The sequence below is a fragment of the Rhodococcus sp. WB1 genome (assembly GCF_001700945.1).
Classification (GTDB): domain Bacteria; phylum Actinomycetota; class Actinomycetes; order Mycobacteriales; family Mycobacteriaceae; genus Rhodococcus; species Rhodococcus aetherivorans.
This window is the reverse complement of sequence record NZ_CP015529.1, coordinates 3,782,191-4,233,343: the sequence shown is the minus strand read 5'-3', so window position 1 is coordinate 4,233,343 and position 451,153 is coordinate 3,782,191. Positions and strand designations below refer to the sequence as shown.

Annotated in this window: 431 protein-coding genes, 4 tRNA genes, 4 pseudogenes and 1 riboswitch (2 of these 440 running past the window's edge); of the genes and pseudogenes, 229 read left to right on the top strand and 210 right to left on the bottom strand. The window is 70.9% G+C overall.

What is annotated here, in order from left to right; genetic code table 11:
* The 5 genes from A4U64_RS18825 to A4U64_RS18805 form a co-directional block, all read left to right on the top strand.
* On the top strand, positions 1-187 hold the end of the coding sequence (locus A4U64_RS18825; protein ID WP_006936241.1) for a cytochrome P450. It extends 1,172 nt beyond the left edge of the window; 187 of the gene's 1,359 nt are visible here — the last part of the coding sequence; its start codon lies beyond the left edge, outside the window; its stop codon occupies positions 185-187.
* 11 nt (positions 188-198) lie between these two features.
* The gene (locus A4U64_RS18820; RefSeq protein WP_006936239.1) at positions 199-393 is read left to right on the top strand and encodes a ferredoxin; all 195 of its coding nucleotides are present in this window, start codon (positions 199-201) and stop codon (positions 391-393) included.
* A 17-nt stretch (positions 394-410) separates the two neighbouring features.
* Positions 411-962, top strand: coding sequence for a nuclear transport factor 2 family protein (locus A4U64_RS18815; protein ID WP_050034678.1), 552 nt, complete (start codon positions 411-413; stop codon positions 960-962).
* Positions 963-967: 5 nt separating this feature from the next.
* Positions 968-2,215, top strand: coding sequence for a hypothetical protein (locus tag A4U64_RS18810; RefSeq protein ID WP_373867489.1), 1,248 nt, complete (start codon positions 968-970; stop codon positions 2,213-2,215).
* 144 nt (positions 2,216-2,359) lie between these two features.
* Positions 2,360-3,160: a hypothetical protein gene (locus tag A4U64_RS18805; RefSeq protein ID WP_232334105.1), complete on the top strand. Its 801-nt coding sequence runs from the start codon at positions 2,360-2,362 to the stop codon at positions 3,158-3,160.
* A 41-nt stretch (positions 3,161-3,201) separates the two neighbouring features.
* Here the strand turns inward: A4U64_RS18805 and A4U64_RS18800 are convergent, their stop codons facing one another.
* Both A4U64_RS18800 and A4U64_RS18795 read right to left on the bottom strand, forming a co-directional pair.
* The gene (locus A4U64_RS18800; RefSeq protein WP_029541694.1) at positions 3,202-4,671 is read right to left on the bottom strand and encodes an FAD-dependent oxidoreductase; all 1,470 of its coding nucleotides are present in this window, start codon (positions 4,669-4,671) and stop codon (positions 3,202-3,204) included.
* A gap of 28 nt (positions 4,672-4,699) precedes the next feature.
* Positions 4,700-5,551, bottom strand: a complete 852-nt coding sequence (locus A4U64_RS18795; protein ID WP_050034679.1) for an LLM class F420-dependent oxidoreductase — start codon at positions 5,549-5,551, stop codon at positions 4,700-4,702.
* 160 nt (positions 5,552-5,711) lie between these two features.
* Here A4U64_RS18795 and A4U64_RS18790 point away from each other — a divergent pair, with 160 nt between their 5' ends.
* Entirely contained in the window at positions 5,712-6,359 is a 648-nt protein-coding gene (locus tag A4U64_RS18790; RefSeq protein ID WP_006936229.1) for a TetR family transcriptional regulator, read from the top strand.
* A gap of 48 nt (positions 6,360-6,407) precedes the next feature.
* On the opposite strand, the gene A4U64_RS18785 is transcribed toward A4U64_RS18790, so the two are convergent.
* The 6 genes from A4U64_RS18785 to A4U64_RS18765 form a co-directional block, all read right to left on the bottom strand.
* Entirely contained in the window at positions 6,408-7,232 is an 825-nt protein-coding gene (locus tag A4U64_RS18785) for a hypothetical protein (protein WP_006946975.1), read from the bottom strand.
* Positions 7,233-7,444: 212 nt separating this feature from the next.
* A complete protein-coding gene (locus A4U64_RS27830) occupies positions 7,445-7,582 on the bottom strand; it encodes a methionine/alanine import family NSS transporter small subunit (protein WP_072634473.1) in 138 nt (45 codons plus the stop codon).
* Complete coding sequence (locus A4U64_RS18780; RefSeq protein ID WP_006946971.1) at positions 7,579-9,120, bottom strand: sodium-dependent transporter; 1,542 nt, start codon at positions 9,118-9,120, stop codon at positions 7,579-7,581. Before A4U64_RS18780 ends, A4U64_RS27830 begins: the two co-directional genes overlap by 4 nt.
* A 99-nt stretch (positions 9,121-9,219) precedes the next feature.
* On the bottom strand, positions 9,220-10,365 hold the full coding sequence (locus tag A4U64_RS18775; RefSeq protein WP_180987106.1) for a lysylphosphatidylglycerol synthase transmembrane domain-containing protein: 1,146 nt from the start codon (positions 10,363-10,365) through the stop codon (positions 9,220-9,222).
* Positions 10,362-11,795 carry an HAD-IB family hydrolase gene (locus A4U64_RS18770; protein ID WP_050034680.1) on the bottom strand — a complete coding sequence of 478 codons (1,434 nt, stop codon included), beginning with the start codon at positions 11,793-11,795 and terminating at the stop codon, positions 10,362-10,364. Before A4U64_RS18770 ends, A4U64_RS18775 begins: the two co-directional genes overlap by 4 nt.
* Positions 11,792-14,134: a glycerol-3-phosphate 1-O-acyltransferase gene (locus A4U64_RS18765; RefSeq protein ID WP_065922957.1), complete on the bottom strand. Its 2,343-nt coding sequence runs from the start codon at positions 14,132-14,134 to the stop codon at positions 11,792-11,794. Before A4U64_RS18765 ends, A4U64_RS18770 begins: the two co-directional genes overlap by 4 nt.
* Before the next feature lie 170 nt (positions 14,135-14,304).
* On the opposite strand from A4U64_RS18765, the gene A4U64_RS18760 reads away from it, so the two are divergent.
* On the top strand, positions 14,305-15,786 hold the full coding sequence (locus A4U64_RS18760; protein ID WP_065922956.1) for a bifunctional aminoglycoside phosphotransferase/ATP-binding protein: 1,482 nt from the start codon (positions 14,305-14,307) through the stop codon (positions 15,784-15,786).
* Positions 15,787-15,838: 52 nt separating this feature from the next.
* Entirely contained in the window at positions 15,839-16,564 is a 726-nt protein-coding gene (locus A4U64_RS18755) for a VIT1/CCC1 transporter family protein (RefSeq protein WP_006946958.1), read from the top strand.
* A gap of 38 nt (positions 16,565-16,602) precedes the next feature.
* Here the strand turns inward: A4U64_RS18755 and A4U64_RS18750 are convergent, their stop codons facing one another.
* The 3 genes from A4U64_RS18750 to A4U64_RS18740 form a co-directional block, all read right to left on the bottom strand.
* Entirely contained in the window at positions 16,603-17,496 is an 894-nt protein-coding gene (locus A4U64_RS18750) for a universal stress protein (protein WP_044476559.1), read from the bottom strand.
* A gap of 52 nt (positions 17,497-17,548) precedes the next feature.
* Complete coding sequence (locus A4U64_RS18745) at positions 17,549-18,541, bottom strand: zinc-binding alcohol dehydrogenase family protein (protein WP_065922955.1); 993 nt, start codon at positions 18,539-18,541, stop codon at positions 17,549-17,551.
* A gap of 102 nt (positions 18,542-18,643) precedes the next feature.
* Positions 18,644-20,170: a CYTH and CHAD domain-containing protein gene (locus tag A4U64_RS18740; protein WP_043799845.1), complete on the bottom strand. Its 1,527-nt coding sequence runs from the start codon at positions 20,168-20,170 to the stop codon at positions 18,644-18,646.
* A gap of 221 nt (positions 20,171-20,391) precedes the next feature.
* On the opposite strand from A4U64_RS18740, the gene A4U64_RS18735 reads away from it, so the two are divergent.
* Both A4U64_RS18735 and A4U64_RS18730 read left to right on the top strand, forming a co-directional pair.
* The gene (locus A4U64_RS18735) at positions 20,392-20,913 is read left to right on the top strand and encodes a flavodoxin domain-containing protein (RefSeq protein ID WP_232334104.1); all 522 of its coding nucleotides are present in this window, start codon (positions 20,392-20,394) and stop codon (positions 20,911-20,913) included.
* On the top strand, positions 20,903-21,910 hold the full coding sequence (locus A4U64_RS18730) for an Acg family FMN-binding oxidoreductase (protein ID WP_044476558.1): 1,008 nt from the start codon (positions 20,903-20,905) through the stop codon (positions 21,908-21,910). Before A4U64_RS18735 ends, A4U64_RS18730 begins: the two co-directional genes overlap by 11 nt.
* Before the next feature lie 24 nt (positions 21,911-21,934).
* Here A4U64_RS18730 and A4U64_RS18725 read toward each other — a convergent pair whose 3' ends face one another.
* Positions 21,935-22,441, bottom strand: a complete 507-nt coding sequence (locus A4U64_RS18725; protein ID WP_006946948.1) for an SRPBCC domain-containing protein — start codon at positions 22,439-22,441, stop codon at positions 21,935-21,937.
* 29 nt (positions 22,442-22,470) lie between these two features.
* The gene (locus tag A4U64_RS18720) at positions 22,471-23,391 is read right to left on the bottom strand and encodes a pseudouridine synthase (protein ID WP_006946943.1); all 921 of its coding nucleotides are present in this window, start codon (positions 23,389-23,391) and stop codon (positions 22,471-22,473) included.
* Between the two features lie 100 nt (positions 23,392-23,491).
* On the opposite strand from A4U64_RS18720, the gene A4U64_RS18715 reads away from it, so the two are divergent.
* Entirely contained in the window at positions 23,492-24,352 is an 861-nt protein-coding gene (locus tag A4U64_RS18715; protein WP_029541723.1) for a universal stress protein, read from the top strand.
* Here the strand turns inward: A4U64_RS18715 and A4U64_RS18710 are convergent.
* On the bottom strand, positions 24,349-25,527 hold the full coding sequence (locus tag A4U64_RS18710; protein ID WP_065923530.1) for a site-2 protease family protein: 1,179 nt from the start codon (positions 25,525-25,527) through the stop codon (positions 24,349-24,351). The genes A4U64_RS18715 and A4U64_RS18710 overlap by 4 nt on opposite strands.
* Positions 25,528-25,529: 2 nt before the next feature.
* Positions 25,530-26,429 carry a universal stress protein gene (locus tag A4U64_RS18705; RefSeq protein ID WP_006946938.1) on the bottom strand — a complete coding sequence of 300 codons (900 nt, stop codon included), beginning with the start codon at positions 26,427-26,429 and terminating at the stop codon, positions 25,530-25,532.
* Between the two features lie 129 nt (positions 26,430-26,558).
* Here A4U64_RS18705 and A4U64_RS18700 point away from each other — a divergent pair, with 129 nt between their 5' ends.
* Together A4U64_RS18700 and A4U64_RS18695 are read left to right on the top strand one after the other, a co-directional pair.
* The gene (locus A4U64_RS18700) at positions 26,559-27,560 is read left to right on the top strand and encodes an alpha/beta hydrolase (RefSeq protein ID WP_174824773.1); all 1,002 of its coding nucleotides are present in this window, start codon (positions 26,559-26,561) and stop codon (positions 27,558-27,560) included.
* Complete coding sequence (locus tag A4U64_RS18695) at positions 27,553-28,431, top strand: oxidoreductase (protein ID WP_065922954.1); 879 nt, start codon at positions 27,553-27,555, stop codon at positions 28,429-28,431. The genes A4U64_RS18700 and A4U64_RS18695 overlap by 8 nt, the downstream gene beginning before the upstream one ends.
* On the opposite strand, the gene A4U64_RS18690 is transcribed toward A4U64_RS18695, so the two are convergent.
* The 3 genes from A4U64_RS18690 to A4U64_RS18680 all read right to left on the bottom strand — a co-directional run bounded on the left by A4U64_RS18690 (position 28,406) and on the right by A4U64_RS18680 (position 31,597).
* A complete protein-coding gene (locus A4U64_RS18690) occupies positions 28,406-29,152 on the bottom strand; it encodes an aspartate/glutamate racemase family protein (protein ID WP_050034687.1) in 747 nt (248 codons plus the stop codon). The genes A4U64_RS18695 and A4U64_RS18690 overlap by 26 nt on opposite strands.
* A gap of 5 nt (positions 29,153-29,157) precedes the next feature.
* Positions 29,158-30,729, bottom strand: coding sequence for an NCS1 family nucleobase:cation symporter-1 (locus tag A4U64_RS18685; RefSeq protein ID WP_065922953.1), 1,572 nt, complete (start codon positions 30,727-30,729; stop codon positions 29,158-29,160).
* Between the two features lie 127 nt (positions 30,730-30,856).
* The gene (locus A4U64_RS18680; protein ID WP_029541731.1) at positions 30,857-31,597 is read right to left on the bottom strand and encodes a GntR family transcriptional regulator; all 741 of its coding nucleotides are present in this window, start codon (positions 31,595-31,597) and stop codon (positions 30,857-30,859) included.
* A 167-nt stretch (positions 31,598-31,764) separates the two neighbouring features.
* On the opposite strand from A4U64_RS18680, the gene A4U64_RS18675 reads away from it, so the two are divergent.
* Positions 31,765-32,634, top strand: a complete 870-nt coding sequence (locus A4U64_RS18675; RefSeq protein ID WP_006946917.1) for an oxidoreductase — start codon at positions 31,765-31,767, stop codon at positions 32,632-32,634.
* A 64-nt stretch (positions 32,635-32,698) separates the two neighbouring features.
* On the opposite strand, the gene A4U64_RS18670 is transcribed toward A4U64_RS18675, so the two are convergent.
* The 4 genes from A4U64_RS18670 to gvpJ all read right to left on the bottom strand — a co-directional run bounded on the left by A4U64_RS18670 (position 32,699) and on the right by gvpJ (position 36,434).
* Positions 32,699-33,769, bottom strand: a complete 1,071-nt coding sequence (locus tag A4U64_RS18670; protein ID WP_006946916.1) for a potassium channel family protein — start codon at positions 33,767-33,769, stop codon at positions 32,699-32,701.
* A gap of 96 nt (positions 33,770-33,865) precedes the next feature.
* On the bottom strand, positions 33,866-34,504 hold the full coding sequence (locus A4U64_RS18665; RefSeq protein WP_029541736.1) for a potassium channel family protein: 639 nt from the start codon (positions 34,502-34,504) through the stop codon (positions 33,866-33,868).
* Positions 34,505-34,523: 19 nt separating this feature from the next.
* Positions 34,524-35,900, bottom strand: a complete 1,377-nt coding sequence (locus A4U64_RS18660) for a TrkH family potassium uptake protein (protein ID WP_084648668.1) — start codon at positions 35,898-35,900, stop codon at positions 34,524-34,526.
* A gap of 114 nt (positions 35,901-36,014) precedes the next feature.
* Positions 36,015-36,434: a gas vesicle protein GvpJ gene (gvpJ, locus tag A4U64_RS18655; RefSeq protein WP_006946912.1), complete on the bottom strand. Its 420-nt coding sequence runs from the start codon at positions 36,432-36,434 to the stop codon at positions 36,015-36,017.
* 395 nt (positions 36,435-36,829) lie between these two features.
* On the opposite strand from gvpJ, the gene A4U64_RS18650 reads away from it, so the two are divergent.
* Positions 36,830-38,215: a wax ester/triacylglycerol synthase family O-acyltransferase gene (locus A4U64_RS18650; RefSeq protein WP_043799852.1), complete on the top strand. Its 1,386-nt coding sequence runs from the start codon at positions 36,830-36,832 to the stop codon at positions 38,213-38,215.
* Here the strand turns inward: A4U64_RS18650 and A4U64_RS18645 are convergent.
* The 3 genes from A4U64_RS18645 to A4U64_RS18635 all read right to left on the bottom strand — a co-directional run bounded on the left by A4U64_RS18645 (position 38,175) and on the right by A4U64_RS18635 (position 41,523).
* Entirely contained in the window at positions 38,175-40,490 is a 2,316-nt protein-coding gene (locus A4U64_RS18645) for a DEAD/DEAH box helicase (RefSeq protein ID WP_006946907.1), read from the bottom strand. The genes A4U64_RS18650 and A4U64_RS18645 overlap by 41 nt on opposite strands.
* Before the next feature lie 122 nt (positions 40,491-40,612).
* The gene (locus A4U64_RS18640; protein ID WP_050034692.1) at positions 40,613-41,035 is read right to left on the bottom strand and encodes an organic hydroperoxide resistance protein; all 423 of its coding nucleotides are present in this window, start codon (positions 41,033-41,035) and stop codon (positions 40,613-40,615) included.
* Positions 41,032-41,523, bottom strand: a complete 492-nt coding sequence (locus A4U64_RS18635) for a MarR family winged helix-turn-helix transcriptional regulator (RefSeq protein WP_006946904.1) — start codon at positions 41,521-41,523, stop codon at positions 41,032-41,034. The genes A4U64_RS18640 and A4U64_RS18635 overlap by 4 nt, the downstream gene beginning before the upstream one ends.
* Positions 41,524-41,672: 149 nt before the next feature.
* On the opposite strand from A4U64_RS18635, the gene A4U64_RS18630 reads away from it, so the two are divergent.
* The 6 genes from A4U64_RS18630 (at position 41,673) to A4U64_RS18605 (ending at position 50,869) form a co-directional block, all read left to right on the top strand.
* The gene (locus A4U64_RS18630; protein WP_029541747.1) at positions 41,673-44,099 is read left to right on the top strand and encodes an ATP-dependent Clp protease ATP-binding subunit; all 2,427 of its coding nucleotides are present in this window, start codon (positions 41,673-41,675) and stop codon (positions 44,097-44,099) included.
* Between the two features lie 319 nt (positions 44,100-44,418).
* Complete coding sequence (locus tag A4U64_RS18625; protein WP_006946898.1) at positions 44,419-45,414, top strand: MCE family protein; 996 nt, start codon at positions 44,419-44,421, stop codon at positions 45,412-45,414.
* Between the two features lie 364 nt (positions 45,415-45,778).
* Positions 45,779-46,918, top strand: a complete 1,140-nt coding sequence (locus A4U64_RS18620) for a type III polyketide synthase (RefSeq protein WP_232334103.1) — start codon at positions 45,779-45,781, stop codon at positions 46,916-46,918.
* Between the two features lie 10 nt (positions 46,919-46,928).
* A complete protein-coding gene (locus tag A4U64_RS18615) occupies positions 46,929-47,444 on the top strand; it encodes an isoprenylcysteine carboxyl methyltransferase family protein (protein ID WP_065922952.1) in 516 nt (171 codons plus the stop codon).
* Positions 47,437-48,453 carry an NAD(P)/FAD-dependent oxidoreductase gene (locus tag A4U64_RS18610; RefSeq protein WP_029541754.1) on the top strand — a complete coding sequence of 339 codons (1,017 nt, stop codon included), beginning with the start codon at positions 47,437-47,439 and terminating at the stop codon, positions 48,451-48,453. The genes A4U64_RS18615 and A4U64_RS18610 overlap by 8 nt, the downstream gene beginning before the upstream one ends.
* Positions 48,454-48,490: 37 nt before the next feature.
* Positions 48,491-50,869 (top strand): MMPL family transporter, encoded by a 2,379-nt coding sequence (locus tag A4U64_RS18605; RefSeq protein WP_065922951.1) that lies wholly within the window; start codon positions 48,491-48,493, stop codon positions 50,867-50,869.
* Here the strand turns inward: A4U64_RS18605 and A4U64_RS18600 are convergent.
* Both A4U64_RS18600 and treS read right to left on the bottom strand, forming a co-directional pair.
* Positions 50,835-52,232, bottom strand: a complete 1,398-nt coding sequence (locus A4U64_RS18600) for a maltokinase N-terminal cap-like domain-containing protein (protein WP_065922950.1) — start codon at positions 52,230-52,232, stop codon at positions 50,835-50,837. The two genes, A4U64_RS18605 and A4U64_RS18600, sit on opposite strands and share 35 nt — an antisense overlap.
* Complete coding sequence (treS, locus tag A4U64_RS18595) at positions 52,229-54,067, bottom strand: maltose alpha-D-glucosyltransferase (RefSeq protein ID WP_006946891.1); 1,839 nt, start codon at positions 54,065-54,067, stop codon at positions 52,229-52,231. The genes A4U64_RS18600 and treS overlap by 4 nt, the downstream gene beginning before the upstream one ends.
* A 305-nt stretch (positions 54,068-54,372) precedes the next feature.
* Between treS and A4U64_RS18590 the strand changes: the two genes are divergently transcribed.
* Both A4U64_RS18590 and A4U64_RS18585 read left to right on the top strand, forming a co-directional pair.
* Positions 54,373-55,455: a 3-deoxy-7-phosphoheptulonate synthase gene (locus A4U64_RS18590; RefSeq protein ID WP_065922949.1), complete on the top strand. Its 1,083-nt coding sequence runs from the start codon at positions 54,373-54,375 to the stop codon at positions 55,453-55,455.
* A gap of 142 nt (positions 55,456-55,597) precedes the next feature.
* Positions 55,598-56,479 (top strand): glycosyltransferase, encoded by an 882-nt coding sequence (locus A4U64_RS18585; protein WP_065922948.1) that lies wholly within the window; start codon positions 55,598-55,600, stop codon positions 56,477-56,479.
* Between the two features lie 75 nt (positions 56,480-56,554).
* On the opposite strand, the gene thpD is transcribed toward A4U64_RS18585, so the two are convergent.
* Positions 56,555-57,442 carry an ectoine hydroxylase gene (gene thpD / locus A4U64_RS18580; RefSeq protein ID WP_029541769.1) on the bottom strand — a complete coding sequence of 296 codons (888 nt, stop codon included), beginning with the start codon at positions 57,440-57,442 and terminating at the stop codon, positions 56,555-56,557.
* Positions 57,443-57,610: 168 nt separating this feature from the next.
* On the opposite strand from thpD, the gene A4U64_RS18575 reads away from it, so the two are divergent.
* Both A4U64_RS18575 and A4U64_RS18570 read left to right on the top strand, forming a co-directional pair.
* A complete protein-coding gene (locus A4U64_RS18575; protein WP_006931096.1) occupies positions 57,611-58,654 on the top strand; it encodes a zinc-binding dehydrogenase in 1,044 nt (347 codons plus the stop codon).
* A gap of 30 nt (positions 58,655-58,684) precedes the next feature.
* Entirely contained in the window at positions 58,685-59,110 is a 426-nt protein-coding gene (locus tag A4U64_RS18570; protein ID WP_029541773.1) for a VOC family protein, read from the top strand.
* Between the two features lie 10 nt (positions 59,111-59,120).
* Here the strand turns inward: A4U64_RS18570 and A4U64_RS18565 are convergent, their stop codons facing one another.
* Positions 59,121-60,119 (bottom strand): AraC family transcriptional regulator, encoded by a 999-nt coding sequence (locus tag A4U64_RS18565; protein ID WP_006931106.1) that lies wholly within the window; start codon positions 60,117-60,119, stop codon positions 59,121-59,123.
* A 2-nt stretch (positions 60,120-60,121) separates the two neighbouring features.
* Positions 60,122-61,315, bottom strand: coding sequence for a pyridoxal phosphate-dependent aminotransferase (locus A4U64_RS18560; protein ID WP_080688542.1), 1,194 nt, complete (start codon positions 61,313-61,315; stop codon positions 60,122-60,124).
* Between the two features lie 117 nt (positions 61,316-61,432).
* Here A4U64_RS18560 and A4U64_RS18555 point away from each other — a divergent pair, with 117 nt between their 5' ends.
* The gene (locus tag A4U64_RS18555) at positions 61,433-62,035 is read left to right on the top strand and encodes a carboxymuconolactone decarboxylase family protein (RefSeq protein WP_006931110.1); all 603 of its coding nucleotides are present in this window, start codon (positions 61,433-61,435) and stop codon (positions 62,033-62,035) included.
* On the opposite strand, the gene A4U64_RS18550 is transcribed toward A4U64_RS18555, so the two are convergent.
* Positions 62,017-62,430, bottom strand: coding sequence for a VOC family protein (locus tag A4U64_RS18550; protein ID WP_006931112.1), 414 nt, complete (start codon positions 62,428-62,430; stop codon positions 62,017-62,019). The two genes, A4U64_RS18555 and A4U64_RS18550, sit on opposite strands and share 19 nt — an antisense overlap.
* A 113-nt stretch (positions 62,431-62,543) precedes the next feature.
* Here A4U64_RS18550 and A4U64_RS18545 point away from each other — a divergent pair, with 113 nt between their 5' ends.
* A complete protein-coding gene (locus tag A4U64_RS18545) occupies positions 62,544-64,889 on the top strand; it encodes a galactose oxidase-like domain-containing protein (protein ID WP_065922947.1) in 2,346 nt (781 codons plus the stop codon).
* Between the two features lie 41 nt (positions 64,890-64,930).
* Here A4U64_RS18545 and A4U64_RS18540 read toward each other — a convergent pair whose 3' ends face one another.
* The gene (locus tag A4U64_RS18540) at positions 64,931-65,860 is read right to left on the bottom strand and encodes a sigma-70 family RNA polymerase sigma factor (protein ID WP_065922946.1); all 930 of its coding nucleotides are present in this window, start codon (positions 65,858-65,860) and stop codon (positions 64,931-64,933) included.
* A gap of 358 nt (positions 65,861-66,218) precedes the next feature.
* Between A4U64_RS18540 and A4U64_RS18535 the strand changes: the two genes are divergently transcribed.
* The 6 genes from A4U64_RS18535 (at position 66,219) to A4U64_RS18510 (ending at position 71,989) form a co-directional block, all read left to right on the top strand.
* On the top strand, positions 66,219-67,307 hold the full coding sequence (locus tag A4U64_RS18535) for an ABC transporter substrate-binding protein (protein WP_050034701.1): 1,089 nt from the start codon (positions 66,219-66,221) through the stop codon (positions 67,305-67,307).
* Complete coding sequence (locus A4U64_RS18530; RefSeq protein ID WP_029541783.1) at positions 67,304-68,128, top strand: ABC transporter ATP-binding protein; 825 nt, start codon at positions 67,304-67,306, stop codon at positions 68,126-68,128. Before A4U64_RS18535 ends, A4U64_RS18530 begins: the two co-directional genes overlap by 4 nt.
* Positions 68,121-68,993: an ABC transporter permease gene (locus A4U64_RS18525; RefSeq protein WP_006931126.1), complete on the top strand. Its 873-nt coding sequence runs from the start codon at positions 68,121-68,123 to the stop codon at positions 68,991-68,993. The genes A4U64_RS18530 and A4U64_RS18525 overlap by 8 nt, the downstream gene beginning before the upstream one ends.
* A 33-nt stretch (positions 68,994-69,026) precedes the next feature.
* Positions 69,027-70,379, top strand: coding sequence for an LLM class flavin-dependent oxidoreductase (locus tag A4U64_RS18520; protein WP_065922945.1), 1,353 nt, complete (start codon positions 69,027-69,029; stop codon positions 70,377-70,379).
* Between the two features lie 181 nt (positions 70,380-70,560).
* Positions 70,561-70,995 (top strand): MFS transporter, encoded by a 435-nt coding sequence (locus A4U64_RS18515; RefSeq protein ID WP_072634507.1) that lies wholly within the window; start codon positions 70,561-70,563, stop codon positions 70,993-70,995.
* A 7-nt stretch (positions 70,996-71,002) separates the two neighbouring features.
* Positions 71,003-71,989, top strand: coding sequence for an LLM class F420-dependent oxidoreductase (locus A4U64_RS18510; RefSeq protein WP_006931130.1), 987 nt, complete (start codon positions 71,003-71,005; stop codon positions 71,987-71,989).
* 25 nt (positions 71,990-72,014) lie between these two features.
* Here A4U64_RS18510 and A4U64_RS18505 read toward each other — a convergent pair whose 3' ends face one another.
* The 3 genes from A4U64_RS18505 to A4U64_RS18495 form a co-directional block, all read right to left on the bottom strand.
* Complete coding sequence (locus A4U64_RS18505) at positions 72,015-72,578, bottom strand: GNAT family N-acetyltransferase (RefSeq protein WP_006931131.1); 564 nt, start codon at positions 72,576-72,578, stop codon at positions 72,015-72,017.
* A gap of 2 nt (positions 72,579-72,580) precedes the next feature.
* Positions 72,581-73,249, bottom strand: coding sequence for a DUF3239 domain-containing protein (locus A4U64_RS18500; RefSeq protein ID WP_006931132.1), 669 nt, complete (start codon positions 73,247-73,249; stop codon positions 72,581-72,583).
* 136 nt (positions 73,250-73,385) lie between these two features.
* Entirely contained in the window at positions 73,386-73,670 is a 285-nt protein-coding gene (locus tag A4U64_RS18495) for a hypothetical protein (protein WP_232334102.1), read from the bottom strand.
* A gap of 1,010 nt (positions 73,671-74,680) precedes the next feature.
* On the opposite strand from A4U64_RS18495, the gene A4U64_RS18490 reads away from it, so the two are divergent.
* The 3 genes from A4U64_RS18490 (at position 74,681) to A4U64_RS18480 (ending at position 78,472) form a co-directional block, all read left to right on the top strand.
* Complete coding sequence (locus A4U64_RS18490) at positions 74,681-76,081, top strand: CitMHS family transporter (RefSeq protein WP_065922944.1); 1,401 nt, start codon at positions 74,681-74,683, stop codon at positions 76,079-76,081.
* Positions 76,082-76,148: 67 nt separating this feature from the next.
* Positions 76,149-77,822, top strand: a complete 1,674-nt coding sequence (locus A4U64_RS18485; RefSeq protein ID WP_006936181.1) for a sensor histidine kinase — start codon at positions 76,149-76,151, stop codon at positions 77,820-77,822.
* Positions 77,804-78,472: a response regulator gene (locus A4U64_RS18480; RefSeq protein WP_006936178.1), complete on the top strand. Its 669-nt coding sequence runs from the start codon at positions 77,804-77,806 to the stop codon at positions 78,470-78,472. Before A4U64_RS18485 ends, A4U64_RS18480 begins: the two co-directional genes overlap by 19 nt.
* Positions 78,473-78,484: 12 nt before the next feature.
* Here A4U64_RS18480 and A4U64_RS18475 read toward each other — a convergent pair whose 3' ends face one another.
* Together A4U64_RS18475 and A4U64_RS18470 are read right to left on the bottom strand one after the other, a co-directional pair.
* Positions 78,485-80,143 carry a DNA repair helicase XPB gene (locus A4U64_RS18475; RefSeq protein ID WP_006936177.1) on the bottom strand — a complete coding sequence of 553 codons (1,659 nt, stop codon included), beginning with the start codon at positions 80,141-80,143 and terminating at the stop codon, positions 78,485-78,487.
* A 76-nt stretch (positions 80,144-80,219) separates the two neighbouring features.
* The gene (locus A4U64_RS18470) at positions 80,220-82,508 is read right to left on the bottom strand and encodes a helicase-associated domain-containing protein (protein ID WP_065922943.1); all 2,289 of its coding nucleotides are present in this window, start codon (positions 82,506-82,508) and stop codon (positions 80,220-80,222) included.
* Between the two features lie 59 nt (positions 82,509-82,567).
* On the opposite strand from A4U64_RS18470, the gene A4U64_RS18465 reads away from it, so the two are divergent.
* A complete protein-coding gene (locus A4U64_RS18465) occupies positions 82,568-82,756 on the top strand; it encodes a hypothetical protein (protein ID WP_006936172.1) in 189 nt (62 codons plus the stop codon).
* Positions 82,757-82,820: 64 nt separating this feature from the next.
* On the opposite strand, the gene A4U64_RS18460 is transcribed toward A4U64_RS18465, so the two are convergent.
* From A4U64_RS18460 to A4U64_RS18450, 3 genes are all read right to left on the bottom strand, one after another.
* The gene (locus A4U64_RS18460; protein ID WP_006936171.1) at positions 82,821-83,405 is read right to left on the bottom strand and encodes a resuscitation-promoting factor Rpf1 domain-containing protein; all 585 of its coding nucleotides are present in this window, start codon (positions 83,403-83,405) and stop codon (positions 82,821-82,823) included.
* A gap of 9 nt (positions 83,406-83,414) precedes the next feature.
* Positions 83,415-83,640, bottom strand: a riboswitch (cyclic di-AMP (ydaO/yuaA leader).
* A 211-nt stretch (positions 83,641-83,851) separates the two neighbouring features.
* Positions 83,852-84,244, bottom strand: coding sequence for a YccF domain-containing protein (locus A4U64_RS18455; protein ID WP_006936165.1), 393 nt, complete (start codon positions 84,242-84,244; stop codon positions 83,852-83,854).
* Positions 84,241-84,483, bottom strand: a complete 243-nt coding sequence (locus A4U64_RS18450) for a hypothetical protein (protein ID WP_065922942.1) — start codon at positions 84,481-84,483, stop codon at positions 84,241-84,243. The genes A4U64_RS18455 and A4U64_RS18450 overlap by 4 nt, the downstream gene beginning before the upstream one ends.
* A gap of 167 nt (positions 84,484-84,650) precedes the next feature.
* Between A4U64_RS18450 and A4U64_RS18445 the strand changes: the two genes are divergently transcribed.
* Positions 84,651-85,061: a cold-shock protein gene (locus tag A4U64_RS18445; RefSeq protein WP_029541805.1), complete on the top strand. Its 411-nt coding sequence runs from the start codon at positions 84,651-84,653 to the stop codon at positions 85,059-85,061.
* An 82-nt stretch (positions 85,062-85,143) separates the two neighbouring features.
* On the opposite strand, the gene A4U64_RS18440 is transcribed toward A4U64_RS18445, so the two are convergent.
* From A4U64_RS18440 to A4U64_RS18430, 3 genes are all read right to left on the bottom strand, one after another.
* Positions 85,144-85,611, bottom strand: coding sequence for a DUF2771 family protein (locus tag A4U64_RS18440; RefSeq protein WP_006936161.1), 468 nt, complete (start codon positions 85,609-85,611; stop codon positions 85,144-85,146).
* Entirely contained in the window at positions 85,611-87,308 is a 1,698-nt protein-coding gene (locus A4U64_RS18435) for an MFS transporter (protein ID WP_029541807.1), read from the bottom strand. The genes A4U64_RS18440 and A4U64_RS18435 overlap by 1 nt, the downstream gene beginning before the upstream one ends.
* Positions 87,309-87,369: 61 nt before the next feature.
* Positions 87,370-88,164 carry a glutaminyl-peptide cyclotransferase gene (locus A4U64_RS18430; protein ID WP_065923527.1) on the bottom strand — a complete coding sequence of 265 codons (795 nt, stop codon included), beginning with the start codon at positions 88,162-88,164 and terminating at the stop codon, positions 87,370-87,372.
* A gap of 49 nt (positions 88,165-88,213) precedes the next feature.
* Here A4U64_RS18430 and A4U64_RS18425 point away from each other — a divergent pair, with 49 nt between their 5' ends.
* The 3 genes from A4U64_RS18425 to A4U64_RS18415 are packed head-to-tail and all read left to right on the top strand — an operon-like array spanning position 88,214 to position 92,504.
* Positions 88,214-89,197: a DUF3027 domain-containing protein gene (locus tag A4U64_RS18425; protein ID WP_065922941.1), complete on the top strand. Its 984-nt coding sequence runs from the start codon at positions 88,214-88,216 to the stop codon at positions 89,195-89,197.
* A 2-nt stretch (positions 89,198-89,199) separates the two neighbouring features.
* Complete coding sequence (locus A4U64_RS18420) at positions 89,200-91,968, top strand: sacsin N-terminal ATP-binding-like domain-containing protein (RefSeq protein ID WP_065922940.1); 2,769 nt, start codon at positions 89,200-89,202, stop codon at positions 91,966-91,968.
* Positions 91,965-92,504 (top strand): phosphatase PAP2 family protein, encoded by a 540-nt coding sequence (locus A4U64_RS18415; RefSeq protein WP_006936149.1) that lies wholly within the window; start codon positions 91,965-91,967, stop codon positions 92,502-92,504. Before A4U64_RS18420 ends, A4U64_RS18415 begins: the two co-directional genes overlap by 4 nt.
* 37 nt (positions 92,505-92,541) lie before the next feature.
* Here the strand turns inward: A4U64_RS18415 and A4U64_RS18410 are convergent, their stop codons facing one another.
* Entirely contained in the window at positions 92,542-92,790 is a 249-nt protein-coding gene (locus A4U64_RS18410; RefSeq protein WP_065922939.1) for a DUF2530 domain-containing protein, read from the bottom strand.
* 75 nt (positions 92,791-92,865) lie between these two features.
* On the opposite strand from A4U64_RS18410, the gene A4U64_RS18405 reads away from it, so the two are divergent.
* The 4 genes from A4U64_RS18405 to A4U64_RS18390 all read left to right on the top strand — a co-directional run bounded on the left by A4U64_RS18405 (position 92,866) and on the right by A4U64_RS18390 (position 96,015).
* The gene (locus A4U64_RS18405; protein WP_006936143.1) at positions 92,866-94,350 is read left to right on the top strand and encodes an NCS2 family permease; all 1,485 of its coding nucleotides are present in this window, start codon (positions 92,866-92,868) and stop codon (positions 94,348-94,350) included.
* 43 nt (positions 94,351-94,393) lie between these two features.
* Positions 94,394-94,825, top strand: coding sequence for a MarR family winged helix-turn-helix transcriptional regulator (locus tag A4U64_RS18400; protein ID WP_029541818.1), 432 nt, complete (start codon positions 94,394-94,396; stop codon positions 94,823-94,825).
* A 105-nt stretch (positions 94,826-94,930) separates the two neighbouring features.
* A complete protein-coding gene (locus A4U64_RS18395; protein ID WP_065922938.1) occupies positions 94,931-95,737 on the top strand; it encodes a TrmH family RNA methyltransferase in 807 nt (268 codons plus the stop codon).
* The gene (locus A4U64_RS18390) at positions 95,734-96,015 is read left to right on the top strand and encodes a DUF2537 domain-containing protein (RefSeq protein ID WP_065922937.1); all 282 of its coding nucleotides are present in this window, start codon (positions 95,734-95,736) and stop codon (positions 96,013-96,015) included. Before A4U64_RS18395 ends, A4U64_RS18390 begins: the two co-directional genes overlap by 4 nt.
* A gap of 41 nt (positions 96,016-96,056) precedes the next feature.
* On the opposite strand, the gene A4U64_RS18385 is transcribed toward A4U64_RS18390, so the two are convergent.
* From A4U64_RS18385 to A4U64_RS18370, 4 genes are all read right to left on the bottom strand, one after another.
* Positions 96,057-96,806 (bottom strand): DUF6928 family protein, encoded by a 750-nt coding sequence (locus A4U64_RS18385; RefSeq protein ID WP_065922936.1) that lies wholly within the window; start codon positions 96,804-96,806, stop codon positions 96,057-96,059.
* Positions 96,807-96,821: 15 nt separating this feature from the next.
* Positions 96,822-97,709, bottom strand: a complete 888-nt coding sequence (gene sepH / locus A4U64_RS18380; RefSeq protein ID WP_006936128.1) for a septation protein SepH — start codon at positions 97,707-97,709, stop codon at positions 96,822-96,824.
* Between the two features lie 245 nt (positions 97,710-97,954).
* Positions 97,955-99,076 carry a phosphoserine transaminase gene (serC, locus tag A4U64_RS18375; RefSeq protein ID WP_029541824.1) on the bottom strand — a complete coding sequence of 374 codons (1,122 nt, stop codon included), beginning with the start codon at positions 99,074-99,076 and terminating at the stop codon, positions 97,955-97,957.
* Positions 99,077-99,190: 114 nt separating this feature from the next.
* Positions 99,191-100,318: a citrate synthase 2 gene (locus A4U64_RS18370; RefSeq protein ID WP_006936122.1), complete on the bottom strand. Its 1,128-nt coding sequence runs from the start codon at positions 100,316-100,318 to the stop codon at positions 99,191-99,193.
* 245 nt (positions 100,319-100,563) lie between these two features.
* On the opposite strand from A4U64_RS18370, the gene pdxH reads away from it, so the two are divergent.
* Together pdxH and A4U64_RS18360 are read left to right on the top strand one after the other, a co-directional pair.
* Entirely contained in the window at positions 100,564-101,217 is a 654-nt protein-coding gene (gene pdxH, locus A4U64_RS18365; RefSeq protein ID WP_065923526.1) for a pyridoxamine 5'-phosphate oxidase, read from the top strand.
* Positions 101,214-102,482: an MFS transporter gene (locus A4U64_RS18360; RefSeq protein WP_006936119.1), complete on the top strand. Its 1,269-nt coding sequence runs from the start codon at positions 101,214-101,216 to the stop codon at positions 102,480-102,482. Before pdxH ends, A4U64_RS18360 begins: the two co-directional genes overlap by 4 nt.
* Before the next feature lie 4 nt (positions 102,483-102,486).
* On the opposite strand, the gene A4U64_RS18355 is transcribed toward A4U64_RS18360, so the two are convergent.
* Positions 102,487-103,404 (bottom strand): MBL fold metallo-hydrolase, encoded by a 918-nt coding sequence (locus A4U64_RS18355; RefSeq protein WP_006936116.1) that lies wholly within the window; start codon positions 103,402-103,404, stop codon positions 102,487-102,489.
* Positions 103,405-103,426: 22 nt separating this feature from the next.
* Positions 103,427-103,645, bottom strand: a pseudogene (locus A4U64_RS27820) (serine hydrolase); the annotation flags it as partial.
* Between A4U64_RS27820 and bla the strand changes: the two are divergent.
* From bla to A4U64_RS28860, 5 genes and pseudogenes are all read left to right on the top strand, one after another.
* Positions 103,608-104,498: a class A beta-lactamase gene (bla, locus tag A4U64_RS18350; protein ID WP_373566464.1), complete on the top strand. Its 891-nt coding sequence runs from the start codon at positions 103,608-103,610 to the stop codon at positions 104,496-104,498. The pseudogene A4U64_RS27820 and the gene bla overlap by 38 nt on opposite strands.
* Before the next feature lie 24 nt (positions 104,499-104,522).
* Positions 104,523-105,461: an aldose 1-epimerase family protein gene (locus A4U64_RS18345; protein WP_065922934.1), complete on the top strand. Its 939-nt coding sequence runs from the start codon at positions 104,523-104,525 to the stop codon at positions 105,459-105,461.
* A 273-nt stretch (positions 105,462-105,734) separates the two neighbouring features.
* Positions 105,735-107,033 carry a citrate synthase gene (locus tag A4U64_RS18340; protein WP_084648665.1) on the top strand — a complete coding sequence of 433 codons (1,299 nt, stop codon included), beginning with the start codon at positions 105,735-105,737 and terminating at the stop codon, positions 107,031-107,033.
* 26 nt (positions 107,034-107,059) lie between these two features.
* Positions 107,060-107,410, top strand: a pseudogene (locus tag A4U64_RS28865) (FKBP-type peptidyl-prolyl cis-trans isomerase); the annotation flags it as partial.
* Between the two features lie 21 nt (positions 107,411-107,431).
* Entirely contained in the window at positions 107,432-107,785 is a 354-nt protein-coding gene (locus A4U64_RS28860) for an FKBP-type peptidyl-prolyl cis-trans isomerase (RefSeq protein WP_373566478.1), read from the top strand.
* A gap of 77 nt (positions 107,786-107,862) precedes the next feature.
* Here A4U64_RS28860 and A4U64_RS18330 read toward each other — a convergent pair whose 3' ends face one another.
* From A4U64_RS18330 to A4U64_RS18315, 4 genes are all read right to left on the bottom strand, one after another.
* Entirely contained in the window at positions 107,863-108,150 is a 288-nt protein-coding gene (locus A4U64_RS18330) for a hypothetical protein (RefSeq protein WP_065922932.1), read from the bottom strand.
* An 88-nt stretch (positions 108,151-108,238) separates the two neighbouring features.
* Positions 108,239-109,567 carry a sensor histidine kinase gene (locus tag A4U64_RS18325; protein ID WP_065922931.1) on the bottom strand — a complete coding sequence of 443 codons (1,329 nt, stop codon included), beginning with the start codon at positions 109,565-109,567 and terminating at the stop codon, positions 108,239-108,241.
* A complete protein-coding gene (locus tag A4U64_RS18320; protein WP_006936087.1) occupies positions 109,564-110,259 on the bottom strand; it encodes a response regulator transcription factor in 696 nt (231 codons plus the stop codon). The genes A4U64_RS18325 and A4U64_RS18320 overlap by 4 nt, the downstream gene beginning before the upstream one ends.
* On the bottom strand, positions 110,256-110,891 hold the full coding sequence (locus tag A4U64_RS18315) for a TetR/AcrR family transcriptional regulator (RefSeq protein ID WP_006936086.1): 636 nt from the start codon (positions 110,889-110,891) through the stop codon (positions 110,256-110,258). The genes A4U64_RS18320 and A4U64_RS18315 overlap by 4 nt, the downstream gene beginning before the upstream one ends.
* Before the next feature lie 123 nt (positions 110,892-111,014).
* On the opposite strand from A4U64_RS18315, the gene A4U64_RS18310 reads away from it, so the two are divergent.
* Complete coding sequence (locus A4U64_RS18310; RefSeq protein ID WP_065922930.1) at positions 111,015-112,814, top strand: acyl-CoA dehydrogenase; 1,800 nt, start codon at positions 111,015-111,017, stop codon at positions 112,812-112,814.
* Between the two features lie 32 nt (positions 112,815-112,846).
* Here A4U64_RS18310 and A4U64_RS18305 read toward each other — a convergent pair whose 3' ends face one another.
* On the bottom strand, positions 112,847-113,434 hold the full coding sequence (locus A4U64_RS18305; RefSeq protein ID WP_065922929.1) for a dihydrofolate reductase family protein: 588 nt from the start codon (positions 113,432-113,434) through the stop codon (positions 112,847-112,849).
* A gap of 82 nt (positions 113,435-113,516) precedes the next feature.
* On the opposite strand from A4U64_RS18305, the gene A4U64_RS18300 reads away from it, so the two are divergent.
* Positions 113,517-114,131 carry a TetR/AcrR family transcriptional regulator gene (locus tag A4U64_RS18300; RefSeq protein WP_029541848.1) on the top strand — a complete coding sequence of 205 codons (615 nt, stop codon included), beginning with the start codon at positions 113,517-113,519 and terminating at the stop codon, positions 114,129-114,131.
* Here the strand turns inward: A4U64_RS18300 and A4U64_RS18295 are convergent.
* Complete coding sequence (locus tag A4U64_RS18295) at positions 114,100-114,588, bottom strand: CinA family protein (protein ID WP_006936080.1); 489 nt, start codon at positions 114,586-114,588, stop codon at positions 114,100-114,102. The two genes, A4U64_RS18300 and A4U64_RS18295, sit on opposite strands and share 32 nt — an antisense overlap.
* Before the next feature lie 80 nt (positions 114,589-114,668).
* Between A4U64_RS18295 and A4U64_RS18290 the strand changes: the two genes are divergently transcribed.
* The gene (locus A4U64_RS18290; RefSeq protein WP_065922928.1) at positions 114,669-115,724 is read left to right on the top strand and encodes a carboxylate-amine ligase; all 1,056 of its coding nucleotides are present in this window, start codon (positions 114,669-114,671) and stop codon (positions 115,722-115,724) included.
* Here A4U64_RS18290 and A4U64_RS18285 read toward each other — a convergent pair.
* Positions 115,696-116,451: a pyrimidine reductase family protein gene (locus tag A4U64_RS18285; protein ID WP_006936076.1), complete on the bottom strand. Its 756-nt coding sequence runs from the start codon at positions 116,449-116,451 to the stop codon at positions 115,696-115,698. The genes A4U64_RS18290 and A4U64_RS18285 overlap by 29 nt on opposite strands.
* Positions 116,452-116,488: 37 nt before the next feature.
* Positions 116,489-116,983, bottom strand: coding sequence for a flavin reductase family protein (locus tag A4U64_RS18280; RefSeq protein ID WP_006936074.1), 495 nt, complete (start codon positions 116,981-116,983; stop codon positions 116,489-116,491).
* Between the two features lie 83 nt (positions 116,984-117,066).
* Here A4U64_RS18280 and A4U64_RS18275 point away from each other — a divergent pair, with 83 nt between their 5' ends.
* Positions 117,067-118,620, top strand: a complete 1,554-nt coding sequence (locus tag A4U64_RS18275) for a YhjD/YihY/BrkB family envelope integrity protein (RefSeq protein ID WP_006936072.1) — start codon at positions 117,067-117,069, stop codon at positions 118,618-118,620.
* Positions 118,617-118,922: a DUF3618 domain-containing protein gene (locus A4U64_RS18270; protein WP_006936071.1), complete on the top strand. Its 306-nt coding sequence runs from the start codon at positions 118,617-118,619 to the stop codon at positions 118,920-118,922. Before A4U64_RS18275 ends, A4U64_RS18270 begins: the two co-directional genes overlap by 4 nt.
* A 91-nt stretch (positions 118,923-119,013) precedes the next feature.
* Here A4U64_RS18270 and A4U64_RS18265 read toward each other — a convergent pair whose 3' ends face one another.
* The 8 genes from A4U64_RS18265 to A4U64_RS18230 form a co-directional block, all read right to left on the bottom strand.
* Positions 119,014-120,906 (bottom strand): propionyl-CoA synthetase, encoded by a 1,893-nt coding sequence (locus tag A4U64_RS18265; RefSeq protein ID WP_006936070.1) that lies wholly within the window; start codon positions 120,904-120,906, stop codon positions 119,014-119,016.
* 127 nt (positions 120,907-121,033) lie between these two features.
* Positions 121,034-122,536 (bottom strand): carboxyl transferase domain-containing protein, encoded by a 1,503-nt coding sequence (locus A4U64_RS18260; RefSeq protein ID WP_029541857.1) that lies wholly within the window; start codon positions 122,534-122,536, stop codon positions 121,034-121,036.
* Positions 122,537-122,597: 61 nt separating this feature from the next.
* Positions 122,598-123,788 carry an ABC transporter permease gene (locus A4U64_RS18255; protein ID WP_029541861.1) on the bottom strand — a complete coding sequence of 397 codons (1,191 nt, stop codon included), beginning with the start codon at positions 123,786-123,788 and terminating at the stop codon, positions 122,598-122,600.
* Positions 123,785-124,675 (bottom strand): ABC transporter ATP-binding protein, encoded by an 891-nt coding sequence (locus A4U64_RS18250; RefSeq protein ID WP_029541864.1) that lies wholly within the window; start codon positions 124,673-124,675, stop codon positions 123,785-123,787. Before A4U64_RS18250 ends, A4U64_RS18255 begins: the two co-directional genes overlap by 4 nt.
* A gap of 32 nt (positions 124,676-124,707) precedes the next feature.
* On the bottom strand, positions 124,708-125,253 hold the full coding sequence (locus tag A4U64_RS18245; protein ID WP_084648664.1) for a hypothetical protein: 546 nt from the start codon (positions 125,251-125,253) through the stop codon (positions 124,708-124,710).
* A complete protein-coding gene (locus A4U64_RS18240; RefSeq protein WP_029541869.1) occupies positions 125,250-125,540 on the bottom strand; it encodes a helix-turn-helix transcriptional regulator in 291 nt (96 codons plus the stop codon). Before A4U64_RS18240 ends, A4U64_RS18245 begins: the two co-directional genes overlap by 4 nt.
* Positions 125,541-125,641: 101 nt before the next feature.
* Complete coding sequence (locus tag A4U64_RS18235) at positions 125,642-126,016, bottom strand: RNA-binding S4 domain-containing protein (protein WP_006936062.1); 375 nt, start codon at positions 126,014-126,016, stop codon at positions 125,642-125,644.
* Complete coding sequence (locus A4U64_RS18230) at positions 126,013-127,650, bottom strand: ABC-F family ATP-binding cassette domain-containing protein (protein ID WP_065922927.1); 1,638 nt, start codon at positions 127,648-127,650, stop codon at positions 126,013-126,015. Before A4U64_RS18230 ends, A4U64_RS18235 begins: the two co-directional genes overlap by 4 nt.
* Before the next feature lie 86 nt (positions 127,651-127,736).
* Between A4U64_RS18230 and A4U64_RS18225 the strand changes: the two genes are divergently transcribed.
* The gene (locus A4U64_RS18225) at positions 127,737-128,561 is read left to right on the top strand and encodes an aldo/keto reductase (protein ID WP_006936057.1); all 825 of its coding nucleotides are present in this window, start codon (positions 127,737-127,739) and stop codon (positions 128,559-128,561) included.
* Between the two features lie 148 nt (positions 128,562-128,709).
* Complete coding sequence (locus tag A4U64_RS18220) at positions 128,710-129,216, top strand: pyridoxamine 5'-phosphate oxidase family protein (RefSeq protein ID WP_006936055.1); 507 nt, start codon at positions 128,710-128,712, stop codon at positions 129,214-129,216.
* A 109-nt stretch (positions 129,217-129,325) separates the two neighbouring features.
* Here the strand turns inward: A4U64_RS18220 and A4U64_RS18215 are convergent, their stop codons facing one another.
* Positions 129,326-130,387: a S1C family serine protease gene (locus A4U64_RS18215; RefSeq protein WP_029541879.1), complete on the bottom strand. Its 1,062-nt coding sequence runs from the start codon at positions 130,385-130,387 to the stop codon at positions 129,326-129,328.
* Entirely contained in the window at positions 130,384-131,484 is a 1,101-nt protein-coding gene (locus A4U64_RS18210; protein WP_065922926.1) for an NAD(P)-binding domain-containing protein, read from the bottom strand. The genes A4U64_RS18215 and A4U64_RS18210 overlap by 4 nt, the downstream gene beginning before the upstream one ends.
* 229 nt (positions 131,485-131,713) lie before the next feature.
* On the opposite strand from A4U64_RS18210, the gene A4U64_RS18205 reads away from it, so the two are divergent.
* The 5 genes from A4U64_RS18205 to A4U64_RS18185 all read left to right on the top strand — a co-directional run bounded on the left by A4U64_RS18205 (position 131,714) and on the right by A4U64_RS18185 (position 135,640).
* Complete coding sequence (locus A4U64_RS18205; RefSeq protein WP_029541883.1) at positions 131,714-132,601, top strand: SPFH domain-containing protein; 888 nt, start codon at positions 131,714-131,716, stop codon at positions 132,599-132,601.
* Positions 132,602-132,616: 15 nt separating this feature from the next.
* On the top strand, positions 132,617-132,817 hold the full coding sequence (locus tag A4U64_RS18200) for a hypothetical protein (RefSeq protein ID WP_050034723.1): 201 nt from the start codon (positions 132,617-132,619) through the stop codon (positions 132,815-132,817).
* 70 nt (positions 132,818-132,887) lie between these two features.
* Positions 132,888-133,619, top strand: a complete 732-nt coding sequence (locus A4U64_RS18195) for an enoyl-CoA hydratase (protein WP_029541887.1) — start codon at positions 132,888-132,890, stop codon at positions 133,617-133,619.
* Positions 133,620-133,648: 29 nt separating this feature from the next.
* On the top strand, positions 133,649-134,764 hold the full coding sequence (locus tag A4U64_RS18190) for an MBL fold metallo-hydrolase (RefSeq protein WP_006941094.1): 1,116 nt from the start codon (positions 133,649-133,651) through the stop codon (positions 134,762-134,764).
* A 111-nt stretch (positions 134,765-134,875) separates the two neighbouring features.
* Entirely contained in the window at positions 134,876-135,640 is a 765-nt protein-coding gene (locus A4U64_RS18185) for a ZIP family metal transporter (protein ID WP_006941093.1), read from the top strand.
* 6 nt (positions 135,641-135,646) lie between these two features.
* On the opposite strand, the gene A4U64_RS18180 is transcribed toward A4U64_RS18185, so the two are convergent.
* The gene (locus A4U64_RS18180) at positions 135,647-135,991 is read right to left on the bottom strand and encodes a hypothetical protein (RefSeq protein ID WP_006941091.1); all 345 of its coding nucleotides are present in this window, start codon (positions 135,989-135,991) and stop codon (positions 135,647-135,649) included.
* 88 nt (positions 135,992-136,079) lie between these two features.
* Positions 136,080-136,967: a LysR family transcriptional regulator gene (locus tag A4U64_RS18175; protein ID WP_043797769.1), complete on the bottom strand. Its 888-nt coding sequence runs from the start codon at positions 136,965-136,967 to the stop codon at positions 136,080-136,082.
* Between the two features lie 100 nt (positions 136,968-137,067).
* Between A4U64_RS18175 and A4U64_RS18170 the strand changes: the two genes are divergently transcribed.
* From A4U64_RS18170 to A4U64_RS18145, 6 genes are all read left to right on the top strand, one after another.
* Complete coding sequence (locus A4U64_RS18170; RefSeq protein WP_006941088.1) at positions 137,068-137,433, top strand: YybH family protein; 366 nt, start codon at positions 137,068-137,070, stop codon at positions 137,431-137,433.
* A 63-nt stretch (positions 137,434-137,496) separates the two neighbouring features.
* The gene (locus A4U64_RS18165) at positions 137,497-139,974 is read left to right on the top strand and encodes an HAD-IC family P-type ATPase (protein WP_065922925.1); all 2,478 of its coding nucleotides are present in this window, start codon (positions 137,497-137,499) and stop codon (positions 139,972-139,974) included.
* A 152-nt stretch (positions 139,975-140,126) separates the two neighbouring features.
* Positions 140,127-140,411: an antitoxin gene (locus tag A4U64_RS18160; protein WP_029541908.1), complete on the top strand. Its 285-nt coding sequence runs from the start codon at positions 140,127-140,129 to the stop codon at positions 140,409-140,411.
* A 106-nt stretch (positions 140,412-140,517) separates the two neighbouring features.
* Complete coding sequence (locus A4U64_RS18155) at positions 140,518-140,763, top strand: antitoxin (protein ID WP_006941082.1); 246 nt, start codon at positions 140,518-140,520, stop codon at positions 140,761-140,763.
* A gap of 86 nt (positions 140,764-140,849) precedes the next feature.
* On the top strand, positions 140,850-141,038 hold the full coding sequence (locus tag A4U64_RS18150; protein ID WP_006941081.1) for an antitoxin: 189 nt from the start codon (positions 140,850-140,852) through the stop codon (positions 141,036-141,038).
* A gap of 252 nt (positions 141,039-141,290) precedes the next feature.
* The gene (locus A4U64_RS18145) at positions 141,291-141,959 is read left to right on the top strand and encodes a ScbR family autoregulator-binding transcription factor (protein ID WP_006941080.1); all 669 of its coding nucleotides are present in this window, start codon (positions 141,291-141,293) and stop codon (positions 141,957-141,959) included.
* Here the strand turns inward: A4U64_RS18145 and A4U64_RS18140 are convergent.
* The 8 genes from A4U64_RS18140 to A4U64_RS18105 form a co-directional block, all read right to left on the bottom strand.
* On the bottom strand, positions 141,952-142,614 hold the full coding sequence (locus A4U64_RS18140; protein WP_043797764.1) for a TetR/AcrR family transcriptional regulator: 663 nt from the start codon (positions 142,612-142,614) through the stop codon (positions 141,952-141,954). The two genes, A4U64_RS18145 and A4U64_RS18140, sit on opposite strands and share 8 nt — an antisense overlap.
* A 110-nt stretch (positions 142,615-142,724) precedes the next feature.
* Entirely contained in the window at positions 142,725-143,477 is a 753-nt protein-coding gene (locus tag A4U64_RS18135; RefSeq protein WP_043797763.1) for an enoyl-CoA hydratase/isomerase family protein, read from the bottom strand.
* A 2-nt stretch (positions 143,478-143,479) separates the two neighbouring features.
* Positions 143,480-144,142 (bottom strand): TetR/AcrR family transcriptional regulator, encoded by a 663-nt coding sequence (locus tag A4U64_RS18130; protein WP_006941076.1) that lies wholly within the window; start codon positions 144,140-144,142, stop codon positions 143,480-143,482.
* Positions 144,143-144,173: 31 nt separating this feature from the next.
* The gene (locus tag A4U64_RS18125) at positions 144,174-145,322 is read right to left on the bottom strand and encodes an acyl-CoA dehydrogenase family protein (protein WP_006941064.1); all 1,149 of its coding nucleotides are present in this window, start codon (positions 145,320-145,322) and stop codon (positions 144,174-144,176) included.
* Positions 145,323-145,335: 13 nt separating this feature from the next.
* Entirely contained in the window at positions 145,336-146,526 is a 1,191-nt protein-coding gene (locus tag A4U64_RS18120) for an acyl-CoA dehydrogenase family protein (RefSeq protein ID WP_043797761.1), read from the bottom strand.
* Positions 146,523-148,193 carry a class I adenylate-forming enzyme family protein gene (locus A4U64_RS18115; RefSeq protein ID WP_043797759.1) on the bottom strand — a complete coding sequence of 557 codons (1,671 nt, stop codon included), beginning with the start codon at positions 148,191-148,193 and terminating at the stop codon, positions 146,523-146,525. Before A4U64_RS18115 ends, A4U64_RS18120 begins: the two co-directional genes overlap by 4 nt.
* Positions 148,194-148,222: 29 nt before the next feature.
* A complete protein-coding gene (locus A4U64_RS18110) occupies positions 148,223-148,954 on the bottom strand; it encodes an SDR family NAD(P)-dependent oxidoreductase (protein ID WP_006941061.1) in 732 nt (243 codons plus the stop codon).
* A gap of 36 nt (positions 148,955-148,990) precedes the next feature.
* Positions 148,991-149,785 carry an enoyl-CoA hydratase-related protein gene (locus tag A4U64_RS18105; RefSeq protein WP_006941059.1) on the bottom strand — a complete coding sequence of 265 codons (795 nt, stop codon included), beginning with the start codon at positions 149,783-149,785 and terminating at the stop codon, positions 148,991-148,993.
* Between the two features lie 147 nt (positions 149,786-149,932).
* Here A4U64_RS18105 and A4U64_RS18100 point away from each other — a divergent pair, with 147 nt between their 5' ends.
* A complete protein-coding gene (locus tag A4U64_RS18100; RefSeq protein ID WP_043797757.1) occupies positions 149,933-151,111 on the top strand; it encodes a thiolase family protein in 1,179 nt (392 codons plus the stop codon).
* A 99-nt stretch (positions 151,112-151,210) separates the two neighbouring features.
* Complete coding sequence (locus A4U64_RS18095) at positions 151,211-152,059, top strand: 3-hydroxyacyl-CoA dehydrogenase family protein (protein WP_029541920.1); 849 nt, start codon at positions 151,211-151,213, stop codon at positions 152,057-152,059.
* A 76-nt stretch (positions 152,060-152,135) separates the two neighbouring features.
* Here the strand turns inward: A4U64_RS18095 and A4U64_RS18090 are convergent, their stop codons facing one another.
* Entirely contained in the window at positions 152,136-153,500 is a 1,365-nt protein-coding gene (locus A4U64_RS18090) for an MFS transporter (RefSeq protein WP_029541921.1), read from the bottom strand.
* 339 nt (positions 153,501-153,839) lie between these two features.
* The gene (locus tag A4U64_RS18085) at positions 153,840-154,991 is read right to left on the bottom strand and encodes an acyl-CoA dehydrogenase family protein (protein WP_006946371.1); all 1,152 of its coding nucleotides are present in this window, start codon (positions 154,989-154,991) and stop codon (positions 153,840-153,842) included.
* A 232-nt stretch (positions 154,992-155,223) separates the two neighbouring features.
* Between A4U64_RS18085 and A4U64_RS18080 the strand changes: the two genes are divergently transcribed.
* From A4U64_RS18080 to A4U64_RS18015, 14 genes are all read left to right on the top strand, one after another.
* Positions 155,224-156,861 carry a Na+/H+ antiporter gene (locus A4U64_RS18080; RefSeq protein ID WP_029541922.1) on the top strand — a complete coding sequence of 546 codons (1,638 nt, stop codon included), beginning with the start codon at positions 155,224-155,226 and terminating at the stop codon, positions 156,859-156,861.
* A gap of 68 nt (positions 156,862-156,929) precedes the next feature.
* Entirely contained in the window at positions 156,930-159,257 is a 2,328-nt protein-coding gene (locus A4U64_RS18075; protein WP_006946367.1) for a carbon starvation CstA family protein, read from the top strand.
* Positions 159,250-159,453 carry a YbdD/YjiX family protein gene (locus tag A4U64_RS18070; protein ID WP_044476511.1) on the top strand — a complete coding sequence of 68 codons (204 nt, stop codon included), beginning with the start codon at positions 159,250-159,252 and terminating at the stop codon, positions 159,451-159,453. Before A4U64_RS18075 ends, A4U64_RS18070 begins: the two co-directional genes overlap by 8 nt.
* 97 nt (positions 159,454-159,550) lie before the next feature.
* The gene (locus A4U64_RS18065; RefSeq protein ID WP_006946363.1) at positions 159,551-159,943 is read left to right on the top strand and encodes an MmcQ/YjbR family DNA-binding protein; all 393 of its coding nucleotides are present in this window, start codon (positions 159,551-159,553) and stop codon (positions 159,941-159,943) included.
* Positions 159,940-161,157, top strand: a complete 1,218-nt coding sequence (locus tag A4U64_RS18060; protein ID WP_065922924.1) for a sensor histidine kinase — start codon at positions 159,940-159,942, stop codon at positions 161,155-161,157. Before A4U64_RS18065 ends, A4U64_RS18060 begins: the two co-directional genes overlap by 4 nt.
* Before the next feature lie 88 nt (positions 161,158-161,245).
* On the top strand, positions 161,246-162,034 hold the full coding sequence (locus A4U64_RS18055) for a LytR/AlgR family response regulator transcription factor (RefSeq protein ID WP_006946359.1): 789 nt from the start codon (positions 161,246-161,248) through the stop codon (positions 162,032-162,034).
* Between the two features lie 158 nt (positions 162,035-162,192).
* Positions 162,193-162,498 carry a hypothetical protein gene (locus tag A4U64_RS18050; protein WP_202917667.1) on the top strand — a complete coding sequence of 102 codons (306 nt, stop codon included), beginning with the start codon at positions 162,193-162,195 and terminating at the stop codon, positions 162,496-162,498.
* Positions 162,499-162,505: 7 nt separating this feature from the next.
* On the top strand, positions 162,506-164,317 hold the full coding sequence (locus A4U64_RS18045; protein ID WP_006930241.1) for a sodium/solute symporter: 1,812 nt from the start codon (positions 162,506-162,508) through the stop codon (positions 164,315-164,317).
* 160 nt (positions 164,318-164,477) lie between these two features.
* On the top strand, positions 164,478-164,840 hold the full coding sequence (locus A4U64_RS18040) for a DUF485 domain-containing protein (protein WP_006930250.1): 363 nt from the start codon (positions 164,478-164,480) through the stop codon (positions 164,838-164,840).
* Positions 164,837-166,471 (top strand): solute symporter family protein, encoded by a 1,635-nt coding sequence (locus A4U64_RS18035; RefSeq protein WP_006930252.1) that lies wholly within the window; start codon positions 164,837-164,839, stop codon positions 166,469-166,471. The genes A4U64_RS18040 and A4U64_RS18035 overlap by 4 nt, the downstream gene beginning before the upstream one ends.
* Positions 166,472-166,542: 71 nt before the next feature.
* Positions 166,543-166,974 (top strand): type II toxin-antitoxin system Rv0910 family toxin, encoded by a 432-nt coding sequence (locus A4U64_RS18030; RefSeq protein WP_006930253.1) that lies wholly within the window; start codon positions 166,543-166,545, stop codon positions 166,972-166,974.
* Between the two features lie 217 nt (positions 166,975-167,191).
* Complete coding sequence (locus A4U64_RS18025) at positions 167,192-169,453, top strand: ATP-dependent DNA ligase (protein ID WP_065922923.1); 2,262 nt, start codon at positions 167,192-167,194, stop codon at positions 169,451-169,453.
* A 134-nt stretch (positions 169,454-169,587) separates the two neighbouring features.
* Positions 169,588-170,355, top strand: a complete 768-nt coding sequence (mddA, locus tag A4U64_RS18020; protein ID WP_006930258.1) for a methanethiol S-methyltransferase — start codon at positions 169,588-169,590, stop codon at positions 170,353-170,355.
* Between the two features lie 67 nt (positions 170,356-170,422).
* Positions 170,423-170,752, top strand: coding sequence for a YnfA family protein (locus A4U64_RS18015; protein WP_029541928.1), 330 nt, complete (start codon positions 170,423-170,425; stop codon positions 170,750-170,752).
* Positions 170,753-170,764: 12 nt separating this feature from the next.
* Here A4U64_RS18015 and A4U64_RS18010 read toward each other — a convergent pair whose 3' ends face one another.
* The 3 genes from A4U64_RS18010 to A4U64_RS18000 form a co-directional block, all read right to left on the bottom strand.
* Complete coding sequence (locus tag A4U64_RS18010; protein WP_043797747.1) at positions 170,765-171,223, bottom strand: hypothetical protein; 459 nt, start codon at positions 171,221-171,223, stop codon at positions 170,765-170,767.
* A gap of 149 nt (positions 171,224-171,372) precedes the next feature.
* Positions 171,373-172,119, bottom strand: a complete 747-nt coding sequence (locus A4U64_RS18005) for an amidohydrolase family protein (RefSeq protein ID WP_065923524.1) — start codon at positions 172,117-172,119, stop codon at positions 171,373-171,375.
* Between the two features lie 17 nt (positions 172,120-172,136).
* Positions 172,137-173,432, bottom strand: a complete 1,296-nt coding sequence (locus A4U64_RS18000; protein WP_006930265.1) for a lactate 2-monooxygenase — start codon at positions 173,430-173,432, stop codon at positions 172,137-172,139.
* A gap of 199 nt (positions 173,433-173,631) precedes the next feature.
* Between A4U64_RS18000 and A4U64_RS17995 the strand changes: the two genes are divergently transcribed.
* From A4U64_RS17995 to A4U64_RS17980, 4 genes are all read left to right on the top strand, one after another.
* Positions 173,632-173,946, top strand: a complete 315-nt coding sequence (locus A4U64_RS17995; protein WP_006930266.1) for a rhodanese-like domain-containing protein — start codon at positions 173,632-173,634, stop codon at positions 173,944-173,946.
* Complete coding sequence (locus tag A4U64_RS17990) at positions 173,943-174,302, top strand: rhodanese-like domain-containing protein (protein WP_006930269.1); 360 nt, start codon at positions 173,943-173,945, stop codon at positions 174,300-174,302. The genes A4U64_RS17995 and A4U64_RS17990 overlap by 4 nt, the downstream gene beginning before the upstream one ends.
* 115 nt (positions 174,303-174,417) lie before the next feature.
* Positions 174,418-174,702, top strand: a complete 285-nt coding sequence (locus A4U64_RS17985) for a metal-sensitive transcriptional regulator (protein WP_037201469.1) — start codon at positions 174,418-174,420, stop codon at positions 174,700-174,702.
* 25 nt (positions 174,703-174,727) lie between these two features.
* Positions 174,728-175,126, top strand: coding sequence for a DUF302 domain-containing protein (locus tag A4U64_RS17980; protein ID WP_050034734.1), 399 nt, complete (start codon positions 174,728-174,730; stop codon positions 175,124-175,126).
* 105 nt (positions 175,127-175,231) lie between these two features.
* Here the strand turns inward: A4U64_RS17980 and rpe are convergent, their stop codons facing one another.
* Entirely contained in the window at positions 175,232-175,963 is a 732-nt protein-coding gene (gene rpe, locus A4U64_RS17975; RefSeq protein ID WP_198163313.1) for a ribulose-phosphate 3-epimerase, read from the bottom strand.
* A 98-nt stretch (positions 175,964-176,061) separates the two neighbouring features.
* Between rpe and A4U64_RS17970 the strand changes: the two genes are divergently transcribed.
* The 3 genes from A4U64_RS17970 to A4U64_RS17960 all read left to right on the top strand — a co-directional run bounded on the left by A4U64_RS17970 (position 176,062) and on the right by A4U64_RS17960 (position 178,206).
* Positions 176,062-176,805 carry a Clp protease N-terminal domain-containing protein gene (locus tag A4U64_RS17970; protein ID WP_082120198.1) on the top strand — a complete coding sequence of 248 codons (744 nt, stop codon included), beginning with the start codon at positions 176,062-176,064 and terminating at the stop codon, positions 176,803-176,805.
* Between the two features lie 422 nt (positions 176,806-177,227).
* Positions 177,228-177,683 carry a hypothetical protein gene (locus tag A4U64_RS28855; RefSeq protein ID WP_231385869.1) on the top strand — a complete coding sequence of 152 codons (456 nt, stop codon included), beginning with the start codon at positions 177,228-177,230 and terminating at the stop codon, positions 177,681-177,683.
* Positions 177,684-177,699: 16 nt separating this feature from the next.
* Positions 177,700-178,206: a hypothetical protein gene (locus A4U64_RS17960; protein WP_037200600.1), complete on the top strand. Its 507-nt coding sequence runs from the start codon at positions 177,700-177,702 to the stop codon at positions 178,204-178,206.
* Positions 178,207-178,306: 100 nt separating this feature from the next.
* On the opposite strand, the gene A4U64_RS17955 is transcribed toward A4U64_RS17960, so the two are convergent.
* Together A4U64_RS17955 and A4U64_RS17950 are read right to left on the bottom strand one after the other, a co-directional pair.
* Positions 178,307-178,379 (bottom strand) — tRNA-Arg (locus A4U64_RS17955).
* Entirely contained in the window at positions 178,370-178,663 is a 294-nt protein-coding gene (locus A4U64_RS17950) for a hypothetical protein (protein ID WP_144415002.1), read from the bottom strand. The genes A4U64_RS17955 and A4U64_RS17950 overlap by 10 nt, the downstream gene beginning before the upstream one ends.
* Positions 178,664-178,867: 204 nt before the next feature.
* Between A4U64_RS17950 and A4U64_RS17945 the strand changes: the two genes are divergently transcribed.
* The 3 genes from A4U64_RS17945 to A4U64_RS17935 all read left to right on the top strand — a co-directional run bounded on the left by A4U64_RS17945 (position 178,868) and on the right by A4U64_RS17935 (position 182,389).
* The gene (locus tag A4U64_RS17945; RefSeq protein WP_065922921.1) at positions 178,868-179,641 is read left to right on the top strand and encodes a neutral zinc metallopeptidase; all 774 of its coding nucleotides are present in this window, start codon (positions 178,868-178,870) and stop codon (positions 179,639-179,641) included.
* A gap of 326 nt (positions 179,642-179,967) precedes the next feature.
* Positions 179,968-180,792 carry a M23 family metallopeptidase gene (locus A4U64_RS17940; protein WP_029541940.1) on the top strand — a complete coding sequence of 275 codons (825 nt, stop codon included), beginning with the start codon at positions 179,968-179,970 and terminating at the stop codon, positions 180,790-180,792.
* A gap of 76 nt (positions 180,793-180,868) precedes the next feature.
* Positions 180,869-182,389 (top strand): glutamate-cysteine ligase family protein, encoded by a 1,521-nt coding sequence (locus tag A4U64_RS17935; protein WP_065922920.1) that lies wholly within the window; start codon positions 180,869-180,871, stop codon positions 182,387-182,389.
* Here the strand turns inward: A4U64_RS17935 and A4U64_RS17930 are convergent, their stop codons facing one another.
* The 4 genes from A4U64_RS17930 to A4U64_RS17915 form a co-directional block, all read right to left on the bottom strand.
* Positions 182,390-184,675 carry a M28 family peptidase gene (locus A4U64_RS17930; protein WP_065922919.1) on the bottom strand — a complete coding sequence of 762 codons (2,286 nt, stop codon included), beginning with the start codon at positions 184,673-184,675 and terminating at the stop codon, positions 182,390-182,392.
* Between the two features lie 75 nt (positions 184,676-184,750).
* Positions 184,751-185,974, bottom strand: coding sequence for a globin domain-containing protein (locus A4U64_RS17925; RefSeq protein WP_065922918.1), 1,224 nt, complete (start codon positions 185,972-185,974; stop codon positions 184,751-184,753).
* 55 nt (positions 185,975-186,029) lie between these two features.
* Positions 186,030-186,470, bottom strand: coding sequence for an RrF2 family transcriptional regulator (locus tag A4U64_RS17920; protein ID WP_006933279.1), 441 nt, complete (start codon positions 186,468-186,470; stop codon positions 186,030-186,032).
* 65 nt (positions 186,471-186,535) lie between these two features.
* Positions 186,536-186,982, bottom strand: coding sequence for a CBS domain-containing protein (locus A4U64_RS17915; RefSeq protein WP_006933276.1), 447 nt, complete (start codon positions 186,980-186,982; stop codon positions 186,536-186,538).
* A 147-nt stretch (positions 186,983-187,129) separates the two neighbouring features.
* On the opposite strand from A4U64_RS17915, the gene A4U64_RS17910 reads away from it, so the two are divergent.
* From A4U64_RS17910 to A4U64_RS17900, 3 genes are all read left to right on the top strand, one after another.
* Complete coding sequence (locus A4U64_RS17910) at positions 187,130-188,080, top strand: universal stress protein (RefSeq protein WP_084648662.1); 951 nt, start codon at positions 187,130-187,132, stop codon at positions 188,078-188,080.
* A gap of 92 nt (positions 188,081-188,172) precedes the next feature.
* The gene (locus A4U64_RS17905) at positions 188,173-189,213 is read left to right on the top strand and encodes an LLM class F420-dependent oxidoreductase (protein ID WP_029541944.1); all 1,041 of its coding nucleotides are present in this window, start codon (positions 188,173-188,175) and stop codon (positions 189,211-189,213) included.
* A gap of 55 nt (positions 189,214-189,268) precedes the next feature.
* On the top strand, positions 189,269-190,171 hold the full coding sequence (locus tag A4U64_RS17900) for a universal stress protein (RefSeq protein WP_006933272.1): 903 nt from the start codon (positions 189,269-189,271) through the stop codon (positions 190,169-190,171).
* Positions 190,172-190,351: 180 nt separating this feature from the next.
* On the opposite strand, the gene A4U64_RS17895 is transcribed toward A4U64_RS17900, so the two are convergent.
* The 3 genes from A4U64_RS17895 to A4U64_RS17885 form a co-directional block, all read right to left on the bottom strand.
* Positions 190,352-190,627: a hypothetical protein gene (locus tag A4U64_RS17895; RefSeq protein ID WP_006933270.1), complete on the bottom strand. Its 276-nt coding sequence runs from the start codon at positions 190,625-190,627 to the stop codon at positions 190,352-190,354.
* On the bottom strand, positions 190,624-191,577 hold the full coding sequence (locus tag A4U64_RS17890) for an acyl-ACP desaturase (RefSeq protein ID WP_065922917.1): 954 nt from the start codon (positions 191,575-191,577) through the stop codon (positions 190,624-190,626). The genes A4U64_RS17895 and A4U64_RS17890 overlap by 4 nt, the downstream gene beginning before the upstream one ends.
* A 70-nt stretch (positions 191,578-191,647) precedes the next feature.
* Positions 191,648-192,568: a nitroreductase family protein gene (locus A4U64_RS17885; RefSeq protein ID WP_029541945.1), complete on the bottom strand. Its 921-nt coding sequence runs from the start codon at positions 192,566-192,568 to the stop codon at positions 191,648-191,650.
* A gap of 193 nt (positions 192,569-192,761) precedes the next feature.
* On the opposite strand from A4U64_RS17885, the gene A4U64_RS17880 reads away from it, so the two are divergent.
* Positions 192,762-193,400 (top strand): response regulator, encoded by a 639-nt coding sequence (locus A4U64_RS17880; protein ID WP_029541947.1) that lies wholly within the window; start codon positions 192,762-192,764, stop codon positions 193,398-193,400.
* A 13-nt stretch (positions 193,401-193,413) separates the two neighbouring features.
* Here A4U64_RS17880 and A4U64_RS17875 read toward each other — a convergent pair whose 3' ends face one another.
* Complete coding sequence (locus A4U64_RS17875; RefSeq protein ID WP_065922916.1) at positions 193,414-195,096, bottom strand: sensor histidine kinase; 1,683 nt, start codon at positions 195,094-195,096, stop codon at positions 193,414-193,416.
* A gap of 151 nt (positions 195,097-195,247) precedes the next feature.
* Between A4U64_RS17875 and A4U64_RS17870 the strand changes: the two genes are divergently transcribed.
* On the top strand, positions 195,248-196,594 hold the full coding sequence (locus tag A4U64_RS17870) for a nicotinate phosphoribosyltransferase (protein WP_065922915.1): 1,347 nt from the start codon (positions 195,248-195,250) through the stop codon (positions 196,592-196,594).
* Between the two features lie 181 nt (positions 196,595-196,775).
* A complete protein-coding gene (locus A4U64_RS17865) occupies positions 196,776-197,522 on the top strand; it encodes a 2OG-Fe dioxygenase family protein (RefSeq protein ID WP_065922914.1) in 747 nt (248 codons plus the stop codon).
* Here the strand turns inward: A4U64_RS17865 and A4U64_RS17860 are convergent.
* The 4 genes from A4U64_RS17860 to A4U64_RS17845 form a co-directional block, all read right to left on the bottom strand.
* Positions 197,503-199,035 (bottom strand): MFS transporter, encoded by a 1,533-nt coding sequence (locus A4U64_RS17860; protein WP_065923522.1) that lies wholly within the window; start codon positions 199,033-199,035, stop codon positions 197,503-197,505. The genes A4U64_RS17865 and A4U64_RS17860 overlap by 20 nt on opposite strands.
* A 269-nt stretch (positions 199,036-199,304) precedes the next feature.
* Positions 199,305-199,958: an alpha/beta hydrolase family protein gene (locus A4U64_RS17855; protein ID WP_231771911.1), complete on the bottom strand. Its 654-nt coding sequence runs from the start codon at positions 199,956-199,958 to the stop codon at positions 199,305-199,307.
* Positions 199,955-201,010 carry a tellurite resistance/C4-dicarboxylate transporter family protein gene (locus A4U64_RS17850; RefSeq protein ID WP_065922912.1) on the bottom strand — a complete coding sequence of 352 codons (1,056 nt, stop codon included), beginning with the start codon at positions 201,008-201,010 and terminating at the stop codon, positions 199,955-199,957. The genes A4U64_RS17855 and A4U64_RS17850 overlap by 4 nt, the downstream gene beginning before the upstream one ends.
* Positions 201,011-201,069: 59 nt before the next feature.
* A complete protein-coding gene (locus A4U64_RS17845) occupies positions 201,070-201,936 on the bottom strand; it encodes an Fpg/Nei family DNA glycosylase (protein WP_065922911.1) in 867 nt (288 codons plus the stop codon).
* A gap of 85 nt (positions 201,937-202,021) precedes the next feature.
* Between A4U64_RS17845 and A4U64_RS17840 the strand changes: the two genes are divergently transcribed.
* The 3 genes from A4U64_RS17840 to A4U64_RS17830 are packed head-to-tail and all read left to right on the top strand — an operon-like array spanning position 202,022 to position 203,696.
* Positions 202,022-202,816, top strand: a complete 795-nt coding sequence (locus A4U64_RS17840; RefSeq protein ID WP_006933254.1) for a thymidylate synthase — start codon at positions 202,022-202,024, stop codon at positions 202,814-202,816.
* The gene (locus A4U64_RS17835) at positions 202,813-203,310 is read left to right on the top strand and encodes a dihydrofolate reductase (RefSeq protein ID WP_050034744.1); all 498 of its coding nucleotides are present in this window, start codon (positions 202,813-202,815) and stop codon (positions 203,308-203,310) included. Before A4U64_RS17840 ends, A4U64_RS17835 begins: the two co-directional genes overlap by 4 nt.
* Positions 203,311-203,369: 59 nt before the next feature.
* Positions 203,370-203,696, top strand: a complete 327-nt coding sequence (locus A4U64_RS17830; protein ID WP_006933250.1) for a cupin domain-containing protein — start codon at positions 203,370-203,372, stop codon at positions 203,694-203,696.
* Here A4U64_RS17830 and A4U64_RS17825 read toward each other — a convergent pair.
* Together A4U64_RS17825 and A4U64_RS17820 are read right to left on the bottom strand one after the other, a co-directional pair.
* Positions 203,689-205,227 carry a carboxylesterase/lipase family protein gene (locus A4U64_RS17825; protein WP_065922910.1) on the bottom strand — a complete coding sequence of 513 codons (1,539 nt, stop codon included), beginning with the start codon at positions 205,225-205,227 and terminating at the stop codon, positions 203,689-203,691. The genes A4U64_RS17830 and A4U64_RS17825 overlap by 8 nt on opposite strands.
* A 39-nt stretch (positions 205,228-205,266) precedes the next feature.
* Complete coding sequence (locus A4U64_RS17820) at positions 205,267-206,508, bottom strand: hypothetical protein (protein WP_050034745.1); 1,242 nt, start codon at positions 206,506-206,508, stop codon at positions 205,267-205,269.
* A 58-nt stretch (positions 206,509-206,566) separates the two neighbouring features.
* Here A4U64_RS17820 and A4U64_RS17815 point away from each other — a divergent pair, with 58 nt between their 5' ends.
* From A4U64_RS17815 to A4U64_RS17805, 3 genes are all read left to right on the top strand, one after another.
* Positions 206,567-207,172, top strand: a complete 606-nt coding sequence (locus tag A4U64_RS17815) for a TetR/AcrR family transcriptional regulator (protein ID WP_029541968.1) — start codon at positions 206,567-206,569, stop codon at positions 207,170-207,172.
* A 20-nt stretch (positions 207,173-207,192) separates the two neighbouring features.
* Positions 207,193-208,815 (top strand): acyl-CoA dehydrogenase family protein, encoded by a 1,623-nt coding sequence (locus A4U64_RS17810; protein WP_044475732.1) that lies wholly within the window; start codon positions 207,193-207,195, stop codon positions 208,813-208,815.
* Between the two features lie 94 nt (positions 208,816-208,909).
* Complete coding sequence (locus A4U64_RS17805) at positions 208,910-209,734, top strand: FAD:protein FMN transferase (protein WP_065922909.1); 825 nt, start codon at positions 208,910-208,912, stop codon at positions 209,732-209,734.
* An 87-nt stretch (positions 209,735-209,821) separates the two neighbouring features.
* Here A4U64_RS17805 and pgi read toward each other — a convergent pair whose 3' ends face one another.
* The gene (gene pgi, locus A4U64_RS17800; protein WP_065922908.1) at positions 209,822-211,456 is read right to left on the bottom strand and encodes a glucose-6-phosphate isomerase; all 1,635 of its coding nucleotides are present in this window, start codon (positions 211,454-211,456) and stop codon (positions 209,822-209,824) included.
* Between the two features lie 79 nt (positions 211,457-211,535).
* On the opposite strand from pgi, the gene A4U64_RS17795 reads away from it, so the two are divergent.
* Complete coding sequence (locus A4U64_RS17795) at positions 211,536-212,987, top strand: NAD-dependent succinate-semialdehyde dehydrogenase (RefSeq protein WP_029541981.1); 1,452 nt, start codon at positions 211,536-211,538, stop codon at positions 212,985-212,987.
* Positions 212,988-213,242: 255 nt separating this feature from the next.
* Here the strand turns inward: A4U64_RS17795 and A4U64_RS17790 are convergent, their stop codons facing one another.
* A complete protein-coding gene (locus A4U64_RS17790) occupies positions 213,243-213,551 on the bottom strand; it encodes a chorismate mutase (RefSeq protein WP_029541984.1) in 309 nt (102 codons plus the stop codon).
* Between the two features lie 289 nt (positions 213,552-213,840).
* Between A4U64_RS17790 and pcrA the strand changes: the two genes are divergently transcribed.
* On the top strand, positions 213,841-216,285 hold the full coding sequence (pcrA, locus tag A4U64_RS17785) for a DNA helicase PcrA (RefSeq protein ID WP_065922907.1): 2,445 nt from the start codon (positions 213,841-213,843) through the stop codon (positions 216,283-216,285).
* A 77-nt stretch (positions 216,286-216,362) separates the two neighbouring features.
* On the opposite strand, the gene A4U64_RS17780 is transcribed toward pcrA, so the two are convergent.
* Positions 216,363-217,406 (bottom strand): M23 family metallopeptidase, encoded by a 1,044-nt coding sequence (locus A4U64_RS17780; protein WP_065922906.1) that lies wholly within the window; start codon positions 217,404-217,406, stop codon positions 216,363-216,365.
* A 226-nt stretch (positions 217,407-217,632) separates the two neighbouring features.
* Between A4U64_RS17780 and A4U64_RS17775 the strand changes: the two genes are divergently transcribed.
* From A4U64_RS17775 to sucD, 3 genes are all read left to right on the top strand, one after another.
* On the top strand, positions 217,633-219,348 hold the full coding sequence (locus A4U64_RS17775; protein WP_065922905.1) for a hypothetical protein: 1,716 nt from the start codon (positions 217,633-217,635) through the stop codon (positions 219,346-219,348).
* 144 nt (positions 219,349-219,492) lie between these two features.
* Complete coding sequence (gene sucC / locus A4U64_RS17770) at positions 219,493-220,662, top strand: ADP-forming succinate--CoA ligase subunit beta (RefSeq protein ID WP_006945023.1); 1,170 nt, start codon at positions 219,493-219,495, stop codon at positions 220,660-220,662.
* A gap of 15 nt (positions 220,663-220,677) precedes the next feature.
* On the top strand, positions 220,678-221,580 hold the full coding sequence (gene sucD / locus A4U64_RS17765; RefSeq protein ID WP_003937757.1) for a succinate--CoA ligase subunit alpha: 903 nt from the start codon (positions 220,678-220,680) through the stop codon (positions 221,578-221,580).
* Positions 221,581-221,650: 70 nt separating this feature from the next.
* On the opposite strand, the gene A4U64_RS17760 is transcribed toward sucD, so the two are convergent.
* On the bottom strand, positions 221,651-222,274 hold the full coding sequence (locus tag A4U64_RS17760) for an IMPACT family protein (protein ID WP_029541994.1): 624 nt from the start codon (positions 222,272-222,274) through the stop codon (positions 221,651-221,653).
* Between the two features lie 107 nt (positions 222,275-222,381).
* On the opposite strand from A4U64_RS17760, the gene A4U64_RS17755 reads away from it, so the two are divergent.
* The 4 genes from A4U64_RS17755 to purH all read left to right on the top strand — a co-directional run bounded on the left by A4U64_RS17755 (position 222,382) and on the right by purH (position 227,590).
* Positions 222,382-223,611 carry a DUF5336 domain-containing protein gene (locus tag A4U64_RS17755; RefSeq protein WP_168579298.1) on the top strand — a complete coding sequence of 410 codons (1,230 nt, stop codon included), beginning with the start codon at positions 222,382-222,384 and terminating at the stop codon, positions 223,609-223,611.
* Between the two features lie 66 nt (positions 223,612-223,677).
* Positions 223,678-225,336 (top strand): cell division protein PerM, encoded by a 1,659-nt coding sequence (locus A4U64_RS17750; RefSeq protein WP_065922903.1) that lies wholly within the window; start codon positions 223,678-223,680, stop codon positions 225,334-225,336.
* A 54-nt stretch (positions 225,337-225,390) separates the two neighbouring features.
* A complete protein-coding gene (gene purN, locus A4U64_RS17745; RefSeq protein ID WP_084648661.1) occupies positions 225,391-226,038 on the top strand; it encodes a phosphoribosylglycinamide formyltransferase in 648 nt (215 codons plus the stop codon).
* Positions 226,025-227,590, top strand: a complete 1,566-nt coding sequence (purH, locus tag A4U64_RS17740) for a bifunctional phosphoribosylaminoimidazolecarboxamide formyltransferase/IMP cyclohydrolase (RefSeq protein WP_065922901.1) — start codon at positions 226,025-226,027, stop codon at positions 227,588-227,590. Before purN ends, purH begins: the two co-directional genes overlap by 14 nt.
* Positions 227,591-227,613: 23 nt before the next feature.
* On the opposite strand, the gene A4U64_RS17735 is transcribed toward purH, so the two are convergent.
* The 3 genes from A4U64_RS17735 to A4U64_RS17725 form a co-directional block, all read right to left on the bottom strand.
* Entirely contained in the window at positions 227,614-227,850 is a 237-nt protein-coding gene (locus A4U64_RS17735) for a hypothetical protein (protein ID WP_006945013.1), read from the bottom strand.
* Between the two features lie 312 nt (positions 227,851-228,162).
* Entirely contained in the window at positions 228,163-229,122 is a 960-nt protein-coding gene (locus A4U64_RS17730; RefSeq protein WP_006945011.1) for an alpha/beta hydrolase family protein, read from the bottom strand.
* Positions 229,123-229,145: 23 nt separating this feature from the next.
* Positions 229,146-229,718, bottom strand: coding sequence for a DUF4126 domain-containing protein (locus A4U64_RS17725; protein WP_029542006.1), 573 nt, complete (start codon positions 229,716-229,718; stop codon positions 229,146-229,148).
* 136 nt (positions 229,719-229,854) lie between these two features.
* Between A4U64_RS17725 and A4U64_RS17720 the strand changes: the two genes are divergently transcribed.
* Together A4U64_RS17720 and A4U64_RS17715 are read left to right on the top strand one after the other, a co-directional pair.
* Positions 229,855-231,240: an ATP-binding protein gene (locus tag A4U64_RS17720; protein WP_065922900.1), complete on the top strand. Its 1,386-nt coding sequence runs from the start codon at positions 229,855-229,857 to the stop codon at positions 231,238-231,240.
* Positions 231,240-233,177 (top strand): vWA domain-containing protein, encoded by a 1,938-nt coding sequence (locus A4U64_RS17715; RefSeq protein ID WP_006945008.1) that lies wholly within the window; start codon positions 231,240-231,242, stop codon positions 233,175-233,177. The genes A4U64_RS17720 and A4U64_RS17715 overlap by 1 nt, the downstream gene beginning before the upstream one ends.
* A gap of 131 nt (positions 233,178-233,308) precedes the next feature.
* On the opposite strand, the gene A4U64_RS17710 is transcribed toward A4U64_RS17715, so the two are convergent.
* The 3 genes from A4U64_RS17710 to A4U64_RS17700 are packed head-to-tail and all read right to left on the bottom strand — an operon-like array spanning position 233,309 to position 235,821.
* The gene (locus A4U64_RS17710) at positions 233,309-234,475 is read right to left on the bottom strand and encodes an MFS transporter (RefSeq protein WP_065922899.1); all 1,167 of its coding nucleotides are present in this window, start codon (positions 234,473-234,475) and stop codon (positions 233,309-233,311) included.
* A 3-nt stretch (positions 234,476-234,478) separates the two neighbouring features.
* A complete protein-coding gene (locus tag A4U64_RS17705) occupies positions 234,479-234,871 on the bottom strand; it encodes a hypothetical protein (protein ID WP_029542015.1) in 393 nt (130 codons plus the stop codon).
* A 23-nt stretch (positions 234,872-234,894) separates the two neighbouring features.
* A complete protein-coding gene (locus A4U64_RS17700) occupies positions 234,895-235,821 on the bottom strand; it encodes an AEC family transporter (RefSeq protein WP_006945002.1) in 927 nt (308 codons plus the stop codon).
* Here A4U64_RS17700 and A4U64_RS28275 point away from each other — a divergent pair.
* Complete coding sequence (locus tag A4U64_RS28275) at positions 235,790-236,149, top strand: hypothetical protein (protein ID WP_152103971.1); 360 nt, start codon at positions 235,790-235,792, stop codon at positions 236,147-236,149. The two genes, A4U64_RS17700 and A4U64_RS28275, sit on opposite strands and share 32 nt — an antisense overlap.
* 46 nt (positions 236,150-236,195) lie before the next feature.
* Here A4U64_RS28275 and A4U64_RS17695 read toward each other — a convergent pair whose 3' ends face one another.
* Positions 236,196-236,912 (bottom strand): GntR family transcriptional regulator, encoded by a 717-nt coding sequence (locus A4U64_RS17695; RefSeq protein ID WP_006945000.1) that lies wholly within the window; start codon positions 236,910-236,912, stop codon positions 236,196-236,198.
* A 97-nt stretch (positions 236,913-237,009) separates the two neighbouring features.
* On the opposite strand from A4U64_RS17695, the gene A4U64_RS17690 reads away from it, so the two are divergent.
* The 7 genes from A4U64_RS17690 to A4U64_RS17660 all read left to right on the top strand — a co-directional run bounded on the left by A4U64_RS17690 (position 237,010) and on the right by A4U64_RS17660 (position 244,597).
* Positions 237,010-238,140 carry a TIGR03364 family FAD-dependent oxidoreductase gene (locus A4U64_RS17690; protein ID WP_065922898.1) on the top strand — a complete coding sequence of 377 codons (1,131 nt, stop codon included), beginning with the start codon at positions 237,010-237,012 and terminating at the stop codon, positions 238,138-238,140.
* Positions 238,141-238,172: 32 nt separating this feature from the next.
* Positions 238,173-238,850, top strand: coding sequence for a phosphonatase-like hydrolase (locus A4U64_RS17685; RefSeq protein ID WP_065922897.1), 678 nt, complete (start codon positions 238,173-238,175; stop codon positions 238,848-238,850).
* Between the two features lie 30 nt (positions 238,851-238,880).
* A complete protein-coding gene (locus A4U64_RS17680) occupies positions 238,881-239,843 on the top strand; it encodes a phosphate/phosphite/phosphonate ABC transporter substrate-binding protein (RefSeq protein ID WP_065922896.1) in 963 nt (320 codons plus the stop codon).
* Positions 239,844-239,910: 67 nt separating this feature from the next.
* Entirely contained in the window at positions 239,911-240,705 is a 795-nt protein-coding gene (gene phnC, locus A4U64_RS17675; RefSeq protein WP_065923521.1) for a phosphonate ABC transporter ATP-binding protein, read from the top strand.
* Positions 240,702-242,303, top strand: a complete 1,602-nt coding sequence (phnE, locus tag A4U64_RS17670) for a phosphonate ABC transporter, permease protein PhnE (RefSeq protein ID WP_065922895.1) — start codon at positions 240,702-240,704, stop codon at positions 242,301-242,303. The genes phnC and phnE overlap by 4 nt, the downstream gene beginning before the upstream one ends.
* Complete coding sequence (locus A4U64_RS17665; RefSeq protein ID WP_050034758.1) at positions 242,279-243,292, top strand: alcohol dehydrogenase catalytic domain-containing protein; 1,014 nt, start codon at positions 242,279-242,281, stop codon at positions 243,290-243,292. Before phnE ends, A4U64_RS17665 begins: the two co-directional genes overlap by 25 nt.
* Positions 243,293-243,367: 75 nt before the next feature.
* A complete protein-coding gene (locus A4U64_RS17660) occupies positions 243,368-244,597 on the top strand; it encodes an IS30 family transposase (protein WP_232334099.1) in 1,230 nt (409 codons plus the stop codon).
* Positions 244,598-244,701: 104 nt separating this feature from the next.
* On the opposite strand, the gene rpsR is transcribed toward A4U64_RS17660, so the two are convergent.
* The 4 genes from rpsR to rpmB are packed head-to-tail and all read right to left on the bottom strand — an operon-like array spanning position 244,702 to position 245,682.
* Positions 244,702-244,962 carry a 30S ribosomal protein S18 gene (gene rpsR / locus A4U64_RS17655; protein WP_006944985.1) on the bottom strand — a complete coding sequence of 87 codons (261 nt, stop codon included), beginning with the start codon at positions 244,960-244,962 and terminating at the stop codon, positions 244,702-244,704.
* Between the two features lie 10 nt (positions 244,963-244,972).
* Positions 244,973-245,278, bottom strand: coding sequence for a 30S ribosomal protein S14 (rpsN, locus tag A4U64_RS17650; RefSeq protein ID WP_006944984.1), 306 nt, complete (start codon positions 245,276-245,278; stop codon positions 244,973-244,975).
* Between the two features lie 3 nt (positions 245,279-245,281).
* Positions 245,282-245,446 carry a 50S ribosomal protein L33 gene (gene rpmG / locus A4U64_RS17645; protein ID WP_003937781.1) on the bottom strand — a complete coding sequence of 55 codons (165 nt, stop codon included), beginning with the start codon at positions 245,444-245,446 and terminating at the stop codon, positions 245,282-245,284.
* The gene (gene rpmB, locus A4U64_RS17640) at positions 245,446-245,682 is read right to left on the bottom strand and encodes a 50S ribosomal protein L28 (protein WP_006944981.1); all 237 of its coding nucleotides are present in this window, start codon (positions 245,680-245,682) and stop codon (positions 245,446-245,448) included. The genes rpmG and rpmB overlap by 1 nt, the downstream gene beginning before the upstream one ends.
* A 117-nt stretch (positions 245,683-245,799) precedes the next feature.
* On the opposite strand from rpmB, the gene mrf reads away from it, so the two are divergent.
* The 9 genes from mrf to A4U64_RS17595 all read left to right on the top strand — a co-directional run bounded on the left by mrf (position 245,800) and on the right by A4U64_RS17595 (position 253,856).
* Positions 245,800-247,014, top strand: a complete 1,215-nt coding sequence (mrf, locus tag A4U64_RS17635; RefSeq protein WP_050034759.1) for a ribosome hibernation factor-recruiting GTPase MRF — start codon at positions 245,800-245,802, stop codon at positions 247,012-247,014.
* The gene (locus tag A4U64_RS17630; protein WP_006944978.1) at positions 247,011-247,265 is read left to right on the top strand and encodes a type B 50S ribosomal protein L31; all 255 of its coding nucleotides are present in this window, start codon (positions 247,011-247,013) and stop codon (positions 247,263-247,265) included. Before mrf ends, A4U64_RS17630 begins: the two co-directional genes overlap by 4 nt.
* Before the next feature lie 30 nt (positions 247,266-247,295).
* Complete coding sequence (rpmF, locus tag A4U64_RS17625) at positions 247,296-247,469, top strand: 50S ribosomal protein L32 (RefSeq protein ID WP_006944977.1); 174 nt, start codon at positions 247,296-247,298, stop codon at positions 247,467-247,469.
* Positions 247,470-247,570: 101 nt separating this feature from the next.
* A complete protein-coding gene (locus A4U64_RS17620) occupies positions 247,571-248,260 on the top strand; it encodes a response regulator transcription factor (protein WP_006944976.1) in 690 nt (229 codons plus the stop codon).
* 38 nt (positions 248,261-248,298) lie between these two features.
* Positions 248,299-249,687: a HAMP domain-containing sensor histidine kinase gene (locus tag A4U64_RS17615; RefSeq protein WP_202916546.1), complete on the top strand. Its 1,389-nt coding sequence runs from the start codon at positions 248,299-248,301 to the stop codon at positions 249,685-249,687.
* Between the two features lie 107 nt (positions 249,688-249,794).
* On the top strand, positions 249,795-251,063 hold the full coding sequence (locus A4U64_RS17610) for a S1C family serine protease (RefSeq protein WP_006944973.1): 1,269 nt from the start codon (positions 249,795-249,797) through the stop codon (positions 251,061-251,063).
* A gap of 71 nt (positions 251,064-251,134) precedes the next feature.
* Positions 251,135-251,632, top strand: a complete 498-nt coding sequence (locus tag A4U64_RS17605) for a MogA/MoaB family molybdenum cofactor biosynthesis protein (RefSeq protein WP_029542037.1) — start codon at positions 251,135-251,137, stop codon at positions 251,630-251,632.
* 784 nt (positions 251,633-252,416) lie between these two features.
* On the top strand, positions 252,417-253,178 hold the full coding sequence (locus tag A4U64_RS17600; protein ID WP_065922894.1) for an MspA family porin: 762 nt from the start codon (positions 252,417-252,419) through the stop codon (positions 253,176-253,178).
* A 51-nt stretch (positions 253,179-253,229) separates the two neighbouring features.
* Positions 253,230-253,856 (top strand): MspA family porin, encoded by a 627-nt coding sequence (locus tag A4U64_RS17595; RefSeq protein WP_065922893.1) that lies wholly within the window; start codon positions 253,230-253,232, stop codon positions 253,854-253,856.
* A gap of 90 nt (positions 253,857-253,946) precedes the next feature.
* On the opposite strand, the gene mscL (A4U64_RS17590) is transcribed toward A4U64_RS17595, so the two are convergent.
* The 4 genes from mscL (A4U64_RS17590) to A4U64_RS17575 form a co-directional block, all read right to left on the bottom strand.
* Positions 253,947-254,378: a large conductance mechanosensitive channel protein MscL gene (gene mscL, locus A4U64_RS17590; protein ID WP_050034763.1), complete on the bottom strand. Its 432-nt coding sequence runs from the start codon at positions 254,376-254,378 to the stop codon at positions 253,947-253,949.
* 96 nt (positions 254,379-254,474) lie between these two features.
* Positions 254,475-255,173, bottom strand: a complete 699-nt coding sequence (gene cpaB, locus A4U64_RS17585; RefSeq protein WP_065922892.1) for a Flp pilus assembly protein CpaB — start codon at positions 255,171-255,173, stop codon at positions 254,475-254,477.
* A gap of 98 nt (positions 255,174-255,271) precedes the next feature.
* Positions 255,272-255,571, bottom strand: a complete 300-nt coding sequence (locus tag A4U64_RS17580) for an FmdB family zinc ribbon protein (protein ID WP_006944967.1) — start codon at positions 255,569-255,571, stop codon at positions 255,272-255,274.
* Between the two features lie 69 nt (positions 255,572-255,640).
* Positions 255,641-256,246 carry a 5-formyltetrahydrofolate cyclo-ligase gene (locus A4U64_RS17575; protein ID WP_065922891.1) on the bottom strand — a complete coding sequence of 202 codons (606 nt, stop codon included), beginning with the start codon at positions 256,244-256,246 and terminating at the stop codon, positions 255,641-255,643.
* Positions 256,247-256,308: 62 nt separating this feature from the next.
* On the opposite strand from A4U64_RS17575, the gene A4U64_RS17570 reads away from it, so the two are divergent.
* The 4 genes from A4U64_RS17570 (at position 256,309) to sepX (ending at position 260,233) form a co-directional block, all read left to right on the top strand.
* A complete protein-coding gene (locus tag A4U64_RS17570; protein WP_065922890.1) occupies positions 256,309-257,220 on the top strand; it encodes a UTP--glucose-1-phosphate uridylyltransferase in 912 nt (303 codons plus the stop codon).
* A 32-nt stretch (positions 257,221-257,252) separates the two neighbouring features.
* The gene (gene glp, locus A4U64_RS17565; protein ID WP_006944964.1) at positions 257,253-258,512 is read left to right on the top strand and encodes a molybdotransferase-like divisome protein Glp; all 1,260 of its coding nucleotides are present in this window, start codon (positions 257,253-257,255) and stop codon (positions 258,510-258,512) included.
* Positions 258,512-259,147 carry a GNAT family N-acetyltransferase gene (locus A4U64_RS17560; protein WP_029542046.1) on the top strand — a complete coding sequence of 212 codons (636 nt, stop codon included), beginning with the start codon at positions 258,512-258,514 and terminating at the stop codon, positions 259,145-259,147. Before glp ends, A4U64_RS17560 begins: the two co-directional genes overlap by 1 nt.
* Positions 259,148-259,372: 225 nt before the next feature.
* A complete protein-coding gene (gene sepX, locus A4U64_RS17555; protein WP_065922889.1) occupies positions 259,373-260,233 on the top strand; it encodes a divisome protein SepX/GlpR in 861 nt (286 codons plus the stop codon).
* Between the two features lie 84 nt (positions 260,234-260,317).
* On the opposite strand, the gene A4U64_RS17550 is transcribed toward sepX, so the two are convergent.
* Together A4U64_RS17550 and A4U64_RS29120 are read right to left on the bottom strand one after the other, a co-directional pair.
* Positions 260,318-261,109, bottom strand: a complete 792-nt coding sequence (locus A4U64_RS17550; RefSeq protein WP_006944958.1) for a class I SAM-dependent methyltransferase — start codon at positions 261,107-261,109, stop codon at positions 260,318-260,320.
* Positions 261,106-262,755, bottom strand: a complete 1,650-nt coding sequence (locus A4U64_RS29120) for a helix-turn-helix domain-containing protein (protein ID WP_269465940.1) — start codon at positions 262,753-262,755, stop codon at positions 261,106-261,108. Before A4U64_RS29120 ends, A4U64_RS17550 begins: the two co-directional genes overlap by 4 nt.
* 99 nt (positions 262,756-262,854) lie before the next feature.
* Between A4U64_RS29120 and A4U64_RS17540 the strand changes: the two genes are divergently transcribed.
* From A4U64_RS17540 to A4U64_RS17535, 3 genes are all read left to right on the top strand, one after another.
* Positions 262,855-262,930: transfer RNA gene (locus tag A4U64_RS17540), tRNA-Ala, on the top strand.
* Between the two features lie 110 nt (positions 262,931-263,040).
* Positions 263,041-263,184, top strand: coding sequence for a hypothetical protein (locus A4U64_RS28270; protein WP_006944955.1), 144 nt, complete (start codon positions 263,041-263,043; stop codon positions 263,182-263,184).
* A gap of 176 nt (positions 263,185-263,360) precedes the next feature.
* On the top strand, positions 263,361-264,221 hold the full coding sequence (locus A4U64_RS17535; protein WP_006944952.1) for an SDR family oxidoreductase: 861 nt from the start codon (positions 263,361-263,363) through the stop codon (positions 264,219-264,221).
* 3 nt (positions 264,222-264,224) lie between these two features.
* On the opposite strand, the gene A4U64_RS17530 is transcribed toward A4U64_RS17535, so the two are convergent.
* Positions 264,225-264,887 carry an ABC transporter ATP-binding protein gene (locus A4U64_RS17530; protein ID WP_006944950.1) on the bottom strand — a complete coding sequence of 221 codons (663 nt, stop codon included), beginning with the start codon at positions 264,885-264,887 and terminating at the stop codon, positions 264,225-264,227.
* Between the two features lie 113 nt (positions 264,888-265,000).
* Complete coding sequence (locus A4U64_RS17525) at positions 265,001-266,071, bottom strand: FtsX-like permease family protein (RefSeq protein WP_006944949.1); 1,071 nt, start codon at positions 266,069-266,071, stop codon at positions 265,001-265,003.
* A gap of 112 nt (positions 266,072-266,183) precedes the next feature.
* On the opposite strand from A4U64_RS17525, the gene A4U64_RS17520 reads away from it, so the two are divergent.
* Together A4U64_RS17520 and A4U64_RS17515 are read left to right on the top strand one after the other, a co-directional pair.
* Entirely contained in the window at positions 266,184-267,365 is a 1,182-nt protein-coding gene (locus A4U64_RS17520; protein ID WP_065922887.1) for a sensor histidine kinase, read from the top strand.
* Complete coding sequence (locus A4U64_RS17515; RefSeq protein ID WP_006944945.1) at positions 267,362-267,979, top strand: response regulator; 618 nt, start codon at positions 267,362-267,364, stop codon at positions 267,977-267,979. Before A4U64_RS17520 ends, A4U64_RS17515 begins: the two co-directional genes overlap by 4 nt.
* Before the next feature lie 4 nt (positions 267,980-267,983).
* On the opposite strand, the gene A4U64_RS17510 is transcribed toward A4U64_RS17515, so the two are convergent.
* Positions 267,984-268,451: an FABP family protein gene (locus tag A4U64_RS17510; RefSeq protein ID WP_006944943.1), complete on the bottom strand. Its 468-nt coding sequence runs from the start codon at positions 268,449-268,451 to the stop codon at positions 267,984-267,986.
* A gap of 116 nt (positions 268,452-268,567) precedes the next feature.
* Between A4U64_RS17510 and arcA the strand changes: the two genes are divergently transcribed.
* Positions 268,568-269,773 (top strand): arginine deiminase, encoded by a 1,206-nt coding sequence (gene arcA / locus A4U64_RS17505; RefSeq protein WP_006944942.1) that lies wholly within the window; start codon positions 268,568-268,570, stop codon positions 269,771-269,773.
* A 33-nt stretch (positions 269,774-269,806) separates the two neighbouring features.
* Here arcA and arsC read toward each other — a convergent pair whose 3' ends face one another.
* Positions 269,807-270,154 (bottom strand): arsenate reductase (glutaredoxin), encoded by a 348-nt coding sequence (arsC, locus tag A4U64_RS17500; RefSeq protein ID WP_065922886.1) that lies wholly within the window; start codon positions 270,152-270,154, stop codon positions 269,807-269,809.
* Positions 270,155-270,248: 94 nt separating this feature from the next.
* On the opposite strand from arsC, the gene mscL (A4U64_RS17495) reads away from it, so the two are divergent.
* The 4 genes from mscL (A4U64_RS17495) to A4U64_RS17480 all read left to right on the top strand — a co-directional run bounded on the left by mscL (A4U64_RS17495) (position 270,249) and on the right by A4U64_RS17480 (position 273,390).
* On the top strand, positions 270,249-270,674 hold the full coding sequence (gene mscL / locus A4U64_RS17495) for a large conductance mechanosensitive channel protein MscL (protein WP_029542060.1): 426 nt from the start codon (positions 270,249-270,251) through the stop codon (positions 270,672-270,674).
* 82 nt (positions 270,675-270,756) lie between these two features.
* Positions 270,757-271,119 (top strand): GntR family transcriptional regulator, encoded by a 363-nt coding sequence (locus A4U64_RS17490; protein ID WP_006944937.1) that lies wholly within the window; start codon positions 270,757-270,759, stop codon positions 271,117-271,119.
* A gap of 65 nt (positions 271,120-271,184) precedes the next feature.
* Entirely contained in the window at positions 271,185-272,837 is a 1,653-nt protein-coding gene (locus tag A4U64_RS17485) for a BCCT family transporter (RefSeq protein WP_050034769.1), read from the top strand.
* The gene (locus tag A4U64_RS17480) at positions 272,830-273,390 is read left to right on the top strand and encodes a class I SAM-dependent methyltransferase (protein ID WP_232334098.1); all 561 of its coding nucleotides are present in this window, start codon (positions 272,830-272,832) and stop codon (positions 273,388-273,390) included. Before A4U64_RS17485 ends, A4U64_RS17480 begins: the two co-directional genes overlap by 8 nt.
* On the opposite strand, the gene A4U64_RS17475 is transcribed toward A4U64_RS17480, so the two are convergent.
* Positions 273,341-274,849, bottom strand: a complete 1,509-nt coding sequence (locus A4U64_RS17475; protein ID WP_180987105.1) for a dolichyl-phosphate-mannose--protein mannosyltransferase — start codon at positions 274,847-274,849, stop codon at positions 273,341-273,343. The genes A4U64_RS17480 and A4U64_RS17475 overlap by 50 nt on opposite strands.
* 71 nt (positions 274,850-274,920) lie before the next feature.
* On the opposite strand from A4U64_RS17475, the gene rsmI reads away from it, so the two are divergent.
* The 3 genes from rsmI to A4U64_RS17460 all read left to right on the top strand — a co-directional run bounded on the left by rsmI (position 274,921) and on the right by A4U64_RS17460 (position 281,576).
* Positions 274,921-275,781: a 16S rRNA (cytidine(1402)-2'-O)-methyltransferase gene (gene rsmI, locus A4U64_RS17470; RefSeq protein WP_050034771.1), complete on the top strand. Its 861-nt coding sequence runs from the start codon at positions 274,921-274,923 to the stop codon at positions 275,779-275,781.
* 33 nt (positions 275,782-275,814) lie between these two features.
* The gene (locus A4U64_RS17465) at positions 275,815-277,209 is read left to right on the top strand and encodes an alanine/glycine:cation symporter family protein (protein WP_006944928.1); all 1,395 of its coding nucleotides are present in this window, start codon (positions 275,815-275,817) and stop codon (positions 277,207-277,209) included.
* Positions 277,210-277,595: 386 nt separating this feature from the next.
* Positions 277,596-281,576, top strand: coding sequence for an nSTAND1 domain-containing NTPase (locus tag A4U64_RS17460; RefSeq protein WP_065923520.1), 3,981 nt, complete (start codon positions 277,596-277,598; stop codon positions 281,574-281,576).
* On the opposite strand, the gene A4U64_RS17455 is transcribed toward A4U64_RS17460, so the two are convergent.
* The 5 genes from A4U64_RS17455 to metG all read right to left on the bottom strand — a co-directional run bounded on the left by A4U64_RS17455 (position 281,515) and on the right by metG (position 287,763).
* Positions 281,515-282,819 (bottom strand): aminodeoxychorismate synthase component I, encoded by a 1,305-nt coding sequence (locus tag A4U64_RS17455; RefSeq protein ID WP_065922885.1) that lies wholly within the window; start codon positions 282,817-282,819, stop codon positions 281,515-281,517. The genes A4U64_RS17460 and A4U64_RS17455 overlap by 62 nt on opposite strands.
* 50 nt (positions 282,820-282,869) lie before the next feature.
* The gene (locus A4U64_RS17450; protein ID WP_006944922.1) at positions 282,870-283,745 is read right to left on the bottom strand and encodes an RNA polymerase sigma-70 factor; all 876 of its coding nucleotides are present in this window, start codon (positions 283,743-283,745) and stop codon (positions 282,870-282,872) included.
* Positions 283,742-284,887, bottom strand: coding sequence for an FAD-dependent oxidoreductase (locus tag A4U64_RS17445; protein ID WP_174824796.1), 1,146 nt, complete (start codon positions 284,885-284,887; stop codon positions 283,742-283,744). Before A4U64_RS17445 ends, A4U64_RS17450 begins: the two co-directional genes overlap by 4 nt.
* A 107-nt stretch (positions 284,888-284,994) precedes the next feature.
* Positions 284,995-286,173, bottom strand: a complete 1,179-nt coding sequence (locus A4U64_RS17440) for a DUF2786 domain-containing protein (protein ID WP_006944919.1) — start codon at positions 286,171-286,173, stop codon at positions 284,995-284,997.
* A gap of 42 nt (positions 286,174-286,215) precedes the next feature.
* Positions 286,216-287,763, bottom strand: coding sequence for a methionine--tRNA ligase (metG, locus tag A4U64_RS17435; RefSeq protein ID WP_050034773.1), 1,548 nt, complete (start codon positions 287,761-287,763; stop codon positions 286,216-286,218).
* A gap of 36 nt (positions 287,764-287,799) precedes the next feature.
* Here metG and A4U64_RS17430 point away from each other — a divergent pair, with 36 nt between their 5' ends.
* Together A4U64_RS17430 and A4U64_RS17425 are read left to right on the top strand one after the other, a co-directional pair.
* On the top strand, positions 287,800-288,630 hold the full coding sequence (locus A4U64_RS17430; protein ID WP_006944914.1) for a TatD family hydrolase: 831 nt from the start codon (positions 287,800-287,802) through the stop codon (positions 288,628-288,630).
* A 52-nt stretch (positions 288,631-288,682) separates the two neighbouring features.
* Positions 288,683-289,741, top strand: a complete 1,059-nt coding sequence (locus tag A4U64_RS17425) for a maleylacetate reductase (protein WP_029542080.1) — start codon at positions 288,683-288,685, stop codon at positions 289,739-289,741.
* A gap of 68 nt (positions 289,742-289,809) precedes the next feature.
* Here the strand turns inward: A4U64_RS17425 and A4U64_RS17420 are convergent, their stop codons facing one another.
* Both A4U64_RS17420 and A4U64_RS17415 read right to left on the bottom strand, forming a co-directional pair.
* Positions 289,810-290,790 carry a pirin family protein gene (locus A4U64_RS17420; RefSeq protein WP_065922884.1) on the bottom strand — a complete coding sequence of 327 codons (981 nt, stop codon included), beginning with the start codon at positions 290,788-290,790 and terminating at the stop codon, positions 289,810-289,812.
* On the bottom strand, positions 290,791-291,345 hold the full coding sequence (locus tag A4U64_RS17415; RefSeq protein ID WP_221776569.1) for a VOC family protein: 555 nt from the start codon (positions 291,343-291,345) through the stop codon (positions 290,791-290,793).
* Between the two features lie 163 nt (positions 291,346-291,508).
* Between A4U64_RS17415 and A4U64_RS17410 the strand changes: the two genes are divergently transcribed.
* A complete protein-coding gene (locus A4U64_RS17410; RefSeq protein WP_006944906.1) occupies positions 291,509-291,934 on the top strand; it encodes a DoxX family protein in 426 nt (141 codons plus the stop codon).
* Positions 291,935-291,974: 40 nt separating this feature from the next.
* Here A4U64_RS17410 and A4U64_RS17405 read toward each other — a convergent pair whose 3' ends face one another.
* Entirely contained in the window at positions 291,975-292,745 is a 771-nt protein-coding gene (locus tag A4U64_RS17405) for an amino acid ABC transporter ATP-binding protein (RefSeq protein WP_006944900.1), read from the bottom strand.
* Positions 292,742-294,142: an amino acid ABC transporter substrate-binding protein/permease gene (locus A4U64_RS17400; RefSeq protein ID WP_231386008.1), complete on the bottom strand. Its 1,401-nt coding sequence runs from the start codon at positions 294,140-294,142 to the stop codon at positions 292,742-292,744. Before A4U64_RS17400 ends, A4U64_RS17405 begins: the two co-directional genes overlap by 4 nt.
* Before the next feature lie 286 nt (positions 294,143-294,428).
* On the opposite strand from A4U64_RS17400, the gene A4U64_RS17395 reads away from it, so the two are divergent.
* The 5 genes from A4U64_RS17395 to A4U64_RS17375 all read left to right on the top strand — a co-directional run bounded on the left by A4U64_RS17395 (position 294,429) and on the right by A4U64_RS17375 (position 298,797).
* Complete coding sequence (locus A4U64_RS17395; protein ID WP_029542085.1) at positions 294,429-295,556, top strand: resuscitation-promoting factor; 1,128 nt, start codon at positions 294,429-294,431, stop codon at positions 295,554-295,556.
* 12 nt (positions 295,557-295,568) lie between these two features.
* Positions 295,569-296,696 (top strand): resuscitation-promoting factor, encoded by a 1,128-nt coding sequence (locus tag A4U64_RS17390; RefSeq protein ID WP_065922883.1) that lies wholly within the window; start codon positions 295,569-295,571, stop codon positions 296,694-296,696.
* 87 nt (positions 296,697-296,783) lie between these two features.
* Entirely contained in the window at positions 296,784-297,674 is an 891-nt protein-coding gene (rsmA, locus tag A4U64_RS17385; RefSeq protein ID WP_037201475.1) for a 16S rRNA (adenine(1518)-N(6)/adenine(1519)-N(6))-dimethyltransferase RsmA, read from the top strand.
* Positions 297,675-297,941: 267 nt separating this feature from the next.
* A complete protein-coding gene (locus A4U64_RS17380) occupies positions 297,942-298,148 on the top strand; it encodes a cold-shock protein (protein ID WP_003937833.1) in 207 nt (68 codons plus the stop codon).
* A gap of 442 nt (positions 298,149-298,590) precedes the next feature.
* A complete protein-coding gene (locus tag A4U64_RS17375; RefSeq protein ID WP_003937833.1) occupies positions 298,591-298,797 on the top strand; it encodes a cold-shock protein in 207 nt (68 codons plus the stop codon).
* Between the two features lie 81 nt (positions 298,798-298,878).
* Here the strand turns inward: A4U64_RS17375 and A4U64_RS17370 are convergent, their stop codons facing one another.
* Complete coding sequence (locus A4U64_RS17370; RefSeq protein WP_065922882.1) at positions 298,879-299,868, bottom strand: helix-turn-helix transcriptional regulator; 990 nt, start codon at positions 299,866-299,868, stop codon at positions 298,879-298,881.
* Between the two features lie 75 nt (positions 299,869-299,943).
* On the opposite strand from A4U64_RS17370, the gene A4U64_RS17365 reads away from it, so the two are divergent.
* Together A4U64_RS17365 and A4U64_RS17360 are read left to right on the top strand one after the other, a co-directional pair.
* Entirely contained in the window at positions 299,944-300,870 is a 927-nt protein-coding gene (locus A4U64_RS17365; protein ID WP_006938943.1) for a 4-(cytidine 5'-diphospho)-2-C-methyl-D-erythritol kinase, read from the top strand.
* A gap of 23 nt (positions 300,871-300,893) precedes the next feature.
* Positions 300,894-302,690, top strand: coding sequence for an ABC-F family ATP-binding cassette domain-containing protein (locus tag A4U64_RS17360; protein WP_006938940.1), 1,797 nt, complete (start codon positions 300,894-300,896; stop codon positions 302,688-302,690).
* Between the two features lie 61 nt (positions 302,691-302,751).
* Here the strand turns inward: A4U64_RS17360 and A4U64_RS17355 are convergent, their stop codons facing one another.
* The 3 genes from A4U64_RS17355 to A4U64_RS17345 are packed head-to-tail and all read right to left on the bottom strand — an operon-like array spanning position 302,752 to position 306,211.
* Positions 302,752-303,909, bottom strand: coding sequence for an acyl-CoA dehydrogenase family protein (locus A4U64_RS17355; protein ID WP_006938938.1), 1,158 nt, complete (start codon positions 303,907-303,909; stop codon positions 302,752-302,754).
* A complete protein-coding gene (locus A4U64_RS17350) occupies positions 303,906-304,700 on the bottom strand; it encodes an enoyl-CoA hydratase-related protein (RefSeq protein ID WP_065922881.1) in 795 nt (264 codons plus the stop codon). The genes A4U64_RS17355 and A4U64_RS17350 overlap by 4 nt, the downstream gene beginning before the upstream one ends.
* Positions 304,697-306,211: an acetyl-CoA acetyltransferase gene (locus A4U64_RS17345; protein WP_065922880.1), complete on the bottom strand. Its 1,515-nt coding sequence runs from the start codon at positions 306,209-306,211 to the stop codon at positions 304,697-304,699. The genes A4U64_RS17350 and A4U64_RS17345 overlap by 4 nt, the downstream gene beginning before the upstream one ends.
* 100 nt (positions 306,212-306,311) lie before the next feature.
* Between A4U64_RS17345 and A4U64_RS17340 the strand changes: the two genes are divergently transcribed.
* From A4U64_RS17340 to A4U64_RS17325, 4 genes are all read left to right on the top strand, one after another.
* Positions 306,312-306,941, top strand: coding sequence for a TetR/AcrR family transcriptional regulator (locus A4U64_RS17340; protein ID WP_029542101.1), 630 nt, complete (start codon positions 306,312-306,314; stop codon positions 306,939-306,941).
* Between the two features lie 101 nt (positions 306,942-307,042).
* Positions 307,043-307,522 (top strand): nuclear transport factor 2 family protein, encoded by a 480-nt coding sequence (locus A4U64_RS17335; protein ID WP_006938931.1) that lies wholly within the window; start codon positions 307,043-307,045, stop codon positions 307,520-307,522.
* Positions 307,523-307,550: 28 nt separating this feature from the next.
* A complete protein-coding gene (locus A4U64_RS17330; protein WP_006938929.1) occupies positions 307,551-307,997 on the top strand; it encodes a VOC family protein in 447 nt (148 codons plus the stop codon).
* An 83-nt stretch (positions 307,998-308,080) separates the two neighbouring features.
* Positions 308,081-309,118, top strand: coding sequence for an enoyl-CoA hydratase/isomerase family protein (locus tag A4U64_RS17325; protein ID WP_065922879.1), 1,038 nt, complete (start codon positions 308,081-308,083; stop codon positions 309,116-309,118).
* Between the two features lie 126 nt (positions 309,119-309,244).
* Here A4U64_RS17325 and A4U64_RS17320 read toward each other — a convergent pair whose 3' ends face one another.
* Both A4U64_RS17320 and A4U64_RS17315 read right to left on the bottom strand, forming a co-directional pair.
* Positions 309,245-309,778 (bottom strand): hypothetical protein, encoded by a 534-nt coding sequence (locus A4U64_RS17320; protein WP_065922878.1) that lies wholly within the window; start codon positions 309,776-309,778, stop codon positions 309,245-309,247.
* A gap of 85 nt (positions 309,779-309,863) precedes the next feature.
* Positions 309,864-311,531, bottom strand: a complete 1,668-nt coding sequence (locus A4U64_RS17315; protein ID WP_006938923.1) for a peptide chain release factor 3 — start codon at positions 311,529-311,531, stop codon at positions 309,864-309,866.
* A 199-nt stretch (positions 311,532-311,730) separates the two neighbouring features.
* Between A4U64_RS17315 and A4U64_RS17310 the strand changes: the two genes are divergently transcribed.
* Positions 311,731-313,365, top strand: coding sequence for a fatty acyl-AMP ligase (locus tag A4U64_RS17310; RefSeq protein WP_065922877.1), 1,635 nt, complete (start codon positions 311,731-311,733; stop codon positions 313,363-313,365).
* 72 nt (positions 313,366-313,437) lie between these two features.
* Here the strand turns inward: A4U64_RS17310 and pth are convergent, their stop codons facing one another.
* From pth to A4U64_RS17290, 4 genes are all read right to left on the bottom strand, one after another.
* Complete coding sequence (gene pth, locus A4U64_RS17305; protein ID WP_006938920.1) at positions 313,438-314,010, bottom strand: aminoacyl-tRNA hydrolase; 573 nt, start codon at positions 314,008-314,010, stop codon at positions 313,438-313,440.
* Between the two features lie 101 nt (positions 314,011-314,111).
* The gene (locus A4U64_RS17300; RefSeq protein WP_006938918.1) at positions 314,112-314,717 is read right to left on the bottom strand and encodes a 50S ribosomal protein L25/general stress protein Ctc; all 606 of its coding nucleotides are present in this window, start codon (positions 314,715-314,717) and stop codon (positions 314,112-314,114) included.
* A gap of 205 nt (positions 314,718-314,922) precedes the next feature.
* Entirely contained in the window at positions 314,923-316,392 is a 1,470-nt protein-coding gene (locus tag A4U64_RS17295) for an FAD-dependent oxidoreductase (RefSeq protein WP_065923519.1), read from the bottom strand.
* 89 nt (positions 316,393-316,481) lie between these two features.
* The gene (locus tag A4U64_RS17290; RefSeq protein ID WP_006938916.1) at positions 316,482-317,660 is read right to left on the bottom strand and encodes an aminotransferase class V-fold PLP-dependent enzyme; all 1,179 of its coding nucleotides are present in this window, start codon (positions 317,658-317,660) and stop codon (positions 316,482-316,484) included.
* A 45-nt stretch (positions 317,661-317,705) separates the two neighbouring features.
* Between A4U64_RS17290 and A4U64_RS17285 the strand changes: the two genes are divergently transcribed.
* From A4U64_RS17285 to A4U64_RS17260, 6 genes are all read left to right on the top strand, one after another.
* Positions 317,706-318,950, top strand: coding sequence for an APC family permease (locus A4U64_RS17285; RefSeq protein WP_006938915.1), 1,245 nt, complete (start codon positions 317,706-317,708; stop codon positions 318,948-318,950).
* Between the two features lie 79 nt (positions 318,951-319,029).
* Positions 319,030-320,262: an ergothioneine biosynthesis glutamate--cysteine ligase EgtA gene (gene egtA, locus A4U64_RS17280; RefSeq protein WP_029542112.1), complete on the top strand. Its 1,233-nt coding sequence runs from the start codon at positions 319,030-319,032 to the stop codon at positions 320,260-320,262.
* On the top strand, positions 320,259-321,554 hold the full coding sequence (gene egtB, locus A4U64_RS17275) for an ergothioneine biosynthesis protein EgtB (protein ID WP_065922876.1): 1,296 nt from the start codon (positions 320,259-320,261) through the stop codon (positions 321,552-321,554). Before egtA ends, egtB begins: the two co-directional genes overlap by 4 nt.
* Positions 321,547-322,293, top strand: a complete 747-nt coding sequence (gene egtC / locus A4U64_RS17270) for an ergothioneine biosynthesis protein EgtC (protein ID WP_006938912.1) — start codon at positions 321,547-321,549, stop codon at positions 322,291-322,293. The genes egtB and egtC overlap by 8 nt, the downstream gene beginning before the upstream one ends.
* Positions 322,290-323,246, top strand: coding sequence for an L-histidine N(alpha)-methyltransferase (gene egtD / locus A4U64_RS17265; RefSeq protein WP_006938910.1), 957 nt, complete (start codon positions 322,290-322,292; stop codon positions 323,244-323,246). Before egtC ends, egtD begins: the two co-directional genes overlap by 4 nt.
* Positions 323,247-323,327: 81 nt before the next feature.
* A complete protein-coding gene (locus A4U64_RS17260; RefSeq protein WP_029542117.1) occupies positions 323,328-324,524 on the top strand; it encodes an MFS transporter in 1,197 nt (398 codons plus the stop codon).
* A gap of 4 nt (positions 324,525-324,528) precedes the next feature.
* On the opposite strand, the gene A4U64_RS17255 is transcribed toward A4U64_RS17260, so the two are convergent.
* Positions 324,529-325,788, bottom strand: coding sequence for an MFS transporter (locus A4U64_RS17255; RefSeq protein WP_006938907.1), 1,260 nt, complete (start codon positions 325,786-325,788; stop codon positions 324,529-324,531).
* A gap of 54 nt (positions 325,789-325,842) precedes the next feature.
* On the opposite strand from A4U64_RS17255, the gene A4U64_RS17250 reads away from it, so the two are divergent.
* Entirely contained in the window at positions 325,843-326,484 is a 642-nt protein-coding gene (locus A4U64_RS17250; RefSeq protein ID WP_029542122.1) for a class I SAM-dependent methyltransferase, read from the top strand.
* Positions 326,485-326,595: 111 nt separating this feature from the next.
* Here A4U64_RS17250 and A4U64_RS17245 read toward each other — a convergent pair whose 3' ends face one another.
* The 6 genes from A4U64_RS17245 to A4U64_RS17220 all read right to left on the bottom strand — a co-directional run bounded on the left by A4U64_RS17245 (position 326,596) and on the right by A4U64_RS17220 (position 333,533).
* Positions 326,596-329,154 carry a helix-turn-helix transcriptional regulator gene (locus A4U64_RS17245; protein ID WP_065922875.1) on the bottom strand — a complete coding sequence of 853 codons (2,559 nt, stop codon included), beginning with the start codon at positions 329,152-329,154 and terminating at the stop codon, positions 326,596-326,598.
* A 236-nt stretch (positions 329,155-329,390) separates the two neighbouring features.
* Positions 329,391-330,059 carry a hypothetical protein gene (locus A4U64_RS17240; protein WP_006938898.1) on the bottom strand — a complete coding sequence of 223 codons (669 nt, stop codon included), beginning with the start codon at positions 330,057-330,059 and terminating at the stop codon, positions 329,391-329,393.
* A 192-nt stretch (positions 330,060-330,251) separates the two neighbouring features.
* Positions 330,252-330,881 (bottom strand): DUF2461 domain-containing protein, encoded by a 630-nt coding sequence (locus A4U64_RS17235; protein WP_006938897.1) that lies wholly within the window; start codon positions 330,879-330,881, stop codon positions 330,252-330,254.
* A gap of 53 nt (positions 330,882-330,934) precedes the next feature.
* Entirely contained in the window at positions 330,935-331,879 is a 945-nt protein-coding gene (locus A4U64_RS17230) for a ribose-phosphate diphosphokinase (protein WP_202916535.1), read from the bottom strand.
* A gap of 32 nt (positions 331,880-331,911) precedes the next feature.
* The gene (gene glmU, locus A4U64_RS17225; RefSeq protein WP_065922874.1) at positions 331,912-333,390 is read right to left on the bottom strand and encodes a bifunctional UDP-N-acetylglucosamine diphosphorylase/glucosamine-1-phosphate N-acetyltransferase GlmU; all 1,479 of its coding nucleotides are present in this window, start codon (positions 333,388-333,390) and stop codon (positions 331,912-331,914) included.
* 71 nt (positions 333,391-333,461) lie between these two features.
* Positions 333,462-333,533, bottom strand: a tRNA-Gln gene (locus A4U64_RS17220).
* 234 nt (positions 333,534-333,767) lie between these two features.
* Between A4U64_RS17220 and A4U64_RS17215 the strand changes: the two genes are divergently transcribed.
* The 6 genes from A4U64_RS17215 to A4U64_RS17190 all read left to right on the top strand — a co-directional run bounded on the left by A4U64_RS17215 (position 333,768) and on the right by A4U64_RS17190 (position 340,833).
* Entirely contained in the window at positions 333,768-334,361 is a 594-nt protein-coding gene (locus tag A4U64_RS17215) for a TetR/AcrR family transcriptional regulator (protein ID WP_037201479.1), read from the top strand.
* A gap of 160 nt (positions 334,362-334,521) precedes the next feature.
* A complete protein-coding gene (locus tag A4U64_RS17210) occupies positions 334,522-335,157 on the top strand; it encodes a ScbR family autoregulator-binding transcription factor (RefSeq protein WP_029542131.1) in 636 nt (211 codons plus the stop codon).
* A 44-nt stretch (positions 335,158-335,201) separates the two neighbouring features.
* Positions 335,202-335,534 carry a helix-turn-helix domain-containing protein gene (locus tag A4U64_RS17205; RefSeq protein ID WP_006938886.1) on the top strand — a complete coding sequence of 111 codons (333 nt, stop codon included), beginning with the start codon at positions 335,202-335,204 and terminating at the stop codon, positions 335,532-335,534.
* Positions 335,535-335,545: 11 nt separating this feature from the next.
* Positions 335,546-336,121: a PIN domain-containing protein gene (locus A4U64_RS17200; RefSeq protein ID WP_006938885.1), complete on the top strand. Its 576-nt coding sequence runs from the start codon at positions 335,546-335,548 to the stop codon at positions 336,119-336,121.
* An 88-nt stretch (positions 336,122-336,209) separates the two neighbouring features.
* The gene (gene mfd, locus A4U64_RS17195) at positions 336,210-339,842 is read left to right on the top strand and encodes a transcription-repair coupling factor (RefSeq protein WP_065922873.1); all 3,633 of its coding nucleotides are present in this window, start codon (positions 336,210-336,212) and stop codon (positions 339,840-339,842) included.
* Between the two features lie 100 nt (positions 339,843-339,942).
* Positions 339,943-340,833 carry a MazG family protein gene (locus A4U64_RS17190; protein ID WP_050034786.1) on the top strand — a complete coding sequence of 297 codons (891 nt, stop codon included), beginning with the start codon at positions 339,943-339,945 and terminating at the stop codon, positions 340,831-340,833.
* A 60-nt stretch (positions 340,834-340,893) separates the two neighbouring features.
* On the opposite strand, the gene A4U64_RS17185 is transcribed toward A4U64_RS17190, so the two are convergent.
* From A4U64_RS17185 to A4U64_RS17175, 3 genes are all read right to left on the bottom strand, one after another.
* Complete coding sequence (locus tag A4U64_RS17185) at positions 340,894-341,793, bottom strand: glycosyltransferase family 2 protein (protein ID WP_065922872.1); 900 nt, start codon at positions 341,791-341,793, stop codon at positions 340,894-340,896.
* 141 nt (positions 341,794-341,934) lie between these two features.
* On the bottom strand, positions 341,935-342,912 hold the full coding sequence (locus A4U64_RS17180) for a hypothetical protein (protein ID WP_050034788.1): 978 nt from the start codon (positions 342,910-342,912) through the stop codon (positions 341,935-341,937).
* 263 nt (positions 342,913-343,175) lie between these two features.
* Positions 343,176-343,757, bottom strand: a complete 582-nt coding sequence (locus tag A4U64_RS17175; RefSeq protein WP_232334097.1) for a methyltransferase type 11 — start codon at positions 343,755-343,757, stop codon at positions 343,176-343,178.
* Positions 343,758-343,972: 215 nt separating this feature from the next.
* On the opposite strand from A4U64_RS17175, the gene A4U64_RS17170 reads away from it, so the two are divergent.
* Together A4U64_RS17170 and gmd are read left to right on the top strand one after the other, a co-directional pair.
* A complete protein-coding gene (locus tag A4U64_RS17170) occupies positions 343,973-345,229 on the top strand; it encodes a glycosyltransferase family 4 protein (RefSeq protein ID WP_050034790.1) in 1,257 nt (418 codons plus the stop codon).
* A complete protein-coding gene (gmd, locus tag A4U64_RS17165) occupies positions 345,229-346,266 on the top strand; it encodes a GDP-mannose 4,6-dehydratase (RefSeq protein WP_065922871.1) in 1,038 nt (345 codons plus the stop codon). The genes A4U64_RS17170 and gmd overlap by 1 nt, the downstream gene beginning before the upstream one ends.
* A gap of 10 nt (positions 346,267-346,276) precedes the next feature.
* Here the strand turns inward: gmd and A4U64_RS17160 are convergent, their stop codons facing one another.
* Entirely contained in the window at positions 346,277-347,173 is an 897-nt protein-coding gene (locus A4U64_RS17160) for a GDP-L-fucose synthase family protein (protein WP_442971929.1), read from the bottom strand.
* Positions 347,174-347,744: 571 nt separating this feature from the next.
* On the opposite strand from A4U64_RS17160, the gene A4U64_RS17155 reads away from it, so the two are divergent.
* Together A4U64_RS17155 and A4U64_RS17150 are read left to right on the top strand one after the other, a co-directional pair.
* Positions 347,745-349,484, top strand: a complete 1,740-nt coding sequence (locus tag A4U64_RS17155; RefSeq protein WP_084648659.1) for a WecB/TagA/CpsF family glycosyltransferase — start codon at positions 347,745-347,747, stop codon at positions 349,482-349,484.
* Positions 349,477-350,334 (top strand): glycosyltransferase, encoded by an 858-nt coding sequence (locus tag A4U64_RS17150; protein ID WP_082120205.1) that lies wholly within the window; start codon positions 349,477-349,479, stop codon positions 350,332-350,334. Before A4U64_RS17155 ends, A4U64_RS17150 begins: the two co-directional genes overlap by 8 nt.
* A 17-nt stretch (positions 350,335-350,351) precedes the next feature.
* On the opposite strand, the gene A4U64_RS17145 is transcribed toward A4U64_RS17150, so the two are convergent.
* The 9 genes from A4U64_RS17145 to A4U64_RS17105 form a co-directional block, all read right to left on the bottom strand.
* Entirely contained in the window at positions 350,352-352,127 is a 1,776-nt protein-coding gene (locus tag A4U64_RS17145) for a DUF4082 domain-containing protein (protein WP_084648658.1), read from the bottom strand.
* Positions 352,117-353,526 carry an O-antigen ligase family protein gene (locus A4U64_RS17140; protein WP_065922869.1) on the bottom strand — a complete coding sequence of 470 codons (1,410 nt, stop codon included), beginning with the start codon at positions 353,524-353,526 and terminating at the stop codon, positions 352,117-352,119. The genes A4U64_RS17145 and A4U64_RS17140 overlap by 11 nt, the downstream gene beginning before the upstream one ends.
* The gene (locus A4U64_RS17135) at positions 353,523-354,272 is read right to left on the bottom strand and encodes a hypothetical protein (protein WP_050034794.1); all 750 of its coding nucleotides are present in this window, start codon (positions 354,270-354,272) and stop codon (positions 353,523-353,525) included. Before A4U64_RS17135 ends, A4U64_RS17140 begins: the two co-directional genes overlap by 4 nt.
* Positions 354,273-354,372: 100 nt before the next feature.
* Positions 354,373-355,533 (bottom strand): hypothetical protein, encoded by a 1,161-nt coding sequence (locus tag A4U64_RS17130; protein ID WP_198163311.1) that lies wholly within the window; start codon positions 355,531-355,533, stop codon positions 354,373-354,375.
* 113 nt (positions 355,534-355,646) lie between these two features.
* The gene (locus tag A4U64_RS17125; RefSeq protein ID WP_065922867.1) at positions 355,647-356,960 is read right to left on the bottom strand and encodes a Wzz/FepE/Etk N-terminal domain-containing protein; all 1,314 of its coding nucleotides are present in this window, start codon (positions 356,958-356,960) and stop codon (positions 355,647-355,649) included.
* The gene (locus tag A4U64_RS17120; RefSeq protein WP_232334096.1) at positions 356,957-357,898 is read right to left on the bottom strand and encodes an SGNH/GDSL hydrolase family protein; all 942 of its coding nucleotides are present in this window, start codon (positions 357,896-357,898) and stop codon (positions 356,957-356,959) included. Before A4U64_RS17120 ends, A4U64_RS17125 begins: the two co-directional genes overlap by 4 nt.
* 41 nt (positions 357,899-357,939) lie before the next feature.
* A complete protein-coding gene (locus tag A4U64_RS17115) occupies positions 357,940-358,605 on the bottom strand; it encodes an SGNH/GDSL hydrolase family protein (RefSeq protein WP_050034797.1) in 666 nt (221 codons plus the stop codon).
* On the bottom strand, positions 358,602-359,723 hold the full coding sequence (locus tag A4U64_RS17110; RefSeq protein WP_065922866.1) for a glycosyltransferase: 1,122 nt from the start codon (positions 359,721-359,723) through the stop codon (positions 358,602-358,604). Before A4U64_RS17110 ends, A4U64_RS17115 begins: the two co-directional genes overlap by 4 nt.
* Before the next feature lie 4 nt (positions 359,724-359,727).
* Positions 359,728-360,090 carry a putative colanic acid biosynthesis acetyltransferase gene (locus tag A4U64_RS17105; RefSeq protein ID WP_312026524.1) on the bottom strand — a complete coding sequence of 121 codons (363 nt, stop codon included), beginning with the start codon at positions 360,088-360,090 and terminating at the stop codon, positions 359,728-359,730.
* Between the two features lie 292 nt (positions 360,091-360,382).
* On the opposite strand from A4U64_RS17105, the gene A4U64_RS17100 reads away from it, so the two are divergent.
* Genes A4U64_RS17100 through A4U64_RS17090 form a run of 3 tightly spaced genes read left to right on the top strand, consistent with a single transcriptional unit; the run spans position 360,383 to position 363,848 of the window.
* The gene (locus A4U64_RS17100; RefSeq protein ID WP_230304433.1) at positions 360,383-361,618 is read left to right on the top strand and encodes a hypothetical protein; all 1,236 of its coding nucleotides are present in this window, start codon (positions 360,383-360,385) and stop codon (positions 361,616-361,618) included.
* A gap of 8 nt (positions 361,619-361,626) precedes the next feature.
* Complete coding sequence (locus tag A4U64_RS17095; RefSeq protein WP_232334095.1) at positions 361,627-362,523, top strand: glycosyltransferase family 2 protein; 897 nt, start codon at positions 361,627-361,629, stop codon at positions 362,521-362,523.
* Positions 362,523-363,848, top strand: a complete 1,326-nt coding sequence (locus A4U64_RS17090) for a lipopolysaccharide biosynthesis protein (protein ID WP_065922865.1) — start codon at positions 362,523-362,525, stop codon at positions 363,846-363,848. The genes A4U64_RS17095 and A4U64_RS17090 overlap by 1 nt, the downstream gene beginning before the upstream one ends.
* On the opposite strand, the gene A4U64_RS17085 is transcribed toward A4U64_RS17090, so the two are convergent.
* The gene (locus A4U64_RS17085; protein ID WP_050034802.1) at positions 363,811-364,422 is read right to left on the bottom strand and encodes a serine O-acetyltransferase; all 612 of its coding nucleotides are present in this window, start codon (positions 364,420-364,422) and stop codon (positions 363,811-363,813) included. The two genes, A4U64_RS17090 and A4U64_RS17085, sit on opposite strands and share 38 nt — an antisense overlap.
* Before the next feature lie 10 nt (positions 364,423-364,432).
* Positions 364,433-364,936, bottom strand: a complete 504-nt coding sequence (locus A4U64_RS17080) for a YdcF family protein (RefSeq protein WP_050034803.1) — start codon at positions 364,934-364,936, stop codon at positions 364,433-364,435.
* 296 nt (positions 364,937-365,232) lie between these two features.
* Here A4U64_RS17080 and A4U64_RS17075 point away from each other — a divergent pair, with 296 nt between their 5' ends.
* Positions 365,233-366,369 (top strand): glycosyltransferase, encoded by a 1,137-nt coding sequence (locus A4U64_RS17075; protein WP_065922864.1) that lies wholly within the window; start codon positions 365,233-365,235, stop codon positions 366,367-366,369.
* On the opposite strand, the gene A4U64_RS17070 is transcribed toward A4U64_RS17075, so the two are convergent.
* The 3 genes from A4U64_RS17070 to A4U64_RS17060 all read right to left on the bottom strand — a co-directional run bounded on the left by A4U64_RS17070 (position 366,366) and on the right by A4U64_RS17060 (position 370,009).
* Entirely contained in the window at positions 366,366-367,853 is a 1,488-nt protein-coding gene (locus A4U64_RS17070) for a lipopolysaccharide biosynthesis protein (protein ID WP_083662413.1), read from the bottom strand. The genes A4U64_RS17075 and A4U64_RS17070 overlap by 4 nt on opposite strands.
* Positions 367,854-367,949: 96 nt before the next feature.
* Positions 367,950-368,894: a TIGR03621 family F420-dependent LLM class oxidoreductase gene (locus A4U64_RS17065; RefSeq protein ID WP_185713733.1), complete on the bottom strand. Its 945-nt coding sequence runs from the start codon at positions 368,892-368,894 to the stop codon at positions 367,950-367,952.
* A 44-nt stretch (positions 368,895-368,938) separates the two neighbouring features.
* Positions 368,939-370,009, bottom strand: a complete 1,071-nt coding sequence (locus A4U64_RS17060) for a class I SAM-dependent methyltransferase (protein WP_029542149.1) — start codon at positions 370,007-370,009, stop codon at positions 368,939-368,941.
* 14 nt (positions 370,010-370,023) lie between these two features.
* Between A4U64_RS17060 and rfbC the strand changes: the two genes are divergently transcribed.
* Entirely contained in the window at positions 370,024-370,578 is a 555-nt protein-coding gene (rfbC, locus tag A4U64_RS17055) for a dTDP-4-dehydrorhamnose 3,5-epimerase (protein ID WP_029542151.1), read from the top strand.
* On the opposite strand, the gene A4U64_RS17050 is transcribed toward rfbC, so the two are convergent.
* The 4 genes from A4U64_RS17050 to A4U64_RS17035 are packed head-to-tail and all read right to left on the bottom strand — an operon-like array spanning position 370,562 to position 374,289.
* Positions 370,562-371,590, bottom strand: coding sequence for an NAD-dependent epimerase/dehydratase family protein (locus A4U64_RS17050; RefSeq protein WP_029542153.1), 1,029 nt, complete (start codon positions 371,588-371,590; stop codon positions 370,562-370,564). The genes rfbC and A4U64_RS17050 overlap by 17 nt on opposite strands.
* A 1-nt stretch (position 371,591) precedes the next feature.
* A complete protein-coding gene (locus A4U64_RS17045) occupies positions 371,592-372,245 on the bottom strand; it encodes a PIG-L deacetylase family protein (protein ID WP_029542156.1) in 654 nt (217 codons plus the stop codon).
* The gene (locus A4U64_RS17040; protein ID WP_029542158.1) at positions 372,242-373,036 is read right to left on the bottom strand and encodes a glucose-1-phosphate cytidylyltransferase; all 795 of its coding nucleotides are present in this window, start codon (positions 373,034-373,036) and stop codon (positions 372,242-372,244) included. Before A4U64_RS17040 ends, A4U64_RS17045 begins: the two co-directional genes overlap by 4 nt.
* Positions 373,033-374,289: a class I SAM-dependent methyltransferase gene (locus tag A4U64_RS17035; RefSeq protein ID WP_029542160.1), complete on the bottom strand. Its 1,257-nt coding sequence runs from the start codon at positions 374,287-374,289 to the stop codon at positions 373,033-373,035. Before A4U64_RS17035 ends, A4U64_RS17040 begins: the two co-directional genes overlap by 4 nt.
* Positions 374,290-374,535: 246 nt before the next feature.
* Here A4U64_RS17035 and A4U64_RS17030 point away from each other — a divergent pair, with 246 nt between their 5' ends.
* From A4U64_RS17030 to A4U64_RS17005, 6 genes are all read left to right on the top strand, one after another.
* The gene (locus tag A4U64_RS17030; RefSeq protein ID WP_029542162.1) at positions 374,536-374,997 is read left to right on the top strand and encodes a GyrI-like domain-containing protein; all 462 of its coding nucleotides are present in this window, start codon (positions 374,536-374,538) and stop codon (positions 374,995-374,997) included.
* Entirely contained in the window at positions 374,994-375,419 is a 426-nt protein-coding gene (locus tag A4U64_RS17025; RefSeq protein WP_029542164.1) for a hypothetical protein, read from the top strand. Before A4U64_RS17030 ends, A4U64_RS17025 begins: the two co-directional genes overlap by 4 nt.
* A gap of 513 nt (positions 375,420-375,932) precedes the next feature.
* The gene (locus tag A4U64_RS28835) at positions 375,933-376,277 is read left to right on the top strand and encodes a hypothetical protein (RefSeq protein WP_232334094.1); all 345 of its coding nucleotides are present in this window, start codon (positions 375,933-375,935) and stop codon (positions 376,275-376,277) included.
* A complete protein-coding gene (locus A4U64_RS17015; RefSeq protein WP_043800394.1) occupies positions 376,277-378,406 on the top strand; it encodes an Rv1355c family protein in 2,130 nt (709 codons plus the stop codon). Before A4U64_RS28835 ends, A4U64_RS17015 begins: the two co-directional genes overlap by 1 nt.
* 45 nt (positions 378,407-378,451) lie before the next feature.
* A complete protein-coding gene (locus tag A4U64_RS17010) occupies positions 378,452-380,308 on the top strand; it encodes a putative bifunctional diguanylate cyclase/phosphodiesterase (RefSeq protein WP_029542170.1) in 1,857 nt (618 codons plus the stop codon).
* Between the two features lie 284 nt (positions 380,309-380,592).
* Complete coding sequence (locus tag A4U64_RS17005) at positions 380,593-381,942, top strand: sugar transferase (protein ID WP_231771877.1); 1,350 nt, start codon at positions 380,593-380,595, stop codon at positions 381,940-381,942.
* 37 nt (positions 381,943-381,979) lie between these two features.
* Here A4U64_RS17005 and efeB read toward each other — a convergent pair whose 3' ends face one another.
* From efeB to efeU, 3 genes are read right to left on the bottom strand one after another with little or no spacing between them, the layout of a single operon-like run.
* The gene (gene efeB, locus A4U64_RS17000) at positions 381,980-383,254 is read right to left on the bottom strand and encodes an iron uptake transporter deferrochelatase/peroxidase subunit (protein ID WP_029542174.1); all 1,275 of its coding nucleotides are present in this window, start codon (positions 383,252-383,254) and stop codon (positions 381,980-381,982) included.
* Positions 383,251-384,390, bottom strand: coding sequence for an iron uptake system protein EfeO (gene efeO / locus A4U64_RS16995; protein WP_050034810.1), 1,140 nt, complete (start codon positions 384,388-384,390; stop codon positions 383,251-383,253). Before efeO ends, efeB begins: the two co-directional genes overlap by 4 nt.
* A gap of 29 nt (positions 384,391-384,419) precedes the next feature.
* Entirely contained in the window at positions 384,420-385,298 is an 879-nt protein-coding gene (gene efeU / locus A4U64_RS16990; protein WP_050034811.1) for an iron uptake transporter permease EfeU, read from the bottom strand.
* A gap of 139 nt (positions 385,299-385,437) precedes the next feature.
* Here efeU and A4U64_RS16985 point away from each other — a divergent pair, with 139 nt between their 5' ends.
* From A4U64_RS16985 to A4U64_RS16960, 6 genes are all read left to right on the top strand, one after another.
* Positions 385,438-386,199, top strand: coding sequence for a lytic transglycosylase domain-containing protein (locus A4U64_RS16985; protein WP_006940789.1), 762 nt, complete (start codon positions 385,438-385,440; stop codon positions 386,197-386,199).
* Between the two features lie 153 nt (positions 386,200-386,352).
* A complete protein-coding gene (gene eno / locus A4U64_RS16980) occupies positions 386,353-387,639 on the top strand; it encodes a phosphopyruvate hydratase (RefSeq protein ID WP_006940797.1) in 1,287 nt (428 codons plus the stop codon).
* A 10-nt stretch (positions 387,640-387,649) separates the two neighbouring features.
* Positions 387,650-388,312 (top strand): FtsB family cell division protein, encoded by a 663-nt coding sequence (locus A4U64_RS16975; RefSeq protein WP_006940798.1) that lies wholly within the window; start codon positions 387,650-387,652, stop codon positions 388,310-388,312.
* Complete coding sequence (locus A4U64_RS16970; RefSeq protein ID WP_065922861.1) at positions 388,309-388,836, top strand: DUF501 domain-containing protein; 528 nt, start codon at positions 388,309-388,311, stop codon at positions 388,834-388,836. Before A4U64_RS16975 ends, A4U64_RS16970 begins: the two co-directional genes overlap by 4 nt.
* Positions 388,833-389,792: a Ppx/GppA phosphatase family protein gene (locus A4U64_RS16965; protein WP_029542185.1), complete on the top strand. Its 960-nt coding sequence runs from the start codon at positions 388,833-388,835 to the stop codon at positions 389,790-389,792. The genes A4U64_RS16970 and A4U64_RS16965 overlap by 4 nt, the downstream gene beginning before the upstream one ends.
* 74 nt (positions 389,793-389,866) lie before the next feature.
* Positions 389,867-389,940 (top strand) — tRNA-Leu (locus A4U64_RS16960).
* A gap of 266 nt (positions 389,941-390,206) precedes the next feature.
* Here A4U64_RS16960 and A4U64_RS29235 read toward each other — a convergent pair.
* Positions 390,207-390,461 (bottom strand): annotated as a pseudogene (locus A4U64_RS29235) (DUF1214 domain-containing protein); the annotation flags it as partial.
* Between the two features lie 419 nt (positions 390,462-390,880).
* Complete coding sequence (locus tag A4U64_RS16955; RefSeq protein WP_029542191.1) at positions 390,881-391,231, bottom strand: DUF1254 domain-containing protein; 351 nt, start codon at positions 391,229-391,231, stop codon at positions 390,881-390,883.
* Between the two features lie 533 nt (positions 391,232-391,764).
* On the opposite strand from A4U64_RS16955, the gene A4U64_RS28570 reads away from it, so the two are divergent.
* Complete coding sequence (locus A4U64_RS28570) at positions 391,765-391,935, top strand: hypothetical protein (protein WP_006935777.1); 171 nt, start codon at positions 391,765-391,767, stop codon at positions 391,933-391,935.
* Between the two features lie 32 nt (positions 391,936-391,967).
* On the opposite strand, the gene A4U64_RS16950 is transcribed toward A4U64_RS28570, so the two are convergent.
* Complete coding sequence (locus A4U64_RS16950; RefSeq protein WP_006935779.1) at positions 391,968-392,147, bottom strand: hypothetical protein; 180 nt, start codon at positions 392,145-392,147, stop codon at positions 391,968-391,970.
* A gap of 144 nt (positions 392,148-392,291) precedes the next feature.
* Between A4U64_RS16950 and A4U64_RS16945 the strand changes: the two genes are divergently transcribed.
* Positions 392,292-393,785, top strand: a complete 1,494-nt coding sequence (locus tag A4U64_RS16945) for an amidase (RefSeq protein ID WP_050034814.1) — start codon at positions 392,292-392,294, stop codon at positions 393,783-393,785.
* 19 nt (positions 393,786-393,804) lie between these two features.
* On the opposite strand, the gene A4U64_RS28260 is transcribed toward A4U64_RS16945, so the two are convergent.
* From A4U64_RS28260 to A4U64_RS28565, 3 genes are all read right to left on the bottom strand, one after another.
* Positions 393,805-393,954 (bottom strand): hypothetical protein, encoded by a 150-nt coding sequence (locus A4U64_RS28260; RefSeq protein ID WP_006935782.1) that lies wholly within the window; start codon positions 393,952-393,954, stop codon positions 393,805-393,807.
* Between the two features lie 94 nt (positions 393,955-394,048).
* The gene (locus A4U64_RS16940; protein WP_050034815.1) at positions 394,049-394,750 is read right to left on the bottom strand and encodes a type 1 glutamine amidotransferase domain-containing protein; all 702 of its coding nucleotides are present in this window, start codon (positions 394,748-394,750) and stop codon (positions 394,049-394,051) included.
* Between the two features lie 276 nt (positions 394,751-395,026).
* A complete protein-coding gene (locus A4U64_RS28565; RefSeq protein WP_006935784.1) occupies positions 395,027-395,170 on the bottom strand; it encodes a hypothetical protein in 144 nt (47 codons plus the stop codon).
* Positions 395,171-395,534: 364 nt separating this feature from the next.
* Here A4U64_RS28565 and A4U64_RS16935 point away from each other — a divergent pair, with 364 nt between their 5' ends.
* A complete protein-coding gene (locus tag A4U64_RS16935; RefSeq protein WP_050034816.1) occupies positions 395,535-397,046 on the top strand; it encodes a DUF4389 domain-containing protein in 1,512 nt (503 codons plus the stop codon).
* A gap of 69 nt (positions 397,047-397,115) precedes the next feature.
* Here the strand turns inward: A4U64_RS16935 and A4U64_RS16930 are convergent, their stop codons facing one another.
* A complete protein-coding gene (locus A4U64_RS16930) occupies positions 397,116-397,313 on the bottom strand; it encodes a CsbD family protein (protein WP_006935789.1) in 198 nt (65 codons plus the stop codon).
* 135 nt (positions 397,314-397,448) lie between these two features.
* On the opposite strand from A4U64_RS16930, the gene A4U64_RS16925 reads away from it, so the two are divergent.
* Positions 397,449-397,640, top strand: a complete 192-nt coding sequence (locus A4U64_RS16925) for a hypothetical protein (protein WP_029542193.1) — start codon at positions 397,449-397,451, stop codon at positions 397,638-397,640.
* A gap of 25 nt (positions 397,641-397,665) precedes the next feature.
* Here A4U64_RS16925 and A4U64_RS16920 read toward each other — a convergent pair whose 3' ends face one another.
* Complete coding sequence (locus A4U64_RS16920; RefSeq protein ID WP_006935791.1) at positions 397,666-398,682, bottom strand: magnesium transporter CorA family protein; 1,017 nt, start codon at positions 398,680-398,682, stop codon at positions 397,666-397,668.
* A 51-nt stretch (positions 398,683-398,733) separates the two neighbouring features.
* Positions 398,734-402,228, bottom strand: a complete 3,495-nt coding sequence (locus A4U64_RS16915; RefSeq protein WP_065922860.1) for a serine/threonine-protein kinase — start codon at positions 402,226-402,228, stop codon at positions 398,734-398,736.
* A 161-nt stretch (positions 402,229-402,389) separates the two neighbouring features.
* Here A4U64_RS16915 and A4U64_RS16910 point away from each other — a divergent pair, with 161 nt between their 5' ends.
* The 3 genes from A4U64_RS16910 to A4U64_RS16900 all read left to right on the top strand — a co-directional run bounded on the left by A4U64_RS16910 (position 402,390) and on the right by A4U64_RS16900 (position 404,836).
* Entirely contained in the window at positions 402,390-402,749 is a 360-nt protein-coding gene (locus A4U64_RS16910) for a hypothetical protein (protein ID WP_006935793.1), read from the top strand.
* A complete protein-coding gene (locus tag A4U64_RS16905) occupies positions 402,743-403,888 on the top strand; it encodes a class I SAM-dependent methyltransferase (RefSeq protein WP_006935794.1) in 1,146 nt (381 codons plus the stop codon). Before A4U64_RS16910 ends, A4U64_RS16905 begins: the two co-directional genes overlap by 7 nt.
* A 96-nt stretch (positions 403,889-403,984) precedes the next feature.
* Positions 403,985-404,836, top strand: coding sequence for a Bax inhibitor-1/YccA family protein (locus A4U64_RS16900; protein ID WP_029542200.1), 852 nt, complete (start codon positions 403,985-403,987; stop codon positions 404,834-404,836).
* Here A4U64_RS16900 and A4U64_RS16895 read toward each other — a convergent pair.
* Positions 404,833-405,795: an SGNH/GDSL hydrolase family protein gene (locus A4U64_RS16895; protein ID WP_050034817.1), complete on the bottom strand. Its 963-nt coding sequence runs from the start codon at positions 405,793-405,795 to the stop codon at positions 404,833-404,835. The two genes, A4U64_RS16900 and A4U64_RS16895, sit on opposite strands and share 4 nt — an antisense overlap.
* A 120-nt stretch (positions 405,796-405,915) precedes the next feature.
* On the opposite strand from A4U64_RS16895, the gene A4U64_RS16890 reads away from it, so the two are divergent.
* The 3 genes from A4U64_RS16890 (at position 405,916) to A4U64_RS16880 (ending at position 410,200) form a co-directional block, all read left to right on the top strand.
* Positions 405,916-407,301, top strand: a complete 1,386-nt coding sequence (locus A4U64_RS16890) for a cystathionine beta-synthase (protein ID WP_006939058.1) — start codon at positions 405,916-405,918, stop codon at positions 407,299-407,301.
* Positions 407,302-407,370: 69 nt separating this feature from the next.
* Positions 407,371-408,525: a cystathionine gamma-synthase gene (locus A4U64_RS16885; protein ID WP_065922859.1), complete on the top strand. Its 1,155-nt coding sequence runs from the start codon at positions 407,371-407,373 to the stop codon at positions 408,523-408,525.
* Positions 408,526-408,805: 280 nt separating this feature from the next.
* Positions 408,806-410,200, top strand: a complete 1,395-nt coding sequence (locus A4U64_RS16880) for a bifunctional lytic transglycosylase/C40 family peptidase (RefSeq protein WP_065922858.1) — start codon at positions 408,806-408,808, stop codon at positions 410,198-410,200.
* Positions 410,201-410,292: 92 nt separating this feature from the next.
* On the opposite strand, the gene greA is transcribed toward A4U64_RS16880, so the two are convergent.
* Together greA and A4U64_RS16870 are read right to left on the bottom strand one after the other, a co-directional pair.
* Positions 410,293-410,787, bottom strand: a complete 495-nt coding sequence (greA, locus tag A4U64_RS16875) for a transcription elongation factor GreA (RefSeq protein WP_003935085.1) — start codon at positions 410,785-410,787, stop codon at positions 410,293-410,295.
* A gap of 222 nt (positions 410,788-411,009) precedes the next feature.
* Positions 411,010-411,441 carry a DUF4307 domain-containing protein gene (locus tag A4U64_RS16870; protein WP_065922857.1) on the bottom strand — a complete coding sequence of 144 codons (432 nt, stop codon included), beginning with the start codon at positions 411,439-411,441 and terminating at the stop codon, positions 411,010-411,012.
* 154 nt (positions 411,442-411,595) lie between these two features.
* Here A4U64_RS16870 and mca point away from each other — a divergent pair, with 154 nt between their 5' ends.
* The 3 genes from mca to A4U64_RS16855 are packed head-to-tail and all read left to right on the top strand — an operon-like array spanning position 411,596 to position 414,781.
* The gene (gene mca / locus A4U64_RS16865; protein ID WP_185713729.1) at positions 411,596-412,474 is read left to right on the top strand and encodes a mycothiol conjugate amidase Mca; all 879 of its coding nucleotides are present in this window, start codon (positions 411,596-411,598) and stop codon (positions 412,472-412,474) included.
* The gene (locus A4U64_RS16860; RefSeq protein ID WP_006940388.1) at positions 412,471-412,746 is read left to right on the top strand and encodes a hypothetical protein; all 276 of its coding nucleotides are present in this window, start codon (positions 412,471-412,473) and stop codon (positions 412,744-412,746) included. Before mca ends, A4U64_RS16860 begins: the two co-directional genes overlap by 4 nt.
* A gap of 10 nt (positions 412,747-412,756) precedes the next feature.
* Positions 412,757-414,781 (top strand): thioredoxin domain-containing protein, encoded by a 2,025-nt coding sequence (locus tag A4U64_RS16855; RefSeq protein ID WP_065922856.1) that lies wholly within the window; start codon positions 412,757-412,759, stop codon positions 414,779-414,781.
* A gap of 12 nt (positions 414,782-414,793) precedes the next feature.
* Here A4U64_RS16855 and A4U64_RS16850 read toward each other — a convergent pair whose 3' ends face one another.
* Complete coding sequence (locus A4U64_RS16850) at positions 414,794-415,708, bottom strand: mechanosensitive ion channel family protein (RefSeq protein ID WP_006940390.1); 915 nt, start codon at positions 415,706-415,708, stop codon at positions 414,794-414,796.
* Between the two features lie 62 nt (positions 415,709-415,770).
* Positions 415,771-416,439: a PAQR family membrane homeostasis protein TrhA gene (gene trhA, locus A4U64_RS16845; protein ID WP_006940391.1), complete on the bottom strand. Its 669-nt coding sequence runs from the start codon at positions 416,437-416,439 to the stop codon at positions 415,771-415,773.
* Positions 416,440-416,604: 165 nt separating this feature from the next.
* On the opposite strand from trhA, the gene A4U64_RS16840 reads away from it, so the two are divergent.
* Complete coding sequence (locus A4U64_RS16840) at positions 416,605-417,372, top strand: isoprenyl transferase (RefSeq protein WP_006940394.1); 768 nt, start codon at positions 416,605-416,607, stop codon at positions 417,370-417,372.
* 60 nt (positions 417,373-417,432) lie between these two features.
* Here the strand turns inward: A4U64_RS16840 and coaA are convergent, their stop codons facing one another.
* Positions 417,433-418,365 (bottom strand): type I pantothenate kinase, encoded by a 933-nt coding sequence (gene coaA / locus A4U64_RS16835; RefSeq protein ID WP_006940397.1) that lies wholly within the window; start codon positions 418,363-418,365, stop codon positions 417,433-417,435.
* Between the two features lie 175 nt (positions 418,366-418,540).
* Here coaA and A4U64_RS16830 point away from each other — a divergent pair, with 175 nt between their 5' ends.
* The 3 genes from A4U64_RS16830 (at position 418,541) to A4U64_RS16820 (ending at position 422,761) form a co-directional block, all read left to right on the top strand.
* A complete protein-coding gene (locus A4U64_RS16830; protein ID WP_065922855.1) occupies positions 418,541-419,731 on the top strand; it encodes a DUF885 domain-containing protein in 1,191 nt (396 codons plus the stop codon).
* A gap of 111 nt (positions 419,732-419,842) precedes the next feature.
* A complete protein-coding gene (gene glyA / locus A4U64_RS16825; protein ID WP_006940399.1) occupies positions 419,843-421,138 on the top strand; it encodes a serine hydroxymethyltransferase in 1,296 nt (431 codons plus the stop codon).
* Between the two features lie 267 nt (positions 421,139-421,405).
* Positions 421,406-422,761, top strand: a complete 1,356-nt coding sequence (locus tag A4U64_RS16820; RefSeq protein ID WP_174824765.1) for a PhoH family protein — start codon at positions 421,406-421,408, stop codon at positions 422,759-422,761.
* Positions 422,762-422,846: 85 nt separating this feature from the next.
* Here the strand turns inward: A4U64_RS16820 and A4U64_RS16815 are convergent, their stop codons facing one another.
* Genes A4U64_RS16815 through A4U64_RS16805 form a run of 3 tightly spaced genes read right to left on the bottom strand, consistent with a single transcriptional unit; the run spans position 422,847 to position 425,342 of the window.
* On the bottom strand, positions 422,847-423,257 hold the full coding sequence (locus A4U64_RS16815) for a carboxymuconolactone decarboxylase family protein (protein ID WP_006940401.1): 411 nt from the start codon (positions 423,255-423,257) through the stop codon (positions 422,847-422,849).
* A 52-nt stretch (positions 423,258-423,309) separates the two neighbouring features.
* Positions 423,310-423,735 (bottom strand): limonene-1,2-epoxide hydrolase family protein, encoded by a 426-nt coding sequence (locus A4U64_RS16810; protein WP_006940402.1) that lies wholly within the window; start codon positions 423,733-423,735, stop codon positions 423,310-423,312.
* Positions 423,732-425,342 carry a serine hydrolase gene (locus tag A4U64_RS16805; protein ID WP_065922854.1) on the bottom strand — a complete coding sequence of 537 codons (1,611 nt, stop codon included), beginning with the start codon at positions 425,340-425,342 and terminating at the stop codon, positions 423,732-423,734. The genes A4U64_RS16810 and A4U64_RS16805 overlap by 4 nt, the downstream gene beginning before the upstream one ends.
* A gap of 326 nt (positions 425,343-425,668) precedes the next feature.
* On the opposite strand from A4U64_RS16805, the gene A4U64_RS16800 reads away from it, so the two are divergent.
* A complete protein-coding gene (locus A4U64_RS16800) occupies positions 425,669-426,259 on the top strand; it encodes an LGFP repeat-containing protein (RefSeq protein ID WP_029542213.1) in 591 nt (196 codons plus the stop codon).
* A 25-nt stretch (positions 426,260-426,284) separates the two neighbouring features.
* On the opposite strand, the gene A4U64_RS16795 is transcribed toward A4U64_RS16800, so the two are convergent.
* From A4U64_RS16795 to A4U64_RS16785, 3 genes are read right to left on the bottom strand one after another with little or no spacing between them, the layout of a single operon-like run.
* Positions 426,285-427,268, bottom strand: a complete 984-nt coding sequence (locus A4U64_RS16795; RefSeq protein WP_006940405.1) for an NADPH:quinone oxidoreductase family protein — start codon at positions 427,266-427,268, stop codon at positions 426,285-426,287.
* Positions 427,269-427,308: 40 nt separating this feature from the next.
* Positions 427,309-428,103, bottom strand: coding sequence for an SDR family oxidoreductase (locus A4U64_RS16790; protein WP_043799712.1), 795 nt, complete (start codon positions 428,101-428,103; stop codon positions 427,309-427,311).
* Between the two features lie 3 nt (positions 428,104-428,106).
* Complete coding sequence (locus A4U64_RS16785; RefSeq protein ID WP_029542219.1) at positions 428,107-429,363, bottom strand: acyl-CoA dehydrogenase family protein; 1,257 nt, start codon at positions 429,361-429,363, stop codon at positions 428,107-428,109.
* A 170-nt stretch (positions 429,364-429,533) separates the two neighbouring features.
* Between A4U64_RS16785 and A4U64_RS16780 the strand changes: the two genes are divergently transcribed.
* Positions 429,534-430,010, top strand: a complete 477-nt coding sequence (locus A4U64_RS16780) for a MaoC family dehydratase (RefSeq protein WP_065922853.1) — start codon at positions 429,534-429,536, stop codon at positions 430,008-430,010.
* Between the two features lie 67 nt (positions 430,011-430,077).
* Here the strand turns inward: A4U64_RS16780 and A4U64_RS16775 are convergent, their stop codons facing one another.
* Positions 430,078-431,460, bottom strand: a complete 1,383-nt coding sequence (locus tag A4U64_RS16775; RefSeq protein ID WP_029542223.1) for an MFS transporter — start codon at positions 431,458-431,460, stop codon at positions 430,078-430,080.
* 151 nt (positions 431,461-431,611) lie between these two features.
* Between A4U64_RS16775 and A4U64_RS16770 the strand changes: the two genes are divergently transcribed.
* Positions 431,612-433,129 (top strand): class I adenylate-forming enzyme family protein, encoded by a 1,518-nt coding sequence (locus A4U64_RS16770; RefSeq protein ID WP_065922852.1) that lies wholly within the window; start codon positions 431,612-431,614, stop codon positions 433,127-433,129.
* Between the two features lie 51 nt (positions 433,130-433,180).
* Here A4U64_RS16770 and A4U64_RS16765 read toward each other — a convergent pair whose 3' ends face one another.
* The 3 genes from A4U64_RS16765 to glpX all read right to left on the bottom strand — a co-directional run bounded on the left by A4U64_RS16765 (position 433,181) and on the right by glpX (position 436,782).
* Positions 433,181-434,155, bottom strand: a complete 975-nt coding sequence (locus A4U64_RS16765; RefSeq protein WP_006932897.1) for a phosphotriesterase family protein — start codon at positions 434,153-434,155, stop codon at positions 433,181-433,183.
* 95 nt (positions 434,156-434,250) lie between these two features.
* A complete protein-coding gene (locus A4U64_RS16760; protein WP_029542230.1) occupies positions 434,251-435,660 on the bottom strand; it encodes a class II fumarate hydratase in 1,410 nt (469 codons plus the stop codon).
* A gap of 84 nt (positions 435,661-435,744) precedes the next feature.
* The gene (glpX, locus tag A4U64_RS16755) at positions 435,745-436,782 is read right to left on the bottom strand and encodes a class II fructose-bisphosphatase (RefSeq protein WP_006932905.1); all 1,038 of its coding nucleotides are present in this window, start codon (positions 436,780-436,782) and stop codon (positions 435,745-435,747) included.
* A gap of 178 nt (positions 436,783-436,960) precedes the next feature.
* On the opposite strand from glpX, the gene A4U64_RS16750 reads away from it, so the two are divergent.
* On the top strand, positions 436,961-437,530 hold the full coding sequence (locus A4U64_RS16750; RefSeq protein ID WP_072634681.1) for a DUF4245 domain-containing protein: 570 nt from the start codon (positions 436,961-436,963) through the stop codon (positions 437,528-437,530).
* A 12-nt stretch (positions 437,531-437,542) separates the two neighbouring features.
* Here A4U64_RS16750 and A4U64_RS16745 read toward each other — a convergent pair whose 3' ends face one another.
* The 3 genes from A4U64_RS16745 to A4U64_RS16735 all read right to left on the bottom strand — a co-directional run bounded on the left by A4U64_RS16745 (position 437,543) and on the right by A4U64_RS16735 (position 439,828).
* Complete coding sequence (locus A4U64_RS16745; protein WP_037201491.1) at positions 437,543-437,746, bottom strand: exodeoxyribonuclease VII small subunit; 204 nt, start codon at positions 437,744-437,746, stop codon at positions 437,543-437,545.
* A 103-nt stretch (positions 437,747-437,849) separates the two neighbouring features.
* Entirely contained in the window at positions 437,850-439,097 is a 1,248-nt protein-coding gene (gene xseA, locus A4U64_RS16740) for an exodeoxyribonuclease VII large subunit (protein ID WP_006932910.1), read from the bottom strand.
* Entirely contained in the window at positions 439,094-439,828 is a 735-nt protein-coding gene (locus A4U64_RS16735; protein WP_050034827.1) for a lipid droplet-associated protein, read from the bottom strand. The genes xseA and A4U64_RS16735 overlap by 4 nt, the downstream gene beginning before the upstream one ends.
* A 79-nt stretch (positions 439,829-439,907) precedes the next feature.
* Here A4U64_RS16735 and A4U64_RS16730 point away from each other — a divergent pair, with 79 nt between their 5' ends.
* Complete coding sequence (locus tag A4U64_RS16730; RefSeq protein WP_006932912.1) at positions 439,908-440,909, top strand: 4-hydroxy-3-methylbut-2-enyl diphosphate reductase; 1,002 nt, start codon at positions 439,908-439,910, stop codon at positions 440,907-440,909.
* Positions 440,910-440,919: 10 nt separating this feature from the next.
* Here A4U64_RS16730 and A4U64_RS28830 read toward each other — a convergent pair whose 3' ends face one another.
* The 3 genes and pseudogenes from A4U64_RS28830 to A4U64_RS16720 all read right to left on the bottom strand — a co-directional run bounded on the left by A4U64_RS28830 (position 440,920) and on the right by A4U64_RS16720 (position 443,041).
* Positions 440,920-441,240 carry a hypothetical protein gene (locus tag A4U64_RS28830; protein ID WP_232334093.1) on the bottom strand — a complete coding sequence of 107 codons (321 nt, stop codon included), beginning with the start codon at positions 441,238-441,240 and terminating at the stop codon, positions 440,920-440,922.
* Positions 441,241-441,485: 245 nt separating this feature from the next.
* Positions 441,486-441,812, bottom strand: a pseudogene (locus tag A4U64_RS29170) (DUF6542 domain-containing protein); the annotation flags it as partial.
* A gap of 65 nt (positions 441,813-441,877) precedes the next feature.
* On the bottom strand, positions 441,878-443,041 hold the full coding sequence (locus A4U64_RS16720; protein WP_029542241.1) for a DNA recombination protein RmuC: 1,164 nt from the start codon (positions 443,039-443,041) through the stop codon (positions 441,878-441,880).
* Positions 443,042-443,125: 84 nt separating this feature from the next.
* Here A4U64_RS16720 and A4U64_RS16715 point away from each other — a divergent pair, with 84 nt between their 5' ends.
* Together A4U64_RS16715 and A4U64_RS16710 are read left to right on the top strand one after the other, a co-directional pair.
* The gene (locus tag A4U64_RS16715) at positions 443,126-444,301 is read left to right on the top strand and encodes an exonuclease SbcCD subunit D (RefSeq protein WP_065922851.1); all 1,176 of its coding nucleotides are present in this window, start codon (positions 443,126-443,128) and stop codon (positions 444,299-444,301) included.
* Entirely contained in the window at positions 444,298-447,273 is a 2,976-nt protein-coding gene (locus tag A4U64_RS16710; protein WP_065922850.1) for an AAA family ATPase, read from the top strand. The genes A4U64_RS16715 and A4U64_RS16710 overlap by 4 nt, the downstream gene beginning before the upstream one ends.
* 10 nt (positions 447,274-447,283) lie before the next feature.
* Here A4U64_RS16710 and A4U64_RS16705 read toward each other — a convergent pair whose 3' ends face one another.
* Positions 447,284-448,462, bottom strand: a complete 1,179-nt coding sequence (locus A4U64_RS16705; protein WP_029542245.1) for an AI-2E family transporter — start codon at positions 448,460-448,462, stop codon at positions 447,284-447,286.
* A 127-nt stretch (positions 448,463-448,589) separates the two neighbouring features.
* On the opposite strand from A4U64_RS16705, the gene A4U64_RS16700 reads away from it, so the two are divergent.
* The 3 genes from A4U64_RS16700 to ychF are packed head-to-tail and all read left to right on the top strand — an operon-like array spanning position 448,590 to position 450,736.
* Complete coding sequence (locus A4U64_RS16700; protein ID WP_029542247.1) at positions 448,590-449,006, top strand: hypothetical protein; 417 nt, start codon at positions 448,590-448,592, stop codon at positions 449,004-449,006.
* 29 nt (positions 449,007-449,035) lie between these two features.
* Complete coding sequence (locus A4U64_RS16695; protein ID WP_065922849.1) at positions 449,036-449,644, top strand: class I SAM-dependent methyltransferase; 609 nt, start codon at positions 449,036-449,038, stop codon at positions 449,642-449,644.
* A 12-nt stretch (positions 449,645-449,656) separates the two neighbouring features.
* Positions 449,657-450,736 carry a redox-regulated ATPase YchF gene (ychF, locus tag A4U64_RS16690; RefSeq protein WP_006934885.1) on the top strand — a complete coding sequence of 360 codons (1,080 nt, stop codon included), beginning with the start codon at positions 449,657-449,659 and terminating at the stop codon, positions 450,734-450,736.
* A gap of 224 nt (positions 450,737-450,960) precedes the next feature.
* Here ychF and A4U64_RS16685 read toward each other — a convergent pair whose 3' ends face one another.
* On the bottom strand, positions 450,961-451,153 hold the 3' portion of the coding sequence (locus A4U64_RS16685) for a pseudouridine synthase (RefSeq protein ID WP_065922848.1). It continues 785 nt past the right edge of the window; 193 of the gene's 978 nt are visible here — the last part of the coding sequence; the start codon falls outside the window, past its right edge — the gene reads right to left on this strand; it ends in the stop codon at positions 450,961-450,963.

Sequence of the window (451,153 nt, the reverse complement as noted above, 5' to 3'; positions counted from 1 at the left end):
CCGGCACCGGTGCGTGGGAGCGGCGTTCGCCCTCATGCAGCTCAAGGCGATCTTCTCGGTCCTGCTGCGCGACTACGAATTCGAGATGGCTCAGCCGGCCGACACCTACCGCAACGACCATTCCAAGATGGTGGTGCAGCTCGCGCAGCCGTGCGCCGTGCGCTATCGCCGTCGCACCCGGATGTAAGGACTCGCGCCGTGAAAGTGGAAGCAGACCTCGATCTGTGCCAGGGCCACGCGATGTGCTCGCTGGAGGCACCGGACGTCTTCGACGTTCCCAAGCACGGCAAGGTCCGGATCCTGATGGACGACATACCCGAAAAACTTTGCGGCGACGTCCGATCCGCCGTGCGGTACTGCCCCACCCGAGCCCTCCGCATCGTCGAGGACTGATCCAGAGGAGACAAGTCATGGCACCCTTCGACCGAGCAGAACTCGACGAGATGATCGAGCGCTGGATCGAGGCCAACAAGAAGGCCGAGGCAGCCGGTGACTGGAAGCCCTTGGCCGACATGTACACCGAGGACGCGACCTACGGCTGGAACTACGGTCCCACGGACGACTTCATGGCCGTCGGGCGCGAGGAGATCCGCGAACTCGCGCTCGGCCAGGAGATGGCCGGTCTGGAGGGCTGGCAGTATCCCTATCAGCGGTTCGTCGTGGACGAGCGGACCGGCGACGTCATCGGCTTCTGGAAACAGGTCGCCGACGCCACCCGCGACGACGGGTCGCACTACGAGGTGCACGGCTTCGGCGGCAGCTGGTTCCGCTACGGCGGGAACTTCCGATGGTCCTGGCAGCGTGACTTCTTCGACTTCGGGAACGTCTCCCACCTCTTCCTGGAGATGATCACGGGCAACGCCCTGTCCGACGGCATGAACAAGCGGATCGAACGGTCGACGTCGACGAAACGTCTTCCCGGCTGGTATCCGGCCGGACAGGCGCCGGTTCCGCTGTGGTGAGCCCGGTGAACGTCCGCGACTCCTTCGCGGCGCTCTCCCGGGCCGACCTCGCCGTCCTCGTCCCCGAACTGCTCCTGTGCGGTCAGCTCATCGACCGCTCCGGGATGGCGCACCTGATCTCGGCGTTCGGACGGGAGGGAATGACCGAGGTCGCCGTCGAGGAGTGGCAGGCGTCGAGCCCGTGGTACACCCGGCGCATGCAGCGGGCCCTGCGGTACGAGGGCGACGGTGTCGAGACGATCTTCAAGGGGCTGCAACTCGACATCGGCGCGCCCCCGCAGTTCATGGACTTCCGGTTCCGCGTCGACGACCACGACCACGGTGAGTTCCGACTCGACCACTGCGGCGCGCTCATGGACGTCGAACCGATGGGCGACGCGTACGTGAAGGCCATGTGCCACGACATCGAGGACCCCACGTTCGACGCGACCGCCCTTGCCACCAACCCGCACGCCCGGGTGCGGCCGATCCACCGGCCGCCGCGCCGGCCGGCCGGCCGCCATCCGCACTGCGCGTGGACGGTGACGATCGACCCGTCGCACGTTCCACCGCAGGCCGCGCCCCACACCGAGGCGATCGGGCGTACCGCGGCCGTCGCAGTGGAACTCAGCGCGATCGACCCGGCGGACGAGGGACTCGGCGACTATTCCGGGCCCCTGCTCTCCGACCTGCGGTTCGCGGACTTCTCGCACTCGGCCCTGGTGCGGATCGCGGAGGAGGTGTGCCTGCAGCAGCATCTGCTCACACTGGGTTTTCTCATCGGCGTGCGCAAACGCACGGACGAGGACGCCGCGCTGGCCCTCACCCGCAAGCAGTTGACCGGCATCGCCGGGCTGGCGTCCGAGCGGATACGCGACGCCCTCGGCCTGCCGCGCGACTTCGAGGGACTGGCGACGGTGCTGTCGGTCCACCCCGTGTTCGCGCCGAGGCAGTACGTCCAGCGCGACATCCGGTGGGAGCCGGACAGACTGCGCCTGCGCCTCGGGCGAGCCGGGGGTGCCGACGCGGACGGGTCGTGGCCGACTCTGGTCGACGGGCACCACCTCGAGCCGCTGCAGGCGCTGGTGCGCGGCGTCGACCCGCACTTCACCGCGCACGTGGTGTCCGAGGACGCACACGCGCTCACCGTCGAGGTGATCCGCCACGCCGAACCCGCGAAGGAATGCGGCGAGGTGGCGATCACCCGCTTCAGCACCGGCGCGAACTTCACGTTCGCCGACCGCGGAATCCCCCTGCCGCTCACCGTCGTCTGAGCGTCCCGTCCATTCCCACCCCGCCCCCACGCGCCCCCAGGTGAGCGAATGTATCGTTCTGTCGGCCTGAAGAGGTGAGCGATACATTCGCTCGGGTGGCTGCGTGCAGTCACGGTGGGCGGCAGTTCCCCTCTCTACCAGGGGATGACGCTGCAGCCCGACGGTGAGCGTTTCGCGCAGAGCGTGTCGTCGCGCATCGACTACGACCTGCTCGCCACCGAACACTTTCCCCGCGTGGCGCGGACGCTGCGCCTGCAGACCATCCCCGACGATCTGCTGAACCACGAGCGCTACCGCTCGTCGAGGCAATTCCTCGACCGGGTCGCCGAGGAGGGCTTCGAGCCACTCCGTGTGCCGATGCCCATCGACTGGGAGTTCGCCCGGCGGGAGCTGGCCGGCGAACTGGCGCCGTCGTACACCAACGGCGACCTGATCTACGGCGTGAACAACGACGGCAAGTTCTCCGTCGACGTGACGTACCTGGCGGAGGCCGAGGCGACGGGTCACGTCCGCATCGAGACGCTGCACCGGGTCAACGACATCGAGCGCGGACGGGACGGCACGTGGATCACGCATACGGACCGGATCTCCACGGACGGTGTGGTACTCGAACGCAAGCGCATCGTCGCCGACGAGCTGTTTCTCGGTGCCGGATCACCGGGTACCACAAGGCTTCTCGTCGAGGCGCTCGCGAAGGGTCTGGTCCCGGATCTGCCCGACGCCGTGGGAACGGGATGGGGCAACAACGGAGACCGCGTGTTCTCGGTGACGACCACGCTGCTCAGTCCGGGTGCATGGCAGGGCGGTCCCGCGTGCGTCGGCTTCAAGGACCTCGGGAATCCGGCCGGTCCGCTCATGATCGTCACCGGCCCGGTGCCGTTCCCGGCCGACCTGCTTCTGAGCACCCCGAACCGGCCGAATGTCACATGGGTTCGATTCGATTGAACCCATGTGACATTCGGCCACACAACGGGATTCGGGAACGCTCAGTTCTCGGCGGCGGCGGCGACGCCGGCGCGACGGCCGAAGAAGCTGCTGTCCCCGAGCGACGTGCCGCTCGCGTAGCCCCCCGCACACACGCCGGAGGTGCACCGGCCCGCGGCGAACAGGCCCGGGATCGGTTCGCCCGAGACGTGCAGGACCTCCGAGTTCACGGTGGTGCGCAGGCCGCCGAGGGTGAAGCCCGCGGTGCAGTTGCGCAGGTCCAGGGCCGCGACGGGGGTGCCGATCGGCGTGACCCACTCCGGCTTCTTCCCGAGGACGGGATCGGTGCCGGCCGCGGCGTGCCGGTTGTACACCTCGACGGTGGCCTGCAGCGTGCCCTCCGGCAGGCCCATGTCGGATTCGAGTTCGGCGACGGTCTCCGCCGCCCACTTCGGCGGGAACCGGAAGTACGGGGTGGAACTCGTCGTCGTGCAACCTTCCTCGTATGCCGCCTCGTCGATGATCAGGTACGCCTGGTTGTCGTTCTCGAGGAGGGTGAGCTGCCCGATGCGTCCCGGGTAGGTGTCCTCGGGAACGTACCGCTGGCCGCGGCCGTTGACGAGGATGCCGCGCGCCATCAGCTGCGGGTCGGCGAAGAACGCCACCTCGGTGGCGTTCATGTGCGCGAGGTCGGCGCCGAGGGCCTGGGCCATCCGGATGGAGCAGCCGTCGTGCTCCTCGATCGCGGCGCCCGGGCGGCCGATCAGCTGCGGGGCGAACGAGGTGACCATCGCCTCGTTGTAGGCGAAGCTGCCGGTGGTGAGCACGACGCCGCGCCGCGCCCGCACAAAGACCTCGTTCCCGTACTTCTTGGCGGCGATCCCGACGACCCGGTCCGTGTCGTCGACAATCAGCCGCTGCGCCCGGATGTCGAAGACGGATGTCACGCCGAGGGATTCTGCCGTCTCGGCGAGCGGCTTCATCAGCATGTACCCGCCGCCCTGCTCACCGGTGCGCTTGTTGCTCATCTGCGGCACATGGCCGCGCGGGGCGGGTGTGGCGATCTCGTTGAACGGCGCGGAGTTCTCGCCCCCCGAGTACATCAGACCGTCGTCACCGGGGATCTCCCATCCGGGCTCGCCCCAGAACGCCGGTTTGAAGACCACTCCGTTGTCGGTGAGCCAGTGGTAGTGCTCGACGCTGCCGTCGCAGTATTCCGAGATCTTGGCCTCGTCGGCGCCGGGGCCGAGAGCGGCGAGCATGAATCTCTTCATGTTCTCCGGGGTGTCCTCGAACCCGAGCTCGCGCTGCAGCGGGGTGCCGCCGCCGAGGTAGACGATTCCCCCGGACAGGGAGGCGGCACCGCCCCAGCCGCCGGTGCGTTCGAGGATCAGCACGTCGGTGCCGGCCCGCGCGGCCTCGATGGCGGCCGAGACGCCGGCGATGCCGTAGCCGGCGACGACGATGTCGGCTTCGTGGTCCCAGGCGGTGACCTCTGCGGCACGGAGCGGGCGGAAGGGAGCTGTGGTCATGGAGGTGTTTCCTTCTCGGTCGTGACCGTCAGCGGGTCGGTTCCAGCGTGGCGGCGAGCTTGTCCAGGTAGGCGAGGATCTCGTCCTCCGAGCGGTCGGGCAGGCCGAACATCACTTCGGTCACGCCGAGGTCGCGCCACTGCTGGAGCTTGGCGGGGTCGGGCCGGCCGGCGAGGACGACGATCTCCGGGGCGCCGGCGCGGCCGGCCTCGGCCCAGGTGGCGCGCAGCCGCTCGACGTTGTCGTCGATGTCGCGTTCGATCGGGGTGGTGATCCAGCCGTCGGCGGAGCGGGCGATCCACGCGAAGGTGCGCTCGCTGCCGCCCGCGCCGATCAGCACCGGTGGGCGGGGCTGCTGGATCGGCTTGGGCCAGGCCCAGCTCGGGCCGAACGAGACGAACTGCCCGTCGTAGGAGGCTTCCTCCTCGTTCCACAGCGCCTGCATCGCCTCGAGGTATTCGCGCAGGGCGGTACGCCGCTTGCCGGGAGGTACGCCGTGGTCGGCGAGTTCCTCGGCGTTCCAGCCGAAGCCCGCGCCGAGGACGACGCGCCCGCCGGAGAGGTGGTCGAGGGTCGCGACGGTCTTGGCCAGCGTGATGGGGTCGTGCTCGAGGGGCAGGGCGACCGAGGTGCCCAGCCTGATGGTCGAGGTGACGGCCGCGGCGAGTCCGAGGGCGACCCACGGGTCGAGGGTGCGGCGGTACCGGTCGTCGGGCAGCGTCGCGTTGCCGGTGCTGGGGTGTGCGGATTCGCGGCGCACGGGGATGTGGGTGTGTTCGGGGACGTAGAACGCGTCGAAGCCGCGTTCCTCGGCCGCTCGGGCGGCCGTCTCGGGCCGGATACCGCGATCGCTGGTGAACAGGGTGATGCCGTGACGCACGGAAGCTGCCTCCCTACTTGTCGGGTCCCCGCAACTGTAACGCGTTCTAGTGATTGGTGGAACCCGTTCCAGACACCTGTCCATTTTTTCGGTCAGGTCCCGGCGCCGGCCCGGGGAAGGCGCACTACGCTGGCGGGCAGGCGTACGAAAGGTGAGGACGATGGCGGAGCCGAGTGCAGCATCCCGAACGAAGGCGCGGTCCGCTTCGCTTCTCGGCGCGGACCTGAAGCCGGCCCAGCGCGCCCGCTACCTGAGGATCATCGAGGCCGCGAAGGAACTGGCCTCCGAGGGCGGATACGACGCGGTCCAGATGCGTGCCGTCGCCGAACGGTCGGGCGTGGCGCTGGGCACCGTGTACCGCTACTTTCCGTCCAAGAACCACCTGCTGGTGGTGGCGATGGTGCTGCTGTTCGAAGATCTGAGCAACAGGTTCGGCGACACCGACATCCCCGGCGACTCGGCTCACGAACGGATCATGTCGGTGCTGCACGGCTACATCGGCCGGCTCGAGAGCGACCACAACCTCTACGACGCGCTCGTGCGTGCGGCGATGTTCGCGGACGCCTCGTCGTCGGCCGAGCTCGACCGGCTCGGAGCGATCATCACCGGGATGTACGCCCGGGCGGCCGGGGTCGAGGTGGTCAGCGAGCAGCTCCTCAACGCGGTGCACGTGATCGCGGACGTGTGGATGTCGAACCTGGTGAGCTGGGCCGCCGGTCGGGCCACGGCGGATCAGGTGATGGCGCACATGGACAGCGTGGTGCGGCTCGTGTTCGACCGGCTGGAGAAGCTGCAGGCGATCGGCTGACGCGGCCGCTGCGTCCGGGGCGCGCATGCGCGCCCCGGACGCGACGGATCAGGCGGGAACCTCCACGATGCCCACGGTCGGGAGGAAGAAGCACGACGTCTCGCCGTTCTGCACCGTGCCGAACACGGCGGCCAGGACAGTTCCCGAGCCGGTCGCGACCGGTGCCGCGCGGACTCCGCCGAGCGGGACCGCGCCTGCGAAGAAGTTCTGCACCGCGGCGGCGACGAGGGGCTTGGCGAACTCGGGCAGGCCGCCGGGCACGGCGAGGGCTGCGGCCTCGGCGATGGTGCCCATGGGCACGAACCCGCCCTGGAAGGTGTTGACGTTGAACCAGGCGACCTGCATGCCGGTGGTGTTCCCGCTGTCCTTCTCGACGCCCATGGGCACGAAGGCGAACAGGGTTTCGCCGGGATCGACGGCATTGACGGGACCGACCATCGGGATGTTCAGGTTGGGCCACGGGCCGGGAGCCGCGCCGGCGACGGCGGGGGCGATACCGAGCGGCAGGCTGCCGCCCTCGGTGCAGAAGGGCGCGCCGGTGGGGTAGAGGAACGGTTCGATGCCGAGGCCGCGCAGGAACTCCACGGCGTCCTCGTAGGCGGAGAGCGGCGAGTTCTCGGCGACGTCGGTGGCACCGCCGCGGGCGGAGCCGATGGCCTCGGCGGCGGCGAGCGCGAGTGCATCGGCGCCCGGCTGGGCCCGGAGCGTCTCGAGGGCGCCGAGGAGCGGGTCGGGCGCCGGCGCCGCGGCGACTGCGGGGTCCGCGGGGGGTTCGGCGGCCGCGACGGTCGGCAGCGCCAGAGCAGCGGCCACGGTGAGGGAGGCTGCGGCGGTGAGCCGGCGCAGCCTGCGCCGGGTGGTCCTGGTGGTCATGCTTCGCTCCTGTACGTGGTCGGAACCGGAACACCCTTCGCCCCGGAGTCGTGCGACGGCTCCGGGGCGGAGACCCATGGGTCTGGTGTTACTCGTGTGACTCATGGTGTTGGTGGGATCTAGCAGACCACAGGAAGAACAGACCGGCCAGTCCGGCGCGGCGTGGCGTTATTCAAACGAAACGAGTTGTGGCCGGTTCGAGACCGGACATTTCAGTCGTGGTGGGGTTCAACCGGCGTCTGCCCCGACGTCTCGTCCGGATTCCGGCGCAGATGCAGCAGGCTGACGGTGAGACCGCCCCACACCAGCCCCAGCGCGACGAGCATCATCCCGATCGCAGATCCACTCACAGTCTCTCTCCCGCTTCCGTCGATTCGGTATGCGCCAGCTCGGCGTCGGTCAGGCCCCACGGTGCGAAGGACAATGCCACCGCGATCACGATCACCAGCGCCTGCACGCCCCACCCGAACGTCATGACGAGTGCATCCGGCAGGTCGTTGTAGCCCTCCCGGCTCCGATCCACGATCTCGCTGATCAGCATGTAGCCGAGCACGATGGGTGTGAGGACGCCGGCGAAGACCCGCCAGAGCAGGCCTACCCGGAACGACGACACCGAGTTGAGATGGTCCTGCAGTTCGGGCAGCCGGCGCAGCCCCCATGCGAGCACCACGAGCGTCGCGAAGGCGACCCCGACGATGCCGAACTGGTTGGCGAAGCGGTCGACCACGTCGAGGGTGTTCAGGCCGGTGGTGGTCGGGAACAGCAGCAGCGAGGTGACGCTTGCGACGCCACCGACGATCAGGACCGCCGGCACGCGGGTGAGGCCGGTCTTGTCCTCGACGGCCGACACGCACACCTGGATGATGCTGATCAGCGACGTGAAACCGGCGAAGACGAGCGAGCCGAAGAACAGCAGGCCGAACAGGGAACCGCCGGGCATCTCCGAGACGATCGTCGGGAACGCGATGAACGCCAGCCCGATACCGCCGCTGACCACCTCGTCGACGGCGACGCCCTGCGCCTGTGCCATGAAGCCGAGCGCCGAGAACACGCCGATTCCGGCGAGGATCTCGAAGCTCGAGTTCGAGAAGCCGACGACGAGACCGGAGCCCGTGAGGTTGGTCCGGTGCTTGAGGTACGACGAGTAGGTGACCATGATGCCGAACGCGACGGACAGCGAGAAGAAGATCTGCGCGTAGGCGGAGATCCACACCCCGGTGTCGGTCAGCGCCGACCAGTCCGGCCGGAAGAACGCGTCGAGACCGGTGGCGGCGCCGTCGAGGGTCAGCGCCCGCACCACCATGCCGGCGAACAGCACCAGCAGCAACGGCACGAAGAACCGGTTCGCCGCGCCGATGCCGCGCTGCACGCCCAGACCCAGGATGACGAGCACCACGAGCCAGATCCCGAGCAGCGGCCACGCCACGCCCGGGACGAAGTCGAGGCCGAACGTGGCGTCCGCGTTCATCTGCAGGAAGTCCTGCAGGAAGAAGGTCTCCGCGTCGTCGCCCCATGCCTGCGTGGCCGAGAAGAACGTGTAGCGCAGCGCCCACGCGATGATCACCGCGTAGTACACGCCGATGACGAAGCAGATGCCCACCTGCCACCAGCCGAGGCTCTCGGTGGCGCGCTTGAGGCGGTGGAACGCCAGCGGCGGCGACCCGCGGAACTTGTGACCGATCGCGTAGTCGACGAACAGCAACGGGATGCCCGCGGTCAGCAGGGCCACCAGATACGGCACGATGAACGCACCGCCGCCGTTCTCGTACGCGATGTACGGGAAACGCCAGATGTTGCCCAGCCCGACCGCCGAGCCGATGGCGGCGAGAATGAACACCGACCGGCCGGACCAGACCTCTCTCTTGCGCACCGCTGCGTCCTCTGTCACTGACGTACCTTTCCTCGGTTACAGACTGTCGACGCTAGCGCCCCCGCGGCTGCCTCGCGGCTGATCCGGGAGGGCGGACGCGGTGTGTCGGAGCGGAGCTCAGTCCCGCCACAGTTTGTCGAGTTCCGGACCCGGTTCCTCGTCCGGCGGGGCGCCGCGGTAGCGCAGGGCGAAGATCACCCAGCCGATCGACGCGATCATCAGGAAGCTCACGAGCCGGTATACGACGACGGCGGCCAGGGCCTGCGCGCCGGTCATCCCGCTGGCCGTCAGCGCGGGCACGAGCACGGCGTCCATCACCCCGAGCCCGGCCGGCAGGAGGGGGATTGCGCGGCTGGCGGCAGTACCGGCGGCGTACGCGACGGCGATACCGGCCAGGCTGGGCTTGCCGCCGATCGCGTACGCGGCGAAGGCGAGGCACGCACCGTCGCACAGCCAGTTGAACAACGACCAGCCGAACGCGCGCGCGGCGTGGGTGCGGTCGAGCTGGACCGCCTGGAGCTGCGCCACGATCCGCTTCCAGGCGCGGGCGCCGGCCCGCGCGGGCTTCTTGCGCAGGCGGTTCACGCCGCGCAGCGCGATGATGCCGATCGACTCGAACGCATCCGGCCGGCTTGCCGCGTACTGCACGAGCACCACGAACGCCGCGAATCCGCCGAGGGAGAAGATGAGCGAGAACGGGTTGGTGGTGGCACCGACGAGCAGCGCGCCGACCAGGCCGAGCAGCGCCAGGCCCGCGGCCTGCAGCAGACCGGCCATCACCAGCTGCCAGGTGGAGACGACGGGGCTGGCCCCCCACTTGCGCATCTGCCGGTAGGTGAAGGTGGTGGCCACCACGGGTCCGCCGGGCAGGGTCACGCTCATCGAGTTCGCCGCGTACGCCACCGACAGGGACTGGCGCTGCGTCACGGTGACCCCGGCCGCGGACAGCAGGGTGCGCTGTACCCGGGCAAAGCTCGACATCTCGGTCAGCGCGGCCAGGATCGCCGCGCCCACCCACCACCAGCGCAGGTCGCCGAGGCTGCCGACGCTGGTCTTCAGTTCCGGCCAGACGAGAACGACCTCCACGGTGAGGACGACGACGAGCACGAGGCCGAGCAGCCACTTGAGGCGCCGGCGCCGGGTCGGCGACATTCCGCCGTTGCCGTTGCCGTTGCCGTTGCCGTTGCCGTTGTCTCTTCCGTGGCTCGGGGTGTGGTCGTGTTCGCCCACGGACGCGCCCCCGTTCTCACCCGCATCGGTCATGTGGTCGTGGGCCAGTTCGCCAGCGTCTTCCGGTACAGGTCCTCGACCTCCGCGACCCGTGTGCCGAGCTCGTCGAGGGTCCAGTCGCTCACGTCGATGGGATCGAGGACCACCACGTCGACGGTTCCCGGCCGCAGCACCGTGGAGTGCTTCCACAGCACCTCCCCGGCGTTGCGGATCACCACCGGCACGATCGGCACGCCCGCCTGCATCGCGATGTGGAACGCGCCCTTCTTGAACCGGCCGATCTCCGGGGTCAGGGAGCGGGTGCCCTCCGGCGCGATGATCACCGAGGTGCCCTCGCGCAGCGTGTCGACCACAGGACCGAGTGCGGCCTTCGCCTGCTCGGTGTTGGCCCGGTCCACGAACGCCGCACCGACGAAGCGGAGCACCAGCCCGAACAGCGGGTCGCTGGCCATCTCCTTCTTCGTGACCCCCGTGAAGCTGTGCCGCAGCACCCGCGCCATGATCACCGGATCGAGCTGGCTCTGATGGTTGAAGATGAACACCGCGGGGCGATGTGACCAGGCGTTGGCCTCGTTCCGAATGTTCACGTCGATGCCGGCGAGCGCGAGGGGCACCTCGCCGGTGAGGGTGGCGATCGAGTCGAGCGCCACCTTCTTGTTGCGGTTGAGCAGGCCGAGGCCGACGCCCGTCCACACCGAGCCGAACAGCCCGCCGTACGCCGCGAGGGTGCGGATCACCTCCTTGGTGCCCGGCGTTCCGCGCGGCCTGAATCGCAGGATCGGCCAGCCTTGCTCGGCGGCGGTGCGCTCGAGGTTCCGGTCCGGATTGGTCGGCGTCGGATTGCCCATCGTGGCGAGGAAGTCGGCGTCCTCGCCCCCGTTGGAATACGTGTAGCTCTGCTCGCGATCGATGTTGTTCGCCTCCGCGAACGCCACCACGGCCTGCGCTTTACCGCTGCGCCACAACGACTTCCCGTCCACACGGCCCGTGAGCACCCCGTCGCGCACCTCGAGGGGGCTGAACAGGACGTGCTCGACGCCGAGCGCATCCGCCGTCGCCTGGATCTGGTAGCGCGACGCCGAGGACGCGATCACCACCGTGTGCCCCGCCGCCTGATGCGCCCGGATGAGCTGCCACGCCTCGGGATAGATGTGGCCGGCGATCGTGGAGGCGAACAGCCGGCGCCCGATCTCGTACAGCTCCTCCTCGGTGTGCCCGCCCCACGCCTTGAACGCCACCGCGACGAACCGCTCGAAGTCCGCCTCGGTGTCGTGGCCGCGCAGGCCGTTGAGCATGGTTGCGGCGAGTTCGGCGGCGCCGACCTTCCCGGCGAGCAACCGGTCGCGGAAGAAGTGCAGACCGGAGAAGCCGTGGACGATGGTGCCGTCGAAGTCGAAGAATGCCGCGATCTCCGGACCCTTCGGCCCGGTACGCACGCGCTCGAGCGCTTCCTCGAGGATCACCGCTCCGCCTTTCTGTTGGATACGTCGAGAGACTCGGCGAGCCGGACCCGCTCACCCACCGCCAGCAGCTGTGCCGCGAACTCCTCCCGCTTCTGCCGAATCTCCTCGCCCCCACGTTCCAGCAGCCCGCGGTTGGCGGCAAGCTGTAACGCCGTCGTGAACAGTTCCGACGAGACCGATTCGGGTCCGAACAGCCGGCCCTGCAGCAGCATCTGCCGGCCGACCGCGACGCACTCGTCCAGGAACGCCTTGCGGTCGACCTGCAGGGACGGGTCGCGCCGCGCGAGCCGCTCGGCGACGACGAGCTGCGCGTCGAAGAAGGACCGCAGAGCTCGGTGCACCATGAAGAACCCGGTTTCGAGGAGCGCGGCCAGCGCGAGTTCCACGTCCGGCAAGGCGTTGCGCCAGGACGGCATCAGCAGGGCGATCTCGTCGCGCATGTCGGCCTCGAACCGGTCCCGGTCGGGGAAGAAGAACTCGAACTTGAGCAGGTCGCGCGCCGCCTTGGCCTCCTCCCACGCCGCCCGCACCGGGTCGAGGCCCGGATTGGCGTGCGCGTGGAGGATGGCCAGCTCCATCAGGGCACGGTTGACGAACCAGTGCACGCCGCTGTTGCGATAGAACGCCGCGACCAGGTGCTGCCCGGGCTGGATCGCGTAGACCGGCTCGTCCCCGCCGGCGTAGGTGGTGACCACACCGGCATCGCTCAGCGAGGCGAGGACGTTCGCGAGGCCGCCCTCGATGTCGAGGACGCCGAGTTCGCCCTGGGGTATCCCGCGGGCGTCGATGTACCGGCGCACCGGCGCGATCACCGACCGCACCTCGTCCAGGGTCAGCGCCCGGTCCCGGACGCCGAGCAGAGCGAGGGTGACCAGGCAGTTCACCGTGACCGGGGTGTGGCAGTTGATGCCCACGGCCACCTCGAACGCGACCTTCTGCAGCGCCTTGCGGCTGCGCTCGCTCCCGGGCTCGGCCGGCTCCCCGGACAGCTCGGGATCCCCGCTCGTGGCGAGCTGCGAGCGCATCGACAGCGGTTCGCCGAACCGCACGTACACGTTGCCCGCACGGCGCCGCTGATTGCGCGCGTACCGGGCCAGCCAGGCCAGGCCCTCGGGCTTCTTCTGGGCGCCCGTCTGTTCGGCCGCGACGGCCGCGACCTCGGCGAGCCCCTCGTAGGTGATGGACACCGGCACGAGCATCGCGTCCTCGACCCGGCCGCTCCGGATGGCGTTGGCCACATAGTTGAGCAGGCCGTAGCGGGGCGCGCGGAGTTTGCCGGTGCGGGTGCGGCCACCCTCGAAATACCATTCGAGGTTGAACCGCTTGGTCAGCAGATACGCGAAGTACTCCTCGAGCGCCGCCTTGTAGACGGCGTCGTCGCCGAAGCTACGGCGGATGAAGACGGTGCCGGTGCGCCGGGCGATCGGGCCGATCGGCCAGAACGTCAGGTTGGCGCCACCCATGAGGTGATTCCGCGGAAAATCGTTCCGGGCCAGCACGTCGCCGAGCACGAACGCGTCCGCGTAGGACCGGTGCGACGGCAGGAACACCAGCGGATACCGCCGGTTGACGTCGCGCAGGCTCCGCAGCCCGGATTCGTCGGCGTGCACGGTCCACGCCGCGGAGTGCAGCGGGCGCATCATCTCGGTGAACAGGTCGGTCACCAGCCGGGACTGGACGGCGACGAGTTCCCCGAGGGCGGACGTCGCTCGTAACCGGACCTCCTCGGGCGCGATGTTGTGCTCGGTGCTGATCGCGTCGAGCCGCCGCCGGAACGACGCCGAATCCATGATCTGCTCCGCCACCAGCCTCGGCACCTTGTACCGGTCGCCGATGACGGCACGCTCGGCCCGGTCGAGGCCCACCACCGCGCGGTGCGTCACGAACCGGGCGAACGACTCGGGTGCCGGGTCGCCGTCCTCGGCCAGGTGCCGGGCCCGCAGCTCGCTCAGCCGCGCCGGCTCGGCGAGAACGATCCGATACCGGTCGGGGGACCGCCCGACCAGCCACTTCTGCAGGAGCCGGTTCGGGCTGCGCGGGTTGGTCAGCGCCACGACGTCGGAGAACCGGACCCGGCGCTCGCCGTCCCGGGCCTCCGGCAGCCACACCACCCCGACGGGGAGCACGAGGGGATCGTCGTCCCGGTTCACGAGATCGCGCGCGAGCCGGCGCGGGTCGAGTTCCATCTCCTCGACCGGTCCGTCGGCGCGGTACTCCTTCGGCACCCGGTTCGACCGCAGCCAGCTCGCGATCAGCTTGCGCTCGATCGGTGTCGTCGTCTCGGCGACGACCACCGTCGGTTGTCTCCCGGATTCCGAGCCTCGCCCGTTCGTGCTCATGTCACCCCATTCCCGGATAGCCCGAGTGAAACGTACCGCGTCTCCGGCACCGGCTCCGGTGCAACCACACGAGAGACCTTCGGCACTTCTGCCGGCGCGCGATCCGGTCCACCCTGAGGCAAGGTGGGCAGCGTACCGACGTTCGACAAGCCTCATCGGGGAGGAACTCCGTGACCGGCACCGACCGATCCGAACCCGCATACGCGGCGATCCGCGAGACCCACACCTCGGTGGTGTTCTTCGTCGGGGGCCGCGTGCACAAGCTCAAGAAGCCACTCGATCTCGGGTTCCTCGACAACCGGACCCGGCAGGCGCGGGAGCGGGCCTGCCACCGTGAGGTCGAACTCAACCGGCGTCTCGCCCCGGACGTCTACCTCGGCGTCGCCGACGTGCGCGGGCCCGACGGGCAGGTGTGCGAGCACCTCGTCGAGATGCGCCGGCTGCCCGACGACCGGCGGCTCGCCGCGCTGGTGCAGCGGGGCGAGCCCGTCGCCGGGGTCGTCACCGCCGTCGCGCGGCAGGTCGCGGCCCTGCACGCCGCGTCGCCGCGCGATCCGGCCATCGACCGGTGTGCCACGGCGCAGTTCCTCGACGGATTGTGGCGCGAGAGCCTCGACCACCTCGACCGCCTGCCCGTCGGGGCCGAGGCCGGCGACGCGCTCACCGCGATCCGGGACATGGCCGGCCGCTATCTCGCGGGCCGCGAACGGGTGCTCGACGAGCGGATCGCCGCCGGGCGGGCCGTCGACGGCCACGGTGATCTGCTCGCCGACGACATCTTCTGCCTCGACGACGGCCCCCGGATCATCGACTGCCTCGAGTTCGACGACCGGCTGCGCTACGGCGACGCCGCACTCGACATCGCCTTCCTCGCGATGGATCTCGAACGGCTCGGCGGCGAGGCGGCGGCGCGGCAGCTGCTGCCCGCCTATGCCGAGTTCTCCGCCGACGCGTTCCCGCCGTCGCTGATGCACCATTACATCGCGTACCGGGCCGTGGTCCGGGCCAAGGTCGCCGCGCTGCGGCACGAACAGGGTGACGAGCACTCGCGCGCCGGCGCGCTCGCGTTCCTGGACCAGACGCGGCGCAACCTCGACCGGGGCCGCGTCCGCCTCGTCGTCGTCGGAGGTCTGTCCGCCACCGGCAAGACCACCGTGGCCCATCTCGCCGGGCAGCACCTGGGTGCGACCGTGCTGCGCAGCGACGTGGTCCGCAAGGAACTGGCCGGTCTCGCCCCGACCGCCGATGCGACCGCCGCCGTCGGTGCCGGGCTCTACAGTGCCGCCCACACCGACGAGACCTACGGGGAGGTGCTGCGCCGCGCCGTCGTCGCGCTCACCCACGGCGAGTCGGTCGTGCTGGACGCGACGTGGCTCACCGAGGCTCGTCGCGCGGCGGCGCGTGCGGTTGCGGCCGCCGCGACCGCCGACCTCGTCGAGATCGAGTGCCGGGCGGACCCGGCGGTGCTGGTCCGCCGCATCGTGGCCCGGCGCGAGCGGGGCGACGACGCGTCCGACGCCACGCCCGCCGTCCTGGACGAGCAGCTGCACGTGCGCGACGAGTGGCCCACGGCTCGCGTCGTGGACACGAGCGACGGCGCCCTCCCCGATGCCGCGTGGCTGGAGCGGGAACTCGGTCCGGGACCGTGGTGAGGACAGGCTCGCATTGCTACCGCGGCGCGCGGAATCGCCCTAGCCTGGCGGCATGTCGACCGATCCTTCCCTCAATCACGCCGACGTCGAGCCGCACTCCGGAGGCATCTCGGCGAAACTGAACTGGTTGCGCGCCGGCGTGATGGGCGCGAACGACGGAATCGTCTCCACGGCCGGCCTCGTCGTCGGTGTGGCCGCCGCCACCACCGACGAATCGACGATCCTCACAGCGGGTTTCGCCGGGCTCGCGGCCGGCGCGGTGTCGATGGCCCTGGGGGAGTACGTGTCGGTCAGCACGCAGCGTGACACCGAGCGGGCGCTGCTGCACAAGGAACGTCGCGAGCTCGAGGAGATGCCGGACGCCGAACTCGAGGAGCTGACCGCGCTGCTCGAGGGCAAGGGAATGTCGAGGGCGACGGCGCGCTCCGCGGCGAAGGAGATGACCAAGCGCGACGCGCTGGCCGCGCACGCCGAGGTCGAACTCGGCATCGATCCCGAGGCGCTGGCCAATCCGTGGGCCGCGGCGTTGTCGTCGGCGGTCTCGTTCACAGTCGGCGCCCTCGTGCCGCTGCTCGTGATCGTGCTGCCCCCGGCGAGCTTGCGGATCCCCGTCACGTTCGTGTCGGTGCTCGTGGCGCTGGCCCTGACGGGTTCGGTCAGCGCGTGGCTCGGCGGCGCGCGCCGCGGCCGGGCGACGTCCCGCGTGGTGATCGGCGGTGCGCTCGCGATGATCGTGACGTACGCGGTGGGTATGGCGTTCGGGACCGTGACGGCCTGAGCCGGTGCCGCCCGGCGACGGGCGGCACCGGCCGGTGGTCATTTCTTGCGGCTGATCATGATCGGGCAGGGCGCGTTGTGCAGCAGGTTCTGGCTCACCGACCCGAGCAGTGCCCCGGTGAACTGGCTGCGGCCGTGGCTGCCCACCACGACGAGCTGTGCGTCCTCGAGCTGGCGCAGGATCACCTTCGCGATGGGGCCCCGGTCCACGACGCGGCGGACCTCCACGTCGGGGAACTTCTCGTGCCAGCCGGCGAGAGTCTCGGACAGGACCGCGGATTCGGACTCACCCACCGCCTCCCAGTCCACCAGCGTCGCGACCGTGCCGACGCCGAGGGCGGCGTCCCCGATCCAGGAGTGCACCGCGACCAGCGGCACACCGAACAGCGAGGCGTACTCGAAGGCGTGCCCGACCGCGGCCGTCGACAGCTCGCTGCCGTCGACGCCGACGACGATGGGCCGGGTGTCCGGCAGCGGTCGTGCTGTGTCGCCGCGCCACACCACCACCGGGCACGGGGCGTGGTTGGCCACGCGCAGCACGGTCGAGCCGAGCAGGAAGTTCTCCACGGCGTTGGCGCCGGTGGCGCCCATCACCACGAGGCGGGCGTCCTCGGCGGCCTCGAGCAGCGAGTTGGCGGCGGGGCCCGGACCGATGAAGCTCTGCACCTCGAGATCCGGATGGTCGGAGCGGACCACGTCGGTGACGTTCGACAGGATCGCTTCGCCGTCCTCCCGGAGCTGGTCGACCATCTGCGCCTGGATGAGCACCGCGGCCTCGCTGTAGAAGATGCCCTCGCTGGGCAGCGAGTGCACCAGGTGCAGGGGCGCGCCGAGACGAGCGGCGAGGGCGGCCGCCCACCGGGCCGCACTCGTGGCGACGGCGGAACCGTCCACGCCCGCTACGACGGCATTCCGGTTGGCAAGTGTGCTCATTCGAACTCCTTCTCGGTGCATTCTCCGCGCTCGGGGGCGCATGTCGAGTGTTTCACGGAACCAGGACCGCCGCGCCGCCGAAACGCCCCGCGGACAGGTCCTCGAGCGCGCGGTCGGCACGGTCGAGCCCGTACGCGGTGGTGGTGACGCGCAGGCGGTGTTCGTTCGCGAAGCCGAGGAACTCGTGTGCGTCGGAGCGGGTGTTGGCCGTGACGCTGCGCACCTGGCGTTCGCGGAACAGGTGCTGCTGGTAGTTCAGCGGGGGCACGTCGCTGAGGTGGATGCCGGCGACGGCGAGCGTGCCGCCGGCGTCCAGTGCGGCGAGAGCGGTGGGCACCAGTTCCCCGGCGGGGGCGAACAGGATCGCCGAGTTCAGCGGCTCGGGCGGCTCGTCGTATGCGCCCTGCGCGGAGGCCGCGCCGAGTTCGAGGGCGAGCCGCCGGGCGGTCTTGCCGCGGGTCATGACGTGCACGCGGGCGCCCCGGGCGAGGGCGACCTGCGCGGCGAGGTGGGCGCTGCCGCCGAAGCCGTACAGGCCGAGCACGCCGCCGTCCGGAACCTCGGCGCGCAGCAGCGCCCGATAGCCGATGATGCCGGCGCACAGCAGGGGGGCGAGTTCCGCGTCGGCGTACCCGGACGGCAGCGTCAGTGCGAAAGCGGAAGGGACGGTGGCATATTCGGCGTAACCGCCGTCCGCGTCCCAGCCCGTGTAGGTGGAGTTCGGGCACAGGTTCTCGTCCCCGCGCAGGCAGTACCGGCACCGGCCGCACGTGCTGCGCAGCCACGGGATGCCCACCCGGTCGCCTACCCGGTGCTCGCCGAGGTCGCCACCGACCACCTCGCCGACGACCTCGTGGCCGGGGATGACGTGCGGCCGGTGCACCGGCAGGTCGCCCTCGCTCACGTGCAGGTCGGTACGGCACACCCCGCACGCGAGGACACGCACCAGCAGTTCCCCGGGCGCCGGTTCGGGAATCGGTTCCCGGACCGGCCGCAGCGGATGCTCCGCCGCGGGGCGTGGGATGTCGACACGCCATGCTCGCATCTCTCCAGGGGTGCTCATGCGCGCCTCCTTCCGTCGTCCGGGCTCAGCATGCCCTTTCTCGGCGGTGGTCGGCCAGGGGACAAGGACCCGGTCGGCAGTGGTTCACTTCCACAGCGGTTTCGCCGCCCGCCGCGCCCGCTTCCACGCGCGTTCGAGCTGCGCGACCTGCGCTTCACCGATCTCGAGTTCGCGCTGGTAGGCGATCCCGAGGCCGAAGCTCGACTCGGCGGTGTGGTCCTGCTCGGAGACCATGTCGAGCAGGTGCTCGCGGGCGACCACCGAGTCCTGGAATTCGCCGAGCAGATCCTGGAAGTCGTCGAAGTGATCGAGGGCGCGCTGGGCGCGCTTGCGATGCAGCGGCCGCAGCACCTCGATGGCGTAGCGCATCCGCTTGGCGCCCTTGCGGGCCCGATGGACGAGTTCGTCCCGCTCGGCGTGCGTGGCTGCCTCCCCGGCGTTGCGGACCCGGCGCGAGACCTTCTTCGCGAGGCGGGCGAGGGCGCGGTCGAGGTCCTTCGGGCGAACCTGTCGTCGCTGCTCGCCGGGACCGGATCCGACTGCCCCCCTCGCCAGCCCGTCGATCAGTGCGTCGAGCGAACCCAGCAGGGCCGCGTAGCGGTCCGAGTCGAGGGTGCCGACGGCCTCGAGCCGGGCCGCGTCCGACCGGGCGGAGAAGTACTCGTCGATGCGGGCGCGGATGGCCTCGCGCTGCGCTTCCACGGGCACCTCCGCGACGCGGTCCACGATGCGCTCCCACTGCACCTCGAGGTCGCGCGAGGGGCTGAGTTTCCTTCCCGTCCAACGTAGTTCGTCGACCAGGCTGTCGTCGATCGCGAAGGTTCCCGCATACGTCTGCAGGGCACTGCGGATCCGGCGCAGGGCCTTGCGCATGCTGTGGACGGCGTCCGGGGCGTCCCGGCGCACGCCGATCTCGGCGAGCTCGAGGGTGCGCAACTCGCCGCGCAGGTAGTCGCGCAGGTGCCCGGCCGGGCCGGGCACCGGCTCCTCGGTGGGCAGCAGATCGGCGAGCGCCCGATGCAGCTTGGAGGGATTCGGGGCGCGCTCGATTCCGGCGGCGGTCAGCCGATCCTCGACGGCATCGAGCAGATCGGTTCCGGCCGAGGCGAGCTCGACCTCGATCTCGCGCCACCGCTGCGGCTCGCTGCCCTCCCCTCGGGTCGCGACGACGTCGTCGACGACGATCTCGGCGAGGGCCCGCCCCTCGTCGTCGATCAGGCGGTGGCGCCACCGCTGCGTGTTCAGCACCGCCGCGAGCGCGACGGGACGCGCACGGCGCACCCCGTGCAGGAGGGCGAGCAGTTCGGCCGGTGGCCGGGCGGTGTCGTCGCCGAGGGGGAAGCGCACCTCGGTCCGGGTGTCCGTGCCGGCCGGGAGCTTCACGTGCCAGCCGGCGTCGTGACCCCCCTCGCGGCGGCGCAGGGTGATCCCGGCGCGCAGCAGTCGCAGATCGTCGGTGTCGTAGTACCGCGCCGACAGCTGCTGGAGGTCGGGTTCGGGGTGTGCGGCGACGCCGGGCAGGCCCGACAGGTCCGGCAGCTGCTGCGCGTGCCCGACCGCGTACTTGCGTTCCGATTCCTGAACCGCGTCGATCCTGGGCGGCGTGGTCATGCGATCCGACTCCTGTTCCGGCGGTTGCCCTGCGTGTCCTCGTCGCGCTCGTCGGCGGCGTTCGTCAGACCACTCTGCCACCCCGGCACCGACCTGTGCCCGTCGCACGTGATCGCCGCATCGGCCCGGCTGCGGCCGGCCCGGGAGCGGGGCCCTTCGACTCTGTCCGACCGCGTGCCCGTCGGGCGATCATCGAATAACCTGGGCCGGGGAGGACACAGATGAGGATTCTGGTGACGGCGGCGAGCAGGCACGGCTCCACCACGGAGATCGCGGCCGCCCTGCGCGACAAGGGAGCGCACGTCGACGTCGTCGCGCCCGAGCAGGTCGACGCCGTGGACGGCTACGACGCGGTGGTCCTCGGCAGCGCCGTCTACCTCGGGCACTGGTTGCATCCCGCCAAGACCTTCGTCGATCGGCACGCCGGCGCGCTGCGGGAGCGCGCCGTGTTCCTGTTCTCCTCGGGCCCGATCGGCGACCAGGACCGCCCCGTGAACAGGCCGTACGACGCCTCCCTGGCGACGGAGCGCACGGGCGCGCGCGAGCACCGGATGTTCGCGGGGAAACTGGATCCGGAGGTGCTCGGCGCCGGCGAACGCGTGGTTGCCCGCATGACCGGAGGACGCACCGGAGACTTCCGGGACTGGGACGCGATCGGGACCTGGGCCGCGCAGATCGTCGAGTCCGTGGAGCGGCATGCGGTCGAGTCGAGCGGCTGGGGGAGAGACAACGATGGTTACTGAGATCCGGCCGGACACCGCGGCGATCCGGGATGCGGTCGAGTCGGCGTGCCGGGCGCCGTCCCTGCACAACAGCCAGCCGTGGCGTTGGGAGTGGACGGGCGAACGGCTCGAACTGTATGCCGTCGCCGAGCGCATGCTCGGCCACACCGATCCGAGCGGCCGGCAGCTGGTTCTCGGCTGCGGAGCGGCGCTGCACCACGCCCGCGTCGCGCTGTCCGCCGCGTCGTGGATCCCCACCGTGACCCGGCTTCCGGATCCGTCGCGACCGGACCTGCTGGCCGTTCTCGACTTCGACCGGCCCCACACGGTCGACGCCCGTGACGCCGCCCTCGCCCTCGCGATCGGCGCCCGGCACACCGACCGGCGGCCGTTCGCGGCGCCCACGACCCTGCGCGAGAGCCTGGTGGATCTGGAGAACGCCGCCCGCCGGGAGGGGGCGTCGCTGTCGATCCTCGACGCCGAGGCCCGCTCGGACCTCGCGCGGGCGTCGGAACTGAGCGCGGCGATCCGCGAGGGCGACGAGGCCTACCGGCAGGAGCTGGCCTGGTGGACCGGTCGCGCGGAGCCCGGCGACACGGGCGTGCCGGCGTCCGCGCTGCTCGACGACGAGGCCGCCGGGGACATCGATGTGGGACGGCGGTTCCCCACGGGCGCAGGAACTCTGGACACTGCGCAGCCGAAGGCGGACGCGTCGGCGCTGGCGGTGCTCAGCACCCGGGCCGACGAGCGGATCGACTGGCTGCGGGCGGGGGAGGCGATGTCCGCGGTACTGCTCGAGGCCACCGCGGCGCATCTGGCGACGTGCCCGCTCACCCACGTGACGGAGATCGAGGCCAGCCGCGGCATCGTGCGCACGGCGACGGCGCGGACCGGGGAGGTCGCGGGATTTCCCCAGGTGGTGATCCGGTTGGGGGCCCGCAGCGCGCGGGGACTGCCCACCACGTCGCGACGTCCGGTCGACGAGGTCTTCGTCGACCGGAGCGGACGGGACGGATAGCCGCCGGCAACCGGCCGAGTGGGATCAGTCGGACGGGTTGCGGTACTTGTCGGCGAGTTCCCGGGCGCGTTCCCACGGCGACCAGTTCACGTCCCGGCCCTCCAGCTGGGCCTCGAGCACCTCGAACCCGGCGTGCCAGTCGGCGCCGTGCGCGTAGGCCGAGTCCTCGTCCTCGACGGTGTGCGTGAGCGTCAGCCAGCAGCCCCCGGACCCGTCCGGCACCAGTTCCCAGTGCAGGACCTCGGCGTCCCACATGTACTCGAGGATGCGCCCGGGATGCACGGAGATGACGGTCCCCGTGGCGGTGTGGTCGGCGGGCAGCCCGAGGCGCTCGGCCTGCTGCTCGGTGGCATGGAAGACGAGCTGGGCACCGGGGGTGAGGTCCAGTTCTACGCGGGCCGGGAACCAGGCGCGTAGGTACTCGGGGTCGGTGATGACCCGCCATACGCGGTCCGGGGGATGGGCGAAGGCGTGCTGGAAGCGCAGGGCGACGCGGCCGTCGTAGGTGCGCGAGACGGTGCCGTTATCCATGGGGTCCTCCAAGACGTGAGCCCGTGCGATCAACGGGGTCCTGGTGTGCTGTGCCTCCATGCTGCCAGGTTTCGGGCGCTGGCGAAGCGGGTCCGTCGACCTGTATACGGATCGTCGAACTCCACCGCGCGGGCCAGCAACTGCAGTGGTCGTGAATAGTCTTGGGGCGCAACGTCATATACATCGGGATACAGGTTGTCCCCGAGGATCGGCAGGCCGAGCGAATTCATGTGCACGCGCAACTGGTGCGTCTTGCCGGTGCGGGGCAGCAACCGGTAACGGCCCAGCCCGGCGTCCGTTTCGAGCAGTTCGACGCGGCTGAGGGCGTTGATCTCACCCCGCACCTCCCGCGCCTGCAACACGCCGCGCTCCTTGACGATGCGGCTGCGCACCTCGCGCGGAAACCGCATCCCGGGCACGTGCCGGGCCACGGCCTCGTACTCCTTGTCGACCCGGCGGGCATCGAAGAGCGACTGGTAGGCCCGGCGCGCACCGGCGTGGACGGTGAAGACCAGCACGCCCGCCGTGAGCCGATCGAGCCGATGGGCCGGGCTCAGCTCCGGCAGGTCGAGTTCCCGGCGCAGCCGCACCAGCGCCGTCTCGGCCACCCACGACCCACGCGGTGTCGTCGCCAGGAAGTGCGGCTTGTCCACCACCAGCAGATGCTCGTCGCGATGCAGGACAGCGATCTCGAACGGCACCCGCTCCTCGACCGGCGGATCGCGGTACAAGTACACGAATCGGCCTGCCGCGTACGGGGTGTTCCCGGTGATCGCCGCGCCGGCACCGTCGACGACCTCACCGGCCGCGACCTTCTCCTGCACGCGCGCCGCGTCGGCGGGGAAGCGCGCCAGCAGAAACTCCGCCACCGTCGCCCAGGAGCCGCCGTCGGGCAGGCGCAGGCGGGTCGGATTCAGGCCGTCGCGGACGGGCAGCGGGGCACGGCGCACACCCGCACGGTAACTGTTTCCGCCAACCGACCGCGCGGCGACCGCAGGATGGCGACACTGGTGGCGGAAGAACCGGACGGAACGGGACAAGGAGCGGGCGATGAATGATGCGCCGATCGTGGTCGGGGTCGACGGATCGGCGCCGGCGCGCGCCGCGCTGCGGTGGGCGGCCGGCGAGGCCGTCTCCACGGGGGCGCCGCTGCTGCTCGTCTCCAGCGCGAACGCCGGCGGGATCGGCGCCTCGTCGCCGTTCGTCGACGAACTGCGATTCACCGCGCGACGGAACCTGGCGTCCGCCGCGGAGACCGTGGAACGCGAGCACCCCGAGCTGTCCGTACGCACCGAACAGTCGAGCCTGGTGGCCGCACAGGCGCTGCTCGGGTATTCCGGTCGGGCACGGATGCTCGTCCTCGGCCGGCGCGGTCTCGGCGAGTTCACCGGCGGACTGGTCGGATCGGTGACCTCCGCGGTGGTCGCGCACGCGCACTGTCCCGTCGCGGTGATCCCCGGGCCCGACGAGAGCGGACGGGGCGCGGACGGCCCCGTCGTGGTCGGTGTCGACGGCTCGCCGGCGAGCCTGCACGCCCTCGACGTCGCGTTCGAGGCCGCAGACCGCTACAAGGCGCCGCTGGTGGCGGTGCACGCATGGTCCGACCGAGACCTCGTCGACGTCGTCGCCGGCACGCCCGGAGCCACCTGGGAGGACGTCGACCAGCAGGAGAGCGTCGTGCTCGCCGAGTCCCTCGCCGGCCGCACGCAGGACTATCCGAACGTCGACGTGGAACGGGTCGTCGTGCGGGACCGCCCGGTGCGCCACCTGCTCGAGCGGGCGGAGAACGCCCGGCTGCTCGTCGTCGGCAGCCGCGGCCGCGGCGGCTTCGAGGGCATGCTGCTCGGCTCGACGAGCCGGGCGCTGCTGCACACGACGCCGTGCCCGCTGCTCGTGGTCCGGCGCGACTAGGGATACCCGGGTCGGGTCTGCTCGTCCGGCGGCGGTGTGCGGCGGATGGGCAGGCCCAGCGCGCTGCGATCGCAGGCCCGCACCAGGTCCGTCGCCGTGACGATGCCGACCAGTCGTTCGCCCGACACGACGGCCACGAGGTCGAGCCCCGGCCGCAGCAGCACCCGGCTCGCGACCTCGGCGAGCGACGCGTCGGCGGGCACCCGCGCCGCCGCGGGCAGCGGCCGGGCCCGGTCCGCGACGGCGACGACCGTGCGCTCGCCCTCCGGGACGGGCGTCAGGTCGGACAGCGACACCACCCCGGTGGGCCGGTGGCCGTCGTCGACGACGGGGAAGACCCGGTGGTGCGAGCCGCGGGCCGCGACGGCGAGGAGCTGCGCCACGCTCCAGCGCGCGGGGGCGGCCACCGGCGACGGCGTCATGACGTCGCCGACCCGGGTGTCGCCGAGCTGATGCCGTAGCGACGCGTTCGCGAGCTCGGCGTTGGCCGCGGTCCGCAGGAACCAGCCGAGGAGCATCAGCCACAGGCCGCCCGCGCTGCCGAGGGCGAGCGTCTCGGCGGCGCCGAGCAGGATCAGCGCCAGCCCCACCGCGCGGCCGGAGCGCGCGGCGCCGCTCGCGGCCGCGAGGCGGTCGCCGGTGCGGCGCCACAGCACCGCCCGCACGACCCGTCCGCCGTCCAGCGGCGCACCCGGCAACAGGTTGAACACGGCCAGCACCAGGTTGGTCGCGCCGAGCCAGCCGATCGTCGCGGTCACCAGCTCCGGGACGGGCGGGCCGAGGAACGAGGCCGCCGCCAGCGCGACGACGCCGATACCGACGCTCGTGAGCGGTCCGGCCAGCGCGATACGCAGATCGGCTTTCGGGTTCGGGGGTTCGTCGCGCAGCTCGGAGACGCCGCCGAGCAGCCACAGCGTGATCCCGTCCACCCCGACTCCGTAGCGGCCCGCCACCACCGAGTGCGCAAGTTCGTGGGCGAGCAGCGACACCAGCAGGCCCACCGCCGCGGCGACGCCCGCGATCCAGAACTGTGCGGGGCTCGGACCGCTGATCCGGGCGGGCAGGATCGCCCCGGCAAGCAGCCACGACAGCAGCCCGAGCGTCGCGAGCAGCGACCAGTGGGCCCGGATCTCTATCCCCGCGACCCGGCCGAGCCGGATCGATCCGCGCAGCATCGTCACACCCCCGGACGGCAGATCATGGTCGGGCACGGCGCGTGGTGCAGCAGCGCCTGACTCGTCGAGCCCAGGAGCAGGCCGCCGAGCAGTCCCCGGCCGTGGCTGCCGACGACGCTCAACTGAGCGTGCGTCGCCAGCCGCAGCAGCAGGTGCCGGGCGCCGATCTGCTCGACGATCTCGGTGACCGGCACGTCCGGGTACCGCTCGCGCTGCCCGGCGATGCACTCGGACAGCAACGCCGTCTCCTCGGCCTCGACGACTGCCCAGTCGATCAGTTCGAGCGCCGAGGTGCGGCCCGCCACCTCCCCGGCACCCCACGCGTGCGCGGCGAGGACGCCGACCCCGAGCGCCGCGGCCATGTCGAACGCGGCGGTGACCACCGGGCCCGCGTCCTCGCTGCCGTCGATGCCGACCAGCACCGGCCGGCGGTCCGTGCCCGGTTCGGGGACCGGATCGCCCCGCCAGACCACGACCGGGCAGGTGGACCGGTTGGCGACCCGCAGCGCGGTGGAGCCGGTGAGCAGCGAACCGAGCGCACCCGTGCCGGTGGCTCCGAGCACGAGCATCCGGCTGCGGTCGCCGTGTTCGAGCAGCGCCAGGTCGGGTGGGCCGTCATGGACGGTTGTGACCACCTCGAGATCCGGGTGCCGCCGGTGCAGCGCCGCCGCGGTGTCGTCGAGCAGTTCACGGCCGATTTCGGCGAGGCGCTGGGTGTATTCGGTCCGCGCGCGCAGCGCGGCGTCACTGAAATAATTCCGGGGGCCCGGCAGCGAATGGACGAGCTGCAGGTTTGTGCCGAGCCGCGCGGCGACGGCTGCGGACCAGGTCGCAGCCTGTTTCGCGGCGTCGGAGCCGTCGATTCCGACGGTGACCGGCCGCCTGCCGAGGTCGCTGCTCATTGCGCCTGCCTTTCGGTTCGGCTTTGCTCGATAACAATTATGTGCAAGCCTCGTACAGGCCGACGTGGACCTCTACCGTGTTGTTGCGTAACTGTCGGGGCCACAGTTGTTGTTGCTACAGATGTGCTGATGGAGCCTGGTGTGACTCATACTTCCAGAACCAAGGCCGGACGCCGGGGGGTTCGGGCGCTCGTCCGATTCCTGATCGCGGCGCTCGTGCTGCCGCTCGCGGTGGCCTTCGCCGGCGCGGGCACCGCCTCGGCGGACCCCTACTCCCGCCTGCGGGAGCACTGGGTGCCGGCGCCGGGCGGGGTCGGCCAGATCAAGGTCCGCATCTGGCTGGCGAACAACGGCAGCAACAAGGCCATGTACCTGCTCGACGGCCTGCGCGCCACCAACGACGTGAGCGGCTGGGAGCACGAGACGAACGCCGCGTGGCTGTCGGATCACGGCGTCAACGTGGTGATGCCGGTCGGCGGCCAGTCCAGCTTCTACACGGACTGGTACGCGCCGAGCAACCTCAACGGCCAGCGCTACACCTACAAGTGGGAGTCCTTCCTCACCCAGAACCTGCCGGACTTCCTGGCCGGTACGTACGGCATCGACCGTTCCAGCAACGCGATCGTGGGCCTGTCGATGGGAGGCAACGCGGCGCTGATCCTCGCGGCCTACCACCGCGACCAGTTCCGCTTCGCCGGTTCCATGTCCGGTTACCTGAACCTGTCCGCGCCCGGTATGCGGGAGGCGATCCGCCTCGCGATGATCGACTCCGGCGGCTACAACGCCGACTCGATGTGGGGCCCGCCGTGGAACTCGGCGTGGCTGCGCAACGACCCGTTCGTCGCCGCGCCCAGCATGCGGGGGCTGCCGATGTGGATCTCCGCGGGCAGCGGCCTGCCCGGCCAGCACGACCGGCCGAACTCCGCGATCGGGGTGTTCAACACGGGTAACGCGATGGGACTCGAGGCACTCGCCCTGGCGCAGAACCGCGCGTTCCAGGTGCGGTTGGCGACCCTGGGCATCAACTCCGCCCACTTCGACTTCCCGGCCGCCGGCACCCACACGTGGGGTTACTGGCAGGACCAGCTGTGGGCGATGCTGCCCATGATGAAGTCCTCCATCGGTGCCTGAACGGTTCTCCGCGCCGGCACCCGGCACCCTGCGGGGCCGCACCTTCGTGGTGACCGGCGCGAACAGCGGCCTCGGTGCGGCCACCGCCCGGGCGCTCGGTGCCGCCGGTGCCGACGTGGTGCTCGCGTGCCGGAACGTGGCCAGGGGCGAGGCGGTCGCGCGGGATATCGGCCCGCACGCGCAGGTGCGCCGGCTCGATCTCGCCGACCTGGCGTCGGTGCGGGAGTTCGCGTCGGGCATCGAGACCGTCGACGTGCTCGTCAACAACGCCGGCGTGATGGGTGTGCCGCTGAGCCGCACGGTGGACGGCTTCGAGATGCAGATGGGCACCAACCACCTCGGGCACTTCGCGCTGACCGGGCTGCTGCTCGATCGGCTCACCGACCGCGTGGTCACCGTCTCGAGCATGAGTCACCGGTTCGGGCGCATCCATCTCGACGACCTGAACTGGGAGCGCCGCCGGCACTACAGCCGCTCGCTGGCCTACGCGGAATCGAAGCTGGCGAACCTGATGTTCAGCCTCGAGCTCGGGCGCCGGCTGGCGGCCGCCGGATCGCCGCTGCGGGCGGTGGCCGCGCATCCGGGCTACGCGGCCACCGACGTCGGCACGCACACCGGAACGTGGTTCGACCAGTTGTTCCGCCTCGGGAAGAGAGTGCTCGAGCGCACCCCGGCCCAGGGTGCCGAATCCGTGGTGGTGGCCGCCGCCGATCCCGAGGTGACCGGCGGCTACATCGGGCCGGACCGCTTCTTCGAGCTGTACGGCCCGCCGACCGTGGCCGCCTACAGCCGCCGCGCCGGAGATCCGGACACCGCCCGGCAACTGTGGGAGCTGTCGGAGAAGCTCACGGGCGTGCGGTTCGAGCTCTAGCGAACGGCGCCAGCAGGCCCGCGTACGGCTTCGCCGGCGGGACGGCGAACTCGCCCCGTTTGCCGGTGCGCAGACCCAGCGTGACCAGGGACTGGACGAACAACGTCGCCGCGGCCACCCCGTCCACGACCGGGGCGCCGAGCTCCTCGGAGATGTGTGCGCACAGGTCGGCCATGCCGGCACACCCGAGCACGACGGCGTCGGAGCCGTCCGAGTCGAGCGCCTCGAAACAGGCCTCCGTGACGATCTTGCGGGCGTCGGGATCGGTCTCGAGGTCCAGCACCGGCAGCTCGCACGCGTGCACGCCGAGGCAGGACCGGCGCAGGCCGTACCGTTCGGCCAGATCCCACGTCCGGCCGGTGGTCCGGCCCAGCGTCGTGACGACGGAGAAGCCACGACCCAGGAGCGCGGCCGCGTGCATGGCGGCCTCCGCGATGCCGACGACGGGCCCGGCGGCGATCTCCCGCGCTGCGTCGAGCCCCGGGTCGCCGAAACAGGCGATGACGTATCCGTCGACGCCGGCCTCCTCGCCCGCGGCGATCTCGGCGAGCACACCCGGTACGGCGAGCGCCTCGTCGTAGTGGCTCTCGATCGAGGCGGGACCCATCGTGGGGCTGACCGCCTCGACATCGGTGCCCGGGCCGGCGACGGCCCGGGCACACGCCTCGATGGTGGCGGTCATCGACCGGGTGGTGTTCGGGTTGACGACCTTGATGCGCATTCCGATCAGCCCACGCTCACCGGTTCGGCGGAACCGTCGCCGACGCGGACCGCGAGGGCGGTGCGGGTGGCGAGGACGTAGTAGACGGCCAGGCCGAGGCCGCACCCGATGAACCAGCTGTACTGCGCGGCGGTGTACATGCCGGGCGCGGACTTGACCAGCACCGGGATCACCGCGACGGCGGCGCCGACGACGGTGGCGATCACCGCGGCGGGGTTGTAGCCCTTGCGGTACCAGTACGCGCCGCGCTCGGACATGGTGAACAGATCGTCGACGATCACCTTCTGCCTCCGCACCAGGTAGTAGTCCGCGATCAGGATGCCGAACAGCGGACCGATGAATGCGCCGAGCGTCTCGAGGGTGTAGTGGATGACATCGGGGTTGTTGTACAGGTTCCACGGGGTGATCAGCACCGAGCCGACGGCGGCGATCATTCCGCCGGCGCGCCAGCTGATCCGCTGGGGGCTGACGTTGGAGAAGTCGAAGGCGGGGGAGATGAAGTTGGCGACGATGTTGATGCCGATGGTGGCGACGGTGAACGTCAGGGCGCCGAGCACGATCGCGAAGGTCGAGTCGATGCGGGCGACCGTTTCGACGGGATCGGTGATCAGCTCGCCGTACACGGGCAGGGTCAGCGACGCGGTGATCACCACGAGTAGTGAGAACACCAGGAAGTTGACCGGCAGGCCGAGGAGGTTGCCTTTCTTCACCGCGGCGAAGGACTTTCCGTAGCGGGAGAAATCGCCGAAGTTCAGCATCGGTCCGGAGAAGTAGGACACCACCAGCGCAATCGCGCCCAGCATCACCGGAATCGCATCCAGGCCCGTGTAGGTCACCGAGCCGAGATTCAGATCGATTGCGCTCCAACCGGCCTGGGAGATCAGGTAGCCGCACAGCAGGAACATCACGACATAGACTGCGGGACCGCAGAAGTCGATGAACCTACGGATCGACTCCATGCCGCGCCAGAATACGCAGGCCTGCACGACCCAGAGGGTCAGGAAGCTGCCCCAGCCCAGGGCGGAGAGTCCGGCGAAGCCGTAGTCCTCCACCACCGCGTACGGGGCCAGCGACGGGAACAGCTTGATCAGCACCACATCGAGCGCCGCCGAGGCGAGGAACGTCTGGATTCCGTACCAGGCCACCGCGATCAGGCCGCGGATGATCGCGGGTATGTTCGCGCCGAGCACCCCGAAGACGCTGCGGCAGATCACCGGATAGGGCACGCCGGTCACCTGACTGGGCTTGGCGACGAGGTTGCAGAAGAAGTAGACGATCGTGATGCCGGCGAGCAGGGCCACCAGCACCTGCCAGCTGGCCAGGCCGAGGGCGAAGAGGCTGCCGGCGGTGACGTAGCCGCCGACGCTGTGCACGTCGGACATCCAGAACGCGAAGATGTTGTACGAGCCCCAGCTCTGCTTCTTCAGCGGGGCGAGGTCCTCGTTGGTGAGCCGCGGGTCGTAGTCCGGCTCGACCAGCCCGCCGCCGACGGGGTGGCCCGCCGCTTCGACGAGGTCGTCGGCGCCGAGCACGGCGCCGCGCGGCAGATCACGGCGGGGAGAGATCAATTCGGTCATGGGTACTCCTGGACGTCGACGACCGGCGGGGCGCCGATCGGTTCGGCACGGCGCAGGTCCGCGAGGAAGGCAGTGGACCCGGAATCTCAGCGACGGTGGTGAATTCCGATGAGGAGAACGGTAACGATCAGGTGTTGCCGGTGGGTTTCCCGATCGGTATATCTTCCGGGGTCAGCAACCCGGCGTCGGCGGGCAGCGTCGCGATCACGGAATCGAGCCGATGGTTGTGGGCGTCGGCGGCGGCGAGGAGCCCCGCCGTGTCCCGGGCCAGGAACGCGGTCAGCATCCGCTCGTGCTCGGCATGCAGAACCGTCCGCTGCACCGCGGACACGTGCACCATCGGTTGCACGGGTTCGGTGATGTTCCAAGCCGATTCGAGCATGTGCAGCAGCCGGTGCATGCGCGACGGGCCGGCCAGCGCCAGGTGGAACTCGCGGCTCTCGCGGTGGTAGGTGTGCGGATCGTCGTCGGCGACGGCGCGTTCGAGGCGTGCGTGGACCCATGCGGCGTGGGCGTGATCGGCTTCGGTGGCCAGCGCCACCGCCGCCGTCAGTGCTGCCGTCTCGAGGGTTTCCCGCACGAGATACATCTCGCGGAGTTCGGCGGCGGTCAGCCGGGCGACGGTGTATCCGTGGTTCCGCCGGTGGTCGACGAGTCCCTCGCCGATGAGGGTTTTCAGCGATTCTCGGATCGGGATGCGGCTGACGCCGAACAGTTCCGCCACCTCGGGTACCGGGATGGGGGTTCCCGGCGGGACGGCGCCGGAGAGGATGACGCGGCGCAGTTCGTCGAGGATGGCCTGCTGGGGACGGCCGGGGGTCCCGGATTCGAGCCGGTCGAGCAGTATCGACCTGCGACGTGGCGGCACGGGACCCCTCCTACTGCTCCCTTCGGAATTCCGGCGCGACGGGCGACGGAAGCGAGGCGACCCTATCGCCGGCCTGTTTCGGGAACGTGTCGGCGACGTGTCGGCGCCGGGCGGGTGGCCGAGCGGGTTCCTTTCCCGGATGTCCCGTTCCCCGTAGGGTGGCCGACATGACGGCTTGGACCACACGCGACATCCCGAAGCAGGACGGCCGCACCTTCGTGGTGACGGGCGCCAACAGCGGCCTGGGCGAGGTGGCGGCCCGCGCACTCGGGGCCGCGGGGGCGCGGGTGGTGCTGGCGTGCCGGAACGTGGCCAAGGGCGAGGCCGTGGCCCGGGAGATCGGGCCCAACGCGCGGGTGCGGCGCCTCGATCTGGCCGACCTGGCATCGGTGCGTGAATTCGCCGGGGGCGTCGACGAGGTCGACGTGCTGGTCAACAACGCCGGCGTGATGGCAGTACCGCTGCGCCGCACCGTCGACGGATTCGAGATGCAGATCGGAACCAATCACCTCGGCCACTTCGCCCTCACCGCCCTGCTGGGCGAGCGCGTCACCGACCGCGTGGTGACGATGTCGAGCGGCATGCACCGGATCGGTCGCATCGATCTCGACGACCTGAACTGGGAGCACCGTCGCTACGACCGGTGGCTGGCGTACGGGCAGTCGAAGCTGGCCAACCTGCTGTTCACCCACGAGCTGCAGCGCCGGCTCACCGAGCAGCAGTCCCCGGTCGTGGCGGTGGCCGCGCACCCGGGATACTCCTCGACGAACCTGCAGTCACACACCGAGTCGATCCAGGACGTGTTCCTGGGCGTGGCGAACCGGCTGGTGGGGCAGTCCCCGCAGACCGGAGCGCTGCCGCTGCTGTACGCGGCCACCGCGCCCGGCGTCGAGCCCGGCGGGTACTACGGTCCCGGTGGCCTGTTCGAGCTGCGGGGCGCCCCCGAGCGTGTCGAATCCAATTCGCGCTCGCACGACGAGGCTGTCGCCCGCGGACTCTGGGAGCTGTCGGCGCGGCTGTGCGCCCCGGCCGGATAGCGGAACCCGGGACGGCAACCGCACGGTCGGTCCGAGACGCCCCGGCCGGTCCGGGACGTTCCGATCAGTCCGAGACGCGCCGGAGGTAGAGCAGCCGGTCGCCGGCCTCCACCGCCTCGACCTCCGGGGACCCGACACGCAGCAGGCGGCCGTTGCGTTCGACGCCCAGGACGATGTCGGGGAGGTGCCGCGGTGAGCCGCCGACCTCGCCGGGTTCGACCTCGCGTTCGGCGATCGCGAAGCCTTCCTCCGGGGTGAGCAGGTCCTCGATCATTTCCACGACGTTCGGGGTGATGGTGGCGGCTCCGAGCAACCGGCCCGCCGTCTCGGAGGAGATCACCACCGTGTCGGCGCCCGACTGGCGGAGCAGATGGGTGTTCTCCGATTCGCGGATGGCCACGACGATCTTGGCGGCGGGGGCGAGTTCACGGGCGGTGAGGGTGACGAGCACCGCGGTGTCGTCGCGGTTGGCGGCGACGACGATCGAGTCGCAGTGCGGCACCCCGGCCAGGCGCAGCACGTCGGACTTGGTCGCCGAGCCCTGGACGGTGACCAAGCCCTGGCCGCTGGCGGCGTCGAGCACCACGGGGTCGGTGTCGACGACGACGATGTCCGAGGGCGCGGCGCCGTCGCCGAGCATCGCCTCGACCGCGGTGCGGCCCTTGGTGCCGTAGCCGGCGACGACGGTGTGGTTGCGCACGCGGTGTCGCCAGCGTTGGATGCGGAAGGTTTGGCGGGAGCTCTCGGTCAGGGCGGAGAGGGTGGTGCCGACCAGGATGATGAGGAAGAAGATCCGCAGCGGGGTGATGACCAGGACGTTGACGAGGCGGGCCTGCGGTGTGATGGGGGTGATGTCGCCGTAGCCGGTGGTCGAGAGCGACACCGTCGCGTAGTAGAGGCAGTCCAGCAACGACAGTTCGTTGTCCTGGGCGTCGGAGTAGCCGTCGCGGTCGAGGTAGACGACGAGCACCACCAGGGCCAGGGCGATCAGGGCGTATCCGATCCGGCGCACGATCGCCCGGCCCGGGCTGGTCTGTAGCTGCGGCACCCGCAGGATGCCCACCAGCGCGAAGTCGGGTCGCTCGGTCAGGGCGTCGGAACGGCTGAACCGGGTCCTCAGCGTGCTACCGGGCACGACCGGTGCCGTTCGGTGCCGCGGCCGGGTGGGGGTCCGGTCGCTCCTGGTGCGCTGTCGGTGACATCGTCTGCAGCCTACGTCGTTCCGGTGCTGTCAGGTGAGTTCGCTGAATCGTTCGGTGTTCCGGACCCGCCCGGAGACGATGATGGTGTCCCCGGGGGCGAGGACGGTGTCGGCGGTGGCGTAGGTGAAGTCCTCGCCGGGACGTTTGATCGCCACGACGGTCACGCCGAAGTCGGAGCGGACGGCGGTGTCGCCGAGGCGCCGGCCGATCGCGAACGCCGGCGGGGTCGTCTTGACCATCGCGAAGCCGTCGTCGAACTCGATGTAGTCGATCATCCGGCCGCGCACCAGGTGGGCGACCCGCTTGCCCATGTCGTGCTCCGGCCGGACGACGTGGTGCACCCCGATCTGGGTGAGGATCTTCGCGTGCGCGTTGCTGATCGCCTTGGCCCAGATGTTGTGCACGCCCAGGTTGATCAGGGCGGAGGCGGTGAGCAGGCTGGCCTCGAGATCGGAACCGATTCCCACGACGGCGCGGCCGTACTCGTGCACCGACAGTTGCCGCAGCGATTCCTCGTCGGTGGTGTCGGCGACCACGGCGTGGGTCAGGCGGTGGGCGACCTTCTGCACCACGGCGTCGCTGGAGTCGATGCCGAGGACCTCGGTGCCCTGGCTCATCAGCTCGAGCGCGAGCGACTTGCCGAACCGCCCGAGCCCGAGCACGACCACCACGTCGGCGGCGGATTTCCTAGCCAATGAAGGGCCTTTCTTCCGGGAGTTCGTAGCGCCGGCCGCGATCGCGGGCGGCGAGAGCGCTCACGAGGGTGATCGATCCGATGCGGCCCAGATACATCAGGAGCACCAGGATCAGCTGCCCCCAGACGGGCAGCTGGGCCGTGATCCCGGTGGACAGGCCGACGGTGGCGAACGCGGAGGTGACCTCGAACAACAGGACGTTGAGGTCGAACGAGGTCCCCGCCAACAGGGCGATGGTCGGCACCATCACCAGGGCGACACCGATCAGGGCCACCGACAACGCCTGACGCTGGACCCGGGTGTCGATGCGCCGGTCGAAGACGCTCACCGAGCGCTCGCCGCGGGCCTCGGCGAGGATGACGAACAGCAGAAGGACGAAGGTGGTGACCTTGATTCCGCCGGCGGTGCCGCCGCTGCCGCCGCCGATGAACATGAGCACGTCCGTCACCAGGAGGGTGGCCGGGTCCATCTGGGCGTAGTCGACGCTGTTGAAGCCGGCGGTGCGGGGCATCACGCCCTGGAACGCGGCGACGAGCAGCTTCTGGCCGAAGTGGTAGTGCTGCAGGGTGCGGGTCCACTCGAGCACCAGCACCAGCACCGGTCCCACCACCAACAGCACCGCGGTGACGGTCACGGTCAGGCGGGTGTGCAGGCTCCAGCGGTGGCTGCGGCCGCGCAGGTGCCGGGTCACTTCGAACAGGACCGGGAACCCGATGCCGCCCAGGATCACCGCGAGCATCAGCGGCACGCAGATCCACGGATCGTCGGCGAAGCCGATGATGTTGTCGCTGTAGAGCGCGAAGCCGGCGTTGTTGAACGCCGAGACGGAATGGAACACTCCCAGCCACACCGCACGCAGGGGCGGCTCCTCGTAGCCGAGCGCAAACCGCAGGGCGAGCGCCACCGCGGTGACCGACTCGATGAACACGCTCATCCGCACGACGCCGACGACGACCGAGCGGACGTCGCCGAGCCCCGACGCACGCACCTCGGCCGCGGTATTCAATCGGGCCTTGAGGCCGATCCGGTTCGCGAGCAGCAGGCCGACGAGCGAGGCCATGGTCATGATCCCGAACCCGCCGGCCTGGATCAGGGCCAGGATGATGCCCTGGCCGAAGCCGGACCAGTGCGTGGGCGTGTCGACGACGACCAGGCCCGTCAGGCACATCGCCGAGGTCGCGGTGAACAGGGCGTCGACGAGGGAGGTCGCGGTACCGGGCAGGCTCGCCGCGGGCGTGAGGAGCAGGAGCGTGCCGACGGCGATCGCGGCGGCGAAGCTCAGCGCCACGACCCGGACAGGAGTGAGCGTCGCCCGCGCCGCCATGCGCCGCAGCAGGGACGGCGCGAACGCACCGGTGCGTGTCCTCACCCGGAGGAGACTAGACCCGCTCCGGGCCGCCGGGGAACCGGACGGCGGTGGCCGGAGTTCGGACCCATGCCGTGACGGCGGCGGGTGCGGGCCGCCGATCGGCGGAGGTGAACGTCACCGGTCTCTGCTGCGGGATCGGCGTGGCGCCGGCTCCCGTTCGTCCTCGTTGCCGGCGAGCAGGCCACGGACCCGTTCGCCGGCGGAGTCCAGTGCGCCCTTCGTCTTGTGCTCGGCGGCCTTCTCGACGACGTTCCCGGCCACGCCGCCGACGACGTCCGTCAGGCCCTTCGGCTCGGTCGTGGAGATCTCGAGCCTGTTGACTGCCTCGGCGAAACGCAGGTAGGTGTCGACGCTCGCCACCACGACCCGTGCGTCGATCGTGATGATCTCGATGCCCACGAGCGAGACGCGGACGAATGCGTCGATGACGAGTCCCTTGTCGAGGATGGTGTCGATGACGTCGGCGAGGCCGGACGAGTTCGGCCGTGCCATCGTGCCGCCGCCCCCACCTCCGCCTGCGGATTGGATGGTCATGGTCCGCGCTCCTGTCGCTCCAACGGTCCGCGAGCCGCCGCGCCGCGCGGGAGACCTCTCGTGGGGCGGTGCCCGTGTAAGGGCTATAGCCACGCGCTCCCGAGTCGAAACACGCCCGCGCGGAGAAATACGGGCGGGACCAGCTCCAAAGACATACCGTGCGACCGGTTTGTTGCTATCGTCGCTTCGGGCCGCGATCCCGGCAGGGAGGTCACTCCGCCTGGCATGCGAGCGGGGAGTCCCGGCCCCCTACGTCTCCGCGTCGTCCGGGACTGGACGAGGGGTAGTCCCCGCGGCGCGGAGACGTCACACCATTTCCGCGCGTCGCGGGCACGTCCCTGCGGAGATGGCCGGGTTACCGCACGCGCGGGCTGTTTCGGCGCCACGATGGGGGAATGCAGGTGATGAGCCTTCCCGAGGCGCTGTTCGTGCTGCTCGAAACCTCGTCGCGTCCACTGCACCTCGGGGCTCTCGCGTTGTTCGAGCCCCCGCCGGATGCCGGGGACGACCATGCCCGTCGCATGTACGAGACCCTGCTCGCCCACGACGAGGTGGCGGATGCGCTGCGCCGGCGTCCGGTGCGGACGCTGCGCGGGGCCGGCTACCCGTGGTGGTCGCGTCCCGAGGACGTCGACCTGCGGTTTCACGTACGTCACACCGCCGTGCCCGGATCCGGTTCGATGGCCGACCTGCTGGCCCTCGTCTCCCGGATCCACGGCTCCCCGCTCGACCCGCTCCACCCGATGTGGGAGGTGTACGTCATCGAGGGACTCGAGGACGGGCGCACCGCGATGTACGCGAAGATCCACCTGTCCCTCGCCGACGGCCCGGCCGGCCTGCGCCTGCTGCACCGGAGCATGTCCACCGACCCCGGCGCCCGCGACTGCCCCGCGCCGTGGAGCCCGGAGGTGGTGGCCCCCCGGGCTCGGCTGTCGCCCCTTCCCACCTCGTGGCTGCGCGCCGGGCTCCGGGTCGGCGCGGAGGTGTTCGCGATGACCCCGGAGATCGGCAGGCTGGTCACGGAGGGCGTGCGCCGGCACCAGGTGGCGCTGCCGTGGCAGACGCCGCCCACGATGTTCAACGTCGCAGTGGGGCGGGGCCGGACCCTCGCGGCGCGCTCCTGGCCGATCGAGCGGCTCCACTCGGTTGCGACGTCGGCGGACACCACGATCGACGCGGTCGTGCTGACGATGTGCGCCGGCGGCCTGCGCGCGTATCTGTCCGAGCGGTACGCGCTCCCGGAGGCACCGCTGACCGCGATGCTCCCGGTGCCGATGAACCTCGGTGGCGCCGCGGTCGGTCCCGGCGGCCGCGAACCCGGCGTCGGAGCGATGGTGATCGGCCTGGCCACCGACGAACCCGATCCCGCGGTGCGGCTCGCCCGGATCGCCGACTCGCTCGTCCACACCGACCGGGTGGTCACCGCGCTGAGCGGAACCCAGTTCCTGATGCTCAGCGCGTTGTCGCTGAGCCCGCTCGCGCTCGAGCCGGTGCGGCGGTTCGTCGACGAGATCCCGCCGCCGTTCAACGTGCTGATCTCCTACCTGCCGGGACCTTCCCGCACCCGGTACTGGAACGGTGCGCGGCTGACCGGCATCTACCCCGTGCCGGCCGTGCTGAACGGGCAGGCACTGAGCATCACCCTCACCGGGAACGACGGCCGGCTCGATCTCGGGGTGGTCGGCGACCGCCACGCGGTGCCCGCCCTCGACCGGCTGGTCGAGCTCCTCGAGGGCGCGCTCACCGAACTGGAGAGCGCTGTGGGTACCCGGCCGCGGTGAAGCCGGCCGGCTCCACCGGGCACTCGCCCCTGCCGATCTGCCCGAGCAGGTCGAGGGTGCGCAGGTAGCGCCGGACGAGATCGCCCGCCGACAGATCCGACTCCGCCGCCTCGCGCAGGGCCGCGGACACGCCGTCGCCACGGGCCCACCGGTGGATCGCGCGCATCGCCACCGGATCCGGTTCGGGGCCCGCGGGCAGGCCGTGCCGGCGCTCCGCGTCGGACAGTTCCCGCCACAGCCGGACCGTCGCGCGGTACGCGGCGTCGACACCGGCCGTGGGGGCTCCGCCGCCGGGCGCCGGCCGTCGCGATTCGCCGAGCACACTCGACACGACGGCGGCCAGCTCGGCCGGATCGAGGCCCGCCCACACGCCGGTTCTCAGGCACTCGGCAACGAGAAGGTCGCTGCCGCAATAAATCCGGCCCAGCATCCGGCCGTGGTCGGTGGCCACCGCCTCGCCGGTGTACGGGTCGGACAGGATGTACCCGCGTTCGTCGAGCAGCCCGAGGACACGGTCGAACGTCTCCACGAGCCGGCCGGTGGCGGCGGCGACCTGCCCGCGCAGCACCTCGGTGTCGGCGGCCAGCGCGCGACGGCGCTCGGCGACGGTGATCAGGCGTTCCCGATCGGCGTGCCGGTGCCCGGGGTGCGAACGCACGGCCCGCGCGAGAGCGGTCACCGCGTCGGCGGTGCCGCTGGTGCGCGCCGCGGCCAGCCGCTCGCGCAACTGCTGGTACTCGGCGAAACCCTCGGCGTCCCCGAGTTCGTCGTCGAGCCGGTGGAGCGTCGCCGCGTTCGTCGTCGCCGCGGTGGCCAGCGCGGCCACCGAATGCTCCGCCTGGAACTGGGCGAAGGACCGGCCGAGCAGGTCCCGGGCTCCGGCGACGCCGAGCCGGTCGACGAGGTTGACAGCGGTGTTGTAGCCCACCCGCAGGGAGCTGTTCAGCGGGTAGGTGCGGGTGGAGGCGAGCCCCGCGACGGTGGCCGGCTGCACCTCCGGGCTCCACAGCACGACCGCGTGGCCCTCCCGATCGATGCCGCGACGGCCGGCCCGTCCCGTCAACTGGGTGTACTCGCCGGCGGTGAGGCGGACCGGCCCGGCGGTGGTGTGCTTGACGAGGCGTTCGAGCACGACTGTCCGTGCGGGCATGTTGACGCCCACGGCGAGGGTCTCCGTGGCGAAGACGATCCGGACGAGGCCGAGGCCGAACAGCTCCTCCACGGCGTGCCGGAATACCGGCACCATGCCCGCGTGATGGGCGGCGAAGCCGCGTTCGAGTCCGTCGAGCCAGTCGGCGAATCCGAGCGCGTCGAGGTCGGCGGGGGAGAGGCCGGCGGTGTGCCGGTCGACGATGCGGCGGATGCGGGTGACGTCGGCGGCCTCGGTGAGCCGCAGCGACGAGCGCAGGCATTCGGCGACGGCCTCGTCGCAGCCGCTGCGGCTGAAGCGGAACCAGATCGCCGGCAGCAGCGACTCGGCCTCGAGCCGCGCGACGAGCTCGGGCCGGTCGACGCCGGCCGGGCCGGGCGTGGCCGTGCGGCGGCGCCGGCGACGCGACGGGACGGCGGGGGCGGCGTCGACGAGCTGGCGATGCGCGACGTACCGCACGAGGTTCTCGTCGATCGCACCGGTGGTGGGGGAGAACAGGTCGAACAGCCGGCCCCCGGCGAGCACGTGCTGGTGCAGCGGAACCGGCCGGGTCTCCTCGACGACGACGGTGGTCGCGCCGCGGACCCGGCCCAGCCAGGCACCGAACTCCTCGGCGTTGCTGACCGTCGCGGACAGGCTCACCAGGCGCACGGTGCCGGGTAGATAGAGGATGGCCTCCTCCCACACCGCGCCGCGCTCGCGGTCGGCGAGGTAGTGGACCTCGTCCATCACGACGTGGGTGAGCCCGTCGAGCAGGGGCGAGCGGCCGTGCAGCATGCTGCGCAGCACCTCGGTCGTCATGACGACCACGGGTGCGTGCGGGTCGACCGAGACGTCTCCGGTGAGCAGGCCGACCCGCTCGTCCCCGAGTTGCGCGGCGAGGTCGGCGTGCTTCTGGTTGCTCAGGGCCTTGATGGGCGTCGTGTAGAAGCACTTGCCGCCGGCGGCGAGCGCCAGGTGCACCGCGAACTCGCCGACGATCGTCTTGCCGGCGCCGGTGGGGGCACAGACGAGCACGTCCCGGCCCTCGTCGAGAGCGCGACAGGCGCGGACCTGGAAGTCGTCGAGCGTGAAGCCGAGTCCCGCGGTGAACTGCGCGAGCCGCGGCCCGTCCTGCCTGCACACGCAATCCACGCTACGCGTGCCTGGGGACGGACCGCGGCGAGCCGCGCGAGAGTGACCGCGGCGAGCCGCGCGAGAGTGACCGCGGCGAGCCGCGCGAGAGTGACCGCGGCGAGCCGCGCGGGTCAGTCCTCGGTGACCTCGAGGTCGACCTCGATGTTGCCGCGGGTGGCGTTCGAGTACGGGCACACCTGGTGGGCCTTCTCGGTCAGTTCGAGGGCTTGTGCGCGCGGCACGTGGGGCAGCGACACCTCGAGCGTGACCTTCAGGCCGAAGCCGCCGCCGTCGGTGCGGCCGATGCCGACGCGTGCTCCGACCGCCGAGTCGGCGACGTCGGCCTTGTCCTGCCGGGCGACGAGCTGCAGCGCCGAGTGGAAGCAGGCGGCGTATCCCGCGGCGAAGAGCTGCTCGGGATTGGTGCCCTCGCCGGTGCCGCCCATTTCGGTGGGGATGGCGAGGCCCAGGTCGAGCTTGCCGTCGGAGGTCCGGGCGCGGCCGTTGCGACCCTCTCCGGTGGCGAGTGCTTCGGCGGTGTAGAGCACGTTCATGGCTTCTCCTGTGGGGTGGCGGGATGGGGATCGGGTGTTTCGGGGCGGTGCAGCGCCTCGGTCATGCGGTGGAGCGTGTCGCGAAGGGCGGCCAGCTCGTCGGCCGCGAGGCCGCTCGCGCGGGCCATGCGCGCGGGGATGTCCTCGGCGCGGGCGCGCAGCTCGCGCCCGGCCTCGGTGAGGTGGATCTGCACGCGGCGCTCGTCGCTGCTCTGCCGCCGGCGTTCGAGCAGTCCGGCGCTCTCGAGCCGCTTGAGGAGCGGGGAGAGGGTGCCGGTGTCGAGGTCGAGGGCGTCGCACAGGTCGCGGACGCCGCGGCCGCTGTGGTCCCCGCGGCTTTCCTGTTCCCACAGGGCCAGGAGTACGAGGTACTGCGGGTAGGTGACGCCGAGCCGGTCGAGCATGCCGCGGTAGGCGGCGGTGGTGGCCCGGGAGGCGGAGTAGAGCGCGAAGCAGACCTGCCGGTCGAGCGCGAGATCGTCGGACACGAGAAATAAAGTAGCGCACCGCTATGTTGTGCACAACTGAAATTCGGGCCTCAAGGATATGGCGCACATCACACCATCTGTGGAATTGACAGGGGACCCGACACGTTAGTTGAGTGAGAAAGACTCAAGTCCGAGAGAGAGGCTTCGGAATGCCGGCATTCTTCGGGCCTGGTGGCCCTGGGCGTATCGACATCACCCGCTACCTGAGCCGTGGCACCCAGGAACTCATGGCCGCTGCGGCCCGATTCGCCGCCGAACGCGGCGACACGGACCTCGACGCGCTCCACGTCCTGCACGTGATGGCGGAACAGGACCCGGTCCGGTCGGTCATGACCCGCGCCGGGGCCGATCCCGCCGAGGTCCTGGCCGCGGTGGAGCAACGGCTCCCGCAGGAACAGACCCGCACCGCGGTCACCGCTCCCGCCCTCACCGGCGCGATCAAGACGGTGCTGCTCGAGGCGCACCAGCTCACGCGCGCCCTCGGCGCGACCTACATCGAACCCCAGCACCTGTTCGTGGCCCTCGCCGCCGACCAGGAACACGGGGTCGGAGGGCTGCTCGTCTCGGCCGGGATCACCGCTCAGTCGCTCCAGGCCGCCCTGCAGCCCGCCGCGCCCGCCGAGGCGGCGCAGGAGCAGTCCGCCACCCCCACCCTGGACAAGTACGGCGTAGACCTGACCGAGCGTGCCCGCGGCGGCGGCATCGACCCCGTCATCGGCCGTGCCGACGAGATCGAGCAGACCGTCGAGATCCTCTCCCGCCGCACCAAGAACAACCCGGTTCTGGTCGGTGAGGCCGGTGTCGGCAAGACCGCGATCGTCGAGGGTCTGGCCCAGCGCGTCGTCGACGGCGACGTCCCGGACAGCCTGCGCGGCAAGCGGATCGTGCAGCTCGACCTGACCGGTATGGTCGCCGGCACCCGGTACCGCGGCGACTTCGAGGAGCGGCTGACCAAGGTGCTCGACGAGATCGCCGCGCACTCGGACGAGCTGATCGTCTTCGTCGACGAGATCCACACCGTCGTCGGCGCGGGCGGCGGCAACGAAGGCGCGATGGATGCCGGCAACATTCTCAAGCCCAAGCTCGCCCGCGGGGAACTGCACATCGTCGGCGCCACCACGCTCGACGAGTACCGCAAGCACATCGAGAAGGATCCGGCGCTCGAGCGCCGCTTCCAGCCGGTCACCGTCGGCGAACCCGGCCACGACGACGCGGTCGCGATCCTGCGCGGCCTGCGGGACCGCTACGCCGAACACCACGGTGTGCGGTACACCGACGACGCGCTCGACGCCGCCGTGGACCTGTCGGTGCGGTACCTGCCGGACCGGCACCTGCCCGACAAGGCGATCGACCTGATCGACCAGGCCGGTGCCCGGCTGCGGCTGCGCTCACCGCGCGTCGACGAGAAGGCGTTGCGCGAGCAGCTGGCCCGGCTCGAGGCCGACAAGGACCGGGCCGTCGCGGCGGAACGCTACGAGCAGGCCTCGCGACTGCGCGACCAGATCACCGAGGTGCAGGCCCGTCTCGATGCCGGCGCCCCCGCCGGTGCCGAGGTGCCCGAGGTGACCGCGGAACTGATCGCCGAGGTCGTCTCCCGCGCCACCGGCATCCCGGCGACGCGGATGACCCAGGCGGAGAAGGAGCGGCTGCGCGGCCTCGAGGACGAACTGCACCGGCGCGTCGTCGGGCAGGACGAGGCCGTCCGGGCCGTGGCCCGGGCCGTGCGGCGCAGCCGCGCCGGCATGAGCGATCCGCATCGGCCGGTCGGCAGCTTCCTGTTCCTGGGTCCCACCGGCGTCGGCAAGACCGAGCTGGCGAAGGCGCTGGCGGAGGTGCTGTTCGGCGACGAACGCAAGATGCTGCGGGTGGACATGAGCGAGTTCGGCGAGCGGCACACCGTCAGCCGCCTCGTGGGGGCGCCCCCGGGCTACGTCGGCTACGGCGAGGCGGGTCAGCTCACCGAGCAGGTGCGGCGCAACCCGTACTCGGTCGTGCTGCTCGACGAGATCGAGAAGGCGCACCCGGACGTGTTCAACACCCTGCTGCAGGTGCTCGACGACGGCCGGCTCACCGACGGCCAGGGCCGCACGGTCGACTTCACCAACACCGTGGTGATCATGACCAGCAACCTCGGCTCGGACATCATCTCGAGCCGCGGCGGGGCGCTGGGCTTCAGCACCGGGGACGCCGAGGCGGCCGAGAAGCCGCTGCGGGACCGGGTGATGGGTCGTCTGCGCGAGTCGATGCGGCCGGAGTTCCTCAATCGCATCGACGAGATCGTGATCTTCCGCAGGCTCGACACCGAGCAGCTGCACCGGATCACCGACCTGCTGTTGGACGACAGCCGCAAGCGACTGCACGCCAAGGGAATCGAGATCGAGTTCACCGAGGCCGCCGTCGACTGGATTGCCGAGCACGGCCACCAGCCGGAGTTCGGGGCGCGGCCGTTGCGCCGGTCCATCCAGCGCGCCGTGGACGACCGCATCGCCGACCTGCTGCTCGACGACGTGCTCGTCGAGGGTGGGCAGGTCCGAGTCGACGTCGCCGACGACGAACTGGACCTGATGGTGCGCTGACGCTGCCACCGACGCGCAGGCACGCGGGGCGGTGACCGGAACCGGTCACCGCCCCGCGTGCTGTGCAACGGGTCCGCGGGTCGTCGTCGAGCCCGGCTCCGACCGGGCGTCGGCGACGCGGCCCTGTTCCACCGGCCCCTGCGGCATTTGTCCGTTGTCCGGGCGCGCAACTTGTCACCCGCAGTGACAGTGATCACACTGACTGGGCAGCGGTCTGCGATCCCGTGCGGGCCCGGGGTCGCAACGAAGGAGCCGCCCAGGTGGATGTGCAGCAGGGGGAGACGCGGATCGCGGTCGACGAGGAGGAGTTGCAGACGCCATGGCCGAACCTCGCAGCCCGGCCGCGGTGGGGGCCCTCGCCATCCTCGTGATGCTGTTGGCGACGCTGGCGGTCTTCTCCTTCGATTCGCTACCGCTCCTGGGAGCCGGCGCCCTCTACCGTGCCGAGTTCACCGAAGCAGCGGGCCTGAGACCTGGCAACGAAGTCCGGATCGCCGGTGTCAAGGTCGGCAAGGTCATGTCGGTCGAACTCGAAGGCGACCACGTCGAGGTGACGTTCGGAGCCAAGGACGCGTGGATCGGTGACAACACCTCCGCCTCCATACAGATCAAGACGATCCTGGGGCAGAAGTACCTGGCCCTCGACCCCCGTGGCTCCGAGGTCCTGAATCCGCGGGAGGTGATCCCACGCGACCGCACCACGTCTCCCTACGACGTGCTCGAGGCCTTCTCGGCGGCGGCACAGACCATCGGGGAGATCGACTCCACCCAACTCGCCCAGAGCCTGACGGTGTTGTCCCAGGCATTCGACAACACCTCCGACGACATCCGCGCCTCCCTCGACGGCGTCACCCGACTCTCACAGACCATCGCGAGCCGCGACCGAGAATTGCGCAGACTGCTCGACGCGACCGAGCACACCACAGGGGTGCTGGCCGACCGCAATGCCGAATTCACTCAACTGATCACCGACGCCGGACTGCTCATCGGGGAACTGAACAGCCGGCAGCAGGCGATCTCCCAGCTGCTCACCGGAACCCAGCGCCTGTCCCGGCAACTGACCGGACTCGTGCGCGACAACGAAGCCACCATCGGACCGGCACTCGAACAACTCCGCGGCGTCGTGCAGATCCTCGACGCCCGCAACGACGACCTGAACCGGGCGCTGGAGCTGTACTACCCCTTCATCCGCATGTACACGAACATCATCGGCAACGGGCGCTGGTTCGAGGGAGTCATCGTGAATCTCACCCCGCCCGGGTTGCCGGATATTTCGGCGCCGCGCAGTCCCATTCGCACGATGGAAGGCAATTGACCGGCAGACGTCGCATGAGGCCGCAGCGCAGACAGGTCACGCCGCTTCGCCCGCACCGCCACCGGCCCACCTCCGCTCGCCGACACGGGACTGCACATCCGAGCAGTTGCACCGGCATCCCCAACCGAGAGATGATCGTTCGGTCCGGCGCCCACGTCCCATAGCGGCCGCACGCTCCGAAGACGTGGCCCCGGCGGCGGGACGCCGTTCCGGGTTCCGAACCGGACGTCCCCGCGCTCCCGGCTCTCACCCCAGGGTCACACTTCTCACCCCTAGGGTGGCTATCGAGGCTCCCGATCCCGGACAAGTGTCGAGCTGGGTAAGTGGCGCGGCGCCACAAGCCGCGCGATGCGAGGAGTCACTCATGAGCATCGTCAACCTGCAGGCAGACCCCCGGGCCGCTCCGGGGCAGCGCTCCACACCGAAACCCCTCGTCGAGGGGACGACGCTGGCGGGGGTGTGCGGCGTCGTACCACCGCACCGTTACGCTCAGGCCGAGCTCACCAAGATGTTCGCCGACTACTGCCTCGGCGAGGACGGCGACATCAGGTTGCTGCAGCGGCTGCACGCCAATGCCGAGGTCCGGACGCGGCACCTGGTGCGCCCGCTCGAGCGCTATCCGGAGCTGCACGACTTCGACGATTGCAACAACACGTTCATCGAAGGTGCGATCGAGTTGGGTGCGGCCGCCGTGACCGGCGCGCTCGCCCAGTCCGGGATTCGACCCGACGAGGTGGACTTGATCATGTCCACCACGGTCACCGGTGTCGCCGCCCCGTCGATGGAGGCCCGGATCGCGTATCGGGTCGGGCTGCGACCCGACGTCAAACGGGTGCCGATCTTCGGGCTCGGGTGCGTTGCCGGTGCGGCGGGAACAGCGCGTCTGTACGACTATCTGCTCGGGCACCCCGACGACGTGGCCGTCCTGCTGTCCGTGGAACTGTGTTCGCTGACGGTGCAGCGCAACGATCACTCCATCGCCAATCTCGTGGCGACCGGGCTGTTCGGCGACGGTGCGGCAGCGGTGGCGGCCGTCGGTGCCCGGCGCGCCGAACGGACCCGGGCGCGCGGGCCCCGGGTGATCGCGTCGCGCAGCCACCTGTACCCGGACACCGAGCGGACCATGGGGTGGGATGTGGGGTCGAGCGGCCTGAAGATCGTCCTCGATGCCCAGGTGCCCGCCGTGATCGAAAAGTACCTCGGTGCGGACGTCCGCTCGTTCCTGGCCGAACACGGATTGCGGACGGACGACATCACCGCCTGGGTCTGCCATCCGGGAGGGCCGAGGGTGATCCGCGCGGTCGAGTCCGTGCTCGGTCTGTCGTCGCAGGCGTTGGAGATGACCCGCCGGTCGCTGGCCGCGGTGGGGAACCTGTCCTCGTCGTCGGTCCTGCACGTGCTGCGGGACACGCTCGAACAGCGCCCCCCGGAACCGGGCACTCCGGGGCTCATGATGGCCATGGGGCCGGGGTTCTGCTCCGAACTCGTCCTCCTCGAGTGGTAGCGCGGACGCCATGTTCTATCTCCTGCTCGTCGCCGCGGTCGCCACGGAGCGGCTCGCCGAGCTGGTGGTGTCCCGGCGGAACCTGGCGTGGAGCATGGAGCGCGGGGGCCGGGAGAGCGGCCGCGGACACTATCCGGTGATGGCGTCACTGCACGCGGGGCTGCTGGCCGGATGCCTGATCGAGACGTTCGGCGTCGGCCGCCGGTACGTGCCGGCTCTCGGCCGGCCGATGCTGGCACTCGTCCTGGCGTCGCAGTGCCTGAGATGGTGGTGCATCCTCACCCTCGGACACCGCTGGAACACCCGCATCGTGATCGTGCCCGGATTGCCCCTGATCCGCCGTGGGCCGTACCGCCGGCTCCGGCACCCCAACTACGTGGCCGTCGTCGCCGAGGGTGCGGCACTGCCGCTCGTCCACTCCGCGTGGGTGACCGCGGTGACCTTCACTGCGCTCGATGCCGTGGTACTTCGGGTGCGGATCCGCGCCGAGAACGCCGCCCTGCGCGAACTGGTGCGCGATGCATGACCTGATCGTCGTCGGCGCCGGCCCCGCCGGGCTGGCCACGGCCCTGTATTCCGCCCGGGCCGGCCTCGATACGGTCGTGATCGAGTCGAGGCCGTCGCCGATCGACAAGGCCTGCGGGGAGGGTCTGATGCCGGGCGCGGTCGCCTGCCTGCGCGAACTCGGTGTGCCGGTCGACGGACATCCCCTCCGGGGGATCCGGTACACGGACGGGCACTGCCGGGCCGAGGCCGTCTTCCGCGACGGCCACGGCTTGGGGGTGCGCCGCACCGATCTGCAGGCAGCATTGCAGTCCGAGGTCGTGACGCGAGGTGTTCCGGTGCTGCAGCGCCGGGTCTCCGAGATCACGCAGGATGCCCGGTGCGTGACGGCCGCAGGCGCCACGGCGCGGTACCTCGTCGCGGCCGACGGGCTGCACTCCGCCATCCGACGGCAGCTGGGCCTGGACCGCCCACCGTCCGGTCACCACAGGTGGGGGTTACGCCGGCACTTCGAGGTGGCCCCATGGACCGACTTCGTGGAAGTGCATTGGGCCCGCGACCGCGAGGCCTACGTCACCCCGGTCGGTCCCCGCCTCGTCGGCGTGGCGCTGCTCTCCGCTACCCGCGGGTCGTTCGCCCGGCAGCTGGCCGAATTCCCCGCCCTTGCCCAGCGGCTCCCCGACACCGCGGCGACCGCCGTCCGGGGGGCGGGACCGATGCGTCAGGACGCCAGGGCCCGCGTCGCGGGCCGTGTGCTGCTCGTCGGCGACGCGGCCGGATACGTGGACGCGATCACCGGCGAAGGCATCGACGTCGCTCTGAAATGCGCACGCGCCCTTGTGCAGTGCCTCGAATGCGGGCAACCGGCACGCTACGAACGGGCATGGTCGCGGGCGTCGCGGCGCTCACGCCTGCTGACCTCCTCCCTGCTGTGGGCGCGTCGGCAACCCCGCCTCGGCCCTGTCATCGTGCCGCTGGCTGCGCGGTCACCACGCCTGTTCGCTGCCGCCGTCCATCAGGTCGCACGATGACGATGTCGACGTCCCCGACCCGGCCTCCGCCACGGCCATGACCCGCTGGGCCGCACTTCTTCTCGCACGCCGGTGGCTCGTGCTGATCGTGACCGTCACCGCGCTGGTGCTCGGCGGCGCATGGGGGCTGGGGGTCTTCCCCCATCTGAGGTTCGAGGGCTTCCTCGACGACGGGAGCGAAGCCGCGCACGTCACGCACCAGGTCGAGGAGCACCTCGGCCGCCGGGAGCCGGACATCGTCGCCATCTACACCGCCCCACCCGGGCAGAGCATCGACGACATCGGACCCGAGGTGGCCGGGCACCTCGCCGCTCTCGATCGCACCCGGGTCGAGCGCGTCGACACCTACTGGACGGTGCCCGTGGTCGAGAAACCGTACTTGCGCTCCGCCGATGGCACCCGAGCGCTCGCGACGGTGACCCTGCAGCATTCCGGGTCGGGTGATCGGCCGCCGTACCACGATCTGCTGTCCGTGCTGCAGGTTCCCGGAGTCGACACCCAGCTGACCGGCAAGACCGTGGTCGACGATTCGTTCAACACGCAACTGAAGACCGACCTCGTCGTCGCCGAGTCGGTGTCGCTTCCGCTGACCCTGATTCTGCTGGTGATGATCTTCGGCGGACTGACCGCCGCGGCGGTGCCGGTTCTCGTCGCCGCGCTGTCGGTGCTCAGCGCGCTCGGGACGCTTCGGCTGCTGACCATGTTCACCGCGGTCAATGCCTTTGCCCTCAACGTCACCTCCCTTCTGTGTCTCGGTCTGGCCATCGATTACGGACTGTTCATCGTCAGTCGGTTCCGGGAAGAACTCCGCTCCGGCGCCTCGCCGAACGACGCGGTCCGGCGGACCGTTCTCACCGCGGGCCGCACCGTGTGCTTTTCCGCGCTGCTGCTCGTATGTGCCTTCGCCGGAATGCTCGTCTTTCCCCAGGAGGTGATCCGGTCGCTGGGTTTGGGCGCCATCTCGGCCGCCCTCAGCGCGGCCCTGCTGTCCTTGACCGCCGTGCCCGCGGCCCTGGCCGTTCTGGGTGCCCGGATCAACAGTCTGACCTGGCGCCGCGGGGCGGTCGAGCGCGGCGAGGTGCGAGCCCACCGATTCTGGGGAGCCGTCGCCGACCGGGTGATGCGCCATCCGCTGCGCGTCGCAGTCCCGATCATCCTCGTGCTGGTGGTGTTCGCGGCCCCGGTCGTTCTGACGCGGTTCGGCTCGATCAGCTACACCTCGCTGCCGCCCGGCAATCCGGTTCGCGCGGCCACCGAACAGCTGGTCCAGGAATTTCGGTCACCTGGTGGCGACATCACCGTCCTGGTGCACGGAACAGCCGGCTCGCCCCCGCCCCTGCATGCGAGCCTCGGGTTCGTGGCACAGGCCGATGCCGTCGACGGGGTCACCGGTGCGCAGCCCATCGCCACGACCTCGGATTTCACCGTCATCTCCGCGGCGGTGACCGACCGATCGGACGTCGAGCGCGCGAACGCGGCCGTCGCAGCACTGCGTGAGCTGGCGCCGCCGGCAGGAACCCGGATCGAGGTCGGCGGACCGTTCGCCCTCGAGGCCGACAACAATCACGCGATCACCGAGGCGCTGCCCACCATGATCGCCGTCATGGTGGGTGCGACACTGCTGCTGCTGTTCCTGGCCTTCGGCACGGTGGTGCTGCCGGTCAAGGCGGTCGCCATGGCGGGACTGAGCCTCGGGGCGACCTTCGGGCTGCTGACCTGGATCTTCCAGGAAGGACACGGCGCCGGTCTCATCGGTGTGGCTCCGGAGCCCGTCCAGCCCACCCTGGTCGTGTTGATCCTCGCCGTCGTGTTCGGCCTGTCGACCGATTACGAGATCTTCCTGATGTCGCGGATGGTCGAAGCGCATGCTGCGGGGGCGTCGACCGAGACGGCGGTGCACACCGGTACCGCCCTCACCGGTCGTGTCGTCACCTGCGCCGCGCTGATACTCGGTACGGTCACCGCGGCCTTCGCGCTCTCCCCGATGACGATCATGCGGTTCATCGGACTGGGAATGATCTTCGCCCTCGTCATCGACGCCACGCTGGTCCGCATGCTGCTGGTTCCCTCACTGATCAAGCTGATGGGCGACGCGAACTGGTGGGCGCCGGCACCCCTGGCACGCCTGCACCGACGCATCATGCACGGATGGTCCGAGGGCCGGGGCCCGCGCCACCGGGCCACCGCGGGAGGCCGGTCGACACCCGCCGCGGGCCGGCACCGGTCCTCCGTGGACCTGCGCCGACCACGCCGGAAAGGGTCCTCCCCGGACCGGGGGGCGGCCGCGATCGACCCGGTCCACCGGCCGCATCGGGGCGGACTCGACGACCCGGCACCCTCGGGTGAGGATCCCCTGGCGGATACCACCGACGGCCACAGCCCTACGTCGCCTGCACCAGCCGACGGATCGCGTTGAGCGGCAGCCGGATCCACTGTGGCCGGTGGCGGGCCTCGTAGACCACCTCGTAAACGGCCTTGTCCAGTTCGTACGCGCGCAGCAGCGCGGCCGACTCGCGCGGATCCGGGCCGGACGCGCCCGCATAGCCGTCGCAGAACGCGGCGGAGTTGCGCTGCGCCCATTCCTGCGCCCGGAACTCGCGTTGCGCGGCGGCGGCCTCCGACGTCGCATCGTGCAGGGAGTGGTGGGCCGCGTAGTCGAACGAGCGGAGCATCCCCGCCACGTCGCGCAGGGCGCTGTCCGGTTCCCGCCGTTCGTCGAGGGACTTGGCGGGCTCGCCCTCGAAATCGATGAGCAGCCAGTGTTCCGGGGTGCGCAGCACCTGCCCGAGGTGCAGGTCCCCGTGGACCCGCTGCACCGTGGTCGTGCCGGTGGCCGCCGCCTCCGCCAACCGCTCCCGCACCGCCGGGGCGAATTCCGCCAGTTCCGGTACGACGGCACCGGCCGCGTCCAGGCGGCGCAGCATGCCGTCGACGATCTCGCCGACGGGTCGTTGCGACGTCCCGAGGGACTGCGCCAGCAGCGCGTGCACCTCGGCCACGGCCGCGCCCATCCGCTGCGATTCGCCGGCGAAGTCCGTGCCCACCTCGTCCGCCCGCAGGTCGGCCTCGAGCAGCAGGTCCCGCACGCTGCCCAGAGCCATCGACCAGCCGTCGGCGGAGTTGGCCGCGAAGTCCTGCACCATCGCCAGCGTCGTGCGCACGCCGCCGATCTCGGCGTCGATCCACGCGCGCACGGGGGCGACCGACCGGCAGCCCGCCTCGCCGAGCGCGAGGTGCAGTTCCACGTCGGGGTTGACGCCCGGAGTGATCCGGCGGAAGAGCTTGAGCAGCAACTGCTCGCCCAGCACGACGGAGGTGTTGGACTGCTCGGCGCTGAGCGCCCGCCCGCGCAGTCCCTCCTCGATGACCGTGCCGGGCACGGTGTGCAGCTCGACCGGGCCGTACACCTGCCCGGTGGCGATCGAGTGCGCGTACAGGTCGATGATCTCCTGGTCGCGCAGGCCGTCGTAGGCGTGGGGGCGGTCGTCGCCGCTCCCGTCGGGCCGCGGCAGCGCCCAGGGTGCCAGCTCGTCGGGCAGGTGCGGGCGATACCCGAGCGGCACCTGGTAGATCTGCTCGGCGTCGGATTCGAACTCGACGGTCACCAGCAGGTGGTCCGCTCCGAACGCGGGGGTGTCGGTGAGCGGTTCCCGCAGCATGATCCGGACGGCGGCGACGGTTCTGCCCTTGGCGGCGAACCAACGCTGGTGGGGAAGCCACTCGGCCAGCAGGGCCTCGAGCTCCGCATCGGAGTAGTGCTGCACGTTCGGATCCCTCATGGCTGCACCGCCGCCTCGGCTTCGCTGCTCACCGGATGTTCGCCGACGCCTTCCCTCGTCGGATCGGGCTGCAGCGCGAACCAATAGAAACCGTGACCGGGCAGGGTGATCATGTACCCCTCCTCCGTGATCGGTGGGAACGGGACGGAACCGGTGAGCTCCACCGGAATCCACCCTGCGAACCGGGACAGGTCCAGGATGACGGCCTGGGGATACCGGGACAGGTTGTTCACACACAGGATGACGTCGCTGTAGTTGCGGTCCGGGCCGAGCGGCATCTCCCGCAGGTACGACAGGACGGCCGGGTTGGCGCTGCCCAATTCGGTGAAGGCGGCCTTGCCGAACGCCGGATGCTGCTTGCGGACCTGGATCATCCGGCGCGTCCAGTGCAGCAGCGTGTTCGTCGAGTTCATCTGCCGCTCGACGTTCACGGACTGGTAGCCGTAGGTCGGATCCATGATCGTCGGCAGGTACAGCCGCGCGGGGTCCGCCCGCGAGAAGCCCGCGTTGCGGTCGGGTGTCCACTGCATCGGCGTGCGCACGGCGTCGCGGTCGCCGAGCCAGATGTTGTCGCCCATCCCGATCTCGTCGCCGTAGTAGAGCACCGGCGAGCCGGGCAGGCTCAACAGCAGAGCCGTGAACAGCTCGAGCTGGTTGCGGTCGTTCTCGAGCAGCGGGGCCAGCCGGCGCCGGATGCCGATGTTCGCCCGCATCCGCGGGTCGGTGACGTACTCGGCATACATGTAGTCACGTTCTTCGTCCGTGACCATCTCGAGGGTCAGCTCGTCGTGGTTGCGCAGGAAGATGCCCCACTGCGCACTGCTCGGAATCGGCGGTGTCTGGGCGAGGATCTCGGAGATGGGGAACCGGTTCTGGCGCCGCACCGCCATGAAGATGCGCGGCATGAGCGGGAAGTGGAACGCCATGTGGCATTCGTCGCCGACCTCCGGCTCGCCGAAGTACTCCACCACGTCGCTGGGCCACTGGTTCGCCTCCGCCAGCAGCACCCGGCCCGGATACTCCGCGTCGATCACCGCGCGGCACTTCTTCAGGAACGCGTGTGTCTCGGGCAGGTTCTCGCAGTTGGTGCCCTCGCGTTCGAACAGATAGGGCACCGCGTCCAGCCGGAACCCGTCGATCCCCAGGTCGAGCCAGAAGCGCAGGACGTCGATCATCGCGTCCTGCACCTCGGGATTGTCGTAGTTCAGGTCCGGCTGGTGCGAGAAGAACCGGTGCCAGTAGTACTGCTTGCGCACCGGATCCCACGTCCAGTTGGAGGATTCGGTGTCGACGAAGATGATGCGCGCATCCGGGTAGCGCTCGTCGGTGTCGGACCACACGTAGAAGTCGCCGTACGGGCCGTCCGGGTCCGTACGCGACTCCTGGAACCACGCGTGCGTGTCGGACGTGTGGTTCATGACCAGGTCGGTGATCACGCGGATACCGCGCTTGTGCGCCTCGTCGAGGAACGTGACGAAGTCGTCGACGGTGCCGAACTCCGGGAGCACCGCCCGGAAGTCCCGGATGTCGTACCCGCCGTCGCGCAGCGGGGAGTCGTAGAACGGTGGCAGCCAGATACAGTCGGCGCCCAGCCAGGCGATGTAGTCGAGCTTCTCGGTCAGCCCGCGCAGATCACCCGTCCCGTCGTGGTTCGAGTCGTTGAAGGCGCGCACCAGGACCTCGTAGAACACCGCGGTCTTGAACCAGTCGGGATCCACCGCGAGGTTTCTGGCATGGGAGAAGTCCTCGGACTGGGCCTCGACGAGATGGCCGTCGGCTGTGTGTTCCGGTTCGTTCGACCGGTCCCTGGACTCGTGTGAACCTTCGAGCGGCATAACACCTCGGCGATCGTCTCGGCGGTACGGGCAGTGTTCTCGGTTCGTTCCGATCGTAGGGGGGTCGGCGCCGTCGCGCTGGCAATGCGGACTCGCCCCGGGCCCCCGATGTGCACCCCCGCGGGGGCTCGGGTAGGGTGTCCGTCATGCAGCGTGCATATTTCTGGTTTAGCAGGCCGGCCCGGGGTGGGTCGGTCGGCGTAACCGCGCGCTGACTTCTTCCACCTACGAGCCGGACACGGACCGGCTCGCTGGGATCTTTCAGGTTCAGCCAGGGTCGGCCCGGGAACAGGAACCGAACCCCGATGGCCACCAGCACCTCCATCTCCACCGCGAATCTCGACGAACAGCGGACCGTGCGGATCAGCCCGCTCGTCGCCCCGGCCGTCGTCCGCGGCGAGCACGCCCCCGACGAGGTGGCCGCCGCCACCGTGCGCTCGGGCCGCGCCGACACCGTGGCGATCCTCGACGGCACCGACGACCGGCTGCTCGTCGTGGTCGGGCCGTGCTCGGTGCACGACCCCGCCGCCGCGATGGACTACGCGCGCCGCCTCGCCGCCAAGGCCGACGATCTGCGCGACGACCTGCACGTGGTGATGCGGGTGTACTTCGAGAAGCCGCGCACCACCCTCGGGTGGAAGGGCCTGCTCAACGACCCGCACCTCGACGGCACCTACGACATCAACACCGGTCTGCGCATCGGCCGCAAGCTGCTGCTCGACGTGTCCGGCCTCGGACTGCCGGTCGGGTGCGAGTTCCTCGACCCGATCCTGCCGCAGTACTACGCGGATCTGGTCACCTACGGCGCGATCGGTGCCCGCACCGCGGCCAGCCAGGTACACCGGCAACTGTGCAGCGCCCTGTCCATGCCGGTCGGCATCAAGAACTCCACCGAGGGTGACGTGCAGGTGGCCGTCGACGGCACCCGCGCCGCCGCCGCGAGCCACGTGTTCCCCGGCACCGATCTCGACGGGCAGGCCGCGCTCATCGAGACCGTCGGCAACCCCGACTGCCACGTCATCCTGCGCGGCGGCTCCGCCGGCCCCAACTACGACGCCGGGACGGTCGCCGACACCATGGCCCGCCTGCGCAAGGCCGGTCTGCCCGAGCGCGTCGTGATCGACGCGAGCCACGGCAACAGCAGCAAGAACCACGAGAAGCAGGTCGACGTCGTCACCGACATCGCCGAGCGGCTCGTCGCGGGCGAGAAGGGCATCGTCGGTGTGATGCTGGAGAGCTTCCTCGCGGCGGGCCGTCAGGACCTGACCCTGGGCCGGTCCGACGAGCTCGAGTACGGCAAGTCGATCACCGACGCGTGCCTCGACTGGGCCACCACGGCCGACCAGCTCGACCGGCTGGCCGACGCGGTGCGCCGCCGGCGCGCCTGAGGCCCGCGGTGCGCCGCCGGCGCGCCTGAGGCCCGCGGCGCCCCTGACGCCGGTGCCCGGGAACCGTTTCGGGGGATGTCCCGGAACGGTTCCCGCCCTCGGCGCTCCGCGGCGCGCGGCCGGTCGCGGTAGCGTCGGAGGCATGCATCAGCACACGCTGTCGGTGGTCGTGCCGGCGTACAACGAGGAACGCTACATCGGTCCGTGCCTGGCGGCGCTGTTGGAGCAGGAAGCGGACATCCGCGAAATCGTGGTAGTGGACAACAATTCGACGGACAGGACGGGCGAGATCGTCGACGCGATCGCCGAGCGGTCTCCGATCGTCCGCCGGATCGTCGAGCCCCGCCCCGGCGTCGCATTCGCCCGCAATGCCGGATTCGACTCGGCGGCAGGAGATCTCCTCGGCCGGATCGACGCCGACACGCGGGTGCGGCCCGGATGGGCCCGCGCGATCCTCGACTTCTTCGCGCGTGCAGACACCGAGAGCGTCGGTGCCGTCAGCGGACTCAGCAACTCCTACGACTCGCCGTACCGGGAGCTCAAGCGCCGGTATATCGAGCAGCGCGTGCGCAAGGGCTTCTTCGGCGGTGAGCGCCGCATCGACAACCTGCACGGTGCCAACATGGCCGTGCGCCGGTCGGCCTGGCAGCGCGTCCGCGACGCGGTCAGCACGGATGCCGGGATCCACGAAGACCTCGACCTGGCCCTGTGCCTGCGCGAGGCCGACATCGAGATCGCCCAGCTCTCCGAGCTGTTCGTCGACATCTCCCCACGGCGTGCGCTGACGCCGCCGCGGGAGTACACCAAGTACATCCGCTCCGGAACCGCCACGTTCGAACTGCACGGCCGGATGAATCCGGTGCTTCGCCGAATCCTGCGGGCGCACTGGGCGTTCCACGTGCTCGTGTATCTGGCCTACCGGCCCTACGATCCGGAGCTGGGCCGGTTCACGCTCACCCGGCTGCTGCGCACACCGCGTGCCCGCACGCTGCCGATCGACGTGGCGGACACCGCCCGCGTGTGAGCGCCGCGATGCGGGGTGCGCCCGGCCCGCGCCGGTCGCACCCCGCGTCCGTTCGTGTCAGCACGTCCGTTCGGGTCAGTGCAGGGGAGTGAAGTCCCGGCTGCCGAGGTAGTCCGGCCGCCGGCGCGGCGCCGAGAACGGCTCGACGAGCGCGTTCTCGACACTGTTGAACACCACGAACAGATTCGACCGGGGGAACGGGGTGATGTTGCCGTTCGAACCGTGCATGCAGTTCGCGTCGAACACCGTGGCCGAACCGGCCGAGCCGGTGAACGTGGCGATGCCGTGCTCGGCGGCCATCGAGGTCAGCGTGTCCTCGTCGGGCGAACCGGTGGGGGGCACGTGCGTGACGAGGGACTGCCGGTAGTAGTCGTCGGGGGTGGTACCGGCGCACGAGACGAAGGTCCGGTGCGAACCGGGCATGATCATCAAACCGCCGTTGTAACCGTAGTTCTCGGTCAGCGCGACGGAGATGCTCAGCGCCCGCGGACGCGGCATCCCGTCCTCGGCGTGCCAGGTCTCGAAATCGGAGTGCCAGTAGAACGGTCCGCCGCGGAATCCCGGCTTGACGTTCAGCCTCGATTGGTGGATGTAGACCGCCGAGCCGAGGAGTTGGCGGGCGATTCCGGCGATCTCCGGTCGCCGGACGATCTCGGCGACCGTGCCGGAGAGGCGGTGCACGTCGAACACGGAGCGCACGTCCCCGCTTCCCGCCTCCCGCACGACCCGCTCGTCGTCGGCCAGATCCCGGCCCAGACGTGCCGTCTCGTCGAGCAGATTTCCGACGTCGTGCGCCGGCAGGAGCGCGTCGACGGTGTGGAACCCGCGCCGGTCGTACTCGGCGACGGCCGGGGCGTCCGGCGGCCCCGTTGCCGATCCCCACACCACCGGATCCGGCCGGGACACGCTCACGCAGTTCGTGCGGTTCCGGGTCGGGTAGTCGTCGATGACGGCCGTCTGCATTGTTGCGAATCACCCTCTCGAAGTCGATGACGGTTCCTTCCGACGCTCTCACCCGCCGTGGGCGGATGCAACCCGTCGCGGAGATCCGCGGCACAAACATGCGCAACGCCGCATGCGCCGGGAGTAGGGTCGCCCCTGGCTGCCGCCGCACAACAGGATGAGGGGATCATGACCGAGACGATGCGCGCCGCGCGTTTTCATGCGGACACCAGAACCAATGTGCTGGAAGATGTTCCGATTCCGTCGCCGGGCCCCGGCGAGGTGCTCGTCAAGGTCGCCTTCTGCGGCATCTGCCACTCGGACCTGAGCCTGCTCGACGGCACCTTCCCGGCCCTGCTGCCGGTGGTCACCCAGGGCCACGAAGCCGCCGGGATCATCGCGGCCGTCGGGGACGGCGTGACCGGGTGGGAGGTCGGGGACCGCGTCGTGCCCTCGGCCGGACGACCGTGCATGCAGTGCCGCAAGTGCCGGCGCGGCGACCTGACCAACTGCCTGAACATCCAGTTGATGGCCTTCGCGTACGACGGCGCCTGGGCCGAGTACACCGTCGCACAGGCGGGCGGTCTCACCCTCGTGCCCGACAACGTCCCGCTCGAGCAGGCGGCGATCCTCGCCGACGCGGTGTCCACGCCGTTCGGCGCCGTCGTGCGCACCGGGCAGGTACAGGTGGGCGAGGCCGTCGGCGTGTGGGGGGTCGGCGGAGTGGGCACCCACATCGTGCAGCTCGCCCGGCTGATCGGTGCCGTGCCGGTCCTCGCGTTCGACATCAACCCCGCGGTGCGGGAGCGGGCCCTCGAACTCGGCGCCGACTATGCGTTCGACTCCCGCGACCCGGACCTGGTGCAGAGGGTCGCCGAGGCGACCGGCGGGAAGATGCTCGACGTGGCCTTCGACTCGGCGGGCGTGAAGGCCACCTTCGACCAGGCCCTGCAGTGCGTGATGACGGGTGGCCGCGTCGTGGTCGTCGGGCTGAGCGGGCAGGAGGCCTCCCTGGGCCCCACCGCCACGTTCGGACTGTCGCGCAAGCACGTGATGGGCCACCTCGGCTACAAGAATGTCGACATCGAAACGCTCGCCGCGCTCGTCTCCCGCGGCCGCCTGGACATCTCCCGCTCGATCAGCGAGATCGTGCCGCTGGAGAACATCGCCGAGGGCATCGAGAAGCTGCACAACCACATCGGGGATCCGATCCGGATCCTCGTTCAGCCCTGACCTGTCGGAGTCTCGTCGTACCGTCGCCGCATGGGTTACGAATTCCAGGTGACGGTCGATTCCGACAGCCCGCACACGCTGGCGAAATGGTGGGCGGCCGCGCTGGGCTGGCGGGTGGAGCCGAGCAACGAGGACTTCATCCGCGGCCTGGTCGCGGCCGGCCACGCCCGCGAGGACGACACCGAGATCTTCGAGGGCGTCCTGGTCTGGAAGGCGGGCGCCGCGATCTCCGATCCCGAGGTGCCCGCGCGTCCGCGCGTGCTCTTCCAGCGGGTGCCCGAGGGCAAGACGGTGAAGAACCGGCTGCACTTCGACATCCGGGCCGGGGAGGAACGTGAGGCGCTCGCCGGGCGGCTCGTCGAGGCGGGCGCGACCGTCCTGCACCGGGGCCGGCAGGGGCCGAGCGAGTGGATCACCATGACCGACCCGGAGGGCAACGAGTTCTGCGTCGGGTGAACCGGCGGACCTACCGATACGCGCGCGGGGTCTTGCCCGTCCATCGCTTGAAGGCACGCCGGAACGCGCTCGGCTCGGAGAAGCCGAGGCGGGCCGACAGCGCGTCCACCGGTTCGCCGCGGCGCAGCCCGGCGATCGCCGTGTCGCGCAGCACCTCCTCGCGCAACTGCCCGAGCGAGGTGCCCTCCTGCCGGAGCAGGCGCCGCAGATGCGGTGCGCTCACCGACAGCATCTCCGCGACTTCCTCGGCGGTCGCCGTGCGTCCCTCGATGCCCGACTCGAAGATCCGCCGCACCTGCGACGCGGCGGTGGAGTCGTAGTCGCGTTCCGACATCATCAGATTCGGCGATTCGCGCAGATAGTCCTCGAGCGTCTCCTCGGTCTGGACGATGGGCGACCGCAGTGCCGCGTTGTCGATTTCGAGCGCCGCCCCGTCGGCGTCGAAGGTGACCGGCACCCCGAAGATCGCGTCGTAGTTCTTCGCGAGCACCGGATCGGGCTCGCCGTAGGGAACCGTGACCGACGCCAGCCGTACTCGTCCGCCGACGAGCCAGGCCGCGAAGCGGTGCAGCAGGATGAGCAGGAAATCGATGATGACGCGGGTCTTGTCGTCGCACGGCTCCGGCAGCACCACCTCGAGCCGGGTCGTCTGCGGGCCCGGCGTCAGCCGCAGTCTCGGCAGCGTCGGCAGCACGCGGTTGACCTCGATCATCCGTTCGAGGGCCTGGGCCAGGTCCCGGCAGTGGATCAGCGTCAGGCACATCACGCGGAAGGTGCCGCGGGGCACCGGCCCCGGCCCGAGGCCGAACAACTCGTCACCGGTGAGCTCCCAGGTCTTCTGCGTGAACCGGGTGACCTGTTCGGGGGTGAGGCGCGCGTGCGGGTGCGCGAGCACCGCGCGACTGATCCGGGCCGCGTCCAGGGCCGGGGCCAGATCCACGCCGTTCGCCGCGGCGAGAACCACCGAGCGGCGCACGAAGTCGGAGGGAATGGTGGCGGGGGCGGTCATGTTCAGCCGTGCTCCCGCAGGCTGCGCAGCCGCCGGACGCCCTCGAGGAGGACGTCGTCGCGCTTGCAGAACGCGAAGCGCACCAGATGGTTCCACTGCTGGGGGTCGTCGACGAAGGCGCTGACCGGGACCGCGGCCACCCCGATGCGTTCGGGCAGGGTCCGGCAGAAGGCGACACCGTCCGTCGCGCCGAACGGGGTGATGTCCGCGCACACGAAATACGTGCCGGCCGAGTCCAACACACCGAATCCGGCGTCGGCGAGGGCGCCGGAGAGCAGATCGCGCCTGCGCTGCAGATCGTCGCGCTGGGCGGCGATCCACGGCTGCTCGTGGGTCAGCGCGTACGCGACGGCGGGCTGGAACGGCGCCCCGGCGACGAACGACATGAACTGTTTCGCCGCGCGCACCCCGTCGATCAGTTCGCGGGGGCCGAGCGCCCATCCGATCTTCCAGCCGGTGACGTTGAACGTCTTCGCGGCGCTGGACACGGTGACGGTGCGTTCGGCCATGCCGGGCAGCGACGCGAGCGGGCGGTGCCGGCGGCCGTCGAACACCAGGTGCTCGTACACCTCGTCGGACAGCACCAGCAGGTCCCGCTCGCAGGCCAGTGCCGCGACCGCGGCGAGCGCCGCGTCGTCGTAGACCGTGCCCGTCGGGTTGTGCGGGGTGTTGACCACGAGCATGCGGGTGCGCTCGGTGACCGCGGCGCGCAGCGCGTCCACGTCCAGGACGAACCCGGACCCCGCGCGGGCGAGCGGCACCGTGCGGCGGCTCGCCCCCGCCAGCGCCACGGACGCGGCGTAGGAGTCGTAGTAGGGCTCGGTGAGCAGCACCTCGTCGCCGGGTTCGACGAGACCGAGGATGGCGGCGCTGATCGCCTCGGTGGCGCCGACGGTGACGAGGACCTCGGTGTCCGGGTCGTGCTCGAGCCCGTACCGGGCGGCGCGGTCCGCCGCGATCGCCCGGCGCAACTCGGGCGTGCCCGGCCCGGGCGGGTACTGGTTGACGCCGTCGGCGATGGCCTGGCGCGCGACGTCCAGCATCGCGCGGGGGCCGTCCGTGTCGGGAAAACCCTGGCCGAGGTTCACGGCGTCGTGCGTAACGGCCAGGGCGGTCATCTCGGCGAAGATCGTGGACGCGAACGGGCGCAGCCTGCGGACGGTGCGGACCCGATGTGAGGACGCGATTTCTGCCATTTCTGCAGCTTAGCCGCGCCCTTCCCGGCCTCCGGCAGCGGTCGTGTCACATCCGGCGGGGCTGTCTCGTCCAAAGGATGAACGGTCCCGCTCGGGACCCGAGGAACGGAGAAGGTCATGGCGCGCATTCCCGCGGTGACACCGGCCGAGGCCGGCGTCACGACGAAGATCGCCTACCGGGTGGCCCGGCGCCGCTTCGGGGAGGTGCCCGAGCCGTTCGCCGTCTACGCCCACCATCCGGCGTTGATGCGGGCGAGCGCCGTGCACGAGATGCTCGTCGAGCGCGCCTCGACGGTGCTGCCGGCGCACGTCCGCGAGCTCGCGGTGTACCGGGTGGCCTGGAGCGTCGGGTGCTCCTGGTGCGTCGACTTCGGCGCGATGCTGCAGCGGCTCGACGGACTCGACGTGGACCGCCTCGAGCACATCGCCGACTACGCGACCTCCGACGCCTACAGCGACGACGAGCGTGCGGCGATCGCGTACGCCGACGCGATGACGGGAGCCGGCGGTGCGGCCGTCGCGGTGACGGACGAGCAGGTCGCCGACCTCGAGCGTCGCTTCGGGCGGGCCGGGGTGGTGGAACTGACGTACCAGATCGCGCTCGAGAACATGCGGGCCCGGATGAACTCGGCCCTGGGCATCCACGAGCAGGGATTCAGCACCGACGCGTGCCGGGTGCCGTGGCTGCAGGACGACGCGGCTCAGGGCAGCACGAGCTGACCGATGGGACCCGGATTCCAGGCGATCTCCCACCGGAATCCGTCGGGGTCCGCGAAATACCCTGTGTAGCCGCCCCACTCACGTTCGACCGCGTCGGAGACCGGATCGGCTCCGGCGCGGCGGGCGGTGTCCAGCACCCGGTCGACGTCCGCTCGGTCGGCGACGTTGTGGGCGAGCGTAACGGGCGGGACGCCGCCCCGCTGCACGGGGCCGACCTCGGCCGCGAACTGCCGTTCGTCCCACAGGGACAGGACGAGGTGCGGGCCGACCTGGATCATCACCACCTCGCCGGGGACGTCGACGACCGGGGTCCAGCCGAGTCCGTCGACGTAGAAGCGCCGGGTGCGCTCGAGGTCGGCGACGGCGAGAGTGACGAAGCTCAGTCGTTGCTCCATGGCCGAAGCCTAGGCGTGTCCGTCCCGGACACGCGAGTGCGGATGGGCGACACTGTTCGTGGTGTCTCGTTCGCGGACCCGACCGCGGCCGGACCCGGATACTGGGAGGCGCCATGGCCGGTGGTTTCGTGCCTGTTCCGGACTGGTTCAGCTGGGAGAATCACGACTGCGGCGTCGCCGTCGCCGACCTCGACGGTGACGGCGCACCGGACGTCGTCGCTCTCATGATCGACAACCCGCGAGAGCAGAACACCGGCTGGTACCGGGTCGGACACGGGCTGGCCGCCGACGGAACGGTGCGCAACTGGGAGTCCTGGATCCCCGTTCCCGATTGGTGGGGCTGGGAGAACCAGGGCGCCGGTATCGCCGTCGCGGACCTCGGCGGTACCGGCACGCTCGACCTCGTCGTCTTCGTCGTCGACAACCCGTCCGGTCAGAACTCCGGATACTTCCGCATCGGCCGCGACCTGGCCGCCAACGGAACGGTCACGGGAGGGTGGACGCCGTGGATCGCGGTCCCGGACTGGTACGGGTGGGAGAACCAGGGCGCCGACATCGCGATCGCCGACCTCGACGGCCTGCCCACCCTCGTGGTCTTCGTCGTCGACAACCCGCCCGGCCAGAACAGCGGACAGTTCCGGCTGGGCCGGGGGTTGACTCCCGAGGGAACGCTGACCGCCGGCTGGACGCCCTGGGTGCCCGTACCGGACTGGTACGGCTGGGAGAACCAGGGTGCGGGCATCGCCGTCACCGACCTCGACGGCGACGGTCGGCCCGAACTGATCGTGCTCGCCGTCGACAATCCGCCGGGGGAGAACGGTGGTCACTACACGATCGGCTGGGGTCTGGACGGATCCGGTCACGCCCTCGACGGCTGGAGCGTGTGGTCCACCATCCCGGCGTGGGGCTTCTGGGAGAACCAGGGTGCGGCAGCCGCAGTGCTGGATCGGGGCGACGGTTCCCGGCCCGAACTGGTCGTGCTCGCGACGGACAACCCACCGCAGCGCAACACCGGATACCTCCGCGTGGTCGAACTCGTCACGGACGTCGACGAGGCGCCCGACATGGGCCTCTGGCGGCTGCTCGACTTCGGCACCGAGATCAATCCCGTGCACGCGGCGCTGCTGCACACCGGGGACGTGCTCTTCTTCGCAGGCTCCGGGAACGATCCCGACCACCATGCAGCCCATCGATTCCGCACCAGAGTCTGGCACTATCCCGCTCCCGAACTCGACGCTCCGGCCACACCGATCGACCTGTTCTGCGTCGGGCAGGCGTTTCTTCCCGACGGGCGCCTTCTCGCGGCCGGGGGCACCGAACGGTACGACCCGTTCTACGGTCTGAAGGACGCGCTCGTCTTCGATCCGGTCACGGGGGAGTGGTCGGCGACCGCCGACATGACGTACGGGCGGTGGTACCCGACGCTGCTCACCCTCGGCGACGGGAACGTGGTCGCGGTGTCCGGACTCGGCGCCGACAACCATCTTTCGGTCGTCCCCGAGCGGTACACCGCGGCGACCGCGACGTGGTCGGAACTGCCGTCGCCGGGCCCGATCCCGATGTATGCGCACCTGTTCCTGCTCGCGGACGGCCGGATCTTCTATTCCGGAGGTCAATACGGCGGGAACAACGGCATGCGGCCGTCCGTGTGGGATCCCGATACGGGTCACGTCACCGCCGTGGCCGGCCTGGCCGTGCCCGGTTCCCGCAATCAGGCGGCGAGCGTGCTGCTGCCGCCGGCCCAGCAGCAGAGGGTCATGATCCTCGGCGGCGGAGGATTCGACCTGCACAGTCCCGCACCTGCACTCGCCGACACGCGGATCGTCGACCTCACCGACCCGGAGCCCGCCTATCGGCCCGGTCCCCCGATGGCCCATGCCCGCATGCATCTGAGCGCGGTGCTGCTCCCGGACCGCACGGTGCTCGCCACGGGCGGTTCGGCGGTGGAGGAGACGGCGCACGGCGCACCGCCCCATGCGGAGATCTACCGGCCCGCCACCGGCGTGTGGACGCACACCGCGCCCTCTCGGGTGCCCCGGCTCTACCACTCGGTCGCCTTGCTGACCCCCGACGGGAAAGTGGTCACCGCCGGCTCGAATCCGGCCCGCAAGACGGAGGACCTGCGCATCGAGATCTACTGGCCCCCGTATCTGTTCCACGGCGACCGGCCGACCCTCGAGCTGGCCGCCGCCGAGGGCGGGTACGGGGGAACCGTTGCCGCGACCGTGCACCCGCGCGGCGCCGTACAGACCGTCGGCCTCGTCCGTCCGGGCGCCTGCACCCACTCGTGCGACAGCGAGCAACGCCTGGTCGACGTCGCGTTCACCACCGGGGCGGGTGGATCGGTCACGCTGCATCTGCCCACCGACCCCGACCTCGCGCCGCCGGGGTGGTACCTCGTGTTCGCGGTCGACGAGCACGAGGTGCCGTCGATCGGCCGATGGCTGCACCTGGGGTGAAACCGATCGCACCGTCCGGTCGGCGGATTCGGCCCGGTTCGCTACGCTCGGTGGTCGTCCCCGCGGGCGAGCAGGACGCCGCGGAGCTTGTCGGGATTCGCCATGTCGTAGGCCGCCCAGACCCGTCCGTTGCGGACCGTGCAGCCGACGACCCGGCCGGCGAAGGCCCGGTGGGTCTCGTCGCCGGGGCCGCCCCCGCTGACGAACCCGAGTTCGCCGTTGACGAGCGCCGGTGTGCCGGCCAGGAACGCCTCGGCGCCGTAGCGCTGCATCAGGCCCAGGAAGAACCGGGCGAACCGCTCCGCGCCGACGACGACGTTGACGGCCGTGCGGGTCACCCCGTTGGCGTCTCCGATCACCCGGGCATCGGGATCGAGCGCCGCGACCACCGCCGCGAGGTCCCCGGAGGCGAGGGCGGTCATCAGCCGCTGCACCGCCTCGACGTGCTCGGCGGCCGGCACGGGGGGCGGCGCGGCCGCGACGGCCCGCCTACCGCGGGAGGCGAGCTGGCGCGCGGACGCCGGCGTGACGTCGAGAATGCCGGCGATCTCGTCGAACGGCACGGCGAACCCGTCGTGCAGGACGAAGGCGACGCGCTGGGCGGGGGTGAGCGTGTCCAGCACGACCATCGCCGCCATCCTGCTGTCCTCCTGCCGCACCACGGCTTCCAGTGGATCCGGGGCCGGCGATCCGCCGAGCGGGGTGACGATCGGCTCGGGCAGCCACTGGCCGACATAGTTCTCCCGGCGCGCCGTCGCCGACCGCAGCCGGTCGAGGCACAGGCGTCCGACGACGGTGGTCAGCCATGCCCGCAGATCGTCGATCCGGTCGGTGTCGGCGCCGTCGAGGCGCAGCCACGCGTCCTGGACCGCGTCCTCGGCGTCGGCGACGCTGCCCGTCAGCCGGTAGGCGACGGAGAGCAGGTGCGGCCGATGCTGCTCGAAGGCGTCGGCGAGCACGGCGGTGCGCATGGGGCGATCGTACCGACCGACGGCGCGATCGCGACCGGTACGGCACCGGACCGAACATGTCAAGGGATCCGCACACGGATGCGCCGAAGCGTTGACCCGTCGCGGCGGCCCGGGACAGACTTCCGGAGTCCGATCGCCGCAGAAGGAGTCCACCGTGTACGAGTGTCCGGACTGTTGTCGCTGACCCTCCCGGTGTAGCCCGGCGTGCCGGCCCGTCCGGCCGGCCGCCGTCGCGCGATCTTCCGTTGCCGCACCGCGAATCCCGGTGTCGCGTACGCCTTCACTGTCGCCGCGCGCCGCATTTCTCCGTGCCCGCCGTGCCGGGCCTCTTCGTCGAACGTAAGGGACAACTCTCGCGATGTCGTATTCCACGCTGCGCAGCCGACTGGTCCGGTCGGCTGCGGTCGCAGCCACTCTCGTCACCCTCGCCGCGGGGGTCGCGGCCTGCTCCTCGGGGTCGGAGACCACCACCACCGAGGACGGTCGCACCGTCCTGCGCTACCAGGGCTCGGCCGGCCAGGTCACCTATCCCGAACTCGCGGAGAACCTCGGTTACTACGAGAACGTCGCGCTGGACTGGGTGGGCGACACCACCAGCGGTCCGCAGGACATCCAGTCCGCGGCCACCGGCCAGACCGAGTTCGGCGGCGCATTCAACGGCGCCGTCATCAAGCTCGCCGCCGCCAACTCGCCGATCACGTCGGTCATCAGCTACTACGGCTCCGACAAGGAGTCGTTCAACGGCTACTACGTGCTCGAGGACAGCCCGATCCGCACCGCCCGGGATCTGATCGGCAAGAAGGTGGGGATGAACACGCTCGGTGCCCACCACGAGTTCCTCGTCCGCGAATGGCTCGCCCAGCAGGGACTGACCCCGGACGAGATCAAGCAGGTCGAACTGATCGTCGTGCCCCCGGTGAACACCGAGCAGGCGCTGCGGGAAGGGCAGATCGACGTCGGCACCCTCGGCAGCGTGTTCCGCGAGACCGCGGTCTCGCGCGGCGGGATCCGTCCGCTGTTCACCGACGAGTCCCTGTTCGGGGCGTTCAGCTACGGCACGTACGTCTTCCGAGACGACTTCATCGCCGAGAACCGGGACGCGGTGGCGGATTTCGTGCAGGGCACGGCGCGGGCCATTCGCTGGGCGCAGACCACCCCACGCGACGAGGTCATCGCCGAGTACAAGGAGATCATCAACGGCCGCGGCCGCAACGAGAACACCAACCTCGTCGAGTTCTACAAGAGCCCCGGCGTCGCCGGCCCGGGCGGGACGATCACCGAACAGGAGATCCAGACCTGGCTCGACTGGCTCGCCCGGAACGGCGAACTGCCCGAGGGCACGTTCACCCCGGCCGACATCTACACCAACGAATTCAACCCCTACGCCAACGGCACCTACGAACCGTCGAGCGGTCCGAACGGTGAACCCGTCGAGGAGGCGAAATGAGCACCACCCCGAAGCTCCGTCTCGAGCACGTGACCAAGCAGTTCCCGGTCCGCGGTACGGACACCGCGTTCACTGCCCTCGACGATGTCAGCCTCGACCTGGCCGACGGTGAGTTCCTCGTCCTCGTCGGCCCCAGCGGCTGCGGCAAGTCCACGCTGCTCGACCTTCTCGGCGGGCTGAGCAGCCCGACGTCGGGACGGATCCTGCTCGACGGACAGCCGATCTCCGGGCCGGGCCTGGATCGGGGCATCGTCTTCCAGCAGTACGCGCTCCTGCCGTGGCGCACCGCGCGGCACAACATCGAATTCGGCCTCGAGGCGAAGGGCCTGCCCCGGCGTCAGCGCCGCGCGCTGGCCGAGCACTACCTCGAGCTGGTGGGGCTGCGCGGGTTCGGCGATCGCTATCCGCACGAGCTGTCCGGCGGCATGAAACAGCGCGTCGCGATCGCCCGGAGCCTGGCGTTCGACCCCGAGGTGCTCCTCATGGACGAGCCGTTCGCCGCCCTCGACGCGCAGACCCGGGAGTCGTTGCAGGACGAGCTGTTGCGGATCCGGCACGAGACCGGCAAGACCATCCTGTTCATCACCCACGGCATCGACGAGGCGATCTACCTCGGACAGCGCGTCGCCGTGCTCACGTCCCGGCCCGGGCGGATCAAGACCGTCGTGGACATCGACATCGATCGCACCGTCGACGACGTCCGGTCCGGCGAGGCGTTCCGACACTATCGACACCGGATCTGGTCGTTGCTGCACTCGGAGGTCGAGCGCGCGCAGCACCACGAGTTCGGTGCCGCAACCCAGGAGGTGCAGCATGTCTAGTCCGAGCGCCACGCTGATCGACCCCGTCGAGCTCGACGGGGCCCTCGCGGAGCAGCGACCCGCGCCGGCCGTGCCCGCCCCGGGCGCCGGGACCGGACGCCGGGTCGGTGCCGTCGTATGGCGCGGTGTGAAGCCGGCCCTCGCGATCCTCGCCTTCCTCGCGGTCTGGGAGACCGCGCCCCGGCTCGGGCTCGTCGACGAGGTGTTCCTGCCGCCCTTCACCGTGGTCGCGGAGGCCTTCACCCAGCTGATCGGTAGTGGCCAGCTCGCCGAACACCTCGGCGCCAGCCTGTCCCGGGCCGTCACCGGATTCGTGATCGCAGTGCTCGTCGCGATCCCGCTCGGGGTGGCGATCGGCTGGTACCGGCCGGTGGCCGAGTTCCTCAACCCGATCCTCGAGCTGTTCCGCAACACCGCCGCGCTCGCACTGCTGCCCGTGTTCATCCTGATCCTGGGCATCGGCGAGACCTCGAAGGTGGCGCTGGTGATCTACGCGAGCACCTTCCCGATCCTGCTCAACACCATCTCCGGCGTGCGCACCGTGGATCCGCTGCTGGTCAAATCGGCCCGTTCCCTCGGTCTGCCTTCCTACCGCCTGTTCCAGAAGGTGATCCTGCCGGCTGCCGTGCCGACGATCTTCACCGGCATCCGGATGGCTGCGGCCTCGTCGATCCTCGTGCTCATTGCGGCCGAGATGGTCGGCGCCAAAGCAGGTCTCGGCTATCTCATCACCGCCTCGCAGCTCAACTTCCAGATCCCGAACATGTATGCCGGCATCGTCGCCATCTCCCTCGTCGGTCTGACCTTCAACGGGATCCTCGTCGCAGTCGAGCGCCGACTGTCCCGCTGGCGCGCAGACCAGTAGTCCGTCCGTTCCCACGTACTCGGATAGGTTGTCATGTCCCAGTCTCCGAAGCAGTTCCACCTCAACGCCTTCCTGATGGGGGTCGGCCACCACGAGGCCGCCTGGCGGCACCCGCGCACCGACGAGCGCCGCGTCCTCGACGTCGCACACTTCCAGGAGCTCGCGCAGATCGCCGAACGCGGCAAGCTCGACTCGGTGTTCTTCGCCGACGGCCTCGCGACCGGTCCCCGCGTGGAACACAACATCCAGGCGGTCTTCGAGCCGATCACCCTGCTGTCCGCGATGGCCGTCGTCACCGAGCGGGTGGGCCTGATCGCCACCGCGTCGACCGGCTACAACGAGCCGTTCAACCTCGCCCGCAAGTTCGCCTCGCTCGACCACATCAGCCACGGCCGCGCCGGCTGGAACATCGTGACCTCGGGTGGCGCCGACGAGGCGGCCAACTTCGGCTACGACGAGACACCGGACCACGCCGGCCGTTACGACCGCGCCGCCGAGTTCGTCGACGTCGCCGTCGACCTGTGGGACAGCTGGGACGACGATGCCGTCGAGCTGGACGTCGACAGCGGCCGCTTCGCCGACCCGGCCAAGGTACACACCATCGACCACGACGGCGCGCGGTTCACGGTGCGCGGCCCACTGAACTCCCCGCGCTCACCCCAGGGCCGTCCCGTGCTGGTACAGGCCGGATCCTCGGAGAGCGGAAAGGATTTCGCCGCCCGGTACGCCGAGGCGGTCTTCACCGCGCAGCGCACCCTGGCCGAGGGGCAGGCGTTCTACCGCGACCTGAAGGCCCGCGTGGCCGAGGCGGGGCGGGATCCGCACTCCCTGAAGGTGCTCCCCGGGATCGTGCCGTTCATCGGCGACACCGAGGCCGAGGCCAAGGCGCTCGAGCAGGAGTTCACCGACCTGATCTCACCGGCGTACTCGTTGCGCCAGCTCTCCGGGATGGTGGGAGTTGATCTCACCGAGCATGCCCTGGACGCGCCCCTGCCTCCGCTGCCGCCGATCGACCGGATCCAGGGCAACAAGAGCCGCTACGAACTGGTGAGGAACCTCGCCGAGAGCGAGGGCCTGACCGTGCGCCAGCTCATCGGGAAGCTCGGCGGCGGCCGCGGTCACCGCACCTTCGCCGGCACCCCCGAACAGATCGCCGACGAACTGCAGCTGTGGTTCGACAGCGAGGCCGCCGACGGCTTCAACGTCATGCCGCCGTATCTGCCCGGCGGACTCGAGGACTTCACCACCCGCGTGGTGCCGATCCTGCAGGAGCGCGGGCTGTTCCGCACCGAGTACACGGCGACGACGTTGCGCGGCCACTACGGGCTCGACCGCCCGGCCGGTCGCCTCGCGGCCACCGCATACGCGGGTGCCGCGACGGCGTGAGTCCGCCCCTCGAACCGACGTCGCTCGTCCGGACGGTGTTCGTCCCGTCCGCGATCTTCGGGATCGGGCAGGGTGCCGGGGCCCCGGTGGTTGCGCTTCTCGCGCGCGACCTCGGGGCCCCGGTGTCCGTGGCCGGGTTGATCGTGGCGTCGACCTGCTCTGTTCGTATCCGGCGGGACAGATGATGGACCGCTTCGGCCGCCGCGTCGTGGCGGTGCCGTCGCTGCTCGTGATCGGTGTGGCGTTTCTGGCGCTCCCGATCGCGGACGATCTCATCTCCCTCGTGGCGGTGGCCGTGCTCCTCGGAATCGGCAACGGCCTGGGCAACGGCGTCATCATGACGCTCGGGGCCGACACCGCCCCGCCGCGGACGCGTGCGGAGTTTCTCGCGGCCTGGCGACTGATGCACGACAGCGGTATGTTCGCCGGCCCGTTCGCGGTCGGAGCCGTCGCCGCGCTGTCGCTGGCGGCCGGCGCACTGACCGTCGGAGGACTCGCGATGCTCGGTGCCGCCGTCATGTACCGGTACATTCCGCGATACTCGGCTTGGCCGCGTCGCACGCTGCAACCGGCGTCGGCGTCCGAGAAGGCAGCACACACCACGACACCGAGTTAGGACCCACATGCGTTTCGGATTCTTCGTCCCCCAGGGCTGGCGGCTCGACCTCGTCGGCATCGATCCCGCCGAGCAGTGGCGGGTGATGCGCGACCTGGCGCAGCGCGCCGACGCCGGCCCGTGGGAATCGATCTGGGTGTACGACCACTTCCACACCGTGCCTCTGCCCACCGAGGAGGCCACCCACGAGGCCTGGTCGCTGGTGTCGGCATTCGCCGCGGTCACCGAGAACGTGCGCATCGGACAGATGTGCACCGCCATGAGCTACCGCAACCCCGCCTACCTGGCGAAGGTCGCCGCGACCGCGGACATCATCTCCGGCGGCCGCATCGAGATGGGCATCGGCGGCGGATGGTACGAGCACGAGTGGCGCGCGTACGGATACGGCTTCCCGCCCGCCGCCGAACGGCTGCGCCGGCTCGACGAGGGCGTGCAGATCTTCCGGCAGGCCTGGACCACCGGCACCGCGACCCTGCACGGCAGGCACTACCAGGTGGACGGCGCCGTCGTGCGCCCCCTGCCGCTGCAGGACGGCGGCATCCCGCTGTGGATCGCCGGCGGCGGGGAGAAGGTGACCCTGAAGATCGCGGCCAAGTACGCGCAGTACACCAACTTCGACGGCACCCCGGAGGGCTTCGCCCACAAGTCGGAGATCCTGCGCGGGCACTGCGCCGACGTGGGCACCGACTTCGACGCCATCGTCCGCTCGGCGAACTACAACGTCGCGATCGGCCGGACCGAGGCCGAGGTGCAGGAGCGCCTCGATGCGCTGCGCGCGCGGCTCGAACCGTACGTCGGGCCGGAGAAGGCCGACAGCGCGCTCGACGCGTTCCGGGGGCTGCCCGCCGTCGGCACTCCCGAGCAGATCGTGGAGAACTTCACCGCGCTGAAGAAGCAGGGCATGACCTACGCGATCCTCTATTTCCCCGAGGCCGCGTACGACACCTCGGGCATCGAGTTGTTCGAGAGGGAAGTCCTGCCCGAACTGCGCTGACCGGGGTCGCCGGCGGCCGTGCCGATCACATCGGCCACCCGTCGGCCGGCACGCGTGGGTCGTCGGGCAGCAGACCCGCGACCCACGCGTCGTGCCGCACCCCGCGCTGCAGCACGCCGCGCCGTTGCACCCCCTCGAAGCGGAAGCCGACGCGCCGCGCCACCGCCGCCGACGCGAGATTGGCGGCCAGCGCCCGCCATTCGATACGGCCCAGTTTCAGACCGTCCGCGCGGAAGGCGAAGTCGCACAACACGTTCACCGCGGCCGTCGCGAGCCCGCGGGTGCGTGCGGCCGGAGCGATCCAGTACCCGATCTCCGCGGCCGACGGGTCGCGCGCGATCAGCCCGATCGTGCCCAGCAGCGGGCCGTCGGCGGTGGTCCGCACCGCCCACACCGGACTGTGTCCCTCCCAGCCGGCGGGCACCACGTCGCCGACGAACCGTTGCGCGTCGGCGCGGGTGTAGGGGTCGGGGACCGTCGTCCACCGGACGATCGACCGGTCCCGGCAGGCGGCCGTGATCGCGTCGACGTCGTCCGGGCCCGGCACCGTGAGAACGACGGTGCTTCCGGCGAGGACGACGGGTCGCATGGTCAGCGGAGGTCGGGGGGCAGGTCCTTCGGGTCCAGCACGAGCCGGCGCTCGTCGCTGGCCGCGACCTCGTCCGAGAGGGACAGCTTGCCTTCGACCACCTTCCACTCGGTCTCGTCGATGGCGGCCGCGGCCTCCCGCAGCACCGAGGCGTCGCGGGTGCCCCACGCGATCGGCATCGGGCTGACCATCTGCCACGCGCCGCTCGTGTTGCGGGTGGTGCGGTCCGACAGCACCGCGACGCACGGCACGCGCTCGCCGACCTGCACCCGGTGCCCCGGTACGGCCGTGACGTCCCGGGCGACCAGCGCATAGCGGTGGACGCCGGTCTCCGGCTTGGCGATGTCGACGAGCGCGAGCAGCGTCATCCCGCGCGGCCGGAGCTCGGAGACCACGGCCGGCACCAGGGGACTGTCCCGGTACAGGTGCTGGATCGTGCCCACCTTGCGCGGCGCCCATACCGCAACCCACGCAGCGGTGAGTGCGGCGACGATCACCACCGCCGCGACGACGAAGGACCACGCCTGGCCGATCAGGAGCAGCCACACCGCGGCCGCCGCGAACAGCACCGCCAGCACGATCCCCGAGACCCGCAGCCGCCGCACCTCGGCGACGGTCTGATTGACGGCCTTGGCGTGGGGCAGGTCCACGGGGAAGTCGAAACGGCGCACGCCGTCAGCTTATGCGACCGGCTGGTCGGCGGTGGAGCCCTGTAGGGGGGCCGCAGCGGTGGTGAGGGGGGCGTTGCTGTGGAGCCCTCTCGCGCGATGGCGCAGGATCCACCCCTTCGACACGAGGACCTTCGGATCACTGCGTAGCGGCCCGTACCGCCGCGATCACCCCGGCGACGAGCAGGGCCAGCAGGGCGACCACGAGCAGGACCGGAGCCAGCAGCGCCACCAGGACGACGGCGAGAGCAAGGAGGATCTTGGCCTTGATGCTCAGTCCGGACAGCAGGCCCTTGAACGCTGCCCACACGACGTTCTTGCCGGTCAGGAAGGCCCGGATCCCCTCCAGGACGGCACCTTTGATCGGGTGGCCCTCGGTGACGGAGTCGGTGAGCTGATCCGTCCACCCGGGGATCTTGCGCATCACCGCGGCTCCTTGCCTCCGCGCCGCGCGCGCAAGTCGGCGAACGCGGATCTTCAGCCACTCGACGAGGGCCGCGAAGGGTCCGGGCTTGCGGCTCGGAAGAGGCTCGCCGCGACCAGTGGGTCCGGGGCGTTGCGAGGTCGAGGCCGGCCGGCGGGGCGTGCGCTCCGGCGACGAGGGCCGGGATGCCGACGAGGGCCGGGATGTCGTGGAGGTGCGGGACTGCTCGCGGGGCCGCTGCCGTGCCTCCCCCGCGGCGGCGGTCCGCGTCCGCGGACGGGCCGGGCGCGTGGCGGCTTCCTGCCCCGGGCGGCGGGGGGTCTCCGACGTCGATCGGCGGGGGGCCGTTGCCCGTTCGGTGCGCGGCTTCGACGCCGTCCGCCGCGGTGCCGCCGTGGTGGTCGATTTCGTGGCGGCCTCCTGCCCCGGGCGGCGCCGGGGGGCATCCGACGTCGATCGGCGGGGTGTCTCCGGCGCCGATCGACGGGGGGCCGTTGCCCGTTCGGTGCGCGGCTTCGACGCCGTCCGCCGCGGTGCCGCCGTGGTCGATTCCGTGGCGGCCGACTTCGTGGCGGCCGACTTCGCGGCGGTCGGTTTCGTGGCGGACGAGCGTCTGCGGGGCGCTCGTTCCCGGCCGGCGGTGGCCGACGCCGTCGGCCTTTTCGCCGTCCCGGACGACGGGGCCGCACGACGCGGCCGCTCGGTCGTCCTGGTCGAGCTGCCCCGGTCCGCGGCCTTGGTAGCCGTTCGGCCGGGGCTGCCGGATGCGGTCCGGCCACCCTTGTCGCCCCGTGCGCCCATGCGGAAGGCGTACCCCTCATGCGGTCCCGGTAAACCCGCCGACCGGGGCGAATGCACTCGAGCAGAATGCGCACAACGGCGCTATCGCACGCAACGGTGACCACCCGCAGTGGCCTGCCCCACACTTCCGTGTAGCAGAGATCACACCGGGCGACGACCCGGATTCTCGAACCTCCTCCGCACCGTCCACCGACGAAAGCGAGCAGATCGTGCTTGTCTTCCTCGGCTTCCTCATGGTCGCCGTCTTCATGTATCTGATCCTGTCCAAGAGGGCCACTCCCGTCGTCGGGCTGATCCTCGTTCCGGTCGCCTTCGGCCTGTTCGCCGGTGCGGGCGCCGATCTCGGCGACATGATCGTCGACGGGGTCACCGACCTCGCCCCGACGGCCGCGCTGCTGTTCTTCGCGATCATCTTCTTCGGGATCATGATCGACGTGGGGCTGTTCGACCCCCTGGTGCGGCTCGTCCTGCGGCTCGTCCGGGACGACCCGGCGCGGCTCGTCGTGGGGACGGCAGTGCTGGCGATGGTCGTCTCCCTCGACGGCGACGGCTCGACCACCTTCATCATCACCACGTCCGCGATGCTGCCGCTGTACCTGAAGCTGCGGGTGAGCCCGGTGGTGCTGACGGTTGTCGCGGGCCTGTCGAACGCGACGATGAACATCATCCCGTGGGGCGGCCCGACGGTCCGCGCCGCCAGCGCGCTCGGCCTGTCCCCGTCGGATGTGTTCGTCCCGATGATCCCGTCGCTGCTCGTCGGCCTGGTCGTCGTGCTCGGGTTCGCGCTGCACCTCGGTGTCATGGAGCGCCGGCGCCTCGGCAAGCTGGTGTGGACCGCTGAGCCGGTCCTGGCCGGCGCCGGCCGCGGCGGCTCCACGGGAGCGGGTCGTTCGGGTTCGCGTGGCGCCGGCAGCGGATCCGGCCCGGACGCGCCCGGCGACGACGAGACCGGCGGTTTCGTCGCAGGTCTCGACCCGACCCGCGCGACCCTGCGACCGAGGCTGCTGCCGTTCAACGCGCTGCTCACCGTCGCCCTGCTCGTCGTCCTCGGGCTCGACATCCTGCCCATCCCCGTCCTGTTCATGATCGCCGCAGGCCTGGCGCTGGCCGTGAACTTCCCGCGCGTGTCGGAGCAGTCCGAGGCGATCGTCCGGCACTCGTCGAGCATCGTGTCGGTCGTGGCCATGGTGTTCGCGGCCGCCGTCCTGACCGGTGTGTTCCAGGGCACCGGCATGGTCGAGGAGATGGCGCAGTGGCTGACCGGCGCGATCCCGGACGCGCTCGGCCCCTACCTGGCGGTGATCACGGGCGTGCTCAGCATCCCGTTCACCTTCTTCATGACCAACGACGCGTTCTACTTCGGCGTGCTGCCGGTCCTGGCCGAGACGGCCGCCCAGTACGGGATCGAACCGGTCGAGATGGCCCGCGCCTCGATCACCGGCCAGCCCGTGCACATGCAGAGCCCGCTGGTGCCCGCGATCCTGCTGCTCGTCACCCTCGCCGGCGTCCAGCTCGCCGACCACCACCGCAAGGTGCTGTGGCGTGCGACGCTCGTGTCGCTCACCATGTTGGCCGTCGGCATCCTCCTGGGCCAGATCCCGCTCGGCTGAGCTCCGCACCGACGTACCGTCGCGAGAAACGGATCAACGTGTCGGACCCCGAACTGCCGGAGGCGTCGTGAGGCTGCGCACCCAGGTGCTGCTGTTGCAGTCCGCCGTGGTGGCGGTGGCGCTCGGCCTCGGGTTCGCGGCGTTCGTCACCACCACCGAGGACCGCGTCACCGACGAATACGGACAACGCGCCCTCGCCGTCGCCCGGACCGTCGCAGCCGATGCCACGGTCCGGGCCGAGGTGGCCCGGCTCGCGGCCGCCGACGACGGAGTCGTCGCACCCGGCAACCCGGAGCTCGCGACCGGCACGGTCCAGCAGGCCGCCGAGGCGGTGCGCGCGGCCACCGGCGCGTTGTTCGTGGTGGTCACCGACGAGCAGGGACTGCGGCTGGCTCACCCCGACGCGCGGCTGCTCGGTCTGCGGGTCAGCACCGACCCGGACGAGGCCCTGGCCGGACGGGAGGTGGTGCGCAGCGAGCGCGGCACCCTCGGCGACTCCGTCCGGGCCAAGGTGCCCGTCGTCGCCCCCGGCTCGGAGCGGGTCGTCGGCGAGGTCAGCGTCGGCATCGCCACCGACCGCGTCCGGTCGGAGCTGCGCGAGGACGTCGCGCAGGCGGCGCTCGTCGCGGCCGGCGCCCTGGCGTGCGGCGCCGCGGGATCGGCGCTGCTGGCCCGCCGGTGGAAGCGGCTGACCCTCGGCCTCGAGCCCGAGCAGCTCGCCGAGCTGGTCCGGGAGCAGGAGGTCGTGCTGCACGGCATCGGGGAAGGGGTGATCGGCGCCGACACCGAGGGGGTGGTCACCGTCGTCAACGCCGAGGCCCGGCGGCTGCTCGACCTGCGCGGCGGAGTGGGGGACCGGCTCGAGGACGTCGGGCTCACCCCGCGCCTGCTCGACGTCGCGCGCCGCCCCCGCGACGAGCCGGTGGCCGCCGCCGCGGGCGACCGGATCGTGCTGGCCGTCGCGCGCCGGGTCCTGCGCGACGGCCGCGACCTGGGCACCGTGATGTCGGTGCGCGACCGCACCGACGTCGAGAAGCTCACCCGCGAACTCGACGCCGTGCAGTCGCTGACCACCGCCCTGCGGGCCCAGCGGCACGAGACCGCGAACCGCCTGCACCTGCTCTACGGCCTGCTGCAGCAAGGCCGCAGCGCTCAGGCCACCGAGTACCTCGAGCAGCTCCTCGGATCCGGGCCCACCGGCCGGCCCCTCGACGGGCTCGACGCCGTCGCCGACCCGTACCTGCACGCCTTCCTCACCGCCAAGGCCGCCCACGCGCGGGAGAGCGGGGTGACGCTGGTCCTCGGCGAGAACACCTGGGTGCGCGGCACCGTCCGCTGCCCCGTGGACGTCACGACCGTGCTGGGCAACCTGCTCGACAACGCGATCGAGGCGGCCCGCGAGCACGGGCACGACCCCGCCGAGGTGGAGGTCGAACTCGTCGAGGCCGGCCGCGACCTGCACCTGGCCGTCGCGGACACCGGTGCCGGCATCGCCGCCGGCCGCGCCGGGGAGGTCTTCGGGGAGGGTGTCACCACCCACGCCGACGGTGCCGTCCCGGGCGGTCGCGGAATGGGCCTGGCGCTGGCGCGGCAGGTGGCCCGGCAGCACGGCGGCGACGTGATCCTCGCCGATCCCGGCGGGCGGCGCACCCCGGACAATCCCACCGGGGGCGCGGTGTTCGTCGCCACGCTGATCGACGTACTCGACGAAGGAGACACCGCGTGGGCGGATCCGATCTGACGGTGCTCGTCGTCGACGACGACTTCCGCGTCGCGGAACTGCACGCGAGCGTGGTCGCCGCGGTGGCCGGGTTCCGCGTGGCGGCGGTCGCCGGTACCGTCGCGGCCGCGCGCGACGCGGTCCGCGAGGCCCCGGTCGACCTCGCGCTCGTGGACGTGTACCTGCCCGACGGCTCCGGCATCGACCTGATCCGTGAACTCGACTGCGACGCATTCGTACTCGGCGCAGCCGCCGAGGGCACGACGGTGCGGGCCGCGCTGGCCGCCGGCGCCTCGGGGTATCTGGTCAAGCCGTTTCCCAACACCGAACTCGCGCGGCGGTTGTCGGCGTACGCGCAGTACCGGCGTCTCGTCGCCGGCGCCGAACTCACCCAGGCCGAGATCGACTCGGCGCTCGCCGCGCTGCGCCCGGCGCCGTCGGGCGCCGGCGACAGGGCGCCCCGATCGGTGACCAAAGAACTTGTCCTGCAAGCTCTCTCGTCCTCGAATACGCCCATGTCGGCGGGGGAGGTGGCGGCCACGATCGGGGTGTCCCGCGCGACCGCTCAGCGTTATCTCGCCGCGCTCGTCACCAAGGGGCAGCTGCGGATGCAGCTCCGGTACGGCAGCACGGGACGACCGGAACAGGAGTACCGCCTCCCGCCCGGCTGAACCGGCCGGCGGTCAGCCGATGGTGGGGCCGAGCAGATCGTCCGCGTCGGTGATCCGGTACGCGTAACCCTGCTCGGCGAGGAACCGCTGCCGGTGCGCGGCGTACTCGGCGTCGAGGGTGTCGCGCGCGACGACCGAGTAGAAGTGCGCCTGCCCGCCGTCGTGCTTGGGGCGCAGCAACCGGCCGAGGCGCTGCGCCTCCTCCTGGCGCGAGCCGAACGTGCCCGACACCTGCACCGCCACCGACGCCTCGGGCAGGTCGATCGAGAAGTTCGCGACCTTCGACACGACGAGCACCTTCAGCTCACCGGCGCGGAAGCGGTCGAACAGCTCCTCGCGCTCCTTGTTCCGGGTCGAGCCCTTGATCACCGGGGCGTCCAGCGCCTCGCCGAGCTCGTCGAGCTGATCGAGGTACGCCCCGATGATCAGGGTGGGGGAGTCGCGGTGCCGGTCCAGGATCGACTTCACCACCGCGATCTTCGTGTGCGCGGTCGAGCACAGCTTGTACCGCTCCTCGGGCTCGGCCACCGCGTACGTCATCCGTTCCGCGTCGGTCAGGGTCACCCGCACCTCGACGCACTCCGCGGGCGCGATCCAGCCCTGCGCCTCGATGTCCTTCCACGGTGCGTCGTAGCGCTTGGGGCCGATGAGCGAGAATACGTCGCCCTCGCGGCCGTCCTCGCGCACGAGGGTCGCGGTGAGGCCGAGCCGGCGCCGGGACTGCAGGTCGGCTGTCATCCGGAACACCGGGGCGGGCAGCAGATGCACCTCGTCGTAGATCATCAGCCCCCAGTCGCGGGAGTCGAACAGCTCGAGGTTGCGGTACTCGCCCTTCGACTTGCGGGTGATGACCTGGTAGGTGGCGATGGTGACCGGGCGGATCTCCTTCTTCTCCCCGGAGTACTCGCCGATCTCGTCCTCGGTGAGCGACGTGCGGGCGATCAGCTCGCGCTTCCACTGCCGGCCCGCGACGGTGTTGGTCACCAGGATCAGGGTGGTGGCGCCCGCCTTGGCCATCGCGGCCGCACCCACCATCGTCTTCCCCGCCCCGCACGGCAGCACCACCACGCCGGAGCCGCCGGCCCAGAACGAGTCCGCGGCCATCTCCTGGTAGTCCCGCAGGTGCCAGGGGTTGGTCTCGAAGTCGAGGTTGATCGCGTGTGCCTCACCGTCGACGTAGCCGGCGAGGTCCTCGGCCGGCCAGCCGACCTTGAGCAACATCTGCTTGAGCCGGCCGCGCTCGCTCGGATGCACGATCACGGTGTCGTCGTCGAGCCGGGCGCCGAGCATCGGCGCGATCTTCTTGTTGCGCATCACCTCCTCGAGCACCGCCCGGTCGAGGCTGACCAGGGTCAGGCCGTGCGCGGGGTTCTTCACCAGCTGCAGCCGGCCGTAGCGGGCCATGGTGTCGACGATGTCGACGAGCAGCGGCTGCGGGACCGCGAACCGGGAGTGGGTGACCAGGGCGTCGACGACCTGCTCGGCGTCGTGTCCCGCGGCGCGGGCGTTCCACAACGCCAGCGGGGTGACCCGGTAGGTGTGCACGTGCTCGGGGGCGCGTTCGAGCTCGGCGAACGGCGCGATGGCCTGCCGGGCCTCGTTCGCGAGGGCGTGGTCGACCTCGAGGAGCAGGGTCTTGTCGGACTGGACGATCAACGGTCCGTCGGCCACGGACGCCTCCTAGCACGGGAACAGGCAGAACCTCCCCATTCTCCAGGTGCGGCGGCAGGCCCGCCACCGGCCGCCGTCACTCCACGAGCGCGACCGTGGTGATGCGGTGCAGCACGAAGCTGCGGACCGTGCCCGCGGCGGGGTCGAACGCCTCGAGCTGCCCCCCGCCGACGGCGACGGGATCGACGATGCGGTGAGTGGCGACGCCCTGCGCGTCGACGTAGCCGATCCGGACGCTGCGCTTGCCGTGCGCGGCGAGTTGCAGCAGCGCCATCGTCGCGGCACCGCCCGTGCGGGTGCCGTCGCCGCGGACGGTGGTGCCGCGCGGGGCGGCCGCGGCCCGGTCCCCGGCGCGCAGCGTGCGGATCAGGGTGTCGAGTTGCTCCCCGGTGGGCGGCGTCGGTCCGATGTAGCGGGGCCGTGCCCGCGGCACCGACACCCGGGCGCCTCGTGGCCGCAGGTCCAGCACCGCGCCGGTGGCGTCCTCGCCCGCGGGCGCGAAGCCCGCACCGCGCAGCTCGGCGAGCACCTCCGCCAGCGGCGCCTGCGACACCGCGACCGTCGGCGCGACGGCCCGCAGGGCGAGGTGGCCGGCGACGGGGTGACCGAGCACCTCGGCCAGCAGCGCCGGGTCGTCGGAGCGGACGAACGAGGCGGCGATCCCGGCGCGGAGCCGGCCGTGGCGGCGGGCGACGTCGTCGATCAGGTAGGTCAACGCCTGGGGGACGGGAGTGCGCGAATGCGTGGCGAACAGGGCGTGCAGCTCGGCGGCGCCGGTGCCCGCGTCCAGAGCGCGGCGCACGCCGGGCTCGCTCACCCGGTACACCGTGGCCGCGCCCGCCGACTCGACGTCGGCGACGAGGGCGATGCGGTCCGCGAGTTCGGGCACCAGGGGGCCGGGCGCCACCACCGTCAGGTCGGCCTGGACCAGCACGTAGTCGACCGGTTCCGGCAGGACCGCGGCCATCTCCGCCTCGGGGTCGCCGCCGTGCAGCAGCGCCTTGCCGGGCGAGGCGAGAGCCCCGTGCGCGACGACGGCCAGCGCCGTCGCCTCCCGCAGCGTCTCGGCCACCGTGTCGGCGCCGAGCCGGGCCGCCCACCGCGGCCGCCGCCAGGCCAGCACGGCTCGCGCCGCATCCGCGCCGGGCGCCGACCCGGGCACCTCGGCGAGCAGCTCGAGCAGCAGGCGCCGCTCGCGCGGTGCGGCGGTGGACTGGCACTCGTCGGACAGTGCGGCGATCGGCTTGTCCGTCGCGTCGCGGCGCCCGACGAGCCACGGACGTCGCGGCGCGTCGAGCCACGCGCCCGCGAGCACGGCCCAGCGCTGCGCGGGCGGCGCGTTCGACCAGCCGTCGGCGGCGGTGGTCGGCGCCCAGTAGTCGTCGATGTCCGTCGGGGGCGGCGGCTGGGGCACACCCCGCGAGATCAGGCCGGCCGCGGCGAGCACCTCGACGAGCAGCGCGGCGAGTTGCTCGTCGACGTCGACGGTCTTGGCGAGGCGGCGCAGTTCGCGCACTCCGAGTCCCCCGGACTTGAGCGCGGGGGCGGGCAGCGCGGCGAGCGCGTCGATCAGGTTCTCGCAGTGCCGCAGCAGTTCGAGGGCGGCGCCCGCAGCGGTGGCGTTGACCTCGGCGACGACGTGCGTCGCGGGCAGCGGCCGGGGCGGGGTGAGGGCGGCGGGGTCGAAGGGGGCCTCGCCGCGCAGCGCCTGACCGACCCGGTGCGGCAGCTCGACGGTCTCGTCGTCGAGCCGGATCAGCAGCCCGGCGGTGAGCAGGCGCTGCACGGGCCGGTCGGCGGGTGTGCCCGCCGCGGCGTCGCGGGTACGCCCGACGGGCGAGGTGCGCGCGAGGGTGTCGAGCAGGCTGCGCTGCGCCGGATCGAGGTCGGCGAGCAGGGCGCCGACCTCGGCCGGGCCCGGCAGCTGCTCGGGGTCGGGACTGCGGCCGATTCGCCACGGCACCGCCTCGGCCGCGGCCTTGACCAGCCGCAGCCCGTCGGCGGGACCCCACACGAGCGACAGGCGGCGCAGGCGGTCGAGGGACCGGTCGACGTTCTTGGCGGTGACGCGGCCGGACACGGAGTCGAGCAGCGCCCGGCGGGTCACCGGCTCCCGGTCGGCGCCCAGCCGGGTCAGCGCGTCGACCACACCGAAGTCGAGGACGGTGAGTTCGTCGGCGGCGCGGAACACCGAGGCACGTTGCTGCGCGCGGCCGGCCAGGACGGCCATCGTCGCGGGTGGCGGGACCACCAGGTCGGGGCGCGCGCGCAGCAGCTCGGCGAGGTCGGCGTCGCGGCGGTCGCTCAGCCAGCGCGCGAGCGACTCCGGCCCGGTCTCCGGCGCGGCGGGGTCGGTGGCGGTCATCGAGACCAGATTAGAGACCTGAAGTAGCTGTCCGTGAACCTGCCTGCCAAAATGAGCGCATGGCTGACAATTCGAAGAAGCAGTATGTCGATCCGGGGTGGCCCAAGGTGGCGGACGGGGACCACGCCGTCACCGAGTTGTCCTCGACTCGTTCCGGCCCGTTGTCCCCGTACGGCGAGGAGATGGAGTTCCCGTTGCCGGTCGACTCCCTGCCGTACACCCACCCCCGCACCGTCATCAACCGCTGATCGAAGCACGAAAGAGCCCCGCACCGGAACGGTGCGGGGCTCTTTCGTGCGTCTGTGCCGGGTATCAGTTCGGCAGGGCGGCGTTGACCGCGTCGACGAGGTTCTGGTCGACGGCGATGCCGGCCTGGCGCAGGGCGTCGAGGCCCTGTTCGAAGCCGGCCCGCAGGCCCTGGGCCTCCGCGGGCAGAGCGGGAAGCTCGGGCACCTCGGGGGCGGCCTCGACGACCGGGGTGTTCTGGACGGTGCCGGCGCTCGTGGACGGGGCGCTGCGCTGCGTCGGAGCGCTGCTCAGGCCGAGGCTCGAGGAGCAGGACGGCCACGCGCCCCAGCCCTGGCCGGCGAGCACGCGCTCGGCGACGGTGATCTGCTGCTCGCGGGTGGCCTGGTTGGCGGTCGCCGCGTACTCGCCGCCGCCGTAGGCGTTCCACGTGCTGGGGGAGAACTGCAGGCCACCCTGGTAGCCGTTGCCGGTGTTGATGCCCCAGTTGCCGCCGGACTCGCACTGCGCGAGGCGGTCCCAGTCGGAGTCGGGAGCGGCGTTGGCGGTGCCGCTGAAGGCGACGCCCGTGACGCCGAGAACCGCGCTGGTCAGCGCGAACTTGGCGACGGTGCGGCCGGTGTTGGTGGGTTTGCGATGGCGTCCGCTCATGTCGGTTCCGGTTCCTCTCCGTACGCGCCTACGAGGTCAGCTGTCGGGTTCGGGCTGAAGAGGTAGCCCGGCCTCCTCGCCGGTGGGCGATTCGGCTTCACCCCAAGGACCGTCGCCGTGGGCGGCGATCCGGGTGCCTCCTGGGAATCGGTGTTCCCTGGGAGACCGTTGGGTCCCCCGCTTCCTGCTCCCGTGGATCGTTCGTCGGGACACCCGGAATCCGCGGAGCAGGATTTGGCGCGACGGACCCGGGGTGGCCGAACCAACCGGCCGGAGACGACGGTAACGGCTCGAGGCGGGGATTGTCACCAATTGATAACGCCGAGCGCAGCGAGGGCGGCGCGTGAGTGGCGCGTGTGGCGGGATGAAGTCGCAGGTAGGGACCAAAGTCCATCGCCGGTGCCGGTTCGCGACCTCGCCGTTATGCCCGTGTTATGTGAGGAACGTCACATGTAACTCGGGCGGTTGTCCACCGGGACGATGTCCTTCCCGAGCGGCAGCAGCGAGATCGGCACCATCTTCAGGTTCGCGAGCGCCAGGGGGATGCCGATGATCGTGATCGCCATCGCGATCGCCGTCACGACGTGACCGAGGGCCAGCCAGATGCCGGCGACGACGACCCAGATCACGTTGCCGATCAGCGACCCGGCCCCCGCCGTGGGCTTGTCCACCACCGTCTTGCCGAACGGCCACAGCGCGTACATGCCGATGCGGAACGAGGCGATGCCGAACGGGATGGTGATGATCAGCACGAAGCAGATCAGGCCTGCCAGGAAGTACCCCAGCGCCAGCCACAGGCCGCCGAAGACCAGCCAGATGATGTTGAGCAGAATCCTCACGTGTGATCCCTTCCGCGGGAGCGCCGGCCGGAGCGCAGCGCGAAGGTCAATGCCAGCACGAAGCCGAGCGGCCAGGCGAGAGTCAGCAGATACAGCACCAGGCCCGGCCGGCCGTCGGTGACGGCGGGGGTCAGGAAGATCGCCACCACGGCGACGATCCCGACCAGGAAACATGCCAGCGCGGCCTTGAGCAGGCCGTTGCCCGGTGCGGAAGAACTGGAGGTGCCCACGGGTTCCACCGTAGTGCTTCCCCACCCGCCCGCGCCGCCGCCGGACTTTCGAAGGTGGACTCCGCCGCGGGTACACTGACGCATGTCTGCGCGTCCCGCACTCGAAGCGGGGCGCGTTGTTTTGCATATCCACTCGTGCCCACCGGGGCACGGCTGTCGAGGAGCGGGTGAACGCAGTGCCTACCGGCAAGGTGAAGTGGTACGACATGGAGAAGGGCTTCGGCTTCCTGTCCCAGGAGGAGGGCGAGGACGTCTATGTGCGTGCCTCCGCGCTCCCGGCCGGGGTCGAGGGCCTCAAGCCGGGTCAGCGGGTGGAGTTCGGCATGGCCGCGGGCCGTCGCGGACCGCAGGCGCTCAGCCTGAAACTGCTCGATCCGCTGCCGTCGGTGCGCCAGGGCGGGCGGCGTGAGGCGGCCCCCCAGAAGCGGCACACGCCCGACGAGCTGCACGGCATGGTCGAGGACATGATCAAGCTGCTCGAGGCCACCGTGCAGCCGGAGCTGCGCAAGGGCCGCCATCCCGAGCGCAAGACCGCCCAGCGGATCTCCGAGGTGATGCGGGCCGTCGCCCGCGAGCTCGACTCCTGACGCCCGGCGTCGGGCCGACCCGACGCGAGAGGGGCCTTCCGGGACAGCACCCGGAGGGCCCCTCTCGCATGCCGGACGGGGGTCAGAACGTCTGGATCGCCCACACCGGCGCCTGCTCCCCGGTGGCGGGAAGCTGCAGCACCACATTCAGCAACTGCGCGCCGGGGTCGGACGGCACCGTCACGGCCCGGGCCTGACCGGGCGTGTAGTCGCGGAACCCCTCGAAGATCTCGCCGGTGCGGGGATCACCGTAGGTGACGTTCAGCCGCCAGTCCGAGTCGGTGATCTCCGACGGCAACGACAGCTGCAGCGGCCGGCCCGCCGGCACCTCGAGCATCACGGCCTCGAGGCCGGCGCACGTGCCGTCGGCGCTGCACAGGCCGGGCTCGACCGTGACCGTACGGCCCTGCGCGTACGCCGTCACCGTGGGCACGCTCGGCGGTGCGGAACGGACGAGGGAGACCACGACCGCGGTGAGCCCGCCGATCGCGACCAGCGCCACGATCACCAGGATCGCGATCGTCTTCTTCGTCCGGGGCTGCAGTCTCATCACGTTCCGTTTCTCGTCGTACGTCCGCCTGGCCGCGGGATGCGACCGGTGGTCTCCTGGGTGGCGTGTTCCGGGCGTTTGCCACCGAAGCCCGGAACGACGGTGCCTCCACGGTAGGTGAGGATCGTCTGCGTCAGACCGAGGGCCAGCACGACGGTGACCACGGTGAACCCGAGCCAGTACTCGGTCGGCAGCAGGACCCCCAGGGCCCCGCCGAACACCCAGCTCAGCTGCAGCACCGTCTCCGAGCGACCGAACCCGGACGCGATGGACTCCTCCGGCAGGTCCTGCTGCAGCGACGCGTCCAGCGACACCTTCGCCAGCGCGCTCGCGCAGGATCCCACCAGCGCCACGAGGGCCGCCGTGATCAGGTTGCCGGTCGCGGCGGCCAGCGCCGCCATCACCGTCACGGCCGCGGTGCACCGCACCACGATCAGCGCGGGACGGCCCAGCGTGAGCCGCGCGCCGGTCGCGTTGCCGGTGAAGTTGCCGATGGCGGCGGCCGCGCCGACCAGACCCAGCATCCCCGCCTGGACCAGGGGCTCGTGCTCGGTCTTCGACTTGGCGACGAACGCGATGAACAAGGTCAGGAAGCCGGTCAGCACCCGGATCGTGCCGTTGCCCCACAAACCGGTGAGCACGGCCCGCCCCAGCGGCTGCCGACGGCTCTTCGCGCCGCCGGCGCGCGCGGGCGTCGCAATCACTTCGGTGCGGGTCCCGGTGACCTCGGTGCGGGCCTCGGCGCCGTGATACGACAGCGTGGCCGGCACCTCGCCCTCGGTGACCTCGACCCACGACGGGATCCGCATGCTCAGGTACGCGCCGAACGCCGTGATGACGGCGCACAGCCACAGTGCGCCGGACGATCCGAACAGCCAGGCCGCGGCGGCGGCGACGGCCCCGGCGCCCATCGTGCCGCCCACCAGGCCGAACACCGTGAGCCGGGAGTTCACCCGGACCAGATCGATCTCGGGCGGCAGCACCCGCGGCGTCACCGCCGATTTGAGCACCGCGAACGATTTGGACAGCACCATCATCGCCAGCGCGGCGGGGTACAGCCCCCAGCTGTCGAAGTTGAACACCAGCACCACGGCGAGCACGGTGCGCGCGGCGAACGACGTGGCCAGCGCCAGCCGGCGACCGTGCTGCAACCGGTCGAGCAACGGACCGATCAGCGGGGCGATCACCGCGAACGGGGCGATCGTGATGAGCAGATACAGGGCGACCTTGGTCTTGTCCTCGCCCGTGGCCGCCGAGAAGAACAGGGTGTTGGCCAGGGCCACGGCGACCGCCGCGTCGCTCGCGAAGTTCGCCATCGTCGCGTAGGTCAGGGCCGTGAGGCCCGAGCGGTCCGCACCGTCCGCGGTGGCGGCCCGGCGGAACGTCGCGATGCCCTTGCTCGTGAGCTCACGGCTGCGCAGCGCCGCGACGCGGGTGACCGTCAGTTTCCGCGGCATCCGTGGGGCCCGCGGGGCGCCGGCGCGCTCCTCGCGGGAGAAGTCGTCGCCCCGGTACCTGCGGGCGTCCTCGACCGGGTGCAGCGGCGGCAGGGGGGTACGTCGCGCAGACGTGCGCCGCGGCGGCGGATAGTTGCCGTTGCCGGGGTGCGGGGCCCGGGCCGACCGGCGGGGACGACCGCCGACGTCGGCGCCACGGCCCGCGTCGTCGTGTGCGCGTTCCTCGTCCGAATCGGTCACGGCACAATTCTGTCGCACCGGGCGGATCGGTGTTCGGTGGCGTGCCCCACCTGCGGCGCGATCACGGCACGAACCGCACCTCGAACACCGACGGCCAGTACTTGCCGGTGACGAGGAAGCGATCGGTACCGGGCAGGTGCGCGATTCCGTTGAGCACGTCGATACGCTCGCGCTGCCCGTCGGTGAGCTGCTCGCGCAGCGCCCCGGCGTCCACCACGGCGGTCACCCGGCCCTCGTCCGGGTCGATGCGCAGGATCTCGTCGGTCTTCCACACGTTGGCGTACACGGCACCGTCGTCGGTGCATTCGAGTTCGTTGAGGCGGGTGACGGCGCGGCCCTCGCGCAGGACCGTCACCCGGCCCGTCTCCGCGAAGGTCCCGGGGTGCCGGAACGTCAGCTCCGCGGTGCCGTCGCTCATCACCAGCCGGTCGTCCTGGGCGCACAACCCCCAGCCCTCCCCGTCGTAGCCGGCGCGGCCGCGTTCGGCCAGGGTGTCCCGGTCGCGGGCGACCGCGACCCCGTCACGCCACGTCAGCTGCCACACCGTGGTGCCGGCGACGGTGATGCCCTCGCCGAACATGCCGTCCGGCACCGGCACCCGGACCCGTTCGGCGCCGGTGGCCAGCGACCGCGCCGCGATCCACGACCGGCCGGACAGGCCGGTGCCCTCGAGCAACTCGTCGCCGGACACCTCGAGGCCCTGCGTGAACGCGGCGGGATCGTGCGGATGCACGGCCACGACCTCGGCCCGCAGGCGCTCGGGCGGCGGACCCGGATCCGCCGGGGCGGAATCGCACGCGGCTGCCGCGACGCAGGCGGCGACCGCGGCCGCGACGGAGAGCGGACGGCGGCGCATGCCCACATGATGGCAGCCGAGGGTCGCGGTGGCGGTTCCGTGCGGCAGAATGGGGTCCGTGAGTGGTGTGCCTTCCTCAGTTGCGTCCGGCTCCGCGTCCGCCTCTACCGAACAGCTCGTGCAGCCTCTGCTGGCCGACGCCGTCGACGTCGCGCGGGCCGCGCTGCTGGACGCGGGCGAGACCGGCGTCGGCGCGTACCTCGGCGTCGCGGCCGAGGACGACTGCGCTGCCACCCACCGGTTCGCCGCGGAACTGCCCGGGTACCGGGGCTGGCAGTGGGCCGTCGTCGTCGCCGCCGCACCCGGCTCGGACCGGGTGACGGTGAGCGAGCTGGCGCTGCTGCCCGGACCGGACGCGCTCGTCGCGCCGCGGTGGGTGCCGTGGAACGAGCGGATCCGGCCCGGCGACCTCGGTCCCGGCGACCTGCTCGCGCCCCCGGCGGGGGATCCGCGCCTCGTGCCCGGCTACGTCGCCACCGGCGACCCCGAGATCGACGAGACGGCCCTCGAGATCGGCCTCGGCCGCACGCAGGTCATGAGCCTCGAGGGCCGCCTCGAGGCAGCCCAGCGCTGGTACGACGGCGACTACGGCCCCGACTCGGAGATGGCCAAGGCCGCGCCCTCGACGTGTCGGCTGTGCGGGTTCTACCTTCCCCTCGCGGGTTCCCTGCGGGCAGCGTTCGGGGTGTGCGGCAACGAGTTCGCCGCCGACGGCCACGTGGTGCACTCGGCGTACGGGTGCGGCGCCCACTCGGACACCACCCTGCCGACCGGCGCGGGCTCCCCGGTCCACGAGGCGTACGACGACTCCGCTGTGGAGGTCGTCGCCCTGCCGCCGGCCGAGGCGGGTGCGGAGGCGCACGCCCCGGCGGACGCGGAAGGCACGGTCCCGGAGGCCTCGGAGGAGACCGGGTCCGGGAGCGCCGGGGACACGGAGAGCACCGAGAGCACCGAGAGCACCGAGAACACCGAGAGCACCGAGGACACGACTGCCGAGCCGGCCGCGGTCGCGCCGCCGGAACAGACCGACTGAGGATGCCGCGCCCCGACCCCGCCGACCCCTTCGGGACCGCGGCGCTGCGCGAGGGCACCCTGCTGGCCTGGGCGTCGTCCCCGACGCGGCTGCGGGAGGATGCCGCCACCGAGGCCGATCTCGTCCGGGCCGGCTACCGGGACCGGGTGCTCACCGAACTCGCGCAGAACGCCGCCGACGCGGCCGCGCGCGCGGGCGTGCCGGGCGCGCTGTGCCTGTGGCGCGACGGCGACGACCTGCACGTCGCGAACACCGGCGCGCCGCTCGACGAAGCCGGCGTGCAGGCGCTGACGGCGCTGCGGGCGTCGAGCAAGACCGGCGGGGTCGGCCGGTTCGGGGTCGGCTTCACCGCCGCGGCCGCGGTGAGCGAGGACATCGAGATCCGTTCGCGGTCCGGCTCGATCCGCTTCTCCGCCGCGCACACCCGGGACGCGCTGGCCGACCGCGGCGTGCCCGCCCCGGAGTCCGGCATCCCGGTGCTGCGTCTCGCGTGGCCCGCGTCCATGCCGCCGGCGCCCGGCTGGGACACCGAGGTGGTGCTGCGGCTGCGTCCCGGGATCGACGCGGAGACGCTGCTCGACGGGTTCGCCGCGGAGGCCGTCGACCTGCTCCTCGAGCTGCCCGCACTGGCCGCCGTCACGGTGGGCGGCCGCGAGCTCACCCGCACCTGCACCGAAGCCGAGTCCGGACTGCGCGTCGTCGCCGTCGGCGAGCGGACCTGGTGGGAGTACGCCGGGCCCCACGCCCGCTGGCTCGTTCCCGTCGTGGACGGGGTGGCGGTGCCGGTGCCGCAGGACGTGCTGCGGGCTCCCACCCGCTCCGACGAGGAACTCTCGTTGCCCGCGCTGGTGATCGCCGACGTGCCGATGCAGCCCGACCGGCGCCGCCTGCTCCCCGGCGCCCCGGTGGCCGGCCTCGCGCGCGGCTACGCCGGCTTCGTCGCGGCGCTGCCGCCGCGGCAGCGGCCGGCGATGGTTCCGGTTCCCGGCTTCGCGCGCAGCGAGGTCGACGCGCTGCTGCGTGAGGCCGTGCTGCAGGAGTTGCGCGCGCATCCGTGGCTGCCCCCGGCCGGCGGTGGCGACGATCTGGTCCCGGACCGGGCCACCGCGCTGACCGGTCTCACCGACGAGCTCGCCGCCGTCCTCGCCGACGTCGTGCCCGGCCTGATCCGGCCCGATCTGTGCGGGCCGCGGTACGCTGCGGCGCTCGGCGCCGTCGACGTGCACCGCCTCGGGCCGGCGCGGATCGCCGAGCTGCTCGCCGGGGTCGAGCGCGAGCCTGCGTGGTGGTACCGGCTGTACGAGGCGCTCACCCCGCTGGTCGTCGACTCGGTGGTGGCCGAGGAACTCGCCGCGATCCCGGTGCCGCTGTCGGACGGCCGCACCGTCACCGGGCCGCGGACCGCCGTGCTGGGCACGGACGTCGGGCATCTGCGCATGCCGTGGGTGCGCCTCGTGCACCCCGACGCCGCGCATCCCCTGCTCACCCGGCTCGGCGCCGGCACGGTCACGGCGGTGGATCTGCTCGCGGACCCGGCGCTGCTCGCGGCGGTCGAGGACGTCGACGTCGACGACCACGAGGCGACGGCCGAGCTCGCCGAGGTCGTGCTCCGGCTGGCGGCGCAGGTACCGGCCGAAGCGGTGCCCCGGGAGCTGGGGGCGCTGCTCCTGCCCGATGCCGACGGCGAACTCGTGCCCGCCGACGAGCTGTTGCTGCCGGGGGCGCCCCTCGCGGATGTGCTGGTCGAGGACGCGCCCTTCGCCATCCTCGATCCGCAGGTGGCGGAGCAGTACGACGCCGAGGCGCTGCGGGCCGTCGGCGTCGGATGGGGTTTCACGGTGCTGCGTGCCGAGCTGCCCACCGGTCCCGATCACGACCTGCCCGACGAGGAGCAGTGGTGGGGAACCCTCGACGAGGATCCCGAGTCGCTCGTGGCGGTGCGCGACCTCGACCTCGTCGACGACGCCCGCTGGGATCGGGCCCTGTCGCTCCTCGTCGCCGAACCCGGCACGGCTGCGGCCCTCGGCGACCGGCGCGGCTACACCGCCTGGTGGCTGCGCACCTACGCGTCGCTGGGCGGCCGGACCCTCGGGCACCTGCGCGCCCCCGACGACGAGGCATTCGCCGGTCTGCTCGACCCCTGCCCGCACCCGGACGCGGACCGTCTGCGGCCGTGCCTGGCCGCGACGGGCGTCGAGAGCACGGAGACGGCCGCGCTGCTTCTCGACCGCCTCGCCGACCCCGACCGCACCCCCGCCCCGGCCGTCACCGCCCGCGCCCACGCCGCCCTGGCCGCGGCGAGTGCCGCCGGCATGCTCGACCTCGACGCCCTGCACCTGCCCGACGCCGTCCGCAGCCTCGCCGGGTCGATCGTCGACGCGGCGGACGCGCTGGTGCTGGACCGGCCGTGGCTCGCCGCCGTGGTGCCCGCCGACCGGCTCGTGCTCGGCGCCCTGCCGACCGCAGCGGTCCTCGCCGACCTCCTCGACGTCGCCCTCGCCTCGGCCGAGGTGTCCGGACACGTCACCGGCCCGGGCCGCGCGACCGGGTGGCGGAACGAGCCCGCCGCGGTGCTCGCGGCGGCCGTCGCGCAGCGGCCGTTGCCGCGCGGACCCCTCGTCGTGCACGAGCGACTGACCGTGCGCTGCTCCGGCGCGGTCACCGGCGAGCGCGACGTCTCGTGGTGGGTCGACGAGAGCGGTACGACGCACTGCACCGGCCCGGGACTGGCCGCCGCCGTCGCGGCGCTCTCGCCGCCGGAGCCACGATGAGCATCGACACGACGACCCTCGACGGCGTGGTGGAGCTCCGCGAACCCGCGCTGACCGCCGTCGTCACCGCCGTCACCCACACCGGCGGTACCGTCGCCGTCGCCGTGGTCACGACGGCGCTGACGATGCTCATGCTGCGCGCGGGCCGTCGCGACGATGCGCTGCTCCTGTCCGCGACGATCCTGACGGGCTGGCCGTTGATGAGCCTGCTCAAGCTGCAGTTCGGGCGGGAGCGCCCGCCGCAGCCCGCGCGCCTCGTCGAGCTGACCACCCACTCGTTCCCCTCCGGGCACGCCATGATGACCGCGATGCTGGCGACGGTGCTCGCCGTCGTGATCGCCCGGCAGTCGCCGCCCGGCAGCCGCCGGGCGCTCGTGGCGTACTGCGCCCTGGGCGCCTACACGCTCGCGGTCGGGCTCTCGCGGGTCTATCTCGCGGCCCACTGGCTGACCGACGTCGTCGCCGGGTGGCTGCTGGGGTCGTTGTGGGCGCTGCTGTGGGTGGGGTTGATCACGCGGGTGCGGGCCCGGCTGTGACCGCGGCCGTGGGGCCGGGCGGCGTGGGACCCGCTCGTCAGTCCAGTCCGACCTGCGCGCCGCGCCGACCCAGCCGGGCGGCCCGGCGCTGCACGAGGTAGACGGCGAATCCCAAGAGCCCCACGATGATTCCCGCTACGCACACGGGCAGGGCGGCCGGCCACCGGTCGCCCGTGGCAAGTACGACGATCGTCGCCACCGTCCACAGTGCCGTGCCGATCGCCAGCGCGGGACGGGGATCGGCGAGGCGCCGTATCCGCTCGGCAACCGTTTGCGCGTCGTTCACGATTTCAGGCTAGTCCAGCCCGATTGCAATAATCTCCCGTTGCGACGCAGCCCCCATCCCAGAGCGGAAGTCGATATGGCCCAATCCTCAGAGCGGAAGTCCGGCACGGCGGTCGGCACCTCGTTCCTCGACACCTACTTCAAGATCACCGAACGGGGATCGACGGTCTCGCGGGAGGTGCGCGGCGGCGTCGTCACGTTCGTCGCGATGGCCTACATCGTGGTGCTCAATCCGCTGATCCTGGGCAGCTTCTCCCCGGACGACGCCTCGGCCAAGGTCGACGTGCTCGGCAACATTCTGCCCATCAACCAGGTCGCCGCCGTCACCGCGCTGGTGGCCGGACTGATGAGCATCGTCTTCGGCGTCGTCGCCAACTATCCGTTCGCCATCGCGGCCGGCCTGGGTATCAACACCCTGCTGGCGGTCACCATCGCACCCCAGGTCACCTGGCCCGAAGCGATGGGCCTCGTGGTGATCGACGGCATCATCATCGTGGTCCTCGCCCTCACCGGCTTCCGCACCGCCGTGTTCAACGCGATCCCGCCCGAGCTGAAGGCGGCCATCGCGGCCGGCATCGGTGCGTTCATCGCCCTGATCGGCATGGTCGACGCCGGATTCGTGCGCCGCCTGCCGGACGCGGCCGGCACCACCGTCCCCGTCGGGCTGGGCATCGACGGCTCGATCGCGTCGTGGCCGACCGCCGTGTTCGTGTTCGGTGTGCTGCTCATGGGTGTGCTCATCGTGCGCCGGGTGCCCGGCGGGCTGCTGATCGGCATCGTCGTGACCACGGTGGTCGCCGCGATCGTCGAGGCGGTCGCCGGGGTCGGGCCGTCGCAGGGCACCAACCCGAAGGGCTGGAATCTGAGCACGCCGGAGGTGCCGGACACGGTGGCCGGCGTGCCGGATCTGAGCCTGGTGGGCAACGTCGACCTCTTCGGCGCGTTCACCCGGATCGGCGTGATCGCCGCGACGCTGCTCGTGTTCACCCTCGTCCTCGCCAACTTCTTCGACGCGATGGGCACGATGACCGGCCTCGGTAAGGAGGCCGGTCTCGCCGACAAGGACGGCAACCTGCCCGGTATCGGCCGTGCCCTCGTCGTCGAGGGCACCGGGGCCATCGCCGGCGGCGTGGGATCCGCGTCGTCGAACACGGTGTTCGTCGAGTCCGCCTCCGGCATCGCCGAGGGTGCGCGCACCGGCCTGGCGAACGTGGTGACCGGCGTGCTGTTCCTCGCCGCGATGTTCCTCACCCCGCTCTACGAGATGGTGCCCGTCGAGGCCGCCGCCCCGGCCCTCGTGGTGGTGGGTGCCCTGATGATCGGGCAGGTCCGCGACATCGACTTCACGCAGTTCGCCGTCGCGTTGCCGGCGTTCCTCACGATCGTCGTCATGCCGTTCACGTACTCGATCGCCAACGGGATCGGCGTCGGCTTCATCACGTGGGTGGTCCTGCACGCGGCGGCCGGGAAGGCGCGGGCGGTGCACCCGCTGCTGTGGGTGGTGGCGGGCTTGTTCGTCGCCTACTTCGCGGTGGACCCGATCACCGAACTGCTCACCTGACACACGGCGCGATGTGTCCGGTCGGTCCCGTATTGTGCACGCCATGACATCGGAACATCGCACGCTCGCCGGCGACCTCTCGTTGGCAGTTGTGCGCCTGACGCGCCATTTGCGGGGGCGGCGCTCCGATTCCCGGGTTTCCCTGACTCAGCTGTCGGCAATGACCACGCTGAGGCAGGAGGGAGCGATGACCCCCGGCGCGCTGGCCGCGCGCGAGAAGGTTCAGCCGCCGTCCATGACGCGGGTGATCGCATCGCTCGACGAGCTCGGGCTCGTCGAGCGGACTCCGCATCCCACGGACGGCCGGCAGGTCATCGTCTCGCTCTCGGATGCGGGCCTGGCACTGCTGGTCGACGAGCAGCAGGCCCGCGAGGCGTGGCTGACCGAACGGCTGGCCACGCTGGACGAGGACCACCTCGCCACGTTGCAGGACGCCGTGGGCATCATCAACAAGCTGGTCAGCGAAGCGGAGTGAGCCGGTCCGGGCCCGTAGGGACGAGTCTGCGCCCGGACGGCACGGGGTAGCGCGGAGCGAGAACCCGCCGACGAGACTCCGGTGCGACCTGGGAGAATCGACGGCGTGGTTCACGTCATCGACATCTTGGATCCCGCCGACCCCCGGCTGGACGACTTCCGAGACCTCAACTCGTCGGATCGCCGGCCGGACCTGCCCGCGGGCAAGGGCCTGGTGATCGCGGAGGGCGTGCTCGTCGTGCAGCGGATGCTCGATTCGCGGTTCGCGCCGGGCGGCCTGCTCGGGGTGGATCGCCGTCTCGGTGAACTCGCCGACGACCTGCGCGACGTCGACGTGCCGTTCTACCGCACCTCGGCCGAGGTGATGGCCGAGGTCGTCGGCTTCCATCTCAACCGCGGGGTACTCGCCGCGGCGCACCGGCCGCCGGCGCTCGACCTCGACGACGTCCTCGAGAAGGCCACCACCGTCGCGGTGCTCGAGGGCGTGAACGACCACGAGAACCTCGGCTCGATGTTCCGCAACGCCGCCGGCCTGGGCGTCGATGCCGTCCTGTTCGGCAAGGGCTGCGCCGACCCGCTGTACCGGCGGGCGGTGCGGGTGTCGATGGGGCACGTGCTGCGGGTTCCGTTCGCCCACGTCGAGCGGTGGCCGTACGACCTGGACCGGTTGCGGGCGCGGGACTTCCAGCTCATCTCGCTCACGCCGAATCCCGAGGCCGTGCCGCTGGCCGAGGCCATGACGGGGGAGAAGGTCGCCCTGCTCCTCGGCGCCGAGGGCCCGGGGCTGACCGAGCACGCGATGCGCGCGACGGACGTGCGGGCACGCATTCCGATGGCGCCGGGCACCGACTCGCTCAACGTCGCCACGGCCGCGGCGATGGCGTTCTACGAGCGGGTACGGCTCCCGCGGTGATCGCACCCCTGCGCGCCCCGTCGACGCCGTGGTCGACGGGGCTGACGCTGACGGGCTTCGCCCTCGTCGTCACCGTCGTCACGATCGTCGCGTTCGGGCTCGAGCTCGGGCGCGTGCACCCCCTGCTCGCGGTGATCGTCAACCTCGTCGCCGCGGCCGGGATCGCCCCGACCCTGTGGTGGTGGCGGCGGGTGCCGCTGTGGCGGTGGATCGTCGCAGGTGTCGCGGCCGGAGTTCCGGTCGGCTGGATCGTGCTGCTCGGCGTGACGACGTTCTGAGCGGCTCCGCAGCCGCGCGCGACACCGGACGGACCGGCTGGCTATTCGGCGTGCGGGTGACCGGACAGCGCGCGACCGCGTGCGGAGGTCCGTCGCGGCCACCACCACCGTCGCGCGGGCGGGCGGGCCGGCTCGTCGCGTGCGGTGGGCGGTCGCTCGCCCTCGCGGTACACCTCGAAGCCCCACACCTCGATCTCGTGGGGGTCGAGCTCGCCGCCGGCGCGGCCCGTGTAGCGGAACCCGAGCCACGCGGAGTTGGCGGCCTCGGCGAACCGGCGGGGGTGGAACGGCAGCGCCTGCGGATCGGGCAGCACGTCCAGCGGCCAGCGGATGGGGAACTCCCCACCCCAGCACGGCCGCTCCCACACGAACGGCAGGCCGTCGTCCTCGGCGATGTCGACGGGCGTGGCGTCGAACGCCCGTCGCAGCATGCCGCGCCGCCAGGCCCCGACGGCGCCGCGGGCCCCGGTGGGGTCCGACACGACGAGGTAGGTGTTTTCGGAAGCGACGGTGCGCCTCCAGCTTTCGGGTAGCTGCGACGGACGCGTGGCCGCGAGGTCCGGGCTGCACACCACCGTCACCCCGGGGAAGCTGCCCACGTAGACCCGGCCGGGGTCACCGGCCGCGGCCTGCGCGAGCGGCACCCGGTCCAGCGGCTCGGACGACATCCCGGGGTGCAGCCGCCCGACGAGTGCGTGGGCCGTCTTCCGGTCGGCCCGCGCGGCGCGCAGCACCGCACCGGGGTCGGGGGCGTCGACGTACCAGATGGTCGACACGGCCGCCGCCACCATCGGTGGGCCCGAACCTCAGACGCGCCCGTTGCTGCGCACGCCGAGCAGCACGTCGTCCCACGAGGGGAGGGCGGGCTTGCCCCGCTTGTCCTTGCCCGGGCTCTGCTGCGGCGCCAGCTTCGGCCGGTCCTCCTCCGCGTCGGGCTCGGGCAGGCTCGACGCCATGGGCCGGACCTCCTCGACCTCCGCGTCGATCACCGCGGGCGGCGGATCGAGGGTGATCGCCTCGGCGACGACGTCCTCCCGGTCGGGCCCGTCGTTGTCTCCGCTGTCGTCGACGTCGCGCGCCGTGTACACCGGCGTGAGGCAGCGCAGCGGCCGCCCGCAGTCCGGGTCGATCAGCTCGGTGGCGGTGTCGTCGAGCGGGAGGATCGTGCCGCCGTGCGCATCGGGCTGGTAGCGCCAGTGCGCGGTGTTGGTGGACCGGCCGGCGGCCCACTGCAGCTGAGCCACCCAGTGGCCCTCGTCGTCGCGCCACGCGTCCCACGTGGCGGCGTCGATGCTGTGCCCTCGCGCCCGGAACGCCTGGGCGACGATCTCGGCGAGGGTGTGCACGGCCGGGCCGTCCGGGCGCACCGGATGTCCCTGCTGGGCCATCTCGGCCGCGCGGGAGCGTTCGAGCAGCACCGGGTAGGCGAACCGCTCCACCTTCGCGAGCGGGATCCCGGCCTCCTCGGCGACCTGCTCGACGGACGCGCCGGAGCGGATGCGGGCCTGGATCTCGCGGGGGCGCAGCTGGCTGGTGGTCTCGATCTGGATCTGCCCGAGGCGGGCGAGGTCACCGCGGGAGGCGGCGCGGAGCGTGTCGTCGATCGGGATGCGGAATCTGTCGCCGTTTTCGGGATCGGCAAGCACGACGTGCGTTCCGTCGGGCTCGAGGCCGACCACTCGAAGCTCTCGCACCATGACCTCCTCGCGGGGAATCGCGATTGACCCGCCCGACTGTAACGGACTCGTGACCCCTGCGGAGCAGGACACGCCGACACGCCGGGGGACCCTGTGGCACGAATCCGTCGACGTGGCGCTATTGTCCAAGGTTTCCCCGAAAGTCTCTACTACTCGTCGAGAGTTTGGGAGGTGTGCGAGACGGCGAGCGGGGCCGGACCCGACCCGGATCCGACCCCGCCCCGAACGGTTGCGCTACCGCCCTACATCTGCGAGACCACCCAGTCGACGCACTTGGTCAGCTGGGTGACGTCCTCGGGGTCGATGGCCGGGAACATGCCGATGCGCAGCTGGTTGCGGCCCAGCTTGCGGTACGGCTCGGTGTCGACGATCCCGTTGGCGCGCAGGATCTTTGCGACCTTCGCGGCATCCACCGAGTCGGCGAAGTCGACGGTGCCGACCACCTGCGAGCGCAGCGCCGGATCGGCGACGAACGGGGTGGCGTACTCGGAGGCCTCGGCCCACTCGTACAGCCGCGACGACGAGTCCTTGGTGCGGGCGGTGGTCCACTCCAGGCCGCCGTTGCCGTTCATCCATTCGATCTGGTCGGCCAGCAGCAGCAGCGTGCCCACCGCCGGGGTGTTGTACGTCTGATCCTTGGTGCTGTTGTCGACGGCGATCGGCAGCGACAGGAACTCGGGGGTGAAGCGGCCCGAGGCCTTGATCTCGTCCACCCGCTCGAGCGCGGCCGGGCTCATCAGCGCGATCCACAGGCCGCCGTCGGCGGCGAAGCACTTCTGCGGCGCGAAGTAGTAGACGTCGAAGTCCTCCGCGGCGACGGGCAGACCGCCGGCACCGGACGTCGCGTCGATGGCGATGAGGGCGTTCCCGGAGCCGGCCGGGCGGGTGACGGGCACCGCGACACCGGTCGAGGTCTCGTTGTGGGCCCAGCCGATGAGGTCGGCCGAGCCGTCGGCGACGATCTCCGGTGCGGTGCCCGGCGCGCTGTCCACGACGATCGGGTCACCGATCAACGGGTTCTTCTTGGCGACCGTGGCGAACTTCGACGAGAACTCGCCGTAGGTGAAGTGCTGCGACTTCTCGCGGATCAGGCCGAACGCGGCCGCGTCCCAGAACGCGGTGGTGCCGCCGTTGCCCAGCACCACCTCGTAACCGTCGGGCAGGGAGAACAGCTCGCGCAGACCCGAGCGGATGCGGGCGACGACGTCCTTGACGGGCTTCTGCCGGTGGCTGGTACCGAACACCGAGGCACCGACCTCGACCAGGGACTGCAGCTGCTCGGGGCGAACCTTGGAGGGGCCGCAGCCGAAGCGGCCGTCTGCGGGCTTGAGGTCGGCGGGAATGATCGGTGTAGCGTCAGCCATCGGTATGCGTGTCCTAAACGTCGAGGAACGAGTGCACCGGTAGTCTAGACGGCCCCCGTCGGGCGGCCGGACGGACGGGCGCCCGGCGCAGGGGCCGTCCGCCCGGCTCGCGGGTCAGTTGTGGGTGATGGAGTCCCAGCCCTCGACGCTCTCGGGGCTGCGCGGGTCCGGGCCGGTGTAGATCGCGGCCGGGCGCACCAGCTTGCCCAGGCGCTTCTGCTCGAGGATGTGCGCGCACCAGCCGGCGGTGCGGCCGCAGGTGAACATCGCCGGCATCATCGCGGCCGGGACCTCGGCGAAGTCGAGGATCACCGCGGCCCAGAACTCGACGTTGGTCTCGATGGCGCGATCGGGGCGACGCTCGCGCAGCTCGGCGAGGGCGGCCTGTTCGAGCGCCGCGGCGACCTCGTAGCGCGGGGCGTTCAGCCGCTTGGCGGTGTCGCGCAGCACCCGCGCCCGCGGGTCCTCGGCGCGGTAGACGCGGTGGCCGAAGCCCATCAGCTTGTCCTTGCGGTCGAGGATGCCCTTGACCAGCGCGCGGGCATCGCCGGTGCGCTCGGTCTCCTCGATCATCGGCAGCACGCGGGCGGGGGCGCCGCCGTGCAGCGGGCCGGACATCGCGCCGACCGCACCGGACAGCGCGGCGGCGACGTCGGCGCCGGTGGAGGCGATGACGCGGGCGGTGAAGGTGGAGGCGTTCATGCCGTGCTCGGCCGCCGAGACCCAGTACGCGTCGATCGCGGCGACGTGCGCCGGGTCGGGCTCACCCTTCCACCGCACCATGAACCGCTCGGTGACGGTCGCGGCCTCGTCGATGCGCTTCTGCGGCACGGCGGGCTGGTAGATGCCGCGCGCGGACTGCGCGACGTAGGACAGTGCCATCACGGCGGCGCGGGCGAGATTCTCGCGGGCGGTGGCGTCGTCGATGTCGAGGAGCGGCTCGAAGCCCCAGATCGGGGCGAGCATCGCCAGGCCGGCCTGGACGTCGACGCGGACGTCGCCGGTGTGGATCGGCAGCGGGAACGGCTCGGCCGGGGGCAGGCCCTGGCCGAACTTCCCGTCGACCAGCAGCGCCCACACGTCCCCGAACGTCACCCCGCGCGTGACGAGGTCCTCGATGTCGACGCCGCGGTAGCGCAGCGAACCGCCGTCCTTGTCGGGTTCGGCGATATCACTGGTGAAGGCGACCACGCCTTCGAGGCCGGCGACGAAATCCTCGGGTACAGACGCGCGCGATGCCATGACGGTTGGGCTCTCCTCGTTCGGTGCAACCCGGTCCGGGCAGCACTGCCGGTGAAGCGGGACTCGGCGGATGTGATCGGCGCCCCACTCCGTTCGTCGGTGCGACTGTAGTCCCCCGGACTGGACGCTCAGCGATGGGATACCCAGGAGTAGCGTCGAGCATCGTGTCCACCGATCCACAGCCCGGCGCCGAGAGCGCCGAGGGACTGCCTCCGGGTGCGGCCGAGCACGCCGACCTGGCCTCGATGCGTGTCGACTACACCCCCGCCGGCCCGCAGGGCGCCTCCGCCGCCGACGAGGATCTCGAGCCCGAGTGGCTCGCCGACGGGTGGCTGCCGCTGCTGCGCCGCTGGCTCGTCGACGCCGCCGCGGCCGGGCTGCCCGAGCCGAACGCGATGGTGCTCGGCACCGTCGACGAGCACGGGCGGCCCGTCACCCGCACCGTGCTGTGCAAGGGCGTCGACGCGGACGGGGTCACCTTCTTCACCAACTACGACTCCGACAAGGGCCGGCAGCTCGCCGCGACGCCCTACGCGTCGGCCACGTTCACCTGGGTCCCGATCTTCCGCCAGGTCACCGTGCGCGGACCCGTCGAGCGGGTCGGCGAGCACGAGACCACCGAGTACTGGCACTCCCGGCCCCGCGGCTCCCGACTCGGCGCGTGGGCGTCGCAGCAGTCCCGGCCGATCGAGTCGCGGGCCGCGCTCGAGCACGCCCTCATCGAGGTCGCGGAGCGCTACGGCATGGACGCCGAGATCCCGGTGCCGCCGCACTGGGGTGGGCTGCGGATCCGTCCCGAGTCGGCCGAGTTCTGGCAGGGCCGCCCCAACCGCCTGCACAACCGGGTCCGGACCCGGCTGGTCGACGGGCGGTGGATCACCGAGCGTCTGCAGCCGTGAGGCGACTGCTCGCCGACACCACACCGCTCGAGAATCGCGACTACCGCCGGTTGTGGACCGCCGGCATCGTCACGGTCATCGGTGCCCAGCTCAGCGTGGTCGCCGTGCCGCAACAGATCTACGAGATCACCCGCAACTCCGCGTACGTGGGCCTGACCGGCGTGTTCGCCCTCGTGCCGCTCGTGGTGTTCGGGCTGTGGGGCGGGGCCCTGGCCGACGTGATGGACCGGCGCCGGTTGCTCACGCTCACCACCGTGGGCATGGGGGTGACGTCGCTGCTGCTGTGGGCGCAGGCCGCCGCGGGCCTCGGGAACGTGTGGCTGGTGCTGGTGCTGCTGTCGCTGCAGCAGGCCTGCTTCGCGGTCAACCAGCCGACGCGCGGCGCCGTGATCCCGCGACTCATCCCGAAGGGCCAACTGGCGGCGGCCAATTCGTTGAACATGACGGTGATGCAGTTCGGCGCCATCGCCGGGCCGCTGCTCGCGGGCGCCCTGATCCCCGTGCTCGGCCTGCCCACCCTGTACCTGATCGACACCGTCGCGCTGCTCGCGACGCTGTGGGCGGTGCTCGCGCTGCCGCCGATCCCGCCGACCGGGCAGGCCCGGCGGGCGGGCCTGCGCGAGGTGCTCGACGGGTTCCGCTACCTGTCCACACAGAAGATCCTGCTCGCCTCGTTCGTCGTCGACATCGTCGCGATGGTGTTCGGCATGCCGCGGGCACTGTTCCCGCAGATCGCCCACGATTCGTTCGGGGATCCCGCGCAGGGCGGGCTCGCGCTCGGCCTGCTGTTCGCGGCGATGTCGGTCGGCGCGGTGCTCGGCGGCGTGTTCTCGGGGTGGTTGCCGCGGGTGCGCCGGCAGGGCCTGGCAGTGATCGTGTGCATCGTCGCCTGGGGCCTGGCGATGATCGGCTTCGGCGTCGCGGTGGGCGCGGCCGAACCGGGCGGCACCGCGGTGTGGCTGTGGATCGCGCTGGCGTTCCTGGCGTTCGGCGGCGCGGTCGACATGGTCTCGGCGGCGTTCCGCTCGACGATGCTGCAGTCCGTCGCCACCGACGAGATGCGCGGCCGGCTACAGGGCGTGTTCATCGTCGTTGTCGCCGGCGGACCCCGCATCGGCGACGTCCTGCACGGCGGCGCGGCCGCGCTGGTGGGCACCGCGATCGCCGCGGCGGGCGGGGGAGTGCTCGTCGTGGTCGGTGTGCTGGTGTGCGTGCTCGCCTTCCCCGCGTTCGTGCGGTACCGGGTCGACCGCACGATCCGCTGATCGGTTACCTCCAGGGATCCTCGCGCCGCCACACCTGCGGCAGGTGCAGGCGTACGCCGTCGCGTTCGGCGAGCCCGCCGAGGACCCGCATGGTGACGTCGAGATCGTCGCCGGCGTAGGGCAGCGCGCGCAGCGGCCGGTCGAGCGGGCGGAAGAAGTCGTCCCAGTGCACGAGCACCGCCCGCCGCGCGCCGACCGTGCCGACGGTCTCCGCCCAGTAGGTGCGGATGTACTCCTCGCTCTGCACGCCGAGTTGGCCGACGCCGAGATAGACGACGTCGGCGCGCCGGCCGGCCAGCGCCCGGGGCCGGAATCCGGCGCTGCCCTGGATCAGCAGGGTACGGCCGTCGGCGTGCGCGACGAACGTCGACCACGCCTCGCCGCACCGATACGCCGCAGCCCGTGCGGGCGGGACCACGGGCGCGTCGATCGTGCCCGGGTATCGGTCGGGCGGACAGTGCTCCGACGCGACGAGCGTGACGGTGAACCCGCCGAACCGCAGCGGCTCACCGGGGGTGGCGACGACGATCCGCTCCGGTGGAAGGCCGTGCCCGCGCCCGACGTTCGCGGTGGACTCGCCGCCGACGAGTACCGCACCCGTCCGCTCGGCGACGACCGCGGAATCGAGCACGTGATCGAAGTGGCTGTGGACGGGCAGCACGGCCGCGAGCCGGGACGCGCCGGCGCGGGCCAGGCACGCGTCGATCCGGGCCGGGTCGGGTGCGAGCCGGCCCAGCGCGACGGCGCCGAGGCCCGGCCGGGTGAAGAAGCCGTCGGTGAGCAGCGCGTCGGTGCCGTCGTCGACGAGCAGGGTGGAAACGCCGAGGAACGTCACGGCCGGGCGGGACGCCGCCGTCGCTGCGGGGACGTCGAACCGGTCGGCGTAGGCGGCGAGGTCCGGGCGGCCGAGGCGCAGTCGCATCCGGTCATCGTAGGCGCGGGAATCACTCGTGCGGCGCCGGACGACGCAGCTCGGTGACCGCGATGCGGGCGGCCTCGGCGATCGCGGCGTCGACGACCGGCAGTACCGGGTCCACGCGCGCGGCCCGGGTGAAGACCGCCACCGCGACGGGCTGTTCGTGCGGGAACTCGACGACGGCGACCTCGTTGCGGATCACGCCGACGGTGCCGGTCTTGCCCGCCACCGACACGCCGCGGTGCGGCGCGCGCACCGAGGCGACGGTGCCGCCGCCGGGGCCGGAGGCCGGCGCTCGGTTCGCCCGGCTCGACGCGGTGCTCGCCGACCTCGAGGAGCGTCGCCGGGTCCGGCTCGGCGTGCTCGCCCACGATCCGGGGCGCGGGCTGACGTACGCCCGCCGGGCCGACGACCGGTTCGCAATGTGCTCGACGTTCAAGGTGTACGCGGCCGCCGCGATCCTGCGGCTCGAATCGCAGGGCAGTCTGCGGCTCGACGACACGGTTCCGGTCGATCCTGCGGACATCGTCGAGAATTCGCCCGTCACCTCCGAGGCGCAGGGCCGGACCCTGACGCTGGCGCAACTGTGCGACGCCGCCCTGACCCGCAGCGACAACACCGCCGGCAACCTCCTGCTGCGGCGGCCGGGCGGGCCCACCGCCGTGACCGCCTTCGCCCGGTCGCTCGGCGACACCGCCACGACCCTCGACCGCTGGGAGCCCGAGCTCAACAGCGCCGAGCCCGGCGACGTGCGCGACACCTCCACCGCGTCCGGTCTCGCGCGCGGCTACCGGGAGCTGCTGCTCGGGTCCGGCCTGCCCGCGGCGGGACAGCAGACCCTGACGGACTGGATGCGGGCGAGTGTCACCTCCGGGCAGCGCATCCGGGCGGGGCTGCCGGCCGGCTGGACCGCGGCCGACAAATCCGGGGCCGGCCGGTACGGCACCGTGAACGACGCCGGGGTGCTGTGGTCCCCGGACGGTTCGCCGCTCGTGCTCGTGCTCCTCAGCGACTCGGTCACCGGGTTGCCGGACGCCACGCACGACAACGCCGCGATCGCCGAGGCCACAGCCGTGATCGTCGAATCCCTGACCCGCTGAGTCCGTCCGCGGGACACTGGGCCCATGTCCGATCCGAAGAACTACCGGATCCGAGGGGGCGGGTACCGCGCGGAGGTCTCCAGCTCGGGGGCGGCCCTGCGGGTGCTCGAGCACGAATCGGCGACCGGGCCGTACCGGCTGACGGAGAGCTGGCCGGAGAACGAGCGGCCCCCGCTGCGCTCCGGCACGGTGCTCGCCCCGTGGCCGAACCGCATCCGGGACGGGCACTTCTACTTCGACGGCATCGAGCATCAGCTCGCGCTCACCGAACCCGAACGCGGCAACGCGGTGCACGGGTTCGCCTGGCATCGAGACTGGGTTCTGGTTTCCCACAACGATTCTCGCATCGAGCAGGCGCTGGATGTGGGGCTGCACAAGGGGTGGCCGTACCAGCTGCGGCTCACCGCGACCCACGAGGTGGGCGACGACGGGCTCACCGTCACGCACACCGCCACCAACGTGGGCGGCTACCACTCGCCGTTCGGGCTCGGGGTGCATCCCTACGTGCGTGCGGGCGACGCCCCGCTCGACGAGTGCACGCTGCGCCTGGCCGCCGGCACCCGGCTGCCGCTCGACCCCGGGCGCGGACTGCCGAACGCGTACTCCCAGCCGGTCGAGGGCACCGAGTTCGACTTCACCGCGCCGCGGCCGCTGCGCGGGATCGAGCTCGAGGCCCCCTACAGCGCGCTGGACGTGGACGTGGACGGCCGGGCCCGGCACGACCTGCGGGGCCCGGACGGCAGGGGCGTGCAACTGTGGGCCGGGCGCGAGTTCGCCTGGCTGCAGGTGTTCACCGCCGGTGCCGTCCCCGAGCTCGAATATCCGGGGCGGGGGCGGGCCCTGGCGCTCGAGCCGATGACGTGTCCGCCGGACGCCTTCAATCTCGGCATCGATCTCGTCGTGCTGCAGCCCGGGGAGACGTGGACGGGCCGGTGGGGCCTGACCGCCCTGCCGGCCGCCTGACCGGTTCCCGCACCGCCGGTGCACCGGCGGTGCGGACACGCCGACGGGCGCTCACCGCGACGGCGCAGGGAACGTGATATGCAATATCGACGCAGGTGAGCGCCGTTGCGGGGGGCACGACCGACGGTTTCGGTGCCCTCGTGGCACACCGCCGATCCGGCGCGATCCGGGACCTTCGACGGACCCTCCCTGGGCACATGGCCTGCGCAAGGGCTAGGTTCTACGTGAATGTTCGGAAGAATCGCGTTGATCTGAGCTTGAGAGGGATCCTTCGTGCCCGCTGAGAATGACACCCGACCCACCCTCAGCTACCCCGGTGGCGAGCACACAATGTCTATCGCCAAGGCGACGGAAGGCAACGACGGCATCGAGCTGGGCAAGCTCCTTGCGGAGACCGGGTACACCACCCTTGACCCCGGTTTCGTCAACACCGCCTCCACCACGTCGGCCATCACCTTCATCGACGGGGAGAAGGGCATCCTGCGGTACCGCGGATACCCCATCGAGCAGCTGGCGGAAAAGTCCACGTTCATCGAGGTCAGCTACCTGCTGATCTACGGTGAGCTGCCCACCGCGGAGCAGCTCGAGGTCTTCACCGACAAGATCCGCCGGCACACGCTGCTGCACGAGGATCTCAAGCGCTTCTTCGACGGCTTCCCGCGCAACGCGCACCCGATGCCCGTCGTCTCCAGCGCCGTCAACGCCCTGTCGGCGTACTACCAGGACGCGCTCGATCCCGACGACCCGGAGCAGGTGGAGCTGTCCACCATCCGGCTGATGGCCAAGCTGCCGACCATCGCGGCCTACGCCTACAAGAAGTCCGTCGGTCAGCCGTTCCTGTACCCGGACAACTCGCTGAACCTGGTCGAGAACTTCCTGCGCATGACCTTCGGCTTCCCGGCGGAGCCGTACCAGGTCGATCCCGAGATCGCCCAGGCCCTCGACATGCTGCTGATCCTGCATGCCGACCACGAGCAGAACTGCTCGACCTCCACGGTGCGGCTCGTCGGTTCCTCCGACGCCAACCTGTTCACCTCGATCTCCGGCGGCATCAACGCGCTGTGGGGCCCGCTGCACGGTGGCGCCAACCAGGCCGTGCTCGAGATGCTCAACGAGATCAAGACCAGCGGGGGCGACGTCAAGGAGTTCGTCCGCAAGGTCAAGAACAAGGAAGACGGCGTCAAGCTCATGGGCTTCGGACACCGCGTCTACCGCAACTACGATCCGCGTGCGGCGATCGTGAAGAAGACCGCCGACAGCCTGCTCGCCAAGCTGGGCGGCGACGACGACCTGCTGCACATCGCGCAGGCCCTCGAGGAGGCTGCGCTCACCGACGACTACTTCATCGAGCGCAAGCTGTACCCGAACGTCGACTTCTACACCGGTCTGATCTACCGGGCGATGGGCTTCCCGACCCGCATGTTCACGGTGCTGTTCGCACTCGGCCGCCTGCCGGGCTGGATCGCGCACTGGCGCGAGATGCACTCCGACCCGACGCTGAAGATCGGCCGCCCGCGGCAGATCTACACCGGTTACACCGAGCGCGACTACAACAGCATCGACGCACGCTGACCCGTCCCCTACCGGAAGACCGATACATGAGCAGCAAGCCCGAGATCGAGTTCCAGGAGGGTCCCGCCCCGACCGGCCTGGTCGTCAAGGACCTCACCGTCGGCGAGGGCGCCGAGGCGACGCCCGGAGCCAAGGTCGAGGTCCACTACGTCGGCGTCGAGTTCGACTCCGGCGAGGAGTTCGATTCGTCGTGGAGCCGCGGCGAATCCATCACCTTCCCGCTCAGCGGCCTGATCGCCGGCTGGCAGGAGGGCATCCCCGGCATGCGCGTCGGTGGCCGCCGGCAGCTGACGATCCCGCCGGAGATGGCGTACGGCCCGGCCGGCTCGGGTCACCGTCTCGCCGGCAAGACCCTGGTCTTCGTCATCGATCTGCTCGGGGTGGAGGCCAAGCCCGAGGTGCCGGAGATCGAGCCGGCGACCGGCCCGGCTCCCGCCGAGCTCGTGATCGAGGACATCACCGTCGGGGACGGGCCCGAGGCGCAGCCCGGGTCGGTCGTCGACGTGCACTACCACGGCGTCGAGTACGACACGAACGAGGTGTTCGACTCCTCGTTCGCCCGCGGCGAGTCCGTCAAGTTCCCGCTCGGCCGGCTCATCCCCGGCTGGCAGGAGGGCATCCCCGGCATGAAGATCGGCGGTCGCCGCAAGCTGACGGTGCCCCCGCAGCTCGCCTACGGCCCGGCCGGGTCCGGGCACCCGCTCGGCGGCAAGACCCTGGTCTTCGTCATCGACCTCCTCGGCACCGAGTAGGTCCCGCCCACGGCCGGAGCCCCGCATCGCCTGTCGCGATGCGGGGCTCCGTCGCATGCGGGGGATTCCCGCGGGAGTCAGTGCCGGACGAAGGGGGTGGGGGCGATGTCGCCGCTGTCGAGGAAGTGCCACTGGTCGTCGCTGCGGCAGATCCGCCCGTCGAACCGGGAGCCGTGGTTGCGGAACTCGGTGCGCTGGAAGTTGCCGTTCCTGTCGAAATGCGTGATGGCGCAACCGCGGTCGTGACGGTCGCGGCGGTCGTGGTCGTCGCGGTGGTCCGAGGACGCGGCTGCGGTCCCGGCACCGCCGAGGACCGGCAGGACGATCAGGGCGGCGGTGACGATCAGCTTGCGGCTCTTCGACATTCGGATCTCCTGGGATCGGTGGAGGGGCTGCCTACGATCCTGCGCCCGCCCCGTCCCGCGTCGTAGTGACCCGAGGGGTGGAAAACGTTCACCCCGCCGATCCGGCGAGCCGCACCGTCAGCCGTGCCCCGCCGAGCGGGCTCGCCTCCAGCCGCGCCGCGCCGCCGTGCAGCGCCGCCTGCTGCGCCACCAGCGCCAGCCCCAGCCCGGAGCCGCCCCTGGCGGCGCCGCTGCCCCGGCGGAACCGCTCGAACACCACGCCGCGCTCGTCGGCGGGCACCCCGCGGCCGTCGTCGTCGACGGTGAGCACGGTGTCGGTGCCGTCGGCGGTGACCGCCAGCCGGATCCGGCGGGCGTGGCCGTGCCGCACCGAGTTGGCCACGGCGTTGTCGACGACGAGCCGCAGTCCGCTCGGCAGCGCCCGGATCTCGCGTCCCGTCTCGCCGACCACCTCGATCTGCACGCCGGGATGCCGGCTCATCGCATCGGCGGCCGCGGCGTCACAGATCTCCACCGGGTCGGTGGGCACGAAGTCCCGGGAGGTGGACAGGTCGCCGCGGGCGAGCCGCTCGAGGTCGTCGAGAGTGGACTCGACGCGGCTCTGCGTCCGGGTGAGGTCGGCGAGGATCTGGGTGCGCTCCTCGACGCTCAGGACGTCGCCGGTCGCGTCCAGGGTGGAGAGCACCTCGAGGTCGGTGCGCATGGCGGTCAGCGGGGTCCGCAGCTCGTGGGCGGCGGCAGCCGCGAAGTCCCGCGCCGTGGCGAGGGCGGCGTCGGTGGCGGCCTGGGCGCGGGCGACGTCGCTGAGCATGTCGCCGGCCGCGGCGGCGAGCTCGTCGGCCTCGCGGATGCCGGAGCGCCGCGGCGCGAGCGTCGGTTCGCGGGCCGCGATCCGGCGCGTGAGATCCACCAGGGGACGCACGGCCCGCCCGCCGAACACCCAGCCGAGGGCCGTGGCGACCGCGACGGCGATCGCACCGGCGACGGCGAGCTGACGGTGCTGCTCGGTCGTGATGTCCTGCGCCTCGGCGTAGGGCACGGCGACGGACAGGAGCGAGGGCACCCGGTCGGTCGGCGCGGTGTACGTCCGGTAGGCGGTGCCGCCGAGGTCGACGGTGTGGGCGCCGGGGGAGAGGACCGGCAGTTCGGTCGGGGTGCTGCTGAGCAACCGCCCGGACTCGGTGCGGATGGTGACGGCGAAGGCGCCGGCGTCGCCCAGGGCGGGCAGGAACAGACCGGCGGTGCCGGCGTTGGCGACCAGCACCTGTGTCGCCGTCTCGAGGCGGCGGTCGAGCTGCGCGAGGTTGTTCCGGGTGATCGCCAGCGCGACGAGCACGCCCAGGACCGCGACGACGAGCGTGGTGCCGAGCGCCGTGGCCGCGGCGACCCGTGCACGCAGCGAGAAACGGTGTGTCACGCCTGATCCCGCAACACGAAGCCCACCCCGCGCACGGTGTGCACCAGCCGTGGCCGCCCGCCGGCCTCGAGCTTGCGGCGCAGGTAGCCGACGAACACGTCGACGACGTTGGTGTCTGCGTCGAAGTCGTAGCCCCACACCAGGGTCAGCAGGCGGTCGCGGCTCAGGACGATGCCCGCGTTGCGGGCGAGCACCTCGAGCAGTTCGAACTCGCGCTTGGTCAGCTCCACGTCGCTGCCGTCGATGCGCACCCGGCGGCCCGCGGTGTCGAGTTCGAGCCCGCCGACCCGGACGACGGAGCCGGCGCCGGGAGCGCCCGGCACGCTGCGCCGCAGCATCGCCCGGATCCGCGCGACGAGCTCGGCGAGCACGAACGGCTTCGTCAGGTAGTCGTCGGCGCCGCACTCGAGCCCGGCGATGCGGTCGTCGACGGTGCTGCGCGCGCTGAGCACGCAGATCGGGATGTCGTGACCGCCGGCGCGCAGGGCGGTGACCACGCCGGTGCCGTCGAGGACCGGCATGTTCATGTCGAGCACCATCGCATCGGGGCGGTGCCGGGCGACGACGTCGAGCGCCTGGGTGCCGCTCGCGGCGGTGAGCACGTCGAACCCCGACAGGCGCAGCCCGCGCTGCAGGGAGGCGAGGACGTCCTCGTCGTCGTCGACGACGAGGACGGTGGCTGGCTCGGTCACCCCTGCATTGTGCCCGCGCCGAGCATGCCGAGGACGAGCTCGACGTAGTTGCCCGCGAGCGTGTCGACGTCGATACGGCCCGGCTGGTACCAGCGAGCGACGTCGATGCCGAGGGACAGGATCGCGAGGGCGGTGGTCGGCACGTCGCGGACGGTGAACACCCCGGCCGCGATGCCGTTCTCGATCTCGGCACGGATCACGGCGTCGGTGTCGCGGCGGATCGCGGCGATCGTCCGGTAGTGCTCCGGGGTGAGGGCGTGCAGTTCGTACTGCGCCACCCGGCAGACGGTGTGGTGCACGGCGTGGGTGCGCACGAAGCCGTCCACGATCGCGCGCATCCGGTCGGCCGGCTCGGTGGCGGAGGCGGCCGCGGCGACGACGGCGTCGAGGACGTGCTGGTGCCCGATGCGGCTGGCCTCGAACAGCACCTCCTCCTTGGACTTGAAGTGCACGTACAGTGCGGCCGGGCTCAGGCCTGCGCCGACGGAGATGTCACGGGTGGTGGTGGCGTGGTAGCCGCGACGGGCGAAGGACTCCACGGCCGAGCCGATGAGACGACGCGCGACGTCGGATTCGACCTCGGTGAAGATGCCGGTGAGGTCGTCCCGGTCGGTGATGGGCGTGTCGATCATGCTGGGGTCTCTCCGTCGCCGTGCTGGTCCGTTGACATCATGCACCGTCGTTGCTGTACTAAGTGAGCGCTTAGTGAATCTGTGGCCGCTGAGTGAATCCGTGGCACTGTGAAAGGAACCTCCATGCCCGCTCCCGTCCTGTCCCGGCGTGACCTCGACTTCCTGCTCTACGAGTGGCTGAACGTCGAGTCCCTCACCGCGCGGACGCGGTTCGCCGAGCACTCACGGGAGACGTTCGACGCCGTCCTCGACCTCAGTGCGGACATGGCCACCAAGCACTTCGCGCCGCACAACAAGAAGGCGGATGCCCAGGAGCCGCGGATCGGCGACGACGGCAAGGTCGAGATCATCCCCGAGGTCAAGGCGGCGCTGGAGCTGTTCGCCAAGGCCGGGCTCATCGGGTCCTCGTTCGACGAGGAACTCGGCGGCATGCAGCTGCCGGTCACCGTGCTGCGTGCGGCGATGGCCTGGTTCCAGGCCGCGAACGCCGGCACCTCGTCCTACCCGTTCCTCACCGTCGGCAACGCCAACCTCATCGCCACCCACGGCAGCGAGGAGCAGATCGCCACGTACGTGCCGTCCCTGCTCGAGGGCCGGTTCTTCGGCACCATGTGCCTGTCCGAGCCGCAGGCCGGATCGTCGCTGGCGGACATCACCACCAAGGCCGTGCCGCAGGACGACGGCAGCTACCGGCTCACCGGCACCAAGATGTGGATCTCCGGCGGCGACCACGAGCTGTCCGAGAACATCGTCCATCTCGTGCTGGCGAAGATTCCCGGTGGTCCGGCGGGGGTCAAGGGCATCTCGCTGTTCATCGTCCCGAAGATCCTCGTCGGCGGGGACGGGCAGCTCGGCGAGCGCAACGACGTCGCCCTCGTCGGTCTCAACCACAAGATGGGCAACCGCGGCACCACCAACACGCTGCTGAACTTCGGCGACGGCACCTTCACCCCCGGCGGTCGCGCCGGCGCCGTCGGCTACCTGCTCGGCGAGCCGCACAAGGGCCTGGCGTACATGTTCCACATGATGAACGAGGCCCGCATCGGCGTCGGGTTCCTCGCCACGTCGCTCGGCTACGCCGGCTACCTGCAGTCCCTCGAGTACGCCCGCACCCGCACCCAGGGCCGCCCCCTCGGGGACAAGGACCCGTCGTCGCCGCCCGTGCCGCTGATCGAGCATGCCGACGTGCGCCGGATGCTGCTCGCGCAGAAGGCCTACGTCGAGGGCGCGCTGGCGCTGGGGCTGTACTGCTCGACGCTCGTCGACGAGCAGCAGACCGCCGAGGACGAGGAGGCCCGCACCCGCGCCGGGCTGCTGCTCGACATGCTCACCCCCGTCGCGAAGTCCTGGCCGTCGCAGTGGTGCCTCGAGGCGAACAGCCTGGCGATCCAGGTGCACGGGGGCTACGGCTACACCCGCGAATTCGACGTCGAGCAGTTCTACCGGGACAACCGCCTCAACCCCATTCACGAGGGTACGCACGGCATCCAGGGGCTGGACCTGCTCGGGCGCAAGGTGGTCATGCAGGGCGGGGCGGGGCTGGCGCTGCTCGGCGAGACGATCGGGCGGACCGTCGCGCGGGCCGTCGACGCCGGGGGCGACGCGGCCCGCTACGCCGGGCAGCTGCAGGCGGCGGTGACGCGTGTCGCGGCGACCACCGCACGGCTGTGGTCGACCGGCGATCCCGAGGTGGCGCTGGCGAATTCGTCGGTGTATCTCGAGGCCGTCGGGCATGTGATCGTCTCGTGGATGTGGCTCGAACAGCTCCTCGCGGCCGGGACCCGGGAGGGCGGCTTCTACGACGGCAAGCGTGCCGCCGCCCGATACTTCTTCGCGTTCGAACTGCCGAAGACGGGTCCGCAGTTCGACCTGCTCGACAGCCTGGACCGGACCACGCTCGACACCGATCCCGCCTGGCTCTAGGCGGCTGCGCCGCCGGTGTGTCCTTTGGGCGGTCAGGGCCGCCCAAAGGACACACCGGACGCGAAGCGGCACACCGTGACGCCGCTGTCGAAGGTCTTCGTCTCGAGCCGGGTGAAGCGGTGCGGCTCGAACCCGCGGCGGAACAACGGGATTCCGTCGCCGACGACGATCGGGTTCACCTTCAGCACCAGTTCGTCGATCTCGGGCAACAGCGCCCCGGCGAGCGAGCCCCCGCCGCACAGCCAGATTCCCAGTCCCTCCTGGCGTTTGAGGTCGCGCACGTACTCGAGCGGATCGGTGGCCACGAGCGTGACCGTCTCGTCCGGCGCCTGGGTCATCGTCGTGGTGAACACGTACTGTCGCAGGTGCGGGTACGCGCTCGTCAGCCCGGCGGCGCGGGCGGGCTCCCACGTGCGCCGGCCCATCACGACGGCGTCGAAGTGCTTCGGTGGTCCCTCGATTCCGAGGGGTCCGCGGGCGTGGACCGGAAACGTCTCCGGAAACTCCCGCAGGAGGTATCCCATGTGGTCGCCCTCGACCGGGAAGAAGTCGAATCCGCCGGCCGGGTCGGCGACGAAGCCGTCGAGCGTGGTCGCGACGTAGTAGGTCAGTTTTCGCACGAAGGGCTCCTCGGATCGTCGACTACAACACCTGTGGTGGTCAAACTACAACAGGTGTTGTAGTCGATGCTAGAGTTTTTTCATGGCAGCGAATCCGGAGCGCCGAGCACAGCTCGCGGATGCCGGCCTGCGCGTGCTCGGCGCGGACGGCGCCCGCAAGCTGACCCACCGCGCCGTCGACCGGGAGGCAGGAGTGCCCCTGGGCACCTGCGCGAACTACTTTCCGACGCGGGACGAACTGCTCGGCGCCCTCGGTGCGCGCATCTTCGAGCGGCTCGCCCCCGACCCGGACCGGCTCGAGGCGCTCGCCGGCCGGACCCCGAGCGTCGACCTCTACATCGACTACATGCGATACCTCGTCGAGCGCACCACCGCCCAGCCGGACCTGACCGTCGCCCTGATGGAACTGCGCCTCGAGTCCCGCAGAAGCCCGGGACTCGCCGAGGTGCTCGGCGCGACGCTCTCCCGCAACTATCGGCTCGACGTCGAATTCAACGACGCCGCACAGTTACCCGCCACCGCGCTCGAGGTCGCCCTGCTGCACTACGCGGTCGACGGGCTGCTGCTGGACCTGCTCACCACCTCGATCGGTGCCGACGCCACACCCGACGAACTCGTCACCGAACTCGTCACCCGCCTGCTCGGCCGGGCGGGCACCGGCCCGCTCAGCTCGCCGCGCGGTCCGCGAGCAGAGTGAGCGCGTGAAAGACCGTTTCGGCCAGCACGTCCTCGGGCTCCCCCGGGAAGAACTTCTCCTCGGCGTGCGTCGGCCCGCGCCCGGCCACGGCGAACCACACCGTGCCCGGCTCCTGCCCGTCCTGGCTGTCCGGGCCGCCCGCCCCGGTCACCGCCACCGCGAGGTCGGCGCCGAGCAGTTCGACCGTCGACTCGGCCATGGCGCGCGCCGCCGCCTCGCAGACCACCGGGCCCTCCGGCACCCGCAGCAGCGAGTGCTTCACGGCCCGGGAATAGGCGACGATGCCGCCCCGGAACCACCCTGCGCTGCCCGGCGCGGCGCCCAGCCGGGCGGCCAGGGCGCCGGAGGTGAGCGACTCCGCGCACGCGACGGTCAGATCGCGGTCGGCGGCGAGCTCGCCGATCCGCTCGGCCGTCGCGCTGGACCGTGCGGATCCTTCGGGAACGTCGTCGGGCATGGGGAACTCCTTCCGCCGGATGCTGTCCGGACTCTACCGGCCGGCGTGTCGCCGCCGGCGGCAACGGGTAGCCCGCAACCATGAACCCCGAAACCTCCGGCGCGGCGCCGGGCGACGGCGTCACCATGGGCGTGGAGGAGGAATTCCTCCTCGTCGACCCGGCGACGGGTCACCCCGCGCCGGGGTTCGACGCGGTGTGCGGCCGGCTTCCGGGGGTACCCGGGGTGACGTTCGTCGGCGAACTGCACCCGACCCAGATCGAGGCCGTGGGCGGGGTGTGCCGGACCCTCGCGGAGCTGCGGACCCGGCTGACCTCGTCCCGCTCCGCGCTCGACGCCGCAGCCCGCCGATGCGGGCTGCGGTTCGCCGCCGTCGGGGTCCCCGAGTCCGACGCCGGACCCGGCACCCTCGTCGCGGCGGGTCGGCGGGCCGCCATCGCCGAGCGGTACCGCGCGCTGGTCGACGACTACCACGCCTGCGGCTGCCACGTGCACGTCGGCGTCGCCGACCGCGACACCGCGGCAGCCGTGGTGAACCATCTGACCCCGTGGCTGCCCACGCTCGTCGCGCTCGGCGCCAACTCCCCGCGGCACGGCGGCCGCGACACGGGCTACGCGAGCTGGCGCATCGTGCAGCAGAGCCGGTTTCCCGGCTTCGGTCTGCCCCCGTACCTGCGTTCGGCGCAGCACGCCGCCGCTCTCGTCGCCCGCCTGGTCGACGCCGGGGTGCTGCTCGACTCCCGGATGACGTTCTGGCTCGCCCGGCCGTCGGTCCACGTGCCGACGGTGGAGATCCGCGCGGCCGACACCGCCCCAACGGTCGACGGCACGGTCCTGCAGGCGGCCCTGGGCCGGGGCCTGGTCGGCGCCGCTCTCGGCGATCTGCGCCGTGGCGTCGAGGTGCGGCCGGTCGAGCCGGACCTCGGTGCGGCGGCGGTGTGGAGCGCCGCCCGGTACGGTCTCGACGGCCCGGCGGTGGACGTGCACACCGGCACCCGGATCCCGGCCCGGGACATGCTCGCCCGCCTGCTGGACCGCGTCGCGCCGACGCTGCGGGCGCACGGCGATCTCGACGTGGTGCAGAAGCTCCTGGCGGGGCCCCACCCCGTCACCGCTCCCCGCGTATCCACCGGGTGAGGACCGTGCCGTCGTCGTCGGCGAGGACGTGGGCGGGCCGCATCGACGTCACCGCCGTCTGCGGGGCGGTGGCGATGCGTCCCTCCGGACCTGCGGCGAGCAGCGGCGCCAGCGTGAGGCACAGGTCGTCGACCACGCCGTCGGCGATCAGCTGACCGAACAGCCGCGGCCCGCCCTCGCACAGCGCGCGGGTCCAGCCCGCCGCGGCCAGCGCGTCGCGCACCGCGTGCCCGTCGATCGAATGCTCGGCGATCACCCGCACGTCCGCGCCGGCGGCGGCGAGAGAGCGACGACGGGTCCCGGGCGCGGTCTCGCACGTGAGGACGACCGGCGCGACGGTGGTGTCGGTGAACAACCGGCACCCGGGGTCCAGGTGGCATGTGGCGGTGACGACCGCGACGGGCGGCACCTCGCTCAGGCCCGCCTCGAGGCGCCGCTCCCGCAGCGCCGCGCTGGTGCGGGCACCGCCGTAGTTCTCGCCGCGTGCCGTGCCCGCGCCCACGACGATCACGTCGGCCAGGCCCCGCAGCAGCCCGAACACCTTCTTGTCCGACGGTGTGCCGAGCCCACCCGAGCGGCCCTCCACGGCGACGGCCCCGTCGAGGGAGGAGACGAAGTTGACCCGGATCCACGGCGACCGCAGATCGGCCGGATACGCGTAGAGGGCCCGCAGTTCGTCGTCGTCGAGCGGACGGGCCGGGCAGGTCGGATCGTCGAGGCGCCGCATCGCTCGATCACACCACGCGTCGCGGCGCCGTGGGGAATCAGGGCGCGTGCCCGGCGTCGAGGTCACGGACGTCGCCGTGCCGGATCACGTCGTTCAGTTCGCCGTGGCACTCCCCGCCGTCCGGGTCGAGCAGGAATCCGACGTGGTCGCCCAGCGCGGCCCGGCCGACGACGCGTCCGATGAACCACGCCGGGACGCCGTCGAGGACGGGCAGGCCGTGCGGGCCGTCGTGCCACGCGCATCGCGAGAACTTGTCCACCTCGTCGCCCGTCTCGCCGCCGAACAGGCGCGCCAGGGGGAGCTGGTCCCGTCCCAGTACGTGGACGACGAGATGCTCGGCGGCGGTGGCCACCCGGAAGGTGCGGTTCGAGGTGGACAACCCCACCAGGAACCGGGGCGGGTCGATGCTGGCCTGGGTGGCGAACCCCACCAGGCACCCGGTGCGCTCCTCGAGGACCCGGGTGGTGACGACGAACACCGGTTGATCCAGGCGGCCGACGATCGAATGGAACACCTTGTGTGCACTCGTCATGCCTTCATTCCTACGCCGCCCGGCCTCCTGTTCCGGCCGGTTGCGGCGTTTGGTCCCCACCGTGTACGGGTAATCGCGGCAACATGACGGCCAAACACGGCGACCCCGACGTGGCGGAGGACTTCCCGCGACCGGACGATTCTCGCAAACCCGACTCGCCGACCGACCTGACGAAACCGTCGTGGAAGTTCGTGCTGCGCAAGACCGCTCGCGAGTTCAGCCATGATCAGTGCACCGACCTCGCCGCCGCGCTGACGTACTACGCCGTGCTGTCCCTGTTTCCGGCGCTGCTCGTCGTCGTGTCCCTGCTCGGCGTGTTCGGCCAGGGCCAGAGCACCGTGGACGCGGTGATGCAGATCGTCGAGGATCTCGGCCCGGCCACCGCCGTGGACACGCTCCGCGGCCCGGTCGAACAACTCGTGCAGGCGCCGGCGGCCGGGTTCGCGCTCGTCGTCGGTATCGCCGGTGCGCTGTGGTCGGCGTCGGGTTACGTCGGCGCGTTCGGCCGCGCCATGAACCGCATCTACGAGGTCGACGAGGGACGCCCCATCTGGAAGCTGCGGCCGTGGATGCTGCTCATCACCGCCCTCGCGCTGATCGCGATGGGCGCGACGGCCCTCATGCTCGTCGTGAGCGGTCCCGTGGCCCGGGCGATGGGGGACGTGATCGGGCTCGGCGAGACTGCGGTGACGGTCTGGAACATCGCGAAGTGGCCCGTGATCCTGATCCTGGTGATCATGATCGTCGCCGTGCTGTACTACGCGACGCCGAACGTGACGCAGCCGAAGTTCCGCTGGATCAGTGCGGGTGCCGCCATCGCGATCCTCGCGTGGATCGTGGCGTCGGTCGCGTTCGCGTTCTACGTCTCCAACTTCGGCAGTTACAACGAGACCTACGGCTCCCTCGCCGGCGCGATCGTGTTTCTCCTGTGGTTGTGGATCACCAACCTCGCGCTGCTGTTCGGCGCGGAGTTCGACGCCGAGCTCGAGCGTGGACGTCAGCTGCAGGCCGGCATCGAGGCGGAGGAGACGCTGCAGCTGCCGCCGCGGGACACCCGCAACATCGAGAAGAACGAGGAGAAGCGGCAAGAGGACATCGACCGCGGCCGTGAACTCCGCCTTGCGCACACCGCGTCGGCCCGCGAGGGCGCCGACGACGATGCGGAGGGCGACAGATCGGACCGAGACGTCGCACCACACCGAAAGGACTCGACGATGACCGCGTCCCCCGGCGGCACGCACAGTGCCACGGACCCCAGCGAACTGTCCACCGCGCAACTGATCGAGCGGCTCACCACCCAGGTGCCGACCCTGGTGCGCACCGAGGTCACCCACGCCCTCGACGAGGTGAAGGCCAAGGGCACCCGGATGGGCGTCGGCGTCGGCATCGCCGGTGCCGGGCTGATGCTGATCTACCTCGGCGTCGGCGCCCTCATCGCGACCGCGATCCTGGGGCTCGCCACCGTGCTCTCCCCGTGGCTGGCCGCGCTGATCGTCTCGTTGATCGTCCTGGCTGTCGGCGGCACCCTGGCCGCCGTCGGCAGGTCGCGGGCCAAGAACTCGGCCCCACCGGTACCCAGCGAGACGGCGGAGAGTATCCGCAAGGACGTGAACACCGTGAAGGAGCATGTGCGATGACCGGTCCCGACCCCGCACGCAACACCGAGGCCGCCGACGCGGTGCCCAGCGTCGAGCAGCAACGCGCCGAGCTCGCCGAGACGGTGGAGGCCCTCGCCCACAAGGTCGACGTCCCGGCCCGCGCGAAGTCGGCCGCCCAGGAGAAGGTGCACGAAGTCCAGGTGAAAGCGCAGGAACGTCCCCAGATCGTCGCGGCCGTCGTCGGCGGCATCGTCGCGGCCCTCGTCGTGGGCCGGGTGGCGCGCCGCCGCGGCAAGCGCAACGGCAAGCGCAAGGTGGTGCGCCGCCGCCGCAAGCACTGAGCGGGAGGTCTCCTTATCGAGAGGGAGGTTGTTGCGGCATCGCCCGAAAGGGCTCCGCAACAACCTCCCTCTCGACGTTGCGAGCGGCGAGCTATCCGCGCAGTTGCTGCTCGAGCGCCTCGAGCACCGACGGGTCCTCGATCGTCGACGGCACGGTGTACTGCTCGTGGTCGGCGATCTGCCGCATCGTCTTGCGGAGGATCTTGCCGGAGCGGGTCTTCGGCAGCGCCTGCACCACGGTCACGTCACGGAATGTGGCGACCGCGCCGATCTGCTCGCGCACCATCGCCACGAGTTCCTGCCGCAGCGTCTCCGGGTCGATCTCGACGCCGGACTTGAGCACCACGTAACCGGACGGCCGCTGGCCCTTGAGCTCGTCGCGGATGCCGACGACCGCGCACTCGGCGACGGCCGGGTGCGACGCCACCACGGCCTCCATGCTTCCGGTCGAAAGCCGATGGCCGGCAACGTTGATGACGTCGTCGGACCGGCCGAGGACGAACACGTAGCCGTCCTCGTCGACGTAGCCGGAATCGCCGGTGAGGTAGTAGCCCGGGAAGGTCTCCAGGTACGACCGCCGGTAGCGGTCCTCGTCCTGCCACAGCCCGGTCAGGGTGCCCGGGGGCAGCGGCAGAGCGATCACGATGTTGCCCTCGGTGCCGGCTTCGACGGGCTTGCCCTCGGCATCGACGATGTCGACGCGGTAGCCCGGTACCGGCACGGTGGGCGAGCCCGCCTTGATCGGCATGGGGTCCAGGCCGCGCAGGTTCGCGGCGATCGCCCAGCCGGTCTCGGTCTGCCACCAGTGGTCGACGACGGGCCGGTCGAGTACCTTCGTCGCCCACTCGTAGGTGTCCGGGTCGAGCCGCTCGCCCGCGGCGAAGAGCGTACGGAGGGAGGAGATGTCGTAGTTCTCCAGCTCCTTCGCCTCGGGGTCGGCCTTGCGGACGGCGCGGATCGCGGTGGGCGCGGTGAACAACGCGACGACGCTGTTCTCGTTGATGATCCGCCAGAACGCGCCGGCATCCGGTGTGCCCACCGGCTTGCCCTCGTACATGACGGTGGTCGCGCCGATCAGCAGCGGGCCGTAGACGATGTAGGAGTGGCCGACGACCCAGCCCACGTCGGACGCGGTCCACCACACGTCGCCGGGGGAGATGTCGTAGATGTTGCGCATCGACCAGGTCAGCGCCACCGCGTGCCCGCCGTTGTCGCGCACCACGCCCTTCGGCTTCCCCGTGGTGCCGGAGGTGTAGAGGATGTACAGCGGGTCGGTGGCCGCGACGGTGACCGGCCCGGCCGGGTCCGCGTCGGCGGTGAGCTCGTCCCAGTCGAACCACGTGGCGACGGAGGCCTTGTAGTCGGCGGCCGAGCCCGGGATCATCTCCCGGTTCTTGACGATCACGGTGTGCGGCGGGGTCTGCGACAGTGACAGTGCCTGCTCGACCATGGGCAGGTACTCGACGGTGCGGCCCGGCTCGAGGCCGCCGGAGGCGGTGACGAGCAGCACCGGCCGGGCGTCGTCGATGCGGGTGGCGAGTTCCTTGGCGGCGAAACCGCCGAACACCACCGAGTGCACGGCGCCGATGCGGGCGCACGCGAGCATCGCGATCGCGGCCTCCGGGATCATCGGCATGTAGATCACGACGCGGTCGCCGGCGACGACGCCCTGATCGCGCAGCACCCCGGCGAAGGCCGCGACCTCGTCCAGCAGCTCGGCGTAGGTGTAGGTGCGCTTGGCGGGGACCATCGCCGAATCCCAGATCAGGGCGGGCCGGTCGCCGTGTCCGGCCTGCACGTGCCGGTCGAGGGCGTTGAAGCTGGTGTTGAGCGTGCCGTCGGGGAACCAGCGGAACGACGGGGCCTGCGAGCCGTCGAGGGCGCGCGTCGGCGTGTTCACCCAGTCCACGGCGCGGGCCGCCTCGAGCCAGAACCCCTCGGGGTCCTCCACGCTCTGCCGGAAGGCCTCCGCGTACGAGCTCATCGATTCGCATCCTCTCTGACCACAGCCTGTGACGCTGACCACCCTATTCGAGAGCCCCCGGGGTGAGGCACTGCCCGTTCGGCCGGTGCGCCGGGCGGCGCCTCGGCGTCGGTGAGCGGGCACGCGGCTACCGGGGCAGCCCCAGCTTCCGGTAGCGCTCGAGCCGCCGCCGGTATCGCAGCGTCGGGTCCTGGCCGACGAGCACGCCGAGTTCGCGGGCGACGGCGGCACCGACACGCTTGGCGAACTCGGTGGGCTCCTCCGCGGCATCGGGGAACTCGGGGATCACACCGTCGACGACACCGTCGCGCAGCAGGTCGCGGGAGCGGATGCCCTGAGCCGCCGCCATCTGCGGGGCGTGGGTGGTGTCGCGGTGCACGATCGCGCTGGCGCCCTCGGGCGGCAGCGGGGCGAGCCAGCCGTTCTGCGCGCACAGCACCCGGTCGGCGGGCAGCAGCGCCAGCGCGCCACCGCCGGTGCCCTGCCCGAGGAGCACCGACACCGTGGGCGTCGGCAGGGTCACCAGGTCGGCCAGGCAGCGGGCGATCTCCGGTGCGAGTCCGCGTTCCTCGGCCTCCTTGGACAGCGAGGCGCCGAGCGTGTCGATCACCAGCACGAGGGGAAGGCGGAGTTCGTCGGCCAGCCGCATCGCGCGCCGCGCCTCGCGCAGCGCGCCCGGACCCATCGTCCGCGCTGCGGACTGCCCGCTGCGGTCCTGGCCGAACAGCACGCACGACGCGCCGCGGAACCGGGCGAGCGAGACCAGCACGGTGCGGTCGGACTCGCCCTGCCCGGTGCCGGACAGCGGGACCTGCGCGGCCGCGGCATGCCGCAGCAACTGCCGGATGCCGGGACGCTCCGTCCGGCGGGAGAGCATTACCGACTGCCACGCCGGCACGTCGGGCACGTCGTCGGCGGAGGTGACCGCGGGACCTGCGGACGCATCGATGACCGTCGGCTCGGTGAGCACGCGGAGCATCCGGTGCACGAGCTGGCGGACCCCGGCGAGCGGCACCACCCCGTCGATCACGCCCTTCTGGGACAGGTTCTCGGCGGTCTGCACGCCCTCCGGGAAGGCCTCGTGGTAGAGCGCCTGGTAGACGCGGGGGCCGAGAAAGCCGACGAGCGCGCCGGGTTCGGCGGCGGTGACGTGCCCGAGCGAACCCCACGACGCGAACACCCCGCCGGTGGTGGGGTTGCGCAGGTACACCAGATAGCCGAGGTGCGCGGCCTTGTGAGCGGTGACGGCCGCCGCGATCTTGACCATCTGCACGAACGCGAGGGTGCCCTCCTGCATCCGGGTGCCGCCGGACGTGGGGGAGGCCAGCAGCGGCAGCTTCTCGCGGGTGGCGCGTTCCACGGCGAGGACGATGCGCTCGGCCGCGGCCACCCCGATCGACCCGGCGAGAAAAGCGAACTCGCAGGCGATCACCGCGACGTGCCGGCCGTGCACGGTTCCGACGCCGGTGATCACGGACTCGTCGACGCCGGACTTCGCCGCCGCGGCCTCGAGCTCGGCGCGGTACTGCTCGTCGGGGTGCACGTCGACGGGGGCGGTGTCCCAGGAGTGGAAGCTGCCCGCGTCGAGCACGCTGTCGATGAACTCCTGCGCCGAGATCCTGAGGGCCATGGCACGACCCTAGCCGTGCGTCCTTCGGGCGCCTCCAGGCTCCCGAAGGACGCACCGGCGCCTACCGGCCGATCGCCTCCTTCCAGGTGACCACGCGGCCGATGCGCAGGATGGACCGGCGGTAGATCCGCGCCCCGACCACGCTCAGGGCGCCGGTCACGAGCAGCATCAGCACGATCGTGCCGACGATCTGCAGCGGGGTCGCCACGCCGGAGGCGATGCGCAGCGGCATCAGGATCGCCGAGAACGGCGGGATCCAGCTCAGCACGGTGCTCCACGTCGACTCGGGGTCGTCCACGGACGAGAAGGCCGCGAAGAACATCGCGACGATGAGCACCATCAGCGGGGACGCGGTGGCGTTCACGTCCTCCTGGCGCGACACCATCGAGCCGGCCGCGGCGTAGAGGACCGCGAAGAACGCGAACCCGAGGACGAACCAGCCCAGTGTGCCGGCGAGCGTGCCCAGGGCCGCGCCGGTGACGGTGAGTGTGCCGGTGGCGAGACCGGCCCCCACCCCGGCCACCCCGTATGCGGTGAGCTGCAGCAGACCCACCGCACCGATGCCGAGGATCTTGCCCCACAGCAACTGCAGCGGGCGCAGCGTCGACAGCAGCAGCTCCACCACGCGCGACGACTTCTCCTCGACCACGCCCATCGCCACGTACATCCCGAACATCATGATCTGCATGTAGAGCAACACGACCGCCGCGATCGCCAGGGTGGTGCGCTGCGCCTGCTCCGGGTCCGGCGGGTCGAGGGCCTCGACGGTCACGGTGGCGCGGGCGGTGTCCGCCGCCAGCGCGGACGGGTCGACGCCGCGCGCGGTGAGGGCGTCGACCTGCGCCTGCTGCGCGACGGCCGTGTCGATCGTCGCGCGCACGGCCGGGTCGATCTCCGATTCGGCGACGGCGGTGACGGAACCCGCCGGGCCCGGGACCAGCGCGACGTCGAGCTCGCCGTCGCGTACCCGGTCGCGGCCGGTGCCGGCGTCCGGGATCTCCGTGACGTCGACCGGGCTGCCCGTGGCTTCTCCGACGGCGGTGACGGCGGCGCCGAGGGCCGGGTCGCCGACGACGCCGACGGTGGCGGGTTCGTCGTCGCCGGAGAACAGCGACACGGCGACGATGCCGCCGACGATCGCGAGCAGGATGATCGCGTTGCTGATCAGGAAGCTCTTCTTGCGGATCTGGGTGAGGAACTCACGGCGGGCCACCAGCGCGACGGCGCGGGCGGGACTCAACGGGGCGCTCACGCTGCGACCACCTCTCGGAACAGGTCGGTCAATGTCGGCCGACGAACGGAGAACTCGTGCACCGGGCCGGTGGCGAGCGCGGCCCGGAGGATCTGCTGGTCGTCGGCGCCGTTGCCGAGGACGAGGACGGTGCGCCCGCCGCCGTGCGCGACGGTGGTGACGCCGGGCAGCCCGGCGGCCCAGCCCTCGGGGGCCTGTGGGGCGTGCACCTCGAGCCGAGCCTCACCGTGGCCGCGCAGTTCGTCGACGGTGCCGACGGCGCGCATCGTTCCCTTGGAAATGATCCCGACACGGTGGCAGAGCCGTTGCACGAGATCGAGCTGGTGGCTCGAGAAGATCACCGGGACACCGGTTTCGGCCTTCTCCATCAGCACGTCGCTCATGACGTCGACGGCGACGGGGTCCAGGCCCGAGAACGGCTCGTCGAGGACCAGCACCCTCGGGTCGTGCACCAGGGCGGCCGCGAGCTGGACCCGCTGCTGGTTACCGAGGGAGAGCGCGTCGACGGCGTCGTCCACCCGCTCGGCGATGCCCAGCCGGCTCGTCCAGCGCGTCACGGCGGCATCGGCCTCGGAACGGGAGAGTCCGTGCAGCCGAGCGAGGTACGACAGTTGCGCGCCGACCTGCATCTTGGGGTACAGCCCCCGTTCCTCCGGCATGTACCCGATGGTGCGGCGCACCTGGAGGTCGACGGGCCGGCCGTCGAGCCGGACCTCACCGGAGTCGGCGGCGAGCACCCCGAGGACGATCCGCATGGTGGTGGTCTTCCCGGCGCCGTTGCTGCCGACGAAGCCGAACAGCTCACCGGGCCGCACGTCGAAGGTGACGTCGTCGAGCGCGACGACGTCACCGTATCGTTTCGAGACACCGTTGATCGTGAGCGTCACGTTTCCTCCGTCTTCTCGGGTTGTTCTCTGCGTCAGTCGGTTTCGTCGTGATCGGGGTTGTTCCAGGCGAGGATCATCGCGGGCAGGCAACCGCCGATCAGCGTCGCGGTCAGCGTCATGAGCCCGCCCGCATAGGCCATCCTGGGATGCATGCCGTCGGTCAGCACGCTGCCGACGACGAGGTAGAGCACCGGAATCATCACCAGGGACTGGGTCACGGTCAGGGCGATCGAGCGAGCGCTGTTGCGTTCCTGGATCTCCCGCTCGTCGAGGGCCGCGCGCGGTGCGTCGCCCTGCCGGCCCGAGACGATCTGCAGCGAGATCCAGAGGGGGAAGAACGCCAGGCACGCCGGCAGCCACAGCAGTGGTCCCCGTTCGAAGAAGTGGCACAGCACGCCCACGGTGAACATGAGAACGAACGTCGCGGCGAGAGCTACGACCAGGATTCGGCGGCGTCGACGAGTGCGCCAGCGCGGCAACATGTTCCGGAACTTTTCTTCGTTCCTCAGGAAGCGCCGGGTGCGGAAGGCCTCGTACCGTTCGAGGAGGGTGGCGTCGTGCACGGGCATCTCGGTCACTGTGCGTCACGTCCTTCGGTTGCGGTGCGGATCCGGTACACCTCGGTGGACAGCGGCCCGAACTCGGTGCGGGAGAACACGGCCTCGACCGGGAGGCCGAAGACGTCGCAGATGCGGAAGGCGAGGTCGAGGCTCGGGTAGTGGTCGCCACGCTCGAGGGCGCCGACGGTCTGGGGATTGACCTCGACGAGCTGCGCGAGCTGCGCGCGGCTCATCCCGCGTTCCGCGCGCAGGACGCGGATGCGGTTGTGGATCGGCAGGGTTTCCCCCCGACGTACCGGACTCATACAACGAAGTATTGTAAAAACCCAACGAACGGTCAAGCGGTGTCGACGCGTCCGCGCGGCAGGCAGCACCCCGGCGCGCCGCCGAAAGACCCGCGGGAGTCCTACTCGAGCAGCCCGCGGAGCCGGTCGAGCTCGCGCCGGTCCCGCTTGGTGGGCCGGCCCGTGCCGCGGTCGCGGCGGGGAATCGAGGCGAGGATCTCCTTCGGTGGGGGAGGGGGACTGTGGTCCTCGTACGCCTGGGCGGCGACCGGCGCCCCCACCCGCTTGGCCAGCAGCTGCGTCACCCGCACGATCCGTTCCGCCCCGGCCACGCGCACCCGCACCTCGTCGCCGACCTTCACGGGCTGCGACGGCTTCGCGGGGGCGTCGTTGACCCGCACGTGCCCGCCGCGGCACGCGGCCGCGGCGGCGGACCGCGTCTTGAACAGGCGCACCGCCCAGGTCCAGCTGTCCACCCGGACGCTGCCCGCCGTCATGCCGGCTCCTCCGTCAGCCGCCCCCCGTCGAGGTGCCACCGGCGGGTCGAACGGGTGTTGGCGAGCATCCGGCGATCGTGGGTGACCAGCAGCAGCGTGCCCTCGAAGCTGTCGACGGCCTGCTCGAGCTGCTCGATCGCGGGCAGGTCCAGGTGGTTCGTCGGTTCGTCGAGCACCAGCAGGTTCACCCCGCGGGCCTGCAGCAGGGCCAGTCCGGCCCGGGTGCGTTCGCCCGGTGACAGCGACGACGCGGACCGCAGCACGTGGTGGCCCCTGAGCCCGAACTTGGCGAGCAGCGTCCGCACCTCCGCGTCCGGCCAATCCGGCACCTGCGCGGCGAAGGCGTCCACGAGCGGCTCGTCGCCCTCGAACAGCGCACGTGCCTGGTCGATCTCGCCGATCCTCACGCCCGACCCGAGGGCCGCGGTGCCGGTGTCGGGCCGGATCCGGCCCAGCAGCAGGCGCAGCAGCGTCGTCTTCCCGGCGCCGTTCGGGCCGGTGACGACGATCCGGTCGCCCCACTGCACCTGCGTCGTGACGGGGCCGAGCACGAAGTCGCCGCGGTCGACGCGTGCGCCGTTCAGGGTGGCCACCACCGCACCGCTGCGCGGCGCCGCCGCGATCGACATGCGCAGCTCCCACTCCTTGCGCGGCTCCTCGACGACGTCGAGCCGCTCGATGCGGCGCTGCGTCTGCCGCGCCTTCGCCGCCTGCTTCTCGGTGGCCTCGGCGCGGAACTTCTTGCCGAGCTTGTCGTTGTCCTTGGACTTGCGGCGGGCGTTGCGGACCCCGTGCTCGAGCCAGTTGCGCTGCATCCGGGCGCGATCCTCGAGCTCCTGCTTGGTGTCCGCGTACTCCTCGTAGGTCTCGCGGGCGTGCCGCCGAGCCACCTCGCGTTCGACGAGGTAGGCCTCGTAACCGCCGTCGTACACCGCGATCTGTTGCTGCGTCAGATCCAGTTCGACGATCCCGGTGACCGTGCGGGCCAGGAACTCGCGGTCGTGGCTGATCACCATCAGCGCGGTGCGGGTCTCGGCGACGAATCGCTCGAGCTGATCGAGGCCGGCCAGATCGAGGTCGTTCGTGGGTTCGTCGAGCAGCAGCACGTCGTACCGGGACAGCAGCAGGGCCGCCAGCCCGGCCCGCGCCGCCTGTCCCCCGGAGAGCCCCGTCATGGGCGCGTCCAGCCCGACCTCGAGGCCCAGGTCGGCGACGACCTTCTCGGCGCGTTCGGCGAGATCCGCGCCGCCGAGCGCGAGCCACCGTTCCAGGGCGGGGGTGTAGTCGTCGACATCGGTGGTCCCCAGCGCCTCGGCCGCGGCGTTCATCGCGTGCTCGGCGTCGGTGACACCGGTCCGTCGGCCGAGGAAGCCGAGGATCGTCTCGCCCGGGACGCGCTCGGGTTCCTGGGCGAGATACCCGACGGTGGCGTCGGGCGGGCTGAGGACGACCGTGCCGGTGACGTCGGCGGTGCCGACCCCGGCGAGCGTCGTGAGCAGGGTGGACTTGCCTGCGCCGTTGGCGCCGACCAGGCCGATCACGTCGCCGGGCGCGACGGTCAGGCTCAGGTCGGTGAACAGGGTGCGTTCGCCCCGGGAGGCGGACAGGCCGCTGATGCGCAGTGTTGCAGTCACCTCTCGATTATCCCCACGCGCGTCGCGGGGTTTCCGGATGGTGGGATGCGGGGAACACCGGGCGGCCGGAACGGGTTGGGCCGATCATGACCGTTCCCACGATCACCCTCAACGACGGCAACACCATTCCGCAGCTCGGCTTCGGCCTGTGGCAGGTCGAGGACGAGCAGAGCTACGACGCGGTGACCGAGGCGCTGCGGGTGGGCTACCGCAGCATCGACACCGCGGCCCTCTACGGCAACGAGGCCGGCACCGGCCGCGCGCTGCGCGACTCGGGCGTCCCCCGCGACGAGCTGTTCGTCACCACCAAGCTGTGGAACAGCGACCAGGGCTACGACTCGGCGCTGCGCGCCTTCGACACGAGCCTGGGCAGGCTCGGCCTCGACTACGTCGACCTGTACCTGATCCACTGGCCGGCGCCGGCCCAGGACCGCTACATCGACACCTTCCGCGCCTTCCAGAAGATCAAGGCGGAGGGCCGCGCCCGCTCGATCGGCGTCTCCAACTTCCGGGTCGAGGATCTCGACCGGCTGATCGACGCCGTCGGCGAGGTCCCGGCCGTCAACCAGATCGAGCTGCATCCGCGGTTCAACCAGGCCGAGCTGCGGGCGTATCACACCGGCAAGGGCATCGCCACCGAGGCCTGGAGCCCCCTCGGCCAGGGCACCGTGCTCGAGGACCCGACGCTGAGGTCGATCGCGCAGGCGCACGGCCGCACCGTCGCGCAGGTGATCCTGCGCTGGCACATCCAGCTCGGCACCATCGTCATCCCGAAGTCCGTCACGCCCGAGCGCATCGCGAGCAACTTCGACGTCTTCGGTTTCGAGCTGACCGCGGACGACCTCGACCGCATCCGCGGGCTGCACGACGACGGCGGCCGCATCGGCGGCGATCCCGCCACGTTCTCCTGATCCGCGGGGCCGGGGCGGTGGCCGAATGTGACACGCGTTCGATCTGATCGACGCAGTGTGACATTCGGCCCGGGCGGGCGATGAGTTCTCCCGGTCCGACCGGTCCGTATCGATACGGGCTCCGGCCGGAGCCGGGAGAGGAGTCGTCGTGAGCACACCTGTCACCACCACCGTCGATGCCCGCTTCGGGGACGAAGGGGAGCCGCCCCTGCCGTGGACCGACACGGAGGAGCTTCTCGAGTCCGCGCAGCTGTACTGGCTCAGCACGGTCCGGCGCGACGGCGTACCGCATGTGACACCGCTGATCGGACTGTGGCACGCGGGCGGATTCGTCTTCTGCACGGGCCCGGGCGAGCAGAAGACGCACAACCTCCGGCACAACGATGCGGTGGCTGTCACCACGGGCGTCGCGACGTGGGCGGCCGGCACGGACGTCGTGGTCGAGGGGCGGGCCCGGCGCGTCACCGACGGCGACGCGCTGCGCGACGTCGCCGAGGCGTACTACGTCAAGTACGGCCAGCAGTGGCGGTTCGAGGTCCACGGCGACGCCGTCGGGCCGGTGGACGACCCGGGCTGGGTCTTCCGCGTCGAGCCGAGCAAGGTGCTCGTCTTCGCCAAGGGGCCGTTCGGGCAGACCACGCACCGGTTCGCCTGACCGCCCGTGCCGACGGCCCGTTCCCGGCCGGATGTCACATTGCTTCGATCCGATCGAATGCATGTCACATTCGGCCACACAACCGCGCGAGCACCGCGCCGGTCGCCTGTCAGCGGGGCGGGCCGGCGTCCAGCGTGAGCGTGGCGGTGCGTCGCTGCCCGGCGGCGTCGAGCCAGCCGATCTCCACGCTGTCGCCCGGCCGTCGCGCCATCAGCATTTCCTCGAGGTCCGCCGTGGACGAGACCGGGCGCCGGTCGAACGCGACGATGACGTCGCCGATCTCGAGGTCGGTGCCGGCGGCCGGGGTGCCGTAGCCGACCCACAGCACTTCGGCGCCGGTCTCCTGGCCGCCGGTCCGGCCGGTGGTGACGCTCACGCCGAGCAGCGGGGTCGGGCCGACGTGCACCGTCCCGGCGCTCGTGCCGGTACGGACCTGGTCCACCACGTCGAGGGCGATCCCGATGGGCACCGCGTACGCCTCGGGTGGGTCGGGGACGACGGCCGGATCCGGTTCCAAGGCCCCGGCGGTGTTCACCCCCACGACGGTGCCGAACGCGTCGACGAGCGGACCCCCGGAGTCCCCGGGCCGGATCGCCGCGTCGACCTGCAGCATTCCGCTGAGCCGGCGCAGGGATCCGTCCATCGAATCGCGCACCGACACCGTCTTGTCGACGGCGACGACCGTGCCGGGCGCAGGCACGACGACCCCGCCGCCGTCCGCGTTGCCGAAGGCGGTCACCGGCGCTCCCGGTTGCGGAAGGGGGCTCTCGGTGACGGCCGCGACCGGCAGGCCGGCGGCGGAGCCGAGTTGCAGTACGGCGATGTCGAGGGTGGTGTCGTAGCCGAGCACCGCGACGTCGTAACTCGCACCCGTGTGGGGGCTGACCGCGCTGATGTCGGTGGCGCCGGTGACGACGTGGTGGTTCGTGAGCACCGTGCCGTCGGCGGTGAGGACGATGCCGGTGCCCGAGATGCCGCGCCAGCCGCGGTTGGCGGAGAGGGTGACGACGGCCGGCGTGATCCGTGCCGCCACCTCCTCGGTGGTAGGCACGACGGGCGGGGCGGGTGCCGGGGGTGGCGGCGGCAGCACGACGATCTCGACCGTCGCCGGCGCGGTGAGCACCAGTCCGGCGGACACCATCGCCAGGACGGCGCCGATGCGGCGGATCACGGCCCCGGCGCGGTGGCCGCGAGATGGTCGACGAGTTCGCGGGCGGCGGCGCGACCGGCGCGGTTCGCGCCGATGGTCGACGCCGACGGCCCGTACCCGACGAGGTGGACCCGCGGGTCCGCGGCGACCTGCGTCGCCAGCTTCCCCGTCATGGTGATGCCGCCGCCGGGATTGCGCAGGCCGAGGGGCGCGAGATGGTCGAGGGAACTGCGGAAACCGGTGCACCACAGGATGACATCGACATCGAGCGTGGTGCCGTCGGGCCACCGGACGCCGGTCTCGGTGATCTCGTCGAACATCGGGAGGCGGTCGAGTGCGCCGCGTTCGCGGGCCGCACGGATAGCGGGCGTGACCGGCAGTCCGGTCACCGACACCACCGACCCGGGCGGCAGGCCCCGCCGTACCCGGTCCTCGACCAGCGCGACGGCGGCCCGGCCGAGTTCCGGGGTGAAATCCTCGTCGCGCCAGGCGGGTTCGCGGCGGGTCACCCAGGTGGTTTCGGTGACGCGGGAGATCTCGTCGAGCAGCTGCACCGCCGAGATGCCGCCGCCGACGACGAGGACGTGGCGGCCGGTGAACTCGTCGGCGCTGCGGTAGTCCCGGGTGTGCAGCTGGCGTCCGCGGAAGCGGGTGGCGCCCGGGTACCAGGGCACGAAGGGGTGTTCCCACGTGCCGGTGGCGTTGACCAGTCCGCGGGCGGAATACACGCCGCGGTCGGTCTCCACGCGCAGTCGCTCGCCGCGGGCGCACACCACGCCGACCTGGACGGGGCGGTGCACCGGCAGGTGGAAGCGGGCCTCGTAGGCGCGGTAGTACTCGGGAACCGCGGCGGCCGCCGGCACCTGCCCGGCGGTGGTGTCGACCGCTTCGGAGAACGGCCACCCCGGCAGGTCGTGTACTCCGTTGACGGTGCTCAGCGTCAACGACGGCCACCGCTCCTGCCAGGCGCCGCCGGGGCCGAACGACCGGTCCAGCACGACGAACCCGGACTCCGGTTCGACGCCGAACCGCTGCAGGAAGTAGGCGGTGGACAGCCCGGCCTGTCCCGCGCCGATCACCACGACGTCGACGGGGGTCGCCGGTGCGTCCGTCGTCATCACCGCCCTCCCTTCCGTGGGTCCGCACCCATGATGCACCGGCGTCCCCGTCGCCGCCGTGCCGTCGGCACGATCGGGGCCGTGCCGTCGGCACGATCGGGTCCGTGCCGTCGGCACGATCGGGGCCGGCGCGACCACCGTCGGAGGGACTCACGGGCTTGTCCGCACGGCCAAAAATGTGATATCACTTTAATATCGCATTGCAATGACCGGGAAGGGAGTCACCGCCATGTCCGCCACCCCCTCCGTAACCATCGAGCGGCCCGGACGATCCGCGAGCGGCTGGTCCGTCCTCGCGATCGCGCTCGCCGTGGACGTCGTGGCAGCGGCGCTCGCCGTGTTCGGCGCGGTGAACCACAACGTCGCGCTCGTCGTGGCCGGCGCGGTGCTGTTCGTCCCCGCCACCGTGGCGCTCGCCGGCCTGGTCCTCGTCGAACCCAACGAGGCCCGCGTGCTGCAGTTGCTCGGCAGCTCGTACTCGGGCACCCTCCGGCAGGACGGGCTGCGCTGGATGAACCCGCTCAACACCCGGCGCAAGATCTCCACCCGCATCCGCAACCACGAGACCGGGATCGCCAAGGTCAACGACGCCGACGGCAACCCCATCGAGATCTCCGCCGTCATCGTGTGGCAGGTCGAGGACACCGCCCGGGCCGTGTTCGACGTCGACGACTTCGAGGAGTTCGTCGCCGTGCAGACCGAGGCGGCCGTCCGCCACATCGCCGGCAGCTACCCGTACGACGCGGGCCCGGAGACGTTGTCGCTGCGGCAGAACGCCGACGAGATCACCTCGAGGCTCTCCGCGGAAGTCGACGAGCGGGTCGGATCCGCCGGCGTGCGGGTCGTCGAATCCCGGATCAACCGGCTCGCGTACGCGCCCGAGATCGCGCAGGCCATGCTGCGCCGCCAGCAGGCGGGTGCCGTCATCGCCGCGCGCGAGCAGATCGTCAGGGGCGCGGTCGGCATGGTCGGAACCGCCCTCGAACAGCTCGAGAAGGAGCACACCATCGAGCTCGACGAGGAGCGCAGGGCCGCGATGGTGAGCAATCTGCTCGTGGTCCTGTGTGGTGACCAGAGCGCGCAACCGGTGCTCAACACCGGATCGCTCTACGCCTGAGGGCTCGTCGACGCCATGGCGGAACGCAAGAAGCTCCTGCTCCGGCTCGACCCGGCGGTCCACGACGCGCTCGCGCGGTGGGCCGCCGACGAGTTGCGCAGCACCAACGCGCAGATCGAGTTCCTGCTCCGGCGCGCGCTGAGCGAGGCGGGACGCATGCCGCGCGACGCCGGGCGCATCCGCAAGCCCGGCCGGCCGCGCGCGGACGAGGGCTGACGCGGAGCGACGTCGCGCCCGTGCGCGGCGGGTGCGATGATGCGTGCCGGCGACGAAAGGTGAAGCACACATGATGGGGATCAGCCGCGACGGCGACGTGGTCACGCTCGAACTGCGGCGCGAGGAGCGCCGCAACGCGCTCAACACCGAGCTGTGCGTCCAGGTCCGGGAGGGACTCGAGGAGGCGCTCGACGGGGGTGCGCGTGCGGTCGTGATCACCGGCCGGGGCTCGAGCTTCTGCGCCGGCGCCGACCTGTCGGGGGACGTCTACGCGGAGGGATTCCTCGACAGCCTGGGCGAGATGCTGCGTGCCATCCAGGAGGCGCCCGTGCCGGTGATCGCCGCGATCAACGGCCCCGCCATCGGCGCGGGCACCCAGCTCGCTCTCGCCGCGGACCTGCGGGTCGTCGCGCCGGGTGCTCGCTTTGCGATTCCCGCGGCGCGCCTTGGTATCTCGGTGGACCGGTGGACGGTACGACGGCTGGCCTCCCTGCTCGGCGGCGGCCCGTCGCGGGCCGTGCTGCTCGCCGCCGAGCCGGTCGACGCCCACGAGGCCGTGGACCGCGGCCTGGCCAACCGGATCGGCGACCTCGTCGCCGCGCAGTCCTGGGCACACGAGATCGCCAAGCTCGCACCGCTGTCGCTGCACGCGATGAAGCTGTTCCTCAACGACGACGGCACCCGCGACGAGCCGTCGCCCGAGCAGACGGCCGCGCTGGCCGCGGCGTGGCTCAGCGAGGACGTCCAGGAGGCCCGGCTCGCCCGCGCGGAACGCCGGGAGCCGGTCTTCCGCGGCCGCTGAGCGCGCCCGCGCCCCTCTACAGTGGTGGGGTGAGCGTCAAGCAGACCGCCTCGTCCGCCCTCGCCGGCGCCGGCTTGCTGTGGGTGGCGCGCGCCGCCCGCGGCGTCCCCGGCTCGATCGGCGCGACCCCGGCGGACATCCGCCCGTACGCCGCCGGCTCACCCCGGTATCGGAACGGCCGGTTCCACAACTCGGAGCCGAGCAGCACGGTGCTGCCCGAGGCCGGCGGCAGCCTCGTCAAGGACATGCTCACCCGACGGTCTTCCGGCACGCCGCGCGACGCGGTGCCGCTCGCGCCGCAGCTCGCGCCGGTGCAGGCCGCGGAACTGGCGGTCACCTGGTACGGGCACTCGAGCGTCCTCCTCGAGATCGACGGCCACCGGATCCTCGCCGACCCGGTGTGGAGCGAGCGGGTCTCGCCGTCGCCGGCCGTGGGCCCGGCCCGGTTGCACCCGTCGCCGGTCGAACTGGCGGAACTGCCGCCGATCGACGCCGTCGTGATTTCCCACGACCACTACGACCACCTGGACCGCGAGACCGTGGAGGCGCTCGCGGCCACGCAGCGCGAGGCCCGGTTCCTGGTGCCGCTCGGCGTGGGCGCGCACCTGCGCCGGTGGCGGATCCCGGCCGACCGGATCGTCGAGCTGGACTGGGACCAGCACACCGAGGTGGGCGCGCTCACCGTCACGTGCACCGAGGCGCGGCACTTCTCCGGACGCGGCCTGATCCGCAACATCACGCTGTGGTCGTCGTGGGTGATCGCGGGGCCGACGCGAACCGCGTTCTTCGGCGGCGACAGCGGCTACACGCCCCGGTTCGCCGGCATCGGGGACCGCTACGGCCCGTTCGATCTGACGTTGCTGCCGGTGGGCGCCTACGACCCGCGGTGGCCCGACGTGCACATGAACCCGGAGGAGGCGGTGCGCACCCACCTCGATCTCGGGGGCGGCGACCACCCCGGCCTGCTCGTCCCCGTGCACTGGGGCACCTTCAACCTGGCCTTCCACGCGTGGTCGGAGCCGATCGCGCGGCTCCTGCCGGCCGCTCGGGAGGAGGGGGTGCCCACGGCCGTGCCGATGCCGGGGCAGCGGGTCGACGCACTGCGGCCGGGCTCGCAGGATCCGTGGTGGGTTCCGCTCGGCTGACCCCGGGCCGGTAGGGGTTTCCAGGCCGGTAGGGGTTTCCGGGCCGCCGCAGCGGGTATCCCGCCGTCCGTCGGGGAGCGTCGGAGGGAGGGCGGGGCCATCGTCGAATCGTTGCTCTTCGGGATCATCGCCTCGAGCGCGCTGGTGCTCGGTGCCCTGGTGGGCGGATGGGTGGAGATCCCCAAACGCGTTCTCGCGGCGATGCTGGCGTTCGCCGCCGGCGCGCTCATCACCGCCCTGTCGTTCGAGTTGTTCGAGGATTCGTACGAGAAGGGCGGCATCTGGCGCGCGGCGATCGGACTCGTCGTCGGCGCGCTCGTGTTCACCGTGCTCAGCGCGTGGCTGGACCGGGTGGCCGAGGGCCGGCGGGAGAAGGACCACGGCAGCGAGAAACTCGACGTCGACGCGGCCGCCGAGGAAACCGCGCCGTCGTCGTCCTCGGTGAGCGGGGCGGCCGGGCTGGCGCTGCTGGCGGCGGTCACGCTCGATGGGGTGCCCGAGAACGTGGCGCTCGGTGTGTCCCTGGGGGAGGGCACCGGCGGCCTCGCCCTGCTGGTCGCGATCTTCGTGTCCAACTTCCCGGAGTCGCTCGTCGGCAGCGCCTCCATGCGCGCTCAGGGCCGGTCCCGGGGGTACATCCTCGGGATGTGGGTCGCGTGCGCCACGCTGCTGACCGTCGCCGTCGTCGTCGGGGCCGGGCCGCTCGCGGTGACCCCGCCGGAGACGATCTCCCTGCCGTTGGCGTTCGCGGCGGGCGCGGTGCTGGCGTCGCTGGCCGACACGCTCATGCCGGAGGCCTACGAGAAGGGCGGTCCCACGGTCGCGCTGAGCACCGCCGCGGGATTCGTGCTGTCGTTCGTCCTCGCGACGCTGTGAGCGGTGTCAGCGCGTCGTAGCGGCACGCTTGCGTTCGACGAGCGCCCGCGTGACGAGGAAGGCGATCGCCACACTCGCGACGGTACGCACCAGGCGGTTGACGTCCACCGCCGGCTGCCACGACAGCTTGCCGCCGCTGATGACGTACGCGCCCACCGGGCGAGCCCCGACGCCGAAGCCGCCGCCCTCGCCGTTCTCCCCGTCGGGCGAGTACCCCCCGCCTCCGCCGGCACCGCCGGAGACCACGGCCGCGGTGATGACCGTCAGGCCGTCCTTCTCGACCGGCTCCGAGTACACGCGCTTGACCGTGACCGTGTCGCGTGCCTTGGCCATCAGGTCCTCGAGATTCATGTCCGCCCCCTGTCGTCGTGGATTCGACTCCGGCCGGTTCGCCGGCCCGTGCCCATTCTCGGCCGCGGGCCGCCGCCGGGGAAGTGTCCTAGGTCCCTGCGACGGCGAAGGCGCGACGGCTGTGCCGGACGAGTTCGCGCAGGGCCGGAGCGTCCGTATCGGACCAGATCAGCGACAGCACCGCGGGCCCGGTGGCGTCGTCCAGGGTGAGCCCGCACAACCGGCCCTCGAAGTGCGCGGTCATCGAGCGGCTGAGGATCGCCACGCCCAGCCCGCGGAGGGCGAGGTCGGCGACGGTGTCCGGGGAACTGGCCTGCAGGGCGATGTCGGGGCGCAGGCCGGCGGCGGCACACGCCCGGTCGAACACGGTCCGGATCCCGGTGCCCTCGGGCATGGACACGACGGGGTGCGCGCACACGTCCGCGAGCGTGAGGCGGGCGCGTCCGGTCAGCGGGTGACCGGGCGGCACGGCCGCGACGATCGGTTCGCTGACGAGGGTGAGCGCCTCGAGGCCCGGGGGCGGGCTGCCGGCGGAGCCGACGAGGGCGAGGTCCACGGTGGCGCAGCGGACCCGCTCGACGAGCCGGTCGGAGGCGTCCTCGACGAGGGTGATCTCGACCCCCGGGTGCGCGCGGTGGAACGCGGCGAGCGCGTCGAACAGCCCGGTGACGGTGCAGGCGGTGACCATGCCGACCACCAGCCGTCCGCGGATCAGTGCCGTCACCTCCTCGACCGCCTGCCGGGCGGCCGCGGCGGACGCCAGCGCGGCCCGGGCGTGCGGCAGGGCCGCCTCCCCGGCCGTGGTCAGGGTGGCGGTGCGGGTGGAGCGGTCGAACAGGGCGGCGCCGAGGTCGTGCTCGAGCCGGCGGACCTGGGCGCTGATCCCGGACTGGCTGATGTGGACGCGGTGGGCGGCCCGGGTGAAGTTCGCCTCCTCGGCCACCGCGACGAAGTACTCGAGCTGCCGCAGTTCCATAACCCCGGATTCTAGTTCCGATCAGAACAATCTGTTGGACTTCTGACTCTGCGGGTCGGAGGCTGGAGGTGTCCCGCTTCCGTTCCTGGAGAGGATGACCGTGTCCGACGCAGAGAAGGCTTGGCAGCCAGAGGATCTCACCCGCCTGTTCGTCGAGCGCTCCAACGCCGGCGACGCGGCGGGTGTCGCCGCACTGTACGAGGAGGACGCCGTGATGGCCTACCCGCCGGGCGGTCGCACGGTGGGCCGCGAGGCCATCCGCCGCTTGTGGGAGCAGGTGCTGGAACACGCGCCCCACTTCGAACCCGAGCCGCCGCTGCCGACACTGATCAGCGGCGACCTCGCGCTGACCGCCACCCCGCCGAAGGACGGCGCCGGCGCCCGGGCCCAGGTGGCCCGCCGCCAGCCTGACGGCAGCTGGCTGCGCGTGCTCGACCAGCCCGAGTTCGTCCGCCCGGACAGCTGAGCCCGGCGCGAGGCGCGTCACGGCACGGCGGCGGAGCGCAGCGGGTGGCTTAGCCTGATTCCCATGGCAGCAGAGGAGCCCACCGCCGTCGCCGACCAGGCGGCCGCGCCCCCGACCGACGCGCGGCACATCGAGCTGGGCCTGACCACCGAGCAGGTCGCCGAACGCGTGGCCCGGGGCGCCACCAACGACGTGCCGGACCGGGCGTCGCGGTCGGTCGGCGAGATCGTCCGCGCCAACGTCTTCACCCGCATCAACGCGATCCTGGCCGTCCTGCTGGCCATCGTCCTGGCCACCGGCTCGATCATCGACGGCATGTTCGGCCTGCTGATCATCCTCAACAGCGCCGTCGGAATCGTGCAGGAGATCCGCGCCAAGTGGACCCTCGACAGGCTCGCGATCGTCAGCCAGGCCAAGCCTCTCGTGCGCCGGGACGGGGCGGTGGCCGAGCTCCCGCCGCGCGAGGTGGTGCTCGACGACATCATCGAACTCGGCCCCGGCGACCAGGCGGTGGTGGACGGGTTCGTCGTCGAGGCCGAGGGGCTCGAACTCGACGAGTCGCTGCTCACCGGCGAGGCCGATCCTGTGCACAAGGAGCTCGGCGCACACGTCCTCTCGGGCAGCTTCGTCGCGGCGGGCAGCGGCGCCTACCGGGCCACGAAGGTCGGCCGTGACGCGTACGCAGCCCGGCTCGCCGAGGAAGCCAGCAAGTTCACGCTCGTGCACTCGGAACTGCGCGCCGGCATCGACAAGATCCTGAAATTCATCACCTACCTGATGATCCCGGCGGGCCTGCTCATCATCTACAACCAGCTGTTCTCGAGCGGCGAGGCGCTCGGCCCGGCACTCAGCGGCATGGTCGCCGCGCTCGTTCCGATGGTCCCCGAGGGCCTGGTGCTGATGACGTCGATCGCGTTCGCGGTGGGCGTGATCCGTCTCGGTCGCCGGCAGTGCCTCGTGCAGGAACTGCCGGCCATCGAGGGCCTCGCCCGCGTCGACGTGGTCTGCGCCGACAAGACCGGCACGCTCACCGAGAACGGCATGCGCCTGGCGGACGTCGTGTGCGTCGACGGCAGCGACGAGACGGCCGCCCGTGCCGCGCTCGCGGCGATGGCCGCGGACGACCCGCGTCCCAACGCCAGCGTCCTCGCCGTCCGCGAGGCGATGCCGGACGACCCCGGCTGGGGAGAGGCCACCGCCGTCGCCCCGTTCTCGTCGGCGAAGAAGTGGAGCGGCCAGTCGTACGGCGACCACGGCGACTGGGTGCTCGGCGCACCGGACGTGCTGCTCGATCCCGGCTCGGAGGCGGCCCGGCGCGCCGAGGCGCTCGGGGCGCAGGGGCTGCGGGTGCTGCTGCTCGGCCGGTGCGACCGTCCCGTCGACGACCCGCACGCCCCCGGCACGGTCACCGCGCAGGCCCTCGTCGTGCTCGAGCAGCGGGTCCGGCCCGACGCCAAGCCGACCCTCGAGTACTTCGCGAGCCAGCAGGTCGAGGTCAAGGTCATCTCCGGCGACAACGCCGTGTCGGTCGGCGCGGTCGCGACGTCGCTCGGCCTGCCGCACGCCGATCACCCCGTCGATGCCCGCACCCTGCCGGAGGACCGCGACCGGCTCGCCGACACCCTCGACTCGGCCACCACCTTCGGTCGCGTGCGGCCCGACCAGAAACGGGCGATGGTCGGAGCCCTCCAGTCGCGCGGGCACACCGTCGCCATGACCGGCGACGGGGTCAACGACGTGCTGGCGCTCAAGGACGCCGACATCGGGGTCGCGATGGGCTCCGGCAGCCCGGCTACCCGTGCGGTCGCGCAGATCGTGTTGCTGGACAACAAGTTCGCCACCCTGCCCTACGTCGTCGCCGAGGGCCGGCGGGTGATCGGCAACATCGAGCGGGTCTCGAACCTGTTCCTCACCAAGACCGTGTACTCCGTACTGCTGGCGTTCCTCGTGGGGCTCTCGGGCGCGTTGTCCCAGGTGTTCGGCTACGAGCCGATGCCGTATCCGTTCCTGCCGCGGCACGTGACGATCGCGGCGTGGTTCACCATCGGAGTCCCCGCGTTCATCCTGTCGCTCGCCCCCAACAACGAGCGGGCCCGCTCCGGCTTCGTGTCGCGGGTGATGCGCCTGGCGATCCCGTCGGGGGTGATCATCGGGATCAGCACGTACGTCTGCTACATCCTGGTGTACGCCGGGCCCGAGCAGACCGAGGCGCAGAAGATGCAGGCCGGCACCGCGGCGCTGATCACCTTGATCATGATCGCGCTGTGGGTGCTCGCCGTGGTGGCGCGGCCGTACGTGATGTGGAAACTGGTGCTGCTGGCCGGTTCGGTGCTCGGGTACCTGGTCCTGTTCGCCTTCCCCTTCGCCCGCGAGTTCTTCGCCCTCGACATCTCCAACGTCGGCGCAATGGTCACGGCGTTCACGTGCGGGGCGATCGGCGTGGTCCTCGTGGAGGTCTCGTGGTGGGTGACCGGGCGGGTCCACGGTGAGCACCGCCGGCTGTTCGCCGCCAGTGAGGACCTGTTGCCGGGCGTGCACTGACGGGGACGAGGGCACTGCCCCGGCCCGGCCGGGGACGAGGGCACTGCCCCGGCCCGGCCGGGGACGGGGACACTGCGCCGCCGCGGCAGGTTTGGGAACCGGCCCGCGGTGGCACGCTGAGGCATCGATCCCTCGAACGGAAGGAGCGGCAGATGGGTTTGAAGGATTCGATCAAGGGCCTGGTCGACAAGGGCAGGGCGTACGCGGAGAAGAACCCCGACAAGGCCGGCGGGTTCGTCGACAAGGCAGGCGACGCCGCCGATGCCCGGACGGGCGGCAAGTACGCCCAGCACGTGGACAAGGTGCAGGACGCCGCGAAGAAGCACCTCGGTACCGCGGACCATCCCGTTCCCGGTGCGACTCCGGGTCCCGCGGGACGGCCCGGCCCGGAGTCCGATCCCGGCCCGCAGGCGCAGCCGGGCCCGCGCAGCCCGTAGCAGTGGAGGTCTTCGGCGGGAGGTCCCGACAGGGATCTCCCGCTCTGCGTCCACCGGTGGCACGCTGGTGACGATCCGACCATTGCACAGAGAAGGGATGGACCCGATGCGATTCATGGATTCGCTCAAGGGCCTGGTCGACAAGGGCAAGGACTATGCCCGGAAGAACCCGGACACGGTGAACAACGCCATCGACAAGGCCGGCGATCTCGCCCGGACGAAGGGGCCCCGAAAGTACTCCCGGCACGTCGGCAAGGCGCAGGAAGCGGTGAAGAAGACCCTCGGCACCGAAGGTCGCGGACCGGGTCCGGCTGCCGGACCCGGCCCGGCTCCCGGACCCGACCCCCGATAGCGCGGCGTCGGACCCGGCCCCACGTCCGGTCGCGACCTGCTGTGGCAGGCTTGGCCCGCTCGATCATTCGGACGAAAGGACGCGACGTGGGTTTCATGGATTCGGTCAAGGGGCTGGTCGACAAGGGCAAGGAGTTCGCGGCGCAGAACCCCGACAAGGTCGACGAGGCGATCGAGAAGGCCGGTGATCTCGCGGACCGCAAGACCGGCGGAAAGTACGCCGAGCAGGTCGACAAGGCGCAGGACGCGGCGAAGAAGGCCCTCGGCGCCGGATAGGCCGGCGCCGCCGATCGGCCCGTGCTGCCGAGGGGGAGCGGGGCGGGCACGCCGGTGCCGTCCACCCTTCGTTGAACGGTCGATCGGTCTTGTTAAGGTGGCTGGTGCCTTCCGCCGGGATCGACGCAGATCCCGGCGGGCCGCCCAGGGGGAGTCGGCGGTGTGTCGGTCGGGGGTTGTCGAGGGGATGTACGTCGGATGCCTCGGGCCGAGGTGTCTCGTCGGAATCCGCCTCGCGAGAAAGGTGAGTGAGTGGCCAAGCAAGCCCGCGCCGCAGTGACCCGGCAGCAGATCGTGCGCGCCGCCGCCGCGATGTTCGACGAACGAGGGTTCCACGGCGCCAGCTTCGCCGACATTCTCCGCGACACGGGACTGTCCAAGGGGGCGGTGTACTTCCATTTCGCGTCGAAGATCGACCTCGCCGGCGCCATCGTCGCCGAGCAGCACCGCCGCTCGATCGCGCTCGTCGATGCGATCGCCGGCACCGAGGCGTCGACCCTCGAACAGATCGTGATGCTGTGCCACGGCATCGGCCGGCAGATGATCGAGGACCCCGTTGTGCGCGCCGGGATCCGGCTCACCCTCGAACTCGGCAGTCTCGACAAGCCCGCCGGGCCGTACCTGGACTGGATCACGGCCTGCGAGGCGTTCGGCCGTCGTGCCGTCGAGGAAGGCGACCTGGATGCCCACCTCGATCCGTCGATGCTGGCGCACTTCGTGATCTCCGCGTTCACGGGCGTGCAGCTCCTGTCCGACGTCCTCGCCGGGCGCGTCGACCTCGAGGAGCGGATCGACCAGATGTGGACGCTGCTGCTGCCCGGCATCATGCCGACCTCCCGCCACGACGCGATCGAGACGGTGCGCGGGGCGCGCTGGTCGCTACCTCTCGGCGGCGACCTGCTTCCCGTGTCGGCTACGTGAGCAACTGCGCGTAGTCGTCGCGGCGCTCGGCCGGGAGGAGCGTGTTCAGCACGAAGCGGGTCTGGAGCCGGATGTACTCGTCGAGCGTGTAGATGGCCCCGAAGTGCCAGTGCTTGAGCGCCCAGCCGTGCGCCAGCAGCATGATGTCGAAGACCATCAGGTCGACGTCGACCGGGTTCATCACGCCCGCCTCGATCCCCGCGTCGAGCGCGGCGCGCAGCGGCGCCGAGGACTCCACCTCGAGTTCCTTGATCCGGGCGCGTCCGGCGTCGTCGAGGGTGCGGCTCTCCCGGTAGGTGAGCACCGTGGCGTGGAGGTTCTCGTCCACGATCTCGATGTAGCGGCGCATCCCGGCGGCGAGCCGCTCGACGGGGTCGTCGCCGACGGCGTCCATGGCCGGTTCGAGCTGGTCGCGGAAGGCGTCGAGGATCGCGAGGATGGTCGCGAGGAGGACGTCCTCCTTGCCACCGAAGTACTTGTAGATCAGCCCCACGCTCACCCCGGCCTCGTCGGCCAGCGCCTGCATGGACATCTGGTGGAACCCGGTCCGCTGCATGACCGTCACCGCGGCGTCGAGCACCTGTTTGCGGCGGGAGCTGGTGCGCACGGCTCGCACGGCCTCGTCCACGGGTAGCGTGTCGTGGTCGGTGGTCATGGTGGTGCTCCTCGTCGCCGCTGGGTCGGATCCACAGTACCGAGTGATCCGGGCGGGTTGTCCGGCGCAGCCCCGGGCGGCGGACATCCCGCGACGGCCCGCACGCCGGGCTACCGGGCGCGCGCGACGAATCCTTCCAGCAAGCGGACGGTGTCCGGCGTCTCGATCAGCCGGCTGATCTCGTCGAGCTCTCGGGCGAACCCCTCATCGCCCCGAGCTGCGACGATGCAGCGTTTGGCGGCCGCGTAGGCGGCCGGCGGCAGCTGCGCGAGTCGATCGGCCAAGGCTCGGGCCTCGGTCTCGACGTCGGCGTCGGTGGCCCACTGCACGATTCCGAGCCGTTCGGCCGCACGGCCGGTGACCAGTTCGGCGCCGAGAACGAGCCGGTGCGCCACTGACGGACCGGCCAGCCGGGTGAGCCGTTGCGTGCCCCCCGCACCGGGGAGGAGCCCGATTCCCACCTCGGGAAGCCCGAGCTTCACCGAGGCGCCCGCGACGCGGAAGTCGCACGCGAGTGCCAGCTCGAGGCCGCCTCCCGTGGCGGCACCGGCGAGGGCGGCCACCGAGGGCTTCGGCAGCGCCTCGATGCGGGCGAACACGTCCTGGAGCCGTGCGGTGAAGCGGTGCAGGCGTGCACCCCGATCGGGCTGCGTGCTCCAGGACTCCATCATCGCGATGTCCGCGCCTCCGCAGAAGATCCGCCGGGCACTGCGGATCAGGACGGCCCGTACGGCGGGGTCCTCGCCCAGCGTCGTGACCGCCTCGGCCAGGGCCTCCGCCTGCGCCTCGTCGAAGGCGTTGGCGGGGGGACGGTCGAGGGTGATGATCCCGACGCGGTCTTCGCGTGTGGTGACGACGCTCACGGTTACTCCAGCAGGTGTCGGTAGCGGGTTCGGTGTTCTTGTGGCAGAACGGTGTTGAGCACGAACCGGGTCTGCAGCCGGATGTAGTCGTCGAGGCTGTAGAGCCGGCCGAAATGCCAGTGCTTGAGCGCCCAGCCGTGGGCGAGCAGCACCAGGTCGAAGACCATCAGATCGACGTCGACCGGGTTCATGATGCCGGCGTCGATGCCCTCGGTCAGCACCGCACGCAGCGGGGCGGAGGTGGCGATCTCGAGCCGCTTGAGCATCTCCCGCCCGGCCGGGTCGAGCGTGCGGCTCTCGCGGTAGGTCAGGGCCACGGCGTCGAGGTTCTCGTCGACGATCTCGACGAACCGGCCGATCCCCGCGGCCAGGCGCTCCACGGGGTCCGTGCCGGCCGCCGCCATCGCGGGCTCGAGCTGATCCCGGAACGCGTCCAGGATGGCGGTGATGGTGGCGAGGAGGATCTCCTCCTTGTTGCCGAAGTACTTGTAGAGCAGGCCCACGCTGACGTTCGCCTCGTCGGCCAGCGCCTGCATGGACATCTGATGGAACCCTGTGCGCTGCATCACCTTCGCGGCAGCGATCAGGATCTGCCTGCGCCGGGAGTTCGCACGGACCGCGCGCACGGCCTCGTCGATCGGCAGCTCGCTCGGATCGGCCGACATGGGCGTCCTCCTCGTCGCTCGGGACGGCCGCTCAGATCCCGAGATCCTTGGCGACGATCGTCTTCATGATCTCGGTGGTGCCACCGTAGATGGTCTGGATGCGGGCGTCGACGAACGCGCGTGCCACCGCGTACTCGCGCATGTACCCGTAGCCGCCGTGCAACTGCAGGCACCGGTCCGCGACCCGCACCTGCAGTTCGGTGGCCCACCACTTCAGCCGCGCCGCGCGGGCGGCGGTGAGCTCGCCGGCAACGTGCTCGGCGATGCAGTCGTCGAGGAACGTGCGGGCCAGATCCAGCTCGGTGGCCAGTTCGGCCAGCACGAACTGGGTGTTCTGGAAGCTCGAGACCGGCTTGCCGAAGGCCTTGCGCTCCCTGACGTAGGTGAGGGTCTCGGCGAACACGCCCTCCGCCGCGGCGACCGCGCCGATCGCGAGCGACAACCGTTCCTGCGGCAGGTTGTGCACGAGCTGGTAGAAGCCCTGTCCCTCCTCGCCGAGCCGGTTCGCGACCGGGACCCGCATGTCCGTGAAGGCCAGCTCGCTGGTGTCCTGCGCGTGCAGGCCGATCTTCTCCAGATTGCGCCCGCGGGAGAAGCCGGCGGTGTCGGCCTCGACGACGAGCAGGGTCAGGCCCTTGTGCGGGTCGTCGGAGGTGCGGGTGGCGACGACGAACAGGTCGCCGTTCTGCCCGTTGGAGATGAACGTCTTGGCGCCGTTGACCACGTAGTGGTCGCCGTCGCGCACCGCCGAGGTGCGGATGCCGGTCAGGTCGCTGCCGGTGCCGGGTTCGGTCATCGCGATGCCGAGGACGGTCTCGCCGGTGACGGCGCCGGGCAGCCAGCGCGCCTTCTGCTCGTCGGTGGTCATGTCGGTCAGGTACGGCAGCACGACGTCGTTCTGCAGCGAGAACGCGATCCCGGCGGCCGCGTTGCCCGCCCGGTTGACCTCCTCGATCAGGATGGCGTTGTAGCGGAAGTCGTCGACGCCGGGACCGCCGTACTCCTCCGGGACCGGGAAGCCGAGCAGGCCCAGCTTGCCGGCCTCGGTGAACAGGGACCGGTCGAGGCAGCTCGCCCGTTCCCAGTCCTCGTGCACCGGGGTGATCTTGTCCCGGACGAAGTCACGGACGACCTCGCGGAACTGCAGGTGCTCGGAGTCGTGGATCAATCGTGCGTTCATGGTGGGATTCCTGTCAGCGGAAGGCGTTTTCGCCGGTGAAGGCCTGGCCGAGCACCAGCTGGTGCATCTCGGGGGTGCCCTCGTAGGTGAGCACGGACTCGAGGTTGACCATGTGCCGGATGACGGGGTACTCGAGGGAGATGCCGTTGCCGCCGAGAATGGTTCGCGCGGTGCGGCAGATCTCGATGGCCTCGCGGGTGTTGTTGAGCTTGCCGAAGCTCACCTGCTCGGGCCGCAGCCCGACGCTGTCCTTGAGCCGGCCGAGGTGCAGCGACAGCAACTGGCCCTTGTGCAGTTCGACGGCCATGTCGGCGAGCTTGGCCTGGGTGAGCTGGAATCCGCCGATGGGGCGGCCGAACTGGGTGCGCTGCATCGAGTAGTCGCGGGCGGCCTCCCACGCCGAGCGCGCGGCGCCCATCGCGCCCCAGATGATGCCGTACCGCGCCTCGGACAGGCTCTGCAGCGGCGCCTTGACGCCCTTGGCCTCGGGCAGCAGCGCGTCGGCGGGCAGGCGCACGTTGTCCAGGACGAGTTCGCCGGTGACCGAGGCGCGCAGCGACAGCTTGTGCTTGATGGTGTGGGCGCTGAAACCGGGTGTGTCGGTGGGCACGACGAAGCCACGGACGCCCTCGTCGGTGTTCGCCCAGACCACGGCGACGTCGGCGATGGAGCCGTTGGTGATCCACATCTTGCGACCGTCGAGAACCCAGTCGGATCCGTCCCGGCGGGCGCGGGTCTTCATCGCCCCCGGGTCGGAGCCGACGTCGGGTTCGGTCAGGCCGAAGCAGCCGATGATCTCGCCCGCCGCCATGCCCGGCAGCCAGCGCTGCTTCTGCTCCTCGGAACCGTTGTTCCAGATCGAGAACATCGCGAGCGAGCCCTGCACCGAGACCAGGGAGCGGATGCCGGAGTCGGCGGCTTCCAACTCGAGGCAGGCGAGGCCGTAGTGCACGGCGGACGAGCCACCGCACCCGTAGCCCTCGAGGTGCATACCGAGGAGGCCGAGCTTGCCGAATTCGCGGGCGAGGTCGCGCACGCCGGGCAGGTCGCCGGCCTCGAACCACTCCGCGATGTGCGGAGTGACGTGCTCGGCGCAGAACTTGCGAACGGTGTCGCGGACGGCGAGCTCGTCGTCGGAGTAGAGCGAGTCGATGGCGAGCGGGTCGAGGGCGTCGAACTTGGGGAGGGTGGTGGCGGTGCTCATCGGGTCATCCTCGAGTCGGAGGGAGCGGAGAAGAGGCCGGCGGCGAACTCGGCCGCGGCGGCTTCGGTGGCCTTGTAATGCAGCTTCTTGCCGGTGGGGGAGACGGGCAGGGTCTCGACGAACCGGTAGGCGCGCGGCCGCTTGAACGACGAGAGCATCGGGTGGGAGCGGCAGTGGGCGTCGAGGTGATCGACCGTCAGCGAGGGATCCTCGGCGACGATGTAGGCGACGACGATGCGTCCCCACTTCTCGTCCGGGACGCCGACGACGAGCGAGTCCTGCACCTGCGCATGGGCGTTGAGTGCCTCTTCCACCTGCACCGGGTGGACGTTCTCGCCGCCGGAGATGAGCATGTCGTCCTTGCGTCCGACGATGGTGACGAACTCGTCGGCGTCCCAGGTGGCGAGGTCGCCGATGTGCAGCCAACCCTGGTGGAACTTGGCCCTCTCCTGGTCGGGGGTGTCGAAGTAGGCGTTGGCGCACTTGGGGGAGCGGACGATGACCTCACCGACGTCGTGGCCGTCGTGGGCGACGACGTCGTCGGGGTCGGCGAGCCGGTCGGGGTAGACGTGGACGACGCGGACCTCGTCGTCGGTGCAGGCGCGGCCGGCGCTGCCGGCGCGGTCGGGCAGGTCGGCCGGCCGCAGGAAGGTGTTCCAGAAGGCCTCGGTGGTGCCGTAGCCGTTGAAGATCCGGGGGTTGAGCACCTTCTGGTAGCGCAGCGCCGCCTCCTTCTCGAGCGGCGCGCCCATCGTGACGATGCCGCGCAGGCTGGACAGGTCGCGCGGGCGCGCCTCCTGGGCGGCGGCGAGCATGGCGAGATTGGTCGGTGCGCCGATGAGGAAGGTCAGTCCGTACGCGGCGACGAGGTCGAGGACCCGGTCGGCGTCGAACGACCGCAGCGGCACCACTTCACCGCCGACGTAGAACGTCGGGTTGGGCCCGCCCGCGTGCAGGCCGCCGCGGTGGAACCACGGGGTCATGTTGAGCGTCTTGTCGTCGGGGCCGAGCGGGAAGTGCATGATCACGTCGTGGGCGCTGAAGATCTCGATCATGCTGTTGAGCGGCACGCCCTTCGGCATGCCCGTCGTGCCGGAGGTGTAGAGACGGGTGGTCTCGTCCCACACCGTGCGATGCAGCGGCGGTAGCGCGATGCGGTCGGCGGCCAGGTACCGGTACCGCATCACCGTGACGCCGTCGACTTCGACGGTGTCGCCGTCGCCGACGGCCACGATCACCCTCGGGGTGTGCGCTGCGAGCCGCAACGCCTCCTGCACCATATCGGTGAGTTCGGTGTCGTAGACGAATACCGCAGGGGTGCACTTGTCGAGGACGAACGCCGTCTCGCCGGCCGCCAGGCGGAAGTTCACCGGCGAGCCGACCGCCCCGACGGCCTGCGTGGCGAGGTAGAGCTCGGCGAATTCGACGCCGTTGAACAGCTGGTAGGCGACGACGTCCCCGGTCTGCACCCCCGCGTCCGCCAGGCCCGTCGCGATCCGGTCGACGCGCTCCCCGAGCTGCGCGTAGGTCCACTGCCGCCCGGTGCCGGGGTCGCTCAGGGCGACCTGGTGTGCGTAACGCTTGGTGTTGCGCCGGAATCCGTTGAGGTACGTGAAGTCGTTCTCGAAGTACTCCCGGTAGGCCCGGGCGTTGTACGACGCGGTCATGGTGTCCGTCCTCCCTCGCGTGTCCGCGGTCAGCCGGCCATCGTGAGGCCGCCGCTGACGCTGATCACCTGACCGGTGACGAACGACGCGGCCTCCGACGCGAAGAACAGCACGGGGGCGGCGACTTCGTCGGGCCGGGCGAGCCGGCGGAACGGGATGGCCTTGATCAGTGCGGCCTTGAGCTTCTCGTCCTGCGCCTGGAACAGCGGGGTGTCGGTGGGGCCGGGGCACACGCAGTTGACGTTGATGCCGTGCCGCGCCATCTCGCGGGCGAGGGACTTGGTCAGCGCGATGACGCCGCCCTTCGCCCCGGCGTAGATCGACTCGCCGGAGCTGCCGACGCGGCCGGCGTCGGAGGCGAGGTTGATCACGCGGCCGCCGTTGCCGGCTTCGATGATGCCGGGCAGGAAGGCGCTGCACACGTGCACCGGGCCGAGGTAATTGATCGCCACGACCTTCTGCGCGAATTCGGGTGTGGCGTTGAGGAACTGATCGGTGCGGTCCCAGCCGGCGGCGTTGACGAGCACGTTCGGCACGCCGACCTCGGCGTGGGTGCGCTCGCGCAGCTCGTCGACCTGGGCCCGGTCGGCGATGTCCACCGGCAGGGCGGTGATCAGCTCGGGGTACTCCTTGGCGGTGGCCTCGGCGGCGGCGAGGTCGAGGTCGGCGGCGACCACGCGGTCGCCCTGTGCGGCGAAGGCCAGTGCGATGGCCTTGCCGATGCCGGAGCCGGCGCCGGTGACCAGTGCGATGTTGCTCATGAGGGGTCCTCTCGGGGAATCCGAAATGGGGAGGGATCAGGCCTTGACGAACTTGGCGAAGTCGGCGGGCCGCTTCTCGGCGAACGCGTTGGCGCCCTCGAGGCCCTCGTCGGACTTGCCGAACAGGTCGAGCGCCGACATCGCGAGGTTGCTCAGGCCGGCCTGGTGGTCGGTGTCCGCGTTGAACGACTGCTTGAGGAACTTGATGGCGGTGGGGCTCTTCTCGGCGATCTCGGCGGCGATCGCCTTGGCCTCGTCGAGCAGCTTGTCCTGCGGCACGACCCAGTTGACCAGGCCCCAGCGCTCGGCGGTGGCGGCGTCGTACTGGCGGCACAGGTACCAGATCTCGCGGGCGCGCTTCTCGCCGACCACGCGGGCGAGGAAGGCCGAGCCGAAACCGGCGTCGAACGATCCGACCTTCGGGCCGGCCTGGCCGAACTTGGCGTTCTCCGAGGCGATCGTGAGGTCGCACAGCACGTGCAGCACGTGTCCGCCGCCGACGGCGACTCCGTTGACCGCGGCGATGACCGGCTTCGGGATGTCGCGAATCAGCTTGTGCAGGTAGCCGATCTCGAACATGCCGCTCTCGGTGGGGCCGTAGTCGCCGGTCTCGGCGCGCTGCTTGACGTCGCCGCCGGTGCAGAACGCCTTCTCGCCGGCGCCGGTGAGGATGATCGCCGAGACCCGGCTGTCGGCCCACGCGGCGCGGAACGCCTTGATGAGCTCCTCGACGGTCTTGCCGCGGAACGCGTTGTAGCGGTGCGGGCGGTCGATCGTGATGATCGCCGCGGGGCCGTCGATCTCGTAGGTGATGTCCTCGAACACGGTCATGATGACTCCTCGTCAGCGCAGGTCGGGTCAGGAATTGAAGTTCTGTTCATGAGTGATGAATTGTGCTTCACTAACTATGAACGTACATTCACTACCGGAGGGTGTCAAGGGTCACACGGCCCCCGGTTTCGGAAGGGAGATCTACGGATGATCGACGTCTACGTCGTCGACGGAGTCCGCACACCGCAGGGCCGCTACGGCGGCGCGCTCGCCCCGGTGCGGCCCGACGACCTGGCCGCACTCGTCGTCGGCGAGGCCGTCGCGCGCAGCGGCGTCCCGGCCGACGCGATCGACGAGGTGATCCTCGGCGCCACCAACCAGGCCGGCGAGGACAACCGCAACGTCGCCCGCATGGCGGTGCTGCTCGCCGGCCTGCCGCAGACCGTCCCCGGGTACACCGTCAACCGCCTGTGCGCGAGCGGGCTCACCGCTGTCGCCTCCGGGGCCCAGGCCATCCGGTCCGGGGAGGCCGACATCGTCGTCGCCGGCGGGGTCGAGTCGATGACCCGGGCGCCGTGGGTGATGAGCAAGCCCGGCACACCCTGGGCCAAGCCCGGCGCCGTCTTCGACACCGCCATCGGCTGGCGGTTCACCAACCCGCGCTTCGACGACACGACCACCCTGTCGATGGGCGAGACGGCCGAGGAGGTCGCGGCCCTGCACGGCATCACCCGAGAGGCGAGCGACGCGTTCGCGGTCCGCAGCCACCGGCGCGCTCTCGCCGCCATCGACGCCGGCCGGTTCGAGAAGGAGATCGTCCCGGTGCCGGTGCGCGACGGCGTCGTCGACGTGGACGAGGGCCCGCGGCGCGGGACCGACGAGGAGAAACTCGCCCGCCTGAAGCCGGTGTTCCGGGCCGGCGGCATCGTCACCGCCGGCTCGTCGTCGTCGCTGTCCGACGGCGCGTCCGCGCTGGTGCTCGCCGGCGCCGACGCGGTGCGCCGGCACGGGCTGACGCCGCGCGCCCGGATCGTCGGCAGCGCCTCGGCGGCGCTCGCCCCGCACATCATGGGCCTCGGCCCGGTCCCCGCCACCCGCAAGCTGCTCGACCGCACCGGCTGGACCCTCGACGGCATCGGCGCGATCGAGCTCAACGAGGCCTTCGCCGCCCAGTCGCTCGGCGTCATCCGCGAACTCGGCCTGGACGAGGACCTCGTCAACGCGGACGGCGGCGCCATCGCGCTCGGTCACCCGCTCGGCTCGTCCGGGGCGCGCATCCTCGTCACCCTGCTCGGCCGCATGGAACGCGAGGGCGCGGCGCGGGGCCTGGCCACCCTGTGCGTCGGTGTCGGCCAGGGCGTGTCGCTGGCGGTGGAGGCGCTGTGAGCGACCACATCATCTCGACGATCCCGCCCGGGCGGTGCGGTACGGGGCCGTGGACAGGTAGAAACGCATGACCCGATTCCTGGAGAAGAGGACCAGCAGATGACAGGACTTCCCGACCGTGTTGCCGTGATCGGCGGAGGCCGCATGGGCGTCGGCATCGCCCATGCCTTCGCCGCGCTCGGCGCGACCGTGACCGTGTCCGAGACCGGCGACCTGGATGCCGCGCGAAAGCGGCTGACGGACAGCCTCTCCCGCGCGGCCGAGCGCGGCAAGCTCGTCGATCCGCTCGACGTGGTGGCCGGCCGGGTCGCGTTCGTCGCGTCGGTGGCCGAGCTGCCCGGCGACACCCGGCTGCTCGTCGAGGCGGTGCCCGAGGAGCCCGGCCTGAAGAGGCGCGTGCTCGCCGACGCCGAGCGCGTCGTGCCCGACGACGCGGTGATCGCCACCAACACCAGCTCGCTGTCGCCGACGGAGCTGGGCGCCGCCCTGAGGAACCCGTCCCGGTTCCTGGGCATGCACTTCTTCAACCCGGTGCCCGCGTCGGAGCTGGTGGAGATCGTGCGCGCCGAGACGACCTCCGACGCGCTGGTGCGCGACGTCGCGGGCTGGGTGGAGCTGCTCGGCAAGACGCCCGTGGTGGTGCGCGATTCGCCGGGCTTCGCCACCAGCCGCCTCGGCGTGCTGCTCGGCCTGGAGGCGATCCGGATGCTCGAGGAGGGCGTGGCCGACGCCGAGTCGATCGACCGGGCAATGGAATTGGGGTACAAGCATCCGATGGGCCCGCTGCGCTCGACGGATCTCGTGGGCCTGGACATCCGGCTGGCCGTCGCGGAGTACCTGCACGGCACCCTGGGGGAGCGGTTCGCGCCGCCGCAGTTGCTGCGCGACAAGGTGGCCCGCGGCGAGCTCGGCCGCAAGTCCGGCCGCGGCTTCTACGACTGGAGCTGAACGGGCAAGGATCCGACGTCCACGCACGAACGGGGGCGGGTCCGTAACCACGGACCCGCCCCCGTTCCGGGTGCGGTCAGTCGACGGTCACCATGGCGGGCTCGGCCGCCCGGTGCGTCCCGCTCGGGCTTGTCGCGACGCTCTCGTGGCGGGTGGGCACCAGCACGGTGAGGCCCGCGCCGAGCAGCGCAATGCCCGCGAAGATGTAGAAGGCGATGTTGCTGCTCAGTCCGGCGCCGAGGATCAGCCCACCGACGAGCGGCCCGAAGATCCCGCCGAGACGGCCGAATCCGGCGCACCACGCGACGCCGGCGGCGCGTGCCGTGGTCGAGTAGTAGTTGGCGACGAAGCCGTAGATGAGGATCTGGGTGCCGATCCCGCCGATACCGGCCGCCGCGACCGCGCCGAGCAGCACCGCCAGCGGCAGGTCGAGGGTGAGCACGATGAGCGACAGCACCGCGAGCAGGAACGTGCCGACGATGACCCGCTGCGGGCCGGTGCGATCCGCCGTCCGGGAGGCGAGCACAACGCCGGCGATCGCGCCGCCGTTGAGCACCAACAGGAATGCCAGCGAGTTCTTCGCGTCGAATCCGGCGTTCTCCATGATCTTCGGCAACCAGGTGTTGAGCCCGTACGTGAGCATGATGCCGCCGAAGCTCATCAGGCCGAGCAGTGCGGTGCCGAGCGCGTACCGGCGGGTGGCCAGCGCGGCGAATCCGACCTTCTGGGCACCCGCCCGCTCGACGACGAGTTCTTCGGCTGTCGGAGAAGGGATGCCGGTACGTGCGGTGATCGCGTGGGCCTCGTCGATCCGGCCACGGGCGACGAGCCAGCGGGGCGACTCGGGAAGCCTCAGCAGCACGAGCGGCAGCAGGACCACGAGGGGCAGCGCTCCGATCCAGAACAGGCCGCGCCAGCCGATGGCGTCACGCAGCAGCAGGGCGAGCAGCGACGCCATGACACCGCCGAGGGGGACACCGCAGTAGACGATCGCGTTGTACATGTTCTTCTTGCTGGGCGGCGCGAACTCGGCGACCACCGCGCCGGTGGTGGCGATGAGTCCACCCACGCCGATGCCGGTGAGCAGTCGCATGGCGCCGAACATCGTCACGGAGTGGGTCATCGCCGCGGCAGCCATGCCCACCGAGAACCACGTGATGCTGATCAGTGTCAGCTTTCGGCGGCCGACCCGGTCGCCGAAGGCGCCGGCGAGCAGGGCGCCGATCAGGACCCCGACCAGGGCGTACGAGCCGAGCACCCCGGCCTGTTCGGCAGAGACGGCACCGAGCTGGGTCGGATCCTTCATGAGGATCGGGAGGATGGTTCCGTACACGACCAGGTCGTATCCGTCGAAGACGAGCGCTGCCGTCGCGAGGGCGACGATCCACGTCACCGAGCGTCGATGCTGCGTACTGGTCCAGTCGGCCGAGACAGGGGGCATGAGAACTCCGTGTGTGTCAGGGGGCGAGTTTTCGCCGGGGCGGGTCGGCCCCGTCGGAGCGACAACGATGAGTGAACAAAAATTCGTAGTGGATGAATGCTCATTCATTGTGTTCGACCAGAACGGTAGTGTGGCGCGCGTCACTCTGTCAAGGGTGCGCGTCGAGGCCCTGCCCGGGGTTCCCGGCCGGGGCCTCTACGGCCGATCACGCACAACGCTCGACTGGGAGACCCCAGCCGAGCGTTGTGCGTGATCTACTACCGCCTGACTACCCGCCGGTGTGGCGACGACCCCCCCTCCGGCTCCGCCGGCGATCCCGGGCCCGCCGTCCTGGACGGTCTACAGGAAGGCGCTGATGCCGGTCTCGGCGCGGCCGATGAGCAGCTTCTGGATCTGGCTGGTGCCCTCGTACAGGGTCATCACGCGGGCGTCGCGCATGTACTTGGCGACGGGGTACTCGTCGACGTAGCCGTACCCGCCGAAGAGCTGGATCGCGTTGTTGGCGGCTCGCACCGCAGCCTCGCTGCAGAAGTACTTCGCCTTGGATGCGGCGGTGCCGAACGGTTCTCCGCGCTCGATGAGGTCGGCTGCCCGCCAGGTCAGCAGGCGGCCGGCGTCGGCGTCGACGGACATGTCCGCGATCAGGTCCTGGATCAGCTGGTACGAGGCGATGGGCCGGTCGAACTGCTTGCGGTTCGTCGCGTAGTCGACGGCGGCCTCGAGGCAGCCCTGGATGATGCCGACGCAGCCGGCGCCGACCGAGACCCGGCCCTTGTCCAGCGAGTGCATGGCGATCGAGAAGCCTTGGCCCTCCTCGCCGAGCAGCGCGCTCGCGGGCACCTTCATGTCGGTGAAGTACAGCTCGGCGGTGGCCTGGCCGCGCAGGCCGAGCTTGCCGTGGATCTCCCGGGCTTCGAAGCCCGGGGTGTCGGTGGGAACGAGGAAGGCGGACACGCCCTTCGGGCCGGGACCGCCGGTGCGGGCGAAGACCAGGCACAGGTTCGCCCAGGTTCCGTTGGTGATGAAGATCTTCGACCCGTTGATGATGTAGTGGTCGCCGTCGCGCACCGCGCGGGTCTTCAGGTGTCCGGGGTCGGAGCCGTTGTCGGGTTCGGTGAGACCGAAGCATGCGAGCGCCTCACCCGAAGCGATGCGTGGCAGCCACTCGTGCTTCTGCTCCTCGGTGCCGTGGGACAGAATCACCTTGCCCACCAAGCCCATCGAGACGGACACGATGCCGCGCACAGCGGAGTCGGCGCGGCCGAGTTCCTCCATGCCGAGGCAGTAGGTGATGTAGTCGCCGCCGAGGCCGCCGTACTCCTCGGGGATGGTCAGCCCGAAGAACCCGATCTCGGCGAGCTTGGGCACGATCGAGATGTCCACCGATTCGGCGCGGTCCCATGCGGCCCGGTGCGGGACCACCTCCTTGTCGAGGAACTCGCGTGCGAGTTGCCGGAAACTCTGCTGCTCCTCCGTCAACGCCAGATCCATGTCGACTCCTTGCTGGGGCACCACCGGGGCCTTCGGGGCGGGGTGCGTCGGATTTCGAAAAGCACACGAGCAAAATGAATGCTCATTCACTTGAGGTGAATATACGTTCGTTTCTCGGGGGGTGTCAAGGGTGCGGTGCAGGGCACGCGAGTATCGGTGCCCGGTGGGCTCGGACACCGGGCACTCGGATCGTGCGGCGGCGCCCACCGCCCGTCCGGGTCACAATCGACGGGTGAACGGGACCTGGATCCTCCTCGTCGTCATCGCGGCCGTCGCCGTCACCGGACTCGCGAACCGCGGAAACCTCCAGGCCCCGCTGGTCCTCGTCACCATCGGCTCGATCGCCTCGTTCCTGCCCGGCATGCCGCGGCTCGAGCTGCATCCGGACATCATCCTCGGGGTGGTGCTGCCGCCGCTGCTGTACTCGGCGGCGCTGCGCTTCTCCGTGGCGACCTTCCGCCGGCACCTCGCGCCGATCCTGCGGCTGGGCATCTTCACCGTCCTGGTCACGGCCTTCGCCGTCGCGTTCTCCGCCTCGGCGCTGGTGCCGGATCTGACCCTCGGCGCCGCACTCGTGCTCGGGGCCGTGGTCGCGCCGACCGACGCGGTCAGCGCCGTCGCCGTCGGACAGCGACTCGGACTGCCCAAACGCGTCATCGCGGTCCTCACCGGTGAGGGTCTGGTCAACGACGCGACCGCGCTGACCCTGTTCACCGTCGCGGTCTCCGCCGTCGCCGGCACCCGGGTGCTGGTGGACTCGCCCGTGGTGTTCTTCGGGTACGAGGTGGCCGGCGGCGTGGCGATCGGATTGCTGCTCGCCGTCGTGGTGCACCGGGTGCGCGGCCGCATGTACGACTCGCCGCTGGAAACGGTGCTGGGACTGGTGCTCCCGTTCACCGCCTACCTGGCCGCCGAGGAGATCGAGGCGTCCGGTGTGCTGGCCGTGGTCGCAGCCGGCCTGTACATGGGGCACCGGGCCACCGACGCGTCCGTGGCGACGCGCATCCAGGAACGGGCGGTGTGGGAGAGCCTCGACGTGCTGCTCGAGATGTTCGTCTTCGCCTACATGGGACTGCAGCTGAAGTTCGTGATCGACGAGGTCCGCGAGAGCGGTCTCGACGTGCACCGCGCGTTCCTCTACGCGTTCGCGGTGCTCGGTGTGGTGATCGCGGTGCGGCCGCTGTGGGTGCTGCTGCACTGGGCGCGTCGCCGCCTCACGCGGGAGGTCGGGCTCGACCGGCTGGGGCGCGACCAGTTCACCGGCCGTGAGTACCTGGTGATCTCGTGGGCCGGGATGCGCGGTGTGGTGACCCTCGCGGCCGCCGGGGGCGTGCCGCTCGTCCTGGCCTCCGGCGAGCCGTTCCCCGGTCGCGAGACGATCCAGGTGATCGCCTTCGTGGTCGCGGTCGGCACCCTGCTGATCCAGGGGGCGACGATGCCGGCCCTCATCCGGGTGCTGAACGTCGCCGATCCCTACGAACGGCTGTATGCCCAGGAGCAGATGGAACGTGCGCGGACCATCTCCGGCACTGCCGCCGAACAGCACCTCGCGCTGCTCGCGAAGAATCCGCCCGACGGCGTCGACGCCGAGGCGCTGCAACGCATCCTCGCCCGGGTGAACCGGTCCATGAAGGCCCGCCTCGAAGCGCAGCAGGCCGAGGAGGCCGGTGAGCACGAACCGGCCGTGCCCGACTCGGGCACCCTGTTCGAGAAGCTCCGGCGCTCCGTGCTGCGCGCCCAGCGGCAGGCCCTGATCGCGGCACGCGACAACGGCGACCTCGACGACGAGACGCTCCGCACGGTGCTCGAGGGACTCGACGTCGAGGAGGCGGCCGCGGAGGAACGGCTCAACCGGCGCACCCGGTACTGACCGGGCCCCGGACTGCCGACATCCGCGTTTTCCCGCCGGGGCGGGAGCAGACGATTCTAGGATTCCTTATGGCCGTCGAATCGGTTCCCGAGTCCCCGCCCCGGATCGAATACCTGCGCACGGATCCCGACCTCCCGCCGGTCGGCATCGTCGACCGTTCCCCGATGCCTTCGTCGGCCCGCGTCGTGTTCGTCGTGCTGGCGCTGCTCGGTGGTGTCGCCTGGACGATGATCGCGGTGGTCCGCGGGGAGAACGTCAACGCGGTCTGGTTCGTGATCGCCGCGGTGTGCACGTATCTGATCGCCTACCGCTTCTACGCCAGGCTGGTCGAGAGCAAGATCGTCCAACCGCGCGACGACCGGGCCACCACGGCGGAGATCCTCGAGAACGGAAAGGACTACATCCCGACGGACCGGCGGGTGCTGTTCGGACACCACTTCGCCGCGATCGCCGGCGCCGGTCCTCTCGTCGGTCCGGTGCTCGCCGCGCAGATGGGGTACCTGCCGGGCACCCTGTGGATCATCCTCGGCGTCGTGTTCGCCGGTGCGGTGCAGGATTTCCTGGTGCTGTCGATCTCGTCGCGGCGCCGCGGGCGCAGCCTCGGTCAGATGGCGCGGGAGGAACTGGGCGTCGTCGGCGGAATCGCCGCCATGGTCGCGGTCTTCGTCATCATGATCATCCTCATCGCGGTTCTCGCTCTGGTCGTGGTCAATGCGCTCGCCGAGAGCCCGTGGGGTCTGTTCTCCATCGCGATGACCATCCCCATCGCCCTCTTCATGGGGGTGTACCTGCGTTACCTGCGGCCGGGCCGGGTCTCGGAGGTCTCGCTCATCGGCGTCGCACTGCTCCTGCTGGCCATCGTCGCCGGCGGCTGGGTGGCCGAAACGGACTGGGGAGCCGAGTGGTTCACCCTGTCCAAGGTCACCATCACGTGGCTGATGATCGCGTACGGATTCGCCGCCTCGGTGCTACCGGTGTGGCTGCTGCTGGCGCCGCGAGACTACCTGTCCACGTTCATGAAGGTCGGGACGATCGCGCTGCTCGCCGTGGGTATTCTCATCGTCCGCCCGACCCTGCAGATGCCGGACGTCACCTCCTTCGCTCTCGAGGGCAACGGCCCGGCCTTCGCCGGATCGCTGTTCCCGTTCCTGTTCATCACCATCGCCTGCGGCGCACTGTCCGGCTTCCACGCGCTCATCTCCTCAGGCACGACCCCGAAGCTGCTCGAGAAGGAGAAGCAGACCCGGCTGATCGGGTACGGGGGCATGCTCACCGAATCCTTCGTGGCGATCATGGCGCTGATCACCGCCTGCGTGATCGATCAGCATCTGTACTTCGTGCTCAACGCCCCGGCCGGCGTGACCGGAGGCACTCCCGCCACTGCGGCGGACTACGTCAACGGCCTCGGACTGGGTGCCCCGGATATCACCCCGGAGGCCATCTCCCAGGCCGCCGCCGACGTCGGGGAGGACTCGATCATCTCGCGCACCGGCGGCGCCCCGACCCTCGCGTTCGGGATGTCCAGCGTGCTGAGCGACCTGTTCGGTGGCGACGCGCTGAAGTCGTTCTGGTACCACTTCGCGATCATGTTCGAGGCCCTGTTCATCCTCACGACCGTCGACGCCGGCACCCGCGTCGCCCGCTTCATGCTCTCGGATTCGCTCGGCAACTTCGGGGGACCGGCCCGCCGGTTCAAGGACCCGTCGTGGCGTCCGGGCGCGTGGCTGTGCTCGCTGCTGGTCGTGGCCGCGTGGGGTGCGATCCTGCTGATGGGCGTCACCGATCCACTCGGGGGTATCAACACCCTCTTCCCGCTGTTCGGCATCGCCAACCAGCTGCTCGCCGCGATCGCCCTGACGGTCGTGCTCACCGTGGTGATGAAGAAGGGCCTGTTCAAATGGGCATGGATCCCGGGCGTTCCGCTCGTGTGGGACCTGATCGTGACGATGACCGCCTCGTGGCAGAAGATCTTCTCGGGGGATCCCGCGATCGGGTACTGGACCCAGCACTTCGACTTCCAGGCCGCCAAGGACGCCGGGGAGACCAGTTTCCGGTCCGCGACGAGCCCCGCCGCGATCGACGCGGTGATCCGCAACACCTTCATCCAGGGCACACTGTCGATCGTGTTCGCGAGTCTCGTGCTGATCGTCGCCGTCGCGGGAGCCATCGTGTGCGTCAAGGCGTTCCGGGCCGGAGGGCTGCCCACCACCGAGGCTCCCGACGTTCCGTCGAAGATCTTCGCCCCGGCCGGGTTCGTACCCACGGCCGCCGAGAAACGAATACAGCACCAGTGGGACGTGCTCATCGCGTCCGGACGCGTGCGCGCCCCGGGCGCCGCGCACATCCGTCCCGCTCGCGGCCCCCGCTCGGAGCCGACCGGAGCGCACCATGAGTAGGGTGCTCGCCGCGCTCGCCGCGCGGGGACGAACGGTGCGCTGGTGGATCGGAGCGCTGATGGGCGACCACGACTACGCGCGTTACGTCGCCCACCTGGAACGGCTGCACCCCGGAGCCGAGATCCCCACCGAACGCGAGTACTGGCGCACCCGTTACGCCGCCGCGGACGCGAACCCGGGGGCACGTTGCTGCTGAGGCCTGTGCGGGCACCGGCCGGCGCCGCGCCGATCCGCGTGCACCCGGCCACCGTGTACCCCGCAACGGCGTCGCTGCGGTGGCCTAGCGTGAACTCATGATGAGTCCGCTCGACCGCCTGCGTGCCCTGTGCACCGCGCTTCCGGACGTCACCGAGCGCGTCAGCCACGGCGAACCGGCCTGGTTCGTCCGCCGCTCCCCGCAGTTCGCCACCTTCGCCGACCACCACCACGACGACCGTGTCGCGTTCTGGGCGGCCGCACCCGCGGGCGCACAACAGGATTGGATCGAGCGGGACCCGGATCGCTTCTTCCGGCCGCCGTACGTCGGCACCCGTGGCTGGATCGGGGTCCGCCTCGACGGCCCCGGCGCCACCGGCGACGCCTTCTGGGACGACGTCGCGGACATCGTCGAGGACGCGTACCGCACCGTCGCGCCGAAGACCCTCGTGGCGCGGCTCGACGCCGAGCCGGGACCGGACCCGCGGTGAGCGCAACCCTCGCCGCGCTCCTGGCCGTCGCGTTGCTCGTCGTCGCCGGCGTCACCGTGCTGTGGCTGCGCACCCGGCGCGGCCTGACCACACCGGCCGAACGTGCCGTGCACGCCACCCTGCACACCGCGTCGCTGGCCGCGCGGCCGCTGCGCCGGGGCCTCGACGCGACGTCCGCGCAGGAGGCCGCCCCGCACCTGCGCTCGCTCACCGGCACGTCGTCCGTTGCGCTCGTCGACGCGGACGGCACCCGCTTGGCGTGGAGCGGCCCCTTCGAAGGGCTGTCCGCCCAGTTGCTCGCCGCCGCGAAGCGCGCGATCGCCGACGACCGGCGCGTCCTCGTCGGGCACGGTGACCTCCAGCGCGGTCCGGACGAGCAGGCCGCGCGCGCCGTGATCGTGCAGCCGCTCGTCATCGACAACGTCGGGGTCGTCGGTGCGCTCGGCGTCGTGACCACCACCGAACCCGGCCCGGCTCTGCTCGGCGTGCTCACCGAGGTCGCCCGCTACGCCTGCAGCCAGATCGAACTCGCCGAACTCGACGCCTCCCGCGCCCGCCTCGACCGCGCCGAGGTGCTGGCGCTGCGCGCTCAGATCAGCCCGCACTTCATCTACAACGCCCTGGGCACCGTCGCGTCGTTCGTGCGCACCGACCCCGAACGCGCCCGCGAACTGCTCCTCGAATTCGCCGACTTCACCCGGTACTCGTTCCGCGCGGCCGGGGAGTACACGCTGCTCGCCGACGAACTGCGCAACATCGACCGGTATCTCACGCTCGAGCGGGCCCGGTTCGGCAACGCCCTCGAGGTGCGGCTGCAGGTCGCGCCGGAGGTGCTCAACGTGGTGCTGCCGTTCCTCGCCCTGCAGCCCCTCGTCGAGAACGCCGTGCGGCACGGCATCGCGGGCAAGAGCACCCGCACCGGCACCATCAGCATCGTCGCCGCGGACGAGGGCACCGACTGCGTCATCAGCGTCGAGGACGACGGCGTCGGCATGGACCCCGAACTCCTGCGCTCCGGCGATCTCGACGCCGTCGCCGAGGGACAGGGGCGCACCAGCGCCAAGGAGGCGGCGCACGTGGGACTGGCCAACGTCGACGATCGCCTGCGCGCAGCGTTCGGCAACGACTACGGCCTCGTCGTCGAGACGGCGCCGGGGGCCGGAACGAAGGTCAGCATGCGGGTGCCGAAGTTCCGGCCCGGGATACGGGCATGACGCGACCCTTCCGCCACCCGGCCCCGCTCCGCGCGAGTGGACCGGTCCGCTCCGCGCGGACGGTCCGGCATGGCACGATGGACCGGCTGTGAACGACACCACCGACACCCTCACCGTGCTGGCCGTCGACGACGAACCGCCGGCCCTCGACGAGCTCGCGTACCTGCTGCGGCGACGCGAGGAAATCGGCCATGTCCACACCGCGGGCGAGGCGACCACCGCCCTGCGGCTGCTGCGCGACGGCGGGATCGATGCGGTGTTCCTCGACATCAACATGCCCGGCCTCGACGGCCTGGAGCTCGCCGGCATCCTGCGCAACTTCGCGAACCCGCCCGCCGTTGTGTTCGTGACCGCGCACGACGACCGTGCGGTGGCGGCCTTCGACCTCGGCGCGGTCGACTACCTGCTCAAACCCCTGCGCGAGGAACGTCTCGCCGAGGCGGTGCGCCGCATCGCCGAGCGCCGCCGCACCCGCGAAACCGAATCCGCCGCCGCGGGCGCGGCCGCGGCGGACGAGGTGATCCCCGTCGAACTCGGCGGCGTGACCACACTGGTGCCGCGGTCGTCGGTGCAGTGGGTCGAGGCCGACGGCGACTACGCACGCCTGCACACCGGCACCGGCTCCCACCTGGTGCGCATCCCCATCTCCACCCTCGAGAGCCGCTGGGCAGACGCCGGGTTCCTGCGGGTGCACCGCTCCTACCTCGTGTCGCTGCCCCTGGTGACCGGCATTCGCAGCGTCGGCTCCGGCCTCGTCGTGTGCCTGCGGGCCGAGGAGGGCAAGCCGCCCGTCGAACTGCCGGTGAGCCGTCGCCACACCCGCGAGCTCAAGGACCGCCTGATCCGCGGACCGATGCAGACCTGGACGACCAGATGAGTCCGTCCGGCAACCCGCCGCCGCATGGTTCGGGCGGCCCGCCGCCGCGTGGTTCGGGCGGCCCGCCGCCGCGTGGTTCGGGCGGCCCGCCGCCGCGTGGTTCGGGCGGCCCGCCGCCGCGCGAACGGGTGGTGCTCGCCCAGCGCCGCGGCGCCCGCATGGTGCGCACCCGCGTGGAGGTCCAGGAACAGACCGAGGTCGGGGAGGCCATGGTGCGCGGCCTGGTCCGAGCCCAGCTCGGCCTCGCCGCGCGGCTCTCGCTCGTGGCGGTGTGCCTGCTGTGTGCCCTGCCGCTGCTGTTCCACTTCGTGCCGCGCCTGACGGACCTGACGGTGCTCGGCATCCGGTTGCCGTGGCTGCTGCTCGGATTCGTCGGATACCCGCTGCTGCTCGGCATCGGCGGGCTCTACGTCCGCCTGGCCGAACGCAACGAGCAGGACTTCACCGACCTGGTCGACGACTGAGCGGCTCATGGATACCGGTTCGATCCCCGTCGTCACCGTCATCGGGCTCGTCGCCGCAGCCGCCGCCACCGTCGCGATCGGCATCTACGGAGTCCGGCTGGCCCGCACCACCTCCGACTTCCTCATCGCCTCCCGCAGCGTCGGCCCCCGCTGGAACGCCGCCGCCATATCCGGTGAATACCTCTCCGCCGCCTCGTTTCTCGGAGTGGCCGGGCTGATCGCCAAGTACGGTGCCGACGCCCTGTGGTATCCGGTGGGCTTCACGGCGGGCTACCTGGGCCTGCTGCTGTTCGTCGCCGCGCCGCTGCGCCGGTCCGGCGCCTATACGGTGCCCGACTTCGCGGAGTTCCGGCTCGGCGCGCGATGGCTGCGCACCCTGGCGATGGTGATCGTCGCCGTCGTCTGCGTGCTCTACCTCGTCCCCCAGTTCCAGGGCGCGGGACTGACCCTGAACATCCTGCTCGGCGTCCCCGACTGGGTCGGCGTCGTCGCGGTCGGCTTGATCGTCGTCGGCAACGTCGTCGGTGGCGGCATGCGCTCGATCACCTTCGTCCAGGCGTTCCAGTACTGGCTCAAGCTCACCGCCGTCGCGGTGCCGGCCCTCGTGCTCGCCGTCCACTTCCTCGACGACGACCGCGCCGTCGGGCAGCCGGCGCCGCCGACGGTCACCGAGCGCACCACCGTCGACGTCACCACCGACGTCGTCGTCCAGGTCGGCGAGCCTCTCGAGGTCGCCGCCACCGGACGGGTCGACGGACGGACCGTGGACGGCACCGTGCTGCTCGCGCCCGGCGAGCACGAGGTGGCCGCCGGCACAGCGCTGGTGCTCGAGCCCGGCGCAGCCGTGCCGGTGGTGGCCGGGGCACCCGCCACCAACGACGACTGGGCCGCGCCCGGCGGCGGGATCGGCGGCGCGCACCCGATGTTCCAGGTGTATTCGCTGATCCTCGCCACCTTCCTCGGCACCATGGGGCTGCCGCACGTGCTGGTGCGCTTCTACACCAACCCCGACGGGCGTGCGGCCCGCATGACGTCGCTCGCGGTGATCGCCCTGCTCGGCGTGTTCTATCTGTTCCCGACGCTGCTCGGGGTGTTCGCGCGCCTGTACGTGCCGCAACTGCTCATCACCGGCCGCTCGGACGCGGCCGTGCTGCTGCTGCCGGGGTCGGTCCTGTCCGGCTGGGGCGGCCAGCTGCTCGCCGCGCTCGTCGCCGCCGGCGCGATCGCGGCGTTCCTGTCCACGTCCTCGGGGTTGCTGGTCAGCGTCGCCGGCGTGCTGTCCACCGACGTGCTGCGGGGGCGGGTGCGGGACTTCCGGATCGCGGCCGTCCTCGCCGGCCTGGTGCCGCTCGGCCTGTCGCTGGCGGTGACGTCGCTGGACCTGTCGCGGGCGGTGGGTCTGGTGTTCGCGGTGGCCGCCTCCACGCTGTGTCCGCTGCTGATGCTCGGCATCTGGTGGCGCGGGCTCACCGCGGCCGGGGCGGCCGCGGGCATGGTGGTCGGCGCGGTGGTGGCCGGCGGCGCGGCCCTGGTGGTCGTGCTGGTGCGCATCGACCCCGGGACGGGCGGAGGCTGGCTCGCCGCCGTCATCGGCTACCCGGCCGCCGTGAGCGTGCCACTCGCGTTCGTCACCATGGTCGTCGTCAGCCTCGCCACCCGATCCCGCGTCCCGGCGGACATCGGTCGCGTCTTCTCCCGCATGCACGTGCCCGAGCGGCTGGGGATGGGCCGGGACCGGGAGCTCGGGGCGTTCGAGGACACCGGCGACCCCGCGGACCGGCGCGGACCCGGAAAGTCGCCCCGGCCGCGAGGCCACTGAGCCGCCACTCGTCGCGCCCGGGGGACCGTTCGCCGCACCGGTCGACAGCTCGGCGTGTGACCGGTGCCACCATCTTCTCGTGTGACTCTCGTCTCATTACGGTCTACTGGTAGTACGTCTCACAGGGGCGATCCCTGAAGCCACGACCAAGGAGTCGGCAGTGACCACAGCTCACCTCGGCAAGGGCGGGGCGCTCGAGCGCCGCACGCCCGATGCGCAGGACTTCGTCGACATGCAGGCGAGTCCGGAGTTCCAGGACTTGCGCCGCCGGCTCCGGCGGTTCGTCTTCCCGATGACGGGACTCTTCCTCACCTGGTACTTCGTGTACGTCCTGCTGGCCACCTACGCCGCCGACTTCATGGCGACCAAGGTGCTCGGCAACATCAACCTCGGCCTGATCCTCGGACTCGCGCAGTTCGTATCGACCTTCGTCATCACCGCGCTCTACGTGCGGTTCGCCAACCGTGACCTGGATCCGCGGTCCGCCGCGATCCGTGAAGAGCTGGAAGGACCGGCCCAGTGACAGTTCTGGCCCAGGGTGCCACCGACGTCGGCAACCCCCTGTTCAACATCGCGATTTTCGTCGCATTCGTCGTCGTGACGATGAGCCTGGTCATCCGGGCCAGCCGCTCCACCAAGAAGGCCTCGGACTTCTACACCGGCGGCGGGCAGTTCTCCGGCCCGCAGAACGGCTTCGCGATCGCCGGCGACTACCTGTCGGCCGCGTCGTTCCTCGGCATCGCCGGCGCCATCGCCGTCTACGGCTACGACGGATTCCTGTACTCCATCGGCTTCCTCGTCGCCTGGCTCGTCGCCCTGCTGCTCGTCGCCGAACTGCTGCGCAACACCGGCCGGTTCACCATGGCCGATGTCCTGAGCTTCCGGCTCAAGCAGCGTCCGGTGCGCATGGCCGCCGCGCTGTCCACCCTCGCGGTGTCGCTGTTCTACCTGCTCGCCCAGATGGCCGGTGCGGGCGGCCTCGTCGCGCTGCTGCTCAACATCGACGGCAAGCTCGGCCAGGGCATCGTCGTCGCCGTGGTCGGCGTCCTGATGATCGTGTACGTGCTCATCGGCGGCATGAAGGGCACCACCTACGTGCAGATGGTCAAGGCCGTGCTGCTCGTCGCCGGTGCCGGCATCATGTTCGTGCTCGTGCTGCTCGCGGTCCGCGGCAACTTCTCGCAGCTGCTGGCCGACGCGCAGGCCATGGTGAACAGCTCCACCAACGAGGCCGTCGCCGGCCGCGACGTGCTCGCCCCCGGCGCCAAGTACGGCATCAGCGACATGACCCGGCTCGACTTCGTCTCGCTCGGCATCGCCCTGGTGCTCGGCACCGCCGGCCTGCCGCACGTGCTGATGCGCTTCTACACCGTGCCCACCGCCAAGGAGGCCCGGCGCTCGGTGACCTGGGCCATCGCCCTGATCGGCGGGTTCTACCTGTTCACCCTGGTGCTCGGCTACGGTGCCGCCAAGATGGTCGGACCGGACGTCATCCTTGGCGCCCCCGGCAAGGAGAACTCGGCCGCGCCGCTGCTCGCCTTCGAACTCGGCGGCACCATCTTCCTCGGCATCATCTCCGCCGTCGCGTTCGCCACGATCCTCGCGGTCGTCGCCGGCCTCGCGATCACCGCGTCCGCGTCCTTCGCCCACGACATCTACGCCAGCGTGATCAAGCGCGGCAACGCCTCCGAGGAGGATCAGGTGCGGGTCTCCCGCATCACCGTCGTGGTGATCGGCGTGGTCTCGATCGTGCTGGGCATCCTCGCGATGGGCCAGAACATCGCCTTCCTGGTGGCCCTGGCCTTCGCAGTCGCCGCGTCCGCCAACCTGCCGACGCTGCTGTACTCGCTGTTCTGGAAGAAGTTCAACACCACCGGCGCCCTGTTCAGCATCTACGGCGGCCTGGTCAGCTGCCTGCTGCTCATCGCCTTCTCCCCGGCGGTGTCCGGCAAGCCGTCCTCGATGTTCCCGAACGCGGACTTCGCCCTCTTCCCGCTCGCCAACCCCGGCATCGTGTCGATCCCGCTGGCCTTCGTCCTCGGCATCGTCGGTACCTACATCGGCCGGCGCAAGCTGGAGGACCCGGCCAAGCAGGCCGAGATGGAGGTCCGCTCCCTCACCGGTGTCGGTGTCGAAAAGGCTGTCGCCCACTAGGCAACACCCACGAAGCGCGGACGCAGGGTCGATCACCCTGCGTCCGCGCTTCGGCGTCTACGCTGCGGGGCATGGCCAAACTCGAGGTATCGACCGACCTTCCGCTCGAACCGCACGTGACCTGGGTGCGGGCGTCGGACCTGCACGGATTCGACGAATGGCTGACCATCCACGACGGGTGGCGCAGCGACCTGCCGAGCGAACTCGTCGTCGGCACCACCGCCGAGTCCGTCGTCTCGGTCAAGGGCATGCGCAACCGGGTCGCGTGGACCGTCCGGGAGATCGACTCGCCGCACCACCTCGTGCTCCACGGTTCCGGCAAGGGCGGCACCCGGTTCAAGCTGCGGATGACCGTCCGGGCCGCCGGGATCGGCTCCGTGCTCAGCCTGAACATCGACCTCGGCGGGGCGCCGCTGTTCGGGCCGATCGGCTCCGGCGTCGCGCGGGCCCTGCACGGCGACATCGAGGCCTCGCTGCGCCGGTTCGCCGAACTCTACAGCTGAGCCGCAGCGCCGAAGGCGCTCATGGGTCCCAGCACCGAAGGTGCCCATGAGCGCAGCGCCGAAGGCGCTCATGGGTCCCAGCACCGAAGGCGCTCATGGGTCCCAGCGCCGAAGGTGCTCGTGAGCGCAGCACCGAAAGCGCCCTCCGCGCGGGCGACACGCCGGGGACCGGCGCGAGAAGTGCGCGCCCGCGGGCCGCGCTCGGCAGAATGAGGCGATGACGACCCGCACGTTCGAAGGCCGTCGTCTGAACCTGACGAACCTCGACAAGGTGCTGTACCCGAGCACGGGCACGACGAAGGCCGACGTGGTCGACTACTACGTCGCCGTCGCCCCGGTGCTGCTACCTCACGTCGCGGGCCGGCCCGGCACCCGCAAACGCTGGCCCGAGGGTGTCGGCGGCGAGTCGTTCTTCGAGAAGAACCTCGCCTCCCACGCGCCGAAGTGGCTCACCCGCAAGACTGTTCACCACAAGCAGCGGTCGGTGACGTATCCGGTCTTCGACTCCGTGGCGTCGCTGGCCTGGCTGGGGCAGCAGGCGGCACTCGAGCTGCACGTGCCGCAGTGGCGGTTCTCGGGTTCCGTTCCGGGTCCCGCGACGCGGATCGTGTTCGACCTCGACCCGGGGGAGGGGGTCACGCTGGCGCAGTGCGCCGAGGTTGCCCGCCTGGTGCGCGACATGGTCGGCGGGCTGGGCTGGCCGGCCTACCCGGTCACCAGCGGCAGCAAGGGGATACACCTGTATGTGCCGCTCGACCGCGAGCTTGCACCGGGCGGGGCGTCGACCGTGGCGAAGCAGGTGGCGATCAACCTCGAGACGCTGCATCCCGACCTGGTCACCGCCACCATGGCGAAGGCCGTGCGCGGTGGCCGGGTGTTCCTCGACTGGAGCCAGAACAACCAGGCCAAGACGACCATCGCGCCGTATTCCCTGCGCGGTCGGGAGCAGCCGTGGGTCGCCGCGCCCCGCACCTGGGACGAACTCGACGACCCCGGGTTGCACCAATTGCGGTTCGACGAGGTGCTCGCGCGCCTCGAGGCCGGACCCGACCCGCTCGCCGCGCTCGACCCGCCGCTGCCCGAGTCCGACGCCCTGACCGAGTACCGGCACAAGCGCGACCCGTCCCGCACCCCCGAACCCGTCCCCGCCACCGTGGGATCCGGACCGGGCAATTCCTTCGTCATCCAGGAGCACCACGCCCGCCGCCTGCACTACGACCTGAGGCTCGAGCGCGACGGGGTGCTCGCGTCGTGGGCGGTGCCGAAGAATCTGCCGGACGATCCCGGCCGCAACAACCTCGCGGTGCGCACCGAGGACCATCCGCTCGAGTACCTCACCTTCCACGGCGTGATTCCCAAGGGGGAGTACGGCGCCGGCGGCATGACGATCTGGGACACCGGCACCTACGACACCGAGAAATGGCGCGACGACGAGGTGATCGTGCGCCTGCACGGCGCGCGGGTGCAGGGCCGGTACGCGCTGATCCGCACGGCCGGCAACCAGTGGCTCGCGCACCGCATGAAGGACCAGAGCGCGCCGCCGGGCCCGCCGACGAGCTTCCCGCGCGACCTCGAGCCCATGCTCGCGACACCGGGTGAGGTGACCGGTCTCGACGCCGGCGAATGGGCGTTCGAGGGCAAGTGGGACGGCTACCGCGCCGTCGCCGAGATCGAGAACGGGCAGCTGCGGCTGCATTCGCGTTCCGGCCGCGACATCACCGGCGACTACCCCGCTCTCGCCGATCTCACCCGCATCCTCGACGGGCACGAGGTGGTCCTCGACGGCGAGGTGGTCGCGTGCGACACCCTCGGCGTCACAAGCTTCCGGCGGCTGCGGACCGGGGGCACCCCGCAGTACTTCGTGTTCGACGTCCTCTTCCTCGACGGGGTGACCCTGTACCGGAAGCCGTATTCCGACCGGCGGCGCGTGCTCGACGCGCTCGCCGCCGCGGCCGACGGGCTGGTCGTTCCGGACCTGTTGCACGGCAACGGATCCGAAGCGCTGGAGGAGAGCACCCGGCGGGGCTGGGAGGGGGTGGTGGCCAAGCGGCGGAACTCGGTGTACGTGCCGGGTCGGCGCAGCCCCGACTGGGTGAAGTCGAAGAACTGGCTCACCCAGGACGTCGTCATCGGGGGCTGGCGCCTCGGCAAGGGGGCCCGCGCCGGCACCTTCGGCTCGCTGCTGGTCGGCGTGCAGGGCGAGGCCGGGCTGGAGTACGTCGGCCGCGTCGGCACCGGCTTCGACGAACCCCAGCTCGCCGAACTGTCGGCCGCCATGGCGGGTCTGCGGCGCCGCACCACCCCCTTCGCCGGCGACGTCCCGCGCGAGGACGCGCGGGACGCGGTGTGGGTGAGCCCGAAGCTGGTGGGGGAGGTGCGGTTCCGGGAGTGGACCGACGCCGGCAAGCTCTGGCATCCGAGCTGGCGCGGGTTGCGCGACGACATCGACCCGCAGGACGTGGCCCGCGGCAGCGGATGACCGCCCGCCCCGGGTGCCGAAAACCTCACCCCGGGGTGCCTGTCGTCCTCCGGCGCGTTGGCGCACCGTGGTCACACGGCACATCCGCCGACTGTGGCACGGGCCGGCGCGCCCGGAGGAGGGAAGGTTCGACGATGTTGCAGACGACCGACAGGGGCCGCCTCGGCCGCACCCTGATGACCGCGTACGGCGCGGCCGCCTACGCCGTGTTCTTCGCGGTGTTCCTGTACTCGATCGGGTGGGTCGAAGGTCTCGTGGTGCCCCGCACCATCGACGAGGGGCCGCAGACGCCGATCGTCGTCGCCGTGATGGTGAACCTGGCCCTGTTGTCCGTGTTCGCCGTTCAGCATTCGGTCATGGCCCGGCCCTGGTTCAAGGACCGATGGACCCGCATCGTCCCACAGCCGATCGAACGCTCCACGTTCGTCCTGTTCGCCACCGCCGCCCTGGCGCTGGTGATGTGGCAGTGGCATCCACTGCCACAGGAGATCTGGGACGTGGACGCGACACCGGTGCGCGTGGTGCTCTATGCGGTGTCCTTCGCAGGATGGGGCCTCGTGCTCGCATCGACGTTCGCGATCGACCACTTCGACCTGTTCGGCCTGCGGCAGGTGCTGCGGAACTTCGCCGGAAAACCCCCGGCCGAAGTCGTATTCCGCACCCCGATGCTGTACCGCGTGGTGCGTCACCCGTTGTATCTCGGCTTCCTGATCGCGTTCTGGGTGGCGCCGACGATGAGCGTGGGCCACCTGCTGTTCGCCGCGGTCACCACCGGATACATCCTCGTCGCGCTGCGGTTCGAGGAACACGATCTGACCGACACGTTCGGCGACCGGTACCGCGACTACAGTGCCCGCGTGCCCCGGCTGGTGCCCCGCCCGCGCGCGGCGAGCCGAACCTGACCATGTTCCGGCCGGCTCCGGTGCGGGCACCCGCACCGGAGCCGTGCAGCGCCGTAGGGTACTTCGCGTGAGCATCGCGAAGTCCCTCGTCCTGTTCGTCGTCGCGGCCCTGTTCGAGATCGGCGGTGCCTGGCTCGTGTGGCAGGGAATCCGGGAACAGCGCGGCTGGATCTGGGTGGGCGCCGGTGTGATTGCGCTCGGCGGGTACGGAATGGTGGCAACGCTGCAGCCGGATGCGAATTTCGGTCGCATCCTCGCCGCCTACGGCGGAGTGTTCGTCGCCGGATCGCTCGTGTGGGCGATGATCGTCGACGGCTTCCGCCCCGACCGGTGGGATGTGGCCGGCGCCCTGGTGTGCCTGCTCGGCGTGGCGCTGATCATGTACAGCCCGCGCTGAACTCCGGCACCGTCAGCCGACGGTCACCGTCCCCGCGGCCGGTGTCGAATTGCAGATCGGGCCGCTGCTCAGGTTCACCGAACCGAATACGGTGGTGAGCACGGTGCCCGGGCCGGTGTTCACCACCTTCGCCAGGTTCGGGTACGTCCCCTCGAGGTCGACGATCCCCGCCTGGCCGGTGCTCTGATTGAGCCATGCGACCGACACCTGCCCCGCAGCGGGCATGGGGCCCATTCCCGGTGCGGTGGAGAACAGTACGTGACCGGGGGCGATCGCGGGGTTCGCCTCCGGGCCGGCCTGCGCGGTGACCGCCGTGATCGAGGCCAGGCTGCCCTGGTTGAGGCACCCGAAGGTCAGTGCCGTGCCGAGGGATTGGGGCGGTGCGGCGCCGGCGCTGCCGGCGAACAGGACGGCGGCCGCGATCGGTGCGGCGGTGGCGAGGATTGCTCGGGTGGTTCGGGCGGCGCTCATGCTGATGCTCCTGTGATCGGAATGTCACGTCCGGGTGCCGACCGCCGCGCCCCGCCGGCGGCGCGCCCCGCGCACCGAATGACGCCCCCGAGTCTAGATCGCGAACGGCGGAGCATACGACGTTTCGGAGATCTTGCTTGCCGGGGATGTCAACGCACGCGGTAGAACTGCGCGGCATTGTCGTGCAGCGCCCGCGCGGCGAGGTCCGGGCCCAGTGCATCGGTGACCACTGCGACGTCCGTGTCGGTGAACGGCCGCGGCGCCCGGGTGGACGGCAGGTCGGTGCCGAACATCAGGGCGTGCGGGTTCCGGTCGGCGACGGCGCGCAGAACGGCGGCGACGTCGAAGTCGGCGCGGCCGAACCCGGTCGCCTTGACCCGGACCCCGCGGTCGACCAGGTCCAGCAGGTGCGGCAGTCCGGCCGCGGACAGGCCCAGATGGTCGATGCTCACCGCGGGCAGGGCGGCGACGGTCTCGGTGAGCGCGGGCAGTTCGCGGGCGTCGACGTACAACTCGGTGTGCCAGCCGGCGACGTCGTGGACCCGCCGCGCGAGCGAGTCGAGGTGGGCGGCGGATTCCGAACCGCCGCGGCGCAGGTTGAACCGGATCCCGCGCACGCCGGCCTCGTCGAGCCGGGCGATCTCGGTGTCGGTCACGGTCGCCGGCAGTTGGGTGACGCCCACGAAGCGGGGGCCGAGGAGGGCCAGCGCGTCCAGCAGGTAGCCCTGATCGAAGCCGTGGAAGGAGCCGGACACGACGGCGCCACCCGTGACGCCGAGCCCGCGGACCCGCTCGAGATAGTCGGCGACCGTGAAGGCCGGCGGCACGTATCCCTCGTTCGGGGTCACGGGGAAGCGGGGGTCGACGATATGGAAGTGGGCGTCGAAGATCGGCATCACGCGTCGCCCGTCGGTCACGTGCGCGTAAGCGCGTCCGCGGTGATCTCCTTCACCGACGTCAGCCCGCTGAGCCCGAGCGTCAGATCGAACTCGGCGATGATGTTCGCGACGGCGTCGCGGGCCCCCTCGCGGCCGCCCACCGCCAGCCCGTACAGGTGCGGGCGGCCGACGGTGACCGCGTCGGCGCCGAGGGCGAGCGCCTTGAACACGTCCGATCCGGTGCGGATTCCGCTGTCGAGCAGCACCGGTACCCGGCCGTCGACGGCGGGTGCGATGCCGACCAGGGCGTCGAGCGAGGCGATCGCGCCGTCCACCTGGCGGCCACCGTGGTTGGAGACGATGATGCCGTCGGCCCCGGCGTCGAGGGCGCGCCGGGCGTCGTCCGGATGGAGGATGCCCTTGAGCAGCACGGGAAGATCGGTGCGCTCGCGCAGCGACTCGATCTCCGTCCACGTCAGGGAGGGCCGGGAGTAGATGTCGAGGAAGGTCTCGACGGCGGCCCGGGGCTCGGGGGAGCGGAGGTTGTCGAGGAGGCGGCCGGGGTAGCGCCGGCTCATCGAGAGCAGTGTCCTGATCGCGCCTAGGGTCACCTCCACCTCGGGTCGTGCGCCGGCGGCGGCCGCGATGCGCTCGCGGACGATGCGCACGAACGTCGGGTCCGAGGTGTACTGGGCGATGCCCTCGCCGCGAGCGAACGGCAAGGATCCGAGGTTGAGGTCCTGGGGCCGCCAGCCCAGCAGGGTGGTGTCCAGGGTGACGACCACGGCGTCCGCGCCGATCGTCTTCGCGCGGGCGAGCAGGCTGTCGACGAGGTCGTCGTCGCTGCTCCAGTACAACTGGAACCAGCGCGGGGAGTCTCCCATCGCCGCGGCGCTCTCCTCCATCGGGGCGCAGCCCTGGTTGGAGAAGATGTAGGGCACGCCGAGTTCGGCCGCCGCGCCGGCGATCGCGACGTCGGCGTCGGGGTGCGCGAGCTCGGCGGCGCCGACCGGCGCCAGCAGGACCGGGGCGGGCAGGGTGCGGCCGAACAGCTCGACGCTCAGGTCCCGGCGGGAGACGTCGCGCAGCACGCGGGGGACGATCTTCCAGCGGTCGAAGGCCTCGCGGTTGGCGCGCATCGTCGCGCCCTCGCCGGCGCCCCCGGCGATGTAGGCCCAGCCGCGCCGGCTCGTCTTCCGTCGCGCCAGGCGTTCCAGGCCGGCGAAGTCGGTCGGCACCGCGGGGGTGCGCCCGAGCACTCCTGCCCGGTAGATGACGTTCTGGCGGGCACGGCCCGCGCCGGGCTGCGGCGCCACGGGTCCGTCGCTCATCGGCGATTCCTCACTGGTGCGTCGGGCGGGATCGTCTCGGACGCTACACGGAAGCGCCCACGCGCCGGGCCGAAGCGCCGGTCGTCCGGCGGAGACGGTGGACAGATTCCGATATACCCCCTAGGGTATGCAGTACCCCATGGGGTATGAACCTCGAACGACGGCACGATGCCCACCGGTGTGGGCCGAGGAGTGGACAATGAGGGAAATCGACATCGCTGCATTCGCCGACGAGTGGAAGTCCGGCGCGACCGTCGTGGACGTGCGCGAGGACTACGAATACGAGCAGGCGCACGTGCCCGGTGCCCAGTGGATCCCGCTCGGCGAACTCGCTTCCCGTCTCGCCGAGATCCCGGGGACCGACCTCGTCTACGTCATCTGCGCCTCCGGCAATCGCAGCCTGCGCGGCGCGGACATCGTGTCCGCGTCGGGGCGGTCCGCGGTCTCGGTCGCCGGCGGCACCAAGGGCTGGCTGCGCGCCGGTCACCCGGCCGAACAGGGCGGAACCCGATGAGCCTGCTCGAGAAGATCAAGGCGCGCTTCGCCAAGCCCTACGAGTCCGTCGGCGTCGGCCGGGCGCGCGAGTTGCTGGACGGCGGGGCGGTCCTCGTCGACGTACGTTCCGCCGCCGAGTACCGGTCCGGGCACGCGCCCGTCGCGCAGCACTGCGAACTCTCCCAGGTTCCGACGAAGGCGGCGCGGATCGTGCGCAACCGGCCGGTGGTGTTCGTGTGCCACTCGGGCATGCGCTCCGCGAGCGCCGCGCGGATGTTCGCCCCGGCGGCGCAGGCGCCCGTCGCCTCGCTGCGCGGCGGCATGATCGCCTGGGAGCGGGCCGGCGAGCGGGTGGTCAAGGGCGGTCGCCGCTGAAGGAATCGCCGGGTCGACCGGCCCGAGGTCCGGGAATCGGCGCCGAGCCGGAATGTGGGCACGGGAATACCCCACCGGGTATGATGGGTTCATCTTCAGTATGAAGGGGCCGACCATGACAGTTAACACCGTGAATGCCGCAGAATCCACCACCCAGGTGCTCAACCGGCTGCGCCGCGCACAGGGCCAGCTCGCCGGCGTGATCTCCATGATCGAGAACGGGCGCGAATGCCGCGAGGTGGTCACCCAGCTCGCCGCGGTCTCGCGCGCCCTCGACCGGGCCGGATTCAAGATCGTCGCCACCCGGTTGCGGCAGTGTGTCCTCGACGAGCAGGACGACACCTGCGTCGACAAGCTGACCGAGGAGGAACTCGAGAAGCTCTTCCTCGCGCTCGCCTGACAACAGCGAACCACGAAGGAGCAGCATGACACTCGCTCTCGCCACCACGCTGCGCGCCCCGCTCGGCGACACCGTCGAGCGCACCCGCGAGGCGCTGAAGGAACAGGGCTTCGGGGTGCTCACCGAGATCGACATGCAGGCCACCCTGAAGACCAAGATCGACGTCGACATGGAGCCGTACGTCATCCTCGGGGCGTGCAACCCGCCGCTCGCACACCAGGCCGTCTCGGTCAATCGGCAGATCGGGCTGCTGCTGCCGTGCAACGTCGTCGTCCGGCGCGATCCGGAGGACGCCGGCCTGGTGCACGTCGAGGCGATGAACCCGCAACTGATGGTGCAGGTGGCCGAGGATCCCGGGCTGCAGCCCGTCGCCGACGAGGCCGCCCGGCGGTTGCAGGCAGCGATCGACGCGCTGGGGAGCTGAGCCGTCACCCGAAAACGGGCGCCGAGATGTCTCTCGGCGCCCGTTCTCGTGTTCGTCCTGTCGCCCGTTCGTCCCTGTCTCCGATTCGTCCCTGTCTCCCGCTTGTCACGGTCTCCCGTACGCCGCCCGGGCCTTCTCGCGCAGCAGGCGCACGGCGCGGGCCGGGTCGTCCGTGCCGTAGACGGCCGTGCCGGCCACGAAGCAGTCGGCGCCGGCCGCCGCGGCAGCCCCGATGGTGTCGAGGTTCACCCCGCCGTCGACCTCGATGAGCACGTCGAGTTCCCCCGCGTCGACCAGGCGTCGCGCCGCGCGCACCTTGTCGAGCATCTCGGGGATGAACCGTTGGCCGTTGAATCCCGGAGGCACGCTCATCACCAGGAGCGTGTCGAAGTGCGCGAGCGTGCCGATGTGCGGCTCGAGCGGGATCTGCGGCGCGAGCGCGAGACCGGCGTGGGCGCCGGCGTCGCGCAGGCGGCCGGCGAGAGCGACCGGGTCGCGGACGGCCTCGACGTGCACTGAGACGTTGTGCGCGCCCGCCTCCGCGTAGTCGAGCGCCCACCGGTCGGGATCCTCGATCATCAGGTGGCAGTCGAGCGGCAGCGGGGTGTGCCGGGCGAGGGACCGCACGACCGGCACCCCGAAGGTGATGTTGGGGACGAAGTGTCCGTCCATCACGTCGACGTGCAGCCAGTCCGCGCCCCGATCGGATCCACCGGCCACGGCCCGCGCCTCGTCGGCCAGGCGCGCCAGGTCGCCCGAGGCCAGGCTGGGCGCGATCATCGGCTCGCGCCGCGAGTGGCGATCGGCCCGGTGACCAGCGCGGACGTCGGGGTCCATGCGACGACAGTACCCGCCTCGCGGTGCCGGCGAGGCGCACCGGATTGATCGTCAACCGGGCATTGACGACCATGAGCGCGTCAACCTATGGTTGACGAATGACGAACCCGGTACCCATGAGCAATCCCGTCCGGCTCGACGACCTCATCGATGCCATCAAGAAGGTGCATACCGACGCCCTGGAACAACTGACCGACGCGGTCCTCGCCGCCGAGCATCTCGGGGAGGTCGCCGACCATCTGATCGGCCACTTCGTCGACCAGGCCCGCCGCTCCGGCGCGTCCTGGACGGACATCGGGCGCAGCATGGGCGTCTCCAAGCAGGCGGCACAGAAGCGCTTCGTGCCCAAGGGTTCTGCCGATCTCGATCCCGAACAAGGATTCAGCCGATTCACCGAACGCGCCCGTAACGTCGTCATGGCATCACAGAACGAGGCCCGGGCGGCCGGCAACGCCGAGATCACCTGCGAACATCTCGTCCTCGGTCTGCTGAGCGAGCCCGACGCCCTCGCGGTCCGCGCGCTCGTCGCGCAGGACGTCTCGCCGGACGCGGTCCGTCGCGCCGTGGTGGAGAAGCTCCCGCCGGCGTCCGGGGACGTGCCCGACCTGATCCCCTACGACGCGCGTGCGCGCAAGGCCCTGGAGCTGACGTTCCGGCAGGCACTTCGTCTCGGGCACAACTACATCGGCACCGAGCACATCCTCCTCGCCCTCCTCGAATACGAGGACGGAAACGGCGTCCTCACCGGTCTCGGCGTGGACAAGACGGCCGCCGAAGCGCACGTCGCCGCGGCCGTGGCGGCGGAGCAGGCCGCACACGCGGAGCGCGGAGACGCGGAATGAGCAGGCAGCGATCCGCTGTCCAGCCGACCCGTCGCTGAGAGGGCCTCATCCGCAGGGCGAAACCGCCTCCCCGGTCCGCTCCTCGATCTACCGTTGAGTCGAGGCAGCCGAGAGGGGGAACGATGACCTACCCGCTCGTCGAGAAGTCCCGGGAACGTTCGGAAGCCGGGCGGCATTTCGTGATCGAGGACTACACGAAGACGCCGTCGCTCTGTCGTCGCGGTGTCTGGGTGGGGCGTCGGGTCGATTTTTCCGAAACCGTGCTGATGTCCTTCGAGCACGGCCAGGACGACCTGTCCGTCGGCTGGATCGTGAACGGCGCGGCGATATCGCCGGCAGGCTACTATGCGCCGTGCCAAGGAGTGCCGACGATCCGATACCGGTGTCCCGGAGACGGTAGGAACCTGCACACCATTTCGCTGATGAGCACGCCCGGCAGCGATCAGGACTGTGTGGACCTGCAGGTCGTGTTCACGCGTCCGCCGCAGTGGAATCCGCTCGAGTACGGTCCCTCGAAGAAGGTGTGCCTCCAGGGCCGGATCGTCGAATGGCCGTGGTTCCTTCTGCAGCAGGAACAGCAATGCTGGGAGCGGTTCCGGAACGTATTCGAGAAGTACGTGGTGGTACCCCGTCCGGTTCCCGCACCGCCCGGCCCGGTGGAACGGTGGATCGCGAGCCTTCGGGGCGACGAGGCCGCGACGGTACGGGCTGAACTGGACACTGTCGAGCAGTTGGATCACGCCCGGGACGGCGATTTTCTCGCAGAGATCCGTGCCGACCTCGCGGCGAGGTTCCTCCGGTGGGCGAACTCCGAGGACGGGCCGGGTGCCGTGGACCGCTCGCCGCCACGCAGCGATCCGGGTCGAGATTCCTCCTGAGCGAGAGGGCGGACCCGTGACCGAAAAGGCAACGCTCCGGCGACTGGCGGAGTGGGTGTTCGGCGGCGTCGTGCTCGTCGTCGACACGGTCTTCACGGTGATCCGTGTCGTCGTGTGGCGCTCGCGCTGGAAGCCGGCATTGACTGCCCTGCGCCGGTACAACAAGGTCGTCCTCAACCCGGTGATCTTGAAGAGGGGAGGGAAGACGGTCACAGCGGTGCATCACGTGGGTCGCACATCCGGATGGCCATACGTGACCCCGGTGTGGGCGGAACGATCCGGACAGTCGTTTTTCATCCATCTGCCCTACGGCACCGACGTCGACTGGTGCCGCAACGTTCTGGCGGGCGGGGGCTGCGTCCTCGAGCGCGAGGGCGTGCGCTACGACGCCGTCGCTCCCGTGATCGTGCCGGCGGCGGAGGCGGAACCGCATCTGTCGTCGGCATCGAGGAGGATGCACCGACTGTTCGGCGTCGAGTCGTATCTACGGCTGGACATCGCCCCTGGCGTGCAGGCGGACTGATCGAGCGGCTGGAGCAGGGGCATCGCGCTGGTTCGCCCGCTCCCCGCGAGCGGCGGTCCGTAGAGAGCGGCTGCGGGTGAGCTCGACCAGCGGTCTCTTGTGCCCCCGGCAGGATTCGAACCTGCGACACCGGCTTTAGGAGAGCCGTGCTCTATCCCCTGAGCTACGAGGGCGGCGCGCGGTGGACCGGCGGTGCCGATTCGATGCGCGGTGTGAGTGTAGCCGGGATCGCGGCGCCGGTGTGAAACGGTCGCGGAACCAGCGGCACGGCGAGCGCCGCCGCCGCGCCGACGGCGATCCACGTGACGGTCCAGGCCTGGTCGGAGGCGTGTGAGGCGGACAGCAGGGCCGGGGTACGGAAGCTCGACCCGTAGATCGCGGCGCCCGTGAGGGCGATCGCCGTTCCCGCCCGGTCGTGCACCCGAATGTCACACGCCGTCAATCCAACCGAACGCATGTGACATTCGGCCGGAGGTGCGGCAGGTGACCTGCGGCAGGTGACCTGCGGCCGGTGACCTTCGGTCGGAGGTGCGGCCAGTGACCCCGGGGGTGGGAACCGTCCCCCTCGGGGTGCGGTGTGCAGCCCGAAGAGCCCTGGAGTGCGGCCGTGGCGTGCCGGAGGGTGGATCCGCACGCCGAATCCTCGTCCCCGGGAGTACTCATGCCTCGCTCGATCTCGCGCACGATCCGCTTCGCCGCCGTGGCCGTCGCCGCCGTGGTGCCCGCCCTGGGTGCCGTCGCTCCGGCCGCCGCGGAGGACGAGTCTGCCCTGCAACAGCTTTCGCCCACAGCGGAGTGTCCGTTCGCCGCCGGGAGCACCGGGCAGTACGCGACGGACGCGATGGGACCGTATGTGCAGTGCTTCCTTCCGTCGATCGAGTCGTGGATCGATGCCACGTACCAGGACATGCCGCATCCCACCGCCTACTACTCGGTGGCGGCGGGGAAGTCGGGGGAGGCGGCGCCCGGCTGCGCCTACGACGAGAACTCGCTGATGTACTGCGCGGCCGACCGCAGCCTCTACATCGGCGAGAAGGCGGCGATGGACCTCGTGAACGGCTACGGGGAGATCGCCATTGCCGCGGTGCTGAGCCACGAGGTGACGCATCACTTCCAGACGATGCTGGCACTGCCGGAGCCCGACCCGGCCGAACCCAACAGTGCCATCCCCTACGAGAACCAGGCCGATTGTGGATCGGGCGCCTTCGTCGCGTACTCCGAACGCGACCTCGGCGTCACGGTCGAGCAGACCGACCTGGCGTCGCTGGGCCGGGCGTTCGCCGCGGTGGGGGAGGACAAGGGGCCGGAGCGCACCCACGGCACCGCCGAGCAGCGCATCCAGGCATTCGACACCGGCTACCTCAGCCCGTCGCCCACCCCGTTGCTCTCGTGCGTCGACTACATCCCCGAGGCGCCCATCGCGTACATCGGCTGACGCGCCGGGCGCTCCGCTGTGATCACAATCACATAACTGCCGTCGTCTCCTCGCGGTTCTGTATGCGCGCGAGGCGGCGCCGGGAGCCGCCGGCCCCGGCGGACGTCCCAACCCCGCCCGCGCGCACCAGGAGGGTGTTTCCGCAGTTCACGCAGGTGGGGCAGGGCTGCATCCGGCCGGGCTGCCGCCGGGTCGCCGTCGGTACCCACCGCAGAAGTGTCCGAAACGTAACGCTGGCGCTGCCCTATATCGTTTTGTTACTTTGAGTCGCCAGAAACGGCCGGGGCACACCCGGCGCGCAACGGACGACGGATGAGGTAGCAACTGTGGGACGGCACCAGCGGGCAGGCGACGAGGCGACCACCTTCGAGATGGATCTGTCCGGTGCGTCCTCCGGCCGCGGCCGGCACCGCGTCGAGCCCACCGGTCCGTCGGCACCCGTGAAGGCCGCCACCGTGGCCGCCGCCACCGGCGCCTTCTTCGCCGTGGGTGCCCAGCTCGCCGCCGGCACGGCCAGTGCCGCGCCCGCCCCCGCCCAGACCGGCACCCTGCCGTTCGAGGTGCCGCAGGGCCTGCTGCCCGAGGGCTTCGAGCTCCCGCAGCTGCCCGGTGCGCCCGCCCCGGCCGACGAGCACGGCCACGAGCACGCCGCCGCTCCCGCCCTGCCGCCGGAGCTCGACACCCTGGTCGACCAGTTCGCCGCGGGCCAGGGCTGGCTGAACAACCTCAACCCCGCCAAGCCTGCCACCGTGCAGCCCGTCTCGGGCACGCTCACCTCGGACTTCGGCCCCCGCTGGGGCAGCCACCACGGCGGCATCGACATCGCCGCCCCGATCGGCACGCCGATCAAGTCCGCCGCCGACGGCACCGTCCTCGACGCGGGCGCCGCCTCCGGCTACGGCCAGTGGGTGCGCGTCCTCAACGACGACGGCACCACCGCCGTCTACGGCCACGTCGACACCTACCAGGTCAGTGCCGGTCAGCGGGTGACCGCCGGTCAGCAGATCGCCACCGTCGGCAACCGCGGCTGGTCCACCGGCCCGCACCTGCACTTCGAGGTGTGGGACCAGGCCGGCGGCAAGACCGACCCCAACGCCTGGCTCAGCACCCGCGGCGTCGTCGCCGACTGGGGCAGCTACCGCGCCGTCTGACGCTCGCCCCCAACTGCGGTCGCTCGGCCGCTAGGCTGACGAATCATCACCTAGCGGGGGAGAGGGACACGGCTCCATGGGCACGCAGATCAAGGCTCGCTCCTTCACCCGCGCCGACCGGCGCGAGTTCCGCACCAAGGTGCAGGCCTGCCTCGCCGCCCTGGACCGGATGCTGCGCGACGGCGCCTTCACCGACGCGCGCGAACGGCCGGAGCCGCTGCTCGGCATGGAGATCGAGTTCAACCTCGTCCAGGACGACATGGAACCGGCCATGTGCAACCTCGAGGTCCTGCAGGCGATCGACGATCACGCCGTGTTCCAGACCGAGCTGGGCCAGTTCAACGTCGAGATGAACGTCGACCCCGGGCCGTTCGCCGGTGACGCCACCCTCGACATCGAGAACACCCTGCGCGAGTCGCTGCGCCGCGCCGACACGCGGATGCACCGGCAGGACGCCCAGCTCGTCATGATCGGCATGCTGCCCACGCTCGAGCTCGCCCACCTCGACCGGGAGCGCATCACCGCCAACCCGCGCTACGAGGCCCTCAACGAGCAGATCTTCGCCGCACGCGGGGAGGACATCGAGCTCGATCTCGACGGCGTGCCCCTCCCCGGCCGCGACGACGCCGAACAGCTGCGGGCCGACGCCAACTCGGTCGTGCCGGAGGCGGCCTGCACGTCGCTGCAACTGCACCTGCGGGTGGCCCCGGAGGACTTCGCCGACCACTGGAACGCCGCTCAATGCCTGGCCGGAGTGCAGGTGGCGCTCGCCGCGAACTCCCCGTTCCTCGCCGGCAAGGCGCTGTGGCACGAGAGCCGGATCCCGCTGTTCGCGCAGGCCACCGACACCCGCACCCAGGAGCTGAAGAATCAGGGGGTGCGGCCGCGGGTGTGGTTCGGCGAGCGCTGGATCGACTCGGTGACGGACCTGTTCGAGGAGAACTCGCGGTACTTCCCGGCGCTGCTGCCCGAGGTGTCCGACGTCGATCCGATCGCCGAGTTCGATGCCGGCCGGACTCCGCGGCTGCGCGAGCTGCAGATGCACAACGGCACCATCTACCGCTGGAACCGGCCCGTCTACGACGTCGCCGACGAGCACCCGCACCTGCGGCTCGAGAACCGGGTGCTGCCGGCGGGCCCGACGGTGCTCGACATCATGGCCAACGCCGCGTTCTACTACGGGGCGCTGCGCGCCCTCGTCGACGCCGACGTGCCGCTGTGCCGGTTCATGAGCTTCGACGCGGCCCGCGAGAACCTCGGGATCGGGGCCAAGTACGGCCTCGACGCGCGGCTGTACTGGCCCGGCCTGGGCTGGGTGGGCGCCGACGAACTCGTGCTGCGCCGGCTGCTGCCCATGGCGGACGCGGGCCTGACCGCCTTCGGGCTGTCGCAGCAGGCGCGGGACCGGTACCTGGGCATCATCGAAGGCCGGTGCCTGAACCGGCAGACCGGGGCGGCGTGGCAGCGGGCGCAGGTCGTCGAACGGGAGGACGCCGGCGCCGACCGGCGCACCGCCCTGCACGGAATGATGCGTGACTACATCCGGAACATGCTGGGCGGCAAGCCCGTTCACGAGTGGCCGCTCGGCACGGCATGATCACAACCGGACGGTGCGGGTCACCGCGACCGCGGGGGTGACCACGGCCCGGTCGTCCGGAGCGGTGTATCCCGGGACGACGGTGAGGTCGTCGGTGACGTCGGCGACGTGCAGTACCACCGCGCCGTCGCGCGGGGCGACGGTCAGCCGCACCTCGATGCCCTCGGCCGGGGTCCCGGAGAACAGGAACCCGAACGGCGCGGCCGGCGCGGCGCTCCGCCCGGCCACCACCGCCTCCCGCACCGCCGCGGACGTCCCGTCCACCCACAGCCCGATCGTCGGCGCCCCGCGCGGCGACGTCAGCCGCAGGGTCAGCGTCCGTTCGTCGCCGTCGGTGACGTCCGCGACGACGGCGAGCCCGGGCGCGGGCAGCGGCGCGACCGGCGCGGGCCCGTGGGCGAACCTGGTCTCGCTGCGCCACGGGAACGCGTCCGGCAGCGTGGCCGGCTCCTCGGGCAGCAGGGCGCGGCTCCAGGCCGAGGCGGGGGCGCGCGGCGACGCCCACACGGCGGCACCGGTGTCCGCGTTCAGCGCGTAGAGCAGTTGTTCCTGCCGCGGCGGGGTGGCGCCGTCGCGGTTGACCCAGCCGCCGACCGGCGCGGCCACGAGCACGACCCCCGCGGCGGCGATCGCGGCGAGCCGCAGCTGCGACGGCGCGCCGGCGGCGTCGAGGAGCGGCAGCGCCAGCGCGAACAGCACCGCGACGAACACCCCCGCGAGCGGCGCTCCGGTGAGCAGACCGGCGTCGAACGACGCCACCGCGGCGGGCACGAGCACCACGACCGCCGGAACTGTCCCGGCCAGCGTCACCGGCGTCCGCCACCCGCGCCGATCGGTGGGCAGCAGGTCCACGACGAGCGCGGCGATCGCCGCGGGCAGCGCCGGCAGCACCAGGACGGTCGCGACGCCGAGGAAGGGCAGCGCGGCCAGGGCGGTGACCGTCACGGCGAGCAGCGCGCCCGTCGCGAACGCGGCAGGGCCGACACGGCGGCGCACCGGCGGATACGCCGCGAGCAGGACGGCGACGGCCGCGGCCGCCGCGGCGACCTGATAGGGCACCGGCAGGTACGGCTCGCGCAGGACCGCCGAGGCCTGACCGGGAGCGATCCGCAGCGCGAGCCACCACGGCACGAACGCCGCACCCGCCGCCGCGGCCGCCACGGCGATCGAGATCCCGCCCGACGCCGCGAGACGGCCCGCCGAGGCGGCACCGTCCCGGATCCGCCGGGCCGCGAGGGCGCCGGTGACGGCGGCGAGCAGCGCGGTCAGGGCGATCTCGAGCGGGCGCGGGTAGTGCACCGGCCCCCAGGGCAGCGTGACGACGACGTCGTCGCCCCCCGAGCCGAGCTCTGCCAGGTCGGCGGACGAGAACCGCTGTGCCGCAGCAAGGGTGGTTTCTCCCATGCGCTGCAGCGACCCGGTGTCGAGCCGGTCCGGGGTGTCGAGGGGACTGTGATAGTAGGCGCCGCCGCCGGCGATCGCGGTGTCCGCGGCGTGCATGCCGGCCTCGGTGAGGCGGCGGAAGTCGGTGTCGTTGGGCAGCAACTCGAACGCCGTCTGGGTGAACGAGTCCGCGGTCGTGCCGGGCACGCCGGACAGCACACCCACGAGACCCGCGTTGGGGGAGGAGATCCGGAAGGTGACGGGGATCCCGCCGTTGCCGCGGGCCTCGTGGTTGAGCACCACCGTCGGCCTCGCGTCGGCCGGTTGCCGCCGCGTGTACTCCTCGGCGCCGAGCAGGCCGCGTTCCTCGCCGTCGGTCACGAGCACCGTGACGTCGTTCCGGGGGCGGGGGCCGGCGGTCAGGGCGCGGGCCGCCTCGAGCACCGTGGCGATCCCGATCCCGTCGTCGCCCGCGCCGGGGGAGCCGGCGACGGTGTCGTAGTGCGCGGCGAGCACGACGGTGCCGGTGGGGTCGGTGCCGGGCAGGGTGGCGACGACGTTCGCGACCCGGCCGCCCCGCTGGGTGCCCTGCACGGCGGTGGCCGACCAGCCGACGCCGTCGTCGACGCGGACGGACCAGCCGAGGTCGTCGAGGATACGGACCAGGTACTCCCGGGCCGCGGCATGGCCGGCCGAACCCGGGGTGCGCGGCCGCGCGGCCACCGCCTCGACGTGGGTCGTCGCGCGGACGGCGCTGAACGCGGTGGGGGGAGCGTCGGCCGGTGCGGGTGCCGCCGGGGTCCGCAGCGTGGCCGCGAGCCCGACGAGGAGCAGCACGAGCAGTCCGATCCGGCCGGCCCGGCGGGTGCGGCCCGCGCCGGCGGGGGCCGGAGCATCGTCCATGCGAGCGAGCCTAGCGCCGGATCGTGGAGACGACCGTGCCCCGGCCGCGGGGGCCGGGGCACGGTCGGAGGCGACTCAGGCGTTCGGGGCCCAGCTGTCGGGACCGAACACCTCGTAGTGGATGTTCTCGGCGGGCACGTTGCGCTCGATGAGGGCCTCGCGCAGCGAGAGCATGAACGGCAGCGGACCGCACAGGTACGCCTTGGTGTTCGGGTCGAGCGGCAGGTCCGACACGTCGGCCCGGCCCACGCGCACGGTCTCGAGCGGCTCGCGGGCGCCGAGGTCCTCGTACCACCGGTGCACCTCGGCGGACGGGATGCGCTCGACGAGGGTGGCCAGCTCGTGCCGGTGCGCGTGGTTGGCGACGGAGCGGTCGGCGTGCAGCACCGAAACCTTGCGCTCGTCACCGGTTTCCGCGAGGTGCGCGAGCATGCCGATCATCGGGGTGCAGCCGATGCCGGCGGAGGCCAGCAGCAGCGGGGCGCCGTCGTCGGGCAGCACCAGGTCGCCGAACGGGGTGGTGACCTGCAGCTCGTCACCCTCGAAGACGTTGTCGTACAGGAAGTTCGACACTTCACCGGCCGGCGCGACGGTGCCGTCGGGGGTGGTGGTCGCCACGATCCGCTTGACGGTGATGCGCCAGTCGCCCTGGGCCGGCGCGTTGGTCAGGCTGTACTGGCGGATCTGGCGGGCCCCGTCGGGCAGCCTCACGCCCACCGAAAGGTACTGTCCCGGACGGAAAGCGGGCAGCGGAGCGCCGTCGAGCGAGGTCAGGACGAACGAGACGGTGTCGGCGGACTGGTGCCGGCGCTCGGCGACCCGGACGGTGCGCCACACGTCGCCCGGCGCGACGCCCGCGGCCTTGTACAGGTCGTCCTCGAGCTTGATGAGCGTGTTGGCCATCAGCCAGTACAGCTCGTCCCAGGCCGCGGCGACCTCGGGGGTGACGGCCTCGCCGAGGACCTCCACGATCGCCTCGAACAGGTGCTTGTGGACGATCCAGTACTCGTCGGGCTTGATGCCGAGGGAGGCGTGCTTGTGCGCGATGCGGGACAGGATCGCCTCGACCCGGGCCGGGTCGGGATCGAGCTGCAGGGTCGCGAAGGCGGCGATGGAGCCGGCCAGGGCCTTCTGCTGTTCGCCCTGCTTCTGGTTGCCGCGGTTGAACAGGTCGCGCTCGAGTTCGGGGTGCGCGGCGAACATCTTCTTGTAGAACAGCGGGGTGATGTCGCCGATGGCGGCACCCACGGCGGGGAGGGTGGCGCGGACAACTTCCTTGGACTCGGCTGAGAGCGGCATCGTGAACTCCGTTTCGGGTAGGGCTGGGCCGGTTCCGGGCTGTGGAACCGTGCGGTCAGACGGCGGGGCGGGTGAGATCGAGCAGGACGGTGCGGGTGGGGGCCCGGGTGAGATCGGCGACGGTGACGGAGTCGAGCGCCGCGTAGAAGGACTCCTGGGCTCGGCGCAGTGCGCCGCGGAGGCTGCATCCTTCCCGCAGCGGGCACGGTTTGTCGCCCTCGCAGGCGACGACCTCGCCGTCGCCTTCGAGTTGCCGGGTGAGCCATCCGACGGACGCGCCCCGGCCGAGCTCGGTGATGGTCAGTCCGCCGCCGCGGCCGCGGCGGGTCGTGACGACGCCGAGTTCGCTCAATCGTGCGACCACCTTGGTGGTGTGTGCGTACGACAGCTGCAGCTGCTCGGCGACGCGCTTGGTGCTGGGGGAGCTGTCGGGCGCGGCGGCCGCCAGGTACATGACAACTCTCAGTCCGAGATCGGTGAACTGGGTGAGTTGCATGACCTGAGACTAGATAATTGGTATCTGAAATGACAATTTAATGTGACGTAGATCGCTTCGGTGCGTCAGCGTTCGAGCACGGGAAGGATATTGCGCCAGCTGACGATTCCGATCGGCCTGCCGTCGCGCACCACCGGCACGGACCGCAGCCGCATCTGCAGCATCGCCCGCGCGATGTCGAACAGCTCGGCGTCCGCATCGAGGGCCACCGGCGGCAACGCCACCGCCCGCACCGTCAGCGGCCGGCGGATCGCGGTGACGAGCGGCAGGTCGGCGTACATCGACAGGCGCGCCAGATGCGCCCCCGCCAGCGCCTCCTCGGTGATCAGGCCGCAGAGCCGGCCGTGCTCGTCGACCACCGGGAGGGTGGTGAAGCCGTTGCGGGCCAGCACCTCCCCGGCCCGCTCCAGGGTGGCGTCGACCGTCACGGCCAGCACCGGCGTGCTCATCACGTCCGCCGCGCGGACCTTGTGGGCCGCGGGCCCCGCCATGCGGATCGGTCCACCGGACATGATGCGCCTCCTCTGCCTACGATTGTGGCCGCATCCCCGCTACCGGGCCAGTGGCTCCGGACTTCCCGGAGAGGGACCAAAGACCATTCCTGCCCCCAGGGGAGCGGATTAACCTCGACCCCGAGGACGATCCCTGCGACGAGAGCGGTGACCGACGTGAAGTTCCCAGGCAGCAAGGCGCACCACGAGCCCACGCACGACGAGGCGGTGCGCTCGAACACCGTGGTGGTCGGGATCGACGGATCCCCGGCCTCCGACGACGCCGTCCGGTGGGCCGCCGCGACGGCCGCCGACCGCGGGCTGCCGCTGCACATCGTGCACGCTCTCGACTTCGCCCCCAGCGGCTACAGCGGGGCGCCGTTCATCCAGACCGCACAGGTCTTCGAATGGGTCGAGGACGAGGGCAAGACGCTGCTGCAGCGCGCCGAGGAGGTCGCCCGCACCGTCGCGCCGGCACTCGAGATCACCACCCGGCTCGCCGCCACCGGCAGCGCCCGCTGGCTCATCGACCTGTCCGCCCGCGCGCGGATGCTCGTGCTCGGCTCCTCCGGCACCGGCCGGGTGGGCGAGGCACTGCTCGGCTCCACCCCGGTGTCCGTCGCCAGCCACGGTCGCTGCCCGGTCGTCGTCGTCCGCGGCAAGGCTCCGGAGTCCCTGCCCGACACCCGGCCCGTCGTCGTCGGGGTCGACGGCAGCCCCCTCAGCGAGAAGGCCGTCCGCGCGGCGTTCGAGGAGGCCGGCCTGCGCGGCGTCGACCTCGTCGCGGTGCACGTGTGGAGCGACATGCGGCGGGGCACCTTCGACGAGGCCGTGGAGGTTTCGATCGACCCGAACGCGTTCGCGGAATCCGAGCAGGCCCTGCTCGCCGAGCGCCTCGCCGGGTTCCACGACCGCTACCCCGACGTGAACGTGCGTCGCGAGGTGTACGTCGACGGGCCGCGCGCCCACCTGCTGGCCTGGTCGGAGAAGGCGCAGCTGCTGGTGCTCGGCAGCCGCGGCCGCGGCGGCTTCACCGGCATGCTGCTCGGCTCCACCAGCAACTCGCTGATCCGCGACGCGCAGTGCCCCGTCATGGTGGTGCGCCCCGACGAGTCCTGAAGGTCGCGCCACACCCCGGCGGTAGGGTACCTGGCACACGGGTACGAGCGTGCCCGGCAGGACCACGCACCAACGAATCACGGGGTATGCGGATGCGCATCGGGATGGGATTGAACTACAGCGGCGGATTCGCCGAGACGGCGGCGGAGGTGGCCGATCTCGAACGGGCCGGCCTCGACATCGTCTTCGTACCGGAGGCGTACTCGTTCGACGCGGTCAGCCAGCTCGGCTACCTCGCGGCCAAGACCGAACGACTCGAGCTGGCCTCGGGCATCTTCCAGATCTACACCCGCACGCCGAGCCTGACGGCGATGACCGCCGCAGGTCTCGACTACGTCTCCGACGGCCGCTTCGTCCTGGGCATCGGTGCGTCCGGCCCGCAGGTCATCGAGGGATTCCACGGCGTCAAATACGACGCGCCGCTCGGCCGGACCCGTGAACTCGTCGACATCTGCCGCCAGGTGTGGCGCCGGGAGAAGGTCGAGTACCAGGGCAAGTACTACCAGATCCCGCTGCCGCCGGAGAAGGGCACCGGACTCGGCAAGCCGCTCAAGCTGATCAATCACCCGGTGCGCGAACGCATCCCCGTCCTGATCGCCGCGATCGGCCCCAAGAACGTCGAGATGACCGCCGAGATCGCCGAGGGCTGGGAACCGATCTTCTTCTATCCCGAGAAGGCCGCCGACGTGTGGGGCGAGTCCCTCGCGCGCGGCAAGGCCAAGCGCGATCCCGCGCTCGGGGACCTGCAGGTCTACGTCGGCGCGGCGCTCGCGATCGGCGACGACGTCGACTTCCTGCTCGACTTCGTACGCCCGCACCTCGCGCTGTACATCGGCGGCATGGGGGCGAAGGGCAAGAACTTCTACAACGACCTCGCCGTCCGCTACGGGTACGCGAAGGAGGCGGAGACCATCCAGGACCTGTACCTCGCAGGCCGGAAGGAGGAGGCCGCCGCCGCGGTGCCCGACGACCTGGTGCGGGCGGTCTCGCTCATCGGGCCCGAGAGTTACGTCCGGGAACGCGTCGCCGCGTTCGCCGAAGCCGGCGTCACCACCCTCAACGTCAACCCGATCGCGGAGAACACCGCCGGCCGGGTCCGACTGATCGAACAGCTGCGGGAGATCTGCAACTGACACCCGCGCCGATGTGAGAACCCGGGCCCACCGGCCCGCCGACAGAGGGGAATTCATGACCGAAACCCAACCGATCGTCGTCGCGGTCGACGGATCCGACGCGGCGGCGACCGCGGTGATCTGGGCGGCCCGCGCTGCCGCGGCCCGCGCGCTGCCGCTGCACATCGTCACCGTCGTGCACATCCCCGCGTTCTACTACTCCGAGCCCTACCTCGCGGAGAGCTTCCACGAGGAGATGAAGGAGACGGCGCGGGCGCGGCTCGACAGTGCCAAGGTGCTCGCCAAGCGCATCGCCGACGAGCAGGGCCCGGTCGAGATCACCACGGAGCAGATCGAGGGCAAGGTCGTCCCCACCCTCGTCGACCTCTCGAACCGGGCCGACACCATCGTGCTCGGCTCGCGCGGGCTCGGGGAGGTGAAGGGGCTGCTCGTCGGCTCCGTCACCCTCGGTCTCGCCTCGCACGCCCACTGCCCGGTCGCGATCGTGCGCGGCCGCACCCTCGACGGGGCACCGCCCTCCGACGGCCCGGTCGTGGTCGGCGTCGACGGTTCCGAGGCCTCTGTGCGCGCCGTCGAGGTGGCGTTCGCCGAGGCGGCCGCCCGCAAGGCGACGCTCGTCGCGGTGAACGTGTGGAGCGACGTGAGCGTGCAGCCGTCCCTGGGCGCGGTGCCCGAGGATCCGCAGTGGAGCAGGATCCAGACGGGGGAGGAGGTCGTGCTCGCCGAGAACCTCGCCGGGTTCCAGGAGCGTTACCCGGACGTCGTCGTCGAGCGCGTCGTCGCGCGGGACCGGCCGGTGCGGGTGCTGAGCGAGTACGCCGAACGCGCCCAGCTGATCGTCGTGGGCTCCCGCGGCCGCGGCGGCTTCAAGGGCCTGCTGCTCGGATCGACCAGCAACGCGCTGATGCAGACGGCCGACTGCCCCGTGCTGATCGTCCGGCCGGACGGCGAGAAGTAGCCGTCCCGTCGCGGCCTGCGCCGCATGTGGTGGCGCGGCAGGGTGCTTCCCGCGCGCGTCCCTACGCGCGCGGGAAGCGCCGCAGCGCGCGACCGCCGGGAACGTACCCGGACGCTCGATGCCCGGCACCCTGAGCGGGTGCCGGGCATCGTCGCCGGGTGGTTCCGGGTCGCCGCGTGGTCAGCCGAAGTCGTCGAGGCCGCGCCGGCGCAGCTCGCTCCACACGTCGGCGGGATGCACCCCGCGACGGACGGCGTCGTTCTCGATCAGCACGCCGAGCATCTGCGAACTGAGGAAGGCGACGTCCTCCGGGCGGTGCGTGCCGCTCTTGACGGTGAGCCATCCGGACACGTCGCCGCGTTTCGCGGCGCGGGCCATGTCGAGCACCGAGCCGAACAGCTCTGCCGACCCGGTGTCGCGGTCCTCCCGGGATCCGGGCTCGCGCACGCTGGTCATGCGCTCGCCCCTGCGTGTTCGTCGCGCCGGGACTGACGGGCCAGCGCCCGGTCCCGGGCCTCCTCGAACCGCTCGGCCTTCGTCTGCAGGTCGGTGAGGAAGGCGTCGAGGTCCTCGCGCAGCTGTTCGCCGCGGCTGCCGAAGTCGGTGCGGTCGAACACGCGCCACTTGCGGAGCACCGGCAGCACCACGTCGTCGAGATGCTGCCGCAGGTCGTAGATGCCGCCCTTGGCGATCAGCACGGCGTTGCGCCGGAAGTTCGCCATCGACGCGCCCGGCATCCGAAAGCGGGTCAGCACGCTCATGATCGCGGCGAGCGCCTGGTCGGGGGCGATGTCGAGGGCGCCCTCGACGATGTTGCGATAGAACATCATGTGCAGGTTCTCGTCCGCGGCGACGCGGGCGAGCATGCGGTCCGCGATCGGATCCCCGCAGGCCTTACCGGTGTTGCGGTGCGAGACCCGGGTCGCCAGTTCCTGGAAGGTCACGTACGACACGGACTCGAGCATCGACGTCGAGCCCGGGTCGAATCCGGTGGTCATGTGCGCCATGCGTGCGTTCTCGAGCGCGACGGGGTCCACACCGCGGGTGACCACCAGGTAGTCCCGCATGACGACGGAGTGCTTGTTCTCCTCGGCCGTCCAGCGGCCCACCCACGTGCCCCAGGCGCCGTCGAGGCTGAAGTGTTCGGCGATCTCGCGGTGGTAGGAGGGCAGGTTGTCCTCGGTGAGCAGATTGGTGATCATCGCTGCCTGCGCGGTTTCGGACAGCGCGGACTGGTCGGGGTCCCAGTCGATGCCGCCGAGGGCGGCGAAGTTGCGGCCCGCGTCCCACGGAACGTAGTCGTGCGGATGCCAGTCCTTCGCCATCGCCAGGTGGCGGTGGACGTTGTCCTCGGCGATCGGCTCGAGCTCTCGGAGCAGTTCGAGATCCGTGAGTTCCCTGGTCACAGTGATGTATTCCCTCTCTGGTGGGACCCCGGGCGCCCCCCTGCGGCGCCCGGCGGTCGGTTCGGTCGGGTCAGAACCCGATGCGCATGATCAGTTGCGGCAGGCCGTCGATGTCCATCCGCTCGGCGAGCCGGTCAGCCGAATCCTCCACGCGCAGTGGATAGGTGAGTACGGACGCCGACAACCGGGCGTCGACCGCCGCCAGCCACGCCCGCTCGGACGCGATGCCCACCCGGACCAGGTCGATCGGATCGCCGGAGTGCACCGAGAACACCAGCACGGTCTCCCGGTCGATGGCCGCCGCGAGTTCGGCGGTGTCCGGCACACCGGTGGTGATCAGCGCGCGCCCGGCGGGTCCGCCGGCGTCGAGATCGGCGCCCCAGTCGGTCACCACCTCGGCGTTGCCCTCGGGGTGCCAGTGCGACGTCCACCGGAACATCTCGCGCTGGTAGTACGGATTGCGGCGCATCGCGTCGGCCGAGTAGGTGAGCATGTCGGCGAGCGCCGGGGCCTCGTCCGACGCCAGCAGGCGAACCTCGACCCCGGGGAGGTCGGCGGCGGCCATCACGTCGGCGATGGTGGTCGCCGGCACCGGGATCCGGGCGAACGACTCGCGGTGGCTGCGCCGGTGCGAGATGGCGGCGAAGAACCCCAGGTCGGTGCTCGAAGGAGTGGCCGGCGCCGCTGCCTCGATCCGTGCGATCAGCTCGGGCCGCTCCGGCTCGGGCAGCAGCAGGGTCCGGGTGCTCCAGCCGAGCACCCGGATGCCGAGTTCGAGGTTGGCGACGGCGGCTCCGCACGAGATCAGCCGATCCGGGCGCAGGGGGTCCTGGCCGGGGGCGGCGAACTCGACCCGCTCCTCGAGTTCGGCCGTGCGGGCCGGGAGGCGCAGGTTCCACGGCTGAGTGTCGTGGATCGAGGGGGCCTCGATCACGGCACGCGCGATCACCTCGGTGTCGCTCGTGGACCAGGTGTCGGGCACCGTGGACATCGCAGCCTCCTCGTCCTGGTCGGTCACCTCGCACGGCTCATCGAGGATGACTGTCCGAGCATCGCCCGCGGGCTGCACCGGGCGCATGTGCCGAAGGTCCCGAAACTGCCGTCGAACGGCCCGGGGTCGGCGGCGCGCGAGCGAGCTGAGACGATGGTCACCGCAATGCCGGTGTCAGGAAAGGTGAGGGACGATGCCTCGGGTATTTCTCGTCGACGACCATGAGATCGTGCGGCGCGGGTTGGTCGACCTGCTCGACAGCGTGCCCGACTTCACGGTTGTCGGGGAGGCCGCGTCGGTCGGTGAGGCGCTGGCCCGCATCCCGGGCAGCGGAGCCGAAGTGGCGGTGCTCGACGTGCGCCTGCCCGACGGCAACGGCGTCGAACTGTGCCGCGAGCTGCGGGCCCGCATGCCGGAGCTGCGGGCGCTCATGCTCACCTCCTATGCCGACGACGAGGCCCTGTTCGACGCGATCATGGCGGGCGCGTCCGGATTCGTCCTCAAGCAGATCCTCGGCACCGACCTGGTCTCGGCGATCCGGACCGTCGCGGCCGGCGGCTCGCTGCTCGACAGCCGGGCGACGGCCGCGCTCATGGAACGCATCCGCGCGTCCCGCACGGCGGACCCGCTCGCCGAGCTGTCGGAGCAGGAGCGGGCCGTGTTCGAGCTGATCGGGGAGGGCCTGACCAACCGCGAGATCGCCGAGCGGCTGTTCCTGGCGGAGAAGACGATCAAGAACTACGTCTCGCGGCTGCTGGCCAAGCTCGGGATGCAGCGCCGCACGCAGGCCGCGGTGCTCGCCACCGAGCTGCGCAAGCAGCGCGAGGTCTGACGGGGACCCCGGGTCACAGGGGGACCTGCCACAGCACGCGCGTCCCGCCCCTCTCGCCGGGTCCGGTGCTGCAGCGTCCGCCGCACTGCTGGGCGCGCCGCTCGAGGTTCGCGAGGCCGCTGCGGCGCGGGGTGTCCGGCAGTCCGATGCCGTCGTCGACGATCTCGATCGTGAACTCGTCGCCCGCGGTGACGGATACGGAGATCTTCTCCGACTGCGAGTGGCGCAGCGCGTTGCTCAGTCCCTCCCGCAGCACCGCCTCGGCATGCGGATGGATGCGTGCGGGTACGAGAGTGTCGATGGCGCCGGCGAATTGGACGTTCGGCGCCACGGGGGACTGAGTGGTCAGGTCGCCGACCACATCCAGCAGCCGCCGCCGCAGGCTGGTCGACGCCGCGGCGCCGGTGGTGTGCAGATCGAAGATGGTGGTGCGGATCTCGCGGACCGTACGGTCGAGCTGCTCGACGGCGTGCTGGACGATGTCCGCGACCCGGTCCGGATCGGTGCCGGGCACCAGGGTGCTCTGCAGGCTCATCCCGGTGGCGAAGAGGCGCTGGATCACGTTGTCGTGCAGATCCTGTGCGATCCGGTCCCGGTCGGCGAGCACGTCGAGCAGCCGCTTCTTGCGTTGTTGCGCCGCGAATTCGAGTGCCACCGTGACCAGGTCGGCCATGGACTTAAGGCGCGTCACCTCCGCGTCGTCCCACGCATCGGAACGGGCCGACCGGGTGGCGATCAGTACGCCGGTGACCCCCGACGTGGCGGACAGCGGCAGGATCGCGGCGCGGCCCGCGCCGGCTGCCGGAAGCCCCTCGAGGTTGTCGGTGATCAGTGTGCGCCTGGTGCGGATCGCCTGCAGCACAGGAGAATCGGTGAGGTCGAGACGCGAGCCCGTCGCCGGCGGGCCGGGCGCGGCGGCGGCCCGGACGGTCCCCTCGGTGCCGTCGACCAGCAGGACGTAGGTGCCCACGGTGTGGGCGAGGTCCCGGACCCGGTCGACCAGGAGCGCCAGGGTCTCGTCGACGGAACCGCCCACCAGCAACCGTGAGTTGATCGCGGCCACCGCCTCGAGCCAGCGTTCGCGGGTGAGGGACCCCTCGAACAGGCGGGCGTTGTCGATCGCGACGCCCGCGGAGGTGGCGAGGACCTTCAGGATCACCTCGTCCTCTTCGGTGAAGGCGGGACCGTCGATCTTCTCGGTGAGATAGATGCTCCCGAAAACCCTGCCGCGCACCATGATCGGCGTGCCGAGGAAGCTCTTCATCGGTGGGTGGCCGGGTGGGAAGCCGATCGAGGCGGGATGCTCCGACAGGTCCGCGATCCGCACCGGCCGCGGGTCGTTGATGAGCAGGCCGAGCAGGCCCCGGCCCTCGGGCAGGTGCCCCATGCGGCTGCGCTCGGCCGGGTCGATGCCGACGTACACGAACTCCGACAGCCCGCCGTCGGGCGCCCGCACGCCGAGCGCACCGTAGCGGGCGCCGAGCAGCGCGACGGCCGCGGAGACGATGCGCTGCAGCATGGAGTCGAGTTCGAGGCCCGACCCGACGACGAGCACCGCCTCGAGCAGGCTCTGCATGCTCGCCGGGGTGGTAACGGTGTCGGTGAGCCGTTCACGGATCTCGGCGAGCAGTCCGTCGATGTCGGCGGTGTCGTCGATCGTGCCGTTGTCACCGGGAGCGCTCACACCCGTCAGCATAGGTGCACTCCTCGCGCGGCCCTGCGTGCCGGTCCGTGCACCGCGGCAAAAGGGGGCAACACGGCCGCAGCCCGTCGCCGGCGTGTGAGAATCCGCATATGGAGAACGGGCCCGGACGGGCCGGGTTCGACGGAGACGGGTGACGGCTGCCATGGGAGTTCCGCCGCGCGGTGCCGCGCTGTTCACCGACCTGTACGAGGTCACGATGGCGCAGGCCTATCTGGCTCTGGGAATGTCGGACACGGCCGTGTTCGAGACGTTCTTCCGCAAGCTTCCGCCGGGGCGGTCCTATGTGCTGGCCGCCGGCCTGCCCGACGTGCTCGATTTCCTCGAGGCGTTCCGGTTCGAGGAGGACGACCTGCAGTACCTGCGCGGCCTCGGCCTGTTCTCCGACGAGTTCCTCGAGCGGCTCGCCGGGGTGCGTTTCACCGGCGACGTGTGGGCCGTGCCGGAGGGCACCGTCGTCTTTCCGAACGAGCCGATCGTCCAGGTCGTCGCGCCGATCCTGGAGGCGCAGCTCGTCGAGACCTTCGTTCTGAACCGGATCCACCTGCAGTGTGTCCTCGCGAGCAAGGCCGCGCGGGTGGTCGAGGCCGCCCGCGGGCGGCTGGTGGTGGATTTCGGGGCGCGCCGGGCCCACGGCACCGACGCCGCCCTCGAGGTCGCCCGGACCAGCTACCTCGCGGGTGCGGCGGGAACCTCCAACCTGCGCGCGGCCAAGGAATACGGAATACCCGCGTTCGGCACGATGGCCCACAGCTTCGTCCAGGCGTTCGACGACGAGTTCGACGCCTTCGAGGCGTTCGCCCGGCTCAACCCCGGCACGACGTTGCTCGTCGACACCTACGACACACTCCGCGGCGTCGACCTGGTCGTCGAACTGGCGGAGCGACTGGGCGACCGGTTCGACGTGCGGGCGGTCCGGCTGGATTCCGGGGATCTCGGGGCGCTGTCGAAGGCGGCGCGCGCCCGGCTCGACGCGGCGGGTCTGCACGACGTCCGGATCTTCGCCTCGTCGGGCCTCGACGAGTACAGCGTGGCGGCACTGCTGGCCGACGGCTGTCCCATCGACGGCTTCGGGGTGGGCACCCAGCTCTCCGTCGCCCAGGACGCGCCCACGCTCGACATGGCGTACAAGCTCGTCGAGTACGCCGGCGTCGGGCGGACGAAGCTGTCGAGCGGCAAGGTCCTCCCTCCCGGGCGCAAGCAGGTGTACCGCCGGGTCGACGACGGCGTCTTCGCAGGCGACATCATCGGCCGGCCCGACGAGAACCTCCCGGGTGAGCCGCTGCTGGTGCCCGTGATGCGGGGCGGGCGGCGGCTGTCGCAGTACGACGCCGGACTCGACGCGGCGCGACGGCGTGCACGGCAGCAGATCGACGCTCTTCCGCAGGCGCTTCGTTCCCTCGACGAGGCGGGAGCGCCGTATCCGGTGGCCGTGAGCGCACGGGTGCAGGACGATCTCGACCGGTTACGCCGGGCGCGGCAGACTCCCTGACCGGGGCCTGCCGCGTCGGGCGGGCGGAGGCCGCTTCGGGGCAACTCGCCGTGCCGACGGTGGCGTTCGCGCTCTTCGACCCAATGGATTTCGTTCGGCGCCTTTTCGGTGGGCAGCTGCGTTCATCCGTCTGCACCGGCGATGGTTGCGCGTCGGGACCGTCCTTGCTACCTCTGAGCAGATGAGGGAAGAAGCCGCGGGAGGTACGGAGGCCGGCACGGATCCGGTCGAAGCCGCCCGGCGAGCACTCGCCTCCGTGGGCACGTTCTTGATGTCGGCGGCAGACCTGTGGCGATCCATCGGTGCCGACGCCGATGCATGGGTTCGGTTCTCCGCGCATTGGGAGGAGCTTGCGCCCGACCCGTACGCGGCAGAACAGGGCGTTCACCGGCTGCGGCGCTACGGCCGGTTCCGGTACCGGGCGGCCGACGGCGCGCTGGCGCCGACGGCGCACCGTGAATTCGTACAGCCTGACGACTCCAACGCTCTCTACCTCGCACGAGACCGCCATTTCGAACCGCTGACAGCCGCGTTCCTCGAAGATCCGCTGTTCGAGCGCACGGTGAAGCTGGTGGGCCGGATCGCGCCGGTCCTCGACGAAGCTCCCGAATGGACGGTCTGGGTGCATCCGTTCCGCGTGGTCGCAACGGCGGATGACGAGGGCCGGCCCACGCCCGAGGGCGTGCACCGCGACGGTGTCACGCTGGTCAGTTCCCTGTTGATCGGCGTCGACAATGCCGTCGGCGGCGAAAGTTCGGTGTTCGGCCCAGAGGGCGATCGCCTTCTGACGACGACCCTGCGCGAACCCGGCACCTTCCTCCTGGGCGACGACCGTTGCACCCGGCACGGTGTTTCGCCGATCCGAGCGATCGACCGCGGCAAGCCGGCACGTAGGGACGTGCTGGTGGTCACCTGCGTACCGTCCTGATCGGCCTCTTGCGGCGGGACATGAGCACAAAGGCCGCCACCGCCACCGCGATCGGCAGGGCGCTGACAGTCAGCATGGTGAGTCGCACCGCGTCGGCCAAGTCCGCTCCGAGATCGAGACCGCCCACCTGCCGAAGCAGGTTCGGGTCGTACCCGGCGCCCCCGGGGCTCTGCGCCACCGCGCTACGCGCGGCATCCACGGCCTGCTCGCCCTGGGTCGCCGTCAGCCCGCGTGCCTCGGTGTCGGCCAGCCATTCTCGCTGGAAGAAGACGTTGAGAAGCAGCAGGTACACGGTGGGCCCGAACGCATAGCCGGTCATCCCGAAGGCCAACTGCACGGAAGCCACCGTTCCGGACTGCCCGCTCGGCGCCTGGGAGAGCACCGTCTCGGATACCGATGTGGAGGTCACCATCGAGCCCAGGTTGTACAGCCATACGGCCGCCACGAGCAACCACAGCGCCATTGCCGGGTTGACCGTGCCCGCCATCAGCAGTCCGCCGGCTGCCATGAGCAGGAGGCCGACGACCATCACCGGTCTCGGCGAGAACTTCCCCACCAGGCTCCCGGACAAGACCACGAAACCGGCGATCAGCAGTGTGCCGGGGAGGAACAACAGGCCGATGGTCTCCGGTGACAGCGCGAGCACCACACTGCCGAACTGCCCCAGGACGATGCCGAGCCCTGCCATGAGAAAATTCAGCGTAAAGGCCGCCGCCAGAGCCACGCTGAAGGGCCGGTTTCCGAACAGAGCCAGGTCCAGTGCCGGTTGGGGAGTGCGGTGTTCGTGGCGAACGAAAAGCACGGCGGCGACCACGCTCACGGCCAGCGGCAGCCATGTCTCGGGCCGGAAGACGCCGTTCTGCGCGGCTGCCAGTCCGATGACGAGTGCCAGGAGGGCCATACCGACCAGGATGACGCCGGCCACGTCCAGCCGAGCGCGATGCTGAACGGGCGTCTCCGGGACGTACCTCGCCGTCAGCAGAAGCGAGATCATGGCAAGCAGCGGTGCGACCAGGAACACAACTCGCCAGCCGACGGCCGCCACCGCCCAGCCCGTCAACGCCGGGAGTACCCCGCAGAGAACCATCTCGATGGCCACGAAAACGCCGATGGCCGTCGGCCGCTGCTTGTCCGTCACGGACGTCTTGAGCAGGGCCAGCGGCACTCCGAGCAGCGCCGTCATTCCCAATCCGTCCAAGACGCGCATCGCAAGCAGAAAAGCGTAGTTGGGCGAGAGCATGGAGAGCAGATTGGCGACCGTGACGACGACCAGTCCCGACCTCAGCAAGCGTCGAAGCCCGAACGCGTCGCCAAGGTTGCCCGCGGCGAGGACGGCTGCGGCCATCACCAGCGTCGCCATACCGCCCAGCAATCCGACGACCTGCGGTGGCACGTCGAGGGCCCGGCTCACCTGCGGCAGATTCAGGCTCAGCACCAGCGGGTCGACGACCGTGATCGTGAAGGCGAGGGACAGGGCCAGGATGATCGGCAGGGTCCTCGCGTTGGTCCGCAACCGAGACGTAGGCACCGCCCACCTCCCCTGCTCCCACGTCCGACTTGATCGACTCTAGCCCCGGCTTCCGCGTCCCGTCGGAGGTTGGAGGGGCGAACTGGCGGCCTGACACCGGCCACAACGGCGGGTCGGCTCGTGGAGGATGCGACAGACCGCCCCGGCCGCCGCCGTCGAGGATCTACACGAGGCCAGGCCCGGCCCGAGGGCAGCGGTCACCGCCCTCCGGCCGGGCCCACGCCACCGACGCGTGACACCCGCGGCCCCGGGTGTCACGGCCGGGACGCCGTGTCCGAGAGCAGTCCGGACACGGCGTGCACGATCGGCAGTGCCGGATCGGTCTTCGCCTTGCCGAGGTCGTGCGCCGCGCCGGTCACCGGGACCAGCACGACGGGCGCCGGAATCAAGGTCAGCGCGGCGCGCAGTTCGTCCAGGGTGCCGAACGGGTCCCGGTCGCCGTGCGCGAAGACCGTCGGCACCGTCAGGGACGGCAGGTGCTCGGTGCGGGCCTTCCCGGGCTTGCCCGGCGGGTGCAGCGGGTAGGACAGCGGGACGAGCGCGTCCGCGACGTCGGGGCGCTCGGCCGCGAGCATCGATGTCTGCCGGCCGCCGTAGGAGACCCCGCCTAGTACCAGCGGGCCGCTCGCGCGGGCCCGCATCGATTCGGCCGCCGCCGCGATCCCGGCCCGGTCCTCCGCCGCCCGCGACGGCTGCGGCGGCCCCTTCGGCCGCCGGCGCCGGAACGGCAGGTCGAACCGCAACGCGAGGAACCCGGCGTCGGCGAACGCGCTGCACACCTGCCGCAGGATCGGCGCGTCGCAGTTGCCGCCGGCCCCGTGGGTCAGCGCCACCGCGCCGCACGGGACACCGGCCGGGTGGTGCAGCACGCCGTGCACGGAATCGTCGTCGAGGTCCTCGGTCGTCACCGGCCCACGGTAGCCGGACGCGGACGCAGCACCGTGCGCCACAGGTGCACGAGCATCGCCGCGAACACCGCCGCCCACACCGTCACGGCCGCCCACAGTTCCGTCCTGCCGACCACCCCGACCCACGGCAACTCGTCGGCCTCGGCGAGGTAGACCCCGGCGACGCCGTACATCCCGAGCGGGAAGACCACCGACCACAGGCCCGGCTCGTAGCGCAGCCGGATGCGGTGGGTGCGGTGCCGCCACCACCCGGCGGCGACGAGGGCGGGCAGCAGCCACGTCGCGAACGCCCAGAACACCACCACCAGCCCGGCGACGAGTCCACGGGTGGCGTCGACCATCGGGGCCGACTCCATCGCCACGATGCGTGAGCCGGCCACCACGGTGATCGCCGCGGCGCCCATCGACACCCAGTACGACGGCGTGAGGTCCACCGGCCGGAGCGGATACTGCATCATCCGGGCCGCGACGAACACGCCCGCCGCGGCGTAGAGGAACAGGCCGACCGACCACGCGAACACGGCCACCAGCGACAGCGGACGCCGCAGGTCGTCGTAGATCGGCTCGAGGGTGGCTGCGGCGAGCGCGACCGACTGGGCCGCGACCACCCACACGAACCAGCTGCCGTTGGCCTTGGCGATCACCGGGCGTCTGCGGGTGCCGAGCACCGCCGTCCAGGGAATCACGTAGCCGAGCACGAGCCACGTCGCGCCCGCGCCGACGAGCAGGACCGCCGCCGTCGAATGCCACCCGTCCATGGTCAGGCGGATCCCCAGCACGTTGCTACCCGCGACGAACGTGAAGAACCCGAACGCGCGGCTCGCGTCGGTGAGGTCGGCGCGGACCTCGCCGCGGAACCGCACGAGCCGCCACCCGGTCAACACCAGCAGGACGGCGTAGGCGGCGACGGACACCAGCAGTAACGCGGCCGACACCGTGACCAGGCCCTGCAGGTGCATGCCGATCGACACGATGCCGGTCGCCATCACGAGCGCGAAGTAGCCGGGGTCGAGCGTGCGGGCACCCCCGCGGAGACCGTCGAGAACCGTCACAGCCGCACGCTACCGCCGTGGTGTCCTTCCGGATCTGCGCGGGTCCCGAACGACACCACTCACTTGACCAGCCGCGACAGCCGCCGGTCCGCGAGGATCTTCCCGCCGGTCTGGCACGCGGGGCAGTACTGGAAGGAACGTTCGGCGTAGGCGACCTCGCGGACGGTGTCGCCGCACTCCGGGCACGGCAGGCCCGTGCGGGCGTGTACCCGCATCCCGGACCGCTTCTCACCCTTGAGCCGCGCGGCATCCTGGCCCACGGAACGGCTCACGGCGTCGAGGAGCACCGTGCGCAGCGCGTCGTACAGCGCCTGCCGCTGCTCGTCGGTGAGCCGGCCCGCCGGCGCGAACGGCGACAGCCGGGCGACGTGCAGGATCTCGTCGGAGTAGGCGTTGCCGATCCCGGCGAGCACCTGCTGGTCGGTGAGGGCGGTCTTCAGGCGTGCGGTGCTGCCCGCCAGCCGCGCGGCCAGCTCGTCGGCGGTGACGGCCAGGGCGTCGGGACCGAGCCGGGCGATGCCGGGCACCTGCTGCGGACGGTCGGCGATCCACACGGCGAGGCGCTTGCGGGTGCCGGCCTCGGTGAGGTCGAAGGCGGGGGTGGCGGCGTCGGGGGTGAACAGGTGTACCCGCAGCGCGAGCGGCCCCCGGCACAGCTTCGGCGGTGCCGGCGACGGGTTGTCCTGCCAGCGCAGCCACCCCGCCCGCGACAGGTGCGTGACGAGCCACAGACCGGCGCAGTCGACGGCCAGGAACTTTCCGAAGCGGGACACGCCGGTGACGTCGCGGCCCTGCAGCACGGTGATCGGCGGGTCGGCGGTCTGCAGGACGCTGAGCGCCGCCACGTCGATCCGGCCGACGACGGCACCGACGGCGTGCTCGCGCAGGAACACCGCCAGGGCCTCCACCTCGGGCAGCTCGGGCATGGAGTCAGGCTATCGCCCGTGCGTGCTTCGGGCTGCCCCAACGACCACAACCACGCACGGGCGATAGCCTGTCGTGGTGACTGCCGTGCCGACCCCGTACGAAGACCTCCTCCGCCTGGTGCTCGACACCGGCACGCCCAAGGCCGACCGCACGGGCACCGGGACGCGCAGCCTGTTCGGGCACCAGATGCGCTTCGACCTCTCGCAGGGCTTTCCGCTGATCACCACCAAGAAGGTGCACCTGAAGTCCATCGTGTACGAGCTGCTGTGGTTCCTGCGCGGCGACTCGAACGTCAAGTGGCTGCAGGAGCACGGCGTCACGATCTGGGACGAGTGGGCCGACGCCGACGGCGAGCTCGGTCCCGTCTACGGGGTGCAGTGGCGCTCCTGGCCCGCCCCCGACGGCGGGCACATCGATCAGATCACCAAGGCGATCGACACGATCCGAACCGACCCCGACTCGCGGCGCATCGTGGTCTCCGCGTGGAACGTCGGCGAGATCGACCGGATGGCGCTCGCGCCGTGCCACGCGTTCTTCCAGTTCCACGTCGCCGACGGCAAGCTCAGCTGCCAGCTGTACCAGCGCAGCGCCGACCTGTTCCTCGGCGTGCCGTTCAACATCGCCAGCTATGCGCTGCTGACCCACATGGTGGCCCAGCAGACCGACCTCGAGCCGGGCGAGTTCGTGTGGACGGGCGGGGACTGCCACATCTACGACAACCACGTCGAGCAGGTCACCGAGCAGCTCTCCCGCGCGCCCTACCCGTATCCCACCCTGGAGCTGAACCGGCGCGGGTCGATCTTCGACTACGAGTACGAGGACGTGCAGATCACCGGGTACCGGCACCACCCGCCGATCAAGGCGCCGGTCGCGGTATGACGGAGACGGGCGACATCGTCCTGATCTGGGCGCAGGACCGCGACGGCGGCATCGGCCGTAACGGCGCGATCCCGTGGCGCATCCCCGAGGACATGGCGCACTTCCGGGCCGCGACGACGGGTAAACCGGTGATCATGGGCCGGTTGACGTGGGAGTCGCTGCCGCCGCGGTTCCGGCCGCTGCCCGGCCGGCGCAACATCGTCGTCACCCGCGACCCGGCCTGGTCGGACGCGGGCGCCGAGGTGGCCCACGGCGTGCCGGAGGCCCTGGCGCTCGCCGGCGGCGGTGACGTCTGCGTCATCGGCGGCGGCCAGATCTACGCGCAGGCCATGCCGCACGCGACGCGGCTGCTCGTCACGGAGGTGGACCTCGAGGTCGGCGCGGACGCCTTCGCCCCGCGGATCGGTCCCGGGTGGACGGCCGTGGACGTCGGCGCGCGGCAGGAATCCGGCGACGGAATCGGGTTCCGCTTCGTCCGGTACGCGCGAACCTGACCGGTGGCGCGCCCGGTGGGCCATACTGCGAGGGCGTACCCCGACCAGGAAGGGCTGCCATGGACAAGCTTTCCCTCACGGCTCTGGCGCGACAGCAACTGAAGCTGGCGGCGGCATCGAGCAGCGGCCGCAGCTCGCAGACGATCTTGGGCGGGCACGCCAAGCATCTGCGGCAGACGATGGTGGCACTGCTGGCCGGCCACGAACTCGCCGAGCACGACGGCCCCGGCGAGGGGTCGCTGCAGGTGCTCGGCGGGCGGCTGTCCCTGATCGCCGGCGACGACTCCTGGAAGGGCTCAACCGGCGACTACCTGGTGCTGCCCACCGTCCGGCACAGCGTCACCGCGCTCGAGGACGTCGTGTTCCTGCTGACCGTGGTCAAGTGACCGCTCCCGCCTGCGGCAGCGCGAGACCGCGGTAGCCGCGGTACCCGGCCCAGGCCAGCCGCCGCTCCCGCCACGGGTCGTACTCCACGCGCGTCGGGTCGTCGAAGATGACGGTGGCGCGGTCACGCTCGTCGTAGCGCGGCCACGACGGCAGCGGCTCGCCCTCCTGCGCGAAGTGCAGCCACTGACGCTGCACCGTGTCGCTCACCGTGCGCAGCGCGCGCCGGCCCCCGGCGACCGTGACCACCCGGCCGAGCGCGGTGTCGGCCTGGCCGAACACGGCGAGCAGCTCGAACGCGTGGGTGGCGTGGAAGCCGGTCCAGCGCAGCAGCGGCGGCGCGTAGTCGAACCGGTAGCTGTAGGTGGGGGCGTGGCGGGCGTGGGCCTGGGCGATCTCGATCGAGGGATGCCAGAACGTGAGATCGCCGCCGAGATCGACGGCCGCGCGGGCCTCCGGGTAGCCGGGATAGGCCGCGACGACACGCTCCTGGGCCGTGGGATCGGTGAGCCCGAACATCTGCTCGATGCGGAGCTGATTGGTGGGCAGCGCGTCGAGGACCCGCGGGAACAGCGTGCCCTCCCGCGCGTTGGTGCCGATGATCAGCGGAACCCGATGTGCGGCACCGGTTTCGTAGGCTTCGATCGGGGCGGTGGGTAGGTAGTCGCCGTCGATGACGGGACCGAACGCGTGCAGGCCGGGCGTCTGGTGCAGGATGCGCCCGCTGAGCCGCTGGGCGGCGCGGCCGAGCTCCGCCGGGGTCGCGGACTCGAGCGCCGCGACCGCGGAATCTCGTTCTGCGCCGAGCAGTTCGACGAAACGTCGCGCCCACTCGGCCGCGTGGTCGGCGTCGACGACGAGGTTCGGTGCCGAGCTCTGGGCGACGGCGCGGGCGAACAGTCCCGCGGCGGCGGGTGTGGCGAGCAGGGTGGTGACGGCGTTGCCGCCGGCGGATTCGCCGAAGATCGTGATGTTGTCGGGGTCCCCGCCGAAGGCGGCGATGTTGCGGCGCACCCATGCCAGCGCGGCGACCTGGTCGCGCAGCCCCAGGTTCGAGTCGAAAGGCCTTTCCGCCGTGGAGAACTGGGTGAAGTCGAGATAGCCGAGGCTGCCGAGCCGGTAGTTGATCGACACGTAGATGACGTCACCGCGGCGCACCAGCGATTCCCCGCCGTAGAGCGGCATCGCCGTGGTGCCCAGCGTGTAGGCGCCGCCGTGGATGAACACCAGCACCGGCCGCGGCGTCGCGGCGGGCGCCGCGGGCGCCAGCACATTGAGCGTCAGGCAGTCCTCGCTCGCGGGCTGCTGCTTCCGGAAACCGATCGTCAGGCCGCGCGGATGCTGGCTCGCCGCGGCGCCGAAGCGGGTGGCATCGCGTTCACCGGTCCACGGTTGCACCGGCTGCGGGGCGCGCAGCCGCAGCGGTCCCACCGGGGGTGCCGCGTAGGGGACGCCGCGCCAGGCGAGGAGGTCGCCGATGCGGGTGCCGCGCAGGGCGCCGTCGGGAACAGTGACAAGGGTCTCAGCCGCCATGCTCGAACTGTACGTGACGCCGAGTCATAGGTGCCGCGGTTACCAGTGCCGGCCGTGCAGCCCGTGGGCGGCGAGCTCGGCGTCGGTGTCCGCGCGCAGGGCGGCCCGGGTGGGGAAGTGCTCGTCGTCGAGCGCGACGAGGGCGAGGGTGTAGCGGTCGCCCTGCCGGCACAGGTACGCGGCGAGCCGGGTGGACGTCGAGGCCCGGGCGGTCGCGAGGCCCGGGTGGACGGCGCGGGTGGCGACGCCGGTGGTGCGGTGCGGGCCGAATCCGTCGAGCACCGGGGGCAGCGGCCCGATGTTGGAGCACAGCAGGTCCCGCTCGCCGGCCCCCGCGGCGAGGCGCGCGGCGAGCCGGTCGGGCAGCAGTTGCAGCACCTCGTCCGGCAGGCCGTGCGGCGCCCCCTCCCGGCGGCGGGTGTACGCCGCACGGGCGCGGTGGCGGATCGAGGCCGGGGTGTCGGACGCGTCGACCACCACCTCGGTCATCGTCACTCCGTTGCCGGCGCCGTCGTCGGGGAGGCCGGGGGCGGCGGTGCGGCCGTCGACGGGCACCGCGATCCGCAGCGGCCAGTCGAGCCCGGCGCGGTGGGCGATGCCCGCGGCGAGCGCGAGGAAGAGGGAGTTGGGGGTGCCGCCGGCCGCGTTCGCCGCGGTGTCCCACGCGGTCGCATCGACGTCGAGCAGTGCCGTGCGCGCCGGGGAGCGGATCGGGCGGGGCCGCGGAGGCTTCTCGGTGGCGGGGGACCAGCGGGCCCGGCGCATGCCCCGGGCGACGCGCCGGACCAGGCGCGCGGCGTCGCGCACGTCGGAGACGCGCGCCGGGTCGGACGGGCGGATCCGCTCGGCCAGCGCGTCGGCGACGGCGTCGATCAGGCCGCGCGCGTCGGCGAGCACGTGCGAGCACACCAGCGAGACGACGGTCCCGCCGCCCTCGACCCGGGTGGCGGTCAGCGCCCATCCCGGTCCGAGTTCGGGGTTGACGTCCACCTCCGCCTGCTGGTCCGCCCAGGCGAGGACGTCGGCGGCGGGGATCGGCTCGGGCGGGTAGCGCAGCGGGTAGCTGTGGTGACCCGGTTCGAGCCGGGGGCGCGCGCCGGGGACGTGCGGGCGCACGACGCGCCGGCCGAGGGGGCTGCGGCCGAGCGCGTCGTGCAGCGAGATCAGCAGGGGGGCGCCGACGGTGTCGCCGGTGCGCCACAGTCCCTGCAGGGCGACGGGCATGCCGAGGCCACGGTGTCTGTGCAGGAAGATCTCGTCCACCACGCTGAGCCGGTTCACCTCCCCGACGGTAGCCGCGATCCTTGACCCAAGCTATGAATCGAGGTTCAATTCTTTCGTGGCCTACCGCCGGACCCCCGCCGTGCAGCAACGGCTCGACGCGCAACGCGACGCGATCGCCGACGCCGCGGTGAGCCTGCTGTCCGAACGGGGCTACCAGGGCCTGTCCATCGCGGCCGTCGCCGAGCGGGCCGGCGTCGCCACCGGCAGCGTCTACCGGCACTACGTGGACAAGTCCGAGCTGATGGTGCGCATCTTCCGCAGCCTGTGCGGGCGGGAGGTCGACGCCGTGGTCGCCGCCGCCGAGACGGCACGGCCGGACGGCGCCGCCGCGCAGGTCGCCGCCGTCGTCGAGACCTTCGCCCGTCGCGCCATGCGCAACCCCACCCTGGCCTACGCCCTGCTCGCCGAACCCGTCGACGCGGCCGTCGACGCCGAGCGCCTGGTGCTGCGCCGCGCCTTCGCGGCCGCGTTCGAAGGGGCCGTCCGCCGGGGCATCGACTCGGGCGATCTCGCCCCCCGGAACGCGGCCCTCGCCGCCGCCGCCCTCGTCGGCGCCGTCGGCGAGGTCCTCACCGGTCCGCTGCAGTCCGGTGCGGCCGCCGCCGACACCGTTCCCGAACTCGTCGCATTCGCCCTACGCGCAATAGGAGCCCGACAGTGAATTCGCCCGCCCCCCACCCGGTGAACTTTCCCGCCACTCACGAGGTGTTCAACCAGGTCCCGGATCTGGTGCCCTACCAGGCGGCGGCGGACCCGGCGCTGCTCGAGGGCCTGCGCCGCGAGGGCGCGGCCTGGGCCGAGGACGAGGTCCGGGAGATCGGCGCGCTCGCCGGCGGTGTGCGCGCGCAGGACTGGGGCAGGCTCGTCAACGAGTACCCGCCCGTGCTGCGCACCCACGACCGCTACGGGCACCGCATCGACGAGGTCGAGTTCCATCCGCACTGGCACGACCTCATGACGGTGGCCGTCGAGCACGGCATGCACGCGGCGCCGTGGCGCGACCCCCGGGCCGGTGCGCACGTCGCCCGGGCCGCCAAGTTCTACGTGTGGGGCCAGGCGGAGGCGGGACACATGTGCCCGATCTCCATGACGTACGCCGTGATCCCGGCGCTGCGGCACAACCCGGAACTCGCCGCGACGTACGAGCCGCTGCTCGCCGCCCCGCACTACGACTTCGGGCTACGCGAACCGTCCACCAAGCGCGGCCTGATCGCCGGCATGTCCATGACCGAGAAGCAGGGCGGATCGGACGTGCGGGCCAACACGACGACGGCGACCCCCCAGGCGGACGGCAGCTATCGCATCGTCGGGCACAAGTGGTTCACCTCCGCCCCGATGTCGGACCTGTTCCTCACCCTGGCGCAGACCGGGAGCGGCGTCTCGTGCTTCCTGCTGCCGCGGGTGCTTCCCGACGGCAGCCGCAACCGCATCCACATCCAGCGGCTCAAGGACAAGCTCGGGAACAAGTCCAACGCCTCCTCCGAGATCGAATACGAGGGCGCAACCGGCTGGCTCGTCGGTGCGGAGGGCCGCGGCGTCAACACCATCATCGAGATGGTGAACATGACGCGCCTCGACTGCGTCATCGGCTCGGCGACCGGGATGCGCGCGGCGACATTGCGCGCGGTGCATCATGCCCGGCACCGGAAGGCGTTCGGCGCCCTGCTCGTCGACCAGCCGCTCATGCGGAACGTGCTCGCCGACCTGATCGTCGAGTCGGAGGCCGCGACGACCATGATGATGCGGCTCGCCGGCGCGACGGACCGCGCGTCGACCGATCCGCAGGAGGCGGCGCTGCGCCGCATCGCCCTCGCGGTCACCAAGTACTGGGTGTGCAAGCGCGCCCCCGCGCATGCCGCGGAGGCTCTCGAATGCCTCGGCGGCAACGGCTACGCCGAGGAATCCGGGATGCCGCGGCTGTACCGCGAGGCACCGCTCATGTCGATCTGGGAGGGCTCCGGCAACGTCGCCGCCCTCGACGCGTTGCGGGCGATGGTCAAGCAGCCCGAGACCGTGGACGCGTTCTTCGCCGAGCTGCGCCTCGCCGAGGGCGCCGACCCCCGGCTCGACGACGCCGTGGCCCGGGTCGGCAAGGAACTCGCCGACCTCGAGAACGTCGAATACCGGGCCCGCCGGATCGTGGAGCTGATGGCGCTGGTGCTGCAGGGGGCACAGCTTGTGCGCCACGGGCATCCCGCAGTCGCGGACGCCTTCTGCGCCACGCGGCTGGGCGACGACTGGGGCATCGCCCTGGGGACCATGCCGACCGGCGTGGACACCGCGGCGATTCTCGCGCGCATCTGAACAGTGGCGATTCTCGCGCGCATCCGACCGGCGACGATCCGCAGGGGCATACTGGGGTAACGACAACGATCGTCGAGCGAGGCCGGAGCCCCTCATGATCAGCAGCAGCGAATGGCGGGAGTGGGGGGTCCCGGTCGAGGTGGCCGTCACCGAGTGCGCCGCACTGGTGGAGGCCGAAACGCTGGTGCGCGCCGCGATCGCAGAATCCGAGGCGGCCTGCAACCCCCTGCGCGGTGACGCGGAGATCCACGAGGTCAATCTCGCCCAGGGCATTCCCGTGCAGGTCAGTCCGCGGCTGTCGGCGCTGCTGCGCTCGGCGCTCTGGGTCGCCCGGATGACCGACGGGGCGGTGAGCCCCCTGTCGGCCGACGACGCGGGAATCGACGAGGAGGCCACCCCGCCCATCCATCCGCTTCCGGACTACAGCGACATCCACCTCGACGGCGAGACCGTGCTGGCCCCGTTCGGCGTCAACCTCGACATCACCGAAACGGCCAGGGCCGACACGGCCGATCGGGCCGCCGCGACCGTCGCACGCAGTCTCGAATGCGGTGTCCTGGTGCGCATGGGCGACGTGACGGCCACCGCCGGTCACAGCCCCGCCGGGGGCTGGCAGGTGGCCATCCCCGGAGCCGGCACGGTCGAACTTCCGGCGGGCAGCGCGATGGCGACGCGCGTGCGCGCCGCCGAACCCGACGAGGTGGAAGAGAACGGCGGAAACGACGTCGCCGGGCGGTGGGCGCAGGTGACCGTCATCGCCGGGGACGCGCTGTGGGCCGACGCCGCGGCCGCGGCGGCGCTGCGCCGCGGGGCGCCGGCGGTGCGGTGGCTCGAGCAGTACGATCTCGCCGCCCGGCTCGTGGACAGCGGCGGCCGGGTGCACACGACGCGCCGCTGGTCCCGCCCGCACGCCGCCTGAGCGGCGGAGCTTGCGCCCGAATCGGTGAGCTTGCCCCCGTTTCCGCAGTCGGAAACCGGTGCAAGCCCGCCGTGACGGGTGCCTGCTCTACTTCTGACGCCACCGCCGGATGGTGCGGACGAGGGTGTCGGTGGAGGTGTCGCCGGTGTCGGGGTCCGCCGCGCCGGTCAGGGCCGGTGCCAGGGCCAGGGCCTGGGTCTTGCCGAGTTCGACGCCCCACTGGTCGAACGAGTCGATGCCCCAGATCACGCCCTGGACGAAGGTCTGATGCTCGTACAACGCGATCAACTGCCCCAGCGTCGCCGGGGTCAACGCCGGGGCGAGCAGGGTGGTCGAGGGCCGGTTGCCGGGCATCACCTTGTGCGCCACCAACCCCGGGTCGGTGCCGTCGGCGGCGACCTCGGCCGCGGTGCGCCCGAACGCGAGCACCTTGGCCTGGGCGAGCATGTTCGCCAGCAGGATCTGGTGCATGCTGCCGGTCCCGTCCCGGGTGGGCAGGTCCTCGCACGCGGCGGCGAACCCGACGAAATCGGCCGGGATAAGCCGGGTGCCCTGGTGCAGCAACTGGTAGAACGCGTGCTGCCCGTTGGTGCCCGGCTCGCCCCAGAAGATCTCCCCGGTCTCGTGGTCCACCGCCGTCCCGTCCCGCCGCACGCTCTTGCCGTTCGACTCCATGGTCAGCTGCTGCAGATACGCCGGCAGCCGGGCCAGGTCCTGACTGTAGGGCAGCACCGCCCGCGACTGCGCCCCCAGCACCGACGCGTACCACACCCCCAGCAGCCCGAGCAGCACCGGCGCGTTCGCCTCCAGCGGGGCGGTGGCGAAGTGCTCGTCCACGGTGTGCATCCCGGCGAGGAACTCGGCGAAGCGCACCGGCCCGATCGCGCACATCACCGCCAGCCCGATCGCCGAGCCCACCGAGTACCGCCCGCCCACCCAGTCCCAGAACCCGAACATGTTCGCCGGGTCGATGCCGAACTCGGCGACCTTGCTCGCGTTGGTGGACACCGCCACGAAATGCGCCGCGACGGCGTCCTCGCCGAGCGCGGCGACCAGCCAGCGCCGCGCGGCGGTGGCGTTGGTGAGGGTTTCGACGGTGGTGAACGTCTTCGACGCCACCACGAACAGCGTGGTGGCCGGGTCCAGGCCGGTCAGCTGCGCGGTCAGATCCGCCGGGTCGATGTTGGCGACGAACCGCACCGCCGGGCCGTCGGCGTAGTGCCGCAACGCCCGCGCCACCATCGCCGGGCCCAGATCCGAGCCGCCGATCCCGATGTTCACCACCGTGGCGATCGGCTCGCCGGTGGCGCCGCGCCAGGTGCCCGAGCGGACCTTCTCGGCGAAGCCGGCCATCGCGTCGAGCACCGTGTGCACCTCGGCGACCACGTCGGTGCCGTCCACGGTCAGCGTCGCCGACCGCGGCAGCCGCAGCGCGGTGTGCAGCACCGCCCGGTCCTCGGTGGTGTTGATCCGGTCCCCGGCGAACATCGCATCGCGGCGGGCCTCGAGCCCACACGCCCGGGCCAGCTCGAGCAGCAACCCCACCGTGGTGTCGGTGATCCGATGCTTGCTGTAGTCGATGTACCACTCCCCGACGGTCAGCGAGAACCGCTGCGCCCGCCCCGGATCCGCCGCGAACAACCCCCGCAGATCCACCGCCTCGAGCTCCGAACGGTGCTGGGACAGCTGCTGCCACGGTGCGGTTCGAGTCACGTCGCTCATGAATTCAGAGCCTAGTGCGGGGCCGCAGTTACCGGCGGGTTCGGAATCCGCTCGGGTCGTGGAGCGCATGATGTGGGTCATGGACACCGAAGAACTGATCCGGACCGTACCGACAGAACTGTTCCTCGGCGGGGAGTGGGTGGCCGCAGAGAACGGCGCCACCTTCCCCGTCCACGATCCCGCCACCGGCGACACGCTCACCGACGTCGCCGACGCGAGTCCGGCGGACGCCGTCCGCGCCCTCGACGCCGCGGTGGCCGTCCAGCACGAGTGGGCCGCGACCCCGCCGCGCGAACGTGGCGAACTGTTGCGTTCGGTGTTCGCGCGGATCACCGAACGTGCCGAGGACTTCGCGCTCCTGATGACCCTGGAGATGGGCAAGGCCCTGCCGGAGAGCCGGGCCGAGGCCAAGTACGGTGCCGAGTTCTTCCGCTGGTTCGCCGAGGAGGCGGTGCGGATCGCGGGCCGCTACACCCACGCGCCCGCGGGCAACGGACGGATCCTGGTGACGAAGCAGCCGGTGGGACCGTGCCTGGCGATCACGCCGTGGAACTTCCCGCTCGCGATGGGCACCCGCAAGATCGGTCCCGCCCTCGCTGCGGGCTGCACGATCCTGATGAAGCCCGCGTCGGAGACCCCGCTGACGATGCTGCTGCTCGCCCAGCTGTTCGCCGAGGCCGGCCTGCCGAAGGGGGTGCTGTCCGTGCTGCCGACGTCGCGCGCCGGGGCGGTCACCGGTCCGCTGATCGACGATCCCCGCCTGCGCAAGCTGACCTTCACCGGTTCCACCGGGGTCGGCCGGGCCCTGTCCGAGCGGGCCGGGAAGGCGATGCTGCGCACGTCGATGGAGCTGGGCGGCAACGCGCCGTTCCTGGTGTTCGACGACGCCGACCTCGACGCCGCGGTCGAGGGCGCGCTGGCCGCGAAGCTACGCAACGGCGGCGAGGCGTGCACGGCCGCGAACCGCTTCCACGTCGCCAACTCGGTGCGAGAGGAGTTCGTGAAGAAGCTGACCGAGCGGATGGCGCAGTACCGGCTCGGGCGCGGCACCGACCCCGGCACCACACTCGGGCCGTTGATCAACGCCGGCCAGCGGGAGACCGTCGGCGCGCTGGTGCAGGACGCGGTGGGGGCCGGGGCGAGCCTCCGGCTCGGCGGATCCGTCCCCGACGGCCCGGGGTGGTACTACCCGGCGACCGTGCTCGACGGGGTGACGGCCGAGGCCCGGATCCTGCGGGAGGAGGTGTTCGGCCCCGTCGCCGCCGTGGCCGGGTTCGACACCGAGCAGGAGGCGATCGATGCGGCCAACGCCACCGAATACGGACTGGCCGCGTACATCTACACGCAGAGCCTGGACCGGGCGCTGCGGGTGGCCGAGGCCGTCGAGTCCGGCATGGTGGGCGTCAACCGGGGCGTGATCTCCGACGTGGCGGCGCCGTTCGGCGGTGTCAAGGCCTCCGGGCTGGGCCGCGAGGGCGGCAGTGAAGGCATCGAGGAGTACCTCGAGACGAAGTACATCGCGCTGCAGTGACCTGCGCGACGGTGACGCCCCCGAGCGTCGGGACCGACGGGCTCGGGGGCGTACCGGCGGGACTCGGTGACCGAATCGGCCGTGGCCTCGGTGACCGAATCGGCCGTGGCCTCGGTGACCCGGACGGCCGTGGCCTCGGTGACCCGGACGGCCGTGGCCTCGGTGACCCGGACGGCCGTGGCCTCGGTGACCCGGACGGCCGTGGCCTCGGTGACCCGGACGGCCGTGGCCTCGGTGACCGAGACGGCCGTGGCCTCAGTGACCGAGACGGCCGCGGCCGAGCCGCAGCAGCAACATGGCCAGGGTGTGACCCTCCTGGCCCAGCTCGCTGAAGCGCTCGAGAACCTTCATCTCGCGGCTGTGCACCAGGCGGGTACCGCCGGAGGCCATGCGGGTCTGGCCGATGATGCGCGAGACCTCGGTGCGGCGTTTGACCGCCGCCAGGATCTCGGAGTCGAGCCGGTCGATCTCTTTGCGGAGCTCGTCGATCTCCGCCTCGGTGGTGGGCAGGGCAGCGTCGGATGCGCTGGCTCCGGAACCGGCGGCCTCGGTGTTGGTGCTCATGTCGTCTCCTCGCGTCAGCTCTGGGATCGCTTCGGATACTGCGGGCGTTACCGGTCCGGCCGTCGGCTCGGGACTTCGGTGGCGCAGCAGCCGAAGCCTCGGGTGTGGTCAGGCCTCGGTCATCGGCTCTCACACCGATGGAAGTGTCGCCGATAGTGGCGACGTGGAGCGCATGACATGACGTTCAGTTTGCCACCCGTCCCCGAACCGGCCAAGTAAGGCATACCTGCCGAATCGCCCCGGCCCGGCCGGCACGGCTGTCGGCGATCGCCGGTAGTTTGGTACCACGATGAACACACCCGTTGCCTCCGGCCGTCCCGTCCCCGCGTCGAATTCGGGGGTGCGGGCGATGACCCCCGACGCGCTGCTCGAGGGACTCAATCCCCAGCAACGGGAGGCCGTGACCCACACGGGGTCTCCGCTGCTCATCGTCGCGGGGGCCGGTTCCGGCAAGACGGCGGTGCTGACCCGGCGCATCGCGTACCTGCTGGGTGAGCGTGGGGTGGCGCCGGGCCAGATCCTGGCGATCACGTTCACCAACAAGGCCGCCGCCGAGATGCGCGAGCGCGTCGCCCACCTCGTCGGTCCGCGCGCGAACAGCATGTGGGTGTCGACGTTCCATTCGAGCTGCGTGCGGATCCTGCGGGCGCAGTCGGCGCTGCTGTCGGGGATGAACTCGAACTTCACCATCTACGACGCGGACGACTCCCGGCGGCTGCTCACCATGATCGCCAAGGATCTCGACCTCGACGTCAAGCGGTATTCCGCGCGGCTGCTGGCGACGCACATCTCCAATCTCAAGAACGAGCTGATCGGCCCCGAGGAGGCCGCGGCCGACGCGGACCGCGAGGCGGCGGAACTGCCGCGGATCGTCGCGCGGGTCTACGCGCACTACCAGCAGCGGCTGCGCGCGGCCAACGCCTTCGACTTCGACGACCTGATCGGCGAGACGGTGGCACTGTTGCAGGCGCATCCGCAGGTGGCGGAGTACTACCGCCGACGGTTCCGCCACGTTCTCGTCGACGAATACCAGGACACCAACCACGCGCAGTACGTGCTCGTGCGCACGCTCGTGGGCGGTGCGGACGACACCGTGACGGACGATGCGGTCGCGCCGGGGGAGCTGTGTGTCGTCGGCGATGCCGACCAGTCCATCTACGCGTTCCGCGGCGCGACGATCCGCAACATCGAGGAGTTCGAACGCGACTATCCCGACGCTCGCACGATCCTGCTCGAGCAGAACTACCGTTCCACCCAGAACATCCTCTCGGCGGCCAACGCGGTGATCGCGCGCAACACCGGACGACGGGAGAAGCGGTTGTGGACGGACTCCGGCGCGGGGGAACCGATCACCGGGTACGTCGCCGACAACGAGCACGACGAGGCGCAGTTCGTGGCCGCGGAGATCGACCGGCTCGTCGACGCCGGTGAGGCCAGGTTCGCCGACGTCGCGGTGTTCTACCGCACCAACAACTCCTCCCGTGCCCTCGAGGACGTGTTCATCCGGCACGGCGTGCCCTACCGGGTGGTGGGCGGCGTGCGCTTCTACGAGCGCAAGGAGGTTCGCGACCTCGTCGCGTACCTGCGGGTGCTCGCCAACCCGGACGACACGGTCAGCCTGCGCCGTATCCTCAACACCCCCCGTCGCGGCATCGGCGACCGCGCGGAGGCCTGCGTGGCGGTGCACGCCGAACGCACGGCGGTCGGGTTCGGCCGGGCCCTGCGCGACGCGGCCGAGGGCACCGTGCCCCTGCTGAACACCCGCTCGCAGAAGGCCATCGCCGCGTTCGTCGACCTCATGGACGAGCTGCGGGGGATGCTCACCGAGACCGACGCCGACGGCAACGACCTCGTCGACATCGGCGACGTCGTCGAGGCGGTCCTCGACCGCACCGGTTACCGCGCCGAGCTCGAGGCCAGCGACGACCCGCAGGACGGCACGCGGCTCGACAATCTCAACGAGTTGGTCAGCGTGGCAAGGGAATTCAGTTCGGATGCCCGCAATGCCGCGGGCCTCGAGGAGGAACGGGAGGGCGCGGAGGGGGAGCCCGAGCCCGGCTCGCTCGCCGCGTTCCTCGAACGGGTGTCGCTGGTGGCCGACGCCGACCAGATCCCCGAGGAGGGCGACGGGGTCGTCACCCTGATGACGCTGCACACCGCCAAGGGTCTCGAGTTCCCGGTGGTGTTCGTGACCGGGTGGGAGGACGGGCAGTTCCCGCACATGCGAGCGCTCGGCGACCCGGCCGAGCTGTCGGAGGAACGGCGCCTGGCCTACGTCGGGCTCACCCGCGCGCGGCAGCGCCTCTACCTGAGCCGGGCGGTGCTGCGCTCGGCCTGGGGGCAGCCGGTGACCAATCCGGAATCGCGCTTCCTGCAAGAGATTCCGCAGGAACTCGTGGAGTGGCGCCGGGAGGATCCGGGGGTGGCCGGTGGTCACGCCATCGGAGCCGGCCGGGGCCGGGGCGGCTACGGCGGAGTCGGCTCCGGCTTCGGGGGCGGAGCGTCCCGGTTCGGCGACGACCGGCAGTCGACACCGAGTTTCGGGGCCGCGCGCTCGCGTAACAACCATCTCGTGCTCGCCGTCGGCGACCGGGTCAGCCACGACAAGTACGGCCTCGGCACGGTCCTCGAGACCCGCGGCTCCGGGCCGACGGCGACGGTGGTCATCGACTTCGGCAGCGCCGGGAAGGTGCGGCTGATGCTCGTCGGCGGCGTGCCGATGGTCAAGCTCTGACCCCGGGTTCCCGGCCGGACGCGAAACGGGCCCCGCACCAGCCGGTGCGGGGCCCGTTTCGCGAGAAGCGCCGGAGGTCAGTCGTTCCGGATGCCGAGGGAGATGCCGCGGGTCGCGAGCCAGGGCAGCGGGTCGATCTTGTCGATGCCGTTGAGGTGCACCTCGAAGTGCAGGTGCGGGCCGGTCGACTGGCCGCGGTTGCCCATGGTGGCGATCTGGTCGCCGGCCATGACCTGCTGACCGACCGTCACCATGGACTGGTCGATGTGGCCGTAGACGGTGACGGTGCCGTCCGCGTGGCGCAGGCGCACCCACATGCCGAAGCCGGACGCCGGACCGGAGTCGATGACGGTGCCGTCGGCGACCGCGAGGATCGGGGTCCCGATCGGACCGGCGATGTCCACCCCGGCGTGGAGGGTGCCCCAGCGGGCACCGTAGCTGGAGGTGAAGACGCCGGCGGCCGGAAGGACGAACAGCGGGCGGCGGGCGGCGGCCTCGCGGGCGGCGCGCTCCTCGCTGAACCGTTGGCCCTTGGCGAGCAAGTTCGAGAACTGGGAGAGGTCGTTCGGGTCCGCGATGTTGAGGACCTGCGGGGCCTGGGACGGGGCGGCGCCCTCGGACTCGGTCTCCGGGGCGAACTGCGCGGCCTGCGGCACCGCGGTGGCGGTGATGACGTGCGAGTCGGTGGCGTCCGCGGCGAGGGCGACCTCGGAGTGCTCGGACTCCTGGGCGGGGCCGCTGGCGGCGGCCTGGCCCGCGGCGACGACGGCGCCGGCGGCGACCGCGAGGACCGCGGCGCGGCCCTTGAGGGCGGCGGGGGGAGTGGGAACCCGGTGGGCGCCGCCGCGACGAGTGGGGGCGGCCAGATCGCCGTCGGGTGATCCGGGGGCGGTGAGCGGCTCGGCCGGCTCGGTGCCATAGAATTCGTACTGCTCGGTGGTGCTGGTGTTGCGGAAGTTCACAATGCTCGAGACGTCTAGATCGTCCGCCGGGCCCTCGTCGAGGTAACGCTCGTGCGGCTGCCAGTGGCCCGGATAGAGATGGTCGGTGGCCTCCGTGGACTCGAAGTCACCGAACCCGCTGCCGGGACGGCTGTCGGCGCGTGGAGTGCAAGTGTGCATCGACTGCCGTCCTCCGTTCGTGACCTGACCGTTATTCGGACCGAAGCGACGGTAACGAAACGATCGCAAGCGTGGCAACCCAAACGGGCTGGAAATCGGGCCTTGTGACTGGCATCACAGTTTGAGCTGGGCGTATATGGAAACGTTCCTTCGGTTACGGCGCGATACCGAATATTCACGGTGTGTCACGCCGCGATGAATCGGAACGTCGCCGTAGCGTCGGGGCGTGCCGAGCCGCCCGCCCGTCCTCGTCGCCGCGTTCGTCCTGTCCGTGCTCGGCGCCATCGCCGTGGCGGTCGCGCCGTTCCTGCCGGCGGTCCGCGCCGACGCCGGTCCCGTCGGCGCCGCCCTCGGCGCCGCGACGCTCGTCGCCGTCGCCGCCGCGCTCGCGGTGCCCGTCGGCGCGGTGAGTCTCGCCCGTCGGCCCGGGCCCCTCGCCGGAATCCGGGCCGGCGCGCTGCTTGCGGGGGCCGGGTTCGTCGCACTCGGCGCGGCCCTGCTCGACGTCGCGCTGTTCACCGACGCCCTCGACGCCGACCGGCTCGAGCTCTTCCGGCCCCTCACCGCCGCCGGCCTCACGGCGGGCCCGGGCGCGGGCGTCGTCCTCGCCGGCCATCTCGCCGCGGTCGGCGCCGGAGTCCTCGGGGCCGTCGCGGTCCGGCGGCTCGTGGCCGACCCCGCACACGTGCCCGGCGAGGACGGCCCGGTGGGTGTGCGCGTCGGGGCCCCGGCGGCGACCGCGGTGGCGGTGGCGGCCCTGGTCGCGGCCGGTGCGCTCCTCGCCCCGCCCTTCGTCTCGGACGACCCGGTGCTGCTCGGCCCCGGCGTCCTCGACGCCACCACGGCCACCGCGATCGGTTCCCTGGCCGCCGCGGTCGCGGTGGTGCTGACGGCGACGTGGGCGCTGGTGACCGGTTCGCCGGCTGCCGCGACGGGCCTGGTGGCGGGTGCGGGGCTCGGTGCGCTCGGCATCCTGGGCCCGCGCCTGGCGGCGGGCCTCACCGGTGAGCGGCTCGCGCCGTCGCCCGGTGCCGCCGTCGGGGTGGTCGCCGCCGTCGCCCTCGTCGCGGCCGCGGTCGCACTGCCCCGGCTCGTCGCCCGGTCCGCCCGCGCCGCAGGGCCGGTGCCCAGGGCGGTCATGTCCGTCCCGGCGATGCTGCGCCGGCACGTCACCGCGGGCGTCGCGGGGATTGCCACCGGCGTCGTCGCGACGGCGGGTGCGCTGCTGCCCACCCTGTCGGTTCCGGCCGGGGCGCCGGCGCCCGACCTGCCGGCCACTCGTCTGCTGCTCGCCGCGGGCCTGCTCGTACTGGCGCTGAGCGTATGGCTGCTGCTCTCCGAATTCGCCGCCCCGCTGCGGCCCGCCGTCGCGGTGCCGGTCGTCGCGGTGGTCACCGCCGCCGGGGCGGTGCTGCAGTCCTGGGTGCTCGCCGCGGACCTGCCGGGCGTCGGCGCCGGGCCGGGCGCGTGGCTGGCCGGCGCCGCGATCCTGGGGGCGGCGGTGACGGGGGTGCTCGTCGTGCTGGCCGGGGGTGCGGAACGCGACGGCATCGACACCTCCGTCGAACGGATCGCCGGGCCGGTCGTGCGCGCGGTGGGCGCGGCTGCGGCTCTCGTCGCCGGTGCCGGTGTGCTGTTGCCGGTGCAGCCCGGGGCCGGTTCGGTCCTGGGCTATCCGTGGGGCTACGACGTGTGGGGGCGGGTGCTGCTCGCCGTCGCGGTGGTCGCAGCGGTGCTGGTCGCAGCGCGGTCGCGGCCGGCCCGGGGCGGTGTGCTGCTGCTCGGCACGGCGGCGTCGGTGGCCCTGTATGCGGCGTCGTGGTTGCTCGTGCGGAGCCCGGAGCAGGAGCCGGTGAACGGCGTCCTCACTCTGCCTGCAATCCTTGGGGTGGTGTTCCTCCTGGCTGCGGCGTGGCTCACAATCCGGGAGGAAAATCCGTGAGGTACCCCTCGGGCCCTTCGCTCCGGTGACATGCGACACATACCAGGAGTGCGGGCGTTTGGTGGGACTTCCGACTAGTTACAGTCCGAACGGACCCGCTCATACCCCTCGAGCGGGCGTCAACGCAGACGAGACGGTGAGCAGATGGATCTCTTCGAATACCAGGCGAAGGAACTCTTCGCCAAGCATGGTGTGCCGACGTCGCTGGGTCGTGTGACCGACACGGCCGACGATGCCAAGGCGATCGCCGAGGAAATCGGTAAGCCTGTGATGGTCAAGGCCCAGGTCAAGACCGGTGGTCGTGGCAAGGCCGGTGGCGTGAAGTACGCCGCCACCCCCGAGGATGCGAAGACCCACGCCGAGAACATCCTCGGCCTCGACATCAAGGGTCACATCGTCAAGAAGCTGCTGGTCGCCGAGGCCAGCGACATCGCCGAGGAGTACTACATCTCCTTCCTGCTCGACCGGGCCAACCGCACCTACCTGGCCATGTGCTCGGTCGAGGGCGGCATGGAGATCGAGGAGGTCGCGGCCACCAAGCCCGAGCGTCTCGCCAAGGTTCCCGTGGACGCCGTCAAGGGCGTCGACCTCGCGTTCGCGCGCAGCATCGCCGAGCAGGGCCACCTGCCCGCCGACGTGCTCGACGCCGCGGCCGTGACCATCCAGAAGCTGTGGGAGGTCTTCGTCGCCGAGGACGCCACCCTGGTCGAGGTCAACCCGCTCGTGCGCACCCCCGACGATCAGATCCTCGCCCTCGACGGCAAGGTCACCATCGACGAGAACGCGGGCTTCCGCCACCCCGAGCACGCCGAGCTCGAGGACAAGGACTCCACCGATCCGCTCGAGGCCAAGGCCAAGGAGCACGACCTGAACTACGTCAAGCTCGACGGCCAGGTCGGCATCATCGGCAACGGCGCGGGCCTGGTCATGTCGACCCTCGACGTCGTCGCGTACGCCGGTGAGAAGCACGGCGGCGTCAAGCCCGCCAACTTCCTCGACATCGGTGGCGGCGCGTCCGCCGAGGTCATGGCCGCCGGCCTGGACGTCATCCTGAACGACGGCCAGGTCGAGAGCGTGTTCGTCAACGTCTTCGGTGGCATCACCGCGTGCGACGCGGTCGCCAACGGCATCGTCAAGGCGCTGGAGATCCTCGGTGACGAGGCCAACAAGCCGCTGGTCGTCCGCCTGGACGGCAACAACGTCGAGGCGGGCCGCAAGATCCTGGCCGACGCCAACCACCCGCTGGTCACGCTGGTCGGAACCATGGACGAGGCCGCTGACAAGGCCGCCGAGCTGGCGCACGCCGCGAAGTAAGGACACACGGAGAACATGTCTATCTTCCTCAACAAGGACTCGAAGGTCATCGTCCAGGGCATCACCGGCGGCGAGGGCACCAAGCACACCGCCCTGATGCTCAAGGCCGGTACCCAGGTCGTCGGCGGCGTCAACGCCCGCAAGGCCGGCACCACTGTGTCCCACACCGCCGCCGACGGCTCTGCCGTCGAGCTGCCCGTCTTCGGTACCGTCGCCGAGGCGATGAAGGAGACCGGCGCGGACGTCTCGATCGCGTTCGTCCCCCCGAAGTTCGCCAAGGACGCCATCATCGAGGCCATCGACGCGGAGATCCCGCTGCTCGTGGTCATCACCGAGGGCATCCCGGTGCAGGACACCGCGTACGCGTGGGCCTACAACGTCGAGAAGGGCAACAAGACCCGGATCATCGGCCCCAACTGCCCCGGCATCATCACCCCGGGCGAGTCGCTGGTCGGCATCACCCCGGCCAACATCTCCGGCAAGGGCCCGGTGGGCCTGGTGTCCAAGTCCGGCACCCTGACCTACCAGATGATGTTCGAGCTGCGTGACTTCGGCTTCTCGACCGCCATCGGCATCGGCGGCGACCCGGTCATCGGCACCACCCACATCGACGCCATCGAGGCGTTCGAGAAGGACCCCGAGACCAAGCTCATCGTCATGATCGGCGAGATCGGCGGCGACGCCGAGGAGCGCGCCGCCGACTACATCAAGGCCAACGTGACCAAGCCGGTCGTCGGCTACGTCGCCGGGTTCACCGCTCCGGAGGGCAAGACCATGGGCCACGCCGGCGCCATCGTCTCCGGCTCCTCGGGCACCGCGCAGGCCAAGAAGGACGCCCTCGAGGCGGCCGGCGTGAAGGTCGGCAAGACGCCGTCCGAGACCGCCGCTCTCGCGCGCGAGATCCTGCAGTCGCTGTAGGCGGCTCCGCCGCCGGTGCGTCCTTTGGGCGGTCCTGACCGCCCGAAGGACGCACCGGCAGCTCCGCTGCCTACCCGTCCACCCATTCGGTGCCGACGGGCTCGAGCTCGCCGGCGCCGGCCGTCGCCGACGCCACCACGCTCCGCAACCCGGCCGCATCCCGGGCCGCGACCGTGAAGACGACACGCTCCGTGTAGGACACGTCGAGCACGCTCACCCCGCGGCCCCGTAGTTCCGACTCCAGCCGGCCGGCGTCACCGTGCCCCACCGCCAGGGTGAACACCGCCCGTCGCTCCCGCGGCACCAGCGTCGCCGCGTCGACCGCGACGGCCACCGCACCCGAATACGCCCGGACCAGTCCCCCCGCGCCGAGCTTGATGCCGCCGAACCAGCGGGTGACCACCACCGCGACGTTCACCAGATCGCGATGGTGCAGCACCTGCAGCATCGGCACCCCGGCCGTGCCACCCGGTTCCCCGTCGTCGCTCGACCGTTCCGCCCGGTGCGCCGGCTCGTCGCCCACCACGAAGGCCCAGCAATGGTGCCGCGCATCGGGATACAGCCTCCGCTGTTCCTCGACGAAGGCGAGCGCGGCGGTATCCGAGTCGACGCGACGCAGCGCGGCGAGAAAGCGGGAATGCTTGATCTCCGTCTCGGCGACGACGTCCGCTCCGGGCTCGAGGGTGCTGGGCATGCGTACATTCTCGCCGGTGGGGATTCGCCGGATTCGCGGGACTCCTGCCGCCCACGGTGATCGTGCCTAGGCTGGTCACAGAGCAGCCGACGACATCAGGAGGAGCGATGACCTACCCAGCAGGCTCGGGAACGGGCCGGTCCGACACCCCGTCAGGTCCCACGGGGTCGTCGACCGGGGGCGGATCCAGCCTCGCCTCCCGTGGCTCCGACAAGGTGGTGCCGCTGCTCCTGCCGATCGCCGTCGCGGTGCTGGCGGTGCTGAACTTCCTGCTCGGCCTGGCCCCGTACGTGCGGATCTCCTTCGGCACCCAGGTTGCGCTGTCGTCGTTCGACTTCGGGTTCGCGGTCGTGCCGCTGGCCTTCCTGCTCTTCGGTGGCGCGGCTGCGGCACTGTCGCTGCTACCGGGTCAGGACCTGCGCTCCGTTGCGGTGGCGGCCTCCGCGGTCGGCTTCGTGGTGTCGCTGTTCCAGCTCTTCCACCTGCCCGACGACACCGGCATCTCGTGGGGTGGGGTGTCGATCCTCGTCCTCGGCTTCCTGCAGACTGCGCTCGCGCTGATGGCGCTGCTCTTCGGGATCGGCATCCTGGTGCCCGGCCAGCGCCGCGCGCCCGCGCAGTCGTTCGGCGGCCAGGGAGGCGGCGGGCAGGGCGTGGGCCAGGGGTACAGCGGCGGCCAGGGCTACAGCGGTCAGGGGTACGGCGGCCAGGGCTACGGAGCGCAGGGTGCCGGCGCGGGGCAGGGCTATCCGTCCGGTCAGGGCTACGCTCCCGGCGCGGCGTCGAGCGGATACGGAACGCAGGGCTCCGGCTACCCCTCGGGGTCCTCGGCCTACCCCTCGGGGTCCTCGGCGCAGTACCCCGGCTACCAGCAGCCGCAGTACTCCACCGGGCAGTACCCGTCGGGGCAGTACTCCACCGGCCAGTATCCGTCCGGGCAGCACCCGTCCGGACAGTACCCGGGATCCCAGTACCCGGGCACCCAGTACTCGGGCGCGCAGCCGCGCGAGCACTACCCCAGCCCGGACTACGGCGCCCAGACCGAGCACCTGAGCCAGCCGCTGCGCGTCGACCGGCCGCAATCCGAGGGGCAGCACCCCGGCCAGCAGGCCTACACCCCGACGGGAGCCCAGGCCCCGTACGGCGCCGGGTCGCCCGGTCCTTCGGGCCGGCCGGGGGAGCCCGCCGGTGGCGGCGCGGACGAGCCGACCGTGCTCGCCCCCCGGCACGCCGATTCCGAGCAGGATGCCGCGGGGCGTCCGTCGGAGGACGACGCCGAGCGGACGTCGGACCCGGCGCCGACGCAGGCGTTCCGCCCCGGTGACGAGCCGCGGTGACGGCTCCCGCACGTGCTGCGGCGCGCCTGACCGTCACGACCGTCGCCGGGTGACACTCTCGACACGATGACCTCGACGCTAGGCCGGTCCGACCGGCGCACCACCCCGGAAGGCAACCCGGTCGAACCGGAGCAGCTGCGGATCCTGCTCGGCACGGCGGCCAGGGTGCCGGCAGTGACCCTCGCGTTGATCGCCACGCTGGTGGTGACCACGATGGTGGCCGCGAGCAGCGACCTGACCGGCATCTACGCGGCGATCGCGGGAAGCTGGCTGGCCCTGCATCAGGTGACGCTGACGATCGACGGGGTAGCGCTCGGCGTGCTGCCGTTGCTGCCGACTGCGGTGCTGGTGTGGCTGACCGCCCGGGCCGCGCGTTCGGCCACCGACGCCTTCGTCGCGCTCGGCGGCCGTCCGCTCGATCGTCGGAACGCCTCACGCATCGCCGTGGCCACCCTCGCCGGTCCGACGGTGATCACGATCGTGGCACTGATCGTGATCCAGGATGCGGCGAGTGTCCTGCCCGTCGTCACCCCCAATCCGGCGGCCGCGCTGGCCTGGGTGACGGCCCTCTACCTGCTCGGGGCCGGGCTCGGCATCGGTGCCCGGACGTGGCGGCCGCTGTCCGTCCGCTACGGCGTGCCGAACTGGCTGGTCGCCGCCGTGCGCCCCGCGGCCCGCGCGGTGCTGGGGATGTTCGCCGCGGCCGGGGTGGTGACCGTACTCGGGCTGCTGTGGTCGTGGACCGTGGTCGGTGACCTGATCGGCCGCGGCGGGGGAGTAACCGGGGCGCTCGGGTTGACGGTGCTGTCGGTGCTGTACCTGCCCAACGTGCTGATCGGGGCCGCCGCCGTGGTGGCCGGGAGCACGGTGCAGTTCGGCGACGTGACCCTGAGCCTGTTCGAGGCGACCGGCGGTGACCTGCCCGCGCTGCCGGTGCTCGCCGTGATCCCACCGGGACCGGCCGCGCCGTTCTGGCCGGTGCTGCTGGCCGTTCCCGCGACGGTGGGTGCGCTGCTCGGACGGTACGTCGCCCAGCGCCACCTCGAGGCGCGGGCCCGGGGGGAGTACGTGTCGTCCACCGACGCCGCGCTCACGGTGGTCGCTGCGGCGGCGCTCGCGGGCGCGACGAGCGCGCTGGCCACGTGGGTCGCCGGTGGCCCCCTGGGGATCTTCGGCGTGGTCGGCGGAAACTGGTGGCTTGCCGGGGTTCTGGTATTCGCGTGGTCGGGGCTGCTGGGCCTCGTCACGTCGCAGCTGCTGCTGTGGCGCGAGCACCGCCTGGCCGCGGCGGAGGCCGCCCGAGCGTCGGCCGCCGCGGAGGAGTCCGCCACGGAGACCGCCGCCGCCGAGAATCCCGACGGCGACGAGCCGGTCGAGGAGGCCGACGCCACCCCGCTCGACGAGGCGAAGGCGCTCGAGGCGGGCCCGGCGACGCCGGCCGCCGACGTGCTCGAGGCCGAGATCGTCGAGGACGGCCCCGAGGGGCAGCAGGACGCCGCCGACGCCGGGGGCGACGCAGACGCCGCAGGCGACGCCGGGGCGCCCGCCGTCGCCGGCACCGAGCGCGAGGACCCCGCCGACGACGAGCGTGTGCACGTCGCCGACGCGGAACTCGAGGACGCCGCCGACGAGCCGGGCGGGTCCGGCGTAACCGAGCAGGATGCCGGCGCGCCGCCGGAGCGCAACGGTGACCTGCCGGAGGGGGCCGCACCCCCCAAGGGCTAGGCTCTACCCGGCCGAGCATCCGGCCGACCCCTCTCGAGTTCCAGGAGTAGAGCGCTGACTGCCTCGCGTGACCAGCTGCCGCCGACTGCGCCGGCACGGGTCGTCGTCCTCGCCTCGGGCACCGGAAGCCTGCTGCGGTCGCTGATCGACGCGACGCACACGGACGGGTACCCCGCCCGGATCGTCGCCGTCGGAGTGGACCGCGAGTGCGCCGCCGAGGGGCATGCCGAGGTCGCCGGCATCCCGCATCTCCGCGTCGTGCTGCGTGAGCACCCGGACCGCGCCGCGTGGGACCGCGCCCTCACCGACGCCGTCGCCGCGCACGAGCCGGACCTGGTGGTCTCCGCCGGTTTCATGAAGATCCTGGGGCCGACCTTCCTGCACCGGTTCGGCGGCCGCATCGTCAACACCCACCCTGCGCTGCTGCCGGCGTTCCCCGGCGCGCACGCAGTCCCCGACGCCCTCGCCTACGGGGTGAAGGTCACCGGGTCGACCGTGCACCTGGTCGATGCCGGTGTCGACACCGGCCCCATCCTGGCGCAGGAACCCGTGCCGGTCCTCGACGACGACGACGAGGCCACCCTGCACGAACGCATCAAGGTTGTGGAGCGACGGTTGCTGGCCGACGTGGTCGCCGCCGTCGCCACCCGTGGAGTTGTATCCGATGGACGAAAGGCCGTGATCCCCAGTGACCGAACGTAAGGCTGTGCGACGTGCACTCGTCAGCGTCTACGACAAGACCGGTTTGGTCGAACTGGCGACGGGTCTGCACGAGGCGGGTGTCGCGCTGGTCTCCACCGGCTCCACGGCCGCGACCATCGCCGGCGCCGGCATCCCCGTCACCAAGGTGGAGGACCTGACCGGCTTCCCCGAGTGCCTCGAGGGCCGGGTCAAGACGCTGCACCCGCGAGTGCACGCCGGCATCCTCGCCGACACGCGCAAGCAGGACCACCTCGACCAGCTCGCCGAGCTCGGTGTCGAGGCGTTCGAGTTGGTCGTGGTGAACCTGTACCCGTTCACGCAGACCGTCGCCTCGGGGGCCACCCCCGACGAGTGCGTCGAGCAGATCGACATCGGCGGCCCGTCCATGGTGCGTGCCGCCGCGAAGAACCATCCGTCGGTCGCCGTCGTCGTCGACCCGGCCCGGTACGACGACGTGCTCGACGCCGTCAAGGCGGGCGGCTTCACCCTGCCGCAGCGCAAAGCCCTTGCCGCTGAGGCGTTCCAGCACACCGCCGCCTACGACGTGGCGGTGGCGAGCTGGATGAACGCCGGTTATGCCGTCCCGGAGGCGGACGCCGCCGAGCAGTTCCCGGCCTGGGCCGGTGCGACGTGGCAGCGTGCGGCCGTGCTGCGGTACGGCGAGAACCCGCACCAGGCGGCGGCGCTGTACGTGAACGAGGCCGGCGAGCCGGGCCTGGCCCGCGCCGAGCAGTTCCACGGCAAGGAGATGTCCTACAACAACTACCAGGACGCCGACGCGGCCTGGCGCGCCGCGCACGACCACGACCGGCCGTGCGTCGCGATCATCAAGCACGCCAACCCGTGCGGCATCGCGGTGGCCGACACCGTCGCCGAGGCGCACCGCAAGGCGCACGAGTGCGATCCGGTGAGCGCGTTCGGCGGCGTGATCGCCGTCAACCGCGAGGTGAGCGTGGCGATGGCCGAACAGGTCGCCGAGATCTTCACCGAGGTGATCATCGCCCCGGCGTACGCGGCCGGCGCGGTCGAGGTGCTCAGCCGCAAGAAGAACATCCGCATCCTGCGGGCCGACTCGCCGCAGGCGGCGCAGATCGAGCTGCGTCAGATCTCCGGCGGCATGCTGCTGCAGGAGCGCGACACCCTCACGGCGCCGGGTGATTCGGCCGGGAACTGGGAGCTGGCCTGCGGCGAGGCCGCCGACGCCGAGACCCTCGCGGATCTCGAGTTCGCCTGGCGCGCCTGCCGGGCCGTGAAGTCCAACGCGATCCTGCTCGCTGCGGGCGGCGCCACCGTCGGCGTCGGCATGGGCCAGGTCAACCGCGTGGACTCCGCCCGGCTCGCGGTCTCACGCGCCGGGGACCGTGTCACCGGATCCGTCGCCGCATCGGACGCGTTCTTCCCGTTCGCGGACGGCCTGCAGGTGCTCACCGAGGCCGGCGTCAAGGCCGTCGTGCAGCCGGGTGGTTCGGTGCGCGACAACGAGGTGATCGAGGCCGCTCGCGAGGCCGGCGTGACCCTGTACCTCACCGGCGCACGGCACTTCGCGCACTGAGCGCCGCCCGGCCGCCCGCGCCGTCAGGCCGCGTGCGGGTGGCCGGTCGCCGGGCGGGTCACGGTCCGCGGCGCGGCGTCGCGGGCGTCGGAGATGACCAGCCGGGCGGCACCGCGGTCGAGCAGTTCGCGGATGAGGTCCGCAGCGGCCGCGGCCTGTTCGGTGCCGACGTGGCTCAGGTCGATCGTGATCGCGTGACCGGTGAGATCGTCGGGCAGGTCCTTGGGGACGGCGCCGGTGGCGCCGAGTCGCAGTTTCATCGTGTTCTCCTCTTACTGGACAAGATCGGTACGGGATAAAGAAAGGCACCCGAGGCGATGTGCCCGGGTGCCCGAGAAGGAGTCTTTCGCGTCGTCGACTCATTCCCGGGGTTGCCACTTGGCGAAGTGGAAGTACGCGTAGGTGTGTCGGCACCAGGTGGGTACGGCAATGCGCATCGACTTCGCCGCGATGACCTTGTCGTCTCGCATCGGACCGTACCTTTCTCGTGTGTTCCTACGGGTTAACCGGACACCATACCCGAGTAACGCGAATCTGACATCTCTTGTTTTCCGCCCATCTCGGGCGGCGGGTCAGAGCTTGGCGAGCCACGCCTCGAAACCGCGGGTGAACTCGTCCGAGAAGGGCAGATCGGCGATGTAGTCGGCGCCGGTGGACTGCTGGTCGCCGATGTCCTTGAGCACGTGGTTGGCCCGGTGCAGGCGCAGCGAGGTCAGGCTCGTGTGCACGAGTGCCGAGTCGAGGGCGTCGACGTCCTCGACCCGCACCTGGATGTCCTTCGCGGAGACGCTGGTGAGTACCGGCAGCGCCCCGTCGAGCTGGGCCGCGAGCATCCGCGGATCGAGGGCGTCCTCCTCGGCGAGGGCCTTTGCGTTGGCCGAGACCAGTCCGGCGTTGCGGAGCGGCTCGGGCAGGGTGTCGCTGAGGGTGCCGTCGGCCCGCAGCGATTCGACGGCGTCCGCGAGGGCGAGACGCAGTTCGTCGGCCACCTGGATCGGGAGCTGACCGGCGTCGACGACGGCGTCGAGCTGGGCGTCGATCTGGGCGGTGAGCAGGTCCAGCAGCCGCACCGCCAGCGGCTCGAGCAGGGCGATGCCCGCGACGGGCGCGCCGGCGTGGGCGAGGGAGAGGGCGATGAGCGCGCCCTCGCTGTGCCCGACGACGTAGAGCCGCTCGGCGTCGACGCCCGGCTGTCCGGCGAGGAACCGCAGGCCGTCGGTGGCGGCGTCGATGAAGGTGGAGAATCCGAGGTCGGCGACGTCGGAGACGTCGTACGGACCGAGGCCGGTGACGCCACTGCCGAGCTTGTCGTAGCGCAGGCTGGCGAAGCCGTTGCGTTCGAGCACGTCGGCGAGGTGACGCAGGGTGCCGATCGGGCCGGGCAGCAGCGCGCTGTCGCCGTTGCGGTCGGTGGGACCGCTGCCGGCGAGCAGCAGCACGGCGGGGACGTCCCCGTCGCCCGCGGCGGGCACGCGCAGGCTGCCGTGCAGGGTCACGTCGCCGCTGGAGAAGGAGATGTCGGTGTCCGCCATGGCGTCGTGTCTATCAGAACCGGTCAGCCCGTCCGCAGGCGGCTCAGCCCTCGGTACCCGCGGTGGACGGCCCACGCGAAGCCGGCGAGCAGGGGCACCACGAGCAGCGGGACGACGAGCGCGATCAACGACGTGACGAAGGAGAGCAGGTCGTCGAGCAGTGACAGCGCCGGGTTGCCGAGTCCCGCGGTCGTGACCGTGCTCGCCGCGCGGGTGCCGGTCTGCACCGTGCTCACCGCCATCGCGGTCGGGGCGCCGACGACGATGCCGGCGAGGGCCGCCATCGCCGGGTCGAGATCGGCGAACGCGGCCCAGGCGGCGAGCGCGCCGGCGACGGGCCGCACGACGGTGGCGACGGCCGAGAGGACGTTGTCGACGAGGGGGACCAGGTCGGCGCCGATCTCGACGACGGTGGCGATCGCCAGCGCGGCGAGCGCGCCCGTCGACCCGACCCACTGCATCGACTCGTTGAGCGCGATCCCGAACAGGCCGAAGTGCACCGCGGTGCCGAGCATCAGCAGCGGGAGAAAGGTGCGCAGGCCGGTGGCGGCGGCCAGTCCGAGGCCCAGCAGTGCCGCGAGGAGCCAGGTGTCCATGGCGGGAGTGTAGGGATCGCCGCCGACATCGGGTACCGAACCGGGCCGGGCAGGCGCTCCCGCGCGGCGTTCCCGCCGCGGCGACGCGCCGCGGCTGCAGGTGCCGAAATCACCGAACGCTCGTACCTTGGGAGAGGTGACGTCACCCACAGTCAGGCCGTCCACCCTCGGCGAGCTGCGCGCCTCGGGCCATGTGCACCGCTCCGTCAAGGACGAGATCCGGCAGAACCTGCTCGCCGCCCTGCGCGACGGCATCGACCCGTGGCCGGGCATCGTCGGATTCGACGACACCGTCGTTCCGCAACTCGAACGCGCCCTCCTCGCGGGCCACGACGTGGTGCTGCTGGGCGAACGCGGTCAGGGCAAGACCCGGTTGCTGCGCACCCTGCCCCTGCTGCTCGACGAGTGGACACCGGTGATCGCCGGCTCCGAGCTCGGGGAGCATCCCTACGACCCGATCACCCCCGCCTCGATCCGCCGCGCCGCGGAGCTCGGCGACGACCTGCCCGTCGCCTGGCGGCACCGCAGCGAGCGCTACGCCGAGAAGCTCGCCACCCCCGACACCTCCGTCGCCGACCTGGTCGGCGACATCGACCCCGTCAAGGTCGCCGAGGGCCGCAGCCTCGGCGACCCCGAGACCATCCACTTCGGTCTCGTGCCCCGCGCCCACCGCGGCATCGTCGCCGTCAACGAGCTGCCCGACCTCGCCGAGCGCATCCAGGTCTCGCTGCTCAACGTGATGGAGGAGCGCGACATCCAGGTGCGCGGGTACACGCTGCGGCTCCCGCTCGACGTCCTGCTCGTCGCCAGCGCCAACCCGGAGGACTACACCAACCGGGGCCGAATCATCACCCCGCTCAAGGACCGGTTCGGCGCCGAGATCCGTACCCACTACCCGACGCAGCTCGACGACGAGATCGCCGTCATCGAGCAGGAGGCGCAGCTGCAGTCGCGGGTCCCGGACTTCCTGCTCGAGATCCTGGCCCGCTTCACCCGCCTGCTGCGCGAATCCACGTCGGTGGACCAGCGTTCCGGCGTGTCCGCGCGCTTCGCCGTCGCCGGCGCCGAGACCGTCGCGGCCGCCGCGATGCGTCGCGGGGCCGTGCTCGGCGAGGCCGACCCCGTCGCACGGCCCGTCGACCTCGGCACCGTCGTGGAGGTGCTGCGCGGCAAGGTCGAGTTCGAATCCGGCGAGGAGGGACGGGAATTCGAGGTGCTCGACCACCTGCTCCGGCGGGCCACGGCGGACGCCGCCCGCACCCGGCTGGCCGGGGTGGACCTCGGTCCGCTCGTCGCGGCCGTCGAGCAGGGCCGGCCGGTGGTGACCGGCGACCGGATCACCGCCAAGGCGCTGCTCGACGAGCTGCCCGACCTGCCCGTCCTCGACGTCGTCGCCGAACGGCTCGGCGCGGACGGCATCGGAACCCGGGCTGCCGCCGTCGAACTCGCCCTCGAGGGCCTCTATCTGGCGCGGCGCATCGCCAAGCACGCCGACGACGACGGTGCCGCGGTGTACTCCTGATGAGCCGGGGCGCGAGGTACGGACCTTACGACGGCGGCGACCCGCTCGCCCCGCCGGTGGATCTGCGTGAGGCCCTCGCCGCCATCGGCGAGGACGTGCTGTCCGGCAGTTCGCCGCGACGGGCGCTGCGGGAGCTGCTGCGCCGCGGGCACGGGTCCATGCGCGGCCTGGACCGGCTTGCCGCGCAGGCGAATCGGCGTCGCAGGGACCTGCTGGACCGCACGAATCTCGACGGCACGCTGCGTGAGGTGCGCGAGCTGCTCGACCGGGCCGTGCTCGAGGAGCGCAAGGCGCTCGCGCGCGCTCTCGACGACGAGGCCCGGTTCGCGGAGATGCGGATCGAGGAACTGCCCGCCTCCGCCGCCCAGGCCGTGCAGGAACTCGCCGACTACGACTGGCGCAGTTCGCAAGCCCGGGAGGACTACGAGAAGATCCGCGATCTGCTGGGGCGGGAGATGCTCGACCAGCGGTTCGCCGGGATGAAGCAGGCCCTCGAAGGCGCGACCGACGAGGACCGCGAACGTGTGAACCGGATGCTCGAGGATCTGAACGATCTGCTGGACAAGCATTCCCGCGGGGAGGACACCCAGGAGGACTTCGAGCAGTTCATGGCCGAGCACGGTGACTTCTTCCCGGAGAACCCCCGCAACGTGGAGGAACTGCTCGACTCGCTCGCCCAGCGCGCGGCGGCGGCGCAGCGACTGCGCAACTCGCTCAGCCAGGAACAGCGGGACGAGCTCGACGCCCTCGCCCAGCAGGCGTTCGGCTCGCCGAGCCTGATGTCGCAGCTCGACCGCCTCGACTCGCACCTGCGCGCCGCCCGTCCCGGCGAGGACTGGACCGGGTCGGAGCGGTTCCGCGGCGACCAGGGCATGGGCCTCGGCGAAGCGACCGGGGCGCTGCAGGAGGTTGCCGAACTCGACGCGCTCGCCGAGCAGCTCTCCCAGCAGTACGCCGGGGCCTCCCTCGACGACATCGACCTCGACGCGCTGGCTCGCCAGCTCGGCGACGAGGCCGCGGCCGACGCGCGCATGCTCGCCCAGCTCGAGAAGGAACTGCAACGGCAGGGGTTCTTCGACCGCGGCGCCGACGGGCAGTGGCGACTGTCGCCCAAGGCGATGCGCGAACTCGGCCGGACCGCGCTGCGCGACGTCATGGACCAGCTGTCCACCCGCGGCGGGCAGCGCGAGACCCGCCGTGCGGGGGCGACGGGCGAGCCCACCGGGGCGTCGCGTCCGTGGGAGTTCGGAGACACCGAGCCGTGGGACGTCGTGCGCACCCTCACCAACGCCACCCTGCGCGCTCCCGCGCGAATCCCGGTGCGGATGGACGTCACCGACGTCGAGGTCGTCGAGACCGAGCAGCGCACCCAGGCCGCCGTGGCACTGCTGGTGGACACCTCGTTCTCGATGGTGATGGACGGTCGATGGGTGCCGATGAAGCGCACGGCACTGGCCCTCAACCACCTGGTCTCGACCCGGTTCCGCGGTGACGCGCTGCAGCTGATCGCGTTCGGCCGGCACGCTCGGGTCGTCACCGCCACCGAACTCGCCGGGCTGGACGGGGTCTACGAGCAGGGCACCAACCTGCATCATGCGCTGATGCTGGCCGGCCGGCACCTGCGCCGGCATTCCAACGCCCAGCCGGTGGTGCTGGTGGTCACCGACGGCGAACCCACCGCGCACCTCGAGGCGGACGGCTACGCGGCGTTCGACTATCCACCCAGCGCCCGCACCCTGGGGATGACGGTCCGCGAATTCGATCATCTCGCCCGCGCCGGTGCGCACGTGACGATCTTCCGGCTCGGCGACGATCCCGGGCTGGCACGGATCGTCGACCGTATGGCCCGCCGGGTCGGTGGGCGGGTCGTCGCGCCCGACGTCGACGGACTCGGCGCCGCCGTCGTCGGTGACTACGTGCGGCTGCGCCGGCGGTGACTATGCGCGGCTGCGCCGCCGGTGACTATGCGCGGCTGCGCCGCCGGTGACTACGTGCGGCTGCGCCGCCGCTGACGCGGCCGTGCGCGGTTCCGGTAGTGGGAGCTACCGAAAGCGCGCACGGGTGGCGTCTACCTGCGCAGCGCCCGCCACGTGCTCACCGCGGCAGCCGACAGCAGTCCCGCGGTTACCAGGAACACCGAGGCGGTGCCGGCGACCCCGGCGATCGCGCCGGCTGCCAACGGCACCGACACCTGGCCGAGACGGTTGCCGGTGAGGCGTACCGCCAGCGCCGACGCCCGGTCCGCCGGTGCCACCAGTCCGACCACCCACGTCATGGTCAGCGGCTGCCCGAAACCCCAGAAGGCGCCGCAGAGCGCCAGGAGCGCGCCCAGCGCCCATGGGTTGGGCAGAAACGGCAGGGCCGCGACGGGCAGCGCAGTGCACGCCGTCGCCGACAGCAGCAGACGTCGCCGCGGGATCGTCCGCAGCGCCCACGGCAGCACCGCGCGCGAGACGATCGACGCGACGGTGCGGGCGGTGAGCAGAGCCGACACGAGCAGCACCCCGAATCCGAACTCCTCACCGAGCAGCGGCAGGTACGCGACGACGATGTCCACGGACGCCAGCACCACGAGGCTCGAGAACATCGCGGGCTTCATCCCGCGCGTGCGCAGCATCGACAGCACCGACTGCGGGGGCGCGTCGTCCGGGGTGCGTCCGGAACCGGGTGGTTCGCGCAAGCCGACGACGAACGGCAGGGCCATCGCGGCCAGAACCGTCATCACGAGCAGCGCCGGCGTGGTCTCGACGGTCTCGCCGTTGCTCGCCGCAGCGATCACGCCGGCGAGCGGCACCCCGATCGCCTGACCGACCGACACCCCGAGGGTGATGCCCGCGAATCCGCGATCGAGCTCGCCCGGCGGCGACAGGATCGACACGAACGCCTGCCCCGACACCGTCACCAGGAGCTGACCGAGACCCAGGACGGCGTTGCCGAGACCGAGCACCAGCAGGTCCGGGCTGAGGGCGATGATCAGCGCACCGGCCACCGACACGACCACCCCGGCCCGGAGGATTCCGGCCGCGTGCCGGCGGTCGACGGCCCGGCCGAGTGGCACCGCGAGCACCAGCGGAACGAGGGCGAACAGGGCCGTCACCACGCCGATCACGGCCGCGTCGCCGCCGAGGGCGAGAACGCGGTAGGAGACGAGGACGCGCACCGACTGGAACGTCGCGTGCAGCAGCGCCGTCGCCGTGCACAGGAGCAGCAGCCAGTGCCGGGGGGTGCGGGCCATCGATCAGCCGGCCGTCACGATCCGGTCGGCGAGCGGCGCCCGCAGCGTCAGTTCGAGCACACCGGTGACGGCGATCATGATGCACGCCCGGTCCACCGCCTCGGGCAGCGTGCCGCCGCGCAGCGCCACCGTCACGGAGGTGCCGGACTCGGTGACGGTGGCGTCGACCCCGAAACACTCGGGTGTGCCGGTCTCGAAGTGGACGGCGATGCGGTCGCCGCCGACGCGGGTCCACGACTGTATCGGGATCGGGTGCGGGTCGACGAGATCGTCGCGGGCCGTGAAGACCGTTGCCCCCTCCGGCGTCGGCGCCTCGGGCAGGGCGGGGACGCCGGCGCCGCCCGGACCGCACGCGACGGCCAGGACGCAGCAGGCGGCGAGCAGCAGCAATCGCATGGGTCTCAACCTAGCCGTGCCCGTCATGCCAGCAGCGCGGCGACGACGCCGATCGCGGGTATCGAGGCGAGCGTGGTGACCAGCGCGGCGTCGCGGGCGAGCACCATGCCGCGGCCGTAGCGGCTGGCGTAGACGAACACGTTCTGTGCGGTCGGCAGCGTCGCCACCACGACGATCGCGAAGAGCTCGTGCCCGTCGAGGCCCATCAGGTGGCGGGCCATGACGTAGGCGAGGACGGGCTGCACCACGATCTTGAGTACCGAGGCGAGCGCGACGTCGCGGCGTGGGCTCGTGCCCTTTTCGAGCACCCGCACGCCCTGGAGCGACAGGCCGAACGCGAGCAGGGCACCCGGCACCGAGGCGCCCCCGAGGAGGTGGAACGGCTGCATCAGCGCGGTGGGCAGCGTCCAGCCGGCGACGGCGACGGTGAGCCCGGCCGCACCGGCCAGCACGATGGGGTTCTTGAACGGGGCGGTGATCGTCTCCATCCGGGACGCCCCGGCGCGCATCGTGGACAGGTCCAGCATCGTCAACGCGATGGGGGAGAACAGCACGATCTGGAACAGCAGCAGCGGCGCGACGAAGGAGGCGTCGCCGAGGACGAACACCGCGATCGGGATGCCGAGGTTGGCGGAGTTGACGTAGGAGGCGGCGAGCGCGCCGATCGTCAGTTCCGGCAGGGGTCGGCGCAGCCACAGCTTCGCGACGACGAGGTAGAGCGCGGCGACGGCGAACGCCGTGGCCGCGGCGACGTACAGGGTGGGGGAGAAGATCACCGACAGGTCGGAGGTGGCCAGCGAGTCGAACAGCAGCGCGGGAGTGGCGACGAAGAACACCATCCGGCTGAGCACAAACTGTCCCTCGGGTCCGAGCGTGCCGGTGCGGCCGAGCGCGAATCCGATCGCGATGATCACGAAGATGACGCTGAATCCCGCGATCACGCCCGACACCGACCGTCACAACCCTTCGTCACCACCCGACACTCAGGCGCTGCACGCCAGGCCGAGAACCTTACCGGCGGTAACGGCACCGCGGCTCACCGGGCGTGCCGGGCAGCAGGAACGATGCGGGTGGGAGCCCGGCCGGACATCGCGGGCGAAAGTCTGCGATGCTGAAAAAATGCCGACCGACCCGATTGTTTACCCTCCGGCCAACGTCATCGCGCTGGCTCAGCATCCGCGCTACCAGCACGCCGACTGGACGATCTCGGAGCGGCTGGTGCGACGGCAGGAACTGGTCCTGCAGCATCTCGGCGTGTGCGGCGACGACGGTTCCTGAGGGGCTCCGGGCCCGGCGCACCTCGCCGCCGTGCTCCGGGGCGGACTCAGGGCGTCACCGTGGCGACGAACGTCATCCGGTCCCCGCGGTAGAGCGACCGCCGCTGCTCGATCGGCGCGTCGTGCTGATCGTAGGAAACGCGGTTGAGCAGGAGCATGGGCGTGCGGATGTCGGCGTCGAGGAGTGCCGCCTCGCGGGCGTCGGGCAGGGTGGTCTCGATGTACTCGACCGCGCGCGCGAAGGTGATCCCGCGCGCGCGGATCGCCGCGTACAGCGACGACGTGGAGTCGAAGCTGTCGACGAGTCCCGGATAGCGATCGGCGGGCAGGCGCGTCCGTTCGAGTCCGACGCGGACGCCGTCGGTGAGCAGGACGCGTTCGAGTTCGAGGACGGGGTCGCCGACGGCGATCGCGAGTACCTCGGCGAGGTCGGGGTCGGCGGCGAGGTCGGTCCAGCCGACGAGAATGCGTCCCGCGCTGCGGCCCTCCGCGAGGGCGGCCTCGGTGTAGGAGCCGATGATCAGCGGTTGCAGGATCTTGGGCTTCGCGACGACGGTGCCCCGGCCGCGGCGTTCGATGCGGCCGTCGACGAGGAGTTCGCGCAGCGCCTGGCGCACGGTCTCCCGGGCCACGTCGAACCGGGTGGCGAGGTCGCGCTCGGAAGGCACCGGGTCGCCGACGGAGAGCTCGTCGAGCAGGGCGTCGACCTGATGCCGCACGATCTGGTGCTTGGGGACCCGGGCCTCGCGAGCGGTTGCTGTCACGCTCGAAGCGTACCGGATTTTGGTCTATACCAATTGTTCACCGCGCGTTCGCCTGCCGTCCCCTCATTGGTCTAGACCATCGCTCAGGCTCGGGGCCATGCGAATCCTGATCATCGGCGGCGGCATTCTGGGCACCGCCCACGCCGACGCCGCCGTCCGCCGCGGACACGACGTCGTTCACCTCGAACGCGAACCGGAGGCCCGGGGCGCCACCGTCCGCAACTTCGGCCTCGTGTGGGTCTCCGGGCGTACCGAGGGCGAACTGGCTGCCACCCTGCGCTCCCGCGAGTTGTGGGCCGAGCTCGGCGCCCGCGTCCCCGGCATCGGTTTCCGGGCGAACGGATCGATCACCCTTCTTCGCACCGACGCCGAGGTGGCCGTCGCCCGGGAGGCCGCGGACCGCGCCGACGCGCGTGACCGGGGCTTCACCCTGCTCGAGCCCGAGGCGGTCCGGCGGCTCAATCCCGCCCTGCGCGGCAAGTTCGTCGCCGGTCTGCACTGCAGCACCGACGCCGCCGTCGAATCCCGCGTCGCCCTGCCCGCGATCCGGTGGCACCTCGCCACCTCCGGGCGGTATCGATTCCGGCCGGAGACCGAGGCGCGCACCGTGACCCGCACCGCCCACGGCACCGTGCAGGTGCGCGACGACCACGGCACCGTCCACGAGGCCGACCTCGTGCTCGTGTGCCCCGGAGCGACCCTGTCCGGTCTCGCCCGCGAACTCGGCGGCGACCTGCCCCTGCGCCGCGTGCGATTGCAGATGATGCAGACCGCGCCGCTGGGGGAGAAGCTCACCACGTCCGTCGCCGACGGCGACAGCCTGCGCTACTACCCGGGATTCGCCGGGGCCGCGCTGGAGGAGCTGAAGGCGCGCGAACCGCAGGCGCTCACCGCCGAGCGGCACCGCATGCAGCTGCTGTGCGTGCAGCGCCTGGACGGCGGGCTCACTCTCGGCGACACCCACGAGTACGACGAACCGTTCGCCTTCGACGTCGACGAGGCCCCGTACGAGCACCTCGTCACCGTCGCGGAGGACCTGCTCGGACGCCGGCTCCCGCCGGTGATGCGGCGCTGGGCCGGGGTCTACAGCCAGTGCCTCGATCCCACCGAACTCGTCCACCGTGCCCGCGTCGACGACGACATCTGGATCATCGCCGGGCCGGGCGGCCGCGGCATGACCCTCGGCCCCTACCTCGGCGAGCGGACCGCCGATCTCCTCGAGCTCTGAACATCCTCTCCCGCAACGATTCCGGAGTAGCAATGACTGTCATCCGACTGGCCGTGCTCGACATGGCCGGCACCACCGTCGCCGACGGCGGCCTCGTCCTCCGCGCCTTCGACGCGGCCGCCACCAGCGTCGGACTGCCCGCCGACGGGCCCGAACGCGACGCCGCCCGGAGCTACGTCCTCGACACGATGGGCCGGTCCAAGATCGTCGTCTTCCGGTCCCTGTTCGGCTCCGAGGAACGGGCCCGCGCCGCGAACGCCGCCTTCGAGCGGGCCTACGACGAATTCGTCGACGCCGGCGAGGTCGAGCCGATCCCCGGGGCCGCCGGGGCGATCACCCGGTTGCGCGACGCCGGCCTCGCCGTGGCCCTCACCACCGGCTTCAGCCGCACCACCCAGGACCGGCTGCTCGCCGCCCTCGGCTGGGAGGACCTCGCCGATCTCACCCTCGCGCCGTCCGACGCCGTTCGCGGCCGGCCGTACCCCGACCTGGTGCTCACCGCGCTGCTGCGCGCCGAGATCGACGACGTTCGCGAGGTCGCCGTGGTCGGCGACACCGTGGGCGACATGCTCTCCGGCCGCCGCGCCGGTGCCTCCGTCGTCGCCGGCACCCGCACCGGCGCCCACGACGAACAGGCGCTGCGCGACGCCGGGGCCACCCACATCGTCGATTCCGTCGCCGACCTGCCCGATCTGCTCCTGCAGTCCTGACAGACACCCCGACCCCGAGGACTTCCCGACATGCACTGCTCCAGCCGAACGGTCGCCGCGACCGCGCTCGCGACCGGCCTCGCTCTCGCCCTCACCGCCTGCGGCGGCTCCGATCCCGACGCCGTCAACGCCCAGGGCTTCCCCGAGAAGCTCACCCTGGCCGCGATTCCCGCCGAGAACTCGGCGGACCTGCAGGCCGGTTACGACCCGCTCATCGCGCTCCTCGAGCGCGAGACCGACGCCGAGGTCGAGTTCGTGCAGGCCTCCGACTACGCCGGCGTGGTCGAGGGCATCATCGCCGACAACGTCGACCTCGCCTTCTTCGGCCCGTTCGCCTACGTCGTGGCCGGCGTCAACGGCGCCGATGTCAGCCCGCTCGGCGCCGTCGTCCAGGCCGCCGGCGGCGAGCCGGGTTACCGGTCCTACGGCCTCACCCGCTCCGACAACACCGAGATCGACGGCATCGACGACTTCGCCGGCAAGGACGTGTGCTTCGTGGACCCGGGATCCACGTCCGGATTCCTCTACCCCTCCGCGGGACTCATCGAGGCCGGCGTCGTCGAATCCGGCACCGAGCAGGCCGTCGCCGCCGGTGTGAACCCGATCTACGCGGGCGGCCACGACGCCTCGGCCCTCGCGATCGCCGCCGGCGACTGCGATGCCGGATTCGCCTTCGACACCATGGTCGACGAGACCATGATCGCCAGCGGCGACCTGAAGGAAGGCGAACTGAAGAAGGTCTGGGAGTCCGAGACGATCGCCGGCTCGCTGTTCGTGGCGAGCAACTCGCTCGGTGCCGACACCGTCGACCGGCTCCGCACGATCTTCGTCGACAAGGCCAACGCCGATCACATGCGCGCCGCGGGACTGTGCGACGGCGAGTGCCGCATCACCGACGAACGGGCGTGGGGCGTCGTCGCCGCGACCGACGCCGACTACGAGGGCGTGCGCGAGGTGTGTGCCCTGACCGAGTCCGACAAGTGCAAGGGCTGAGTTGAACAGCGATCACACCGTCGCGGGCGACGAAGACCTCACCGTCGCGGGTGACGAAGACCTCACCGTGGCGGGCGATGATGTCGTCGTCTCCGCCCGTCGCGTCACGAAGAAGTTCGGCGACACCGTGGCTCTCGACGGTGTCGACCTCGAGGTGCACCGCAGCGAACTCGTCGTGCTGCTGGGCCTGTCCGGCTCCGGCAAGTCGACGCTGCTGCGCTGCCTCAACGGTCTGCACAGCGTCACTGACGGGGCCGTGGAGGTGGCCGGCACCCGCGTCGATCTGGCGTCCCGCGCCGAGCTGCGCATGCTGCGGCGGGAGGTCGGGTTCGTCTTCCAGCACTTCAACCTCGTCGGCCGGCTCAGCTGCCTCGAGAACGTCCTCGTCGGCGGGCTCGGGCGCCTGCGCCTGCCCCGCTACGGCGCCGCGACGTACCCGAAGCGGATGCGCACCGAGGCCCTCGACCACCTCGACCGCGTGGGGCTGGCCGACCTCGCGGATCGTCGCGCCGACACCCTCTCCGGTGGGCAGCAGCAACGGGTCGCGATCGCGCGGACCCTGATGCAGCGTCCCACCGTCCTGCTCGCCGACGAACCGGTCGCGTCCCTCGACCCCGAGAACGCCGGGGTGGTGATGGACCTGCTCTTCCGTGTGTGCATGGAGGACAAGCTCACCGTTGTGTGCACCCTGCACCAGGTGGACCTCGCGCTGGGGTGGGCCCACCGGATCGTCGGCCTGCGCGGCGGACGGAAGGTGCTCGACCGGCCGGCCGTGGAGCTGAGCAGGGGTGAGGCCATGGACATCTACCGGCGGGTCGACCCGGCCGCCCGGCCGGCCTCGGCGCCGACGGGACCGTCGTGAGCACCGCCCTCGCGCCGTCGCCGCCCGACCGTGTCGGGCGGCGCCTGCCGCGGTCGGCCGTCCGCCGCCGGCGTCTGCTGGGAACGTGCGCGGCTGTCGCGCTCCTCGTCGTCCTGGTCTCCGCCCGCTACATCGACTTCGCCCCCGTGGCACTGCTCGACGGGCTCGACGACGTCGCCGGCCTGCTCGGCCGCATGTTTCCACCCACCCTCGACGATCCGGGCCGGATCTGGAAACTCGCCCTCGACACGCTGCTGATGGCGGTGCTCGGGACGGTGCTCGCGACCGTCGCGTCGGTGCCGCTGGCCTTCCTGGCCGCCCGCAACACCACCCCGCACCCCGCCGTGTACACGGTGGCGCGCGCGGTGATCACCTTCTGCCGGGCGGTGCCGGACCTGCTGTTCGCGGTGCTGTTCGTCCGCGCCCTCGGCATCGGTGTCCTGCCCGGCGTGCTCGCGCTCGCGCTGCATTCCATCGGCATGCTCGGCAAGCTGTTCGCCGACGCCGTCGAGCAGACCGATCCCGGACCACGGGAGGCGGTACGCAGCACGGGTGCCGGCTATGTCCGCGAGATGCTCAATGCCGTGGTGCCCCAGGTGGTTCCGTCCTGGATGGGTACCTTCGTCTACCGCATCGACATCAACCTGCGCACCTCCGTCGTGCTCGGTTTCGTCGGCGCCGGCGGCATCGGGTTCGCGCTCCAGGACGCCCTGCGCGGACTGGTGTATCCGCGGGCGTTGGGCATCGTGTACGTGATCCTCGCGATCATCGCCGCGATGGAGGTGCTCGCGGTCATCGTCCGGCGGGTTCTGCTGGCACCCTCCGTTCCGGATCCGCGCCGGGAAAGAGCCGCGCGACTCATCTTCTCCGGCACGGTCGCCGCCGCCACGATCGGTGCACTGATCAGCCTGCGTATCGACCCGCGTGCGCTGGTCACGTGGATCGGTCCGTCACTCGAGGTGTTCACCCGGCTGCTCCCGCCGGACTTCACCGCCGTCGGCGGCAGGCTGCTCGACGCCGTCCTGCAAACCTTCGCGATCGGTGCGGTCGCCACGGCCGCCGGGATCGTGCTCTCCCTGCCGTTCGGGATACTCGCCGCCCGCAACGTGTCCCCGAACTCGGCTGTGTATTGGTCGGCTCGCTCGGTGATCCTGTTCGTCCGCGCGGTGCCCGAGCTGATCCTCGCGGTGATCTTCGTCGCCGCGATCGGCCTCGGTCCCGTCGCGGGGGCGTGCGCACTCGCTCTCGGATCCGTGGGATTCCTCGGCAAACTCGTGGCGGACGCCGTCGAGGAGATCGATCCCGGGCCGGTCGAGGCGGTGCGGGCCGTCGGCGGGGGCTGGTGGAAGACGTTGTTCGCGGCGGTGATTCCGCAGGCGGTGCCGTCCGTCATCGGCTCGAGCCTCTACCTGCTCGACGTCAACATTCGCACCTCGACGGTGCTCGGCATCGTCGGCGCCGGCGGCGTCGGCTTCCTGCTGTTCGAGGCGATCCGCACCCTGAACTTCGAGTTCGCCGGAGCGATCGTGATCATCGTGTTCGCCGTCGTCTACCTGATCGAAAGGATGTCGGGATGGATCCGGTCGCTGGTGGTCTGACGCGCGCGGCCGTGTGGACCGGCGACGGCGTCGACGTGCTCGACGTCCCCGTCCCGCGGCTCGGTGACGGGGAACTGCTGGTGCGTGTCCGGCTCGCAACCGTGTGCGGCAGCGACCTGCACACCGTCGCCGGACGGCGGCCCGGGCCGCGGCCGTCGGTGCTGGGGCACGAAGCCGTCGGTGACGTCGTCGCGGCCGGTCCCGGTGCCGGGACCGTCGTCGGCGCGCGCGTCGTGTGGACTGTCACGGCCTCGTGCGGCGCGTGCGACAGGTGCGTGTCCGGGCGGACCGCCAAGTGCCGGGCCGTGCGCAAGGTGGGGCACGAACCGTTCGACGGCGACTGGGCGTTGTCGGGCGGCTACGCCCACCACATCGTGCTGCCGGCCGGGGTGGGCGTGGTCCGGGTGCCGGACTCGGTGCCGGACGTCGTCGCGGCCCCGGCGGCATGTGCGACGGCGACGGCGGTCGCCGCTGTCGAGGCGGCCGGTGACGTCGCCGGACGGCGGGTGCTGGTGTGCGGCGCCGGCCTGCTCGGGGTCACCGCGATCGCGCTGTGCGCGGCGGCCGGTGCCGATGTGCGCGTCGCCGACCCGGATGCGGAACGGATCGCGGTGGCCGAGCGGTTCGGGGCCCTCGGCGACGAGGGCGGCCCCGTCGACGTCGCGCTCGACTTCTCGGGATCCGTCGCGGCGGTGGGGGAGTGCCTGCGCCGGCTCGACGTCGGGGGCCACCTCGTGCTGGCCGGGTCCGTGACGCCGGGCCCTTCGGTGCCCCTCGACCCCGAGGCCGTCGTGCGGGGGTGGCTCACCGTCACCGGAGTCCACAACTACGAGCCCGCCCACCTCCGTCGTGCCGTGGCGTTCCTGACCCGCACGGCCGGTACCTACCCGTGGGACGAACTCGTCGCCGAACCGGTCCGGCTGGACGATCTCGCGGACGCCCTGCGTCGGCCCGCCGCGCCCGCCCTGCGCGCGTCCGTCGCCCCGTGAGCGCGCACTTCTCGTGACGACACGCCGGGTAGTTTCAGGAAGCCAACGCAACACCCCTAGTCGAAGGGTGTGTTGGTGACGAGGAAGATTCCCTGGGAGACACGAGCAGCGGCATATCGGGGGTTGGCCCGTGGTCGATCCGCGTTGGAGCTCGGCGATACTCTGGGCGTGTCGAGAACGACGGTGAACCGGTGGGCTGAGCGTGCGGGCATGGAGATCTGCCTGGGGCATGTCGGCGGTGTGAAGCCGGTGCCGATGGACGCCGAGCCACCACGGACACCGGGTAGGTCCTACCGTCGGCTCACACTGGCGGACAGGTCGTTCATCCAGGCCGCGCTGTCGCTGCCCCAACCGCTGTCGATACGCGCGATCGCTGCGGAACTGGGAAGGGCTCCGTCGACGATCGCGCGGGAGCTCGAGGCACACAGCGTCACGGACTGGGGAGAGAGCCACTACGACGCGGAACTCGCCCACTACCGGGCGTTGACGCAGCGCCCCCGTCCACGACCGGCCAAGCTCGCCGGCCCAGCCCTGCGAGGCCGGGTCGTGGCACTGTTGAATCACCGGTTCTCTCCGCAGCAGGTCGCGGCGGAACTGCAGATCCTGTTCCCCGAGCAGCCGGAGATGCACGTGTCCCACGAGACGATCTACCAAGCCCTCTACGTGCAGGGCAAAGGAACGTTGCGGCACGAGTTGACCGTGGTCAAGGCACTGCGATCCGGGCGCACCACCCGGGTGCCCCGGTCGAAGCTGCCGGCCCGCAGCAAACGGCCGTGGCTCGAGGGGGCGCTGTTGAGCGACCGCCCGGCCGAGGTGGCCGACCGGGCGGTGCCGGGGCATTGGGAAGGCGATCTGGTGGTAGGACCGGACAATTCCGGGATCGTCACCCTGGTCGAACGGTCGACCCGGTACACGCTGCTCGGGCGGCTTCCCGGCACTCGCGACAGCACCACGGTCATCGACGTGCTCACTCGTATGATCGAGGGCCTGCCCGCCGAGCTGACCCGCACGATCACCTGGGACCAAGGCAACGAGATGGCCTCGCACGCGCAGTTCACCGTCGCCACGGGCTGTCGGGTGTTCTTCTGCGATCCGCATTCGCCGTGGCAGCGCGGCACCAACGAGAACACCAACGGTCTGATCCGGGACTTCTATCCCAAGGGCACGAATTTCAACGAGGTCAGCGACGCCGATCTCGCCGAAACTCAACGCCTGCTCAACCTCCGGCCCCGGCAAACCCTCGGGTGGCGAAAGCCGTGTGACAGACTGGCCGAACTGATCGCAGGTGTTGCACTGGCTTCCTGAAACTGCCCCGTGAGCCAGCGCGAATTGTGCACACTCGACGGTCCACAGATACGACGAGGGCCGCGCGGGCACGTGCCCGCGCGACCCTCGTCGCGAGTGGAGCTCTACTTGCTGGTGGTGGTGAAGGGCAGCAGCGCCATCTCGCGGGCGTTCTTGACCGCGACGGCGACCTGCCGCTGCTGCTGCGGGGTCAGGCCGGTCACGCGACGGCTGCGGATCTTGCCGCGATCGGAGATGAACGTGCGGAGCAGGTTCACGTCCTTGTAGTCGACGTACTCGATCTTCGCCGCGAACAGCGGGTTCTTCTTGGGCTTGCGGCCTTCCACGGCACGCGACTTCTTCGACGGGCCCCTCTTGACTGCCATGACTCGCTCCTCACCAGCTCGACTTGTGGACGCCGGGCAGCTCGCCGCGGTGCGCGAGTTCCCTCACGCGCACGCGTGAGAGCCCGAACTTCCGCAGGTGGCCGCGCGGACGTCCATCCGCAGCGTCTCGATTGCGCAATCGTACCGGACTGGCGTCGCGCGGCAGACGCTGCAGGGCGGTCCGGGCGGCGAGGCGTTCCGCGTCGGTGCTCGACGGGCGCCGCACGATCTCCTTCAGTTCCGCGCGACGTGCGGCGTAGCGGGCGACGACGAGCTTGCGCTGCTCGTTGCGGGCGATCTTCGATTTCTTGGCCATGGCCTACTTTTCCTCGCGGAAGTCGATGTGGCGGCGCAGCACGGGATCGTATTTGCGCAGGACCAGCCGGTCGGGATCGTTGCGCCGGTTCTTGCGGGTGACGTAGGTGTACCCGGTGCCGCCGGTGGAGCGGAGCTTGACGATGGGTCGGATCTCGTTGCGGGCCACTAGAGCTTTTCTCCTCGGGCGCGGAGGCGGGCGACGACGGCTTCGATGCCGTCGCGGTCGATGGTCTTGATGCCCTTGGCGGAGAGCGTCAGGGTGACCCGGCGTCCCTCGGAGGGCAGGTAGTAGGTCTTGCGCTGGATGTTCGGGTCCCAGCGGCGATTGCTGCGGACGTGCGAATGGGAGACGGATTTCCCGAAGCCGGGCTTGCGTCCGGTCACCTGGCAGTGCGCCGACACGGCGGGCTCCCTTCTGTCGGCGCCCCGAGGGCGTAACGACAATCGTTTTCGACAAATGGCCCGAGCAACTGTACGCTCCCTTCGAGCTAATGACAATCGTTACCGAAAGGGGTTCCGGTGGACACCAGAACGCCGCTGATCGTCGTCTCGGGCCGGCGCGGACCCACCGAACGCACCGCGCGGGCCCTGCTGCGTCCGGGAACCGTCGTCGTGCACCACGACCTCGACCACGTCGGTGAGGGGGTCGTGCGCCGCACCCTCACCACCGTGCACGACGACCGCCTCGACGTGCTCGAACTGGCCCACGGCTGCGTCTCCTGCACCCTCCGCGAGGATCTGCTCCCGCTGCTGCGGCGCCTGCACGCCCGCAGCAACGTCGACCGCATCGTCCTGCTCCTCGACCCGCGGCTCGAACCCGAGGCGCTGTGCTGGGCCGTCGAGCACGTCGTCGTCTCCGGCGTGGTCGGGCAGATCGACGGACCCGCCGCCCACGACGTGCGGATCGAGGCCACCGTCACCTGCATCGACGCCGCCACCTGGCTCACCGACGCCACCGGCGACGAGGAACTCGACGACGACCGCACCGTCGCCCAGGTCGTCGTCGGCCAGGTCGAGTTCGCCGACGCCCTCGTCGTCCGGCCCGGAGCCGACGGCTGGCAGCAGGCGAAGCTGCACGCGGTGCTCTCGCGGCTCGCGCCCGACGCACCCCTGGCGTGGGGCGAGGACGTCGACGTCGAACACCTGCTCCGGCAGATCCCGCCCGGCGCGCGGCGCGGGACGGTGTCCGACGCGCACTCTCCGCTGCTGCGCGGTCAACCACCGCTCGGCGAGGACTGCGGCGTGCGGCTGCTCGAGTTCGGTGCCCGCCGGCCCTTCCACCCGCAGCGCCTGCACGAGGCGATCGATGTCCTCCTCGACGGCGTGGTCCGCGCCCGCGGCCGGGCCTGGGTCGCGACGCAACCGGACAACGCGCTGCTGATCGAGTCCGCCGGTGAGGGCCTGCGCGTCGCCCACGCCGGGCCGTGGCTCGCCGCGATGACTCCCGAGCAACAGCAACGCGTCTCCGGCGAACGGCGGGCCATGGCGGCACTGCGCTGGGACGACACCCACGGGGACCGCGACACCTCGATGGTGATCCTCACCCACGACGCGGACCCCGACGAGATCCACCGCGCCCTGGAGTGGGCACTGCTCACCGACGAGGAGTTCGCCGACCCGGCGGCCTGGCCGACGTGGGACGACCCGTTCGGCGAGTACCACGAAGACCCGTGCGACGACCTGCCGGCACCCACCGCCGGCACCGCACCGACAGAAGGAGAAGGACGAGCATGAAGCCCGGCATCCACCCCGACTACCACCCCGTGGTGTTCCAGGACGCCAACACCGGATCGGCGTTCCTGACCCGCTCCACCGTCACCGCCGACCGCACGGTCGAATGGTCCGACGGCAACACCTACCCGCTGATCGTCGTGGACGTCACCAGCGAATCCCACCCCTTCTGGACGGGAACGGCCCGCGTGCTCGACGCCGCCGGCCGGGTCGAGAAGTTCGAACGCAAGTACGGCAAGCGCCGCCGGCCCTGACCCCCACCCGGACACCCGAGGAGAACCACCATGGCAGTACCCAAGCGCCGGATGTCCCGGTCCAACACCCGCAGCCGCCGCTCGCAGTGGCACGCGCAGGTCCCGGCCCTGGTGCCGGTCACCGTCGCCGGTGTCACGCACCACGTCCCGCGACGGCTCGTGAAGGCCGTGCGGCTCGGGGTGATCGACCCGAACGAGGTGTGACGACCCGCGAGGGGGAACCGCGGCGCCGGGCGGGTCCCCCTCGCCGGACACGCCGCCGCCCTCTCAGACACCTCTCAGCGGTCGGGTCCACACTGGAGGCCATGCGCATTCTGGTGGTCGACGACGACCGGGCGGTGCGGGAGTCCCTGCGCCGATCACTGAGCTTCAACGGATACACCGTCGAACTCGCCACGGACGGGCAGGACGCCCTCGAACAGGTCGCGGCCGAGCGTCCCGACGCGATGGTCCTCGACGTGATGATGCCGCGGGTCGACGGCCTCGAGGTGTGCCGCCGACTCCGCAGCACCGGCGACGACCTGCCCATCCTCGTCCTGACCGCCCGTGACTCCGTCTCCGAGCGCGTCGCCGGCCTGGACGCCGGTGCCGACGACTACCTCCCCAAGCCGTTCGCGCTCGAGGAGCTGCTCGCCCGGCTTCGCGCGCTGCTCCGCCGCGCCTCGCCCGACCCGGCCACCGAGTCGGAGGAGACGCTGCGTTTCGCGGACCTGACGCTGAACCCCTCCACCCGCGAGGTCACCCGCGGCACCCGGTCGATCAGCCTCACCCGCACCGAGTTCGCGCTCATGGAAATGCTTATGGCGAACCCCCGCCGGGTCCTCAGCCGCAGCCGCATCCTCGAGGAGGTGTGGGGCTACGACTTCCCCACCTCCGGCAACGCCCTCGAGGTGTACGTGGGCTACCTGCGCCGCAAGACCGAGGCCGACGGGGAGCCGCGCCTGATCCACACGGTTCGCGGCGTCGGCTACGTCCTGCGGGAAACCCCGCCGTGACCCGGCTCGACGGCGCCGACCCGGATTCGAAGCGCCCCATGCGCCCCCCGCTGCTGCTGACCCGGTCGGTGCCGCTGCGCCGGCGTGTCACGCTGCTGGCCGCCGGCGCGGTGGCGATCGCCGTCGCGGTGACCTCCATCGCGGCGTACGCGGTGGTGGCCCGCGCCCTCTACGCCGACGTCGACAAGCAGTTGCGGGCGCGGGCTGCCGCGCTCGTCGAGAGCAGCACCCTGATCACCTACGACCCCCGCTACATCGGTGGCGCCCAGCTCTACAGCTCCGACATCAGCGTGGCGCTCATCTACTCCAACCTGGGGCAGTACGTCCCGCCCGGGTCGTCCGTCCCGATCGGCGGCGCCGAACTCGCCGTCGCGAAGGGCGAACGGGAGTCGTCGCTGCGCACCGTCGGCCATCAGCGGGTGCTCGCGCAGCGCATCCCCGACGGCAGCACCATCGTCATCGCCCAGCGCCTGCAGCCGACGGCGGACATCCTCAAACGGCTCGCGAGCGTGCTGTTCGTCGTCGGCGGGTGCGGCGTGGTGCTCGCCGCCGCTGCCGGCGCGACGGTGGGACGCACCGGTCTGCGCCCCGTCGCGCGCCTCACCGCGGCGGCCGAGCGGGTCGCCCGCACCGACGACCTGCGGCCGATCCGCGTGACCGGGCACGACGAGCTGGCCCGGCTCACCGAGAGCTTCAACACGATGCTGCGCGCCCTCGCCGAGTCGCGGGAGCGGCAGAGCCGGCTCGTCGCCGACGCCGGCCACGAGCTGCGCACCCCGCTGACGTCGCTGCGCACGAACATGGAGCTGCTCATCGCGGCGAGCCGGCCCGACGCGCCGAACCTGCCCGAGGAGGACATGGCGGAGCTGCGCGCCGACGTGGTGGCGCAGATCGAGGAGCTGTCCACCCTGGTGGGCGACCTCGTCGACCTCGCCCGCGAGGACGCCCCCGAGACGGTGTTCGAACCCGTCGACATCTCGGAGGTCGTCGAGCGCAGCCTCGAACGCGCCCGGCGCCGCCGCTCCGACATCGACTTCACGGCGCACACGGAACCGTGGTTCGTCTACGGCGACCACGCCGCGCTCTCCCGGGCGGTGCTCAACGTCCTCGACAACGCTGCCAAGTGGAGTCCCGCCGACGCCGAGGTGCTGGTGTCGATGCGCCAGCTCGGCACCGGCCTGATGGAGCTGACCGTCGACGACGCCGGGCCCGGCATCCCCGAGGAGGACCGCGAGCTGGTGTTCGAGCGGTTCTACCGCTCCACCGCGTCGAGGTCGATGCCCGGATCCGGCCTCGGCCTCGCGATCGTGCGGCAGGTGGTGATGAAGCACGGCGGCACCATCGCGGTCGACATCTCGTCGCGTGGGGGTGCCCTCGTCCGGATCGTGCTGCCCGGCACCCCGCAGCTCGAACACCCGGCGGATTGACAGGAAAATCGCCGTCGGATCTAAGCGGACTCTCAGCCGCCGCGGGCATGCTGGAAGCCGAACGACGAGCCGCCGACCCGGCGGCCGTGTAGACCGAAAGCGATGAGATGAGCGAGGACCCCACACCGGGTGGCGGCCGCCCCGAGCCGCACCAGCCGACACCGCAGCAGCCGACACCGCACCAGCCGAATCCCTACCAGGCTCCCTCCGGTCCCTATGCCGGGTACGGGCACACCGCGCCGTTCGGCGCCCCGCCCCAGCCCGCGCCGGGGCCCCAGGGTTCACCCCGATCGGCGCGGGGCCTGCTCGCCCTCGGCGCCGTCGCGCTGGCACTGGTCAGCGGCGGGATCGGCGGCGCCGTCGGCGCGTGGACCACGCAGCAGTCGACCGGCGGCACGGCCGTCACCAACGCCCTCGACGCGCCGCGGCCGTCCACGACGACCGTCGCCGCCGCCCCCGCCGGTTCGGTGCAGGCCGTCGCGCAGAAGGTCGTACCGAGCGTCGTGCGCATCGAGGTGGTCGGCCGCACCGCGCAGGGCGAGGGCTCGGGCGTGATCCTGTCCTCCGACGGCCTGATCCTCACCAACAACCACGTCGTCGCCGGGGGCGGCGCCGGCGCGCAGCTCACGGTGTACTTCTCCGACGGCAGCTCGGTCCCCGCGACCATCGTGGGCGCCGACCCGATCTCCGACATCGCCGTGATCCGCGCGGAGGGCCGCACCGACCTCACCCCGATCGAGCTCGGCGACTCGAACGCCGTGCAGGTGGGCCAGCAGGTGGTGGCGGTCGGCTCGCCGCTCGGTCTCGAGAGCACGGTGACCACCGGTATCGTCTCGGCCCTGGACCGGCCCGTGTCGACCAGCGGGGAGACCGGCAACCAGAACACCGTCATCGATGCGCTGCAGACCGACGCCGCGATCAACCCCGGCAACTCCGGCGGCGCGCTGGTGAACATGGACGGCCAGCTGATCGGCGTCAACACGGCGATCGCCACGGCCGGCGGACAGTCCGGATCCATCGGCCTCGGCTTCGCGATCCCGGTCGATCAGGCACGCCGCATCGCCGACGAACTCGTCGACACCGGCAAGGCGACCCACGCCGTCATCGGCGTCCAGGTGCCGTCGCAGAGCGACGTGCGCGGCGCTCGGGTCATGGAGGTCACCGGCGGCGGGCCCGCGGAACGGGCCGGTATTCCGAGCGGCGTGATCATCACCAAGGTCGACGACCGGCTCGTCACCGACGGGGACTCCCTGATCGCGGCGGTCCGCTCGTACGCGCCCGGCGACACCGTGCGCATCACCTACACCGACGCACAGGGTGGCAGCGAGAAGACCGTCGACGTGCAGCTCGCGGCGGCCGAGGCGGGTGGCCGATGAGAAGAGACGCCGCCGGATTCATTCTCGGACATACAGCTCGTTCGACGGACAGGGCAACTACGGTGGGCATCATGGAATTCGAAACCCCCAGGACTGGGCGAGCCCTCGTGGTGATCGTGGACGACCGGGTAGCGCACGGCGACAACCCGGACTCCGCCGGGCCCCTGGTCACCGAGCTCCTCGCAGAGGAGGGATTCGCCGTGGACGGTGTCGTCACGGTGTCGGCCGACGAGGTGGAGATCCGCAACGCCCTCAACACCGCCGTCATCGGCGGCGTGGACCTGGTCATCTCCGTCGGCGGCACCGGGGTGTCGCCGCGCGACGTGACGCCCGACGCCACCTCCGATGTGCTCGACCGGGAACTCCCGGGGATCGGCGAGGCCCTGCGCTCGTCCGGCTTCTCCGCCGGCGCGATGGACGCCGGTCTGTCCCGCGGTCTGGTCGGCCTGTCCGGCTCCACGTTGGTCGCGAACCTCGCCTCCTCGCGCGCGGCGATCCGCGACGGCATGGCCACGCTCCTGCCGCTCGCCTCGCACGTGATCGAGGAACTGTCACGGGTGGAGGGATAGCCATCACCGGCACGGACGAGAGCGCGTCCGGCGCGTCGTCGGACGACGCACCACGGCGCGACGACGCGAGCCGGGCCCGGATCGACCGGGCCCGGCTCCGCCGCATCTTCGGCGACGTCCTCCCCGAGACGACCCGCGACGAGCGCTCGCCGGCAGACGATTCGTCCGACTCGGAAGAATGGCTGCGCCGGCAGGTACCGCCGCACCACGGCCACATGTGATCTACCCCACTTGTAGAAGTCGGCCGATGCCGAATCGTTAATTCCAGCGGTGGGATTCCGCAACCTTCTCGTAACCCTGCAACTCGGCGAGTCGCGGTCGACGCGCGCCCGGCTTTCGGTGGCGCGCATCACGGAAGTACCGGCAGTATGTATTCGGCCACAGCGGCGCATGAACCTGCCACCAGGGGGTATGCGGCTCTATTAATGGGTGAGAGACGGTTTTCGGCGCCTCCGCAACCCCTTCGGGGCGTCCGTTGAAATGGCACCGATTGTTTCATCGGGCCGAAACAATTTCGGGTTCGACGAGGCCTCGCCCCGGGACGTAGCCGTTGCTGGCTTCAGAGGTCACGGTCTAGTCTCTGTCCTGGTTCGCTCAGGTCAAGATCGGTAGCTAATGCGACGGTCTTCATCACGAATCGGAAACGCAACCGTGCGGATGACGCACACGTCGGCACCGGTGAGCACGCTCGCCGGTGTCTCAGGTGTGGCATGCCTCGCGGGCGACAGGGCAGTTGTCGGACGCGTGTGCGTGACCCGGCACGCAGAGAATGGATGAGGCATTCATGAAGATGCAGACGCGACGCGGTGTGAAGGCCGCCCGCAACGTCACGGTGGCCGCCGCCGCCGTGTTCGGCCTGGTTCTGGGATCGACCGGGACCGCCGGCGCTGTGGTCGACGACCAGAACCGGATCGTGTCGGACGGCCACGAGGTCATCGTGACCCAGGAGGACACCTTCATCCAGGGTGTTCCACCGATCGGCGGCAGCCCGCTCAGCCGCGAGTGGTTCCACAACGGCCGTGGCATCGCCAACATCGTCGGCCCCGACGCCGCGGACTTCGAGGGCTCGACCTTCCAGTTCGGCTACCAGTTCGCGTGGTCCGCCGCTGTCGACGGCTCGATCGGCATCGCGTGGGCGAGCCCCGAGCTCGAAGCGGAGTTCGCGACCACTCAGGTCGAGGAGCCGATCCTCGACGACGAGGGCAAGCCGGTGTTTCAGTATGACAAGGACGGTAACGCGATCCTTGACAAGGATGGTAAGCCCGTCCCTGCCTACAAGGTTGTCGACGCAATCGACAACACCAATACCGTCTCGAGCATCCTTCCGCAGTTCACCGCGGGCATCGAGCTGACCCCGGCCCCGGGTATCGAGGAGCTCGTCGTCGCCGACGGCGAGTTCGACGGGGACTTCAAGTCCGTCCAGTTCGCCAACGTCCACGGTGCCGCCACCGGCGTCATCGGCGCGGTCTCGGTCCGCCCGTTCGTCCGCGTGATCACCGCGAACGGCGACAACGTCACCACTTACGGCAAGGTCTGGACGATCTAGTCCTGCTCGCCCCACCCCGCAGTAATCCCCACCAAGAAATACGGAGAAATCATGGGAATCAAGTCGCGTGGCTTCAAGGCCGCACGTAACGCCGCGGTGTCCGGTGCCGCTGTCCTGGGCCTGGTCCTCGGTGCGACCGGCTCCGCGCAGGCTGCGGTCGACGATCAGAACCGGATCGTCTCCACGGACGGCTACGAGGTCGTGGTGACCCAGGAGGACACCTTCATCCAGGGTGTGCCGGCCCTGGGTGGCAGCCCGTTCAACCGCGAGTTCTTCCACAACGGCCGCGGCACCGCGAACCTCGTCGGTGAGTCCGCTGCCGACGCCGAGGGCACCACGTTCCAGTTCGGCTATCAGTTCGCGTGGGCCGGCAGCATCGACGGCGCCATCGGCGTCACCTACTCCACCCCGCAGCTGGAACTCGATGCGGGTGACATCATCGTGACCGACATCCTCCCGCAGGCCTACGCCGAGCTCGAGCTGACCCCGGCTCCGGGCATCGAGGAGCTCGTCGTCGCCGAGGGCGAGTTCGACGGTGACTTCAAGTCCGTGCAGTTCTCGAACGTTCACGGCACCGCCTCCGGCGTCATCGGCGCCGTTCAGGTCCGTCCGTTCGTTCGCGCCATCACCGCGAACGGCGACAACGTGACCACCTACGGCAAGCCCTGGACCGTCTGACACGACGTCCTGCCGACAGGCTGAACACGGGTTGGGCCCGCTCGGAATTCCGAGCGGGCCCAACCTTTTTCGTCGGTGGCACGGTTGCGCCTACTGTTCCCTCTCCTCGAGGCTCAGCTTGGCGTGTGCGCCGGTCTGGCCGGACTGCACCTGGAGGAGGTCGCGGATCTGGATGAGCAGATCCTCGGCGCTCGCCTTGGTGTCGTCCCTCTCGGTGGCGAACCGCTTCTTGGCCGCGTTCGCCGGGAGGATCAGTACGAAGTAGACGACGGCGGCGATGATGACGAAATTGATGATCGCCGAGACCACCGCGCCGATGTTGACGAAGGTGGCGGGATTGTCCGCGAGGATCTGGAAGCCCCAGCCCATCTCGTTGTCGCCGCCGAGCGCGGCAATCAGGGGTTCGATGACGTTGCTGGTGAAGGCCGTGACGATGGCCGTGAACGCGGTGCCGATGACGACCGCGACAGCGAGGTCGAGTACGTTTCCGCGGAGCAGGAAGTCCTTGAAGCCTTTCAACATGGCGCTTCTCCTAGACGTGTCTTGTCGTCATGCTCGCAGTCGCACCATAGACCAGTAGGTATGTCGCAAAGTCCGGAATGCGGATCCCGACCCGGATCAGTGCAGGGTCACCGTCAACGCGCTCACGAGCGATGCAGCAGCCACAGTCGTCGCCGGCTCGGGTGGCAGGGCGAGCAGGACCACCTTCTCGCCGCGGTCGCTCGTCCGGTCCGTTCCCTGGGCCAGCACGACGGTCGCCCCCGTGGCCAGTACCCGCACCTCCGGTGCCGCACCCGACGAGGGGGGGTCGTCCTCGGCGACGGTGAGGACGTCGACGAGGTCGCCTTCGCGCAGCAGATCCCCGACGCCGGGATCGGCCAGGCGCACCGGGACCACCCGGGCCGCCGCGTCGCCGGTAGCGGACGCCGCCAGCCGCGGCCCGAGCATCCGCACCCCGACGAGGGCTTCGCCGGCGGGCACCGGTCCGGCCAGGGTGTGGCCGATCGCCTCGGCGGGGTCGGTGAGTGCCCCGGACGGGAGTTGGGACGAGTCGCGCTCGACGACGGTGACGTCGTCGGCGGTGAGGGTCTGCCCGGGCCGCAGGTCGCGGGCGGCGACGACCGTGGGGGTCCGGTCGCCCGACGGGCCGCCGGTGAGGGCGGAGACCGCCGCGACTCCGACGAGACCGGCCGCGATCGCGCGGCGGACGGCGACGGTGCGCGCCCAGCCCGGCCGTATCAGGGCCGTGAGGCGGTCTGGCAGGGTGGGATCGAGCGGATTCCGCAGGGGCGGGAACGAGAACGGACCGGCGGGCATGGTCCGAACCCTACGAGTTCGGCCGTGCCCGCCGGCCCGGTGAAGTGCCGGTCACGGGCGGACTGTGGATGAACCGTCCGCCTGTGGATGAAACCGTGTCAGCTTGCGGCTGCGGCCGGTGCCGACGAGGTGCTCGACGACGAAGAGTCCGACGACGAGGTGCTCGACGAACTGCCGGACGACGAGTCGGACTTGGCCGGCTCGCTGGCGGTGCTGCCTCCGCCGCGGGAGTCGGTGCGGTAGAAGCCGCTGCCCTTGAAGACGATGCCGACCGAATTGAACAGCTTGCGCAGCTTGCCCGAGCACTCGTTGCATTCCGTCAGGGCGTCGTCGGTGAACGACTGCACGATGTCGAATCGGTTGTCGCAGGACGTACAGGCATAGGAGTAAGTGGGCACCGGTGGATCCTCCGCGAATTGGTTGGCGACCGCAGCATTAGCACTCTACAGCCGACAGTGCCAACGTGGCTACCTGGGTGCTCTATTCCCGGTGTTGCGCGACCCGTTCAGCGGCACCAGGCCGCGGCCGGGGGTCAGGGCCCAGCCCATCCGGATGTCGTGGGGATCCTCCGGCAGCTCCGGCACGAGTTCGTCGTCCCGGACCACCGCGACCAGGACGGCGTCGGCGGCGGCGAGGTGCAGGGTCCGGTCGTAGAAGCCGGCCCCGCGACCGAGCCGCACGCCGCGCTCGTCCACTGCGAGCGCCGGCACCACCACGGTGTGCGCCCGCCGCACCTCCTCCGGGCCCAGCGCCGGCCCGGTGGGTTCGAGCAGGCCGTACCCGGCGGGGGCGAGGGCGCCGGGGCCGGTGTACTGCGCCCAGTCCAGGGTGCTGTCCGGGCGGGTGAGCGGGAGCAGCACCCGGTTTCCGGCCTCGCGCAGGGCGTCGAGCAGGGACAACGCCCCGGGTTCCGAACCGACCGGCACGTACGCGCAGACCGTCGCCCGGGCGGGGGCCAGCGACCGTGCCGCCGCGGCGAGGGCGTCGTCCTCGCCGCGGCGCTCCCCGTCGCTGCGGGCCCGTCGCGCAGCAACGATTCGGGCCCGCCATTCCGACTTGGAGAGTGCGCTCATATCCGCCACCTTAGGATCTGACGTATCTACCGGGTGGTAGCCGAAAGTTAGGGTGGGTGTTTATGACGAACAGAGCGACCGGTGAAGCCGGCCACTTCCGGACGGCGGTGGTTCCCGCGGCCGGTCTCGGTACGCGCTTTCTGCCCGCGACCAAGACCGTGCCGAAGGAACTTCTTCCGGTGGTGGACACGCCCGGAATCGAGCTCGTGGCGGGGGAGGCCGCGGACTCGGGTGCCGAGCGCCTGGTGATCGTGACGGCTCCGGGTAAGGACGGCGTCGTCGCGCATTTCGTCGAGGACCTGGTCCTCGAGTCGAAGCTGAAGGAGAGCGGCAAGTACCACCTGCTCGAGAAGGTCCGCAAGGCGCCGGGCCTGCTCGAGGTGGAGTCGGTGGTGCAGGAGAAGCCGCTCGGGCTCGGGCACGCCGTCGCGTGCGCCGAGGTCGCCCTCGATCCGGACGAGGACTCCATCGCGGTGCTGCTCCCGGACGACCTCGTGCTGCCGCGCGGCGTCCTCGAGACCATGCAGCGGGTGCGTGCCAAGCGCGGCGGCACGGTGCTGTGCGCGATCGACGTGCCCAAGGACCAGGTGAGCGCCTACGGCGTCTTCGACGTCGAGGAGGTGCCCGACGCCGTCAACCCGGACGTGCTGAAGGTCGTCGGCATGGTCGAGAAGCCGGCGCCCGAGGATGCGCCGTCCACCTTCGCCGCTGCCGGCCGCTATCTGCTCGATCGAGCGATCTTCGACGCGCTGCGCCGGATCACCCCCGGTACGGGCGGCGAACTGCAGCTCACCGATGCGATCGCCCTGCTCATCGAGGAGGGTCACCCCGTGCACGTGGTGGTGCATCGCGGCACTCGACACGACCTCGGAAATCCCGGCGGCTATCTGCGCGCTGCGGTTGACTCTGCGTTGAACAGCGAGGAGTACGGCCCCTCCCTGCGGGAGTGGCTGGTCGAGCGCCTGAAGCACTGACGGCGCGACAGGTCGGGAGGACGAGAAGCGGTATGCGGTCGGTCGAGGATCAACAGGCCAGGGTCACGGCGGCGGCGGTGGCGCCACGGCCGGTCCGGGTCGCCATCTCCGAGGCCCAGGGGCTGCTCTGCGCGGAGGAAGTGGTCACCGAACGGCCACTGCCCGGCTTCGACCAGGCCGCGATCGACGGTTACGCGGTCCGCAGCGTCGACGTCCAGGGGGCGGGCACCGACCGGACCGGCGAGGACGGCGAGCCGATCGAGCTGACCCTGCCCGTGGTGGGGGAGGTCTCGGCCGGCTCGCGTCAACCGATCCGGCTGCAGCCACGGCAGGCCGTGCGGGTGGACACCGGGGCGCCGCTGCCGACCCTCGCCGACGCCGTCCTCCCGCTCGACCGCACCGACGGTGGCCGCGCGCGCATCAAGGTCCTGCGTCCCGTCCGGACCGGCGACTACGTGCGTCGCGCCGGCGACGACGTCCAGCCCGGTGACGTGGCGGTCCGGGCCGGCACCATCATCGGGGCCGCCCAGGTCGGGCTGCTCGCGGCGGTCGGCCGCGACAAAGTGCTGGTCCATCCGCGTCCCCGGCTCTCGGTGATCTCCATCGGCGGCGAACTCGTGGACGTGGACCGCACCCCGGGCCCCGGCCAGGTGTACGACGTCAACTCGTACGCGCTCGCGGCGGCCGCCCGCGACGCCGGCGCGGACGTCAACCGCGTGGGGATCGCCAGCACCGACCCGAAGCGCCTGCGGGAGGTCGTCGAGGGCCAGCTGATCCGCTCCGAGATCGTCGTCGTCGCGGGAGCCGTCGGTGGCGGCGCGCTCGAGGACGTGCGCGAGGCGTTGTCGGACCTCGGCAAGCTCGAAGTGGAGCGGGTGGCGATGCACCCCGGTTCGGTGCAGGGGTTCGGCCAGCTCGGCCGCGACGAGGTGCCCACCTTCCTGCTGCCGGGCAACCCGGTCAGCGCGCTGGTCGTGTTCGAGGTGATGGTGCGGCCGCTGATCCGTATCGCGCTCGGCCGCCGGCAGCCGATGCGCCGCGTCGTCACCGCCCGCACCGTCACGCCGATCACCTCGATCCCGGACCGCAAGGGATTCCTGCGGGGGCAGCTGATGCGCGACGAGGCGACCGGCGAGTACATGGTCCAGGCGCTCGGTGGGGCGGCGGGCGCGTCGTCGCACCTGCTGGCGACCCTGGCCGAGGCGAACTGCCTGGTGCTGATCGAGCCGGAGGTGACCGAGGTGCGCACCGGGGATCCGGTGGACGTCGCCTTCCTCGGACAGCGCGGCTGATGACCCGTCATCCGGGATGGCCGGCGGAGCTGGGCCCGCTGCGGGTGGCCGGCGGCCTGGTCACGGTGCGGCCGATCCGGCTGCGGGACGCGGCGGCGTGGAGCCGGTTGCGGATCCGGGACCGGGCGCATCTCGAGCCGTGGGAACCCACCGGCGACGTGCCGTGGGAGATGCGCCATCACATCACCGTGTGGCCGGGGCTGTACCGCAGCCTGCGGGCGGAGGCCCGCCGGGGCCACATGCTGCCGATGGCGATCGAGCTCGACGGCGAGTTCTGCGGGCAGATCACCGTGGGCAACGTGGTGCGCGGCGCGCTGCGGTCGGCGTGGATCGGGTATTGGGTGGCCAAGCACGTCAACGGCCTGGGCGTGGCGACAGCGGCGGTGGCGCTGGGGCTCGACCACTGCTTCGGGCCGGCCGGACTGCACCGGGTGGAGGCCACGGTGCGGCCGGAGAACGTTGCGAGCCGCGCGGTCCTGCGCAACGTCGGCTTCCGGGAGGAGGGCCTGCTGCGGCGCTACCTCGACGTCGACGGGCGGTTCCGCGACCATCTGCTGGTCGCGATGACGGTCGAGGAGGTCCCCGGAAGCGTGTCCGATGTGCTGATCCGGGGCGGCCGGGCCACCTGGGCCTGATCTTGTAACGCAGATTACGTGCATCGCTGCGTAGTAATACCCACACGGTCCTATATCTCTGTGACTAGAGTGAAGAGAGTGTCACATGATTCGCGTGACTCGTGTGACAGCTGTAGTCATCTGAGTCGGCGTTTCTGTCCGGGTGACGGCTTCGGGGCCGCTAACCTGACGGGGTCAGTGGCGTCGACGGACTGGTAGGCGACAACTGGGAGGAGGGCCGCCGAAATGCCGAACTCGCTCCTGTGGATCGGGCTGGTTGCCGTGTGGTTGTTCGTTCTGGTGCCCATGCTGGTCACGAAGCGCCCCCGTATTCGCCAGACGACCGACGCCGCACTCGCAACCCGGGTCCTGCACCGAGGTGACGACGAGCCACTCGCCCCGCGCGGGCCGGCCGCCGGTCATCGCACCGACCCCCACTGGCGTCCGAGTCGGGATTCCGCCCGTCCCACAGCCGGCGACGACTCCGGTCGCGCCCGCACGGTGGACGACCGCAGACACCGCCACCCAGCGGAGGACCGCATGGACACACAGCTCGACACCGACCACGACACCGACATCGACTTCGACTTCGAGGAGCGTCCCGACCGGGCTCCCGCCCGGGAGTTCGTGCCCCAGCGCCGCGGACGCGGCGGATTCGACCCGCAGGCCGACGCCATGGCCCGGGCCGCGCGCTACGAGTTCCGGCAGCGCACCGTGCTCGGCCTGCTGTTCGCCGCGATCATCACCGCCGCCCTCGCCCTCATCGTCTCGTCGGCCCTGTGGTGGCTGTGCACGGTGGCGACGGCTGCCCTCGCCGGCTACCTGATCTACCTCCGTCGCCAGGTGCGTGTCGAGCAGGAGATCCGCCGCCGTCGCATGGCGCGCCTGAACCGTTCGCGGCTCGGCGTCGAGTCACACAGTGACGACGAGCTGCGGCTGGTCCCGGCCCGGCTGCGACGCCCCGGCGCGGTGGTGCTCGAGGTGGACGACGAGGACCCGGTGTTCGAGCACCTGGACCACTACACGGACGACGAGCCCGCCCACGAGACGTACGAACCCCGTTACGACGCCGACGACTACCCGGTGCGTCGGGCCTCCGGGGAGTAGTCACCGATCCGTTCGGGCCGAGCGAATGTATCGTTCATCTCCTCAGCGGTAGCGGGCGATACATTCGCTCGGAGCGGGGCGTATTCAGCGCGCGGTGACGATGTGTGCCACGAGAGGCGCCGACACCGAGCCGTCCGGGTCGGTGAACCGGGCCAGCACCGTTCGGGCCTCCGAGGTGATCGCCTCGTACGTTCCGGCGTCGAGCCGTTCGATCAACGGGCTGCCCTCGACCTCGGTCGCCACCATCGCATCCACGGACGGGAACCGCGCGCTTCCGGTGTGCGTGGTGAACCGATCGACGGTGAGTCCGGCGTCGCGGAACCATCCCCGTAGTTCGTCGCGGTCCCCGCAACTCCAGTAGGTGCCCAGGAGGGATGCCGCGGGCGGGCCGGCGTGCCGCACCGCGACGTCGACGAAGTCTCGGTATGCCGGCTGCTCGTCCAACGCGGCCGGCACACACACGGCGACCATCTCCGTCGCCACGCGGCGCATCTCGCGCAGCGCCCGTGCACGATCGGGAAAGAACATCAGCGCCATCTGGCACAGCGCCGCATCGAACGAACCGTCCGCGAACGGCAGCGCGCCGGCGTCACCCCGGTGCCATTCGAGGTCGGGACGCAACCGACGTGCCACCGCCAGCATGGCCTCACTGGCATCGACACCGACCACCCGTCCCGACGGGCCTACCCGGTCGGCGGCTACGCGCGCGACGATCCCGGTTCCGCATGCCACGTCCAGCACCCGCGTGCCCGTCGTGATCGCAGCCTGGTCCAGCAGCCGTGGCGCCCACTGCGCGAAGATCGCGGGTACGAAGCGTGACTCGTACACCTCCGCGGCCGCCGGTGAAATCCCGAAGTTCTCGCTTGTGTTCGTCATACACCGAGGATGGCGCCGCGCCCGGGTGCCGCGCATCGGGCAGGTGACCCATCTTCCGGGTGGGCGGCGGCATACGCGGCGGCCTCCGAGCGGTTCCGCACGCCGAGCTTGCGGAGGATGTGGCTCACGTGGTGCGCCACCGTCTTGCGGGAGACGAACAGCCGGCCGGCGATCTCCGGATTCGTCAAACCCCTCGCGAGCAGGTCCAGTACTTCGCGTTCGCGGGCGGTGAGGCCGCTGTCGAGATCCGGGCCGGCGCGAGTGGTGGCGCGGATGCCGGCGCCGCGCACCCCGAGACGCCGCAACAGGGCCGCGGAACGGTCCGCGGCGGCGACGGCTCCGAGTTCCCGGAAGATCGTCACCGCCGTTCGTCCGCGTGCGGTCGCGAGGACAGGATCGTCGTTCATCGCAGACTCGGCCAGTTCGAGCAGGCATCGGGCCTCCTCGAACGGCGCCGAGCGGTCCGCCCAGCGAGCGGCGGCCGTCTCGAAGGCATCGACCGCGGCCGCCACGCAGCCCTGCGCCGCGGCAGTCAGCGCCGACGCCTCCACCGCCTCGGGACCGTCGGGATCGAGCGCCGCCGCGGTGGTCGTCGCCGCGTTCAGGTCGCCCGTGGCCGCCTGGGCCCGGGCACACAGCAGGGACGTGGTGCCGTGACGTTCGAGCAGCCGCCGGGCGGTTGCGGGATCACCGTCGGCGAGGGCGACCTCGGCGCGGGCGGTGTCCAATTCCGTGGTCGGGCGGCGGGATCGGTCCAGCATCGCCCGGGCCTCGTCGAGCCGCCCCTGCCGGACCCGGAGCGTGGCGAGGGCCGCGACGGCGTGCGCGTGGACGGCGGGGCAGACCTTCTCGTCGAGCGTGAGAACCGCCGTCAGGAGCCGGTCCGCCTCCGCCCAACGGCCCGCGGTGAGCAGCAATGCCCCGTAGAGGGTGCGGCACTCGACGTACAGGAAGGGACACCCCCAGCGGGAGGTGAAGTCCTCGGCGACGCGGCACCACTCGTCGGCGCGACGGGTGTCGCCGGCGAGCGCACACGCGCCCAGCATGTCGCAGCAGACGAACACGACGGTGTCGAATCGGCGGTCCGCATCGCCCAGAGCGGCCGCCGCGGCCTCGTCCAGCAGCGCGAATCCGGGTTCCAGGTCGCCCCGGGCGACAGCCACGTGACCGGACTGGGCGAGTGCCACCAGTTCGAGATCCCGGTCGCCGCATCGGTGTGCGGCGTCCAGGGCGCGCGCCGCCCACGGTCCGGCCGCTGCGGCGTCCGGGAGCAGGCGGTGGGCGTGTGCCACCCACACCAGGGCGTGCAACGCGCCCGGTGCGCCCTCGGGCAGCAGTCGCTGCGCCCGGCGGACCCAACCGTGGGCCACCGACCGATTGCCGAAATCGGACGTGTAGCTGATGCTCAGCCACGCCGCGCAGCGAACCGCACTCTCTCGGTCGCCGCTCCGGAGAGCCGTCGTGTAGGCCCTGCGATAGGCGGCGACGCTGTCGTCGAGGCGCCCGAGCCACCACGACGCCTCGCCGACGCCGAGCCACGCCGCCGGATCGTCGGTCGCGGCCGCCACCGACGTCAGGTCGGCCAGCGCGGCGGCCCACCGACCCTCCCGCAGGGCCTGGTCCCCGCGGAGGCGCACTGCATCCACATGTCGATTGTCCGCCGCCGTGACCTGTGCCGATACCGCAATTTCGTCTCCGGCTCGCACGTTTGCTACAGTTTGCGAGCGGTTCCGAACGGAACCTGCGGGGCTGTGGCGCAGTTGGTAGCGCGCTTCGTTCGCATCGAAGAGGTCAGGGGTTCGATTCCCCTCAGCTCCACCACCGAAGGGCGTCTCCCGGACAGGGAGGCGCCCTTCGTCGTCGATGCCGTGCCGCCGATTGCCGGCCGAACCGGCCCGCGGTCGGGGAGACTGTGTGACATGGAACACAGAATGAGTGACGACGAACTGCGGCGCGCTATTCGAGTGCTCCGCGAACGTGCCGACAGCGCCCGCAGCGAAGGGCGCGAGGCCGACGCCGACGGCATCGAGGAGACGATCCGCAAGTACCAGGAGGAGATGGCCCAGCGCCTCTGAGCCGTCCGCGCGCATCGGTGCCGCCCGCGCGCATTCGTCGCGCACACGCACTGTCGAGCGCGCGGCCGGCGGTCCCATACGCCCTCAGCCCCTCTCTCTCACCGCGGCGCCCGCGCGGCGCCGCGGCGGATCGCGCCGCGCTAAGGTGACCCGCACACGACGAATCGGGGGCGGAGATGGCGATCAAGGACCTGCGGGGCCGGAAGTTCCTCGTGACCGGGGCGGCCAGCGGCATCGGCCGGGCGCTGGCCCTGGCCGCCGCCGCGGAGGGTGCCGAACTGGTGCTCACCGACCTCGCCGCCGACGGTCTCGACGACACGGTGCGGACGGTGCGCGAAGGGGGTGGGTCGGTGCTGCACGCCGCCGCCCTCGACATCTCCGACTACGACGCGGTCACCGCCTTCGCCGCCGACGTCCACGACCGCGCCGGCGCCCTCGACGTGGTCGCCAACGTCGCCGGAACGTCGGTGTGGGGCACGGTCGACGCCCTCGAGCACCGCCACTGGAAGCAGATGGTCGATGTCAACCTGATGGGCCCGATCCACGTCATCGAGAACTTCGTGCCCCCCATGATCGAGGCCGGCCGCGGCGGGCACCTCGTCAACGTCTCCTCCGCGGCGGGCCTGCTGGCCCTGCCGTGGCACGCGGCGTACAGCGCGAGCAAGTTCGGCCTGCGCGGAGTCTCCGAGGTGCTGCGCTTCGACCTGCACCGGCACCGCATCGGGGTCTCGCTCGTCGTGCCCGGCGCTGTGCGTACCCCGCTGGTGAACTCGGTGCAGATCGTCGGCGTGGACCGCGACCATCCGGCTGCCCGAAAGCTCACCTCGCGGTTCGAGCGGCACGCCGCGTCGCCGGAGAAGGTCGCCGGGTGCATCCTCGCCGGGATCCGGAAGAACCGTTTCCTGGTGTACACGTCGTTCGACGTGCGCTTCGGTTACTGGTGGGCCCGCAAGTTCGCGCCTCCGTACAACGTGGTGATGCAGCTCGCCAACAACTACTTCTCCCGCACGCTCGAGGCGGTGCGTACCCGCCGGTGACGCTCAGGCGGGCGTCTTGTCGAGGGCGAACTCGCGCAGCCGTGTTCCCGCCCGCAGCGCCTCCCGATCGTGCGTGACCATCACGACGGCGACGTCGCGTTCGCGTGCCATCCGTTCGAGCAGCTCGACGATCTCCCGGCTGCGCTCGGCGTCCAGCGCCGAAGTCGGCTCGTCGACCAGCAGCACCGCCGGATCGTTGACCAGGCTCCGGGCGATCGCGACCCGCTGCCGCTGCCCGCCGGAGAGCTGGTGCGGGCGGCGGTCGGCCTGCTGCGTCAGGCCCACCGCGGCGAGCAGGTCGCGGGCGCGGGCCCGGTCGAGCCGGCGCCCGCTCAGGTGCGCGATCAGCGAGAGCTGTTCGGTGGCGGTCAGCGAGGGAAGCAGATTCGCCTGCTGGAACACGAAGCCGATCCGTTCGCGCCGCAGCCGCGTGCGGGCCGCCGCGTCGAGGCCCGTGGTGTCCACGCCGTCGAGGACGACCCGCCCGGAGTCGGGCACGGTGAGCAGCCCCGCGACGGCCAGCAGGCTCGACTTGCCGGATCCGGACGGACCGGTGACGGCGACCGTCTCGCCGGGCTCGGCGTGGAAGTCCAGGCCGTCGAGGACGCGCAGCGTGGCGTCGCCGTCGGGATAGGTGAGGACGATGTCGGTGAGCCGCACGCTCATGGTGGTGCCTTTCTCGAACGGGTCGGTGTCTTTCGAACAGCGTCGGTGTCTCGAACAGCGTCGGTGTCTCGAACAGCGTCGGTGTCTCGAACAGCGTTGGTGTCTCGAACAGCTCAGTGGGCCGCGGCGAGCGCGGTGAGCGGGTCGACGGAGCCGATGCGTGCGACGGCCGCCGCGGCCCCGAGGAGGCCGACCCCGACCAGCGCGACGAACGGCAGCACGGTCGTGGCCGCGCTCAGCGTGAACGGCACGACGGTGGCTGCGGCCGCTCCCGCGGCTGTCGCGGCGACGGTGCCCAGGCCGGTGCCGAGCACGAGCACCACCGCGGCCTGTCCGAGGGCGTCGCGCAGCAGGTAGGAGGTGGAGGCGCCGACCGCGCGCAGCACCGCGATGTCCCGGCTGCGCTGGACCGTCCACACCGTGAAGAACGCACCCACGACGAGGGCGCCGACGACGAGCAGCATGCCCTGCATCAGCAGCAGCGACCCGCGTTCGGAGGTGTACGAGCCGACGGTGTTCAGGGTCGCGGACGTGTCGAGGACGCTCGTGCCGGTCGCGGCCGCGGCCGCCGCCCTGTCGAACCCGGGACCGGTCCGCAGCGCGATCACCGTCCCGTCGGCGCCGGCCGTCGCGGGGAGTTCGCGCCAGGTCCCGAGGTCGAGCCACACCACGGGCTGATGGCTGTAGTAGGAGTCCTCGACGAGAGCGGTGAGGGTGACCTCCCGCCCGCCGACGGTCAGGACGGTGCCCGGCGTCCAGCCGTTGTCGGTGGCGAGTTGCGCGTCGACCGCCGCCGTCGCCGGGCGCAGGGCCGCCGGTGCCGCGAAGGAACCGGGAGCGACCCCGAACAGTGCCGCCATCACCTCGCGCCCGCCCGCACCGACGCGTCCGGGGGCAACGCCGAGCACGGCGGTGTCGGTCACGCCGGGTTGCGCGGCGAGGGCGGTGCGCTGCGCGTCCGTGACGGTGGACTCCCCGAACGACAGGTCGGACGGATCGGTGTCACCGCCGTCGAGGGCGAAGTGATCGGCACCGATGCCGCGGATCGCGGCGATCGACTGGTTGCCCAGGCCCGCGGTGAGGCCGGAGAGCATGACGACGAGAAACGAGACCAGGACGAGCACCGCCGACATGACGGCGAAGCGCCCCGTGGCGAAGCGCAGATCGCGCAGTGCGAGGAACATGAGTTCCACGGTGCCCGGTGCGGCGATGCCGACGCATCGCTCGGTGGATGGGTTCCCGGATCAATCGAAAGTGGGAGGCGGCGGCGTGCGCGGCGGTGTTAGCGTCGGTGAAATGCAGACCGCCCGACAGCACCGCCCCGAGGGGACGGTCCCGGTGCTGCGTGCGATGCAGCTGGGCCAGCACGCGCTGTTCGTACTGCTGCTGCTCGTCGGGGTGCTGCGCGGCGGCGGCACCCCGGGGGTGCTGGTCCTCGCGGGCGCCGAATTCGCCTGGTACATCTCGGGGCTGTGGTTCGCCCGGCGCGGGTCCCGCGGCGGGATCTGGCTGGCGGTGCTGCTGGCCGGCTGGCTGGCGCTGGTGGTGCTCGCACCGGATTTCGTGTGGCTCGCCTTCGCGCTGTTCTTCCTGTGCTTCCACCTGCTGCCCACGATCGCCGCGTTCGCCGCGACGGCGGCTCTGACGGCGGTCGCGATCGCCGCGAGCCTGGGCCACGGCACGGCCAACGCCACGGCCGCCGTCGTCGGCCCGTTGTTCGGGGCGCTCGTCGCGTCCGGCACGGCCCTGATCTACCGGCAGCTCGTGCGCGACGCCGAGCAGCGCGACGCGCTGCTCGCCGAGCTCACCGAGGCACACCGCGAACTGCTCGACGCCCAGGACGAGCTGGTGCGGTTGCAGCGGGAGACCGGTGCCACCGCCGAGCGGGCCCGGCTGGCCCGCGACATCCACGACACCCTCGCCCAGGGCTTCTCGTCGATCCTGCTGCTCGCCCGCGCCGGGCTGCGGGCCGGCGACGACACCGTGGCGCTGCTCGGCCGGATCGAGGAGACGGCACGGCGCAATCTCGTCGAGGCCCGCCGGGTCGTCGACAAGCTGCGACCGTCCGATCTCGACGATGCGCCGCTCGCGGCGGCCCTCGGCCGCATCCTGGACCGGTTGCGTGCCGACACCGGCATCGACGCGGCACTGCGCGTGGACGGCGAACCGTTGCCGCTGCCCACGGGATTCGACGTCGCGCTGCTGCGGGTGGCGCAGAGCGCGCTGGCGAACGTCCGGCTGCACGCCCACGCGCGCCGCGTGCGGGTCACCCTCGCCTACACCCCGGACGAGGTCCGGCTCGACGTGGTCGACGACGGCGTCGGCTTCGACGTCCGCGACGCGGGCTCGGGCGGTGGGTTCGGGCTCACCGCCATGCGGGAGCGGCTCGCCGAGCTGGGCGGCACGGTGTTCCTCGAGTCGGCGCCGGGCGACGGAACCGCCGTGGCGGCAACGCTTCCCGTGCGGGTGCTGCCGTGATCCGGATACTGCTCGTCGACGACCATCCCGTCGTGCGGGCGGGGCTGCGCGCCCTCCTCGCGTCGGAGCCCGGGCTCGAGGTGGTGGCCGAGGCTGCGTCCGGTCGGGAGGCCGTCGCGCAGAACGCGGCGCACCGCCCGGACGTGGTGCTGATGGACCTGCGGCTCGGGCCCGGGATGGACGGGGCGCAGGCGACGGCCGAACTGGCTTCCGCGCCGGATCCGCCGAAGGTGCTGGTGCTGACCACCTACGACACCGACTCCGACATCCTGCGCGCGGTCGAGGCGGGGGCGGCCGGGTATCTGCTCAAGGACGCCGACCCGGCCGTGCTCGTCGACGCGGTGGCCCGGGCCGCCCGGGGCGAAACCGTGCTGGATCCCGGTGTGGCGCAACGGCTCTACCGCAGCATGCAGACGCCGCGGGTGGAGCTGAGCGCCCGCGAGATCGAGGTGCTCGGCGCGGTGGCGCGGGGGCTCTCCAACCGGGCCGTCGCCAAGGAACTGTTCGTGAGCGAGGCCACCGTCAAGTCCCATCTGGTGCATGCCTTCTCGAAGCTGGGCGTGGATTCGCGCACCGCGGCGGTCGCGGCGGCGCGCGAGCGCGGCCTGCTGTGAACGGTTATCCGGCGCGTCGCAGCCGGGCGTGCAGGTGGTGGGTGAGCGGGGTCTGGGCGTGCGCCATCCACAGGTCGTAGGACAGTTCGTCGCCGTCGAGGACGAACCGCCGCCGCAGCTCGTGCACCGGCTTCGCGTGGGGAGAGCGCTCGAGGTGCACGGTGGTGAAGTCGAGGACGCCGTGGGTGAGCCGCGACCGCTGGATCTCCACGAACCCGGTCGGCTGGGAGACGAGCAGCTCCACCTCGTGATCGGCGAGACGGAGGTATCCGTTCTCGGTGTGCATCGGCTGACCGGTGCCCGGGTTCTTCGTGCGGCTGACGTACATCAGGAACGGCTTGCCCGGGGTGGGGGTGAACTCGATGGTCTCGTTGTAGGTGAAGTCCTCGATGGTGGGGTAGTGGCCTTCGCCGCCGCCCACCCAGCGGCCGGCGAAGGCGGCGAGATCACCGAGCGGGCCGGTGTCGGTCATGTGGGTCTCCTCGGTCGTCGGGCACCGTCGATCCTGCCATCGCCGGGCGGGCGCCCGGCCGGCTTCGCGGAGTTTCGGCGCGCCGCGCGGTGGCCCACGGCATTACGGTCTTATTCATGAACGCTCAGCTGGGTGTGGATTCCGAGGTGGGGTCGCTGCGGGCGGTGCTGATGCACCGGCCGGGCGCGGAGCTCGAACGCCTGACTCCCCGCAACAACGACCAGCTGCTGTTCGACGCGCTGCCGTGGGTGGCGCGGGCGCAGGAGGAACACGACGCGTTCGTCGACCTGCTGCGCGGGCGGGGGGTGGAGGTGCTGCTCCTGTCCGACCTGCTCACCGAGACCCTCGAGGTCAGCGGGGCCGCCCGCGTCCAGGGGGTGTCGTCCGCGGTGGATCCGCGCCGGCTCGGGCACGGGCTGGCGCAGGAACTCGCCGCGCACCTGCGCGCGATGTCCGCCGCGGATCTCACCCGCGTCCTCGTCGCGGGCATGACGTTCGACGAACTGCCCGTCGCGGGCCTCGGAGCCGCGCCGTCGCTGGTGCGGTTGATGCATCACGGAGCCGACTTCGTGATCGAGCCGCTGCCGAACCTGCTGTTCACCCGCGACTCGTCGTTCTGGATCGGCCCGCGGGTCGCGATCCCCACCCTGGCACTGCCGGCCCGGCGCCGGGAGGCCTCGATCACCGACCTGATCTACGCGTTCCACCCGCGGTTCCTGGGGGTGCGCCGCGCCTACGAATCGCACACGGCGCCGGTCGAGGGCGGCGACGTGCTGCTGCTCGGCCCGGGAGTCGTGGCCGTGGGCGTGGGGGAGCGCACGACACCGGCGGGTGCGGAAGCGTTGGCGCGCAGCGTCTTCGAGGACGGTCTCGCGCACACCGTGCTGGCGGTGCCGATCGCGCAGCAGCGGGCCTCGATGCATCTGGACACCGTGTGCACCATGGTGGACGTCGACGCCGTGGTGATGTACCCCGCGGTGCGGGAAACGTTGCAGGCCTTCACTCTGCGCCGGGAGAACGGCGACGTCCGGATCGGCGGGCCGCGCGGGTTCCTCGAGGCGGCCGCCGACGCGATGGGCATCGAGAAGCTCCGCGTCATCGACACCGGCCTCGATCCGGTCGTCGCCGAGCGTGAACAGTGGGACGACGGCAACAACACCCTCGCCCTCGCGCCCGGCGTGGTGGTCGCCTACGAACGCAACATCGAGACCAACACCCGCCTCGAGGACGCGGGCATCGAGGTGCTGCGGATCGCCGGGTCCGAACTGGGCTCCGGACGCGGCGGGCCGCGCTGCATGTCCTGCCCGCTCGCCCGCGGCTGACCGGCGCGTCCGGCGCGGGCGAGCGGCCGGACCCTAGAGGATCTCGCGCACCTTCTCCACCGGGCGGGCGAGCACGGTGCCCTTGTCGGTGACCACGATCGGCCGCTCGATGAGGATCGGGTGCTTCACCATCGCGTCGAGCAGCTCGTCCTCGGAGGCGTCCGCCAGGTTCAGCTCCGCGAACAGTGACTCCTTCCGCCGGATCGCCTGGCTCGGCACGAGTCCGGCGTCGTCGAGCAGCTTGCGCAGCCCGTCGCGCGACGGCGGGGTCTCGAGGTACTTGACGACGGTCGGCTCGAGGCCCGCCTCCTGCAGCACCTTCAGGGTGTTGCGGGACGTGCTGCACCGGGGGTTGTGGTAGATCGTCGCGGTCGTTGCCATGGCCACATTCTGCCGTGCCGCACCCGCTCCGGTTGAGTGCGGCGCGGCCGGTCTCTACCATCGTCCGGCGTCGGTGAAGGACAGGAGAGGTGTCGTGCTGAAGGGATTCCGGGATTTTCTGCTGCGCGGGAACGTGGTCGAGCTCGCCGTCGCGGTGGTCGTCGGGGCCGCGTTCACGGCCATCGTCACCGCCTTCACCAACCACATCGTCAACCCGCTCGTGGCCTCGGTGGGCGGCGCGAACGAGTACGGCTGGGGATTCCAGATCACCTCGAGCCCGGAGACGTTCGTCAACATCGGTGCCGTGGTGTCGGCGGTGATCAACTTCCTGTTGATCGCCGCGGTCGTCTACTTCGTGCTGATCCTGCCGGTGAACACCGCCAAGGCCCGGTTCGCCCCCAAGGAGGAGGGCGACAAGCCGCTGAGCGAGACCGACCTGCTGATCCAGATCCGCGACCTGCTTGAGACCGGCAGCTACACCCGGGCCGCGGACGCCGACGAGGACAGGGCGCGGGTCTGAGGCGGCCCCCGCGGCGCAGTCGGGGACGGTCGGCCCGCACTGTTAGCCTCGACGCACCACCTGCCCACCTGAGGACGCCCCGATGCTCGACATCGTCATCGACCCCGACTCGCCGGTCCCGCCGTACGAGCAGCTGCGCCAGCGGATCGTCACGATGGTGCGGCGCGACGAGCTGATCGCCGGCACCAAGCTTCCCACCGTCCGCGGGCTGGCCGAACACCTCGGCATCGCCCCGAACACCGTGGCCAAGACCTACCGGGAGCTCGAGCATCTCGGCATCATCGAGACTCGGGGCCGGGCGGGCACGTTCGTCGCCGAGTCCGGTGACCCCACCCGCACGCTCGCCCAGCGCGCCGCCACCGGCTACGTCCGCGAACTGCGCACCCTCGGCATGTCCGACGACGAGGTGCTCGAATTCGTCGTCGCGGCGCTGCGGGGCGCGTGACTCGTCCGACTTCCCCCGGAGCGGTGACGGTTGCGCTCCGCAGGGAAGTGGACGAGGTTTACATCATGGGCCTTTCGGACAAACCGACGGATCCGCACGACGCTCAGCGTGGCCGGCTCGTTTCGGTTCGCCCGGGAGGGCTGCGCCGACGGACCGCACCGGTGATCGATCCGGCCGTGTTCGTCCCGACGGCCCTGATCGTGGTGTCGATCGTCGTCTGGGGGCTGCTCGCACCGGACAATTTCGCCGCCGTGACGGGGGCGGTACTGGACTGGCTGGTGGTCAATCTGGGGTGGCTGTTCGTGCTCACCGCGTCGGGTTTCGTGGTCTTCTCGCTCTGGCTGGCCCTGAGCCGGTTCGGACGGATCCCGCTCGGCAAGGACGACGAGGTGCCGGAGTTCCGCACCGTCAGCTGGATTGCCATGATGTTCAGCGCCGGTATGGGCATCGGCCTGATGTTCTTCGGTGTCGCCGAGCCTCTGGCCCATTTCGTGACGCCGCCGCCGGGCACAGCCGGGGGCGTGGGACCGGCGATGGCGACGACGATGTTCCACTGGAGCCTGCACCCGTGGTCGATCTATGCCGTGGTGGGTCTGGCCATCGCCTACGGCACCTACCGCAAGGGGCGTAAGCAGCTGATCAGTTCCGCCTTCCTGCCGCTGCTCGGCCGCCGCGCCGAGGGACCCGCCGGGAAGGTCATCGACATCCTCGCCCTGTTCGCCACGCTGTTCGGCACTGCTGCCTCGCTCGGCCTCGGGGCCCTGCAGATCGGGTCCGGCTTCGCGGTGACCGGTTGGCTCGAGGAGACGGGGGTGCTGCTGCTCGTGGCGATCATCGCGCTGCTCACAGCAGCCTTCGTCGCCTCCGCGGTGTCCGGTGTGGCTCGTGGCATCCAGTGGCTGTCCAACATCAACATGGTGCTCGCGCTCGCGCTCGCCGCGTTCGTCTTCGTGGTCGGTCCCACCGTGCTGATCCTGAATCTCGTACCCACCACTCTCGGCGCCTATGCCGCCGATCTGGCCCGCATGTCCGCTCGTACCGCGGCGTCGAGCCCCGAGGTCGCCGAGTGGCTCTCCGCATGGACCGTCTTCTACTGGGCATGGTGGATCTCGTGGACGCCGTTCGTCGGGATGTTCCTGGCCCGCATCAGCCGTGGCCGCACGGTCCGCCAGTTCGTCGTAGGGGTCATCGTCGTTCCCAGCACGGTGAGCCTGGTGTGGTTCGCGGTGTTCGGTGGTGCGGCCATCGGCGAGCAGCGCGACGGCCTCGGCCTGGCCGACGTCGGCACGACCGAGGCGCAGTTGTTCGGCATGCTCGAGAATCTGCCGCTGTTCACGATCTCGGCCGCTGTCGTGATGGTGCTCGTGGCCATCTTCTTCGTCTCGGGGGCCGACGCCGCATCGATCGTGATGGGCACCCTGTCCCAGCGCGGCACACTCTCCCCGCACCGTCGGGTCGTGGTGTTCTGGGGCGTGCTCACCGGCGGCGTCGCCGCCCTGCTCCTGTGGACGGGCGGTGCCGATGCCCTCACCGCCTTGCAGACCATGACGATCATCGCGGCGGCGCCGTTCGTGCTCGTCATGGTGGGTCTGTGCGTGTCCTTGTACCGGGACCTGTCGCGGGATCCACTGGTGTCCCCACGCGGTCGGCGGTTGCTGCGCCGCGCCGAGTACCGGTCCCCGGCGCGGCGCGGAGAAGAACGGACGTCGAATGAGTAGTGCCGTGCCGGCGCGGATCGCGTTCGCGGTCGAGGCCATGGACCCGCAGCCGGGCAGCGACGTGCTCGAGATCGGCTGCGGTGGGGGTGTCGCCGTCGCGCTCGTGTGCGAGCGGCTGCGCCGCCGCGGCCGGGTCGTCGGGGTGGACCGCTCGGCCACGCAGATCGATCGGGCTCGTCGCCGCAACCGGGACGGAGTCGACGCCGGGCTCGCCGAACTGCGCGTCGGCGAATTCCCCGGCGTCGACCTGCCGGGATCGTTCGACCTGGTCTTCGCCGTCAACGTCCCCGGTTTCCGCAGCGACGACCCGGCCGCGCCGACGGCCGTCGCATCGCTGCTGCGACCCGCTGGGGAGTTGTGGGTGTTCGACGAACCGCCGCCCGGCCTCGCCCTCGGACCGGTGTCCATGCGGATCAGCGCGCTGCTCTCGCGCTGCGGCTACGCGATCGTCGACATCGTCGAGCGCGAGCGGACCGTCGGCGTGCGGGCCGCGCCGCCGGACGTCACCGCCAGCTCGGCAGCCACAACTGCTGCTGCCACGTCTCCACGGTGATCGGCGCCGCGGTGAGGATCGGCCACAGCCACACGAAGTTCGCCACCACCAGGCCGACGTAGAGGCACACGACCAGCAGGCCGGTCGAGCGTCGCTCGGCCGAGGCCCGCGGCGAGCCGAGGACGTCGCCGAGCACCAGCGCCAGCCCCATGACCAGGAAGGGCGCGAGCGGGACCGCGTAGAAGTAGTACATCTGCCGGTCGAGCGTCGCGAACCACGGCAGCAACGTCGCCGTGTAACCGGTGAGCACCGCGGCCCACCGCCAGTCCCGCCGCACCAGCAGCTGCCACCCACCCCACGCGAGCATCGGCAGCGCCAGCCACCACATCGCCGGGGTGCCCACCAGCATGACCGCCTTGACGCACTGCTCGCCGCCGCACCCACGGATCTGCTCGCCGTCGGCGAAGTAGTACAGCATCGGGCGCAACCCCATCGGCCACGTCCACGGCTTGGACTCCCAGGGATGCAGGTTGCCGGCCGAGTTCGTCAGCCCCGAGTGGAACTCGAGCACGGAGGCGCTGTAGTACCACAGCGACCGCAGGGCGTCCGGCACGAATGCGAACGCCCCGTCCGTGCCGATCTGACGACCCACCGCGTGCCGGTACACCCCGGTCTCGCCGGCGAACCACGCCCAGAACGTCGCCAGGTACACCCCGAGCGGCACCACCACCAGCGCGTACAGCGCCGGACCGACGTCGCGCAGCCCGGTGCCGAGCCACGGCCGTTGCACGTCGTAGGCCCGGCGGGCGGCGACGTCGAACGCCACCGACATCAGCCCGAAGAAGGCGATCAGATACAGCCCCGACCACTTGGTGCCCACCGCCAGACCCAGCAGCACACCGGCCCCGAACCGCCACCACCGCACGCCCAGCCGGGGACCCCACACCGTGTCGGCGATGCGTCCCTCGGCGTGCACGCGCGCCATGCGTTCCCGCATCTCGTCCCGGTCGACGATCAGGCACCCGAACGCGGCGACCGCGAACAGCGCCAGGAAGATGTCCAGCATCCCGAGGCGCGACGAGACGAACGTGACGCCGTCGGCGATCAGCAGGATCCCCGCCAGGCCGCCGAGCAGGGTCGAGCGGGTCAGCCGCCGCACAATCCGCACCACCAGCAGGACCAGCAGCGTCCCGGCGACGGCGGCGGAGAACCGCCACCCCCACCCGTTGTAACCGAACAGCGCCTCGCCGAGCGCGATGAGCTGCTTGCCCACGGGCGGGTGCACGACGAGGCCGTACCCGGGGTTGTCCTCGATCCCGCCCCCGGTGAGTACCTGCCAGCCCTGCGGGGCGTAGTGCTTCTCGTCGAACACCGGCGTCTTCGCGTCGGTGGGGTAATGCAGCATCGTGAACCGGGTGATCGCCGCGATCGCGGTGACGAACAGCGTCACCACCCAGCCCCGGCCGCGGTCGACCGGACCGAAATCCGGTGCGGGCACCGTCGGGCCCGGGCTGTTCATCCGGCGGCGGTCCGATGCCACGGCAGGGCGCTCGTCCGTCACGGTCACGCCCCGATCGTAGGCTGAGACGCATGCAGGCAGACAATCCGGGACAGGGCCGGCTCGTGCTCGCCGCCACCCCCATGGGCGACATCGGCGACGCCTCGAAACGGCTCTGCGACGCGCTCGGCAGCGCCGACGTCGTCGCGGCCGAGGACACCCGTCGTACCAGGGCGCTCGCCGCCGCGCTGGGGGTCACCGTCACCGGACGGGTGGTCAGCTTCTACGACCAGGTGGAGGCCGCCCGGACGCCGGCGTTGGTCGCCGACGTCGAGGCCGGCAAGACGGTACTGCTGGTCACCGACGCCGGCATGCCGTCCGTCAGCGACCCCGGCTACCGCCTGGTGTCGGCGTGCGTCGCGGCCGGGCTGCCCGTCACGTGCCTGCCCGGCCCGTCCGCGGTGACCACCGCACTCGCGCTGTCCGCGCTGCCGGTCGAGCGGTTCTGCTTCGAAGGCTTCCCACCGCGCAAGGCCGGCGCCCGTCGCGCCTGGCTGCAGACCCTCGCCGCCGAGCCGCGCGCGGTGGTGTTCTTCGAGGCCCCGCATCGCCTCGCCGCGTGCCTCGCCGACGCCGTCGACGTGCTCGGCGGGCAGCGGCGCGCCGCGGTGTGCCGGGAGCTGACCAAGACCTACGAGGAGGTGCGTCGCGGCACGCTCGCCGAGCTGGCGCAGTGGGCGGCCGACGGTGCGCGCGGCGAGATCACCGTCGTGCTCGAGGGCGCGTCGGCGCAGATCGCGGAGCCGGCCGAGCTGGTCGACGAGGTGGAACGGCTGGTGTCGGACGGAGTGCGGCTGAAGGACGCGTGCGCGCAGGTGGCGACGTCCGGGGTGTCCAAACGCGAGCTGTACGACGCGGTACTGGCCGCGCGGCAGGACGAGCCGTCGTCGTAGACTCTGCCCCTTACCGCGCAGCAGGAGGTACGGATGGAGTCGGTGAACGAATTCCTCGTCGAGGTCGCGTCGGTGGTGTGGGGGCCGTACTTGCTCATACCGCTGCTGCTGGGCACCGGCGTGATCCTGACGGTGCGGCTGCGGGGCGTGCAGTTCCGCAAGCTGTGGCCGGCCCTGCGGCTCGGGCTGATCATCCGCAAGGACCCGGACGCCACCGAGGGTGACATCTCCCAGTACCAGGCGCTGACGACCGCGCTGGCCGCCACCGTGGGCGTCGGCAACATCGCCGGTGTCGCCACTGCCATCTACTTCGGCGGCCCGGGCGCCCTGTTCTGGATGTGGGTCACCGGTCTCGTCGGCATGGCCAGCAAGTACTCGGAGGCGTTCCTCGGCGTCAAGTACCGCGTCACCGACGCCAAGGGCGAGCAGTCCGGCGGCCCGCAGTACTACCTGGCCCGCGCCATCCCCAACAAGTTCGGCCTGGCGCTGAGCCTGATGTTCGCGGTGTTCGCCGTACTCGCCAGCTTCGGCATCGGCAACATGACGCAGGCCAACACCGTCGCCACCCAGATGGACTCCACCTTCGGGGTGCCCACCTGGTTGTCCGGCATCGTCATGACGGTGCTCGCCGCCGCGGTGCTGCTCGGCGGCATCAAGTCCATCGGCAAGGTCACCGCCGGGTTCGTGCCCGCGATGATCCTGCTGTACGTCGGCGCCGGGATCATCGTCCTCGCGGTCAACATCACCGACATCCCGCAGGCGTTCGCCCTGGTGTTCTCCGACGCATTCACCGGAACCGCCGCGACCGGCGGCTTCATCGGCTCGGTGTTCATGATCGCCCTGCGCTACGGCGTGGCCCGCGGCATCTTCTCCAACGAGTCCGGCATGGGCAGCGCCGCAATCGCCGCCGCCGCGGCGCAGACCACCCATCCGGTGCGGCAGGGCCTCGTGTCGATGACCCAGACGTTCATCGACACGATCATCGTCGTGACCTTCACGGGCATGGTCATCATCACCACCGGCGCCTGGAAGTCCGGCGAGCAGGGCGCGGCGATGACCTCGCTCGCCTTCTCGGACGGCCTCGGCGGCGACTGGGGCAGCTGGATCGTCACGATCTCCGTGGTGTTCTTCGCCTTCTCGACGATCCTCGGGTGGTCGTACTACGGCGACCGCTGCGTCGAACGCCTCGTCGGCCGGGGCGGCGTCCTCCCGTACCGGGCGATCTTCGTGCTCGTCGTCTACGTCGGCGCCACCACCGAGCTCGAGGTGGTGTGGAACTTCTCCGATGTGATGAACGGGCTGATGGCACTGCCCAACCTGGTGGGCCTGCTCGTCCTCTCGGGTCTCATCGCCCGCGAGACGAAGGAGTACCTCGCCCGCGATCCGTACCTGCTCGGCGAGAAGGGCAGCAGCACGCCGGCCCGGTAGGCGCGGCCGGCCGTCGCTACGGCGCGGCCGAGGAGAGCGCGACGATCAGCAACACGGCGACGGCCACGATCAGGGCCGCGACCAACGTGGGCGGAACGCCGTTGACGATCCGGTCGACGAGCTTGTACACGATCCCTCGGTTCGGGTCGCGCGCTGCCTTCCCTCCGCCTCGGGCGGAACCACCCCTCGTCGGGTTCCGGCCGGTGCGGAGGTGCAGCGCGTCGCGGGGTCTTCCCGCTCGGGAACAACTCTGTCGGGTATATCCGGGGCGACCAACCGGTTCGCGCGCCGCTCGCGATATCATCCCAGGTCAGAACTGGTGAGGAGTTTTTCCGCAGCGGACGATCCGGGCCCTCGAGGGGTGCGGAGCAGGGAGGATGCGGGAGATGGAACCGCCGGACGAGCGAACCGAGGCTGAGCCGCGGCAGGTGTTCGCCGACCAGCTCCGGATTCTGTTCGCGGCGGCGGGGCGTCCCGCACTCAAGAAGGTCTCCTCCGAGGCGGCGGCCGTCGCCCGCGCCGTGGGTAGCGATCGCACCGTGTCGGTGCAGCGGCTCAGCGACTGGCGATCCGGCGCCCGGGTGCCCGCCACCTTCGAGGCGATCCGTCCGGTCCTGGTCGTCCTGATCCGTTACGCCCGGGCCCTGCACGCCCAGCCGCCGGCACCCGGCCTCTACTCGATGAAGCAGTGGGAACGGTGGTGGGAACTCGCCCGGGGACCAGCCGGTCGGGCCCGGGCGGAGACGTCCGAGGCGCCCGCCGCGACGCCGCCCACCGGTGTGCGGCCCTACCGGGGACTCGAGGCGTACCGCGAGCGCGACGCGCAGCTGTTCTTCGGCCGGAGCCGGAGTGTGCGCGAGCTCGTCGAGACCGTCGTCGCCGCCCACGGGCACGGCATCGTCGTGGTGACCGGCGCCTCCGGCGTCGGCAAGTCCTCGCTCGTGCAGGCCGGCCTCATCCCGGAACTGTGCCGCGACGGCCGCTGGCGGCCGGTGGTCCTGACTCCGGGGCGGCACCCCGTGGCGCAGCTCGTCGAGTGCATACCCGAACTCGCCGACATCTCGGACGCGGACGAGCCCTCCGCCGTCGCGCGGCTGCGCGCCGCCGCCGGCCGTCAGGGCAGCTCGGGCCTGCTGATCGTCGTCGACCAGATCGAGGAGCTGTTCACCCACTGCGAGGACCCGGCCGAACGCTCGGCGTTCCTGGCGCTCCTCGAGCGGGCCGCGACCGTGGGCGACGGCGACACCCCGATCGCGGTGGTGGCCACGCTGCGGTCGGACTTCTACGACCGGGCCGTGACGTATCCCGTGCTGGCGCGGGCGCTGGAGCGGCACAGCAAGACGGTCCAGCCCCTGACCCGCGACGATCTGGTGGAGGTGATCTCCGCACCGGCGCGGCTGCTCGGCCTGCGGTTCGAGCCGGGGCTGGTGGAGCTGATCCTGCACGACCTCGGCGTGCTGACCGCCGACGACGTCGGCGGGGCGGAGCTGCCGCTGCTGTCGCACCTGCTCGACACCCTGTGGGAACGCCGGCGCGGCGGCCACCTGACCGTGGCCGGCTACGGCGCCACCGGTGGGGTGCGCGGATCGATCGCCGCCAGCGCGGAACGCGCGTGGGAGGAGCTCGACGCCCGTGGCCGCCGCCTCGCTCGCGCGATGCTCGTGCACCTGGTCTACGTGACCGACACCGGCACCGACGTGAAGATCCGGCGTCCGCTGGACCGGCTGCTCGCCGTCGCCGGAGACGACGTCGACGCGGGGCGCCGGGTGGTCGACCACTTCGTCACCGCGCGGGTGCTCGTCGTCGACGCGGGCAGCGTCGAGCTGCTGCACGACGCCGTGATCGACGCCTGGCCGCGCTTGAAGTCCTGGATCCAGGCGGACCGCTCGTACGCGGCGCTGCGCCAGCAGATCGAGGCGGACGCCGCCGGATGGGTCGCGGGACGCCGGCACGCGGACCTGCTCTACCAGCGCGGCCGGATGGACCTTATCGCCGAGCACGAGGCCGGGGACCTCGCGGGGCGGACACACGCTGTCGGCGTCGAGGCCGCGCTGAGCCCGACCGCGGTGGCCTTCCTCCGGGAATCGCGGCGGCAGATCCGCCGGCGGACCCGGGCCCGCAACGGCGCGATCGCCGCCCTCGTGCTGTCCACGATCGTCGCGGTGGTGATGGGGACGCTGGCCTGGGCCGGCAAGAACCGCGCGGAGGCCGAGCGTAGTGCCGCCCAGTTCCAGCAGGTCGTCGCGCTCGCCGACTCCATGCGCGAGAAGGACCCGTCGACCGCGGCCCAGCTGGCGCTCGCGGCGTGGCAGCTGAAGCCGGACAGCGAGGTCGCGTACTCGCGGCTCGTCGCGACCGAGCAGATGCCGCTGGCGCTGCCTCTCGAAGGCCACAGCGGTCCCGTCTACGGGGTGGCGATCGCGCCGGACGGCACGACCCTCGCCTCGGCCAGCGACGACGGCAGCGTTCGCTTGTGGGACCTGTCGGACCGGACCGCCCCGCGGCCGCTCGGAGCGCTGGTGTCGGGCGAGCCCGAGTATCTGGCATCGGTTTCGTTCAGCCCGGACGGCACCCTGCTCGCGGCGGGTGGGGCGACGGGCGCGGTGTGGATCTGGGACGTCACGGATCGCGACCGGCCCGTCGCCCTGCTCACCGCCGAGGTGCTCGTGCCGGAGGTCATCCACAACGTGCGGTTCAGCCCGGACGGCCGGTTGCTCGCCGTGCCGTACGACAACGGGTCGGTGGTGCTCGTCGACACGAGCGAACCCCGGACGCGGGGATTTCCCCGCACCGTCCTGCCCGCGCACGGGGCGGCCGTGCGGACCGTGGCGTTCCACCCCGGCGGCACCGTGCTGGCCACGTCGAGCGACGATCGCTCGGTGCGGTTGTGGGACCTGACCGACCAGGCCGCCGCGCCGCTCGGCGAGCCGCTGACCGGTTTCCGCGACGTGGCGCATTCCGTCGCGTTCGCTCCCGACGGCCGGACCCTCGCGGTCAGCAGCGACGACGGCGTCCTCACGCTGTTCGACACCGCCGAGCCCGGGGCGGTACGGCCGGCCGGCCCGCCCGTGCAGGCGCACACCGGTGGGGTGTGGACCGTGGCGTTCGCGCCCGACGGCCGCACCCTGGCGAGCGCATCGTGGGACGGGACCGCGAAGCTGTGGTCGATCGACCCGGCGACGCGAGCGGTCGACGAGATGCGGCCGGCCCTCGCCGGCAACGGCGGCGGCGTCCCGGCGCTCGCGTTCACCCCCGACGGTGCCGCGCTGGTCACCGGCGGTCACGACGGCACCATCCGGGTCTGGACGCTGCCGCGCGGACGCGTCCCGGTCGCGGATTCCGCCCTGACCCTCCCGGCGATCGACCGCACCGGCTCGCTTGTCGCGACCGGGGGCTACAACGCCACCGTGCCGCTGTGGCGGATCGGCCCCGACGGGCGCTGGTCGCCGCTCGGTGCCGTGAACCGCCCGCGACCGCTGGGGGGTGCGGTGACGACCGCCCTGTCTCCCTCCGCCAGCACACTGGCCACGGCCTCGACGACGGACGGCGAGATCCACCTGTGGGACGTCCGGGACCCCACCGTTCCGCGGCTCTGGGCGAACCCGATCGTCACCGAGACCCGGTTCACGTCCGAACTCGCATTCGGTCCCGACGGCACCACCCTCGTCACGGGAGACGACGACCACTCCCTCGTGCTGTGGGACGTGTCGGATCCGGCGCGTCCGGCGCCGTGGGGCGCCCCGCTCGGGGGCCCCACCAACCTGATCCGGGCGGCGGCGTTCGCGCCGGACGGCCGGCACCTGGTGGTGGCGAGCGCGGACGGCTCGCTCTACGCCTGGAACGTCGCCGATCCCGCGGCCCCGGTCCCGGTGCCGGTGTCGGACGGCCATGCCACCGGCGTCAACGCCCTCGCGTTCAGCGCCGACGGCAACGTCCTCGCCACCGGCGGCGACGACCACACGGTCCGCGTGTGGGACCGCGGACCCGACGGGTCGTTCACCGTCCGCCCCGAGGCGCTGCGCGGGCACACCGGCACCGTCTATTCGGTGTCGGTGACGCCGAACGGCCACGAGGTGGTCAGCGGCGGCGACGACGGCACGGTGCGCCTGTGGCACGTCGGCGACCCGGAGGACATGCACCCGGTGGGCGGCCCGATCACCGACGTCGGCGTCGGCCGGTGGCAGGTGGGCTTCCTGCCGGGCAGCAACGCCGTGATCGCGGCGGGTGGCGACGGGATGGTGCGCACGTGGGGCCTGGACGTCGAGTCGATCATCGCGCGGATCTGCGCGGCGACGACGGGCCGGATCACCGCATCGCTGCCGCAGTCCGATCTGCCGGTGGCCGGCCGGACGGTGTGCGGGGGCTGAGCGCCAGGATGCTGGCGGCCTTGTCGAGGCACTCCTGCCATTCGGCGTCCGGATCGGAATCGATGGTGATGCCACCGCCGACGCCGAGACCACACGACCCCGGCGTGCCCGCGTCCCCGCCGCCGAACTCGACGGTGCGGATCGCCACGTTGAGCTCCAGCCCGGCGAGCGGGCTGGCCATGCCCACGGTGCCGCAGTACACGCCCCGCGGCTGCGGCTCCCAGACCCGCAGGAACTCCCGCGCCCGGAGCTTGGGACAGCCGGTCACCGAGGCCGGCGGGAACGCGGCCCCGAGCAACCGCGCGGTGTCCACACCGGCCCGCAGCGTGGCCGCGACGGTGGACACCAGGTGCCAGACTCCGGGGGCCCGATGCACCCCGAGCAGATCCGGCACGGTGACGGTTCCGGTCTCGGCCACGCGTCCGAGGTCGTTGCGCACGAGGTCCACGATCATCACGTTCTCCGCGACGTCCTTGACGGACGCGCGCAGCCGGGCCGGATCCGCGCCGATCGGGAGCGTGCCCTTGATCGGGCTCGACGTCACCCGGTCGTCGTGGCGGGCGAGGAACAACTCCGGCGACAGCGACGCGACCGCCCCCCACCCGCCTGCGACGTAGGCGGCCCGGGCCGGCGCGGTGCGCTCGATCCCGTCGGCGAAGAAGTGCAGCGGGCTGCCCGACCAGGCGCCGGTGAAGCGAGTGCACACGCACGCCTGATAGACCTCGCCGGCCCGGATCGCGTCGAGGCACTGCCGCACGCCGCGGCGATGGGCGCCGCGGTCCGGCGCGGTCCAGTCGATATGCCACGGCGCCCGCCCGGAAGCCTCGGGCGCCTCGCGGACGGCGGCGGCGAGCCCGGCCGGGCACGGCGCGTCGGTGAGGCTCTCATACCACCAGCAGCCGTCGTGGTCGAGTCGCAGCACGGTGTCCGCCCACCCCCCGGCCGCGCGAGGCAACGCCGGGTGGGCGGGGGCTCGGTCCGGGTACGCCAGGTAGCCGATCCACCCCCCGCCGACGACCGGCCCGTCGTCGCGGGTGCGCAGGGACGGGCCCTCGCGCAGGACGAACGCGTCGGAAGGCGGGGTGGCGACGGCCTCGACGTGGGGCGCGAGGACCGCCGCCGCGCCGAACCACGTGCCGGTCAGTGCGGCCGGCGGGGGCGCTCCCGCCGCCTCGGCGCGGGCGCCCAGCACCCGCAGCACCTGCGCCGGGCCACCCCCGGCGCCGAGCCGTTCCATCCGCATGAGCACAGCCTCCCACGGGATGCCGGAACGGGCCGAATCACACCGGGCGTTCAGTGGACCGGCGGCATCACCCTGTCCGCCGCGCCGAGCTTGTCCGGGTTCCGCACCACATACAGGCCCGTGACCAGGCCCGCGTCCGTCTCGATCATCATCACGAGGTCGAGCCGCTCGGCCGAGTACACCGCCAGCGCGGGCAGACCGTTGAACGACGCGAACTCGAAGCGCATGTCGGGCAGGGGCCTGCGCCCCAGGTTCCGCAACAGCCGCGCGACCTTCTTCGCCCCGGACACCGGAACCCGTGCGGCCGTCGCCTTGCCCCCGCCGTCGGCGACGTAGACCACCTCCGGGGACAGCACCTTCATCAGCGCCTCCACGTCGCCGGTGCCGGCGGCGGCGAGCAGTTCCTCGACCACCCGGCGGGTCTCCGCGCCGGACGCCGTGTACCGCTTGCGCCGCGCGTGCACGTGGCTTCGGGCGCGGTGGGCGATCTGCCGCACCGTCGCCTCCGGCCTGCCGACCGCCGCCGCGATCTGGGCGTGGTCGAATCCGAACACCTCGCGCAGCACGAACACCGCCCGTTCGAGCGGGCCGAGTGTCTCGAGCACCAGCATCATCGCCATCGACACCGACTCCGCGAGCAGGACGTCCTCGGCGGCATCCGGCGCCGTGCGTACCGGCTCGGGCAGCCACGGCCCGACGTAGTCCTCCCGGCGACGCTGCGCGGTGCGCAGCGCGTTCAGCGCCTGCCGGGTGACCACGCGGCTCAGATACGCCCGGGGGTTGGCGACCTCGTCGAGGTCCACCTCGGCCCACCGCAGGTAGCTGTCCTGCAGGATGTCCTCGCTGTCGGCGACGCTGCCGGTGATCTCGTACGCGATGCCGAACAGCAGGCCGCGGTGCCGGGTGAACAGCTCGTCGTGCGTCATCGCGGCGCCGCGATCGGATCGTGCGCAGCGGCCGGTCCCTTCGGGAAGGGATAGCCGTGCCCCCGTGCCTGCCGGCGCAGTGTCCACACCGTTCCGCGCACCACCATCTCCTTGCCGAATGCGCCCAACGTACCGCGCAGGGCGCCGCCGCGGGCCGTGTCGTCCGGGCGGGTGCGCTGCACGACGCCGGAGGCCCGGCCCAGCGAGATGCACTGCGCCACGAAACCGAGCGACAGCGGCTGCGGCTCCAGGCCCGCCAGCAGCGCCCATGCCGTGTCGGCGCCGTGCGCGCCGAGCGGCAGCGCCGCCTGGCAGCTCATCCGGATGTGATCCTGGCCGTCGACGGTCACGGCGTCGCCCACCCCCACGACGTTGGCTGCGCCCGTGCTCCGCAGGGTGGCGTCGACGCGGAGCCGACCGGTCCCGTCGACCGGCAACCCGCTCCGCCGGGCCAGGTCGGGCACCGTGAAGCCGCCCGCCCAGATCGTGAGTTCCGCGGGCACCGCTTCGCCGTCGGCGAGCAGCACCTCCCGCCCGGTGACCGCGACGACCCGGCCCGGCCGCACCCGGACACCGAGCCGTCGCAGCCGTGCGGCGACGAACCGCCGGGTGGCGCCGGGCAGGTGTGCGACGGGGTCCCCGACGAGGGTGCAGGTCAGGTGGGGATGCGCCTCGGCGATCTCGGCGGCCGATTCGACGCCGGTGAGCCCGCCGCCGACGACCACCACGCCGGCACCGTCGCCGAGCCTGTCGAGCGCGGCGGCCGTGTCCATGGCGCGTTCGAACTCGGCCGGCGAGTGCAGCCGGTCGGCGCCCGGGATCGCGGGCACGCCGGCGCCGCTGCCGACGGCGTAGATCGCCACGTCGAACGGCAGCGCCGTCCCGTCGGCGAGCAGCACACGATCCGCACCGATCTGCACCGCGGTGCCGAGGTGCACGACCGCCGCCGGGTGCAGCACCTCGGCGAGGTCGTGCGCGGCCGCACCGGATCCGGCCGCGAGCTGGTGCAGCCGCACCCTCTCGACGAACACCGGTCGCGGGTTGACGACCGTCACCGATACCTCCGGATGCGCGGCGAGCATGCGGTTCGCTGCCATCACGCCCGCGTACCCGGCCCCGAGCACCACCACGTCGGTTGCCATCCTGACCACCCCTTCTGCTGTCGACGATTTCGCGGTCGTGCATGGGACACCGGCCGGCCCGCGAATGTGACAGGGTGCGGCGTGGCAGTGCTCACACGGCCGGCCCGCTACGGGGAACCGGGGGTGAGGAAGGCCGACTCGGCCGCGTCCCGGCCCGCGAACCACCCCTCGGCGTCGACGCTGCGTGTGCGCGTCGACCGGGTCGTCGGGAACAACCGGCGGAACTCCGAGTCCACGGCCTCGGAGCGACGGGCCAGCAACGGGGCGAGCTGCGTGACGGCCATGCTCGCGTCGGCCGCGGCGGCCGCGGTGGCGCGCACGTCGGCCTGCCGCAGCCGTTCGCCGATCCGGTATGCGAACCCCGCCAGGAAGGCGCGACGGAACGCCGTCGCCGCGCCGCCGGTGCGGCCCCCGGTCCCGGCCGCGCGCACGGCCCGGCTCGCCTGCACCGACAGCGACGTGAACAGCACCTCGACCTGCTGCAGGTCGACGTCGGCGCCGACGATCGTGGCGATCCCGACCTTGGTGAACCACACCGTGCGGGTGCGGTTCGCGTTCCCGATCGCGGTGAGCAGCAGCACCTTCTCCTTCGCGTACGGGTTGTCGACGTGCAGGCGGCGCCCCCGCGCGGCGCCCGTCTCGGCGCCGGTGAGCAGGGCCGCGCCGATCGCGTACCGGGTCATCAGCTCCTGCGCCTTGGCGGTGAGGGTCTCGGCCTCCTCCGGATAGTCCGTGGACTCGGCCTTCGCCAGGAGGCCGCGGATCCGTGCGAGCACCCTCGGGTCCGGGCACAGGGATTCGCCGGCCGCGGGGACCGGGCGCAACGGCGGCCACTGCGACGGCGGCGGCAGGAGAGGGGCGAACCGCGGCAGGTACTTCCAGGCGAACGCCAGCCCCATCACCTGGAAGCGGGACAGGCCGGGCAGCTCGCGCAGCAGTTCGACGCCGAGGTGGCGCACCGGTGCGTCGGGCGGAACCCGTTCGGCGATCCGCGCGGCACCGGGACAGCGCTCCGCGATCACACCGAGCTGCTGCACCCAGTCCATGGGCGCCCGGTCGGCCGCGTGGCTGCGCCGGGCGTCGTACAGCACCGCGGCGGCCGCCAGTGGGACGTCCGTGGCGTCGCCGGACCGGGCCGTCACGTGCAGCACGTCGGCGGGCTGCCAGCCGCGCTCGTAGGCGGCGCACAGTTCGTCGAGAAGTGGCCGGGTGCCGAGGTGGAAGACCTCGTCGGATGCCCCGGACCCCGCCGGCGCCTGTCGAAAGTATGTTCTATCTCGCCCCATGCGCGGGAGTGTGCACGAGGCCACCGACAGGCGGCGGGATGCCTATTCGTACCGCGGGAACACCGGGGCCGGGGCCGGCAGCGGGGTGCCCGGGGCGAGGCGTGTGGCGATGTCCGCGAACTGCCGCGCCTGCGGGTCCTGGCCCACCAGGTCGAGGATCTTCGCGGCCGAATCGGGCATCACCGGCTGCACGAGCAGGCCGACGATCCGCACGACCTCGAGCGTCACGTACAGCACCGTCGCCATCCGGGCCGGGTCCGTCTTGCGCAGCACCCACGGTGCCTGCGCGGAGAAGTACCGGTTCGTCTCGCCGAGCACGTGCCAGATCGTCTCCAGTGCGAGGTGCAGTGCCTGCACGTCGAACTCGGCCCGGACCTTCTCGAGCAGGGCGTCGGCCTGCGCGAGCAGCGCGCGGTCGTCCTCGGTGAAGTCGCCGGGGGTCGGCACCACGCCGTCGAGATTCTTGGCGACCATCGTCAGCGAGCGCTGCGCCAGGTTGCCGAGTTCGTTCGCCAGGTCCGCGTTGACGCGGGTCACGATCGCCTCGTGGCTGTAGCTGCCGTCCTGGCCGTAGGAGATCTCCCGCAGCAGGAAGAAGCGCAGCGGATCGAGACCGTACTGTTCGACCATCTCGAGCGGGTCGACGACGTTGCCGACCGACTTGGACATCTTCTCGCCCTTGTTGAACAGGAAGCCGTGCACGAACACCCGCTCGGGCAGCTCGATTCCGGCCGACATCAGGAACGCCGGCCAGTACACGGTGTGGAACCGGGTGATGTCCTTGCCGATGATGTGCAGGTTCGCGGGCCAGTAGCGGCGGAACGACTCCGCCTCGGTGTCGGGGAAGCCCGCGCCCGTCAGGTAGTTGGTGAGCGCGTCCACCCACACGTACATCACGTGCTCGGGGTGGTCCGGCACCGGCACGCCCCAGTCGAAGGTGGTGCGGGAGATCGACAGATCCTTCAGCCCGCCGGAGACGAAGCTGACGATCTCGTTGCGCCGGGTGGCGGGGGCGATGAAGTCCGGTCGCTCCTCGTACAGCTTCAGCAGCTTGTCCTGATACGCCGAGAGCCGGAAGAAGTACGTCGACTCCTCCGTCCACTCCACCGGGGTGCCCGACTCGGTGGCGATGCGCGTACCGTCCTCGAGCACCGTCGTCTCGGCTTCGGCGTAGAACGCCTCGTCGCGCACCGAGTACCAGCCCGAGTAGGTGTCGAGGTAGATGTCGCCGTTGTCGGCCATGCGCTGCCAGATGGCCTTGCTCGCCTCGCGGTGATCGGCGTCCGTGGTACGGATGAACCGGTCGAAGGAGATGTTCAGCGACTTGTCCATGGCCTCGAACACCCCGGAGTTGCGGGCCGCGAGGTCCCGCACGTCCAGGCCTTCCTTCGCCGCCGTCTGCTGCATCTTCAGGCCGTGCTCGTCGGTGCCGGTCAGGAAGAACACGTCGAAGCCGTCGAGGCGCTTGAACCGGGCGATCGCGTCCGAGGAGATGTACTCGTAGGCGTGGCCGATGTGCGGGGCGCCGTTCGGGTAAGCGATCGCGGTCGTCAGGTAGAACGGCGGGCGGGAGGCGGCAGGAACAGTCATGGTGCGTCCACTTTATAGGTAGATAGTGTATGGGCCGTGAGCCGAACCCGCCCCGCGCCCGAGCCTCCGCAGCCGCTCTCGCCTCTCGTCGATGCCCACACGCACCTCGACGCGTGCGGCGCGCACGACGCCGAGTCGGTGGCGGCGATCCTCGACCGGGCGGCCGCGGTCGGGGTCGGACGGGTCGTCACCGTCGCCGACGACATCGTCGCCGCCCGCTTCGCCGTGGACGCCGCGCACTGGGACGAGCGGGTCTACGCCGCCGTGGCGATCCACCCCACCCGGGCGAACGCGCTCGACGACGCCACCCGGGCCGAGATCGAGAAGCTCGCCGCCGACCCGCGCGTGGTCGCGGTGGGGGAGACCGGCCTGGACCTGTACTGGCCCGGCAAGCTCGACGGCTGCGCCGACCCGATCGAGCAGGAGGACGCCTTCCGCTGGCACATCGACCTGGCCAAACGGCTCGGCAAGACCCTCATGGTCCACAACCGCGACGCCGACGCCGAGTTGCTGCGCGTGCTGCACGACGAGGGTGCGCCGGAGACGGTGATCTTCCACTGCTTCTCGTCGGACGCGGACATGGCGCGGGCCTGCGTCGACGCCGGTTACCTGCTCAGCTTCTCCGGGACGGTGAGTTTCAAGAACGCCGCGGCGCTGCGTGCCGCGGCCCCGCTGGTGCCGCTCGAGCAGGTGCTGGTGGAGACGGACGCTCCGTTCCTGACGCCCCATCCGTTCCGCGGCGCGCCCAACGAGTCGTACTGCCTGCCGTACACGGTGCGGGCGCTGGCGGAGGTGCGCGGCGCGGACCCGGCCGAGCTGGCCGCCGCGACCACCGCGAACGCCGAACGGGTGTACGGACTTTCGTAACGGTGTCGCCGTTCCGAGGCGGCCGGCCCGTGCGGCCGGGACAATGGACGGCATGCACAGCTTCGTCTACAACGCTCAGCCGTCACGGGTGGTGTTCGGGCCGGGAACCGCGGCGCGGGTCGCCGACGAGGTGCGCCGCCTCGACCGCTCCCGGGTTCTCCTGCTGGGTGGTGAGCACGTCCGTCCGCAGGTGGAACTCGTCGAGAAGGCCCTCGGTGGGCTGCAGGTCGCCCGGTTCGACGGCGCCGTCATGCACACGCCGGTGGCGGTCACCGAGAAGGTGCTGGGCCTGGTCTCCGAACACGACATCGATGCCGTCGTCGCCGTGGGCGGGGGGTCGACGACGGGACTGTCGAAGGCGATCGCGGTGCGCACCGGCGTGGACCAGGTGATCCTGCCGACCACCTACGCCGGATCCGAGGTGACTCCCGTCCTCGGGGAAACCGCGGACGGTGTGAAGACCACGCACTCGTCGCCGGCCATCCTGCCCGAGACCGTCATCTACGACGTCGAGTTCACCCTGTCGATGCCGATCCCGATGGCGGTGACCAGTGCGATCAACGCGATGGCGCATGCCGTGGAGGCGTTGTACGCCGAGCATGCCAACCCGATCGTCGACACGCTGGCGCTCGAGGCCATCCGCGCGATCGCCCGGGGCGTGCCGGTCCTCGGCGCCGACGCCGCGGACCGGGAGGGCCGCTCGGATCTGCTGCTCGCGGCGTGGCTGGCCGGCACGTGCCTGAGCGCGGTGGGAATGGGCTTGCACCACAAGCTGTGTCATGTCCTGGGCGGCAGTTTCGACCTGCCGCACGCGCCGACGCACACCGTGGTGCTACCGCATGTGATGGCGTTCAACGCGCCGTCGGTGCCGACCGTGATGAGCCGCATTGCCGACGCCCTCGGCACCCCCACGGCCCCGGCCGGGGTCTTCGACCTGGTGGCGGCGGCGGGCGGCCCGACGACGCTCGCCGAACTGGGGATGTCCGAGGGCGACCTCGACGAGGCGGCGCACCTGGCCACCGAGCGGCAGTACCCCAACCCGCGGGAGGTGACCCGGGTCGGGGTGCGGCGCCTGCTCGGGGACGCCTATGCCGGAGTCCGCCCCGAGTGACGGTGCGCGCTCGGTGTGTGCCCTCGGTGTGTGCTCACTCGGTGTGTGCTCACTCGGTGTGTGCTCACTCAGGGGGCGGTCGGGGGGTTGCGGCGCGGCCGGATCTGCGCGTTCGGCAGCGCCGGCGCGGGTAGCCGTGTCACCTTCCCGGTGTAGCCCTCGACCCGCCCGAAGCGTTCCCCCTCGCGCTGCCACTCGTCCCGGAACGCGACGATCTCGTCGTGGCTACGGCCCACGAAGTTCCACCACATGACGATCTCCTCGCCGAACGGCGTACCGCCGAGCAGGACGGCCCGCGCGGGTTCGACGGTGAGATTGGTCAGGGGGAGCGTGGGGACTCCGGTGCCGACGTAGCCGAGCGCGGAGCGGGCGAGGACGGTGCCGGCGAGGCGGACGCTGCCGGTGTCGACGAGCAGACCGTGCTCGAACTCGGGATCGACGGCCAGTTCGACGGTCGCGCCCGGGTCGAGGGTGATCTCGGCGCCGAGCAGCGGGGTGAAGGTGTGCACGGGCGACGCGGACCCGGCGAGGGAGCCGAGGAACACGCTCACGGTCGCGCCCTCGATCCGGACGGGTTCGGGGGCATAGTGCTGGAAGTCGCGGGGTGCGCCGCGGTGCGCGTCGGGCAGGGCCACCCACAATTGGACGCCGTGCAGGACCGTCGTGGCCGGCGTGGAGACCTCCGAGTGGGCGATGCCGTGGCCGCCGGTCATGAGGTTCAGTTCGCCGGGGCGGACGAACGCGTGCTTGCCGAGGCTGTCGCGGTGCTCGATCTCGCCGGCGAACAGCCAGCTCACCGTCTGCAGGCCGGTGTGCGGGTGCGGCGCGACGTCCATTCCGCCGGTGGCGGCGACGTCGTCGGGCCCGTAGTGGTCGGCGAAGCACCAGGCCCCGATGAGGGACCGGGCGCGCTGCGGCAGGGTGCGGCGGACCGGCATCGCGCGCGGGCCGCCGAGCGGCACCTCGCGGGAGGTGATGATCTGCACACGGGTGGGGGCGGGCTCGGTTTCGCAGCGGATCTCGGTGGGCTCGGCGTCGACGTTGCTCATCTAGAGGACCTTGTTTCCGTACATCTCGCCGAGGGGGTCGGCGATGAGTTCGATGCGGGCGCCGTCGGGGTCGCGGAAGTACAGCGAGACCTCGCTGTGCTCGACGAGCTCGACGCCGGCGTCGGTCAGCTTGGTGCGCAGGCGTTCCCACCTGCCGGGCTCGACGCTGATCGCGATGTGGTGCAGGCCGCCGAGGACCTCCCGGTAGGGCCCGACGTCGAGTCCGGGGAAGTCGAAGAACGCCAGCAGGTTTCCGTTGCCGATGTCGAAGAAGAAGTGCGAGGAACCGGGGTAGTCACGGTTCTCGATCAGTTCGGTGAGAGGGAATTCGAGCACGTCCTGGTAGAAGCGCACGGTGCGTTCGACGTCGCTGCTGACGAGCGCGGTGTGGTGCAGCCCGCGGGCCGACGACGCGGGTCGCTCGTCGACCGGCCGGAGGTAACGGCTGCGCAGTTCCTCCCGCAGCGTCGCGGATCGGCGGCTGCGCTCCTCTTCCACGCTGATTGCCACGATAGTGCTCCTTCGGCCGGTGATTGCCCCTTCGACGAGGAGCATACTCCACATTGTTGATTAATCAACTACTTTTCGGCCCCCGACCTTCCGGCAGCCGGGGCGCTCGGGCACCCCAAGGTTGAACCTTCAACCTTGCGCAGCTACCGTGGACGCGGCTTCGATCGAAGGACGAGCCCCCCACCGCCCGCACCGAAAGGTCATCTCCATGAACAACCCCGTCCTGCGCAACGTCGGGCTGCTCGTCGCCCGAGTGGTCATCGGCATCGTCTTCCTGGCCCACGGCCTGCAGAAGATCAACCAGGGATACTCCGCCACCAAGGCCGGATTCGAGGGCATGGACGTGCCCGTGCCCGCGCTGTCCGCCTTCTACGCCACCTGGGTGGAAACGCTCGGTGGCATCGCTCTCATCATCGGCCTGCTCGTGCCGATCTTCGGCGTCCTGCTGCTGATCAACATGCTCGGCGCGTTCTTCGTCGTCCACATCGGCAACGGCATCTACGTCACCGACGGCGGATGGGAACTCGTCGGGGCCCTCGGCGCGGGTGCGCTGGTGCTCGCCGTCGTCGGCGCCGGCGCCTACAGCGTCGACGCCCTGCTCGCCCGCCGGGTGCGGTTCCTGCAGACCGCGTAGCCGTGGGTGAGGACCGGCGCCCGGGAACCGGGCGCCGGCCTCAGAGCACCTTCGCGAGGAAGTCGCGGGTCCGTTCCTGGCGGGGGCTCCCGAACAGTTCCTTCGGCGTGCCCTCCTCGAGGACGTACCCGTCGGCCATGAACAGCACCCGGTCGGCGACCTCCCGGGCGAAGCCCATCTCGTGCGTGACCACGACCATGGTCATGCCCTCGGCCGCCAGGTCGCGCAGCACCTGCAGCACCTCGCCCACCATCTCCGGGTCGAGGGCGCTGGTCGCCTCGTCGAACAGCATGATGTCCGGATTCATGGCCAGCGCCCGTGCGATCGCGACGCGCTGCTTCTGCCCGCCGGACAGGTTGGCCGGCTTCGCGTCGGCCTTCTCGCTCAGCCCCACCCGGTCGAGCAGGGCGAGCCCCCGCGTCCGTGCCTCCTCCTTGGTCGCCCGCTTCGTCAGCACCGGCGCGAGCACGATGTTCTCGAGGGCCGTCATGTGCGGGAAGAGATTGAAGTGCTGGAACACCATCCCGATGTGGCGGCGCACCCGGTCGATGTCGATCTTCCGGTCGGCGAGGTCGAACCCGTGCACCACCACCGAACCGGCGCTGATGTCCTCGAGCCGGTTCAAGCATCGCAGGAACGTCGACTTGCCCGAACCGGAGGGGCCGATCACGCACACCACCTCGCCGGCGAGGATGTCCACATCGATGCCCTTGAGCACCTCGTTCTCGCCGAACGACTTCTTCAGGCCGCGCACGCGGATCTTCACCTCGCGACCGTCCTCGAGCGGCTGGGCCGCGGCTGCCTCGGTCAACGGTTGATCCTCTTCTCGAGTCGGTCCGACAATTTGGTCAGCGCCATGATGACGACGAAGTAGATCACCCCGATGATCAGCCACATCTGGAACGACTGGAAGTTGCGGGCGATGATGATCCGCCCGGTCTGGGTGAGCTCGGCGATGCCGATCACCGACAGGATCGAGGTGTCCTTCAGCGTGATCACGAACTGATTGATGTACGACGGGATCATGGTGCGCACCGCCTGGGGCATGACCACCTTGCGCATCGCGGGCAGGTAGCCGATGCCGAGGCTGCGGGCGGCCTCCATCTGCCCCTTGTCGACGGACAGGATGCCGCCACGCACGATCTCGGCCATGTACGCGCCCGCGTTGAGCGAGAGCGTGATGATGCCCGCGGTGAACGCCGACATCTGGAATCCGGCCGCGGCCGGGATGCCGAAGTAGATGAAGAAGGCCTGCACCAGCAGCGGGGTGCCGCGGAAGACGTCGACGTAGGCGGTGCCGATCCCGCGCAGGACGATGTTGCGTGAGACCCGCATGAGGCCGAACAGCGCACCGAGCACCAGCGCGATCGCGATCGAGACGACCGACAGCACGAGGGTCAGCCACAGCCCCTCGAGCAGCAGTTGCCAGGTGCTGCGGAGCAGGCCGGGGATGGAGTTGTCGGCCTGCACGGCGCCCTCGCCGAGGTAACTCTCCACGATCTCGTCGTAGCGGCCGTTGTCCCGCAAATTCTGCAGGCCCGCGTTGAACGCGGTGAGCAGCTCGGGATTGCGGCCCTTGTTCACCGCGAACCCGTAGTTCGCACCGGCCTCCTTCTCCGTGACCGTCTTCAGCCCGTTGCCCTGGGCGATGCCGTACGCCAGCACCGGGTAGTCGTCGAAGACCGCGACCGAGTTCCCGGTGCGGACCTCGTCGTACATGCTCGCCGAGTCGGCGAAGTAGACCGTGGTGAACCCGTACTCGCCCTTGATGGACTCGGCGAACGCGGCGCCCTCGGTGCCGTTCTTGACCGCGACGCGCTTGCCTGCCAGATCGGCGTACGACGCGACCTCGTCGTTGCCGGCGAGTACCGCCATCTGCACGCCGGACTCGAAATAGGGATCCGAGAAGTCGAAGACCTGCTTGCGCTCCTCCGTGATCGACATGCCCGCGATCACGCCGTCGGCCTGGTCCGCCTGCACCGCCTGCAGGGCGGCATCGAAGCCCAGCGGACGAACCTCCACGGTGAAGCCCTGATCCTCCGCGATCTCCCGGATCAGGTCCATGTCGATGCCGACGAAGTCGCCCTGCTCGTTCTGGAATTCGAAGGGTGCAAAGGTCACGTCGGTGGCGATGACGTAGGTGCGGCCGGCGGCGGGGGACTGCGCCAGGGCCGCCGGGGTGGCAGCGAGCAGCAGCGCGCCGAGCATGCCGAGCAGGGTCAGCAGCGCCGCACTCCGCCGCGCCGGAGGACGGTGAATTCGGTCACCCAAAGTAATCCCACCTCTGTAATTCGCGCGTCGTGCGGCACGTTTTCCCGAGCGTCGAATCGACGCTAGCCCGCACCTTCGGTCGCGGCCCGGCTATTGATCGAAAATTACGAATCGTCACCTGTCTCGTTACCGAGAAACTGCAGGTAGAAATGGTGCAGTTGCCGTATCAATGCCGATTCGTTACCGTGCCGTGATCGAAGTTGTCGACAGTGCAGGAATAGCCGTGTCACCTTTCACCAAGATCAACCGAGCGAAATCGCCCACGCTGTACGTGGTCGTCGCCGCACTCTTCCTCACCCTTGCGGCCGGCGGCGTCGCCGCCCTGATTCAGCACAAGGAACTCACCCTCGACGTGGACGGTGAGCGGATCGCGCTCAGCACCATGAGCTCCGAGGTCGGCGACGTTCTCGCCGGCGCCGGCTACCCCGTCGGCGAGCACGACGTGGTGGCCCCGGCCGTCGATGCCGAGGTGTCGGACGGGGACACGGTGGTGCTGCGGCGGGCGCGTGAGGTGCAGCTGAGCGTCGACGGTGCCGAGCGCACGGTGTGGACGACGGCGACGACGGTGGACGAGGCGCTGGCGCAGTTCGAGCTGGCGGCGGATGTGTACACCTCGGCGTCGCGGTCGCACCGGTTGCCGCTCGAGGGTGCCGAGCTCGACGTGGTGAGCCCGAAGACGGTGCGGTTGCTCGACGGCGGTGCGCCGGCGGTTCAGGTGCGGATGGCGGCGCCGACGGTCGGGGAGTTCCTGGCCGCGCACGGGGTGGCGCTCGAGCAGGCTGATTCGGTGGTGCCGGCGGTCGATGCGGCGCTGACCGACGGCCTCGAGATCCGCATCACCCGCGACCGCATCGAAACCCGCATCGAGAACCAGCCGGTCCCCGCGCCCGAGCAGCGCGTCGACGACCCGAACATGACCGAGGGTGAGACCGCGCTCGACAACCCGGGCGCTCCCGGTGAGCGCACCGTGACCCTCGACGTGCACACGATCGACGGCGTCGAGGTCGGCCGCACCGAGAAGGCCTCGACCACCGTCCGGGAGCCGGCTCCTGCGATCGTCCGCGTCGGCACCAAGCCGAAGCCGGCCGTGCCCGCCTCCGGACGCTCCTCCACCTGGGACGCCCTCGCGCAGTGCGAGGCCACCGGCAACTGGGCCATCAACACCGGCAACGGCTTCTACGGCGGTCTGCAGTTCACCCAGCAGACCTGGGCCGCGTTCGGCGGCACCCAGTACGCGCCGCGCGCCGACCTGGCCAGCCGCGAGCAGCAGATCGCCGTCGCCGAGAAGGTCCAGGCCGCGCAGGGCTGGGGAGCCTGGCCGGCGTGCACCAGCAAGATGGGACTGCGGTAAGAAGTACGGCTTGTGTCCCCACTGACGAAGATCAACAACTCGCGCTCCGTGCTGTTGTACGCCGTCGTCGCGGCGCTCCTGGCCACCCTGGTGGCCGGCGCCGCGACGGCGCTCGCCCGGCACAAGACCGTGACGATCGACGTCGACGGGGACCGGCTCACCCTGGGCACCATGGGCACCGACGTCCGAGCCGTCCTCGCCCACGCCGGCTACCCCGTCGGCGAGCGCGACGTGGTGGCCCCGGCCGTCGATGCCGAGGTGTCGGACGGGGACACGGTGGTGCTGCGGCGGGCGCGTGAGGTGCAGCTGAGCGTCGACGGTGCCGAGCGCACGGTGTGGACGACGGCGACGACGGTGGACGAGGCGCTGGCGCAGTTCGAGCTGGCGGCGGATGTGTACACCTCGGCGTCGCGGTCGCACCGGTTGCCGCTCGAGGGTGCCGAGCTCGACGTGGTGAGCCCGAAGACGGTGCGGTTGCTCGACGGCGGTGCGCCGGCGGTTCAGGTGCGGATGGCGGCGCCGACGGTCGGGGAGTTCCTGGCCGCGCACGGGGTGGCGCTCGAGCAGGCCGATTCGGTGGTGCCGGCGGTCGATGCGGCGCTGACCGACGGCCTCGAGATCCGCGTCACCCGCCAGCGCACGGTCCGGGTCACCGAGACTCAGCCGCTCGCGCCTCCGGAGCAGCGCATCGAGGATCCCACCATGAACATGAGCCGGACGGTCGTCGAGAACCCCGGCGTGCCCGGCGTGCACGACGTCACCTTCGCCGTCACCACCGTCGACGGCGTCGAGACCACCCGCGAACAGATCGACGCCGTCGTCACCACCCCGGCGCAGCCGCGCATCGTGCGCGTGGGCGCCAAGCCGGGAACCGAGGTGCCGCCCGTCGAGAACGGCGACGCCTGGGACGCCCTCGCGCAGTGCGAAGCCACCGGCGACTGGGCCGTCAACACCGGCAACGGCTACTACGGCGGCCTGCAGTTCGACCAGAGCACCTGGGAGCGCCAGGGCGGCCTGAAGTATGCGCCCCGTGCCGACCTCGCCACCCGGGAAGAACAGATCGCCGTCGCGAGCCGGATGCAGCGTGCCCAGGGCTGGGGAGCGTGGCCGTCCTGCTCGTCCCGCATCGGCGTGCGTTAGGTTCGGCACGTGCCAGACCACTCACCCGGCGACCCCGGCTCGACCCCCCGCGACGGTTCCGACGTGACCGCTCGCGACGGTTCCGACGTGACCGCCCGCGACGGTTCCGACGTGACCGCTCGCGGTCGTGCCGCCCTGCTCGGTCCCGCCGAGGTGCGCGCCCTCGCGGAGGAGTTCGGGGTCCGGCCGACCAAACAACTCGGCCAGAACTTCGTGCACGACGCCAACACGGTGCGCCGCATCGTCTCGGTCGCCGGCGTGGGCCGCGACGACGTGGTGCTCGAGGTCGGCCCGGGCCTCGGCTCGCTGACGCTCGCCCTGCTCGACGTCGTCGACCGCGTCGTCGCCGTGGAGATCGATCCCAGGCTCGCCGAGCGCCTGCCCGCGACGGTCGCCGACCGCGCGCCCGACCTCGCCGGGCGGCTCGACGTCGTCCTGAAGGACGCCATGCGGGTGTATCCGGCCGACCTGCCGGCCACCCCGACGGCGCTCGTCGCGAACCTGCCCTACAACGTCGCGGTGCCCGTGCTGCTGCACTTGTTCGCCGAATTCGACTCGCTGCGCACGGCTCTGGTGATGGTGCAGGCCGAGGTGGCCGATCGGCTCGCCGCCGAACCCGGGAGCCGCGTGTACGGCGTGCCCAGTGTCAAGGCCGGCTTCTTCGGCCACGTCCGTCGCGCCGGGTCGGTGGGCCGGGCCGTCTTCTGGCCGGTGCCCCAGGTGGAATCCGGGCTGGTGCGCATCGACCGCTACGCCGAGCCGCCGTGGCCCACGGACGAGGGGCACCGCCGCAGGGTATTCGCCGTCGTCGATGCCGCATTCGCGCAGCGCCGCAAGACGCTGCGGGCAGCGCTGAGCGGCTGGGCCGGTTCGGCCGCGGAGGCCGAGCGACGCCTGCTCGCCGCCGGGATCGATCCGTCGACGCGGGGGGAGAAGCTGGACGCCGCTGCCTTCGTGCGGATCGCCGCCGCGCAGTGACGGCGCCGGGCAGGGCCGGTACGCAGTGACGGCGCCGGGCGGGTCGGTTCCGTCGCAGCGCTTGGCAGGCGGGCGGATCTGTGCTCTACTGGTACACGGTCGTTAGGTAGTGTGTTCGTGGTTTACCCCTCGCACATTTCTAGTTGCGAGCGGATGCGAAATTCCCACGGAATCCTTCTCAGCCGTCGAGTGACAGGCCCGGACGACGTCGTGTCGTTCGACGAAAGATGAAGGCCGCACGGCTTTCCGAGATGTATGAGGTTGAAAATGGTTGAAGGTACCGTGAAGTGGTTCAACGGCGAAAAGGGCTTCGGCTTCATTGCCCCCGCCGACGGCTCCGCGGACGTCTTCGTGCACTTCTCCGAGATCCAGGGCGGCGGCTTCCGCACCCTCGAGGAGAACCAGCGCGTGAGCTTCGAGGTCGGCCAGGGTCAGAAGGGCCCGCAGGCCACCGGCGTCACCGTCATCGGCTGACGTAGGTCGAACGCTCGGCGCGCGTTCCCCGGGCAGGTGCCTTCTCCGACGGCCTCGTGAGGTCGTCGTGGAAGTGTCGCCGTGAGAGGTGCATCCGAGCAGTGAAGAGGGGCCGGTCCGCAGGGACCGGCCCCTCTTCGTGTCGGTGGGCCGGCGTCGTCGTATCCGGGCGTCGGCGTCGTGTCCTGCGAAAACGTTTCGGCACAACGCTGTTTCGTGGCAGTTCCGGCGATATCGCTGGCGGTGCGGGCGCCGATGTGATCTACTTGCACTCGGTCGTTAGGTAGTGTTCGTGGTTCACCCCTCGCGCATTTCTGGTCGCGAGCGGATGCGATAGCCCACACGGAATCGTTTTCTACCGTCGAGTGACAGACCCGAGCGGCGATGTGTCGCTCGACGAGTGGGGAAGCCTGGTGCTTCCCGAATCTTCTTAGGAATGAACATGGTTGAAGGTACCGTGAAGTGGTTCAACGGCGAAAAGGGCTTCGGCTTCATTGCCCCCGCCGACGGCTCCGCGGACGTCTTCGTGCACTTCTCCGAGATCCAGGGCGGCGGCTTCCGCACCCTCGAGGAGAACCAGCGCGTGAGCTTCGAGGTCGGCCAGGGTCAGAAGGGCCCGCAGGCCACCGGCGTCACCGTCATCGGCTGACACACCCGCCTCACCGGCCGGATGTCACACGAGTTCGGTTCGATCGAATACGTGTGACATCCGGTCATCGCACGCGCCGGCTCAGTCGCTCACAGCGACGGAGCCGGCGCGTTCGTATCGCCGGGCCAGCAGCTCGTGGCGCCGTCCCGCGTGCAGGCACGCGTCCCGCAGTTCCGGCGGATCCAGCACGGTGAAGTCGACGTCGAACGCCGCGAGCCAGCCCGCGATCGACCCGAGCGACGTGCCGCCGAGCGCCACCGCGCAATGGTCGTCGTCGACCGGTTCGAGGGTGCCCCACTGCTCGTCGACCATGGGCGCGATCGACTCGAACGGCGCGTGCAGCAGCACCCGGGCCCGGACCCGGACCGACCCGCGCGCGATGCCCCGGGCCACGAACTCCGCGGCCCCGCCGGGCGGCAGCCCGCGTGTGGTGAACCGCGGACCGGTGGGGATCTTCGGTTCCATCCGGTCGACGCGGAACGACCGCCAGTCCTGCCGGTGCAGATCCCACGCCACCAGATACCACCGTGCCCCGGAGCGCACCAGCCGGTACGGCTCCACCTCCCGCCGCGAGAATCCGCCGTCGTGCGTGCGGTAGTCGAAGCGCAGCCGCTCGTGTGCGTGGCACACCGAGGCGACGGCGGACAGCAGGCCCGCGTCGACCGCGGACGCGGCCGGAGCCTGCTCGACCACGTCCACCCGCAGCGCTTCGAGCCGGTGCCGCAACCGCGACGGCATCACCTGCCGCAGCTTGGCCAGGGCGCGGCCCGAGGCCTCCCCGATGCCCGTCACCGAGCCGGTCGCGCCGGACTGCAGCGCGACCGCCACCGCGACGACCTCCTCGTCGTCGAGCAGCAGCGGCGGCATCTCCGCACCCGCGCCGAGGCGGTACCCGCCGCCGACCCCGACGGTCGCGTCCACCGGGTAGCCGAGGTCGCGAAGCCTGTCGACGTCGCGGCGCACCGTGCGGGTGGTGATCTGCAGGCGCTCGGCGAGCTCGGTGCCGGACCAGTCCCGTCGGGTCTGGAGCAGCGACAGCAGGCGCAGCAGGCGAGCGGACGTTTCGCGCATGGCCCGAGCATGCCAGTGAACGAGGACAGCCGTCGTCCGCAATCGGTTCCGCGCGGGTGCGTAAGCTGTATATCCGTGCTGTCCGTCGTTCCGAGCCCCGTCACCGTGCGGGCGCCGTCCAAGGTGAATCTGCACCTCGCCGTCGGTGACCTGCGCGACGACGGATACCACGAGCTGCGCACGGTCTTCCACGCGCTGTCGCTGAGCGACGAGGTGTCCGTCGCCCGCGCCGACACGCTGAGCCTGCGGGTACGCGGTGCCGACGCCGCGGCTGTCCCCACCGACGCCGGCAACCTTGCGTGGCGGGCGGCGGCCCTGCTCGCCGAGCGCGCCGGACGCGCACCCGAGGTCGCCATCACGATCGACAAGGGCATTCCCGTCGCGGGTGGCATGGCCGGCGGCAGCACCGATGCCGCCGCCACGCTCGTCGCCCTCGACGCCCTGTGGGGGCTCGGTCTCACCCGCGACGACCTCGACGAGTTCGCCGCCGAACTGGGCAGCGACGTCCCGTTCTGCCTGCACGGCGGCACCGCCATCGGCACCGGGCGCGGCGAGCGCCTGGTGCCCGTGCTCTCCCGCGGCACGTTCCACTGGGTGCTGGCCCTCGCCAAGGGCGGCCTGTCCACCCCGGTGGTGTTCCGCGAGCTGGACCGGCTCCGGGCCGAGGGCTCCCCGCCCCGGGTCGGCGGACTCGACAGTCTGCTGCAGGCGCTTGCCGCCGGCGATCCACACGCGCTGGCGCCGCTGCTGGGCAACGACCTGCAGGCCGCTGCCCTGTCGCTCGAGCCCGCGCTGCGGCGCACCCTGCGTGCGGGCGTGGAGGCCGGGGCCCTGGCGGGCATCGTCTCCGGGTCCGGACCCACATGCGCGTTCCTGTGCGCCGACGCCGCCGCGGCGGTGACGGTGAGCGCCGAGCTGGCCGGTGCCGGCGTGTGCCGGACGGTGCGCGTGGCCTCCGGGCCGGTCCCGGGCGCGCGCGTCGTCGACAACTCCCACCACTGATCTCTCGGAAGGCATTGCTCCGCGTGGCGAATCTGATCAACCTCGAACAGGTCTCGAAGTCCTTCGGCATCAAGCCGCTGCTGGACTCGGTGTCCCTCGGCGTGCAGGAAGGTGAACGCATCGGCGTCGTCGGCCTCAACGGCGGCGGCAAGACCACCCTGCTCGAGGTCCTCACCGGCCTCGAGGAGCCCGACTCGGGCCGGGTCAGCCGGGTGGGCGGGCTGCGCATGGCGGTCGTCACCCAGCGCGGTGTTCTGCCGCCCGGGTCCACGGTCGGGCAGGTCGTGCTCGGGCCGTTGGGTGTCGCCGAGCACGAGTGGGCCGGCGACGCCCGGATCCGTTCCGTCCTCGCGGGCATCGGCGTCGACCGGCTCGGCCTCGACGCGCTCGTCGACGGTCTCTCCGGCGGCGAGCGACGGCGCGTCGCGCTCGCGGCCGCGCTCGTGCAGGACCTCGACCTGCTCGTGCTGGACGAACCCACCAACCACCTCGACGTCGAGGGCGTGCAGTGGCTCGCCGAGCACCTGCTCGCCCGGCGCAGCGCCCTCGTCGTCGTCACCCACGACCGGTGGTTCCTCGACACCGTCGCGACCCGCACGTGGGAGGTCGTGAACGGGCAGGTGGAGAGCTACGAGGGCGGCTACAACGACTGGATCTTCGCCCGCGCCGAGCGGGCCCGGCAGGCCGATGCGATGGAGGAACGGCGCCGCAACCTCGCGCGCAAGGAACTGGCGTGGCTGCGGCGCGGGGCTCCGGCGCGCACCTCGAAGCCGCGCTACCGCATCGAGGCGGCGGAGTCGCTGATCGCGAACGTGCCGCCGCCGCGGGACACGGTGGCGCTGGCGTCGTTCGCCAAACGGCGCCTCGGCCGGGTGGTCATCGAACTCGAGGACGCGACGCTGACCACCCCCGACGGCCGGGAACTGGTGCACGACCTCACGTGGCGGCTCGGCCCGGGCGAGCGGATCGGCCTGGTCGGGGTCAACGGATCGGGGAAGACGACGCTGCTGCGCACCCTCGCCGGGGAACTCGAACCGGCGTCGGGTCGTCGCATCCAGGGCAAGACCGTCGAGATCGGTTGGCTGCGACAGGAACTCGACGACCTGCCCACCGACCTGCGGGTGCTCGACGCAGTCAAGGACGTGGCTGAGCGGATCACCCTGGGGGACAAGGAGATCTCGGCCGGCCAGCTCGCCGAACGGCTCGGCTTCACCCCGGCGCGGCAGCGCACCCCCGTCGGAGACCTCTCCGGCGGCGAGCGCCGACGGCTGCAGCTGACCCGGGTGCTCATGGCCGAGCCGAACGTGCTGCTGCTCGACGAGCCCACCAACGACCTGGACATCGACACCCTGCAGCAGCTCGAGGACCTGCTGGACGGCTGGGCGGGCACCATGGTGGTCATCTCCCACGACCGCTACCTGATCGAGCGGATCTGCGACTCGACGTGGGCGCTGTTCGGCGACGGCAGGCTCACCAACCTCCCGGGCGGGATCGACGAGTACCTGCGCCGGCGCGCGGCGCTGGGCGACGGGGACATCCCGTCGTCGGCCTCCACCGTGGCAAAGGCGTCGACTCCGGACCAGATTGCGGCGCAACCGAAGCGCGACGGTGCGGCCGAGCGCGCCGCCCGCAAGGAACTGGCACGGCTCGAGCGGAGCGTGGCGAAGCTGACCGAGCGCGAGGAGAAGCTGCACCACGACCTCGCCGACGCGGCCACCGACCCCGATCGCCTGCAGAAGCTCGACGCCGAGCTGCGCAGCGTGGTCGCGGAGAAGGAGGCCGCCGAGGAGCAGTGGATGGAGCTGGCAGAGGGGTTGTAGGCCCCGGTGTGTCCTTTGGGCGGCAGCAGCAGCCCAAAGGACACACCGGCGGCGAAGCCGCCTACAATCCCAGCAGCTTGCTGATGATCTCGTTCATGATCTCGGTGGTGCCGCCGCCGATGCCGAGAACGCGGGCATCGCGGAAGTGGCGTTCGACCTCGCTCTCGCGCATGCAGCCGAGGCCGCCGAAGAGCTGCACCGACTCCATCACCGCGTGGTCGCACACCCGGACGGCGAAGTTCTTCGCCATCGACGTCTCGAGCAGCATCGCCTCGCCGTTCACCCAGCGTTCGGCGACGGAGCGGCAGAAGGTGTGGGCCGCAGCGATCTCGGTTGCCGTCTCCGCGAGCCGGTGGCGCACCACCTGACGGCTCGACAGGGGCCGGCCGAACGTCTCGCGCGAACGGACCCACTCCACCGCCAGGTCGTAGCAACGCCGCGCGGTGGCGACGGCCTGGAACGCGAGCGAGAGCCGCTCGCCCTGGAACTGCTGCGCGATCTGTGCGAACCCGCTGTTCTCCTCGCCGATCAGGTTCGCGACGGGCACCCGCACGTCGTCGTAGAACAGCTCGGCGGTGTCCGAGCACAGCCAGCCCATCTTGTCGAGCTTGCGCGAGACCGTGAATCCCGGTGTGCCGGTGGGCACGACGATCAGCGAGATGCCCCCGGCTCCCGCCGCACCCGTGCGGACGGCGGTGGTGACGAAATCGGCGCGCGTGCCGGAGGTGATGTACAGCTTGGCGCCGTTGATCACGTACTCGTCGCCGTCGCGGCGGGCGGTGGTCCGGATGCCCGCGACGTCGGAACCCCCGCCCGGCTCGGTGATACCCAGCGAGCCGATCATCCGGCCCTCGAGGGCGGGCCGGGCGAACCGCTCGATCAGGTCCCGGTTCCCGGACGCGACGATGTGCGGGGTGGCGATGCCGTGGCTGAACAACGCGGAGATCAGGCCGGACGAGCCGCCCGCGAGGATGATCTCCTCGAGGATCGCGAGCATGTCGAGCGGGTTGCCGCCGGAACCGCCGTGCTCCTCGGCGACCGAGGCGCCGAGCAGCCCGGCGTCGGCCGCCGTGCGGTGCAGCTCGGGCGGGACGGCGCCCTCGCGCTCCCAGGTGTCGAGGTGCGGGAGGATCTCCTTGCGGGTGAAGTCGGCGGCGAGCCGGCGCAGCGCGGCCCGCTCGGGGGTGTCCCAGGTTTCCCTGTTCAACGTCGTGGTCATCGTCCGCTCCAGACGGGTGTGCGCTTCTCCATGAAGGCCATGACACCCTCGAGGGTGTCGGCGCTGGTGGTCAGTCGGGCCAGGGCGGCGTCGGTCGCGGCCCACGCCTGTTCCTCGGACGGGACGATGCCGTCGACGATCCCGCGCGCGATCGTCTTGCTCGCCTGCACGGCCAGGGGTGCGCCGGCGGCGACGAGGTCGGCGAGTTCGAGCGCGGTGGTGAGGAGGTCGGTCCGCGGAACGACGCGGTTCACCAGACCCCAGCGCAGCGCGTCGGTCGCGGCCATCGGCTTGCCGGTGAGCACGAGCTCCATCGCGACGGCCCGCGGGAGGGCTTCGACGATCCGGAATACGCCGCCGGCGCCGGCGATGAGGCCGCGGTGGACCTCGGGCAGCCCGAATTCGGCGGTGTCGGCGGCGACGACGAGGTCGCTCGCGAGGGCGAGCTCGGTACCGCCGCCGAGGGCGGTGCCGTTGACCGCCGCGACGATCGGCTTGGTGATGTGGTGCCTGACCACGCCGGCGAAGCCCCAGTGCGCGGTCTCGGGCGGGGTCACCCCACCCGGGCCGGCGGTGCCGAGCGCCTTGAGATCGGCGCCGCCGCAGAACACGCTGTCCCCGGCGCCGGTGAGGACGACGACGCGCACGTCCGGATCCTTGTCGGCGCGTTCCCACGCCTCGCCGAGGCCGGTGTGCACGTCGGCGTTGATGCTGTTGGCGGCCTTGGGCCGGTTGATGGTGACGAGCAACGTGTGGCCGCGCTGCTCGACCAGGACGACGGGCTCGGTCATGCGGGGGTCTCCTCGGGGACGGGGTCGGTCAGGGTGACGGTGAGGGCGCCACCGCGGTCGACGACGTGGACGGTGCGGCCGGCGAGGTCGGGACCGCCGGCGAGCACCGCCGCGCCCGCCGCATCGGTGTAGCCGGAGACCCGGCGGCCGTCGGGGGTGGTGCCCACCAGGAACCCGATCGCCGGGTGGCCGTCGCGTCCGTATTCTGCGGTGGCCGTGTGGATCTCGACCTCTCCGGTGTAGTCGGCGGCGAACTCGGGTGCGGTGGCGGTCAGCACGCGAGGCTCGGGGTCGCCGACGTACCCGCGGGTGTGCGGGGCGGCGGCGAGCACGACGGTGTGCTGGTAGGTCAGGTAGCCGCCGTTGCCGTGGACGAGGGCGATCTCGGCGTCGGTGCGCAGCCGGCGCGTGACGGCGACGAACGAGTGCAGCGTGTAGCTGTTGAGCGGTCCGCCGAAGAACGAGTGGCCGCCGGTGACGCTCGGGACGGTCTCGCGGGGCAGGCCGAGGTGCTCGATGAGCAACTTCGGCACCACGGGGAAGCAGCTGTAGGCGTCCACGATATCGAGGTCGGCCGGCCGGAGATCGGTGCGTTCGAGGGTGCGGGCGAGGGCGTCGGCCAGCGCCGCGGACCGGCCGAAGTCGGCGCGGGCGAGGATGTCGGCCGGCTCGGTCGCGCCCGCACCGCCCCACACGTACACGATCCGGTCCTCGGCGACGCCGAGCTCGCGGGCGGTCGCGAGGGAGGTGACGACGACGGCGGCCGCCTGGTCGACGAACGGCATCGCGTTGAGCAGCAGCGGGTACGGGGCGGTGACCATCCGGTTGCGGGGGCCGACGGCGGTGATGTCCTCGGCGGTGCGCAGGTCCGGGTTCCAGGCGGCGGGGTTGCGGCCGGCGATCTCCGAGAACGCGGCGTACAGCTGGGCGGACCAGGCCAGCGACTCGTCGCGGGAGTGACCGAGTTCGTGGCTGAGCCGGGTCTCGAACAGCGGGTAGACGCGCGTGGGTGCGATCATCCCGGCGCGCTGCATGGCGGGGCTGCCGAGGTCGTCGGGGTCGAACGCCGGCGGCCCGCCGGGGTCGGTGGTCCAGCCGAGCGTGGCCGGGTCGGTGCCGGTCTTCGTCGCGGCGGTGACCGAGGCCTGGGACTCGCCGCCGACGAGCAGCGCGACACCCGCGGCGCCGGTGGCGATCTCGTGGGCGATCCGGTCGAGCAGGGCGGCCGGCCAGTGCCCGCCGATGGGGCTGGTGTGGGTGCGGACCGCTGCGGCGCCGAGACGCGCGGCGAGCAGGGCGGGCAGGTCGTCGTACGCCCAGCTCGCGGTCTTGACGGCGTACACGGAGTCGATGCGCTGGGCGAGTCCGTCGGCACCGGAGTCGGCGAGGGCGGCCACGGCGGCCTCGTGGATCAGGTCGAGCGGTTCGCGGGGGTCGGCGGGGGCGCCGGCGCGTCCGGAGCGCAGGTCGCCGACGCCGACGACGACGGGTACCCGGGCAGGGTCGGTCATGGCGGTCCTCGGGGGAGTTGTCCTGGGATCGGTCACCCGCACACTAATACGGACTGATTCAGTCTGTAAATGGGGTGGGGTGTCTGGCACACTGCAGACCGTGACCGAGCCGACCGTCCGTCGCCGGGGCCGACCCCGCGACGCCGACCTCGAGGACCGCGTCTACGACGCGGTGATCGAGGTCTACTCCGAGACCAGCTGGCGCGGCTTCACCATCGACGCGGTCGGCAGGCGCGCCCGGGTGGGCCGCGCGGCGCTGTACCGGCGCTGGGCCACCAAGGACGAGTTGCTCGTGCAGGCCCTCGAGGCGCGCAGCCCGCTGCCGGTGCCGATCGACACCGGATCGTTGCGCTCGGACCTGGTCGAGCTCGTCACCCAGCTGCTGCGCGGCTACCGCACCACGCCCGGGCTGGTGAGCCTGCGCGTCGCGCTCGACGCCCGCGTGCACCCGGACCTGCTGGCCAACCTGACCACCACGCTCAACCGGAGCCGCCTCGTCGCGGCCCGCACCATCGTGCTGCGGGCGGTCGAGCGGGGCGAGCTGCCCCCGGCGGTCTCGGTGACCCTGCTGCTCGAGATGGTCACCGGCGCGGCGCTCAGTCACGTGCTGTTCTCCCTCGCCGACCCGGGATCGGCGGCGGACGACGACGCCTATGCCCGCACGCTCGTCGACGCCGCGATCCGGGCGCTGGTCGCGGAACGGGAACACGATCCAGGTGCCGTGACCTAACTGCAATCGAATTGCCCGGCGAGCCGCCGAAATCGATACCCTCCGAGGGTGATCCCGGCTAGCCTGGCTGACAGGTCTTACCTGTGGTGGGAGGCGCGAGAATGGATCTGCAGGCGATAGGTGAGATCGAGCGGCTGAAGTACCGCTACGCGCGGGCGCTCGACACGAAGTCGTGGATCGAACTGGCCGACACCATGGTTCCCGAGGCCACCGCCGTCTACGGCGAGCACCTGAGTTTCGAGTCGCGCGACGCGTTCCTGAACTTCCTCGAGAACACCCTCGGATCCCACGTCATCACCGAACATCACTGTGGCCATCCCGAGATCGACGTCGAGGGCGACACGGCCACGGGCATCTGGTTCCTGGCCGACACGGTGGTGGTGCCCGAGGACGGGCTGGTGATGCGCGGGTCCGCCTACTACCACGACCGCTATGTGCGTTGCTCCGACGGGAGCTGGCGCATCTCCCATACCGGATACGAAAGAAACTGGGAGACAGTCACATCCGTGTCCGACATGCCCAGCTTCCGGCTCACGTCGAACCGGTGGTCGCTGCTGCAGCAGCCGCCCCGCGCATCCTGAACCACCCGAGAGGAGGGGACCCCGCCCGATGACCGCGACCGACACCGAAGTCTTCCCCCGGGCCGGTGCGCTCCCGTATCTCATCGTGGCGCGCGCCCGCAGCGCCATCGACTGGTACCGGCAGGTGTTCGGCGCGACACTGGCCGCGGACCCCGTGGTGCTGGAGGACGGCCGGATCGGGCACGCCGAGCTGGTCTTTCCGACCGGAATGGTCTACCTCGCGGAGGAGTTCCCCGAGATGGGCCTGGCCGCGCCCGAGGCCGGCGCGACGTCGGTGAGCCTGATGCTGCCGGTCGCCGACACCGACGCCGTTCTCGCGAAGGCCCACGACGCCGGCGGCACCGTCGAGCGCTGGATCGCCGAGAGCCACGGTCACCGCAACGCCACGCTGCTCGATCCGTTCGGGCACCGCTGGCTGCTCATCGGCCCCCCGACCGGTCGCCGGCAGGACGGCACCGCCGGTACCGGACAGTAGGCCGCGGTGCGCCGAGTTCGACACGCGCGCCGCCGGGCTCACACGATCGGCCGTCGGGGGAGCGGCCCGGTAGGCTCCGCCCCGTGACCGACACCTTCATCCGCACCCGCGTCGCCAACGGCATCGGCGAGGTGGTGCTCGACCGGCCGGTGGCGCTCAACGCCCTCGACTCGTCGATGATCCGCGACATGTACGAGGCCCTGCTGGCGTGGCGCGACGACCCCGAGATCACCGCGGTGCTGGTCACCAGCGCATCCGACCGGGCGTTCTGCGCGGGCGGCGACATCAAGCCGGTGCGGGACGCCGCCGTGGCCGGCGACACCGCCACGGTGCGGGACTACTTCGCGAACGAGTACCGGCTCGACGAACTGGTCGCCACCTACCCCAACCCGTATCTCGCGCTCCTCGACGGCGTCACGATGGGCGGCGGGCTGGGCATCTCGGTACACGGCGCGGTGCGCGTCGTGACGGAGAAGGCGATGCTGGCGATGCCGGAGACGGCGATCGGCTTCATCCCCGACGTCGGCGCCAGCCACTTCCTGCCGCGGCTGCGCGGCACCACCGCCCGCTGCGACGCGGTCGGCCTGTATCTGGCGCTGACCGGCGCCCGCGCCGACGCGGGCGACGCCATCGCCGTCGGCCTGGCCACCCACTTCGTTCCCAGTCACCGGATCGAAGCCCTCGCCGACCGGATCCGCGAGGGACACTGGCAGCTGGCGCTCGACGAGTTCGCCGAGGCGGCCCCCGCATCGGCGATCGCCGACCGCTACGCCGACATCGACGCGGTGTTCGGCGACGGCACCGTCGCCGACGCCGTCGAACGGCTCTCCGGCGACCACGACCTCGACGAGCAGTGGGCCGTCACCACCCGCGCGGCGCTGTGCGCGGCGTCCCCGACGAGCCTCTGGGCCACCGCGGAGCTGCTGCGTCGCGGCGCCGAGAGCACCCTGGGCGAGTGCTTCGCGCGGGAACTCGAGGTCGCGGTGCGGATCACCGCCGAGCCCGACTTCGCCGAGGGGGTGCGCGCGGTGCTCGTCGACAAGGACCGCAACCCGTCGTGGTCGCCGCGGGGGATCGGCGAGGTGGACCCGGCCGTCGTCGCGGGGCTGTTCCGGGAGTAGACGCTCGGCCGGCCGCAGTCCCGCGCGGGGAGTGGGGCGCGACGAGACGACGCATCCGCGCACGAAATCCTCAGCAGTGCGGGTTGTTTCGTGCGTTGCCGACCGGCGGGGGCGCGGATGCGGGCGTCAGCGTGCGCTGCGCTGCGGCGCGAGCAGGTCGACGACGATCTCCTGGCCGCCCAGCACGGCGCGGATCTCCGGGTTCTCGAACCCGCCCGCGACGAGGTACTCGCCGAGCAGGGTGAGCAGTTCGTCGGTGCCGATCGTCGGGTCGGAGGCGGGGGGCCGCTGCGCGCGGGCGGCGAGTTCGGTGTGCGCCAGTCGCGCCGCGATCCGCACGGATGCCACTCCCATCGAGTTGCGGCGCGACGCGGCGGTCGGCGTGCTGTCCGCGGCGACGCCGTTCGTGCCGGCGACGATCTCGTCGAAGCTCGGCAGCGAGAGCGGATCGGTGCCGTTGCCACCGGCCTCGTCGGCGACGTCGTGGTCCGCCGCGTGGCTTCCCACCGAGTGCGGGGCGGACGCGCCGTTACCGGTCAGGGTTCCCGGCAGGGGATAGACGAAGGTGCCCGCCCGCTTGGGCCCCGGCGACTCGTCCGCCGGGTCGGAACGGCCGCGCAGCGGCGTGCCGTCGGTCGGTGCGGCCGAGTCGTCGTCCATGAACGCTCCTGACATCCGCGAGCTCGGTCGGCTCGACGGCACAGCAAACTACCAGTAACACCAGCCCCACGCACCACGGGCGTCCCTAATCGGCGGTGGCCACCAGCGGCTCGAGGGTGAGCTCGGGAAGTTCCTTCTGGATGTACTGCAGCCGCCACTTGTCGCTCACCAGCGCCAGCAGCACCCCGTCCGAGCGGGTGAAGACCTCGACGCCGCGCTGCCGGTTCAGCTCGTCCGCCGAGGCCGCGTCGGTGCGGCGGGCCAGCGCGTAGCCGAGCGGTTCCATCCGCGGCTCGACGTTGTACTCGGCCTTCATCCGGGCCGCCACCACCTCGAACTGCATGGGACCGACGGCTGCCATCACCGGGGACGCGTCGCCGCGGATGTCGTTGCGCAGGATCTGCACCACGCCTTCGGAGTCGAGTTGATCGACGGCCTTGCGGAACTGCTTGTACTTCGAGGCGCTCTCGGCGCGCAGGATCGAGAAGTGCTCGGGCGCGAACGACGGGATCGGCGGGAACTCCACCTTCCTGTCCACGTACAGGGTGTGCCCGGGCGCGAGAGCCGTGGCGTTGACCAGGCCGACCACGTCGCCGGGGTAGGCGTTCTCGACCGTGGACCGTTCCCGGCCGAACACCGTCAGCGCGTACTTGGTGGCGAACGGCTTGCCCGTCTGCGCGTGCGTGACGACCATGCCGCGCTCGAACACCCCGGACACCACCCGCATGAACGCCAGGCGGTCGCGGTGCGCGGTGTCCATGCCCGCCTGCACCTTGAACACCACGGCGCTGAACGGGTCGTCCACGTTGCGGGAGTTGCCGTTCACGTCGAGCCGGGCGCGCGGCGGCGGCGCCAGCGCGACGAGGGTGTCGAGGATCTGCCGGACACCGAAGTTGAGCATCGCCGACGCGAAGATCACCGGCGAGGTCTGCCCGGCCAGGAACAGCTCCTGGTCGTGGTCCTGCCCGCTGGCCGACAGCAGCTCCGACTCCTCGGCCGCCTCGATCCACGTCTCGCCCTCGCGGTCCTCGGCCTCGCCGGGGGAGAGCCGGTCCTCGGGGGCGATCTTCGCGCCGCCGGCGGTGCGGGTGAACTTGACGTACTCGACCGGTGCGCCGTCCTCGCCGCGGCGCAGCAGGCCGCGGAAGTCGCCGGCGATGCCGACGGGCCAGAACAGGGGGGTGGGGGTCAGGCCGATGCGCTCGTCGATCTCGTCGAGCAGTTCCAGCGGGGTCCGGCCGGGCCGGTCCCACTTGTTGATCACGGTGATGACGGGGATGCCCCGGTGCCGGCACACCTGGAACAGCTTGAGCGTCTGCGGCTCGAGGCCCTTGGCGGCGTCGATGAGCATCACCGCCGCATCCACGGCGGTGAGCACCCGGTAGGTGTCCTCGGAGAAGTCGGAGTGGCCGGGGGTGTCGACGAGGTTGATCACGTTGACGACGTCGTCGCCGGACTCCTCGGAGCGATAGTTGAACTGCAGCGCCGTGGAGCTGACGGAGATGCCGCGGGCCTTCTCCATCTCCATCCAGTCGGACACGGTGGACTTGCGCCCGGCCTTGCCGTGCACCGCACCGGCCTCCGCGATGACCTTCGCATGCAGGGCCAGCGCCTCGGTCAGCGTGGACTTGCCGGCGTCCGGGTGGGAGATCACTGCGAAGGTGCGGCGGCGACCCGCTTCCGCGAGCACTTCCTTCGACGACACGGCGGTGTTGCCGGCGTCGTTGCCGGTGGAAACGGGCGGGGTAGTCAACGCAGGAGAACCTCTCGAAGCGGATGTGCGGCTCGTGGATGCGCGCGGGCGGCTCGCGCATCGCAGACAACTCGTCCATGTTACTCGGCGATTGAATGTCGATTTCCGCCAGATTCGGTCACATTCGCCGAAGAGACTCCCCCTCGGCGCGGATCGGGGGCACCCTGGGCGTGGTCGTATCCGGCGTGAGGAGTGGTTCGTGAGCAGATTCACCGACGAGATGTACGAGACCGCGGCTCGCTCGCCGCATGCTCTGGTCACCGGCGAGCCGGACGCCCCGCTGCGGCAGACGTGGGGGCAGATCCACGAGCAGGCCCGGCGCATGGCCGGTGCCCTCGCCGCGGCCGGCATCGGCCACGGCGACGCCGTCGGCATCCTCGCCGGGAATCCGGTGGACATCGCCCCCGCCTGCCAGGCCGTGTGGATGCGCGGTGCCTCGGTGACGATGCTGCACCAGCCCACCCCGCGCACCGACCTGGCCCTGTGGGCCCGCGACACCGAGGTCGTCATCGGCATGATCGGCGCCCGCACCGTGGTGCTCGGCGCCCCCTTCGAGATCGCCGCGCCGCTGCTCGCCGAGCGGGGCATCCCCGTCGTCACGATCGCCGAGATGGACGCCGGCACGCCCGTCGACCCGCTGCCCACCGACGAACAGGACATCGCGCTGCAGCAGCTGACCTCCGGGTCCACGGGATCCCCGAAGGCCGTGCAGATCACGCACGAGAACTTCTACGTCAACGCGTACGCGATGATCGAGCGGATCAAGTTCTCCCTCGACGACGACGTGATGGTCAGCTGGCTGCCGCTGTTCCACGACATGGGGATGGTCGGGTTCCTCAGCGTGCCCATGCAGGTCGGCGCCGAGGTCGTCTCCGTGACCCCGCTCGACTTCCTGCGGTCCCCGCTGCTGTGGGCCGAGCTGATGAGCAAGTACCGCGGAACCGTAACGGCCGCACCGAACTTCGCGTACTCGCTGCTGGCGCGCAAGCTTGCGCAGGCGCCCGACGGCGCGGTCGACCTGTCGTCGGTGCGGTGGATGTGGAACGGTGCCGAGCCGGTCGACCCGGACACCATGGAGGCCCTCGCCGCCGCCGGCGCCCGGTTCGGCCTCGACCCCGCCGCGCTCGCGCCGGTCTACGGCATGGCCGAGACCACCCTCGCGGTCTCGGTGCCGGACCCCGGACGCGGGCAGATCCTCGATCTCGTCGACCCCGACCTGCTCGAGGCCGGCGGGATGGCGGTGCCGTCGAGCCGGTCCAACGCCCGTCGCCTGCCCACTCTCGGCCACCTCGTGCCCGGCCTCGAGGGCCGCGTCGTCGGCCAGGACGGGGAGCTGCTGCCGCCCCGCGGCGTCGGCATCATCCAGTTGCGCGGCAAGGCGGTCACCCACGGCTACCTCACCGTCGACGGTCCGGTGCCCGCGCAGGACTCGCAGGGCTGGTTCGACACCGGCGACGTGGGCTACTTCACCGAGGACGGCCTGATCGTGGTGTGCGGACGCGTCAAGGACGTCATCATCATGGGCGGGCGCAACGTCTATCCCACCGACATCGAACGGGCCGCGTGCAGCGTCGACGGCGTGCGCCCCGGCAACGCCGTCGCGATCCGCCTCGACGCCGGCGACAAACGCGAGTCGTTCGCGGTCGCCGTCGAGACCAACCGGATCGACGATCCGGAGGAGGTGCGCCGCATCGAACACGACGTCGTGCACGCGGTCGTCGCGGAGGTCGGGGTGCGGCCGCGCACCGTCGCGGTGCTCGGGCCGGGCAGCATCCCGAAGACGTCGTCGGGCAAGCTGCGCCGTGGCAGCTCCGTCCACCTGCTGGGCGGCTGACGCCGCGCTCAGTGCACCTGCTGGGCGGCTGACGCCGCGCTCAGTGCACCTGCTGGGCGGCTGACGCCGCGCTCAGTGCAGCCTGTTCTGCGCCTCTTCCAGGCCGACCCGCAGCAACAGCTCCACCGCGTCGGCGGCCTGCTCGCGGATCAGGTCGAGGTCCTTGCGTTCGGTCGAGGAGAACGGCTTGAGCACGTAGTCGGCCGGGTCCATGCGGCCGGGCGGGCGGCCGATCCCGATGCGGGTGCGCAGGTAGTGCTTGGTGCCGAGGGCACTCGAGATCGACCGCAGCCCGTTGTGGCCGTTCTCGCCGCCGCCGAGCTTGAGCCGGATCGTGCCGAAGTCCAGGTCCAGCTCGTCGTGGAGGACGACGACGTCGGCGGGCTCGACGGAGAAGAACCGCGCGAGTCCGGCGACCGGCCCGCCCGAGAGGTTCATGTAGGTGCGTGGCTTGGCGAGGATCACCTGCCGGCCGTCGAGGCGGGCCTGCACGATGTCGGCGTTGCTGCGCTTGTGCGCGCTGAACTTTCCGCCGACCCGGGCGGCGAGCGTGTCGGCCACCATGCAGCCGACGTTGTGGCGGGTCTTCTCGTACTGCGGGCCGGGATTGCCCAGCCCGACGACGAGGGCGGTGCCGTCGCTCACTTGGCGGTGTCCTTCCGTTGCGGCGGGTGTTGTCACGACGGCGGCGCGTCATCCCGTGGGATGACGCGCCGCTCGTCACGTCACGCGGAGCCGGTGGGGGCTCAGGCCTCCTCGGCCTCGGCGGCCTCGCCCTCCGCGGTCTCGCCCTCCATCGCGGCGGCGGTCGGTGCGGCGACCACGTTCACCAGCAGCAGCTCCGGGTCGCCCTGCAGGGTCGCACCGGCGGGCAGCTGCACGTTGTTCGCGAGGATCTGGGTACCGGCCTCGACACCCTCGATGGACACCTCGACCTGCTCGGGCAGGTTCAGGGCGTCGGCCTCGAGCTGGACGGTGCTGACCTCGTTGACGACCAGGGTGCCGGAGGCGGCCTCGCCGGTGACCACGAGCGGGACCTCGACGGTGACCTTCTCGCCCTTCTTCACGACGAGCAGATCGGCATGCTCGATGTAGTTGCGGATCGGGTGCACGACGACCGACTTGGTCAGCGCCAGCTCCTCGCCGCCGTCGACCTCGAGGGTCAGCAGGGCGTTGGTGCCGTGGGCGCGCAGCACGGCCGCGAATTCACGGGCCGGGAGGGCGAGGTGCTTGGGGTCCGTGCCGTGGCCGTACAGAACGGCGGGGACCTGACCGTCGCGGCGGGCGCGGCGGGCGGCACCCTTGCCGAACTCGGTACGGACGGCGGCTACGAGACGGTTTTCGTCGGACATGCTGAAAGGCTCCTACGCATATGGCTCGAACTGGGGCGGTCTTCCCGGCGAGGGGCGACGCGCGCGGCCAGGAGCGTGGACACGCTCGAGCGGAGCCGCAGCCGCGTCGATCACGGTGAGCCAGCGATTTCGCGGTTCACCCTCGCCGAGACAACTCGAACGACTCTACCGGATCCGCCCGGGCCAGTCGAACGCCGCCCTGCGCTCAGCCGCGCGCGGCGGCGGTGCCCGCCCGCCGGCCGAAGAAACTGCCGTCGCCGAGGGAGATGCCGCTGCAGTATCCCCACGCCGACAGCCCGGCCGCCGCCCGTCCCGCCGCGAACAGCCCCGGGATCGGCGTGCCGTCGACGTGCAGCACCTCCGAGTCCAGACTCGTGCGCAGGCCGCCGAGCGTGAACCCGCCGGTCATGCCGCGCAGGTCGATCGCCGCGACGGGCGAACCGATCGGCTTCACCCATTCGCGCTTCTTGCCCAGCAGCGGGTCCTCGCCCCGTGCGGCGTGCCGGTTGTACAGCTGCACCGTGGACTGCAGCGCCTGCTCGGGCAGACCCATCTCGGCCTCGAGGTCGGCGACGGTCTCGCACACCCATTTCGGCTGATGCCGCAGCTGCTCCGACGACGTCGGGGCTGCGATCCCCGCCTCGTACGCCGCCTCGTCGATGACGAGGAACGCCTCGTTGTCGTTCTTCAGCAGGGTCAGCTGACCGATGCGGCCCGGGTAGGTGTCCTCGGGCACGTATCGCTGGCCGCGCCCGTTGACGAGAATGCCGCGCGCGATCAGCTGAGGATCACAGAAGAACGCCACCTCGGTCGCGTTCATGTGCGCGAGGTCGGCGCCGAGGGCTTGCGCCATCCGGATCGCCCGGCCGTCGTGCTCCTCGATCGACGCGGCGGGACGGCCCACCAGATGCGGCGCGTACGCCCGCACCATGTCGTCGTTGTAGGCGAAGCTGCCCGTGGCGAGAACGACCCCTCGGCGCGCCCGGATCGCCAGGTCGGTGCCGTACCGCTTGGCCAGCAGCCCGACCACCCGTCCGGACGCATCGGTGACGAGGGTCTGCACCCGCACGTCGTACTCGGCGCGGACCCCGAGCGCGGCGGCCTTCTCGGCGAGCGGCTTCATGAGCATGTAGCCGCCGCCCTGCTCGCCGGTGCGCTTGTTGCTCATCTGCGGCACGTGACCGCGCGGCGCGGGCCGGGCGACGCTGTGGAACGGCGCCGCGTTCTCCCCGCCGGTGTACTGCAGGCCCGCGTCGGTGGGTGGCTCCCACCCGGGCTCGCCCCAGAACTCGTGCTTGAACGGCACCCCGCACCCGACGAGCCAGTCGAAGTGCGCGACGGAACCCGCGCAGTACGCGGCGATCTTCTCCTCGTCCACGCCCGGTCCGAGTGCCGCAGTCAGGAACGCGCGCATGTCGTCCACCGAGTCCTCGAACCCGCAGGCCCGCTGCACGGTCGTGCCGCCGCCGAGGTAGACGAACCCGCCGGCGAGGGCGGCCGCGCCGCCCCACCCGCCGGTGCGTTCCAGCACCAGCACGTCGGCTCCGGCGTCGGCGGCGCCGATGGCCGCGCAGACACCGGCGATGCCGTATCCGGCGATCACGACGTCGGCCTCGAGATCCCAGGCGGGGATCCGGTCGACGGGAACAGGACGGACGGGACTGGTCTCGGTCATCGCGATCCTCTCGAAGTGGTGCGGGGATTCGCACACCTTGACCACGCGACCTGGGGGAGCGGTACCGGCTGTCCCGGTTGCCGGGACGGTCAGGACCGGGTGAGCGACCGCACGGCCGCCAGGAACCGGTCCACGTCGGCGGGGGAGACGAAGTAGTGCGGGGAGGCCCGCACCACCGACTCGAGCCGTCGCGCCGACATCTCGAGCAGCGTCGAGCCGCGCCCGCTGACCGTGACCGTGATCGCCTCGGCGGCCAGCGCCTCGCGCAGGTGCGCCGGATCCCAGCCGTCGACGGTGAACGAGACGATGCCGCTGTGTTCCTTGCCGAGGTCGCGCACGGCCACGCCGGGGATCCGGCCCAGCCCGTCGCGCAGGTGCTCGGCCCGGTAGGCGACCGCCTCGGTCACCGCGTCGACACCGAAGTCGAGCAGGTAGTCGACGGCGGCGCCGAGCCCGAGGCGGGCGGCGACGTTGGTCTCCCACAGCTCGAACCGCGTCGCGTCGTCGGCGACCCGGTACTCGTCCGGGGCCGTCCACTGCGCGCTGTGCAGGTCGAGCACGGCCGGTTCGAGCTCGGTGATCAGCCGGGGGCGGACGTAGAGGAAGCCGGTGCCGCGGGGTCCGCGCAGCCACTTGCGACCGGTCGCGGAGAGCGCGTCGACGTCGAACTCGGGCACGCTTACCGGCAGCTGGCCGACGGACTGGCACGCGTCGAGCAGCACCAGCGCACCGACCTCGTGCGCGGCGTCGGCCACCTCCCGCACCGGGTTGACGAGCCCGCCGTTGGTCGGGGCGTGCACGACGGACACCAGCTTGACCCGCTCGTCGAGGGTGCGGCCGAGGGCGTCGACGTCGATCCGGCCGAGCGCGTCGGTGGGCATCGTCTCCACCGTCGCGCCGGTCGCGCGGGCGCGCTGCAGCGCGGAGACGGCGTTGCTGGCGTATTCGGAGCGGGTGAGCAGGATCCGGTCGCCCTCGCCGAGCGGCACCGAGTAGAAGAAGCTCGCCCACGCCCGGGTGGCGCTCTCGACCAGCGCGATCGACGACGCCTCCGCGCCGATCAGCCGCGCGATCGAGGTCTTCACCGCGGCGAGGTCGCCGGCGCGTTCCGCGGCCGCGACGTACCCGCCGACCTCGGCCTCGCGCCGCAGATGCGCGACGGTCGTCTCCAGCACCGGGGTGGGCGGCAGCGACGAGCCAGCGCTGTCGAGGAAGACCCGGTCGAAGCAGCCGGGCGTGTCCCGACGGGCGCGTTGCAGGTCGAGCATCGAGGACGTACCTCCCGTTCATGTCTTCGTGGTTGGAATGTACGCGTGAGCGAACCGACACCCCTGCAGCGCCGGCTCGGCACCGGTGACGCCGTCGCCATCGGGCTCGGCGCGATGATCGGGGCGGGGGTGTTCTCGGCGTTCGCGCCGGCCGCCGCCGCGGCCGGCGCGGGCCTGCTCGTCGGCCTGGCCGTCGCCGCAGTCGTGGCGTACTGCAACGCCACGTCGTCGGCGCAGCTCGCCGCGCAGTATCCGACGTCCGGCGGCACCTACGTGTACGGCCGGGAACGGCTCGGGCCGTGGTGGGGCTTCGTGGCGGGCTGGGGCTTCGTGATCGGCAAGACCGCCAGCTGCGCGGCGATGGCCTTGACCTTCGCCGCCTACGCCGTGCCGGAACCGTGGCGGCGGCCGGTCGCCGTCGCCGCGGTCCTCGCCCTGACCGCCGTGAACTACCGGGGCATCACCCGCACGGCCCGGCTCGCGCGCATCATCGTGGCGCTGGTGCTCGTCGCCCTCGCCGTGGCGGTGACGGCGAGCTGGGCCGGCCCCGGGGCGCAGCCCGCCGATCCGTTCGGCCCCGTCGGCGGCGGCGCGTACGGGGTGCTGCAGGCGGCCGGCCTGCTGTTCTTCGCCTTCGCGGGCTACGCGCGGATCGCAACGCTCGGTGAGGAGGTGCGCGAGCCGCGCCGGACCATCCCGCGCGCGATCGTCGGCGCCCTCGGATTCGTGGTGCTGCTCTACGCCGTCGTCGGGGTGACCCTGCTCGCGTGCCTCGGGCCGGACCGGGTGGCGTCGAGCAGCGCGCCGCTGCTCGACGCGGTCCGCGCGGGCGGCTGGGCGTGGGCGGCGCCCGTCGTGGTGGCCGGGGCCGCGGTCGCGTCGCTGGGCGCCCTGCTCGCCCTCGTGACGGGCGTCGGCCGCACCGCACTCGCGATGGCGCGGCAGGGCGATCTGCCGCGCCCGCTCGCGGCGGTGCATCCGCGGTTCGCGGTGCCGCACCGGGCCGAACTCGCCGTCGCCGCGGTGGTGTGCCTGCTCGTCGCGACCGTCGATCTGCGCGGAGTGATCGGATTCTCATCCTTCGGGGTGCTGGTGTACTACCTCGTCGCGAACCTGTCCGCCTTCACCCAGCGGGACGAGCACCGTCGCTACCCCCGATTCCTGCAGGTGATCGGGGCCGTCGGGTGCGTCGCGCTGACACTGACGCTGCCGCCGGGCGCCGTCGGGGTCGGCGCCGCCGTGCTGGCGGTCGGTGTCCTCGCACGGGCGACGCGCCGGGCCGTGCCGTGAGCGTTCACCCGCATCCTGTCGCCGGTTGACGTTAGGCTCGTCCGTGAGCTGGCCCACAGGCGAGGGAGGGGCGGACCGAGTGGTGATCACAGTCGACACGGCGGTGCCGCGCGCGGACGCCGGCATCGCCTCGCGAACCGCCGCCGAACTGCACGTGCGAAGGGTGAGCTTCCGCTTCGGGCCGCCCCGGCTGATCGGGGTGGAACTGGAATGGCTCACGGCCCGGGCCGACGGCACGAGCGCCCGGCCGGAGCTGCAGGCGATCCTCGAGGCCCTCGGCCCGCACGCCCCGCGGCAGCTGGCTCCCGGCTCCTCGGCGCGGCCGTTGCCGTCGGGCAGCGCCGTGACCCTCGAGCCCGGCGGGCAGGTCGAACTGTCGAGCGTGCCGTGTGGCTCGGCGCGGCAGGTCTGCGACCGTCTCACCGCCGATGCCCGCATGCTCCGTGCGTTGCTGGCGCGCCGGTCGGTGGACATGATCGACGCGGCGGCCGACGAACTGCGCCCCCCGCAGCGGCTGCTGCGCACCCCCCGGTACAGCGCGATGGAGCTCCGGTTCGATCGGATCGGGCCGCTGGGCCGGTTGATGATGAACAGCACCGCCGCCACTCAGGTGAGCGTCGACGCCGGCGCCGACGACGACGAGCTGGCCCGCCGGTGGCGGGTGCTGCACGCCGTCGGACCGGCGCTCGTGGCCGCGTTCGCGTGTTCCCCCTCGCTGCGCGGCGCCCCGGACGGAACCTGGGCGTCGCAGCGGATGCGGACCTGGCTGGCGCTGGACGCCGACCGCACCACGCCCGTCCCCGATCCGGCGCACTACCCGGCCTGGGCGCTCGACGCGCCGCTGCTGTGCGTGCGCGCGTCCGACGGGGACTGGCACGCGCCGCCGGGTGCGTCGTTCGCGGACTGGCTCGGCGGCGGTCTCGACGACGAGATCGGGCGCCGGCCCACCGTCGCCGACCTGGACTACCACCTGACCACCCTGTTTCCGCCGGTGCGTCCCGCCGGGCATCTCGAGGTCCGGTACATCGACGCCCAGCCGGGTGCCCTCTGGCAGGTCCCGGTCGCCGCGGTCGAGGCGCTGCTCACCTCGCCGGCCGTGATGGACGAGGCCCTGGCCGTCGCCGCACCCGTCGTGGACCGCTGGCAGGAGGCTGCCGAGTTCGGTCTCGCGGACCTCGAGCTCCGGGCCGCGGCGGTCGGACTGCTCGCCCTCGCCGCGGAGGCGTCGCCGGACATGCGGTTCACCACGGCCCTGGACTCGGCGGCGGCGCGGTGCTGCCGCGGTCGCACCCCGGAGGTCCAGGACCGGTGAGCGGTCTGCGCACCCGGCTCGGCCGGGACCTCGCCCGCGCGCGGGCGCGGGTCCTCGCGCTGACCGACATCGACGACGCGGAGCTCACGGCTCAGCATTCGCCGCTGATGAGCCCCCTCGTGTGGGATCTCGCGCATATCGCCAACCAGGAGGAACGCTGGCTGCTCCGGGCGGCCGGCGGTCAGGGCGGTGTGCGCCCGGACGTCGACGACCTCTACGACGCCTTCCGGCATCCCCGCGCGGACCGTCCGGCGCTGCCGTTGCTCGGGCCGGCGGAGGCCCGCGGCTACGCGGCGGAGGTCCGCGCGCGGGCGGCGGACGTGCTGGCGCAGTGTGCATTCGACACCGACCTCACCCGTGACGGATTCGTCTTCGCGATGAGTGTCCAGCACGAGGTGCAGCATGCGGAGACGATGCTGGCCACGCACCAGTTGCGGGCGGGATCGCCCGTGCTCGACGCCCCACCGCCGCCGCGGCGCGCCGAGCCGCCGGCCGCGGAGGAGGTGCTGATCCCGGGCGGCGAGTTCGAGATGGGGACCTCGACCGATCCGTGGGCGCTGGACAACGAGCGGGCCGCGCACCGGGTGTACGTACCGGCGTTCGCGATCGACACGGTGCCGGTCACCAACGGGCGCTACCTCGAGTTCCTGGCCGACGGCGGCTACGCCCGCCGGGAGCTGTGGAGCCCGGAGGGATGGGTGCACCGCGAGCAGGCGGGTCTCGAGGCCCCCCAGTTCTGGACCCGCGACGACTCGGGCACGTGGTGGCGCCGCCGGTTCGGGGCGGTGGTGCCGCTCGATCCCGACGAGCCCGTGGTGCACGTGTGCTTCCACGAGGCCGAGGCGTTCGCGCGCTGGGCCGGGCGCCGGCTGCCCAGCGAGGCCGAATGGGAGAAGGCTGCCCGCTGGGACCCGCTGACCGGGGCGAGCCGGCGCTACCCGTGGGGCGACGAGGAACCGACCGAGGCCCACGCCAACCTCGGCCAGCGGCACCTCGAGCCGGCCGTCGTCGGTGCCTATCCGGCGGGTGCGTCGCGCCTCGGCGTGCACCAGCTGATCGGCGACGTGTGGGAATGGACGGCCTCGGGGTTCGAGCCGTATCCCGGGTTCACCGCCTTCCCGTACCGGGAGTACTCGGAGGTGTTCTTCGGCGGCGACTTCCGGGTGCTGCGCGGCGGCTCGTTCGGCACCGACCCCGCGGCCTGCCGCGGCACCTTCCGCAACTGGGACCTGCCGATCCGGCGGCAGATCTTCGCCGGCTTCCGCTGCGCGCGGGACGTGCCGGATGTGTAGACACCTGGGATATCTCGGGCCGGTCCGCTCGGTGAGCTCCCTGGTGACCGAGGGACCCCGGTCGCTGTTGCGCCAATCGTGGGCGCCGAAGGACATGCGCGGCGGCGGCACCATCAACGCCGACGGGTTCGGGGTGGCATGGTGGGGTGCCGACGGCTTCGGCCGCTACCGGAACCCCGCTCCGATCTGGTCCGACCCCTTTGTCGCCGAAGGCCTTTCGCACATCAGCGCCGGAGCCGTCATGGCGTCGCTGCGCTCGGCGACGGAGGGCATGCCCGTCGAGCGCTCGGCCTGCGCCCCGTTCACCCGCGACGGCTGGGCGTTCAGCCTCAACGGGCTGGTCCGCGGGTGGCCCGGTTCGCTCGTCTCGCTGGCCCAGCGCCTGCCGGTGGCCGAACTGCTGCAGCTCGAGTCGCCCACCGACGCGGCCGCGCTGTGGCTGCTGCTGTACTCGCGGCTGCGTTCCTCGCGGCCCGAGCAGGCGCTGATGCGGCTCGTCCACGACGTGCTCGCGGTCGCGCCGGGTTCGCGGCTGAACCTGTTGCTGGGCAACGGTTCCGGGTTGTGGGCGACGGCCTGGTACCACTCGCTGTGGACCCTCGTCGACGAGGACGTCGCCGTGGTGTCCTCGGAACCGTACGACGACGATCCGCGCTGGCGTCAGGTGCCGGACCGGCACCTGGTCAGCGCCCGACCGGGACACCTCATCGTGTCCCCCATGGAGGTGGCCGTTTCATGACGGTGGACGTGTACCTGACCCCGGAGCAGCTCGACGAGTCGCTGCGGGCCGACGCGCGCCGCGGGCTGACGTCGTCGCCGAAGTGGCTCTCGCCGACCTGGCTCTACGATGCGCGCGGCGGCGAGCTCTTCGACCGGATCACCCGCCTGCCGGAGTACTACCCCACCCGCACCGAACGGGCTCTGCTGCAAAAGCATTCACCGGAACTGGCCGACGAGGCCCGCCCCGAGATGCTCGTCGAACTCGGGTCGGGCTCCTCCGAGAAGACGGAGATCCTGCTCGACGCGCTGCAACCGTACATCCATACGTACGTACCGCAGGACGTGTCGGAGGCCGCCCTGCAGCCCGCGGTGACCCGGCTCTCGGCCGAGTACCCGGACCTGACGGTGCGGGGCGTCGTCGGAGACTTCACCGGCTCGCTCGCGCACCTGCCCGGCGGCGGACGCCGCATGATCGCGTTCCTCGGCGGCACCATCGGCAACCTGGCGCCCGCCGAGCGCGCCGCGTTCCTCACCGATCTCGCCGCCGTGCTCGAGCCGGGGGAGTGGCTGCTTCTCGGCATCGGCCTCGTCACCGACCCGGACGTGCTCGTGCCGGCCTACGACGACGCGGCCGGGATCACCGCGGAATTCGACCGCAACGTGCTGAACGTGCTCAACAACCGGCTCGGTGCGGACTTCGAACCCGGGAAGTTCCGGCACGTCGCCGTGTGGGACCCGATCAACGAATGGATCGAGATGCGGCTCGAGGCCACCGAGCCCATGACCGTCCGAATTCCCGGGCTGGATCTCGAGATCTCCTTCGCGGCGGGTGAGCAGCTGCGCACCGAGATCTCCGCCAAGTTCCGTCTCGACGGGATGGGCCGTGAACTGACCGAGGCCGGGTTCGTCGTCCGGCGCGAGTGGATCGATCCCGACGGGAGGTTCGCGCTGATCGGCGCGAGCCGCGCCTGAGCCGCGCGTCGGCGGTCCCGGGCCGCCGACGGCAGGAAGCCGGTTGGACAGCACCGGCCCGGCCGCGCGAGGCTGGCAGACGTGACGTCGACCCGGCCCGTGCTGACCACCCCCGTGCTGCTGCTGATGGCGGCGGCCACCGGTTTGTGCGTGGGCGGCAACTACTTCAACCAGCCCCTGCTCGACTCGATCGCCGCCGCCCTGGGCACCTCCCACTCCGCCGCCGCAGCCACCGTCACCATCGCCCAGGTCTCCTACGGCCTCGGCCTGCTGTTCCTGGTGCCGCTCGGTGACATGTTCGACAAGCGCCGCCTCACGGTGGGGCTCATGCTCGCCGCCGCGGCCGGCCAGGCAATCAGCGGCTTCGCCCCGGACATCGCGGTGCTGGCCGTCGGCACGGCGATCGCAGGGCTGTTCTCGGTGGCCGCGCAGGTGCTGGTGCCGTTCGCCGCGACCCTGGCCACACCGGAGCGCAGCGGCCAGGCCGTCGGGACGGTGATGAGCGGGTTGGTGCTCGGCATCCTGCTCGCCCGAAGCGTCGCCGGGCTCCTCGCCGGCGTCGGCGGGTGGGCCACCGTCTACCGGGTGAGCGCCGCCGTGATGGTCGTGGTCGCGCTGGCCCTGTGGCGGGTGCTGCCGACGTCGCGACCCGCCGAGCGCATCGGTTACGGGACCACGCTGCGTTCGCTCGGGACCCTCGTGCGCACCCAGCCGAGGCTGCGCACCCGGTCGCTGCTCGGCGCCCTGTCGTTCGCGTCCGTGAGCGCCCTGTTCTCGACGATGGCGTTCCTGCTGGCCGGCGAACCCTACGGTTTCGACGAGGTGCAGATCGGACTGGTGGGCCTGGCCGGGGTCGCCGGCGCGGTGATGGCCAACCTCACCGGCCGCCTCGCCGATCGCGGGCTCGCGCAGCTCACCTCGGGCGCCGGCGCGGCGGTGCTCGTCGCGTCCTGGGCCGCGCTGGGCGCCGGCGCGTACTCGCTGGCGTGGTTCCTGATCGGGATGGTCGCGATCGACCTGGCGCTGCAGGCCATCCACATCAGCAACCAGAACATCGTCTACGCGCTGGCGCCCGCGGCGCGTTCCCGCATCAACGCGGTGTACATGACGACGTACTTCATCGGCGCCGCTGCCGGTTCGGCGCTCGGCGCGGTCGCGTGGACGAGCGCCGGCTGGACCGGGGTGTGCGTGTTCGGGGTGGCGGCGGCCGTCGTGACCGCCCTGGTGTGGGTCGCGGACCTGCGGGTGGCGCGACGAGCCGTCGCCGTGCCGGCCTGAGATGCTAGTGGACGGCGGACTGCGCGACGTGTGCGGACCGTCGCGCCAGGACCGGAAGGATCACCAGCGACACCGCCGCACCGGTCAGCGCCAGGGCGGGGAACCCGGCCGCCGCGACGACGAGCCCGGAACCCAGGCCGCCGCCCGCCCCGGCGAGTGCGACGAACAGGTCCGCGGTGCCCTGCGTGGCCGCGCGGGACTCGAGCGGCACCGCATCGGTGACGAGCGCGGTGCCGCTCACCAGGCCCAGGCTCCACCCGAAGCCGAGCAGGCCCAGCGCGAACGCGAGCGCCGCCACCGAGTGCGGCGGGGCCAGCGCCGCGGACACCCCGGAGGCCAGCAGGACGAGTCCCGCGGCGGCCGCGACCCGGTAGGGCCCGACCCGGTCCACGAGCATCCCCGCGATCGGTGAGGGCAGGAACATCGCCGCAACGTGGATCGCGATGACCACGCCCGTCGCGCCGACGTCGTGCCCGTGGTCGCGCATGTGGATCGGCGTCATCGTCATCACCGCAACCATCACGAGCTGCGTCACGATCATGACCACGACCCCGGCGGTCACCGCGGGCGTCCACGGCCGGCCCGGCGCCGGCGGGTCGCCGGCCGGCGCCGGATCCTCGCCGACGGTGCCGCTCAGGGTTTCCGCGGCGGCGCGGCTGCGGGCGAGCAGGAGCGGGTCCGGGCGCAGCAGCACCCACAGGACGACGGCGGCGAGACCGTAGGCGACGCCGGAGAGCACGAACGGCCCGGACAGCCGGGGAATGCCCCACGATTCGGCGGCGTCGCCCATCACGGTGGTCAGGTTCGGGCCCACCACCGCCCCGAGGGTCGTCGCCACCAGCACCGTGCTCACGGCGCGGCCGCGCCGCGCCGGGGCGGCCAGGTCGGCGCCCGCGTAGCGCGCCTGCAGGCTCGTCGCCGTGCCCGCGCCGTAGACGAACAGGGCCGCGAACAGCAGCACCGCGGTGTCGAGCGCCGCCGCGGCCACCACCCCCGCGCTGCCGATCGCGCCCGTGGTGTAGCCGAACGTCAGGCCCCCACGGCGCCCGGCGCGCTGCGAGATCCGCCCCACGGCGACGGCCGCGGCCGCCGACCCGATCGTGAACAGGGCGCTCGGCACCCCGGCGAGACTCGTGCTGCCCAGCATGTCCTGCGCGAGGAGCGCGCCGACGGTCACGCCGGCGGCCAGGCCCGCACCGCTGAGGATCTGCGCGGCCACCAGCACGGTCAGGACGCGGCGCTGTTCCGGGATCGGTTCGGTCACAGCCGGGAGGGTACGCCGGTAACGTCGGCGGTGACCCGGCGGTAAGGAGACACGGTGACCGATTCGGAGAAGGTCGAGAACGAGAACGCCCGCGTATCGCGGATCTTCGACGAGATGTCGAAGAACTACGACCGCGGCATGGGCCTGGTCGAGCGGCTGATCCTCGGGCCGGCCCGGCACTGGGCGGCCGCGCAGGCCCGCGGCCGCGTCGTCGAACTCGCCGTCGGCACCGGGCTCAACCTTCCCCTCTACGGGCCGGAGGTCGAGCACGTCGTCGGCATCGACATCTCACCGAGGATGCTCGAACTCGCCCGGGCGAAGGCCGCCGCCGATCCGCGCGTCGAACTGCGGGAGGGCGACGTCCAGGCCCTCGATCTGCCCGACGCGAGCGCCGACACCGTGCTCTCGACCTTCACGTTCTGCACCGTGCCCGACCCGGCCCGCGCCGCCGCCGAGGCGCACCGCGTGCTCGTCCCCGGCGGCCGCGTCGTCCTCGCCGAGCACGGGCCGTCGACGAACCGGGCGCTGCGCGCCCTGCAACGGGGCATCGAGCCGCTCAGCATCCGCTTCGGCGCCGACCACCTGCTCCGCGACCCCGTCCCCTATCTCACCGAGGCCGGCCTCGTGGTCGACGACGTGCACCGCACCGGGCGGATGGGCATCGTGTTCCGGGTGCTCGCCCACAAACCGGCGTGACCTCCTCCCGAGCCGAGCGAACGTGCCATCGCGTCGATCTGCGGAGATGAGCGATACATTCGCTCGGTTCGGGAGGGGACGTCGGCGCCGGAAAGGGCCGCGGAAGCGCGCCTAGAGCTCACCGGTCACCGGCAGCAGCCGCAGCTCCCGCGCCCGGGTGATGGCCTCGACCCGGGTGTGGACCTCGAGCTTGCGGTAGATGCTGCGCAGCTGCGTCTTGACCGTGTTCGGGGAGACGAACAGGAGCCGGGCGATCTCGCTCTGCGGTGATCCGTCGGCCAGCAACGCGAGCACCCGCCTCTCCCGCGGGGACAGCTCGACCCGCACGACCTCGTCCGGGAACACCGCCTCGACGGAACCGCCCGGCACCGCAATACCGCTGCGCTCGACGAGCTCTCGCCGATGCCGGTCCGGCACGGTCGTGAAGGCGCGCCGATTGCCGAGCGTCCGGGCGAGCGTGCAGGCGCGCTCCCAGCACACGATCGCGGACCGGGGATTGCCGAGATCGAGCTGCGCGGCGGCGTCCAGCAGCAACGCCTCGAGATGGGCCCGCGGGAATCCGCAGTCCGGCCACGACACCCGCGCGAGCTTCTTGGCGGCCCGGTCGGGACTCCCACCGAGCAGGTCCACCCGCGCGTCGGAGACGACGAGTATCGGATGGTGCCGGGGCTCCTGGTCCGCCACGGCGCGGGCCAGGTTGCCGTTGCCGAGAGCCAGGTGCAGGTCGATCTCCGTCGCGGTGAGCAGCGTCCGGGAGAATGCGCCGTCGCCGTGCCGGTGGGCGTGGCCGGCGACGGTGTGGTGCAACCACGTCAGACCCGCGTACGCCTCGAGGGTGAGCAGGGCGTGCTGGGCGTGGGCGTAGGCGACGAACCCCCACAGCTCCTCCCGATCGCTGGGCGCGCCGAGCAGCTCGATCATCGACTCGGCCGCGCCCACGTCGAGCGCGTCGAGATGGGTCAGGGCCGCGGCGACCCGGCCGCCGACCTTGACGAGTTCGCCGAAGAGCCCGTCGGACGGTTCCGTCGTCGCCTCCCGGTCGAGCCACCGGCGGGCGCGCGGGACGTCGCCGACCAGAGCCCAGTTGAGCGCCGAGCTGCCCGCGGCGTTCTGGACGATGTAGGGGGTGTCCGCGGCGACACCGCCGCGGTAGGCCAGTTCGAACTGCCGGTTGGATTCGGCCAGCTCCGCGACGAGCTGGAAGGTGATCGCCCACTGGACCCGCAGCAGCGGCAGCTGCGGGGTGATGTTGTCCGGCTGGTGCAGGAGCATGCTCTGTACCAGCGGCTCGAGCCGTCGCGTGCAGTCGGCGCCCTGGACGAAGTCCCCGGCGACACGCAGCGCGAGCGACTGCACCGTCGCCAGGTGCAGGACGTTCGCGGCGTCCGGCCCGGCGCCGAGCGTGTGCAGCTCGTCGGGTTCGCTCGGAAGCGACGCCCGCAGGATGGGGTGATCGGCGAGCATCTGCACGAACAGCGCCCGTCCGGCGAGCACCGCCGGGTAGTCCTCCAGGAAGTCCTCCGGGATCGTCCGCAACACGAGGATGAGCACCTCCAGGTGCTCGGAGACCATCTCGCCCCAGCTGCGCTCCACGATGCCCGCGGCCATCGTCCAGTTGCGAGCCTCGGCCGCGTACACCGCGGCCTGCGCCGGCCGGCCCGCATCCCGGTGCAGGCGCGCGAGAAAGGTCATCAGCTCGTCGACCCGTGCGGGCTCCTCCTGCCGGGCCTGTTCCAGTACCGCCGACCGCAGGGCCGACGGCCACGACCACGTCCGTGTCTCGTCCGCCTCGTCGACGACGAGCAGGCCTCGCGCCTCGAGACGGTCGAGCAGCGCGGCCGGCTCGGGCCGGCCGGTGAGCTCGGCGGCGAGTTCCGCGTCGAGATCGCGGGCGGCGACGACGCACATCGCGAACGCCCGTTCCTCGGCGGTGAGCGTGTCGAGCAGACCGGACGCGAACCCGGCGATGGCGACGGCCAGGTCGGGGGAGGGCCGGCCCTCCTCGTCGACCGGTGCGCCCCGGTGCAGCCGGGCGACGTTCAGGGCGCCCGAGATCAGCTGGGGCAGCCCGCCCAGGGCGCGGCACAGGTCGCCGTACTCGTCGATCCCGAGTTCCACCCCGGCGGCGCGGAAGAGTTCCGCCGTCTCCCGGGGCGTGAACCGGAGGTCGTGGGCGGAGACGAACGTGCAGTCGAGGCCCGCCGCGGCCACGGTGGCGGACGTGGTGCTGCCGCGAAGACAGACGGCGACGTCCACGGACGGGCAGCGATCCAGCAGCTGCCGGATCGCCGGCAGCAGGTCGTCGAGGGCGGTGCCGGGGAGCCCGTCGAGGACGAGCAGGGACGGCGTTCCGCCGAGGGTCGAGGCGAGCCGGTCGACCGGGTCGCCGGCCACGACATGGTCGCCCAGCACCGCGCACGCGTCGGACCAGATGCGGTCCGGTGTCCCGTCGTCCGTCGCCGCCGGCACCCACGCGACGTCGCGCCCGGGTACGCCGCCGCCGTGCAGCCACGTGGCGAGCAGCGTGCTCTTGCCGAACCCGTCCGGTGCGTGGACCACCGTCAGCGCAGACCCGCGGTCGAGCATCTCGAACAGGCGAGGACGGGGCAGCGCGGTGGCCAGCGCCCGCCACGTCGGTACCCCCGTACGGCCGGCGCCGGGGACACTCACGGCAACTCCTCTCGATCGGTCGGTCCACGCAAGCCTGCATGTGCGGTCTCCACCGATACCCCGGTGTCCCCGACAGACCCTTCGGCACGGGCAGACTACCTGGTCTCTTACGGATCGAGGGGAGGGATGTCCGGTATGCGTAGTCCCACCAGGTGATATATGCGACGAGGGGGAGGTTGTCGACTGCGGCACTCGAACGATGCCGCGACAACCTCCCCCTCGGGGCGAGAAGTTCCCTATCGGGTGGCGCTGAGCCGGGCCTTCTCCAGGGCAGCCAGGGTGCGCAGGACGGTGGCCTTCTGCTTCTCGAGGTCACCGCGGCGGGCACGGGCGGCGAGGCCGGACTGCTCGGCGACGAGGGCGAGCTGCGCGTCGATCGCGGAGAGCTGGTCGAGCAGCGCGAGGGCGCGGTTCTGGATCTCGTCGACGTCGACGGCGCCGGTGCGCACCGGCGCGGGGGCCGGCTCGGAGGCGGCGCGCTGCGACGGGCGCGACGAGGACGTGCGCGGCGTGGCGGTCCGGCGCGCCGGGGCGGTCTCGGCGACGACGGCGGCGGCGCGGGGGCGCAGGGCCTTGCGGACGAGGGCGGGGTCGGGCTGTTCGGCGAGCCGGATGTCGTTGAGGACGCGGCGTGAGTCGCGGGCGGCCTTGCGGTGCTCGTACTCCTCCTCGTCGTCCGACTGCAGGGTGCCGCCGATGGGACGCAGGCCGTACATGCCGACGAACTTGCGCGCCTCGTCGATGATCGACTCGTGCGTGCGGCAAGTGGCGCAACGGGGTTCGTTGCGGAACTCCTCGACGGAATCGGTGTCGCCGCACCAGACGCAGGCTCCCGGCCTCCACCGGCGGACGGTCTCGAGTTTCGCGTTTTCGGTGGGGGCCTCGAGGGTTTGAGCGTCGATCACGAGGAGCCACCTTAAGTCAAAGCCGGCCCGGTCGGTCGGGGGGGTCCTGCACGACCTGCGGCTGAGGGATGTCGGAGTGATGAAGATCATGTTAACCGTCGGCGTCCGGGCGGCAAAGCCTTGTGCCACACGACTTTCCATACCGATCGGTTTGCCGAGGGGGCTCGGAATCGACCGCGATGCGAACGCTTTTCAGGCGGCGGTGGCGGCGGTCAGCCACTCCACGAGCGGCCGGACGTCGCGCCAGGTGGTGCGCACCTCGTCGAGGGTGCGCGGCGTGTCGAGCCACTCGGGCGACGGGTGCTCCCGCGCGGCGGTGAGGGACTTGTGCCGCAGCAGGTCGAGACGGGGGTGGTCCTCCGCGACGCCGCGCGGACGGGTCTTCAGCCGTTCGCCACCGATCTCGTACCCGGCCCGGCGCAGCCGCCGCACGAGCGTCTCGAGCCGGGGGCCGTGGCGCGAATCGTCCACGGTGGCACGGTATGCGGAGACCTGTGCGGACGAGCCCGCGTAGAAGCCGCCGGCGATCCGCAGCCCGGCGGCGTCGATCTGCACGTAGAACCCGACGCCGGGCCCGGTTTGCACGAATCCGCCCTGATGAGTCTTGTACGGCGACTTGTCCGCGCTGAAGCGGACGTCGCGATGCGGACGAAACGCCTTGCCCGGGCCGAACTCCGGTTCGAGTTCCGCGAGCAGGGCAAGCATCGGGCCGCGCACGCAGTCGTCGTAGACGGCCTTGTGCGCGGCCCAGAACGGCTTGCTGTTGTCCGCCTCGAGGTCTTCGTAGAAGTCGAGGGCGGCAACGGGGAAGCCGGTGAACATGCCGGGTGTCCTTTCGGTCCGGTGACGGTCCGAAGGTACACCGCCTTCCGCGACTACGCGGAACCGTTGAACAGCGACGTCACCGAGCCGTTCTCGAACACCTCCTGGATGGTGCGCGCGAGCAGCGGCGCGATCGACAGGACGGTGAGCGTCGGGAACCGCTTCTCGTCGTCGATCGGCAGCGTGTTGGTGACGATGACCTCCTCGGCACCGCACGCGGCGAGGCGCTCGGAGGCGGGGTGCGAGAGCACGCCGTGGGTGGCGGCGATGACGACGTCGCCCGCGCCGGCCTCCTTCAGGATCTTCACGGCCCCGGCGATGGTGCCGCCGGTGTCGATCATGTCGTCGATGAGGATGCAGGTGCGGCCCTCGACCTCACCGACCACGCGGTTGGACTTGACCTGGTTCGGGACCAGCGGGTCGCGGGTCTTGTGGATGAACGCCAGCGGGGCGCCCCCGAGGGTGTCGGCCCACTTCTCGGCGACGCGGACGCGGCCGGAGTCGGGGGAGACCACGGCGATGTTCTCGACGCCGTACCTGTCGCGGATGTACTCGGCGAGCTGGCCCTGGGCGTGCATGTGGTCGACCGGTCCGTCGAAGAAGCCCTGGATCTGGTCGGTGTGCAGATCGACGGTGATGATGCGGTCCGCGCCGGCGGTCTTGAGCAGATCGGCGATCAGGCGGGCGGAGATGGGCTCACGGCCGCGGTGCTTCTTGTCCTGGCGGGCGTACGGGTAGAACGGCAGGACGGCGGTGATGCGCTTGGCCGAGCCTCGCTTGAGCGCATCGATCATGATGAGCTGTTCCATCACCCACTGGTTGAGCGGGAACGGGTGGCTCTGCAGCACGAACGCGTCGGAGCCGCGCACGGACTCCTCGAACCGCACGAAGATCTCGCCGTTGGCGAAGTCACGCGCGGTCTGCGGGGTGACCTGGACGTCGAGCTCCTTCGCCACCTGCTCGGCCAGCTCGGGGTGGGCCCGGCCGGAGAAGAGCATCAAGTTCTTCTGGTTGTCGATCCAATTGGAGGTCACTGGTCCTGGCCGTCCTTATGCCGTTCGATCTCTTGCTGCTGCCGTGCTGCAGACGCTGCCTCGGCCGCGGGGGTCCCGGGTCGGTTTCGCTGGACCCAGCCTTCAATATTGCGCTGTGGCGCACCCGACACCGCAAGCGCCCCCGGCGGAACGTTGCGGCGCAGGACCGTGCCGGCGCCGGTGTAAGCTCCGTCGCCGACCGTCACGGGGGCCACGAACATGGTGTCCGACCCGGTCCGGACGTGGGATCCGACGACCGTGCGCGACTTGTGCACGCCGTCGTAGTTGACGAACACGCTCGAGGCCCCGATGTTCGAGTACTCGCCGATGGTGGCGTCGCCGACGTAGGTCAGGTGCGGCACCTTCGAGTGCGCGCCGATCTCGGCGTTCTTGGTCTCCACGAACGTGCCGATCTTGCCGGACTCGCCGAGGTCGGTGCCCGGCCGCAGGTAGGCGAACGGCCCGACGGTCGCGCCCTCGCGGATCACGGAGTCCGACCCGTGGGTGCGCACGACCGACGCCCCGGCGCCGATCCGCACGTTCGTCAGCGTGGTGTCCGGGCCGATCACCGCGTCCTCGTCGATCACAGTCCGGCCGTGCAGCTGCACCCCGGGGTGCAGGGTCACGTCCCGGGCGAGGACGACGTCGACGTCCACCCACGTGCTGGACGGGTCGATCACGGTCACACCCGCCCGCATCCAGTGCTCGAGGGTGCGCCGGTTCAACTGCGCGGCGAGCGCCGCGAGCTGCACCCGGTCGTTCGCGCCCGCGACCTTCATCGGGTCGGCGAGCTGGGCGGCGAACACCGGCAGGCCGTCCTCCCGGGCGATCGTGACGACGTCCGTCAGGTACAGCTCGCCCTGCGCATTGTGGGCCCGCAGCCGGGTCAGCGCGCTGCGGAGGAACTTCGCGTCGAAGGCGTAGATGCCGGCGTTGACCTCGTTGATGGCAGCCTGCTCGGCGTCGGTGTCGGTCTCCTCGACGATCTCGCGGATCTCGCCGTGGCCGTTCCGGACGATGCGGCCGTACCCGGTGGGATCGTCGGCGAGGAACGTCAGGACGGTCACCGCCGACTGCGCCGGTTCGGCGAGGTGCTCGGCTTCGAGAGCCTCGAGGGTGTGGCCGTCGAGCAGCGGGACATCGGCGTTGGTGACGACGACCACGCCGGAGAAGTCGCCGGGCAGCGCGTCGAGCCCGCACTGCACCGCGTGCCCGGTACCGAGCTGCCGGTCCTGGACCGCGATCGACACCTTGCGGTCGAGCGTCTCGGCGATCTCGGCGGTCGCGGCGGAAACCCGCTCGCGCTCGTGCCCGACGACCACCACCAGGTGGCTCGGGTCCAGCTCTGCGGCCGCGTGCAGCGAATGGGCGAGCATCGTGCGACCCCCGAGTGTGTGCAGCACCTTCGGGGTCTTGGATCGCATTCGCGTACCCGCTCCGGCCGCCAGAACGACAACTGCGGTCTGCACTTGCATGAAGCTCCCTCGACGTTCGACATGCGCAGGTTCGGCACCGGCAGGGGAGCTCGCCGGCCCCGACTGCCCCGCTCCGCCGCCAGGACTCGAACCTGAACTATCTGAACCAAAATCAGAGGTGCTGCCGATTACACCACGGCGGACTGCCGCATTCCCGGCGCCGACGCCCCGGTCATGCGTCTGTGATCCTCGCATGCCGCCACACCCGGAGTCGAACGCGGGGCCGGGCGCGTCGCCGCCACGGATAGGCTGATCGCAACCCGCCGCGCGTCGTCCTCGGTGTTTTCCGGTGGCACAGGGTCCGGCCGGGTGCCGGAAAGGATGTACACGTGTCGAAACCGTCGCAGAACCACGCCGACCGCAGCCCCCGGGTCCGGATGACCGGGACCCAGCGCCGGGAACAGCTCATCGAGATCGGGCGGGCGATCTTCGCCGAGCGCGGCTACGAGGCGGCGTCGATCGAGGAGATCGCCCAGCGGGCCCAGGTCTCCAAGCCCGTGGTCTACGAGCACTTCGGCGGCAAGGAAGGCCTGTACGCCGTGGTCGTGGACCGGGAGATGTCGACCCTGATGTCGATGATCAGCGCGAGCCTGACGCAGAACCGCTCGCGCATCCGGGTCGAGCGGGTGGCGCTCGCCCTGCTCACCTACGTCGAGGAACGCACCGACGGCTTCCGCATCCTCGTGCGGGACTCCCCGGTCGCCGCGGAGGAGGGCACGTACTCGTCCCTGCTGAACGAGGCGGTGCGGCAGGTGGCGCACATCCTCGCCGGCGACTTCTCCCGCCGGGGCTTCGACCCGGACCTGGCCCCGCTGTATGCGCAGGCGCTGGTGGGCATGGTCGCGACGGCCGCCACGTGGTGGCTGGACGAGCGCAGCCCGTCGAAGGAGGTCGTGGCCGCCCACCTGGTGAACCTGTGCTGGAACGGCCTCACCCATCTGGAGGCGAATCCGCAGCTCGGGACCGACTGACCGGGCGATGCGAACTCCCGATCGCGCCCCTACCAGGTGGTATCGTTGCCCAGCCGACTCGACGAGCAATTGCGAGGTGATCGTGGTACCCAGCGGAGCGGCGATCGGCGCCGATCGTCCGGGTCGCCGGGTGGCGCCGAGCCCGCATCGAGGGGGATGAATGGCCCGGCAGGTTCGCGCCGAGGTGACGCGCGACTCCGTGTTGCGCGGCGCCGCGGAAGTGTTCATGAATCTCGGCTACGCCAACGCCAGCCTCAACGAGATCATCCAGCAGTCCGGTGTCACCAAGGGCGCGCTGTACTTCCACTTCGCCTCCAAGGAGGAGCTGGCCCGCGCGGTCATCGACGAGGGCTTCGCCCGGCTGGGTTCGGCCGGGCTGAGCGCGATCAGCGACCGGACCCCCGCCCTCGAAACCATGATCGAACTGTCGGTCCTCACGGTCGACGTGTCCCGCGCCGACCCGATCGTGCGCGCCATGTTCCGGCTGGTGATCGAGATCGGCGACTACCGCGGGTCCGGGGAAGGGGTCTTCGCGATCTGGCTCTCGACGGTGCAGGATCTCGCCAAGCGGGCCCTCGCGGAGGGCGACCTGAGCGAGGAGCTCGAACCGGACGCGGTGGGCCTGCTCGTGCTGCAGGCCCTGACCGGGGCTCGCGCGGTCGCGGCGGCACTGAATCGTCGGGACGAGCTCGTCGAGCACCTCGAGAACATGTGGCGCCTGCTGGTGCCCGCCCTCGTGCCCGCCGACAAGGTCGAGTACTTCCGGCAGTTCGTCTCGCGCCGGCTGCGGGTGTAGCCGGGCGATTGCGTTCGGTGCCTCCGCCTGACACGATCGCCGCCGTGACCCTGGGACCGTTCGACGCGGACGCGGCCGGTGCGGCACTCGCCCGCACCCTGGACGAGCTCGGCGCCGCCGCCGCCGTGACCATCACCCCGGTGCCGGCGATGCTCACCACCGCCCAGGCGGCGGACGTGCTCGGCGTCGGTCGCCGGCATGTGGGCCGCCTCGTCGACGACGGCACCCTGCCGTCCCGGTTCCGCGGCCTGCACCGCCGCATCCGCCGCGCCGACGTCCTCGCCTACGCCGAGCGGCGCGCCGAGACCCGGACCCGGGCCCTGGACACCGTCGCCGACTTGAGCCGCCGCGACGGCCTCTACGACGACGACTTCTAGGGGGAACGGTCGTGCCGATCCGAGCGGTACTCGACGCGCCGGCGCTGACGCCGCCACGCGTGCGCGACGTGCTGCTCGCCCTGGCCGAAGACACGCTGTTCCAGCCCTATTGGAGCGACGGCATCGTCGCCGAGGTGGAGCGGCGGCTGCCGTCGCACATGTCGCGCCCGGCGCGGGACTTCCTGTTCGCCGAACTCGAAACCGCCTTCCCCGAGGCCCGGGTGACCTGGCCGGCCACGGTGCTGCGGGAGGTGCCGTACATCAGCGATCCCCGCGACGCGCACCTGACCGCGGTGGCGCTGTTCGCGCAGGCCGACGTCGTCGTCACCACCGACGCCGGTCTCGCTCGCTCGCTCGAGCGGTCCGGGGTCGAGCCGCAGACGCCGGACGCGTTCGTCGCGTACGTGCTCGACGCCGAGCCGCAGCGTTGCCGGCGCGTGCTGCTGCGGATGGCGCGACGGCGGTGGCTCGGGCCCGGCGAGGAGACCCCCGACGCCGCCCTGCAGACCCGGCTGGCCGCGTGGGCCCGTCGCGATCTCGGCGACAACAGCGCCGATCTGCTGGCCGCGGACCCGGTCCGACCGTGACCGGACGCCCCCGGTGGTCCTGGCAGCCCGAACCGGACACCGCATAGACTCGGACGGTCCTCTTCTCGAACCCAGGAGCGCCCTTCCCGTGTCCGACGTGTCCGTCACCCCCCTGTCCGGATTGGCGCGGATCGCGCTGGCCGACGCTCAGCTCGAACGTGTGGCCGCCCTCGCCGGGACCGCCGAACAGGCCCTGGTGGCCCCGCCGTCGGCCCGGCCGTTCGTCGCCGCCGCGCTGGCCGCGAAGACGCCGCTGCTCGTGGTGACCGCGACCGGCCGCGAGGCGGACGACCTGACGGCCGAACTGCACGAGATGCTCGGCGACGTCGTCGCGCAGTTCCCGTCGTGGGAGACGCTGCCGCACGAGCGGCTCTCGCCCAGCGCCGACACCGTCGGCCGCCGGTTGCAGGTGCTGCGCCGGCTCGCCCACCCCGAGGACCGCGACTACGGCCCCGAGCTGCGGGTGATCGTCGCGACCGTGCGGTCGCTGGTGCAGCCGATGGCCCCGCGTCTGGGCGACATCGAGCCCGTCACCCTGCGGGTCGGCGCGGAGCACGACTTCGACGAGCTGATCGAGCGGCTCGTCGAGCTGGCCTACACCCGCGCCGACATGGTCGGCAAGCGCGGCGAGTTCGCGGTGCGCGGCGGCATCCTCGACGTCTTCCCGCCGACCGCGGACCATCCGGTGCGGGTCGAGTTCTGGGGCGACGAGGTCACCGAGCTGCGCCCGTTCTCCGTCGCCGACCAGCGGTCCATCCCCGAACTCGAGGTGGGCACCCTCATCGCCCCGCCCTGCCGGGAGCTGCTGCTCACCGAGCAGGTCAAGGAGCGCGCGGCCCGGCTGGCGCAGGACAACCCGGCCGATGCGGCGCTGGTGGAGATGCTCGACAAGATGGCCTCCGGCATTCCGGTCGAGGGCATGGAGGCGCTGCTGCCGGTGCTGCAGACGGGCGAGCTGCAGCTGTTGACGGACGTCGTGCCGGCCGGCACGCACGTGCTGCTGTGCGATCCGGAGAAGGTGCGCACCCGCGCGGCGGATCTGATGCGCACCGGTCAGGAGTTTCTCGAGGCGTCGTGGACCGCGGCCTCGCTCGGTGGTGCCGCGCCGCTGGACACCGCCAACATGAAGGGCGTGGACCTGGCCGCGTCGGCGTACCGGCCGCTGACCCAGGTGCGGCAGACGGCGGAGGCGGCGGGCCGGCCGTGGTGGACGCTGAGCCCGCTGGCGTCGGGCGCCGACACCGAGGTCGTGCTCGACGTGCAGCCGGCGCCGGAGGTGCGCGGCTCGGACGAGCTGCTGACGATGCTCTTCGCGAACCTGCGCGCGCACGTCACCACCGGCGGGCGGGCCGCGATCGTCGTCGCGGGCGCCGGCACCGGGCAGCGGGTGCTCGAGCGCCTGCAGGAGAACGACGTGCCCGCCGCGCGTCTCGATCCGGGCGCCGAGCCGGTGCGCGGCACGGTCGGGGTGCTGTGCGGCGCGCTGCACGACGGCGTGGTCCTGCCGGGCGACGGCGCGGACGTGCCCGGCCTGGTGCTCGTCACCGAGTCCGACCTCACGGGCAACCGGGTGACCGCCGCCGAGGGGCGCCGCACGCCGGTCAAGCGTCGCAACCAGGTCGACCCGCTGGCGCTCACCGCCGGGGACATGGTGGTCCACGACCAGCACGGCATCGGCCGTTTCGTCGAGATGGTGGAACGGACCGTGGGCGGTGCCCGCCGCGAGTACCTGGTCATCGAGTACGCCCCGAGCAAACGCGGGCAGCCGGGTGACCGGCTGTTCGTGCCGATGGAGTCCCTCGATCAGCTCTCCCGCTACGTCGGCGGCGAGATGCCCGCCCTGAGCAAGCTTGGCGGCTCCGACTGGGCCAACACGAAACGCAAGGCGCGCAAGGCTGTTCGTGAGATCGCCGGGGAGCTGGTGCAGCTGTACGCGGCGCGCCAGGCCGCGCCCGGGCACGCGTTCGCCCCGGACACCCCGTGGCAGAAGGAGATGGAGGACGCGTTCGCGTTCACCGAGACCCAGGATCAGCTCACCGTCATCTCCGAGGTCAAGGCCGACATGGAGAAGGCGGTCCCGATGGACCGCGTCGTCATCGGCGACGTCGGCTACGGCAAGACCGAGATCGCGGTGCGCGCCGCGTTCAAGGCCGTGCAGGACGGCAAGCAGGTCGCGGTGCTGGTGCCCACCACGCTGCTGGCGCAACAGCACCTGCAGACCTTCACGGAGCGGATGGCGTCGTTCCCCGTCACCGTCAAGGGCCTGAGCCGCTTCACCGATCCCGCCGAGTCGAAGGAGACGATCGCTGCCCTCGCCGACGGCGCGGTCGACATCGTCGTCGGCACCCACCGGCTGCTGCAGACCGGCGTGCGCTGGAAGGACCTCGGCCTCGTGATCGTGGACGAGGAGCAGCGATTCGGCGTCGAGCACAAGGAGCACATCAAGGCGCTGCGCACGCACGTCGACGTGCTGACCATGTCCGCGACGCCGATTCCGCGCACCCTGGAGATGAGCATGGCCGGCATCCGCGAGATGTCGACAATCCTCACCCCGCCCGAGGAGCGGCACCCGGTGCTCACCTACGTGGGCGCCTACGCGGACAAGCAGGTCGCCGCCGCCATCCGTCGCGAGCTGCTGCGCGACGGGCAGGTGTTCTACGTGCACAACCGGGTCAGCTCGATCGACAAGGCCGCCAAGCGGATTCGTGACCTCGTCCCCGAGGCGCGGGTGGCGGTCGCGCACGGGCAGATGAACGAGGACACCCTCGAGAAGACCGTGCAGGGCTTCTGGGAACGTCAGTACGACGTCCTGGTGTGCACCACCATCGTCGAAACGGGCCTGGACATCTCCAACGCCAACACCCTCATCGTCGAACGCGCCGATTCGCTCGGCCTGTCGCAGCTGCATCAGCTGCGCGGGCGCGTCGGCCGGTCCCGCGAGCGGGGTTACGCGTACTTCCTGTATCCGCCGGAGAAGCCGCTGACCGAGACGGCGTACGACCGGCTCGCCACGATCTCCCAGAACTCCGACCTCGGTGCGGGCATGGCCGTGGCCATGAAGGACCTCGAGATCCGCGGCGCGGGAAACGTGCTGGGCGCGGAGCAGTCCGGTCACGTCGCCGGCGTCGGGTTCGATCTGTACGTGCGGCTCGTCGGCGAGGCGGTGGAGGCCTTCCGGGCCGCCGCGGACGGCCGGCCCGTCGCCACGGAGGAGGCCGCCAAGGAGGTGCGCGTGGACCTGCCGGTCGACGCCCACATCCCGCCGGACTACGTGACCTCCGACCGGCTGCGGCTCGAGGCCTACCGCAAGCTCGCCGCGGCGCACGACGACGACGCGATCGCCGCGGTGGTCGAGGAACTCGTCGACCGCTACGGCCCGCTGCCCGAGGAGGTCGGCCGGCTGGTGTCGGTGGCCAAGCTGCGCCTGCTGTGCCGCGGGTACGCCCTCGAGGAGGTCGCGGTCTCCGGCACCCAGCTGAAGATCTCGCCGATGCATCTGCCGGATTCGAAGCAGATGCGGCTCAAGCGGCTCTACCCGGCGGCGCAGTACCGGGCCACGAGCGGCCTGGTGCAGCTGCCGTTGCCGCGGACCGGTGGGGTGGGCTCCGATCGGGTGCGCGACGTCGAGTTGCTGCAGTACATCGCGGACTTCCTGCTCGCCCTCGACGGTAAGGCGCAGGGTTCGGTGGACGTGCGCGTGCCGGCCGTCGCGAGCGTGTGACCGGGGCGAGCGCAGCGACGGGGAATGTGACCGGGGCGAGCGCAGCGACGGGGATTGTGACCGGGGCGAGCGCAGCGACGGGGAATGTGAGGCGACGGCCGTGACGGTGATTCTGCTCGACCCGTACCGGCCCGGATCGGTGCCGCTCGAGGCGGTGCCGCTGCTGACCGGGCCGCTCGCCTGCACCGACGACGTGCCCGCGGCGGTTCGGGAAACGCTCGGCGCGACAGCGGGATCCGATGCCGAGACGTTGGTGGCCGTCGACGCCGGACACGAGGCGGTGCGTGAACGCGTGCGGCGGGGTGAGCGGGTGATCGCCGCCCCGCCCGCGCCGGGGGAGCGCCTGCTGCGTGCCGTGGAGGTGATGGACCGGCTGTGGGGATTCGGCGGCTGGGAGGTCACGCAGACGCACGATTCGTTGCGCCGCTACCTGCTCGAGGAGACCTACGAACTGCTCGACGCGATCGAGGAAGGTGACCCGCACGGCCTGCGCGAGGAGCTGGGAGACCTGTTGCTCCAGGTGCTGTTCCACTCGCGGATCGCCCAGGAGTCCGGCACCGACCCGTTCACCGTCGACGATGTCGCCGACACGCTCGTCACCAAGCTCGCGTTGCGCAGCCCGCACCTGACCAACGGTCACACCGGCCCGATCGACGTGGCCGAGCAGGAGGCGGCGTGGGAGGTGGCGAAGGCGGCGGAGAAGGCCCGGCCCTCCTGCCTGGACGGCATCGCGATGGCGCAGCCGGCGCTGGCGCTGACCGAGAAGGTGCTGACCCGCAGCGCCAAGGCGGGATTTCCGTCGGATCTGGTACCGGAATCGCTCGGTTCGGTACGGATCTGCGGTGAGGGCAGCGCCGAGCAGACGCTGCGGACCGCTGTCGTGGCTTTCGCCGGCCGGATCCGCAGAGCCGAAGACGCCGCCGAAGCCGATCGCGGTAAGCGAAGACCATTGTCGAGCGACGACTGGCGCAGGTATTGGCCGCAGACGTGAGCGACGACGCCGGTCGGGGTCGCCCGACGCGGCAGGATGCGGCAGCCCGCCGCCCGCGGCCTAACCTGTCTGGCGACGTCCTGCACGTCGGCGGGTCGTGCGCGTGAGCTTGCGGCCGACTCGAATCAGCAAGTCCTGCTGGCGCCGTGCATACAATTGGGCCACTGCGCGCCGGGCCCTGCGCCGCTGCTCGGCGCTCAGGTCGTACTCGGCCAGCGATCGCACCATTTCCCTGCACTCCAGTGTGGTCGCGATGTACGCCTGCCACGACGGTACGTCGAGCTTGCGTGCCAGCATCGACGGTGTCGCATGCGTCAGGTGCCGTCGCGCCAGCACCTCCGGCACGTGCCCCCATGGCCCGGCAAGCGCCAGCTTGGCGGCGAACACCTCGTCTTCGCGCAGCATGTTCCGACGCTCGATCCGTACCGCGGGTTCGCGTCGGATCAAGCTGTACAGAGGGTCGACCAGTGGGATGGCCTCGTTCAGCATCCCCAGCATCGCGGTGAACCGCGTAACCGGGTCGTCGGAAGCGAGGGCCGTGCCGTGGTGCGGGCTGAGTCGTGTCAGGCCGTCCGGAGCGGTGTACTCGATTCGGTTCGTCACCAGGATCAGCCGGTCGTCGGCTGCGAACGCCTCCAGAGCCCTGGAGATGCAGCGCGGTGCAAGCCAGTCGTCATCGCCTACCCACCGAAAGAAGGTGCCGGTGGCCAGCCGGAGCGCGCTGATGTAGTTGTTGAGCAGGCCCACGTTCACGGGGTGCCGGTGGTAGACGACCCGGCTGTGTTGCTCCGCCAGGCTGCGGCACAGCTCCTCGGTCCCGTCGGTGGAGGCGTTATCGCAGATCACGAGTTCGATGTCGGTGTGGTCCTGGGCGAGCACCGATTGCACCACGACCTCGAGGCGATCCGCCCCGTCGCGAACGGGCAACCCGATGGAGACCAGCGTGTCGGTGTGGCCCATCGGGCACCCCCTCGTCGCTCGACTCGTGCATTACACCGTGCCTCCACGCCTCGGGCGGAATGCTCGGGCCGGGGCGACGACAGGCCTGGCGGCTTCTTCGATCAGGCCGGTACTCGGTGGACCGGACACCGAGTCCGGTTTTCAGATACGTTCGAGCCAGATTTCCCGCCAGAAAGGCACGAATTCGCGGGGGCAGTTGGCGTTGTACGCGCCGCTGCAGACGACGTCCGCCAGCACGATGCAGGGGTTCTTCATGGTCAGCAACTCGCCGGTCTTCTCGTCTATACATTTGGTGACCCGGGCCTGCACTCGTGCCGTGCGGCCGCAGTAGCGGGCCATCTCTTCCTCGAAGCCCATGCCCCGGTTCAACCGATCTTCGTTGAGCGTCAACATGATCTGATCCTTGGGCTTGATGCGTACCATCTCGCCCGGTTGGAGGTTCAGGTGGGCGGTCGGCGTCCTTCCGACCGCCTTGCCCGCGACGAAGCCCCAGGGCAGCCCGTCGCGGAACCACAGCTTGCGCGGTAGCCGCCGCCTGCTGGCGTCCTGCAGGCGATTGAACAGGCTTACGAGAAAGGCCTTGATCGAGTCGATGGGACCGGCGTTTCCGGTCTTCACGTCCGTCACATACTGGCCGAGATCGCGGAACGGCAGGCACGTCGGCGCGGCGCGCATCAGCTCGGTGGCCTGGCACGAATAGCGTGGTCGGCCGTCGGGTCCCGGTTCCTTGCGGGTGTTGACCTCGAGCAATGGAATCTCGATACGGCCGGAGACGGACGAAGTCGGCGTTCCGGGGCCGACGCGTTTGAGCCAGGCTTCCTTCCAGTACAGGGAACACGCTGTCTGGCAGCCCCCGTGCGCGGAGCCGTCACAGCGCGAATCGGTCAGGTGGACCGCATTGTCCATCCTGTGGATGCCGCTGCCCGAAATGGTGTCGCAGAGCTTGTGCGCAACCTTGTGCACGGTCAGCCGACGGCCGCAGAACCCGAGCATCTCCGGCATGAAGGGCAGGTTCTCGAGCTCGCCCCGTTCGTCCAGCGTCGCGAGGATCTCTTCGGCGCTTCGAACCTCGACCAGGTCGCCGACGCGCAGGCCCGGAATGGTCGCGGACTTCGTCATCGTGAGTGTTTCCTTCCCTCCCGGGGGCTGCAGCGCGTCGGATGTCCGGGTGTACGCGGTGGACCACGATTGCAGCGATCCGGGACGTCCTCCGCGCTGCGCTACCGGGCGAACGGGCGATTCGTGTTCGGGATCGCCATCGGGGCCTGTTCCATTTCGATGCTACCTCCGGCCTTGCCGTCGAATCTTCGACTCGGACGGAGCGCTCTGTCGGAAAGCACCCCAGGATTTCGGGTCGAATCGGGTGTCGGGAGTGGCATCCGTCAGCCCACCGCGATGATCGATTTGGGGACACCCAGTATCCGTTCGCGCAGAATGGTCGCCGTGGGGAAGTAGTCGCGCATCTCTGTGATGCTCACCAGTTCGGTCCACAGAACCTCGTTGCGCGCCTCGTCGATGTTCGCCGGCCTCGTGTGGACCAGGGGCCAGTGTGCGGCAATGGCGACCCGGGCAGCGGCAGGCAGAAACTGCATTCCGGGAAAGAGCCAGTGCGGTTCGAGGGGGAAGTAACGATATGGCGTCTGAATCCAATAGTGCGGCGCGAGGCGCCGGACCTGCCGCGCCAGCTCCGCTCTGCGGGCATGTCCGCCCACGTGCTCGATGAGTGAATTCGAGAACACGATGTCGAAGCGGGAGTCGACGTCCGCCTGTGCAAGGACGCGGGTCGCATCGCACGCATCACCGAGGACGGGAACGATCCACCCGTCGTCGGACTCACCGGGCTCGAAGAGATTGAGTACCGTAACGTGCTCGGGCCTGACCGGGGCACGGCGCCATGCCTCTATCGTTCCGCCGAGATCCAGAACCCGCATGTTCTCGATCGCCGGGAATGCCTCACGAAACATCTGCCAACGCCGCATCCTCGTTCTGGCGCCCAGAGATGTCGGAGAATCCACGAGTATGCGTCGCAGTTGGGTGCCGGCCACAGATCCCCCTCCGGTGATCAGGCTCTCGACGTTCGCAAGACGCCTATGCTATCACCGCCGTGCGACGACAGGGCCGATCTCGATCCGGTTCGATGCGCCGTTTGCGTGGTTCGCGCGTACTACCCTCGGTTCTCATGACCGGACCGAAGGTTCGTATCGCGATCCTGGGCATCAACTTCGCCCCAGAGCCGACCGGGATCGCGCCCTATACGACCCTTCTCGCGTCCGGATTGGCCGCGCGTGGGCACGAAGTCGAAGTTCTGACCGGATTCCCTCATTATCCGCAATGGAAGCGCCTGGACGGAGGTTTCCGGTTCCGATCCGACGAAATCGAGGATCGCGTTCGGATTCGGCGCTTCGGTCACCACGTCCCGCGGGGTGCTACGGCAGTCGGTCGAGCGTTGATGGAGATGAGCTTCGGGCTTCAGCTTCTGCTCGCGCGATGGAACGGACCCGACGTCGTCCTCTGCGTGAGTCCACCATTGCTGGCGGCAGGACTGTCCGTGGTGCGCGCACGGCTGTCGTGGCGGCGACCTGCAATCGGCGTCATCGTCCACGACCTCTACAGCCGTGGGGTCGTGGAGGCGGCGGCGCTGTCGGGCTTGTCCGCCTGCGTGGCACAGGCGGTGGAATCTGCATTCCTTCGGTCGGCGGACGGCATTGTGGTAATCCACGACGGATTCGCGCAGATCCTCGAGGAGCACCTCGGCGTCGACCGCAGAAGAATTCGCACGATCCGGAACTGGAACCATGTCGCACCCCCGGATCCCGCGGCCAGCTCCGCATTCCGCGCCGCACACGGCTGGGATTCCGACGAGGTGGTGATCTTGCATGCTGGAAACATGGGCACCAAACAGGGCTTGGAGAATGTTGTCGCGGCGGCCCGGCTGGCAAGTCGCGAAGGCCGCCGTGTGCGGTTCGTCCTGCTCGGTGACGGCAACCAGCGCGTTCGTCTGGAGGCTGCGGGCGCCGGAATCCCCACACTGCAGTTCCTGGCGCCGGTCACAGAGGAGGACTTTCCTTCAGCGCTCGGAGCTGCGGATGTGCTTCTCGTGAACGAACGACCCGGCGTCGCGCAGATGGCGGTACCCAGCAAGCTGACGTCCTATTTCAACTCCGGCAAGCCTGTCCTCGCGGCGACCGACGCGGACGGATTCACGGCGACCGAGATCGCCGCATCAGGGGCCGGTATCCGTATCCCGGCCGACCGACCGGACCTGTTGCTCCGGGAGGCGGTCCGATTGGGCACGGACGGGGCGCTCGCCGCACACATGGGGGAGCAGGGACGTCGCTACTGCGCTACAACCTTGTCCACATACGAGGCCCTGGAGCGCTACGAGAAATGGATCGGGGATCTCGTGCGCGAGTCGCGCAGGCAGAGGTCGCGCTGATGGTCAAACGCGCACTCGTGACCGGCATAACCGGACAGGACGGGTCCTATCTCGCGGAGTTGCTGCTGAACAAGGGCTATGAGGTCCACGGAGTCATCCGCCGTGCCTCGACGTTCAACACCCACCGGATCGAACATCTGTACGTGGACTCTCACGTACCCGGCGCGAGGTTGTTCCTGCACTACGGAGAACTCCTCGACGGGGCACGGCTCACGGCGCTGCTGTCGGCGATTCGTCCCGACGAGGTGTACCACCTGGCGGCGCAGTCACACGTTCGCGTGAGTTTCGACGAGCCGGAATACACCGCCGAAACAACAGCACTCGGAACAATTCGGCTGCTCGAGACGATTCACCAGATCGGACTCGACTGCCGCTTCTACCAAGCGTCGAGTTCGGAGATGTTCGGCGCATCGCCGCCGCCGCAGAATGAGGAGACGCCGTTCCATCCCCGCTCGCCGTACGGCACCGCCAAGGTGTTCGCCTACTGGACGGCACGCAACTACCGGGAGGCATATGGTCTCTTCACAGTCAACGGCATCCTGTTCAACCACGAATCACCCAGACGGGGGGAAACCTTCGTCACGCGAAAGATCACCCGTGCGGTGGCTCGCATCCGGGCCGGCCTGGATCGGCATCTGTACATGGGCAACGTCGACGCAGTCCGTGACTGGGGTTACGCACCCGAATACGTCGAGGGGATGTGGCGGATGATGCAGGCCGAGACCCCGGACGACTATGTGCTGGCGACGGGAGAAGGCTGTTCCGTGCGCGAATTCCTTGCCCTCGCGTTCGACCACGCCGGTCTCGACTGGGAGAAGTACGTGCGATTCGACGAACGCTACCTTCGCCCCGCGGAGGTCGACTCGGTGATCGGCGACGCAGCGAAGGCCGGAGCGATCCTCGGCTGGAATCCTCGGGTGCGCACTCCCCAACTCGTGAAGATCATGGTGGACGCCGACCTCGCGGCACTCGAATCTCGAGGCGGTCACCGGATCGACAGCCCCGAGCTGCCGGGGTGGGGCACCTCGTCGCACTGACCCTGTGGGATCAGCTGCGACAGGTTCCCTGATGCGCGACGAACCACTCGTATGTCATCCGGACGCCCTCCTCGAGCGGGGTCTTCGCGGTCCATCCGAGTTCCGTGAGGCGTCGGACGTCGAGCAACTTGCGCGGGGTGCCGTCCGGCTTCGACGGATCCCACCGAATCTCCCCGCGGTAGCCGACCACGTCGGCGACAAGGTGCGCGATCTCGGCGATCGTTACGTCACTACCAGTGCCCACATTGACCGGCCGGTAGTCGTCGTAGTGATCCAGCAGGAAGTGGCAGGCATCCGCGAAGTCGTCGACATACATGAACTCGCGCCGGGGCCGGCCCGTGCCCCAGCACGTTGCATGCGGAGCGCTGTCCCGGGCCGCGTCATGGAGGCGACGGATCATGGCGGGCAGGACGTGGCTGTCGTGCGGGCTGAAGTTGTCGCCCGGACCGTAGAGGTTCGTGGGCATCGCGCTGATGTAGGGCAGGCCGTGCTGGCGGCGGATGGCGGTGACGTGCGCGATCCCGGCCAGCTTCGCGACCGCGTAGCTTTCGTTCGTCTCCTCCAAGGGACCCGTGAAGAGTGCCTCTTCGCGAATCGGCTGTTCTGCGAACTTGGGGTAGATGCAGCTCGACCCCAGGAAGAGGAATCGCTTCACGCCACTCGCGACGGCGCTGTCCAGCAGGTTCACCTGTATGCGCACATTGTCGGAGATGAAGTCGGCGGGTCGACGAGCGTTCGCTGCGATCCCGCCGACCCGTGCTGCTGCGGCGATCACCACCTGCGGGCGGGTCGCCTCGAAGAACTCCGTGGTAGCGCGGGCGTCGCGCAGATCCAATTCGGCCGAACTACGTCCGATCAGATTCTCGAAGCCGCGCTTTGCGAAGTGGCGCCACAGCGCCGATCCCACCAGTCCCCGGTGACCCGCGATGTAGATCCGGGTGCTTCGAGGTAGGGGGTAGGAGTTCGTCCCGGGATGACGACCTGCGACGCAGGAGGCTCGATCGGACCGATCGACATCGACGCTATCCCGTGCAGGGTCGGTATCCGACACGGCCACCTCGATCCTCCGGTGGGGGTCCCGAACGCTCCGGTGATGTCCGGGAGAGGGTGGCACATGCACGCACCGCAACTTCCTCCAACCGATCATCTCGAACCGGAGCCGGTACCGGGTTCGAAGGTTACCACTTGCTCGTTCGTCGACGCGCGGAGATTCTCAGCGCGTGCCCGGTGTAAGGGCAGGACTGCGACTGAGCCGACGGAACGCGACACGGCCGGCACGTGCCGGCGAGCTCACCGCGTCGTCGGGTGCTCGGATCTGGCCGCGCACGCACGTATCGGGCCCGAACTGCATGCAGCTCGGGTAAAATTCGACGGAACAACGACGCCTCGAGGGGTGCGAGTTGGGTGGGACGAGTTGGGATCACGGACAGCGAGACCTGCGCGGTCCGGCGCACCCATGTCCGACGCCGTGGCCTCGAATGGTTGTGGATGCCGTTCCGATCGATCTGGTCGATCGAGAACTCGCGATGGCCCTCATCGTCGATGCGCTCCGCCTACCGGACCCGCTCGCCGTCGCATCGGCCAACCTCGACCATCTCCATCACTTCGAACGCGACAGCTTCTGGACGGACCGTCCACCTGCGGTTTCCATCGGAGAGCCGTCCAGGGGGCTGCGCTGGCTCACACTGCTCGACGGAGTGCCGCTCGTCCGGAAAGCCGAGGCACTCAGCGGTCGGCCTTGGCCGAAGCTTTCGGGCAGTGACCTGATCTGGCCGATTCTGGAGTACGCGGCGAAACACGGCACGCGGGTGGGGTTTCTCGGCGGGACCGCCGAGACACACGAGCAACTCCGCACGACGCTGAGGATGCGCCTTCCCGCCCTGCAGGTCGCGGGCACCTGGGCGCCGGCGCGATCCGAGATACTCGACTCCCGAACGTCGGCGGGAATCGCCGCCGACATCCGTTCGGCCGAGGTGGAAATCCTGATCGTTGGACTGGGAAAGCCCCTGCAGGAGAATTGGATTGCGCGATTCGGCCCGGACACCGGAGCGCGGGTGCTGCTCGCGTTCGGTGCCGTGGTGGACTTCCTCGCCGGCCGCGTGAGCCGGGCGCCGCGGTGGATGGCGGACCACGGCTTCGAGTGGACGTGGCGACTGATGCTGGAGCCACGACGGTTGAGCCGTCGCTATCTCGTGCACGATCCGCCGGAATTGCTGCGGTTGATGCGCCGAGAACCGACCCTCCAGCACGAAGCGGCGATGGCGCATCCCGACAGGAGTGTGGGGCGCGGTGCATTCGTCGGGCCCCGACGGCGGGCTACCGTCGCCGTGGTGGTGGTGACGTACAACAGTGTGTCCGATCTGCCCGGACTGATCGACGACCTGCGTATCGCTGCTCGCGACCAGTCGATCCGCGTCGTTGTCGTCGACAACCAGTCGTCCGACGGCACAACCGATGTGGTGCGCTCGCACACCGACATCACGTTGGTCGAGTCCGGGGGGAATCTCGGCTATGCCGGTGGCATCAATGCGGCGATGCCGTTCGTGGAGCCGTGCGAGGCCGTGCTGATACTCAATCCTGATCTGTCGTTGGCCCCTGGAGCGGTGACCCGCTTGATGACATCGCTCCGTGGCGACGACCGAATAGGGGCCGTGGTACCGCTCATTCTCGACGCAGACGGCGCAGTCTACAACTCGATTCGACGCGAGCCCTCGCTCTCGCGTGCGGTCGGGGACGCATTGCTCGGCCGCAGACTTCGTAAGAGGCCGTCCTTGCTTTCCGAAATCGATTACTGTCCAGCAGATTACCTCGAAGCTCACGATGTGGACTGGGCAACCGGAGCCGCACTGCTCATTCGAACCACGGTGGCGCACGAGGTAGGCCCCTGGAACGAGGAGTTCTTTCTCTACTCCGAGGAGACGGACTACTTCCGTCGCATCCGCGAGAGCGGCCATTTGGTTCGGTTCGAGCCGTCGGCGGTGGTGCAACACCGCCAGGGAGGCTCGGGTACATCGCCGGCTCTCGCACGGCTCATGGCCGTGAACCGAATTCGATACGTGAAACGACACCACGGAGCCGCGTACGCGGTGCTTTTCCGCGGAGCTGTGGCATTGGCCGAAGCGCTGCGCTCCTACGATCGGGAGCGTCGACGTACGCTCGCAGCTGTGCTGAACCGCAGGAAATGGCGAGATCTCCCGCACGCGACCTCACATGGCTGAACAACTGTCGGGACCGCACCGACGCGGCGCAGTGATCGTTCCCGCGTACAACGAAGCCGCGGTGATCGAGCGGACGCTCCTGCCGCTCAGCCACGCTGCAACCGAGGGGTATATCGAGCTGATTGTGGTGCCCAACGGCTGTACCGACGACACCGCCGCGGTGGCCCGACGTATCCCGGGCGTGCACGTTGTCGAGTTGCGGGAGGGGTCCAAACCTGCGGCACTGAATACCGGTGACCGGATCGCCACGATGTGGCCCCGGCTGTACCTGGACGCCGACATCCGGATTTCGGCCGGTGCGGTACTGGCCGTCCTCGATCGACTCGCCCGCGGTGACGTGCTCGCCGCTCGTCCCGAGTTCCGTTACGCGTTCGACCGCTCCGACCCACTGGTTCGCAGCTACTACCGTGCCCGGCAGCGGATTCCGCAGCGAGAGCCCATACTGTGGGGTGCCGGTGTGTACGGCCTGAGCAGACAGGGGCATGCGAGGTTCGGATCCTTCCCGGATCTTACGGGGGACGATCTTTTCGTCGACTCTCTGTTCGACGCCGATGAGAAATCCGTGGTGCGTACGGAACCGGCCGTGGTCACGACTCCCACTGATGTCGGAAGTCTGCTCGCAATTCTGCGTCGCAGTCATCGCGGCGGCACCGAAGCGCGCGTCGTCGACCGGAGTCGCGTGCGCCGCACCGGCCCGGCCACCGCTCGCGCGGTGCTGCGGTCGATCCGGGGACCCGGATCGGCTGGGGATGCAGCGGTGTACATCGCGGTGGCGCTCGCGGCCCGGCGGGGTGCACTGCATCCGAACGTGCCGTGGGAGCGCGACGAAAGCAGTCGAGAGCCTCGGTGAGGGGTTCATGAGGGGTGCTACTGGAGGTCGCAGTCGGCAGTCCGGTCGATCCGATAAAGATGAACGGCGTTGCCGTCGTCGAATGTGTCCCGGAATGTGTTACCGGTGACGGGTATGCTCCGCCCTTCGTCCAAGACCTCCACCTGGTCCGCATTCCCGCATGCAAGGGCGATCGTGGCGTCTCCGCCCTCGTTCCGCGTGGATCCCGCGAGCACGTAGAGACTTCCCTCGTGATACTTGGCAGCCAGATCGACGGGTCCGTCGGATCTGGCAAATCCGTCGACGAACGGTGCATTGAGAACTGGGGCCAGTCGATTGATCTGATCGTTGACTGCCCTGACGTCGTCGCGGATGCCGTCTCCGCACCGATCCCGGAAGATGTTGTACGACAGGCACGGCCCGCCGAAGTTGTGGGAGAAGTAGACGATGCCGCGTGCGCCGTTGATGATGCTGCTCCAGACCGCGGCTCGAATCTGCGGGCCCGTGATCGTGCCGCCCGTGTCCTCCTCGAAGGGGTGACCCACCTCCACGAAGTTCCACACCGGCATCGCCGCACGCGGCTGGACCAAGGAGCGGACGTATCGTGTTGTCACACCATAATTGGCCGCCAGATGGCACTCCGCGGGGGAGAGGTCGGCCTGCCCGTCCTTCGTGAGGACACCGCCCTGGTCGGCCTGACAGATCGTATCGTCGGTGAACCAGTAGTTGTCTGCGGATACGACATCCTGAAAGTCGTTGACGAATCGCTCTGCTGCGTCCCGGGGCTCCCAGAAGGTGACGCCCTTGCCGTAGTTCGTGAAAGTCATGACGCCCGAAGGTACTTTGCTCCTGAACGCATACATCACCGTGTAACCGCACTTAGCTTGTTCGGGTACGCAGATCGGTCGATCGTCAGGCATCCGACCCGTCCACGGCGCATCTCCGGCACCCGCCCACATGTCCGCCTCGTCTGTGGTCAGTTGACCGGACGCGAGCGGGTCCGGGCGGCTGGGAAGGGCGAACATCCCGCTGTCACGAATCACCCGCACGTCGCTGTCTTCGGTCAGTTCGACGTAGGTATTGAGTCCGATGGTCCGATCGACGGCAGCCTCCTCAGGGGAGGTCACGCGCGCGAACCATACTGCGAGAGGGAAGTAGTCCGGCGACGTTGGCAGCGAATTCTCGAAGGTGTCGTAGTACTCCTCACCGCCGTCGACCGATCGCAGCGACGGACCCGTCGGCTCGAACACGACGTCGACGAAATAGGCGGCACCGTTTCCCGACTGGTCGGGGATTCCCTCGCCGTAGGTGAACCGTCCGTCGCGCGCGGTCAACCATCCGCTCTTCACGGTTGCGCCCAGGTCGAAGGTGTTCGGATCCGTCGGATAGTGCCCATTCGAAGCACGGTAGGAGATCACGTAGCTTCCGTGCGCTTGTATCGGAATCGGTTCGTCGAACGGTACGTTCCGCCAGCCGCTCGGGCCGGTGGTGATCGGGACGGTACCCAAGGCGGTGCCGTCGGACGACCACAAGGTGGCGGTGACCGCCCCTGTGTCCTCCGGTCCCTGATAGAACCGCGCGGCGGTGACGACTCCATCGCTCGTCGTCGTGAACTCGGTGCCGACTTCGATCGGCCGCGCGGCGGGATCGCCGGAGACGGCCGGGACGGTTTCGTCGGACCACAGGCTTCCTGCCGGCGAGCCGGGACGTTCGGCCGTGTCGGGGGAGCCTTGCGTGCATGATCCGGTAAGCACCATCACCGCCACGAGCAGCGGGGCGACGAGGGAACGTGCTGTCGGGCGCTTATCGAGCACTGTCGTCAGCCTGTGGCGAGGAAATGTCGCGTTCTGCGTCGTATCGGTCGGGTGAGTCGATTTCCGGCACCGAAACGCTGAAGGTGGACCACAGCAGGCCGAACACGATGAAGAAGACGAAGGTTGCCTGCTGGTAGAAGAACAGGTCGAAGGTAGTGCTGGAGACCAGGATGCCCACCAGCACTGATCCCATCATGTAGGCCTGATCGCGTTCCCGGGGTGAGGTGGCGCGGCGCAATCCCGCCGAGATGCCGAAGATTGCTCCTCCCGTCAGCAGAATCATCGCGGCGAGTCCTACAACACCGCCCTGCACGATCGTCCGTAGCCACTCGTTGTCCAGCAATTGATACGCGCTGGGAGGAGCTCCACCGAGGCCGACCCCGAAGACAGGATTCTCGCGAAAGGTCTGCGACACTGCGGCATAGTCGGCTGTCCGCGTCAGGATACTGTCATCCTGCTCCGAACCCGTGATCGTCCGCCACAGCGCATCCAGTGTCTCCGGGAAGGCGACGGCATAGCCCATGATCGCGGCCGCCCCGGCGACGGCGGCCAGGACCAGCTGCCGAACCTGGAACGCGAACATGTAGACGAGCAGGCACGCGAGCAGAGTGAGCACGCCGGTGCGGGAGATGGCGGCGGGCATGGACACCAACGCCACACCGCACGTGGCGACCGCAGCCCAGCGGGCGCTCCGGCGCGTGGCGTAACGCGCAAAGTGGATGGTCATCGGCACGGTCACTGCAGCCAGAACGGAGAATTCGATCGCGTGCTCGGAGGTACCGACAACACGCACGGCGCCTCTCCGCTCGGTGAACTGCAGGTACTCGGGATCGAGGTTCACGACGAAGCCCGGGGGCATGAACAGGAATCGCAGATCGATCGAGGTCAGACTCTGGAGTAGTCCGACCGAACACGCGAATGCCAGACCTACGGTGAGGCAGCCGAGGATGATGGTCCGCTGCCGTGTGCTCTCGATTCTCACGAGAACATAGAGGGCCACCCCCACATTTGCGACCAGGGTGATGATCGCCCGGGTCTTGTTGGCTTCTACCAGGGCATCGCCCGTACGGAGCAACCCGATTCCGTAGACCAGGGTCAGCAGCAGGAAGAACAGAAGCATGACGACCACCCCAGGGTTCACCGTGGGGTGAGTTGTGGTGCGTCGGACCGTCAGGAATCCGAGGACGACGAGGCCGAACAGCATGACCGCGGCCATCCGCGCAGGTGAACCGTTGCTCTTGAGCGGGCCGGGCAGGGTGGCGAAGGCCGGTAGGCAGGGGATCAGGAGACACAGGAAGGCGAGAAACCACGGGGTGCGTTCTCGCTGTTCGGCACCGCGGACCGCACCGTCGAAGTGATCGCCCGGCCGTCGGCGCGCAACGAAGACCGTAGTCTTCATCGGGCATCCACGGCACCGTCGGCAGGCATACGTCCGCCTTCGCCGTCGGGGTTGTACGAGGATCTGCCGGGGCGCGGACCTGCCGGCGACGGAGGTTGGGCTGTCTGCCTGCGTGATTTCAGCCGCGTCAGCGAAACGTCGACCAACACGGTGAACAGGATCGATAGTCCGACCCCGGTGGCAAGGATCGCGACGGTCGAGCGTGTGCGGGTGGGCATCGCGGCCGTCGGGACGCCGGGCGGTGTCACGACGAAGGACGTGACCATCTGATCCTCGGGTACCCGAGCTTGCTGCTGCAGGGTCCGCAGCGTCACTTCGGCCTGTGCGGCAACAAGCTCCAAGGTCTTCGTCACGTCGGCAGGATCCGACGCCGTCTCCTCGACGAACACCAGCGGCAGCTGCGGGTTGGGAGATGGGGTCGGGAATGCCTTCGCGCCGTAATCGGACAGGCCACCGGCCGCCACGACCCGGTCCACCACGGACGGTTCCCTCAGCCCGAGTGCGGTCAGATTCGCCAGCAGTGACGCTCCACCGACATCCAGCAGACCGTTCCGCCGGATCTCGCCGCCAGTCGAGGGCGTGTCCTGCCGGACACTCGGCGGAGCCAAGCCGATGACCGCGCTTGCGTAGTAGACCGGTTTCACGGAGCTGTAGACGCCGTAGCTGTACCACGCGGTGATCGCCAGAAGTGGAAGTACGACATACCAGCGGCGGAAGCACGACCGCACGACATCGAACAGATCCATGTCAATGCCCCCTCATCATCGGATGAACCGACGTGAGCTACCTGCCGAGGACGAACCGTGCTCGACGACCCGCAGACTCGCCGACCCGAGCAGTTCAACCCTACCGACTGAAACCCGTCCATTGTGACCTTTCTGCCCCATCCGACAGCACCACGCCGGTCACAGGCGCGCCGACAGAGCGAAGGGACTCGACGGCGCGACTCAAATCCCGCCGTCGCGTCACGTCCAATACGGCCGCGAGGAGGATGCCGTCGGCCTGTTCGCCCGCAATCGAGGCCGTACACGTCGACAGGACGGCGGGCGCGGCCACGATGACCTGCGCGTAGTCCGGTCGCAGACGGTCGATCGTGACAGTCGGATCGGTCGCGTCGGTCGCGATGGTCATCGGGTCGGAGGGGTAGCCGGTGAGTCCGGGCGTGGAATCGGTCAGGTCGGGTGCGCCGTCGCGTTGCGCCGGTTCGGTCCAGGCCGGTCCCCGTGTCCCGGCTTCCGCCCGGCTCCCTCGCTCGTCGGTATGGACGACGAGCGTCCGATCGCCGCTCGATGCCGTGACACGCCCCAGGTTCGACGCCAGCGTCGCTGTGTCGGCCTCTCCTGCAGCCGACGTCACGACCCAGACCTGTGCCCGATCACCAGGCTCGGCACGAGGGTCGGGGCGCAGCCGCAGCCGCAGCCGGCGATACCCGTCCATATCACTGTCGGTTGCGGAATCCACCCCGTCCACGCGTCCGAGCACCGGAACTCCCGACACGGTGACGGCGCGGTCGGCGGTTCGCACTATGGGGTCGGTTCGGGATCGGATCCACACCGCGACGGCGCCCAGCAATGGTGCGGCGAGCACGATGGCGGCAGCAGGACCTGCCCGCTCGACCCACGCCTGCTGCGGCTCGGACGCGGAAGAGGCGATCCGCGTGTTCACCTTCTGACCGTCGTCGCCGGTCGGTGTTTCCAGTGCTTCGACATACCCGACGAACTCGCGCGCGAGCGCGTCGGCGATGAGCCGAGCACGATCCGGATATCGGTCCGTCACCGTGATGTCGATGATCGACGTTCTCGGCGGCACGACCGTTGCGCTCACCTTGCCGGACACTTCTCGGGCCGTCTCCGGCAGGCCGAGTTCATCCACAACGAGCTGGGTCACGACGTCGCTGGTCAGCAGGACGACATAGGAGTTGACCCGTCCTGCGACCACCTCGTCGTTCTGGTATGCGGCGGCGGTCGTCGATCCCTCGATCGACACCATCAGCTTGGTGGTCGACACGTACCTGTCCGGGGCCAGGAGAAGCCAGGCGAGACCTGCGACGAACACCACAACGGTGACGACGAGAAACGTCTTCCGGTACAGCTTCAGCTCGGCAAGGAACCCGTCCAGTCTCACTCTGCCGCCTCGGTCTTCCTGTCGCGCTCAGAACTTCGGCCGGGACTCCAGTGGGTGTCCATGTCGAAGACCACGACCGCGTCCCTCGGCAGCAACGCCGAGGCCTGACGTAGCTGCTCCTCTGTCGTCACATTCTTTCCCACCGCGAGCACGACCACATCCGACTCGGCCCCGATCTCTACTGCTGCCGGCAGCGAGGGGCACGTGAGTACCACCCATGTGTACGACGTGCGGAGGGCGTAGACCATCTCCCGCAGTGGGGCTGTGAGCATCCGATCATCGATGGCCCCCGCTGCGGTGCCTACTCCGATGAAACTGCTGTGGGTGGTTCGCAGCGAGACTTCTCTCGCCGCTTCAGCCGGTGTCGTCTCTCCGCGCAGGACGTCGGCAACCCCGGACGCGTGGCGATCCGACAGCGCTTCCGTCAGTTCGGCGGAGCGGAAGTCGAGATCGACCAGTACCACCGAATCGCTGCGCATGGCGAGCGCCGTGGCGAGGAAGACGGACACCGCGGAGACCGTGGATCCGGGACCGGCGCCGGTCACCGTGAACGCGCCGCGTTCCGACCGGTCGACGGCCGCGAGCAGACGGTACAGGATCCCGCGCTCCTCCACCGTGAACTGCTCCGTCGGTTCCCCGCCGATCGAACCGAGAACCGGCCGCCCGGAAATCCGTGCAGCATCGCGGGGGTCGCGGATCGAGTGATCGAAGAGGAAACGCAGCACGGCCCCCGCGGAGCCGAGGAGCGCCCCGATCAGCACCGCGCCGGACAAGACGACCGGGATCGTGGCACGCATGGCGACGACACGAGCTGTCGGCCCCGGGGTATCGACGACGATCAACTCGGCGCGTGGGACGAGCGATCCGGGAACCGACTCCAGAGTGCGCACTGTGGCCGCGAGTTCGGAGAGGAAGACGGTCGCCATCTGTTCGGACTCTTCGGCCGAAGGAGCACGGAACTCGAACTCGATGAGTGCCGTGCCCGGTGGATTGACGGCCTCCACTCGCGCGGACAGCACCTCGGGCGTGAGGCCGAGACCGAGATCGGCGATCACCCGAGCTGCCACGTCGCGGCTGTTCGCCAGTGCGGCATAGGTTCGGGCGCGGCCCTGCGCGTAGGAGTCGCCCCCGTCGAGAACGCGGCTGACATCACCGGGCGTGCGGACGAACACGGCGGCCTCGGACCGGTACAGCGGCGGACGCAGCAGCAGGAACAGCGTCGTTGCAGCCAGCGTCAGCAGAACTCCCCATACGATCCAGCGCCACCGCTCACGCAGTACGCGACCGTACTCGGAAACCGTGTCGTTCATGATCGGACGCCCGGTCCGAGAGCTTCGAGCGAATCGGTCAGCGCCGCACCGATGGCTTGCACACCGAGGGGATTGGGGTGCTTTCGATCCGCAGCCAGCAGCGCGGAGGTGTCCGTCCCGCTCAACGGCGCGATGGGATCGACGAACAGGACACCCTCGGCGGCGGGTTCTGCCGCCAGGCGCGCCATGAATTCGTCGTCGAATCCCAGATCATCGGATGGGTCGGCGAGGAGGCGGGGCCTGACGAAGACGACCGTGGCCGCGGGCCAGGTGCGCCGTACGTCTTCGACGGTCGCGACCATTGCCCGGAAGACGTCCTCGGTGGGTGGAAAGAGATCGTTTCGTCCGCCGTCGAGCACCACGACGTCGGGTGCATAGACGGTGGCCAGGCGCGGGATGCGTTCGGCGAACGACGTCGACCGACCGATGTACTCGTCGACCACGAACCTGTTGGCCGGCCCGCCGCTGATGTAGCCCGTTCCCGGCACGGCCGCGAGGTTGCACAGCCACCCCATCCGGACTGCCGTCGTGCAGGCGTAGGACATTTCCGCAAGACCGGTCCCGCCGGTGTACGAATCGCCGATGAACAGTGCGGAAGGCCGGCTGTCGCCGGCAACGTTCAGGCGATTGATCTCCGGGGACGGGCGTGTGGATGGTGCATCTGCGGTGTACATCGGTCCGGAGACGAACACCAGGCCGATCGCGATTGCCAGGGCCGACACCATTGCGGCCAGATCCCACCGAGCGCGTCGAGATGTGGCGCCCTTCCCTCCCTGGCTCCGGCCCGGCGAGTACCGGAAATCTGCGCGGCGAGATTCCGAATCCGTACTTCGAATCTCGAGGGCCCGGCGGCGGGGGGCTGCCGGCGGTGAAGGATGATCTCGTCGAGCACGCCGTCGGCGATAGAACACGAACACCGCGCCGCCCGCGATCGCCACGGCCGGCATCATCGCGGCCGTACCCAACAGTCGGGTGCGGTTCATCGGATGACCTGCGTGCGGACCCACGCCGCGATCATGTCGGCGAGCGCCGATTGTCCGGCGTCCGTCGGCCCGCTCAGGTCCGGCCACATCTGATCCCTCGTCAGCAACGGGGGATCGAGTGCATCCAGGTACGGCACCCCCATCTCGTCTGCGGTGCTGCGGAGAACGTCGGACACCCGGACGACGGATGCCGGAACCGGCGTCTCGAACCACGTGGGCCCGACCAAGAGGGGGCGCCGGCCACCGACGATGATCTTGTTGATCGCATCGGTCGCGCCCACCACGATCGCCTCCGTGTCCGGCAGTCCGGTGTCGCCGAGCCCCCCGACGATCAGGACGACCCGTGGATCGACAGCATCCGCGCGGTCGACCTGATAGGTGAACGCGTGGCCGCCCTGACCATCGGCGACGAAGCCGGAGTCGGGCAGGGCGAAATTGGCGACGGACCATCCCGTTCGTTCGGCCATGAGCGTCGGCCACACCGTTCGGTTGCGGAATCCGGCCGACCATTCGTCGCCCACCACCGCGATGGCGAGTGGGGACGCATCTGCCTCGCTGGTACGTGTCATCGCGAAGACCGAAGTGGCTACGAGGGCGCTGACCAAGACGTTGGCCGCGAGGACGGCCACGAGCGTCCGTGGAGCAATGGTGAGTCGCTTCATCGTTCACTCCCGGCCACGTCCGTGTAGGTATCGAGCAGTCGGTCACCGACCGCGTGCATCCCCAGGTCGGTGCGCACAGCACGGCGTCCTCGTTCCCCCATGGCACGCGCGAGAGACCGGTCGGCAAGCAGCGACTCGACCGCGGTGACCAGAGCGGGCACTGTCGGCTCCGTGACGATTCCGCTGCCTGTTCGTTCGATCGTCGGGGCGAGCCCACAGTCGCGGGTCACCACGACGGGAACACCCACGGACATGGCTTCGAGCACCGACATCGGGTAGGGCTCACGCACTGAGGGGAGCACGTACACGGTCGCTGCCGCCATTCGCCGGGGCACGTCGTCCGGGTCGAGCGCTCCCTCCCAGGAAATCCGCGGGTCTGCTTCGGCTGCGAGCATGGCGCGCAGCGCCGGGCCCTCGCCCTCGTCCGGTCCCACCAGGGTGAACCGGGCGTCCATCCCGGCGGAGAGCAGAACTTCGGCCATTTCCACGAAAGCCGTCGGGCGTTTGCGCGGGTGCATGCGTGCGACGAAGAGCACCTCGGGAGGTTCCGCGCTCGGCCGGCCGGGTGGGTAGCACGGCACGCCGTTGCCGAGCTGCACGAAAGGCAATGACGTCCGTGCGACGGTGGCGAGCTGGTCCTTCTCCAGCGCGGTGAGGTGGAACACGGCTCCGGCGTCGCGCAGCACCTTCCTCGTCCACAGTGCGTCGAGTGGGCCGGCGAGCGGATGATCGGACGGAGTGACCATGCCGTGGGGCTGGAGCACGTACAGGATCCCGTGGTGCCGCGCGCTCACCGCAAGCGGGAGCACGACGAGGTCGCGGCCGAAATGGATGTGGACGATGTCGAACCGAGTTCGGTTGCGGTGGAACCATCGCTGCAATCCGGGCGCACCGACACCGGCGAACCCCGTCCTGGGAACTACGGTTCGGACGGTGAACAGCTTGACCGGTACGTCGTTCAAGCGGGTCGGTACGACCGGGAACCCCCGGGCGCCGGCGCCGAGCGTCACCTCGTGGCCCCGGCGGATCAGCTCCATACTCTGATTGAGCGCGACCCGGGCGGGTCCCCCGTACGCGCCGTCGGGGTCGAGCAGCGTGACCACTTGCAGGATGCGCACGGAGTCAACCCGGTGTGACGATCGATCGCGGAGCCCGGACGAGTGAATCGGGAGGAACGTCGGCGGTCACCAGTGCTCTCGCTCCCACGACCGAATTCGCGCCGATGGTCACGCCCCGCAAGACGGTGGAACCGGCGCAGAGCCAGACGCCGTCCTCGATGACGATCGGGCCGTTGTCGAACTCGAAGGTCTTCGACCGCCTGTCGTGACTCCCCGTGCAGAGGTAGGTGTACTGCGAAACGCAGACATCCGAACCGATCACGATTTCGTCGATGTTGTAGAGATCGGCATCTGTTCCGATCCACGAATCGTTCCCGACCACCAGCTTCCACGGCCATTGAACTTTGACCCGGTGCTTGATCAGCACCCCGGTGCCGATGCGGGCCCCGAAGCACCGCAGGATCGTGCACCGCAGGCGCGCCGGACACCATACCTGGGTGAAGATCAGCGTCGAGACCGCAACCCACAGGGCTTGGGCGGCGAAGCCGCGACCCTTGTCGTAGGGGCGGCCACGCAGGGATTGCAGCGACCGCTTGGACTGTGCAGCGGACACGCGCACCTCCGCAGGACAACGCACTACACTTCGAGAGGATACGCCGTGTTCGGCTCCGACCGAGGGGCATTTCGTGACAGATCTCGGGTGTGCATCCGTCCCTACCGTGGCCGAACGCCAGCGTGCACACCGTCAGGTGCTGGCCCGAGTGGCCCTGTTCGCTATCGGCGCCACATCGGGTGTTCAATTGGCGAATTTCACCGTCACCGGGTTGTCGGTGGTCTGTCTGCTGCTGGCACCCGGATTCCTGCTCATGATGCACCGGGGGATCGACCTGTTGCCGGCCGTACTCGCGGTGGCGGGATCACTCTCCTTTGTCGCGTCGTGCGCGGTGAACGGGGTCACCGTGCTATGGCCCAACGCAATCGCATTTCCTGCATTCCTGCTCTACCTCGTGGGCCTGACCGTGCTCACAGTCCGTGCGGTGGACGCGACCGCCACAGTCCTCGCCGGAATCGCCACCGGCACTATGGCCTTCTTCCTGACCCAGGGAATCGAACTGACGCGAACCGGGAGCATTCCTGACCTTTGGAAGTACGGAATCGCTCACGCGGTGACGATTCTCGTCCTCTTCGGAATGACGACGGCGCGGATTCAGCCGCTGTTGCAGTCGGCGGTGCTCGTGGCGCTTGGGCTGGCGAGCCTGGGACTGAACTTCCGCTCGCATGCCCTCGTGTGTCTCCTCGCCGGCGCCATCGTCTTCACCCGGCACATGCTGGGCTCCCGGATCGGACGAGGCTGGCAGTTCCTGGGGGTCGCGGTGTTCGGGTTGGTCTTCGCGCAGGTGATGCCGATCGCTGCGCGGGCAGGACTGTTCGGGGCCGCGCTGCAGCAGAAGACGCTGGAGCAGGATGCCACGAATCTGCCGTTGCTGCTGGCCGGCCGCACCGAGCCCCCGCTGAACATCACAGCGATCCTCGAGCGTCCGTTCCTCGGTTGGGGAAGTGCCTTCAACCTGACTCCGGACGTGTATGCCCGGGCCCAGCACCTGGCGATCCGGATGGGATTCGATCCCACTTTCCCGTTCGAACTCTACTGGCGGCTGCCGCCGAGTGATTACTCCGCAACCCATTCGATCCTGCTGGGTTCCTGGGTCGAGGGCGGCATTCTGGCGGTGCTTCTGCCGCTGTGGCTCCTCGTCGCCTGCGTCGGCGTGGTCTGGAACAGCACATCTTTCGGCCGCTGGAGTCCGCTCGTGGTGACCCTCGCACTGCAAGGCATCTGGGACCTGCTCTACGCGCCATGGACGTACAACATGATCCCGGAGTTTGCCTGCATCACGCTCTTCTTCTGCGCGGTACGCGTCCGCCGGCCGATGGTTGCTGTACGGGACTCGTCATGAGACCGAGTGTGAGCGTCGTGATCCCCACGCTCGGTCGGCCTTCCCTGTACGGCGCTGTGCAATCCGCTCTCGAGCAGACGTATCCGGTCGCCGAGGTCATCGTGGTCGCGGACACCGATCTGGCCATGTCCCTGCCGTCGGACGACCGCATCGTGGTGCTGCGCAGCGAAGGTCGGGTCGGACCCGCCAGATGTCGGCAACTGGGAATCGATGCCGCGCACGGGAGCGTGATCGCTCTGCTCGACGACGACGACGAGTGGCGCCGGGTCAAGCTCGAACGACAGTTGGCGGCCGTCGAGCATGAGGCGGCCTTCGGAAAGCCCTGGATCGCATCGTCGCGTATGGCGGTCGTCGGGCCGGGGACCCGGCGGCGAGTCTGGCCGCGGCGACTTATCGGATCGGGGCAATCCGTCGCAGAGTATCTGTTCCGGTTCACCGGATTCACGGTCGGTGGCGCGACTTTGCAGACCTCGACACTGTGCTTCCCCGTGGACCTCGTGGGCACCGTCCCATGGGATACCGACGCGGACGCGCCGCACGAGGAGGCGAGCTGGCTGCTCCGGATCCGACGTGCCGTCCCTGATGTCTGCCTCGTCCACCATCCGGACGTGTTGAGTACCTACCACGTGGGGAATTCGTCCCTGTCCCACAGCTCGTCGGACCGAGCCGATGAGTACATTGCCTGGGGACTGCAGTATCTCGGTGAGGAATCGCCGCGCGTTCGTGGTGATTACCTCTGCACGAGCCCGGTGAGCGCGGCGGTGTCCGCGCGGTCGCTGGCAGGTGTGCGGCGCTCGATGTGGTCGGCGATACGTCATGGCAGGCCGGGTCCGTTCGCGGTCGTCTACGCAGTTCTCGGCGCCGCGCGGATACTTGTGCGCACAGCACATGCATCGGTCCGTTGATGGCAGCGGAGCACGATCAGCTCACGCCGGAGGAGCGTCGAGCATTGTTCCGGGGCACGCTGTACCGCATTCTCGGTACTCCGGTGGTTGCTGTCCTGGGACTCGCCAACACGGCCGTCATCGCGCACGAGACGGGAGCGGCGGTCTTCGGGCTGGTGTCCTTGATCGCAACGATCACTCTTCTCGTGCCATTCGTCGACTTCGGGATCGGCGCGACGGTGCTGAGCGCCAGTGCGACGCTCCATCAGCATGAGGGGGATTCGAGTGCGGCCGATGTCATCCGACGTGCCTATCGCGTCCTGTTCGTGGTCGCCGCCGCAGTCGTGTCCGGGGCCTTGGTCGTCATGGCATTCGACGGCTGGACCGTGCTCGTCGGCATGTCCAGTGGTCCCGCGGACCGGTGGGCGATCACTCTTGCCGCGTGTGTCTTCGCGCTCACGATTCCTGCCGGCCTCGGTTTCCGGATCCTCATCGGGATCGGACGGATCCCTGAGGCGACGCTGGTGCAGATGAGCTGTCCGGCTGTCGCGCTGGTCATCACCCTCGTGCTGTACGTGACCGGGGTGAACGAGATCTGGTACGCAGTATCGGCGCTCGGTGGTCTGCTCGGCGGACAGATTCTCGGTACGGTCTTGGCTTTGCGACTGAGCGGGCTCGGATGGTCGGCGTTTGCACGGACGTCCGCACCGACGACCGGCGCCAGGCTGCTGGCGGGCAGCGGATGGCTGTTCGTCGTCGGCGTGGGGCTGCCCATCGGGCTCCAGTCCGGACGGGTTCTCCTGGCGCATCTGTCGACACCCACTGAACTGTCCGAGTACGCCGTGATGGCCCAGATCTACGGTGTGGTCTGGTCGGTTCTCTCGACGGTGGGATTGGCTTATTGGCCGGTGTTCGTGCAACGACGGTCCGCCCCTGACGAGACGATCCGGATGTGGTGGCGGCTCACGGCTGTACTCGTCCTGTGCGCATCGATCGGGGCCAGCGGAATCGCGCTGCTCGGCCCATGGGCCGCGTCCGTGCTTTCGGGCGGTCAGATCGACGTGTCTGCATTGCTCGCGCTCGGATTCGGTGTGCTGATGGTCGCACAAACCGCACATCTCCCGGCGAACGTGCTGCTGGTCGGTCCCGGCGAGGCGCGGTGGCAAGCGCTGTGGACGGTCGTCATGGCCGCACTCAGTCTCGGGCTAGGGTTCGCGTTGGCGGGACCGTTCGGAGCAGTGGGCGTGGTGTGCGCGTCTGTACTGGGCATTTGCCTGGCGCAAGTTCTCCCGGATCTGCTGTGGGTACCTAGCCTGGTTCGTCGCCGGTCACTCGCGGGCCCCTGAGTTCGGTGGCCAACGGGGCGACTACGGTCGTCCCTGCAGGCACATCACGGATCACCGTCGCGTTCGCGCCGACGGTCGACCCGTCGTGCAGGGTGATCGGACCGATCACGATCGCGCCGGCGCCGACGCGGACCCCGTCACCGAGGGTCGGCCTTCCCCGCGCGTCGTGACCGATGGTGACCTGCTGGTTGATCCAGCAATGACGCCCGATGGATTCGGCCGTGACGATCGTGCCGACGCCGTGCTGAATGAAGAGACCGGGACCGATTCGGTCCGCTTCGAGAGTCAGCGTGGCGGCGGGTCGGTACAGCGCGCGAAGCAGCATCCGTAGGACCGGCGGGGCGGAACGGAGACGGTAGTGCACGAGCGTACGAAACTCGGTGAGCGCCCCGGCCAGATAGGCGAATCTCGAGTACCTGTCGAGGGACGCCAGATCCGCGTCCCCGATGCACTCGCTCCACCAGTCGACGTCCTCCGTGATCGCATCCGTCGAGTCCCAGTGGGCGGAGATCCACCACAGCGGAAACGCCCAGATGCGTGCGCCCTGGAGCAGTACTGCACGATTGCCTCGCATCGTCCGCCTTTCAACATCCCGGCTCCAGTTCGGCCTTCAGATAGCCCGCGGTCTGGTATAGGTACTCGGACGCCCATCCCCACAGCGAGAGCTCCGCTGGGCTTGCCACCATGATCAATTCGCCGTCGAAGCACCGCTGCAGGACGAATCGAGCTCGGGAGATGTGCGGTGTGTACGTCACGACGATCACCCGGTTCCAACCGTACTGCTCGGCCCGGCGGCGCACTTCTCGCGCTTCGCCCCGGGTCGTCGATGGATCGGGGAGGAAACAGTCCACTTCGAATCCGGGATACGCCTTCCCGCAGTTCTCCGAGGCCCAGTTGTCACCCGGCCCGTCGGGATGGGAGAGAACCACCTTCGGCGCCCAGCCTGCCATGCCGAGCTCGATGCCGAGCGAGTGGCGGCGCCAGTCCTCACCGCCGAGGACGAAGATCGCGTCGGCAGGGCGCAGCGAATCAGTCTGTGGCCGGACGTAGACCGGCAACCCGGTAACCAGTGCTGCGATCACCAGCATGCATATCGACGCCACCACCACACGGATGGAAGGCCAGTTGTTTCGAAGCCTCACCCACGCGTTCTCCGTTTCGAGCCGAGGGTGCCGTGACTACCGGCCAGTGTATGGGACGCAGCTCTGTCGGATCGTGCGGTCGGCGTCGAAATCGATACGGACGGAATCCTGCCTTACGGTCGGGCCTGACCGGCACGCGAGGACCTCGATATCGCGGATCCCGATCGGCGACCTTCCCTGCACCGATCGACCTAGGATCTGGAGGTATGGAGCGAAGCCCTTCGGCGTCTCCCCGGCCTGACGTGGTGTTCGGGTTCTCGTACGAGATGTTCGACGATGCAGTCGGTCGTGAATTCTGCCGACCGCCCGACCAAACGCTGCTTGCCCTTGCCCACGACGATCGGGTCGGCGGACTGATCGTGGCCGATCCGTGGCGTTCCTACGTCGTATCCGCGGCGCGCCGTCGGCCTGTCCGGCTCGTCGAGGACATCACAGTCGCCGGGCGAAAAGCGGTCCGCGTCCGGCCTCACCGATTGCGGACGGGCGATCCCACCGATCTCGGCAGGGTGGAACGGTCCTATCGCCGCTACGGCGCAGTGCTCGGGCGCGCGCTGGCTCGGACTCGCGGCGAACGGAAACCGCGTCCGAGGTCGGCGGCCCTGGTCACCTACAACCCCTTCGTGGCGGCATTCTGTGATTCTCCGTGGATCAGCAAAGTCGTGTATTTCGGCCAGGACGATTGGGCGACAGGGGAGGGGGTGGTTCGATGGTGGGATCTCTACCGCGAAGCCTACCGGCGCATCGAGGAACGCGGAGCCGCGATATTCGCGGTGTCCGAGGAACTCGCAGAGCGTATTTCGCCGCGCACCACAGTCGTGCCCAACGGGGTGATCGCCGACGTGTGGCGTCCGCGGCGTCCTGAACCCGATCGGATCGCGGCGCTGCCGCGACCTCGCGCCGTCTACACCGGCACGATCGACGACCGTCTCGAAGCGGATCTGGTCGAGACCACGGCGAGCATGGTGGGTTCGCTGGTCATGATCGGCTATCCAGGAGATGCGCGGACCGTCGAGTGGCTGCGTTCGCTCGACCGCGTGCATGTGTTCGACCCAGTCGGGCAGCATGAACTCGCAGCATTGGTGCAAGCCTGCGACGTCGGATTGATTCCGCACCGCGATCAGGCCTGTATCCGCGCGATGTCGCCCCTCAAACTCTACGAGTATCTCGCTGCCGGGCTCCCCGTGCTGTCGGTTGATCTGCCCCCCATTCACGGAGTCGACGACGAGCGGGTGTGTATCTGCCGGCGCGAGGAATGGGCGAGTGGCGTGAAGCGGGTCCTCGACATGGGGAGCGCACCGGAAGGCCGGCGACAGCAGTTCATCGACGCGGTTTCGTGGGAGCGTCGGATGCAGCCCGTGGTCGAGGCCGCTGTCGATTAGCGCGCGACGTCGGTGCGACCCTCGGAGGAAACGGGCGGACCGCCCCCGCGGCCGAGTACCCGGTCGGCCATGTGCCGAAGTTCGGCGAAGAGTGTTGGATGTGCGAGTCGCAGAACGGTTGCACCCGCAACGGCCGCTCCCGGCATTCCGAGTACGAGCACGACCACAGTGCGATCCGGCACGAGGACGGCAACCAGAAGGTAGGTCGCCGCCGCCCAGATCGCCACGTGGAGACCCGGCAGCAACAAGGCGACCTGGCTGCGCAGAGTTACGCCGAGGAGTCGCCGCCGGATGAGCCACTCGACGGGGACGAGCAGTCCGGTCGCAAGACTGTAGCCGACTGCCACGCCGAACGGACCGAACGGCAGGCCGGCGACGATGCCTGTGGTGGACACGACGGTGGTGAGCCACGCATAGCGCAGGTTAAGCCCTGCGTGCCCGAGCCCGAGCATCAGGGGAGCTGTCGACGGCTGGTAGATCGCCTGTATGGCGCCTGCCATGGCGAGTACCTGAATGATGGGGATTGCAGGTTCCCATTGGGAGCCGAACAGCAGGGCCATGAATTGGGGCGCTGCTACGGCGGCCGTGGCCATGACGGGCAGCGCGAGGACGGCATTGGCGCGCGTTGCACGCGCCAGTTCCCTACGAAGCGCATCGAGGTCGTGCGCCAGTCGGGCGAACGCGGGAAACAACACCGCGCCGACGGTGGTGCATGCCAGCTGAACCGGCAAGAGCAGCAGCCGATACGCCAAGCCGTAGAAGGCCAGAGCTTGAGGGCCCTGAAACCGTCCTACCAACAGGTTGTCGATATTCCGGGACACCGAGTTGATCAGCAGTCCGGCGGTGAACGCCCGCCACGAAAAGGCGGCGATGTCGCGCAGGTGCCTCAGACGCAGATTCGGCGACCGTCCGGCTCCCGCTGCCAGCAGCATCAGCAGCAGCACCGAGTCGGTGGTGACAATCTGTGCCACCAGTCCCCAATAACTGCCCCCTGCCAGCGCGACACCCAACCCGGCCAACCCGCCGACCATTGCGGCCGTGATGTCGGCGAGGCCGATCTCGCGGAACCGCATGTCGCGCTGGAGCAGCGCCCGCGGAGTGATCGAGGCGGCTCGGATGAGCAAGCTGGGCGAAAGCGCCACGAGCACGAGGGTGAGCTCGGGGGAGTGCATGAAGGAGGCCCATGTCGAGGCGACGGCGCAGGTCAGGGCGGTGAGCGCCCCCCCGACGGCCAGATTGACCGTAACGACCGCACCGGGCATGTCGGGTTCGATGCGTTCGCGCTGGATCAGTGCGCTGGAAAAGCCCTGGTCCAGCAGGAGTGCGACGATGCCGATATAGACCAATGCCTGCGCGACGATGCCGAATGCCTCGGGACCGATCAACCGGGCAAGCACGATCGTGAACCCGGCTCGGGACACCTCCCTACCGATCACGGAAATGCCACTCCAGCGGATTCCCGTGGACAGACTGCTGTCAGCCATGGGGGGTCCGTGCCCGGGATCGCAGCGGGAGCCCTCGGTGCATGGCGAATCGCCGAAGGCCCCGGCGTAGCGGAGTATCGGGTGCAGCCGATGTACTCACGGCGCAGCCGTCCGGACCGAAACGGACTGCACAGCCAGTTTTTCGATGATCCGAGCAGCGCTGTCGACGTCCTGACCCAAGTGCCAGTATGTGATTCCGTATCGGTCTCGCCACTCGAGCAGTTGCGCCGCGCATTCCGACGCTGTGCCGACAAGTATCGCCGGCGAGCCCTTCAACGTGTCGCCGGCCGCCTCGATGTGCCCCGACCACGACGAACGTGGCACGGAACCGTGCGGCGCGTCCGTCACGCGGACGTAGTAGCAGTTGAACTGGAGGACGGGACAGGGCCGCCCCGCGGCGTCGGCGGCGGCCCGGACTCTCCGGATCTTGGCCTCGATGCGATCGGCCGTGAGGTCGGCGATCGCCGCTTCGTCGATCGTGTTGGCGCGCATGCTCGGGTGTATCCCGACGATGTCGGCGGCACGTCCGGCGAGGTCGAGCATCCGGGGCCCTCCGGCGCCGACGAGAATCGGCGGATTCGGTTGCTGTACGCACCGTGGAAGGGCTTCCATGTGGCCGATTCGATAGTGTTCTCCCTCGAAATCGACGAACTCGGCCGTGAAGTAGCGCCGCAACACCGTCAATGCTTCGTCCAGCCTCGCGATCCGCCGGCCGGTGGTGTCGAATCGGAGGCCGAGGGCCGCGTAGTCGTCCGGCTGCCAGCCGGCGCCGATCCCGACTTCGACTCGTCCGCCTGAGAGCACGTCGATCGTCGAGATGTCCTTGGCGAGCAACGCCGGGTGGTGAAGATCGTTCGGCAACACGAGGGACAGGACCCGTAACCGGGTGGTGCCGGCCGCGGCGTATGCCATGGCGACCAGTGGAGCAAGTTGCCAGCCGTGGCTGACGTGCTGGGAGACGGCTACCGTGTCGAACCCCAGGGATTCGAGCCGGCGCACGTCGGCGATCCATCTGGCGCCGTCGGCCCGGAGCCGAGGCATGGGCGCGATCATGCGCATCGCGGGAGGGGCTTGTCCGATCGAGCTCATGAACCGTCGACCTTCCATCGTCCGGCTAGTGCGGGGTACCTCCGATCGACTTCCGGTAGCAGATCCGGAAGTGTCAGCAGCACCCGGTCCGGCTCAGCTGCAACGAGTTCCTCCGGCGAGATGATCGGCACGTCGGTGCCGGGCATTCGGCGCCCTTGTTTAGCCGGTGAGGCGTCGGCTACCGCGGCCACCAGCCTCCGGTCGACGGCCGCGAGGCTGAACAACGCCACCGCACGGGACGCCGCGCCATATGCGTACACGCGTTTGCCGGACCGGTATTCGTCCTCGAGCCAGGTGCGCAGTGAGCGCACATGGTCGTCGGCAGCACGTTGCAGTGAACCTACGGTGCGTGGATCGGTCATACCGGTTTCGTCGGCGAAGACCCTCCGCACCGATTCGTCCGGTTCGACCTGCCCGTGCATGGCCGCGACGAGGACCGTGCCGCCGTAGAGGTCGAACGTCCAGGCCGCCACCGGACCCATGCCGACGTCCTCGAGGAGGCGGGTCAGCGCCGTCATCGAGTAGTACGCGAAGTGGCCATGACGAAGCGCGTTCCACTGGCCCCGGCAGACGATGGTGGCCAGGGAATGGAACTGGACGAGCAGCACACCCTCCGGAGCTGTGGCAGCGGCTCGCTCGACCACGGCCTTCAACTGGTCCGGTTCGTGCATCAGGCCGAAACAGTCGAGCACGACGTCACAGGTACCGTCGGCCACGGTGAAGCCACGCTCGACGAGCAGCGGAAGCCACGTCCCTCCGTGGGGACTGCCGAACTCCCGTACGGTCGAGCCCCGTAACCGCTCGGATCGAGCGACGCACCGTACCGCACACACGGCCTGTTCTCTCAGGGCCTGCGGTTCGACGCCGCGTGGCTCCTCGATGATCGTGTCGTCCTCGGCGAGTTGCGCGAGGCCGCACGTCGCACACAGATCCATGGCAAGGGGATGCGAGACCTCGTCGTCGCCGATGACGTCGTCGGCCGGGGGAAAGTGATCGGCGGCCGGCACCTTTCCGAGATCGAGTACTCGATCCAGATCGGGCATTCCGCACGCTCGGCACACACTCATGGGAACATTTCCTCGTGCGCATCGAGGAAGCCGAGTTGGCCGACGTGATCGTGCTGATTCCGCAGCCCTTCCGCGACGAACGGGGGCTGTTCACGCGCACGTTCGACGCGGAGACGTTCGATGACCACCTCGGCAGGCCGGGAACTGCCGCGGCGTTCGTGCAGGACTCCCAATCCCGGTCGGTCCGCGGCGTCGTCCGGGGAATGCACGGTAGGTCCGGCCGTGGCGAAGCCAAACTCGTGCGCTGTGCGAACGGCGCGGTGCACGACGTCCTGATCGACATCCGGCCCGACTCGCCGACGTTCGGACGAAGCCAGGCGTTCCGGCTCGACGACGAAGAATTTCGCCACCTCTACGTTCCGCCGGGATTCCTGCACGGGTTCCAGGCACTGACCGCGACGGCGGACGTCTGCTACCGGATCGATCGGCCGCACGACCCGGCGGAGGACATCGGCGTCGCCTACGACGACGCGGATCTCGGGATCGACTGGCCGCTGCCGGTAACGGCCGTGTCCGCGAGGGACGCGAAGGCCGGAGGCTGGCGGGAGTTGCTCACGCGATTGCATTGACAAACCGCATCGATTCGTCCAGGATTCCTGTTTCCCGTAGCTCCTTCAGGTGTGAGAGCCGGGTGAACCGCTCGTGGAAGTCCTCCGCTTTCAAGCTGAAGGCGGTGTACTTCTCGTACAGTTCCGCGGCGCCTTCGGGAACTGTCCATTTCGCCTCGTAGCCGAGCCGATCCCGAGCAGCAGAGAAGTCGACCCGGTACGAGCGAGGGTCGGGGCCGCTCTCCCCGGTGATCACGAGTTCGGAGCCAGGGACAACGTCCACCACGGCACCGGCGATGTCGGCCACCGTCAGGTTGTTGGTTTCGGTGCCGATATTGAATGCGTGGCAGTGGATGGCGTCCACCGGCGCCACGAGGCAGCGCGCGAACGCTTCCGCGATGTCCCGAGCGTGCACCAACGGTCGCCAGGGGGTTCCGTCCGACAGCACACGCACCTCGCCGGTGAGAACGGCATACCCCACCAGGTTGTTCAGGACAATGTCCGCTCGCAGTCGGGGGGAGAACCCGAATGCGGTGGCGTTGCGGAGAAACACCGGCGAGAAGCCGGGGTCGGCGATCGCAGCCACGTCGTCCTCGACGCGCACCTTGCTCTCCGCGTACGGCGTGAGCGGGCGCAGCGGTGCACTCTCGTCGACGGCCTCTTCCCCGGCGGCGCCGTAGACAGAGCAGGTGGATGCGTAGAGGAAGCGACGCACACCAGCCGCCTTGGCGCATCGAGCGAGCCGCACGGAGGCCTGGTGATTGATCTCGTAGGTGATTCTCGGTTCGAGCGCGCCGAGGGGATCGTTGGACAGGGCCGCGAGGTGGATCACGGCGTCGAATCCCGTCAGGTGCGATGCGGTGATGTCCCGTAGATCGAGCCGGATCGCGGGAGGATCCTGCGGAGCAGGCCCGAGAATGCAGTCGGCGAAGAGACCGGAATCCAGGCCGATCACCTCGTGACCGTACGAGCGAAGGACCGGCACCATGATCGACCCGAGGTATCCCTGATGACCGGTGACGAGGACACGCATGTCATACCTTTCCGAAGTGGACGGTGGCCTTCTCCACGACGAAGGCCTCGGCGTGCGGCCGTCGGCATTGCACGCCGCGGAGACGGGAAAGACCCAGGAATGCCTGTTCGTCGAACCAGTCGTGGTCGGTCTGGGACGGGTAGTGCTTGAGCAGGATCCGTGCCTTCTCCTCGGCGATCCTGCGGGTCAGCGGATGGTAGATCGTCGGTCGTGGCGTATCCGTTTCCCATTTGAGGATCTCGTACCCCAGGACCAGGTGGTCACGGAAGACGGTGGGCACCAGCTCGGCCAGTATTCGATGATCCTGATGCGCGTCGTCGCGATGCGGCGCGAACACCACGTCGGGTTCGCAGGTGTGCCGGAACGATTCGAGTGCGTTCTTGATGGGCTCCCAGTATCCAGGGGCGTGGCCGTCGGGAACGTCGAGGACCCTCACCTCGACCTCGGCACCGGGACACAGCGCCGCCAGAGCGTGCCGCTCTTCGATCTCGCGCCGCGAGTCCTCACCGGAAAGTACGAACGCATGCACGCGCAGCGGGGACGAGACCCGAGCCGACAGCGTCAGCAATGTGCCGCCGACACCGATGGCGATGTCGTCGCAGTGCGCACCGAGCACTGCGATCTCTCGGACGTCGCCGGCACAGAGCTCGATCATGATTGCACCGCCACGGCAGTCGGTTCCCACAGCATCCACGGCCGGATCCCTCGCGCGTAGTTGTCGTCGAGCTCCGCACGTTCCTTGAACGTATCCGCCGGCTTCCAGAATCCGTCGTGCCGATATCCGAACAGGCGGCCGCGGCCCGCAAGGGTGCCGCACACGTCGGTGACAAGGTCACCCCCTGGCGGCAACAGCTCGAAGATCTCCCGATTCAGCACGAAGTAGCCGCCGTTCTCCCAGATGGGGAAGTGGCTGACCGGCACGATTTCCTTGATTTCGCCGTTCTCGGCCAGATCCACACAGTGGAACGAGGACTGTGGGGGTACGACCAGCAGTGCGGCGGTCGCGCCGGACTCGTGGTACCGCTCGATCATCCGATCGAGTGGCGCGTCGGTGAGCACGTCCGCGTAGTTGGCCAGGAAGTGCTGGTCGCCTCCGAGATAGTTCCGCACGCGTCGAAGCCGCTCGCCGATCGAGGATTCGAGGCCGGTGTCGACGAAGGTGATCGACCAGTCGCTGATATCCGTATGGAGCAGTTCGACCCGGTTGCGGTGCATGACGAAGTCGTTGGATGCCTCCTCGTGGTAGTCGAGGAAGAACTCTTTGATCTTGGTGCCCCCGTAGCCCAGACACAGGATGAACTCGGTGTGGCCGAAGTGCGCGTAGTACTTCATGATGTGCCACAGCAGCGGCCGCGGTCCCACCATCTGCATGGGCTTGGGGATTTCGTCGGTGCGGTCGCTGCGCATCCGCATGCCGTAGCCGCCACAGAACAGAACGACTTTCATACCGTGATCCTCCTGACGAAGTCGGCGGGGCCGATGGTGGTGTGCAGAGTGGGCAGCGGGAAGACGAGCCGGCCGCCCCAGGCGGCGATGTACTGCAGCTGCGTCGTCAGTTCGGCCGCCAGGTTCCACGGCAGGGCGACGACCACGTCGGGCCGGTCCTTGTCGATCTGCTCCGGCGGCAGGATCGGGATCCGGGCGCCGGGCGTGTAACGCCCGTGCTTGTACGGATTCCGGTCGACGGTGTACGCCATGAGGTCGGGGCGGATGCCGCAGTAGTTGAGCAGGGTGTTGCCCTTGCCCGGCGCGCCGTAACCGACGACGGACAGGCCCTGGTCGTGGCAGTCGAGGAGGAAGCGCAGGAGGGTTTGGCGGACGGAACGGGCGCGGGCCTCGAGTTCGCGGTAACCCGCCCTCGTGTGCAGACCCGCCCGGCGTTCCTCCTCGAGCACGGCTTCCACCCGTGACCCGGGGGGATCCGCGACCTCGTCCGGCCGGGCCCAGAGCCGGATCGATCCGCCGTGGGTGCCGAGAAGTTCCACGTCGACGACCGACAGGCCGCCGGTGGCGAGCGCCCGCATCGCGGACAGCACCGTGTAGTACTGGAAGTGCTCGTGGTAGACGGTGTCGAACTGCGCTTCGCGCACGAGGTTCAGTGCGTGGTGCACCTCGATGGAGATCCAGCCGTCGTCGGCGACGAGGGTGCGCAACGATCGGGTGAACCCGAGCAGGTCCGGGATGTGGGCGTAGACGTTGTTCGCCACGACCAGGTCCGCGGGCCCGTACTCCCCGCGGATGTCCTCGGCGAGGCTTTCGTCGAGGAAAGCGGTGACGGTGGGAACCCCGATGGCACGAGCCGCGGAACCGACATTCACCGACGGTTCGATGCCCAGGCACGGGATGCCGGCCGCGACCGCGTGCCGCAACAGATAACCGTCGTTGCTGGCGACCTCCACGATCGACGAGCCCGCGCCGAGATGTAGATCCCGGATGGCGGCTTCCACGAACTGCCGCGCGTGGTCGACCCAGGAGTCGGAGAACGACGAGTAGTAGGCGTATTCGGTGAAGGTGTCCTCGGGTGTGATCAGCGCCGGGATCTGCAGCAGTAGGCAGTCCTCGCACAACCGCAGGTGCAGCGGATAGGTGGTCTCGGGCAGGTCGAGCTCGTCCGCGGCCAGGAAGCGTTCGCACGGCGGTGTGGCGCCGAGATCGAGCACGCTGAGGAGCCGTTCCGATTCGCACAGGCGGCACTTCATTGATGGCACCCCTCGGGCAGTCGGTGGGAACCGTGCCGACGAGATATTCGCAACATCAGGTCCGACTCGATTAGATAATCATACTGAGGGGATGAATGGAACCCTGAAACAATCTTCGAGATTGTTTTGCCTGCTGTTTGGTGCCAATTGGTAGACACCCCTAGACTCGAATCACTCACACCCCACACGTGGGTCGGGCACGCCGGGGTGTCGAGGCGTACGGTGAGATCCTGGGGAGGTCGCCCGATGTCGTTTCAGATCGTTCAGCGTGACCGGACGCTCGTCGCCGGCCTGCCCGTGCGCAGCCCGCGCCGGGCCCTCGGCAAGGTTCGCGACCGGGCGCTCGAACGGGCCTGGTCGGCGGTGCTGAAGCAGGAACTCGGCGGGCCCCTGGCCTCCGCCTACACCGATCATGCGGTCGACATCGACTCCTACTACACCCAGACGGTCGGGTATCAGTGCGAGTCGTTGGATCAGGTGACCGAAGGCCACCTCGTGGCCTGCCTGCCCGCCGGGACCTACGCGAAGTTCTCCTCGACCGGTACGTTTCCCGGCGTCTTCATCGACCTGTGGAACCAGATCCGTGCGGCCGAGGAGGCGGGCGAGATCGTCCGGTCGTTCACCGGCGACTTCGAGTTCTATCCCCACGCGTACCGCATCGACATGTACGTGGCGATCCGAACCACGGAAAAGGGTGGTGCGCAATGACTTTCGAACTCACCAAGCTGCACGACCACTATGTGGGGGGACTCGTTCTGCCCGGACTCGAGCCGGGGGCAACCGGGCAGCGGTCCGAACTGCTGACCTTTACGGAGGATCGCATCCGCGCGCGCGGCATCGGCGAGGTGGTCGTGGTCTACATCTGCCACCCCGAGGTCGGATGGAACGCGGTGGTCGGCTATCGCTGCGACGGCCTGTCCGACCTGACGATCGGAGACTCGCTGGTGCGGATCCCCACCGGATACTTCGCCCGCTTCGTTCCGGGCGGGGATCACTCCGATCCCGTCGAGGACGTGTGGCACCAGGTCGAGATTGCCGAAAAGGAGGGTCGGATCGAACGGGCGTACCGTGAGGAGGTGGCTGTCATCGGCCCGTCGGGAGTAACGGAACTTTACATATCTTTGGCTTGAAGACCGTGTGAAACACCCGAATACTGCATACTCGACCTATACAGCCACATGTATGCCCCGTGCTGTCCCAGGTCGACGATCACGACGGCGGTGAGCGAGAGGGCCTGATGTGGTCCGCCGGGTAACTCCGATCGGGGTCACCCGCAAGGTCGGAGGCCGACAGTGGATCGAGCAGTGCGGGTCGCATCGGACTCGGTGCGCGAGCGCGTCTCGACCTACAGGGATCCTGCCTCCGGGTATTCGTTCGTCGCTGCCGCACCGAGTGCGGCGCCGGATCTGTGGAACGAATATCTCGCCCGGGCATTGGGTGCCTATCGCAGATTCGGCGTCGAGTGCGCACTCGAGTACGAGAAGGTGCGAAGCGGGGAGAACACGGCGATGTTCTGCGCAGGGCTCGATCGAAGGGGGGTCGTCGTGGGTGGGGTACGAGCCCAGGGGCCTTTTCGCAGTGCGGACGAGTCCCATGCCGTGACCGAGTGGAGTGCTCCCGAGCACGTCGATCACCTCCGCAGCATGATCGAGAGCCGAATCCCGTTCGGTCTGATCGAGGCGAAGGCCGCATGGGTGTCCGAGGATGTGCCCCAGCGTCGGGAGCTCACCCTTGCGATAGCCCGGATGGGCGCGAAGTTCATGGACCTGCTCCAATCCCGATACATGATGGCCACGGCCGCCGACAACCTTCTGGATCTGTGGAAGACCTGCGGGGGAGTGGTGGACGAGAGCATGCCGGCCACCCCGTACCCGGACGCCCGCTATCGGACCCGGCTCATGTGGTGGGACCGTCTGTGCGCCGATCCGCTCGGCGACGAACTCCGACGAGAAGTGGGTGGATATCCTTTCGACGGGGAGCCGGCGTGATGTCCGACGGCGAGGCGGGATGGACGGCTTCCGTGTTTGTGGAAGACCGGCCGGAGGATATGGAGGAATTCCGGCGCGTTCGTTCCGAACCCGGCCTCGTGGTCGTCGACCGTCTCGCCGATCAGGTGAGAGGACTGCGCGAAGTGCTCCCACCGCCGGGGAGCGAATTGCTCGACGAACCGGCACGGTGGGTCCACTACCCCTGGCGCCGGACCGTCGTCCGCGTGCTCGGCCCGCACTCGTTCCGGCGGCTACGGCTGGACCGCAACCGGAACAAGGTGACGTCGGCCGAACAGGACCGGCTGCGCGGGGTGACGGTGGGGATCGTCGGATTGAGCGTCGGCTTCTCGGTTGCGCAGGCGCTGGTGCTCGACGGGGTGGGCGGGGAACTGCGGCTCGCCGACTTCGACCCGATCGAGCTGTCGAATCTCAACCGGGTGCCGGCCTCCCTCGTCGATCTGGGCACGAACAAGGCGGTCGTGGCCGCGCGACGACTCTCGGAGCTGGATCCGTACCTGTCCCTGTCGGTGTGGCCCGACGGGGTCGGACCGGAAACGATGAGCGAGTTCCTGGACGGACTCGACGTCGTCGTGGACGAGTGCGACTCCCTGGACGTCAAGGTCGTGTTGCGCGCGGAAGCGGCCCGGCGAGCAATCCCGGTGGTGATGGAGACGAGTGACCGGGGGCTGATCGACGTCGAGCGCTTCGATCTGCGGCCGGGACCCCCGTTTCACGGATTGCTGGGAGAGATCGACCCGCAGCGGCTCGCCGCCCTGTCGGGTCGGGAGAAGATTCCGTACGCTCTGCGCCTGCTGGGACCGGAGCGGATCTCGACCCGGATGGCCGCCTCCCTCCTGGAGGTGGAGCGGACGCTGGTCACCTGGCCTCAACTGGGGAGCGAGGTGATGCTCGGCGGCGCGACGGTCGCCGCGGTCGTGCGCCGGCTGGGCCTCGGCCAGCCGCTGAACTCGGGGCGAGGCCGCGTGGACGTCGAGGCCTGCCTCGACGCCCTGACCCCACCTGCGGATCCGGGGAACCGGGCCGTCGCGGAAGCCCCCCTGCCCGCGGAATCGGACGATCCGATCGACCGGGTACTGCATGCCGCGAACAGAGCCCCCTCGGGAGGTAACAGCCAACCCTGGTCCATCACGGCCGGCGGCGGGATGCTGGAGATCGACATCGCGGACGATTTCGTGCCGACCGCGATCGACATCCACTGTCGGGGCAGCTACGTGGCGCTCGGCGCAGCCCTGCAGAACGCGCGCATCGCCGCGGCGGCCCACCGGATACTCGGCCCGGTCCGAGTGCTCGCGCGGGACCGCGGCGAGCCGCCGCGCGAGGTGATCGCGACGATGCGGTTCTCCGACGACACCGACCCGGTGCTGGCCGCCCAGTACGAGGCCATGCTCTCGCGCGGCACCAATCGGCAACCCGGTGACGGAACGCCACTGTCCGATGCCGAGACGGCTGCCCTGTACGAGGCGGCCGCGCGGGAGGGCGGCCGGATCCGGGTCGTCACGGACGTCGATCGCCTGGCCGAGACCGCGGAGCTGCTCGCGGAATCGGACAGGATCCGCTACCTGACACCCGTCCTGCGCCGGGAGATGCTCGCGGAACTGCGGTGGCCGCACTCCGAGGCCATCGACAGTGGCATCGACGTCGGAGCACTCGGGATGGACGACGCGGAGCGCACGATGCTCGACCTGACGGTGCGAAACGATGTGCTCGATCAACTCGGGGAGTGGGACCTCGGGCACGGTCTGGGGCGTCTGACCGGAACGCGGGTGCGGAGCAGCTCGGCACTCGTAGCGGTCTTCGCGTCGGGACCGCGGCCGGCCGACTACGTCCGAGCGGGAATGGCGGCCGAGAGCGTGTGGATATGCGCCCACGGCATGGGCCTGGCGGTTCAGCCGGCGTCACCGGTGTTCCTCTACGCCGAGGACGACACCGACCTCACCCGGCTCTCGGAGGCCCGGTTCGGCGCTCTCGGAAAGCTGCAGTCGACGTTCGACGACGTGTTCGACAGACCGATCGGACGACGCTTCGCCCTCCTGCTCCGGGTGGCGCGGGCGAAGCCGGAACGGGTTCGCAGTGCGCGCCGCTCGGATAGGGTTCGAAGACATCCCTGATGCGGCCACGGTCGCGTCGGATGTGCTGCTCACAAGGGGTTTGGGATGGCGGAGAAGAGCTTCGAGAACATTGTCACCCGGGTCGCTTCCCGCCTCATGCCGGCGGACGCCGCGTCTCATCACTCGGTGATCGAAAGGGTGCTCCAGGACCTCGTCGAGCACTTCGAGGTCGACACCTGCTTCCTTCGCTACAACGACCATGACATCCACGCGACGGTGCTCGTCGCCGAGTGGCCGCCGCGGGAGTTCGTGCCGAGCCCGGATCCTCTGGGCGTGGTGCACTTCCGCGACGCCGACCCGATCTTCGCCATGACCGAGACCATGAAGGAACCGGCGGTCAGCCGTCCGGCGCAGTCGGGTGCCGAATACGCGGACCGGGTGCGTGCGGGTTCGGGAGTGCCCGAGGTCTCGGTCGCGGCGGTGCCGCTGATCTCCGGCAGCGTCACCACCGGCACCCTGGGCTTCATCAAGGCCGGTGATCGTGACTGGAGCGAGGACGAGATCAATACCTTGATGATGATCGCGGCGTTGCTGGCCCAGGTGCAGGCCCGGGTCCGCGCGGAACAGGACCTGCGCGACGCCGCCTATCACGACGACCTCACCGGCCTGGCGAGCCGGCGGGCTCTCCTCGAACACCTCGAGGAGCGGTTGAAGCGGGGGCAGCCGGGACCGGTCGCCGTCCTGTTCCTCGATCTGGACCGCCTCAAGCCGCTCAACGACTTCCTCGGTCACGCGGCCGTCGACGTGTTCCTGTGCCGCACCGCGCAGCGGCTGTCGCGGGTGTGTGATCCGAAGGACATGGTGGCGCGCCTCGGCGGTGACGAGTTCGTCATCGTGCTCGACGGGGCGGTGTCGCTCGAGGTGGCGCGGGAACGCGCCGAGGCACTGCGGTGGGCGGTCGGGATGTCGGTGCAGCTGGGCAGCCAGGTCGTCGGTCGCGGCGGCAGCCTCGGTGTTGCCGTAGGCGAGCCCGGACGGATCACTCCGGTGGCGTTGCTCGGGCGCGTCGACGAGGCGATGCTGATGGCCAAGAGCAAGGGCGGCAACAGCGTCGTCGCGTACACCGACGACATGCGGGGCGCGAGCGAACGCCGCAACCTCATCGAGCTGAGCCTGCGGACGTCGATCGACGACGAGCACCTCACCCTCGAATATCAACCCGAATTCGACCTGCGCGACGGCAGCATTCTCGGTGTCGAGGCCCTGGTGCGGTGGAATCACCCGGTGCTGGGCAAGCTGCAGCCGGCCGAGTTCATCGAGGTGGCCGAGTCGACGAACCTTGCGGGCGAACTCGGGCGCTGGGTGCTGCGGACGGCGTGCGGGCAGCTGGCCGAGTGGCGGCGCCGGATTCCGGGGTTGAACCTGCAGATGAGCGTGAACGTCTCGCCGGTGCAGCTGGTGAGCCTGGACTTCGTGGAGACGGTGGAGAGCACGCTGGAGGAGTTCGGCCTGGGCAGCTCGTGCCTGTGTCTGGAGATCACCGAGTACGTGGTCGTCAGCGATCTGGAGCGCTCCCGCAAGACACTGCGCCGGCTCGAGCGTCTGGGTGTGTGCTGCGCGATCGACGACTTCGGCACCGGCTACAGCTCGCTCGCCCACCTGAAGTCTCTGCCGGTCCACACACTCAAGATCGACAAGGCGTTCGTGCTCAATCTGCAGCGCAGCGAGAGCGACCGCGTCATCGTCGAATCGATCATGGGGCTGGCCTCCGCGTTCGGGCTGGACGTCGTGGCCGAAGGGCTCGAGTCCGTGGCGGCGGCGATGAAGCTGCTGGAACTCGGGTGTCGACGCGCGCAAGGATTCCTCCTCAGCCGGCCCCAGCCGCCCGAGCAAATCGTCGAGATGCTGCGTCACGGCAGGATCGAACTCCCGTGGAGACTTCCGGCTTCGCTCCCCGAATGAACTACCAGTCCGTTATTGCCGGGGAAACAATCTCCGAGTATGTTTTAGGGGTCCGAGAGTCGTGCGACTCCGAAATGGGGCGGGCCCTGATGCAAAACCGGGAAACGGCGAGAACCTTCGCTGGGGCGGGAAACGCCCCAGAAGGCTCGTCCGTGGAGCGAAGGGGCGGGGACCGGACAGGAGTGGTCCGGAGCCTGCCCGGGCTGTGTGCTCCGGAAGCCGTGCCGCGGCCGGCCTGGGAACGACGCTATGCGATTCTTGTCTTCTGCATCGACCTCTTGTGCGTGCTGATTGCGGACCTGGCCGTCACCTTCGGCTACCACCGGGGGGAGTTGCCCAGTGGTAAGACGCTCGCGCTCGTGATGGTCGTACCATTCGCTGCCGTGCTCGCCCTGGCGGTGCAAAAGGCATGGGATGCCAGGGTTCTCGGGGCGGGTGTCGAGGAGTTCCGGCGTGTCGGCCGTGCCTACGTCCTTGCGATCGCGGTCCTGGCGGGGGCCGGATACGCGTGGGGGACGGCAAGCGGCCAGTCCTGGATCTTCGGCGCCTTGCCCCTGGCCGGCGCTGCAACGCTGGGTGCCCGCCTGCTGTTGCGGCGATTCGTCCGCATGCGCCGCCGCCGGGGACGCCTCGTGCGGTCGGTGCTCGTCGCGGGTGACTCGATCGAGGTGCACGAGCTGCTGGCCCGGGCGGGGGAACTGCGTGATGCGGGCTGGCAGGTGGACGGGATCTGCCTGCCCGCCAGGACGTCAGGAGTGGTGCTGCCCCTCGCCGTCGACGATGTGCCGGTGCTGGGGACCGAGGACGACATCGTCGGAATCACTCAGCTGCACGGATTCCAGGCGGTGGCGCTGCTGCCGTCGAGCGGTTGGACGCACTCGAAGACCCGCAGACTCAGCTGGGATCTGGAGCACACGGGCGCCGATCTCCTCATGGCCCCGGTTCTCATGGACCTGGTGGGGCCGCGCCTGCACATGGCACCGCTCGCCGGGCTGCCGTTGCTCCAACTCAGTGCCCCGCGCTACGCCGGCCCGGCGTGGTTGGTGAAGAACATCTTCGACCGCGTGGCCGCCCTGATGATCGTGGTGCTCCTGGCGCCGTTGCTGCTGGCCATTGCCCTCGCCGTCCGGCTCACGAGCCCGGGTCCCGTGCTCTTCCGGCAGACCCGGGTCGGCAGGGACGGGCGGACGTTCACGATGTTCAAATTCCGCAGCATGGTGGTCGATGCGGAGGATCGTCTCGCCGACCTGACCGACTGCAGCGACGGCAACGGGATCCTGTTCAAGATGCGGGAGGACCCCCGTGTCACGCGGGTCGGCCGCTTCATCCGCCGGTACTCGCTCGACGAACTGCCGCAGCTGTTCAACGTGGTCACCGGCGACATGTCGCTGGTCGGCCCACGTCCCCCGCTGGAATGCGAGGTGGCGCGGTACGGAGAGGACGGCGCCCGCCGGCGGCTGTTCGTCAAGCCGGGACTGACCGGCTTGTGGCAGGTCAGCGGACGAAGCAACCTGAGCTGGGAGGAATCGGTCCGCGCCGATCTGCGTTACGTCGAGAACTGGACCTTCGCCCTCGATCTGTCGATCCTGCGCAGGACCCTCCGGGCCGTCCTGCACCGCGACGGCGCCTACTGAGCCCCGCTCGGCGTCACCGATCTCGTTCCGGGACGGTTCACGCCTCGAAGAGCGCCTGCCCCCAGTACTCGCCCGGTGCCGGCCCGGCCGGGCACGCGAATACCGCCGACCCGACGTGCTGGATGTACTCGTTGAGCGCGTCGCGTCGTGCCAGTTCGCGCTGCATCGGCACGAACTGCTCGAGCGGGTTGCGGCAGAACGCGATGAAGAACAGGCCCGCATCCAGGTGGCCGAAGCCGTCGGAGCCGTCGGTGAAGTTGTAGCCCCGGCGCAGGATCTTCAGTCCGCCGAGGTGCTGGGCCGACGCGAGGCGCACGTGTGCGTCGACGGGGACGAACGGCCCGTCCGGTCCCCTGGACTCGAGGTCGAGTTCGTCGAACTCGCCGGTCTTCCCGAGCGGAGCGCCGTCGCGCTTGGTGCGGCCGATCACCTGCTCCTGCTCTTGCAGCACCGCTCGGTCCCACTGCTCGATGAGCATGCGGATCCGCCGCGCCACCAGGTAGGTGCCGCCGGCGAGCCAGGCCTGGTCGTCGCCGGGGCCGACCCACACCGACTCGGTGAGCGCGCCGGGGTCCTCGGCCTTGAGGTTGTTGGTTCCGTCCTTGAATCCGAACAGGTTCCGCGGCGTCTGCTGCGACGTCGAGGTGGACGAGGTGCGGCCGAATCCGAGCTGCGACCAGCGCACCGACGCGGTGCCGAACGCGACCCGTGCCAGGTTGCGGATGGCGTGCACCGCCACCTGAGGATCGTTGGCGCACGCCTGGATGGCGATGTCGCCGCCGCTGCGGGCCGGATCGAGGTTGTCGGCGGGAAAGTGCGGAAGTTCCTCGAGTGCAGAGGGTCTGCGGTCGGCGAGACCGAACCGGCCGTCGAACAGCGACGGGCCGAACCCGATGGTCAGGGTCAGCTGGGAGGCGTCGAGGTCCAGGGCCTCGCCGGTGTCGGTGGGCGGATGGTAGGGACCCTCGCCGGTGGCACCGTCCTCGGTGGCCTCGAGCCCGGCGGTCATCCGCTCGGCCATCTCGGTCCACGTCTTCAGCAGCGCGACGAGTTCGTCCCGGTCGTCGGTGGTGACGTCGAACGCCACGAAGTGCATGCGGTCCTGGGCGGGGGTGACGATCCCGGCCTGGTGTTCGCCCCGGAACGGGACGGCGCCGGCGTGGGCGGTGTCCGCGCCGGGTGCGGTGACCCGGCCGACCACCGCGCCCGCTCCGGCGAGCGCGGCGCCGGCACCGACCGCACCGAACAGGCGGCGGCGAGAGATGCCTCCGCGGGCGGCGGGGGCCGCGGCGGTGTCCGGGGTCCCGCTCATGCGCCTGCAGCTCCCGCGACGACACCCTGCACCTTGCTCACCTCGGCCGAGAGCGCGTCGATCAGGCGCGAGAGTTCCTGCCGCTGCGGCTCGGTCACGGTGTCGTAGGAGACGAAGCCGTCGCCCTGCCGGTACCGGGCGAGCGCGGCGTCGAGGTCGGCGAACCGGGCGTCGATGGCCTGCCCCAGCTGGGGATCGTTCGCGTCGAGGATCGGGCGCAGCGCGGCGACCGCGGCCTGCGAGCCGTCCACGTTGCCCTGGAAGTCCCACAGGTCGGTGTGGGAGAAGATGTCCTCCTCACCCGTGATCTTCGAGGTGGCGATCTCGTCGAGCAGGCCCTGCGCATTTCCGGCGATCTTGGTCGGGTCGACCGTGTAGTCGGCGGCGTTCACCAGGTCGGCCAGCTCCTGGACGTCGACCGCGAGCTGATCGGCGATCGCGCCCGTGTCGGGCTGGGGGCCCTGCACCCACAGGTCCTTCTCGAGCCGGTGGAATCCGGTCCAGGCCTGGCCGGGCTCGAGGTCCGCCTCGCGCAGGTCGATCCGCGGGTCGAGGTCGCCGAAGCTCTCCGCCTCCGGCTCGATGCGTTCGAAGTAGGTGCGGCTGACCGGGAACAGCCGCTTGGCCTCGTCGGCGTCGCCGGCCTTCACGGCGGCCACGAACTCGCCCGTGGCGGTGACGAGGGCTTCGGTCTGGCTGCGGATGTACCGGCGGTAGCCGTCGCCCGCCTCGGTGAGCTTGCCGTCGGCGTCGGTGGCGGCCTGGGAATCGCCCGTGACCACGAACTCCTGACGGATCCCGTCGCCGACCATGCCGGGGCGGCAGGACAGCTCGTAGGTGCCGGCCTCGGGCAGGTTCACGATCAGCTGCCGGGTGAGTCCGGGGCCGATGTTCTCGATCTCGCCCATCACCCGGTCGCCGGCGGCGAACACGTAGAACTCGGTGACCTTGGTGCCGTTGTTGGTGATGCTGAAGGTCGAGTGCCCGGTCGCGCCGTCCGCCGCCGCCACGTCGCATGCGGTGTCGGTGGCGGTGACCGCGATCGCGTCGTCGCCGGCGGTGGACTTCTCGGTGCAGCCCGCCAGGGCGAGGGGCAGGGCCGCTGCCGCCGCGAGGGCGTACGTGGATCGACGCATGGATCGGTGCCTTTCGAACAGGGAGGGGGTCAGACGGCGACGGCCGGTTCGGGTGTGCGGGCCGGCGCGACGGGACGCAGGAACACGTACAGGACGACGACGAGGTAGCTCACCCACGCGACGGCCTGGAGGACGGTGGGGTCCGGACGGAGGTTGAAGATCCCGGCCAGCACGGTGCCGTACCAACTGCCGGCGTCGTAGTGGGCCGAGACGTCGAAGGCGAGGTTCGAGCCCCCGGGCAGGACGCCGCCGATCTGGAGGGCGCGCAGGCCGTAGGCGAGAATGCCGGCCGCGACCACGATCAGGAAGGCGCCGGTGTACTTGAAGAAGCGGGCCATGTCGATCCGGATCGCCCCGAGGTACATCAGTACCGTGAGCCCGGCGGCCACGCCGATGCCGAGGAGCAGGCCGACGAGCGGCCAGGCGCTGCCGGCGGTGTTCTCCGCGTACCCGACCATGAGCAGTGCGGTCTCGAGGCCCTCACGGCCGACCGCGAAGAACGACAGGGTGAGCACCGCCGCCGGTCCCGCGAGCAGTGCCTTCTCCATTCCGGAGCGCAGGTCCCCGGAGATCGACCGCGACGCCTTGCGCATCCACAGCACCATGGCGGTCACGATCACGACCGCGGCGAGCGACGCGAGGCCCGCGGCCACCTCGGCGGCGAGGCCGGTGAGGGTGGTGGTGCCGAAGTGGATGATCCCGAACGTCGCGGCGACCATGGCGACCGCGGCGCCGACGCCGAGCCATACCCACCTCAGGGCGTCGCGGCGCTGGGCCTTGACGAGGAAGGCGACCAGGATCATCACGACGATGCCCGCTTCGAGGCCCTCGCGGAGCCCGATGAGGCCGGAGCCGAACAGCTGGGTGGCGATCGACGGGGCCTCGGAGCTCGCGGCGAGTGCGGACATGGGCATGACTCCAACGGTTAGGTGAGGCGAACCTCTCTTAGGTGATGCAAGCCGAAAACATACACCCGGTCGGGACTCCGTCGACAGGGACCTTGGTCTCTTTACCTGCGCTTTGCCGGGGATATGGATGATGGGAACCATGCCCCCTGCCGCCTCGCGCCGACGCTCACCGTGGCCGCGCGTCCTGGTCGGCGCCGTCGCCGCGGTGATCCTCGTGGTCGTCGGCGTTGCCGTCTGGAGCCCGCGCGAGCCGCGCATCCCGATCCCGGACGGCGTCCCGCCCGCCCCCGGAACCGCGGTCCCGGCGATCGACGTCGACGCCCCCGGCCGCACCGCCGACCAGTTGCGGGACTGGGCGGCACCGCAGGCCGAGGCGCTCGGCATCCCCCGCACCGCGCTCGAGGCCTACGGTCACGCCGCAGCCGTGCTCGCCGCCTCGCGCCCCGGCTGCGGGCTCGCATGGACGACGCTCGCCGGCATCGGGAGCGTGGAGAGCCGGCACGGCCGGTACAACGGCGCGAGCATCGCCCCCGACGGACGCGTCGACCCGCCCATCCGCGGTGTGCCCCTCGACGGTGGTCCCGGACTGGCCGAGATCCGGGACACCGACGGCGGCCGGCTCGACGGCGACCCCGTTCTCGACCGGGCGGTGGGGCCCATGCAGTTCATCCCCGAGACCTGGTTCCGCTGGGGCGTGGACGCGAACGGCGACGGCGTCGCCGACCCCGACAACATCGACGACGCGACCCTGACCGCCGGCCGCTACCTGTGCGACCGGGGCGGCGACCTCACCACCGCCGAAGGCTGGACGCGGGCGCTGACGGCCTACAACCTCTCGGGCGAATACCTCGCGCTGGTGCGCGACCGCGCCGCCGCGTACGGGGTGGGCCGTCGGCCCTGACGCGGCTGCCCGATCCGTCCGCCTCCCCGCCGGGCGGGCGGCCGGTGGCCGCCGCCGTGGGGCGCGCCGTGCTTCGGGCGCAGGTCGGGGCGGTTAGGCTGTTCCCAGCGTGCAGACCCCGCAGCGTGAAGTCCATCGAAGGAGAATCAGCCAGTGGCCATCATTGAGCAGGTAGGAGCCCGCGAGATCCTCGATTCGCGTGGTAACCCCACGGTCGAGGTCGAGGTGCTGCTCGACGACGGAAGTTTTGCCCGCGCTGCGGTGCCCTCCGGTGCGTCCACCGGTGAGCACGAGGCCGTCGAGCTGCGCGACGGTGGCGAACGCTACCTGGGCAAGGGCGTCGAGCAGGCCGTCGAGGGCGTCCTCGGCGAGATCGCCCCCGCCATCATCGGCCTCGACGCGACCGAACAGCGCACCGTCGACCAGGCCCTCCTCGACACCGACGGCACCCCCGACAAGGGCCGGCTCGGCGCCAACGCCCTGCTCGGCGCGTCCCTCGCCGTCGCCAAGGCCGCGGCCGAGTCCTCCGGACTCGAGCTGTTCCGCTACCTCGGCGGCCCGAACGCCCACATCCTGCCCGTGCCGATGATGAACATCCTCAACGGCGGCGCCCACGCCGACACCGGCGTCGACGTCCAGGAGTTCATGGTCGCCCCGATCGGCGCCCCCACCTTCAAGGAGTCCCTGCGCTGGGGCGCCGAGGTGTACCACGCCCTCAAGTCCGTGCTCAAGAGCCGCGGCCTGGCCACCGGTCTCGGTGACGAGGGCGGCTTCGCGCCCGACGTCGCCGGCACCAAGGAGGCCCTCGACCTCATCAGCGAGGCCGTCGCCAAGACCGGTCTGAAGCTCGGCACCGACGTCGCGCTCGCGCTCGACGTCGCCGCCACCGAGTTCTACACCGAAGCTGCCGGCTACAAGTTCGAGGGCAAGGACCGCACCGCGGACGAGCTCGCCGACTTCTACAACGAGCTGCTCTCCGCGTACCCGCTGGTGTCCATCGAGGACCCGCTGAGCGAGGACGACTGGGACGGCTGGGTCGCACTGACCGACAAGATCGGCAACAAGGTGCAGCTCGTCGGCGACGACCTGTTCGTCACCAACCCCGAGCGTCTCGAGGAAGGCATCGTCAAGGGCGCCGCCAACGCGCTGCTGGTGAAGGTCAACCAGATCGGCACCCTCACCGAGACCCTCGACGCCGTCGACCTCGCGCACCGCAACGGCTACAAGTCGATGATGAGCCACCGCTCCGGCGAGACCGAGGACACCACCATCGCCGACCTCGCCGTCGCCGTGGGCAGCGGCCAGATCAAGACCGGTGCCCCGGCCCGCTCCGAGCGCGTCGCCAAGTACAACCAGCTGCTGCGCATCGAGGAGTCGCTCGGCGACGCCGCCCGGTACGCCGGCGAACTGGCGTTCCCGCGTTTCAACATCGAGGGCTGAGCGCACCCGCATGAGCCAGCGCGGTAGGTCCCGGCCCGGTGCCCGGCGCACCCGCACCGAGGGTGCGCCGGGCGTCCGGCGGCCCGGACGGGCCCGCCCGGCCGGACCTACCGCCTCGACGGAACCGCCCGCCGACGCTCCCGGTGCCCGCACCGGGGGCGCATCGGGGCGGGCCCGGCCCACCCGCGTCGGAACGCCGCGCGAGTCCCGGCCCGCCCGTGCCGAGCGCACCTTCCTCGGCCTGTCCACCGGCCGTGCCGTCGTCCTCGCCCTCGTGGTGTGCGGCCTCGCCCTGACCCTCGCGGTTCCGTTGCGCACGTACGTCAGCCAGCGCTCCGAGGCCGAGCGGGTCGCCGCGGAACGGGCACAGCTCGAGCAGGAGATAGCGGCGCTCCGCGAACAGAAGGCGCAGATCGAGGACCCGGCGTGGATCCGCGCCCAGGCCCGCGAACGGCTACGGTTCGTCATGCCCGGCGAGACTCCCTACCAGGTGCAGCTGCCCGGCGACTACCAGGAACCGGTCACCGAGCAGACCGAGGAACTGCCCTCCACCGGCGCCTGGTACAGCGACCTGTGGCAGTCGGTGTCCGTTCCCGCGCCAGAACCCGAACCCGCCCCGGTGCCGCGGCAGATGCCGGTGGCGCCCCCAGAACCAGGAGAACCGACCGGGTGACCGATCCCGTCGCACAGGAAGACCTCGACGCCGTCGCCGCCCAGCTCGGGCGGGCCCCGCGTGGCGTCCTCGCCATCGCCTACCGCTGCCCGGACGGAGCCCCCGGCGTCGTGAAGACCGCGCCGAAACTGCCCGACGGCACGCCGTTCCCGACGCTGTTCTACCTCACCGATCCGCGGCTCACCGCCGAGGCCAGCCGGCAGGAATCCGGCGGGGTCATGAAGGAGATGACCGAGCGGCTCGCCGCCGACCCCGACCTCGCGGCCGCGTACCGGCGGGCCCACGAGTCCTACCTCGCCGAACGCGACGCCATCGACTCGCTCGGCACCGACTTCAGCGGCGGCGGCATGCCCGACCGCGTCAAGTGCCTGCACGTGCTGATCGCGCACTCCCTCGCCAAGGGGCCGGGCGTGAACCCGTTCGGCGACGAGGCCGTCGCCCTCGCCGCCGACGCCGGCCTGCGTGGCACCGCCGTCCCCGCCGACTGGCCGACCTACGCCGAGCTGCGCGGAGAGACCGAGTGACCGCCGTCGGCGCCCGCCGCGTCGCGGCGATCGACTGCGGCACCAACTCCATCCGCCTGCTCATCGCCGACCTCGGCGACGACGGCCGGCTCACCGACGTGACGCGGCTGATGCGCATCGTCCGGCTCGGGCAGGGCGTCGACGCCACCGGCCGGCTCGCCCCCGAGGCGATCGAACGCACCCGCGTCGCCCTCGTCGAATACGCCGGCCTCATCCGGGAGACCGGTGCGCAGGCGGTGCGGATGGTCGCGACCTCCGCCACCCGCGACGCCGCCAACCGGGACGACTTCTTCGCGATGACCCGCGAGGTCCTCGGTGCGGTGATCCCCGGTGCCGAGGCCGAGGTCATCACCGGCGACGAGGAGGCGCGGCTGTCCTTCACCGGCGCCGTCGGCGAACTCGACCCCACCCGGGGGCCGTTCGTCGTCGTGGACCTCGGCGGCGGCTCCACCGAGGTGGTGCTCGGCGACGCCGACGGTGTCCATGCCGCCTACTCCACCGACATCGGCTGCGTGCGGCTCACCGAGCGGTGCCTGCACGACGACCCGCCCACGGCCGAACAGATCGCGGCGGCCCGCGAGTTCACGAGGGAGAAGATCGCCGAGGCGCTCGCACACGTGCCGGTCGAGCAGGCCCGTACCTGGGTCGGCGTCGCCGGCACCATGACCACGATCGCGGCCCTCGCGAACGGCCTCGCGGAGTACGACCCCGAACGCGTGCACCTGTCCACCGTCGGTTTCGACCGGCTGCGCGAGGTGTGCGACGGCCTGCTCGCCGCCACGCACGACGAGCGCGCGGCGCTCGGCCCGATGCACCCCGGACGGGTCGACGTCATCGGCGGCGGGGCGATCGTGACGACCGTGCTGGCCGACGAACTCGGCCGTCGCGCGGGCATCGGCGAGCTCGTCGTCAGCGAGCACGACATCCTCGACGGGATCGCGCTGTCGATCGCGTAGGTGGCGTTGCCGCCGTGGTGTCCTTCCGGACCTGCCCGGGTCCGGGAGGACACCACGCACTACCCTCTTCTTGCGCCCCCATAGCCCAATTGGCAGAGGCAGCGGACTTAAAATCCGCCAAGTGTCGGTTCGAGTCCGACTGGGGGCACTCGATCTGTACAATTCGGCGACCAATTCGCGGCGTAGCAAATGACCCGCACCACCGGGTGCGTCGTCGGGTGAACAGTAAGAGGTGCCCAGCATCGACGGCGGTGATCCCTTCAGATCTCCACTTCTTCGATCTCCCCGGGGCGCCAGGACCTGTCGAAGAACGGTTGCAGCGGGCTGTAGAGACGCAGGCACACACGATCCCCTGTCCGGCGTCGTCTGGATCCAGGTGCCATCGGGTACGCCGTCGGGGAGTTCGGGCGCGAAGTGCACCGTCGTCGACCCGTCGGGATCGGCGGTCGCAGCCCGGCGAGGGTAGCCCTGGCTGCCGACTTTCGAGAATCGTTGCGGTGTGTCGAGCATGGACCGGGTCTGGTTGTCCCACGCGGTCAGGGACCAGAACCTGGCGGCCGGGATGCCAGGGGGAAGCGACACCGTGTAATGCCTGCCGCCGTCGAGGGTTCGGCCCTCTTTGTCCGCGGCCGCGACGAGGTACTGCGAACCGAGGTTCGTGATCCGCATGCACATCGCCGGACTGATTCCCCAGGCGAGGTAGAAGAACTGGGTGCGAAGATGCAGCTTCCGTGCGCCGTCGGACGGGTACGGCCCGATTCCCGTGTCGGAAACCTCCGCGGGCGGGGTCATGAGGTCGTAACCGCCCGCGAGCAGGCCGTTGACCCATTGCGACGCCTCCCCGTAGTAGTGGACCCCGTCTTCTGTGCGCGGGCGGAAGGTGAGGGTGCGTGCGATCGCATTGCCCACGGCGGCTGCCTCGGTCAGGATCTCCCGCATCCGCGCGTCCGGCTCGAAGGCCTTGCCCTTGACGATCCCGATCGCGGCGAGTTCGCCGGCAATCTCGGCATCGAGTGCCTCGGCGGGCTGGTCGCTCACCAGGTCACTCGCGAACTGGTAGAACGAACTGTCGTTGGGATTGACGGTGTTCATGGGGAGACCGGTTCCCTCGACGAACCGCCGGCACCGCGGTCCGGGCCGCCCATGCCGGAGTCGGTCACCCACCGTGCCCACATGTCGTTCATGAATGTGAGTGTGAGCGGCGGACTCTCGACTACCAGTGGACCGCCGGTCAGGTCCGCGGACGTCGAGAAGTAGAGAGAGCTGGAACTTCCCCCGAGCAGGATCGTCCTGGAGTCCAGCATCCCCGACCACACGACGACGTCGTTGTCCCGGATGCCCGCCTCGAGATACCCCTTGCGCATCGCCCAGCTGTTGACTCCGGGAAGTGCATTCAGGAACGTGTTGAGGGCCTCCGAAGGCCGCGTGGTTTCGTCCATGATGTCGGTCCTCTCTCGGAATCAGTGGACTCGCAGGTTGAGCCCCGGATGCGCGGTACACAGTCGTCGGCCGCCGATCGAGTAGCTCCCTTCACCTGCAAGGGATGAGGAGCGCAGGCCCCGCCTGCTCCCAGCCCATTCCTCGGTCGGGAAGCGTCCACGGGTGCGTGCGTGCCCACGCGTCCGCCTAGTCCTGGGTCGCGAACGGCTGCTCGTCGACGACGGCGCCGTCCGTGTGCACGATCCGGGAGTACTTCCAGTGGGCATCGTCCCGGACGAAGGCCCTGGTCGCGGCGCATTCGTCGAATCATCTGCGCTCAGCAGCCGCCAGGCAGCGAAGGCCTGTTGCTGTCCCCGACAGCCGACCGACACCCACTGATGATCTTGTTCGCACGGACTTGCGGACCGACCAGGTCCTCACCGTTGTCGGGGTTCTGTTCTCGGACGCTCGTGACTGCCGGCGAGCGTTGACGGAGGCGGACGACCGCTCGTCTCACCCAGCGGAGGACCCGCGATGACGATACGTTCGGTGTATGTCGAACGAAACCGAAAGTGCCGTTCTGCCCCTCAGCACCCCGGTCACGATGAGCATCGTCCGTGCGTTCCTCGCGGGCGCTCCGGAAGACGCCACGCTGGAACTCGATTCGTCCAATTCTGCAGAGCCGAGACTCGTGCTGACGTGGGCGAAGCGTCAGGAGGGCTGAATCCACCCCCCGAGCAGCCCGGTCCGCTGCGGTCAGGTCCGCTCGGAGTTCTCCCGCTTCTCCCAGTCTGCCTCGACCTGCTCCTCCAGGGTCCATCCCGGGGTTCCCGCCCGCGGATGCGTGTGCGCCCACGCCAGGGCCTCGTCCTCGGTCTCGAACGGCTGCTGGTCGACGACGGACCCGTCTTCGTTGACTATCCGAAAGTGCTTCATATCCAAAATCGTTGCAGGCCCCCGTCCCGATCGGGCGCATTCGGTCGAACCCGGTCGCGCGAACATCGCGGGAAAGCGCTCCCCTCGCGCTGGCCCCGGCGGGAGAATGAGGAGACACCGCCGGGTTCCCGAGGAGGCGGAGCCGTGGACTACGCCGAGTACCGCCGGTTCGACGCCGTGGGCCTTGCCGGGCTCGTCGCGAGCGGGCAGGTCGACGCGGGGGAGCTGCTCGAAGCGGCGCTGAGCCGACTCCACACTGTGGAGCCGACTCTGAACACGGTGGTGTACCGGCTCGACGAGCGCGCCCGTGCCCGGGCGCGCGAGATACTCACCGGCCCGTTCGCCGGGGTGCCGTTCCTGGTCAAGGATCTGTTGCAGGACGTCGCCGGGACGCCCACCGGAAGTGGCAGCCGCGCCCTCGCCGCACTGCCCGCCGAGCGCAACGCGCTGGTCGTGGACCGGTGGCTCGGAGCGGGACTGGTGATCTTCGGGAAGACCAACACCCCCGAGTTCGGCGCGAAGGGCATCACCGAGCCGGAGGTCAACGGTCCCACCCGTAATCCGTGGAATCCCGCGCACACCCCGGGCGGATCCTCCGGGGGTTCGGCCGCCGCGGTGGCGGCGGGGGTGGTGCCGGCGGCGGGGGCGAACGACGGCGGCGGTTCGATCCGTATCCCGGCGGCGTGCTGCGGGCTGGTCGGCCTGAAACCGGGGCGCGGTGTGGTTCCGAGTGGTCCCGCGTTCGGTGAGCTCCTGCACGGAGCCGTCAGCCACGGGGTGGTGACGCGCACGGTACGGGACACGGCGGCGATGCTGGACGTGCTCGCCGGTCCGGACCCGGCGGGTCCGTATCTGGTTGCCATGCCCGAGGATTCGTATTCCTCTGTGGCGTCGGAAGAACCCCGCAGGCTGCGCATCGGATTCGCGACGGAATCGCCGCTCGGCACGCCGGTGGATCCGGCGGCCGTCGCGGCCGTCGCCGATGCGGCGACCCTGCTCGGCGAACTCGGGCACCACGTGGAACCCGCGGCCACCGGAGTCGACGAACGCGGCCTCGCAGTGGATTTCCTGACGATGTGGTTCGCGGGGGTGGCCGTCGAGATCCGGCGAGCCCGTCGGCTCACCGGGTGTGGTCCCGAGGGATTCGAAATGGACACCCGTCTTCTCGCCGCCCTCGGGGACTCGGTGCGGCCGTCCGAGTACCTCGCCTCGCTCGAGCGGTGGAACGGATACGCCCGCCGGTTGGCGGTCTTCCATGAGACGTACGACCTGTTGCTGACTCCGACGCTTGCGTTCCCGCCGGCGCGGATCGGTGAGTTGACCACCCCCCGCGTCGTCCGCGCCGCCGGTCGCGCCCTCCTCGCGGCACATCTGGGAGGGGTCCTCCGCCGGGCGGGCGTCATGGATCGCATCGTGGACGAGAACCTCGGTCGGACGCCCTACACCCAGTTGGCGAATCTGACCGGAAGGCCGGCGATTTCGTTGCCGCTGTACTGGACGACGACGGGCCTGCCGCTCGGGGTGCAGTTCGTGGCGCCTCTGGGCGGTGAGGGTTTGCTGCTGTCCCTGGCGGCCGAACTCGAGCGGGCACGACCGTGGTTCGACCTGCAGCCGCCGTTGTCGGTGCCGGCTGCCTGACTGCAGTGTCGGCCACGCGTCAGGGCAGCGGCGCGCCCGCCGTCAGCAACAGCACGGTCCCCACTGCGACGACGACCGCGATCATCACGACGATCGCGGCCGTGCCACGGGGCTCTTCGGGGTCCCCGAAGAACGGCTCTTCCTTGTTCCACTTCCACAGCCGGCGCACCCCTACATGAAACCGGGTGACCGGTATGTCCGCAATGTGACACCCCGCGCCCCGGCTCGGTCAGGGCGACAAGCGTCGCCCGCTCGGGGCGAGATCAGTTCTTCGCCGCCTCGACCACCCGCTCCGCCACCTCGCGCGACGACGCCGGGTTCTGTCCGGTGTAGAGGCGGCGGTCGACCACGACGTGCGGTTGCCACGCCGGTCCCGCGGAGAACTGGGCGCCGCTCTCACGGAGGCGATCCTCGAGCAGCCACGGCGCCTTCTCGGCCAGCCCGGCCTGCGTCTCCTCCTCGTTCGTGAAGCCGGTCATCCGGTACCCGTCGAAGAGCCAGCCGCCGTCCGCGCGTCGTGCCGGCAGCAGTGCGGCGGGGGCGTGGCATACGACGGAGACGAGCTTGTCGGCGTCCAGGAAGTTCCCGAGCAGCCGGCCGAACGGTTCGGACACGGCAAGATCCTCCATCGGGCCGTGCCCACCCGGGACGAACACGAGGTCGTAGTCCTCGGCGCGCACGTCCTCGAGCACGGTGGGGGAGTCGAGGACCGGCTTCAGGTCGGCGAGGGTCTGCCGCAGTTCGTCGCTGCGCTCCTCGCCTCCGGCGGCGTCGGGCGCGAGACTGGCTTCGTCCACGACGGGGGTGCGGCCACCCGGTGTGGCGAACGTGATGTCGAATCCGGCGTTGGTGAACACCCGGTACGGCTCGATCAGCTCCTCGGCCCAGAACCCCGTGGGGTGTCGCGTCCCGTCGGCCAGCGTCCAGTGATCGGCTCCGGTGACGACGAACAGCACCTTGGTCATGATGGAAGTCCTTCCGGTCGGGAAAGGGTCGTGGGCGACCCTCGGACTGCGTTCCCGTTCCCGGCCGATTCCAATCGTCGACCGAACGGCGTCCGGAATGACGAACGCCCCGGCGCGGGGCCGGGGCGTTCGCGTGGCCGGGTCTTCCCCACCGGCCGCCGTCCACTGTACGCCTTCCGGACGGCGGCCCTGTCGCACGGGCCTCGAGGGCAGGGAGACTGCCGGGATCGTCTGGCGGGCTTGTCATCCCGCAATCCGGGCCGGCAGTGACGCGGATCAGGCCCGGGCGGAGAAGATGCCGTGGTAGTCGTACGGACCGCTCGGCGGCTGCGAGGTCGCGACGGGCTCGGTGTTCCCCTCGTCGCCGGGAGTGGTGGGCTCGACGAAGAGCGGCGTCTGGAACTCGGTTTCGTTGTGCATGATGTCCTTTCGGGCCGGCGAGCCGGGTCGGGGCGGCGGAGCCGCAGCTGTGGTACCCCGACGCTGCCGCCGCTACACCCGTACCCGGTATGCGGGTAGGACGGTCACGGGACAGGGCTCGGTTGGTGGTGCTCGACCGAAATCACGCTGTACTCGCCCGATCGGAAGCGATCGACCGAGACGTGTCGTCGATGCAGTCACCCTACACGGCGGGAGGTGGCCGATGCGTTACGCGCATGGAACCTGTGCGTGACGTGTCGCGGGGTGCGGCGCGGCGAGGTGAGGCAAAGTCTTGTTCGTCCTGTTCGGTGGCGTCTACGGTGAGTGCGGACCGCGTGTACGACACTGCGAATCGGAGGCCGATATGAAGGCCGGCAAGATCGTCATGTTCGTTGTAGGCGTCCTGCTGTCGATGCTCGGCCTGGCGTTGCTCGTCGCCGCCGGAGTGCTCGGCTGGGGATACTTCGCCCAGCGCGACGACGGCTGGTTCACCGCTCCCACCGAGCGGTACCGCACCGACTCGAGTGCGCTCGTCTCCGAGCGCATCGACCTGGTCTTCGACGACGCGCCGACAGGTTTCGGCGCCGAGGACCTCGGCCGGCTCAGATTGCGTGCGGCGTCGGAGGATCCCGGCCGGCCGGTGTTCGTCGGCATCGGCCCGCAGGCGGAGGTCGACGCCTTCCTGTCCGGCGTCGCGCACGCCGAGATCACCGACGTCCGGTTCGAGCCGTTCCGCGCCGAGTATCGCGAGATCCCAGGCGACGACCCCGCCCGCGTGCCCGGTGACGAGGACTTCTGGGCCGCGTCGGCCTCCGGCCCGGGCACCCAGGAGCTGCGCTGGGAATTCCAGGAAGGGGTGTGGTCGATCGTCGTGATGAACGCCGACGCCACCCCGGGCGTGGCGGTGGACCTGCAGGCGGGCGCCCAGTTCCCGTTCCTGGGACCGCTCGCGCTGTGGCTGCTGATCAGCGGGCTCGTGCTACTGGTGATCGGGGTGCCGCTGCTCGTCCTCGGAGCGGTGGGACTCGGCCGGCACGGCCCGCCCGCGGCGCACGCTCCGCCTCCCTCAGCCGTCGCCCCGGGCTCCTATCCGGTGATGCTGCGCGGCGATCCGGACGCGCCGTCGCGCGGGCTGTGGCTCGTGAAGTGGCTCTTGGCGATCCCGCACTACATCGTGCTCTTCTTCCTCGCGATCGCGCATTTCGTCACGACGATCGTCGCGGGCTTCGCGATCCTGTTCACCGGCCGCTACCCACGGCCGCTGTTCGACTTCAACGTCGGCGTGATGCGGTGGTGGTGGCGCGTCGGGTTCTACACCTACGCGGCCCTGGGCACCGACCGGTATCCGCCCTTCACGCTGCACCGCACGGACTATCCCGCCGATTTCGACGTCCCCTACCCGGAACGCCTCTCCCGGGGACTGGTGCTGGTCAAGTGGTGGCTGCTCGCCGTCCCGCACTATCTGATCCTCGCCGTGCTCGTCGGGGGTGGGGCCACAGCGGCGTCGGGGAACGGCGACGACTGGGACGACGCGGTGTGGACCTACTCGTGGTCGCTGCTCGGCATTCTCGTGCTCGTCGCGGCGATCGCCCTGCTGTTCACCGCCCGTTACCCGAGCGGGTTGTTCGATCTCGTCGTGGGCATCAACCGCTGGCGGTTCCGCGTGTGGGCCTACGCGGCCCTGCTGCGCGACGAGTACCCGCCGTTCCGGCTCGACCAGGGTCCCCGGGAACTGCACGAGTACGCGGCACCGGAGGGGCCGCACGACGACCTCCCGCCCGAACACGGCCCCACCCGAACGCAGATCCCGCTCTCGAAGGAGCAGTACGGCGACCCGGCCTCCGGGGAGCAGACCCGCCCCGGGGAGGGACGCTGACGGTCCCCGGACATGAGCCGTGGCCTCGTCGACAGGGTCGACGAGGCCACGTGCATGCGTGCCGCGGCACTACTTCTTGAACGAGTCCTTGACCTTGCCGGCGGCGTCGGAAATCTTGTCGCCGGCCTGCTTGAGGCTGCTCGACGCCTGGTCGCCCCGGCCCTCCGCCTCGAGGTCACGGTCACCGGTCGCGCGGCCCGCTCCCTCCTTGGCCTGACCGGACACGTCCTCCGCCTTGTGCTTGGCCTTGTCGATGAAATCAGCCATGTCTCCTCCTTCGTCCGTGGTCGCTTCCCCTGCCGGTTACCCCACAGCGCGTCGGCTCAATCCCCGCGCCGCGGGGACGGCTCAATCCCCCGCGCCGCGGGTTTGGCCGCCGCGTCACCGGGGAAAGCCCCGGGCATGGCTACTTACCGAGTGATCGACCCCAAGGGCGAAGTGGTGGCGACCAAGGACATCGAGAGCGCGGACGACGCGCACGCCTGGTTCGTGGACTCCAAGGCCGACAACAGCGAGCTGGGCTGGCGTATGGAGGTCAGGGTCGAGGGCGACCACGACTGGCGGTTCTTCGACGACACCGAAGGAACCTCGTAGCACGGCCGGACGCGGGCCGCGCCGGTCACAACCAGTTGCGTTGCTTGAACACGATGTAGAGCATCCCCGCCGACCCGGCGATGATCGCGGTGCTCGACAACACCCCGCTCCACTGCCCGAAGCCGGGGTACGGCACGTTCTGGCCGTACCAGCCCGTCACCGCGGTGGGCACGGCGATGATCGCGGCCCACCCCGTGAGCTTCCTCATCACCATGTTCAGCCGCGCGTCCTGCAGCGACAGGTTGGTCTCGAAAACCGTGGTGACCATGTCGCGCAGCGACTCGGTCCACTCCGTCGCGCGGATCACGTGGTCGTACAGGTCGGTGTACCAGCCGTCGAGCTCGACGGAGTTTCCCCGCTCGGCCCGGTGCCGCATCACCGCGGCCACCACCTCCCGCATCGGCAGCACGACCCGGCGCAGCTGGACGAGTTCCTTGCGTACCCGGTAGGTGTGACGCTGGAGCGCGCGAATGTGCGCGCGCTCGTCGAACAACCCGTCCTCCAGTTCCTCGATCGCGTCGTCGAGCCCCTGAATGGTCTCGAACTGGCCGTCGACGACGACGTCGAGCAGCCCGTGCAGCAACGCGGCGGTGCCGTGCCGGAGCAGATCGGAGTTGTCGTCCCAGCGCCGCATCACCTCGCCGACGTCCAATCCGGTGCCCCGATGCACCGTGACCAGGCCGCGCGGGACCACGAACACCGAGACCCGCGTGATCCTGAGCCGTGACCCGTGCGCATCGGCCGGCTCGCTCTCGTCCGCCAGCGACGTGGCGTAGATCGTCATGAAGGTGTGGGTGGCGTAGCGGGTGACCTTCGTGCGTTCCGCGTGCGCCACGACGTCCTCGACGGCATGCGGATCGAAATCCAGCTCGTCCGCGACGTCGGACAGCTCGCGGTGCGTCGGATCGTGCAGGTCCACCCACACCAGGGCCCCCTCGTCCTGAAGGTGCTCGGAGACCTCGGCCAGCGGATAGTTCTCGGCGACGAGCCGTCCGTCGCGCCAGAGCCGGGTGCGGACGTGGTCGGGAACAGCAGCGGTCACGTTCGCAGTCTGCCCTACCCGTCCGCCGACGCGTGCCCCGACGGCCGGTGCTCAGAGCGCGGTGCTCGTGCCGCCCGACTCCGTCAGCCGCAGCATCTCGTCGAGAAAGGCCTCGTCCACCGCCGGCCAGTCCGGGGGCCACAGCAGAGTCTGCAGCCGGTCGCGGAGCAACGGGAGGACCTGCACCACATGGGCTCCACCGTCGACGAGATAGCGGAGCATGCCCAGCCGCCCGCACGTGGCCACCGCGGGGGCCAGCACCTCCTGGGCCTCCTCGAGACGTCCGGCCGCGTGCAGGCACGCCACGAGCAGCCGCGCCGCCTGCAGTTCGGCGCGGTACCGGCCGCGGCCGGACACCCGGCGATGCCACAGCCGGGCCCAGTCGCAGGCCCGGGCCACGTCCTCGGCCCGGCCCGTGCCGTAGAGGAGACGGATGGCGGTGGCGTCCTCCACCTGCGCGGTGATCTCCGCGATGCCGTCCGGATCCGGGGCGTCGGAATCCGGCATCTCCCGCGGGGCGGGCCGCGGAACCGGCAGGCCGAGCCGCACGCGTTCGTTGATCACCCGGGCACGCAGCCGCGGCAACCGGTAGTCGTCGGCGGCCCGCGCTCCCTCGTCGAGCAGTGCCGCCGCCGCGGCGCGGTCGCCGCGCAGCGCCTTGAGCCGCGCGGCCGTGACGAACCGGGCGATCATGAAGTCCGGTACGCCGCCCTCGGTTCCGAGCTCGTGACTCTCGTCGAGCAGAGCCTCGGCCTCGGCGATCCGGCCCTGCTCGTAGAGCAGCTCCCCGAGCATGGCGGCGGCCAGGCGCGCGGCATGGGTGTGGACGCCGCCCCCCTTGCGGGCGGCCCGCAACCCCGCGCGGAAGTGCCTTTCGGCCGTGGCGACGTCGAGCTGCTCGTTTGCCGCGATGCCGAGCAGGCACAGCCCGTACACGAGGCTGAAGGGGCCGTTGGTGGCCCGGTGGTACGGCTCGGCCCACCGCTGCCGTCGCCGCGCCGCCTCGAAGTCGAACCGGTAGACGTCCACGAAGGTCGCCACGTTCGCCGCGACGGACACCACCCAAGGGCGGAAGGTGTCCGGGTCGTCCAGGCACGGCGCGACCTTGTCCGCGACGCCGGCGGTGTGGTCGGTGGAGGCGGCGACGACACCGTCGACGACGTCGGCCTCGACCTGCAGGACCGCGATGTCCTCCTCGGGCGCGTTGCAGCAGCTCAGGCATCCCCGGGCCGCGGCGAGGGCGACGCGGGTCTGGTCGGCCCGTTGCAGCAACGCGTTCGCCCACGCGACGGTCATCTGCAGCTGCGGATGCGCCGCCACCCCACGCGGCGGCAGTTTCGCGACCAGCGCCAGCAGCGTCGTCATGTGGGAGTGCTCGACCAGGAGCATCCCGTCGGCGGCGACCATCTCGACCGCGAGTTCCGGCTCGTCGGCGCTGAGCGCATGGTCCACGGCCTCGCGCAGCATGTGCTGGCGCGCAAACCATTCCGCGGCGGCGTGGTGCAGCGCGCCCACGCGTTCGGGGTGATCGCGTTCGAGCCGGCGGCGCAGGAAGTCCGCGAACAGCCGGTGGTAGCGGAACCAGCGGCCCTCGTCGTCGACCCGGCGCAGGAACAGGTCCCGCTCCTCGATCTGCTCGAGCATCGCCTGCCCGTGCGGGTCGCCGGTGAGCGCGGTGGCGAGGCTGCCGGTGATCTCCTCGGTGATCGACGTCGCGAGCAGGAACTCGTACACCTCCGGCTCGAGGGTGTCGAGCACGTTGTCCGCGAGGAACTCGCCGATGGCGTGGTGCCGGCCGGAGAGGTTCTCGATCAGCCCGGTCGGATCCTCACTGTCGCGCAGCGACAACGACACCAGTTGCAGCGCGGCGACCCAGCCGTCGGTGACGTCGGTCAGGTCGCGGACGTCCTCGGGCTCGAGGTCCAGGCCGCTCACGTCGCGCAGAAAGGCATCGGATTCCTCGGCGTCGAAACGCAGGGCGTCCGAGTCGATCTCGATGAGCTCGTCGAGGACCCGCATCCGGCTGAGCGGTAAGCCGGCCTGGCTCCGGCTGGTCACCACGATCTGCAGGTGATGGCACCCGCGGTCGAGGAGGAAGTCCAGTGCGGCGACGGTCCCCGGGGCGGTGACGAGGTGCCAGTCCTCGATCACCAGGGCCATCGGCGCCTCCTCCCGGTGGATCTCGTCGATCAGGGTGGACAGCACGTACCGCTCGGCGTCGTCGCCGTGGGCCTCGAGCACCTGCCGCAGCTGACGGGCGAACTGCGGACGCACCTGCCGGAACGCCTCGATCAGATGGGTGAGGAACCACACCACGTTGTTGTCGTCCCGATCGACCGCGAGCCACGCCACCGCAACACCCTCGGCGGTGAGTACCTCCCGCCACTGGGCGGCCAGCGTCGACTTCCCGAACCCGGTCGGGGCGTGGATCGCGACGAGGCGGCGGCGCCGGCCGAGGCGCAGCCGGTCGATGAGCCGGGTGCGCTTCACCAGCGGCCGGGTGGGTGCCTGCGGCCGGAATCGGGTCGCCGGCACCGGCGGCGTGGTGATCGCGGTGGGCGTGGGGTGCGGTCCGGTGGTGTGCGTGGTCCCCGCGACCGGCAGCGGCCCGAGACTGTCCGGACCCACGGGCAGCGCCATCTCGTCCACGTCGCAGCCGCCGCGCTCCTGCGCCTGCTGCAGCAGCTCCCCGAACTCCGCGGCGGACTGCGGACGGGCATCCGGCTCGGTGGCCATGCCGCGCTCGAGGGCCGAGCACACGTCGTCCGGGACGCCGGTGCTACGCAGATCCGGGACCGGTTCGGTCGTGATCCGCAGGAACTGTGTGACGACCTGCTCGCCGCGGCGCCGCTCGAACGCCGCGTGCCCGGTCAGCGCACAGAACAGGGTGGCGGCCAGGCCGTAGACGTCGGCGGCCGGGGTGGGCGGCGTGCCGGCCAGGATCTCCGGCGCGGTGAACGCCGGGGAGCCGGTGATCGCGCCCGACGAGGTGTGGAAGCCGTCGCCGATGCGCGCGATGCCGAAGTCGGTCAGCTGCGGTTCGCCGTACTCGGTGAGCAGGATGTTCGCGGGCTTGACGTCGCGGTGCAGCACGTCGGCCCGGTGTGCCGTCTCGAGCGCCCCGGACAGCTTGACGCCGATGCGCAGCACGTCCGGCCACGGCAGCGGTCCGTAGCGGCGGATGCGGGCCTCGAGCGAGTCGTGCGGGTGGTAGTGCATCACCAGGTAGGGCCGGCCGCTGCCGGTCGTGCCGACCTGCAGCACGGTGACGATGTGCGGGTGCCCGGAGAGCCGGCCCATCGCGCGCTGCTCGCGGAGGAACCGTTCGAGGTTGTCGGCGTCGAGCGTCGCGGTGAGCACCTTCACCGCGACGGTGCGGTCTAGTGCCGTCTCCCGGCACCGGTACACCACCCCGAAACCGCCGCGGCCGATCTCCACGGCGTCCGCGAACCCCGCGAGGCGCAGATCTTCGACGGTCTCGTCCTCCGCCGCGCCGGCGTGGGAGACCGGGGCTCGCCGGGTGGCGAGTGGATCGTTCTCTGCCATCGGGGCACTCACCTCACGTGGATTCCTCCAGGATAGTCCCGGGTGTGGCGGGCACGACACGGATCGATCGCCGGTTCTCCATTACCGTTGTCCGGCCGGGCCTCCCGGCAACGACGGCCGGAAACTCCGGGAAACGACACTGCGATCGGAATTGGGAAACGATGAAGAAGACTCTCGCGGCGCTGTTCGGTACGGGTGCGGTGCTGCTCGCGGCGGCCTGCGGATCGTCCGGCGACTCCGGCTCCGCAGGGGAGGGGACCACCGAGTCCACCACCGCCGCGCCGAGCACGAGCCAGGTCACCGGAAGCACCGGCATCGAGCTGGGCCAGAGCTACGACCAGATCTGCAGCGCCCTGGTGCCGTACTTCGACCAGCTCGAATCCTGGGGGCAGGACCGCACCCAGGCCGCGACCTCCGTCGCCGACGCGCAGAAGTCGCTGCCGGGTTGGGCGGAGCTGAGCGAGGAACAGCAGGCCGAAACGCTGCGCGCCGTCGAGAACGCCGGCAAGGGGCAGTGCTGACCGGCGACTCTGCTGCCGGCGACGAGTTGTTCGGCCGGTTGCGGCGCCTCCCGGACGTGGAGGCGCCCAACCTGGTCGCCGTCGACGCCGCCGACAGGTTGATCCTCGACGAAGCCGACGCCGCGCTCGCCGCGGCGCCGGCCGGGACCGTCGCGGTGATCGACGACCACTACGGCGCCCTCACCCTCGGCGTCGCCGTGCGGTACTCCGCGTCGGGGATCCGGGTGCACCAGGACTCGGTGGTGGGGGAGCGGGCCCTGGCCGCGAACGCCGCGCGCGAGGGCCTGTCCGACCGTTTCACCGTGCACGGTCTCGGGGCCGATCTGCTCACCGGTGCCCGGGTGGTGCTGCTGCAGCTGCCGCGGTCGCTCGCCGCGCTCACCGAGATCGCCGAGACCGTCGCCCGGCACGCCGACCCCGGCGTGACGGTGTTCGCCGGTGGCCGCGACAAGCACATCACGCCCGCGATGAACGAGGTGCTGGCCCGGAGCTTCACCGAGGTCCGGGCCTCCCGGGGCCGGCAGAAGTCACGGGTGCTCACCGCCCGCGGCCCGATCGCCGCCGAGCCGACCTACCCGGTGACCGAGACGGTGACCGACGTCGGGCTCACCGTCGTCGCGCACGGGGCCGCGTTCGCCGGTTCCCGCCTGGACATCGGCACCCGATTCCTGCTGGACTTCCTGCCCCGGCTGCCACGCGACGCGAGGACCGCCGTCGACCTCGGCTGCGGCACCGGCATCCTCGCCGTCGCGGCGGCCCGGCGGTTCCCCGGGCTGCGGGTGATCGCCACCGATCAGTCGGCCGCGGCGGTCGCGTCGGCCGCCGCCACCGCCGCCGCGAACCACGTCGCGGACCGGGTCGAGGTCCTGCGCGACGACGTGGCCGGGTCGCTGCCGGACGCCTCCGTCGACGTGGTGCTGTGCAATCCGCCGTTCCACGTCGGCGCCGCCGTGCACACGGGCGCGGCCGTGAAGATGTTCGACGCGGCCGCCCGGCTGTTGCGCCCGGGCGGTGAACTGTGGACCGTCTACAACACCCACCTGAACTATCGTGGGATGCTGCAGCGGACGGTCGGCCGCACAGAAGTTGCAGGACGCAACCGTAAGTTCACCGTGACCCGCTCCGTGCGCACCCGGTAGAGTCCGGTTTGTCCGTGCTCGGCTCCGGTCCGGGGAACTCCCGGCGTCCGCGGATCGTTGAACGGACAGAACCGACCACGAGAAGGGATGTGCACGGTGCGCACCACCAGTAACCCGGTGTTCCGCAACCTGCCCAAGCAAGAGGGCGGCGGATACGCCACGTTCGGCTCTGCGACGGCGGGCGCCGCGCAGGTCACCCAGCAATTCGGCCAGCCGCAGTACGCGCAGGCGGACCCCTGGGCCCGGCCCACCACCGAGCGGTCGATGACGATCGACGACGTCGTCACCAAGACCGGCATCACGCTCGGCGTGCTGGCGATCTCGGCGCTGATCTCCTACGTCCTCGTCAACGGCAACGTGAATCTGGCCGCGCCGTTCGTCATCGGCGGTGGTCTCATCGGCCTGGTCCTGGTCCTCGTGGCCACCTTCGGCCGCAAGATGGACAACCCGGCCATCGTCCTGGCCTATGCCGTCGCCGAGGGCTTCTTCCTGGGTGCGCTGTCGTTCATGTTCACCGACATCACCTTCGGTGGCGCCGGCGGCGGAACCCTGATCGTCCAGGCGGTGCTCGGCACGTTCGGCGTGTTCTTCGGCATGCTCGTCGTCTACCGCACCGGGGCGATCCGCGTGACCCCGCGCCTGACGCGCATGATCGTCGGCGCGCTGATCGGTGTCCTCGTCCTGGCGCTGGGCAACCTGGTGGCGAGCTTCTTCGTCGACGGCGGCCTGGGCCTGCGCGACGGCGGCACCCTGGCGATCGTCTTCAGCCTCGTCTGCATCGGCATCGCCGCGTTCAGCTTCCTGCTGGACTTCGACGCCGCCGATCAGCTCATCCGCGCCCAGGCGCCGGAGAAGGCCGCGTGGGGCGTCGCCTTCGGTCTGACCGTCACCCTGGTCTGGCTGTACGTCGAGATCCTGCGCCTGCTGTCGTACTTCCAGAACGACTAGCCGATCTCTCCGGCCACCGTGCCGACCGCGGGCCCCGGGAACAGCCGTTCCCGGGGCCCGCGGCGTGTCCGGGGCAGCCACAGCCGGGCAGCCGCCGACGTCAGCGGCGGCTCCGGCACCGGACCGCCCGCCCAGTGACCCAGCGCGGCGGCCAGCACCGGCAGCAGGTGACGGGCCGCCAGCTCGTATCCCGCGGCCGAGGGATGGAACCCGTCCGCGGAGAACAGGCGGTCCGGCGCGGAGAGGAACTCGGGCGTCAACAGGTCTGCCAGCGGCACCGGATGCCCACCGGCCGCGCGCGTCGCCGCGGCCTGCGCGCGGGCCAGTTGCCGCCCCCACGTCCGCACCACCGTGCGCAGCGGCTGGGGGATCGCGCCGACCACCCCGAGGTCGGGGCACGTGCCGACGACCACGACGGCGCCGCCGGCGCGCAGCCGGTGCACCGCCGAGCCCAGCCGCTGCGCCGAACGATGCAGCGACTGCTTCGCGGTCACGTCGTTGGCACCGACCAGGATGACGGCCGCGTCCGGCGGCGGTCCCGCCACGTACATCGCGTCGACCTGCCCCGCCAGGCCCCGCGAGGTGGCCCCCGCGATCGCCTTCGTGCTGAGCCGGACCCGGCGACGGGACTCGTCGGCCAGGGCGCGGGCCAGCAGCACCCCGGGCACCTCGGCGGCGCTCGCGCAGCCCAGGCCGGCCGCCGTCGAATCCCCGAAGATCATCAGGTGCAGGTCGAACGGCACGTCGCGGCGCCACGGCACCGGGGACTGCGCTCCGGGCAGGTACACCCCGTCCGCCTCGGGCGGCTTCGCCCAGGTGCGGCCGATGACGCCTCTCGCTTCCGTCGCCTGGCGCATCAGGTACGTGTACGTCAGCCACGAAGCGCCGCCGGCGCCGGAGCCGGCGGCGACGGCCGTCGCGCCGGCCAGCGCCGCGGCACGCCACGAAGTTCGGGGCACGGTGGATCACCTTTCCGAGAGGACGGCCACACCCTGAAGTTGCCGTGTCCAGTGTGCGTCGTATGCGTCGCTCGAGCAGCCGGAACGGCGTTGCGCAGAGGCATCTGAGACCATGGAGGAATGCGCATAGCGGATTCCGTCGTCGGTCTCATCGGAAACACGCCGCTGGTCAAGCTCAACTCGGTGACGAAGCCGGGTTCGGGGCTGGTCGCGGCGAAGGTCGAATACTTCAACCCCGGTGGCAGTTCCAAGGACCGCATCGCGGTCAAGATGGTCGACGCCGCCGAAGCCTCGGGTGCGCTGAAACCGGGCGGCACCATCGTCGAGCCGACCTCCGGCAACACCGGCATCGGTCTCGCGCTCGTCGCGCAACAGCGCGGCTACAAGTGCGTGTTCGTGTGTCCCGACAAGGTCAGCGAGGACAAGCGCAACGTGCTCCGCGCGTACGGCGCCGAGGTCGTGGTGTGCCCGACCGCGGTGCCCCCGGAGCATCCCGACAGCTACTACAGCGTCTCCGACCGGCTCGCCCGGGAACTGCCCGGCGGCTGGAAGCCCGACCAGTACTCCAACCCGGCCGGGCCGGAGAGCCACTACGAGACCACCGGCCCGGAGATCTGGCGCGATACCGACGGCAAGGTGACCCACTTCGTCGCCGGCGTCGGCACCGGCGGCACCATCACCGGCACCGGCCGCTACCTCAAGGAGGTTTCCGGCGGCAAGGTCAAGGTGATCGGCGCCGACCCGGAGGGCTCCGTCTACTCCGGCGGCACCGGTCGCCCGTACCTCGTCGAGGGTGTGGGCGAGGACTTCTGGCCCAGCGCCTACGACCCCTCGATCCCCGACGAGATCATCGCCGTCTCCGACGCGGACTCGTTCGACATGACCCGGCGTCTCGCCCGCGAGGAGGGCCTGCTCGTCGGCGGGTCGTGCGGCATGGCCGTCGTCGCCGCCCTGAGGGTCGCCGAGCGCGAGGGACCGGACGCGCTCGTCGTGGTACTGCTTCCCGACGGTGGGCGCGGCTACATGTCGAAGATCTTCAACGACAAGTGGATGGCCTCGTACGGTTTCCTGCGGGCCCCGCTCGACGGCAAGCCGGACGATTCGACCGTCGGCGACGTGCTGCGCAGCAAGTCGGGGGAGCTGCCCGCCCTCGTGCACACGCACCCGTCGGAGACGGTCCGCGACGCCGTCGAGATCCTGCGCGAGTACGGGGTCTCGCAGATGCCGGTCGTGGGTGCCGAGCCGCCCGTCACCGCCGGTGAGGTCGCGGGCAGCGTCAGCGAGCGCGAGCTCCTCAGCGCCGTCTTCGAGGGCCGCGCGAGGCTGGCCGACCCCGTCGCGAAGCACATGAGCCCGTCGCTGCCGCTGATCGGTGTCGGCGAGTCGATCGCCGCCGCCACGAAGGCGTTCGGCGACACCGATGCGCTGCTGGTCATCGACGACGGCAAGCCCGTCGGCGTGATCACCCGTCACGACCTGCTCGGGTTCATCAGCGCGGGCTCGTAGCGGCCGCGCCGGTGGCCCGGGGTGTGTTCCCCGGGCCACCGGCGTGTGCCCCCGACTAGGCTGAGCCGCATGAGTGAGCAGCGCAGCCACGGCTTTTCCACCCGAGCGATCCACGCCGGATACGATCCCGACCCGGCGACCGGCGCCGTCAACGTCCCCATCTATGCGAGTTCGACGTTCGCGCAGGACGGGGTCGGCGGGATGCGCGGCGGATTCGAGTACGCCCGCACCGGAAACCCCACCCGCAAGCCGCTCGAGGCGAACCTCGCGGCCATCGAGGCGGGCACCTTCGGCCGGGCCTTCAGCTCCGGCATGGCCGCCACCGACTGCCTGCTGCGTTCGGTGCTGCGGCCCGGCGATCACCTCGTCATCCCCAACGACGCCTACGGCGGCACCTTCCGGCTGATCGACAAGGTGTTCACGCAGTGGGGCATCGAGTACACGCCCGCGCCCATCTCGGACGTCGACGCCGTGCGCGAGGCGATGCGCCCCACCACCAAGCTGGTGTGGGTCGAGACCCCGACGAACCCCCTGCTCAACATCGGCGACATCGCGGCCCTCGCCGACGTCGCGCACACCGGTGGGTCGAAGATCGTGGTCGACAACACGTTCGCGTCGCCGTACCTGCAGCAGCCGCTGGCCCTGGGGGCCGACGTCGCACTGCACTCGACCACCAAGTACCTCGGTGGCCACTCCGACGTGGTCGGCGGCGCGCTGGTCACGAACGACGAGGAACTCGACACCAGGTTCGCGTTCCTGCAGAACGGTGCGGGCGCCGTCCCGGGCCCGTTCGACGCGTACCTGACGATGCGCGGCATCAAGACGCTGGCACTGCGGATGGAACGGCACAGCGACAACGCCGAGAAGATCGTCGAGCTGCTCGACGGGCATCCCGCCGTCGCCCAGGTGATCTACCCCGGCCACGAGGCGCACCCCGACCACGCCGTCGCCTCGAAGCAGATGCGCCGGTTCGGCGGCATGGTCTCGCTGCGCCTGGCCGGCGGCATGCAGGCCGCCCTCGACTTCTGCGCACGAACCGAGATCTTCACCCTCGCCGAGTCCCTCGGTGGTGTCGAGTCGCTGATCGAGCACCCGGGCGCGATGACGCACGCCTCGACCGCCGGGTCGCTGCTCGAGGTCCCGGAAGACCTGGTGCGCCTGTCCGTCGGCATCGAGGATGCCGCCGACCTCGTCGCGGACATCGAGCAGGCACTGGAGGCGTAAACCCGGATGTGACTGCGGCGAGGGGGCGGATGTGGGCGCCTCTTCTCGCATGTGGCCGCAGGAACCGCCCTCTCGACCCCCGAACCTCCTGGTCGACCGCGCGGTGATCGAGCGCCGCATTTCCTGTTGATGTAACTTCGAGTTCGCTGTGTGGCGCGTCACAACAGCCAAACTGGAACAGGTTCTTACATATATATGATATCCATGTAACGAAACCGCACCGGTGACAGAGATCACAAGTACGGTGAAGGCGGTCGTCTGAGGGATGGGGAGTTCGCGTATGTCAGTTGACCCGTCGGCGGTGATTGTGGCGGTGGCCACGGCGGCGAGTGCCCTGGTACAGGGAGCGGACATCCCGGATCAGATCAAGGAACAGGTGACGCAGGCGGTCGAGTCGTTCCAGGCATCGGCCGAAGCCTCCGCCGCGACCACGGACCGGCAGGTCGCCGATCTGGTGGCGGGGTTGCCCGAGCCGATGCGTCCGGCGGCGGAGCAGGCCGTGGCGGACGCGACGTCGGCGGCGAAGGACGCGCTGATGCCGCACCTGCCGGCGGAGGCGGCCGCGGTGCTCGAACCGCCGCCGGCGCCGGTGGAGAACCCGGTGCAGGCCGTGCTCGAACAGGTGCCGTCGGTGCCGGCGCCGGCCGCGCCGGCGGGACGGCCGTCGGTGTTCGGGGCGCCGGCCACCGGGGCGACGGGCAGCGGCGCGTGGGCGCCGGGTCCGGCGTGGGGTGGCGGCGCGGTGACGTTGCCGTCGATCCCGGCGATCCTGCCCGGGACGAACCTGGCGCCGATCGGCGCGATCGCGGTGTTTGCGCCGTGGCTGCGCAAGGCCGGCCAGTTGTGCGACGGGGTCGGCGCGCCGGTGCTGGCGGCGCTGTACTCGGCGGAGAACGGCTTCCGGTACGGGCCCAGCGCCCCGGTCTCGCCGGTGGGGGCGAAGGGGCCGGGGCAGTTCATGCCCGGAACCTGGGATGCCTACGGCAAGGACGCCGACGGGGACGGGCGGGCCGATGTGCTGGGCATCGCCGATCCGGTGATGGCGTCGGGGAATCTGTTGTGCGACAACTACCGGCAGATCGAGCAGTGGAAGGCGCAGGGGGTGGTGCGCGGGGACACCCTGGACCTGACGTTGGCGGCGTACAACGCCGGGCTGGGGGCGGTGCGCCGGTCCGGGGGGATGCCGTCCGGGTCGCCGGACTACGAGAACCAGACCAAGCCGTACGTGGCGAAGATCCGGGCGACGGAGATGGTGTTCGCGCGGCTGCTCTCGCCGTTCTTCGGGCTCGGGTTGCCGGGGATGACCGAGACCGGCAACCGGGTGGTGGACCTGGCCTTCCGGTATCTGGGGCTGCCGTACGTGTGGGGTGGCGGCAACGTCAACGGTCCGTCGGGGGGCGGGTTCGACTGCTCGGGCCTGACGTCGTACGCGGTGTACGCGGCGACCGGGGTGAGGTTGCCGCGCACCTCGCAGACGCAGTGGCGGGTCGGCACCGAGATCCCGATCCAGCTGGCCCGGCCGGGGGATCTGGTGTTCGGCAACTGGCAGTCCGACGGGCCGGGGCACGTGGGCATCTACATCGGCGGCGGTCAGATGGTGCACGCCCCGACGTTCGGGGACGTGGTGCGCGTCGGGGCGGTCTTCCCCGGCATGAAGGCCCGGCGCCTGCTCTGAACCGCCTGCCCCGGGCGCGCGAGAAGGGCCCGACCGGAGACCGGTCGGGCCCTCACGTCGTGCCGGCCGCGCCGCGAGGCGGCTGCCGCCGATCAGCTGTGGTACGGCTCCGCGCTGACGAGCGTCACCTTCATGGTGCTGCCGTTGGGGAGCGTGTACTCGCGGGTCTCGCCGACCTTCGCGTCGATCAGGGCACCGCCCAGCGGGGAGCTGGGCGAGTAGATCTCGATCTCGTTGCCCCGGGCGCCTTCCTCACGGGTGGCGATGAGGAACGTTTCCTTGTCGCTTTCGTCGCCGTCGTAGTACACCGTGACGACCGAGCCGGGCAGCGCGACGCCGGACTGGGTGGGCGCAACACCGACCTTCGCGTTGTTCAGCAGTTCCTGCAGCTGACGAATCCGGGCCTCCTGCTGACCCTGCTCCTCGCGAGCGGCGTGGTAACCACCGTTCTCCTTGAGGTCGCCCTCTTCACGGCGCTCGTTGATCTCGGCCGCGATGACGGGACGATTCGCGATGAGCTGGTCGAGTTCTGCCTTGAGTCGGTCGTACGACTCCTGTGTCAGCCAGGTCACCTGGGTCTCGGTCATCCTCGATCACTTCCTTCGGGTTGGAGCCCCCGGCTCCGTCGACTGGTCGCCGCACTCGCAGCGACGACGGCAACGCGGATCCCTCGAACGTTCCCCCCAAGCCAGTGGCGAACAGGACCGCACTGCTTCCTATGCAGCAATACACGGCCCCAAAGGGTGGAACCGTGTATCCGGCGATTCTAGCACCAACGTGGTCTCCACCACGGAATCCGCAGCGTGCGGTCAGTGTGCGCGCAGGTATTCGGGCACGTCGAAGCTGCAGCCGTACATGTCCGCCATGCCCGGGCGCTGCGACGTCACCACCGGTGCGTCCATCAGCAGGGTGCCGGACTCGGACGAGGGGATCAGCACCTCGCGGCGGCCCGTCTCGGACCCGTCCTTCGACCGCGAGCGGATGATGCACACCGCCGCCTGCGACGGATCCTTCCGCGTCACGGTGAACTGCACCTGGACGGTGGAGTCGTCGACGACGGTGTAGGTGACGACGTCGCTCTCGATCTCCGGGGTGCCGAACTTCTGGTAGAGCAGGAACGCCCCGACCACCCCGACGACGAGCCCGCCCGCGACCAGCGCCCACAACCAGGTGCGGCGGGATCCGCCCGTCGCCGGGTAGCGGCCGGTCGGGTAGCGGTCGATCGGGGTGGTGTCGGTCATCACATTTACTTTCGTGCACCCGCGAAGGCCGCGGGGGCGTGGCTGACGATGGACGTGTCAGGTGGAACTATAGGGGAGGAACCCAGGACGCCGGCTCGCAGTGCCGGTGGTCCGGGCCGCGACGATGCAGCCGACGGCGAGGTGGAGGAAAGACGTGAGCGGACTACGGCTCATGGCCGTGCATGCCCATCCCGATGACGAGTCGAGCAAGGGTGCCGCCACGACGGCCCGCTATGCCGCGGAAGGGCACGAGGTGCTGGTGGTCACCCTCACCGGGGGTGAACGCGGCGACATCCTCAATCCCGCCATGGACATCCCCGGGATCCAGGACCGCATGCCCGAGGTCCGGCGCGAGGAGATGGCCGCGGCCGCCCGCATCCTCGGCGTGCAGCACCGCTGGCTCGGCTTCGTCGACTCCGGGCTGCCGGAGGGCGACCCCAAGCCGCCGCTGCCCGAGGGCTGCTTCGCGCTGGTGCCCCTCGAGGAACCGACCCGCAAGCTCGTCGAGGTGGTCCGCGAGTTCCGGCCGCACGTGATGACCACGTACGACGAGAACGGCGGCTACCCGCACCCCGACCACATCCGCTGCCACGAGGTCTCCGTCGCGGCGTACGAGGCGGCCGGCGACCCGGATCGGTTCCCCGAGGCCGGCCCGGCGTGGAAGGTGCAGAAGCTGTACTACTCGCACGGGTTCATCCGCAAGCGCCTGGAATTGTTCCGCGAGGAGTACGAGCGGCGCGGCGAACCGTTCCCCATGGAGGAATGGCTCAAGCGGTGGCGCACCGAGCAGGGCGACATCATGGCGCGGGTGACCACGCAGATCACCTGCAGCGACTACTTCCCGAAGCGGGACGACGCACTGCGCGCCCATGCGACGCAGATCGACCCCAACGGCTCCTTCTTCGCCGTGCCGCTGGACATCCAGCAGAAGGTGTGGCCGACGGAGGAATTCGAATTGGCCAAGACCCGCGTGCACACGGCGATCCCCGAAACGGATCTGTTCGCGGGCCTCGAGGACGGACAGGTGAGATGACGGTAGGCATGCTGGCGGCCGAGGTTCTGGCCCAGGACCCCACCGGCCCCGAATTCGGTAAGGCGTCGCCGCTCGGTCTCGCGCTCATCGTGATCCTGCTCGTGGCGACCGCCCTGCTGATCCGCTCGATGAACAAGCGGCTCGGCAAGCTGCCCGAGACGTTCGAGCCCGAGCATCCGGAGCCGGACCAGGCCGCGGACGAGGGGACCGATCGCGGGGCCGCGGAGAGCCGCAAACCCGACCACCCCCAGCCCCCGATGGCCACCAACTGACGGGCGCGTCGTGACACCCCCGGAGCCGTCGGTGCCCGGCACCCGCAACCGGAACACCCTCGACGAGGCGACCAGCCCCTACCTGCGGCAACATGCCGGCAACCCGGTGCACTGGCACCAGTGGGGTGACGAGGCGCTGGCCTGGGCCCGGGAGCGGGACGTGCCGGTCCTGCTGTCCGTGGGGTACGCGGCGTGCCACTGGTGCCACGTGATGGCGCACGAGTCGTTCGAGGACGAGGCCACCGCCGCGCTGATGAACGAGCACTTCGTGTGCATCAAGGTGGACCGGGAGGAACGCCCGGACATCGACGCGATCTACATGAACGCCACCGTCGCGATGACCGGTCAGGGCGGCTGGCCGATGACGTGCTTCCTCACCCCGGACGGTGCCCCGTTCTACTGCGGCACCTACTACCCGAAGATGCCGCGCGGCGGCATGCCGTCGTTCACCCAGCTGCTCGAGGCGATCGCCGAGACCTGGCGCAACCGTCGCGCCGACGTGCACCGGTCCGCCGTCGCCATCGTCTCCGAGCTGCGCCGCGGCAGCGGCGGCCTCGCTCCCGGCGAGCGCCCGGTGGACGCCGCGCTGCTCGACGCCGCCGACGCCGCCGTCGCCGCCGACGAGGATGCGGTGCACGGCGGGTTCGGGGGCGCCCCGAAGTTCCCGCCGTCCGCGCTGCTCGAGGGTCTGCTGCGCGGATACGAGCGCAGCGGGAACCCGGCCGTGCTGTCCCTCGTCGAGCGGACGGCCGAAGCGATGGCGCGGGGCGGCATCTACGACCAGCTGGCCGGCGGCTTCGCCCGTTACAGCGTCGACGCCGGGTGGGTGGTCCCGCACTTCGAGAAGATGCTCTACGACAACGCGCTGCTGCTGCGGGTGTACGCGCACCTCGCGCGACGGATGTCGGCGCCCTGGGTGCGACGGGTCACCGAGGAGACCGTCGAGTTCCTGCTGCGGGACCTGCGCACGGCCGGGCGCTGCTTCGCCTCCGCTCTCGACGCCGACACGGACGGGGTCGAGGGCCTGACCTACGTGTGGACCCCCGGGCAGCTGGCCGAGGTCCTCGGCGACGACGCGCAGTGGGCGGCCGAGCTGTTCACCGTGACCGACGCCGGCACCTTCGAACACGGCTCGTCGGTGCTGCAGCTGCTCGCCGACCCGGACGATGCCGAGCGCTACGAGCGGGTGCGGGCCGAGCTGTTCGCCGCCCGGCTGCAGCGGCCGCAGCCCGGCCGCGACGACAAGGTCGTCACGGCGTGGAACGGTTTCGCGATCACCGCGCTGGCCGAGGCGGGTGCCGCGTTCGGCCGCACCGACTGGGTCGACGCGGCCGTCGACTGCGCCCGGGCCCTGCTGGACCTGCACCTGGTGGACGGACGGCTCCGGCGTGCCTCCCTCGGCGGCACGGTCGGCGCCCCGGCGGGTGTGCTCGAGGACTACGGCGCCCTCGTCACCGCCCTGCTGGCGGTGTACCAGGCGACGGGCGACGCCGCGTGGCTCGACCCGGCCCGGGCCCTCGCCGACGTCGCGTTGACGCACTTCCAGGATCCGGCGCGGCCCGGAAGCTGGTTCGACACCGCCGACGACGCCGAGACCCTGGTGGCGCGGCCTCGTGACCCGATCGACGGCGCCACCCCGTCGGGGGCGGCGCTGATCTCCGAGGCCCTGCTCACCCTCGCCGCGGTCGTGCCCGAGGACCCGCGGTACGCCGACGCGGCGGACGCGTCGCTGCGGTCGGCGGTGGTGCTGCTCGAACGGGCGCCGCGCTCGGCCGGGCACTGGTTGACGGTCGCCGAGGCGGCGGTGCGCGGCCCGATCCAGGTGGCCGTGGTCGGCGGCGGCGAGCTGCTCTCCGTCGTGCGGCAGGCGGCCCCCGGCGGCGCCGTCGTGGTCGGCGGGGACCCGGACTCGTCCCCGTTGCTGGCCGACCGCCCGCTGGTCGACGGAGGGCCGGCGGCGTATGTGTGCCGCGGATACGTGTGCGACAGGCCGGTCACGACGGAGGCCGAACTGCGCGCGGCGCTCTCGGCCTGAGCGGTCCGGGGCTCAGCCGGCGCGGGACGGAGTGAGCAGCGCCGGCAGCGGAGCGTCGATGCCGTTGCCGTCGAACGCCTCGAGCACCGCGCGGGCGATCGCCCGCTGCACGGCCCACTGCTTGCCGGCACGCGTGCGCACGGTGAGCCGCAGCGTCACCGACTCCGGGGTGACGGAGTTGACGCCGAGCATCTCGGGCGGCTCGAGGATGTCGCCGGCCAGGTCGTCGCGTTCGACCGTCTCGAGGGCCGCGCGCAGGGCCACCTCGCAGGCCCGGTGCACGTTGGCGGCGTGGGCGATGGGGGAGTCGACGACGGCGACGGCGTAACCCTGGCTCATGTTGCCCACGCGCAGGATCTCGCCGTTGCGGCAGTACCAGAGGGTGCCGCTGATGTCGCGGACGGTGGTGACCCGCAGGCCGACGGATTCGACGGTGCCGACCGCGTCGCCCAGGTCGACGACGTCGCCGACGCCGTACTGGTCCTCGAGCAGCATGAACATTCCGGAGATGAAGTCACGCACCAGGTTCTGCGCACCGAAACCGAGGGCGACGCCGACGATGCCGGCGGACGCGATGAACGGCGCGACGTTGAGTCCGAGCGTGCCGAGGATCTGCAGGACGCACCAGACGAGAACCACGACGGAGACGCCGGACTTGAGCACCGAGCCGATCGTCTCGGCGCGCTGCGTGCGCCGCTCGTTGACCAGCACGCCCGGCAGGCCCCTGGGGGCGCGTTCCTGGAAGGGCCGGAGCAGGCCGGGTTTGCCGTTCTGGTGCCGCGGCTTCGTCATCCGGTCGATGAACCGGTGCAGCACATACCTCAGGATCAGCGCTGCCACGAGGTATCCCGCGATCGTCAGCGGCCGCTCGACGAGCCACTCCCGGTTGGTTTCGGTCAGTTCGAATGCCAGTCGCTGAACAGTCATCCCGGCCGAGTCTACGGATCCGTGCCGCGACTGCCACCGATGTGATCTTCGTCCGAACGGGTTTACCCGAACACCACCAGCCACACGGCAACGGCATGGCACAGCGCGGCGAGCACGGTCGCCGCGTGGAAGAACTCGTGGTAGCCGAAGACGTGCGGCCACGGGTCGGGCCACTTGGTGGCGTAGAGGATAGCGCCGATGCTGTAGAGGATGCCGCCGACGAGCAGCAGCACCATCGGGACGATGCCCGCCTCGTCGATCAGCTGACCGGCGACGGGGACGATTGCCCAGCCGAGCAGCAGGTACAGCGGGACTCCCACCCAGCGCGGCGCGGTGGGCCAGAGCATCTTCAGCGCGACCCCCGCGAGGGCGCCGGCCCACACCACGAACAACAGGGTGCGGCCGGTCTCCGGCGGCAGGGCGAGCGTCGCGAAGGGGGTGTAGCTGCCGGCGATGAACAGGAAGATCATCGAGTGGTCCGCACGCTTCATCCACGTGCGTGCCCGCGGATTGTGCCAGTGGACGCGGTGATAGAGGGCGCTCACGCCGAACACACCGCAGACGGTGAGGCTGTAGATCACCGTCGACCAGCCCGCGGGCGGATCGGCCACGGTCTGCGACAGGACCACCAGCGCGATGCCGGCCACCACTGCGACGCCGAACGCCCACAGATGGATCCAGCCGCGCATCCGCGGCTTCACGGGCAGTTCGTCGATCCCGAAAACCGTCATGGTCGGGGCCTCCCTTCGATACCGAAGAGTAACCTACGCTTCCGTAACTTTCGCGGTGTGCCGGATCCGCGGCGGGGCGGAGGCCGGCGCGCGGGCGTCGGCCACGACCGCCGCTGCGACCGGAGACGACCGTGAGCGTAATGTGACCCGCGTGGTGATCTCGGGGTGAACGCGCGCGGCCTGCTGTATCAGCTCTACGAACGACGGCTGCTGAGCAAGCTGGACGGCGCGCAGCATCCCCGGCACGTCGCCGTGATGTGCGACGGCAACCGTCGCTGGGCCCGCGAGAACGGGTTCACCGACGTCAGCCACGGGCACCGCATGGGCGCACTGAAGATCGCCGAACTGCTGAGCTGGTGCGACGCCGCCGGCATCGAGCGGGCCACCATCTACCTGCTCTCCACGGAGAACCTGCAACGTGAGCCCGAGGAGCTCGAGGCGCTGCTCGAGATCATCACCGACGTCGTCGAGGAGATCTCCGGGCCGGAGCAGAACTGGAGCGTCAAGATCGTCGGCACGCTCGACCTGCTGCCGGACGAACTGGGCCGGCGGCTGAGCGAGGCCGCCGAGCGCACGCAGGGGCGCACCGGCACCCACGTCAATGTCGCGGTCGGCTACGGCGGCCGGCAGGAGATCGCCGACGCCGTACAGGCCCTGCTCCGGGCCAAGCAGGCCGAGGGGCTCGACGGCGAGGGCCTGGTCGAGGCCGTCACGGTCGAGGCCATCAGCGATCACCTCTACACCTCGGGGCAGCCCGATCCCGATCTCGTCATCCGGACCTCCGGCGAGCAGCGGCTCTCGGGCTTCCTGCTCTGGCAGAGCGCGTACTCCGAGATCTGGTTCACCGAGGCCTACTGGCCGGAGTTCCGCCGCGTGGACTTCCTTCGCGCCCTGCGCGACTTCGCGGCGCGGCACCGCCGGTTCGGGACGTAGCCGCGGTGTGTCCTTCGGGCTGTTTCCGCCGCCCGAAGGACACACCGGCGGCGAAGCCGCCTACAGCTTCCGCAGGCGCAGGCGGTTGACCGAATGGTCGGAGTCCTTGCGCAGGACCAGCGTTGCGCGCGGCCGCGTCGGCAGGATGTTGTCCACCAGGTTCGGCCGGTTGATCGAATGCCAGATCTCCTTCGCGGCCCCCACGGCGTCGCGGTCCGACAGGTTCGCGTAGTGGTGAAAATGCGCGTCGGGGTCGGAGAATGCCGTCTTGCGGAGCGCGAGAAACCGCTCGACATACCACTTCTCGATGTCCTCGAGGCGGGCGTCGACGTAGATCGAGAAGTCGAACAGATCCGAGACCATCAGCCGTGGACCGGTCTGCAGGACGTTCAGGCCCTCGATGATGAGGATGTCCGGTTGCCGCACCACGTGGTACTGGCCCGGGATGATGTCGTAGGAGATGTGCGAGTACACCGGAGCGGCCACCTCTGCGGCGCCGGACTTGACCTCCGTGACGAACCGCAGCAGCTTGCGACGGTCGTAGCTCTCCGGAAAGCCCTTGCGGTGCATGATGTTCCGACGCATCAGCTCCCGGGAGGGGTACAGGAAGCCGTCGGTGGTCACCAGGTCCACCCGGGGATGGTGCTCCCACCGCGCCAACAGTGCCTGCAGCACGCGTGCCGTCGTCGACTTGCCGACCGCGACCGACCCGGCCACCCCGATCACGAACGGCACCTGCTGGTCCGGGTGCTTCTCGCCGAGGAACGTGGCGGTCGCGGCGAACAACCGCTGTCGCGCGGCGACCTGCAGGTGGATCAGACGGGCCAGCGGGAGGTACACCTCCGCCACCTCCGCCAGGTCGATCTGCTCGCCGAGGCCGCGCAGGCCGCGCAGTTCCTCCTCGGTCAGCACCAGCGGCGTCGACTTGCGCAGCGTCCGCCACTGCTTGCGATCGAACTCGACGTACGGACTCGGCTCGCTCAGACGCGCCACCGGCACACTCCCGACTCGACGACGGGCCCGGCGGCATACCCCGGGTATGGCTGGCGGCGAAGGATGTCCATATCGGCCGATTGTGCTCGCTGACACATCCGCTCGCCGCGCGGGGTCCGGTTTCCGGGTTCGCCGGCAGGCACGGGGCCGATCCTGGGGACTAGGGTGCCAGGGCATGGACCCGGACTCGTTGGTGCGCGAATATCTCCTGCTCGGCCTGGCATTCGACCGGCTCGAGGAGGGTTTCGTCGACGCCTTCACCGGCGACCCCGCCCTGCGTGGCCGGGTGGAGAACGCGCCGGCCCCCGATCCTCGTGATTTATCCCACACCGCGCGCACACTGCGGGCCGCGCTGCCCGTCTCCGGGCTCTCCGACGAGCGCACCCGCTTCCTCGACGTGCACCTGCGCGCCCTCGAATGCTCGGCCCGCAAGTTCGCCGGTGCGGACATCGCCTTCGTCGACGAGGTCGAGGCCTACTTCGACGTGCATATCGACATGGGCGACGAGGACGCGTACCGCGAGGCCCACCGCCGCATCGACGCGCTGCTGCCCGGCAGCGGCCCGCTCGCCGAGCGAGTGCAGGCCCACCGCAAGTCCGAGGTCGTCCCCGCCGACCGCCTCGCCGAGTGTGTCGACGCCTTCTCGAGCGCCCTGCGCGACAGGGTCCGCGCGGTGTTCCCACTGCCCGAGACCGAAACCGTCGAATACGAGGTGGTCGGCGACAAACCGTGGTCCGGGTTCAACTACTACCTCGGCAACTACCGCTCCCGCGTCGCGATCAACTCCGACCTCGAACAGCACATGTCCCACCTGCCGCGGCTGATCGCGCATGAGTCCTACCCCGGCCACCACACCGAACACTGCCGCAAGGAGGCCGGACTCGTCGCCGGCGGGCACGACGAGCAGACCCTCTTCGTCGTCAACACCCCGCAGTGCCTCATGGCCGAGGGGCTCGCAGACCTCGCCCTCGAGACGATCGTCGGGCCCGGCTGGGGACAGTGGGCGCAGGACATCTACGCCGACCTGGGCCTGCGGTTCGACGGTGAACTCGCCGAGAAGCTGCACGAGGCGTCCGCCGGCCTGCTCGGCGTCCGCCAGGACGCCGCCCTGCTCCTGCACGACCGCGGCCGCACCGGCGACGACGTCGTCGCCTTCCTGCAGCGCTGGTCGCTGTCGAGCCCGGAGCGGGCCCGGCAGTCGCTGCGCTTCCTGTCGTCGCCGTTGTGGCGCGCCTACATCAGCACCTACGTCGAGGGTTACCGCCTGCTCGGTGGCTGGCTGGCGCAGGCCCCTGCGGGCGCGGAACGCATCGACCGGTTCCGTCGCCTGCTCGACGAACCGCTGGTGCCCAGCGCCCTGCGGTAACGAGCGGGCGTGAGCTGGGCCATTGCCCGAGGGGACCGGGTTCCTCGACCGGGGGTGAGGTTCGTAGACTGGTAGGTGAATTCCTGCCGTCCCCAGCTTGGAGAATCTTCGATGACCGTTGTGCCCGGCACCGACGTCAACACCGCCTCGCTCTCAGACCTCGACCCCGAGCTGGCGCAGGCCATGGCCGGCGAGCTGTCGCGCCAGCGCGACACGCTCGAGATGATCGCGTCGGAGAACTTCGTGCCGCGCGCGGTGCTCCAGGCGCAGGGCAGCGTGCTCACCAACAAGTACGCCGAGGGCTACCCGGGGCGCCGCTACTACGGCGGCTGCGAGAACGTCGACATCGTCGAGGACCTCGCCCGCACCCGCGCCAAGGAACTGTTCGGTGCCGAGTTCGCGAACGTCCAGCCGCACTCGGGCGCGCAGGCCAACGCCGCCGTGCTGATGGCGCTGATGAACCCGGGCGAGAAGCTGCTGGGGCTCGACCTCGCCCACGGCGGGCACCTGACCCACGGCATGAAGCTGAACTTCTCCGGCAAGCTGTACGACGTCGCGTCCTACGGGGTCAGCAAGGACGACCACCGCGTCGACATGGACGAGGTCCGCTCCATCGCGGTGGCCGAGAAGCCGAAGGTCATCGTCGCCGGATGGTCCGCGTACCCGCGGCACGAGGACTTCGCCGCGTTCCGCTCCATCGCCGACGAGGTCGGCGCCTACCTGTGGGTCGACATGGCGCACTTCGCCGGGCTCGTCGCCGCGGGCCTGCACCCGTCGCCGGTGCCGTACGCCGACGTCGTGTCCACCACCGTCCACAAGACCCTCGGCGGCCCGCGCTCGGGTCTGATCCTCGCCAAGCAGGAGTGGGCCAAGAAGATCAACTCCGCGGTGTTCCCGGGCCAGCAGGGCGGCCCGCTCATGCACGTCATCGCCGCGAAGGCCGTCGCGCTGAAGATCGCCGCGAGCGAGGAGTTCAAGGACCGGCAGCGCCGCACCGTCTCCGGTGCGCAGATCCTCGCCGAGCGCCTGATGCAGTCCGATGTCACCGACAAGGGCATCACCGTGCTGACCGGCGGCACCGACGTGCACCTCGTCCTCGTCGATCTGCGCAACTCGCAGCTCGACGGCCAGCAGGGCGAGGACCTGCTGCACGAGATCGGCATCACCGTCAACCGCAACGCGGTTCCGTTCGACCCGCGTCCGCCGATGGTCACGTCCGGTCTGCGCATCGGCACCCCGGCACTGGCCACCCGCGGCTTCGGGGACGAGCAGTTCACCGAGGTCGCCGAGATCATCGCGGCCGCGTTGACGGGGTCGTCCGACACCGCGACGCTGCGCGGCCGGGTGAGCAAGCTTGCCGCCGACGCTCCGCTGTACCAGGGTCTCGAGGACTGGAACCTGGTCTAGGCGCGACGCCCGGCAATCTGTCCGGATCGTCTCGTTTACCCAATCTTCACCGACACGCCTCGTCGCTCATCGAGCGGACGGGGCGTGTCGGCGTTAGCGTCGGGGGTGTAGACGGCGCAGTTGCCGGCTACGCGGGAGGTCCTGATCGTGACTGTGACAGGCAGAGCGAGGGGCCGGCACCCGGCCCTCGTGTCCCTCGTGGACACCAGGTTCGACCGGCCCATCGAACGAAGTCTGTGTGGTGCTGCACAGATCTAGGAGCCTCACGTGACTGCAACACGCTCCGTCCCCGCCCGCCGCTCCGGCAGGACCCCGGCGAAGAAACCCGATGTACGCACCTTCGTACTGGACACCTCCGTGTTGCTCTCCGATCCGTGGGCGGTGACCCGCTTCGCTGAGCACGAAGTGGTGCTGCCCCTCGTCGTGATCGGCGAACTCGAAGGCAAACGGCACCATCACGAACTGGGTTGGTTCGCGAGGGAATCGTTGCGGCTGCTCGACGACCTGCGCCTGCAGTACGGCCGGCTCGATCAGCCCATCCCCATCGGGACCGCGGGAGGCACCCTGCACGTCGAGCTCAACCACACCGACCCGGAGGTGTTGCCGGCCGGATTCCGCACCGACACCAACGACTCCCGGATCCTCGCGTGCGCGTTGAACCTCGCCGGCGACGGCCGCGACGTGGTGCTGGTCAGCAAGGACATTCCGCTCCGGGTCAAGGCCGGTGCCGTCGGGCTGACCGCCGACGAGTACCACGCCCAGGACGTGGTGACGTCGGGCTGGACCGGCATGACCGAGCTCGAGGTGGACAGGGCGCTGATCGACGACCTGTTCGCCGAGGGGATCGTCGACCTCGACACCGCGAGGGATCTGCCGTGCCACACCGGGATCCGGCTGCTGGGCGGCTCGTCCAGCGCCCTGGGCCGGGTCACGCCGGACAAGCGGGTGCAGCTGGTGCGCGGAGATCGGGAGGCGTTCGGGTTGCACGGCCGTTCCGCGGAACAGCGGGTGGCGCTGGACCTGCTGCTCGACGAGTCCGTCGGCATCGTCTCGCTCGGCGGGAAAGCCGGGACGGGCAAGTCGGCGCTGGCGCTGACCGCGGGCCTCGAGGCCGTGCTGGAGCGTCGCACCCAGCGCAAGGTCGTGGTGTTCCGGCCGCTGTACGCCGTCGGCGGACAGGAACTGGGCTATCTGCCGGGCAGCGAGAGCGAGAAGATGGGGCCGTGGGCGCAGGCCGTGTTCGATACCCTCGACGGTCTCGCGAGCCCGGAGGTGATGGACGAGGTCATCAGCCGGGGCATGCTGGAAGTGCTTCCGCTGACCCATATCCGGGGCCGGTCGCTGCACGACTCGTTCGTCATCGTCGACGAGGCCCAGTCCCTCGAGCGCAACGTGCTGCTCACCGTGCTGTCCCGGCTCGGCGCCGGCTCGCGGGTGGTGCTCACCCACGACGTCGCCCAGCGCGACAACCTGCGGGTGGGCCGCTACGACGGCGTCGCGGCGGTGATCGAGAAGCTCAAGGGGCATCCGCTTTTCGCGCACGTCACCTTGACCCGCAGTGAGCGCTCGCCGATCGCGGCGCTGGTGACCGAGATGCTCGAGGAGTTCGCCCCGGGCGCCTGACGCCGTCGGCTGGTGGGCCGAATGTCACACCGGTGCGATGTGATCGACCCGATGTGACATTCGGCCACCGCCCCGCGCGAGCGGGTCAGTCCTGGGAGGGGCGCGGGCCGAGTTCGGCCTCGAGGACCTCCTGGACGACGCGCATCGCGGCCAGGCCGGCCGGGGCGCCGCAGTAGGCGCCCGCGTGGATGACCGCCTCGACGATCTCGGTGCGGGTCAGACCGTTTCGCAGGGCGCCGCGCACGTGCCCGCGCAGCTCGTTCTCCGCGCGCAGCGCGATCAGCATGCCCAGGTTGAGCAGGCTGCGGCTGCGACGGTCGAGTCCCGGCCGGGTCCACACCGAGCCCCACACGTGCTCGGTGACGAACTCCTGCATCTCCTCGGAGTCGGTGCCGCGGGCGCGGTCGAAGGCCCGCTCGACGAAGTCGGCGCCCATCACCTCGCTGCGGACCTGAACTCCGGCCTCGAACGCGGGCGTCCGGTCGGCGTCGGTCATCGTCGTGCTCCCTGCCTCGTCGCCGTCGAACGGTTCGGCGGCCGGGGAGATTCTACGACCGGCGCAGCACCGCCCGGAGCGCGCCGGCGCCCAGTGCGCCGACGATCGTGCCGACGTTGTAGTGGTCGTCCCACACCGCGATCTTCCCGTCGCGCAGTTCGAACGTGCCGCACACCCAGAACCGGGTGGAGACGGGGCCGAGGCGCAGGACGTCGGTGCGCTCGGTGAGCACCACGTTTCCGGTCGCGGCGATGTGATGGATGGTGACGTCGAAGCCCAGCGACGGCCGGCGCAGGCCCTCGAGGATGCGCCGCACGCGGGGCAGGCCCCGCACGGTCGGCAGCGACGTGTTGTGCCAGGCGATGTCCGGGTCGAGGAGGGCGACGGCGCGCTCGACGTCCTCGGCGACCATCGCGTCGAGGAACTCGCGGACGACGGCGACGGACTTCTCGTCCACGGAGGTGTGCGGCTCGGTCATGACGCTCCTGTTCGGGTGAAGGTTCCCAGGCCGTTCTCGTTCCAGTACTCGAACGTGACGCCGTCGGGGGTGAAGGTGGCCGTGGAGATCGTCCCGTCCGGGGCGTTCTCACCGCCGTCGATCGGGAAGGTGAACACGTCGCCGTCCCAATGGTCGAGCCGGTAGGTCTGCCCGGCGGGACCGATGGTGAGCACCAGTGTGCCGGCGCGATCGTCGATCCGCGCGGGACCGTAGTACTCGCTGGTGTAGACGCCGGTGTACTGCCCGAGGGGGCGGGCCGGGGCCGGATTCGTGGGAGCGGGGCGTCCGACGAGCGAGCCCTTCGGGTCGTCGAACGATGCGAACGCCTTCTCGTAGAGGGCGAACCAGTCCTCGCGGATCTCGCCGAACTGCACGAGATCGGCGAACTCGGCGGCGAGGGTCTCCGGCACGCCGATCGGGGCGGCGTTGGTGAGCGCGACGATCGCGACGTCCGCCGACGGCAGGGCCGTGAACGCGGTCGCGGCACCCAGCGAGAACGCCCCGGAATGGCTCAGCGTCACCCGCCCGGCCGGGCTCGTGCCCACATTGAACCCGTACCCGTAGAACCCCGCCCGGCTGTCGACGGTGCCCGGCGGGCTCGACACGGCCTGCGGGGACACCGCCGGCAGCAGGGCGTCCGCGTCGACGATGCGCCGGCCCTGGTACTCACCGTCGCCGAGCAGCATGGTCAGCCACCGCGCGACGTCGGTGACCGAGGCGCTCACCCCGCCGGCCGGGGACTGGGCGTCGGGATCGCGGACGGCGCGCGCGACGTAGTCGCCGTCGACGAGCTGATGACCCACGGCCCGGTTGGGCCGGGCCTCGTAGTCCTCGAATCGTGAACTGGTGGAGGTCATTCCGAGGGGTTCGTACAGCACCCGTGCCGACAGGTCCGCCCAGTCGGCCCCGGACGCGTCGGCCACCGCCTGCGCCGCGGCCGTGAGCCCGAAGTTGGTGTACTCGTAGGAATCCCGGAACGGCCCGAGCGGCAGCAGGCGGAACCGGTCGAACACCTGCTCGCGGTCGAAACCGAGATCCTCGAGCTCGTCGCCGGCGTGGTCGGGAAGCCCGGAGCGATGGGCGTAGAGATCGCCGACGGTCACGCGGCTCGTCACGTACGGGTCCGCGAGGGCGAAGCCCGGCAGGCGTTCGATCACCGGGGTGTCCCAGCCGATCACGCCCTCGCCGACCTGGTGTGCGACGACGGTTGCGCCGAGCGGCTTCGACATCGACGCCAGCTGGAAGACGGTGTCGGCATCCACTGCGGCCTCGCGGCCGGCCTCGCGCACACCGAACCCCTTCGCGTACACGATCTCACCGCGGTGCACGACCGCGACGGCCATCCCGGGGATGGCGGTCCGATCCATCAGTTCGCGTGCGAGGTCGTCGAGGCGGGCGACGGCGTCGTCGACCTGCCCGTCCGGGATGTCGACGCCGGCAACCTGCGGGGGAGTGAGCGACCGGGACTCCGGCGAGGCCGGTGCCGAGGACGTCGGGGAATCGGTGTCGACCGAGACGCACCCGGCCGACAGGGTCGCCACGAGGGCGAGGGCGGCGCCGATCCGGCGACGACGGGGTGCGCGCATGTCACGGCCTTTCTCGTCCGTCGCATGGTAAGCCCTGCGTCCGTGGCGCGGAAGCGTTCTGTTCCGCGTCACGGGCGCCGGTGACGGCGACGGACGCCGGTCGCAGCCTCGTTCGCCGATCGTTGTCCGACTGTGACGAGGAGAGCGGGCCGGGACGGTCGAACCGCCGCACCGGGCGCGACCTGCGCCGATGCTGCGATCGCGGCGGGGCGCGGACGGGCACCGGCCGCGCGGTCCGGTCCGGCGCGAGGAAACCGCCGCACGGGACGGTACGGGATGGTTAGCGTCGAGGGGCCGGTGTTCGGATGCCAACGAGGAGTGATCCCATGAATCGAATCCCGCGTCGTTCTGCCACTGTCGCCGCGGCCGTCGCCGCTGCAGGGCTGGTATTGGCCGGCTGCAGCAGCGACGACGGCACCACCGCAGAGGATGTGGTCGGCAGCGCCACGAGTGCAGCGCAGTCCGCGGTCGAGGGGGCAACGTCCGCCGCCCGGTCCGCGGTCGAAGACGCCACCGGAACCGGAGGCCCCACGGAACCGGGCGCCTCCGTGGAGGAGACGACCACGCTGCCGGGTGCGGGCGGCGCCGAGTACACCATCAGCGGGCCGATTCTCGCGAAGTACAACGAGATCGGCGGGGCGAACAGCCCGCTCGGGGCGCCGACCGCGGATCAGCAGGACGTCGGCGACGGCTACATTGCGGAGTTCGAGGGCGGCATCATCGCCTGGAGTCCCGACACCGACTCGCACGTGGTGTGGGGCGAGATCCGCACCGCCTGGGAGGCCCAGGGCGGCGCGGAGGGTGAACTCGGCTTCCCGATCAGTGACGAGCGCCCGATCCCGAACGGCCTGGAGAGCGAGTTCGAGATGGGCACCATCACCTACGTCGCGGGTGCGACGCAGGTGATCCCGAAGTAACCCGTCCCGATGTAGCCCGCGCCGGCTACGGCTGGAACACGAGCCGGCCGACGGTGTGCCCGTCCCCGAGGCGGGCCACCCCGTCGGCGACGTCGTCGAGGGAGAGCCGCTCGCTGATCAGCGGCTTGATGGCGCCGTCGTCGGCGAGGCGGCACAGTTCCTCGTGGCACGCCTCGATCGCGGCACGGTTGTACTGCCGGTACAGGCCCCAGTGCAGGCCGATGATCGAGTAGTTCTTGATGAGCGCGTGGTTCAGCGCCGGTTGCGGGATGGTGCCCCCGGCGAACCCGATCACCAGGATGCGGCCCTCGAACGCGATGCACTTGGTGGAGCGGTTGTACGAGTCGCCGCCGACGGGGTCGTAGATCACGTCCGCGCCGCGGCCGGCGGTGACGTCCTTGACGACGTCGACGAAGTCCTCGCGGTGCCGGTCGACGACGACGTCGGCGCCGAGAGCCCGGCAGTAGTCGGCCTTCTCGGCGCCGCCGACGACACCGATCACGGTGGCCCCGGCGGCCTTGCCGAGTTGCACTGCGGCACTGCCGACCCCACCGGCGGCAGCGTGCACGAGCAGGGTCTCCCCGGCCCGCAACTGCGTACGGCGGTGCAGGGCGAACCACGACGTCTGGTACCCGATCGACAGCGCCGAGGCCTCGGCGTCGTCGAGGGACGCCGGAGCGCGGTAGGCGTCCTCCTCCGGAACCACGGCGAGCTCGGCGAATCCGCCGAAGGGGAACTCGGGATTGCCGATGATCCGGTCGCCGACGGCGAAGCGGGTGACGCCCTCGCCGGCCGCGACGACGGTCCCGGCGAGTTCGACGCCCGGTGTGAAGGGCAGTTCCGGCTTCAGCTGGTACTGCCCGCGGCACAGCAGCACGTCGGGGAAGTTGGCCGGCGCCGCGGCGACGCGCACGACGAGCCGTCCGGGCCCCGCCTCGGGGTCGGGGACGTCCGTCAGCTGCAGCGCTTCCTTGGGCTCGCCCACTTCGTGAATTCGCCAGGCCTTCATAGGGTTACCTTTCGCTCGAGTTCGGTGTGCGGAGGTGCGCTCAGCGGGCGGCGACGCCGGCCTCGGCTGCGGCGGCGGTACCGAGCATCGCTCCACCGTCGACGACGAGGGTCTCGCCGGTGATCCAGCTCGCCGCGTCGGAGGCGAGGAAGGCCACCGCCGAGGCGATGTCGGCCGGTTCGCCGATCCTGCCGAGCGGCAGGGCCGCGTCGAGCCGGTCCTCGTGGTCCTTCCACAGGGCCTCGGCCAGGCGGGTGCGCACGACGCCCGGGGCGACGGCGTTGACCCGCACCCGCGGCGCCAGCTCGAGGGCGAGCTGGCGGGTGAGGTGGATCAGCGCCGCCTTCGAGGCGTTGTAGAGGCCGATGTTCGCCTCGGGTGCCATCCCGCCGACGGAGGCGGTGTTGACGACCGCGCCCCCGTGCTCGCCCATCCACTCCCGCACGGCCAGGGAGGTCCACAGCACCGGACCCCACAGGTTGACGTCGAAGGTCTTGGCGAACCGGGCGTGGTCCTGGGCGATCACCGGGCCGAACGCGGGGTTGGTGCCGGCGTTGTTGACGAGGATGTCCAGGCGCCCGAACCGCTCGACGGTGAGTTCGACGCACCGCCGGGCCGCGTCCTCGTCGACCGCGTGCGCGCCGACACCGAGTGCGGTGCCCCGCACCCCGGCCGCGGTGACCTGCGCGGCCGCGGCGTCGGCCGCGTCCTGCTTGCGGGAGGTGAGCACCACGTTCGCGCCGGCCGCCGCGAGGTCCCGGGCGACGGCCAGGCCGATACCGCGGGACGCCCCGGTGACGATCGCGGTGCGGCCGGTCAGATCGAGTCCGGTCATGGGTCAGCCCACCGTCACCTTGTGGCCGTTGACCGACGGGGCGCCGGCGGGAGCGGTGCGGTACTTGCGCAGCTCGGCGACGGCGATGGAGCGCTTGTGCACCTCGTCGGGGCCGTCGGCGAGGCGCAGCGTGCGCATGTGTGCGTACATCATCGCGAGCGGGAAGTCGTCGGTGACGCCGCCGCCGCCGTGCACCTGGATGGCACGGTCGATGATCTTCAGCGCCATCGTCGGGGCGGCGACCTTGATGGCCGCGATCTCCATGCGTGCCTGCTTGTTGCCGACGGTGTCCATCAGGTGCGCCGCCTTCAGGGTGAGCAGTCGGGTCATCTCGATCTCGATGCGGGCCTCGGCGATCCAGTCCTGGATGTTGGCGCGCTCGCTGAGGGGCTGACCGAACGTCACCCGGCTCGACGCGCGCCGGCACAGGAGCTCGAGGGCCCGCTCGGCCATGCCGATGGCGCGCATGCAGTGGTGGATGCGGCCGGGTCCGAGCCGGGCCTGGCTGATCGCGAAGCCCTCGCCCTCGCCCGCGAGGACGTCCTTGCTCGGCACCCGCACGTTCTCGAAGGTGATCTCGGCGTGGCCCTCGCGGTCGGCGTACCCGAAGACCGGCAGGTTGCGCACCACTGTCACGCCGGGGGCGTCGATCGGGACGACCATCATCGACTGCTGGCGGTGCGGGGCGGCGGTGGGATCGGTCTTGCCCATCACGATGAGCACCTTGCAGTTCTTGTGCATCGCGTTGGAGGCGAACCACTTACGCCCGTTGAGGACGTACTCGTCGCCGTCCCGGACCATGGACAGCTCGATGTTGGTGGCGTCGGAGCTGGCGACGGCGGGTTCGGTCATCGCGAACGCCGAGGCCATCGTGCCCTCGAGCAGCGGGCGCAGGTACTTCTCCTTGTGCTCGTCGGTCCCGAAGAGGGTGAGCACCTCCATGTTGCCGGTGTCGGGGGCGTTGCAGTTGCACGCCTCGGAGGCGATGTGGCTGCGGCCCATGATCTCGGCGAGGGGCGCGTACTCGAGGTTGGTCAGACCCGGGCCCCAGTCGGGGTGGGGGTGGAAGAGGTTCCACAGGCCACGCCGGCGGGCCTCGGCCTTGAGCTCCTCGAGGATCGGGGGCTGGAAGTGCGGGTCCCCGGAGGCGCGCATCTGCTCCTCGTACACCGCCTCGGCGGGGTAGACGTGCTCGTCCATGAAGGCGAGCAGGGTGTCGCGGTACTGCACGGTGCGCTCGGACATTTCGTAGACCGACATGGTCACTCCTGGCGGAAGGTGGGGCAGGGCTGGGATCGCCCGTCGTCGAAGGCGGTGCGTCGCGAAGAGGATGGTGACGGACGTCTCCCTCTCTGTATAGTTGAACGCGGTTTCAACTTCAAGTTTCGATTCGGCGCGAGTCGTTCCGGCCGCGCGGAGAGGAAGCATCCATGACCGACGACATCACCACCCTGCCCGTGCGTCCCACGGGCCTCGACGACCTCCAGGCCCTGGTGGGACGAGATATCGGGCCGACGGACTGGGTGCCGGTCACCCAGGAACTCGTGAACGCCTTCGCCGAGGTCACCGACGACCACCAGTGGATCCACGTCGACCCCGAGCGCGCCGCGACGAGTCCTCTGGGCACGACGATCGCGCACGGTCTGCTCGTGCTCTCGCTGGGGCCGGGACTGTCCTACAAGCTCATGAGCTTCGACGGGTTCGCCCACGGGCTCAACTACGGCTACGACAAGGTGCGCTTCGTCTCGCCGCTGCCGGTGGGCTCCCGCATCCGGATGTGCATGCAGGTTCTCGGGGCCGAGGCCGCCGGCGGCGGCATCCAGATCCGGACGCTGCAGACGTTCGAGCGCGAGGGGCAGGAGAAGCCGGTCGCGGTGGCCGAGTCGCTCGCCCGCGTCGTCGCCTGAGCGGCATACGGCAAAGATGCTGCCGGCCTCCACGAGTGATCGTGGAGGCCGGCAGCACCCGTTCCGGTTACCGTGCGTGGGCGATGCCCGGGACGGCCTTCGGGTCGCGGCGCACCGCGGCGGGGTTGGTCTCCTTCAGCACCCACGCCGAGAACAGCGTGAGGGCGCCCATCAGGGCCACGAACACCGAGACCCACGTCGTCGTGCCGGTGTTGGCGATCAGGGCGGTCATGATGAACGGCGTGCCACCGCTGACGGTGACGGCGGCGAGCTGGTAGGCGAGCGACGCGCCCGAGAGCCGGACGTTCGGTTCGAAGAGCTCGCCCAGGTACGCCGCCAGTGGGCCGTACGTCATGGACTGGAAGATCGAGCCGACCGTGACGGCCACCGCGAACAACACGAGATTTGCGGTGTTGACGAGCCAGAAGTAGGGGAAGGCCCACAGCACGAGCGCCGCGGCCCCGATCATGATCATCGGCCGGCGGCCGACGCGGTCGGAGATCCACCCCGACCACAGGATGAACCCGAGACCCACCAGCGAGCTGGCCAGCGACACGGCCAGGATCGAGTTGCGGTTCATGCCGAGTTCGGTGGTGCCGTAGCTCAGGACGCCGGCGATGCTGATGTAGAACAGCGAGTTCGTCGCGGCGAGCAGGCCGCAGCCCAGCAGGATCTTGCGCCAGTGGGTGCGGATCGCCTCGGCCAGCGGGGCCTGGACGACCTGCTGCTCGGGCCGGGTGGCTGCGACTTCGGCCTGCAGTTCCCGGAATTCGGGGGTGTCCTCCACCTTGGTCTGGATGTAGAGGACGACGGGGAACAGCGCCGCGCTGGCGAGGAACGGGATCCGCCAGCCCCAGTCGAGGAACACCTCGTTCGGCATCGCGGCCGTCGCCGTCAGGAAGGCGACGTTGCCCAGGATGACGCCGCACGGCACACCCATCTGCCCGAACGTGCCGGCGAAGCCGCGCCGCTTGGGATCCGCGGACTCGGTGAGCAGCAGGACGATTCCGCCCCACTGTCCGCCGCAGGCGATGCCCTGCAGGAAGCGCAGCGTCACCAGGAGGATGGGGGCGAGGACGCCGATGGAGGCGGCGGAGGGCAGGCAGCCGATGAGGAACGTCGCCAGGCCCATGAGCAGCAGGGAGACCACGACGACGGGTTTGCGGCCGTAGCGGTCACCGAAGTGGCCAGCTACGAGTCCGCCGATGGGACGGGCCACGAATCCGGCCCAGAAGGTGCTGAAGGACAACAGCGTTCCCATCAGGGGTGAGCTGTCGGGGAAGAACACGTGCGGGAAGACCAGCGCCGCGGCGGTGCCGTAGAGAAAGAAGTCGTACCACTCGATCGAGCTGCCGATGAGCCCGGCGGCGAGCAGCTTACGATGAGCGCGCGTGTGGTGCGACGTGCCGGCGGGCGCGATGCCGGTCGGACTCACGGATGACGATGTCACAGATCAATTCCTCCGGTCGGACGGGCCGAGAAACAGCACTCAAACATGAATTCGGGTTCAGGCTGTGGTGCTAGTCTGGGGCATCCGTCATGTGATGTCAATCACGAGCGGGCCTCCCCCCAAAATGTCACTCGACGAAGGGAAACCAGTCATGGCCAGTGTTCTCGACCCCGTCCTCGCCCATGCGGACGCGGCGCCGGAACGCATCGCCCTGCGCACGCAGGACGGGCAGCGAAGCTATCGCCGGCTTCGCGACGACGCGCTGCGCTACGGCGCACTGCTCCGCGGTCGCGGCGTCACCACCGGCGACCGGGTGCTCCTGCTCGCCCCGTCGGTACCCGAATTCGTCGTGGCCTACCTGGGCATCCAGGCGGTCGGCGCCGTGGTGGTTCCGGTGAACACCATGTCCACCGCGGCCGAGCTGAGCTATACGCTCGGGGACTCGCGGGCCGTGCTCGCGATCGCCTGGCACGGCGCCTCCGCCTCGGTGGCCGAGGCCGCGGAGGGTCTCGGCGTGCCGTGGCTGCCGCTGGAGCCGGGCGCCGCGGTCGGGGAGGACCCCATCGACCCCGTCGACCGTGCCGACGGCGACATCGCGGCGGTGCTGTACACGTCGGGCACCACCGGCCGCCCCAAGGGGGCCCAGCTCACCGTCTCGAATCTGCTGTCCGCGGGCCGTATTTCGTGCACATTGTCCGGATCGGGACCCGAGGACCGCGTGGGGACCGGATTGCCGCTGTTCCACATCTTCGGCCAGGCCTCGGTGATGATGTCGGCGTTCACCGCCGGATCCTCCCTGTCCCTGCTGTCCCCGTTCGACCCGGCGGCGATGCTCGATCTCGTGGTCCGGGATCGGCTGACGGTGGTGTGCGGGGTTCCGACCATGTGGAACGCGATGCTGCATGCCGAATCGCCCTATGGCCCGGCGGATTTCGAGGGGCTGCGGCTGGCGGTCTCGGGGGGAGCGTCGCTGCCGGGTGAGGTGGCCCGCGACTTCGGGCAGCGCTTCGGCTGCACCATCCGGGAGGGCTACGGCCTGACGGAGACCACGGCCATGGCGACCTTCTCGTGGGGGGACGTCCCGGCGCGCATCGGGTACAGCGGAACCGCGGCCCCGGACATCGAGGTCGAGGTCTACGGGCCGGACGGCGCCCCGTGCGGGCCCGGCGAGGTGGGGGAGGTGTTCGTCCGCGGACCCGTCGTCATGGCCGGCTACTGGCAGCGCCCGGCCGACACCGCGGCCGTGCTCGACGAGCAGGGCTGGTTCCGCACCGGCGACCTCGGAGAGTTCGACGAGCAGGGCCGGTTGCGCATCGTCGACCGGGTCAAGGACCTCGTCATCCGCGGCGGCTACAACGTGTACCCCAGCGAGGTGGAGGAGGTGCTCTACGAGCATCCCGACGTCGTCGAGGCCGCCGTGGTGGGCGTCCCGGACCGGCACTACGGCGAGGAGATCGCCGCGGTGGTCGTGCTGCGCGACGGCGGCGGCGCCGACGCCGAGGACGTCGTGCGATGGTGCCGGGAGCGGTTGTCCGCCTACAAGGCACCCCGCATCGTCCGCTTCGTCGACGCACTGCCGAAGGGGGCGTCCGGGAAGATCCTCAAGCGGGCCATCGACCGGGACGATTTGTCCCGGTTCGTCGTACGCCGCTCCGAGTCGGCGGTGTGATCCGCGCCGTCCGCTGCCGGGTGCCACACCCGGCAGCGGACGGCACCCGACTCAGTACGTGTCGCGGCGTTCGAAGATCTCGCGCGGGTTGTCGATCAGCATCCGGTCGATGTCCGCCTCGCTCACCCCGGCCTCCCGCAGGGCGGGCAGCACGTCGTTGTGCAGGTGCATGTAGCTCCACCGCGGCGTCTCCACGGCGAGCATCTTCGGATCGAGCCAGTCGTTGAGGGTGGCGTAGTCCTGCGACAGCAGCATCCGGCCGGCATAGCCGCGCTCGACGAGGGTCGCGATGGTCTTCACCCGCTGCTCGAATCCGAGGTAGACGTCGACGCCGCAGCGGTCCATGCCGATGTACGACCCGGCGTCCATCAGCGACGTGAGGTAGCCGATGTCGTCGGAATCGCCGCTGTGGCCGACGATCACACGGGAGAGGTCGACACCCTCCTCGGTGAACAGGCGCTGCATCACCAGCCCCGACTCGGAGTGGGCGTGGGTGTGCACGGTGATCGGCACGCCGGTGCGGCGGTGGGCGACCGCCACGGCCCGGGCCGTGCGCTCGACGCCTGCGGTCAGGCCCGGGGCGTCGATGGCGCACTTGAGCATTCCGGCGCGTACTCCGGAATCGAGGATGCCCTCCTCGATGTCGCGGACGAAGAAGTCCACCAGGGGTTCCGGGCCACCGAACAGGGTGCCGGGGCCGCGGTAGTGGAAGTAGTGCGGAAGGTCCATGTAGGTGTAGAGACCGGTCGCCACGACGATGTTCATGTCGGTGGCCTCGGCGACCCGCCGGATCAGGTCGATGTTGCGGCCCGTGCCGACCACGGTGAGGTCGACGAACGTGTCGAAGCCGGCCGCGTGCACCTCCCGGACGCGGTCGATCGCCTCCGCGACCGCCGCGTCGAGGTCGACGCCGATGTCCCAGTTGCCGTGCAGTTCGGGGGAGAGGACGAACAGGTGCTCGTGCATCAACGTCCGGCCGAGGCTGCCGCTGTCGACGGTGCCGGTGACGGTGGGGACGGTGGTCATGGCGTCTCGCTTCCTGAAGACCTGAATTGGAATTCAGCTTCATATGAGATCACGATGAGACGCCTGTCACAAGACCCCACCGGCGTCGGGCGCAGTCAGCCCTGCGGCTCGACCCGCGTCATCGCCAGCACGTCGAGCCGCCGGTCCAGCTCCTCCTCGCTCAGGCCGTCGCCGATCAGGCCCCGGTCGATCACCGCCTGCCGGATCGTCTTCTTCTCCCGCAGCGCCTCCTTCGCGACCGCGGCGGCCTCCTCGTATCCGATCGCCGAGTTCAGCGGCGTCACGATCGACGGCGACGACTCCGCCAGTGTGCGCAGGTGCTCGGTGTTCGCCACGAGACCGTCGACGCACCGCTCGGCGAACAGGCGCGAGACGTTGGCCAGCAGGCGCAACGACTCGAGCAGGTTGCGGGCCATCATCGGGATGTACACGTTGAGCTCGAACGCGCCCGCGGCGCCGCCCCACGCCACGGCCGCGTCGTTGCCCACGACCTGCGCCGCCACCTGGGTCACCGCCTCCGGCAGCACGGGGTTCACCTTGCCCGGCATGATCGAGCTGCCCGGCTGCAGGTCCGGCAGCTGGATCTCGGCGAGACCCGTCAACGGACCCGACCCCATCCACCGGATGTCGTTGGCGATCTTCGTCAGCGAGACCGCGATGGTCCGCAGCGCCCCGGACGCCTCGACCAGGCCGTCGCGCGCGGCCTGCGCTTCGAAACTGTTCTTCGCCGGCGTCAGCGCCTCCACCCCGGTCGCGCGCACCAGTTCGGCGACGACGCGGGGGCCGAACCCCTCGGGGGCATTCAGGCCCGTGCCGACGGCGGTGCCGCCGATGGCCAGCTCGCCGAGCCGCGGCAGCGTCGCCTGCACCCGCTCGATGCCGGCCTCGATCTGCCGGGCGTAGCCCCCGAACTCCTGCCCGAGCGTGACCGGCACGGCATCCATCAGATGGGTCCGGCCGGACTTGACGACCCGCTTCCACTCCTCCGCCTTCGCGGCGAGGGACGCCCGCAGCTGGTCGAGGGCCGGGATGAGATCCTTCACCGCCGCCTCGGTGGCGGCGACGTGCGTCGCGGTGGGGAAGGTGTCGTTCGACGACTGCGACATGTTGACGTGATCGTTGGGATGCACCGTCACCCCGCGCTGCGCGGCGAGGCTCGCGATGACCTCGTTGGCGTTCATGTTCGAGCTCGTGCCCGAACCGGTCTGGAACACGTCGATGGGGAACTGGTCGTCGTGCAGGCCCTCGGCGATCTCGGTAGCGGCGGCGACGATCGCGTCGGCCTTCTCCGCGTCGAGCAGGCCCAGGTCCTGGTTGACCCGGGCACACGCCGCCTTGAGCAGGCCCATCGCGCGGATCTGGGTGCGTTCGAGGCCGCGGCCGGAGATCGGGAAGTTCTCCACGGCCCGCTGGGTCTGAGCGCGCCACAGGGCGTCGGCCGGGACCCGGACCTCACCCATGGTGTCGTGTTCGATTCGGAACTGCTGCTCGGGATTCTCGGCCATGGCTTCACAGTAGGCGGCTCGCGCCGCAGGGGCGCCCCTTCGGACCGGCGGAGATCCGAAAGGACACCACGACCGCGAAGCGGGTCACGGCATGGGAGGAACGGCCCCCGCGACGCCGTGGAAATCGATCGACGTGAACTCGCTGAGCTTCTTCAGACGGTGGTACGCCTCGACCATCCGGACGGTGCCGGACTTGCTGCGCATCACGATCGACTGCGTCGTCGCGCCGCCGCCGTAGTAGCGGACACCCTTGACGAGTTCGCCGTCGGTGACGCCGGTCGCGCAGAAGAAGATGTTCTCGCCCTTGACCAGGTCCGTGGTGGTCAGCACGCGGCCCGGTTCGTGGCCCGCGTCGATCGCCTTCTGCCGCTCCGCGTCGTCCTTCGGCGCCAGCCGGCCCTGCAGCGCGCCACCCATGCAGCGCATCGCGGCCGCGGCGATGATGCCCTCCGGGGTGCCGCCGATGCCGAGCAGCATGTCGACACCCGAACCCGGGCGCGCCGCGGCGATCGCGCCGGCGACGTCACCGTCGGAGATCAGGCGGATGCGCGCGCCGGTCGCGCGCACATCGCTGATGAGCTGCGCGTGCCGGGGACGGTCGAGGATCGTGACGGTGATGTCGGAGATCTCCGAGTGCTTCGCCTTCGCGACCCGGCTGATGTTCTCGGCGACAGGCGCGGTGATGTCGATGACGTCCGCGGCCTCCGGGCCGACGGCGATCTTGTCCATGTAGAACACGGCGGACGGGTCGAACATGGCGCCGCGCTCGGCGACGGCGAGCACCGCGATGGAGCCGGGCGCACCCTTCGCCATCAGGGTGGTGCCGTCGATCGGGTCGACCGCCACGTCGCACAGCGGGCCGTCGCCGTTGCCGACCTCCTCGCCGTTGTAGAGCATGGGCGCCTCGTCCTTCTCGCCCTCACCGATCACGACGACGCCGCGCATCGACACCGAGCTGACCATGTGACGCATGGCGTCGACGGCGGCGCCGTCGCCGCCTTCCTTGTCACCGCGGCCGACCCAGCGGCCCGCAGCCATCGCCGCGGCCTCGGTGACACGCACCAGCTCGAGGGCGAGATTGCGGTCCGGGGCCTGGCGGCGGGTCGGGGTGCTGGCCGTCATGGGCTACTGCCTCCTGATGCAGTCGGTCGGCGCGGACGCCGACGCGGGACGGCCGCCGAGGGGACAGCCGCCGGGTTCCGATGGTTTCGAGTGGTAATTCTCTCATCACCGCCCCGTCGGCGGGGCTCGGACCCGGCCACGTGCGGGTATCGGTGCGGACGGCTGTCAGACTGGAAGCGTGGCCTCCCAGAAACCCCGCATTCTCCACGACACGCGCGACATGGCGTGGTCGCTGATCCCGCTTCTGCTGATCATGGTCGTCGTGGCCGCGATCGCCAGCCAATGCTCCTTCAGCCCCGGCGGCCCCACGGCGGGACCCGTGCCCAGCTTCGACGTCGACGCCGGCCTGAAGTACGACGCCCGCGAGCTGGACTTCCCGATCCGGCAGCCGAAGGTGCCCGAGGACTGGCAGGCCAACTCCGGCAGCCGCAGCATCATCACCGGCGAGCAGGGTGGCGATTCGAGCACCGTCGGATTCATCACCCCTGACGGCCGGTACGTGCGGTTCACCCAGTCGAATGCGGGGGAGGACGAGCTGGTGCGGTTCGTCGCCGGGGAGCCGCGCACCGCGACCGGGGCGCAGAGCCTCGCCGGCCGCGACTGGGTGGTCTACGGCGGCGAGGGCGTCGAACCGCTGTGGGTGTCCGACTTCGGCGACGTCCGGATCCTCATCGGCGGCTCCGGCGACGAGGCCGAGTTCCGCGAGCTGGCGACCGCCGCGGGTGCGGCCGAACCGCTGCAGCCCTAGCAGCCGCTCCGCTCACTCCTCGTCGTCGTCGGCGTGCGACAGCGCGGTCTCCACACGCTGCCGGGCACCGGCGAGATGCTCCTCGCAGCGCCGCGCGAGCGCCTCGCCCCGTTCCCACAGCGCCAGCGAATCGTCCAGGTCCAAGCCACCCTGTTCGAGCATCTTGACCACGTTGACCAGTTCGTCGCGCGCACGCTCGTAGCCGAACTCCGCCACGTCGTCGTTCGGGCCGCTCGCGGAGGTGGTCTTCGGGCCGCTCGCGGCCGTGTCCTTCGGGCCGCTCGCGGCCGTGGTCTTCGTCTCGCTCATCCGTTCCCCGTCACTTCTCTCGTCCGATGACGGCGGCGCGCAGCGCCCCGTCGGTGACCCGCACCCGCAGCTGGGTGCCGGGCGGTGCGTCGCCGGCCGACCGCAGCACCTCCGGATCCCCGTCGGGGACCACCCGCTGGACCACCGCGTAGCCGCGGGCGAGGGTGGCGGCGGGACCGAGGGTCGCGAGCCGCGCGCCGAGGTGCTCGATCCGGGCGGCCTCGGCGTCGATCGCGCGGGTCACGTCGCGACGGGCGCACTGCCGCAGCCGCTCGATCTCCTCGCTTCGCCGGTCGACGGTGCTCAGGGGGTCTGCGAGCACCGGCCGGCTGCGCAACTGCTCGATCACGTGCTCCTCCCGGCGCACCCAGTTCCGCAGCGCCGCCGCCGACCGCCCTCGTAGCTCGTCCACCAGGTCCTGTTCGGCCACCGCGTCCGGCACGATCCGTTTGGCGGCGTCGGTGGGGGTCGCCGCCCGCAGGTCGGCGACGTGGTCGGACAGCGGGCTGTCCGGTTCGTGCCCGATGGCGCTGACCACCGGCGTCGTGCACCGGACGATCGCGCGGCACAGCGCCTCGTCCGAGAACGGCAGCAGGTCCTCCACGCTGCCGCCGCCGCGCGCGAGCACGATGACGTCGACGGACGGGTCGGCGTCGAGTTCCTCGAGCGCATCCAGGATCTGCGGGACCGCGGTGGGCCCCTGGACGGCGGTGTTGCGGATCTCGAAACGGACGGCCGGCCATCGGCGCTGCGCGACGCTGAGCACGTCCCGCTCGGCGGCGCTCGCGCGCCCGGTGATCAGACCGATCCGCTGCGGCAGGAACGGCAGGGGCCGCTTGAGCCGAGGGTCGAACAGTCCCTCGGCCGCGAGCAGCGCACGCAGCCGCTCGATGCGGGCGAGGAGTTCGCCGATACCGACGGCGCGGATCTCGGTGACCCGCAGGGCGAGGGTGCCGCGGCCGGTCCAGAACGACAGCTTGCCGAACATCACCACCCGGCTGCCCTCGGTGAGCGGTACGGGGGAGTTCTGCACCAGTTGCGGCGAGCACGTCACCGACAGCGACATGTCCGCCGACGGATCCCGCAACGTGAGGAACGCGGTGCGGGTGCCGGGACGCACGTTGAGCTGGGTGATCTGGCCCTCCACCCAGACCGAACCGAGCCGGTCGATCCAGCCGGCGACCTTCTGCGAGACGGTCCGGACCGGCCACGGATGCTCCGCGGAGTTGGACGGGGTGACCGTGGGCGCGGAGGTCACTTGGTGCTTGCGTTCGCGATCCGGTTGGACAGCATGGTCTCGAACGGGTCGCGTGCGCGCGTGGCGCTCTCGTACTCGAGCAGCGCCCGCAGGTCCTCGACCGACAGGGTGCGCATCCGGGCCCGCAGCTGTGCCAGGGTCAGCGACGGGTAGTCGAGCAGTTCGACGATCTCGGGCACCTCGGATCCTGCCGCGCTCCCGGCGGCCGTCTTCTTCGCCGCCTTCTTCGCGGATTTGCCCCCGGCCGCGTCGGCGCCGCCGACGGCGGTCTTGCCGGCGCTGATCTTCGCGGCGGTGGACTCGGCGGGCGACCCGGTCTCGGCGGCGCCGGAGCCGGCGGTCTCCGTCTCGGCGACGGGGGACTTGCCCGCCTTCGGGCCGGCGGCCACCGGCACCGCGGCCTCCGCGGCCGGCGGCATCGAGTAGAGCGCGAACCGCCCCGGCGCTGCGGCGGTCGACATCTCGGCAGTGCCCGCCGGCACCTCGGCGTCGTCGTCGAAGGTGGCCCATGACGGCTCCTCGGCGGGGGCCGCGCCGAGCAGCTCGAACAGCTGGTCGCCCTTGATGGCGAGCGACGTCATCGTCTGCTGGATCCGCATCGTTGTCTGAAGGATCTGGCTGACCGTGGTCATCGGCAGCGCGACCGCGGTGGACGGCAGCTTGAGGGTCTCTTCGTACGCGGTGACGGCCAGCCCGGCCGCCACCCGCGCCATGAACGGTGGACGGATCATGAGAAACAGACTGCCTCACGTGCCGCCCGATTGGTAGCCGACGAGGGCCGACCCCGCGAACGGCCCGTACCCTGGAGGCATGTCTGCGCCTGTTCCCCTCGAAGTCGGAATCACTCGGTCGGCCGGTTCACCTGCTGCCGGTAAGCGCGTCCTGCTCGCCGAGCCGCGCGGGTACTGCGCCGGCGTCGACCGGGCCGTCGAAACGGTGGAGAAGGCACTCGAGAAGCACGGTGCCCCGATCTACGTCCGCAAGGAGATCGTCCACAACCGTCACGTGGTCGAGACCCTCGCCGAGCGTGGCGTGGTCTTCGTCGACGAGACCGACCAGGTGCCGGCGGGCGCGGTGCTGGTGTTCTCGGCGCACGGTGTCTCGCCCGCGGTGCACGCCTCCGCCGCCGAACGCAACCTGCGCACCATCGATGCCACGTGCCCGCTGGTGACGAAGGTGCACCAGGAGGCCAAGCGCTTCGCCCGCGACGACTACGACATCCTGCTCATCGGTCACGAGGGTCACGAGGAGGTGGAAGGCACCGCCGGCGAGGCTCCCGACCACGTCCAGCTCGTCGACGGGCCCGACGCGGTCGACCACGTCACCGTGCGCGACGAGGCCAAGGTGATCTGGCTGTCGCAGACCACCCTCAGCGTCGACGAGACCATGGAGACGGTCCAGCGGCTGCGCACGAAGTTCCCCCTGCTGCAGGACCCCCCGAGCGACGACATCTGCTACGCCACCCAGAATCGGCAGGTGGCGGTCAAGGCGATGGCGCCCGAATGCGACCTCGTCATCGTCGTGGGCTCGCGCAACTCGTCGAACTCGGTGCGGCTCGTGGAGGTGGCGCTGGGTGCCGGTGCCCGGGCCGCGCATCTCGTCGACTACGCCCGCGAGGTCGACCCGGCCTGGCTCGAGGGCGTGCAGACCGTCGGGATCACCTCGGGCGCATCGGTGCCGGAGGTTCTGGTGCGCGGCGTGATCGACCTGCTCGCCGAGCACGGCTTCGCCGACGTGCAGTCGGTGACCACGGCCAACGAGACCCTGGTGTTCGCGCTGCCCCGGGAACTGCGCTCCGCGCGGCGCGCCTGATCGGGCACGCTCAGTCCTCGTACCGGTCCCGGTAGCGCACCCGGGGCCGCCGGTATTCCGGGGTCTCCGGAACCGGGGACTGCCTGCGGGGCGGCGGGGGAACATCGCCCCGCTCGTAGGGCCGGTCGGTGCGGGTCCGGTGGTCGCCGCGCCGGTCGTATTCCCGGCGGGCCTCGGCGGCCCGTCGCGGTGCCGGTTCGCTGCGCCGCGGCCGGTCGGCGACGTCACGTGCCGCGGCCGGTTCGGTTGCGCCGCGACGGACCGCGTCCGGAGCCGGGGCCGGGGCCGTGGTGCGGCGCCGCACCACCGGGTTGTCGCGCGTGTCCGCCACCTGCCGCACGCTGGCCTTGGTGGAGGCGGGCGGCCGCGCGGCCGGGCGCCGCGACGGCCCCGCGCCGGCTTCGCGGGCACGGCGGTGTCGCGGTCCTGCTGCGCGGCCCGCGACGGGGCCTTGGCCGCACGCGCTGCCGCGCGTGCGCTCCTCCTGCCCGCTCGGGCCGGAGCCGGCACCGGGGGCCGGCTCAGGAAGATCCGCAGGCCGCCGACGACCAGGACCGCCACCGTGGCGGTGAGCATCACGGGGAAGCGGTTCACCAGCGGATACGCGACGTTGAGCGCCAGATCCTTCAGGCCGCCGCCGCCGGATTCGACGAGGAACTCCTGCGCGATCGGGACGGCGACGAGGAGCAGCAGCGGCGGCTGCGCCATCGCCGTGAACAGCGCCCGGTGCTGCACGGCCGCCACCGCCGCGATGCATCCGAGCACGTAGAACGCGGAGAACGCCGAGCCGAGCTCGTTACCGCGTGCCGCGTCGATGAGGAAGCCGAGCAGGGTCGAGCCCGCCGCGACGAGGATCGCGCCCCACCACGGGACGCCAGGCACAGTGGGCGCCACCGACCGCATGTCGAGCGGCACCGCCGAGCGAGCACGTTGCGTTGCAGACACATGTCGACACTAGACCCATCGGGTCAACTTGCTTCGTCGACAGGACCGCCGGACTCGGAGATGTCGGTCGGAGTCGTGCGGCGCGGCCACGCGTCGACCGGTCGCACCTCCGGGTGCTCGCCGTCGAAGATCTCCAGTTCGCTCAGCTTCCGCGCCGTCACCGCCACCCGGGACTCCATCGACGCGACGGTCAGATTGAACGAGTCGACGGCCTTGCCCAGCTGGGATCCGAGCCGATCGAGGTGCCCCCCGACGACGCCGATCCGCTGGTACAGCTCCCGGCCGAGCTGGTGGATCGTCGCGGCCTCCTTCGACAGGGCCTCCTGCCGCCACGTGTGCGCGATGGTGCGCAGCAGCGCGACGAGGGTGGTAGGAGTGGCCAGGATCACGTTCCGGGCGAACGCGTACTCGAGCAGCTCCGAATCCGCAGCCAGCGCCGCATCGAGGAACGGGTCGCCGGGGACGAACAGCACCACGAACTCGGGCGTCGGATCGAACGACTCCCAGTAGGCCTTCGCCGAGAGCTGATCGATATGCGTGCGCACCTGGCGGGCGTGCCGCACCAGGTGCTGGTCCCGCCGGGCGACGTCCTCCTCCTGGGCGGCGTCGAGATAGGCGGCGAACGGCACCTTCGCATCCACGACGATCTGCTTGCCGCCGGCGAGATACACCAGCAGATCCGGGCGCACCCCGTCCTTGGCGACCTGGGTGTCGAAGTCGCAGTGCCGCACCATCCCGGCGAGCTCGACCACGCGTTCGAGCTGGATCTCGCCCCATCGTCCGCGCACCTGCGGGGCGCGCAGGGCCGTCACCAGCTGCTGCGTCTGCGTCGAGAGCAGCTGCGAGGCGCGGTGCATGCCCTCGACCTGCTCGGTCAGGCCGGCGTAGGCGTGCACCCGGTTCCGCTCGACGTGCTCCACCTGCCGCGCGAGGGCTCCCACCGCCTCCTGCAACGGCCCGACGAGACGTGAGACCTGCTCGCCGATCGCACCGGAATGCCGGCGGGCGGAATCCTCGCTCACGGCACCGAGCGCCTGCCGTAGTTGCGCTTCGTTCTCGCGCAGGGCCGCGAGCTGGGCCTCCGCCCGCGCGGCGCGGTCGCCGCTGCGCGCGGCGTGCAGCAACCAGCCGAGAACCGCGCCGAGTGCGAGGGCGGCGAGCAACGCGAGTGCCGTGAGTGCCGTCATGGTGCGCATGATGCCCGAGACGACCGACAGGCTCACCCGGACCGGGAGATGTCGTGTCGGTGCGCTGCTCTACGGTCTGACGGCATGCGGATCCTGCACACCTCGGACTGGCACATCGGCCGCACCTTCCACGGCGTGGATCTGTTGTCCGACCAGGCGCAGGCCCTCGCTGCCCTCGCCGACCTCGTCGCCGAGCGGCGCGTCGACGTGGTGGTGGTGGCCGGCGACGTCTACGACCGGTCCATCCCGAGCGCGGATGCCGTCGCGGTGTGCAATGCGGGATTCGAGGCGATCCGCCGGGCCGGCGCCGTCATCGTCGCGACGTCCGGCAACCACGACTCACCCGTCCGTCTCGGCGCCGCCGCGGCATTCGCCGCCGAGGGCGGGCTGCACCTGATCACCCGGGTCTCCCAGGTCGACCGGCCCGTCCTGCTCGACGACGCCCACGGCACCGTCGCCTTCTACGGCATCCCCTATCTGGAGCCGGAGATCACCCGCGCCGAACTGGGGGTGCCCGAGGCCCGCTCGCACGCGGAGATCCTCGGGGCGGCGATGGACCGGGTCCGCGCCGACGCGCGCGCCCGCGGCGTCCGCGCCGTGGTGCTCGCCCACGCCTTCGTCGTCGGCGCCGAGGCCGCCGGCTCCGAACGGTCGATCTCGGTCGGCGGCGTCGAAACCGTCCCGGCGTCGGCGTTCGACGGCGTCGACTACGTCGCGCTCGGTCACCTCCACTCCCCGCAGACCGTCGCCGAGCACATCCGCTACTCGGGCTCGCCGCTGCCGTACTCGTTCGGCGAACGCACCCACCGCAAGGCCGTGTGGCTCGTCGATCTGGACGCCACTGGGCGGGCGGCCGTCGAGCGCGTCGACCTGCCGGTCGTGCGGGGCCTGAGCCGTCTAACCGGCGTCCTCGACGACCTGCTCACCGACGTCGCGCACACCGGGGCGGAAGACCACTACGTCTCGGCCGTCCTCACCGACGCCGTGCGCCCCCTCGACGCGATGCGTCGGCTGCAGTCCCGTTTCCCCCTCGCCGTCCACGTCGAGTGGGAACCGCCCGTCGCGGCATCGACCGTCACCTACCGGCAGAAGGTGCGCGGCCGAAGCGACCTCGACGTCACCCGCGGATTCCTGGCCGATGTGCGATCGGAGCCGTCCGAGCGGGAGCTGCGCTGGGTGCAGCAGGCGCTGCGCGACGTCGACCGTGCCGCGGGCGTCGGGACCGAGCAGACCGTCGCACCGGGGGAGGCGTCCGCGTGAGGCTGCACCAGCTGGAGATCACCGCGTTCGGGCCGTTCGCCGACACCGTGCGGGTGGACTTCGACGAGCTCGGCGCGGACGGGCTGTTCCTGCTGCACGGCCGCACCGGCGCCGGCAAGACCTCCATTCTCGACGCGGTGGCGTTCGCCCTGTACGGCACGGTGCCCGGAGCCCGCGCCGACGGACGCCGGCTGCTGTCGGACCACGCCCCCGCCGGCACCGCACCGCAGGTGAGTCTCGAGGCGACCATCGCGGGCCGGCGGCTGCGGATCGTGCGCAGCCCCGACTACGAGCGCCCGAAGCTGCGCGGGACCGGGACCGTCAAGCAGAATGCCAAGGCGAGCCTGACCTGGCTCGACGGCTCGGGCGAGCACCTCTCGCGGCTGCCCGACATCGGGGAGGCCGTCCGGCGCCTGCTCGGGATGAGTGCCGAGCAGTTCTTCCAGGTGGTGCTGCTGCCGCAGGGCGAGTTCGCGAAGTTCCTGCGCGCCGACAGCGAGGACCGCGGCAAGCTGCTCGAGCGGCTGTTCGACACCACGCGATTCGGCTCCGTCGAGCGCTGGTTCAAGGACCGCCGCAGCACCGCCGCCAAACGCCTCGAAGAACAGCAACGCGCCGTCGACCTGCTGCTCGCCAAGGTCAGCGCCGCGGCCGGCCTCGAGGCCGGCGCCGACGCCGAACCGGTCGTGTGGGCGCACCGGCTGCGCGACGACGCCGCCGAGAGCCGCGATCTCGCGCTCGCGGCGCTCGACGTCGCGCGCGCCGACGACACCCGCGACCGGGCGGTCCTCGCCGAGGCGACCGAGCTGCGACGGTGCCAGGAACGACGCGCCCGCGCGGTCGCCGAACTCGCCGACCTCGATGCCGCGGCCGGCGAGCTGCAGACCCTGTCCACGGAACTCGAGACGGCCCGGCGGGCGGCGCCGGTCGTCGACGTCGCCCGCGACGCGCACCGCGCCGCGGAGGCCGCCGCCGCCGCACACGCCGCCGCGGTGGCCGCGGCCGCCCCGCTCGCCGCCGACGGGGAGGGACAGGCCCTCGTCGCCGAGCTCGACGGTTCCCCCGCCGAAACCGACCGCGCTCTGATCCGCCCCCACGAACAGCGGTGGTCTGCAGAGGTGGTCCGCCTCGACGCCCTGCTCGAACAGGAGCAGCGCCTGACCCGGCTCGAGGCCGACCGCGTCGCCCTGCAGCAGCAGCGGCGCGACCTGGCCGTGCGCGCCGAGCGGATCGCCGCGGAACTGGAGGGACTTCCGGGCCGCCGCGACGCCGCGGAGGAGGCCGCGCGCCGGTCCGAGCGGGCCGCGGCCACGCTGCCCCGGCTCGAGGCCGAACTGGCGCGGGCCACCGACGCCCTCGCGGCCGCCACCGAACTCCAGGACCGGGCCCCCCGGCTGCGACGCCTCGAGGACGAGGTCGTCGCCCTGCGCGACGCACACCACGACGCCCGCACCGCCCTGCTCGACGTGCGCGAGCGCCGCATCGCCGGGATGGCCGCCGAGCTGGCCACCGATCTGGTCGACGGGCGTCCGTGCGTGGTGTGCGGAGCCACGGCGCACCCGAACCCGGCCCGGCCCGCCTCGGACACCGCGACCAAGGCGGACGAGGACGCCGCCCGGGAGGCCGAGCAGCGAGCCGCCGCGGAACTGACGCGGGCGCAGGCGGCGGTCGCGGACGCGGCCAACACCGTCGCGGTGCTGCGGCAGCGCTGCGGTGACGCCGGTCTCGACACGCTCACCGAGATGCGGGCCGCGGCCGCCGCCACGCACGCCGCGACGGCGGCCACCGCCGCCGAACGCGAGCGCCATCGCGGCGAGATCGCCCGGCTGCGCGGGCTCGACGCGGACCTGCGCGAGCAGGCGCACGCGGTGGACGTCGAAGCCGCCCAGGCCGCGCACCGCGAGGAGAGCGCCGCGGCAGAGGCCGACGAGATCCGCACCCGCATCACCGCGGCGGCCGGTGCCGAGGACTCCCTCGCCGCCCGCCGACGTCGGATCGCGGCGCTCGCCGGTGCCGCGGCGAACCTGCTCGACGCCCGGGTGCGGGCCGCGAACGCCGCGACGGTCGCGCGCGAGCGGGCCCAGGAGGCGGCGGCAGCCGCCGAACGGGCCGGGTTCGCGAGCATCGAGCAGGCACTCTCGGCGGTGCGCCCCGATTCGCGCCTCCGCGAGATCGAGCAGGCCCTGCGCGCGGCGGCGGACCGGCGTGCGGCCGCGCAGGCCGTGCTCGACGACCCGGACACCGCCCGGGTCGGCGACGACCCGGTGGACCTGACGGAACCGGAGGCGGCGGTCACCCGGAGCGCGGCCGCGCTGGCCGCGGCGGTGTCCGCGGCCTCCGAGGCCGAGCGGCGCCACGCCGACATCGAGAAGTTCGCGGCGCGCCTCGAAGAGGAGTACGCCAAGCTGGTGCCGCTGCGGGACGAGCAGGCCGAACTCGCAGCGCTCGCCGACGTCGTCGCGGGCACCGGGCAGAACACGCGCAAGATGTCGCTGCGCTCGTACGTCCTCGCGGCTCGCCTCGAGGAGGTGGCCGAGTCGGCGTCGGTGCGGCTGCGGCGCATGTCCGGCGGCCGCTACGAGTTCGTGCACTCCGATGCCGCTGGCACGCACGGCAAGCGCGGCGGCCTCGGCCTCGACATCCACGACGAGTACACCGGTGCGGTGCGGTCGACGAAGACCCTCTCGGGCGGCGAGTCGTTCCAGGCGTCGCTGGCGCTGGCCCTCGGGCTCGCGGACGTCGTCGCCGCCGAATCCGGGGGACTGGTGCTCGACACGATGTTCATCGACGAGGGGTTCGGCACGCTCGACGCCGACGCGCTCGACGCGGTGATGGGGGTGCTCGACGAGCTGCGCGCCGGCGGCCGCGTGGTCGGTGTGGTCAGCCACGTCGACGAGATGCGTCAGCGCATCCCCAGCCGCCTGCACGTCGTGCGCGGCCGCACCGGATCCACGGTGGAGATCGCGAGCTGAGCCCCGCCGATCAGGCCGGGCCCGGCTCGGCTGCCGCCGGTCCCGGCGGCAGCGCCGGGGTCTCCTCCCCGGCAGTTTCGGGCTCCTCCGGCGTGGCGCTGCGTTCGTCGATCTGCTCGCCGACGTAGCGCAGCACCACCGCGGCGACGGCCGCGACGGGGACGGCGAGGAACGCGCCGATGATCCCGAACAGCGACGTCCCGGCGGTGACGGCGAGCAGCACCACCACCGCGTGCAGGTGCATGCTGCGTGACTGCAGCACGGGCTGCAGCACGTTCCCCTCGAGCTGCTGCACCGCGATGATGATGACGAGAACGATGATCGCGGTGGTCAGACCGTTCGCGACCAGCGCCACGAGGACGGCGAGCGCTCCGGCGACGAAGGCACCGACGATCGGGATGAACCCGCCGATGAACGTGAGGATCGCCAGCACGGGCGCGAGGGGCACTCCGAGGATGACCAACCCCAGGCCGATGAAGAACGCGTCGATGAAGCTGACGAGCGCCTGGGTGCGGATGAAACCGCCGAGGGTGTTCCACATCCGGATCAGCACCTCCTCGAGGTGCCGCCCGGCGCGACCGCCGCCGACGGCGTGCACCCACGGGATGAACCGGGGGCCGTCCTTGATGAAGAAGAACACCAGGACGAGTACGAGACCGATCGTCACCAGCAGGGAACCGGCCGTGCTGACACCGGTGAACACGCCGCTGGCGATGGTCGCGCCGCTCTCCTGGACCTTGTCGATCACCACCTGCGTCGCGTTCTCGAGCTGCTCGTCCTTCAGATTGACCGGGGGGCCCTGCACCCAGTCGAGCACCTTGTTGATGCCGTCGGTGGTCTTGTTCGCAAGCTCCGGCGCCTGCGCCACCACCGACGGGACGATGCCGGCGATGATGCCGCCGAGAATCGCGAAGAACAGGAACAGGGTCAGGCCCGCCGCAGCCGCCGGCGGCACGCCGCGCTTCATCATGCCGCGGGTGGGCGGCCACAGCATCGTGGCGATGACGATCGCCAGCGCCACGGGCAGGACGATCACCCACATCTTCTCGATGATCCAGCCGATGACCAGTGCGCCCGCCGCGATCACCACCAACGCCGCCGACCACTTCGCCAGCGTCAACCCGCCGGAGGCGATCAGCGTGGTGCGGTCCGGTTTCGGTGCCGGTGGCTTCCGCTCGGTGCTCTGCACATCGCTCAACGGACGGTCCTTCCGATGCTCTCGACGACGTGGATCGGGCTCGTCTGCAATCTACGGGAACCGCGCCCCGCGGGGCGGTTCACCGGCGCGAACACCCGGATCGTGGCAGGCTCTGATCATGAGGAAGCTCACCGCCGTGCTGGCCGCGGGTGCCGCGGCCGTCGTGCTCGTGTCCTGCAGTTCCGGTGACGACGCGTCGAACGAATCCGATGCGGCGCGCACGACGCTCGGCGGGGCGGCCTCGAGCCTCGCCTCCGCCGCGTCGAGCGTGGCCGAGCGGGCGCGCGGCGCCTTCGACGAGGCGAAGCTCGCGACGTTCGTCGCCGCGTTCCGCACGGGCTATCCCAACCTCGCCGCCGACCGCGACGACGCCTCCATCGAGGCGATCGTCATCGAGACGTGCCCACTGATCGACTCCGGCGCGAGCGATCAGGAGGTGATCGCGAAGGTCGGGGAGCTGGCACAGAACGGGGACACCGCTCCCACCGAGGAGCAGGCCGGCCGGATCTCGCAGCTCGTCCGCGTCGCCTGCTGACGCCCGCGGCCCGGGCTAGCATCGGGCCCATGTCCGCGACGCGATGGCAGTCCGAGCGCAGTGCCGGGGATTCCCGGGCCTACATCGAGCGGTTCGCCGAGCTCGCCCATGCGGGGACGGATCTGCACGGGGAGGCCCGGTTCGTCGACGTGCTCGTTCCGCGCGGCGCGCGGATCCTCGACGCCGGCTGCGGCACCGGCCGTGTCGGGCTCGAGCTGGCCCGGCGTGGCCACAGCGTGACCGCCGTCGACCTCGACCCGGTGCTCGTGGAGGAGGCCCGGGCGCACCCGGAGCTGACCGTGCATCTCGCCGACCTGGCACAGCTGGATCTGCCGGGCGAGCGGTTCGACGCGGTGGTCTCGGCCGGCAACGTGATGGTGTTCCTCGCGCCCGGTTCGGAGCGGACCGTGCTCGAGCGGATCGCCGCGCATCTGCGTCCCGGTGGGGTGTTCGTCGCCGGCTTCACCACCGGCGCGGCATACCGCCCGTCGCGGTTCGCCGCCGACCTCGCGGCCGCCGGCCTGAGCCTCGAGCACCGCTTCGCCACCTGGGACCTGCGGCCGTGGCACGACGACGCCGAGTGGCTGGTGGCCGTCGCACGCCGTGGGGATGGAAGGGGCGCGACCGCGACCACGTAGAATATCGATTCCGTGAGCCTAACCCTCGGAATCGTCGGTCTTCCCAACGTCGGAAAGTCGACGCTGTTCAACGCGCTGACCAAGAACGAAGTGCTTGCCGCGAACTACCCGTTCGCCACCATCGAGCCGAACGTCGGCGTCGTCGAACTGCCGGATCCGCGGCTGGAGCGGCTCGCCGAGATCTTCGGGTCGCAGCGGATCCTGCCCGCGACCGTGTCGTTCGTCGACATCGCCGGCATCGTCAAGGGCGCCTCCGAGGGTGCCGGGCTCGGCAACAAGTTCCTCGCCAACATCCGGGAGGCCGAGGCCATCTGCCAGGTCGTGCGGGTGTTCGCCGACGACGACGTCGTCCATGTCGACGGCCGCGTCGATCCGCTCGCGGACATCGAGATCATCGAGACGGAGCTGATCCTCGCCGACCTGCAGACCCTGGAGAAGGCCCTGCCGCGCCTCGAGAAGGAGGCGAAGAAGAACAAGGAACTCAAGCCGCAGTTCGACGAGGCCGTCAAGGCCCAGGGCGTGCTCAACGAGGGGAAGACCCTGTTCGCGGCGAAGGACTCGCTCGACTTCGGCCTGCTGCGCGAGCTGAACCTCATGACGACCAAACCGTTCCTGTACGTGTTCAACGCCGACGAGGCGGTGCTCACCGACGAGGCGAAGCAGCAGGAACTCCGCGCGGCCGTCGCCCCGGCCGACTGTGTGTTCCTCGACGCGAAGGTCGAATCCGAGCTGATCGAACTCGAGCCCGACGAGGCCCAGGAGCTCCTCGAGTCCATCGGCCAGACCGAGCCGGGCCTGCACTCGCTCGCCCGCGTCGGCTTCCACACTCTCGGCCTGCAGACCTACCTCACCGCCGGGCCGAAAGAGGCTCGTGCATGGACCATCCCGCAGGGTGCGACCGCACCGCAGGCCGCCGGCGTCATCCACTCCGACTTCGAGCGGGGCTTCATCAAGGCCGAGGTCGTCTCCTTCGAGGACCTCGACTCGGCCGGGTCGATGGCCGAGGCGAAGGCCCGGGGCAAGGTCCGTATGGAGGGCAAGGACTACGTGATGGCGGACGGCGACGTCGTGGAGTTCCGCTTCAACGTCTAGATGTATGAGGCCACGACGTTGGCGGCACCGGCTCGGCGTTTGCTCACGAGCCGGTGTCGGTGACGATGCGGTGGATGTGCCCGATGCCGCGGCCGGCGCGAGGGCGAGGCGCCGCGCCGACCGCTTCTGCTCGCGTCGCCACTGCTCGATCCGGGCGACGACCTCGGCCGTCGCGTCCACCGGGTTGCCGAGCGCGACGTCACCCGGCCGCGCACGCGCGGCGCTCAGCGCCCCGGCACGGGTGCCTCGCTCAGCGTCCGGCGGGTGACGAACCTTCGCGGCGTCCCCGACAGCGGATCGCTGAACTCCAGTTCCCGCGCGAGCAATTGGAGTGGGAGGGAATGATCGTCCGGGGCCTCGGGCAGCAGGTCGGGATACCAACGGTCGCCCAGGATCCCGGCGCCGAGCGCTGCCAGA

What these genes read in the sequence shown, in the direction of transcription:
- A4U64_RS18815 (WP_050034678.1), top strand. Translation starts at nt 411, where the DNA reads ATGGCACCCTTCGACCGAGCAGAACTCGACGAGATGATCGAGCGCTGG.
- A4U64_RS18805 (WP_232334105.1), top strand. Translation starts at nt 2,360, where the DNA reads ATGACGCTGCAGCCCGACGGTGAGCGTTTCGCGCAGAGCGTGTCGTCG.
- A4U64_RS18800 (WP_029541694.1), bottom strand. Translation starts at nt 4,671, where the DNA reads ATGACCACAGCTCCCTTCCGCCCGCTCCGTGCCGCAGAGGTCACCGCC.
- A4U64_RS18790 (WP_006936229.1), top strand. Translation starts at nt 5,712, where the DNA reads ATGGCGGAGCCGAGTGCAGCATCCCGAACGAAGGCGCGGTCCGCTTCG.
- A4U64_RS18785 (WP_006946975.1), bottom strand. Translation starts at nt 7,232, where the DNA reads ATGACCACCAGGACCACCCGGCGCAGGCTGCGCCGGCTCACCGCCGCA.
- A4U64_RS18775 (WP_180987106.1), bottom strand. Translation starts at nt 10,365, where the DNA reads ATGACCGATGCGGGTGAGAACGGGGGCGCGTCCGTGGGCGAACACGAC.
- A4U64_RS18765 (WP_065922957.1), bottom strand. Translation starts at nt 14,134, where the DNA reads ATGAGCACGAACGGGCGAGGCTCGGAATCCGGGAGACAACCGACGGTG.
- A4U64_RS18755 (WP_006946958.1), top strand. Translation starts at nt 15,839, where the DNA reads ATGTCGACCGATCCTTCCCTCAATCACGCCGACGTCGAGCCGCACTCC.
- A4U64_RS18750 (WP_044476559.1), bottom strand. Translation starts at nt 17,496, where the DNA reads ATGAGCACACTTGCCAACCGGAATGCCGTCGTAGCGGGCGTGGACGGT.
- A4U64_RS18745 (WP_065922955.1), bottom strand. Translation starts at nt 18,541, where the DNA reads ATGCGAGCATGGCGTGTCGACATCCCACGCCCCGCGGCGGAGCATCCG.
- A4U64_RS18740 (WP_043799845.1), bottom strand. Translation starts at nt 20,170, where the DNA reads ATGACCACGCCGCCCAGGATCGACGCGGTTCAGGAATCGGAACGCAAG.
- A4U64_RS18735 (WP_232334104.1), top strand. Translation starts at nt 20,392, where the DNA reads ATGAGGATTCTGGTGACGGCGGCGAGCAGGCACGGCTCCACCACGGAG.
- A4U64_RS18730 (WP_044476558.1), top strand. Translation starts at nt 20,903, where the DNA reads ATGGTTACTGAGATCCGGCCGGACACCGCGGCGATCCGGGATGCGGTC.
- A4U64_RS18725 (WP_006946948.1), bottom strand. Translation starts at nt 22,441, where the DNA reads ATGGATAACGGCACCGTCTCGCGCACCTACGACGGCCGCGTCGCCCTG.
- A4U64_RS18715 (WP_029541723.1), top strand. Translation starts at nt 23,492, where the DNA reads ATGAATGATGCGCCGATCGTGGTCGGGGTCGACGGATCGGCGCCGGCG.
- A4U64_RS18710 (WP_065923530.1), bottom strand. Translation starts at nt 25,527, where the DNA reads ATGCTGCGCGGATCGATCCGGCTCGGCCGGGTCGCGGGGATAGAGATC.
- A4U64_RS18705 (WP_006946938.1), bottom strand. Translation starts at nt 26,429, where the DNA reads ATGAGCAGCGACCTCGGCAGGCGGCCGGTCACCGTCGGAATCGACGGC.
- A4U64_RS18700 (WP_174824773.1), top strand. Translation starts at nt 26,559, where the DNA reads ATGGAGCCTGGTGTGACTCATACTTCCAGAACCAAGGCCGGACGCCGG.
- A4U64_RS18690 (WP_050034687.1), bottom strand. Translation starts at nt 29,152, where the DNA reads ATGCGCATCAAGGTCGTCAACCCGAACACCACCCGGTCGATGACCGCC.
- A4U64_RS18685 (WP_065922953.1), bottom strand. Translation starts at nt 30,729, where the DNA reads ATGACCGAATTGATCTCTCCCCGCCGTGATCTGCCGCGCGGCGCCGTG.
- A4U64_RS18675 (WP_006946917.1), top strand. Translation starts at nt 31,765, where the DNA reads ATGACGGCTTGGACCACACGCGACATCCCGAAGCAGGACGGCCGCACC.
- gvpJ (WP_006946912.1), bottom strand. Translation starts at nt 36,434, where the DNA reads ATGACCATCCAATCCGCAGGCGGAGGTGGGGGCGGCGGCACGATGGCA.
- A4U64_RS18650 (WP_043799852.1), top strand. Translation starts at nt 36,830, where the DNA reads ATGCAGGTGATGAGCCTTCCCGAGGCGCTGTTCGTGCTGCTCGAAACC.
- A4U64_RS18640 (WP_050034692.1), bottom strand. Translation starts at nt 41,035, where the DNA reads ATGAACGTGCTCTACACCGCCGAAGCACTCGCCACCGGAGAGGGTCGC.
- A4U64_RS18630 (WP_029541747.1), top strand. Translation starts at nt 41,673, where the DNA reads ATGCCGGCATTCTTCGGGCCTGGTGGCCCTGGGCGTATCGACATCACC.
- A4U64_RS18625 (WP_006946898.1), top strand. Translation starts at nt 44,419, where the DNA reads ATGGCCGAACCTCGCAGCCCGGCCGCGGTGGGGGCCCTCGCCATCCTC.
- A4U64_RS18620 (WP_232334103.1), top strand. Translation starts at nt 45,779, where the DNA reads ATGAGCATCGTCAACCTGCAGGCAGACCCCCGGGCCGCTCCGGGGCAG.
- A4U64_RS18615 (WP_065922952.1), top strand. Translation starts at nt 46,929, where the DNA reads ATGTTCTATCTCCTGCTCGTCGCCGCGGTCGCCACGGAGCGGCTCGCC.
- A4U64_RS18610 (WP_029541754.1), top strand. Translation starts at nt 47,437, where the DNA reads ATGCATGACCTGATCGTCGTCGGCGCCGGCCCCGCCGGGCTGGCCACG.
- A4U64_RS18605 (WP_065922951.1), top strand. Translation starts at nt 48,491, where the DNA reads ATGACCCGCTGGGCCGCACTTCTTCTCGCACGCCGGTGGCTCGTGCTG.
- A4U64_RS18600 (WP_065922950.1), bottom strand. Translation starts at nt 52,232, where the DNA reads ATGAGGGATCCGAACGTGCAGCACTACTCCGATGCGGAGCTCGAGGCC.
- treS (WP_006946891.1), bottom strand. Translation starts at nt 54,067, where the DNA reads ATGCCGCTCGAAGGTTCACACGAGTCCAGGGACCGGTCGAACGAACCG.
- A4U64_RS18590 (WP_065922949.1), top strand. Translation starts at nt 54,373, where the DNA reads ATGGCCACCAGCACCTCCATCTCCACCGCGAATCTCGACGAACAGCGG.
- A4U64_RS18585 (WP_065922948.1), top strand. Translation starts at nt 55,598, where the DNA reads ATGCATCAGCACACGCTGTCGGTGGTCGTGCCGGCGTACAACGAGGAA.
- thpD (WP_029541769.1), bottom strand. Translation starts at nt 57,442, where the DNA reads ATGCAGACGGCCGTCATCGACGACTACCCGACCCGGAACCGCACGAAC.
- A4U64_RS18575 (WP_006931096.1), top strand. Translation starts at nt 57,611, where the DNA reads ATGACCGAGACGATGCGCGCCGCGCGTTTTCATGCGGACACCAGAACC.
- A4U64_RS18570 (WP_029541773.1), top strand. Translation starts at nt 58,685, where the DNA reads ATGGGTTACGAATTCCAGGTGACGGTCGATTCCGACAGCCCGCACACG.
- A4U64_RS18565 (WP_006931106.1), bottom strand. Translation starts at nt 60,119, where the DNA reads ATGACCGCCCCCGCCACCATTCCCTCCGACTTCGTGCGCCGCTCGGTG.
- A4U64_RS18560 (WP_080688542.1), bottom strand. Translation starts at nt 61,315, where the DNA reads ATGGCAGAAATCGCGTCCTCACATCGGGTCCGCACCGTCCGCAGGCTG.
- A4U64_RS18555 (WP_006931110.1), top strand. Translation starts at nt 61,433, where the DNA reads ATGGCGCGCATTCCCGCGGTGACACCGGCCGAGGCCGGCGTCACGACG.
- A4U64_RS18550 (WP_006931112.1), bottom strand. Translation starts at nt 62,430, where the DNA reads ATGGAGCAACGACTGAGCTTCGTCACTCTCGCCGTCGCCGACCTCGAG.
- A4U64_RS18545 (WP_065922947.1), top strand. Translation starts at nt 62,544, where the DNA reads ATGGCCGGTGGTTTCGTGCCTGTTCCGGACTGGTTCAGCTGGGAGAAT.
- A4U64_RS18540 (WP_065922946.1), bottom strand. Translation starts at nt 65,860, where the DNA reads ATGCGCACCGCCGTGCTCGCCGACGCCTTCGAGCAGCATCGGCCGCAC.
- A4U64_RS18535 (WP_050034701.1), top strand. Translation starts at nt 66,219, where the DNA reads ATGTCGTATTCCACGCTGCGCAGCCGACTGGTCCGGTCGGCTGCGGTC.
- A4U64_RS18530 (WP_029541783.1), top strand. Translation starts at nt 67,304, where the DNA reads ATGAGCACCACCCCGAAGCTCCGTCTCGAGCACGTGACCAAGCAGTTC.
- A4U64_RS18525 (WP_006931126.1), top strand. Translation starts at nt 68,121, where the DNA reads ATGTCTAGTCCGAGCGCCACGCTGATCGACCCCGTCGAGCTCGACGGG.
- A4U64_RS18520 (WP_065922945.1), top strand. Translation starts at nt 69,027, where the DNA reads ATGTCCCAGTCTCCGAAGCAGTTCCACCTCAACGCCTTCCTGATGGGG.
- A4U64_RS18515 (WP_072634507.1), top strand. Translation starts at nt 70,561, where the DNA reads ATGATGGACCGCTTCGGCCGCCGCGTCGTGGCGGTGCCGTCGCTGCTC.
- A4U64_RS18510 (WP_006931130.1), top strand. Translation starts at nt 71,003, where the DNA reads ATGCGTTTCGGATTCTTCGTCCCCCAGGGCTGGCGGCTCGACCTCGTC.
- A4U64_RS18505 (WP_006931131.1), bottom strand. Translation starts at nt 72,578, where the DNA reads ATGCGACCCGTCGTCCTCGCCGGAAGCACCGTCGTTCTCACGGTGCCG.
- A4U64_RS18495 (WP_232334102.1), bottom strand. Translation starts at nt 73,670, where the DNA reads ATGCGCAAGATCCCCGGGTGGACGGATCAGCTCACCGACTCCGTCACC.
- A4U64_RS18470 (WP_065922943.1), bottom strand. Translation starts at nt 82,508, where the DNA reads ATGACCGCCACCGACCCCGCCGCGCCGGAGACCGGGCCGGAGTCGCTC.
- A4U64_RS18465 (WP_006936172.1), top strand. Translation starts at nt 82,568, where the DNA reads ATGGCTGACAATTCGAAGAAGCAGTATGTCGATCCGGGGTGGCCCAAG.
- A4U64_RS18460 (WP_006936171.1), bottom strand. Translation starts at nt 83,405, where the DNA reads ATGAGCGGACGCCATCGCAAACCCACCAACACCGGCCGCACCGTCGCC.
- A4U64_RS18440 (WP_006936161.1), bottom strand. Translation starts at nt 85,611, where the DNA reads ATGAGACTGCAGCCCCGGACGAAGAAGACGATCGCGATCCTGGTGATC.
- A4U64_RS18430 (WP_065923527.1), bottom strand. Translation starts at nt 88,164, where the DNA reads ATGCGCCGCCGTCCGCTCTCCGTCGCGGCCGCGGTCGCCGCCTGCGTC.
- A4U64_RS18425 (WP_065922941.1), top strand. Translation starts at nt 88,214, where the DNA reads ATGGGGTCCGTGAGTGGTGTGCCTTCCTCAGTTGCGTCCGGCTCCGCG.
- A4U64_RS18420 (WP_065922940.1), top strand. Translation starts at nt 89,200, where the DNA reads ATGCCGCGCCCCGACCCCGCCGACCCCTTCGGGACCGCGGCGCTGCGC.
- A4U64_RS18415 (WP_006936149.1), top strand. Translation starts at nt 91,965, where the DNA reads ATGAGCATCGACACGACGACCCTCGACGGCGTGGTGGAGCTCCGCGAA.
- A4U64_RS18405 (WP_006936143.1), top strand. Translation starts at nt 92,866, where the DNA reads ATGGCCCAATCCTCAGAGCGGAAGTCCGGCACGGCGGTCGGCACCTCG.
- A4U64_RS18400 (WP_029541818.1), top strand. Translation starts at nt 94,394, where the DNA reads ATGACATCGGAACATCGCACGCTCGCCGGCGACCTCTCGTTGGCAGTT.
- A4U64_RS18385 (WP_065922936.1), bottom strand. Translation starts at nt 96,806, where the DNA reads ATGGTGGCGGCGGCCGTGTCGACCATCTGGTACGTCGACGCCCCCGAC.
- serC (WP_029541824.1), bottom strand. Translation starts at nt 99,076, where the DNA reads ATGGCTGACGCTACACCGATCATTCCCGCCGACCTCAAGCCCGCAGAC.
- A4U64_RS18370 (WP_006936122.1), bottom strand. Translation starts at nt 100,318, where the DNA reads ATGGCATCGCGCGCGTCTGTACCCGAGGATTTCGTCGCCGGCCTCGAA.
- pdxH (WP_065923526.1), top strand. Translation starts at nt 100,564, where the DNA reads ATGCGTGTCGACTACACCCCCGCCGGCCCGCAGGGCGCCTCCGCCGCC.
- A4U64_RS18355 (WP_006936116.1), bottom strand. Translation starts at nt 103,404, where the DNA reads ATGCGACTGCGCCTCGGCCGCCCGGACCTCGCCGCCTACGCCGACCGG.
- A4U64_RS18345 (WP_065922934.1), top strand. Translation starts at nt 104,523, where the DNA reads ATGTCCGATCCGAAGAACTACCGGATCCGAGGGGGCGGGTACCGCGCG.
- A4U64_RS18330 (WP_065922932.1), bottom strand. Translation starts at nt 108,150, where the DNA reads ATGTCGAAGAGCCGCAAGCTGATCGTCACCGCCGCCCTGATCGTCCTG.
- A4U64_RS18315 (WP_006936086.1), bottom strand. Translation starts at nt 110,891, where the DNA reads ATGATCGACACGCCCATCACCGACCGGGACGACCTCACCGGCATCTTC.
- A4U64_RS18310 (WP_065922930.1), top strand. Translation starts at nt 111,015, where the DNA reads ATGCCCGCTCCCGTCCTGTCCCGGCGTGACCTCGACTTCCTGCTCTAC.
- A4U64_RS18300 (WP_029541848.1), top strand. Translation starts at nt 113,517, where the DNA reads ATGGCAGCGAATCCGGAGCGCCGAGCACAGCTCGCGGATGCCGGCCTG.
- A4U64_RS18295 (WP_006936080.1), bottom strand. Translation starts at nt 114,588, where the DNA reads ATGCCCGACGACGTTCCCGAAGGATCCGCACGGTCCAGCGCGACGGCC.
- A4U64_RS18290 (WP_065922928.1), top strand. Translation starts at nt 114,669, where the DNA reads ATGAACCCCGAAACCTCCGGCGCGGCGCCGGGCGACGGCGTCACCATG.
- A4U64_RS18285 (WP_006936076.1), bottom strand. Translation starts at nt 116,451, where the DNA reads ATGCGGCGCCTCGACGATCCGACCTGCCCGGCCCGTCCGCTCGACGAC.
- A4U64_RS18280 (WP_006936074.1), bottom strand. Translation starts at nt 116,983, where the DNA reads ATGACGAGTGCACACAAGGTGTTCCATTCGATCGTCGGCCGCCTGGAT.
- A4U64_RS18275 (WP_006936072.1), top strand. Translation starts at nt 117,067, where the DNA reads ATGACGGCCAAACACGGCGACCCCGACGTGGCGGAGGACTTCCCGCGA.
- A4U64_RS18270 (WP_006936071.1), top strand. Translation starts at nt 118,617, where the DNA reads ATGACCGGTCCCGACCCCGCACGCAACACCGAGGCCGCCGACGCGGTG.
- A4U64_RS18265 (WP_006936070.1), bottom strand. Translation starts at nt 120,906, where the DNA reads ATGAGCTCGTACGCGGAGGCCTTCCGGCAGAGCGTGGAGGACCCCGAG.
- A4U64_RS18260 (WP_029541857.1), bottom strand. Translation starts at nt 122,536, where the DNA reads ATGGCCCTCAGGATCTCGGCGCAGGAGTTCATCGACAGCGTGCTCGAC.
- A4U64_RS18240 (WP_029541869.1), bottom strand. Translation starts at nt 125,540, where the DNA reads ATGAGTCCGGTACGTCGGGGGGAAACCCTGCCGATCCACAACCGCATC.
- A4U64_RS18235 (WP_006936062.1), bottom strand. Translation starts at nt 126,016, where the DNA reads ATGACGGCGGGCAGCGTCCGGGTGGACAGCTGGACCTGGGCGGTGCGC.
- A4U64_RS18225 (WP_006936057.1), top strand. Translation starts at nt 127,737, where the DNA reads ATGACCGTTCCCACGATCACCCTCAACGACGGCAACACCATTCCGCAG.
- A4U64_RS18210 (WP_065922926.1), bottom strand. Translation starts at nt 131,484, where the DNA reads ATGACGACGGACGCACCGGCGACCCCCGTCGACGTCGTGGTGATCGGC.
- A4U64_RS18205 (WP_029541883.1), top strand. Translation starts at nt 131,714, where the DNA reads ATGTCCGCCACCCCCTCCGTAACCATCGAGCGGCCCGGACGATCCGCG.
- A4U64_RS18200 (WP_050034723.1), top strand. Translation starts at nt 132,617, where the DNA reads ATGGCGGAACGCAAGAAGCTCCTGCTCCGGCTCGACCCGGCGGTCCAC.
- A4U64_RS18195 (WP_029541887.1), top strand. Translation starts at nt 132,888, where the DNA reads ATGATGGGGATCAGCCGCGACGGCGACGTGGTCACGCTCGAACTGCGG.
- A4U64_RS18180 (WP_006941091.1), bottom strand. Translation starts at nt 135,991, where the DNA reads ATGAATCTCGAGGACCTGATGGCCAAGGCACGCGACACGGTCACGGTC.
- A4U64_RS18175 (WP_043797769.1), bottom strand. Translation starts at nt 136,967, where the DNA reads ATGGAACTGCGGCAGCTCGAGTACTTCGTCGCGGTGGCCGAGGAGGCG.
- A4U64_RS18165 (WP_065922925.1), top strand. Translation starts at nt 137,497, where the DNA reads ATGGCAGCAGAGGAGCCCACCGCCGTCGCCGACCAGGCGGCCGCGCCC.
- A4U64_RS18160 (WP_029541908.1), top strand. Translation starts at nt 140,127, where the DNA reads ATGGGTTTGAAGGATTCGATCAAGGGCCTGGTCGACAAGGGCAGGGCG.
- A4U64_RS18155 (WP_006941082.1), top strand. Translation starts at nt 140,518, where the DNA reads ATGCGATTCATGGATTCGCTCAAGGGCCTGGTCGACAAGGGCAAGGAC.
- A4U64_RS18140 (WP_043797764.1), bottom strand. Translation starts at nt 142,614, where the DNA reads ATGACCACCGACCACGACACGCTACCCGTGGACGAGGCCGTGCGAGCC.
- A4U64_RS18130 (WP_006941076.1), bottom strand. Translation starts at nt 144,142, where the DNA reads ATGTCGGCCGATCCGAGCGAGCTGCCGATCGACGAGGCCGTGCGCGCG.
- A4U64_RS18125 (WP_006941064.1), bottom strand. Translation starts at nt 145,322, where the DNA reads ATGAACGCACGATTGATCCACGACTCCGAGCACCTGCAGTTCCGCGAG.
- A4U64_RS18120 (WP_043797761.1), bottom strand. Translation starts at nt 146,526, where the DNA reads ATGAGCACCGCCACCACCCTCCCCAAGTTCGACGCCCTCGACCCGCTC.
- A4U64_RS18115 (WP_043797759.1), bottom strand. Translation starts at nt 148,193, where the DNA reads ATGACCGCGTCGTACAACGCCCGGGCCTACCGGGAGTACTTCGAGAAC.
- A4U64_RS18110 (WP_006941061.1), bottom strand. Translation starts at nt 148,954, where the DNA reads ATGAGCAACATCGCACTGGTCACCGGCGCCGGCTCCGGCATCGGCAAG.
- A4U64_RS18105 (WP_006941059.1), bottom strand. Translation starts at nt 149,785, where the DNA reads ATGACCGTGTTCGAGGACATCACCTACGAGATCGACGGCCCCGCGGCG.
- A4U64_RS18100 (WP_043797757.1), top strand. Translation starts at nt 149,933, where the DNA reads ATGATCGACGTCTACGTCGTCGACGGAGTCCGCACACCGCAGGGCCGC.
- A4U64_RS18095 (WP_029541920.1), top strand. Translation starts at nt 151,211, where the DNA reads ATGACAGGACTTCCCGACCGTGTTGCCGTGATCGGCGGAGGCCGCATG.
- A4U64_RS18090 (WP_029541921.1), bottom strand. Translation starts at nt 153,500, where the DNA reads ATGCCCCCTGTCTCGGCCGACTGGACCAGTACGCAGCATCGACGCTCG.
- A4U64_RS18085 (WP_006946371.1), bottom strand. Translation starts at nt 154,991, where the DNA reads ATGGATCTGGCGTTGACGGAGGAGCAGCAGAGTTTCCGGCAACTCGCA.
- A4U64_RS18075 (WP_006946367.1), top strand. Translation starts at nt 156,930, where the DNA reads ATGGCCGTCGAATCGGTTCCCGAGTCCCCGCCCCGGATCGAATACCTG.
- A4U64_RS18070 (WP_044476511.1), top strand. Translation starts at nt 159,250, where the DNA reads ATGAGTAGGGTGCTCGCCGCGCTCGCCGCGCGGGGACGAACGGTGCGC.
- A4U64_RS18065 (WP_006946363.1), top strand. Translation starts at nt 159,551, where the DNA reads ATGATGAGTCCGCTCGACCGCCTGCGTGCCCTGTGCACCGCGCTTCCG.
- A4U64_RS18050 (WP_202917667.1), top strand. Translation starts at nt 162,193, where the DNA reads ATGGTGCGCACCCGCGTGGAGGTCCAGGAACAGACCGAGGTCGGGGAG.
- A4U64_RS18045 (WP_006930241.1), top strand. Translation starts at nt 162,506, where the DNA reads ATGGATACCGGTTCGATCCCCGTCGTCACCGTCATCGGGCTCGTCGCC.
- A4U64_RS18030 (WP_006930253.1), top strand. Translation starts at nt 166,543, where the DNA reads ATGGCCAAACTCGAGGTATCGACCGACCTTCCGCTCGAACCGCACGTG.
- A4U64_RS18025 (WP_065922923.1), top strand. Translation starts at nt 167,192, where the DNA reads ATGACGACCCGCACGTTCGAAGGCCGTCGTCTGAACCTGACGAACCTC.
- mddA (WP_006930258.1), top strand. Translation starts at nt 169,588, where the DNA reads ATGTTGCAGACGACCGACAGGGGCCGCCTCGGCCGCACCCTGATGACC.
- A4U64_RS18010 (WP_043797747.1), bottom strand. Translation starts at nt 171,223, where the DNA reads ATGAGCGCCGCCCGAACCACCCGAGCAATCCTCGCCACCGCCGCACCG.
- A4U64_RS18005 (WP_065923524.1), bottom strand. Translation starts at nt 172,119, where the DNA reads ATGCCGATCTTCGACGCCCACTTCCATATCGTCGACCCCCGCTTCCCC.
- A4U64_RS18000 (WP_006930265.1), bottom strand. Translation starts at nt 173,432, where the DNA reads ATGAGCGACGGACCCGTGGCGCCGCAGCCCGGCGCGGGCCGTGCCCGC.
- A4U64_RS17995 (WP_006930266.1), top strand. Translation starts at nt 173,632, where the DNA reads ATGAGGGAAATCGACATCGCTGCATTCGCCGACGAGTGGAAGTCCGGC.
- A4U64_RS17990 (WP_006930269.1), top strand. Translation starts at nt 173,943, where the DNA reads ATGAGCCTGCTCGAGAAGATCAAGGCGCGCTTCGCCAAGCCCTACGAG.
- A4U64_RS17985 (WP_037201469.1), top strand. Translation starts at nt 174,418, where the DNA reads ATGACAGTTAACACCGTGAATGCCGCAGAATCCACCACCCAGGTGCTC.
- A4U64_RS17980 (WP_050034734.1), top strand. Translation starts at nt 174,728, where the DNA reads ATGACACTCGCTCTCGCCACCACGCTGCGCGCCCCGCTCGGCGACACC.
- rpe (WP_198163313.1), bottom strand. Translation starts at nt 175,963, where the DNA reads ATGGACCCCGACGTCCGCGCTGGTCACCGGGCCGATCGCCACTCGCGG.
- A4U64_RS17970 (WP_082120198.1), top strand. Translation starts at nt 176,062, where the DNA reads ATGACGAACCCGGTACCCATGAGCAATCCCGTCCGGCTCGACGACCTC.
- A4U64_RS28855 (WP_231385869.1), top strand. Translation starts at nt 177,228, where the DNA reads ATGAGCACGCCCGGCAGCGATCAGGACTGTGTGGACCTGCAGGTCGTG.
- A4U64_RS17950 (WP_144415002.1), bottom strand. Translation starts at nt 178,663, where the DNA reads ATGCGTTCGGTTGGATTGACGGCGTGTGACATTCGGGTGCACGACCGG.
- A4U64_RS17945 (WP_065922921.1), top strand. Translation starts at nt 178,868, where the DNA reads ATGCCTCGCTCGATCTCGCGCACGATCCGCTTCGCCGCCGTGGCCGTC.
- A4U64_RS17935 (WP_065922920.1), top strand. Translation starts at nt 180,869, where the DNA reads ATGGGCACGCAGATCAAGGCTCGCTCCTTCACCCGCGCCGACCGGCGC.
- A4U64_RS17930 (WP_065922919.1), bottom strand. Translation starts at nt 184,675, where the DNA reads ATGGACGATGCTCCGGCCCCCGCCGGCGCGGGCCGCACCCGCCGGGCC.
- A4U64_RS17925 (WP_065922918.1), bottom strand. Translation starts at nt 185,974, where the DNA reads ATGCCGCTCTCAGCCGAGTCCAAGGAAGTTGTCCGCGCCACCCTCCCC.
- A4U64_RS17920 (WP_006933279.1), bottom strand. Translation starts at nt 186,470, where the DNA reads ATGCAACTCACCCAGTTCACCGATCTCGGACTGAGAGTTGTCATGTAC.
- A4U64_RS17915 (WP_006933276.1), bottom strand. Translation starts at nt 186,982, where the DNA reads ATGTCCGGTGGACCGATCCGCATGGCGGGGCCCGCGGCCCACAAGGTC.
- A4U64_RS17905 (WP_029541944.1), top strand. Translation starts at nt 188,173, where the DNA reads ATGCGCATCGGGATGGGATTGAACTACAGCGGCGGATTCGCCGAGACG.
- A4U64_RS17900 (WP_006933272.1), top strand. Translation starts at nt 189,269, where the DNA reads ATGACCGAAACCCAACCGATCGTCGTCGCGGTCGACGGATCCGACGCG.
- A4U64_RS17895 (WP_006933270.1), bottom strand. Translation starts at nt 190,627, where the DNA reads ATGACCAGCGTGCGCGAGCCCGGATCCCGGGAGGACCGCGACACCGGG.
- A4U64_RS17885 (WP_029541945.1), bottom strand. Translation starts at nt 192,568, where the DNA reads ATGTCCACGGTGCCCGACACCTGGTCCACGAGCGACACCGAGGTGATC.
- A4U64_RS17880 (WP_029541947.1), top strand. Translation starts at nt 192,762, where the DNA reads ATGCCTCGGGTATTTCTCGTCGACGACCATGAGATCGTGCGGCGCGGG.
- A4U64_RS17875 (WP_065922916.1), bottom strand. Translation starts at nt 195,096, where the DNA reads ATGCTGACGGGTGTGAGCGCTCCCGGTGACAACGGCACGATCGACGAC.
- A4U64_RS17870 (WP_065922915.1), top strand. Translation starts at nt 195,248, where the DNA reads ATGGGAGTTCCGCCGCGCGGTGCCGCGCTGTTCACCGACCTGTACGAG.
- A4U64_RS17865 (WP_065922914.1), top strand. Translation starts at nt 196,776, where the DNA reads ATGAGGGAAGAAGCCGCGGGAGGTACGGAGGCCGGCACGGATCCGGTC.
- A4U64_RS17845 (WP_065922911.1), bottom strand. Translation starts at nt 201,936, where the DNA reads ATGCCCGAGCTGCCCGAGGTGGAGGCCCTGGCGGTGTTCCTGCGCGAG.
- A4U64_RS17835 (WP_050034744.1), top strand. Translation starts at nt 202,813, where the DNA reads ATGACGGAGACGGGCGACATCGTCCTGATCTGGGCGCAGGACCGCGAC.
- A4U64_RS17830 (WP_006933250.1), top strand. Translation starts at nt 203,370, where the DNA reads ATGGACAAGCTTTCCCTCACGGCTCTGGCGCGACAGCAACTGAAGCTG.
- A4U64_RS17825 (WP_065922910.1), bottom strand. Translation starts at nt 205,227, where the DNA reads ATGGCGGCTGAGACCCTTGTCACTGTTCCCGACGGCGCCCTGCGCGGC.
- A4U64_RS17805 (WP_065922909.1), top strand. Translation starts at nt 208,910, where the DNA reads ATGATCAGCAGCAGCGAATGGCGGGAGTGGGGGGTCCCGGTCGAGGTG.
- pgi (WP_065922908.1), bottom strand. Translation starts at nt 211,456, where the DNA reads ATGAGCGACGTGACTCGAACCGCACCGTGGCAGCAGCTGTCCCAGCAC.
- A4U64_RS17795 (WP_029541981.1), top strand. Translation starts at nt 211,536, where the DNA reads ATGGACACCGAAGAACTGATCCGGACCGTACCGACAGAACTGTTCCTC.
- A4U64_RS17790 (WP_029541984.1), bottom strand. Translation starts at nt 213,551, where the DNA reads ATGAGCACCAACACCGAGGCCGCCGGTTCCGGAGCCAGCGCATCCGAC.
- pcrA (WP_065922907.1), top strand. Translation starts at nt 213,841, where the DNA reads ATGAACACACCCGTTGCCTCCGGCCGTCCCGTCCCCGCGTCGAATTCG.
- A4U64_RS17780 (WP_065922906.1), bottom strand. Translation starts at nt 217,406, where the DNA reads ATGCACACTTGCACTCCACGCGCCGACAGCCGTCCCGGCAGCGGGTTC.
- sucC (WP_006945023.1), top strand. Translation starts at nt 219,493, where the DNA reads ATGGATCTCTTCGAATACCAGGCGAAGGAACTCTTCGCCAAGCATGGT.
- sucD (WP_003937757.1), top strand. Translation starts at nt 220,678, where the DNA reads ATGTCTATCTTCCTCAACAAGGACTCGAAGGTCATCGTCCAGGGCATC.
- A4U64_RS17760 (WP_029541994.1), bottom strand. Translation starts at nt 222,274, where the DNA reads ATGCCCAGCACCCTCGAGCCCGGAGCGGACGTCGTCGCCGAGACGGAG.
- A4U64_RS17755 (WP_168579298.1), top strand. Translation starts at nt 222,382, where the DNA reads ATGACCTACCCAGCAGGCTCGGGAACGGGCCGGTCCGACACCCCGTCA.
- A4U64_RS17750 (WP_065922903.1), top strand. Translation starts at nt 223,678, where the DNA reads ATGACCTCGACGCTAGGCCGGTCCGACCGGCGCACCACCCCGGAAGGC.
- A4U64_RS17735 (WP_006945013.1), bottom strand. Translation starts at nt 227,850, where the DNA reads ATGAAACTGCGACTCGGCGCCACCGGCGCCGTCCCCAAGGACCTGCCC.
- A4U64_RS17730 (WP_006945011.1), bottom strand. Translation starts at nt 229,122, where the DNA reads ATGGCGGACACCGACATCTCCTTCTCCAGCGGCGACGTGACCCTGCAC.
- A4U64_RS17725 (WP_029542006.1), bottom strand. Translation starts at nt 229,718, where the DNA reads ATGGACACCTGGCTCCTCGCGGCACTGCTGGGCCTCGGACTGGCCGCC.
- A4U64_RS17715 (WP_006945008.1), top strand. Translation starts at nt 231,240, where the DNA reads ATGAGCCGGGGCGCGAGGTACGGACCTTACGACGGCGGCGACCCGCTC.
- A4U64_RS17710 (WP_065922899.1), bottom strand. Translation starts at nt 234,475, where the DNA reads ATGGCCCGCACCCCCCGGCACTGGCTGCTGCTCCTGTGCACGGCGACG.
- A4U64_RS17705 (WP_029542015.1), bottom strand. Translation starts at nt 234,871, where the DNA reads ATGCGATTGCTGCTGCTCGCCGCCTGCTGCGTCCTGGCCGTCGCGTGC.
- A4U64_RS28275 (WP_152103971.1), top strand. Translation starts at nt 235,790, where the DNA reads ATGACGCTGAATCCCGCGATCACGCCCGACACCGACCGTCACAACCCT.
- A4U64_RS17690 (WP_065922898.1), top strand. Translation starts at nt 237,010, where the DNA reads ATGCGAATCCTGATCATCGGCGGCGGCATTCTGGGCACCGCCCACGCC.
- A4U64_RS17685 (WP_065922897.1), top strand. Translation starts at nt 238,173, where the DNA reads ATGACTGTCATCCGACTGGCCGTGCTCGACATGGCCGGCACCACCGTC.
- A4U64_RS17680 (WP_065922896.1), top strand. Translation starts at nt 238,881, where the DNA reads ATGCACTGCTCCAGCCGAACGGTCGCCGCGACCGCGCTCGCGACCGGC.
- A4U64_RS17665 (WP_050034758.1), top strand. Translation starts at nt 242,279, where the DNA reads ATGGATCCGGTCGCTGGTGGTCTGACGCGCGCGGCCGTGTGGACCGGC.
- rpsR (WP_006944985.1), bottom strand. Translation starts at nt 244,962, where the DNA reads ATGGCAGTCAAGAGGGGCCCGTCGAAGAAGTCGCGTGCCGTGGAAGGC.
- rpsN (WP_006944984.1), bottom strand. Translation starts at nt 245,278, where the DNA reads ATGGCCAAGAAATCGAAGATCGCCCGCAACGAGCAGCGCAAGCTCGTC.
- A4U64_RS17630 (WP_006944978.1), top strand. Translation starts at nt 247,011, where the DNA reads ATGAAGCCCGGCATCCACCCCGACTACCACCCCGTGGTGTTCCAGGAC.
- rpmF (WP_006944977.1), top strand. Translation starts at nt 247,296, where the DNA reads ATGGCAGTACCCAAGCGCCGGATGTCCCGGTCCAACACCCGCAGCCGC.
- A4U64_RS17620 (WP_006944976.1), top strand. Translation starts at nt 247,571, where the DNA reads ATGCGCATTCTGGTGGTCGACGACGACCGGGCGGTGCGGGAGTCCCTG.
- A4U64_RS17615 (WP_202916546.1), top strand. Translation starts at nt 248,299, where the DNA reads ATGCGCCCCCCGCTGCTGCTGACCCGGTCGGTGCCGCTGCGCCGGCGT.
- A4U64_RS17610 (WP_006944973.1), top strand. Translation starts at nt 249,795, where the DNA reads ATGAGCGAGGACCCCACACCGGGTGGCGGCCGCCCCGAGCCGCACCAG.
- A4U64_RS17605 (WP_029542037.1), top strand. Translation starts at nt 251,135, where the DNA reads ATGGAATTCGAAACCCCCAGGACTGGGCGAGCCCTCGTGGTGATCGTG.
- A4U64_RS17600 (WP_065922894.1), top strand. Translation starts at nt 252,417, where the DNA reads ATGAAGATGCAGACGCGACGCGGTGTGAAGGCCGCCCGCAACGTCACG.
- A4U64_RS17595 (WP_065922893.1), top strand. Translation starts at nt 253,230, where the DNA reads ATGGGAATCAAGTCGCGTGGCTTCAAGGCCGCACGTAACGCCGCGGTG.
- mscL (WP_050034763.1), bottom strand. Translation starts at nt 254,378, where the DNA reads ATGTTGAAAGGCTTCAAGGACTTCCTGCTCCGCGGAAACGTACTCGAC.
- cpaB (WP_065922892.1), bottom strand. Translation starts at nt 255,173, where the DNA reads ATGCCCGCCGGTCCGTTCTCGTTCCCGCCCCTGCGGAATCCGCTCGAT.
- A4U64_RS17575 (WP_065922891.1), bottom strand. Translation starts at nt 256,246, where the DNA reads ATGAGCGCACTCTCCAAGTCGGAATGGCGGGCCCGAATCGTTGCTGCG.
- A4U64_RS17570 (WP_065922890.1), top strand. Translation starts at nt 256,309, where the DNA reads ATGACGAACAGAGCGACCGGTGAAGCCGGCCACTTCCGGACGGCGGTG.
- glp (WP_006944964.1), top strand. Translation starts at nt 257,253, where the DNA reads ATGCGGTCGGTCGAGGATCAACAGGCCAGGGTCACGGCGGCGGCGGTG.
- A4U64_RS17560 (WP_029542046.1), top strand. Translation starts at nt 258,512, where the DNA reads ATGACCCGTCATCCGGGATGGCCGGCGGAGCTGGGCCCGCTGCGGGTG.
- sepX (WP_065922889.1), top strand. Translation starts at nt 259,373, where the DNA reads ATGCCGAACTCGCTCCTGTGGATCGGGCTGGTTGCCGTGTGGTTGTTC.
- A4U64_RS17550 (WP_006944958.1), bottom strand. Translation starts at nt 261,109, where the DNA reads ATGACGAACACAAGCGAGAACTTCGGGATTTCACCGGCGGCCGCGGAG.
- A4U64_RS28270 (WP_006944955.1), top strand. Translation starts at nt 263,041, where the DNA reads ATGAGTGACGACGAACTGCGGCGCGCTATTCGAGTGCTCCGCGAACGT.
- A4U64_RS17535 (WP_006944952.1), top strand. Translation starts at nt 263,361, where the DNA reads ATGGCGATCAAGGACCTGCGGGGCCGGAAGTTCCTCGTGACCGGGGCG.
- A4U64_RS17530 (WP_006944950.1), bottom strand. Translation starts at nt 264,887, where the DNA reads ATGAGCGTGCGGCTCACCGACATCGTCCTCACCTATCCCGACGGCGAC.
- A4U64_RS17525 (WP_006944949.1), bottom strand. Translation starts at nt 266,071, where the DNA reads ATGTTCCTCGCACTGCGCGATCTGCGCTTCGCCACGGGGCGCTTCGCC.
- A4U64_RS17520 (WP_065922887.1), top strand. Translation starts at nt 266,184, where the DNA reads ATGCAGACCGCCCGACAGCACCGCCCCGAGGGGACGGTCCCGGTGCTG.
- A4U64_RS17510 (WP_006944943.1), bottom strand. Translation starts at nt 268,451, where the DNA reads ATGACCGACACCGGCCCGCTCGGTGATCTCGCCGCCTTCGCCGGCCGC.
- arcA (WP_006944942.1), top strand. Translation starts at nt 268,568, where the DNA reads ATGAACGCTCAGCTGGGTGTGGATTCCGAGGTGGGGTCGCTGCGGGCG.
- arsC (WP_065922886.1), bottom strand. Translation starts at nt 270,154, where the DNA reads ATGGCAACGACCGCGACGATCTACCACAACCCCCGGTGCAGCACGTCC.
- A4U64_RS17490 (WP_006944937.1), top strand. Translation starts at nt 270,757, where the DNA reads ATGCTCGACATCGTCATCGACCCCGACTCGCCGGTCCCGCCGTACGAG.
- A4U64_RS17485 (WP_050034769.1), top strand. Translation starts at nt 271,185, where the DNA reads ATGGGCCTTTCGGACAAACCGACGGATCCGCACGACGCTCAGCGTGGC.
- A4U64_RS17480 (WP_232334098.1), top strand. Translation starts at nt 272,830, where the DNA reads ATGAGTAGTGCCGTGCCGGCGCGGATCGCGTTCGCGGTCGAGGCCATG.
- A4U64_RS17475 (WP_180987105.1), bottom strand. Translation starts at nt 274,849, where the DNA reads ATGAACAGCCCGGGCCCGACGGTGCCCGCACCGGATTTCGGTCCGGTC.
- rsmI (WP_050034771.1), top strand. Translation starts at nt 274,921, where the DNA reads ATGCAGGCAGACAATCCGGGACAGGGCCGGCTCGTGCTCGCCGCCACC.
- A4U64_RS17465 (WP_006944928.1), top strand. Translation starts at nt 275,815, where the DNA reads ATGGAGTCGGTGAACGAATTCCTCGTCGAGGTCGCGTCGGTGGTGTGG.
- A4U64_RS17460 (WP_065923520.1), top strand. Translation starts at nt 277,596, where the DNA reads ATGGAACCGCCGGACGAGCGAACCGAGGCTGAGCCGCGGCAGGTGTTC.
- A4U64_RS17455 (WP_065922885.1), bottom strand. Translation starts at nt 282,819, where the DNA reads ATGCGGATGGAACGGCTCGGCGCCGGGGGTGGCCCGGCGCAGGTGCTG.
- A4U64_RS17450 (WP_006944922.1), bottom strand. Translation starts at nt 283,745, where the DNA reads ATGACGCACGACGAGCTGTTCACCCGGCACCGCGGCCTGCTGTTCGGC.
- A4U64_RS17445 (WP_174824796.1), bottom strand. Translation starts at nt 284,887, where the DNA reads ATGGCAACCGACGTGGTGGTGCTCGGGGCCGGGTACGCGGGCGTGATG.
- A4U64_RS17440 (WP_006944919.1), bottom strand. Translation starts at nt 286,173, where the DNA reads ATGGGGCGAGATAGAACATACTTTCGACAGGCGCCGGCGGGGTCCGGG.
- metG (WP_050034773.1), bottom strand. Translation starts at nt 287,763, where the DNA reads ATGACTGTTCCTGCCGCCTCCCGCCCGCCGTTCTACCTGACGACCGCG.
- A4U64_RS17425 (WP_029542080.1), top strand. Translation starts at nt 288,683, where the DNA reads ATGCACAGCTTCGTCTACAACGCTCAGCCGTCACGGGTGGTGTTCGGG.
- A4U64_RS17420 (WP_065922884.1), bottom strand. Translation starts at nt 290,790, where the DNA reads ATGAGCAACGTCGACGCCGAGCCCACCGAGATCCGCTGCGAAACCGAG.
- A4U64_RS17415 (WP_221776569.1), bottom strand. Translation starts at nt 291,345, where the DNA reads ATGCTCCTCGTCGAAGGGGCAATCACCGGCCGAAGGAGCACTATCGTG.
- A4U64_RS17410 (WP_006944906.1), top strand. Translation starts at nt 291,509, where the DNA reads ATGAACAACCCCGTCCTGCGCAACGTCGGGCTGCTCGTCGCCCGAGTG.
- A4U64_RS17400 (WP_231386008.1), bottom strand. Translation starts at nt 294,142, where the DNA reads ATGCTCGGCGCGCTGCTGCTCGCTGCCACCCCGGCGGCCCTGGCGCAG.
- A4U64_RS17380 (WP_003937833.1), top strand. Translation starts at nt 297,942, where the DNA reads ATGGTTGAAGGTACCGTGAAGTGGTTCAACGGCGAAAAGGGCTTCGGC.
- A4U64_RS17375 (WP_003937833.1), top strand. Translation starts at nt 298,591, where the DNA reads ATGGTTGAAGGTACCGTGAAGTGGTTCAACGGCGAAAAGGGCTTCGGC.
- A4U64_RS17370 (WP_065922882.1), bottom strand. Translation starts at nt 299,868, where the DNA reads ATGCGCGAAACGTCCGCTCGCCTGCTGCGCCTGCTGTCGCTGCTCCAG.
- A4U64_RS17355 (WP_006938938.1), bottom strand. Translation starts at nt 303,909, where the DNA reads ATGACCACGACGTTGAACAGGGAAACCTGGGACACCCCCGAGCGGGCC.
- A4U64_RS17350 (WP_065922881.1), bottom strand. Translation starts at nt 304,700, where the DNA reads ATGACCGAGCCCGTCGTCCTGGTCGAGCAGCGCGGCCACACGTTGCTC.
- A4U64_RS17345 (WP_065922880.1), bottom strand. Translation starts at nt 306,211, where the DNA reads ATGACCGACCCTGCCCGGGTACCCGTCGTCGTCGGCGTCGGCGACCTG.
- A4U64_RS17335 (WP_006938931.1), top strand. Translation starts at nt 307,043, where the DNA reads ATGGATCTGCAGGCGATAGGTGAGATCGAGCGGCTGAAGTACCGCTAC.
- A4U64_RS17330 (WP_006938929.1), top strand. Translation starts at nt 307,551, where the DNA reads ATGACCGCGACCGACACCGAAGTCTTCCCCCGGGCCGGTGCGCTCCCG.
- A4U64_RS17320 (WP_065922878.1), bottom strand. Translation starts at nt 309,778, where the DNA reads ATGGACGACGACTCGGCCGCACCGACCGACGGCACGCCGCTGCGCGGC.
- A4U64_RS17300 (WP_006938918.1), bottom strand. Translation starts at nt 314,717, where the DNA reads ATGTCCGACGAAAACCGTCTCGTAGCCGCCGTCCGTACCGAGTTCGGC.
- A4U64_RS17295 (WP_065923519.1), bottom strand. Translation starts at nt 316,392, where the DNA reads ATGACCGAGACCAGTCCCGTCCGTCCTGTTCCCGTCGACCGGATCCCC.
- A4U64_RS17290 (WP_006938916.1), bottom strand. Translation starts at nt 317,660, where the DNA reads ATGCTCGACCTGCAACGCGCCCGTCGGGACACGCCCGGCTGCTTCGAC.
- egtC (WP_006938912.1), top strand. Translation starts at nt 321,547, where the DNA reads ATGTGTAGACACCTGGGATATCTCGGGCCGGTCCGCTCGGTGAGCTCC.
- egtD (WP_006938910.1), top strand. Translation starts at nt 322,290, where the DNA reads ATGACGGTGGACGTGTACCTGACCCCGGAGCAGCTCGACGAGTCGCTG.
- A4U64_RS17235 (WP_006938897.1), bottom strand. Translation starts at nt 330,881, where the DNA reads ATGTTCACCGGCTTCCCCGTTGCCGCCCTCGACTTCTACGAAGACCTC.
- A4U64_RS17230 (WP_202916535.1), bottom strand. Translation starts at nt 331,879, where the DNA reads ATGCTCTTCTCCGGCCGGGCCCACCCCGAGCTGGCCGAGCAGGTGGCG.
- glmU (WP_065922874.1), bottom strand. Translation starts at nt 333,390, where the DNA reads ATGCAAGTGCAGACCGCAGTTGTCGTTCTGGCGGCCGGAGCGGGTACG.
- A4U64_RS17215 (WP_037201479.1), top strand. Translation starts at nt 333,768, where the DNA reads ATGACCGGGACCCAGCGCCGGGAACAGCTCATCGAGATCGGGCGGGCG.
- A4U64_RS17210 (WP_029542131.1), top strand. Translation starts at nt 334,522, where the DNA reads ATGGCCCGGCAGGTTCGCGCCGAGGTGACGCGCGACTCCGTGTTGCGC.
- A4U64_RS17185 (WP_065922872.1), bottom strand. Translation starts at nt 341,793, where the DNA reads ATGGGCCACACCGACACGCTGGTCTCCATCGGGTTGCCCGTTCGCGAC.
- A4U64_RS17180 (WP_050034788.1), bottom strand. Translation starts at nt 342,912, where the DNA reads ATGACGAAGTCCGCGACCATTCCGGGCCTGCGCGTCGGCGACCTGGTC.
- A4U64_RS17175 (WP_232334097.1), bottom strand. Translation starts at nt 343,757, where the DNA reads ATGTTTCGTGAGGCATTCCCGGCGATCGAGAACATGCGGGTTCTGGAT.
- A4U64_RS17170 (WP_050034790.1), top strand. Translation starts at nt 343,973, where the DNA reads ATGACCGGACCGAAGGTTCGTATCGCGATCCTGGGCATCAACTTCGCC.
- gmd (WP_065922871.1), top strand. Translation starts at nt 345,229, where the DNA reads ATGGTCAAACGCGCACTCGTGACCGGCATAACCGGACAGGACGGGTCC.
- A4U64_RS17155 (WP_084648659.1), top strand. Translation starts at nt 347,745, where the DNA reads ATGGTTGTGGATGCCGTTCCGATCGATCTGGTCGATCGAGAACTCGCG.
- A4U64_RS17150 (WP_082120205.1), top strand. Translation starts at nt 349,477, where the DNA reads ATGGCTGAACAACTGTCGGGACCGCACCGACGCGGCGCAGTGATCGTT.
- A4U64_RS17140 (WP_065922869.1), bottom strand. Translation starts at nt 353,526, where the DNA reads ATGAAGACTACGGTCTTCGTTGCGCGCCGACGGCCGGGCGATCACTTC.
- A4U64_RS17135 (WP_050034794.1), bottom strand. Translation starts at nt 354,272, where the DNA reads ATGGATCTGTTCGATGTCGTGCGGTCGTGCTTCCGCCGCTGGTATGTC.
- A4U64_RS17125 (WP_065922867.1), bottom strand. Translation starts at nt 356,960, where the DNA reads ATGAACGACACGGTTTCCGAGTACGGTCGCGTACTGCGTGAGCGGTGG.
- A4U64_RS17115 (WP_050034797.1), bottom strand. Translation starts at nt 358,605, where the DNA reads ATGAAGCGACTCACCATTGCTCCACGGACGCTCGTGGCCGTCCTCGCG.
- A4U64_RS17090 (WP_065922865.1), top strand. Translation starts at nt 362,523, where the DNA reads ATGGCAGCGGAGCACGATCAGCTCACGCCGGAGGAGCGTCGAGCATTG.
- A4U64_RS17085 (WP_050034802.1), bottom strand. Translation starts at nt 364,422, where the DNA reads ATGCGAGGCAATCGTGCAGTACTGCTCCAGGGCGCACGCATCTGGGCG.
- A4U64_RS17080 (WP_050034803.1), bottom strand. Translation starts at nt 364,936, where the DNA reads ATGCTGGTGATCGCAGCACTGGTTACCGGGTTGCCGGTCTACGTCCGG.
- A4U64_RS17070 (WP_083662413.1), bottom strand. Translation starts at nt 367,853, where the DNA reads ATGGCTGACAGCAGTCTGTCCACGGGAATCCGCTGGAGTGGCATTTCC.
- A4U64_RS17065 (WP_185713733.1), bottom strand. Translation starts at nt 368,894, where the DNA reads ATGCCTCGGCTCCGGGCCGACGGCGCCAGATGGATCGCCGACGTGCGC.
- A4U64_RS17060 (WP_029542149.1), bottom strand. Translation starts at nt 370,009, where the DNA reads ATGAGTGTGTGCCGAGCGTGCGGAATGCCCGATCTGGATCGAGTACTC.
- A4U64_RS17050 (WP_029542153.1), bottom strand. Translation starts at nt 371,590, where the DNA reads ATGCGTGTCCTCGTCACCGGTCATCAGGGATACCTCGGGTCGATCATG.
- A4U64_RS17045 (WP_029542156.1), bottom strand. Translation starts at nt 372,245, where the DNA reads ATGATCGAGCTCTGTGCCGGCGACGTCCGAGAGATCGCAGTGCTCGGT.
- A4U64_RS17040 (WP_029542158.1), bottom strand. Translation starts at nt 373,036, where the DNA reads ATGAAAGTCGTTCTGTTCTGTGGCGGCTACGGCATGCGGATGCGCAGC.
- A4U64_RS17035 (WP_029542160.1), bottom strand. Translation starts at nt 374,289, where the DNA reads ATGAAGTGCCGCCTGTGCGAATCGGAACGGCTCCTCAGCGTGCTCGAT.
- A4U64_RS17030 (WP_029542162.1), top strand. Translation starts at nt 374,536, where the DNA reads ATGTCGTTTCAGATCGTTCAGCGTGACCGGACGCTCGTCGCCGGCCTG.
- A4U64_RS17025 (WP_029542164.1), top strand. Translation starts at nt 374,994, where the DNA reads ATGACTTTCGAACTCACCAAGCTGCACGACCACTATGTGGGGGGACTC.
- A4U64_RS28835 (WP_232334094.1), top strand. Translation starts at nt 375,933, where the DNA reads ATGATCGAGAGCCGAATCCCGTTCGGTCTGATCGAGGCGAAGGCCGCA.
- A4U64_RS17015 (WP_043800394.1), top strand. Translation starts at nt 376,277, where the DNA reads ATGTCCGACGGCGAGGCGGGATGGACGGCTTCCGTGTTTGTGGAAGAC.
- A4U64_RS17010 (WP_029542170.1), top strand. Translation starts at nt 378,452, where the DNA reads ATGGCGGAGAAGAGCTTCGAGAACATTGTCACCCGGGTCGCTTCCCGC.
- efeB (WP_029542174.1), bottom strand. Translation starts at nt 383,254, where the DNA reads ATGAGCGGGACCCCGGACACCGCCGCGGCCCCCGCCGCCCGCGGAGGC.
- efeO (WP_050034810.1), bottom strand. Translation starts at nt 384,390, where the DNA reads ATGCGTCGATCCACGTACGCCCTCGCGGCGGCAGCGGCCCTGCCCCTC.
- efeU (WP_050034811.1), bottom strand. Translation starts at nt 385,298, where the DNA reads ATGTCCGCACTCGCCGCGAGCTCCGAGGCCCCGTCGATCGCCACCCAG.
- A4U64_RS16985 (WP_006940789.1), top strand. Translation starts at nt 385,438, where the DNA reads ATGCCCCCTGCCGCCTCGCGCCGACGCTCACCGTGGCCGCGCGTCCTG.
- A4U64_RS16975 (WP_006940798.1), top strand. Translation starts at nt 387,650, where the DNA reads ATGAGCCAGCGCGGTAGGTCCCGGCCCGGTGCCCGGCGCACCCGCACC.
- A4U64_RS16955 (WP_029542191.1), bottom strand. Translation starts at nt 391,231, where the DNA reads ATGGACGAAACCACGCGGCCTTCGGAGGCCCTCAACACGTTCCTGAAT.
- A4U64_RS28570 (WP_006935777.1), top strand. Translation starts at nt 391,765, where the DNA reads ATGTCGAACGAAACCGAAAGTGCCGTTCTGCCCCTCAGCACCCCGGTC.
- A4U64_RS16950 (WP_006935779.1), bottom strand. Translation starts at nt 392,147, where the DNA reads ATGAAGCACTTTCGGATAGTCAACGAAGACGGGTCCGTCGTCGACCAG.
- A4U64_RS16940 (WP_050034815.1), bottom strand. Translation starts at nt 394,750, where the DNA reads ATGACCAAGGTGCTGTTCGTCGTCACCGGAGCCGATCACTGGACGCTG.
- A4U64_RS28565 (WP_006935784.1), bottom strand. Translation starts at nt 395,170, where the DNA reads ATGCACAACGAAACCGAGTTCCAGACGCCGCTCTTCGTCGAGCCCACC.
- A4U64_RS16935 (WP_050034816.1), top strand. Translation starts at nt 395,535, where the DNA reads ATGAAGGCCGGCAAGATCGTCATGTTCGTTGTAGGCGTCCTGCTGTCG.
- A4U64_RS16930 (WP_006935789.1), bottom strand. Translation starts at nt 397,313, where the DNA reads ATGGCTGATTTCATCGACAAGGCCAAGCACAAGGCGGAGGACGTGTCC.
- A4U64_RS16925 (WP_029542193.1), top strand. Translation starts at nt 397,449, where the DNA reads ATGGCTACTTACCGAGTGATCGACCCCAAGGGCGAAGTGGTGGCGACC.
- A4U64_RS16915 (WP_065922860.1), bottom strand. Translation starts at nt 402,228, where the DNA reads ATGGCAGAGAACGATCCACTCGCCACCCGGCGAGCCCCGGTCTCCCAC.
- A4U64_RS16910 (WP_006935793.1), top strand. Translation starts at nt 402,390, where the DNA reads ATGAAGAAGACTCTCGCGGCGCTGTTCGGTACGGGTGCGGTGCTGCTC.
- A4U64_RS16890 (WP_006939058.1), top strand. Translation starts at nt 405,916, where the DNA reads ATGCGCATAGCGGATTCCGTCGTCGGTCTCATCGGAAACACGCCGCTG.
- A4U64_RS16885 (WP_065922859.1), top strand. Translation starts at nt 407,371, where the DNA reads ATGAGTGAGCAGCGCAGCCACGGCTTTTCCACCCGAGCGATCCACGCC.
- A4U64_RS16880 (WP_065922858.1), top strand. Translation starts at nt 408,806, where the DNA reads ATGTCAGTTGACCCGTCGGCGGTGATTGTGGCGGTGGCCACGGCGGCG.
- greA (WP_003935085.1), bottom strand. Translation starts at nt 410,787, where the DNA reads ATGACCGAGACCCAGGTGACCTGGCTGACACAGGAGTCGTACGACCGA.
- A4U64_RS16870 (WP_065922857.1), bottom strand. Translation starts at nt 411,441, where the DNA reads ATGACCGACACCACCCCGATCGACCGCTACCCGACCGGCCGCTACCCG.
- A4U64_RS16860 (WP_006940388.1), top strand. Translation starts at nt 412,471, where the DNA reads ATGACGGTAGGCATGCTGGCGGCCGAGGTTCTGGCCCAGGACCCCACC.
- A4U64_RS16850 (WP_006940390.1), bottom strand. Translation starts at nt 415,708, where the DNA reads ATGACTGTTCAGCGACTGGCATTCGAACTGACCGAAACCAACCGGGAG.
- trhA (WP_006940391.1), bottom strand. Translation starts at nt 416,439, where the DNA reads ATGACGGTTTTCGGGATCGACGAACTGCCCGTGAAGCCGCGGATGCGC.
- A4U64_RS16830 (WP_065922855.1), top strand. Translation starts at nt 418,541, where the DNA reads ATGGACCCGGACTCGTTGGTGCGCGAATATCTCCTGCTCGGCCTGGCA.
- glyA (WP_006940399.1), top strand. Translation starts at nt 419,843, where the DNA reads ATGACCGTTGTGCCCGGCACCGACGTCAACACCGCCTCGCTCTCAGAC.
- A4U64_RS16815 (WP_006940401.1), bottom strand. Translation starts at nt 423,257, where the DNA reads ATGACCGACGCCGACCGGACGCCCGCGTTCGAGGCCGGAGTTCAGGTC.
- A4U64_RS16810 (WP_006940402.1), bottom strand. Translation starts at nt 423,735, where the DNA reads ATGACCGAGCCGCACACCTCCGTGGACGAGAAGTCCGTCGCCGTCGTC.
- A4U64_RS16805 (WP_065922854.1), bottom strand. Translation starts at nt 425,342, where the DNA reads ATGCGCGCACCCCGTCGTCGCCGGATCGGCGCCGCCCTCGCCCTCGTG.
- A4U64_RS16800 (WP_029542213.1), top strand. Translation starts at nt 425,669, where the DNA reads ATGAATCGAATCCCGCGTCGTTCTGCCACTGTCGCCGCGGCCGTCGCC.
- A4U64_RS16795 (WP_006940405.1), bottom strand. Translation starts at nt 427,268, where the DNA reads ATGAAGGCCTGGCGAATTCACGAAGTGGGCGAGCCCAAGGAAGCGCTG.
- A4U64_RS16790 (WP_043799712.1), bottom strand. Translation starts at nt 428,103, where the DNA reads ATGACCGGACTCGATCTGACCGGCCGCACCGCGATCGTCACCGGGGCG.
- A4U64_RS16785 (WP_029542219.1), bottom strand. Translation starts at nt 429,363, where the DNA reads ATGTCGGTCTACGAAATGTCCGAGCGCACCGTGCAGTACCGCGACACC.
- A4U64_RS16780 (WP_065922853.1), top strand. Translation starts at nt 429,534, where the DNA reads ATGACCGACGACATCACCACCCTGCCCGTGCGTCCCACGGGCCTCGAC.
- A4U64_RS16770 (WP_065922852.1), top strand. Translation starts at nt 431,612, where the DNA reads ATGGCCAGTGTTCTCGACCCCGTCCTCGCCCATGCGGACGCGGCGCCG.
- A4U64_RS16765 (WP_006932897.1), bottom strand. Translation starts at nt 434,155, where the DNA reads ATGACCACCGTCCCCACCGTCACCGGCACCGTCGACAGCGGCAGCCTC.
- A4U64_RS16760 (WP_029542230.1), bottom strand. Translation starts at nt 435,660, where the DNA reads ATGGCCGAGAATCCCGAGCAGCAGTTCCGAATCGAACACGACACCATG.
- glpX (WP_006932905.1), bottom strand. Translation starts at nt 436,782, where the DNA reads ATGACGGCCAGCACCCCGACCCGCCGCCAGGCCCCGGACCGCAATCTC.
- A4U64_RS16735 (WP_050034827.1), bottom strand. Translation starts at nt 439,828, where the DNA reads ATGATCCGTCCACCGTTCATGGCGCGGGTGGCGGCCGGGCTGGCCGTC.
- A4U64_RS16730 (WP_006932912.1), top strand. Translation starts at nt 439,908, where the DNA reads ATGTCTGCGCCTGTTCCCCTCGAAGTCGGAATCACTCGGTCGGCCGGT.
- A4U64_RS16720 (WP_029542241.1), bottom strand. Translation starts at nt 443,041, where the DNA reads ATGACGGCACTCACGGCACTCGCGTTGCTCGCCGCCCTCGCACTCGGC.
- A4U64_RS16715 (WP_065922851.1), top strand. Translation starts at nt 443,126, where the DNA reads ATGCGGATCCTGCACACCTCGGACTGGCACATCGGCCGCACCTTCCAC.
- A4U64_RS16700 (WP_029542247.1), top strand. Translation starts at nt 448,590, where the DNA reads ATGAGGAAGCTCACCGCCGTGCTGGCCGCGGGTGCCGCGGCCGTCGTG.
- A4U64_RS16695 (WP_065922849.1), top strand. Translation starts at nt 449,036, where the DNA reads ATGTCCGCGACGCGATGGCAGTCCGAGCGCAGTGCCGGGGATTCCCGG.